At 41.6% G+C, this 461,373-nt stretch carries 352 protein-coding genes, 9 pseudogenes and 3 CRISPR repeat arrays (2 of these 364 only partly in view); of the genes and pseudogenes, 148 read left to right on the forward strand and 213 right to left on the reverse strand.

The window, feature by feature from the left end:
• Positions 1–339, forward strand: the 3' portion of a protein-coding gene (locus ACMVDV_RS20135) for a hypothetical protein (RefSeq protein ID WP_416159404.1). The gene continues 282 nt to the left of window position 1, outside the view; the window shows 339 of its 621 coding nt (coding positions 283–621); the start codon falls outside the window, past its left edge; it ends in the stop codon at positions 337–339.
• A gap of 30 nt (positions 340–369) precedes the next feature.
• Here ACMVDV_RS20135 and rluF read toward each other — a convergent pair whose 3' ends face one another.
• The 10 genes from rluF to ACMVDV_RS20185 all read right to left on the reverse strand — a co-directional run bounded on the left by rluF (position 370) and on the right by ACMVDV_RS20185 (position 15,791).
• A complete protein-coding gene (gene rluF / locus ACMVDV_RS20140; protein ID WP_416159405.1) occupies positions 370–1,293 on the reverse strand; it encodes a 23S rRNA pseudouridine(2604) synthase RluF in 924 nt (307 codons plus the stop codon).
• Positions 1,294–1,396: 103 nt separating this feature from the next.
• The gene (locus tag ACMVDV_RS20145) at positions 1,397–2,473 is read right to left on the reverse strand and encodes a DUF418 domain-containing protein (protein WP_416159406.1); all 1,077 of its coding nucleotides are present in this window, start codon (positions 2,471–2,473) and stop codon (positions 1,397–1,399) included.
• A 16-nt stretch (positions 2,474–2,489) separates the two neighbouring features.
• Complete coding sequence (locus ACMVDV_RS20150; RefSeq protein WP_304183750.1) at positions 2,490–3,701, reverse strand: EAL and HDOD domain-containing protein; 1,212 nt, start codon at positions 3,699–3,701, stop codon at positions 2,490–2,492.
• Between the two features lie 115 nt (positions 3,702–3,816).
• Complete coding sequence (locus ACMVDV_RS20155; protein WP_416159407.1) at positions 3,817–5,358, reverse strand: glycogen synthase; 1,542 nt, start codon at positions 5,356–5,358, stop codon at positions 3,817–3,819.
• Between the two features lie 21 nt (positions 5,359–5,379).
• A complete protein-coding gene (glgC, locus tag ACMVDV_RS20160; protein ID WP_304183753.1) occupies positions 5,380–6,681 on the reverse strand; it encodes a glucose-1-phosphate adenylyltransferase in 1,302 nt (433 codons plus the stop codon).
• 14 nt (positions 6,682–6,695) lie between these two features.
• Positions 6,696–9,218 (reverse strand): glycogen/starch/alpha-glucan phosphorylase, encoded by a 2,523-nt coding sequence (locus tag ACMVDV_RS20165; protein WP_416159408.1) that lies wholly within the window; start codon positions 9,216–9,218, stop codon positions 6,696–6,698.
• Entirely contained in the window at positions 9,211–11,268 is a 2,058-nt protein-coding gene (gene glgX, locus ACMVDV_RS20170; RefSeq protein ID WP_416159409.1) for a glycogen debranching protein GlgX, read from the reverse strand. Before glgX ends, ACMVDV_RS20165 begins: the two co-directional genes overlap by 8 nt.
• Positions 11,243–13,483, reverse strand: coding sequence for a 1,4-alpha-glucan branching protein GlgB (gene glgB, locus ACMVDV_RS20175; protein ID WP_416159410.1), 2,241 nt, complete (start codon positions 13,481–13,483; stop codon positions 11,243–11,245). The genes glgX and glgB overlap by 26 nt, the downstream gene beginning before the upstream one ends.
• Positions 13,484–15,481 carry a 4-alpha-glucanotransferase gene (malQ, locus tag ACMVDV_RS20180; RefSeq protein ID WP_416159411.1) on the reverse strand — a complete coding sequence of 666 codons (1,998 nt, stop codon included), beginning with the start codon at positions 15,479–15,481 and terminating at the stop codon, positions 13,484–13,486. It abuts the gene before it with no gap.
• 10 nt (positions 15,482–15,491) lie between these two features.
• Positions 15,492–15,791: an isoamylase early set domain-containing protein gene (locus ACMVDV_RS20185; protein ID WP_304183762.1), complete on the reverse strand. Its 300-nt coding sequence runs from the start codon at positions 15,789–15,791 to the stop codon at positions 15,492–15,494.
• Between the two features lie 798 nt (positions 15,792–16,589).
• Here ACMVDV_RS20185 and ACMVDV_RS20190 point away from each other — a divergent pair.
• Positions 16,590–17,513 (forward strand): hypothetical protein, encoded by a 924-nt coding sequence (locus tag ACMVDV_RS20190; protein WP_416159412.1) that lies wholly within the window; start codon positions 16,590–16,592, stop codon positions 17,511–17,513.
• Here the strand turns inward: ACMVDV_RS20190 and ACMVDV_RS20195 are convergent.
• On the reverse strand, positions 17,510–18,535 hold the full coding sequence (locus ACMVDV_RS20195; protein WP_304183766.1) for a GGDEF domain-containing protein: 1,026 nt from the start codon (positions 18,533–18,535) through the stop codon (positions 17,510–17,512). The genes ACMVDV_RS20190 and ACMVDV_RS20195 overlap by 4 nt on opposite strands.
• 211 nt (positions 18,536–18,746) lie before the next feature.
• Entirely contained in the window at positions 18,747–19,175 is a 429-nt protein-coding gene (locus tag ACMVDV_RS20200) for an Lrp/AsnC family transcriptional regulator (protein ID WP_304183870.1), read from the reverse strand.
• Positions 19,176–19,380: 205 nt separating this feature from the next.
• Between ACMVDV_RS20200 and ACMVDV_RS20205 the strand changes: the two genes are divergently transcribed.
• The 5 genes from ACMVDV_RS20205 (at position 19,381) to ACMVDV_RS20225 (ending at position 24,917) form a co-directional block, all read left to right on the forward strand.
• On the forward strand, positions 19,381–20,586 hold the full coding sequence (locus ACMVDV_RS20205; RefSeq protein WP_416159413.1) for an aspartate aminotransferase family protein: 1,206 nt from the start codon (positions 19,381–19,383) through the stop codon (positions 20,584–20,586).
• Between the two features lie 43 nt (positions 20,587–20,629).
• Positions 20,630–21,664: an arginine N-succinyltransferase gene (gene astA, locus ACMVDV_RS20210; RefSeq protein ID WP_304183768.1), complete on the forward strand. Its 1,035-nt coding sequence runs from the start codon at positions 20,630–20,632 to the stop codon at positions 21,662–21,664.
• 20 nt (positions 21,665–21,684) lie between these two features.
• Positions 21,685–23,157, forward strand: coding sequence for a succinylglutamate-semialdehyde dehydrogenase (gene astD / locus ACMVDV_RS20215; protein WP_416159414.1), 1,473 nt, complete (start codon positions 21,685–21,687; stop codon positions 23,155–23,157).
• A gap of 45 nt (positions 23,158–23,202) precedes the next feature.
• Entirely contained in the window at positions 23,203–24,006 is an 804-nt protein-coding gene (locus ACMVDV_RS20220) for a DUF1338 domain-containing protein (protein WP_416159415.1), read from the forward strand.
• A gap of 86 nt (positions 24,007–24,092) precedes the next feature.
• Complete coding sequence (locus tag ACMVDV_RS20225) at positions 24,093–24,917, forward strand: hypothetical protein (RefSeq protein ID WP_416159416.1); 825 nt, start codon at positions 24,093–24,095, stop codon at positions 24,915–24,917.
• 527 nt (positions 24,918–25,444) lie between these two features.
• Here ACMVDV_RS20225 and ACMVDV_RS20230 read toward each other — a convergent pair.
• Positions 25,445–26,725 (reverse strand): flavohemoglobin expression-modulating QEGLA motif protein, encoded by a 1,281-nt coding sequence (locus tag ACMVDV_RS20230; RefSeq protein ID WP_304183773.1) that lies wholly within the window; start codon positions 26,723–26,725, stop codon positions 25,445–25,447.
• A gap of 63 nt (positions 26,726–26,788) precedes the next feature.
• Positions 26,789–27,691 carry a redoxin family protein gene (locus tag ACMVDV_RS20235; RefSeq protein ID WP_416159417.1) on the reverse strand — a complete coding sequence of 301 codons (903 nt, stop codon included), beginning with the start codon at positions 27,689–27,691 and terminating at the stop codon, positions 26,789–26,791.
• Positions 27,692–27,851: 160 nt separating this feature from the next.
• Between ACMVDV_RS20235 and ACMVDV_RS20240 the strand changes: the two genes are divergently transcribed.
• The 3 genes from ACMVDV_RS20240 (at position 27,852) to ACMVDV_RS20250 (ending at position 30,546) form a co-directional block, all read left to right on the forward strand.
• On the forward strand, positions 27,852–28,109 hold the full coding sequence (locus tag ACMVDV_RS20240) for a DUF3081 domain-containing protein (RefSeq protein ID WP_304183778.1): 258 nt from the start codon (positions 27,852–27,854) through the stop codon (positions 28,107–28,109).
• A 168-nt stretch (positions 28,110–28,277) separates the two neighbouring features.
• On the forward strand, positions 28,278–29,876 hold the full coding sequence (locus ACMVDV_RS20245) for an AbgT family transporter (RefSeq protein ID WP_416159418.1): 1,599 nt from the start codon (positions 28,278–28,280) through the stop codon (positions 29,874–29,876).
• Positions 29,877–30,021: 145 nt separating this feature from the next.
• Positions 30,022–30,546 carry a fused DSP-PTPase phosphatase/NAD kinase-like protein gene (locus ACMVDV_RS20250; protein WP_416159419.1) on the forward strand — a complete coding sequence of 175 codons (525 nt, stop codon included), beginning with the start codon at positions 30,022–30,024 and terminating at the stop codon, positions 30,544–30,546.
• Positions 30,547–30,642: 96 nt separating this feature from the next.
• Here ACMVDV_RS20250 and ACMVDV_RS20255 read toward each other — a convergent pair whose 3' ends face one another.
• Positions 30,643–32,889 carry a DUF5916 domain-containing protein gene (locus tag ACMVDV_RS20255; protein WP_416159420.1) on the reverse strand — a complete coding sequence of 749 codons (2,247 nt, stop codon included), beginning with the start codon at positions 32,887–32,889 and terminating at the stop codon, positions 30,643–30,645.
• 130 nt (positions 32,890–33,019) lie between these two features.
• Positions 33,020–33,343 (reverse strand): ferredoxin FdxA, encoded by a 324-nt coding sequence (gene fdxA, locus ACMVDV_RS20260; protein ID WP_283709196.1) that lies wholly within the window; start codon positions 33,341–33,343, stop codon positions 33,020–33,022.
• Positions 33,344–33,510: 167 nt separating this feature from the next.
• Between fdxA and ACMVDV_RS20265 the strand changes: the two genes are divergently transcribed.
• Positions 33,511–35,121 carry an NAD(P)/FAD-dependent oxidoreductase gene (locus ACMVDV_RS20265; protein WP_416159421.1) on the forward strand — a complete coding sequence of 537 codons (1,611 nt, stop codon included), beginning with the start codon at positions 33,511–33,513 and terminating at the stop codon, positions 35,119–35,121.
• Positions 35,122–35,185: 64 nt separating this feature from the next.
• Here ACMVDV_RS20265 and ACMVDV_RS20270 read toward each other — a convergent pair whose 3' ends face one another.
• From ACMVDV_RS20270 to dapA, 23 genes are all read right to left on the reverse strand, one after another.
• A complete protein-coding gene (locus ACMVDV_RS20270; protein WP_416159422.1) occupies positions 35,186–36,487 on the reverse strand; it encodes a DEAD/DEAH box helicase in 1,302 nt (433 codons plus the stop codon).
• A 67-nt stretch (positions 36,488–36,554) separates the two neighbouring features.
• Entirely contained in the window at positions 36,555–36,986 is a 432-nt protein-coding gene (locus ACMVDV_RS20275) for an excinuclease ABC subunit A (RefSeq protein ID WP_416159423.1), read from the reverse strand.
• A gap of 1 nt (position 36,987) precedes the next feature.
• On the reverse strand, positions 36,988–37,383 hold the full coding sequence (locus ACMVDV_RS20280; RefSeq protein ID WP_416159424.1) for a MipA/OmpV family protein: 396 nt from the start codon (positions 37,381–37,383) through the stop codon (positions 36,988–36,990).
• Entirely contained in the window at positions 37,376–38,605 is a 1,230-nt protein-coding gene (locus ACMVDV_RS20285) for a beta-ketoacyl-ACP synthase (RefSeq protein ID WP_416159425.1), read from the reverse strand. The genes ACMVDV_RS20280 and ACMVDV_RS20285 overlap by 8 nt, the downstream gene beginning before the upstream one ends.
• The gene (gene fabG / locus ACMVDV_RS20290; RefSeq protein WP_304183797.1) at positions 38,605–39,330 is read right to left on the reverse strand and encodes a 3-oxoacyl-ACP reductase FabG; all 726 of its coding nucleotides are present in this window, start codon (positions 39,328–39,330) and stop codon (positions 38,605–38,607) included. Before fabG ends, ACMVDV_RS20285 begins: the two co-directional genes overlap by 1 nt.
• A complete protein-coding gene (locus ACMVDV_RS20295) occupies positions 39,327–39,782 on the reverse strand; it encodes a 3-hydroxylacyl-ACP dehydratase (protein WP_416159426.1) in 456 nt (151 codons plus the stop codon). Before ACMVDV_RS20295 ends, fabG begins: the two co-directional genes overlap by 4 nt.
• A complete protein-coding gene (locus tag ACMVDV_RS20300) occupies positions 39,769–40,935 on the reverse strand; it encodes a beta-ketoacyl-ACP synthase (protein WP_416159427.1) in 1,167 nt (388 codons plus the stop codon). The genes ACMVDV_RS20295 and ACMVDV_RS20300 overlap by 14 nt, the downstream gene beginning before the upstream one ends.
• Positions 40,935–41,489, reverse strand: a complete 555-nt coding sequence (locus ACMVDV_RS20305; RefSeq protein ID WP_416159428.1) for a DUF3261 domain-containing protein — start codon at positions 41,487–41,489, stop codon at positions 40,935–40,937. Before ACMVDV_RS20305 ends, ACMVDV_RS20300 begins: the two co-directional genes overlap by 1 nt.
• Positions 41,477–42,721 carry an NAD(P)/FAD-dependent oxidoreductase gene (locus ACMVDV_RS20310; RefSeq protein ID WP_416159429.1) on the reverse strand — a complete coding sequence of 415 codons (1,245 nt, stop codon included), beginning with the start codon at positions 42,719–42,721 and terminating at the stop codon, positions 41,477–41,479. The genes ACMVDV_RS20305 and ACMVDV_RS20310 overlap by 13 nt, the downstream gene beginning before the upstream one ends.
• Positions 42,718–44,955 carry a transporter gene (locus ACMVDV_RS20315; protein ID WP_416159430.1) on the reverse strand — a complete coding sequence of 746 codons (2,238 nt, stop codon included), beginning with the start codon at positions 44,953–44,955 and terminating at the stop codon, positions 42,718–42,720. The genes ACMVDV_RS20310 and ACMVDV_RS20315 overlap by 4 nt, the downstream gene beginning before the upstream one ends.
• A gap of 1 nt (position 44,956) precedes the next feature.
• Complete coding sequence (locus tag ACMVDV_RS20320) at positions 44,957–45,487, reverse strand: LolA family protein (protein WP_416159431.1); 531 nt, start codon at positions 45,485–45,487, stop codon at positions 44,957–44,959.
• On the reverse strand, positions 45,487–45,912 hold the full coding sequence (locus ACMVDV_RS20325; RefSeq protein ID WP_416159432.1) for an acyl-CoA thioesterase: 426 nt from the start codon (positions 45,910–45,912) through the stop codon (positions 45,487–45,489). Before ACMVDV_RS20325 ends, ACMVDV_RS20320 begins: the two co-directional genes overlap by 1 nt.
• Positions 45,905–47,449: an HAL/PAL/TAL family ammonia-lyase gene (locus ACMVDV_RS20330; RefSeq protein ID WP_304183813.1), complete on the reverse strand. Its 1,545-nt coding sequence runs from the start codon at positions 47,447–47,449 to the stop codon at positions 45,905–45,907. Before ACMVDV_RS20330 ends, ACMVDV_RS20325 begins: the two co-directional genes overlap by 8 nt.
• 1 nt (position 47,450) lies before the next feature.
• Positions 47,451–48,419 (reverse strand): acyltransferase, encoded by a 969-nt coding sequence (locus tag ACMVDV_RS20335; protein ID WP_416159433.1) that lies wholly within the window; start codon positions 48,417–48,419, stop codon positions 47,451–47,453.
• The gene (locus ACMVDV_RS20340; RefSeq protein ID WP_304183816.1) at positions 48,419–49,156 is read right to left on the reverse strand and encodes a glycosyltransferase family 2 protein; all 738 of its coding nucleotides are present in this window, start codon (positions 49,154–49,156) and stop codon (positions 48,419–48,421) included. Before ACMVDV_RS20340 ends, ACMVDV_RS20335 begins: the two co-directional genes overlap by 1 nt.
• Entirely contained in the window at positions 49,153–49,515 is a 363-nt protein-coding gene (locus tag ACMVDV_RS20345; RefSeq protein ID WP_304183818.1) for a thioester dehydrase, read from the reverse strand. Before ACMVDV_RS20345 ends, ACMVDV_RS20340 begins: the two co-directional genes overlap by 4 nt.
• On the reverse strand, positions 49,499–50,857 hold the full coding sequence (locus ACMVDV_RS20350; protein ID WP_416159434.1) for an AMP-binding protein: 1,359 nt from the start codon (positions 50,855–50,857) through the stop codon (positions 49,499–49,501). The genes ACMVDV_RS20345 and ACMVDV_RS20350 overlap by 17 nt, the downstream gene beginning before the upstream one ends.
• Positions 50,847–51,410 (reverse strand): hypothetical protein, encoded by a 564-nt coding sequence (locus tag ACMVDV_RS20355; RefSeq protein ID WP_416159435.1) that lies wholly within the window; start codon positions 51,408–51,410, stop codon positions 50,847–50,849. The genes ACMVDV_RS20350 and ACMVDV_RS20355 overlap by 11 nt, the downstream gene beginning before the upstream one ends.
• 10 nt (positions 51,411–51,420) lie before the next feature.
• Positions 51,421–51,666: an acyl carrier protein gene (locus ACMVDV_RS20360; protein WP_304183823.1), complete on the reverse strand. Its 246-nt coding sequence runs from the start codon at positions 51,664–51,666 to the stop codon at positions 51,421–51,423.
• A gap of 26 nt (positions 51,667–51,692) precedes the next feature.
• Positions 51,693–51,950 (reverse strand): phosphopantetheine-binding protein, encoded by a 258-nt coding sequence (locus ACMVDV_RS20365; protein WP_304183825.1) that lies wholly within the window; start codon positions 51,948–51,950, stop codon positions 51,693–51,695.
• Positions 51,931–52,731 (reverse strand): lysophospholipid acyltransferase family protein, encoded by an 801-nt coding sequence (locus ACMVDV_RS20370; protein ID WP_304183826.1) that lies wholly within the window; start codon positions 52,729–52,731, stop codon positions 51,931–51,933. Before ACMVDV_RS20370 ends, ACMVDV_RS20365 begins: the two co-directional genes overlap by 20 nt.
• On the reverse strand, positions 52,721–53,428 hold the full coding sequence (locus ACMVDV_RS20375) for a beta-ketoacyl synthase chain length factor (RefSeq protein ID WP_304183828.1): 708 nt from the start codon (positions 53,426–53,428) through the stop codon (positions 52,721–52,723). The genes ACMVDV_RS20370 and ACMVDV_RS20375 overlap by 11 nt, the downstream gene beginning before the upstream one ends.
• 107 nt (positions 53,429–53,535) lie before the next feature.
• Positions 53,536–54,450: a 4-hydroxy-tetrahydrodipicolinate synthase gene (gene dapA, locus ACMVDV_RS20380; RefSeq protein WP_416159436.1), complete on the reverse strand. Its 915-nt coding sequence runs from the start codon at positions 54,448–54,450 to the stop codon at positions 53,536–53,538.
• Between the two features lie 169 nt (positions 54,451–54,619).
• Between dapA and ACMVDV_RS20385 the strand changes: the two genes are divergently transcribed.
• The 3 genes from ACMVDV_RS20385 (at position 54,620) to ACMVDV_RS20395 (ending at position 60,073) form a co-directional block, all read left to right on the forward strand.
• Positions 54,620–55,273 carry a DUF6058 family natural product biosynthesis protein gene (locus ACMVDV_RS20385; protein WP_416159437.1) on the forward strand — a complete coding sequence of 218 codons (654 nt, stop codon included), beginning with the start codon at positions 54,620–54,622 and terminating at the stop codon, positions 55,271–55,273.
• Between the two features lie 534 nt (positions 55,274–55,807).
• On the forward strand, positions 55,808–57,967 hold the full coding sequence (locus ACMVDV_RS20390; protein WP_416159438.1) for a TonB-dependent siderophore receptor: 2,160 nt from the start codon (positions 55,808–55,810) through the stop codon (positions 57,965–57,967).
• 735 nt (positions 57,968–58,702) lie between these two features.
• Entirely contained in the window at positions 58,703–60,073 is a 1,371-nt protein-coding gene (locus ACMVDV_RS20395) for a serine hydrolase domain-containing protein (RefSeq protein WP_416159439.1), read from the forward strand.
• A 69-nt stretch (positions 60,074–60,142) separates the two neighbouring features.
• Here the strand turns inward: ACMVDV_RS20395 and ACMVDV_RS20400 are convergent, their stop codons facing one another.
• Positions 60,143–60,976, reverse strand: a complete 834-nt coding sequence (locus tag ACMVDV_RS20400; RefSeq protein ID WP_416159440.1) for a sterol desaturase family protein — start codon at positions 60,974–60,976, stop codon at positions 60,143–60,145.
• Entirely contained in the window at positions 60,966–61,376 is a 411-nt protein-coding gene (locus tag ACMVDV_RS20405; RefSeq protein ID WP_416159441.1) for an SRPBCC family protein, read from the reverse strand. Before ACMVDV_RS20405 ends, ACMVDV_RS20400 begins: the two co-directional genes overlap by 11 nt.
• A gap of 105 nt (positions 61,377–61,481) precedes the next feature.
• On the opposite strand from ACMVDV_RS20405, the gene ACMVDV_RS20410 reads away from it, so the two are divergent.
• The gene (locus tag ACMVDV_RS20410; RefSeq protein WP_416159442.1) at positions 61,482–62,477 is read left to right on the forward strand and encodes an AraC family transcriptional regulator ligand-binding domain-containing protein; all 996 of its coding nucleotides are present in this window, start codon (positions 61,482–61,484) and stop codon (positions 62,475–62,477) included.
• Between the two features lie 194 nt (positions 62,478–62,671).
• On the opposite strand, the gene ACMVDV_RS20415 is transcribed toward ACMVDV_RS20410, so the two are convergent.
• Complete coding sequence (locus ACMVDV_RS20415; protein WP_304183837.1) at positions 62,672–62,956, reverse strand: hypothetical protein; 285 nt, start codon at positions 62,954–62,956, stop codon at positions 62,672–62,674.
• 223 nt (positions 62,957–63,179) lie between these two features.
• On the opposite strand from ACMVDV_RS20415, the gene ACMVDV_RS20420 reads away from it, so the two are divergent.
• Together ACMVDV_RS20420 and ykgO are read left to right on the forward strand one after the other, a co-directional pair.
• A complete protein-coding gene (locus ACMVDV_RS20420; RefSeq protein WP_304183838.1) occupies positions 63,180–63,431 on the forward strand; it encodes a type B 50S ribosomal protein L31 in 252 nt (83 codons plus the stop codon).
• A 2-nt stretch (positions 63,432–63,433) separates the two neighbouring features.
• A complete protein-coding gene (ykgO, locus tag ACMVDV_RS20425; RefSeq protein WP_149980141.1) occupies positions 63,434–63,577 on the forward strand; it encodes a type B 50S ribosomal protein L36 in 144 nt (47 codons plus the stop codon).
• A 48-nt stretch (positions 63,578–63,625) separates the two neighbouring features.
• Here the strand turns inward: ykgO and ACMVDV_RS20430 are convergent, their stop codons facing one another.
• Entirely contained in the window at positions 63,626–64,015 is a 390-nt protein-coding gene (locus ACMVDV_RS20430) for a cytochrome b562 (protein ID WP_416159443.1), read from the reverse strand.
• A gap of 133 nt (positions 64,016–64,148) precedes the next feature.
• Here ACMVDV_RS20430 and ACMVDV_RS20435 point away from each other — a divergent pair, with 133 nt between their 5' ends.
• A complete protein-coding gene (locus ACMVDV_RS20435) occupies positions 64,149–65,240 on the forward strand; it encodes an ABC transporter substrate-binding protein (RefSeq protein ID WP_416159444.1) in 1,092 nt (363 codons plus the stop codon).
• Positions 65,241–65,300: 60 nt separating this feature from the next.
• Here the strand turns inward: ACMVDV_RS20435 and ACMVDV_RS20440 are convergent, their stop codons facing one another.
• From ACMVDV_RS20440 to dnaK, 13 genes are all read right to left on the reverse strand, one after another.
• Positions 65,301–67,073, reverse strand: coding sequence for a sugar phosphorylase (locus ACMVDV_RS20440; protein WP_416159445.1), 1,773 nt, complete (start codon positions 67,071–67,073; stop codon positions 65,301–65,303).
• A 62-nt stretch (positions 67,074–67,135) separates the two neighbouring features.
• The gene (locus tag ACMVDV_RS20445; RefSeq protein WP_416159446.1) at positions 67,136–68,356 is read right to left on the reverse strand and encodes a glycosyl transferase; all 1,221 of its coding nucleotides are present in this window, start codon (positions 68,354–68,356) and stop codon (positions 67,136–67,138) included.
• Positions 68,349–70,091 (reverse strand): HAD-IIB family hydrolase, encoded by a 1,743-nt coding sequence (locus ACMVDV_RS20450; RefSeq protein ID WP_416159447.1) that lies wholly within the window; start codon positions 70,089–70,091, stop codon positions 68,349–68,351. The genes ACMVDV_RS20445 and ACMVDV_RS20450 overlap by 8 nt, the downstream gene beginning before the upstream one ends.
• A gap of 147 nt (positions 70,092–70,238) precedes the next feature.
• Positions 70,239–71,441 (reverse strand): uracil-xanthine permease family protein, encoded by a 1,203-nt coding sequence (locus tag ACMVDV_RS20455; RefSeq protein WP_416159770.1) that lies wholly within the window; start codon positions 71,439–71,441, stop codon positions 70,239–70,241.
• Between the two features lie 32 nt (positions 71,442–71,473).
• Complete coding sequence (upp, locus tag ACMVDV_RS20460; protein ID WP_304183850.1) at positions 71,474–72,103, reverse strand: uracil phosphoribosyltransferase; 630 nt, start codon at positions 72,101–72,103, stop codon at positions 71,474–71,476.
• 329 nt (positions 72,104–72,432) lie between these two features.
• Positions 72,433–73,404 (reverse strand): Gfo/Idh/MocA family protein, encoded by a 972-nt coding sequence (locus ACMVDV_RS20465; protein ID WP_416159448.1) that lies wholly within the window; start codon positions 73,402–73,404, stop codon positions 72,433–72,435.
• Positions 73,401–74,363: a kinase gene (locus ACMVDV_RS20470; RefSeq protein ID WP_416159449.1), complete on the reverse strand. Its 963-nt coding sequence runs from the start codon at positions 74,361–74,363 to the stop codon at positions 73,401–73,403. Before ACMVDV_RS20470 ends, ACMVDV_RS20465 begins: the two co-directional genes overlap by 4 nt.
• Before the next feature lie 195 nt (positions 74,364–74,558).
• Positions 74,559–76,814 carry an acyl-CoA dehydrogenase gene (locus ACMVDV_RS20475; RefSeq protein WP_416159450.1) on the reverse strand — a complete coding sequence of 752 codons (2,256 nt, stop codon included), beginning with the start codon at positions 76,812–76,814 and terminating at the stop codon, positions 74,559–74,561.
• 309 nt (positions 76,815–77,123) lie between these two features.
• Positions 77,124–77,585, reverse strand: a complete 462-nt coding sequence (gene ybaK / locus ACMVDV_RS20480; protein WP_416159451.1) for a Cys-tRNA(Pro) deacylase — start codon at positions 77,583–77,585, stop codon at positions 77,124–77,126.
• Between the two features lie 84 nt (positions 77,586–77,669).
• Positions 77,670–79,991, reverse strand: coding sequence for a Fe(2+) transporter permease subunit FeoB (feoB, locus tag ACMVDV_RS20485; protein WP_416159452.1), 2,322 nt, complete (start codon positions 79,989–79,991; stop codon positions 77,670–77,672).
• Positions 79,988–80,221 (reverse strand): FeoA family protein, encoded by a 234-nt coding sequence (locus tag ACMVDV_RS20490; RefSeq protein WP_304182259.1) that lies wholly within the window; start codon positions 80,219–80,221, stop codon positions 79,988–79,990. Before ACMVDV_RS20490 ends, feoB begins: the two co-directional genes overlap by 4 nt.
• 351 nt (positions 80,222–80,572) lie before the next feature.
• Entirely contained in the window at positions 80,573–81,706 is a 1,134-nt protein-coding gene (dnaJ, locus tag ACMVDV_RS20495; RefSeq protein ID WP_416159453.1) for a molecular chaperone DnaJ, read from the reverse strand.
• 212 nt (positions 81,707–81,918) lie between these two features.
• A complete protein-coding gene (gene dnaK, locus ACMVDV_RS20500) occupies positions 81,919–83,838 on the reverse strand; it encodes a molecular chaperone DnaK (protein WP_304182261.1) in 1,920 nt (639 codons plus the stop codon).
• Positions 83,839–84,082: 244 nt separating this feature from the next.
• Here dnaK and ACMVDV_RS20505 point away from each other — a divergent pair, with 244 nt between their 5' ends.
• Complete coding sequence (locus tag ACMVDV_RS20505) at positions 84,083–84,898, forward strand: acyl-CoA thioesterase (RefSeq protein WP_416159454.1); 816 nt, start codon at positions 84,083–84,085, stop codon at positions 84,896–84,898.
• Here ACMVDV_RS20505 and ACMVDV_RS20510 read toward each other — a convergent pair.
• Positions 84,887–85,663 carry a substrate-binding periplasmic protein gene (locus ACMVDV_RS20510; protein WP_304182263.1) on the reverse strand — a complete coding sequence of 259 codons (777 nt, stop codon included), beginning with the start codon at positions 85,661–85,663 and terminating at the stop codon, positions 84,887–84,889. The genes ACMVDV_RS20505 and ACMVDV_RS20510 overlap by 12 nt on opposite strands.
• Before the next feature lie 150 nt (positions 85,664–85,813).
• On the opposite strand from ACMVDV_RS20510, the gene ACMVDV_RS20515 reads away from it, so the two are divergent.
• The 3 genes from ACMVDV_RS20515 to ACMVDV_RS20525 are packed head-to-tail and all read left to right on the forward strand — an operon-like array spanning position 85,814 to position 89,328.
• Positions 85,814–87,040, forward strand: coding sequence for a PqiA/YebS family transporter subunit (locus ACMVDV_RS20515; protein WP_304182270.1), 1,227 nt, complete (start codon positions 85,814–85,816; stop codon positions 87,038–87,040).
• Between the two features lie 9 nt (positions 87,041–87,049).
• Positions 87,050–88,705 (forward strand): intermembrane transport protein PqiB, encoded by a 1,656-nt coding sequence (gene pqiB / locus ACMVDV_RS20520; RefSeq protein WP_304182264.1) that lies wholly within the window; start codon positions 87,050–87,052, stop codon positions 88,703–88,705.
• Entirely contained in the window at positions 88,705–89,328 is a 624-nt protein-coding gene (locus tag ACMVDV_RS20525) for a PqiC family protein (protein WP_304182265.1), read from the forward strand. The genes pqiB and ACMVDV_RS20525 overlap by 1 nt, the downstream gene beginning before the upstream one ends.
• Here the strand turns inward: ACMVDV_RS20525 and ACMVDV_RS20530 are convergent.
• The 6 genes from ACMVDV_RS20530 to ACMVDV_RS20555 form a co-directional block, all read right to left on the reverse strand.
• The gene (locus ACMVDV_RS20530; RefSeq protein WP_416159455.1) at positions 89,315–89,803 is read right to left on the reverse strand and encodes a GNAT family N-acetyltransferase; all 489 of its coding nucleotides are present in this window, start codon (positions 89,801–89,803) and stop codon (positions 89,315–89,317) included. The genes ACMVDV_RS20525 and ACMVDV_RS20530 overlap by 14 nt on opposite strands.
• Positions 89,804–89,851: 48 nt before the next feature.
• A complete protein-coding gene (locus tag ACMVDV_RS20535) occupies positions 89,852–90,256 on the reverse strand; it encodes an NUDIX hydrolase (RefSeq protein ID WP_304182267.1) in 405 nt (134 codons plus the stop codon).
• Between the two features lie 84 nt (positions 90,257–90,340).
• Positions 90,341–91,366, reverse strand: a complete 1,026-nt coding sequence (locus ACMVDV_RS20540; RefSeq protein ID WP_416159456.1) for a zinc-binding dehydrogenase — start codon at positions 91,364–91,366, stop codon at positions 90,341–90,343.
• 17 nt (positions 91,367–91,383) lie between these two features.
• The gene (locus tag ACMVDV_RS20545) at positions 91,384–92,760 is read right to left on the reverse strand and encodes a TolC family protein (protein WP_416159457.1); all 1,377 of its coding nucleotides are present in this window, start codon (positions 92,758–92,760) and stop codon (positions 91,384–91,386) included.
• Complete coding sequence (locus tag ACMVDV_RS20550; RefSeq protein WP_416159458.1) at positions 92,753–95,908, reverse strand: efflux RND transporter permease subunit; 3,156 nt, start codon at positions 95,906–95,908, stop codon at positions 92,753–92,755. The genes ACMVDV_RS20545 and ACMVDV_RS20550 overlap by 8 nt, the downstream gene beginning before the upstream one ends.
• 8 nt (positions 95,909–95,916) lie before the next feature.
• On the reverse strand, positions 95,917–97,083 hold the full coding sequence (locus tag ACMVDV_RS20555) for an efflux RND transporter periplasmic adaptor subunit (RefSeq protein WP_416159459.1): 1,167 nt from the start codon (positions 97,081–97,083) through the stop codon (positions 95,917–95,919).
• 118 nt (positions 97,084–97,201) lie between these two features.
• Between ACMVDV_RS20555 and ACMVDV_RS20560 the strand changes: the two genes are divergently transcribed.
• Complete coding sequence (locus tag ACMVDV_RS20560; protein ID WP_304182733.1) at positions 97,202–98,149, forward strand: LysR family transcriptional regulator; 948 nt, start codon at positions 97,202–97,204, stop codon at positions 98,147–98,149.
• Positions 98,150–98,264: 115 nt separating this feature from the next.
• Here ACMVDV_RS20560 and ACMVDV_RS20565 read toward each other — a convergent pair whose 3' ends face one another.
• Positions 98,265–99,131, reverse strand: a complete 867-nt coding sequence (locus ACMVDV_RS20565) for a DUF6279 family lipoprotein (protein WP_416159460.1) — start codon at positions 99,129–99,131, stop codon at positions 98,265–98,267.
• A gap of 570 nt (positions 99,132–99,701) precedes the next feature.
• Between ACMVDV_RS20565 and ACMVDV_RS20570 the strand changes: the two genes are divergently transcribed.
• Positions 99,702–100,427 carry a tetratricopeptide repeat protein gene (locus ACMVDV_RS20570; RefSeq protein WP_304182730.1) on the forward strand — a complete coding sequence of 242 codons (726 nt, stop codon included), beginning with the start codon at positions 99,702–99,704 and terminating at the stop codon, positions 100,425–100,427.
• Between the two features lie 31 nt (positions 100,428–100,458).
• Here the strand turns inward: ACMVDV_RS20570 and ACMVDV_RS20575 are convergent, their stop codons facing one another.
• From ACMVDV_RS20575 to ACMVDV_RS20680, 22 genes are all read right to left on the reverse strand, one after another.
• Entirely contained in the window at positions 100,459–101,889 is a 1,431-nt protein-coding gene (locus ACMVDV_RS20575) for a coniferyl aldehyde dehydrogenase (protein WP_416159461.1), read from the reverse strand.
• A 143-nt stretch (positions 101,890–102,032) separates the two neighbouring features.
• Positions 102,033–103,508, reverse strand: a complete 1,476-nt coding sequence (locus tag ACMVDV_RS20580; protein WP_304182728.1) for an SLC13 family permease — start codon at positions 103,506–103,508, stop codon at positions 102,033–102,035.
• A gap of 11 nt (positions 103,509–103,519) precedes the next feature.
• Positions 103,520–104,482: a porin gene (locus ACMVDV_RS20585; RefSeq protein WP_416159462.1), complete on the reverse strand. Its 963-nt coding sequence runs from the start codon at positions 104,480–104,482 to the stop codon at positions 103,520–103,522.
• Between the two features lie 187 nt (positions 104,483–104,669).
• Positions 104,670–106,037 carry a sigma-54-dependent transcriptional regulator gene (locus tag ACMVDV_RS20590; RefSeq protein ID WP_416159463.1) on the reverse strand — a complete coding sequence of 456 codons (1,368 nt, stop codon included), beginning with the start codon at positions 106,035–106,037 and terminating at the stop codon, positions 104,670–104,672.
• Entirely contained in the window at positions 106,034–107,770 is a 1,737-nt protein-coding gene (locus tag ACMVDV_RS20595; protein WP_416159464.1) for a sensor histidine kinase, read from the reverse strand. The genes ACMVDV_RS20590 and ACMVDV_RS20595 overlap by 4 nt, the downstream gene beginning before the upstream one ends.
• Positions 107,771–107,806: 36 nt before the next feature.
• Entirely contained in the window at positions 107,807–109,783 is a 1,977-nt protein-coding gene (locus tag ACMVDV_RS20600) for a TonB-dependent receptor plug domain-containing protein (RefSeq protein WP_416159465.1), read from the reverse strand.
• Between the two features lie 119 nt (positions 109,784–109,902).
• Positions 109,903–110,166: a CBU_0592 family membrane protein gene (locus tag ACMVDV_RS20605; protein ID WP_064665100.1), complete on the reverse strand. Its 264-nt coding sequence runs from the start codon at positions 110,164–110,166 to the stop codon at positions 109,903–109,905.
• 162 nt (positions 110,167–110,328) lie between these two features.
• The gene (locus tag ACMVDV_RS20610) at positions 110,329–110,658 is read right to left on the reverse strand and encodes a hypothetical protein (RefSeq protein ID WP_416159466.1); all 330 of its coding nucleotides are present in this window, start codon (positions 110,656–110,658) and stop codon (positions 110,329–110,331) included.
• 137 nt (positions 110,659–110,795) lie between these two features.
• Positions 110,796–111,080 carry a hypothetical protein gene (locus ACMVDV_RS20615; protein ID WP_416159467.1) on the reverse strand — a complete coding sequence of 95 codons (285 nt, stop codon included), beginning with the start codon at positions 111,078–111,080 and terminating at the stop codon, positions 110,796–110,798.
• A gap of 210 nt (positions 111,081–111,290) precedes the next feature.
• On the reverse strand, positions 111,291–111,641 hold the full coding sequence (locus tag ACMVDV_RS20620) for a hypothetical protein (protein WP_416159468.1): 351 nt from the start codon (positions 111,639–111,641) through the stop codon (positions 111,291–111,293).
• Positions 111,642–111,771: 130 nt separating this feature from the next.
• Positions 111,772–112,080: a hypothetical protein gene (locus ACMVDV_RS20625; RefSeq protein WP_304182719.1), complete on the reverse strand. Its 309-nt coding sequence runs from the start codon at positions 112,078–112,080 to the stop codon at positions 111,772–111,774.
• A 155-nt stretch (positions 112,081–112,235) separates the two neighbouring features.
• Positions 112,236–112,556, reverse strand: coding sequence for a hypothetical protein (locus tag ACMVDV_RS20630; RefSeq protein WP_416159469.1), 321 nt, complete (start codon positions 112,554–112,556; stop codon positions 112,236–112,238).
• Between the two features lie 14 nt (positions 112,557–112,570).
• A complete protein-coding gene (locus ACMVDV_RS20635; protein WP_416159470.1) occupies positions 112,571–112,879 on the reverse strand; it encodes a hypothetical protein in 309 nt (102 codons plus the stop codon).
• 564 nt (positions 112,880–113,443) lie between these two features.
• Positions 113,444–113,872: a hypothetical protein gene (locus ACMVDV_RS20640; protein ID WP_416159471.1), complete on the reverse strand. Its 429-nt coding sequence runs from the start codon at positions 113,870–113,872 to the stop codon at positions 113,444–113,446.
• Positions 113,869–120,990, reverse strand: a complete 7,122-nt coding sequence (locus ACMVDV_RS20645) for an FG-GAP-like repeat-containing protein (RefSeq protein ID WP_416159472.1) — start codon at positions 120,988–120,990, stop codon at positions 113,869–113,871. Before ACMVDV_RS20645 ends, ACMVDV_RS20640 begins: the two co-directional genes overlap by 4 nt.
• A gap of 19 nt (positions 120,991–121,009) precedes the next feature.
• Entirely contained in the window at positions 121,010–121,354 is a 345-nt protein-coding gene (locus ACMVDV_RS20650; protein WP_304181687.1) for a hypothetical protein, read from the reverse strand.
• A gap of 241 nt (positions 121,355–121,595) precedes the next feature.
• Positions 121,596–121,847, reverse strand: coding sequence for a hypothetical protein (locus tag ACMVDV_RS20655; RefSeq protein WP_304181685.1), 252 nt, complete (start codon positions 121,845–121,847; stop codon positions 121,596–121,598).
• Between the two features lie 43 nt (positions 121,848–121,890).
• Complete coding sequence (locus ACMVDV_RS20660; protein ID WP_416159473.1) at positions 121,891–122,295, reverse strand: DUF1761 domain-containing protein; 405 nt, start codon at positions 122,293–122,295, stop codon at positions 121,891–121,893.
• Positions 122,296–122,560: 265 nt separating this feature from the next.
• Positions 122,561–123,091 (reverse strand): response regulator transcription factor, encoded by a 531-nt coding sequence (locus tag ACMVDV_RS20665; RefSeq protein ID WP_416159474.1) that lies wholly within the window; start codon positions 123,089–123,091, stop codon positions 122,561–122,563.
• A complete protein-coding gene (locus ACMVDV_RS20670; RefSeq protein ID WP_416159771.1) occupies positions 123,088–124,329 on the reverse strand; it encodes an ATP-binding protein in 1,242 nt (413 codons plus the stop codon). The genes ACMVDV_RS20665 and ACMVDV_RS20670 overlap by 4 nt, the downstream gene beginning before the upstream one ends.
• Positions 124,330–124,370: 41 nt before the next feature.
• The gene (locus ACMVDV_RS20675; protein ID WP_335678361.1) at positions 124,371–124,778 is read right to left on the reverse strand and encodes a DUF4440 domain-containing protein; all 408 of its coding nucleotides are present in this window, start codon (positions 124,776–124,778) and stop codon (positions 124,371–124,373) included.
• Between the two features lie 8 nt (positions 124,779–124,786).
• Positions 124,787–126,097, reverse strand: coding sequence for an amidohydrolase family protein (locus ACMVDV_RS20680; protein WP_416159475.1), 1,311 nt, complete (start codon positions 126,095–126,097; stop codon positions 124,787–124,789).
• A 153-nt stretch (positions 126,098–126,250) separates the two neighbouring features.
• Between ACMVDV_RS20680 and ACMVDV_RS20685 the strand changes: the two genes are divergently transcribed.
• A complete protein-coding gene (locus tag ACMVDV_RS20685) occupies positions 126,251–127,327 on the forward strand; it encodes a ketoacyl-ACP synthase III (protein ID WP_416159476.1) in 1,077 nt (358 codons plus the stop codon).
• A 63-nt stretch (positions 127,328–127,390) separates the two neighbouring features.
• Complete coding sequence (locus tag ACMVDV_RS20690) at positions 127,391–127,777, forward strand: VOC family protein (protein ID WP_416159477.1); 387 nt, start codon at positions 127,391–127,393, stop codon at positions 127,775–127,777.
• Between the two features lie 34 nt (positions 127,778–127,811).
• On the opposite strand, the gene ACMVDV_RS20695 is transcribed toward ACMVDV_RS20690, so the two are convergent.
• The gene (locus ACMVDV_RS20695) at positions 127,812–129,170 is read right to left on the reverse strand and encodes a leucyl aminopeptidase family protein (protein ID WP_416159478.1); all 1,359 of its coding nucleotides are present in this window, start codon (positions 129,168–129,170) and stop codon (positions 127,812–127,814) included.
• Positions 129,171–129,264: 94 nt separating this feature from the next.
• On the reverse strand, positions 129,265–129,714 hold the full coding sequence (locus ACMVDV_RS20700; RefSeq protein WP_416159479.1) for a hypothetical protein: 450 nt from the start codon (positions 129,712–129,714) through the stop codon (positions 129,265–129,267).
• A gap of 153 nt (positions 129,715–129,867) precedes the next feature.
• Between ACMVDV_RS20700 and ACMVDV_RS20705 the strand changes: the two genes are divergently transcribed.
• From ACMVDV_RS20705 to ACMVDV_RS20715, 3 genes are all read left to right on the forward strand, one after another.
• Entirely contained in the window at positions 129,868–130,050 is a 183-nt protein-coding gene (locus ACMVDV_RS20705) for an oxidoreductase-like domain-containing protein (RefSeq protein WP_416159480.1), read from the forward strand.
• Positions 130,051–130,360: 310 nt separating this feature from the next.
• Positions 130,361–132,937, forward strand: coding sequence for a TonB-dependent receptor plug domain-containing protein (locus ACMVDV_RS20710; RefSeq protein WP_416159481.1), 2,577 nt, complete (start codon positions 130,361–130,363; stop codon positions 132,935–132,937).
• Positions 132,938–133,046: 109 nt separating this feature from the next.
• Positions 133,047–134,501: a tetratricopeptide repeat-containing sulfotransferase family protein gene (locus ACMVDV_RS20715; protein WP_416159482.1), complete on the forward strand. Its 1,455-nt coding sequence runs from the start codon at positions 133,047–133,049 to the stop codon at positions 134,499–134,501.
• On the opposite strand, the gene ACMVDV_RS20720 is transcribed toward ACMVDV_RS20715, so the two are convergent.
• Positions 134,455–135,369, reverse strand: a complete 915-nt coding sequence (locus tag ACMVDV_RS20720) for an alpha/beta fold hydrolase (RefSeq protein ID WP_416159483.1) — start codon at positions 135,367–135,369, stop codon at positions 134,455–134,457. The genes ACMVDV_RS20715 and ACMVDV_RS20720 overlap by 47 nt on opposite strands.
• A 124-nt stretch (positions 135,370–135,493) precedes the next feature.
• Between ACMVDV_RS20720 and rlmF the strand changes: the two genes are divergently transcribed.
• Positions 135,494–136,429 carry a 23S rRNA (adenine(1618)-N(6))-methyltransferase RlmF gene (gene rlmF / locus ACMVDV_RS20725; protein WP_416159484.1) on the forward strand — a complete coding sequence of 312 codons (936 nt, stop codon included), beginning with the start codon at positions 135,494–135,496 and terminating at the stop codon, positions 136,427–136,429.
• 8 nt (positions 136,430–136,437) lie between these two features.
• Complete coding sequence (gene ltaE, locus ACMVDV_RS20730; RefSeq protein WP_416159485.1) at positions 136,438–137,451, forward strand: low-specificity L-threonine aldolase; 1,014 nt, start codon at positions 136,438–136,440, stop codon at positions 137,449–137,451.
• On the opposite strand, the gene ACMVDV_RS20735 is transcribed toward ltaE, so the two are convergent.
• The 11 genes from ACMVDV_RS20735 to ACMVDV_RS20785 form a co-directional block, all read right to left on the reverse strand.
• Positions 137,428–138,018, reverse strand: coding sequence for a thymidine kinase (locus ACMVDV_RS20735; protein WP_304181660.1), 591 nt, complete (start codon positions 138,016–138,018; stop codon positions 137,428–137,430). The two genes, ltaE and ACMVDV_RS20735, sit on opposite strands and share 24 nt — an antisense overlap.
• A gap of 121 nt (positions 138,019–138,139) precedes the next feature.
• Positions 138,140–138,913 carry an amino acid ABC transporter substrate-binding protein gene (locus tag ACMVDV_RS20740; protein WP_416159486.1) on the reverse strand — a complete coding sequence of 258 codons (774 nt, stop codon included), beginning with the start codon at positions 138,911–138,913 and terminating at the stop codon, positions 138,140–138,142.
• A gap of 144 nt (positions 138,914–139,057) precedes the next feature.
• Entirely contained in the window at positions 139,058–139,531 is a 474-nt protein-coding gene (locus tag ACMVDV_RS20745; RefSeq protein WP_416159487.1) for a methylated-DNA--[protein]-cysteine S-methyltransferase, read from the reverse strand.
• Complete coding sequence (locus tag ACMVDV_RS20750) at positions 139,528–140,889, reverse strand: DNA-3-methyladenine glycosylase 2 family protein (RefSeq protein ID WP_416159488.1); 1,362 nt, start codon at positions 140,887–140,889, stop codon at positions 139,528–139,530. The genes ACMVDV_RS20745 and ACMVDV_RS20750 overlap by 4 nt, the downstream gene beginning before the upstream one ends.
• A 78-nt stretch (positions 140,890–140,967) precedes the next feature.
• Positions 140,968–141,582 carry a superoxide dismutase gene (locus ACMVDV_RS20755; protein ID WP_304181655.1) on the reverse strand — a complete coding sequence of 205 codons (615 nt, stop codon included), beginning with the start codon at positions 141,580–141,582 and terminating at the stop codon, positions 140,968–140,970.
• A gap of 31 nt (positions 141,583–141,613) precedes the next feature.
• Positions 141,614–142,120 (reverse strand): hypothetical protein, encoded by a 507-nt coding sequence (locus tag ACMVDV_RS20760; RefSeq protein ID WP_416159489.1) that lies wholly within the window; start codon positions 142,118–142,120, stop codon positions 141,614–141,616.
• A gap of 91 nt (positions 142,121–142,211) precedes the next feature.
• Complete coding sequence (locus ACMVDV_RS20765; RefSeq protein ID WP_304181651.1) at positions 142,212–142,694, reverse strand: GNAT family N-acetyltransferase; 483 nt, start codon at positions 142,692–142,694, stop codon at positions 142,212–142,214.
• A 263-nt stretch (positions 142,695–142,957) separates the two neighbouring features.
• Positions 142,958–146,104 carry an efflux RND transporter permease subunit gene (locus ACMVDV_RS20770; RefSeq protein ID WP_416159490.1) on the reverse strand — a complete coding sequence of 1,049 codons (3,147 nt, stop codon included), beginning with the start codon at positions 146,102–146,104 and terminating at the stop codon, positions 142,958–142,960.
• 11 nt (positions 146,105–146,115) lie between these two features.
• Positions 146,116–147,306, reverse strand: coding sequence for an efflux RND transporter periplasmic adaptor subunit (locus ACMVDV_RS20775; RefSeq protein WP_416159491.1), 1,191 nt, complete (start codon positions 147,304–147,306; stop codon positions 146,116–146,118).
• Positions 147,303–147,557 carry a hypothetical protein gene (locus ACMVDV_RS20780; RefSeq protein ID WP_416159492.1) on the reverse strand — a complete coding sequence of 85 codons (255 nt, stop codon included), beginning with the start codon at positions 147,555–147,557 and terminating at the stop codon, positions 147,303–147,305. The genes ACMVDV_RS20775 and ACMVDV_RS20780 overlap by 4 nt, the downstream gene beginning before the upstream one ends.
• Positions 147,558–147,611: 54 nt before the next feature.
• Positions 147,612–147,992, reverse strand: coding sequence for a hypothetical protein (locus tag ACMVDV_RS20785; protein ID WP_416159493.1), 381 nt, complete (start codon positions 147,990–147,992; stop codon positions 147,612–147,614).
• 166 nt (positions 147,993–148,158) lie between these two features.
• Here ACMVDV_RS20785 and ACMVDV_RS20790 point away from each other — a divergent pair.
• From ACMVDV_RS20790 to bfr (ACMVDV_RS20815), 6 genes and pseudogenes are all read left to right on the forward strand, one after another.
• Positions 148,159–149,015: pseudogene (locus ACMVDV_RS20790) on the forward strand (cation diffusion facilitator family transporter).
• Between the two features lie 102 nt (positions 149,016–149,117).
• On the forward strand, positions 149,118–150,197 hold the full coding sequence (locus tag ACMVDV_RS20795; protein ID WP_416159494.1) for a PepSY-associated TM helix domain-containing protein: 1,080 nt from the start codon (positions 149,118–149,120) through the stop codon (positions 150,195–150,197).
• A gap of 226 nt (positions 150,198–150,423) precedes the next feature.
• Positions 150,424–150,705 (forward strand): hypothetical protein, encoded by a 282-nt coding sequence (locus ACMVDV_RS20800; RefSeq protein WP_416159495.1) that lies wholly within the window; start codon positions 150,424–150,426, stop codon positions 150,703–150,705.
• Between the two features lie 121 nt (positions 150,706–150,826).
• A complete protein-coding gene (locus ACMVDV_RS20805) occupies positions 150,827–152,965 on the forward strand; it encodes a TonB-dependent receptor (RefSeq protein WP_416159496.1) in 2,139 nt (712 codons plus the stop codon).
• Positions 152,966–153,210: 245 nt separating this feature from the next.
• Entirely contained in the window at positions 153,211–153,684 is a 474-nt protein-coding gene (gene bfr, locus ACMVDV_RS20810; protein ID WP_149980077.1) for a bacterioferritin, read from the forward strand.
• Positions 153,685–153,694: 10 nt separating this feature from the next.
• Positions 153,695–154,159 (forward strand): bacterioferritin, encoded by a 465-nt coding sequence (bfr, locus tag ACMVDV_RS20815; protein ID WP_304181633.1) that lies wholly within the window; start codon positions 153,695–153,697, stop codon positions 154,157–154,159.
• Between the two features lie 86 nt (positions 154,160–154,245).
• Here bfr (ACMVDV_RS20815) and ACMVDV_RS20820 read toward each other — a convergent pair whose 3' ends face one another.
• From ACMVDV_RS20820 to ACMVDV_RS20870, 11 genes are all read right to left on the reverse strand, one after another.
• Positions 154,246–154,440 carry a (2Fe-2S)-binding protein gene (locus ACMVDV_RS20820; protein WP_011329912.1) on the reverse strand — a complete coding sequence of 65 codons (195 nt, stop codon included), beginning with the start codon at positions 154,438–154,440 and terminating at the stop codon, positions 154,246–154,248.
• 242 nt (positions 154,441–154,682) lie between these two features.
• Positions 154,683–155,309, reverse strand: coding sequence for a YceI family protein (locus ACMVDV_RS20825; RefSeq protein WP_416159497.1), 627 nt, complete (start codon positions 155,307–155,309; stop codon positions 154,683–154,685).
• Between the two features lie 453 nt (positions 155,310–155,762).
• Positions 155,763–156,509, reverse strand: a complete 747-nt coding sequence (locus tag ACMVDV_RS20830; RefSeq protein WP_416159498.1) for a type 1 glutamine amidotransferase domain-containing protein — start codon at positions 156,507–156,509, stop codon at positions 155,763–155,765.
• Between the two features lie 377 nt (positions 156,510–156,886).
• Positions 156,887–157,861 (reverse strand): transposase, encoded by a 975-nt coding sequence (locus ACMVDV_RS20835; protein WP_416159499.1) that lies wholly within the window; start codon positions 157,859–157,861, stop codon positions 156,887–156,889.
• 446 nt (positions 157,862–158,307) lie between these two features.
• Positions 158,308–158,889 carry a DUF7010 family protein gene (locus ACMVDV_RS20840; protein ID WP_416159500.1) on the reverse strand — a complete coding sequence of 194 codons (582 nt, stop codon included), beginning with the start codon at positions 158,887–158,889 and terminating at the stop codon, positions 158,308–158,310.
• 314 nt (positions 158,890–159,203) lie between these two features.
• Positions 159,204–159,668: a GNAT family N-acetyltransferase gene (locus ACMVDV_RS20845; protein WP_416159501.1), complete on the reverse strand. Its 465-nt coding sequence runs from the start codon at positions 159,666–159,668 to the stop codon at positions 159,204–159,206.
• A 124-nt stretch (positions 159,669–159,792) separates the two neighbouring features.
• Positions 159,793–160,587: a LytR/AlgR family response regulator transcription factor gene (locus tag ACMVDV_RS20850; RefSeq protein WP_416159502.1), complete on the reverse strand. Its 795-nt coding sequence runs from the start codon at positions 160,585–160,587 to the stop codon at positions 159,793–159,795.
• Positions 160,584–161,639 carry a sensor histidine kinase gene (locus ACMVDV_RS20855; protein WP_416159503.1) on the reverse strand — a complete coding sequence of 352 codons (1,056 nt, stop codon included), beginning with the start codon at positions 161,637–161,639 and terminating at the stop codon, positions 160,584–160,586. The genes ACMVDV_RS20850 and ACMVDV_RS20855 overlap by 4 nt, the downstream gene beginning before the upstream one ends.
• Before the next feature lie 56 nt (positions 161,640–161,695).
• Positions 161,696–164,218 (reverse strand): glycoside hydrolase family 3 N-terminal domain-containing protein, encoded by a 2,523-nt coding sequence (locus tag ACMVDV_RS20860; RefSeq protein ID WP_416159504.1) that lies wholly within the window; start codon positions 164,216–164,218, stop codon positions 161,696–161,698.
• A gap of 50 nt (positions 164,219–164,268) precedes the next feature.
• The gene (locus tag ACMVDV_RS20865; protein ID WP_416159505.1) at positions 164,269–165,045 is read right to left on the reverse strand and encodes a family 16 glycosylhydrolase; all 777 of its coding nucleotides are present in this window, start codon (positions 165,043–165,045) and stop codon (positions 164,269–164,271) included.
• A gap of 76 nt (positions 165,046–165,121) precedes the next feature.
• Positions 165,122–167,824 carry a TonB-dependent receptor gene (locus tag ACMVDV_RS20870; RefSeq protein ID WP_416159506.1) on the reverse strand — a complete coding sequence of 901 codons (2,703 nt, stop codon included), beginning with the start codon at positions 167,822–167,824 and terminating at the stop codon, positions 165,122–165,124.
• A gap of 492 nt (positions 167,825–168,316) precedes the next feature.
• Here ACMVDV_RS20870 and ACMVDV_RS20875 point away from each other — a divergent pair, with 492 nt between their 5' ends.
• Positions 168,317–168,874 (forward strand): TMEM165/GDT1 family protein, encoded by a 558-nt coding sequence (locus ACMVDV_RS20875; RefSeq protein WP_304183448.1) that lies wholly within the window; start codon positions 168,317–168,319, stop codon positions 168,872–168,874.
• Here the strand turns inward: ACMVDV_RS20875 and ACMVDV_RS20880 are convergent.
• The 4 genes from ACMVDV_RS20880 to ACMVDV_RS20895 form a co-directional block, all read right to left on the reverse strand.
• Complete coding sequence (locus tag ACMVDV_RS20880; protein WP_304183451.1) at positions 168,871–170,085, reverse strand: PepSY-associated TM helix domain-containing protein; 1,215 nt, start codon at positions 170,083–170,085, stop codon at positions 168,871–168,873. The two genes, ACMVDV_RS20875 and ACMVDV_RS20880, sit on opposite strands and share 4 nt — an antisense overlap.
• A gap of 17 nt (positions 170,086–170,102) precedes the next feature.
• Positions 170,103–172,247: a TonB-dependent siderophore receptor gene (locus ACMVDV_RS20885; RefSeq protein WP_416159507.1), complete on the reverse strand. Its 2,145-nt coding sequence runs from the start codon at positions 172,245–172,247 to the stop codon at positions 170,103–170,105.
• Between the two features lie 117 nt (positions 172,248–172,364).
• On the reverse strand, positions 172,365–172,625 hold the full coding sequence (locus tag ACMVDV_RS20890) for a hypothetical protein (protein WP_416159508.1): 261 nt from the start codon (positions 172,623–172,625) through the stop codon (positions 172,365–172,367).
• A 72-nt stretch (positions 172,626–172,697) separates the two neighbouring features.
• Positions 172,698–173,252 carry an isochorismatase family protein gene (locus tag ACMVDV_RS20895; protein ID WP_416159509.1) on the reverse strand — a complete coding sequence of 185 codons (555 nt, stop codon included), beginning with the start codon at positions 173,250–173,252 and terminating at the stop codon, positions 172,698–172,700.
• 347 nt (positions 173,253–173,599) lie between these two features.
• Between ACMVDV_RS20895 and ACMVDV_RS20900 the strand changes: the two genes are divergently transcribed.
• The gene (locus ACMVDV_RS20900; protein ID WP_416159510.1) at positions 173,600–178,084 is read left to right on the forward strand and encodes an EAL domain-containing protein; all 4,485 of its coding nucleotides are present in this window, start codon (positions 173,600–173,602) and stop codon (positions 178,082–178,084) included.
• Here the strand turns inward: ACMVDV_RS20900 and ACMVDV_RS20905 are convergent.
• Together ACMVDV_RS20905 and ACMVDV_RS20910 are read right to left on the reverse strand one after the other, a co-directional pair.
• Positions 178,070–180,880, reverse strand: coding sequence for an ATP-binding protein (locus ACMVDV_RS20905; RefSeq protein ID WP_416159511.1), 2,811 nt, complete (start codon positions 180,878–180,880; stop codon positions 178,070–178,072). The two genes, ACMVDV_RS20900 and ACMVDV_RS20905, sit on opposite strands and share 15 nt — an antisense overlap.
• Before the next feature lie 72 nt (positions 180,881–180,952).
• A complete protein-coding gene (locus ACMVDV_RS20910) occupies positions 180,953–181,840 on the reverse strand; it encodes a cation diffusion facilitator family transporter (RefSeq protein ID WP_416159512.1) in 888 nt (295 codons plus the stop codon).
• A gap of 219 nt (positions 181,841–182,059) precedes the next feature.
• On the opposite strand from ACMVDV_RS20910, the gene ACMVDV_RS20915 reads away from it, so the two are divergent.
• From ACMVDV_RS20915 to tnpC, 5 genes and pseudogenes are all read left to right on the forward strand, one after another.
• On the forward strand, positions 182,060–183,502 hold the full coding sequence (locus ACMVDV_RS20915) for a diguanylate cyclase domain-containing protein (protein ID WP_416159513.1): 1,443 nt from the start codon (positions 182,060–182,062) through the stop codon (positions 183,500–183,502).
• Positions 183,503–185,265: 1,763 nt separating this feature from the next.
• Positions 185,266–186,793: a CRISPR direct-repeat array (repeat unit 28 nt; unit sequence TTTCTAAGCTGCCTGCGTGGCAGTGAAC).
• Between the two features lie 81 nt (positions 186,794–186,874).
• Positions 186,875–187,171, forward strand: coding sequence for an IS66 family insertion sequence element accessory protein TnpA (gene tnpA / locus ACMVDV_RS20920; RefSeq protein WP_416156997.1), 297 nt, complete (start codon positions 186,875–186,877; stop codon positions 187,169–187,171).
• Positions 187,171–187,416, forward strand: coding sequence for an IS66 family insertion sequence element accessory protein TnpB (tnpB, locus tag ACMVDV_RS20925; protein WP_192540579.1), 246 nt, complete (start codon positions 187,171–187,173; stop codon positions 187,414–187,416). The genes tnpA and tnpB (ACMVDV_RS20925) overlap by 1 nt, the downstream gene beginning before the upstream one ends.
• Before the next feature lie 547 nt (positions 187,417–187,963).
• The gene (gene ltrA, locus ACMVDV_RS20930) at positions 187,964–189,643 is read left to right on the forward strand and encodes a group II intron reverse transcriptase/maturase (RefSeq protein ID WP_248475026.1); all 1,680 of its coding nucleotides are present in this window, start codon (positions 187,964–187,966) and stop codon (positions 189,641–189,643) included.
• Positions 189,644–189,953: 310 nt separating this feature from the next.
• Positions 189,954–191,479 (forward strand): annotated as a pseudogene (gene tnpC, locus ACMVDV_RS20935) (IS66 family transposase).
• Between the two features lie 61 nt (positions 191,480–191,540).
• A CRISPR array of direct repeats spans positions 191,541–195,114; the repeat unit is 28 nt; unit sequence TTTCTAAGCTGCCTGCGTGGCAGTGAAC.
• 128 nt (positions 195,115–195,242) lie between these two features.
• Here the strand turns inward: tnpC and cas6f are convergent.
• The 12 genes from cas6f to ACMVDV_RS20995 all read right to left on the reverse strand — a co-directional run bounded on the left by cas6f (position 195,243) and on the right by ACMVDV_RS20995 (position 209,227).
• On the reverse strand, positions 195,243–195,896 hold the full coding sequence (cas6f, locus tag ACMVDV_RS20940; RefSeq protein WP_416159514.1) for a type I-F CRISPR-associated endoribonuclease Cas6/Csy4: 654 nt from the start codon (positions 195,894–195,896) through the stop codon (positions 195,243–195,245).
• A gap of 25 nt (positions 195,897–195,921) precedes the next feature.
• Positions 195,922–196,956: a type I-F CRISPR-associated protein Csy3 gene (csy3, locus tag ACMVDV_RS20945; RefSeq protein ID WP_416159515.1), complete on the reverse strand. Its 1,035-nt coding sequence runs from the start codon at positions 196,954–196,956 to the stop codon at positions 195,922–195,924.
• Positions 196,957–196,981: 25 nt separating this feature from the next.
• Entirely contained in the window at positions 196,982–197,926 is a 945-nt protein-coding gene (gene csy2, locus ACMVDV_RS20950; protein ID WP_416159516.1) for a type I-F CRISPR-associated protein Csy2, read from the reverse strand.
• Complete coding sequence (csy1, locus tag ACMVDV_RS20955; RefSeq protein ID WP_416159517.1) at positions 197,923–199,194, reverse strand: type I-F CRISPR-associated protein Csy1; 1,272 nt, start codon at positions 199,192–199,194, stop codon at positions 197,923–197,925. Before csy1 ends, csy2 begins: the two co-directional genes overlap by 4 nt.
• A gap of 2 nt (positions 199,195–199,196) precedes the next feature.
• Positions 199,197–202,574 carry a type I-F CRISPR-associated helicase Cas3f gene (gene cas3f / locus ACMVDV_RS20960; protein WP_416159518.1) on the reverse strand — a complete coding sequence of 1,126 codons (3,378 nt, stop codon included), beginning with the start codon at positions 202,572–202,574 and terminating at the stop codon, positions 199,197–199,199.
• Positions 202,575–202,625: 51 nt separating this feature from the next.
• A complete protein-coding gene (gene cas1f, locus ACMVDV_RS20965; RefSeq protein WP_416159519.1) occupies positions 202,626–203,594 on the reverse strand; it encodes a type I-F CRISPR-associated endonuclease Cas1f in 969 nt (322 codons plus the stop codon).
• Positions 203,595–203,694: 100 nt separating this feature from the next.
• Entirely contained in the window at positions 203,695–204,540 is an 846-nt protein-coding gene (locus ACMVDV_RS20970; RefSeq protein ID WP_416159520.1) for a WYL domain-containing protein, read from the reverse strand.
• A gap of 102 nt (positions 204,541–204,642) precedes the next feature.
• Complete coding sequence (locus ACMVDV_RS20975) at positions 204,643–205,860, reverse strand: J domain-containing protein (RefSeq protein WP_416159521.1); 1,218 nt, start codon at positions 205,858–205,860, stop codon at positions 204,643–204,645.
• Positions 205,861–205,940: 80 nt separating this feature from the next.
• On the reverse strand, positions 205,941–206,816 hold the full coding sequence (locus tag ACMVDV_RS20980) for an SMP-30/gluconolactonase/LRE family protein (RefSeq protein ID WP_416159522.1): 876 nt from the start codon (positions 206,814–206,816) through the stop codon (positions 205,941–205,943).
• A 53-nt stretch (positions 206,817–206,869) separates the two neighbouring features.
• Positions 206,870–207,577 carry a sulfite exporter TauE/SafE family protein gene (locus tag ACMVDV_RS20985; protein WP_304185350.1) on the reverse strand — a complete coding sequence of 236 codons (708 nt, stop codon included), beginning with the start codon at positions 207,575–207,577 and terminating at the stop codon, positions 206,870–206,872.
• Positions 207,578–207,674: 97 nt separating this feature from the next.
• A complete protein-coding gene (locus tag ACMVDV_RS20990; protein ID WP_304185351.1) occupies positions 207,675–208,454 on the reverse strand; it encodes an SDR family NAD(P)-dependent oxidoreductase in 780 nt (259 codons plus the stop codon).
• 41 nt (positions 208,455–208,495) lie between these two features.
• On the reverse strand, positions 208,496–209,227 hold the full coding sequence (locus ACMVDV_RS20995) for a FadR/GntR family transcriptional regulator (RefSeq protein WP_304185352.1): 732 nt from the start codon (positions 209,225–209,227) through the stop codon (positions 208,496–208,498).
• 232 nt (positions 209,228–209,459) lie between these two features.
• Here ACMVDV_RS20995 and ACMVDV_RS21000 point away from each other — a divergent pair, with 232 nt between their 5' ends.
• On the forward strand, positions 209,460–211,088 hold the full coding sequence (locus ACMVDV_RS21000; protein WP_192541350.1) for a sodium:solute symporter: 1,629 nt from the start codon (positions 209,460–209,462) through the stop codon (positions 211,086–211,088).
• Positions 211,089–211,237: 149 nt separating this feature from the next.
• Here the strand turns inward: ACMVDV_RS21000 and ACMVDV_RS21005 are convergent, their stop codons facing one another.
• On the reverse strand, positions 211,238–212,827 hold the full coding sequence (locus ACMVDV_RS21005; protein WP_416159523.1) for an alpha/beta fold hydrolase: 1,590 nt from the start codon (positions 212,825–212,827) through the stop codon (positions 211,238–211,240).
• Between the two features lie 418 nt (positions 212,828–213,245).
• Between ACMVDV_RS21005 and ACMVDV_RS21010 the strand changes: the two genes are divergently transcribed.
• Genes ACMVDV_RS21010 through ACMVDV_RS21020 form a run of 3 tightly spaced genes read left to right on the forward strand, consistent with a single transcriptional unit; the run spans position 213,246 to position 218,039 of the window.
• Complete coding sequence (locus ACMVDV_RS21010; RefSeq protein ID WP_416159524.1) at positions 213,246–215,198, forward strand: hypothetical protein; 1,953 nt, start codon at positions 213,246–213,248, stop codon at positions 215,196–215,198.
• A 34-nt stretch (positions 215,199–215,232) separates the two neighbouring features.
• A complete protein-coding gene (locus ACMVDV_RS21015; protein WP_416159525.1) occupies positions 215,233–217,011 on the forward strand; it encodes a HEAT repeat domain-containing protein in 1,779 nt (592 codons plus the stop codon).
• A complete protein-coding gene (locus tag ACMVDV_RS21020) occupies positions 217,008–218,039 on the forward strand; it encodes a zinc-dependent metalloprotease family protein (RefSeq protein WP_416159526.1) in 1,032 nt (343 codons plus the stop codon). Before ACMVDV_RS21015 ends, ACMVDV_RS21020 begins: the two co-directional genes overlap by 4 nt.
• A 110-nt stretch (positions 218,040–218,149) precedes the next feature.
• On the opposite strand, the gene ACMVDV_RS21025 is transcribed toward ACMVDV_RS21020, so the two are convergent.
• Positions 218,150–219,178, reverse strand: a complete 1,029-nt coding sequence (locus ACMVDV_RS21025; RefSeq protein WP_416159527.1) for a family 43 glycosylhydrolase — start codon at positions 219,176–219,178, stop codon at positions 218,150–218,152.
• 104 nt (positions 219,179–219,282) lie between these two features.
• On the opposite strand from ACMVDV_RS21025, the gene ACMVDV_RS21030 reads away from it, so the two are divergent.
• The gene (locus ACMVDV_RS21030; protein WP_416159528.1) at positions 219,283–220,293 is read left to right on the forward strand and encodes an arabinan endo-1,5-alpha-L-arabinosidase; all 1,011 of its coding nucleotides are present in this window, start codon (positions 219,283–219,285) and stop codon (positions 220,291–220,293) included.
• Positions 220,294–220,398: 105 nt separating this feature from the next.
• On the opposite strand, the gene ACMVDV_RS21035 is transcribed toward ACMVDV_RS21030, so the two are convergent.
• The 5 genes from ACMVDV_RS21035 to ACMVDV_RS21055 all read right to left on the reverse strand — a co-directional run bounded on the left by ACMVDV_RS21035 (position 220,399) and on the right by ACMVDV_RS21055 (position 231,090).
• Positions 220,399–220,833, reverse strand: coding sequence for an FKBP-type peptidyl-prolyl cis-trans isomerase (locus ACMVDV_RS21035; RefSeq protein WP_304185360.1), 435 nt, complete (start codon positions 220,831–220,833; stop codon positions 220,399–220,401).
• Between the two features lie 10 nt (positions 220,834–220,843).
• Positions 220,844–223,300, reverse strand: a complete 2,457-nt coding sequence (locus ACMVDV_RS21040; RefSeq protein ID WP_416159529.1) for a beta-L-arabinofuranosidase domain-containing protein — start codon at positions 223,298–223,300, stop codon at positions 220,844–220,846.
• Between the two features lie 38 nt (positions 223,301–223,338).
• The gene (locus ACMVDV_RS21045) at positions 223,339–224,676 is read right to left on the reverse strand and encodes an MFS transporter (RefSeq protein ID WP_416159530.1); all 1,338 of its coding nucleotides are present in this window, start codon (positions 224,674–224,676) and stop codon (positions 223,339–223,341) included.
• Between the two features lie 245 nt (positions 224,677–224,921).
• Positions 224,922–227,729 (reverse strand): TonB-dependent receptor, encoded by a 2,808-nt coding sequence (locus ACMVDV_RS21050; protein WP_416159531.1) that lies wholly within the window; start codon positions 227,727–227,729, stop codon positions 224,922–224,924.
• A 529-nt stretch (positions 227,730–228,258) separates the two neighbouring features.
• A complete protein-coding gene (locus tag ACMVDV_RS21055; RefSeq protein ID WP_416159532.1) occupies positions 228,259–231,090 on the reverse strand; it encodes a TonB-dependent receptor in 2,832 nt (943 codons plus the stop codon).
• A 557-nt stretch (positions 231,091–231,647) separates the two neighbouring features.
• Here ACMVDV_RS21055 and ACMVDV_RS21060 point away from each other — a divergent pair.
• The 6 genes and pseudogenes from ACMVDV_RS21060 (at position 231,648) to ACMVDV_RS21085 (ending at position 241,644) form a co-directional block, all read left to right on the forward strand.
• On the forward strand, positions 231,648–232,610 hold the full coding sequence (locus tag ACMVDV_RS21060; RefSeq protein WP_145234152.1) for a glycoside hydrolase family 43 protein: 963 nt from the start codon (positions 231,648–231,650) through the stop codon (positions 232,608–232,610).
• A 325-nt stretch (positions 232,611–232,935) separates the two neighbouring features.
• Positions 232,936–236,373, forward strand: coding sequence for a LamG-like jellyroll fold domain-containing protein (locus tag ACMVDV_RS21065; RefSeq protein WP_416159533.1), 3,438 nt, complete (start codon positions 232,936–232,938; stop codon positions 236,371–236,373).
• A gap of 162 nt (positions 236,374–236,535) precedes the next feature.
• A complete protein-coding gene (locus ACMVDV_RS21070) occupies positions 236,536–237,396 on the forward strand; it encodes a chlorophyllase/cutinase-like alpha/beta fold protein (protein WP_416159534.1) in 861 nt (286 codons plus the stop codon).
• 8 nt (positions 237,397–237,404) lie between these two features.
• The gene (locus ACMVDV_RS21075; RefSeq protein WP_416159535.1) at positions 237,405–238,991 is read left to right on the forward strand and encodes a carboxylesterase/lipase family protein; all 1,587 of its coding nucleotides are present in this window, start codon (positions 237,405–237,407) and stop codon (positions 238,989–238,991) included.
• 114 nt (positions 238,992–239,105) lie between these two features.
• Positions 239,106–239,525: a hypothetical protein gene (locus ACMVDV_RS21080; protein ID WP_416159536.1), complete on the forward strand. Its 420-nt coding sequence runs from the start codon at positions 239,106–239,108 to the stop codon at positions 239,523–239,525.
• Positions 239,526–239,641: 116 nt separating this feature from the next.
• Positions 239,642–241,644 (forward strand): annotated as a pseudogene (locus ACMVDV_RS21085) (methyl-accepting chemotaxis protein).
• 210 nt (positions 241,645–241,854) lie between these two features.
• On the opposite strand, the gene ACMVDV_RS21090 reads toward ACMVDV_RS21085, so the two are convergent.
• From ACMVDV_RS21090 to ACMVDV_RS21120, 7 genes are all read right to left on the reverse strand, one after another.
• The gene (locus tag ACMVDV_RS21090; protein ID WP_416159537.1) at positions 241,855–242,826 is read right to left on the reverse strand and encodes a calcium/sodium antiporter; all 972 of its coding nucleotides are present in this window, start codon (positions 242,824–242,826) and stop codon (positions 241,855–241,857) included.
• A 407-nt stretch (positions 242,827–243,233) separates the two neighbouring features.
• Positions 243,234–245,204: a family 43 glycosylhydrolase gene (locus ACMVDV_RS21095; RefSeq protein WP_416159538.1), complete on the reverse strand. Its 1,971-nt coding sequence runs from the start codon at positions 245,202–245,204 to the stop codon at positions 243,234–243,236.
• Between the two features lie 68 nt (positions 245,205–245,272).
• Positions 245,273–246,340 (reverse strand): aldose epimerase family protein, encoded by a 1,068-nt coding sequence (locus ACMVDV_RS21100; protein ID WP_416159539.1) that lies wholly within the window; start codon positions 246,338–246,340, stop codon positions 245,273–245,275.
• A 216-nt stretch (positions 246,341–246,556) separates the two neighbouring features.
• Complete coding sequence (locus ACMVDV_RS21105; protein ID WP_064665183.1) at positions 246,557–247,147, reverse strand: HAD family hydrolase; 591 nt, start codon at positions 247,145–247,147, stop codon at positions 246,557–246,559.
• A gap of 93 nt (positions 247,148–247,240) precedes the next feature.
• Entirely contained in the window at positions 247,241–248,740 is a 1,500-nt protein-coding gene (araA, locus tag ACMVDV_RS21110; RefSeq protein WP_416159540.1) for an L-arabinose isomerase, read from the reverse strand.
• A 22-nt stretch (positions 248,741–248,762) separates the two neighbouring features.
• Complete coding sequence (locus ACMVDV_RS21115; protein WP_304185390.1) at positions 248,763–249,464, reverse strand: L-ribulose-5-phosphate 4-epimerase; 702 nt, start codon at positions 249,462–249,464, stop codon at positions 248,763–248,765.
• Positions 249,461–251,113, reverse strand: coding sequence for a ribulokinase (locus tag ACMVDV_RS21120; protein WP_416159541.1), 1,653 nt, complete (start codon positions 251,111–251,113; stop codon positions 249,461–249,463). Before ACMVDV_RS21120 ends, ACMVDV_RS21115 begins: the two co-directional genes overlap by 4 nt.
• Positions 251,114–251,351: 238 nt before the next feature.
• Between ACMVDV_RS21120 and tal the strand changes: the two genes are divergently transcribed.
• Entirely contained in the window at positions 251,352–252,305 is a 954-nt protein-coding gene (gene tal / locus ACMVDV_RS21125; protein WP_416159542.1) for a transaldolase, read from the forward strand.
• A 131-nt stretch (positions 252,306–252,436) separates the two neighbouring features.
• On the opposite strand, the gene tkt is transcribed toward tal, so the two are convergent.
• The 3 genes and pseudogenes from tkt to ACMVDV_RS21140 form a co-directional block, all read right to left on the reverse strand.
• On the reverse strand, positions 252,437–254,437 hold the full coding sequence (tkt, locus tag ACMVDV_RS21130; protein WP_416159543.1) for a transketolase: 2,001 nt from the start codon (positions 254,435–254,437) through the stop codon (positions 252,437–252,439).
• A 205-nt stretch (positions 254,438–254,642) separates the two neighbouring features.
• On the reverse strand, positions 254,643–255,167 hold the full coding sequence (locus tag ACMVDV_RS21135; RefSeq protein ID WP_416159544.1) for a cytochrome b: 525 nt from the start codon (positions 255,165–255,167) through the stop codon (positions 254,643–254,645).
• A 1,409-nt stretch (positions 255,168–256,576) separates the two neighbouring features.
• Positions 256,577–259,667: a CRISPR direct-repeat array (repeat unit 28 nt; unit sequence TTTCTAAGCTGCCTGTGCGGCAGTGAAC).
• A 130-nt stretch (positions 259,668–259,797) separates the two neighbouring features.
• Positions 259,798–259,875, reverse strand: a pseudogene (locus ACMVDV_RS21140) (type I-F CRISPR-associated endoribonuclease Cas6/Csy4); the annotation flags it as partial.
• 211 nt (positions 259,876–260,086) lie between these two features.
• Here ACMVDV_RS21140 and ACMVDV_RS21145 point away from each other — a divergent pair.
• From ACMVDV_RS21145 to ACMVDV_RS21180, 8 genes are all read left to right on the forward strand, one after another.
• On the forward strand, positions 260,087–261,040 hold the full coding sequence (locus ACMVDV_RS21145; RefSeq protein WP_416159545.1) for an SPFH domain-containing protein: 954 nt from the start codon (positions 260,087–260,089) through the stop codon (positions 261,038–261,040).
• 18 nt (positions 261,041–261,058) lie between these two features.
• Complete coding sequence (locus ACMVDV_RS21150) at positions 261,059–261,511, forward strand: NfeD family protein (RefSeq protein ID WP_304184403.1); 453 nt, start codon at positions 261,059–261,061, stop codon at positions 261,509–261,511.
• A gap of 316 nt (positions 261,512–261,827) precedes the next feature.
• Positions 261,828–262,502 (forward strand): ABC transporter ATP-binding protein, encoded by a 675-nt coding sequence (locus ACMVDV_RS21155; RefSeq protein WP_416159546.1) that lies wholly within the window; start codon positions 261,828–261,830, stop codon positions 262,500–262,502.
• Entirely contained in the window at positions 262,496–263,464 is a 969-nt protein-coding gene (locus tag ACMVDV_RS21160) for an HlyD family secretion protein (protein ID WP_416159547.1), read from the forward strand. The genes ACMVDV_RS21155 and ACMVDV_RS21160 overlap by 7 nt, the downstream gene beginning before the upstream one ends.
• On the forward strand, positions 263,457–264,629 hold the full coding sequence (locus ACMVDV_RS21165; RefSeq protein ID WP_416159548.1) for an efflux RND transporter periplasmic adaptor subunit: 1,173 nt from the start codon (positions 263,457–263,459) through the stop codon (positions 264,627–264,629). Before ACMVDV_RS21160 ends, ACMVDV_RS21165 begins: the two co-directional genes overlap by 8 nt.
• Complete coding sequence (locus ACMVDV_RS21170; protein ID WP_416159549.1) at positions 264,626–265,819, forward strand: efflux RND transporter periplasmic adaptor subunit; 1,194 nt, start codon at positions 264,626–264,628, stop codon at positions 265,817–265,819. Before ACMVDV_RS21165 ends, ACMVDV_RS21170 begins: the two co-directional genes overlap by 4 nt.
• A complete protein-coding gene (locus ACMVDV_RS21175) occupies positions 265,819–267,054 on the forward strand; it encodes an ABC transporter permease (protein ID WP_416159550.1) in 1,236 nt (411 codons plus the stop codon). The genes ACMVDV_RS21170 and ACMVDV_RS21175 overlap by 1 nt, the downstream gene beginning before the upstream one ends.
• Positions 267,055–267,059: 5 nt before the next feature.
• Positions 267,060–267,929, forward strand: a complete 870-nt coding sequence (locus ACMVDV_RS21180) for a patatin-like phospholipase family protein (RefSeq protein WP_416159551.1) — start codon at positions 267,060–267,062, stop codon at positions 267,927–267,929.
• A 159-nt stretch (positions 267,930–268,088) separates the two neighbouring features.
• On the opposite strand, the gene ACMVDV_RS21185 is transcribed toward ACMVDV_RS21180, so the two are convergent.
• The gene (locus ACMVDV_RS21185) at positions 268,089–269,714 is read right to left on the reverse strand and encodes a methyl-accepting chemotaxis protein (protein WP_416159552.1); all 1,626 of its coding nucleotides are present in this window, start codon (positions 269,712–269,714) and stop codon (positions 268,089–268,091) included.
• A gap of 169 nt (positions 269,715–269,883) precedes the next feature.
• Between ACMVDV_RS21185 and ACMVDV_RS21190 the strand changes: the two genes are divergently transcribed.
• Complete coding sequence (locus ACMVDV_RS21190; RefSeq protein WP_416159553.1) at positions 269,884–270,354, forward strand: DM13 domain-containing protein; 471 nt, start codon at positions 269,884–269,886, stop codon at positions 270,352–270,354.
• 98 nt (positions 270,355–270,452) lie between these two features.
• Here the strand turns inward: ACMVDV_RS21190 and ACMVDV_RS21195 are convergent, their stop codons facing one another.
• The 3 genes from ACMVDV_RS21195 to ahpC form a co-directional block, all read right to left on the reverse strand.
• A complete protein-coding gene (locus ACMVDV_RS21195; RefSeq protein ID WP_416159554.1) occupies positions 270,453–270,857 on the reverse strand; it encodes a GFA family protein in 405 nt (134 codons plus the stop codon).
• Positions 270,858–271,009: 152 nt separating this feature from the next.
• Positions 271,010–272,584 (reverse strand): alkyl hydroperoxide reductase subunit F, encoded by a 1,575-nt coding sequence (ahpF, locus tag ACMVDV_RS21200; protein ID WP_416159555.1) that lies wholly within the window; start codon positions 272,582–272,584, stop codon positions 271,010–271,012.
• 129 nt (positions 272,585–272,713) lie between these two features.
• The gene (ahpC, locus tag ACMVDV_RS21205; protein WP_416159556.1) at positions 272,714–273,283 is read right to left on the reverse strand and encodes an alkyl hydroperoxide reductase subunit C; all 570 of its coding nucleotides are present in this window, start codon (positions 273,281–273,283) and stop codon (positions 272,714–272,716) included.
• Between the two features lie 224 nt (positions 273,284–273,507).
• Here ahpC and ACMVDV_RS21210 point away from each other — a divergent pair, with 224 nt between their 5' ends.
• From ACMVDV_RS21210 to ACMVDV_RS21235, 6 genes are all read left to right on the forward strand, one after another.
• A complete protein-coding gene (locus ACMVDV_RS21210; protein ID WP_304178799.1) occupies positions 273,508–273,927 on the forward strand; it encodes a DUF3429 domain-containing protein in 420 nt (139 codons plus the stop codon).
• 57 nt (positions 273,928–273,984) lie between these two features.
• Entirely contained in the window at positions 273,985–274,356 is a 372-nt protein-coding gene (locus tag ACMVDV_RS21215) for a hypothetical protein (RefSeq protein ID WP_304178800.1), read from the forward strand.
• Complete coding sequence (locus tag ACMVDV_RS21220) at positions 274,356–275,153, forward strand: class I SAM-dependent methyltransferase (protein WP_416159557.1); 798 nt, start codon at positions 274,356–274,358, stop codon at positions 275,151–275,153. Before ACMVDV_RS21215 ends, ACMVDV_RS21220 begins: the two co-directional genes overlap by 1 nt.
• Before the next feature lie 2 nt (positions 275,154–275,155).
• Entirely contained in the window at positions 275,156–276,145 is a 990-nt protein-coding gene (locus ACMVDV_RS21225; protein WP_416159558.1) for a Gfo/Idh/MocA family protein, read from the forward strand.
• Between the two features lie 213 nt (positions 276,146–276,358).
• Positions 276,359–278,035, forward strand: coding sequence for a methyl-accepting chemotaxis protein (locus tag ACMVDV_RS21230; RefSeq protein WP_416159559.1), 1,677 nt, complete (start codon positions 276,359–276,361; stop codon positions 278,033–278,035).
• 210 nt (positions 278,036–278,245) lie between these two features.
• On the forward strand, positions 278,246–279,109 hold the full coding sequence (locus ACMVDV_RS21235) for an EamA family transporter (protein ID WP_416159560.1): 864 nt from the start codon (positions 278,246–278,248) through the stop codon (positions 279,107–279,109).
• A gap of 79 nt (positions 279,110–279,188) precedes the next feature.
• Here the strand turns inward: ACMVDV_RS21235 and ACMVDV_RS21240 are convergent, their stop codons facing one another.
• Positions 279,189–280,052 carry a diguanylate cyclase domain-containing protein gene (locus ACMVDV_RS21240; protein ID WP_416159561.1) on the reverse strand — a complete coding sequence of 288 codons (864 nt, stop codon included), beginning with the start codon at positions 280,050–280,052 and terminating at the stop codon, positions 279,189–279,191.
• A gap of 320 nt (positions 280,053–280,372) precedes the next feature.
• Positions 280,373–282,394 carry an ATP-binding protein gene (locus ACMVDV_RS21245; RefSeq protein ID WP_416159562.1) on the reverse strand — a complete coding sequence of 674 codons (2,022 nt, stop codon included), beginning with the start codon at positions 282,392–282,394 and terminating at the stop codon, positions 280,373–280,375.
• A gap of 268 nt (positions 282,395–282,662) precedes the next feature.
• Between ACMVDV_RS21245 and ACMVDV_RS21250 the strand changes: the two genes are divergently transcribed.
• From ACMVDV_RS21250 to ACMVDV_RS21270, 5 genes are all read left to right on the forward strand, one after another.
• Positions 282,663–284,978: a TonB-dependent receptor gene (locus ACMVDV_RS21250; RefSeq protein ID WP_416159563.1), complete on the forward strand. Its 2,316-nt coding sequence runs from the start codon at positions 282,663–282,665 to the stop codon at positions 284,976–284,978.
• Positions 284,979–285,035: 57 nt separating this feature from the next.
• Entirely contained in the window at positions 285,036–285,323 is a 288-nt protein-coding gene (locus tag ACMVDV_RS21255; RefSeq protein ID WP_416159564.1) for a hypothetical protein, read from the forward strand.
• Positions 285,320–286,930 carry a PepSY-associated TM helix domain-containing protein gene (locus ACMVDV_RS21260; protein WP_416159565.1) on the forward strand — a complete coding sequence of 537 codons (1,611 nt, stop codon included), beginning with the start codon at positions 285,320–285,322 and terminating at the stop codon, positions 286,928–286,930. Before ACMVDV_RS21255 ends, ACMVDV_RS21260 begins: the two co-directional genes overlap by 4 nt.
• Positions 286,927–287,160 (forward strand): hypothetical protein, encoded by a 234-nt coding sequence (locus ACMVDV_RS21265; RefSeq protein WP_416159566.1) that lies wholly within the window; start codon positions 286,927–286,929, stop codon positions 287,158–287,160. Before ACMVDV_RS21260 ends, ACMVDV_RS21265 begins: the two co-directional genes overlap by 4 nt.
• Positions 287,161–287,358: 198 nt before the next feature.
• The gene (locus ACMVDV_RS21270; protein WP_416159567.1) at positions 287,359–288,048 is read left to right on the forward strand and encodes a VC0807 family protein; all 690 of its coding nucleotides are present in this window, start codon (positions 287,359–287,361) and stop codon (positions 288,046–288,048) included.
• A 17-nt stretch (positions 288,049–288,065) separates the two neighbouring features.
• Here the strand turns inward: ACMVDV_RS21270 and ACMVDV_RS21275 are convergent, their stop codons facing one another.
• Positions 288,066–288,671: a TetR/AcrR family transcriptional regulator gene (locus ACMVDV_RS21275; RefSeq protein ID WP_416159568.1), complete on the reverse strand. Its 606-nt coding sequence runs from the start codon at positions 288,669–288,671 to the stop codon at positions 288,066–288,068.
• 170 nt (positions 288,672–288,841) lie between these two features.
• Between ACMVDV_RS21275 and ACMVDV_RS21280 the strand changes: the two genes are divergently transcribed.
• Together ACMVDV_RS21280 and ACMVDV_RS21285 are read left to right on the forward strand one after the other, a co-directional pair.
• Positions 288,842–289,891: an efflux RND transporter periplasmic adaptor subunit gene (locus ACMVDV_RS21280; protein WP_416159569.1), complete on the forward strand. Its 1,050-nt coding sequence runs from the start codon at positions 288,842–288,844 to the stop codon at positions 289,889–289,891.
• Complete coding sequence (locus ACMVDV_RS21285) at positions 289,891–292,944, forward strand: efflux RND transporter permease subunit (RefSeq protein WP_416159570.1); 3,054 nt, start codon at positions 289,891–289,893, stop codon at positions 292,942–292,944. Before ACMVDV_RS21280 ends, ACMVDV_RS21285 begins: the two co-directional genes overlap by 1 nt.
• A gap of 87 nt (positions 292,945–293,031) precedes the next feature.
• Here ACMVDV_RS21285 and ACMVDV_RS21290 read toward each other — a convergent pair whose 3' ends face one another.
• Positions 293,032–295,011: a ligand-gated channel protein gene (locus ACMVDV_RS21290; protein ID WP_416159571.1), complete on the reverse strand. Its 1,980-nt coding sequence runs from the start codon at positions 295,009–295,011 to the stop codon at positions 293,032–293,034.
• 121 nt (positions 295,012–295,132) lie between these two features.
• Between ACMVDV_RS21290 and ACMVDV_RS21295 the strand changes: the two genes are divergently transcribed.
• Entirely contained in the window at positions 295,133–296,035 is a 903-nt protein-coding gene (locus ACMVDV_RS21295; RefSeq protein ID WP_416159572.1) for a LysR family transcriptional regulator, read from the forward strand.
• 63 nt (positions 296,036–296,098) lie between these two features.
• Here ACMVDV_RS21295 and ACMVDV_RS21300 read toward each other — a convergent pair whose 3' ends face one another.
• A complete protein-coding gene (locus ACMVDV_RS21300) occupies positions 296,099–298,822 on the reverse strand; it encodes a choice-of-anchor I family protein (RefSeq protein WP_416159573.1) in 2,724 nt (907 codons plus the stop codon).
• Between the two features lie 395 nt (positions 298,823–299,217).
• Between ACMVDV_RS21300 and katG the strand changes: the two genes are divergently transcribed.
• Complete coding sequence (gene katG / locus ACMVDV_RS21305) at positions 299,218–301,431, forward strand: catalase/peroxidase HPI (protein WP_416159574.1); 2,214 nt, start codon at positions 299,218–299,220, stop codon at positions 301,429–301,431.
• A 99-nt stretch (positions 301,432–301,530) separates the two neighbouring features.
• Here the strand turns inward: katG and ACMVDV_RS21310 are convergent.
• A pseudogene (locus tag ACMVDV_RS21310) lies at positions 301,531–301,737 on the reverse strand (alpha/beta hydrolase family protein); the annotation flags it as partial.
• Positions 301,738–301,807: 70 nt separating this feature from the next.
• On the reverse strand, positions 301,808–304,270 hold the full coding sequence (locus ACMVDV_RS21315) for a prolyl oligopeptidase family serine peptidase (protein ID WP_416159575.1): 2,463 nt from the start codon (positions 304,268–304,270) through the stop codon (positions 301,808–301,810).
• 428 nt (positions 304,271–304,698) lie between these two features.
• Between ACMVDV_RS21315 and ACMVDV_RS21320 the strand changes: the two genes are divergently transcribed.
• The 5 genes from ACMVDV_RS21320 to ACMVDV_RS21340 all read left to right on the forward strand — a co-directional run bounded on the left by ACMVDV_RS21320 (position 304,699) and on the right by ACMVDV_RS21340 (position 313,220).
• Entirely contained in the window at positions 304,699–305,706 is a 1,008-nt protein-coding gene (locus ACMVDV_RS21320) for a LacI family DNA-binding transcriptional regulator (protein WP_416159576.1), read from the forward strand.
• Positions 305,703–306,944 carry a glycosyltransferase gene (locus ACMVDV_RS21325; protein WP_416159577.1) on the forward strand — a complete coding sequence of 414 codons (1,242 nt, stop codon included), beginning with the start codon at positions 305,703–305,705 and terminating at the stop codon, positions 306,942–306,944. Before ACMVDV_RS21320 ends, ACMVDV_RS21325 begins: the two co-directional genes overlap by 4 nt.
• A 107-nt stretch (positions 306,945–307,051) precedes the next feature.
• A complete protein-coding gene (locus ACMVDV_RS21330; protein WP_304178842.1) occupies positions 307,052–308,278 on the forward strand; it encodes a threonine/serine ThrE exporter family protein in 1,227 nt (408 codons plus the stop codon).
• 698 nt (positions 308,279–308,976) lie between these two features.
• Complete coding sequence (locus ACMVDV_RS21335) at positions 308,977–311,535, forward strand: TonB-dependent receptor (RefSeq protein ID WP_416159578.1); 2,559 nt, start codon at positions 308,977–308,979, stop codon at positions 311,533–311,535.
• A 275-nt stretch (positions 311,536–311,810) separates the two neighbouring features.
• The gene (locus ACMVDV_RS21340; RefSeq protein ID WP_416159579.1) at positions 311,811–313,220 is read left to right on the forward strand and encodes a TonB family protein; all 1,410 of its coding nucleotides are present in this window, start codon (positions 311,811–311,813) and stop codon (positions 313,218–313,220) included.
• On the opposite strand, the gene ACMVDV_RS21345 is transcribed toward ACMVDV_RS21340, so the two are convergent.
• Complete coding sequence (locus tag ACMVDV_RS21345) at positions 313,201–315,354, reverse strand: winged helix-turn-helix domain-containing protein (RefSeq protein ID WP_416159580.1); 2,154 nt, start codon at positions 315,352–315,354, stop codon at positions 313,201–313,203. The genes ACMVDV_RS21340 and ACMVDV_RS21345 overlap by 20 nt on opposite strands.
• A 201-nt stretch (positions 315,355–315,555) precedes the next feature.
• Here ACMVDV_RS21345 and ACMVDV_RS21350 point away from each other — a divergent pair, with 201 nt between their 5' ends.
• The 3 genes from ACMVDV_RS21350 to ACMVDV_RS21360 all read left to right on the forward strand — a co-directional run bounded on the left by ACMVDV_RS21350 (position 315,556) and on the right by ACMVDV_RS21360 (position 320,932).
• Positions 315,556–318,180 (forward strand): TonB-dependent receptor, encoded by a 2,625-nt coding sequence (locus tag ACMVDV_RS21350; RefSeq protein ID WP_416159581.1) that lies wholly within the window; start codon positions 315,556–315,558, stop codon positions 318,178–318,180.
• Positions 318,181–318,273: 93 nt separating this feature from the next.
• Entirely contained in the window at positions 318,274–320,325 is a 2,052-nt protein-coding gene (locus ACMVDV_RS21355; RefSeq protein WP_416159582.1) for a S9 family peptidase, read from the forward strand.
• Positions 320,326–320,506: 181 nt separating this feature from the next.
• Complete coding sequence (locus ACMVDV_RS21360) at positions 320,507–320,932, forward strand: hemerythrin domain-containing protein (RefSeq protein ID WP_304178852.1); 426 nt, start codon at positions 320,507–320,509, stop codon at positions 320,930–320,932.
• Between the two features lie 70 nt (positions 320,933–321,002).
• On the opposite strand, the gene ACMVDV_RS21365 is transcribed toward ACMVDV_RS21360, so the two are convergent.
• Positions 321,003–323,183 (reverse strand): TonB-dependent hemoglobin/transferrin/lactoferrin family receptor, encoded by a 2,181-nt coding sequence (locus tag ACMVDV_RS21365; protein ID WP_416159583.1) that lies wholly within the window; start codon positions 323,181–323,183, stop codon positions 321,003–321,005.
• 173 nt (positions 323,184–323,356) lie between these two features.
• Here ACMVDV_RS21365 and ACMVDV_RS21370 point away from each other — a divergent pair, with 173 nt between their 5' ends.
• The 6 genes from ACMVDV_RS21370 to ACMVDV_RS21395 all read left to right on the forward strand — a co-directional run bounded on the left by ACMVDV_RS21370 (position 323,357) and on the right by ACMVDV_RS21395 (position 336,890).
• Entirely contained in the window at positions 323,357–323,884 is a 528-nt protein-coding gene (locus tag ACMVDV_RS21370; protein WP_301562933.1) for a MotA/TolQ/ExbB proton channel family protein, read from the forward strand.
• 1 nt (position 323,885) lies between these two features.
• A complete protein-coding gene (locus ACMVDV_RS21375) occupies positions 323,886–324,242 on the forward strand; it encodes a DUF2149 domain-containing protein (RefSeq protein WP_416159584.1) in 357 nt (118 codons plus the stop codon).
• Complete coding sequence (cobN, locus tag ACMVDV_RS21380) at positions 324,239–328,159, forward strand: cobaltochelatase subunit CobN (RefSeq protein ID WP_416159585.1); 3,921 nt, start codon at positions 324,239–324,241, stop codon at positions 328,157–328,159. The genes ACMVDV_RS21375 and cobN overlap by 4 nt, the downstream gene beginning before the upstream one ends.
• Positions 328,160–328,383: 224 nt before the next feature.
• Positions 328,384–330,708, forward strand: a complete 2,325-nt coding sequence (locus ACMVDV_RS21385) for a TonB-dependent receptor domain-containing protein (protein WP_416159586.1) — start codon at positions 328,384–328,386, stop codon at positions 330,706–330,708.
• A gap of 451 nt (positions 330,709–331,159) precedes the next feature.
• Positions 331,160–333,823 carry a family 16 glycosylhydrolase gene (locus ACMVDV_RS21390; RefSeq protein ID WP_416159587.1) on the forward strand — a complete coding sequence of 888 codons (2,664 nt, stop codon included), beginning with the start codon at positions 331,160–331,162 and terminating at the stop codon, positions 333,821–333,823.
• 73 nt (positions 333,824–333,896) lie between these two features.
• Complete coding sequence (locus ACMVDV_RS21395; RefSeq protein WP_416159588.1) at positions 333,897–336,890, forward strand: TonB-dependent receptor; 2,994 nt, start codon at positions 333,897–333,899, stop codon at positions 336,888–336,890.
• Between the two features lie 124 nt (positions 336,891–337,014).
• Here the strand turns inward: ACMVDV_RS21395 and map are convergent, their stop codons facing one another.
• The 8 genes and pseudogenes from map to ACMVDV_RS21435 form a co-directional block, all read right to left on the reverse strand.
• Positions 337,015–337,800, reverse strand: a complete 786-nt coding sequence (gene map / locus ACMVDV_RS21400; RefSeq protein ID WP_416159589.1) for a type I methionyl aminopeptidase — start codon at positions 337,798–337,800, stop codon at positions 337,015–337,017.
• Positions 337,797–338,000: a ParD-like family protein gene (locus ACMVDV_RS21405; RefSeq protein WP_416159590.1), complete on the reverse strand. Its 204-nt coding sequence runs from the start codon at positions 337,998–338,000 to the stop codon at positions 337,797–337,799. The genes map and ACMVDV_RS21405 overlap by 4 nt, the downstream gene beginning before the upstream one ends.
• Before the next feature lie 134 nt (positions 338,001–338,134).
• Complete coding sequence (locus tag ACMVDV_RS21410; RefSeq protein ID WP_416159591.1) at positions 338,135–338,332, reverse strand: CPXCG motif-containing cysteine-rich protein; 198 nt, start codon at positions 338,330–338,332, stop codon at positions 338,135–338,137.
• Between the two features lie 479 nt (positions 338,333–338,811).
• The gene (locus ACMVDV_RS21415) at positions 338,812–339,690 is read right to left on the reverse strand and encodes a PhzF family phenazine biosynthesis protein (protein WP_416159592.1); all 879 of its coding nucleotides are present in this window, start codon (positions 339,688–339,690) and stop codon (positions 338,812–338,814) included.
• Between the two features lie 315 nt (positions 339,691–340,005).
• Positions 340,006–340,242, reverse strand: a complete 237-nt coding sequence (locus tag ACMVDV_RS21420; protein ID WP_416159593.1) for a helix-hairpin-helix domain-containing protein — start codon at positions 340,240–340,242, stop codon at positions 340,006–340,008.
• A 91-nt stretch (positions 340,243–340,333) separates the two neighbouring features.
• Positions 340,334–340,528 (reverse strand): annotated as a pseudogene (locus ACMVDV_RS21425) (CPXCG motif-containing cysteine-rich protein).
• An 89-nt stretch (positions 340,529–340,617) separates the two neighbouring features.
• Positions 340,618–342,120, reverse strand: coding sequence for a S41 family peptidase (locus tag ACMVDV_RS21430; RefSeq protein ID WP_416159594.1), 1,503 nt, complete (start codon positions 342,118–342,120; stop codon positions 340,618–340,620).
• Positions 342,121–342,271: 151 nt separating this feature from the next.
• On the reverse strand, positions 342,272–343,792 hold the full coding sequence (locus ACMVDV_RS21435) for an aldehyde dehydrogenase family protein (protein ID WP_304178878.1): 1,521 nt from the start codon (positions 343,790–343,792) through the stop codon (positions 342,272–342,274).
• Between the two features lie 188 nt (positions 343,793–343,980).
• On the opposite strand from ACMVDV_RS21435, the gene ACMVDV_RS21440 reads away from it, so the two are divergent.
• Both ACMVDV_RS21440 and ACMVDV_RS21445 read left to right on the forward strand, forming a co-directional pair.
• Complete coding sequence (locus ACMVDV_RS21440) at positions 343,981–344,883, forward strand: AraC family transcriptional regulator (protein WP_416159595.1); 903 nt, start codon at positions 343,981–343,983, stop codon at positions 344,881–344,883.
• 306 nt (positions 344,884–345,189) lie between these two features.
• The gene (locus tag ACMVDV_RS21445; protein ID WP_416159596.1) at positions 345,190–346,572 is read left to right on the forward strand and encodes a Na+/H+ antiporter NhaC family protein; all 1,383 of its coding nucleotides are present in this window, start codon (positions 345,190–345,192) and stop codon (positions 346,570–346,572) included.
• Between the two features lie 137 nt (positions 346,573–346,709).
• Here ACMVDV_RS21445 and ACMVDV_RS21450 read toward each other — a convergent pair whose 3' ends face one another.
• Complete coding sequence (locus ACMVDV_RS21450) at positions 346,710–347,183, reverse strand: RES family NAD+ phosphorylase (protein WP_416159597.1); 474 nt, start codon at positions 347,181–347,183, stop codon at positions 346,710–346,712.
• Complete coding sequence (locus ACMVDV_RS21455; protein WP_182717572.1) at positions 347,183–347,617, reverse strand: antitoxin Xre/MbcA/ParS toxin-binding domain-containing protein; 435 nt, start codon at positions 347,615–347,617, stop codon at positions 347,183–347,185. Before ACMVDV_RS21455 ends, ACMVDV_RS21450 begins: the two co-directional genes overlap by 1 nt.
• Positions 347,618–347,988: 371 nt before the next feature.
• Between ACMVDV_RS21455 and ACMVDV_RS21460 the strand changes: the two genes are divergently transcribed.
• Positions 347,989–350,169, forward strand: a complete 2,181-nt coding sequence (locus ACMVDV_RS21460; protein ID WP_416159598.1) for an OsmC domain/YcaO domain-containing protein — start codon at positions 347,989–347,991, stop codon at positions 350,167–350,169.
• A 100-nt stretch (positions 350,170–350,269) separates the two neighbouring features.
• Here the strand turns inward: ACMVDV_RS21460 and ACMVDV_RS21465 are convergent, their stop codons facing one another.
• The 3 genes from ACMVDV_RS21465 to ACMVDV_RS21475 all read right to left on the reverse strand — a co-directional run bounded on the left by ACMVDV_RS21465 (position 350,270) and on the right by ACMVDV_RS21475 (position 354,312).
• Positions 350,270–350,674 carry a DUF1801 domain-containing protein gene (locus ACMVDV_RS21465; protein WP_416159599.1) on the reverse strand — a complete coding sequence of 135 codons (405 nt, stop codon included), beginning with the start codon at positions 350,672–350,674 and terminating at the stop codon, positions 350,270–350,272.
• Between the two features lie 25 nt (positions 350,675–350,699).
• The gene (locus ACMVDV_RS21470; RefSeq protein ID WP_416159600.1) at positions 350,700–351,287 is read right to left on the reverse strand and encodes a DUF1287 domain-containing protein; all 588 of its coding nucleotides are present in this window, start codon (positions 351,285–351,287) and stop codon (positions 350,700–350,702) included.
• A 145-nt stretch (positions 351,288–351,432) separates the two neighbouring features.
• A complete protein-coding gene (locus ACMVDV_RS21475) occupies positions 351,433–354,312 on the reverse strand; it encodes an insulinase family protein (protein ID WP_416159601.1) in 2,880 nt (959 codons plus the stop codon).
• A gap of 156 nt (positions 354,313–354,468) precedes the next feature.
• Between ACMVDV_RS21475 and ACMVDV_RS21480 the strand changes: the two genes are divergently transcribed.
• Entirely contained in the window at positions 354,469–354,888 is a 420-nt protein-coding gene (locus ACMVDV_RS21480; RefSeq protein WP_304180451.1) for an MAPEG family protein, read from the forward strand.
• 50 nt (positions 354,889–354,938) lie between these two features.
• On the opposite strand, the gene ACMVDV_RS21485 is transcribed toward ACMVDV_RS21480, so the two are convergent.
• Complete coding sequence (locus ACMVDV_RS21485; protein WP_416159602.1) at positions 354,939–355,676, reverse strand: peptidylprolyl isomerase; 738 nt, start codon at positions 355,674–355,676, stop codon at positions 354,939–354,941.
• A 261-nt stretch (positions 355,677–355,937) separates the two neighbouring features.
• Here ACMVDV_RS21485 and ACMVDV_RS21490 point away from each other — a divergent pair, with 261 nt between their 5' ends.
• Positions 355,938–356,135 (forward strand): hypothetical protein, encoded by a 198-nt coding sequence (locus tag ACMVDV_RS21490; RefSeq protein ID WP_304180448.1) that lies wholly within the window; start codon positions 355,938–355,940, stop codon positions 356,133–356,135.
• 77 nt (positions 356,136–356,212) lie between these two features.
• On the forward strand, positions 356,213–357,850 hold the full coding sequence (gene ushA / locus ACMVDV_RS21495) for a bifunctional UDP-sugar hydrolase/5'-nucleotidase UshA (protein WP_416159603.1): 1,638 nt from the start codon (positions 356,213–356,215) through the stop codon (positions 357,848–357,850).
• 74 nt (positions 357,851–357,924) lie between these two features.
• Here ushA and ACMVDV_RS21500 read toward each other — a convergent pair whose 3' ends face one another.
• Positions 357,925–358,860 carry a hypothetical protein gene (locus tag ACMVDV_RS21500; protein ID WP_416159604.1) on the reverse strand — a complete coding sequence of 312 codons (936 nt, stop codon included), beginning with the start codon at positions 358,858–358,860 and terminating at the stop codon, positions 357,925–357,927.
• Complete coding sequence (locus ACMVDV_RS21505) at positions 358,857–359,747, reverse strand: hypothetical protein (RefSeq protein ID WP_416159605.1); 891 nt, start codon at positions 359,745–359,747, stop codon at positions 358,857–358,859. Before ACMVDV_RS21505 ends, ACMVDV_RS21500 begins: the two co-directional genes overlap by 4 nt.
• 218 nt (positions 359,748–359,965) lie before the next feature.
• Between ACMVDV_RS21505 and ACMVDV_RS21510 the strand changes: the two genes are divergently transcribed.
• Positions 359,966–360,820 carry a S1/P1 nuclease gene (locus tag ACMVDV_RS21510; protein ID WP_416159606.1) on the forward strand — a complete coding sequence of 285 codons (855 nt, stop codon included), beginning with the start codon at positions 359,966–359,968 and terminating at the stop codon, positions 360,818–360,820.
• A gap of 43 nt (positions 360,821–360,863) precedes the next feature.
• Entirely contained in the window at positions 360,864–363,983 is a 3,120-nt protein-coding gene (locus ACMVDV_RS21515) for a TonB-dependent receptor (protein ID WP_416159607.1), read from the forward strand.
• Between the two features lie 64 nt (positions 363,984–364,047).
• On the opposite strand, the gene ACMVDV_RS21520 is transcribed toward ACMVDV_RS21515, so the two are convergent.
• On the reverse strand, positions 364,048–364,479 hold the full coding sequence (locus ACMVDV_RS21520) for a MarR family winged helix-turn-helix transcriptional regulator (protein ID WP_416159608.1): 432 nt from the start codon (positions 364,477–364,479) through the stop codon (positions 364,048–364,050).
• Positions 364,480–364,608: 129 nt separating this feature from the next.
• Here ACMVDV_RS21520 and hmgA point away from each other — a divergent pair, with 129 nt between their 5' ends.
• Positions 364,609–365,910: a homogentisate 1,2-dioxygenase gene (gene hmgA / locus ACMVDV_RS21525; RefSeq protein WP_416159609.1), complete on the forward strand. Its 1,302-nt coding sequence runs from the start codon at positions 364,609–364,611 to the stop codon at positions 365,908–365,910.
• A 7-nt stretch (positions 365,911–365,917) separates the two neighbouring features.
• Positions 365,918–366,547: a maleylacetoacetate isomerase gene (gene maiA / locus ACMVDV_RS21530; RefSeq protein WP_416159610.1), complete on the forward strand. Its 630-nt coding sequence runs from the start codon at positions 365,918–365,920 to the stop codon at positions 366,545–366,547.
• Positions 366,548–366,554: 7 nt separating this feature from the next.
• On the opposite strand, the gene ACMVDV_RS21535 is transcribed toward maiA, so the two are convergent.
• Entirely contained in the window at positions 366,555–366,788 is a 234-nt protein-coding gene (locus ACMVDV_RS21535; RefSeq protein ID WP_283709046.1) for a TIGR02647 family protein, read from the reverse strand.
• A gap of 170 nt (positions 366,789–366,958) precedes the next feature.
• Here ACMVDV_RS21535 and ACMVDV_RS21540 point away from each other — a divergent pair, with 170 nt between their 5' ends.
• Both ACMVDV_RS21540 and ACMVDV_RS21545 read left to right on the forward strand, forming a co-directional pair.
• Positions 366,959–367,261: a DUF1496 domain-containing protein gene (locus tag ACMVDV_RS21540; RefSeq protein WP_416159611.1), complete on the forward strand. Its 303-nt coding sequence runs from the start codon at positions 366,959–366,961 to the stop codon at positions 367,259–367,261.
• Positions 367,262–367,332: 71 nt separating this feature from the next.
• Positions 367,333–367,599 (forward strand): VF530 family protein, encoded by a 267-nt coding sequence (locus tag ACMVDV_RS21545; protein WP_304180432.1) that lies wholly within the window; start codon positions 367,333–367,335, stop codon positions 367,597–367,599.
• Between the two features lie 42 nt (positions 367,600–367,641).
• Here ACMVDV_RS21545 and ACMVDV_RS21550 read toward each other — a convergent pair whose 3' ends face one another.
• Together ACMVDV_RS21550 and ACMVDV_RS21555 are read right to left on the reverse strand one after the other, a co-directional pair.
• The gene (locus tag ACMVDV_RS21550; protein ID WP_416159612.1) at positions 367,642–369,267 is read right to left on the reverse strand and encodes a diacylglycerol kinase family protein; all 1,626 of its coding nucleotides are present in this window, start codon (positions 369,265–369,267) and stop codon (positions 367,642–367,644) included.
• 275 nt (positions 369,268–369,542) lie between these two features.
• Positions 369,543–370,544, reverse strand: a complete 1,002-nt coding sequence (locus tag ACMVDV_RS21555; RefSeq protein WP_416159613.1) for a branched-chain amino acid aminotransferase — start codon at positions 370,542–370,544, stop codon at positions 369,543–369,545.
• Positions 370,545–370,907: 363 nt separating this feature from the next.
• On the opposite strand from ACMVDV_RS21555, the gene ACMVDV_RS21560 reads away from it, so the two are divergent.
• From ACMVDV_RS21560 to ACMVDV_RS21590, 7 genes are all read left to right on the forward strand, one after another.
• Positions 370,908–371,447, forward strand: coding sequence for a sigma-70 family RNA polymerase sigma factor (locus ACMVDV_RS21560; RefSeq protein ID WP_064665384.1), 540 nt, complete (start codon positions 370,908–370,910; stop codon positions 371,445–371,447).
• Complete coding sequence (locus ACMVDV_RS21565) at positions 371,444–372,133, forward strand: anti-sigma factor domain-containing protein (RefSeq protein WP_416159614.1); 690 nt, start codon at positions 371,444–371,446, stop codon at positions 372,131–372,133. The genes ACMVDV_RS21560 and ACMVDV_RS21565 overlap by 4 nt, the downstream gene beginning before the upstream one ends.
• Before the next feature lie 174 nt (positions 372,134–372,307).
• Positions 372,308–373,900 (forward strand): DUF4331 domain-containing protein, encoded by a 1,593-nt coding sequence (locus ACMVDV_RS21570; RefSeq protein WP_304180425.1) that lies wholly within the window; start codon positions 372,308–372,310, stop codon positions 373,898–373,900.
• 11 nt (positions 373,901–373,911) lie between these two features.
• Positions 373,912–374,424 carry an Ig-like domain-containing protein gene (locus ACMVDV_RS21575; protein ID WP_416159615.1) on the forward strand — a complete coding sequence of 171 codons (513 nt, stop codon included), beginning with the start codon at positions 373,912–373,914 and terminating at the stop codon, positions 374,422–374,424.
• Between the two features lie 53 nt (positions 374,425–374,477).
• The gene (locus tag ACMVDV_RS21580) at positions 374,478–375,485 is read left to right on the forward strand and encodes a tetratricopeptide repeat protein (protein ID WP_416159616.1); all 1,008 of its coding nucleotides are present in this window, start codon (positions 374,478–374,480) and stop codon (positions 375,483–375,485) included.
• Positions 375,482–376,606, forward strand: a complete 1,125-nt coding sequence (locus ACMVDV_RS21585; RefSeq protein ID WP_416159617.1) for a HupE/UreJ family protein — start codon at positions 375,482–375,484, stop codon at positions 376,604–376,606. The genes ACMVDV_RS21580 and ACMVDV_RS21585 overlap by 4 nt, the downstream gene beginning before the upstream one ends.
• Before the next feature lie 147 nt (positions 376,607–376,753).
• Complete coding sequence (locus tag ACMVDV_RS21590) at positions 376,754–377,341, forward strand: GNAT family N-acetyltransferase (protein ID WP_416159618.1); 588 nt, start codon at positions 376,754–376,756, stop codon at positions 377,339–377,341.
• A 78-nt stretch (positions 377,342–377,419) separates the two neighbouring features.
• Here the strand turns inward: ACMVDV_RS21590 and ACMVDV_RS21595 are convergent, their stop codons facing one another.
• The 5 genes from ACMVDV_RS21595 to ACMVDV_RS21615 all read right to left on the reverse strand — a co-directional run bounded on the left by ACMVDV_RS21595 (position 377,420) and on the right by ACMVDV_RS21615 (position 385,946).
• The gene (locus tag ACMVDV_RS21595) at positions 377,420–378,034 is read right to left on the reverse strand and encodes a TetR/AcrR family transcriptional regulator (RefSeq protein ID WP_416159619.1); all 615 of its coding nucleotides are present in this window, start codon (positions 378,032–378,034) and stop codon (positions 377,420–377,422) included.
• Between the two features lie 143 nt (positions 378,035–378,177).
• Positions 378,178–379,593 (reverse strand): efflux transporter outer membrane subunit, encoded by a 1,416-nt coding sequence (locus ACMVDV_RS21600; protein WP_416159620.1) that lies wholly within the window; start codon positions 379,591–379,593, stop codon positions 378,178–378,180.
• Positions 379,593–382,724, reverse strand: a complete 3,132-nt coding sequence (locus ACMVDV_RS21605; RefSeq protein WP_416159621.1) for an efflux RND transporter permease subunit — start codon at positions 382,722–382,724, stop codon at positions 379,593–379,595. Before ACMVDV_RS21605 ends, ACMVDV_RS21600 begins: the two co-directional genes overlap by 1 nt.
• Before the next feature lie 12 nt (positions 382,725–382,736).
• On the reverse strand, positions 382,737–383,894 hold the full coding sequence (locus ACMVDV_RS21610) for an efflux RND transporter periplasmic adaptor subunit (RefSeq protein ID WP_416159622.1): 1,158 nt from the start codon (positions 383,892–383,894) through the stop codon (positions 382,737–382,739).
• A 351-nt stretch (positions 383,895–384,245) separates the two neighbouring features.
• Positions 384,246–385,946 carry a cyanophycinase gene (locus tag ACMVDV_RS21615; RefSeq protein ID WP_416159623.1) on the reverse strand — a complete coding sequence of 567 codons (1,701 nt, stop codon included), beginning with the start codon at positions 385,944–385,946 and terminating at the stop codon, positions 384,246–384,248.
• 339 nt (positions 385,947–386,285) lie between these two features.
• Here ACMVDV_RS21615 and ACMVDV_RS21620 point away from each other — a divergent pair, with 339 nt between their 5' ends.
• From ACMVDV_RS21620 to iadA, 3 genes are all read left to right on the forward strand, one after another.
• Positions 386,286–389,261 (forward strand): TonB-dependent receptor domain-containing protein, encoded by a 2,976-nt coding sequence (locus ACMVDV_RS21620; RefSeq protein WP_416159624.1) that lies wholly within the window; start codon positions 386,286–386,288, stop codon positions 389,259–389,261.
• A 163-nt stretch (positions 389,262–389,424) separates the two neighbouring features.
• Positions 389,425–390,831, forward strand: coding sequence for a putative basic amino acid antiporter YfcC (gene yfcC, locus ACMVDV_RS21625; RefSeq protein WP_304181176.1), 1,407 nt, complete (start codon positions 389,425–389,427; stop codon positions 390,829–390,831).
• A gap of 12 nt (positions 390,832–390,843) precedes the next feature.
• A complete protein-coding gene (gene iadA, locus ACMVDV_RS21630; RefSeq protein WP_416159625.1) occupies positions 390,844–392,010 on the forward strand; it encodes a beta-aspartyl-peptidase in 1,167 nt (388 codons plus the stop codon).
• A gap of 50 nt (positions 392,011–392,060) precedes the next feature.
• Here the strand turns inward: iadA and ACMVDV_RS21635 are convergent, their stop codons facing one another.
• The 3 genes from ACMVDV_RS21635 to ACMVDV_RS21645 all read right to left on the reverse strand — a co-directional run bounded on the left by ACMVDV_RS21635 (position 392,061) and on the right by ACMVDV_RS21645 (position 395,412).
• Positions 392,061–393,347, reverse strand: a complete 1,287-nt coding sequence (locus ACMVDV_RS21635; RefSeq protein WP_304181173.1) for a hemolysin family protein — start codon at positions 393,345–393,347, stop codon at positions 392,061–392,063.
• Between the two features lie 133 nt (positions 393,348–393,480).
• Complete coding sequence (locus tag ACMVDV_RS21640; protein ID WP_416159626.1) at positions 393,481–394,173, reverse strand: substrate-binding periplasmic protein; 693 nt, start codon at positions 394,171–394,173, stop codon at positions 393,481–393,483.
• Positions 394,174–394,302: 129 nt separating this feature from the next.
• Positions 394,303–395,412, reverse strand: coding sequence for an arginase family protein (locus ACMVDV_RS21645; RefSeq protein ID WP_416159627.1), 1,110 nt, complete (start codon positions 395,410–395,412; stop codon positions 394,303–394,305).
• Between the two features lie 447 nt (positions 395,413–395,859).
• On the opposite strand from ACMVDV_RS21645, the gene udp reads away from it, so the two are divergent.
• Entirely contained in the window at positions 395,860–396,615 is a 756-nt protein-coding gene (gene udp, locus ACMVDV_RS21650; RefSeq protein ID WP_416159628.1) for a uridine phosphorylase, read from the forward strand.
• On the opposite strand, the gene cdd is transcribed toward udp, so the two are convergent.
• The 3 genes from cdd to ppc all read right to left on the reverse strand — a co-directional run bounded on the left by cdd (position 396,596) and on the right by ppc (position 400,929).
• Entirely contained in the window at positions 396,596–397,516 is a 921-nt protein-coding gene (gene cdd, locus ACMVDV_RS21655; RefSeq protein WP_416159629.1) for a cytidine deaminase, read from the reverse strand. The genes udp and cdd overlap by 20 nt on opposite strands.
• Positions 397,517–397,564: 48 nt before the next feature.
• Positions 397,565–397,942, reverse strand: a complete 378-nt coding sequence (locus tag ACMVDV_RS21660; protein WP_304182606.1) for a hypothetical protein — start codon at positions 397,940–397,942, stop codon at positions 397,565–397,567.
• A gap of 341 nt (positions 397,943–398,283) precedes the next feature.
• Positions 398,284–400,929 carry a phosphoenolpyruvate carboxylase gene (ppc, locus tag ACMVDV_RS21665; RefSeq protein ID WP_416159630.1) on the reverse strand — a complete coding sequence of 882 codons (2,646 nt, stop codon included), beginning with the start codon at positions 400,927–400,929 and terminating at the stop codon, positions 398,284–398,286.
• A 219-nt stretch (positions 400,930–401,148) separates the two neighbouring features.
• Between ppc and ACMVDV_RS21670 the strand changes: the two genes are divergently transcribed.
• Genes ACMVDV_RS21670 through ACMVDV_RS21680 form a run of 3 tightly spaced genes read left to right on the forward strand, consistent with a single transcriptional unit; the run spans position 401,149 to position 402,871 of the window.
• Positions 401,149–401,514 carry a thiol-disulfide oxidoreductase DCC family protein gene (locus ACMVDV_RS21670; RefSeq protein WP_416159631.1) on the forward strand — a complete coding sequence of 122 codons (366 nt, stop codon included), beginning with the start codon at positions 401,149–401,151 and terminating at the stop codon, positions 401,512–401,514.
• The gene (locus ACMVDV_RS21675; protein ID WP_416159632.1) at positions 401,514–402,248 is read left to right on the forward strand and encodes an SDR family NAD(P)-dependent oxidoreductase; all 735 of its coding nucleotides are present in this window, start codon (positions 401,514–401,516) and stop codon (positions 402,246–402,248) included. The genes ACMVDV_RS21670 and ACMVDV_RS21675 overlap by 1 nt, the downstream gene beginning before the upstream one ends.
• A gap of 8 nt (positions 402,249–402,256) precedes the next feature.
• Positions 402,257–402,871 carry a flavin reductase family protein gene (locus tag ACMVDV_RS21680; protein WP_416159633.1) on the forward strand — a complete coding sequence of 205 codons (615 nt, stop codon included), beginning with the start codon at positions 402,257–402,259 and terminating at the stop codon, positions 402,869–402,871.
• Positions 402,872–402,950: 79 nt separating this feature from the next.
• Here ACMVDV_RS21680 and ACMVDV_RS21685 read toward each other — a convergent pair whose 3' ends face one another.
• Positions 402,951–403,760 carry a fascin domain-containing protein gene (locus ACMVDV_RS21685; RefSeq protein WP_416159634.1) on the reverse strand — a complete coding sequence of 270 codons (810 nt, stop codon included), beginning with the start codon at positions 403,758–403,760 and terminating at the stop codon, positions 402,951–402,953.
• A gap of 380 nt (positions 403,761–404,140) precedes the next feature.
• Positions 404,141–404,272 (reverse strand): annotated as a pseudogene (locus tag ACMVDV_RS21690) (aminopeptidase P family protein); the annotation flags it as partial.
• A gap of 341 nt (positions 404,273–404,613) precedes the next feature.
• On the opposite strand from ACMVDV_RS21690, the gene ACMVDV_RS21695 reads away from it, so the two are divergent.
• The 7 genes and pseudogenes from ACMVDV_RS21695 to ACMVDV_RS21725 form a co-directional block, all read left to right on the forward strand.
• A complete protein-coding gene (locus tag ACMVDV_RS21695) occupies positions 404,614–405,465 on the forward strand; it encodes a GNAT family N-acetyltransferase (protein ID WP_416159635.1) in 852 nt (283 codons plus the stop codon).
• 344 nt (positions 405,466–405,809) lie between these two features.
• Positions 405,810–407,030, forward strand: coding sequence for a M24 family metallopeptidase (locus ACMVDV_RS21700; protein ID WP_416159636.1), 1,221 nt, complete (start codon positions 405,810–405,812; stop codon positions 407,028–407,030).
• A gap of 135 nt (positions 407,031–407,165) precedes the next feature.
• Positions 407,166–407,822: a DsbA family oxidoreductase gene (locus tag ACMVDV_RS21705; RefSeq protein WP_416159637.1), complete on the forward strand. Its 657-nt coding sequence runs from the start codon at positions 407,166–407,168 to the stop codon at positions 407,820–407,822.
• A 286-nt stretch (positions 407,823–408,108) separates the two neighbouring features.
• A complete protein-coding gene (locus tag ACMVDV_RS21710; RefSeq protein WP_416159638.1) occupies positions 408,109–408,936 on the forward strand; it encodes a hypothetical protein in 828 nt (275 codons plus the stop codon).
• Between the two features lie 10 nt (positions 408,937–408,946).
• Entirely contained in the window at positions 408,947–409,963 is a 1,017-nt protein-coding gene (locus tag ACMVDV_RS21715) for a DUF6843 domain-containing protein (RefSeq protein WP_416159639.1), read from the forward strand.
• A gap of 178 nt (positions 409,964–410,141) precedes the next feature.
• Positions 410,142–411,062: a DUF6843 domain-containing protein gene (locus tag ACMVDV_RS21720; protein WP_416159772.1), complete on the forward strand. Its 921-nt coding sequence runs from the start codon at positions 410,142–410,144 to the stop codon at positions 411,060–411,062.
• An 80-nt stretch (positions 411,063–411,142) separates the two neighbouring features.
• Positions 411,143–411,223 (forward strand): annotated as a pseudogene (locus ACMVDV_RS21725) (DsbA family oxidoreductase); the annotation flags it as partial.
• Here ACMVDV_RS21725 and ACMVDV_RS21730 read toward each other — a convergent pair.
• Positions 411,220–411,543: a hypothetical protein gene (locus ACMVDV_RS21730; protein WP_416159640.1), complete on the reverse strand. Its 324-nt coding sequence runs from the start codon at positions 411,541–411,543 to the stop codon at positions 411,220–411,222. The pseudogene ACMVDV_RS21725 and the gene ACMVDV_RS21730 sit on opposite strands and share 4 nt — an antisense overlap.
• 439 nt (positions 411,544–411,982) lie before the next feature.
• Here ACMVDV_RS21730 and ACMVDV_RS21735 point away from each other — a divergent pair, with 439 nt between their 5' ends.
• Entirely contained in the window at positions 411,983–413,395 is a 1,413-nt protein-coding gene (locus ACMVDV_RS21735) for a YfcC family protein (RefSeq protein WP_416159641.1), read from the forward strand.
• A gap of 111 nt (positions 413,396–413,506) precedes the next feature.
• Here the strand turns inward: ACMVDV_RS21735 and ppiC are convergent, their stop codons facing one another.
• The 5 genes from ppiC to ACMVDV_RS21760 form a co-directional block, all read right to left on the reverse strand.
• Positions 413,507–413,785 carry a peptidylprolyl isomerase PpiC gene (ppiC, locus tag ACMVDV_RS21740; RefSeq protein ID WP_064664548.1) on the reverse strand — a complete coding sequence of 93 codons (279 nt, stop codon included), beginning with the start codon at positions 413,783–413,785 and terminating at the stop codon, positions 413,507–413,509.
• The gene (locus ACMVDV_RS21745; RefSeq protein ID WP_416159642.1) at positions 413,748–414,119 is read right to left on the reverse strand and encodes a thiol-disulfide oxidoreductase DCC family protein; all 372 of its coding nucleotides are present in this window, start codon (positions 414,117–414,119) and stop codon (positions 413,748–413,750) included. Before ACMVDV_RS21745 ends, ppiC begins: the two co-directional genes overlap by 38 nt.
• Before the next feature lie 149 nt (positions 414,120–414,268).
• Complete coding sequence (locus tag ACMVDV_RS21750; protein ID WP_416159643.1) at positions 414,269–414,538, reverse strand: type I restriction-modification system subunit M N-terminal domain-containing protein; 270 nt, start codon at positions 414,536–414,538, stop codon at positions 414,269–414,271.
• A 120-nt stretch (positions 414,539–414,658) separates the two neighbouring features.
• Positions 414,659–415,108 carry a hypothetical protein gene (locus ACMVDV_RS21755; RefSeq protein ID WP_416159644.1) on the reverse strand — a complete coding sequence of 150 codons (450 nt, stop codon included), beginning with the start codon at positions 415,106–415,108 and terminating at the stop codon, positions 414,659–414,661.
• 76 nt (positions 415,109–415,184) lie between these two features.
• Complete coding sequence (locus ACMVDV_RS21760; RefSeq protein ID WP_416159645.1) at positions 415,185–415,760, reverse strand: hypothetical protein; 576 nt, start codon at positions 415,758–415,760, stop codon at positions 415,185–415,187.
• 953 nt (positions 415,761–416,713) lie between these two features.
• Between ACMVDV_RS21760 and ACMVDV_RS21765 the strand changes: the two genes are divergently transcribed.
• Genes ACMVDV_RS21765 through ACMVDV_RS21780 form a run of 4 tightly spaced genes read left to right on the forward strand, consistent with a single transcriptional unit; the run spans position 416,714 to position 421,103 of the window.
• The gene (locus ACMVDV_RS21765; protein ID WP_064664553.1) at positions 416,714–417,526 is read left to right on the forward strand and encodes a hypothetical protein; all 813 of its coding nucleotides are present in this window, start codon (positions 416,714–416,716) and stop codon (positions 417,524–417,526) included.
• Positions 417,527–418,567, forward strand: a complete 1,041-nt coding sequence (locus ACMVDV_RS21770; protein WP_416159646.1) for an extracellular solute-binding protein — start codon at positions 417,527–417,529, stop codon at positions 418,565–418,567.
• On the forward strand, positions 418,567–420,066 hold the full coding sequence (locus tag ACMVDV_RS21775) for an ABC transporter permease (RefSeq protein WP_416159647.1): 1,500 nt from the start codon (positions 418,567–418,569) through the stop codon (positions 420,064–420,066). Before ACMVDV_RS21770 ends, ACMVDV_RS21775 begins: the two co-directional genes overlap by 1 nt.
• 14 nt (positions 420,067–420,080) lie before the next feature.
• The gene (locus ACMVDV_RS21780) at positions 420,081–421,103 is read left to right on the forward strand and encodes an ABC transporter ATP-binding protein (protein WP_416159648.1); all 1,023 of its coding nucleotides are present in this window, start codon (positions 420,081–420,083) and stop codon (positions 421,101–421,103) included.
• Between the two features lie 38 nt (positions 421,104–421,141).
• Here ACMVDV_RS21780 and ACMVDV_RS21785 read toward each other — a convergent pair whose 3' ends face one another.
• A complete protein-coding gene (locus ACMVDV_RS21785) occupies positions 421,142–422,680 on the reverse strand; it encodes an EAL domain-containing protein (RefSeq protein WP_416159649.1) in 1,539 nt (512 codons plus the stop codon).
• Between the two features lie 328 nt (positions 422,681–423,008).
• On the opposite strand from ACMVDV_RS21785, the gene ACMVDV_RS21790 reads away from it, so the two are divergent.
• On the forward strand, positions 423,009–424,040 hold the full coding sequence (locus ACMVDV_RS21790; RefSeq protein ID WP_416159650.1) for a LacI family DNA-binding transcriptional regulator: 1,032 nt from the start codon (positions 423,009–423,011) through the stop codon (positions 424,038–424,040).
• A 17-nt stretch (positions 424,041–424,057) separates the two neighbouring features.
• Here ACMVDV_RS21790 and gtfA read toward each other — a convergent pair whose 3' ends face one another.
• Positions 424,058–425,530: a sucrose phosphorylase gene (gene gtfA / locus ACMVDV_RS21795; RefSeq protein WP_416159651.1), complete on the reverse strand. Its 1,473-nt coding sequence runs from the start codon at positions 425,528–425,530 to the stop codon at positions 424,058–424,060.
• A 176-nt stretch (positions 425,531–425,706) separates the two neighbouring features.
• Between gtfA and ACMVDV_RS21800 the strand changes: the two genes are divergently transcribed.
• The 3 genes from ACMVDV_RS21800 to ACMVDV_RS21810 all read left to right on the forward strand — a co-directional run bounded on the left by ACMVDV_RS21800 (position 425,707) and on the right by ACMVDV_RS21810 (position 430,578).
• The gene (locus ACMVDV_RS21800) at positions 425,707–426,936 is read left to right on the forward strand and encodes an MFS transporter (protein WP_416159652.1); all 1,230 of its coding nucleotides are present in this window, start codon (positions 425,707–425,709) and stop codon (positions 426,934–426,936) included.
• Positions 426,937–427,104: 168 nt separating this feature from the next.
• On the forward strand, positions 427,105–429,501 hold the full coding sequence (locus ACMVDV_RS21805; protein ID WP_416159653.1) for a TonB-dependent receptor: 2,397 nt from the start codon (positions 427,105–427,107) through the stop codon (positions 429,499–429,501).
• Positions 429,502–429,630: 129 nt separating this feature from the next.
• Entirely contained in the window at positions 429,631–430,578 is a 948-nt protein-coding gene (locus ACMVDV_RS21810) for a carbohydrate kinase family protein (RefSeq protein WP_416159654.1), read from the forward strand.
• Positions 430,579–430,662: 84 nt separating this feature from the next.
• Here the strand turns inward: ACMVDV_RS21810 and ACMVDV_RS21815 are convergent, their stop codons facing one another.
• The 8 genes and pseudogenes from ACMVDV_RS21815 to ACMVDV_RS21850 all read right to left on the reverse strand — a co-directional run bounded on the left by ACMVDV_RS21815 (position 430,663) and on the right by ACMVDV_RS21850 (position 439,370).
• The gene (locus ACMVDV_RS21815; RefSeq protein ID WP_304182541.1) at positions 430,663–431,043 is read right to left on the reverse strand and encodes an STAS/SEC14 domain-containing protein; all 381 of its coding nucleotides are present in this window, start codon (positions 431,041–431,043) and stop codon (positions 430,663–430,665) included.
• A gap of 126 nt (positions 431,044–431,169) precedes the next feature.
• A pseudogene (locus tag ACMVDV_RS21820) lies at positions 431,170–431,637 on the reverse strand (cupin domain-containing protein); the annotation flags it as partial.
• Between the two features lie 146 nt (positions 431,638–431,783).
• Positions 431,784–433,247: a carbon starvation protein A gene (locus tag ACMVDV_RS21825; RefSeq protein WP_304182540.1), complete on the reverse strand. Its 1,464-nt coding sequence runs from the start codon at positions 433,245–433,247 to the stop codon at positions 431,784–431,786.
• A 220-nt stretch (positions 433,248–433,467) separates the two neighbouring features.
• Positions 433,468–434,385 carry a carbohydrate kinase family protein gene (locus tag ACMVDV_RS21830; protein WP_416159655.1) on the reverse strand — a complete coding sequence of 306 codons (918 nt, stop codon included), beginning with the start codon at positions 434,383–434,385 and terminating at the stop codon, positions 433,468–433,470.
• Positions 434,386–434,387: 2 nt separating this feature from the next.
• On the reverse strand, positions 434,388–435,911 hold the full coding sequence (locus ACMVDV_RS21835; protein ID WP_416159656.1) for a mannitol dehydrogenase family protein: 1,524 nt from the start codon (positions 435,909–435,911) through the stop codon (positions 434,388–434,390).
• A 25-nt stretch (positions 435,912–435,936) separates the two neighbouring features.
• Entirely contained in the window at positions 435,937–437,658 is a 1,722-nt protein-coding gene (locus tag ACMVDV_RS21840; RefSeq protein ID WP_416159657.1) for a purine-cytosine permease family protein, read from the reverse strand.
• A 72-nt stretch (positions 437,659–437,730) separates the two neighbouring features.
• Positions 437,731–438,693, reverse strand: a complete 963-nt coding sequence (locus tag ACMVDV_RS21845; protein ID WP_335677808.1) for a sugar-binding transcriptional regulator — start codon at positions 438,691–438,693, stop codon at positions 437,731–437,733.
• A complete protein-coding gene (locus ACMVDV_RS21850) occupies positions 438,690–439,370 on the reverse strand; it encodes an HAD family hydrolase (protein WP_416159658.1) in 681 nt (226 codons plus the stop codon). The genes ACMVDV_RS21845 and ACMVDV_RS21850 overlap by 4 nt, the downstream gene beginning before the upstream one ends.
• A 348-nt stretch (positions 439,371–439,718) precedes the next feature.
• Between ACMVDV_RS21850 and ACMVDV_RS21855 the strand changes: the two genes are divergently transcribed.
• The 9 genes from ACMVDV_RS21855 (at position 439,719) to ACMVDV_RS21895 (ending at position 449,613) form a co-directional block, all read left to right on the forward strand.
• Complete coding sequence (locus ACMVDV_RS21855) at positions 439,719–441,257, forward strand: catalase (RefSeq protein ID WP_416159659.1); 1,539 nt, start codon at positions 439,719–439,721, stop codon at positions 441,255–441,257.
• Between the two features lie 77 nt (positions 441,258–441,334).
• Positions 441,335–441,787 (forward strand): ankyrin repeat domain-containing protein, encoded by a 453-nt coding sequence (locus tag ACMVDV_RS21860; RefSeq protein ID WP_416159773.1) that lies wholly within the window; start codon positions 441,335–441,337, stop codon positions 441,785–441,787.
• 199 nt (positions 441,788–441,986) lie between these two features.
• Positions 441,987–442,640, forward strand: a complete 654-nt coding sequence (locus tag ACMVDV_RS21865; protein ID WP_416159660.1) for a TetR/AcrR family transcriptional regulator — start codon at positions 441,987–441,989, stop codon at positions 442,638–442,640.
• Between the two features lie 3 nt (positions 442,641–442,643).
• Positions 442,644–443,126 (forward strand): putative 4-hydroxy-4-methyl-2-oxoglutarate aldolase, encoded by a 483-nt coding sequence (locus ACMVDV_RS21870; RefSeq protein ID WP_416159661.1) that lies wholly within the window; start codon positions 442,644–442,646, stop codon positions 443,124–443,126.
• Positions 443,127–443,478: 352 nt separating this feature from the next.
• Complete coding sequence (locus ACMVDV_RS21875; RefSeq protein WP_416159662.1) at positions 443,479–444,669, forward strand: amidase family protein; 1,191 nt, start codon at positions 443,479–443,481, stop codon at positions 444,667–444,669.
• 14 nt (positions 444,670–444,683) lie between these two features.
• Positions 444,684–446,267, forward strand: a complete 1,584-nt coding sequence (locus tag ACMVDV_RS21880; protein WP_416159663.1) for a gamma-glutamyltransferase family protein — start codon at positions 444,684–444,686, stop codon at positions 446,265–446,267.
• Positions 446,255–447,079, forward strand: coding sequence for a sulfite exporter TauE/SafE family protein (locus ACMVDV_RS21885; protein WP_416159664.1), 825 nt, complete (start codon positions 446,255–446,257; stop codon positions 447,077–447,079). Before ACMVDV_RS21880 ends, ACMVDV_RS21885 begins: the two co-directional genes overlap by 13 nt.
• Before the next feature lie 2 nt (positions 447,080–447,081).
• Entirely contained in the window at positions 447,082–448,311 is a 1,230-nt protein-coding gene (locus ACMVDV_RS21890; RefSeq protein WP_416159665.1) for a pyridoxal-phosphate-dependent aminotransferase family protein, read from the forward strand.
• Positions 448,312–448,326: 15 nt separating this feature from the next.
• Positions 448,327–449,613, forward strand: coding sequence for an allantoate amidohydrolase (locus ACMVDV_RS21895; protein WP_416159666.1), 1,287 nt, complete (start codon positions 448,327–448,329; stop codon positions 449,611–449,613).
• 937 nt (positions 449,614–450,550) lie between these two features.
• On the opposite strand, the gene ACMVDV_RS21900 is transcribed toward ACMVDV_RS21895, so the two are convergent.
• From ACMVDV_RS21900 to ACMVDV_RS21910, 3 genes are all read right to left on the reverse strand, one after another.
• Positions 450,551–452,506, reverse strand: coding sequence for a fibrinogen-like YCDxxxxGGGW domain-containing protein (locus tag ACMVDV_RS21900; protein ID WP_416159667.1), 1,956 nt, complete (start codon positions 452,504–452,506; stop codon positions 450,551–450,553).
• Positions 452,507–453,009: 503 nt separating this feature from the next.
• On the reverse strand, positions 453,010–453,216 hold the full coding sequence (gene tnpB / locus ACMVDV_RS21905) for an IS66 family insertion sequence element accessory protein TnpB (RefSeq protein WP_416159774.1): 207 nt from the start codon (positions 453,214–453,216) through the stop codon (positions 453,010–453,012).
• Between the two features lie 397 nt (positions 453,217–453,613).
• Positions 453,614–454,135, reverse strand: a complete 522-nt coding sequence (locus ACMVDV_RS21910) for a DUF5020 domain-containing protein (protein ID WP_416159668.1) — start codon at positions 454,133–454,135, stop codon at positions 453,614–453,616.
• A 207-nt stretch (positions 454,136–454,342) separates the two neighbouring features.
• Between ACMVDV_RS21910 and ACMVDV_RS21915 the strand changes: the two genes are divergently transcribed.
• Positions 454,343–455,380 carry an IS110 family transposase gene (locus tag ACMVDV_RS21915; RefSeq protein ID WP_416157920.1) on the forward strand — a complete coding sequence of 346 codons (1,038 nt, stop codon included), beginning with the start codon at positions 454,343–454,345 and terminating at the stop codon, positions 455,378–455,380.
• A gap of 555 nt (positions 455,381–455,935) precedes the next feature.
• Here the strand turns inward: ACMVDV_RS21915 and ACMVDV_RS21920 are convergent.
• Both ACMVDV_RS21920 and ACMVDV_RS21925 read right to left on the reverse strand, forming a co-directional pair.
• Positions 455,936–457,312: a uracil-xanthine permease family protein gene (locus tag ACMVDV_RS21920; RefSeq protein WP_416159669.1), complete on the reverse strand. Its 1,377-nt coding sequence runs from the start codon at positions 457,310–457,312 to the stop codon at positions 455,936–455,938.
• Between the two features lie 76 nt (positions 457,313–457,388).
• The gene (locus ACMVDV_RS21925) at positions 457,389–457,511 is read right to left on the reverse strand and encodes a hypothetical protein (RefSeq protein WP_416159670.1); all 123 of its coding nucleotides are present in this window, start codon (positions 457,509–457,511) and stop codon (positions 457,389–457,391) included.
• A 417-nt stretch (positions 457,512–457,928) separates the two neighbouring features.
• Here ACMVDV_RS21925 and xdhA point away from each other — a divergent pair, with 417 nt between their 5' ends.
• Positions 457,929–459,437, forward strand: a complete 1,509-nt coding sequence (gene xdhA, locus ACMVDV_RS21930) for a xanthine dehydrogenase small subunit (protein WP_416159671.1) — start codon at positions 457,929–457,931, stop codon at positions 459,435–459,437.
• On the forward strand, positions 459,424–461,373 hold the 5' portion of the coding sequence (xdhB, locus tag ACMVDV_RS21935; RefSeq protein ID WP_416159672.1) for a xanthine dehydrogenase molybdopterin binding subunit. 390 nt of this gene lie beyond the right edge of the window; 1,950 of the gene's 2,340 nt are visible here — the first part of the coding sequence; it begins with the start codon at positions 459,424–459,426; its stop codon lies beyond the right edge, outside the window. The genes xdhA and xdhB overlap by 14 nt, the downstream gene beginning before the upstream one ends.

The raw sequence follows: 461,373 nt of genomic DNA on the forward strand, positions 1-461,373 counted from the left end.
AGCGAATCACTTAAGTTACTGTCAAACCGTGTTAGTGCACTCATTACTGAGCTGCAAGACAGCTATAAAAAACCCGCGTTTAAGCAGTTACCCTTAGCAGTACAACTTAGCTTATTAGATATGACATACGAGCTAAAACAGCAATCGCTTGCCGACACATACCCTGACTTTCACACCGCAATAAAACAGCAAGACTGGTTACTGGCAAGCGAACATTGCCATCGTGAACACATCAGCAAAGCACGTAATAATAAAATTAAAAGCTTATTAAAAAACGCCGAGGCGCCGAATAAAAACTGGCTCTATAGCCTTAAAAACTGGTTATTACAGTTACTATAAATGATAAAAAATATGTTCGCTGCAATACCGTTACTTTTTCAGGCTTAATGTCCCTGTTCGGGTCGTGGAGTTTCTTCTGGTCGGCTTGCTACTCGGTTGGCCATGTTTAGACTCAAAACGGCCTTGTTTAACATGCTTAGCAAAATCACGCTTTTTGTCATCTTCTTTACGTACAGAGCGCTCTTGTAAAGGTTTGCTGGTTTTAGCTGCTTGTTTGTTTTCATCCACCGACAACTCTTCGGTTTTGCCTGAATCGGCAATCGAGTTATTAATTTCAGCCATTTCTTGCTCGGTTAAATGACGCCACTGCCCTACTTTTAAACCTTTTAGCGTAACATTCATAATACGGGTACGTTTTAGCGTCACCACTTCGTAACCAAGGTATTCACACATTCTACGAATTTGCCGGTTCAAACCTTGGGTAAGAATAATAGTGAATTGCTGGGCACCGGTTTGCGTCACCTTACATTTTTTGGTCACTGTATCTAGAATTGGAATGCCGTTTGCCATTTTATTTACAAACTGTCGATTTAGGGGTTTATCTACCGTCACTACATATTCTTTTTCGTGGTTATTACCAGCACGAAGAATTTTATTAACGATATCGCCTTCGTTAGTTAGAAATATTAACCCTTCTGAGGGACGATCTAAGCGGCCAATTGGGAAAATACGATCTGGGTAGTTAACCGCTTTAACAATATTACTTTGAATTTTACGTTCTGTAGTACAGGTTATGCCAACAGGTTTATTGTAGGCAATGTATGCACGCTTAGGGACTTTTTTAAGTGCGTTACCATCGATCAAAACTACATCACTGCTTGCAACCTTCACACCCATTTCAGGGCGTTGGCCGTTGACAGTTACACGACCATCTTCAATATATTTATCCGCTTCGCGCCGTGAACAAAAACCGGTGTCACTAATAAATTTATTTAATCGTTTTAACTCTGTCATAGGTCACTTCAGCTTTAATTTAAAGCCGCTAGTTTAAACTAGCCATAAAAATATTGCGCCCCCTTTTCCTTAATTTTTAACCATTGACGTGAAATTGCGTGCATCACGACAATCTTCGCCACAAGGCTTCAAGTGGCCCATCGTTGTAGTAACGCGGATAAATTGCACAAACGAGTATTTGCAGTAAAACCAACCCAGTTACAAGTAACCAATAATCCAGTAGATTGAAGCTAAGTACCCACTCAGGAAAAATAACTTTAAACAATACGAACAGCATCACGGACTGACTAATATAGAGACTCAACGCCAATCGCCCTGCAGTTTGTAGTACTGGCACAGAGGCGGCTTTATTTGCACACAATTTAACTATTAGCTGAATATAGAGCAAGGCTGTAAATAGCGCTGCGAGCCAATTAACCGGCTCTTGTAGAGCATAACTTAACGGGCTGTACTGCCACTGTAACAGCAACCGAAACAGACTTAATAACAGCGCAGCAGCAGTAATAAAAACACACGATTGTGTTGCAAAACCACTCACAAACAGCCCTTGCTTATACAGATAAATACCAATTAGCATTAAGCCCGCCGCCATCCATAAGGTTACGAGTGGCAAGGCAATTAACATCAGCACAAACATAAGCACATTGTTAATAAACAACGTCGAGAAAGTTGCATGTAATGCCTGATAGCTATCAATAAAAGTATCTGCATCACGGCTTATTACATAACTAGGTTCAAGTAACGAAATAAGGAAGGTTATTGTTGCGCCTAGCAGTAGAAATTGCACGCCACGTTTTAATATCAGTGTCGCATCGGCGGTTAAATATTTAGCCGCTAACCACCCTGCGCAAGCATAGATCAGTAGAATATCTCCAGCCCACAGTAAAAAACCATGCAACAGGCCAAGAACAGCCAGTATTTTTAAACGTTTAATGAGCTTTTCGTGACTTTGCCAGCGCTGCCATTGAATATATAAACCGGCACCAAACAGTAAACAGAATAAGCTTCGAAAGCGGCCATCAATAAAAATAAGGCTGAAGCATTGAATAATATGATCAGAGAGTGGTGGATTAGTTAATGGTACATAACCAAATTCAAACAAACCAAAGAAATAGGCGTTCATGTACATTAAACCAAGCACAGCAACGCCGCGAATAATATCCATATTGTGATTGCGCATTAATAGCTCAACTATATTAATTGTACTGGTGAGTGTTTGACCAGTCTAACGCATCTCGATAAAGTTTGGGTAATAAATCACTGTTTATATTAATGAATACAACTGCTTGTTCCATTGCCCACCAACTGCCAGATTCATACGCTTTTACTGTTTCAAGAATATAATATAAAGTGTTTTTTTCTTGCATTAAGGCGGCTTTGATTGGCTCTGGGAACGGTAAACGGGTGAGCAGCTGCTCCATTGTTCTATCTAAAATCGCATCTAACAGTGAAAATAAGCCCGTTAAGAAAGCACTGTTGGCTTGTGTAGGCGCGACTCTTTTTGCAATTAATTCACAAAACCGAGCACGGATAATACACATTTTTATTAATTCACTAGGTTTGCTTTGCGCAACATGTGCAGTAATAATCAGACTAACAAACTTTTTAATATGATCATGACCTAAGTACACCAATGCCTGTTTCAGTGACTCGATTTCTTTCTGAACAGGAAATACCCCACTGTTGATCAACCTCAATAACTTAAATGCGAGCGCCGTATCTAATTGAAACAATCGTGCAATTGCATTGATATCAGGGTGATCTTTCATAACTTGTGCATAGATGGTCAAGGCTAATGCATAGTTTATATCAATGTCTTTTTGTTGGATGACTAGCGGTTTTGCAAAAAAATAGCCCTGAAAATAATCAAAGCCCATACTGTGCGCTGTTTTAAAATCATCAATAGTTTCGACTTTTTCAGCTAACAATTTTAATTTATTGTGTTTTCTTAGTCTTTTTATCAGTGGCGCTATTTGCTGTAATGGGGTTATTTGAATATCAAACTTAATTAATTTAACCAGTTTTAAAAACCTTTCCCATTTTGGCTGATACACAAAATCATCAAGTGCTAAGACAAAGTTTTTATGAAACAGCGCACGACATAACTGGTAGTTTTCCTCAGTTGGTTCGATTGTTTCTAACAGTTCTAACACCACATCTTGCGACGGCAGAAATGCACACAAATCCATTTTCAACGAATCGGGGCCAATATTAATCAATGCTTTTTTGCCGGATGTTATATGACGGGTACCAAAATTGAGCTGATTTTCCATAATCAGCTTGGCAGTCGCGACACTTTCTTCAATATCAGGAAAGTAATTCGCCGTGCTGTTACGAAACAATAACTCGTAGGCAACAACATGCTGGCGACGATTAAAAATTGCCTGGCGCGCAACAAATACTTGCACTAATTCACCCTTAAACTCAGTTATTGATCATTGCCTAGAACAAAACCAATACTAAGTAACTAATATACAATGTTATTGCAATGCATTATAGCTAGTATGATGATAAATAGCAGTATTAATTATAAAGTTTACCTAAATAATCCTTGGCCACTTGCGACCATGTAAAACGAGCCGCTTTTGCATTGCTGACAATTTTATCCCATTGTTTGGGCTGTTCTCGTCTCACTGTTAGCGCATTTTCAAAACAGCTTACCAGTGCTTCACTTTGCATTTGTAAGGTGTCACCACTGAAACTAAAGCCATTTTCCAGATCGGTGATGGTGTCGTTCAAGCCGCCAACTTGGTGTACTAAACACGGTTGCCCTGCCCGCATAGCCAGCATTTGGCTGATGCCACACGGCTCAAAAGAACTCGGCATCAAGAACAAGTCCCCTAATGCATACAGTAAATCACCAACATTGTTACCATAACCTTTTAAAAATAATAGATTATTATTACGTGCCATCGCAGCAGTCATGGTGTTTTCAAGTGTTGGATCACCAGAGCCTAAAATAATCATTCGCCCTTGCTGATGCTTTAGCTTTTGGCAAAGTTCATCAAGTACTTGATGATTTTGGTAGGGTTGACGCAGTAATAAAGCTTTTTGATCGGTAAGCCGTCCTACACTTGTCACTAAAGGCCCTGTAACGGATTGCTTAATAAATTGTAGTAACCGCTGATGAGCAATATAATAACTGCTTTGTAAATTAGCTTGTTTAGCCATCCAGCTAAACAGTGCCGTTTCTATTTGTAAATAAAGCTCTGACAGCGTGCTATTTAACTGCTCTTCGTGTGTTGGGTATTCACAGCCATTTAATATACCAACAATTTTATTATTGGCATTGGCATGCTGTAAATCTTGCTCTAGACCCTCACCACCAAAATAACCATTATGCGGCTGACTGGCTTGCAATACTTCTTTCGCGTAACTTGATGATACTAAGTGGATTTTATCGACTAAATTAATTGCACTGCGCATCGGATTAAAGCAGTGCGGGTAACGCGGATCGCACAGTAACTCACCGTTATAGCTTAACGAAGGAAACCACGCCTCTAGGCTTGAATCATCGCCCTTAAATGGTCGTATCCCTTGTAGCGCAATATTGTGCACCGTATAAACGGTGCGTAAAGAAGAAAAAGATGCAAAACGGTGGTCAAATTTTAATAACACCGCCACACACGCACTGTGCCAATCATGTAAATGCAATACATCAGGGCGCATGATCACACCTTGTAACAGTGCTTCACACACGCTTGCATTAAATAACGCAAACTTAGTCGCATCGGTAGCAAACGGCCGATCACCATCATCATTGCAGTACACGGCGCCATTGTGTTGGCTAAACAATGAATGCGATAACACTATTTGCCTAACTTGCTGTTGCCCTACATACACTTGCCACACTTGAACCACATGGATACTGCCTGCAAATGGTACATTGAGGGTGCCCAATTGTATCCGCTCTAAGGCACTAAAACCATAATCAGGGATCACCACATCGACTGTTAAGCCTTGCTCTACCAGAGCTTTTGGACAGTCCCTTAGTACATCAGCAACGCCCCCGACCTTGGCATTTGGTAAAGCGTCATTTTCGGCCGCAACCATTAATACATGCATCTTTTTCTTATTTCCTACTACTTAAGCTAACTGTTTACTCTCACGATCGAGACGTTCAAGCTTTTTTGAAAGCTCGGTGAGCATTTCTCTGGTTACTAACACTATGCCCTTTTTAGATACTCTAAAGCCATTTTCTTCATCTGCTTTACGGTCAAAGCCAATTTCAACACCGGCTGGCACTTCACAACCGCGGTCAATAATAGCACGGCGAATACGGCAATTACGTTGAATAATCGCACCCGGTAATATCACTGACTCTTCAATGACACAGTATGAGCGAATATGTACATTAGAGAACAATAACGATTTTCTCACCACTGAGCCCGAAATAATACACCCCCCCGACACCGTTGAATCAACGGCCATACCGCGTCTGTCGTCATTGTCAAAAATAAACTTCGCGGGCGGCAGTTGCTCCTGATAAGTCCAAATTGGCCATGTTGGGTCATATAAATCTAACTGTGGCTCTGGCATTACCAGTTCCATGTTTGCTTCCCAAAATGAATCAAGGGTGCCTACATCACGCCAATAAGGTTGTCCTTCATGGCCGGGATCGCGAAATGGGAAAGCAAATACATTATGCTCTTCAATAATTGCCGGAATTATATCATGGCCAAAATCACGGCCTGAGCCTTCATTTTCAGCGTCTTTTTTCAACTGCTCAAATAAAAACTCGGTATTAAACACATAATTACCCATTGATGCTAAGCATGTTCCCGGTTTGCCTGGAATAGAACTGGGCATTTTGGGTTTCTCATCAAAACGTTTCACCCGTTTGGCTTCGTCTACAGTCATTACACCAAACGTGTCGGCTGCTTCTTCGCACGGTACTTCGATACAACACACCGTCATATCGGCGCCAGTTTCTACATGTTTGGCTAATAAGCCACCGTAATCCATACGATAGACATGATCGCCGGATAAAATCATCACATATTTTGGCAGTTCATGGCGGATGATATCCATGTTTTGAAAAACGGCATCGGCTGTCCCGCAATACCAATCGTCGCCGTAGCGTTGTGATGCTGGTAAAATTTCAACAGACTCGCCCAACTCTTTTTTAAAGTGGCCCCAGGCGCGATTAACATGGCGAATTAACGAGTGAGACTTATATTGAGTGGCGATCCCGACACGACGAATACCTGAATTAATACAGTTTGATAGCGGGAAATCGATAATACGATGTTTACCACCAAAATAAACCGCCGGTTTTGCCCGCCAATTGGTTAATTCATGTAAACGCGATCCTCGCCCCCCTGCTAAAATGAGTGCATAGGTTTCTCGTGTCAGACTACTTATGTAGCGATTTGCATAACTTGGCATAATTTATCTCCGTATTAATCTGTGCTATTAGTGGCTGTGTCGGCCATTTTAGATGTTGTTAATGCTTGTAAATGCCAAATATCATCACTGTATTGGCCAATCGTTCTATCACTTGAAAAAACGCCACTGGCTGCGGTATTTAAAATACTCATTTTCGTCCAGTGTTGTTGATCTTGGTAGGCGTGTTCAACAGCCCGTTGTGCTTGTACAAAACTGTCAAAATCATGGGCAACTAACCAAGGGTCGTGAGGACTTTTGATTGCGCCAATAATGTCGTCAAATAAACCGGGTTCAAATAGGTTAAAGTGACCGCTTTCCAGTAACTGCATCACATTGAGTAAGTCAGGCGTGGTATGAATAATATGCAATGGGTTGTAGCTTTGTTTTATGCCCTCCACTTGCTCAGCTTGTGCGCCGAATAAAAAGAAATTATCAGCGCCAACGGCATCGCGAATTTCTATATTGGCACCATCTAAAGTGCCAATCGTCAGCGCGCCATTCATCATAAACTTCATGTTACCGGTGCCCGAAGCTTCTTTACCCGCGGTTGAAATTTGCTCTGATAAGTCCGTTGCAGGACAAATCGTTTCCATTGCTGTGACATTATAATTGGGTAAAAACGCGACTCTTAAGAACGGCCGTGCCAACGGATCTTTATTGATCACATCTGCCACGTTATTAATAAGCTTAATGATGCGTTTTGCCATGTAATAGCCAGGTGCCGCTTTGCCACCTAATAGCACACAGCGCGGTACCAAATTGTCGGTGTCACCGTGACGAATACGATCATATAAATGAATAACATGCAGCACATTTAACAATTGGCGTTTGTATTCGTGAATGCGTTTTACTTGCACATCGAATAACATGCTGGTATCAAATTCGACGCCGCAACGCGCTTTCACTAAGTCCACTAAACGCTGTTTATTTTCAAGCTTAACCTGTTGCCATTGCTTGTGAAATTTAACGTCATCGTAATAACGACGTAATTGACTAATTTGTGCAAAATCACCGACCCAATCTTGACCTATTTTTTCCCCAATCAACTGAGTAAGTTTTGGATTACAGTGTGCTATCCAACGGCGCGGCGTGACGCCATTGGTTTTATTGTTGAATTTTTCAGGCCACAGCTCATAGAAGGTTTTAAATAAACCCTCTTTAAGTAATTCAGTGTGCAGTGCAGCAACGCCGTTTACCGAAAAACTGCCGACAATGGCTAAATACGCCATTCTTACTTGTGGATCTTGGCCTTCTTCGATTAGCGATAAGGCTTGTTGCTTTGCAACATCACCTGGCCATGCCAAGGCAACTTGCGCCAGAAAACGCGCGTTGATCTCATAAATGATTTCTAAAATACGCGGTAATAACCGTGCAAATAACGACACTGACCATTTTTCTAAGGCTTCAGGGAGTAATGTGTGATTAGTGTACGCCATGGTGGTTGTGGTGATCTGCCATGCTGCATCCCAATCTAAGTCATAATCATCAATCAGTAAGCGCATTAATTCAGCAACCGCGATGCTAGGATGAGTATCGTTGAGTTGAAAAACATGAAATTCAGCAAACTCGCTAAAGTCTTCACCATGTCGGGAGACCCACACAGCAACAATATCTTGCAAACTTGCTGACGATAAAAAGTATTGCTGTCTGAGGCGTAATTCTTTGCCATTTTCACTGCTATCATTTGGATAAAGCACCATGGTAATTTGTTCAGCAAGGTTTTTATGTGCCACAGCCTCAGAGTAGCTACCGGCATTAAATTCACCTAAATCAAACTCATCCGTGGCTTCTGATTTCCAAAGCCGTAGCGTATTCACAATGTCATTTTTATAGCCTGGTATTGGCACATCATAAGGTACAGCCAATACATCTTCAGTGTCTAACCATTGACGATGAACGCGGCCGTGCTTATCGGTATAGCTTTCAACATGGCCAAAAAACTTAACTCGCTTGGCTTGCTCTGGCGCACTAAGCTCCCATGGGTGTCCTTCACGTAACCAATTATCAGGCTGCTCTATTTGATGACCATTTTCAATGGATTGATTAAACATGCCGTATTCATAACGAATACCATAACCCGTAACGGGTAATGCTAGGCTTGCACAACTGTCTAAAAAGCAAGCTGCTAAGCGCCCTAAACCACCGTTACCAAGCCCAGCATCGTGCTCTGCATCTGCAACATCTTCTATTTGAGCACAATAATTATTGAGCGCCTGTTTAACTTGCTCATCTAAATCTAAATTTAAAATAGCATTACCCAGTGCGCGGCCCATTAAAAACTCCAGTGATATATACGCTGCTTTGCGGCGCTTTTCACTGTGTATTTGCTGCTTTGTTGCACGACATCGGGCGACTAATCGATCGCGAATAGTCAGCGCTAAGGCGTTATATAAATACAGTTGCGATTTTCCGACTTTATCGCGGCCAAGGGTATAATAGAAATGGCGAGATAAATCATCTTCAAGCGTACTTTCATCGATTAAAGGGGCATCTTGCCAGCTTTTTGCAACACATATTTGTTCACCGTTATTAGCCATGTCCTTGATCCTCTAAATTGCCTGTAAAAACCCAACTGCTTTGTGCAGCAACCTCAAACTGTTCTTGATCCTTAAACTCTGCTTGCGCAACACTGCTGAGCGCTAAACGCCACCCTGGCGAGCTATCAAGCGCCGGTAATTGGCACTTAACCGCCACATTACTGGCGTTTAAAATAATCAGTAACGCGGTATTTAACTGCGTGTCTGTTAAGCTATACATCAAAAATTGTTTCGAACCATCATGCCAATCACTTTCTTGCATCGCTTTACTTTGCTCGGTATACCAATCAACGGCAAAACGTTTATCGCTATCATGTAAAAATACACTGTGTTTAAATACACAATGCTGCTTTCTGATGCTTAATACATCGTCAATAAAACGGGTTAGGCTGTGGCTGCGTTGTGAGTCTTTCCATGCCAGCCAACCAGTGCGGTTATTTTGGCAATAAGCGTTATTATTGCCTCCTTGCGAATGCCCCATTTCGCTGCCAGAAGACAGCATGGGCACCCCTTTCGAAAGCAATAAGGTTAGTAACAAGTTTTTTTGCTGTTGCAAACGCAAGGCGGTAATTTTTGCATCATCGGTAAAGCCTTCAAAGCCGCAGTTAAATGAATAATTAGCGCTATGACCATCACGGTTGTGTTCGCCATTTGCTTCATTATGCTTTTGTTCGTAGCTGACCAAGTCGGTTAATGTGAAACCGTCATGGCTGGTAATAAAATTAATGCTATTTAGTGGCCCTCGGTGATTATGATCAAACAAATCAAATGAGCCATGTAAGCGTTTTGCAAGCTCAGCCAACATATTCTGTTGGCCTTGCCAAAAACGCCGAACAACATCGCGGTATTTGTCATTCCATTCGCGCCACGGAGCAGGGAAAGCACCAAGCTGATAGCCACCTGGGCCGATATCCCACGGCTCTGCGATGAGCTTTACTTGGCTTAAGATGGGATCTTGATTAATGGCTTGTAAAAAACTATGAGTTTGGCTAAAACCATGTGCAGTGCGTCCTAAAATAGTGGCAAGGTCGAACCTAAAACCATCCACGCCCATTATTTCAACCCAATAACGCAGGCTATCAAGGACCATTTTCAAACTAAATGGATCGTCAATATTTAAGGTATTACCGCAGCCGGTATCGTTAATATACACCGCAGGATCATCTTTCACAGTACGGTAGTAACCAGAATTATTTAAACCACGCCAAGACAAAATTGCACCATCACTGCCAGCCTCAGCGGTATGGTTGTAAACCACATCCAAAATAACTTCGATACCTGCTTCATGTAATTTAGTGACCATTTGTTGAAATTCAGCTATTTCATCCGTCACTAAGTAATCTTTATGTGGGGTGAAAAAGTTTAACGTATTGTAACCCCAGTAGTTTTGCAGGCCTTTAGCGGTTAAAAACTGTTCACTAATAAAACTATGCACTGGTAACAGCTCTAACGTAGTGATACCAAGTGAGTGTAAATGCTCGATAAAACACGGGTGACTCAAGCCTAAGTATGTACCTTGTAACTGGGCGGGAATACTCGGATGACGTGCTGTTGCGCCTTTTACGTGGCATTCGTAAATAACCGTTTTAGCCCAGCTATGAGCGGGTTTTTGACCTTGATAAGGCAGCAACTGAGCGACTCTAGATTTAGGAATATCAATGGCGTTATTCACTGTACTTAAAGTGCCAATTGGCATTTGCCCATAGTGGCGCTCACTCCATGTAAATTCACCAAACAAGTCTTTTGCATAAGGGTCAATTAACAATTTTTGACTATTAAAAAACAGTCCTTTTTTCGGTTGGTATTCACCTTCAGCGCGATAGCCGTATAAAGTACCCACAGCAAGCGGCGCGATATGCAAACTCCATATGCCACCTTCATTATTCTTCATTGCCAATTTTAAAACTTCAGTGTGGCCACTGCTATCAAATAAACACACATACAACTGTTTAGCCAAGGGTGCATAGACAGCAAAATTAACGCCGTCTGCTAGTACGCTCGCACCAAGTGGTGAGACATAGCCTTTATTTAATTCTATTGATAGACCCATCAGGCACCTTTTTTAAGTAAACGGTCGCAAGCGCTGGTAATGAGATCTTGATACTGTGTTGCAGGCCATGACTTGCTATTGGTTGACTTGAGATTGTTTTATTAGCTTGAGCAAATACACGCACGCCAGAGCCAAACAGTTGCTCATCATCAGTATTTAAAATTACTTCAAACTCACCAGCCGTTGGCACACCAATGCAATAGTCATGATGAACAGTTGGCGTTAAATTGCTGATCACAACCACATAATTGCTGGCTTTTTTAGCAAAACGAATAAAACTAAAAATACTCTGTTGGGCATTGTGGTTATCTATCCAACTAAAACCAGCAGGATCGGTGTCCAACTGATGCAGCGCACCTTCAGAACGGTAAATGTTATTGAGCAAGGTAATCGTTCGCTGCACACCTTGATGAGAGATATGTTCAAGCAAATGCCAATCAATTGACTGGTCGTGATCCCATTCATTTCGTTGTGCTATTTCACTGCCCATAAACAGCAGCTTTTTCCCCGGATGCGCCCACATAAATGCATAGTAAGCGCGTAAATTTGCAAATTTTTGCCAATCATCACCCGGCATTTTTTCAATCAGAGAACCTTTACCATGCACTACTTCATCATGGCTTAATGGCAAAATATAGTTTTCACTGTAGGCATACACCATCGAAAACGTTAATTCGTGATGATGATGTTGGCGATATAAAGGGTCACGTTGCATATAATGTAAACTGTCATTCATCCAGCCCATATTCCACTTATAACCAAACCCTAAACCATTATGATCGACTTGGCGTGTAACTCCAGGCCACGCCGTAGATTCTTCAGCAACCATCATAATGCCAGGGTTATTGGCATAACTTCGTAAGTTAACTTGTTTTAAGCATTCAATTGCACCAAGGTTTTCACGGCCGCCATATTTATTAGGGATCCACTGTCCATCTTCACGGCTATAATCAAGGTATAACATGGATGCCACAGCATCGACACGTAAGCCGTCAATGGCAAACTCTTCTAGCCAATACATGGCATTTGCCACTAAAAAACTGCGTACTTCTGGGCGGTCATAATTGTAAATGTAGGTGTTCCAATCAGGATGAAAACCTTGCCGCGCATCTGCATGCTCAAATAAATGTGTGCCATCAAAACGATGTAAGCCATGGGGATCGCTTGGAAAATGCCCAGGCACCCAATCGATCAATAAACCAATGTTTGCTAAGTGGCACTGCTCTACAAAATAGCGAAAATCCTCCAAACCACCAAAACGACTGGTTGCTGCAAATAAGCCAACTGGCTGATAGCCCCAAGAACCATCAAATGGAAATTCGCTGATCGGCATAAGTTGAATGTGGGTAAAACCATGTTCGGTTACATAGCTAATTAGCCGCTGTGCTAACTCTTGATAGTTTAAGTAACGATCTCCTACTTCGCGTTGCCAAGAGCCTAAATGCACTTCATAAATACTGATCGGCGCATCTACCGCATTGCGTTTTGTTCGTTGCGCGCGCATTGTATCAGTCAATTCAATCGCCGCTGGACGAGTTTGTAATACGGAAGCAGTGCCCGGAGCTTGTTGCATTTTAAAGGCAAATGGGTCTGCTTTTTCGAGCACTTCGCCACTGAGCGTCGTTATCGCAAACTTGTAACATTGCCCTTGTGCTAGCTCTGGAATAAATAGATCCCATACGCCTGAAGCAGGGTTAAAACGCATAAAATGCTGACTACGTTGCCAGTGGTTAAATTCACCGATCACCGAAACACTACTGGCATTGGGCGCCCAAACGCTAAAACGTACACCTTTAACAGCCGATAATTCAATAAAATGGGCGCCTAAATGACGATACGCATGTTCCAGCGTACCTTCGTTAAACAAGTACATTGCACTGTCATCTAGGCTGCTTTCAAACCGATAAACATCTTCACAAATAACCTGACAATCGCTGTAATCAACAACTAATTTGTAAGCCGAGATAGCATTGTTGTTCAGTTGTAAAATGAATAAATCAGAGTCAGGGTAACGCGTACAGGACAGCGTTTGCTTTGCCAGTTTTATACTTAGATTTGTTGCGCCTGGCATATAACAACGGATTTCACTGTGTGTATCCGAAATTGCATGTAACCCTAAAAAGCTAAATGGGTCTTTAAAGCAGCCACGTTTTAACGCATCCACTTGTTGATCATAGTGCTGTAATTTTGCCGCTTTACGAACAAGACTGTTCATTTAATTAGTCCTTATGGAATTAATAGCACTGAGGAATGCACTATGGCGCGTTAATATATGCTCACTTGAATGCGTTAATACCCGACGCCAATTCGGGTACTCTTGATCCGTGCCCGGAATATTTACTGGTAACGTTTGCTGATCTAAGTCATCTAACTGGATTGTAAATAACCGCGCAGGTGCACGCGCTAAGCCTAATATGACGGCTTGATAAACGTCTTCTGCAGCACTGTGTAGCGAAAATGAGTGCTCTGCACAACTTGAAAGAAAACGCAGTAAGCGCTGTTTTTCAATTTTTCGTTCTGCTTGCAGTTGCGTTAATTGCAGCTCGTCTAGCAACTTATATTCATGCTTTAAGGTAAGATCACGTCCTTGCCACCAACCAAAGAAAGGCGGTACATCGTGATTTGCAACCATCAATAATGATTGGCCAGGAAATGACTGCACGGTTAAAAACTCACCTTGAAAGTCTTTTTCAAAGTAAAATAAACTATTTGAAAAAATTGCTTTATCTGCAAGTGCAGTTTTCAGCTCTGGTGGAACCACACCAAGATCTTCACCAATGACAATACATTGATTTAAATGTGACTCAATGGTGAGTATGGCCAACAAATACTCAAAAGGGTAATAAACATAGCAACCATCTTGTTGCTGCTGGTTATCAAAACACCACCATAAGCGACGAATTGCCATAACGTGATCAATACGTAAGCCACCAACGTTCTCCATATTGGCATGTATTAGCGCTTTGTAGTAACTAAAATTGTTATCACTGAGTTTAATTGGATTAAGTGCGGGTAATCCCCAATTTTGCCCTTGCTCAGCCCATGGATCGGGTGGCGCTCCGATATAGGCCGAATCGGTAAATAATGACTGTTGGTTCAAAAACTCACTGCCGTCACCGGCACATCCTACCGCCAAATCGTTGATCAAACCTATGCTCATGCCATGCTCTCGGGCACTGGTTTGACACTGTTTTAATTGCACATGTGCTTGCCACTGTAAATAGTTAGCAAATTCAGTGTCATTGACCTCTAAAGTGGACAGTGTTGCTTCATGCTGCTGACAAAAATCGCCAAAATGCTGTTTGCGTTGTTCGCTGCCATGGTTTTTAAAATGCTGATACAACAATTTAAATGCAGCATACTTAAACTGATTTACTGCGCTGTAATCAATATAGTGTAAGTCGTGTGTACGCTGCTTAAACTCAGTTGCGACAGCGCTTTGTAAGTAGTGCTCAAGCGCAAGGTTATGTGTGCTGTCAGCGCATAAATCAATGGCTATATATAACGGATTCAATAACGCACGGCTATTGGGGCTGTAGGGGCTTGCTCGCTCTGGTTGCTGGCAAAATAATAAATGTAGCGGGTTTAATAAAATATAGTCCAACTTATGCTGTGCTGCTTGCTGCACCAGCGCTAATAAATCAGCAAAATCTCCCACACCTAGCTCAGCTTTATTTTTCAAACTATAAAGTTGAATAGACAATCCGCTTTGCTTTTTATCCGCGACTTGATAGCAATGCTTTGGCGTTACCCACAGTTGCGTTTGCTGTGTGGTATCAGCCACTTGGACATTCGCATCAAGATAGCCAATTGGCAAGGTGGGCAAAGGAAAAACAAGCTCGAGATAAGTGATTTCATTAAATACATAATCACCACAGCAATGTAGCTCAGCTAATGAGTGTGTGACACTAGGTAAATCAACAGCAGCAAAGGAAACAGTGCATTGCTGCGCTAACATACGTTTATCAACTCGCACTTTAACAGCTGGTTGCTCAGCACAAACTAAACTACAACTTGGCACCAGTTGTAGCCACTTATTCGCATCTAAGAGAATATTGAGGTGATCAATTTGTGCCGGATCAGTAACATCAACACCGCAGCAACTCAGTGCAGCACTGCGGGTTGCGTTACTAAAAACAACATGTTCGCCGTTATATTTAGTGTATTCATAGCCAATACCGTGTAGATAAAACAGCTGTGAAAGTGACTCCATTAACCGCGCCTTAAATACGTTGTGTATTAACGATACTATTCTCTGTACCAAAGCTGTTTGCAATGTATCCGTCAGCGTGATGATCGTTGTCCCAAATAGTACCATTGACTAAATACCGAAAATGAAACTGTTGATCATTGGGTAAACGCTGCTTTAGCTTAAAACACTGCTCCTTTTTATTAAACTTCATCGCCACAGGCTGCCAATCGGTAAATTCAGCAACCAACTGCACGTGATCTGCCTGAGGGTGCTGAAATTCAAAGGTAACTTCAGCTTCATTTTTGGTTTTAAAAAATCGTTTACTTAACATAGCGGGCTCCAACTAAACCTTAAGGTTAATTAATCCTTGCCACCGTGCCGTGCTCAACTACTCAACATATGCAGGGGGTTGTATTGTATTTATAACGTTTGTTAGTTAAACAAAGTTATATTGATGCTTTATGACAGTGCAATTAAATAAATACTGCACCGAAAGCGTGCAAGAAAATTGCAAATACTCATCTAGTTATAAGCAATTAAAATAAGAGCAAGAACTAAACCAAGTTTTAATGACTGTCTGAATTGTGAACTATAAAGTAGTTAACAAATAGCCAGGGGTAAAGTGAATTTATTTAATACTTAAGTTGAGTAAATACTCGACAACCACCAGCACTCTGGCGTTTAGAAAAATAAAAGTTCCTTTTACCAGGTTATTGTTAAAGAAATGTTTTGTTAGCTAGCCTAGCCACTGTACTTAATAATAAACTCATACAATTGGCAGCAAGTGGTTTAATTGAATAGCTACCCTTTTAGCTTACTCAGTATTACCTCCATTGCTATCATTGTTTTTTGTTATGGCATGAAATCCACAGCAATCGAGTATCACGATCAGAGCATTTGATACCGACACAACTCAACTTACAATGCCCGCTTGCTACAACCCAATTTTAAGCGGCCAGCATATAATCAGCAAAGATGAAACCAATTAGTTATTAAAGTAACAGATACACAATTTATAACAACCCATGCATCATCGCTGATAATGAACCTTTATTACCCTGTGATCATAGAAATTACATTCAAAATAGATAATAATACTCAGTAACTTAGTATCAAACCTTAGCCTTCCATGCTCAAAAAAAGTCTTTATTCTCTTATCACAGTGGCAATTTTAGCTGCGGTGATCATTATCAGTATGTCAATTTACACCTTGTACAGCAAAAAGAAACTCAGTGTTGATCCTAAACTAAAAGAAATATCGGGGATCGAATTTGATAAATTCAAGCGCTTGTGGGCAATAAATGATAGTGGTGATGCTCCAAAACTCTATCGCCTCAACGAAGACGGCTCGATCGCCAAAGAAGTACTGGTTACTAATGCGAAAAACATTGACTGGGAAGATATGACTCAGAATGATTTTGGGCACTTCTTTTTAGGGGATTTTGGTAATAATAAACAAGAACGGAAATGGCTGACGATTTATAAAATCGAGAACCCCATTGATATAAAAGGAAATACTACCGAAGCCGAAATCATTAAGTTCACCTACCCTGAACTAGATGGTAGTCCTGTTGCACCAGATCAACGTAACTTTGATCTGGAAGCATTTGTTGCGTTTGGCCGCCACTTATACCTATTTACTAAAAATCGCACTGAGCCGTTTGATGGTATCACCAATGTCTATAAAGTAGGCGATCATGCCGCTAATTTCGATGCAGAGTTAATCGACTCATTTAAAACCTGTACCACTATGGAAAAGCTTTGTTGGATCACCTCTGCGGCACTGAGCCCTGATCGTACAAAGTTAGTATTATTAGATTCAACAAGTATTTGGTTATTTGAAAATTTTTCTGGTGATAAGTTTTTCTCAGCAGACGTATCGCGAATAGATTTAGGGATTGTGACTCAAAAAGAAGCGATTACCTTTTATGATGAAAATACCATTGTATTCACCGATGAAGAATTTAAAGGAATTGGCGGTAACGCCTATGTTATTAAGCTAGATGAAGTAAAAAAAACTATCATTAACAAAAGAACAAAGGCGTCAGATTAAAATAAATCTATATCCGTGCTTTTATCGTTTAAGTCAATCAAGTTATTCTCTATTAACTGTTCATAAAAGCACACCCTATTTCGACCATTTTCCTTTGCGTAATAAAGCGCCTTATCCGCATTTTCCAATACAGTAATTGGAAAATCGTATGGACTGATGCGACACATGCCTATACTAACGGTCATATCCGCAACAAATGGAAAATGAGTATCTCTGATCATATCCATAAATTCATTCATTTTCTTTTCGATACACTCAAAATTGGTAGGTTCAAACACGATCACAAATTCCTCACCACCGAAGCGAAAAATCAAATCTGTAGAGCGCAGGAAATGACGCATTTTTTGTGCAAGTAACAATAAAACTTCATCACCACAAACATGACCAAAACTGTCATTTATTTTTTTAAAATGATCAATATCAAGCATTGCCAGCCAAGATGTTGAGCTGAGCTTACGCTTGCGATTTTCATCCGTTTTAACCGTCTTATGCTGTTTGATTACTTGCTTTTCAATTAGCTGTTTTATTTTTTTATCGAATGTTTGCCTATTTAGCAAACCAGTCAGTTGGTCCCGTTCATTTTCGTGCAAGATAAATAAATAATTTTCATAGATACGACAAAAAGCATTTAATAATACCTGATCCGCACTTTTTAAACCTTTACACACAATAGCAATAACGCCAATTGGTTTATCTTGCAAAGAAATAGGCAACCAACGTTTCTCTATGCCATCCGCTGACTGTACAGTAATAATGCAAGCTGAGCGCAAGCACGACAGCAGTTCAGACTCTGGGGAATCAACCACTTGACGTTGTGCCCACTCAAACTGATTATCATTTATTACTTTTAACGAGATGCTGCGTTCAATAGTTAAATCACTGTGTAAGTCTAAATCCTTATAAATCACAATTTCCGAACAGCCAACGAATTCTTGGATGGTCGAGATCAAGCTATATTCCAATGAATCTACATCACGGTTTTTAGTTATTTTAATAACTGAATTTAATAAGTTTTCTTCCATAAAGATCCTGTATTCAAGTGACTGAACATTCTTAATGATGATTAATTACCCATGGAAAACGTTATAAAAATATAAATTAAATAAAAACGTCAATAAAGTTCGGGATCATAATTACATTAACGAGTAAGAAAACCCAGTGCCAATAATAAGTGTAGTGCGTAAATATGTTTAGTCACCATAGAAAGTATGACATTCTGTATTTATCGTCAACTTAGCGTTTAAATTTTGTTTCTAAAATAACAGAGGAAGTCGTACGTTCAACCCCATCTAAGTTACCAATATCATCGAGTAAATGGCTGAGCTTTTCTAAATTCTGCGCTTGTACAACAGCGATTAAATCAAACTCACCACTAATAGCGTACAATTGTGAAATGGCATCGATTTGTTTAAGCTCTAAATTAGTTTTAGTGGTTAGTTTTTGCTTTACCTTAATCGATACATGGGCCGATACCATGGCAGTTAAATACGCATCGCCATAGTCAACACTGTATCCCTTTATCACCCCAGTCTCTTCTAGCTTTAACATTCTACTTTGCACCGTCGAACGCGATAAATTAAGTACTCTGGCCAGATCTGAAATACTCGCTCTGGCGTTAGTACGCAGTATAGAAAGTAGCTTTTCATCTTGAGGGGTTATCATATTGGTCATTCTCTTCACTATTTTGTATTTTATTTTAATCATTTTTCACAAAATAGCACTGCAAATTTAAACTTCGAACCAAGATAATAACGGGAGCAGACAATAAGAATTATTAAATCAATCTATTGCGGGTTAATAACGGCTTAATTAGCCCCTTTTATGCAATATCACTTTTTTCACTTTAAGCCAGATTTAGGTGTAACAAATGCAAGTAACAAGAGAATTATTCAACGACGTAATGGTGCCAAACTATAATCCATCAGAGGTGATCCCAGTTCGTGGTCAAGGCTCTCGTGTATGGGATCAAAACGACAAAGAGTATATCGACTTTGCCGGTGGTATTGCGGTCAACTGTTTAGGTCATTGTCACCCAGCGCTTGTGAGCGCACTTAAAGAGCAAGGCGAAAAAATTTGGCATTTATCAAATGTGATGACTAATGAGCCAGCACTGCGCTTAGCGAAAAAAATCACCGATGCCACTTTTGCCGATAAAGTCTACTTTGCCAACTCTGGGGCAGAGGCAAACGAAGCGGCACTTAAGCTAGCACGTCGTTTTGCGCTAGATGTTTATGGTGCAGAGAAAACGCAAATCATCGCCTTCAATAAAGGCTTTCATGGCCGTACGTTCTTTACGGTAACAGTGGGTGGGCAAGCAGCTTACTCTGATGGTTTTGGCCCTAAACCTGCAGCAATTGATCACTGTGACTATAACGACTTAGCGGCATTTGAAAAACTAATTAGTGATAAAACGTGTGCAGTTATGATGGAGCCACTGCAAGGTGAAGGCGGCATCATCTCGCCAACCAATGAGTTTATCAAAGGCGTGCGTGCGTTATGTGATAAGCACAATGCATTGCTTATCTTTGATGAAGTACAAACGGGCGTTGGCCGCACCGGTTCACTATACGCATACCAAGAGTTAGCTGTAACACCGGATATTTTAACCACAGCCAAAGCACTCGGTGGTGGTTTCCCTATTGGTGCGATGATCACCACAGCCGCAATCGCGGAGCACCTTAAAGTTGGCACGCATGGTTCAACCTACGGCGGTAACCCACTTGCATGTGCGGTAGCAGAAGCTGCATTTGATACTGTAAATACTGCTGATGTTCTTGCCGGTGTTAAACAACGCGAGCAACTATTTCGTGATGGTTTAAATGCAATTAACGCGCAATACGACGTGTTTAGCGAAGTACGCGGGAAAGGTCTATTATTAGGTGCGGTTCTTAACAGCAAATTTGCAGGACGCGCACGAGACTTTTTAGTGACCAGTACTAAACATGGCTTAATGAGCTTAGTTGCAGGAACCAATGTAGTTCGTTTTACACCTTCATTAGTGATCCCAATTGAAGACATTAAAGAAGGCTTAGCACGCTTTGAAAAAGCGGTTGCGGATGTTGTAAACGGTTAATCTAATTTAGCGCCCTGGCTGGGCGCTAATGGAGCACTTTTAAATGCACGTATTACGTCCTATCACTGCCAGTGACTTTGATGCACTCAAACAAATAGCCATTGAATCTGGTCATGGCTTTACTTCATTACCTGTCAATGATGCCCTATTACTTGAGAAAATTGAGCGCGCTGAGCGTAGCTTTGCGAAAGACATTAATCAACCTCAGGATGAAAGCTACTTATTTGTTTTAGAAGATAGCCAAACTGGTGAAGTAGTTGGCACAACCGCCATTGAAGCTGCTGTTGGCCTGACAGTTCCTTTATATCATTATCACCTTGGTAAAACCGTTCATCATTCACGCACGCTTAACGTCTATAACACCGTTGATATTCTCAGTATGTGTAATGATTACACCGGTTGCTCTGAAATATGCACCTTGTTTTTACGCGAAGATAGCCGTAAAGGACTGGCTGGGCGCTTTTTATCACGCTCACGGTTTTTATTTATGGCTCAGCACAGTGAGCGTTTTGCTGATACCATCATCGCAGAAATGCGTGGTGTGAGTGACGAGCAAGGTCACTCTCCTTTTTGGCAATGGTTAGAAGAACACTTTTTTAGTATCGAATTTCCACAAGCTGATCACCTTGTCGGTTTAGGCGATAAAGTATTTATCAGTGAATTGATGCCAAAATACCCAATTTACGCCAATCTATTGAGTAAAAAAGCGCAAGCTGTGATCGGCAAAGTCCATGAGAAAACTAAACCCGCACTCAAGCTACTTGAAAAAGAAGGCTTTGAGCACCGCGGCTACGTTGATTTATTTGATGCAGGGCCAACTGTCGAAGCCAAACTCGGCAATATTCGTAGCGTTCGTGAATCACTGGTGTGCCCAATTTCTATTGGTGAACTCGATTACGTTGACGAACAAAGCTCAGATACCTTGGCAATATGTAACCAAGGCGTCAGCGATTTTAGAGCCACGTTCACCAAGCACGCGCATTACAATCATGCTAAGCATACCTTAGTGATCAGCCACGCTGTCGCACACGCACTTAAATTAAAACAAGGGGATGCAGCACGATTCTTTCGTCTGTGATCTGCTTAAGGAATCGCCTTATGAGTACCACAACTCAACTTATTAATAACCAATGGCAAAGTGGCCTTGGTCACGACTTTACTTCGGTTAATCCGAGTAATGGTGAAACGATTTGGCAAGGTAAAACAGCCAGCAAAGAGCAAGTGAATGATGCTATTGCAGCGGCGCGCCAAGCGCAATTCACATGGGCACAAACACCTCTTAGCGAGCGAATTACTGTGCTGGAAAACTTTGTTGCCCAGTTAAAAGAGCACAGCGAAGAATTTGCTACAGTCATTGCCCGTGAAACCGGTAAACCATTGTGGGAAACCCGCACTGAAGTGGGTGCAATGGCCGGCAAAGTGGCTATTTCAATTAAAGCCCATCACGAACGCACGGGGACCACTGAAAACCCTATGCCAGGTGCCAAAGCGTTTATTCGCCATAAACCGCATGGTGTAGTGGCGATATTTGGCCCGTATAACTTTCCAGGTCATTTACCAAACGGTCATATAGTCCCTGCAATTTTAGCGGGTAACACTGTGGTATTTAAACCGTCAGAATTAACCCCATACGTTGCGCAGTTTACGCTTGAGCTGTGGCTAAAAGCAGGCTTACCCGCGGGTGTGATCAACCTCATTCAAGGTGAAGTTGACACCGGTATTGCCCTTGCCAGCCACCCAGGTATTGATGGCTTATTTTTTACCGGTAGTTCAAATACAGGGCACCTGTTGCACAAGCAATTTGCAGGGCATCCAGGCAAAATTCTCGCCTTAGAAATGGGCGGCAATAATCCACTGATCATCAAAGATGTGGCGGATATCAACGCTGCGGTACACGATATTATTCAATCTGGCTTTATTACATCAGGGCAACGTTGCACCTGTGCTCGGCGTGTCTTTATTGAAAACACAGCAAATGGCGATGCGATTTTAGCCAAACTCATCAGCGCCACTAAGAATATTAAAATTGCTGATAGCTTTAGCGAGGAGCAGCCTTTTATGGGCGCGATGATCAGCGAAAAAGCCGCCCTTGGTATGGTTAGCGCACAACAGCAGTTACTCGATATGGGTGCTAAATCACTGGTTGAGCTAAAGCACTTAAAACTAGGCACTGGCTTTGTAAGCCCTGGTATCATTGATGTAAGCAATGTGACAGGCATTCCAGATGAAGAGCACTTTGGACCACTAATAAAAGTGTACCGCTACACTGAATTTGACCATGCCATTGATGAAGCCAACAATACCTCGTTTGGTTTATCCGCAGGTCTATTGAGTGACTCAAGCGATGCTTATCAGCACTTTTTAAAGCGTATTCGTGCTGGCATTGTTAATTGGAACCGCCCTATCACGGGTGCATCGAGCGCTGCGCCATTTGGTGGTATTGGTGCCAGTGGCAATCACAGAGCAAGCGCCTATTACGCCGCGGATTACTGCTCATACCCTGTTGCCTCCGTTGAGGCAGACAAAGTAAATTTACCAGAGACCCTCGCGCCGGGCTTAATCATTGAATAATGACTAAATGGCTACAACCATTTTAACCAAATTAAGGAATTAAAAATGCACACAGATGTAAATGCCCTATTTGACAACCTATGGCAAAATTATTTATCCGTTACGCCTTCTGCTGTTAAGGTTCATGAATTACTCGGTTCAACGCAAAAAGATGATGTAATTAATGATCACATTGCATTAAGAACATTTAACCATGAAAAAATTGGGCTTGAAAAACTTGCCGCGCACTTTTTAGCCGTTGGCTACAAAGAATGTGGCGAATATCACTTTGAAGCTAAAAAGCTTTATGCTAAACATTATGAGCATAGCGATCCTACACAGCCAAAAGTGTTCATTTCAGAACTTTTAGTTGAGCAATGCTCACCAGAGCTACAAGCAATCGTCAATGATATGGTCGCGAATATCGATGCGGCAGCGGTGACTGCTGATAACTTTTTATATTCAGGTACTCACTGGCAGGTTAGCACCGACACTTATAAAAAGCTGCTTGCTGAAAGTGAATATGCGGCATGGATGTCAGCATGGGGTTACCGAGCCAATCACTTTACTGTGAGTATTAATGAACTGGCAAAGTTTGATAATATTGAAGCTGTAAACCAAGCACTTAAAGATGCCGGTTTTGCACTTAATACCTCAGGTGGCGAAGTGAAAGGTTCACCAGAGGTGCTACTTGAACAGTCATCAACACTTGCGGATGATTTTGCCGTTGAATTTAGTGATGCAAAAATGACGGTACCAAGCTGCTTTTATGAATTTGCCCTGCGTTATGCAAAAGCTGATGGTGAACTTTACACAGGTTTTGTGGCAGCCTCTGCCGATAAAATTTTCGAAAGTACCAATGCACGTTAATTAATTACATAAAGCCCGCAAGGGCTTTTTTTAAAAGACAAAATTAAAGTTTCTTGTTATTTTAATAATAACTAAAAGGAACTTGTATGAAAATTCTGCTACTCATTTACTTGGCTTTTATGCTGCCGAGCCTTGCCTATGCAAAGCAAGCTGTTACTTTTTTATCTTATGAATATTTTCTCACCGAAGAAGAAAAATCTATTGCTGATGAACGCTACCTTGCTGCTTTTACACAAGCACTCAGCCATAAATTTAAAGTAGAGCAATACACAACCAATGCCGCTCGGATGCTAAAGCAGCTCTCAACTCAAACCAATGTGTGTAGTTTTAACATATTGAAAACAACTCAGCGCGAAAAGCAATTTATTTTCTCTGCGATGCCTTCTTCTATGTTCCTACAACGCAGAGTATTTGGGTTAAAAGAAACACTTAAGGATTTGCCTGAACAAGTTTCAATTTCAAAGTTACTCGCAAATAAGTACACCTTTGCCACTCTTACATCTACTAGTTATCAAGAACTTGATAGCATGCTGGCCATGTACCAACATCAAATCGTGCCCATAATTGGTGCAGGTGATTTTTCCCGTTTAGCAAAACTACTCTTACACAAGCGTGTTGATATGATCATTGACTATGACATGAGTGTTAAACACTTTTTAACACCGCAGCAATATGCTGAACTAGATAGCCGTGAGATCATAGAATACCCAGAGTTCAATAGCGGCTACTTTGCCTGTAGCAGAACCCAAGTTGGCGCTGAAGTGATTGAGCAAATAGATGCACTCATGCAAAGTGCTAAAATGCACCAACCCATCAAGCAGTATCACTATGCTAGTTTTCAACCTGAAGTAGCTGCACGAATTATGACTATTTATAAGACCTATTATAAACCAGAGACTTATAATGATTAATATTACTTATCGACAAAATAAAAAACCGTCTTTACTTGTTTGATCTTTCTATTTCAGAAAGTAAACACTGGTTTTATTATAGTGGCGCGTCATTAATGGTGCTTCACTGTAGAGCCGTACTTCACAGTACAGTTCACTTAGCAGCGCATTGCCTTACATTTTGCACTTCACCACACGCAGCTGTTTTTGCGTCCAACTAAAAGAAGGTCCAGCTTTGACTTAGCCACAGCGGTGAAGTTGATTTTGTTGTCAGCCAAACAGCTAAGCGTACTATTTACATCCGCCAATTAAGCGTGGTGCGGATATTCGTGATGCACTTGAGTAGGCTGTAATGTATTTATTGATAACATCAACGAACTTGAAAAGTTTATTGCTTACAAAAACAAGTAGAGGGCTTAGTTCGCTTGAACTTTCGTAATGCAGATGCATTTGCTGACTGATTTTATCAAGTCCTTCGCTATGTGATACAAAAACGCAGTTACTCATTTCAACTGCGTTTTTTATTGCCTTAAAATAGAAAATAACCGCTATAAAAATAGCGGTTTATAATCATTCTCTAACTGTTCAAAAGATAAATTACCAATAAAGCGACCAAAACTGAGCCAGGTTGCTAAACCGCGTAGATCTTTAAAGTGCGGTGGCACAAACTTAGGATCTTCTATCACCCCTAAATCATGTAACTGCGATATTAGCCTAAAGTCATCAATGGAAATTTTACCTACTAATAACAGGGGTAATTGATCAATGCGGCCAAGTTGAATGGCGACACGGATCAAGTTATACACCAACACAAAACCTTTGATATAAGCAATGTCTTTAGTAAACGGTAAACCTGTCGCAGTACTACCACGGAAAACGCGTTGCGCAAGGGTGTAGCTTTCATCTTTACTTAATCCTTGCGCTACATAGTCACGGTAAATATCCACAAACTCAGCGCCGTCTATCACCTTAGTAACGGCTTGGATACGATTAACAAGCTTAGCTAACCGCCGTGGAGTTGATTTTAGGGTGATGATTTCCGTCAATACCGCAAGGCCTTCTTGGGTCACCGTTGAACTTGGCGTGCCTTTACTCAAACAGGTTAAATAAGGTTGTGCTAAACCATTTTGCGTGGTGCCAACATGGATCCAACCTTCATGGACTTCTAGAATATCGAGCTCACGCTGTGAAAATTTAACATCTTGATTAAGTTTAATATTGTTTGCACCTGCAGCGGCATCACTAACTATGCCGTCACTGATGATCACTTCAACATCGATACCAGGCATGCTGACGCTCACTTGCTCCGCAAGAATTTTAACCGCAGCATCGGCATCAATATTTTTTGGATCATCCGGTAAAATATCCGCAGCAAGGAGATTCTTAAGTGGCAGTTCGAGCATATTTGCAAGCTCTGACAACGATGGTTCACCCGCATGAAAAAGATCTTTAGGGTGACCAAACAATTCTACCGACAAATCATGAAACTCTGCGGTGCCACGATATTCAAGCATAGTGAGCACTGTTTTATATTCAGCACACATTTTACTCATATACTGAGTAATTGGGTTGAGTTGCCCGAGCTGGCTAATGATATTACGGTTTAAATCAGAGAACGCTTGGCGTAATTCACTGGGGACAAACCCTAGATCACGCTGCTGATAATAGGCTTTATCGACCAAAGGGTTCTTTTGGCATTTTTGCCTAAAAAACTCTTCTTTTATGCTTTTATCCCAATTAATCGCATCTAAAATACGGATCGGTGTTTGCAGGGCGATTAATCTATCTGATAATTCGCGAGTTTTAAGTAATAACGCCTTATCTATCATGCTCTAAGCTCATTAATGAATGAGCCTAGAGCATAGGCTAGATTTGCGCGTTTTCAAAGCAAATTATGGTGTATTTTGTAGATTAACTGAGCTTGTGAAATCAGTAATACGATTTATTATTTTGCCGTCTTTGTAAACCAATAATGTCGGTACTTTACTGATTTCATTATTGATAAATAAATCATTACCATAATCAATTGTTAAAGGGTGACTCACGTTAAACTTCTCTTTGTATTCTGTCACAGCCGCTTGATCTGTCCATAGTTGGCTAATTCTTGCTTCACTATCTACCCCTTGTTTAGCAAAAATATTCATTTGCTGTTGGGCTGCGACACAATTCTTTGCCATTTCCGGGCGCGTATCTGCTAAATACCAATCACACCAAGTTGCGGTATACAGGACCGCTTTTAAGCCTTGCTCTGGGATATTTAAAGCAATAGCTGTCTGCTTGTTGGCTTCATCTAACAAGCGTGTTTTTTCAACCACACCATCATGTGATAATAACCGTAATGTATTATCGAGCGCTTTATCTGCCTCGTGCCCTTGGAAAATAACTTTGCCCGTTTTATCCAGTAGCACATGAAAAGGTGTACCAATAAACTGATAATGTTGAGCAACCTTACCTGTATCATCCGTCATGATTGGCATGGTTAAATTAAAGCGTTTTTTCACCGCAGCAACTGCAGCGGGGTCGTCATTGAGATCAATATTGATTGCTATGGTATCAATCGTATCGCCATATTGTTCATAAGCATGTTGAAAATGCGGCATCTGCTGTATACACGGTTTGCACCAGGTCGCCCAAAATTTCAAATAAACAGGTTTGTTACCAACAATTTTGCTCAGCTCGAATAACTCACCTTGTTGATCTTTTAACACTAAGTCCTCTTCATTTGCCAACACGTTGTGAAAGCTTATAAAACAAAAAACGACCAAGAGCAGCGTAATATATTTAAATTTCATCATTATTATCCCTAAAATAAATAAACCATAGCATGGCAAGCCACTCGCCTAATTGTAAATTTGCGACAACGGCTAACTTTCCAACCAATTATTTGCACATGGTATAAACTAAATATAGCTGAGTTACGTATTATTGGCTGAACAACGTTATACAGGAGCAACAATGAAAAATGATATCGAAACAAAACAGATATTGTCGGTTTATGAACAAATTATTCAACATGGCGATGCCAATGAAGATGGCAAACATTATAAAGGATTAACCGCATTTTCTGATATTGATGGTTATACAATTTACCTTAAAGGCAGTGGCGTACTACTTAGCTTTGGTTTTCATAACACTTACCATCTCGATTATGAGCATGAAAAACACAAAGATGACTTTCTTAAAAAGCTGGCAAATATAATCAATGAGCTATAGCTAGGTATTACTAACGTAGCCAACGATTATAAATTATCCAAGATGATTTGATTGCCTCTTTGATGTTATAACAGTTTGTCGGACCCAGATGGTAAACCACCGTTTATTGATGATACTCAGGCTTAAAAATGATAGATTGCGGCAATTTATTATTTTGAGAGTCTTGCAATGTCAGAAGCCGTCGACAACGCCAACTCAACAAACGAAGCAAAACCATCGGGGTTATTTAACCGATTTTTAGCGTCTGTTGAGTTTTTGGGGAATATGTTACCCCACCCTATCACTTTATTTGCGCTATTTTGCGTGGCCATTATTTTATTCAGTGGCATCGCCGATTGGTTTGGCTTAAGTGCGATTGATCCTCGCCCCGTTGGCTCCGCAGGTCGTGAGCCTGATGGCGTTATTGAAGTCGTCAGCCTACTAAGTGCAGAGGGATTACAACGCATAGTAACAGGCCTTGTTACTAACTTTACTAACTTTGCCCCACTAGGCACCGTACTTGTCGCTTTATTAGGTGTCAGCGTCGCCGAGCATTCAGGTCTATTATCTGCGGCAATGCGTGGCATGGTTATGGGTGCCTCAAAGCGTTTAGTGACCTTTATGGTGGTATTGGCTGCGATTTTATCTAATACCGCATCAGAGCTTGGCTATGTGGTGCTCATTCCGCTAGCTGCTATGATCTTCCACAGTTTAGGCCGTCATCCACTCGCAGGCTTAGCAGCAGCTTTTGCCGGTGTATCGGGTGGTTATAGCGCCAACTTATTACTTGGCACAATCGACCCGTTACTTGCAGGTATCACCACACCGGCCGCGCAAATGATCGACCCCACTTATCAAGTGGGCGCTGAAGCAAACTGGTATTTTATGATGATATCGGTGTTGTTAATTGCAGTATTAGGTACTTGGGTCACTGAAAAAATTGTCGAGCCACGATTAGGCAAATATAACCCAGATGAGGCCAGCGCCGATCTAGCAGAAAATAATATTGAAGGTTTAACAGCCAAAGAAAAATCAGGCCTAAAATGGGCTGGTGTATCGTTATTATTAGTATCGCTTTTACTAGCGTGGACCATTATTCCAGCCGATGGCATTTTGCGTCATCCTGAAACGGGAGAATTTGCCCACTCGCCATTTTCAAAAGGGATCGTGGTATTTATCTTTATTACCTTTGGTATTCCAGGTTTCGTCTATGGTCGCGTTGTTGGTAGCATGAAAAACGACAAAGATGTGATCAACGCCATGAGTAAGAGTATGAGCTCGATGGGCATGTACATTGTATTGGTATTTTTTGCAGCGCAGTTTGTGGCGTTTTTTAAATGGACAAACCTAGGCACTATTTTGGCGATTAACGGTGCAGCCATGTTGCAAGCGTTAAGCCTAACGGGCCCTGAAGTGTTTGTATTATTTATATTAATGTGTGCAGTTGTTAACCTAAGTTTAGGTTCATCGTCAGCACAATGGGCGATCACAGCTCCTATTTTTGTGCCAATGTTAATGCTGATAGGCTACGCACCAGAAACCATTCAAGCGGCTTATCGTATCGGTGATTCAGTCACTAACTTGATCACCCCAATGATGAGTTATTTTGGTTTGATCCTCGCGGTTGCCACTAAATATAAGAAAGACATGGGAATAGGCACACTTGTAGCAACAATGCTGCCTTACAGTATGATTTTCTTTGTCGGTTGGGTTGCTTTGTTTTATTTATGGGTGTTTGTATTTGGTCTGCCTGTAGGGCCTGGCTCACCAATTTATTACACACCTTAATGACCGATAAATAATGCCAGCCTTTGCTGGCATTATTATTGAATATCCCTAACGAATTTGAAAAACTTAGCTATCTGGTTTAATAATATAGTAACTACTTATTATAATGGCTACATCACTCGCAACTTCAACGAGATCTAAGATTATGAAAATAGTATTTTTTATTATCACCTTTGCATGCTCTTTGATTAGCATAACGAGTTATGCGCAGCCACCCGCATCAACAGAAATAAAGTCCATTGCCTTAACTAATTATGCAAACCCGCAACAACACATTTATACCGCAGGACAGCCTAGTAAGGAGCAGTTTCAGCAGCTTGCAGAGCAAGGTATAAAGTATGTGATTAATCTACGCGGCGACGGAGAAAATAATTGGGATGAACAGGCTTTAGTGACCAATCTAGGACTGCAATACTTTTCACTGCCCATTTCATCAAAAGCCGATATCAATATTGAAAATGCAAAAAAGCTACAGCAATTATTAGCACATGTATCTGAGAGCCCAACATTACTGCATTGTGCAAGTGGTAATCGAGTTGGGGCACTGATTGCACTTTATAACGCAACAGAGCTTAACCAGCCAATTGAAGAAGCAATTGAAACAGGTAAACAATGGGGATTGAAAGGTCTTGAGCCTGTGGTAAGAGACGTAGTAGCAACTATAAAATAACATTTTAGCTATATTGAAATAGCCAACTATGACTTTAAATGGCTCTAACGATAAAAAGCCCTTAGTTAAATACTAAGGGCTTTTTTAAAATGTAATTTAAAGCTGCCATGCGTAACTGAGTTTAGTGAAGAAAGTCCGTTGATCACGTTCTACACTCTTTAATGAATCATCTTGATAGCCTTTATCTGAATAGCCTAAGTAAAACAATGTTTGTGCATTGATTTTATAGGAATAAACCAGCTGACTGCCGTAATCACGGTTAATTCTATTAACATTGGCATAGTAGGCGTTTTGATTGCGGTCGATATCTTCAAACTGTAAAATCAGTTTCAGCATCGAGCGCATATTAAATTTATAGTAAACACGTAAATCGGTTAGATTCGCAGTAAATACATTATCACCTTGTGGGTTATCTAAACGGCTATAACTGTGCTCAAGCTGTACTTGCCAATGATCATTGATATCCCACGTCAGTTCTGGCTCTATGGTAAACAAATCACCTAACTGCTCATTGCTATAATCTATTTTACTGCCAAATTCACTGTAAAGCGTAATGCGTAAATCTTTGCTTGGACTAAAACCACCGTAGATATAGCCAATGTTTTGGTTATAGAAGTTACCATAATAACTCTCATTACGGTGGATCAAACCAAACTCTAAGGATGACTGTAATTGGCCTTTTAAAAAGATATAACCTTCATACTCTTCTTCAAGCAAGCTGCCATCTTGTGCCCAGGTTTTGTCCCAATCCACATTATAAGAATATTCGGTTACCATCTCACTTGCATCCAAGTACCAGGTTTGCCCGCCACCTAATAACGCTTTTTTGTAATCCACTTTTGCTTGATAGCCAACGTCAGTACGGTAATCTTCACCAATATCCTCATAACTAGCAAATAGCTTATAATCTCGTTTCTCACGGCTAAATTCGAGCATATAAGCTTGATCTGATTGATTGTTCTCTAAGCCATAATTATCGACTAAAAAAGCAGAGTTTTTAGTATCAGAGGTCGCAACTTGATACAACACACTATCGGTTTGATTAAACCAATAACTGCCATCCACAGACAGTACGGTGTTGTGATAATCATTTGCTTCACGGTGGGTGCTCATCATCCCTATAGTGCCTTGCTCACCTAGATCATACTGGTAACGCCCAATTGATGATTTTGATTTTTCAGCTAAATTAGCAAAGCCAGAACCTTGGTTGGTCGGTAATAAAATACTGGTATTTTCATCATCAGCGTACAAAAACGCATAGCTATGTGCATCCGTTTTCCCGGTTATTTTAGCCCCTAAGTCTGGCTCGGCAATCGTACGGGTATAAAGTAGTTCGAATAGGCTACTTTTAAAATATGACGCACCGTCTAAAAAGAACGGGCGTTTTTCAGCATAATAAATAGAGAATGTAGTATTTACATCTAACTCTAAACTGTCTGTCTCTACCTGCGAAAAATCTGGGTTAATGGTGGCATTGATAACCGCGTCTTGGCTGATCCCCCAACGTAAATCGAGTCCAGCTTCAGTATCAATATCACCATTTTGCCAATCCCCAGGTACAGCCTCTTTTACATCATTACGAAGTGCGGTTAAGGTCGGTGTTAATTGAATATTTTTACTGGGCTCCATGGCATTAAAGCCTGTGATTTTATCAAACTGGCAAAAGCTGCATTTCACATCACGGTCAAAACCCACATTAGACAACTGATAAAGTACCTCACGCGGGTAATTACGCCACAGCGCAAATCCCCATGTCATATCAGCTTTATTTTTAGGAAAGCGCAGTGCTGTGAACGGAATACGCATTTCAACCACATAACCTTGCTCGGTTATTTGCCCTGCGCTATCCCAAATCGCATCCCATGAAGGGTCTTCACTCCAACCGTCGGTATCTGTCATCCGCATATCACCTTGCGCACCAAGCGGGTTTACGTAAAACTCATAACCTGTTCGTTCATCATTAAAGGTATCGATCATTAGCGCAACGTTATCATCACTCCATAAACTATCACGGTCTCGAAGTGCGGCACGAATTTGACTCGGATCATTATCATAAGCAACAAGGCCAACATATAAATAGTTGCCATCTTCGTAGATATAAGCATCCGTTTTTACCGGTGGCGTGCCTTTCTCGTTAGGTTCATTTTGATAACGTAAAGGCACTAACGTGGCTTGTTGCCAGTGAGGTTCATTCAGCTGCCCATCAAGATCAATACCTTGATCAATATGTGCTAAGCTAAAATTTTGTTTTTCAGAGGCTTGGCTCAATCCGCAAAAAAGCGTAACAAACGACAACAAAAAGAAAAGAGTACATGGTTTTATTATTGATTTTAGATACTGCATAAACATCCGTTTAAAATTTAAATTACTCTTAATGAGTAAATAAGCTCACGAATTGTAATTCATGCAGGTACACTTGTTAATAGTTTGAGTGGAAATATATAACAATTATTATATATTTAGGATGAAAGTCTTAGGTTTCAATTAACTTTAGTTTATCAGGCACACCATTCCATGTATCCGCATCTGCAGGGGCTGGCTTAACCTCAGTAATTCTTGGCCAAACTAGGGCTAGTTCCGCATTAAGTTCAGTAAACTCCTTTTGCGAGTCAGGTAATTCATCTTCTTGGTAGATTGCCTCAGCAGGACATTCAGGCACGCATAACCCACAATCAATACAATCAATCGGGCTGATGGCTAAAAAATTAGGGCCTTCATAAAACGCATCTGCTGGGCACACTGCTACACAGTCGGTGTATTTACACTTTATACAGTTTTCAGTGACTACAAATGCCATTTTTACGTTTGCCTAACATAGCTTAAATTACAGCAAGGGATCATACCCAACCACAGTCAAAATACAATAAATAATCGCTGCCATCGCAGCTTAAATTAACGTAAAATAATCGGCTATTGTGAGCACCTCGCGTCAGCGACTGCTAAGACACCTAACAGAGATTAAATATGATACGTTTAACAGAAATTAAGCTGCCACTTGATCATGGCGAAGATGCCATAAAGCAAGCAATTATAACTAAACTTGGCATTGATAACAGCCAACTCCATAGCTTTAATGTCTTTAAACGTGGTTACGATGCCCGTAAAAAAACCGCAATTTTACTTATTTATACCCTCGATATTGAGGTTGCTAATGAAGCGCAATTATTAATTCAGTTTGCTAAAGACCCACATGTTAAACCCGCGCCAGATACGAGTTATAAATTCGTTGGCGAAGCCCCCGCTACTATACAAGAGCGCCCAGTGGTAATAGGCTTTGGCCCTTGCGGACTGTTTGCGGGTTTAATACTGGCGCAAATGGGCTTTAAGCCAATCATTCTAGAACGCGGCAAAGAAGTACGTGAACGTACTAAAGACACTTTCGGCTTTTGGCGCAAACGTACGCTCAATACTGAATCAAACGTACAGTTTGGTGAAGGCGGTGCAGGAACCTTCTCTGACGGTAAACTTTACAGCCAAGTTAAAGATCCAAAACATTATGGCCGCAAAGTGATCACTGAATTTGTTGCCGCAGGCGCGCCTGAAGAGATCATGTATGTCAGTAAGCCACACATTGGTACTTTTAAGCTGGTGACTATGATAGAAAAAATGCGCGCCAGCATTGAAGCGCTAGGGGGTGAAATCCGTTTTAGCACCCGTGTTGATGATATTTTACTTGATGATGGCCAAGTCACTGGCTTAAAACTCTCTACCGGTGAACAACTTAATACCCGTCATGTGGTGCTTGCGGTAGGCCACAGTGCCCGTGATACCTTTAAAATGGTGAACGACAAAGGCATTTACGTTGAAGCCAAACCGTTTTCTGTTGGCTTTAGAATCGAGCATAAACAATCGATGATTGATGAGTGCCGTTTTGGCCCTAATGCCGGCAACCCAATTCTAGGCGCGGCTGATTACAAGCTAGTGCATCATTGCGATAATGGCCGTACTGTTTACAGCTTTTGTATGTGCCCAGGCGGTACTGTGGTTGCAGCAACTTCTGAAGAAGGCCGTGTTGTTACTAATGGTATGAGCCAATATTCACGTAATGAACGCAATGCCAACAGCGCTATTGTGGTGGGGATTTCACCTGATGAAGACTATCCGGGCCACCCACTTGCAGGCATTGATCTGCAACGTAAATTGGAAGAGCAAGCCTATGCGCTCGGCGGCAGCAACTATGATGCACCAGCCCAGTTAATTGGCGACTTCTTAAAAGGTAAAGACTCAAGTGATTTAGGCGATGTAAAACCGTCTTATACGCCGGGTATCAAGCTGACAGATTTAGCCAATGTGTTACCTAAATATGCAATTGATGCCATTCGTGAAGCAATACCTGCATTTAATAAGCAAATTCGCGGCTTTTCATCGAACGATGGTTTATTAACCGGCGTTGAAACCCGTACCTCATCACCAATTTGTATCAAACGTGATAAAAGCATGCAAAGTATTAATACCCAAGGTTTATATCCGGCTGGTGAAGGCGCCGGTTATGCAGGTGGTATTTTATCGGCTGGTATTGATGGCATAAAAGCCGCTGAAGCACTGGCGCTATCTATGCTTGAGAAACACAGCTAAAAAGCTTAGATATAAAAAAGCCTGAATTACTCAGGCTTTTTTCATACTTTAAAATAACTAAGTGTTATTTCTTAAGCTTTAATTTTTCACCCTTAAGTGACTTACGCACACCAGAAATACGAGCACGATTTTTAGCTCGCGCTTCACCGGTTGCTTGACCTGATGGTTTATTTGAATGACTACGACGTAAATGCGACGGTTTTTTACCAATTTTATCAATCAGTACTTCACGATTACTTACTTCATAACCCGGTAAATATTCACGCTGAATTTTTTGACCAATTAAGGTTTCAATTTCAAACAACATGTTTTCTTCTTCGCGGCTAACAAATGAAATTGCTTGGCCTTGTTTACCAGCACGACCTGTACGACCAATGCGGTGTACGTAATCTTCAGCAAGCCATGGTAAGTCAATATTAATTACACGTGGCAGGTCATCAATATCAATCCCGCGAGCGGCAACTTCTGTAGCCACAAGTACACGTACTTTACCCGCTTTAAAATCACTTAATGCACGACGACGATTACCTTGGGTTTTATCGCCATGGCACACAGCAGCAGGGATGCCATCTAGGTTTAATTCTTTAACTAGCTCATCAGCCGTTTCTTTCATGTTGACGAACACTAACACTTGCTGCCAGTTTTTCTTACCGATCAATTCAGAAAGCAGCTCTTGTTTACGGCGCTCTTCCACTGGATAAACCACGTGATGCACGGTTGCAGCAGTACTATTTGTTTGATCAACACGAACAATTTCAGCTTGCTTGAGTACTTTACTTGCAAACTGTTTAATTGCCGCTGGGAATGTTGCAGAGAACAACAAAATTTGGCGATCTTCTGCACAGCCATTGATCACGGTTTGCATATCAGTGATAAAGCCCATATCAAGCATACGGTCAGCTTCATCGAGCACCAGATGTTGTACGTCGGCAAGGCTTAGGTTGCCTAAACGAATATGATCCAGTAAACGCCCTGGCGTTGCGACAACAATGTCTACGCCGGCTTTTAGACCATTTGCCTGACCAGCAGTATTTACACCGCCAAATAAACTCACGATTTTAAGCTTGGTATATTTAGCAAAATCAGTAAAATTATTGGCAATTTGCTCTGCAAGTTCACGCGTTGGTGCAAGCACTAAGGCACGAGGCGCATTGGTTTTTGTATATTCAACTTCAGATAATTTTTGAATAATAGGTAACGCAAATGCAGCTGTCTTACCGGTGCCTGTTTGGGCACTGGCTAAAACATCTTTGCCTTTACGCACTGCTGGAATAGCACTGCGTTGAATGGGCGTAAGGGTGTGATAGTTAAGTTCATCTAACGCCTGAAGAAGTTCAGGGGCAAAACTAAAAGATTTAAAATTCATGCTGTATAACCTGCGGCCACATTATCAAGGGTCGCAAATTATACAGCAATTTATGCTAAGCAGTTAGTTATAACTTAACTAAAGTGCCTTTTAATGCTACGCCTGCCATAATTGCACCTGCGCCACATTCATATTCTGTACTACTAACGAACTCACGTTTTTTATAGTACGACTGAATATTCACCACAGCATTCATACCTTCCTTTACCGCTCGCTCTTGTAATGCCTTAAGCGCACTAAGCATTACCCATTCACACGCTTCTTGGTCACTTTTATTAAATGCGTTGGTTTTTTTATTGGTGATCACTTCACCAAATTTACTGCTTTCTTTAGCATGTGCTTGATCTGCAAAATACAGCGGAATATCTAATAAAGCACCTTTTGCTTTACTTGTTTCTAGTAATGACTGAATTGGGTATTTACCAATATCATCACGGGCATTCGCTGATACAGCAGTTAATGAAGCTGCGACCAAAAGTGCGCTATAAACCAATTTCATCTCAATTTCCTTGTTGTGTATAAAACTTCCAAGCAATACCAAAGCCGAACGATACATTGCTATTTTTTTTCACTAATGGGCTTTGCTGTTGTTTACTATCTGCTAAGTGATGATATTTAACAAATCCACCTAGCCAGTATTTTTTAGTGTCGAAGTTGATGCCAAAAGATAGATCCGCACCAGCATATCCCGACTGATTATTAAATTCATTGCGCTGAGCGCGACTATCCTGCGGAGCAATTCCATAGTAATAATTTAAATAACGGTCATCTGCAAAATTTACGTTAGCGCGAATACTCGCAGTTAACTTAGGATCAGTGTAAGTCAGTAATGGGGTTTCAAAATACACACTAGGCCCATAATGCCAGTCAACATTGGTTATCGAGCTTTTATTCACCTTGGTAACGCTTAAAAATAAGAGAAGTATTAATACCACCAAATGCAAAATTATTACTCATTACATAATCGGTATGAATTTCTCTACCTTGCCCTGTTATATAGTCAAGTGGCGCACACAAACTATCAACTTCGGTCAAATTAATAGTTGGCGCAAACCAGTTATCCGTCATCATGTTAATACTGGCCCATGCTTCAATTGCGCCACAAGCGCCTAAAGTATGGCCTAAATAGCTTTTTAATGAGCTGATAGGTTTTCGCCCCAAGGCGTTAAAAGTAGCATGAGACTCAGCAATATCACCGCGATCGGTTGACGTACCATGCGCGTTTACATAACCTATTTTATCCGCGGATAGATTGGCGTCTTGTAACGCCATTTCAATGGCAACTTGCATGGTATCTGCAGTGGGTTGCGTAACATGTTGACCATCTGAGTTACAACCAAAACCAACCACTTCTGCAAGTATTGTTGCACCACGGGCTTTAGCATGCTCGTACTCTTCTAGAATAAGCGTTCCGGCCCCTTCGCCAATCACTAAACCATCACGCGCTTTGTCAAAAGGTCGCGGAGTCAATTTTGGGGTTTGGTTTTTAGTACTGGTGGCATACAAGGTATCAAAGACCGCGGCTTCCGTAACACATAGCTCTTCTGCTCCCCCTGCAACCATTACTTTTTGGCGACCAAACTTAATGGCTTCATAGGCATAGCCAATGCCTTGCGATCCAGATGTGCAAGCCGAACTAGTCGTGATCACACGGCCTTTAATACCAAAAAAAACGCCCACATTAACGGGAGCAGTATGTGCCATCATTTGGATATAACTGGTCGCTGTTACACCGACCATAGAACCCGTTTCCATCATTTTTGAAAACGCAATCAAGGGTTGAGTTGACCCCGTTGATGAACCAAAAGACACGCCTGTAGAGCCATCCGTTAAACTTGGATTATGTAATAAATCGGCCTGCTCTAATGCAAGTTCAGTGGTACGCGTTGACATAAGAGCAACGCGCCCCATTGAGCGTATTTGTTTACGTTTATAATGCGCAGGTTTTGTAAAGTGAGTGACCGGTGCTGCAAGTCGCGTATTTAACTCAGCTAGAAAATCCCAGTCAGACATAACTTGCACTGCGTTTTCACCGCGCTGTAACGCTTCTTTAAAAACGGGCCATTGATCTCCTAAAGCAGTAATTGCCGACATCCCCGTAACAACAACGCGTTTCATTAAACCATACCACCGTTTACAGAGATCACTTGGCGGGTAATATACGCCGCGTCATCACTAATCAAAAAAGCCACAGTACCTGCAACTTCCTTGACGGCGCCCATACGTTTTAGTGGGATCATCTTAAGCATTTCATCGACCGGTAAATCATCGGTCATTTGCGTATCAATTAAACCGGGGGCAACGCAGTTAACGGTAATTTTGCGCTTGGCAAGTTCAAGTGATAACGCCTTAGTTGCACCAATAATACCCGCTTTTGCAGCACTGTAATTGACCTGCCCACGGTTACCAGCAATACCCGATACCGACGACATAGTAACAATGCGCCCGCCTTTTCGTCCTTGTACCATCGGCATCACTGTTGGGTGCACAACATTGTAAAATCCTTCAAGACCGGTGCGAATAACACTGTCCCAATCTTCACCTGACATAGCAGGAAAAGCCATATCATTGGTGATCCCTGCATTACATACCACACCATAATATGCGCCGTGCTCAGCAATATCGGCTTCGATTTGTTGTTTTGCAGCAGCTCTATCACACACATCAAATTGTAATAAACTGGCATTTTGCCCACGTGCGGTAATTTCATCACAGGTTTGTTTTGCACTTTCGAGCCCAGTGCGACAATGCACCGCAATGTCGTAGCCATCCTCGGCTAAGCGTAATGCGATCGCCTTACCGATACCACGGCTTGACCCTGTTACTAAAATTCGTTTTGTCATTGTTGTTCTCTTATAAATTGCATTGGGTCTTGCGGTTGAAACACATTAATTTTAGCTTCACATAATGCTGTGTTATTGTTTTTTATACAGCATTCAAACACACTTAACCCAGAATCTTCTTCATATAACTTTGCAACTGTAACCTGTAATACTGAGCCCATATTAAAAACAGGGGTATGCGTTTTGTATTTACGCGTGCCAATTAAAAAACCTATTTTGACCGCCTCACCTTGGTCTTTAGCCAAAGCGCCTGCATAAGCGGCAATTGCCTGTGCCATATACTCAGTACCAATATAACTTGGCACACCTTGTAAATCGTCTGAATAAAATGCACTGGTTGGCGAAATAGTCACTTCGCAAGTAGCGCTGTCTTGCTCATAACAGATAAGCTTATTAAGCAAAATCATAGGCGCACTATGAGGGACTACTTGCTCAATATTATAGTTGTTCATCAATAAGTCCTAGTATGACACTGACATTATTGCCGCCAAATGCAAATGAATTGGACAGACAATATTTTAGAGGTTTTATAAAAGGTGAAGTCAGCAATGCAATCTCACCAAGAGCAGGGTCTTGTTCACCAGTATTAAAAGGTAAAGTAGTCACCGAATCATTATTAATTAAACTTAACCAACAGATCCCCGCTTCTATAGCCCCCGCAGCGCCTAGCGTATGCCCGCTTAAATGCTTACTTGAGCTCACTGGCGTATTGTTGCCAAATACACGATTAATTGCAAGTGACTCCATAGCATCATTTTGCTGTGTGGCCGTGCCGTGCGCATTAATGTAATCAATATCATCGGCAGTTAAGTTTGCATCTCTTAATGCCGCACACATCGCTTGCTCTGCACCACTGCCGTCTGGCGCTGGTGCAGAAATATGATGAGCATCGGAGCTTTCGCCCCCACCTATAAATGCAACAGCGTTCCCTTGATTGCGTTTTTTACTCATCACAAATAACGCCGCACCTTCACCGATATTAATGCCACTTCGAGCAAGCGAAAACGGTTGGCAAACAGCATCGCTAATTGATGACAGTGAGTCAAAGCCATTGACGGTCAACTGGCATAAGCTATCAACACCACCACATATAACCACATCAGCAAGATCAGCTAAAAGTAATGCCCTTGCACTGATCATCGCTTTTGAGCTTGAGCTGCATGCCGTTGAAATACTGTAACACGGGCCTGTCGCATTCAACTGTTTGGCAATATAGTTCGCAGGAGCGATCAGTGATTGATCTTCATAGTTATATTCTTCAGGCCAATAGCCTGCCTGTTTAAATTGCATACGTGCGCGTTCACCTTCGTGAATTGACGCAGTACTGGTACCAATCACCACAGCAATACGCTGATCAGCAACATTAAATTGCTCAAGCGTTGGCTTTATTTGCGCAAGCGCATCATCAATCAAGGTGTAGGTGCGAAGTATCGCTGATAAAGGCAGTGTTTTAACCATCCCAACATAAGTTTGCCGGCCATCAAATGCTAATTCATCCGTTGCCGTTAGCGTATTAATATGTTGAGAATTTAAACTTTTGATGGTCTGCTGATGCCCTGCACCCAAGGCGCTCACAATCCCTAAATCATTTAACCAAACCGGCATCACTGCTCAACCCTTTGAAATTGAATTTTATAATCGCGCTGATAATTAATAAGTTGGGTTACAGGCCCAGAAAAATCAATTGAGACTAATAGTTGTTCGTCATTAACAATACGACGCTCAGCACCACTATCTTGCATAACCGCACCATGAAGCCTGTTATTGATCTCAGCAACCGGCCAATGTACTAGCATTATATCAGCTAAGATATAACGCGGATCAATCCCTGCAATAGGCAACATTTTTGTACTTTTGATTGGCGCACCAATTGGCTTTTCTAAAATAAAAATAGGCATTCCTTGCGCCGTCATCACCACTAAATTTATCCCCTGCTGCTCATCAATACTTAATTGCGCAAGTAAAGTATGCTGCTGCTCTTGGTGCGAAACCTGCAATACTTGCTGCCAATTATCAATTATTAACTGTTTCGGTGGATCAGCTAACTCCAGCGTCGTATTATCGGCGATCTCAACCACACTCTGCGGTGTAAATTGTGTAGTACATGCAGTTAAAAACATAATAACGGCTAATGCAGCGGTGCGTATTATGACTGACATAAAGCCACCAAGGTAGTGAGCCTACGCTCACTCTGTTTCACAAATGGATTGTCGGTATCCCATGCATAGCCAGCTAAGATTGCACTGATCATTTCTCTTACTTGATGATTTTGCTCTGTATAGAAGATAACATCCTGAAAACGTCCATCGTACCAAGCACTGACATAGGTTCTAAAACAATCGACCCCTGCCTGTAGAGGCTCACTGTAATCCGCGATAAAATCAACGTTTTCACCGCGTAGATGTCTATCCACTAAAGGCGCAATCAAGGCAGCTGATTTAAGCGCTATGGTCACACCCGATGAAAACACAGGATCTAAAAACTCACCAGCATTACCTAGTAAGGCAAAGTTACTGCCAACTAAAGATTTTACATTGGCTGAGTAGCCGCTAATACTGCGTGCTTCACCTATAGCTGCTCGTCTGTTAAGCAATTGCGCTAAAAATGGGTCTTGCTCAATAAAGTCATTTAAACACGCCAGCGGCTCGGCATTTTTAGCAAATCGACTCTGCTGTGCAACAACACCAATGCTAGCAGTGCCATCGCTAAAAGGGATCAGCCAATACCAGATATCTTTATGAATTGGATGCACATTAATTAGGATTTTATTGCGGTCGAAGCTTTCATCAACGATGCCATCTTTGAAGTGACTGAAAAAAGCACTGCGCACAGGAAAGTCAGACGGCTGTTCAAGATCTAATAAACGCGGCAATACGCGCCCAAAACCACTGGCGTCTAAAATAAATCGCGCTGTGACTGTGTATTCGTTTTGTAGCTGATCTTTTACTTGTAACTGAGCGCCATCAACTAGGTTATTATAAGCAACGACTGTATGCTGATAACGAATTTCAGCACCTTGCTGCTGGGCACCATCGGCAAGGCATTTGTCAAAATCAGCACGTTTAACTTGGTAAGTAGTCCCTGGGCCTTGGCTAAATTTCTCAGTGAAGTTAATACTCGCGTGTTCGCCGCTGCGTTGAAACGCAGCACCATTTTTAAATTGAAAGCCCAGTGACGCGGCATTTTCATGCAGTGCATCGAGTAAGCCGGCTTGCTCTAAATACACCATACATTGTGGTAATAAGCTTTCACCAATGGAAAAGCGTGGAAATGTTTGCTGCTCTAATACCAGCACCTGCCAACCCCGTTTTACCAATAAACTGGCTGCAACTGCGCCAGATGGGCCTGCACCAATGATCACCACGTCGTACTGTTGATTTTCCGTATTCACCTATTTTCCCTACTTTTAGGCAGTTCTAATGTCAATGGAGCCAAAACAAATATAGCCATCAGGCCAATCATAATAGTTAAACCAAAGCTATAGATTGCAGGAGTGATTGACATCGCTAACATCCCAAAGACCCACATGGATGAAGCCGCCGATAAACTGATCGCGATGATATTCTCTCGACTCAATTGATTTATTTGATAAAAAACAAGGTAATCGATAGACAATGCCATCACCAACAAGCTACCGAGCAAATTAAAAATCGATAAACTACCTTGCAGTACGCTGCATAACGATAAAATAATCGCGATGGTAAGTACTAGCACCCCACTTTGCTTAAATGCACACACCACTCCAAAACGCCATGCAAATAAAATGGCAGCCAAGAGGATGGCGCAGCCTAGGGTAATCAGCAGTGAATGACTATAATGTGTAAGGCCCTCGCTAAGCAATGCCACTTTATTGTAAGTCAGTAATTGCGGATCCGCAGAGGCAAATTCGGCTAAAACACTCGCCGGCACGTCAGTTACCATAAACCAACTTGCTACAAATTCGTCGTCTCTCATCACTTGTTGCTCAATGAGAGGCGCTAAGGGCGATGCGAGTAAGCTCTCTAGGGTTAACGCCTTTGTAGATGCCGAGAATGGCTGTCCGGTCATATTTTCTACCGGAGTGAACACGCCTTGTCTGTGTTTTGCTTTAACTAGCGCGCTATTACGTTCTTGCATTGCAATACTTGGTAATAAATCGCTGAGTAAATTAAGCTCAGCATCGGGAGATTGTAACTGCAGCGCTGTTTTAAAAGTTGTTAATTGCTCAAGTAGTGCTTGTTCATCATCAGCAAACATGATCATGATTTGACCATTATCTCGCCCTAGTAATGATAAATGAAAAGCTTCATTTTCTATTAATGCTTGCGGACTTGCATTTAGCAAGCGAACATCATTGTTTAAGCTTACTGGTGTATGTAAATAGCAAACCGTGATCAATCCGACACTGGCTGCAATTGCATAGCGGCGTAATTGCAGCAAGCCTAGCAAGCTAACTTTTAGCTTATCGGCGATATTTATTATTGGCGCTGCAATAATGAGCTGATGTTGCCATTGTTGAGTAATGAATAAAGTACACAGCCATGCACTAAACAGCCCAGCCACAACAAATACCCCAACCTGAGCAAGCAACAGCATTGGCGAAAAATATAAACTCGCATAACCGAGTGACGTTGTCAGCAAGGATAACAGCAGCGCTAATTTTAAGCCTCGGCTGTAACCTTTTCGCTCGCCACTACAGAGATCCAGCATGCCATGAAATGAATAATCAATGGCAATGCCAATAAGTGTAACGGCAAATACTAAAGTGAGAATATGAACCTGGGAAAACACGGCAAGTAATACAGCGGCACCGCCTAATATCGCACTCATCACAGTCACTGAGGCAAGCCATAGCGCGACACTTGAACGAAACACCCACACAATCATAGTGATCAGCGCAAGCAGACTCAATGTACCAAATAATGCCATTTCATATTTGGCTTGGCTGGCATTTGCGCTGGTATGAAATACCGCCCCCGAATAGCGTACTGTTGTTTGCGGAAAGTCCGCAGATAACTGCTTTAGCTGTTGAGCAATACTGGCCGTAAGTAGTTCAGCTTCATTAATACCAAACGCATTATCACTGATCTGTGCAAATAGCAGATAATACTTGGCATCATTATGAAATGCCGTTAAACGGTTTTTCTCGAGGTTAAAGGTTTGCAGGTTTTGCATTTGTTCGGCTAAAAAACTGCCAAGGCTTAAACTAGCATCGAGGTTGATAGTCGCACTGACAAACGGATCGGCAATCTGGCTGAGCTTTTGATAATAAAAAGTGCTAAACGTAGTTTGAGTTTCAAGTGCGCCGCGATATTCCTCACTCAGTAAACGTCCGGCGTAGGGAGCATAAAATTGACTCAAAGCATCAATACGCGGCACATCAAAACGCGCAGGCAGATCGTTAGCGATAAGCCAATCGTTGAGCTTATCATGCACTTGTTCAGCATTTTGCCCGGTAATAGAAAACATCACTTGCTGTTTATTACCTGCAAAAAAGTGCGCTTCAACACTATCAATGCGTGTGTCAGATTGTGGCATTAAAGCTAAAATATCGCTATCAATATGCGGTTTTTGCAAAGCGATAACCACCGCTAATAATAGCGCTAACCCCGATAACCAAGCAAATGCACTACACCAGCGAGCCACTTTAATTTATTTCCGCAGCTGCAGGCGCTAAATAGTTAAAATGTATAATCGTGTAGTTGGCATTATGTTCGTTTAAACGTACCTGTTGCACTTTACCCTGCTCCGCACACAGCTGAAAACTGACGAACAACTGGCTCAATAACTGATCTTTTGGCAGCAACAACGAGCACCCTGCTTGTGTGTCATCAGAGAGTGTAAATTGCTGCCCTAAAGCGTCTAAGTCATGGCTGATTATCGCCTGTAGTAAATTCACAAAAGGGGCAGCTCCCGTTTGCAGTACCGCTTCACCTTGAGCATTTTCGACATAGACCTGGCCATTTTTAATCAACAAGGTATTGTTTATTGGTTTTGTCACCTGCCATTTCAGTTGCTCTTGATCAAGTGTAAACACGCCACTGGAAATAAAGGGTTTTGTAAAGCCTGCAAAATATTTTTCTTGGCTAAACTCCCCAACTTTATTGGGCGGCTGTTCAGATGCTGAAATAATCGTTGTTAACAAACAGCCTACGCAGAATAAAAATAATCGTATCATTACATGACCTTATGCAGTTTTTCAGTTATCACCGCTGGAGAAACATATTGCAGTTCATCTGTTTGCACATCAACGGCCACCTGCACAGTCGTCGCTTTCGTCAGCTTTTTAGCCGTTTGGCAATCGGTGATCACATAATCAATACGCAAACGTGTTTCATATTCTTTTAAATAAGCATCAACACGTATTTTTTGCAAGAACATTGCAGGGCTAACATATTTTATCCGCATATCAACAATTGGCCACGCATAACCCGATTCTTTCATTTGCATATAGTCATAATCAAATAAACGCAATAGTTCACAACGTGCAACTTCAAGGTAGCGGGCATAGTTGCCGTGCCACACCACATTCATTGGATCGCAGTCATGAAAAGGAATTTCAATTTCAACATGAGTGCTGAGCAATGCGCCTTTACTATTCATATAAACTCCAGCGTTTCCTCTGAATTGCATCAACCGTAAACCTTAACACACCTTCTAATGGGCGATCTTCATCAAGCACTTCAAAATACTCACAAATATCGTTATACATTGTTTGTACGTCTGCTGTTAAGCTTGAATAATCAAGTTCATTTTGAGCAATTCGCAACCGCAATGCTTGTACGCTCGCAAGTAATGTACTGGCAACCACTTGCTCAGTTAATTGTAAAATACGTAAACAATCACGGGCTGCAATGGTTCCCATGCTCACTTTATCTTGATTATGACATTCAGTAGAACGTGAAAACACACTCGCTGGCATGGTTAATTTAAGTGCTTCTGCGGTGTAAGCGCTAGCGCCAATTTGTACGGCTTTAAAACCATGATTGATATAACGTCTTTCACTGGTGCTGGCAGACAAGTTTGATGGCAAACCATTGTTGTAACGCGTATCCACTAATGAGGCAATTTGCCGATCCGCTAAATCGGCCAAATTTGCTACTGCCGTTTTCATACTGTCCATCACCATGGCAATATGGCCACCATAAAAATGTCCACCATGTAAAACGTGTTCACCTTCGCCATCAATGATCGGGTTATCGTTGGCTGAATTAAGCTCATTTTCAATCATTTGCCTAAACCACGGTAAGCTATCCTGCACCACACCGATGACATGAGGCGCGCAGCGAATTGAATAACGATCTTGCAGGCGGTCGGCATTACGCGGGTGCTCTACATGATTTAAATCGCTACGGATCCAACTCGCTATTTGTTGTTGACCTGGGTGTGGCTTAACCGAAAATAAAATATCGTCAAAGTGATGACTATTGCCCTTTAAGGCTAAACTTGCAAAAGCAGTGATACGACTGGTTAATTTAGCTAAATAGGCACTGCGGTCAAACGCTAAACAGGCAAGAGCGGTCATTACAGCCGTGCCATTCATCACTGCTAGGCCCTCTTTAGGTCTAAGCGTTAACGGTGTTAAACCCAGCTCTTGCATAACACTTAAGCTATTGCGAATTTCGCCTTTATAAAACACATCGCGCTCACCTATCATCGCCCCTGCAACGTATGACAATGGCGTTAAATCGCCACTGGCTCCCACTGAGCCTTCTTGCGGAATAACCGGGACAATATTATGATTTAAATACGCAGTGAGCAGATTTAGCATATCCCAACTAACACCAGAATACCCTTGCGATAAAGATGCCAAACGGGTTGCTAATATTGCGCGCCCTTGAGCCACATTAAACACATCGCCTAACCCACAACCGTGGAAGCGTGTTAAATGCAGCGGTAATTCGTCTACAAGCGCCAGTGGTACTTTTACTGTAACCGAATCACCATAGCCGGTCGTTACGCCATAGATCACACCGTCTTCTTTTAATAATTGATCTAAAAAGGCCACTGCACTGTTAATTTTACGCGCTAGTTGTTCATCACCAGAGAGCGCAACAGCACCTTGCTCGAGTGCAATATACACAATATCTTCAATTGTTAAACGCTGATTTCCAAATACTGTAGTAGCGAGATCCGACACCTTACTTCCCCTTCTTTTGGTCACGGATCACAGTGTGATCATTTTGCCAAAAATCATAAAAATTAAACCATTGATATGGATACAAAGCCGTATAATGAGCTAGACGTGCTGCATAATCCGAAATAACAAGTTGTAATGCATGCTGACGTGTTTTGCGTGGTAAAGCGAGTTTATCTGCGTATTTTTCAAATACAACACGATAAAATAAGCCTTTTTGTGCGCTACGATCTTTTAAACAAAACAAAAAGAAAACAGGGCAATCAAGCAATGCGGCTAAAATAAACGGCCCTTGTGAAAAAGCCGCGGGTTTACCTAAAAAGTCACATTCAATCACTCGGCCTGCGCTCGTGCTGCTAGTTCTATCACCAACGATCACCACAATTTCACCTTGCTCTACTTTTTCTTTGAGCAATATAGCAATGTCAGGACCAAGATCTGTCACTTGGATTAAATTAACGCTCACAGCAGGATTAATACGCTTAAGAATTTTATTAAATTCCACCGCATGATGAGTAAAAACCAACACATTAATGCGTTTACTACTGCGATGTTGACTAAGCGCACGACACACTTCGAGATTACCCAGGTGAGAACCTATAAACACCGCGCCTTGGCGCTGTTCATCTAATTGTTTATACAGCGCTTCATTTGTATACACAATATCGGACTGCTTGATTCGTCCAAGCCATGCATCAATTTTATCAAATGCGCTATTCGCAAATGAACGAAAATGGCGGAAACTATCACGCCAAGACGCGTGTTTGTTTACACCATTACAGCGATTAACTTGGGTTAAAAATTGCAGCGAGGCGGTACGCGCCGTTTTCCCTGTGAGAAATAAATACAGCAAAACAGGAAACAACACTATCCATAAACCTTTGCGTCCGAGTACCCGATAGCTTAACAGCAAAATTTGCATGCCAAGCTGATTACCCCGCTCTTGCATTCTTGACCAATGTTTTACTGCCATTAGCGCGCAACCTTACGCAAAAGTAATTTAGGAATACGCACTAACATGCCAAAAAATAACCGTGTGTGTAACCAAGAAATGCCAACATTATCGTGCAGAGCGCGAAAATGAGAAACGCCATCTTCGGGGTAGATCACTTGAGTAGGAATAAATGTAACGCGTGCACCTTGCCAATATAAACGCACTAAAATTTCGATATCAAAGTCCATCCGCGTGCCTAGCGCACGTTTATTCATTAATTGCGCAGTTTGTTGCAGCGGATAAACCCTAAAACCACACATAGAATCAACAATATCAAAACTCAGGGTTTCAACCCATACCCAAAAATGAGTGATATAACGGCTTAAATAACGATGCTTTGGCACTGAACTGTCATAAATTGGGCAACCACTCACTACATTTTCTGGCGCTTTCTCGCTGGCGGCAATCAATTTACTAATATCGTTTAAGCTATGCTGGCCATCTGCATCAACTTGTATTGCATGGCTAAAGCCATTTGCAAATGCGTAACGTAAACCAGTCTGAACAGCGCCCCCTTTGCCTTGGTTTTCACTGTGGGTAAGTAAGGTCAAAAACGGGTAACCTTGCGCAAGGCTAGCAAATACCTGTTTAGCATCAGCAGCACTGCCATCATCAATCATAATAATAGGTAATGATAATTCGCTCAGTTCACTTAATACCCCAGCAATCGCATGGGTATGATTATAATTAGGAATAACAATACAGTAACGATTCATAATGGTTGCGATGCAAATACCAGCCTACCACTGGCGTGTTGGCCTTTATCAGAGTGATAACTAAAAATACATTTACCGTTTTTATTACGCTCAAGCGTCAGGTTAACAGTCATATTCACCGTGGTGACAACTTGAAATTTAAGTACTTCTACATCTTGTACGATTGCTGGAAATGCCAAATACTGCTGCGCAAATTTTACAGCCCAATCTAACTGTACAACACCCGCAAGAATGGGGGCGTCTGGAAAGTGACCACGAAAATAATCAATATCTTCACTAATATATAATGCCAAACTGACTTTATCTGCTGAGTGCGATAACACAGTGACATCTGGCTGAGTGTTATTCAGGCTTTGCAAAGTACTGCTCCATGGTTTTTATATGTAACTTAGCTTGGCTATTATAAGGAAGCGCTTGAATATACCGCCATTTTCTAGGCAAACAGACGCGTTCAAATCGACTCGATAAAAAATTAATCAACAGCCGATTGGTCGCCAATTTACCCTGAGAATCTAAATGCTGGTGACCTGCTGCGCTAAGTACTACCAGCGCACCAATCTGCACGCGTTTAGCCGGCACAACCAGTAATTTAGCTTCTTGTATCCATTCATGTTTAATTAGCAAGGCTTCTAATTCATCGAGATTAAGCCGTTTTTCTTCAATTTTGATGGTGCGGTCTAAACGACCTAGCAAATGAAATTGACCATTACTGAGCAGCGTTGCACTGTCATCTAACGGCACGTTTTTTTGTTGTAAGATATACGAGTCTAACCGTAATAGGCCACGCTCATTCACAGACAATTGATTACCTGAAAATGGCTGCCAAGGCGTATTTATTGAAGCATCTAACACTTGCCGATAGGCAATCCCACCGGTTTCAGTACTGCCATACACCTGCGTAATTGGTCGCTTAAGCTGCTGATAAAGTGTTTGCGCATGCTCGTTATTTAGCGGCCCACCCGATGAAAAGAGCCATTGCAGCGAGGCTTTTTGCGTAATTAAAACGTTATCATTACATAACCTAGCTAATTGCGCAGGACTTGAAACTAAAACGGCTTGAGGACACAATTGCAGTTTTTGCGCTATATGCTCTGGGTATTGCAGCTGGGTGCTATCAATAATGTGACCATTTGCTAAAGGCCATAACAAACGAAACAGTAAGCCATAGATATGCTGATGCGACACCGTTGAGATAAAAGTAAGCCGGCCTAACAACGGAAAACTTGAACTCAATACCATCAGCTCGCGATTGAGGACATGCCATGATTTAACAATCGGTTTTGATTGGCCGGACGAGCCCGAGGTATAAAACACCACCATCGCTTCGCTAGGCCACGTGAGTGCAATATTAGATGGATTTACAATTTGTGGTTGCGTCTCAACATTCAACAGCCCATCAGTAAAGAGTAAATTACTGTCATCACCACAAAAAATAGCACTTTGTTGTAAAAAAATTTGCAAGGTTTCGGGTTGACCATTAGGTGGTAAAATAACGGTATGACCACGGGTTGCCAGTGCAAATAAGCGCACAGCAAACTGATAGGTGTCTGGATGAAATAACACAACCTGACTAGCTGGCTTTAACTGATGTAATTGGCTTTGGAAATGTGCAACATCAGCTACAAACTCGCTTTGCGTGATCAGCCGCTGATCGACAAAAAATGCAGCCTTGTCATCAAATTGTATAGGCCTAACTGGCATTGTTTCTTACCTTTTGTCTAACTAACCACTCAATTGCCATAATCATCCCAATTATGATATAGGCAATCAAACCATTATACAGAGTCCATACCGATAACGATGTATATAAACTGGTGTACAGCGCCGCACTGGCATTAACAATAAAAAAAACACACCACAATTTAGTAACTTGGCGAGTATAACGAATACCTGTGGCGTCTAATTCTGGTTCACGAATACGCGCAAAGCTTTCAATTACGGGTGGCCCAAAACGCAATGAAAAAGCAAACGTAATAGCCATCACAGTGTTAATAATTACAGGATACAAACGCAAGCCAATCTCAGTGCTTTGCCACGTTGAGATAATCAACGCTATCACCGCTAACACACTTGCTGGTATTAGCCAAGGCATGTGTTTTAGCAATTGACGACTTCCTAATAAACGAATAATAACTAAAGCAATCAATACCATGCTGACATATTTCACAGACGTATACTGCAAACCAAAATACACAATGAATGGATATAAGGTTAAACAGACTAGCGCCAGCGTAATACTCATTGCTTTTAGCATATTAGATCGCCTAGCTAACTAACTTTTCAACTTCAGCAACAACATCTCGCACAGTTCTAACTTGCTTAAATGCGTCTGGATCAATTTTTTTGCCGGTGATTTCACGAAGTTTCACCACTAAGTCCACGGCATCTATGCTATCCAAGTCTAAGTCTTGATAAAGATGCGCATCAAGATTGATATCATCGGCATCAATCTCAAACTCCTCAACTAAAATGTTATGTAACACATCGTAAATATCTGCTGCCGTTTTCATGCTCATTCCTACTTCTATTGTGCGTATTAAGATCTGTAATTTTCGATAAACTCAGCCAACGCATCTACTGATGCAAAGTGTGCTTTTGTTTGTTCTGAGTTCGCATCAATTTTGACGTTAAACTCTTTTTTTATAGCCAGTCCCAGTTCAAGTGCATCGATACTGTCTAAACCTAAACCATCAACAAACAAAGCTTGATCATTTTCGATGTCTTCGATTGTCATATCTTCTAAATCTAAACTGCTAATAATTAATAGCTTTATTTTATTTTTTAATTCGCTCATAACGTCTTAGTTCCTCTGAAAAATAGTCTTGTAGTTGACGAGTCAAATACCGTGCTTGCATTGACGGTGGTTCGTCATTTAAATTATTATTATTTTTAAATTCAACTGATGTAAATTTCATCATAAAGTGTGCCCGCGTAGCTGTAACCTTATACCAAGGAGTTCCTTTGGTGAGTGTGCTTGGTTGCATTTTTATAAGTACACAAGAAACTGACGCTTGGCATCTGAGTACTATATTAGCCGCACCGCGCTTAAATTTTAGCCCTGTATTTGGCTGCGAACGCGTCCCCTCAGGGAATATAATTAAATTATTACCCGCGGCTAACGATGCTTGGCACTCAACTAATAACTCTTGTGGGTCTTGATTACTGATGTAACCAGTGCTTTTTATGACGCCACGCATAAATAGGTTTTTAAATAAATGCGCCTTAACAACGCAATCTGCATCCTTAATAACCGAGATCAACACAACCACATCAATCAATGATGGATGGTTTGCTAAAACCAGCTGGCCTTTTAAATCAGCAAAACGTGTTTTGTCTTCAATACTAAAATGGATCACCCCAAGGGTGTGCATCATAGCGACAAACGCTTTAAAACAATAGTGTACAGTTAATCTTGCTTGATATTTTCGCTTTGTTTCAGATGACTCAAATAACCTTTGCAGTGGTAAAACCAGCAGTGTTAAAACCACACCACCAAAACCAAATAAACTAAAGCACAACCCAGTGGCAAAAATCCGCCAAACATAATTTACTTTATTAACACAATTAGCCAGCATGGAACGTTAGCATCCATGCACGTTGATTATTAAATAAGATCGTTTTTGGGGCTTTGTTTAATAGCGCAATGGCAAATTGGATACTGATTGGCAGCAGCTGGTTTGCATCTGTTGTAGACCCAAAATCAATAGGCTCAAGCGAAAAATAGCACTCACCTTGTTTTGCTAACCTAAGCGATAGGGCAATGCAGTGATCAACCTGCAATTCATCCGCAAAACACTGATATTCAGTCGGTAAGGCTCTATCTGCATGGCAAATCATGATCTGCTCACACAATTGCGTATGTAAACGCGCGTAACTATCAATCAATGCACTAATGATACTGTCATTGCCACACGCAATCGCATTCATCGCCGCTGTATTGTTATTCAAAATGGAGAATATGCCCACCGCAGCGTTGTGAACACTTAGACCAAATGCGGTCGGTGACAATGCATCGTCAGTACAGATCGCATCAAGTAAACCCGACGTTTTAGGGAGATCACCATGGCGAGATGAGAAGTTAATTGCAAGCGTTTGTGCACCTTCAACTTTATGCATACAGTGCAAAGCCATTTTCATAAATTGGCTTAAGCGTCTGCGCTGCATCGGTGCAACCCAATTTAAATCTAAGTCTTGGTGAGGAAGAGATTCGAGTCCACTAATTTGCTGCTCAGGCGCAATCCATACACTAAAATTATCAACAACAAATTCCACAGGCTAAATGGTCTTATTACTCTAAAAGGCGTGCCATTTTACCTATTACTATACAAAATGCAAAATTTTGGTGCTTAACCGCAGATAAATTAAGCACCCATTCATATTTAGAGTAAAATCACCTCTTGTTCAACAAGTTTAGTTGCATGCTGGCCAATAATTTCATTTTCTTTTCGTTGATTGATCAAGGCAATTCCCTGCGCTTGCTGCTGCGCATTCAATGGCACATATGGCAAACGAAACACTGGTTTTACAGCACCTGTCATCATCAAGGCGGTGTTGATTGCAATAGGGTTTGGCTCACAGAATAACCATTGCATCAGCGGTTGCAATGACTCATTCAATTGTGCGTTAGGTTGATCCATTAATTCACGGAACAAGCCCGGAATTAAATTAGACGTTACTGAGATCACGCCATGCGCTTTATACGTGTGGCGAGCATCATGGGCTTCATCATCATTCCCTGACCAACAGGCAATACCTTGTTGTTCGTAGTGGTTAATACGCTCATTCCCACCGCACTCTTTTACGCCAATAAAGTTTTTATGTTGTGCCAACGGCTCAATAATATCAGGGGTTAAATCTTGACCTGTGCGTCCTGCTACGTTGTAGATAAATGCGGGACCAATTGCCAGTACCCGTTTAAAGTGCTCTTTCACACCGGCTATTGAAGTACGCCCGTAATACGGGTTAATTTGCAGTGCTGCGTCCATACCGCTGGCAAAACCGTATTCAGTGGCTTTGATTGCTTCACGGGTGTTATTGCTACCAGTATTACCGACAATGATCAGCTTACCTGAATACTTATTAACGCTGTGCGCAATCAGCATTAAATGCTCTTCCCAGTTCATTAACTGGCCTTCACCTGTGGTGCCACCAACTACTATACCGTCAACACCCGCGGCAATTTGTTGTTCAACTAAAAAATCATAGGTAGCTAAGTCAATTTCACCACTGGTTAAATACGGGGTTTTAATCGCGGTGATAAGGCTTGCTTGTTTAATTTGTTCTAGGCTGCGCATAAAAAATTATTCTTAAAAAAACTTGCCGTAGTTGTAACATAAAAGTAGCCATTTTCCGAGTGTTGCGTGGTTAATTAATTAAATTACTTGTGTTGTTGCAAGGCTTAGTCCAAAATAAACAACTGTATAAATAAACAGTATTTTTATTTTTAACTTTGAGTGCACTTTTATGCGTTTATCACGATTTTTAGCAACCCACTTTTACCATAGCGAAGAGTTGTGTCAGGCTCTAGCAATTGATGAAGATACATTAATGCATTGGCAAGACAGTGGATTATTTCCTAAACCCAGCTATTGCATTAAAAATCAATTAAGTTGCAGCTCATTTTCGGGACTGTATGAATGTGAAGAATACGACGACTACTACCCTCGAGGCTGTGTAAACTGGGGGCAAGGGCTGGCCAAACAAAAAATCAGCTCATCGAGTCATGCCTTTGATTATTTTGCCCAGCAATACATGACGGCACTGAGTAAACTTGCTCAGCAAGGCTTTGAATTTAGTGACGAGTTATTTGGCTGTGAAATTGAAGAACACCTACAACAAGTGTGGCAACAATTTTTATGCAGCAAATATGGCTCATTAACGCAAAACGGCCTAATTGACGAGATAGTCGCAGTGGATATTGGTCGCCTAGTCGTTGACGACATCACCGAGCTGCGCACTAAACCCGGACTCACTCAGCAGGAGCGCACTAAACTGCACCCCGCTATGAAGCTATTAAACCGTGCATTAAGCCACGGCGCAGAGCATGAAAAGCAGCAAACCCTGCGCAGCCGCTATATTGATGCATTAGTGCTAAAATATGATTTGTCGGTTAAATGAAAATAACAGGTGCGAGGTTTTAGGTACTAGGCGCTAGGCATCACACCTTCGGTCAACCTAACCGCAATGGGATGGTTAATAACAGTGTAACCAAGCGCTCTGAATACGTGTTTTGAGGAAGAGCAAATTAATAACACGCATACGAAACAAATCGTGTCTATTCTGTTTGCTTATTAAATTACAACTATACCGGCTCATCCCTCAAACCAATGATGTCATAGCACAATGACGTTATTTTGTGATCTATCTACAACATTGTTTACATAATATCATTAACCGCAGCGTTGTAGACTCGCTTTTCTAAAGCGGTTATTTAAATAATACCAGTCAAGTAGCCACTGCCACACACTAAGATCTATAAACATAAATCCCTATTAAAAGTGCTGAACCTTGCCTCAAGTTGAATTACTCCCTCCCTTACTTGACTCAAAATATCAGACTCAAGTATAGTGTTGCAAATAAAAACAATTACCATTAGCAATTCAATAATTACTTAAAACGGAATTAAATAAATAGATGTATATGTCATTCAACATGAGCACCAAGCTTAAAAAAGACTTAGTGAAAACCCATTACAACCTTAGGCCATTATCATTAGCAATTACCATGGTGTTAACAGGCCAAACATTGACGACTCAAGTGTTTGCGAACGAAGATATCGAAGTGATAGAGGTAAAAGTAGCACAATTAAGCAGTCAAAACCCAACACGTATTCCTTTGACTGTTAAAGAATTACCACAATCTGTTAGTAGTATCTCACGTGAAATGATGGACTTAAGTGGTATTACTGATATTAACGATGTTATGCTTAGTGTAACAGGAGTCAATGTTACCCTCTATGATAGCCAACGTCCGCTCTATTTTGCACGCGGTTTTCAAATTACTGATTTTCAGGTGGACGGAATACCCACTTTCAGTGGCTCAACCAATCAAGAGTACGATACATCTTTATATCAACAAGTCGAAGTTGTTCGCGGGGCTAATGGCCTGTTAAGTGGTGTTGGCTCCCCATCCGCTACCGTCAATATGATCCGTAAAAGACCCGAGCGAGAGTTTGATGCCTCATTATCAGCTAGTATTGGTTCGTGGGATCGACGCCGTGGTGTGGCAGATGTTTCTGTACCACTTAGCAAAGATGGAAGTGTTCGAAGCCGGTTTGTTGTCGCTTACCAAGACTCAGATAATTACCTAGACCGTTACCAAGAAGATAAAACGGCTATGATGGGTATCATAGAAGCAGACATAACCCGCAATACCACTGTATCCGTTGGCTATCAAAACCAAGATAACAACCCAGTAGGAACCACATGGGGAACCATCCCTATCTTTGCAGCTGATGGCACAGAGGCAAAATTACCGGTAACAACCAGTTACGCTCCAAAATGGACTAGGTGGCAACGTGAGTCATCGACCTTATTTGCAGACCTTAAACATCATTTTAACGACTACTGGACACTGCGCGGCGCACTTAATCGCACTGAGGGTTACGTTGATAATTTACGCGTCTATGCTTCTGGTTTTCCTGATCGTGTTACTGGCGAAGGCGTCATACTCAGAGCTGCTGCAGGTTCAAGTGAAGACACTCGTGACAGCTTAGATCTTTACTTAACAGGTAGTTACGATATTTTTGGTCGTGAGCATGATGTAATGTTCGGCACTAACATCAGCCGTGTAGAATCAACAAGTCTGAGCTATACCTCACTATCTAATTGGTCTTACCCAGTAACGGATGCTTGGAATTACGATGGTGAAGCACCGATCCCGAGTTATTCTCCAACAGGTGCTTATCGTATCAGTCAAACAGATCAATTTGGTTTTTACGCAGCAACACGTTTTCGGGTAACTGATAGCTTATCATTGATCGGGGGAGCCCGTATCAGTAATTGGGAAACTGGCACTGATAATTATGACACTAACGCTAGTTATACAGCTACAACCGGCGACTATAAAGTTACTAATGAAGTGACTCCTTACCTTGGTGTTGTTTATGAACTAACACCAGCAGTTAGCCTGTACACCAGCTATACAGATATTTTTACGCCGCAGAATTACAAAGACAAAAATAACAATTTGCTATCACCAGTGCTTGGCAGCAATCTTGAAGCAGGCATCAAAAGTGATCTTTTTGACGGTCAACTATTGGCAACAGTCGCAGTATTTAATACTAAGCAAAATAATTATGCTGTCAGGGATTTAACCCAACCTGATTATTCTCTACCAGATGGAAGTTCAGCGTATAAAGGTATCGATGGAACTGAAAGTAAAGGGATAGAAATGAGCTTAAGTGGCCACCTTAGTGATGGCTGGGTGATAAATGCTGGCTACACTTACGTCGATACCACACGTAATGAGAACGATCGTATTTGGACCAATTTGCCTGAGCACTCAGTACAATTATCAACGCATTATCAGTTTACTGGTTCGCTAAATAATTTAAATATCGGTGGTGGCGTTAATTGGCAAAGTGAAACTATCGGTTATGGTGTTAGCCACCCTCAGGAAGCTGAAGGAGTTAATTACCAGCAAGATGCCTATATGCTAATTAACCTTTATGCCAGCTGGCGTTTTAATAAATCATGGAATTCTACACTCAGCATAACAAATGCAACTGACGAAACTTACTGGGCTAATATTGATTACGCGAATTATGGCGAACCTCAAAACATTAGTTTCACAGTTAAATGGCAATATTAAGTAGTCATGCTAAAAGGTAAAGTTTGCGGGCTAACTATCAATCAATTCCATAACTAGCCGACTCTTACTAATCATCACAATCGGTTCTTATCGTTATTAGAACCGATTTCTGTCTACCTTTTAACTAATTAGTATTCAATTGATAAACAACAGTAATAGGTTGCTTGAAGGTTAGGAGTAGTCGACCTGCAAGATTATAAATTTTCAACCAAGCCAAGTGTAACTGGAAACACGAGGCTCATTGACTCTACAAGAAGAAATCATGAAATCGCGCAATATCACGTCTTGCCTTTTGCCACTTTCTTTTTCAATGACCGAAAATGGCACTCTGCTGATAGTCGGCAGCGAGCGAAAACAGACATTGAGTGGCTAGTTAATTTACCTCGTACCACCTAAGTTATACGATAAAGGAAGTTTTTATATAAAAAACAACCTCCACTTCTAATAATACTTATAATTAGCAATAACTTACCCTTTTACTATTAATAGAAAATACTAAAATAAGAACACCACCACGTGAAGATAGAAAAAGTGACCTCTGATAAAGCTGTTACATTCTCTTGGCCATTTTGATCAAATGTACAGTCATTAAAATTCAAGTAAACCATTGAATAATATTATTTTTATTTATTAAATTGCAAACAGCTATTATACATGCAATAGTAATGATTACACCTGTAATCTATTCGTGTTTTTTATTTGCAGGTTTTTTAGATGATTAAGGGAACATAATTTATGAAAAAAAATATATTTTTTTGTCTTTGTGTAGGAATGTATGGAATAAAAGCTGTTGCACAACAACACAACTTTGCTGAATTAATGCAGTGCCATAACTCTTCAGAAGCCCCTGGCATGGTTGTTAGGTTAGAACAGTCAGGTAAACATATTTATAGTGGTGCAGTTGGTTTGGCAAATATTGGCACTGAGAAACCTCTCAATGTAGATGATATATTTCAAATAGGCTCTGTCACGAAAACATTTACTGCTGTAGCTATCTTGAAACTATCGGAAGAAAAAAAACTATCGTTACAAGATACATTAGCGAAATTTATTCCTGATATTAACCCTGAATATAAGTATTTAACGATCGATAGAATTTTAAGCCATACTTCTGGTCTACCAGATTACTTAGGAGACCCTTCAGTTAGTAAAGTTTATGATAAATATGCTTCTATTGATCAAGTTATACAAAGTATAAGTAAACAACCTCTTAACTCAGAGCCTGGTAAAGAATATAGTTATTCAAATTTGGGTTACGTCTTATTGGGAAAAGTCATTGAAATTGCTTCTGGTACTCCATATGACCAGTTCATGTTCAACACATTTTTTAACCCTCTGAAAATGGATAATACTTTTGTTATTACTAGAGGAACATCAGCCGGGAAAGTAAACGGCTACACGACTAGTCGTAATGAACCTAAAAAGTATCTTAATCCGCAAGAGTCAACTGAAAGGCGATGGAATGTTGATCGTAGTTGGATCTATTCTGCGGGCGCTATTGCTTCGACACTTAGTGATATGCACCTTTGGCAAAATGCATTAAAGTCAGGGCATGTAATTTCAAAAGAAAGCTATAAACTAATGACTTCCAATGCATTATTAGATAATAATGCGCATGTAAATTATGGATATGGCTTAGATATATACCAAATAAATGGATTAGATAGCTTTAGCCACCAAGGTCAGGTTCCCGGTTTTTTTGCTTGGCATATCTATTTCCCAAATGAAGATTTAACCGCTACAGCGTTAACCAACATCGACACAAAACACCCTGGTCCCGCTTTATTAGACATGATAGCACTACAATTAAATTTATCCCCTAGGCCAGTAAATAGTCAAAAAGCAAAGGCTATAGCAGCATCTTTAGTTGGAAGTTATCGATCTTCCGATTCAAAAATTTTAAAAATTTCATTTGAAAAAGGAACACTTTATTCTCAATATGAAGGTGAAGATAAACTAAAAATCATCCCTCGGGAAAACAACTCGTACTCTTATGAGTGTACTGAAAATTACTTTCAGCTTAGAGAAAACAATGGGAAACATGAAATCGTCCCAGTGTATTTATATCAAGGTGAACAAGAAGCACTTGTTAAATTACAATTATGAAAATAGGCTCAGGTTATCAACGGCTACTCATGGCACTTTTCAGCCTATCAAAAATATAGAACTATTCGTTTATTCGTCATTTTCACTGGGTTTTATTCGATGGCTCGGGTAACCGAATAATACCCTGCTCTTTTCGCTAAAATTTGTTGCTGCTTGTAATTGTTTTAGCATTATCCGCCATTGCATCACGCTTATCGTCCAAGGGTTTACGCTATCGCAATGGCCTATGATGCCGTACTGGTTTTGTTCTTTGTCGCGCTCTGCTGCGAAGGTGCCAAAGAGTTTATCCCACACGATTAATACCCCGGCAAAGTTCTTATCTATATAGCCTTTGTTGATGGCGTGATGCACGCGATGATGTGAAGGCGTATTAAAAATATGCTCAAGCCATCCTAACTTACCAACTATCTGAGTATGTACAAAAAACTGAAAGGCTAAGTTAATCGCAACTATCATGAGCAAAAATGTTGGTTCAAAACCAATAATGATCATAGGCAGCCAAAATAGCCACATGCCAACAACGGGATAGAAAATGCTTTGTCTAAATGCGGTGGTGAAGTTCATTTTTTTTGAGCTATGGTGAACAACGTGGGCCGCCCAAAACCAATGAATATGATGGGATGTACGGTGAAACCAATAGTATAAAAAATCTTGTAACACAAAAGCGATGAGCACATTCAGTGCATTCAATTCAATATTGAACAGTGAATACTGGTGTAACCAATAAAACAAAGGCAATAAAAACACTAAGGCGAGTGCGTCACTGAGCTGATGCATCAAGGCGAGCGCGATATTCGCCAATGAGTCTTTAAGCAAATAATAATGACGAAATTTAACAAATTCATAAATAATAAAAGCGAAAAATACAGGACTAAATGCCAGTAAAATAACTTCAACAGGCATCGCAATACGCCTTAAGCTTTATTAATGCGCGCTGCAAATCCTGTGTTATTAACGCCTTTAATAGCCAAGTCGGCTGCCAAAATTTAGCATCACAGTTAATCACATAAACTAACTGACACCCTGCTTTTAATGGCGTTAGGTGAATTTTCGCATGGTGATTTTTAACCGGAGATTGCCCAGCAATATAATACTCGATGCTGTATTGTTCGGTGTGTTTTACATGTTCAATAAATTGATAACCCAGCATTTTGACCTGCCGACGCCAGATACCGGTGTGCGCAGGAAGAGTTGCAAATGATGCATTAAAAAAGCGATCTAAGTGCTCATGATCAAGTAATGTGGCTACGACTAATTCGGCAGAACATTGCAATGTTTGTGTTTGTGATATGCAAATTGCCATGAAAACCTAACTCACACCTTTAACCAATTAATAGCACTAGCATAACGGGAATATTGCTGGCAGACTTGTGGTAAAGCGACAAGTTTTTGTCTTTAGGCGACACCCATGAATACAACTTCAGCTATTTATTTTGCTAGTGTGCTCCACTATTTAACGCAGTTGGGTTTTTGCAAGCAAACTTGTTTACAGCAAATAGGCTTCTCACAGTTTGCTAGCAGCGTTCATGGTGATCGTGTTTCATTAATGCATTATCAAGCCATATTAGAACTGGGCAAGCAGTATTGTGATGATCCACTATTTGGTTTTCATTTAGGTCAAGATATACGCACAGCGGATTATGGTGTATTAGGCTATTTAATTGAATCTAGCCGTGATTTAGCTGCTGCCATTGATTCTTTATTACACTACGACACCCTAGTTGCGGATATTGGCACAGCCAAATTTAGCCACAATACTGAGGTTGCAACAATATGTTGGACACCCAATCAACAGTGTTCAGAGCAGGTGGTTCTTCGCAATATGACAGCTTGGGTCGCTGTGGTACGACATCTATTAGATCCACATCTTGCCCCGAGCTGTTTACACTTAGAGCACTCGTTTACTCAGCAACAGTTACAGCAATTAAGTGAATGGTTTGGTTGTGACGTTAAAGGCGGCATGACTGTCAATAAGATTGATTTCCCACATGATTATTTGCAGTTTAAATTTTCCAGTGATAACCCACTAATGCACCACGCCTTAGTGCAACTATCGCAAGAGCAATTAGTCGATATTCAAGCCGTGCAATTGGTATCACAACGTGTATTAAGTATTTTAATGAGCAAACAAGACTTACAAGGGGTTGACCAACAACGCATTGCCAATGCATTAAATTTAACCCCGAGGACATTGCAGCGAAGGTTAAAAAATGAAAACTGTACGTTTGCACAGCTGCGCGATCAAGAACGAAAACGACGTTATGAGTTATTGGTTGAAGGTCACAGTTTGGGGGCAATTGCAGCTATACTTGGCTTTAATGAACAAAGCTCTTTTAATCGAGCTTTCAAACGCTGGTATGGGTGTGCGCCTAAAAAATTTAAACTTAATGATGCCGACAATTAAATTTAAACCAGACTAAATTTAAATTTCAAACAAATAACCAGTGGCCACCGACAACGCGATTTCAATGAGTTTCATTACTCACCCTGCTGTTCAATAACAGCTAAAAGTGCACCATTTGGATCGGCAATAATAGCAAGAAATGCAAATTGCCTGATAAAAATTAACTCAGCGCCAATTTACCCAGTATGCAACAGTTACTCTTGATGCTCAAACTGGCCACGGTACACTTCAAATACCTTTAGTACAGTATGTTGTGCTTTATTAAGGCCATCAAACCAGGCATCAAAAATTTCATCATCTTCTTGATCACTTAATGCCAAATACTGTGCAAGCAATTCAACAATATCATTATGGGTGCAGCTTAATGGGTCAATTTGTTGTGCCAGTACACTATGATCACGACTACGTAATGTCTCCATAACGCCTTGATCAATTTCTTGGCGTTGCTCAGTCGGGTGTTCTTGAGTGGGTTCATTCATTATTATTTGCTTCCTTAACGCGGTTACATATTATTTATAACAGGCTAATTATCAATAGCTAGTTTTTTTGATCTGACTGCTTATTTTTTAGTTAAGTTGGCCAAATTAGCATCATTTCGCTACTTTTTTGCCTGCTTAAAATAGTATTTGCAAAGGATTCCTATTTACTATAAATTAGCGCTATACTATCACATAACATAAACTTTTTAGTAAAAGGCTTTTTATGAAACCTAATATTCACCCTGATTACCAAACCGTTGCCTTTCATGACACGGCTGCCGATAGTTACTTTATTATTGGTTCAACAATTAAAACGGAACGCACCATTGAGCTTAATGGTAAAATTTACCCTTACGTCCCTATCGATGTGTCAAGTGATTCGCACCCGTTTTATACCGGTAAGCAAAAATCGGCATCAACAGATGGTCGAGTTGCAGCGTTTAATCGCCGCTTTAAAAACTTAGGGAGCAAATAATCATGAAAGTATTGAGTTCATTGAAAAGTGCGAAAAACCGTCCTGGTTGTCAAATCGTGAAGCGTAAAGGTCGCGTGTTCGTGATCTGCAAAGACAATCCACGTTTTAAAGCCGTACAAGGAATGAAAAAGAAAGGGAGAAAATAAAACCACTCATGCAACAAGGTGCGCCTATAGTAAGGCGCACAGCGTATTTTACTTACCAAATAATAATTCCCAAAACCCTGGTGGCTCATGTAATTTATGATATTGCTTACGTAAGCCATCAATGGCTTTTAAAGGTCCTTTTGCTGCATCTAAACCTGTTTCATTGGCTAATTTTTTAGCTAATTCCGCTTTCGCAATCACTTTATCTAAACCTTGCAGTGACTGCTCGGCTTGTTTGTGAAAAGTCGCACTCTTACTTCGCTTAACCAGCGTAATAAACTCATCGATCGCAGTATTGAATTCCGGCAGTTGGGTTGCTTCAACACTGTGTTTATAGGCAAGTCCCATATTTTTCATATGAGCTTCAAGATCAAAATCATCGCTAGCAAATATACTTGGGGCAAACAACAGTGCCACAAGGCACAAAAATACTTTCATAATAATCCTAACAGTTACAGCTCAACAAGATGAAAAACCATTATACACCGCAGCAGCTGTGAATATAACCTTGCATTGAGTGTGGTGAAAACTAATTTTGTGTTAGAATATCGCTTTGTTGATGTAACGTGTTTTGAGTTTAGATTTAATGCAACGATTGAAAAACCATTGGCTATTTTTATTAGCCTGTTTAATTGTCAGCCCTCACAGCGTCGCGGCATTAAATATTATCTTTGTAAATCCAGGTTTTGCCGATTCATCTGCTGAAATAAACACCACAGGTAACTTTTGGTTCAAAGTGTCTAAAATTATGCGTAATGCAGCGGATGACTTAGATATAAACTTGCATATTAAATACGCAAATCGTAATCATATCTTAATGAAAGAACTTATTAGCCAGGCAATTAAAGACCAGCCTGACTATTTAGTTGTGGTAGATGAAAAAAGTGTTGTCAGTAAGTACTTATCAAAATTAAATACCAAAAATATCCCTATTTATTTTTTATATAGCCGCCCTGCTATCGGAAAATTTATATCGTTACAACGTGATGGCGTTAATATTATTGGCAGTGTCATACCGGATAATTATGCTGCTGGGAAAACTCTTGCACAACAGTTGCTTATAGAACACACAACAACATCGACTCAACCAGCTAATATGCTTGCTCTTATCGGTGACTATACTACTCCCGCATCGCTAGAACGTGTATCAGGCTTAGATGAATTTATTACACAACATGATGAAGATGTAAACTTTATAGGAAAAGAGGTTGCCAATTGGTCTGAACAGGAAAGCTATATAAAAACCTTAGCGTTTATGGAGTTTGCTCCTGAAATCAATATTATATGGTGCGCAAATGATGCTATCGGGTTTGGTGTAAAAAGAGCATTACAAGCGCACAATAGAGCCCATAAGGTAGTTGTTGGTGGCATGAATTGGGACTCTGTACCACAAGGTATCGAAGCGTTAGATATAACACTGGGTGGCCATGTGCTATTAGGTGCTTATGCACTTATTAATATCGTTGATCATCATAACGCTCACATCTACTTAAACCATACTAAGTTAGCCATTTTTAATAACCTTACAGCTGAAATCGAACCACTTGCAAAGCACATCAATGAAACTGATTTAGCTGATATTGATTTTTCTCAATTCAGTAAAACAGCCACTGATCCGCAACAATTTACAATAGCCAACCTCGTCAAAGCACTTAACAAATAACACTGTAAAGGGGATTTACAGTCCTTACAGTAACACCGCCGTTTTCACTAAAGTAGCCAACTATTGTCGATTCGATAACCATAGCGGCTGATAAGGTGCAAGTTCAAAACTTTGTTGCCCTAGATCTATTGTCTGTGCAGAGATAAGTTCAAACCACTGCTCAGTATCAATTAAGTTCAAGTCAGCTAACAACAGAGTCTGCGGCTCATCGCTAATATTATAAACACAAAAAATACTTTGCCTACGGTCTATGCTTTGACGCCAAAAACCAAATAAAGCCCCAGTTAAATGTAAGGTAAATTGCGTCGCATTAGGGTGAAAGGCATCTTGCTGTTTACGAATAGCCAGTAAATGATTAATTTGAGTAAATACGTGATAGTGATGACTTGATAGATCTGCAAGCTTTTCTAGCAATGCTGACTCTTGCCAACGATGACGGTTAATACAGCGGTTATGCTGGCTGTTTTCAAAGCGTTCATAATCATTAGTTGTGCCTAGTAAACTATGAATATAAAGCCCAGGAATGCCTTCGAGGGCAAACATAATAGCGTGAGCACAAGCAAAACGCTGTAATCCCCACTTATCCACGCCTTTGTGTGTACCTTGTAAAGCATCGAATAGCGCAATATTAAGTTCATATGGTGAACTGGTGCCATTATTCGCGGTGCGCATTGACACTTTTGCACCAAAACGACTAACCGTATTAACCATTTTCCCTAGTTCATCCTCGTCAAGCAGGCCCTCAGCAGGACGCAGACCAATTCCATCGTGAGAAGCAATAAAATTAAAGTAGGCAGTACCATTTTGCGCTGGCGGCATACTCATCATCCAATGTTTGAGCGCTTTACTGTCACCACTGAGCAAGGTATGCAATAGCAAAGGAGGTAATGAAAAATTATAAATACAATGGGCTTCATTGGCATTGCCAAAGTAAGATAAATTTTCACGATTTGGAATGTTAGTTTCAGTGATTATGATTGCACTTGGCTCTAAATGCTCTATTAGCGTTCGCAGCAATCTGATCACTTCATGGGTTTGCGGTAAATTAATACAAGAAGTATTAAGTTCTTTCCACAAAAAGGCCACAGCATCAAGGCGAAATATCTTTACGCCATTATCAAGGTAATGACGAATAATACCTACAAACTCATTAAGTACCAGAGGATTGGCAAAGTCTAAATCAACTTGATCAGGACTAAATGTACACCACACATGGCGCTCCCCAAGTGCCGTTTGCACTGTATTGAGTAACGGTGATGTTCTAGGCCTAACGACCTGAGATAGGTCATCATGCAAATTAGCAGTTTTAAAGTAACTTAAGCCAGGTTCTTTCCCTTGCATGAAGTTTTCAAACCAGCGGCTGCGACTAGAGCAATGGTTAATAACTAAGTCAGCCATAAGCTTTACATCTTGAGCAATGCCTTGAATATCATCCCAACTACCAAGAGATTCATTCACTTGCACGTAGTTCATTACCGAAAAGCCCTCATCAGAGCTATAAGGGTAAAATGGCAAAATATGCAACGCGTTAATCGTTCCTGCGCATTGATTTTTCATAAACCGATGCAGAGTATGTAACGGTGGTTCACTTGGCACAGCAACCGCCTGATCAGCATCGCGATAACGCATTATAGAATCGCCATAGGCAATCAAAATAACATCTTGCTGATCCCAACGATTTTTATGAGGCGTTGGGTCGCGGACTGGGTCATCCCTTAACATGGTGGTGATCAACATGCTTGCGAGCGCATCAATACTCATACATAAGTCAACACCCTCATATATACTGGTTAGGTGTTGTTCAACCCGCTGTTCAAATAACGCCTTACTCATTACCCTACCTCGTTGTTTATAAAAGTTTTTATTATTTATCCGTATTTTCTGCTCTAGTACCGTTATGAAAACTCTTTATTATCAAGCTCTACTGCTTCTTCCAAGCGCGCAAACACATCTGGCATTGCTGATGCTACGCGATTCCAACTTGGCACAAACGGCGCTTCCATTGGGTGCTGTAAAAAGTGCTGGCCAGCATTCATGATGTTTTGCGCAAACATTTCGACTGCTTTTTCTTCTTGGTGAATATCAAGTTTTAAGCCATTCATCATGGCATCGTTATGGTAGGTTTCGATAAAATCCAGCGCAATACGATAATAGGTTGCTTTGAGTGAGCGAATGGTTTCCGTAGTAAACGTAACTCCCTGAGTTGCTAGCTTACGAAACAGCGCTTTAGTGATATCAATCGACATTTTTGATAAGCCAGCCGCTTGATTATCCAGTGACAGTGCTTGGTGTTTATGATCATAGTTATCCGCTATATCAACTTGGCAGAGTCGGTTATGTGAGTAGTTGCGATACATTTCAGACAGCACACCAATTTCTAAGCCCCAATCACTGGGAATGCGAATATCGTTTAATACATCACGGCGAAACGAAAACTCACCCGCTAGGGGATATCTAAACGAGTCCATATATTCTAAGTAATCTGTGCTGCCTAAAATGGTTTTAAATGACCGTAATAGCGGCGTGACTAATAAGCGTGAAACGCGGCCATTAATTTTACCGTCCGCTGTACGTGGGTAAAATCCTTTGCAAAATTCATAGTTAAAACGTGGGTGGGCAACAGGATAAATTAACCGCGCTAATAAACTACGATCGTAAGTTAAAATATCACAATCATGCAACGCAATAGATTCAACTTTCGCGGTTGCTAATTTATACCCCATGCAATACCAAACATTACGCCCTTTGCCGAGCTCTCGCGGCGCAACACCGAGCGTTTGTAATTCTTTATCAAGCGCTTGTAAGCGTGGCCCTTCATTCCATAAAACGCGATGATGTTGGCCAAGTTCAGCAAAAAATTGTAACGCATGGCGATACTGGCTTTCATCGGCTCTATCTAAACCAATAGTAATTTGCGATAAATAAGGCACATGCTTTAATTCTTGCACGATATTTTGCAGTGCAGGTCCTTCCAGTTCGCTATAAAGCGAAGGTAAGATCAGCCCCATTGGCCGCTGTTTTGAAAAGCTAACCAGTTCGGCTTCTAGATCAGCAAGCGGTCGATCGGCAATATTATGTAACGTGGTTATGATGCCATTTTGGTAAAAATCAGCCATGTGATTGCTCCTGTTTAGACGCTAGTTGCGCTTTGATAACACTTAAATCTGATACTTCGTCGATCCACCCTTGCGGTGCCGGATGTTCACTGAGTAACCAAGGTTTTTGCGCTAACTTGGCTTTTGCTTTACTTGCTGGGTTATTGATTAAAATTGCAATGTCGGCTTCATCAAGCATCGCCATATCGTTTTGACTATCTCCCAATGCAATGGTGGTAAACGAATAGCGATAATGCTGTTTAAATTGATTAAGTAACCAATTTTGAGCTATGCCTTTATTAGTTCCACGATTAAGGTGGATAAAACGCCCACCTATTAATACCTCATAATCAAGTGGCTTGATTACGGCTAAAAAGTCCACTAATTGCTGCTCTGTCCCTTGCCAGAACAATGGATCAGAATATTCACGAATACGCGCAAGTTCACTTTGTTCAACACTCAAGCCGGTGATTTGACTCACTTCTTGCGCAGATAACTGACTAAACAAACGATAATAACCACTAAACTCGTGAGCGTGCGTTTGTAGCTCGTGCTGTAATTGTTTGCTGCTAGGTGATAATGCATAACGCCAATGCTCATCAAGTTCGTCACAGCCTATTGGTTTGAGATCAAAATAGAATTTAGGAATGTAAACTGCGGCGCCGTTTTCGATAATAAAAGGTTGCTTATGCCCTAATGATTTTTGTAATGCGTTTACCTCTGCAAAAGTTTTACTGGTATTAAACACCACAGTGATACCTGCGGCAGTTAATTCAGTTAAAAAAGGTTTAATTTCATCACAGTGGTAATCATTATGATCCAGTAATGTACCGTCTAAATCGGTAAAAATAAGTGGCATCGAGGTATCATCGGCGCGTAACTTCATCGACGCAATATCACGTGATTTATCTAACGTCAGTAATGCATCAGCATGCTTTGCTAATTGGCTTAAATTTTCTCGGGTAATACGTTCAAAGTGGGAGATAAAGCGCACTAATTGTGTCTCGTCAAAGGTGCCTTTGCCCGCTCCTTTTTTATTGAGTAACTTTTGTTCTTGCTCTAACCGCCAGCCATAGACATCCGCAAACGATGGTGCTTGTAGCATCACAGTGTAATCAATCATGGCAAATACATCTTGATACTCATTAGCTAAACAACTGTTCACACAACGTCGCCAAATCCCTTCTAAGTCTTCATGTTCCTCTAATTGATTAACGGGCTGATGCAATTGATACGGCTGCTGAGCTTCGCTACCAACACACCAACCTTCAAAAATAATGATATCCATAGCTTGCTCGGTGACCGGCCATAATGATTTTTCAATCGGATCATCTGTTTGCTTATCAAATTGAGGCAGCGAAACGCCGACTTTACCTTGTAACAATTCGCTGAAAGTGCGCTTCATTAAGGTGGTATCGTGAGTACCTGGCACACCACGCGTTGCAAATAAAGGATGAACATCTTGTGCCAGTTGTAAGCGGTGGTCGCGGCTGTGATAAAAATCATCAATCGATATCGCAATGCTGTTTAATCTAGTATTACAATTAAACCAGGTAACTAAAAAGTCAGCTAAGGTTGATTTTCCCGAGCCTTGACACCCATTTATGGCCACCAGCATAGCTCGCCCAGTTGGTTTCAAACGAAGAATATCTTCTGCTAACGGAGCAAAATACTGCTCGCTTAAATATTGATATTTAAGCGGTAGCTGATGCTTCGCTAAAAACGGGGTAATATCCACAATATTGGCCTCTTGCATAATCGCTCCTGATCAGTATGACACTGTTAACAGGATAAATGCAGTTAGTAGACCACTATTTAAATACCTTTACTTTTAATGAGTTAAAAAAATAGCGCATTTAAAATGCGCTATTATGGTGCAACGTAATTACGATTTGAGCAGTTATTACGCAGGCTTTTCAGCCTTTGGTAACACTAAATTAAGCACAATCCCCAAAATCGCACATAAACTAACACCTTGCAGGCTAAATTCACTGCCGCCGATGTGCATACCGCCAATGCCACACACCAAAATTAGCGCGACAATGGTTAAATTACGTGGCGCGGTTAGGTCTTCACCCGATTTAACCAGCGAATTTAAACCAACCACTGCAATTGAGCCAAACAGTAAGATCATAATGCCACCCATAACAGGCACAGGGATGGTTTGTAACCCAGCGCCCATTTTAGCTACAAATGCTAAAATGATGGCGATTATAGCCGTCCACATCATCACTTTTGGATTAAAATTGCGAGTTAACATCACCGCTCCAGTCACTTCTGAATAGGTGGTATTAGGCGGGCCGCCAAAAATTGATGCCGCCGTAGTGGCTAGACCATCACCAAACAATGTGCGGTGTAAACCGGGCTTTTTAAGGTAGTCTTTATTGGTTACTTGGCTAATTGCCATCATATCGCCAATATGTTCAATAGCAGGTGCAATAGCAACCGGCACCATAAACAGTACCGCCTGCCATTTAAATTCTGGCCACGTAAATGCAGGCATTGCCAACCACTGAGCATTCGTTACGGCATCAAATTGGACGATGCCCATCACTAAAGACAAGCTATAACCCGCTATAACACCTGCTAAGATAGGAATAAGTTTAAATACGCCCTTACCCCACACTGCAAATACTAAAGTGATTAATAGCGAAAATGCCGCCACCCAAATTGCTTGCTCATACGGGATCAGTTGTATTGCACCATCGCCACTTTTACCCATTGCCATATTCACTGCAACTGGCGCAAGCGCTAAACCAATTACCATGATCACAGGGCCTACTACAACCGGCGGTAAAATTTTATGCAGGGCAGCAACGCCTTTTAATTTAACTAAAATACTGAGCAACATATACGCACCACCGGCGGCCATTAAGCCGCCCATGGTGGCAGGCACACCCCACATTTGTACACAGGCAATAATAGGCGCGATGAATGCAAATGAAGATGCTAAAAAGATCGGCACTTGGCCTTTGGTGACAACATGAAATAGCAAGGTGCCAATACCAGCGGTAAATAACGCGACATTGGGATCTAAACCAGTGAGCAGTGGCACCAGTACCAAGGCGCCAAATGCCACAAACAGCATTTGCGCCCCAGTTAGCATTGTTTTGATTGAGAAGGTCGATTTATCCACGTTTACACAGTGCCAAAAATTTTATCGCCTGCATCACCAAGGCCAGGAATAATATAGCCTTTTTCATTTAAGTGGCTGTCTAATGATGCGGTAAAAATTTCCACATCAGGATGAGCTGCCAGAGTTTTTTCAACTCCTTCAGGTGCAGCAACCAATACAATCACTTTAATTTCTTTACAGCCCGCTTTCTTTAGCATGTCGATAGTGGCAATCATCGAGCCACCTGTTGCTAGCATAGGATCGATGACTAAGCTTAAACGCTCATCTATTTTGCCTACTAGCTTTTCAAAATATGGAATTGGCTCTAAGGTTTCTTCGTTGCGCTGCAAACCAACCACACTGACTTTAGCCGCCGGTAATAACTGCATAACGCCATCCATCATGCCAAGGCCAGCACGAAGAATTGGCACTACGGTAATCTTTTTGCCTTTAATATGCTCTACGTCTAATGGATTACCATCCCAACTGGTGATTTGTACTTTTTCAAGTGGCAGGTTTTTAGTCGCTTCATAGGTTAATAAAGTACCGACTTCAGAAGAAAGTTCACGAAAGCTTTTGGTACTGATCCCATGCGCACGCATAAGGCCTAATTTGTGTTGCACAAGGGGATGATTAATTACATGGATTGTCATAATAGTGCCTAAAATAAAAATAAACTGGGCTTATTTTAGCTTAAAAAATTCCACGAGACTTTAAAAAAGCATGATCCGTGCAATAAAAGTAGTATTTAATCGCTCTAACACAACGCTTTTATCTCATTTAGTGCAACAATTATTATTTTTTAAAGTAACGACACTATGGCTAATCGCTTTTCTCACTAACCGCTTAGTGATCTATAAGCATCCAGAACAAAGTAAAGTCCAGCAAACTACTTTGATAACTATGTACAAAACTTCCACCATCGCTGGCAGGCGTGCATGCTACGCGCATTACAACATGCTTTTAGCGTAGCAATAGCTGATCACTGCTGTAAAATTTGCTCCATCACCCAGCTGGTATGTGTCGCTGAATGGCCTGTTGACGGATGTGCCGCATTTTCACGTAATGACGACGCCATATTTTGCACATGATATTGCTGAATATGAGGCGGGTTTTCTATCTTGTACTGGACTTCGCCTTTATCGCTAATAACCGTAATAGCTTGTTCGTCAAACACACTAAAGCTGATCTCGCCCTTCTCACCATACACACTAACTACATCAAATCGTGAGAAACCACCAAAATTCCAGCTGCCAGAGCCAGTAATGCCATTTTTATGTTGCCAACACGCAGTGATTGCATCAAAAGCGCCATATAAATTTTGCTGGTTTGTTGCCAGCCCTTTTACTTGTTCATAATCACCAAATAGATAACCGAATAAATCCAGGCCATGGCTGGCTAAATCATCAAAATAGCCCCCTGGAGCAATGATTTTATCGGTACGCCAATTGTACTCACCTGATCTATCTTGCTCGCTGGCCGCTTTACTCAAGTGCCAATTAACATGGCGTACTTGGCCGATTTCGCCAGCATCTATAAGACTCTTTATTTTATTAAAGCGCGGTAAAGAGCGACGATAATACGCCACATACAAAGGAATATTTTTACTACTAAAAGCTTCAAGAATAACTTCACTTTGCGCCAATGTAGGCGCCAGTGGTTTTTCAATACAACACGGCTTGCCCGCAGCCGCCACTTTTAGCGCCAGTTCCAAGTGACTATCTGGGGGTGTGGCGATATACACAGCATCAATCTCAGAACTTGCGATCAATTCATCGACCGTTTTAAATACCATAGGCACGTTATGGCGTTTTGCGTAATCCTCAGCAAGTGCGATATCTCGTCGAGTAACGCCTTGTAGCACAAAGCCTTCTGTGTGTTGATACGCAGGGCCACTTTTCACTTCAGTGACCGCACCACAACCAATCATTCCCCAACGAACCTGTTTCGTCATTTCGCTTTGCTCCCAAAGTCTGTTATTTGCATCGTGTTAAAGTGTTTGCGCATATAGCTATTAATTTTTACGTGCTCAGGGCTCCAGCCCATTAAAAATCGGTAAAAGTCAGCCCATGCAAGCGGCCATAATTTTTGCCATTCGTTAATCACAGCGGCCGTATATTCACTGTTGCCAAACGTCTGCATCGCATTGCTAAAGTGCTGAAAATAGTCAGCCAAATAATCATCTGCCGTATCCTCTAGCTGCTGTTCATTTAAACAGCTACCCAAAAAGTACATCACATCAACAACACCAATGCCAGCACCAACATATTGAAAGTCATAACCTAAAACTTCCATAGTCGCACTATTAACAGCGAAGTTCGCGAGCTTGGCATCGCCATGGATCAATGTTTGATACTGACAAGCGCGCAGCGTTTTATCTATATTGTAAGCGTGGTGTTTAATTGCACTGTCGGCCATTTTTTCATATTCATCTGGCCGAGTCGCTAAATGCCAGTAACTCCCCTGCAGCCAAAGGCCATCAGCTTTAACTTGAAAATGAAAGGCATGAAAATACCCAAGCCATCTTATAATAGCTACAACATGTGCATGATTTGCTTGCGCATTAGTAAAGCCATAAGCTGCAAAATCAGCAAATACTAACACCTTTTGCTGTTGATGCTCTAAGGTATTATAACAACTTAACGCACGCGCTTGTGCTGGTAAGTTCGAGGCATACTGCTGATACCAATGAAACTCCACTTCATAAGAATGCCGCTTGCGGTTAATGGCAAACTCACTTTGAGTGATCCGAGGATGATTAATATGATCGGGCACACTAATCGCTTTGATCACACAGGCTTTACCATCTAAACAGCAACGCACTATTTCACCACAGCCGCTCCATAAAGCAGTGATTGTTTCAGTGATTTTAATATTTTTATAATGAAGGCTAATTAAAGGCAGATAAGACATACACACCAACGTTTACGCAACTAGTGCGTAGTATGGCATAAACTGTTGCAGAATAAAGGGGTTAGCTACATTGGTGAGCAGTCATGTAAAAACTGATCACGAAAAAGCCCACACAAAATTGCATGGGCTTAAAAGATAAAAGCGCCCGAACTGCTGGGCGCTTACATTGTTGAATTAATTTTTTAAACCAAGTTGTTACTGATTTACAACGCTTTTCAGTGGATTCACTGGCTGGGCGTTTTCGTCTAATAAGTTCATATCAAAATCAAACTCATCAACACGAATCGCGCGTTCACGTTTGATGTTGTAATCAATCAGTTTAGCGTATTCTTCCTCAGTGATTACGTTAGCAACAAGTGCATTATCTAACGTTAGTGCAAAACGAATGCCTGGTTTAATTGTTTTTGCACGCAGTGCTTTTTTCACTTTTGCGAGTAAGTCTAAACAGCCCATTTTCGCTTTATACGCTTGCTCGTTGATGTAATGGCCATCACCTTCAATCGGTTTCACTAAGTGCGTAATTTGCTTTTTAAATGCCGTGTCGAGCTGCGCTTGTGTTGCTAATTCGCGAATTAAATCATCGCTAATTTTTGGCATTTTAGTTGAGTAGTTCATGGTAATAAAACGCATAAACTTACGTGTGCCACTTGCAGGGAAGTTGTCTAAAAACTTATGTAATGCTTGTTCGGCGCTTTGTAATGCAAAACGTGTTGCGTAGTGGAAGTAAGGCGCTGCTTGCTCGCGTTCACTGCTTGCTATTTTTTGCTCATAATATTTAATTGATGCCATCGCCGCATATAAGAAGCTCATTACATCGCCTAAACGGGCTGATAGCATTTCCGCTTGTTTAAGTTTACCGCCAAGTACCAGTAACGAGAAATCTGCATAGACTGCTAATTTAGCTGATAATTTATGAGCTGCTTTTTCATATTCACGTACTTCTGGCAGTGGTGAATTAGCACCTGCTGTAAATGGTAATACGCCTAAACGAAATGCACGTAAGCTGTTTGCTACGCTATAACCGACTGTTTTACGTAAAATACGGTTAAATTCTTTATCCGCGTTTTTATCTTCGCTGTGAATTGATTCAACCATAGATTGTAAATATGGGTGACAACGCATTACACCTTGACCAAAGATCATCAGGTTACGGGTCAGAATGTTTGCACCTTCCACCGTAATGGCAATTGGTTGTGCAACATAGCCACTTGCTAACGTATTTTGCGGGCCATTTTGAATCGCTTTACCGGCTTGAATATCCATTGCTGAGTCAAGCACGTCGCGGCCAATTTCAGTCATGTGATATTTTGCAATTGCCGTCACAACTGACGGTTTTAAGCCCATCCCTAAACCTTCGGTAGTTAGTACACGCATTGCTTCTTGTAGGTAGGTTTTACCAGCAATATCTGCGAGTTTTTCTTGAATACCTTCAAACTGACCAATCGCTAAACCAAATTGTTCACGTACCGCGGCGTATTCTGAAGCACCTTTAAAGGCCACTTGTGAAGAACTCACACCTAATGCCGGTAATGAAATACCACGGCCAGCGCCTAAGCAGCTAACCAGCATTTGCCAACCACGGCCGATGTTCTTTTGCCCACCAATGATAAAGTCCATTGGTACAAATACTTTGTTACCACGTGTAGTACCGTTGTAAAAACGAATGCCCATAGGATCATGGCGATTACCAAGTTCAACACCTGGGTGCTCTTTTGGAATAAGTGCACAGGTAATACCGAGGTTTTCTTTACCGCCTAGCAAACCATTTGGATCCACTACTTTAAATGCTAAACCAAGCACGGTGGCAATCGGTGCTAGGGTGATATAGCGTTTGTCCCAAGTGATCTCAAGGCCAAGTACTTCTTCGCCGTTGTACATGCCTTTAGTCACTGTGCCTAAATCTGGAATACCGCCAGCATCAGAGCCTGCTTCTGGGCTAGTGAGTGCAAAACATGGAATATCACGGCCATTCGCTAGGCGTGGTAAATAATGCGCTTGTTGCTCTTTAGTACCAAAGTGCAGTAGTAACTCACCAGGACCTAAGGAGTTAGGCACCATAACCGTTACTGCAACCGCAGAGCTTTTCGTTGCAATGGTTCCCACGATTGTTGAGTTTGCATATGGGCTAAACTCTAAGCCACCGAATGATTTAGGAATGATCAGTGAAAAGAAACGTTCTTTTTTCAGAAAATCTAAAATGTATTCAGGTAAGTGGATACCGTTTTGAATTTCAGTGTCATCGATCATACCCAATAGTTGTTGTAATGGGCCATCGATGAATGCTTGTTCATCTGCGCTTAAAACTGCGGCAGGTACTGCACGTAAAGCGTCAAAATCTGGCTTACCTTGGTAGATAGAGCCTTCTAACCACACATCACCCGCATCGAGGGCTTCTTGTTCAGTGATAGAAATAGTTGGTAATACTTTTTTTAATTTTGTGCGTAAACTCATGATTAACTCATCCGACCAGATAACAATACCTCTATTACGTCATAAAAATCAGATTAGATCAATTGCTCTAACCAAATTTTTAACAGTTTTTTCAATTTATTTTTCTTGGGAAAATCTAAGCTATTGAATAAAAAGAGCTAACGCTTGTACGCTGAAAAGTATTTAGTTGATTTTTTTTACTAAAAAACACTAAAATAATTAAGCCTCAGCAACAACAGAAACAAAATGAGGGAAAACAAAGATACGTTAAAGTTTCTGCAAGGGAGTAGTGTTAGCCTATCGATTGTTAACTAACACTGTAAATTACCACTAAAAGTCGGCTAATTTGCCATTACACAGTTTTAGTAATGTATTTGGATCAAGTGCAATTTCAAGGCCGCGTTTACCAGCGCTTACATAGATAATATTAAACTGCTTTGCGCTACTATGGAGATAAGTTGCTAAGCGCTTTTTTTGTCCTAATGGACTTACGCCTCCGAGAATGTAACCGGTGCTATTTTCGACTTTTTGCGCAGCTGCCAGCTGCACTTTTTTAGCCCCGCAGGCTTTCGCTAACAGCTTTAAATTAACTTGCTGCGTTACCGGTGTGATTGCCACAATTAACTGCTGCGCGTTCGTTTCAAGTACTAAGGTTTTAAATACTTGCTCTGCGGGTAAGGCTAACTTTTCAACCGCTTCTAAGCCAAAACTGTGTGCGTTTGCATCATGCTCATAACTGAGTACCTCAAAGGGGACTCGGTGTTTTTTTAACAGCTGTGTTGCTGGTGTCATAATTACCCCTAACGAATTGTAAGCTGTTTAACGTTAGCAAAAAAAGAGTACCTAAATACTCTTTTTTAACAATTAATGTGTTAGCTAAATAATATTCACAACGGGGATCAAACGGCTCTTAGCAGCCATTTTGTTGCCATAGATACGCATAGAGCTGACGGCTAAGGCAACCACAACAGCGCAGCCAAGTAGCCAAAATGCCGAGAACATCGGTGCTTGCTTAAAGTTACCCACTTGATACACCACTGAAGCCGTTATATAAGCAAGGCCCGTTGACCAGGTTGCCACAAATAGCATCCATTTCATTCCTGCTTCACGATACATAGCGCCCATTACGGCCACACATGGAGTGTACAACAGCACAAACACTAAATAACTAAATGCTGCCAGTTGGCTACTAAAGAGGTTTTCCATGGTAGTAAAAGTAGCGATATTCACTTCTTGATCAATCGCAGCGCTGCTTTGATCACTCACAACCGTGACATTTAAACCCAGCGGATCGAGTAAATTGGCAAACACATCGGTTAGATTAGCAGAAATGCTGGCAAACGCCTCACCGACTTTATCGATAACATTAACATCGTCGCTATCGGTAGCAGCTACGCCATCTAAATTAGCATATAAGCTGTCTAAGGTACCTACCACGGCCTCTTTAGCAAATACCCCAGTAAATATACCCACGGTTGCAGGCCAGTTATCTTGCTCTACCCCGATAGGAGCAAACACCGGCGTTGCCACTTTAGATATTTCGCTGAGCATTGATTTATCTGTATTGTCATTACCAAAGGTAAAATCGCTGCCAATTGAGCTTAATATTTTTAAAATTACAAACACCACAATAATGGTTTTACCCGCGCGCAAAGAAAAGCTTTTTAACCGCTCCCACGCTTTGTAAAGCACGCCTTTTGCAGTTGGCATATGATACGCTGGCAACTCTAAAATAAATGGCGTTAACGTGGGTGTGAATAAGGTATTTTTCAGCACTAAGCCGGTTAATACCGCCATCACAATACCCAATATATACAGGGCGAACACTAAGTTTTGGCCATTAGTAGTAAAAAAGGCAGCCACAAATAGCGCATACACACTTAAGCGCGCGCCACATGACATAAACGGTGACATCGCTATCGTCAGTAAACGATCTTTATGAGTTTCTAAGGTTCGTGTTGCCATCACCGAGGGCACATTGCAGCCAAAACCCACAATCAATGGCACAAACGCTTTACCGGGTAGGCCAATGGCACGCATTAACCTATCCATAATAAATGCAGCTCGCGCCATGTAACCTGAATCTTCAATAAAGGCTAAACAAAAGTATAAAAAGCCAATCACCGGAATAAAGGTAGCGACAAGTTGAATACCACCGCCTAAACCGTCGGCCAGTAAAGCGCGAAGCCAATCGGGTGAACCTAATGAGCTAAGCAGCTGGCCAAAGCCATCGACTAAAATAGCGCCTACGGCGATATCAAAAAAATCTATAAACGCCCCACCAACATTAACCGCAATGGTAAACATTAAGTACATGATCGCTAAAAAAATCGGAATGCCTAAAAAGCGGTTGATCACAACAGCATCAATTTTATCGCTGATCGTTTCACTGGCAATGCCTTTGCCATTTTGAGTCAGTTCAGCGAGCTGGTTGGCAAACTCATAACGGCCATTGGCAAACAATACATCTAGTTGGTGATGGTCGGCAAATTGTGAAAACTCAGCTTCAGCCACTGATAAAGTCTGTTGATCAGCATAACCAAAACAGCTTTCATCTTGCTCTAATAATCGCAGTGCAAGCCACTGACTATCAACGTTTGCTAAAGGCGCGCTATGTGCCGCTAAACTTGTGGTGATATTATTTACAGCTTGCGTTACCTTTTCATCATAACTTGGCTGCTGTGCTGATACTTTTTTAAATTTTAAACCTTGCGCTATACACTCTTTTAAGGCGCTGATGTCTTTTTTATTATTTGCACTTAGGGCAATTACAGGGCATCCGAGGCGTTTTTCAAGTGCTTGAGGATCGGTTGTTAAACCATTGCGCTTTGCTACATCCACCATGTTTAATACCACGACCAATGGTACTTTCATTTCAAGTAACTGGGCTGTAAGGTATAAATTACGCTCAAGGTTTGATGCGTCAATAATATTAATGATCAGTTGCGATTCACCACTGAGGGCATAATCGCGGGCAATCTTTTCATCCAACGGGGTTTGGGCATTAACATCCAACGAATAAGTGCCCGGTAAATCCACTAAATCAACATGCTGATCGGCCACTTTAAATTGACCAATTTTTTTGTCGATAGTCACACCTGACCAATTACCTATTTTTTGTTTGCTGCCGGTTAACGCATTGAAGAGTGTGGTTTTACCACAATTAGGGTTGCCGATAACGGCAATGTTTGGATTCATACTGCGAGTTCCAAATTAATTGATTTTGCTTCGGCTTTGCGAAGGCTCAGCACAGTGCCACGAACTTTGACAATCATAGGATCGCCAAACGGAGAAAAGCGTAATACATGAACAGGAGCACCCGGCGTTAAACCCATCGCAAGTAATTTTTGCCGTAACAAACTCGCATTGGGATCAATGCTTACTACAGAGCCGTGTTGGCCTATTACTAATTTGTCGAGCGTTACCATGCCATTTCATTTCACTAAATACATCAATGGCGCTGATTTTACGCCGATTATTCAATCATGCAAGTGAGACTAATTATCATATCGATAAGCATGCTAAATAAAGCGACAAAGACACATAATACCAATCGTGTTAAGTTACTGACCATTTATAGCGACAGATAAATGGAGTGATAACAAGGCATAAATTTTGACATGTAGTTGTTCTACTTAAAAAAATTATAACGCAGTTAGCGCTTTATTTAGCTCGCTAGAATGGTTAAATATTTAAGTCGATTGGTATAATTACCTATTTTTGTTAGTCAATAAAAAATGGCGCCATTTGGCGCCATTTTTATGTTAAATAACTAAGTATTACTTGGTTAGGTCATCAAAGAACTTTTTTACACCATCAAAAAAGCCTTTTTCTTTTGGACGGTTTTTTGAACCATCCTTACCCATACTTACTTCAAGTTCTTGTAGTAGCTCGCGCTGACGTTCATTTAAGTTAACGGGTGTTTCAATCACCACTTTACAAATCAAATCACCAACTGCACCACTGCGTACAGACTTAACGCCTTTACCACGCATCCGGAACATTTTACCGGTTTGGCTTTCAGTTGGGATCTTTAACTTAGCACGGCCATCAAGTGTTGGTACTTCAATTTCGCCACCTAACGCTGCTGTGGTAAAGCCAATTGGCACTTCACAGTATAAGTTATTGCCATCTCGCTCAAAGATGCGATGCTCACGTACAGATACTTGCACGTACAAATCACCGGCAGGAGCGCCATGCGCACCAGCTTCACCTTCACCTGACAAACGAATACGGTCGCCAGTGTCAACGCCTGCTGGAATTTTAACTGATAAAGTTTTAGTTTTCTCAACGCGGCCCTGACCGTGACAGCTATTACATGGATCAGAAATAATCTGACCTGTACCCTGACAAGTTGGGCACGTTTGTTGTACAGCGAAGAAGCCTTGGCGCATTTGCACTTGCCCTGCACCATGACAGGTCGTACATGTTTTCGGTTTAGAACCCGCTTTAGCACCACTGCCATCACATGGTGAACAACTCACCCAGGTTGGCACTTTAATTTCAACTTCTTTACCACGAACCGCTTCTTCCAAGCTTAAGTCCATGTTGTAACGTAAATCGGCACCGCGTTGCTGACGTGATTGACGACGACCACCGCCACCAAAAATATCACCGAACACATCACCAAAAATATCACCAAAATCACCTTGACCGTGGCCACCATGATGACCGCCACCACCACCTTGTTCAAATGCGGCATGACCATATTGATCGTACATCTGGCGCTTTTGCTCACTAGTGAGTATTTCGTAAGCTTCTTTTACTTCTTTGAACTTAGTTTCAAGTTCTTTATCGCCTGCGGTACGGTCTGGATGATATTTCATCGCTAAGCGTTTATACGCTTTTTTAATGTCTCTTTCGCTGGCATCTTTTGCCACACCAAGGACTTCATAATAATCGCGTTTTGACATATCTATCACACTACTCTTTTTGCTACTGCAGCATTGCTGCGGATAAATCGATAAATCGTATCGATTTACCATTAATTTTTAAAGCTATTGCCTGCAAGTCTTTACATGCAAAAGGCGCGTCAAGCTTGTGCCTGCGCGCCTAAGTTGTTCATCCTAACTTAAATTACGATATCAGTCATCGTGTTTTCAGTTAGGCGAAGCGCTAGTAACAATTACTTGTCGTCTTTCACTTCTTCAAACTCTGCATCAACTACATCGTCGTCTTGCTTAGTAGATTGTTGCTGCTTTGCGTCACCTTCGCCACCGGCTTGTTGAGCTTTAGCTTGTGCAATTTCCATTAATTTTTGTGACTTTTCAGCTAGAGCTTGAGTTTTAGCTTCAATCTCTTCTTTGTTGTCACTCTTAATGGCAGCTTCTAAATCTACAACGGCAGCTTCGATAGCCTCTTTATCTTCACTTGGCAGTGCATCGCCAGCTTCTTCAATTTGCTTACGCGTACCGTGAACCAACGCATCCGCTTGGTTACGAGCTGCAACTAGCTGTTCGAACTTTTTATCATCTTCTGCGTGCGCTTCTGCATCACGAACCATTTTTTCAACTTCTTCATCGCTTAAACCTGAAGATGCTTGAATCGTGATCTTTTGCTCTTTACCTGTATCTTTATCTTTTGCTGATACATGTAAGATACCGTCCGCGTCCACATCAAACGTTACTTCGATTTGTGGTGTACCACGTTGTGCAGGACGAATACCTTCTAGGTTAAATTGACCCAGAGATTTATTGTCGCTAGCACGTTTACGCTCACCTTGTAGTACGTGGATCGTTACCGCAGCTTGGTTATCTTCAGCCGTTGAGAATGTTTGCGATTTCTTAGTTGGGATCGTGGTGTTTTTCTCAATTAGTGCCGTCATCACAGAACCCATTGTCTCAATACCAAGAGACAGTGGTGAAACGTCTAGTAATAGTACATCTTTAACGTCACCAGCTAGTACACCACCTTGAATCGCGGCACCTACGGCTACGGCTTCATCAGGGTTAACATCTTTACGCGGTTCTTTACCAAAAAACTCTGTTACTGTTTTTTGCACTAGTGGCATACGTGTTTGACCACCGACAAGGATGATGTCGTTGATGTCACTTACTGATAAATCAGCATCAGCTAGCGCACGTTTAAGTGGTTCAATTGACTTAAGTACTAAGTCTTCAACAAGTGACTCAAGCTTCGCACGTGTTAGTTTCACGTTCATGTGCTTAGGACCTGTTGCATCAGCGGTTACATACGGAAGGTTTACTTCTGTAGATTGTGCTGATGAAAGTTCAATTTTTGCTTTTTCTGCTGCTTCTTTTACACGTTGCATTGCAAGTGGATCAGTTTTTAAATCTAAACCTTGATCTTTCTTGAATTCAGCAACTAAGTAGTTGATAACACGGTTATCGAAATCTTCACCACCTAAGTGAGTGTCACCGTTGGTAGCAAGTACTTCAAATGTGTGCTCGCCTTCAACTTCATCAATTTCAATGATTGATAAATCGAAAGTACCGCCACCTAAGTCGTATACTGCAACGATGTTTTCGCCTTTGTTTTTGTCCATGCCGTATGCAAGTGCAGCAGCCGTTGGCTCATTAATGATACGTTTAACTTCAAGGCCCGCGATACGACCAGCATCTTTGGTTGCTTGACGTTGTGAGTCATTAAAGTATGCAGGAACAGTGATAACCGCTTCAGTTACTGGTTCACCTAAGAAGTCTTCAGCAGTTTTCTTCATTTTTTTCAATACTTCGGCTGAAATCTGTGGTGCAGCGCGTTTTTCGCCGCCCGCTTCAACCCATGCATCGCCATTATCTGCTTTGATAATTTTAAAAGGCATAATGCCGATATCGCGTTGTACTTCTTCGTCTTCAAAACGACGACCAATTAAACGCTTAATCGCAAATAATGTATTGGTTGGGTTTGTCACTGCTTGACGTTTAGCAGGTTGACCAACAAGTGTTTCACCATCTTGCGTATACGCAATAATTGATGGTGTAGTGCGATCGCCTTCCGCGTTTTCAATTACGCGTGCTTTGCCGCCATCTAGTACTGCAACACAAGAGTTAGTAGTACCTAAATCGATTCCAATAATTTTACCCATGAAACTTCTCCAACTTCAAAATTCGTTAATACGTTCGATGACTAGTAAATAGGGATGCCACAAACTTAATTCAACTGTAAAAATGAAAAAAAACTGTTTTTTTGCAATTTATTTTGCAAATAACCCTAATTAATGTGTGGATTGTCGTTTTTTGCATCATTAGAGGCTATTTCACAATCTGGTCTGATGAGTTTTTATGTGTTATAAAATCACTAATAAATAAAAAATGGCTCAAAGGATCACCATGCATTTTGATCAACTATTACAGCAAGCGGCACTGATAGGTCAGCTTCCCCTTTCCGAACAAGCTCACGCAACGATGCGATTTCCTGCTAACTGGTGCCAAGGTCGCACGGCTTTCGGCGGTTTATCTGCCTCACTACTTTATCAAGCAATGCGTCAGCAAATAGCACCAAGTCGTCGTTTACTCTCTATTAGTACGAACTTTGTGGGACCTTTATTAGCGGATACTGATTTCTCACTTATAGTCGAAGTGTTACGTGAAGGAAAAAGTAGTACTCAGGTATTGGCAAAAGCAGTGCAAAATAATCAAGTGAGTGTGGTTGTACAAGCATGTTTTGCAAAATCACGCGATTCCGCAATCAATGTGCCGGTTACAAAAGCGATGAGTCTGAAACCTGTCAATGAACGTTACATTTTGCCATTTCAAGCTGGGGCAATGCCGGAATTTTTTCAACATGTTGATTTATGCCCACAACAAGGCAGCATGCCGTTTACTGCGGCTCAAACATCACACTTAGGCGGCTGGATGAAATTAAAACAATCACCAGCGCAGCTTAGTGAAGCCCATATCATTGCACTTACCGATGCATGGCCACCGACTTTATTACAAATGTTTAGTCAACCCGCCCCCGCTAGTAGCATGTCGTGGTATTTAGAGTTTGTACAAACACCGCAGTTGGCCGCAGGCGAGTGGCTTGGTTTTGAAGCAATAACTCACCACTGTAAAGATGGCTACGGGCTAGAAGATGGCAGTATTTGGTCGCAATCTGGAGAATTACTGGCGCTTACTCGGCAAACAGTTGCCCTATTCGATTGAGTTTGGGGTAACAAGCTGAGTATATTCACTCCCATCAAAGGCCATAATTTTACTGTATTCGCCATTTTCAATGATATGGGCCAGCCCCATATCAAAAATCTCTTGTAGCACTTTACTGGTAAAATAAGCCGGACGAGGTGCTTCAGGAAATATTGGGTGAATTGTGATTGGTTGAATTGGATGGGTTGCTTTGTATTGCTGTAAATAATATAAAAATACCCGCTTTTCCAATACGACTACATCAACCCACTCTTTCATTAACTGATCAACTTGAGCTGCTTGATAAACCACTTCTTCATAAGAGCGTAATTTAGTCGTTAATGCTTTAAATGGCGCAGGGAGAAATTCAGTGGCATTTTGAAAAGCAACCACACTCTTGCCAGAAAGGTCATACACGCTATTAATTTTAAAATTATTCTTCTTTAAACTAATAGCGACATTTTGATAAGCCAATAAACTCTGACTTGAATAAATCGCAGAGTTGGTAGCCCCTGCATAGTTCATTGCAATATCCACGTCCATTTTTTCAAGCGACTGCCCGGCTCGCTTGTTAGACATGTACACAATATCGAGATTGGTGACACCTTGATCTTTAAACGCAGATTTTAAAATCTGTAATTGTAAACCAGTGTCGTCGTCGCTAAATACATAAGGTGGTAAAGATGGGCTTACCGCAACCGTGATCCTATCGCTAGGCTTAGGCGCAGTTAGGCTCATGGCAAGTCCACTGTATAAAATTAAATAAATCGCTATAAAATACTTCATTTAACCTCTCTGAATCTATGCTTTTTACTAATTGCAAAACTGCATAACTGCATTCTTATTAGGCTAGTCTAGTTAATCCAATCTCGCATTTGTATTTACCCTTTAATTGATGCAAACTTGGTTTAAATTACTTCTCTTATGGCGACTAATTTGCAAACTGCCTGCCCTCATTGTGATCTTATAATTGACATTCCGCACATAGTTGCAAAACAAATGGCCGTCTGTCCACATTGCCACAGTAAACTCTGCGCAGCAAATATAAATTATGATAGTCGCATTGTAGCACTTAGTATCAGTGCGTTACTGATGCTACTAAGTAGCATGTTTTACCCCTTTATTTCATTTAGCAGTAATGGCATAACACAGACTATTACTTTGCCCGATGCTGCACGGATCTTATTTAATTACGACAGTGATTTGCTAGGCCTGTTTATCGATATCAGCATCATCGGTTTACCCATGATGTTACTCGCCATGCTTATTCCACTGCATTTAGGGGTGTTAAAAGTATTGCCACACACGATTGCCAGACGCTTACTTAAGTTTGCGTTAGCGCTGGAGCCATGGATCATGTCTGAGATATTTTTGATTGGTGTATTGGTCAGTATGGTAAAAATAATGTCGCTTGCGGACATTAGCTTTGGCGTTAGTTTTTGGGCTTATGTCGCGTTTGTGATCCTCTATATTAGCGCGTTAGCTCATCTAAACAGAGCCAGGTTATGGGACCAAATTCAGCCGCAAGCTAAAATTGCCGCAGCAAAACTACCCTACCGCGCAATAGATAATGATATTCGTGCCTGCCATGTCTGCCATCAACTCAGTGAAGGCGAATATTGTTCGCGTTGTAATAGCAAAACCCATGTCCGTAACCCTCACAGCGTACAAAAAGCCGTGGCTTGGTTGCTGACATCAATTGCCTGTTATATTCCAGCCAATTTATTGCCCATCATGTACACCACCAGTCTTGGCGATGAATCTCCCTCAACCTTAATTGGTGGGGTAATAACACTGTGGCAAGCCGGCTCCTACCCAATTGCATTAATCATTTTTTTAGCAAGCGTAGTAGTACCGCTTGCGAAAGCACTGATTTTAACGTTTTTATGCTTGTTGGTAAGTAAACCCGCCAATCGCCAAACAAAAGGCTATACAAGAGTTTATCAATTAACTGAATTTATTGGTAAATGGTCCATGATCGATGTATTTGTTGTCGCAATTCTAGTAGCCTTAGTGCAACTTGGTAATTTAATGTCAGTAACGCCAGGTTTAGGTACTGTATTTTTTACTATCATGGTGATTTGCCAAATGTTGGCTGCACACGCGTTTGATCCTCGGCTATTATGGGATTCGCCAAACAATGATAAAAAGACCATAAATTAGAGAAACAGCATGAGCGAAACGGCTAATATAAAAAAAGAACCCATTATTTCTGCGATTTGGATCATACCGGTTATAGCGTTGCTGGTTGGTGCGTGGATGCTTTACCAATACCAAGCTAATAAAGGCGCAACCATTTATATTTCAATGCCTCATGCTGAAGGTATTGTGGCAGGAAAAACAGAAATAAAAGTACGCAGCGTGAAAATCGGCCAAATTGATCATGTTCGCCTTTCAGATACCAAAAACAGTGTTATTGCCCGAGCCCAAATTGATAAACATTATGACGGCTTACTAACCGAAGATGCCAACATTTGGGTCGTTAAACCACGTATTGATGAAACCGGGATCAGTGGTATGAGTACCCTACTTTCAGGGGTGTATTTAGAGTTCTCGCCCGGTGAAAGTAGCAAAACAAAAGACTATTTTAAATTACAAGAAGAGCCAGCACTGATTGATAAAGATGTCAAAGGCGGACGCTTTTCATTACTCAGTTATGATGCTGAAGTGATGGATGTCAGCACCGGTATCTTTTTTAAGAATTATAAAATTGGTCAGGTTGAAACAGCCACATTTGATTGGCAAAACCAAGCAATGAAGTACGGTATTTTCATCAACGAACCTTATCAAAACCTGATCACCTTAAACTCTATCTTCTGGGTTAATACCGGTGTTGAAATTGATTTATCTGCCGATGGCATTAATGTAAAAACAGGTTCGTTAAGCCGGTTATTAAAAGGCGGGATCTCGGTTGGCTTGCCTGAGCAACAGTCACCGGGTGATTTTGCCCAAGAAGGCCATAACTTTTCCCTTAGTAATAGCTACAAAGATGCCCTAGAAGAGCGTTTTTATGATTTTGATTATTACTTAATCGAGTTTGAGCAGTCTATTCGAGGCTTACGTGCTGGCGCCCCAGTTGAATATCGAGGCATGCGTGTAGGCACAGTGGTGGAAGCACCCGCCCAAGTGATCGTCGATGGTAAACCCGCTCACTTTAGAACCGATAATACCGCAGTACCCGCTTTGATAAAAATAGAGTATGGCCGTATTTACCACAACAATGCGTCAGCCAAAGAATTTTGGCAAAGTAGTGTTGATGGTTGGATCAAAAATGGCATGCGCGCCTCTTTGAAACCAGGCAACTTGCTCACTGGTGCCGTGTATGTCGATTTTGATATTTATCACGATGCACCTGCAGCGAAGTTAGAAACACTGTCGCAATATCAAGTATTTCCGAGTGTTTCCAGTGGCATCACCGTATTAGCAGATCAAGTTTCGGATGTGTTAAATAAAGTAAATAATTTAAAAATTGAAGACAGCTTAGCGCAAATTGATGCCGCGTTTGCTGATTACCAAGCGCTGGCGAATGAAATGCGTACCTTGTTAAGCAAACAAGATACGCAAAATTTACCTGGGGACATTAATCGTAATTTTGCTGAAATGACTAAAAGCATGCAGCAATTTGATGTCACCATGAAACAGTTTGAAAAAACCATGGCCAGTTATCAACAAGGCTCCTCATTACATCACCAGTTACAACAAACGCTTTCAGAGTTTAAACGCTTAAGTGAGGAGCTACAGCCACTCTCGCGCGGCTTGAATGAGCAACCTAATATGTTTATTTTTGATAAATCACTGCCAGGCGATCCAACACCGAGGAAACAATAATGCGCACATTTTTACGACTACAATTTTTTGCTGTTATCGCCGTGGTGTTATTATCAGGGTGCAGCCAATCACTTAATGCACCGGTTGAATATTATCAGTTTGAACAAACCATAAAACCAATGCAACGCACTAGCACTGATACATCAGCGCAATTGCGCGTTAGTACTGTCAGTTTACGTGGTGCCTTGAATAACCGTGGTATTGCCATGAAACTGGACAACAACCAAGTTAACGCCGCAAACTATCACTTATGGAGCGAAGCCCCAGATCAAATGCTCACCGCCAGTGCCCATCAAGTACTTTTTACCGCCCTTGATGACTGGATGGTAGTCACAGGATTGCCGGTGATCACCGCTAAAGATCAGCAAAGTTATTATGAATTAGAATATGAACTTCATCATTTTAATGGTGATAGTCAAGGTAATGCGGATATTTCTGGTTTATGGCGTCTGTATTATACATCGTTTGAAAAGGGCCGCTCTTTAACAGCAATTCATTATTTTAGTGAGGTTAACCCGTTAATTGCTGATGATTACGAAGGCCTTGTCGCCAGTTTAGAGCTAAACTGGCAGAATATTAATAAACAAGTCGCCGCGACCCTCAGTGCGCTTAGTCACGAATAAACACCACTAAAGCAGTGCTATCATTATTCAGCACTGCTTTACCGTATGCTGTAAAGCCGAGTTTATTTAATAACTTGTGCGACAATTTATTGTCAACATCAGCTATCGCGGCAATCTGTGGAAATTTACCTTGGTAAACACTTAATAATTTTGCAGCCGCTTCATAGGCAAAGCCCTGCCCGGTGTATTGCTTTAAAAACGCAAAGCCTATATCAGGCACTGCTAATGCTGCTCGTTGAAATAAACCGACCATACCAATTGCAACACCCAGTTTATTTGCCACAATATACGGGCCAAAGCCCTGTTGTTGGTGGCCATCAATAAAGGTTTTTTGTAAATATTCCTCAGCCTGTTGTTTAGTGTAAATACCTTTATCAGCAATGTAACGATAAAAACTCGGCTGGTTTAATAAACTAAGAATAAATGGCGCATCACTTAGCTGGCCATGGCGAATAACTAACCGTTTCGTATTCATATCTCGTTTTCCACTTAATGAGTGCTATTAGTCGTGCAGGCAGCTAGATTAAAATGCGGCACTATCAACTGTGCCACTGTAATTTAAACACGCAGTGACTCTATGTTGTTGAACCTTGGAAAGCTCAGACAATTTATAATAGCGGTGTTCTAAATGCTCATCACTGAGTGTGATCACAGCATCTTTTAACAAGCTGACTCTAAAAATAAAAGCATGAGAATTAAATGCTTTGTGGTAATAAATACCTGTTAAGTGTTCAATTTTCACCGCACAGCCAAGCTCTTCTTGGCATTCGCGCAGCAAGGCTTGATGTACTGTTTCCCCCACATCTAACGCGCCACCAGGTAATCCCCAACTTTGCTCACCATAACTTGCTTTTAACTGCAAAATCTCACCACTTGCATTGGTGATCACTGCATGGGCACTGAGGCGATAAAAATCTGTAAATGCCATATTTCCCCCTAAGTTAATAATCTTAAACAATAACAAAAAGCCCCGCAATTGCGAGGCTTAAAAATTATGGCGCATTGTTAACACTTAAGCATGGCTAACTTTCACTACCTGCTTACCGGTAAAACCACCAGCAATTTGCTTATTAAGCGCCTGTGAAATGCTGCTGGCGTTAAATTCAACTTCACTGATCTGCGGTATTTTGATACTGCCACTGGCTAAATTATCGAGCAATAAATTACCCATAAAGCTCATTCGTTGTTGAGCGCATAAACTGTTTGCCAACCACGCACCACCTAACGAGACAATACCGATATTAGGTGCGCGCCTGAACATTAACTCTTGTTCAAACTTAGGCAATGGATTTAAACAGGCAATTCGACCACAAAAGCGCATTAATTCGACATTACGTACCGTGGTTTCCCCGCCAATAGAATCAAGCACCGCATCAAAGCCTTGCGGCCCAAGCTCTTTGCGAATTTTATCGCTGAGTTTTTTATCCGCGTAGTCAAACACCACGTCAGCACCCAATTGCTTAACCAGTTTATGATTACGTTTACTTGCAGTGGTAAATACTGTCGCGCCGCGCTGCTTTGCAAATTGAATTGCAAATTGGCCTACAGCTCCTGCACCCGCTTCAATTAAAATCGAGTCGCCTTCGGTTAATTGCAGTTTATCAAGTGCTATTAATGCCGACATACCCGCACACGGTAAAGTAGCAGCATCCTTTAAGCTCACTTCATCAGGCACCTGTGACACAGCAAAATTAGGCACTTTCGCGTATTGTGATAACACGCCTTGTTCCCCAATATTACCATGCCACATTACCCGCGCACCGACCTCTGGAAACACGCCTTTGCTCGCTTTTACTACCACGCCAACAGCATCAAGGCCGAGTATGTGAGGGTATTGCCATTTACAAAAACCGTGCTTTGCAAAACACGCATCAACCGGGTTTAACGCAACATACTCAACTTTGATCAGCAGTTCGTTGTCTACGACATCAGGCACCGGTAATTCAAGCTCAGATAGATGTATCTGTTCATTAGGTTCAAGTAACGCAATCGCACGCATTGTGGCGGGGATTGTTGATAAAAGATCAGTATGTGGCATTAAAAACTCAACTTAGCTTAATTAACTAACGCATAACTCCAACGTCCATTAAATACTTGGTAAGTGTCTACTTTAGCAAGTAATGATGAAATCGTTGAGTCAATTGCATTTTCCTGCGCTATTAAAACATCCTGTCGCGCATCTAACAACTCTAAGTAGGGTATTTGCCCTTCTTGATACATTGCCTGCGCTTGCAAAAAGGCATTATTTGCATATTCATAACGCTGTTCGGCATAGCTTTGTTGTTGACTTTGTTTGACTAATAGCTGCAATGAAAGTTCACTCTGTGCCATTGCATTCAACACCACTTGTTGGTATTGACTATAAGCCGCTTCACTCAAGTACTGCTGTGCATCACGTTGTGCAAGTAACGCAGGGTAACTTAACAGTGACCACTGGATCTGTGGCGCAACTTGCCATTGCTGTGCGGTATCTGAGAGTTGATTGTTTCCTAAACTCAGCACTCCTGCAAACGCAGTTAAACTGATGTCTGGCAACAATGCCTTACTCGCAGCCACGCTTAATGAATTAGCTTGGCTAAATTCAAATAATGCTTGGCTAATATCAGGGCGCAGTGCAATGGCATCACTGGGGGTTGCCAAACTTACCGTAAACGCATGTTCAAATACGCTTTGTTCATCAACCAAACTTAGATCGCCAGGTAACTGTCCAGTTAATGTCGCAAGCGTCGCTAAATCACGAAATTGTGCATATTCAATTTCTGGTAACAAGGCCTGCTGTTGCTTTAATTGTGCCAAGGTGCGGTTTAAATCAAGCTCATTAGCGACGCCTTCTTCAACCCTAGCTCGCAGCACCGCAATGCTTTGCTGTAATGCTTCAATTTGTAATTCAATGATCTGCTGTTTTTGCTTATTGCCTTGAAAGCTGACAAACCCTTTTACCACAGAACTAACAACTTCAATATGCAAAGCGCGCAGCTGCTGCGCTTGGCTCATCGCGCCTGCATTTGCGGCATTAACAAGCGCGGTGATCTTGCCAAACAAATCCAGCTGCCAATCAAGGTTTACATTGGCCGCTGATTGACGTGTATTCACATCACCAATACTTGCGCGAGTGGCGTCAACGGCCACTCCCCCTTGCGGTAAGTACTGGGCTTTTTGTTCGCCTAAACGGGCAAGCACACTTTGTAACTGCAACTGACTAGTATGCAAATCATGATTATTAGCGCGAGCACTCATCACTAAATTATTGAGTTGGCTTGAATTTAATTGCTGCCACCAGTTAAGTTCGTCTTGACCTTGTAACTGTGCAGCTATCTGCGTCTGTGCAACAAACTCTTGCAGTTGAGTTTGGTACTGCTGCTCATCAATTTTGCTCGCACAGCCCGTTAATAAACTCGCAACAACAAGAGCGGTTAATTTATAGTTACTCATTAATTTGCTCCTGCGTAGTCTCTTTACGCGTTTTAGTCACTAAAATATAAAAAACCGGTGTAAACAATAAGCCAAACACTGTGACCCCAATCATCCCAGAAAACACCGCATTGCCCATGGCATGGCGCATTTCAGCCCCAGCACCGGTTGCTAATACCAATGGAATAACACCCGCAGTAAACGCAATTGAAGTCATTAGGATAGGACGTAAACGCATCCGACATGCTTCTAAAATGGCATCAAAATGACTCAGTCCGTGGTTATTTTTATCCCGTGCAAACTCCACCATCAATATGGCATTTTTAGATGCCAGTGCCACCAATACAATTAAGGCGATTTGAGTAAAAATGTTATTGTCTGAACCGACCAGCCATACTCCCATTAAGGCGGAGAATATAGTCATTGGTACGATTAAAATAATCGCCAGTGGTAAACGTAAGCTTTCATATTGCGCAGCCAATACCATAAAGACCAATAACACCACCAACGGGAACACGTACACCATGGTATTACCGGCAAGAATTTGCTGGAACGTCACTTCGGTCCATTCATATTCAATACCGCTTGGTAAGTTATCAGCCAAGATCAGCTCGATTGCCTGCTGTGCTTGATCTGAACTGTAGCCAGGCGCTGGGCTACCATTAAGCTCTGCACTTGGATAGCCATTGTAATGCATAACGCGATCAGGGCCGGTGCTGGGGGTGGCCGTTAATACTGATCCCAGTGGCACCATATTACCGCGACTATTACGCACTTTTAGATTCAATATTTGCTCAGGATCAAGGCGATAGTCCGCATCAGCTTGCGCATTTACTTGGTAAGTACGACCAAATAAATTGAAATCATTGACGTACATCGAGCCTAAATAGACTTGCAGCGCATTAAATACTTCATCCAGAGGAATACCTTGAATAAGCGCTTGTTCACGGTCAATATCAATATCCATTTGCGGGACTTGAATTCTAAAGCTTGAATAGAGTCCCATTAACGCGGGATCTTGCTGTGCTTTACCGATCACCGTTTGTAAGCTGTTAAATAGCGTTTCAAAGCCTTTATTACCACGGTCTTCTAGTTGCAGTTTAAACCCACCCGTGGTGCCTAAACCTTGGATTGGCGGCGGTGGGAAGACCGCAACAAATGCTTCATCAATCGCACTAAAGCGTTGATTTAATTGCGCTGCAATCGCCATCGCTGACATACTTGGATCACTGCGTTCACTAAATGCTTCCAGCGTTGTAAACACAATGCCGCTATTAGGGCTATTAGTAAAACCATTTACTGATAAGCCTGGAAAAGCAACGGTATTCGCAACACCTGGCACCTGCAGTGCAATTTCTTGCATTTGGCCAATTACATCCTGGGTACGATCTAAACTCGCCGCATCAGGCAACTGGGCAATAGCCACTAAGTATTGCTTATCTTGTGCCGGAATAAAGCCACCTGGCACAGTATCAAATAATTTAATTGTGCCGCCAAGTAATACCACATAAGCAACCATCACTATGGCGGTCATGCGCATTAATTTTTGCACCAGTTTTTGATAACCTTTGGCACCTCGGTCAAACACTCGGTTAAAAGGCGCAAATAACCAACGACCAAATAAACGATTCAGTAAACGAGTCAGTGCATCTGGTTTAGCATCATGACTTTTTAATAACAGTGCCGATAACGCAGGTGACAAGGTTAATGAGTTAAATGCTGAAATAACCGTAGAAATAGTAATCGTTAACGCGAACTGCTTATAAAATTGCCCAGAAAGACCGGTAATAAATGCAGTAGGAATAAACACCGCGCACAGTACTAACGCAATCGCGATGATGGGTCCTGTCACTTCAGTCATCGCGACACGGGTTGCTTCCAGTGGCGATAAACCTTGTTCAATATTTCGCTCCACGTTTTCGACCACCACAATGGCGTCATCAACCACAATACCAATGGCCAATACTAAACCAAATAACGACAGCGTATTGATCGATACCCCTAACCATTGCATCACCGCAAAAGTACCAATCAGTGACACAGGCACCGCAATTAACGGAATAATCGACGCTCGCCAGGTTTGTAAAAATAGCACCACCACAACCACAACCAGCGCAATCGCTTCGAGTAAAGTGGTAATTACGGCATCAATTGAACCGCGTACAAACACGGTTGGATCATAAACTATGTCGTACTCAACCCCACTTGGAAAATCTTTCGATAAACGTGCCATGGTTTCGCGTACTTGATCTGAAAGCTCAATCGCATTAGAACCAGGACGTTGGAATATCGGCATCGCAAGTGCTGGTTGATTATCAAGCTCAGCTCTTAGCGAGTAAGTATTTTGGCCAAGTTCAACACGGGCAATATCACTTAAACGCGTTAATTGCCCTTGCTCACCGACTTTAATGATCACTTGTTGAAATTCTTCAACACTGTTTAAACGCCCTTTTACATTCAACAATACTTGAAATTGGCTATCTGTTGATGTTGGCTGTGCGCCTAAACTACCCGCTGCAACTTGCTGGTTTTGTGCACGTAGCGCAGTTACTACATCCATCGCAGTTAACTCTCGTGCCGCTAAAGCATCAGGATTGAGCCACACGCGCATTGAATATTGGCCACCGCCAAATAACTGCACATCTCCCACCCCACTCAAACGTGCAATTTGGTCTTTAATATACAGATCAGCATAGTTTGATAAATACGCGGTATCGTGGGTTTTTTCAGGTGAAAATAAATGCACGACCATGGTTAAATCGGGTGATGACTTTTCAGCAACTACACCTAAACGCTGTACTTCTTGCGGTAAACGCGGCAAAGCACTATTAACACGGTTTTGCACTTGTACTTGGGCACGATCTAGATCCGTTCCCAGTGCAAATGTGACCGTCAGTGTCATACGTCCATCGCTGGTCGCTTGCGAAAACATATACAACATGTTTTCTGCCCCGTTGATCTCTTGCTCTAATGGGGTTGCCACCGTTTGCGCGATCACTGTCGGGTTTGCACCTGGGTAATTCGCCGTGACCACAACGGTCGGCGGTACAACTTCTGGGTACTCACTGACAGGCAATTGAAACAACGATATAGCACCGGCAATTAAAATCACCAATGACAGCATGGCTGCAAATATCGGTCGTTGAATAAAAAAGTGTGAAAATTTCATTATTCGTCCTACTTCTTAGCCATTAGCGTGTGCTGCGCTGTTGGCGATAATGTAAAAGCCACACCTTCGGTGTCTAAAGTAACGGTATTCGGTGCTATCGGCATACCTGGGCCTACGCGCGCTGGACCATTGACGGCAATGACATCGCCCGCTTTTAAACCAGCCGTAACTGCACGGAAGCTGCCATAGCGCTCACCGGTTGTAACAAGTTTATATTCAAGCACATTGTCTGCGCCGACAGTCAGCACAAAGCGGTTTTTCAAATCAGTACCAATGGCTTTATCAGGCACAATAACTTGCTCTGTAATATCATTTGCCGCTAATTTGATCCGCGCAAAAGAGCCCGCACGTAATGCCGTATTTTCATCAAATCGTGCGCGGACACGTAGCGTGCCTGTTGCAGCATTAATTTGGTTATCAATAAAATCGATATATCCGGTGTGCGCAAATGCACGTTGACCCACTTTCTGCATCACCACTTGTTGACGATCCGCCGCTGTTACTTCTTCAAATGCGCTATTCCAAGTGCGCTCATCAACATCAAAGTAAGCATACATAGTTTGATTTGAGACAATGGAAGTCAACACACTTTGTCCTGCCAGCACGTTATTGCCCTTGGTAATGTTGGCACGGGAGATCACCCCATCAATCGGTGAGCGGATATCAGTAAATTCTAAATCTAAATTGGCAGCGATAAGCTGCGCTTTTAAAGCCGCAAGTTGTGCTTCACGTTGGTGTAACATTGAAGTACGTGATTCTGCTTGCTCTGTTGAAATCGCTTTGCGCTGCGTTAATCGCACCGCTCTTTTTGCTTCACTTTGCGCTTGCGATAATGCAGCCTCTGCGCTGACAACCTGTGCTTCTAAACTCGCTACCACAGCCGCATAAGGGCGGGGATCCAGTTTAAACAGTAAATCGCCTTGCTTTACAATATCGCCTTCATTAAAGGCAATATGCTCAATAACCCCAGCCACACGCGGCATAAGGGAGACTTCTTCTGGCGCTTCTAAACGCGTGGTGTAGGTATGCCAGTTTTGCACAGGCTTGATGATCACCGAAGCAACATCAATTGGTTGAAGATGTTGTTGGCTACTTTGTTGGGCTGGCTCTTCAGCACAGCCGGCAAGGGCAAGTGATGCCCCTAAAACTGCAATGGCTATTAAGTGTTTGTTCATGACGACGCTCCTGTTGGTGTATTTTTTCATGGTACGGAACAAACATGCGGACAAAAACCGTAGATTTTTAAATTCATTAATGCCAATATGGCATCAATTAAATTTTGGTGAGTAATTAATGGATACCACGAGTCGTTTATTAATGTTGTTAGAAGTGGTTGAGCGAGGCTCATTTGCCAAGGCAGCAGAAACCCGCAATATTGATCGCTCAGTGATCTCAAAACAAATAAGTCGTCTCGAAGATGATTTAGGGGTACGTTTACTGAACCGCACCACCCGCTCATTTTCGCTGACCGCCGCTGGTGCCGAGATGGTAAAAAAAGCCAGTGAATTACGGCAATTACTCGGCGAAACCGTTCGTTTAGCGGAAAATTATCACCAAGAGCCGCGCGGGGTATTAAAAATAACCTCATCAACCATTATCGGCAGGCGTTATCTACAGCCCGTTATTAATGACTTTCAAAAACGCTTCCCGCAAGTAGAAGTTGAATTACGACTTGACGATAAACTGGTTGATTTGGTGTCTGAAGGATTTGATTTAGCTTTTCGTGTTGGTGAACCCAAAGATTCATCACTGATCGCGCGCAAAATTGCCCGCAATAGATTGTTGATTTTGGCCGCTCCAGAATTCATTCAAACCTATGGATTGCCAACAAAAATAGAAGATTTAGCTGATTTACCCGCGGCCAGTTATTCAAGCACCTCGTTACGCGTTGAAGGTATTCGCTACGTGGATCAATACGGATTACCGCAAGAGCAAAAAATTAAAAGTGTGTTTAGAGCCAATGACGCTGAAGTACTGCTCGATAAAACCCTTTCCGGCACCACTTACGTACTTGCACCGGCATTTATTATTGGCGATGAAATCAAACAAGGTCGATTAGTGCCTTTGTTAACCGACATCAAGCTGCAAGAATACAGCGCCATGTACGCCGTATATCCGCATCGTGATTTACCGGTAAGAACACGGTTATTCTTTGATGCAATGCGTGAACATCTAGGCAAAGACACGCCACTTTGGGAAAGTAATATCCCAGAGTTTGCGCAAATGTATCAAGGTGGTTAAGAAACCGGGTGTGATAGTCTCCTCCCACTTCGGCATCAATGTACCTTGATTGAATTTTGCGTGCATGCACAGTGAAAAGTATAAAAACAATAAAGCGTACAGACGCTATTTAGTCTTAGTCATCTTCAATTAATTGATCAATGTCTTTTAGCATAGCAGCAAATTCAGCGTTGGCATGCTTAAGCTGTTTTGCCGTTAGAGTAGCCCGTAAATTAATTAAAAGCTGAACATAGCGCTTTGAATTATCGGCATCTAAACGGATTAGCTCATCACTCATAAACGCTTCACGCTGAGTGATCACCGCTGATAATTGGCTGATAAACTCATCGCGACTCAGCTGAGCATCAAAAAACACCTGTGTAAGTTTATCCAGTCGCGTTTGCTTATAAGCCTGCCATAACAAAAAGGTGCTCTGGAATTCACTATTGGCTTGTGTGATCAAAGACACTTGCTGATCATCAAGAGGTCCAAGCCAGTCTTTATAGGTATCTAACTGACGTTCAAGGCGCTCTTGCACACGCTCAGAGGCAGTTTGTTGATTAAATTCATCAATATCGTCCGCCATATCTTTTGCTATAGCGTCAACAAACTCTTGCCGCTGTTGTTCTGATAAGCTCAAAGCAAGTGTTATCAAGTCATCTTTAACGTACCACACTAACGATTGCCAATGTGCTTTAGCACTTTGAAAATGCGCCAGTAATGCTTGCTCTGAAGGGTTCTCTGTTAACAGTTCTTGTAATGACAATAAATCCTGCCGATACAATGGCAACTGAGTTTTCCGGTGCCAGTCTCGGCTTTGTTTTATTAATGCTTTCGCTTGCTTATTTTGTTGTTTAGATAAATCGACGTAATCATCAATCCAAAATGCCGATAGCCAGCCTATATTATTGTAGGTAAACGTCGCAGAACAGCCAGATAAGGCTATTAACAGTACTGCAATCACCGCTACTCTACATTTCAAAATCATGTTTATTATAGACATTTTTATTTTTCTTACGATTTTCTATAACACTACGTTAATCAACTTAATGGTCGCTGTAAATGAAGTAGTTAAAATAAAATTAAATAAATAGAAATAATTATCATTTAACTGTTGACATACAATTAGATCAAAGTAATAATCGTTCGCATCAACACAGAATAACCCAACACTTTAAGCTTTCGCTTATTGTATGAATGGCAACGTACCGACCTCAGTGCCCTAGGGAAGATTGCCAGTAAGGATGCTGGACCTTTATAACCAAGCCAAATTCAGCGTTTCTTGAGGTGGCTTGGGTATATTAACGTGTTGATGGAGATAGTGACGCTCCGGTATTTTTACTTACTCGACCCAAGTAATAAAACTTTAAGATCACATTTACTTGCTACATTGCTCATATCGGTGACGGTTGATATGAATCCAAAAAGCCCCTCTGGGGCTTTTTTTATTCCTTTAAATTTTCTGTAATATCTGTATCTTATATGCATTCTTTATCATTTATAGTGTGAAGCTGGGCAATTGCGGTTGTAAGAACTAATATTAAACAGTAACAAACTGATAGGAGGTATTGTCATGTGGCAGCCTAAGTTAAATGTATTGTTGATGGTCGGTGCACTTAGCATCAGTGGAATTGCTCATGCGGGGCTTGAAGAAGGGATCCGCGCAGCCAACGAAGGACAGTTTGAAGACGCACTTAAAGAGTTTCGTTATCTTGCAGATAAAGGCTATGCACCTGGCATCTATGAACTTGGCCAACTCTATGAAGGGGGTCATGGGGTAACGCGCGACTATCATAAAGCCGCTGAACTTTACCAACAAGGCGTTAATAAACAGCACGTTGACTCAATGTTTGCATTAGCTGTGCTTTATCAAGAAGGTAAAGGCGTAAAACTTGATAAACAAATGTCAGTAACCCTATTTAAACAAGCAGCCGAGAAAAACATGCCAGCGGCACAGTTTAACTTAGGTGTGATGTATGCCAACGGCGATGGTGTTGCGCAAGATTATAAAGAAGCCATAAGATGGTATGAAAAAGCCGCTGGCAATAACTATACATTGGCACAATTTAATATGGCGCTAATGTATTTTGAAGGCCATGGGGTCGAAAAAAACATCGAAAAGTCATATATATGGAACACTGTTGCTGAATACAACGGCAATTTAGATGCAAGCCATAGCCGCAAGTTGGATGAACGCAAACTAATGCCTGCGCAAATTGCAGAAGCCAAAGAAAAAGCCGATGCCTTGTATGAAAAAATTCTAGCTGGTCTCTATGCTGGTGAAGACAGAATGTTTTAATTATCAGCTTCACAGCCTGTACTTAGCGCCCTTATGGGCGTAAGTACAACCATTTTAATATTTTCATTAACAGTTTATTCTGCGACAGTAACAAGCCTAGCTTAGGGTTAAAACCACCGGTTTTTAAAGTATTACGCGCATGGCTAAAAGTTAAAAACCCTTCTCTGCCATGATAATTCCCCATCCCTGAGGGACCTAAGCCACCAAATGGCGCATCATCAGCCGTCACCTGCATTAATGTATCATTAACTGCAAGTGTGCCACTTTGAGTGTGGCGTTGAATATACGCATTGGTTTGTTTATTTTGCCCCATTATATACAAGGCTAATGGCTGGGGGCGCTGGTTTATATAATCAATAGCTTGGCTGAGTTGTTGGTAAGTCACGATGGCGAGAATTGGCCCAAACAGCTCTTCTTGCATCAACTTCATGTTGTCATTTACATCCGTGACAATATGTAAGCCTAACCGATGTTTATACGCATCACTTTGATTTTCATCTAAAGGCTTAATTATTTGTGCGCCCTGTTGCTGCGCATCAGCTAATAAATCAATTAAGCGTTGAAAGTGATGAGCATTGATAACTGACGTTAAGTTTTTACCCTCAACGCCTAATTTATAATGCTTTTTATATAAACCACACAGGCTTTTCACTAATTGATGTTGTAACTTGTCAGGCACTAAAACATAATCTGGTGCGACACAAATTTGCCCTGCGTTAGTCATTTTACCAAATAAAATGGCTTTCGCCGCCTTATCTATATCTACTTGCTCAGTAATAATAACTGGCGATTTGCCACCTAATTCAAGCGTTACAGGTGTCAGGTTTTTACTGGCTGCGGCCATAATATGGCGACCGACAGCTGTCGAGCCGGTAAAAAATAAGTGTGCAAATGGCAAACAGCTAAACTGTTGACTTAATTGCGCTTCACCTTCGATCACCGCGCAATGTTGGCTAAGCTCGCCAATAAATAGTTTTTTGAGTACTTGATTGGTGTGCGGAGTAAACTCACTGACTTTTAATAATACTCGATTACCTGCGGCAATCGCGGTGATCACTGGTACTATCGCTAGCTGAATTGGATAATTCCACGGCGAAATTACCCCGACAACTCCTTTGGGTTGATAGCTTACAGCGACTTTCGAGGGAGCTAAACTCATTCCCGCTTTACGGGGCGACTCTTTGGCCCACTTCGGTAAGTGTGCAATTGTGTGACTGATAGTTTTGCTGGTAGGTAAAATATCACCCAGCACGGTATCAAAAGCAGTACGAAAGCCAAAATCTTTCGAGCTTGCAGCGACAAGTTCAGCTTCTAAAGCCAAGAGCGTTCGTTTTAGGGATTTTAATAACTGGATCCGCTTTGATATTGCTAAATAAGGCTGTTCATTAAAATGCTGCTGCATTTCATCAAACTGCGCTTTTAACTCTGTGTTGGAGGCTGTAACAGTGTCAGACAAAAGCATACTCATAAACAAAGTAAAGATTCAGTCACTATAACTGTGTTTCTTAAAAGGGGCAAGATACCTCATTATTGAGGTGGCTTGGGTATAAAGAGCGCTATCAACAAACGAATAGCGCTCCGGTTGGGTAATTTATAGCAGTTTAGTTAGAAACCAAATACCGCGGCAGCCAAGGTCATTGTTACCAAGGTGATCAACACTATGGCTATTAAGTTGAGTACAAAACCGGCTTTGATCATATCGCGTATCTGAATTTGCCCAGAGCCAAATACAATCGCATTGGGTGGGGTTGCAACAGGCATCATAAATGCACAGCTACACGCAATCGCAGCGGGAATAACCCAAACCAATGGCGAACCTGTGACCGACTCAGCAACAGGGCCAAGTAATGGCAAAAACCCAGCAGCGGTTGCCGTGTTACTGGTGATCTCAGTTAAAAAAGTAATTAACGTAGCAATCGCCAGTACGCTCAGTAGCAATGGAATAGCGCTGGCGCCTTCAATCATATGCGCAATGTACTCAGCCAAGCCCGATGACTTAATTTGTGCAGCAAGCGTTAAACCACCGCCAAACAATAATAATACGCCCCAAGGCACACCAGCAGCGCTTTGCCAATCAAGAATACGCTCGTCACTGCCTTTATTGGCCGGTAGTACGAATAGTAATAACGCGGCGGCAATGGCAATACCGGTATCTGATATTTTCAATCCCGTAAAATCAGCGAGCAGTGGTCTAAAGATCCAACAAATTGCAGCGAATAAGAATACCCACAGCACGCCTTTTTCTGCGCGTTGCATAATGCCCAACTCTTTTAACTGCGAGCCAAACAGTGATTTGGTATCCACTTTTTCAGTGCTTTCAGCTTGTTCGTCCACTTTATAAGCAAACTTAGTCAGCCACAGCCAACAGATGATCAACATCGTCAGTGACAATGGCACCCCCACTATCATCCATTGCGCAAAGCCAATTTCGATTTGATAACTATCAGACAAATAAGCAGCCATTAGGGCATTTGGTGGTGTGCCAATCAAAGTAGCAATACCACCAATGCTGGCACCATAGGCAATAGAAAGTAATAATGCTTTACCAAAGCCGTTATTCTCTGGGTTAGATTTTTGTACTAAATGGGTAATAGACATAGCGATCGGTAACATCATCACTGCCGTTGCGGTGTTTGACATCCACATCGATAAAAATGCAGTCACTAACATCATCGCCAAAATTTGCAAACTCGGTTTTGAGCCTGCGTACAGCATAGTGCGCAGTGCAATACGTTTATGTAAGCCCCAACGCTCCATTGCGATGGAAATTAAAAAGCCGCCTAAAAACAAGAATATTAATGGGTGCGCATACGGTGCTGCGACACTTTTTATCGCGGCAATATCAGCCAATGGCGAAAACACCAAAGGTAATAATGCGGTGGCAGGAATTGGTACCACTTCACTCACCCACCACGATGCCATCCAAAACGCTAATCCAGCAGTACGCAGTGCTGCAGTACTCATGCCGGTAGGTGGATCTATTAAACACGTAAGTAACATCACCGCAGGGCCCAATAACAGCAGCAACATCTGCATCTTAGGGTTTTTGTCAGATTTATTGTCTATAATTTGTGTGCTCATATTCAACCCCTTTAAAATTTATACTTTAAGCCAAGGGCTAAGCTACTATCCGTTTGCTGTTGCAAATCTAAGTCGGTATAGAATAAGTACGCGGTGGTTTGTTTATCAAATAAATAATCCACACCTGCAGTCCACTGGCTGCCCTTAGTACTTTGACGAATAGTTGAGTCATCACTGGCAAACTGCAGTTTTGGCTGCCATTTATCAATGCTATAACTGGCGCTCAACACATAGCCATTTCCTGATTTAGTGCCATCTACTGACTCACTGTGCTGATAAATAGCGCCTAGTTGTAGCTCATTTTTCTGCCACGCGCCAACAATACGACTGGCGTTGATATTATTGAGTGAGTCAATATGGCTGATCGCCACGTAATAATTTTTATTTTTTAAACCACGGTCACCATAAATTAACGTAGCGGCATAGCCTGCTTCATTATTGGCACTGTCATCCTGCAAAGCATAGGTCAGTGATAACTGAGCACCCGCAAATGATTTTGAACTATACGTTATGGTATCACCCAGGCGGTCTTGGCCGGGTAGTAATTGCGCAATATCGGCTTGGGTTTCATTGAAGTTATCAACTTTACCTTCTGAATACTTAAAGCGTGTATCGTTTCGACCAACCACCACTTCACCAAAATCCCCCGCTAAACCTAAATAAGTATTACGGGCGCTAAATGGCTCATCTGTATTATCGTGCTCAAAGCCTTTTACTTGCACTTCGTATTTAAAGACCGCTTTTAACGAATCAGTCAGTGCATGTTGCCCTTTCACACCAATGCGTGAAAAAGGCGCATCGATTTGCGTTCCTTTTTTAGCATAGCGCATTGTGCCGTTGTCAGTATTCGCTATTTGCACTTCTGCTTTACCATAAATGTCATACTCTGCGGCATGAACACTTTGTCCAAGGCAAGCAACTGCAAGGCTCGTGGCAACAAAAACAGGGGTTAGTTTTTTGTCTATTATTATCATTGTGTGCCCTTATTATTAGGATCATTTGTTGTTCCCGCTAATAAAGGCAAGTTTACTGCCAATTGCTTTTAAATAATTAAAAACAAATATATTCAATAACTTAATTTTCAATGCAAATTATACTTGCAATAAAGTGTGCGGAAATCCACACACTTTAAAACCGCCTTTGTCACTATTCCCACCCATGTTAATCAGTAAACATATCGCGGTTAAGCGCATATTTACTCATTTTGTCATACAACGTTTTACGCGCTATTTGTAAGGTATTCATGGTATCTCTAATACTACCTTGATGGCGCTCAAGCGCTTCTTCTATTAAAGACTGCTCATAAAAGCTTACTTTTTCCGCCAAGCTTAAGTCCTGCGATAATTCATTCGTATTACTTTGGCTGGGATTAGTAAATGCTAATTCAGCCCCTAATAACACCGCGCGCTCTGCTTGGTTTCTTAATTCTCTAACATTACCTGGCCACTGATAACTTAATAACCGCTGTAATATATCGCTGCTTAATGGTGCAGGTGGTTTGTGAAAACGCGTTGCCGCAATAGAGCTAAAATGTTTGAATAACAATGGAATATCAGCTTTTCTATCGCGCAGCGCAGGAATGCTTACTTTGACCAAGTTGAGGCGATAATATAAGTCAGCACGAAAATCGCCTTGTTCAACTAATGCCAATAAATCAACTTTGGTTGCCGCGACGATCCGAATATCTAAATCAATAGCGTTATTCGCCCCCACAGGAGTGACTTTGCGCTCTTCTAACACCCGCAGTAATTTAACCTGTAATGAGGCTGGCGTGCTTTCTATTTCATCTAAAAACACCGTGCCCCCTTGGGCAAACTCAAATTTACCTTGGCGACTTTGTGTTGCCCCTGTGTATGCCCCGCTTGCTGCGCCAAACAGTTCGCTTTCAATTAGTTGCTCAGGCACAGCGGCGCAGTTAATTGCCACAAAGTTACTGTTTGAGCGGCTGCTCTGATCATGTAAAAAACGTGCCACTAACTCTTTACCGGTGCCAGTTTCACCTTCAATCATAACATCGGCGGGAGTGTCGATCACCGCATTGAGCAAATGCATCATTTGCTGCATTTGCACGGTTTCCCCTAAGATCCGCACGCCTGGAGCTGAGGTTTTTTCTACTGCTAGTTTTAAAGCACGGTTTTCCATCACTAAAGCACGCTTTTCACATGCTCTGGCGATGCAATCTAATAACTGCTCAGTAAGAGGCTTTTCAAATAAGTCGTAAGCCCCTAATTGCATTGCTTTAACAGCCACCGATACATCAGCAAATCCAGTGAGGAAGATCACCGGTAATTCACTATCAAATGCTTGAACTTGCTCTAAAAAAGCCAGTCCATCCATTTTTGGCATATTAATATCACTGAGTACCACCCCGTTAAAGCGACGATTGAGTTTTGAAAGCGCGCTGACAGGTTCATTAAAGCACTGTACTTGATACCCTTCTAACGTCAGCAATTGGTTAAGTGAATCGCGGATCATTGCTTCATCGTCAATGACAATAACCTGTTTACAGTCAATTGCTAAGGTATTCATAATGCTCCTTTGGTATTTGCTAAGGTAATAATAAATTGCGCCCCACCATGAGGGCGGTTATGCGCAGTTAAACAGCCATTAAATGAATTAATAATTTGCTTAGAAATAGATAACCCTAAACCAAGGCCATTAGTTGACTTAGTGCTGTAAAAAGGCTCAAAAATTGTGCCTAGCGCGTGCTGCTCGATGCCTGGACCGGTATCTAAAATAGACAGTTTGACACGGCCATCGAATTGTTCGATTTCAAAGCTTAATTCACGTTTAGGGCTGTGCGCCATGGCATGACTGGCATTGGTGATCACGTTGACTAATACTTGCTCAAACTTAACCCCATCCACCCACACTTTTATTATGTCAGCAATCTCAGCATGTTTAACAATAACATCGTCGTGCTTGAGCTGGGCAGAGGCGATCACCATGGCATTTTTTAATAACTGTGCAAGACTTTGCTCTCGCAGTTGTGTTTGCGCGGGCTTACTAAAGTGTTTTAATTGACCAACAATTTTATGTACCCGTTCGATCAACGATTGCACAATAACAATATTTTCAGCCGCTTGTGTAATATCGCCTTTGGCAATTAAGCGTTTTGCACTGACTAAATAGGTACTCATGGCACTCAAGGGTTGGTTAATCTCATGATTAATACCGGCACTCAACTGACCTATGGTTGCCAGTTTTGCGGATTGCAATAAAGCCGTTTGCGCTTTTTCGAGTGCGTGAGTGCGTTCAATCACTTCTTGCTCAAGACTATGGCGTGAATAGAGCAGCTTTTTGTAACCCGCAAAGCGGGCCATCAAGCTATAAAAAACCATTAAAGCCCCAGCATAAATAACGGCTAGCCAAACCAGCCGAGGGAATTGCTCAATATTCACTGATGAAATATCCACCAACACTGTCATTTGCGCTTCAAGGCGATTGATCGCAGCGGTTGCGGGCACATATCGACTACGTTTGTCGGCTGCATTTATATGCAGTAAAGGAATGCCCTGACTATTGGTTTGCTGTGCATCTATCACTTTAGGCATATAACCTAAGTAGCGGCGGCTGGTAGTAAAGTATTGCTGTTTGGCATCATTAATGGGCTGTATTGTATTTAAGCGCCATGATTTAATGTCTGATATAGCAATTACATTATCGGCTAAGCTTAAATAAAAATGGCTTGCCAGTGAGGTATTGAGTAATTGGCGATCGCTCTCAAATTTCGACACATTCACTTTTAATACCACCACACCAATTACGTCATTATCATGATAAACCGGCTCTGAAAAATAAATGCCCCGCTCGTTTGAGCGTAACCCCAAAGCAAAATACGCGACTTTCTCACCTGCCAAGGCTTGATAAAAATACGGCCGAAATGCAAAGTTATTGCCAATATAACTATAATCCAACTGCCAGTTACTAGAGGCAACAACATCCCCAGCGCGGTTGAGTACATAAACATCTGACGCGCCACTGGCGCGTTGTATATCGGCCAAGTAATTATTAATCGGTTGCACTGCTTGCTTTTTATCGCTAATGAACGCAGTGAGTAATTGGTTATCAGTCACTAAATGGGGAATGGCAGCAAAGCGAGCAAGTTCAGTATCAAGGTAGTGAGTTAATTGCTTAACTTGGCGCTGTGCTAGCTGTTGTGCTTGTGTTAAATCATAGTGTCGACCAAATAAAAAACTAAACAATAACAGCACGATTAAAATGGCAACAGCCAGTAATATTTTTCGAGGAAAACGCAGCATGATCAACCAAGAGACGCATTGCTACGCCTCACTAATTTAAAATTTGATTTGATAGTGTACCGAGTATTCACCGCCGACACCAGCAACAGCGCCATCTGTGACTCTTGGATCGTACACACTGTAGTGCTTATCTAAAATGTTATGGGCTTTGAAGCTGAGCTGACTTCGCGCTGAAAATTGCCAGCTAACGACGGCTCCTAGCAACAAATACGCTGGTTGCTTAAAGCGATCCGTGCTGGTTTGCACATTCACCTCGTCACGCCACACACCATTAACGCTCAACATCCATTGTTCATATTCATAGTTTGCTATAACACTGGCAAAGCGTTTGAAAGTGGGCTTCATGGGTGTATCAAAATACTGGGTATAGGTCGCTTCCAATGAAAAATCGTCATTCAATCGCAACATACTATCGAGCTCAACCCCACGGTTGGTATCATCTAGTTGATTTGCAAAAGTAAATTGAGTATTGTCTGCAGACATAGGCACGATATTGATAAAGTCGTGTAATTGGTTATAAAAAAATACCGAATTAACATGCCAATCTTGCCGTTCATAACGCCACACCAGCTCGGTGGTTTTAACGTATTCAGAGGTTAAATTTGGGTTACCTATTGTCACGTCATCGTTAGAATACAATTCATTGGTCACCGGCGTGCGAAATGATTCGCCATATTGTAATTTTAAAGTATGCGCTTCAACAGGTTTGTAAATCGCCGCAATACGGGGTGATAAGTTACTATCTAAGTCTTTAACGTCATCAAAACGTGCCCCTAAAAATAGCGAAAATTGCTCGGAGTAAGGCACTTTGATTTGCCCATAAATACTGCGGGTTTCAAAGGTCGCTTGCAAACTCTGAAATGGCGCATAATTACTGATTGTAACAATACTTCCTTGATAAAACGGATCCTCAACAATAATTTCACCGCTGTTTACATCAAAATAATTACTCCGCACATCCGCTTTTTGTTGCTCTGCATGGTTATATTCCAGCCCCGAATTAAATAACCAGCCATTGCCAAATTGATGGCTGGCATCCAAATTAATCGTTAAGTCACTGGTATGCCAAGCAGGGCCAACGAAAAAGTCATAATTTGCCAGCGGCAGGTTATCAGCTGCGGCGATTAATCCCGCGCTTTGTATTTGATGGTGAGTGTAGGCAACTTTTGCAGAAAACGTACTTGTATCAGTATCAATCCAATCATAGCTTACTGAGATAAAAGCATTTTCACTGCGATGCTGGTTATCCTCAGAGTAGCCACCAAGGTTTAAAAAATCATTCAACTCAACTTGATTGTAGCGCCCTCTCACAGCAAACTTATCGATATTTAGCCCTGCTTCCAGATAACTGGATTGCAGTGGATCTCTAACGCCTTGCGAATAACGCTCCCCGTTTTTGCTATTGTAAGCGCCATTAGCAAATAGATGTGTTTGCTGATTAACTTGCTGGCTAAGCGAAAATGCAGCGCCTACTTGACCAACATTGCCCACAGCCACCGACAGTTCATTATTTTGGCTTTTAGTCACTATGTTCATCACCCCTAAAAACGCATTACTGCCATAGAGCGCAGAGCCAGGGCCACGAATAAATTCAACTTTATCGATAATCTCAACCGGTATAAAAGGCATATAAACGGATGCTTTGCCAAATGAAGATTCATTCAAACGTTCACCATTGATCATCACTAAGATATTGCCGCTATCAAGGTACACACCGCGAGCATGATCTTTTGGCACCGCGCCAACCCAATCACCACGAGTAGATTGCATACCAGGGACAAAATTCATCAGTTCAAACGCATTATTAACGCCAAGCAAAGCTATTTTTTTACCATTGAATACGGTGATTGTTGAAGGAGCTGAGGCGAGAGTTTCTGGGGTTTTTGAAGCGATATCAACGTGAACTTCTAGTAAATCTTCAAAGCTCAGTGTAAATAAATCATCCGCTTCCGTTGCCAATAGAGGGGCTGTGTAAATACACAAAAAAAGACACGCAGTTTGCTTTAAAGTCATTACGCCGTTTTACACCTATATTTCTTATTAGAATAGCTACATTTAAAATAACGTAGTATTTACAATATAAATACAAATGTGACACGGCGCGAGAATTTTTCTCTATTAATTTTATAAATCTAGGCTGTCGCTGTGGTTTGCTTCGCTTTTAAATATTTATATAAACCTATTAACGAGGCAGCAATCCAAAATATTTCAATCACAAAACTTGCTAAATTAAAGTTATAACAAAGACTTATAAGTAACAAAATAGCGCCAGATAAATTCATCATATTATATAAAAGCCCTGTTGGTGTGGCCTTACCCAGTTGCAGCATAAAAAAAGCGCCAACCACTAAAAACGTACCAGTCATACCAACAATATCAAATAAAAGTGCAATCACGGGTGTCCCCTATCCTTTTTAATCATACCCAATAAACTGGCCCAATCCATGGGGAGGGTTGTTTTCAATCATTGAAACAGCAAACCGAGTAAGTTTAGCAGGGTAGGAAAATTGCCACAGGATAAATGTCCGCTATTAAATTTGAATGCTACTTTTAGGAAATCAAAACTTGATAAATAGCCGATTAATGTCGCAAGTGGTACTTTCGTTATCAAAACTGATAGTCAGCTCTTTATCTGATGAGCCAGCGACAAGTGCAACCGACAAAAAGTTAGCAATCGCAGCTTGAGTAACGCCATTTTTACCTTCTGATACCGAGTAATATTTAGTCGAGCTTCCAATATTACAAGTAGAATTATCGACTTGAAATGTAAGTATAAACCCTCCACTTGCTACCGGGTAGATCCTATCTACTTTTGAAGTATGCCAAGTCTCTGCAGCTGAAATTTTTACTGCTAAAAGCATAAGACTGAAAAATAGTAAGCTTTTCATTTTTTACCTTTGATATTTTTTAAAAAATTATATTGTTCTATGATCGAGATAGATTACTTCCCAGCCGATCAATCCATTAGCTTTCAGCATTTTGTAATTTAGTTAGTGAAAAACTAAATTACAGTCAACAATATTGATCAATCTACAATGGTCATTTGATATATTTCACAATTACTCGTCAAATCAATAACTCTGCTATGAATATCTTTTTGTTGAGCTTGAGCAGAAAGCATCATACTTAGTTGTGCATTATTGTTTTTACTTATCCAACAAGCGCCTTTACCAAAAGCAGCTAGATCAGTCGGACATGGCTCACAGTGATTCAAACCATTTTCATCTACTATTTTTAACATTACCCAATCACCTCTATAGCTAAGGTTCTTAATCATCCCTGAACTAATTGGATCTGATGCAGCACTCATAAAACTCATAAAAAAATTACGCCCAAAAACCATTTCATATCTTGTCCTAAATTTCCTACTAATAATTACAATCTGAATTTTTCGATTTCACCCAAATATAGCTATTAAACTTTAATTGTTTTTTAATATATTACTTTTATTAGGCTTATTTAGCCTTTGAGTAGTACAGATGACTATCTATAAATACAATAATTCATATAAATACCCACATTAAATTTTAACTTTGTGTATCCGACAAAGGCCTGATGCATTTTTACTTTGATCAGTTTGAATTGTTACATAACCGTTAGATACTTTCGCAGTAAGTAAACTACTATAAACCAGCTCCTTATTTGTACCGCTATGCGGTAAAAAATAATTTAAACCACAATCACTTGGCGTGCTTGAACCAGCCTTAAGTGTCACCCATACTCCGTAAGTGTCACTACCATTTACCCATAATTCTATGCTATTTATTTGACCATATGCATTAGCCCAGCTAGTAGCTGAAGAAAACAAAGGTGTTAGCCCTAAAGCTAATAATATAAATATAGATAAAAGTTTATGAATCACACTTTTCATTTTATTTCCTTATTAATAATCACTAATTGCTCGGCATTAGTTTTTAGTTAGCCTATTTTTGGTAAAAATAAATACCGCTTCCAAAAGTATAAAACCTCAGACGCTAGTCAATCTTTGAAGTTAAATTATTCTAGCCTTCATACATAGCAACAATTTTACACGTTTTCTCATCGATATTTATTGAAACTGATTTATCTCTAGCTTTCACTGATAACAAGAAAGCATATTCTTTATCAAATGTATCACGGCTATTATCAAGGCAATACCTGTTTGGCCAAGCAGGATAACAAGTACAATCTGTTTTCGTAGAGCCCTGCTGCCCAATTGAAATTGTTTTACCATCATAACCAAAGGCGATAATACCTAACTTTCCATGATGCCAATCTGCTAAAGCATAATTTGGTGCTGTTAATATTAGAAAAGTAATTAAATATTTCATTCAATAATTCCTTTTTTAAGTGTGTTGATATAGGTATTCCTTTGGAAAAATAAATGCATTATCTTCATTTAATTTAATATCACTTTAAAAATAAACCTTATAACATAAAAGGCAAGAAGCAAGGCCTGCCCTATTCATGGAGCTTATGTATTCCATCATTGAATCCATACTTGTGAAATAACAGGGTAACCATTTTTACCACCTTCACTACACCCTTTCAATGCGAGTCTAACTTCAGCTTTAGTGGCATAAGCTGTTAATAAAGCTGAAAACATATTTTTATAATGAATTTGTTCACCTTGAGTTAAATATAAATAATCTGTATTTGAGCATTGAGCAGGATTGTCTGCACTTTCTTGTACTATTAACATTCTAGCTTCTTGTATCCGGATTTGATTTATAGAGCCAATACTCCAGCCATCATAGGCTGATGCTTTACTCGAAAATAGTAAAATTAAACTCAGCAACTTATACATAAACATTCCCTAATTTAAAAGTCTTGGTATAAATAATTAATAACTGATGTTTTAGACGAATCACATTCAGGATAACCAACTTGAATTACTTTATTACTATTAGCTGCAGCAAGCAGCAATGCGTAAGTCGCTTTTCCTTGATCGTTATTAAGTTCAAAAAACCAATAACTATTGACAGCTTTGCTCTTGCACTCATCCCCTTTCAAACGAAAAAGAACCTTATTATTATTAATGTAAATTCTTTCTACAAAACCACTTCCTTTAGCCGCATATAACTGTGAACTAAAGAGCCATAAAATTATTATTAAAAACACACGTAACATAATGCCACCTTTTATAGTTTTAAACTTTTAATATACCTACATGTTATTTACAACAGGAATGTCTTGCGTTCCTCTCTAAAATGAGGTGGTACTGCAACCCGAGCCATGAAAACCTACGCGTTTACCTGACGCAAAAGAAAATAATGCCAGTGATAACATTTCATCTTTTACCGTGGCTGTGGGTGGTATATACCCTAAAAATAGTGGTACATTGGTCAATGTTAATTATTGTCACCATTGATATAAATTGAAACTGCACCACTTTCATGAACAAATCCCTTTTAAATTAAAACGCCATTACCGTTTAGTACCTCGCATGAGCAGAACTTGTAGCTAAAAACAGCATTAAACATAATAAAGATTTTTCCATTAAATATCCTTTTAAAAAATGGGAAAGTTGTTACAACAGCCTTTGCTTTGCAGTAAAGGCAAGAAGCAAGACTTGACCCCATTCATTCACGCTGGCAAGACCGGCAGTAAAATAGGTTGCCGCAACACACTATCAGGTCTTGTTTTTTGCCACTAATTACATGAAGGTAAAATGCAAGACCTGACCCTATTCACTTATTCACCTTCTCGGCGTTTAATTTCTATTTTCTGATCTGGAAAGCTTTCCTTAACAAAGTGAAATAGAGACTTAAACATATCTTCAGAATTATTACTTTTAACTTCATATGCAGAAATTACATATTGTGTTTCACCAACAACCCCTGAAATTTTGAATAGTCTATGTCCATCTGAATTTATAATTTCGTAGATTATTGTATTTAATCCACTGTGGAATTTTCTCGATTCATTTTGTAGTGTAAGTCCATTTTGAACTGTAAAATTTTCTATAATCCCATACAGTTTTTCGTCGGAATTATCATTTAATTCAAGAATAATATCTGAATCAGAATATACACCTTCATATGTACAGCCAAAGTTAAACATCATAAAGACCATCAAAAAAATATAAGTAAACGATAATTTAAAACTGTAAAAAGCTCTCAAAATTTATTCCTTATATTATCATCAAGCTGGTTAAAACCCCATTCATATAACTTCATATTTAAAGTGCCCCTTATAGCTCTTGAAATTGGTATTACTCCACCTAATTTAAAACTACCTGTACTTGTAACACCTTCTCCTATTGATTTAACAAATACAGAACCACCACGAACAAATACAGACCTGCTGACATAGCCATCAGCAAAAATATGGTCGGAGTGTGTGATATTATACAAAGTCATGTTTGCATCAATTACTACATGAGAAACAGTTCCACCCGATTGGCCTGCAAACTTAATTTTAGTCTCATTACCGGTTTGAACTTCTTTCGTATTATCCCAACCTGGAGCTGGATTTCTCTTTAACTCATTCCAAACGGCTTCAGGTGTACAACCCTTAGTGGATAATGAACAAATTTCATTATTTAACTCATACCTATGATAATACGGATCACCTGGACTACCACCAGACTGAGTCGGATCTGAAGGCTTTTTATCATTTACCATCCCTAATTCTTCAGGGGTACAACCAGGTCCATTACAAGCCGTCTCGGTTCCATTAAAGCCGGGTATTTCATTGGTTCCATTTTCAGAAGGAGCTTCATTTCCCCCATCCGTTTTAGTATTTCCCTGCGTTTTAGCTTGTTGCTTTTTAGCTTCCAGCCCATCAACACAACCGCCGCCCGCAGCCATATTCAACATACAAGTAACCGCTTGCCCTTGCGCGAAGCCCTTAGCAAAGCCACCTGCAAAATTAGCCATTGCTGTCCCACCACCGTCTATTGCTTTAGCTATTCCGACTGCTAACTTGGCGTATCCATAATAAGAATATGCTGCTAACATCCCCTTCAATACAGTGGCTGCAACTCCTACTACAACTTGTTGGGAAACCATAGCGTTTAACGCCCATATGGCTATAGTCGCGAAAATATACCCACTTGGATCGGTTTTGTTCAGCGGGTTATTCACTACATACGAGTAACGGTTTAAGTTTTGAATGTTCTCTGGTGCTTGCACCATGGGATCTGCTTGTAAAAAACGTCCGAGGATAGGGTCATAAATGCGCCCACCCATGTGCACTAATCCCACTTCATCCATTTGTTCATGGCCGGTAAAACCTCGCAACGTTATTTTACTGGTAAACTTAGCTTGGTCACTAAAATCTCGCGCCCATGTTTTCGCATCACGCCGTGCACCAAACACATCAAAGCTCATGGTTTGTTCAAGCTTACCATTGGCATCAGCAATTACATGTGTTGAACCTAAGTGATCATCTAACATGTAACGTGTTGTGGCTTGACTATTCACCGTCGTCACTAATACTTTGCCAGCAATATAGCGTTTACTCACCCACGCACTTTGCCCTCCGTAGCGAATAAACTCAACATTACCTACGTAGCGAGTTTCTTGAGCTAACGGGATAAATACTGTGATATCACCGTTTAGGATAGGGATTAAACTACCTTTTTCGCCACCAAACTCTGAACGTTTGTAACGTTTACCTGCCCCCGAGTAGGCAAACTCAACCCAATAATCGTCTTTTTTGATGTAAGTCGGTTTATGGAATGAGTTATATACCAGCTCACGGTCATTATCTTTAACCATATTACCAGCAGCATCATACTGGTAATTATTAGGGCGAGACCCTGTAACTTGTGTCACAGCATGTGGGCGACTACTTTGATAATAATAAGTACCCACTCCTGTTTTATAGGTGATATTACCCAACTCGTTATAGCGAATATCGGTACTTGCGCCACCTGAAATACGGCTACTTGTTACACGGTTTAGGCTGTCGTAACCAAAGGTCTCTTTTTTATTTACTACTAAGTCTTGGCGATAATTTAAGTTACCTAGGTTGCTCCAGTCGTAGCGTAAGTTTTGCAATGTACCGCTGCCCGTTGAAACCATGCTGGTTAATAAACCAGTATGAGCATCAAACACTTTGTTACGTGTAATGTGACTTCCGAGTTGTTCTTTAGTGATATTACCAAACGCATCTGCTGCTTTTGCTTGCCAAACCGTTGCATTGGTTTGGTTATCTTTTACAGAGGTTAGGTGCTTGTAACTATTATAAATATACGAAACCGATTTTCCGGTTGCGTCTGTTTCAGTTAATAGTTGACCATTATTATTGAAAGCCCAAAGCTCTTTATAGGTATCACCATCAATAATAGTGTGTTTTTCACGGTTGCGACCAAATGCATCATAATAAAAGCGTTCAGTAAACCCACTTACTTTGTCACTGGTAGTATACACCATGCCTTTAGCATAACTACCACTGTCGTACGTAGTGACAGTGTGATGCTCAAGTTTGTTGTTACGCTTTCGCACACTTTCAATAACACGACCTAACGTGTCATATTTATACGTTATTAAATTTCCGTTACTATCGCTTTCTTGACTAAGCTGGTGATACGCATTGTAGCTGTAGTTAACAGTCCCTTTATCGGGATCAATTACCTGCGTTTTATTGCCATATTTATCAAACGTAACTTTAATTTGGTTACCTTTAGGGCCCGCTAATATACGCGATTTACCATTTTCATCGTATTGGTAAGTGGCTGATTTACCATTAGCGTCGATCACTTTAACCAGTAATCCCATCGCATTTTTCAGCTGTGTATTTTTGTGCCCTGAGGGATTAATGGTGGTAACCTCTTCACCATTGTATTGTGTATCCCATACAGAACCATCGGATTTGGTAACTGATACAACGCGATTTTGTTTATCATACTGGTAAGTATTCCAAGTCGGGGTAGCATTTGCAAAGAATGGCATTGACTCTTGAATTTTACGCCCTTTACTATCGTATTTGTAATCAACATACACATAGTTTCCATTAAGCACGATACTCCCCTCACGCAAGGGGCGCCCTAGTACATCAAAGTAACTTCGACTCGCAGGCGATCCTTCGCTGATAGTTTCTTCATAATAAACCGAATTTGAAGGGCAATGTGACGTGCTTTTACACCAATATTTAGTTTTACTGTTGCTCAGTGCTTGACTACCTGATGTACTGCTATTGTTTGCGGGTGTCGATATCTCTCCCGTTAAACGACCAAGCTTGTTATATGTATAATAAGTACGTTGACCATTTGCTGTTTGTGTATAGCTTTTGCGCCCATAGCCGTCATAACCAATCGTGCTACGATGTCCTAAGGTGTTTTCTTCTCCAGTAACGTGTCGATAGGTACTATCATAATAAGTATGTAAAGTTTTAGTTGGTAAACCTGCTTTACTGACGGTTTCTTTACTGATCAAACCATAACTATTTAAGGTGTATGTTTTGGTCACGCCATTGTCTGCTATCGATTTCGTCAACCTGCCTAAGCCATCATAAACAAAGGTACTTATATGGGCGTTAGTATAATTACCTTTATTACTGCCAGATAAACGATTTAAATAACGTTTGCTTTCTGCTTTTCTAGTTAATCGCCCACCGTAAACACTATAACTGTATGTATTGGTTGAGCTGCTATGTGCATAACCATTACGGCTATCGACGGTACTTGCTTCAGTGATTGGGTTACCAAAATTATCAATAGCCAATGTTTTAATTTTCGTGGCGATAACAGTTTGGTTACTATCATCCGTATTATAACTACGCGTTTCTGTGCGGTTTGGAAAAACTAAGTAAGGGACAGTTGCATTTGCAGTTTTAAAAGCAGTTTCTTGCTTACGATTATAAGTAGTTTTTATCTCTGACTTTAATCGCCAAATATTACTGTTTACAGTGGCCGTAGATAGTGTTGCAACCTTTGCCAAATCCGAAGCTGAAAAGTTATTTACCGACGACATTTGCTTGCTACCTGATGCCATTGTAAATTGTTCAGCATCTGCAATGGGTACTGTTCTAGGAATTTCGCATGCTCTATCTCCCCACTTGCAGTTGCATACCTCAGGTATAATTTCGCATGGATCACCAGGGGAATTTCCACCGCCATCGTCAGAACCACCGCCAGAGCTAGTATCATCACCATAACGTACATAGGACTGAACTCGCTCGGCACTACCTCGATAATCACCATCTTGGCGATAGGTTGTTATAACTTTAGTACCTGTATTATTACTTTCGATTTCTATTTGTCTAAAACCCAACATACCACGGCCAACCTGCACCTTTGCACCGTGATATTTGTAAGTAATTTGGTCGCCCCCTTTGCGCAGTAAACTAACCACTCTCGCTCCCGATTTAACATCGGTAACACGACCATTCCCCCAATTTTTACTTCTTGCATCATTATGTGGAACATACACATTACGGTTATTTAACGTAGAATAAGTGACATGAGTTTTGGCACCAAAACCATCCGTAACCGAGGTTATTAACGTGGCTGCTGCATCTGAATTTTGATAAAGCCCCATCCTTCCAGAAAAAACAAGCTTATCGGGTGTACCATCTCCGGTGACATCCATGTAGGTAGAAAAGTTATAATCTGAACGGTTATCTGTTAATTTTCTTGATGTGAAACCACTACCATTATAAAAATGGAAATAGTCTCCATAATTCTCACGATAGATCTCTTGCACGCCATCACCGTTAATATCAACAGTTTTTAAACTTGGCTTATCATAAGTAAACAGATAAATAGCGCTATTAAAACCATTGCCATTATTAATACGTGCGTACCATTTATTATTGTCATCGCGATATAGAATATCCGCCAACCCATCTCCATTCAACTCAGCAACTTGGATATCTTTTATTCCTGCGGTACTGCCAACAGTTAAAAACTCATCAAATGTATCGTTTCCTTTTGAGATTAATACTTTCCAATATGTAGTCCTTGAAACTCCCTGAGTTGTAACTAATCCTTCAGTCTTTTGAACTTCATTGAGCATAGCCTGTTGTGGAATATCCACAGAGGCTAACATATTAACTGGATTTAATTGGCTACTATTCACTGGAATTAAGGCATAATTAGCATCCAAATCACCATTGTTATGAAGCTCTTCAATCTGGTTCTCTGTTGCTAAGCTAGACTGACTTATTTGTTGATTTGATGCTAAAGGAGCAGATCTTGGATTTACATCACAATCAAATCTATTTCTGCAAGGGGGTTCTTCAATATAAGTTGACAGCTGTACTTTTGCTAAAAAATCGGCGCGGCCATCACCGTTAAAATCCATTGCCTGAAATGTATTATCTTCCTTATCATATGCCAACATAGTTGCACTAGAATCAGCAGGAGCAGATAGATTAAATTTAATCGCCTTTGCCGCTCCACTTGCTAAACCCGTTTTAGTGCCTTTCTGGTAAGATAATTTATTTCCTACAAAGTGAAGTAACTCAGGATATCCATCAGCATCAATATCCATAAAGCGGGTATTATTATCATTACTTGGTTTACTTATTGCGGTTAAATCAGTAAACGAAAAATTCATCGCTGAGGTATGTTTTAAAACTCGCCAATAACTTGAGCCTGATGGCATATACAGAATATCATCTTTACCGTCTTTGTCGTAATCAATGACTTTCCAGGTTTTTCTAAATGATTTGCTTGCTAAGTTATTAAAGCGTTTTTCCGTACCAAAACCACTCCCTGTATTTGGTATTAAATAAAGATAATCAGTTGAGCTACCACGGTCGTTTCTCACGTAAGCAATGTCTGTGAGCCCGTCGCCATTAAAGTCTAAAAATTGATGCGCTTTGTAACGACTATTTCTAGAATAATCAGTGCCAATATCACGCCCAAGCTTCACGCCACCTCTATTTGTCCAATTAAATATAGTAGGTGAAAGGCATTTATTATCATTCGAGCAAGCTTGAACTTGTTGCAATACACTTTCAGTAACCCCTGTACCAATATAGCCATAGGTCAAATTATAACGACGTATTAAATTACCAGAATAATACGATTCAACGTTTTGAAGACGTTTAGTTAACGTAATTTTGTTATCTTTTAAATAAGTTACACGACTTGTATCTGCACGAGTCTGCCAATTAAAACGCACTTCATTACGAGTTGTTGCACCATACCCAGAATACTTAATTGATAATGGGTAATACTCTAAGCTACCGCTTACGGAACCGTAGTTATAGCTATAATAATTTCCAGACGCATCTTCAACGCGCTTTAATGCCCACGCAAACCCCCGGCCATTCGTTGCTTTAATTAATGCATCTTGTGAAGAGCTATATTTCCCGTAAGTATATTTATTACCCTGAGTGTCATAGACAGTAAATGCGTAGGGGCCTGTTGTAGTATTAGCTGTATGCGCTACTATTTTTTGACCATTATTTTGTCGCGTACGATATTCGGTATTATTAGCGCCATATGTCTGTCCTGTTTTTAAAATAAGGCGTTGGCTATCTAAACAAAACATATCATCTTTATCTAAATTTACCGAACTAGCAACCCCATCGGTTTCCATATTTTTTTCACAGCGTGTAATAGCACTTAAGCCACCGATATTAAAACCAACTCCTACATAGCCATTTCTGGGGGTCGAAGAGTAACTTAAGGACACACTAGGCTTAAGACCTCCCGTTGCTTCTCCGAGTGTAATTGGAATGTTATAAGTAAATTCACCACTTGGTGTTACGTTACTTTCAGCCGCAATTGTGCCTACATAATCATTCGTATTAATCGCATGCGTTAAGCCTGCGGCTTGAGCATAATACACTTCTTGAGTATCTTTATTAACTATATCAGCTCTAAAGTCGTAGTTTACATCTCGAACTTCGATTTCATTACCAAAACTTTTGATATCAATACCTATTTTAAAAGGCTTAACTGTTTTATTAGAAACCAACAGCTCATGGCCGAGATTAGTCTGGATTAAAATATCTGGAATACCATCGCCATCAAAGTCACTTCTTAAGCGTTTACCAACCACATCTAATTCATTACTTAGTTTCATAAACTCTGATTTAGACATAGGAACAAGCTGATAGCCTTCAGCAGTTTCTATAATTCGTACATAAGGCATTGATTCAAAAAGCCGAATGCTAACAGGCGCTTCATCGATGGTTGTAACTTGCTTGACAGGTTGTTGATAATAAAGATCACCATTGCTATCTTGCCAAATATTGTTAGTTGGCGTAACTGAACTAGCGTTCCCACTCCAACTAACTAGACCTAAAAAGAGGGTCCATAATCCTTTTTTATTATACATGCTGTTTCACTTTTTATTATTATTCAACAACTTTAACTTCAATAGACTCAACTTCACAAATAGGCGATGTATTATCAAATTTAAGAGCAATCGGTAAGTTAGCAGCAATCGCTGTTAATAACATAGATTGCATATTACGATAGTTTGCACTTTGGCTATTCAAAAGCGCGGCATTATCATTATCTAAACTACATGACAAAGTTGCATCAGTACCCTCATGAAACTTGATTTTAACTTCATCCGTAGTTGCAACCACAGAACTAAAAACAACATTTGAAACTCCTTCACAAGCATATTTATTACAACTAGCATTTACAGTTCCTGAAAAAGCTAAAAGTAAAGTAAGAAATTTTATTTTATTCATAATTTAACCTTAATTAAGTATTGTTTAATTTATAATTTGTTTTTAACTAAATGCAGTGGTTTTTAAATGATAAAACGAATAATCTTGATACCTTAGAAAGACAGAGGCAGGCTTCATTTTAATCCTTTAATTTAATGACTGTTACGTCCTAGTAACAATTATACGTAAACTATATATCGGTACAATCAGCCGAAAAGATGATTAAATGAATAAAACATGAATGAAATATCGAATGAAATAACTACTTAAACGTCACTTTGCCGCCGATCATTTTATACGCGGGGGCGCCGCGGATGATTGCTTCTCGAGCGAAGGGGCGTGCGCATTGCGGGCATATACAAGGGGTTGTGGTGAAATCTTGACTGATCCGTTCGATAAAACATTTAACCAGCGCACCTTTGCCGCCTTTACGGTATTTAAATAAGGGGGCTTTACATTGGCTACAAAAAATATCGATGGTTTTGCTGGGGCCTTTTTTATGCGGTTTTGCCATTATTTTGCTACTTTTACTACAAACACGCGAATAGATTAACAGCTTATGGCCACAGACCCAAAATTAAGCCCATTAAGGTAAACTGCAAGATATGGTAACCACTATTGATCAAAAACAGCTTTAATGGCCGTTGTTCATAAATATAACTCATTCCCAAGGCGCTACTGACCCAACATACGCCAACCGCAAAGCCAACACCGACCGCAACCCCTAAATGTGGATGTGGTCCTAAAAACAGTGATAAACCAAAAGCGATAAATAACGATAAAACAAAACCACCACCAAATACCCACTTTGGATTTGTTGCTTTTAAATCCAGCTCAGTTAAGCCACAGCCTTCTAACCAGGCTCGTTGAAACAACCAGGGTGAATACCAAATGCCTCCTAACATAAAAGAAGACATGGCAGCTAAAAATACCGCTACAAAATCTAGTTGTGATAAATCCATAACGACTACTTATGCAAAAAATACATCGATAATTTCACTGTAGTTAATGAACGCCATTGCAGCAACTATCTAAACAGCAAAACTACCTAGAATGCGCTGCTGGTGCCCAAATATAAACGCATTAAAGTAAGCTGAACGTCGCTTAAAGTAGCTAAAAAAAACTGTATTAGTAAGTTTGTCGGACTAATTTTGTTGAGTAAAAAGCAATAATTAATTTGCTGGGGATTATCAAACCCCGTAATAACTGCCCCTATTACGCTAGGATTTACTGCTGCACTGGTTTTTTTTGCAGTTTGCGCTGTAAAGTCCGCCGATGCATATTAAGTTGCCGAGCAGTGGCTGAAATATTGCCTTGATTAGTATGTAACACTTGCTGAATATGTTCCCACTCTAGGCGTTCTGGCGACATAGTGGCAATATCAGCTGTAACTAACTCATCAATTGGCTCACCTGTGCCTGTTAATGATCGTAATAACGTGAGCATATCGACCGGTTTTGTTAAATAATCATTTGCACCAAGGCGCATAGCTTCTACAGCCGTGGCAATACTGGCAAAGCCTGTTAACAATACAATATGTGCGTCGGTTAGTAAGGCTCTCAGTGGTGCGATCAGTGCTAAACCGTTATCGTCAGCTAATTTCATATCTAACAGAATGTGTGTTGGTGCGTAATTTTTAGCGACACCAATAGCCTCTAGTTTATTGTGTGCCAGCTGACATGCAAAACCGTGTTTGGTTAAGCGCCGCGCTAAGGTATTGGCAAGATTAATATCATCTTCAATAATTAATAGTTTCATGCTGGCTCAACTTGTGGCTCAGCAATGGTTAATTGCACTTTAGCAACCGCACCACCTTGTGGGTGATTAAATAATATTAACGAACCCTGTAGACGTTCAAACGTTACATTAGAAAGCATGACCGCCAACCCCATCCCCGTTTCACTGGGCATTAACTGCCCCCCTAACTCTGCCAATTGTACTGCGCTAAATCCTTTACCAAAATCACGTATAACGAGACTCACTGTTTTAGGGTTATCGGGAGTCTGTTGCCAGTTCAATTCCAGTGTTTGTTGCTCCGCCTGTTGATTGGCAAACGCGGCATTTTGTAATAAGTTTAAGATCGCTGGCACTAACATAGCATCATTAGTAACTGAGCTCGCGGGTGCTGCATTTAGCCAATTAAGCTGTTGATCAGGGTATTGTAATAGCATGGTATCGCTAATTTGTTGAGCTAATGCACTTAACGAGATAGTCGCTGCAAGCGTTTGTGTACGTAGTTCAGATGACAGGGTACGAAACTGTTTTAACTGCTGCGCGCATTGCAACAAGGGCTGCTGCATATCTTTGACAATCTCATTATCGGGCTGTTCTTCAAGAAGCTCTTCATACAATAATTGTAAATTGGCGATTGGACTGGCTAATTGATGGGTAATTTGTGCCGCAGCCCCATCAAGCGTGACTAGCTGCTCTGCTCGTAATTGTTTTTCTCGCACAGTTGCAATGGTGCGCTCTCGCGAATGCAGAGCACGGTTCATAGTGCCAATAACCAATGCAATAACGCTGGCGCTGATCACAAAATTCACCCACATGCCGACAAAATGACTGGTCATTTGTATATGGTGCATGCTGTGCTGTGGCATTTTAAATAACAAAATGCTGTATGCGGCTATCGCCAGTAAGGCAATATAGGCCAAACCTCTGGCGCTTACGCTCACTGCTGCGATCATAATAGGTAACAACAGTAATGATACAAAAGCGTTCGTTGCCCCGCCACTCAGCGATAACAACACCGATAAAAAAAGCACATCGGCAGTAAGTTGCATCAACATACCGAGTTCTTTTGCTTTACTGACATTGCGATAAGCAATCACGCTTAAAATTTGAAATACCGCTTCGAGCGCGATCACGACCAATAAGGGCAATAATGGGATCTGATGCTCTAATAGAAAATAAACGGCAATGACCGCGATAAGTTGAATAGCAATTGCGCCACTGCGTAACATCAATAAACGGCTGATGGCCGGATCTGTGCGCATTAAAAACGCCATACATAAATGCCTAATTAAAGAAAGTTAAACTAATCATCATCCATGGAAATACTAAATACGGCGCACGGCGTTCCTTGATGAAACACCATTTTCCATTGGCCGTCGTCGTTTAAGCGCCAAAGCGACATACGTAGTGAATAATTAAATTCCGCCCGCGCAGAGCGTCGAAACGCTGCTTGGTAGCTAAGTTGGGCAATGTCATCACTTAGCATCCGGCCTTTAAAATGCTGATTATAAAACTGCGGCACCACTTCAGTAGGCAGCCGCGTTAATACTTGGTATTTATTAAACACAGTGCCATTGCCTGCAATCTCAATAAAATCATCATCAAGTAACTTATCAAGTGCCTGCTCAGATTGACGAACCTCTGGATCTAATAATTGGCGCTCAGCATCAATCAAATGATTAAACAATGACGCCTTGATTTTGCTGCCCATAGTAGTTCCTACAATTGTTTATATACGTGCCCTGCTTTCATTACAAATTGTACATTTTTCAATGTACTTATATCATCAAGCGGGTCACCCTTGACACTGATGATATCTGCTTGTTTACCAACACTCAACTGCCCTAGCTTATCTTGTTGACCAAGTAGCCGAGCGGCATCAATCGTTGCCGACCTAATAGCTTGCTTTTGTGACATGCCATATTTTACTAACCATAAAAATTCATCGGCGTTATTGCCGTGACGCGACACGCCTGAGTCAGTGCCAAAAGCAATGTTAATGTTGTTTTTTAATGCCAACTTAAATGACGCTGCTACTTGTGGTACAACAGTACGTACCTTATCGGCAATTGCTGTTGGCATATTCGGGTTACTTAACACTTCTTGGCTCACCGTTTGCCCAGCAAGTAATGTCGGTACTAAGTATGCGTTATGCTTTTTAAACAGCTTGATGGTTTGTTGGTCTAAGTAAGAGCCATGCTCGATTGAGTCAACACCTGCTCGCAAGGCTGCTTTAACACCTGCGCTGCCATGTGCATGCGCTGTGACACTGCGCCCTAAATTATGTGCCGTAGCAACAATTGCCTCCAGCTCTTGATCTGTAAACTGCTGACTAACACCTGCGGCAGTATTACTTAACACCCCACCCGTTGCGGTGATTTTAATTACATCCGCACCTGATTTTATAACTTCACGTACCGCGCGGCGGCAATCATCGGCGCCATCACACACCCCTAACCCGCCACTTATCACATCACTAATATCTTTACGGTAACCGTGCAGATCAGCGTGTCCGCCCGTTGGTGTAATGGTATCCCCGGCAGCAAATATCCGTGGCCCGTTAATATCGCCGCGTTCAACAGCCCTTTGCAGTGGGAATATCACTTTATAACTACTGCCTAAATCGCGTACCGAGGTAAAGCCGGCATCTAATGTACGTTGCAGGTATTTAATCGATCGCAGTGCATAATCAGCTTCATATTCTGTAAGCCATTGATGAGGATTAGTGTTTGCATCGCGCTCAAAAGTAACATGCACGTGCATATCAATTAGGCCAGGCATAACAAACTGATCTTTTAAGTCAATGATTGTGGCATCAGGCAATTTAAGTTCGCCGATGCTGATATAGCCTTTTTCAATACGGGTGATTATAGCATCTTCTATAACTATAGTTTGTTGTTCTTCCAGCGTTTGTTCAGCTCCAGCTAACATTGAACCGGCGTAAATAACCTGCGTTTGTGTGGCAAAGCTCGACGCGGAGCAAACCACAGCGCCAAGACAAGCTAAGATAGTGATTAATTTTTGTTTCATGTTTACCTCTTTTTTCTACTACCATTAGCCTAAATTACGTTTGATTACCACTATTTACGACATAAACTCAGCGATAAACTAGTCTTAGAAGTGGATTTTTGGTATAAATCAAACATAGATGACACATGTCTGACCACTTAAAGAGAGCACACTATGACTTACGCACACATTACGGGTTGGGGTAAATGTATCCCACCTGCGCGTATTAGCAATGACGAAATCAGCCAATTAGTTGATACCAATGATGAATGGATCACATCCCGCACTGGCATCAAAGCCCGCAGAGTAAGCCATGTAGGTACTGCAGAGCTGGCAACTGTGGCAGCTAAACATGCAATCGCCTGTGCTGGCATTGATGCTAAAGACCTAGATTTAGTATTATTGGCAACATGTACCCCCTCTACTATGGTGGCAAACACGGCTTCGTTGGTACAAAAAAATATTGGTGCGGTCGGTGCAGCCGCCATGGATACCAATGCGGCCTGCTCTGGATTTTTATATGCTTTGCAAGCAGCGACAGCACAAATTCAAGCCGGTATGATCAAAAAAGCCGTGGTAATTGCTGCTGAACGTATGACCTGGTATGTAAACTGGGATCGCCGCGACAGTGCAGTATTATTTGGTGATGGCGCCGGTGCCGTGGTACTTGAAGCAGCCGACACGCCAGCGGGTTTACTGGCTACAAAAACAGGCTGTGATAGCGAAGACCGTGATATTTTACACATCACCAACTTTGGCAGTGACTTAGATAAATACGTGCCTATTGGGCCATCTGATTTATTGTTTGAAGGACGCGAAATCTTTAAACGCGCAGTAAAAGGCATGAGCGAAGCCTGTGATGATGTGCTTACACACGCCAATTTAAGCCTCGATGATATCGATGTACTTGTGCCGCACCAAGCAAATTTGCGTATCATTCAAGCCATCCAACAGCGCTTAAAAGTGCCAGATGAAAAAGTAATGGTTAACATTGGCGAATACGGTAATACATCGGCAGCAACTATTGCGATTGCATTATGTGAAGCCGTTGAGCAAGGATTAATTAAACCGCATGCCAATATTATGTCTGCAGCATTTGGTGCCGGATTAACCTGGGCTGCCAGTTACATAAAATGGGGCGAGCGTGTCACACCAATCAATATCAGTGATGCAACGCTGCCACCGTGTGATAAAACTGGTTTAGAATTAGTAGCCCCAGCGGTAGCTGCCTGTAAAGGCACCGATCTGTAATCATAATTTTATTAATTGAGCAGCGGCGTATCGAAATATGCCTCTGCTCAACGGTACTGATCTATGCAATTACTCGCAATTCATCACGCTGCAATTATTTGCAGCGATTACTCTCGCTCAAAACACTTTTATCATCAGATATTAAAGTTACCGATTATTGCCGAGCACTTTCGTGCAGATCGTCACTCTTACAAGTTAGATTTAGCTTTGCCAGATGGCAGCCAAATAGAGTTGTTTTCATTTGAGAATGCGCCACCGCGACCAAGTTACCCAGAAGCACAGGGACTAAGGCATTTGGCATTTAAAGTGGCAAGTGTTGAGCAAAGCAAAACTTATTTGCAAAGCCAAGGTGTGGCGGTGGAAGCGATCCGAATTGATCAATACACAGGTAAGTTATTTACTTTTTTTGCCGATCCTGATGGCTTACCGCTTGAGCTTTATGAGGCATAGCCCCATAAAGCGCGGTAATAGTTGCATTCAAACATTAAAAACGGTTTTCTAAGTAATTAAACACCGCACGAATACCCAGTGCTTCACCGCCCACAGGGCGACCAGGTAATGGACGTAAATTCCATGCCATTACATCAAAGTGTACCCATGGTGTGGTTGGCTCTACAAACTCTTTTAAATATAAAGCCGCTGTAATTGCGCCACCAAACGGAGTGCTCGCGCAGTTTGCCATATCGGCCACATCGCTTTTTAGCAAGCTTTTATATTGTTCAAAAAGTGGTAACTGCCAAACAGGATCAGCAACTGCAATACCCGCGTCAATAATACCATTCGCAACATCACGATTAGTTGAGAAAAACCCCGGTAATTCAGTCCCTAACGCAATACGACAGGCACCGGTTAAAGTAGCAAAATCAATCAGTAATTGCGGATCATCATTTTGCGCTTCAGTCAGTGCATCACATAATACTAGGCGCCCTTCGGCATCGGTGTTATCAATTTCAACCATAATACCTTTACGTGTTTTAATCACATCGCCTGGGCGAAATGCATTGCGTGATACTGCATTTTCAACCGCAGGTACCAACACACGTAAACGAATAGGTAACTTTGCAGCCATGATCAGCTGTGCTAAACCAATAACATGGGCGGCGCCGCCCATGTCTTTTTTCATGTTGCGCATGCCAGAGCTTGGTTTTAGATCTAAGCCACCAGAGTCAAAGCACACCCCTTTACCCACTAAGGTAATAAGCGGTGCATCCTCTGCGCCCCAGCGTAAGTCTAATAAACGTGGTTTGTTTTCACTGGCACGACCCACCATATGAATCGTCGGGTAGTTTTGCTCAAGTAGCTCATCACCCACCCACTCACTGAAACGACCATCGTAGGTATGTGCAAGATCAGCCATCACTTGTGATAAATGCTGTGGCATCATGTCTGCCGCAGGAGTATTAACTAAATCTCGGACAAGGTTGATAGCGCTTGCTTGCTGATCAAGGCGTGCAAAAAGTGCCGCATCGGCTATCGCCAATTGCGCTTTAGCAACGCCTTTGGCTTTATATTCACTAAACTCATAACCGCCTAATATAAAGCCCAGTGCAATCTGTTCTAATTGTTGTTCGCACTCTTGCACTTGGTACAGACCAGCAGGCAACTTGCTCGCTAAGTCCCCAGCTAACCAAAAATCGTCAAGGCTATTAACTAAACAATACACCTGACTTAGCACACCTGTTTGTGGATCAACCACCAGTGCCATACCTTGCGTGGCAAAATCACAGCTATTTAACCAGTTTTGTAAAAAAGTAGTTTGCTGCTGTTGCCACACAGCTAAGTCATTTTTAACAACAAAAGACAGCGGAATACCAGCAGAACTATGACGAATTAATGCACTCATTAAATGACTCGTTTAAAATAATAGGATGATCAAGCATATCAATAACCCAGCGTAAAAGGTATAGTGCAGAGGCTATCCTTTTTAGTGTATGACACTATTTTTTTACGCTTGGTTTTACACTTTGCTTTGCGGCTTTTTCATGGGAGGGGTTTTGTTGTTGCTCTTCATCAATTAACTGATCAATTTCTTTAAGTGGTTTATTGATGTTGAATGAACTTGGTAATACATCCACGCCCACCCATTGACCAAGCTTCACGACTAAGGGAATTGTCAGTGGCGCAAACGGTAAAACGGCAAATACACCTAACCCTAGCCCTTTGAGGATATCAATAAACTGCGCATTGGCTTTTTGCAGGTCCTCTTTACTAACCTCACCTTGGCTGTAGCGACGATAAATAGTGAGCATTTCTTTGGTTTCTTGCTTTTCTTGCGCCAATGCTATTTTAAGTGCCACCATAGCGCGCTTGAAACGCAATTGTTGGCGTTTGGTACTAATTTTTGCCACTCGAATTGGGGCACGATGAATAACTTTATATAGTCGCATAACGCTATTCTCACATAGCCTTAACACTTCACAAAGCATAATTTAATACAATCACCGATTAACAAATCCACACTATTCTTCAGCTAGTAAAAAAACTATGATTAAGTATAATCACGAGCCAATAAACAGCCCATGCTATTAAATCTGTAAATAATGAATAAAATACCGCAAAACACAGCCGATAGACCAAACCGAGCTTACGACACAAAACCACCCAGACCGACTGCTGATCAGTGCTGCGGTGGTGGCAGTTGTTGCCCATGTGTTTGGGATGAATACCGAGAAGCGTTGAAAGCGTGGCGACAACAAAACCCTGAACAAAGCGATCATCTATAATTACCATTGAACTTTACTGAACAGTATCCAGTCTAAAAATTTCTATTTACAAAATTATTATTTTTTTCTGATTTATTTTAGAGTAAAAATTACATTAAATGCTTAATTTCTAATCCTCCCCTTAAAAATATCATTATTTTTCATATAGGTAAGCAAACCTCGAGTTTCCTCTATAGAAAATGCAAAAAAAACCAAACTATTTAACACCTTGCACAATTATTTAACAAACTGTATAAGTTTAATAGACTATGTGGCTTGATAAAAATCATATAGTTACGAAATTACAATAATTCTAACTGGGGAAATTAGAATGAAATTTAAAAATAACTTATTAAATCATGCAGTTAAACTTGCATTAACGACAACCACTGCAGGCTTATTTATTTCAGGAACTGCCTTAGCTGCAGATGAGCAAGCTGAAGTCACTAAAGTAAATAAAAATGTAGAAAAAATTGCCGTAGTGGGTACACGCTCTGCACCACGCTCTATTGGTGATTCACCGGTACCTATCGATATCATCGGTGGTGAAGAACTTGGTAAATCAGGTAATACTGATATGTTGGAGCTATTAAAAGGCGCAATTCCATCATTAAACGTACATTCAATGCCTATTAGTGATGCGGCATCTTTGGTTCGTCCAGCTAACTTACGTGGCTTACCTTCTGACAGTACATTGATATTACTCAATGGTAAACGTCGTCATCGTGCCTCTGTTATTGCCTTTTTAGGTGGCGGCATAAACGATGGCGCACAGGGTGCTGATATTTCTGTGATCCCAAGCATTGCCCTAAAGCAAGTTGAAGTATTACGTGATGGCGCAGCCGCACAATACGGCTCAGATGCGATTGCAGGTGTAATGAACTTTGTATTAAAAGATGCCTCAGAAGGCGGGACATTTGAAGTACGCCACGGCCAATATTACGAAGGCGACGGTGATACTACACAAATTTCCGGTAATGTTGGCCTGCCTTTTACTGACAGCGGCTTTGCTAACTTAAGTTTCCAATACAAAACTGCTGATGCCACTAGCCGCTCTGTGCAACGTGCCGATGCTACGGCCCTTATCGCAGCCGGTGTCCCAGACATTGCCCCGATTACACAAGTATGGGGCGCACCAGAAGTTGATGACGATATCTCTATTTTTGGTAATGTCGGCCTTGAGCTGACTAACAACTCCGATTTTTATATGTTTGGTAACTACTCAGAGCGTGATGTACGCGGTGGTTTTTACTATCGTAATCCACATACTCGCCCAGGTGCATACTCAAATGATGGCGGTGAAACATTATTAGTTGGTGATTTAACCGGCGATATGAGCGGCAACTGCCCTACCAACATCATGATTGATGACAACGTACTCGATAATCCTGACTACATTAGCCAAGTTGCTAATAACCCAGATTGTTTTGCTTTCAACGAAATTCTGCCAGGCGGTTTCACCCCTAACTTTGGTGGTAACATTACCGATACTTCATTGACTATGGGTACAAAAGGTGAATTTACCGGCGGTATGTTAGAAGGCGCCTACTACGATTTAAGTGGTACCGTTGGCTTCAATGAATCTCGTTACTTTATTTATGACACCATCAATGCCTCACTAGGCCCAGATAGCCCGCGTGACTTTAGCCCTGGTAAATACTCACAGTTAGAGAAAAACTTTAACTTTGATTTATCAAAAGGTTTTGATTTTGGACTTGCATACGATGTAAACATAGCCGGTGGCCTTGAATGGCATGAAGAAACCTTTACAGTTACCTCTGGTGATGAAGCATCCTTCATTGCAGGCCCGCTTACTGAGCAAGGTTTTGGTATCGGTTCAAATGGTTTCCCAGGCTTTAAACCCTCTGATGCTGGTGAATACACGCGCCGCAACTACGCTGCGTATGTGGATATTGAAGCTCCGTTCACTGAAGAATTTTTAATGGGCTTAGCACTACGCTACGAAGACTACGATACCTTTGGCTCTACTGTTAATTATAAATTGATGGCTCAATACCACTTAACCGATGATTTAAACATTCGTGGTTCAATCAGTTCCGGTTTCCGCGCACCTACTGTTGGCCAAGCCAACGTCAGTAACGTACAAACAAACCTAAGCAGTGGTGTATTAGTTGATTCAGCCTTGTTACCACCAACCAATCCAATTGCGGTACAGTTAGGCGGTACAGAGCTTGAGCCTGAAGAGTCGCAAAGCTATACCTTTGGCGCGGTATACACCATAGGTGAAGTATTCCTAACCATTGATTACTATAATATTCAAGTTGATGATCGTATTAGCCAATCTGAAAAAATCGAGCTAAGCCAAGCTGATAAAGATACGCTTGAAGCCGCAGGTGTACCAAACGTGCAAAGCTTAGCGCAAGTAAGCTTCTTTACTAATGACTTTGATACCACCACTCAAGGTGTAGACTTTGTCGCAAACTATGCCACCGATTTACTCGGCGGTAGCTCAACATTTAGTTTAGCCTACAACTGGAATGAAACGGAGGTTACCCGTTCAACTGATATTACTGGGGCGTTTAAAGTAAGCCGTTTAGAGAACGACTTACCAAATCATCGTGGTACGCTTAGCTGGTCACAACAATGGGAAAATTTCTCAATGTTTACTCGTGCAAATTATTTTGGTGAATACCAAGGTGTGCATGTAGATTATGACGAAACAGCAAAAACAGCAGATGCAGCAATTACGCTTGACGCTGAAATAACTTACTTTTTGAATGACTCTATTAGTTTCTCAGTCGGCGCACAAAACCTGCTCGACCAAGAAGCAGAAAAACTTGATTTTACCGTGGCACCTAATAATAACTGGGGTGGTAAATACTATGAAACATCACCATACGGTATTAATGGTGGTTTCTATTATGCCAAAGCAACGTATACTTTTTAAGCGTAGCTAAGCAATAAAAAGATAGGCGAAATGCTCAAGACATTTCGCCTTTTTCGTGCTATACCCCAAGATAATAAATATAGTAACTAAAAAATAACAACAGTGACGCATGCTGCTAAAAAAAGCCAACCAACTACTAGCCGAAAATAAACTCCAAGAAGCGGAGTTTCACTATAAAACCTTGCTTGAAAGTGATCCCCAAAATGGCGAGGCACTGTTCGGCTTGGGCCGTATTGCCCTGCGCTTGGAGCGCTTTGATGCTGCGGTTTATTTATTACAAAAAAGCTGTGAACGCCTGCCTAATATGTTGGAGCCATTACATGCCTTAGCCGATGCATTTAACGGGGTAAATTCGCCAAACGATGCATTAACGGTACTGAAATATGCAAAAAGCATTGCCAGCCATAACCCAGAGCCACACTATTATCTGGCACAACACTATCTAACTCATGGCGAATTAGACAAAGCACATACCACCTTTGCCCAAGCGTTAAGCATCGGCTTGTACCCTGTCACCGCGTATATTTTATTTGAGCTGGTACAACTTGGTCGCTTTGACCAGCAGCATAACTACATCAGTAACTTGCATCATTTACTCACACTAACCAATAATTTGCGGTTAAAAATGGTGTGTTATTACGCCCTAGCGAAAAGTTATGATCAGCTCGACGATATAGAGCAAGCCGTTAATTATTATAAATTGGCGAATAAACTACAGCTGCAATTGAGTCATTTCAACACTGAGCAATTAACGCCATTTTATCAAGATATTATCCGTTATAATCCAAAAAGTTTATTTGCTACTATCAAGGCTGGGTTTAGCGGCACTGTTACACCCGTGTTTATTATTGGCATGCCGCGCAGCGGCTCAACATTATTAGAGCAAATATTAGCTTCACATAGTGAATTTGCAAGCCTTGGCGAAGACCGTTGTATTAGCTCACAAGTTGTGCCATTTATTGAACAACACACCAAACTTCCTTACCCCGAATGTATGGATGCACTAACGCCGCAATTAATTGAGCAAGCCCGTGCTATTTATACCGCACGGTTAAAACAAGCTAAACCTATTCGCGCGTTTATGATCAACAAATTACCCTCTAATTATCAATCGTTAGGGCTTATTTATTGTTTATTTCCAAATGCTAAGTTCATCAACTTACAACGCGACTTTAATGCCACGGCTTGGTCTGTGTATAGTAATTACTTTGCAGAAAATGAACCTTATTTTTGCTCATTACCTGAATTTAAACGTTACTTTGATTTATACCAAGGTTTAATGACACATTGGCAACAAGCGATCCCTGATGCCATGTTAGATGTTCACTATGAGCAACTTGTTGCTGATCCTATTAGCAATTTAACGCGCATCTTTACATTTTTAGGGACTGAATTTGAACCGCAATGTTTAGAGTTTTATAAATCAAAAAATGCGGTCACAACCCTAAGTAAAGCATCAGTACGTCAACCACTCAATAGTAATGCACTAGAGCGCTGGAAACGCTTTGAAGCGCCGCTTAAGGCACTATTGAGTGATGTTCAAACCACGCCAGTAAATCCTTAAATTGATCGTGTTTGGCACTAGGATGAGTCAAGATATTAATATGATCATAATCGTATTGATGGCCGTGCTGTTTGCCATACATTTGCAGTTTTTGCACGCCGAGTCCCGACTCTTCAATAAACTTTTCAATATCAATTTGTTGCGCAAGCGCCTTATCTTTCACACCGCCAATATGTAAGGTCGCAGGTAAGGTTAAGCTCGCCACAGCCTGTGCATAATCAAAGCCATCGTCAGAATCTACCCACGCTTTGCGTTTAGCCCATTGCATACTTTGATAATGCGACTTTTTAGTTTCATCATCACTGCCCCATTTAAGTTTTTTAGCCGGCAAATAACCATGTTTTTTAGCCAGTATTGGCGCTAAAAAATACCAGATCAGATTACCTTGCAGGTATTTTTGCGGATGATGATTATACAACGAACGTTTAGTGCCAAAGTAAGCACAGGCTTTTACATCATTAATAAACTGTGGATAACGCGCAAACACACTGTTCATCAACACGCCGCCCCACGAATGAGCAACCCAGTAAGCTGGCGGCTTACCTTCTCGCTCGGTAATTTTCGCAATAAAAGCGGGAATATCTTCAATTATAGCTTCGGTTTGACCGTAATGAGCATGCTTGGAGATAGCCGGTTTGCTGTCGCCACGGCCACGTAGATCAGCCACGTAGCACACATAGCCTTGCTCAGCCAAAAAAGGCGCTAAGCCTTTATTAGAGTGGGTATAAAATATTTTGCCATTTTCCACAGCACCGTGCATAAAAAACACCGCAGGGCCTGCCTCTTTACTGTTATCTGCAATTCTGCGCAAATGTAATGTTTGTTGTTCGGTAAGTTTAATAAACACCGACTCTTGTACAATCGCCATGTTCAGTTCCTTGTTGTCATTGTTATGAACCGCAACTCATCCTACCAGTATTTCAAACAAGATCACACGCTATTGTGTTTCTCTGGTAAAATAACTTTTTTGTTTGCTAAGCTAATTATCTGTTATGAAATCAACGCCATTAAAATCAAAACTACATCCTCGCAATCGCCATAACGCAGGTTATGACTTAGCGTACCTAACTTGCCAAGTGACTGCGTTAAAACCCTATATAGTGCTCACCCCAAGTGGCACTGAGAGTATTGATTTTAGTGATCAACAAGCAGTTAAAACACTCAATCAAGCGCTGTTAAAAGCCTATTACAATGTTGAATTTTGGGATCTTCCCGCAGGTTACCTGTGCCCGCCTATTCCTGGTCGCGTTGATTACATTCACTACCTTGCGGATTTATTAGCCGCTGACAATAACGCGCAAATTCCAACTGGCAAGCGAGTAAAGGTATTGGATATTGGCACCGGTGCAAACCTTGTTTACCCACTTACTGGCAGCCATGAATACAACTGGCATTTTACAGGAACTGATATTGACCCTGTGGCGATCAACATAGCCAAACAAATCGCGCAATTTAATCAACGCAAAATCACCATTAAACAGCAAAAAAATCCGCAGCAGATTTTTAATGGTGTTATAAATAGCAAAGATCTATTTCACCTGACACTGTGTAACCCACCATTTCACGCAAGTGCAGAACAAGCCAATAAAGGCAGTGAGCGTAAATGGAAAAATTTAGGTAAAAGTCCAAATAACGCACTTAATTTTGGCGGCCAGCATAATGAGTTATGGTGTGAAGGTGGCGAGCAGCAATTTATTATTAATATGATTATTGAAAGTGAACAATTCGCACAGCAATGTATGTGGTTTACCTCACTGGTATCTAAAAAAGACACGTTACCCGCACTACAAGCACAATTACAAAAACAGCCTGTTGCCGAAGTAAAAATAATAGAGATGGCACAAGGGCAAAAAGTGAGCCGCTTTATTGCCTGGAGCTATTTTGATCAAGCCACTCGAGCAGAGATTTGCCAACAATTTACAGCCTAGGAGGCACCATGATTGATTTTCGTTCAGATACTGTCACTAAACCTTGCGCGACTATGCGCGACGTTATGGCCAGCGCCCCGTTAGGCGATGATGTGTATGGGGATGATCCCAGTGTTAATGCGCTTGAGGCGTTTGCTGCACAGCGCCATGGTTTTGCCAGCGCCCTATTTTGTAGCTCTGGCACCCAAGCTAATTTATTGGCATTAATGGCCCATTGTGAACGAGGTGACGAGTACCTGTGTGGGCAAGCCGCGCATAATTATAAGTTTGAAGGCGGTGGTGCTGCAGTACTTGGCTCTATTCAACCACAGCCAATTGAAAATGAAGCCGATGGCAGCCTGTGTTTTGACAAACTGCGCGCTGCAATCAAACCCGATGACTTTCATTTTGCGAATACCCGCCTGCTCAGTTTAGAAAACACCATAGCTGGTAAAGTGCTGCCAATTAGCTACTTAGCTAAAGCCCGCGAGTTCACTCAGGTTCATCAATTAGCGCTGCACTTAGATGGCGCGCGGGTTTATAACGCTGCGGTTGCACTAGAAGTGGATATCACTGAAATCACCGGTCATTTTGATTCAGTGTCGATTTGTTTATCAAAAGGGTTAGGCGCACCGGTAGGCTCATTATTACTTGGCTCTGCTGAGCTTATCAATAAAGCAAGACGATGGCGTAAAGTACTTGGCGGCGGTATGCGCCAAGCTGGTATGCTTGCAGCCGCTGGGCATTATGCGCTTGAGCACAATGTTAGCCGCCTCGCAGATGATCACGCCAATGCCCGCTATTTAGCGCAGCTGCTCAATGAGATTGCAGGGTTTCACGTTGATTTAGCAAAAGATACCACTAACATGGTGTACGCCCAGGTTGCCGATAATGTCGATATTCACTCACTGGCACAGCAGCTAAAAGCCAAGGGCATTTTATTCAGCCCGAATAAAACCTTACGTTTAGTGATCCATTTGGGTGTTACTCGCGCTGATATTGAACTATTTATAGCTGAATTAACTGCTGCGCTGCATGTTTAACGCGGCTTTATAATGTTTGCGGCATACTGATACATAGCGATCATTGCCGCCAATTTCTACTTGGTTGCCATCAGCGATCGCATCGCCATTTTCATCGGTACGTAATACGTGATTGGCTTTACGGCCGCAATGACAAACGGTTTTTAGCTCTACTAATTTATCTGCCCACGCGAGTAAGTATTGAGAGCCGCTGAATAACTCGCCCCTAAAATCATTACGTAATCCGTAGCACAATACTGGGATCCCTAATTCATCAACCACATCGGTTAATTGCAATACTTGCTCTCGAGATAAAAACTGGCATTCGTCCACCAGCACACAGTGGCGCTTTTGTTCACTGTTGAGCTGTTTGATCAGTGCAAAAACGTCTTTTTCTGCATCAAAAATATGTGCATCAGCTTGTAAGCCAATTCGCGATGACACTTTGCCAACACCTGCACGATCATCCAAAGCGGCGGTTAAAATAACCGGCTCCATGCCGCGTTCACGATAATTAAATGCCGATTGTAATAACGTGGTAGATTTACCTGCGTTCATTGCAGAATAATAAAAGTACAGCTGTGCCATGAAAGTGCCTGCCCTGAAAAAAGTGCGCTAATGCTACCTTAATCTTGATTGAACATCACCTTTTTAGCATTCCTATTTGAGTCGTGTATTTGTTATGCTTAGTTAACCCCAGAAAAACAGCTCAATACCGATCAGTACTGGCCACTTGGTTAGCTTTATTTAGATGATCAACATACAATTTGGCATTATCTTGATCTGCTAAAACTCGCCAAATGCGCTGACTAAGTGATTGATGTTTTTGATAGAATTCTTTTGAAAACAACAAGTAGCCTTGCTCTGCTGCAACCGGTGGATAAATCGTTTTCAGCGTTGCGCTATCGTAGTGGCTGGCGACTTTGTGACTACCAATTTGACACAGCCCCATGCTGGCATCAGCCACTCCGCGCTCAATTAACTCAAGGGCTTTTGCAACAGAGGCCGTGTGCTGGATAAAAAAGGGTTCTTGGGCAAGGGTTTTATTCAATTTATAGCCACGAGGGATAGCTAAAGTAAATGCTTTGGTCTGAAACACTTCGCGGCTTTGCCACTGCTTATGAAACTTATTGCTGCCAATCAAACAACTGCTAAATTTACTCAGTGCACGTGTAGAGTCTGGTTGCTGCGATTTAGTCAGTGGGTATTGGCCAAACGCAGTGCGCTCTGGGCGATACGCTGCTATCACTGCATTGACTTTATTACTGCGTAAATCACTTAAACACGCTTGCCACGGTTTTCGCACATAGCGAATGGACACCTCAGCAAGTTTATTATCAAGGCGCTGGATCACCTCTAACAAAGCGTCAGGATCATCGATTGGCACATCGCTGCCTTCACTTAAAAATAACGTTGCGGCCGTTTTATCTTCATAACAAAAAATAAGCTCGGTTGCCTGTACTTGCAAGGCGGTTAAGCACATAACACAGCAACTACAGAATAACACCACACCCCACCGGTTTTCCCTAACACGCTTATTTCCATTCATTTTATCTGTAACCCTTAGACATCAATAGCTAAAGTGTAGACCGAAAAAATAAATTGTTTAGCTGCTTTGCAAAAAAGTTTAAATAATCCCTTCGTGTTCTAGTAACCATTGTTTTCGCTCTAGCCCACCGGCATAGCCTGTTAACTTACCATTGGCGCCAATAATCCGATGACACGGCACAATAATGCTGATCGGGTTTTTACCATTGGCGGCACCGACCGCCCGTACGGCTTTTGGGTTACTCAGTGCATTAGCGATGTCAGCATAACTTTGCGTTTGTCCAAATGGCACTGTGCTAAGCGCCTGCCAAACTGCCTGTTGAAAAGCGGTCCCTTGGGTCGCTAAAGTCACAGCAAAGGTTGTACGTTTGCCTGCAAAATAGTCGTTAAGCTGCGCTGCGCAATTTAAAATATGCGGCTGCTCCACCTTTACAAACGGGGTTTCTGGGTACTCTATTACAGGGTAAAAGCCCACATAACTTACTCCGTGGTGGTTACCTTGAATAATAATGTCATCAATGGGGCTGGGAATACGTGTTTGGATAATAGTCATATTAGCTGCTGCCATAGTTGAAAAGTTAAATAAGAGCGAAATGGTGCACACATCTCATCGTTAAATGGTTTTGCCCCCGCCTGCGCTTTCTTTACGCCTAAATCCCCCGCTAATAAAATATCGGGCTGACTTTGGCCGCGTAATTTTGCATAGTTGACTGTCCAAGGTCCAATCCCTTTGAGCGTCAGCCATTCGTCTAACTGCTGACAATCGGGATTATCGGCGCAAAATTGCGCTAGATTACGCAACGCATTTTTTCGCGCTTGTGGCATTTTAAAAAATGCCAGTTCACTGTTTGCCACCACTTCTGGCGTTGGAAAATACACTCGCTCGCCATCTCGTTCGCCCAGTTCAGCCACCAGCTGAGTAACTAAGTTATGCGCGGCGGTAACACTAACTTGTTGGCCAAGCACTGCGCGAATACCAGCCTCAAATGCCGACCAAATGCCCGGTAACCGCAGCCCTTGAGTTAACCCAATTGCGCCCTGAAGCTGGGCAGCTAAATGCTGTTCAATGTGCGCAGTATCGGCATCTAAATCAAGCACCCTGCGAATTTCACTTAAAATAGGCTGTAAAAAGCGCGGCTGATCAATATCAATGCTGACTAAAAAATGGTGTTTATGCTGTACAAACTCAGCCGTAAACTGGCCTTGGCAATGCTGATTTTTAAAGCTGCGACCATAGTGTGTATCGTCAAGCCATTCCAGCGGTGAAATTAATCTTTTGGCTAAAAATTGCTGCAACGCAGCCCAATTATAAGGGGGCCGAAACGGTAATTTAAGGGTCAACACTGCACTTGTTGTGCTGCGCTCACCACGTAGTTTTGAGGGGCAAATATGCAATTGCTGTAAAAAGGCATCATTAAAACGGCGAATACTGTTAAAGCCCGCCGCAAACGCCACTTGCGATACCGGCAAATTGGTCTCTTGCAATAATTTTTTCGCAAAATGACACTGATTAAATAACCGGTACTGGGTCACTGAGATACCGAAATGTTGTTGAAACAGTTGCCTTAAATAGCGGCTACTGACCCCTAATCGCTCAGCTAGCCGTTCACAGCTTTGCTGCTGAGTTAAGTCACTATCTATCAACTGTTTGGCTCGCAGTGCTGTGGTTTTACTGCCTTGCCATGCACTACTGCCAGGGGCACTATCAGGACGACAACGAATACACGGGCGAAAGCCAGCCTGCGCAGCATTGTGGGCATATTGAAAGTATTCTACGTTTTGCTCTTTTGCGGTAGGGGCAGGACAAATTGGTCGACAATAAATACCGGTGCTTTTAACGGCAATAAAAAACAGTCCATCAAAACGATGGTCGCGGCTTTGTCTGGCAAGTTGCCAATGGCTAGTATCCATAAGGTGCTCTTAACTATACATCTGCTAATAGAGTACGTGAAAAAACACAGTTTACTAGCCATTTTCGGCACTCAACCTTTATTTGCTAATTGCAGCTAAATAACGGCGCTCAACTTCAGCCCAATTAATAACATTGTAAAAAGCGGCAATATATTCAGGACGGCGGTTTTGGTATTTCAGGTAATAGGCGTGCTCCCACACATCTAAACCTAAAATCGGCGTGTTGCCGTGCATTAATGGACTGTCTTGATTTAAACTGCTTTCCACCACAAGCTGGTGATCTTTATTAACACTTAACCACGCCCAGCCACTGCCAAAGCGACTCACCGCAGCCGCGGTAAATGCGTCTTTAAAACTGTCAAAGCCGCCAAGTTGCTCAGTTATCGCTGTTAATAACTCGCCAGTTGGTTGACCACCGCCATCAGGGCTCATTACTGTCCAAAATAATGAATGGTTTGCATGTCCGCCACCATGTTCTTGCACTACTTTTTGCAGCTCACTCGGCAGCGCGTCAATATTGCTCAGCAACTCATTAACATCGGTGTTTGCATAGTTGCTGCTCTCAAGTGCCGCATTGGCTTTATTAATATACGTTTGATGATGCAACGTATGGTGTATTTCCATGGTTTTAGCGTCAAGATGAGGCTCTAATGCTGCATAATCATAAGGTAAAGCGGGTAATGTAAATGCCATGATTGCTCCTTAAGGGCATAGGGTTGATTGCTTAATGCAAGGTAATATATTGATCGGGTGTATAACTTAATGTTTGGTTTATTCTGTCAATCAAATAAGGTTGATGATTATGCACTTTGGCAAATTGCACTAACTCAAGGTAGGTTTTATGGTGATGGTGAACCACCACAGTGCGTACCGTATTGCATGGATGCTGAATTAAGTGGCTCAAGGTAATGTGGACATCGCACAACCACTGGCAGGCTTGCTCAGTTTGCTTCATTGCTCGATAGGTGTCGGCTAAGTTGTGCGCCGCAACAACCAGTGCTGGGCAGCAATGTTCAATTGCAGTGATCACCGATTGGCAAATTTTTGCTTGGCTAAACTGACTTAATAAATGTGCAGCCAAGGTATGCGCGGTCGTGTATTTATCTCTGGCCTCGAGTAAGGCGCCTCGTTCAAAGGCATAATTACCAGCCATAATATTAGCTTGCCAAGGACTCAAAGCCTGAGCAACACAAGGAAGCTCTGCGAAAGTAAGGCGCTGAAGCTGTGTCATAAAAATCACCTGCACAGATTAATTGATGTGTTTAATTTACACACCGAAACAACCTAATGCAAATGATTTTTATTTATATTTCTTTTGCGTTTTATTTCTCTGCAAAATCAATTAATGCTTGCCCAGTTAATCGATAAATAATCCACTCATTTTGTGGCTCAGCCCCCATGCTGTTATAAAAGTCGATTGCAGGTTGATTCCAATCGAGTACCACCCATTCAAAACGTCCACAGTCTTTTGCCAGTGCTCGGCGCGCCAAATGTTGCATTATTAACTTGCCCGCGCCTTTACCACGGCTATCTGGGCTGACATAAAGGTCTTCTAAATACAGGCCATTTTTACCAAGCCAAGTCGAGTAATTATAAAAATAAACGGCAAAGCCAATTGGCGTATCACCCTCTAAACAAATCACGCTGTGTGCTGTGGCGCCTTCACTAAACAAGGTGTTTAAAATAGCCTGTTCATCAGTTTTAACCGCGTCGGGCTCTTTTTCATACACCGCAAGCTCGGTAATAAAATGCAAAATAGTGGCGGCATCTGCCGGGACTGCGTCTCTTAAAATAATGTCTGTCATAAATTCTCTTTGTTACTACGAACGGTGAATACTGCTCGAGTTTATCTTTAAGCGTTTGTCATTGTATCGGTTTAGCAAGGTAATAATAAATTGGCAACTCACTGCTCTTAATATGATCAGCAAACCAAATATTCGCAAATTGCTTACATGTTGCGGGCTAAACCAAGCCGTTACTATATTTAACGCTCATTTATATTAATCCACTAAATAGCACAAGACGCAAGTTTATGCGCCTTGTGTTAGGTTATTTTACAGCACTCTTTCTAGGGTCTGTTTATCTGATAAAATTGTTTACTAAATTTTGCGTAAAGCACAGGCAATACAAATAAAGTCAAAAATGTGGCAGTAAACAAACCACCAACAATCACGGTTGCTAATGGCTTTTGGATTTCAGCCCCAATACCGGTAGAAATTAACATCGGGATCAAACCAAGTGCCGAGGTTAACGCCGTCATGAGTACTGGCCGTAATCGCGATAATGCGCCATTAAATGCCGCGCTATCTAAGCTATCACCACTTTTAACACGGTTATTAATACTCTCAACCATCACCACACCGTTGAGCACTGCCACGCCAAATAAGGTAATAAAGCCTACTGAGCTTGGCACTGATAAATATTGTCCTGAAACATACAGTGCAACCACACCACCAATCACTGCTAATGGCACATTCACTAAGATCAGCAATGCTTGGCCAATCGAGCCAAATGCAAAATAGAGCAGCAGTGCAATTAACGCCAACGAGATAGGCACTACGATGGATAGGCGTTGCTGTGCCCGTTGTTGGTTTTCAAACTGACCGCCAATACTCATGCCATAACCTGGCGGTAGCTTAACTTGCTCACTAATGGCGGCACGAATATCAGCAACCACAGAGCCCATATCGCGTCCTTGCACATTGGCTTGGATCACCACACGACGCTGCACATCGTCACGGCGCACTTGGGGCGGGCCAGATTCAATATTAACCGTTGCTACATCACCAACCCGTACTAACGCACCTGTCGGTGATGATAAACGTAAGTCTGCAATGGCCTCAGGGCTGTTACGAAATTCAGCGCCAATGCGCACATAAATATTATAACGCTCATTGGCATTAATAATTTGCCCTGCTGCAGTGCCGCCAATACCATGTTGTACAATGGTCATTAAATCACCCACCGATAAACCATAGCGAGAAAGCGCTAACCGGTTCGGTTTGATCACTAACTGTGCTTCACCAGCAATTTGCTCCATTGCCACATCTTTTGCGCCAGCGACTCCTTTTACAGCTTGCTCAATAGCTTGGCCTTTAGCGACTAACACATCTAAATCGGCACCAAACAGTTTAATCGCCAGTTGCGCTTTTACCCCAGACAGTAACTCATCTACGCGTGTGGCTATCGGCTGTGAAAAATTAAACAATAAACCTGGGAACTGCTCTAGCTTTTTCTCCATTAACACTTGCAGTTGCGCTCGGTTATCTGCAGATCGCCATTCGCTAACTGGCGTTAGCCCTAAGTAAATCTCTATATTATTGACCGGCTCTGGATCGCCGCCCACTTCAGGGCGACCCACACGACTTAACGCATACTCAACTTCAGGAAACTCAAGCAATATAGTTTCAAGTTTTGGCGCCACCGTCAAGGCTGTGTCTAAACTGGCCGAAGGTGCCAGTGTCACCCGTAAATTGATAGTGCCCTCTTCAAGCTCAGGCACAAACTCCGTACCCAACTGCGGCAATAACACGCACGCTATCACCACGAGTACCCCTGCAATAGCAATCACTGTTTTACGGGCAGTCATTGCCCAGCCTAAACACAGCTTGTAGGCTTTATCGAGTGGCTCTAACAGCACACTGCGCCTTAGCGTCACGCCATTGGCAAATAAATACACCGCTAATGCCGGTACAATTACCAATGCCACAATAACAGCCGCGATAATTGCCAACATAATACTGATTGCCATCGGCTGAAACAATTTCGCTTCAACCCCTTCAAAGCTAAACAACGGCATAAATACCACCAATATGATCAGCGCCGCAAAAAATACCGGACGCGCAACTTCTTGGGAGGCAAGCTTAATACGATGAATATAGTTAATTGATTTAGCGGTTGATTGTGTCGTTGGCTGCGTTAAATGACGGAAAATATTCTCCACCATGACCACCGAGCCATCGACTAACATACCAATCGCAACGGCAATCCCACCGAGCGACATTAAATTAGCCGAGAGCCCAAACCACGCCATCACACAAAGTGCTAAGCCAATTGAAATTGGGATCGACAATAAAACCAATAGCGTGGCCCGTAAATTCATTAAAAATAACGCCAGCACCACCACAATAAACACAAACGCCAATAGCAGCGCATCAACCACAGTATCAACCGCTTTGGTGATCAAATCGGCTTGGTCATACAGTGGCTCAAACGTAACCCCATCAGGTAACGCTTGATTGATTAGCTCAATGCGAGAGGTTATGCCATCAATGGTTTGCTTGGTATTCGCGCCAATGCGTTTTAGTACCACACCAGTCACCACTTCGCCCAGCGATATAATGTTACCTTGGGCATCTTTTTTACTCATCGTCGCCGCACCTTGGCGGATTTCACTGCCTAATGACACCTCAGCCACATCGGCAATGGTTACAACCGTACCATTAATGGTTTTCAGCGGTGTTTGCGCAATTTCTTGTAAGCCCAGTGTGCCAGCATTGAACCAACCAGTACCACGGATCACTAACTGCTCTTGACCGCGATTCATATACCAGCCACCGACATTGCTGTTATTGTCTTCAAGTGCGCTCACTACTTGCTGCTGATCCAATTGATAGGCAAGTAACTTATTTGGATTCAGGTTTACTTGATATTGACGAACATCGCCACCAAACGACAGTACTTCGGTGACGCCATCAACAGGTAAAATAAGTAGCTTTACAATCCAATCGTTTAAGCTGCGCAGCGCCATACTATCAAGGCCAGACTCCGGTGATGCCGCCAATAAATATTGATATACTTGACCAAGCCCTGAGGTATTCGGCCCCATTTCTGGTAAGCCAATTCCTTCAGGGATCAGCTCTTTGGCCGCTTGCAGACGTTCAAACACCAGTTGTCGAGCAAAATAAATATCCACGCCTTCTTTAAACACCACAGTGACACCAGATAAGCCAGTTTTTGAAATCGACCTGACTTGATCTACATCGGGCAACGCATACATAACGGCTTCAATGGGATAGGTGATCAACTGCTCAACTTCAACAGCAGCTAAACCCGGTGCTTCGGTATTAATCGCCACTTGCACATTGGTCACATCGGGAAACGCATCTAAATTCAATTTAGGGATCACCATTGCGCTCATCGCAACTAATACGCACAGTGCTAACAAGACCAGTAATCGATTGCTAATAGCAGCATTAACTATTTTATTAAACATACTCGTCGCTCCTAGTGATTATGCGGATCAAAGCCGCCTTTCGCTTGCTCTGATGCGACAAAAAATGCGCCTTCAGTGACCACTTTAGTGCCCTCTTGCAATCCTTTAATTTCACGAAAACCAGCAAAGCGTTGGCCTAATTCAACTTCTGTCGAGATAAGTGCACCGTCTTCATCTTGTACAAATACCGCCCAATCGCCATCGGGGTTTCTCAGCAAGGCTTGCTCAGGCACTGCAAGTACTTTTTGCGCGGTGGCAAATTCAAAATACACATCACTAAACATACCTGGGTGAAGGGTGTGCTGGCTGTTTTTCACACTTAAGCGCACCACCCGAGAACGCGTTACTTGATCTATCGTATGTGCTTCTTGGATCACCACAGCGGGGTACATCAGTTGATTAACTTTCACTGCTGCCATTGCCCCTTTGGCAATATCAATTGTTTGATTTGCCGATAATTTTGCTTCAACCCACAGTAAACTCTCATCAGCAATCAACATTAATTCAATCCCTGCATCTACCCGCTGGCCTTGGGCAAAATTATCACTGAGTACTGCGCCCGACGTACCTGCGTAGAGTGTGTATTCACCCAGTTTTTCAGCTGAGATCTCCGCACTTTGCGCAATCGCTTTAACTGATAAGCCAAATGCCACCAGCTGACTCTGCGCCACTTCATACTCTGCCTTGGCTGTAAGCAAACGCTTTTCACTGACCGTGCCTTTACCCATTTTTTGTACTCGTTGCCACTCTGCTTTCGCTAACCGGTAAGTGGTTTGCGCACTGGCAACCTCAGCACTAAATAAACTCACGAGCGGCGCACCCGCTTTAATATGCTGCCCTAAGGTTGCGTGACGTTTTACCACGATTGAATCAACACGTGGCGACAGTACATAACTACTATAACCATTGACTTTTATTTCACCTGGTGCGTAAAGCTGTGATTGATAAGTGCGTTTTTTTAACGTGCTGATCTGCACATTAGCCAAACGCATTTGGGTTTCTGTTAAGCGTACCCCACCAGCTTGTTCGCCCTCGTGAGGAGCTTCATCAGCTTCGTGCACATGTATAGCTTGTAATTGTGCTGCGCTGTGTACATGGCCAGCTTTGCCATGCTCAACGTCTTGCGGCGCGGATGTAGCTGTCGGTACAAAGTTGGCAAACATAAATACAAGGATAGAAAAAGTAATATTTAAGCGCTTCATAAGGCAGCTCCATCAATTAGGGGACGTGTAAATGTAGTAAAATGATTCGCACCACCCTCTTTCTCAAGGCTCGACTCAAGGTGTAGGTTATATAAGGATTGCCCAGCCGCAGGTAAATTGGGATGTTGTTTTAATTGCGTCAACAACCGGCTTAAATTGCCAGTATTAGGCGTTGCTGCAGCCAATGTATTTGTGGCAGCTAATAAAGCTACACAGCGGCAAGCAAACCGAAACGGTTTGTTTAAATTCATAACGTATACTCTTACTAAATAAATCGGTGACCAAAGTCTTGGCCAGCTAAAAAATTAACTTAGTAAAGCAGTAATAGGAGGGCGTAGATCAGGAATAAGCAAACGAGAGTTAAACGCGGGGTCGTTCAAACTAATAATATCGTAGCTAGGTAAATTAGCGTGGTGTTGCCATGGTTCAGTAAAGAAAATGGAAATATGGCAGACATGACAATGGGCATCATCGGCGTTATCAGCAAGCGCTTGGCTTAATTGTTGATGTTGTAGCTGATGAGTATCATGATCATTATTAATCGTGCAGTGTTGATCGAGCTCGCTTTGCTGGTGTAATAATTGCGAAGTGGCATTAATAGCAGCGTTATGATCAGCCACGTCAAAACTATCCAGCATTGGCTGAAGTAGTAATAAAGCTAAAATTAACAACACTGATTGCTTCAAGCAATAGACCCTAGAACGATTTTTCAATACCTTAACAGATCTTCTTCTTAGTGCAAAGCACTTAGCCACCCGTGACAAATGCCTACTTTATGCCACTGGCTAATTTACCCACGCTCACTTAGTATTGTGTGATCAACATAATAAAAAATACAGAGAAACGCCAAATATGGGTCATCAACATTCCCACAGTCATCATAATGCCGACCAAAGTAACCGCCAATTAGGCTTTGCGGTGTTTATCAATGTGCTGCTAACAATAGCCCAAGTTGTAGGCGGCGTGGTGTCTGGTAGTTTGTCTTTAATTGCCGATGCGCTGCATAACTTAAGTGATGCAGCAGCCATTTTTATTGCCCTCATCGCTCGTAAAATTGGCGGTAAACCCGCTGATGAACGTTATCACTTTGGCTATAAACGCGCAGAAATTTTAGCCACATTATTAAACAGCACCACACTCATTATTATTGGTGGTTTTTTAATTATCGAGGCAATAGAAAGCTACTTTAACCCAACGGCTATTGATGGTTGGATTGTCGTTTGGGTGGCAGCATTTGCACTGGTTATTGATATTGCTACAGCAATACTCACCTTTCACGCTGGGGCTAAAAACAGCATGAATATTCGCGCCGCATTTATTCATAATGTGTCTGATGCTATGGCCTCTATCGTGGTAATTGTGGCAGGTACCTTAATTATTCTTTATCAGTGGTACATTGTTGATTTAATAGCGACAATTTTAATTTCGGCGTATGTAATTTACCACGGTGTGTTATTACTCATTGAAAGCTGTAAAATTTTAATGCAAGCCGCCCAGACGACTTTGACCGCAATCAGGTAAGCCTTGCACTGAGTAAACAATTTGTGATTGGCCAAGTGCACAGTCTCAAAGCATGGCAGCTAGACGATAACCAAACTTGCTGTGAACTGGTGCTAACGACATCCGCGGAGCTAGTACTTGATGACGTTAAAGACTATTTGCATCATGAGTTTGCCATTGCACACTGTATTATTGAGCGCCGCGAATAGCAAAAGCATTGGTTATAATCGTTGCGCTTTATCGAATTTTATTGAAAACAGCTCGCGTTCTCATTTATCATCGCATTTTATAATGCATACAAGGTGTGTGAGTTGTTAAAATTGTGGCTACGTCGTACTCATTTAATACTAACATTAGTGAGTGGGCTGTTTTTGATCTGCTTAAGTATCACTGGCGCACTACTTGTTTACGCCAAAGACATTCAACGCTTTGTGCAGCCACAGCTGTGGACGGTAGAGAATCCCAGTAATAGCAAAGTGATTGCCTATCCTATTTTGCTAAACATCATCACATTACACACTCAGCAATCCGTTACATTAATAATGCCAGAGCAAAACCCAGATTATGCGTGGCAGGCACAATTGGCTAACAAACAATACGTCAGTGTCAATCCGTATACCGGTACGGTTATTCATCAGTATGATTATTACGGTACGATTTATGGTTTTACCATGGCACTGCATCGCTGGTTACTTTACGAAAATGCTGACGGCAATCGGCCATTACGTAACTGGGTATCTATTTGTGCGCTCATTTTTATTATAAATATGCTGGTTGGTGTCTACATTTGGCTCAAACCCAAAAACCGCTTAAAACGACTGGTGATCAAGCCAAGAGCGAAACTACGTATTTTGCTTTACCAATTACATACCGTCATTGGCATGTATTTATTTATCCCATTGATATTGATTGCTTTCACAGGCATGGCATTTAATTGGCAAGCACAAACCCAAGCCGTACTGGAATTTGTTACACAAACTCCTGTAGAGCCACGCCCTAAAGCGCCTGCCCTCGCTGTACCCGATACAATTGATCATAATAACTTGGCCGTCGCTTTGCATAAGGCGTTGCTGGTTTTTCCTGATGCCGAGCTGTTTCGTATTTACATGCCTAAAAAAGCCAGCGAACCACTGGCATTAAGAGTAAAAAATCCAGGCGAGAGTCACGCGTACAGCTGGGTGTGGGCAAATCAATATACTGGTAAGGTATTGCAATCTTATGATGCCTCACGCGCTAATCTCACAACTCAAGCATGGAATTTTAAATATAAGTTTCATATTGGTGATTTTGCCGGTTCACTGGTGCAAATAGTGTGGTTATTTATCGCCCTCACCCCCGTACTATTTACTCTCAGCGGTGGTTACTTTTGGTATAAGCGCCATTATAGATAACTCAGCATTATAACGTTTTATTAAATCAGCTCGCGACTGGTGATGTTGAACAATAATTTTAAGTTCACACCACCAGTAACACTATCAGATCAACTAATGCCACCCTTACCTTTAAACAAATGACGTCGCTTTATTTTTCCTATATTAGCTCCTAAAATTAATCGTACCAGTTGTATTTAATAATCACTTATTTAGCGCTTCAGGAAAAAGCTTAAGGACGAGAGCAATGAAAAGTGTTCTATTATTATTTATAATCAACCACCTGTGTTTTTTTATAGCAGCTGAGTTTTTTACTGGTATCTTGAGCAAAGTATCAGGTAATAGTTTTCTCTCAGTGCTAGGGCTCATTTATGCCTTTGTGGGTTTTCCGCTCCAGCTACTTATTGAACTACTACTGCTTATTGGCTTTTGCTATCAAATCTTTAATGTCGGAAAATATCAGGCAACTGCGCCGCTTTGGTTGGCATTTTTTGCAAGCGTAATGCTGATGTTTAACTTTTTTGAATAGCCACAAAACCAAAATACAATCAATAATAACTATCAATACCATTGCCTTTACACTTCTTTACACTTACTATTGCGCCAATAAAAAGAGCAACAATTTATAATACTTGTCGTAAAGGATCTTCATGTTCAAAACTTCTTTAACCTTATTAGCCCTCGCTGTAAGCACAACCACTTTCGCCGATGACGCTATAAATAAAAACCAACTAACTGACGAGCAAATGGAACGTATCGTTGTTTCCGGCAGCCGTGTTTTTGAAAGCATTGATGAGGTTCCTGCATCAATTACTGTTATCAATCAACAGCAAATTGAAGAACATTTGAAAGTAAATCCTGAGCTACAAAGCTTACTTGCGCAAATGGTGCCGGGCCTTGCTCCTGATACGGGTAGTTCAAGTAATACCGGGCAAACACTGCGTGGCCGTGCCCCACTGGTGATGATTGACGGCGTGCCACAATCAACCCCACTGCGTAATGGCTCTTTAGGCATTAAAACCCTCGATCCAAGTGCCATTGCCCGTATTGAAGTGATCAAAGGGGCAACCTCGATTTATGGTAACGGTGCATCGGGCGGTATTATTAATTACATCACTAAACAGGCTAAAAGTGATGAGAAAACAGCTGGCGAGCTAAGCTTATCGAGTCGCTTTAGCGCGGTAAAACTTGAAGAAAGTGCCGGTGCAAGAGTATCGGCGGCGATTAATGGCCGAGCAGATAAATTCAGCTACTTAGCCACTGCAAGCTATGAAGAAAATGGCGTACAACGCGATGCCCAAGGTGACATTCTCGGTTTGCAATATGGTTTGTCCGACGCAGTCACACAAAACTACTTTACTAAGTTAGGCTATGATTTTGATACTGAAAAACAATTACAATTTAGCTATAACTATTTTAGCTCACAGCAAAAAACCGACCTTGGTGATGTCAGCGGCGATATCAGCTTAGGTGAAAAAACCTACGCAATCCACGTACCACCCGAATTACAAAAACAAGGCAAACCGCAAGGCCCTGAAGGCAACGAAAATATCACCTTAAAGTACACCGACTACGCGTTATTTGAAAATACTCAAATGACCTTAGATCTCTACATGCAAGATATAGAAAACGTGTTTTTCTTCTCCCCTAATCTTGCCAACCCTGACGAAAATTACGAAGGCGGCCAGTCTATTATCAGTTCGGACAAAAAAGGCGCGCGTGCAACGTTTAATACCCAGATAGACTTTGACTCAGTTGAAGCCACATTCGTTTATGGTATCGATGCCTTAAAAGATATTACTTCACAGCCACTTGTTGATGGCCGTGTTTGGGTGCCAGAGATGGATATGAAAAGTGTTGCAGGCTTTTTACAAACAAAATGGCTGATTGCTAATGACCTTATAGTCAAGGCTGGTGTTCGCCAAGAAAGCATTGATTTAAGCGTAGACGATTACCGCACACTTAAACTATGTAAGACACCAACTCAATGCTCTGTGCCAATTAACGTAAAAGGTGACACCATTGATTACGACGCCACTACCTATAATTTTGGCATTAAATATAATCTTAATGAAAAATTCAGCCCATTTATAAGTTACTCACAAGGCTCGGATATATCTGATGTAGGCCTGCTACTTCGCGCAGCTACAGTGAACGATATTGGTCTGATACAAACGCAAGCCTCAATTATCGACAACTACGAAATTGGCTTTAACTCGCAATTTAACAATCTACGTATTGAAGTTGCCGCCTATCGCAGTACCTCTGAACTTGGTACAACCAATAAATTTAACGAAGTGACCGGCGTGTACGAACCGGTACGTGCTCCGCAAGAAATTTGGGGCTACGAAACGCTAGTAGACTACACAATTGCTGCAAATCTTAAATTACTGGCAACCTATAGCTATGTTGAAGGTAAAAACACTGAAGCAGATGTTTACTTAGGCTCAAAGCAGATCAGCCCACCAAAGGCAACTGCAAACTTAAACTGGCAACCGAGTGATGCTATATCACTCACCTTAAGTTATCTGTATGTTGGCGATAGAAAGCGCTTTGCAGCAAATAATGATGGCAAATATGTAGGTGATCAAGGCCCTGTTGATAGCTACAATATCTTTAACCTAAGTGGCCAATACCAATTTGCCGATAACTGGCAAGGTTTTGTAGGCATTGAAAACTTATTTAACGAAGACTACTTCCCTGCCCGTGCTCAGTCATATACCTACGGTGGTTATAACATCAAAGGCCTTGGCACAACGGCCACTGTTGGCGTTAAATATCAGTTTTAAACATCAGCAAACTCGTTCATTGCGTGGTGCAATGAACGAGCCTCTCTTGCCCTGTCGATTCAGCCCACTTTTACAGTAACTATTATAGTAACTATAAATAGCAATCTGTTCATAAAGCAACCAACAATGCAAACTTAAACGAGAATTAGACTCAATAGTAACCGCCTGATTTACAAGGAAAATACTTGCAATAACTGATTTTTCTACTACACTAGCAACATTAAGTATTTTAGGAGGTCACCATTATGAAAGGTAATCAAAAAGTTATCGACAGCTTTAACACGTTGTTAGCCAATGAACTTGCTGCTATTGATCAGTATTTTATTCACTCTCGCATGTATGACGATTGGGGTTTAGATAAACTTTATGTACGCCTTAATCATGAAATGGAAGAAGAAAAAGATCACGCAGACTGGTTAATTAAGCGTATTTTATTCCTCGAAGGTGTACCAAATATGACCAAGCGCCGTGACCTAATTATTGGCCATGACGTTAAATCAATGATGCAAAATGACTTAACGCTAGAGCTTGAAGTTGTTGAATGTGTTAAAGAAGTTATTGCAGTCTGTGAGCAAGAAAAAGACTATCAATCACGTGAGATCCTTGAAAAGCTATTATTCGATACCGAAGAAGATCATGTTTATTGGTTAGAACAACAACTCGGTTTGATTGATAAAATTGGTAGTCAAAACTATCACCAATCACAAATGGGCGAATAGGAGCTAAATTATGAAAGGCGATAAAGACGTTCTTGCTGCATTAAATAAAATATTGGCCAATGAATTAGTCGCTATTAACCAATATTTTTTACATGCCCGTATGTTTAAAGATTTTGGTTTTAGCGCATTAGACAAAGCTGATTACAAAACCTCAATTCAAAAAATGAAAAACGCTGACCGATTAATTGAGCGGATTTTATTTTTAGAAGGTTTACCTAACCTTCAAGATCTTGGCCGTTTACGCATTGGCGAAAACAGCGAAGAAATGATTGCCTGCAATATGGCCTTTGAGCTTGATTCACTCGTTGATCTTAAAGATGCAATCAAACTTGCTGAAAGCAAAAAAGATTATATTAGCCGCGAAGCGCTGGATAACATCTTAAACGAGCAAGAAGAGCAAATCGATTGGCTGGAAACCCAACAACTGTTGATCAAAAGCACAGGTATTGAAAACTACCTACAATCGCAAATGTAATTCTTTATTTAGATCAAAAAAAGCAGCTTAGGCTGCTTTTTTAGTTTTATCGATACTGAATTTAAAAAACTTGAGAAGCTAAATATTTACGCCACTTGATCGGTAATATCTGCTATTTGAATAAGTTTGCGATTGAGGATCTTTTTAGTACAGCCGCAGCATTTACCGCACTGACTACCGACTTTAAGCTCTTTGGTAAGCTCGCGCATTGTTGTCGCGCCGTCATCGATTGTTTGTTCAATCTTTTTATCTGTCACACCGTGACATAAACAGATATACATGAATACAAACCACTCTCAATTACATTCGAGCTTGTATATTAATCTAAACGTAAACGGTTCGCAATTAATAATCGCATAAAATTGAGAATTATTTTTGTTTGCTTCATTGCATATAGTTTTAGATGATCACCGCAACCCGGTTAAGATTTAAAAGGCTGATATGTGCCCTAACGGTCATTCAGGGATTATATTCTATCTGCAAATTTCACTGATTGACGATTTAGTAGCTAGCTACTTTCTTCTCATTGCTTACCAACATTCAGAAATTCCGCATAAACTTCTAAGTCAATTTGATCACCAACAATCGGTATATAACTGTCCATGCCAAAGTCAGAACGTTTGATTTGACCTACCGCGCTAAAACCAAGGGTGTATTTTCCTGTCATCCAATTGTCTGCGCCACCGTGAAATGTGGCTTTAAACGTCACAGGCTTGGTAACGCCTCTGAGCGTTAAATCGCCTGAGAAATTAAAACTGTTGTCAGATATAACCGTAACTGTGTGGCTAGTAAATGATGCCTGCGCAAAGCGCTCACTGTTAAACCAAGTGCCATTTTGTAAGGTTTCTGCTAAGTCAGCATTGTTAATATCAATAGAGCTAATATCCACCACTGCGCTTAATGACGCGGCAGTCATATTATTAGGATCAAAGTTGAGTTGTGCATCAAATTTATTAAAACGCCCTACATAGGTTGATAACCCTAAATGTTGGATTTTAAATATTAATGCAGCATGTTGACTGTCTAGCTGATATTCGCCCGCTTGAAGCGCTATCAACTCAGATTTAACAGTTGGTGCAATCCAACTAACACAACTTGTCAGTAACAGCGCAGCGCACATAGCTGAGACCGAATGTATAAATGTTCGCATTGTATTCTTTGACGCTGAGTTCATAGTAGTTAAGCCATTAGTGATGTGTTGAGTGTAGGTAAAATAAAACGTCATTTTTCATAGATCAAAATATATAATGCCTCATATTTTCCATTTTCACTTCTCTTTTATATTCATGATGGAGTGAAGCTGCCTATTTTTCGTCTATTAACCAACCGTTTTTACATAACTTGAGCTGCGGGGTCTGAGCAAATGAAATTTAACCCTTTGATATAATTGATGATTAATTATTAACGTTTTGAAGCGTCCGTTATCTCAACAATACTGCAATAGGCGCGAAAACCCTCGAATATTTCCTTTATGATCAAAGCCGAACTACTCAAAAGTGCATTTAGCGACGGTGGTAACACCCTAAAAAGTAAAATGCGTAGCGGAGCGAAACCGAGCCAAACTTTAGCAGTCCCGCCTTAATTAGCTTATTAAGCGCCGTTATTACTGTCTTAAAGTTATCATTTCTTTTGCTACAAGTGCAGCTGAAGGCAAAAACATTGTTGAGATAATACGTTGATCTGCAATCACAGCGTGTTTATCTTTTAATGTTTTTTTATTTTGAGCAATAGCACCATTCTTATTAAGTTGATTTTCAATAAGAAAAGGTAAAAGTGTTCCTTGTTTTGCCCATGGCTTCGATGTTTCAGTAGAGTTAGGAAAACCGGCTATTTTTTTCCCTTTCACCAAAAACTCCCCATTAGATAATTTCACGTTTGCAATGCCCGCTGAGCCATGACCACCAACACCTACAATACCACCTGACTCATATATACTACTGATAATAGACTGGATTTTTTTGTTATCTGCAACGTCAAACATGACTCCATAGCCACCACCTATGAATACGCCCCAATAGTTATTTGGGTCAATTTGAGCAGGTTTGAATGAACTGTTTGCTTTTTCTAAAAAGCCTTCATATTTGATGGTGTAACTACTTATGCCTAAAGGCTCCAACATAAACTTAACCTCTCCACCATTAGGTGATACAAAGTCAACTTCAAAGCCGTGACTAAAAAAAATGTGATACGGAGGTGCAAATTCCCATAAATTATTTCTTGCGTCATGCTGTTCAGGATCACCCATATTTATCATATTAGATGCCACGATCAGTATCTTCTTTTTAGGCTCTGCTATTGCATTTGTGGCTAGTAAGGCGCCTGTTAGTAAAATAATGGATAAGAGTTTCATTTTTTTCCTTTATAAATAATTAAACCATTATTTAGACGAGACAAAAGACGAAAAGGTTTAAATGTAGAATTTGTCTAGGTACTTAAAAGCGTATTAGGAAGGCCTGCAAAATAGAGATTTAGTCAAATCAGATAAAATAGTTATCAATGAACGACCGCTGTTCGCTCATACCCGAACTGTTATCTAATAAATATATTGACACCCATCATAAGTATTTTTTAAAACAAAACAATTAACTTATTTTGTGGGAGTGGCTGCAAGTGTTCAAAGCATCTTAAAATAGCCACTTTATTCACTTGAGGGATCCTCCATCCTGAATTACACGCATGGGGGAGCTTGCCTTAGGCAATATTTGAGGTTGAAGTGGAGTGTTAAAACTATGCCAGTAGTTTTTCGCAGTTACTTAGGTTGCTACGTCGTTTTCTGTTTAAATTTTCGCAATAACTTGCGTGTGATGAGGGTCTGCCGACTGCGCCATGAAATACGCGGGTAAAGTGCGTGGTGAGTTTTAACCAGTTTTCAGGGCAGATGTTGACTCGCTCTAAAAGCGGTAAATATGCGTCTTCAATGTGGCCGCATTTGTCTTCTCGCAAACAACGCCCAGTGAGCTCTACTAATTCAAGGTAAGATTTTAGCTCAAACGGTAATCCTTTGGCCATATGTTGTCTGGACCCCCCTGAAAAGCGCAGTAGTTGTTTTGGTTGCTTGCCTTCGGTTGCGCTTGCAATACGTTTTTGTACGCTAGTATGGGATGATTCTTCTGGGGTATTCGCCATTTTAGCTCTGATTGGGTTTAAGTCAACATAAGCCATGCATGCGGCTATGGCGGCTTCATCTAAAAGTGCGTGTGACTTGAATCTACCTTCCCAGAATCGCCCAGTACATCCGTCTTCTTTATTAGCTTTGCGAGCGATGTCTTCATTTAATTGTCGCATAAACCAGCTGATGCTACTTAAACGTGTGCGGTATTCGTTAATGGTTTCATTTAAAAAGAACTGCTCGGCATCATTGAGTTGCTCCCCTTGGATATATTTGTTTGTAAGCACGGTGCCCTTACATAACTTATGCCAGCGCAGAATAATTGCTTTATCGTTAAGGCGTGCGGCTTTTTTATCATCAACGTACAGCACTAAATGCGTGTGATTACTCATTACCGCATAGGCACACACGTCAATACAAAACACCTTGGCTAGACTGAGCAGTTTGTCTTCAACCCACCCTCTTCGATGCTCAAAGGACTGGCCTGTAAATTGGTCTTCACCACACAAAAAGGCACGGCGTACACAGCGGGAAATGCAATGGTAATAAGGTGTATCAACTAAACTTATTTGACGCTTTCTTGCAATTGCCATATATCACCCTGTTTGTTTTCCATACTAATTTAAACGTAGTAAATAATGTCAAAAAAGCAAACTTTACGATGGGTGTCTTCTTTGTCTTCTTTATAAGGTGTATCAACTAAACTGATTTGACGCTTTCTTGCAATTGCCATATCTCACCCTGTTTGTTTTCCATACTAATTTAAACGTAGTAAATAATGTTAAAAAAGCAAACTTTAAGATGGGTGTCTTCTTTGTCCGCTAATTTAAACGTAGTAAATAATGTCAAAAAAGCAAACTTTAAGATGAGTGTCTTCTTTGTCTCTTTGCTAATTTAAACGTAGTAAATAATGTTAAAAAAGCAAACTTTAAGATGGGTGTCTTCTTTGTCTTAACTTCTCCGCTTTCGAGGAACACATAACGACCAGCTAACAAAAGCTGATATTAGTCAACTTTGTACATGTATGGTTGGTAACACTTTAAGCAGAGGCGCTGCTTAAAGCGTCCTGATGACTTAATTTATTATATGCTATCGGCCTCGTTAGCATTAGCCAAATACTTAAACTATACACAAGCACAATTGCAAGCCCGATTGCAAAAAGGCGTGACTCAGGAAATATAAACCATGCTAACAAAACTAACGCTGTACGTAATAACGCATGAATTAATCCTAATGGGTGCTGAATAATCCACGAGTACACAATCCAATGTAACCCTAAACCAATACCCACACTTAGCGGTAAAAATTCTGGTGCATATAAGAACAAAGGTATATGTAGAGCCCACAATAGGTTTACCATTAAAACAGAAAGCCCCATAAGCTTGGCTAACGGATTATTTGAGGAGAAGACCTGTTCTTTGGTAATTTTTGATATTAGTAAAGCTATCGGAAAAATAGTACCTGAGCCAAAGAGTAGAACGAGCAAGCCTACCCTTTCAGAAACCTGAGTTGAAACAATAGCGAGCGTCAGCCAATATAACGCGCCAGCAATAGGCATCGATAAAGATCTTTTTGCCGAGTGTTCAAAATCTTTTCTGCATTCTTCCAATGTCATTTCCATACCCTAACCCATTGGTTTTAAATAATAATTAAACAGTACGCGAAGGGCGCATATTGCTGCTCGTGTCATGCTAATTTTGATACTTTATATAGTTTTAGCAAATTATTTAAGAGATTGCTAATACTTAGTTTTTATAGCCTCTGTACAATATAGAGTAGATAAAACGACATACCAAGGTCTGCTTGCGCTGGGAATTAAGTTAATTTTAGCGGCTAATCTAGCCATAAATTTATTCGCTGTCGGGCTAGCATCAAACTCGGGGATTTGAGCATCAGCAGCTAACACGTCAGTGCTTTTCCAATCATGGAAAAATATTATCTTTCAGACAAGACTAAAGTCATAAAACGGCTGTGCGGATCTTCAAGATAGTCTGAAAAAGGCCCGCAATAACTAAAGCCAAACTTCTCATAAAGGTTTCGGGCTGGTTCAAAAAACGCTTGTGAACCAGTTTCTAAGCTTACTTTTTGATAACCTTGCTCGGTTGCAAAGTTCAGCGCATGTTGAAGGAGCTTAGTCGCAACACCTGATTTTCGGGCAGCGCTGCTAGTACGCATTGATTTCAATTCAAGGTGCGAAGAATCGAGCTTTTTAACAGCCAAGCAGCCTTGCAAATTACCATCAAGCCAACCACTAAAAAAGGTAATATCTGGCGATTTTAAGCTATCCACATCCAGCGCATGCACACTCTCGGGTGGTGATGTCGCATACATATCTGCTAAATGTTCTTCTAACAGCTTAATAACGTCACCAGACGATAAATCGTCTACATTAATTTCCATAAATTCAATGTTCCTATTCTTTTCATTACACAATACACTTAGATTTAGTCATAATAAACATGTAGTTAAACGATAAATCAATACCCAACCACTTTTAGCTTGAAAAACCCTCTAGTTTAACGAGTTAGTGTTTGAACAAACTCTTTAAATTTTTACTATACGTACGGCTGACTTTGAGTGTTTTGCCACTTTGTAATACTGCCGTGTATTCAGAGTTTCGAAGTGGGTTAAGCTGCTTTATATGGCTTAAATTAACAATCGTTGATTTATGTATGCGCAGAAAATCATCTGGTAAGGTGTTTTTCTCAAGCTCTTTTAAACGCGCTCGCATTACGTGTGTTTCTGCTGGTGTATGAACACACATATAATCACCCGCGGCATCAATCCATAAAATATCTTTGAATGGTATGATTTGAATCGGGTTTTTGGCATCTTGAATAACTAAATTTTCATGCTCAAATTTATATTCTGAATGAGTAGGGATAGCGACTTCACTTGCTAAATCATCAGCTAACGCTTGCTGGACTGCAATTAGCTCATTTTTCCTATGGAACTTTTCCATTTTGGTTACTCTATCAATGGCTTCTGACAAGCGAGCTAACTTAACGGGTTTAAGTAAATAATCTAAAGCCCTCACTTCAAATGCTTTTACTGCATGTTGATGAAAGGCGGTGACAAAAATAACCGCTGGGCAATTCTCTGGTTGAAAATATTTTATTAATTCAAAACCTGATTTCGTTGGCATTTCTATATCTAGAAAAATTAAATCAACGTCATTGTTGTTGAGCAGTTTAATTGCTTCGTCAACACTGGCAGCGCTACCAATTACCTTAATTTCAGGAAAGGCTTCTAGGCGAATGCGTAAGCCTTCAATTGCGCTATATTCATCATCAACCAGTAAGGTGTTTAATTGGATCATTGTTGCAAACCATTAATAGGAAGAGAAATACAAAACCACGCACCGCCAGTGTTGACATTGCCTTTTTCAATGCGGTGGCTGTTACCATACATTAATTTTAAGCGTTGCTCACAATTAGCCAAACCGATACCTCTTTTAGTTTTTTTATTTTCATCAAAGCCTTTGCCAGTATCTGCAACCTTAATAAGCAATGCGGTTCTGGTTTTTTCAATCGCAATGGTGATCACCATTTTTTGCTCTGCACGCATACCGTGTTTTAAGGCATTTTCGACTAAGGGCTGGATCAATAAAGACGGGATCAACAAGTCATTACATGCCTCTGCAACACTGATATTAACCTCTAGCTTGTCGGCAAATCGACACTGCTCAATATCTAAATAAGTGCGTAAAATAGCAATTTCTTCTTTAACGGATACTTTTTCAAGCGGATCTGTGTATAAACTATGGCGCAATAAGTCACATAGTTTTTCCAGCATAGTTACTGCTTGCAGGCTTTCTTTTTTCAAAATTAACGTACATATTGCATTGATACTATTAAACATAAAATGCGGGTTAAGCTGATAGCGCAGCATTTTTAGTTGTGATTCTTTGGCTAGATGAGTGGCTTCTGCAGCCTTTTGCGTCTGCTCGAGATTATCTAAATAAATTTTAGTTCCGTAGTAAAACGCCGTCCACGTTGACAGCATGGTTAAGGATGCAGACGTCCATGTACCAAAGTCAAACCACGACATTGGCAGCCACCAATTGCCATATAGCCACTGCAGTGTGATCCATTTAATTTGCGTCCAAAGTAGTGTTGCTACCACTAAAAAAATAATGTGTAGCGTCACTTTGACTTTTACGCTTTGAACACGAGCGAGGCCATACACTTTTCTTAACAATAAAGTTATTAAAAAACCAAATGTTGCATCAATAATTAAATGAGGCACATGGATAGTCCACGGCTCTTCACTTGGCATTTTAATCATTAATTCGGTCAGCATTGCGTAAACAATCCAACCGCAGCTTTGGAATAACCAGAACAGCTGACTTCTAGGGTTATTGGTATTCACATTGTTAAATCCAATTTTATAGGCAGTGTTAGGGTGCTAAACTGCCTATAGCATCTCTAATTTGGGCAACTTAATGACAATGAATCATTATCTGGCTTTAGAGTCAATGCAATATCCGCAACGGCTAAACTTAAACTGTTACTAGTAATACGTATTGCATCGCTTGTTTGCTGTTCAGCAAGCTTGTTACCAGCACAATTTAAGGGAATAGCTAAAGTATGCCAGTTTTTATCCGCCATTAGCTTTTCAAACGATGTGAAATCAAGCTCTGTTAAACAGTTGTCTTTATTACACATGATTTGTAATTTAGAGCCAAGGGCTGGAGCTTTATCTATACGCATTTTTAACTCAAGGTAAGCTGTATTAAATTTGCTATCTAGCAGCTCTGGCTTAAGGTAACTCAGGCTAACAGCGCCTTGTGCTCGCCAATTAAACTGTCTTGCATCTTCTTGATAAGATAAGTTTACCGACTGCATAACTAAACTCTGTTTATCGCCACTGGTAGCAGAGGAACCTGCAGAGGTAACTTTGGCGGTTGCCGCATCTGCCAGTTGCCAAGTTAGGTTTTTCGCTAAGCTGCGCACAAATAGCGGATGCAAATCACTTTTACGGCTTTGTTTAGGACTGGTCTTTTCACTAAGCGCGGGCACATTTACGCTGTCCTGATACGTTAAGCCATAGCCATAAGGGAATAACGGATCGTAATCAGCATCCTTTACGTTTAAGGTAAATTGATCATCATATTTCGGCCATGAAAAGCTCAACTTGCCGGTGAAATCAAACTGAGTTTTACCTTCGCTATTCGTCAACAATACATCCGCAACGCCTTGCCCTTCAGAGCCTGGCAGCCAAGCGGCCACAAATGCATCGGACGCGTTTAATTCTTTATTAACCCACAGTGGCCGGCCACTTAAAAAAACGGTCACGACGGGAATATTATCGGCCTTAAGCTTATTTAAAAGCGCCAAATCATGTTTAGTGTCATGCTGATATTCAAGCAATTCTATGTCACCGAACCATTCTGCGTAAGGCTGTTCACCAATTACAACAATCGCTACATCGGGCTTGCTGGTATATTCACCAGATTCGCTCAAGATGATTTCGCCACCTGCTTTTGTTACTTGCGATTGCAGACCTGAAAAAATTGACGTGGCATTGGGGAAGTCGCTATTGGTATTGTCTGTGCCTTGCCAAGAGACGCTCCAGCCACCCGCTTGCATATTGATAGCATTTGCCCCTTTACCGGCAACTAAAATACGGCTAGTTGCTTTTATTGGCAGCACGTTTTCGTTGTTTTTTAATAAAACCAATGACTTTCTAACGGCTTCTCTTGCCAAAGCGCGATGCTCAGTGGCGCCTAACCACTGTGGGTGTTGTGATTCAGGGCGCGCAGATGGTTTACCCTTCGAAAAAACGCCCCAGCGAATTTTAGCTCTTAAAAAGCGCCTTACGGCATCGTTTATTCTCGATTCTGTGATTATACCGGCTTTCACTTGCTTAACAGTATTATGATAAAACGCTTCAAAATGCTCTGGCACCATGATCACATCAACACCTGCGTTAATCGCCTGCGCGCATTGTTCAAGGTCGCAGCCTTCAACAAACTTGTGAGCATTCCAATCACTGACCACAAAACCATCAAAGCCAAGCTGATTTTTAAGTACCTCTGTCAATAAGTATTTATCACCATGCACACGCTTACCATTCCAGCTGTTAAACGACGCCATAACTGACTGTACGCCTTCATTAATTGCAGAAAAATAACCAACGCTGTGAATGTCTTTTAAGCCTTGTTCATCAATAATAGTATTACCGCGATCAATGCCTCGCTCAGTACCACCATCGCCGACAAAATGCTTCGCGGTGGCAATACGATGAGTGCCTTTTAAGAAATCATCGCCGATATTGCCTTGAATACCCGTAACCATTTCACCTGCATAGTGTTTAACCAGATCTGGGTCTTCTGAGTAACTTTCATAGGTTCTGCCCCAGCGATCATCCCTAACAACGGCAACTGTGGGGGCAAAACTCCATTCAATACCCGTGGCGGAGACTTCTTTTGCCGTTGCTTGTCCGATGCGTTTAATTAAATTGGCATCGCGCGCAGCACCCAGCCCGATATTGTGAGGAAATAACGTAGCGCCATACACGTTACTATGCCCGTGCATCGCATCGGTGCCCCAAATTGTCGGGATCGCAATCCCATCAAGGGTTGAGTCCATTGACGCTTGATACATTTCATCAGCGTATTTTAGCCAAGTTGCTTGGTTGGCGCGCTTATCACCATATGGGGCTGTATTACCGCCATTTAGGTATGAGCCAAAACCATATTTTTGCATTTGCTCAACACTTAAATAACCAATTTCCGGCTGGATCATTTGCGCCACTTTTTGCTCTATGGTCATTTTTGCGAGTAGTTGGTCAATCTGCGCTTCAACAGCTGGGTCGCGCTTAAGCTTGTTGTTTACATACGGCCAGCTGACGTGCTCACTCACTGCACTAAATGATGATTGACAAGTAAGCGCGGCAACGACGGGCAATAAACACAGTGCTAATTTAGAGTATTTGATTTGAGACATTAAAAACCTTCGAGTTTAAATTCTATTTGATAAATGCGAACTGATTAATTTCATTGTGGAATGTATTCAATAAAATCATAGTACGCCCACGACGGGCTGCCATAATATTGGCCTGGAAAGTAATAAGCTTCGGTTGAGTTATCGCCATGCCACTGGTTGATCATTATTTTTGTATTATCCGTAGGCCAAGCATAAGCAGGAATTTCATTTTCAGCTAAAATACCATCGCCATTGTCTTTGTAGAGCACTCTTAATGTTTGCTCGTTTCCTTGAGAGTCATACAAATACCAGCGAATTGCGGTATTGGACCAATCAAAGCCGATGGTTAATAAGTCTTCTCTGTAATCAAGCCCATACTGACTGAGATCGATGTCTTTTTCCCAGCTTTGATAAGTGCCTCCTTGCGGCTGGTAAATAACATTAGTATGAACCACATTGCCAAGTGATGGCAAAAGTTCGATATCAATCTCTTGCCACGCACGCCCGGGCACATCCCACCACGATGTGTAAGTAAAAATAGAAGACACAGTTCCCGCTATATTGCCCGACTTAAGGCTACCTTGTACCTTACCAAAACTGTAAAAGTTGTTACTTTGCAGCTCTGCACATGAGCCTTGCGCCAATGAGAGAGTCACGCCATGCTCACTTGGGTTGATCATTGCGGGGCTAAATGCACAACCAAAAGGCGCGCCATTATCACCACTGCGGGCAGTCCAAATGGTATTGTCGTAGCCCCAAGAGAAATTATCCTTAAAATAATTTGCATATGTACAAGGTGAGATAAATACAATGCCCGCCACTAAGGTGTTAATAAGCGTTGTTTTCATGATTGATCCTTATTTGAAGTGTACGCCTGCCACAGTGACATATTCACTGTGGAAGGCATCATTTTGTTGAGGTTATCTAAAATGAAAAACCCGCTCTAACACCGTAATACCTTGGCATGCCAAAGCTGCCTTTTGGCACGCCTTTACTGGTATTATTCCAATATTGAATTGTTTCATCAGAGGCATTATTTACAAATACTTCTGCGTACCAGTTTTGTCCTTGCGGCTCATATTTGATTGAGGCGTTATACACTGCAAAGGCATCTCGGCTATCATCAATATATTGTGTCGCTTCGTCAGACACTGCAAAGTTCATGTCATCTAAGTGTTTATCAACATTCCACACCGTTGAGTACGACTCATCTTTCCAACTGGCATTAAGCCAACTATGAATAAAACCATATTCACCAAGGTTGAATGTATGTGTGTAGCTTATGTTTGCCGTGTACTGAGGCGTCATTGCTAAGTTGTTACCTTTAAGGTTGGTTGCTAGCAATGTATTCTCAGGATCTTTTGATTCCTCATAAGAAATATCAAACAGGTACTCAGCGTCGTAATCCCATTTAGTGTGCCAATCTTCAGTCACCTTTGCATCGGTCCAGGTTACATAACCGGTGATACGGCCATTTGGGTATGGCTTCCAATCAAACTCAAGCTCAATCCCTTTTATTGTCGAACTTGGTACATTTTGTGTGTAATAAGCAATTACAGGTTTATTTTGATAATCAAGTACTGGCTGGCCATTGCCATCTAAAATCGGCGTGCCGTTATCATCTTCTACAACCGATAACCGCTCAACGTTACCAATTGAGCCAACAGAGGCGTATTGCATGTCGGTATAATCGGTGTAGAAAAACGCCGCTTTTAAGTTTAAAGAGTTATCAAAAAAGCTGGATTTAGCACCTATTTCCCAAGTGAGTACTTCTTCTGGAGCAAATTTAGTTTCAAAGCGTGTTACATCACCGGTTCTGTCATTAACCACTTCATATACATCACCAATTCCTCCCGCTTTAAAACCGCTGGCAAGGTAGGTATAAACCATGGTTTCGGCTGAAATGTCATAATCTAAACCAACACGGAAATCATGATGCTGCCAACTCCCTTTGTTGTCGTTTTCAAAGTACGACGCATAAATAGAAGGATCTTCATAATAATCAGCAGGTAGATTATTAAGGTCGGTTCTATTTAACCAACCTACGGCACAGCCATCGGCATTAGAGCAGCGGTACGTTCTACCGCCTTTATCTTGTTTGGTTTCGTCACTAAAACGATAACCAAAGGTGGCGTGTAATTTATCGGTTAATTTATATGTGCCTTGTCCAAACAACGCAAAGGCATCGGTAGAGCGATCGGGTTGATCCCAAAAGGCTTTATCATCCATCGGGTTATCGTAATAACCTAAAGTCGTGGTTTTTTCGTGGAAATAGTTAGCACCCACAATCCAGATAAAGTCGCCATATTCATCTGACTGTAATTGCACTTCTGTTGAAAATGATTCAGCGCCAGTACCATCTAAAAAGTACGTTGCGCCATCCCACGGATCAAGCCCAACTTCGCTATCTTGTGCTGAAGAGCGCTCCATATTTTCATAACCTAGTAACCAAACCAGTGAATATTGATCATTAATGTCGTAGTTAAGGGTGTTTCTCAGGTAAGTGATATCTAAATTCAGCTCGCCCGGTACATTAACAACCGCTTGATAGGTATTGTCACTTGGTAAAAAGTTTGAACAATCGCCGCCCAATTCAGCTGAGCGTCCGCGTATTTTGTCGCAGTTCACTAAATCAAGGTTGTTGTTGCTGTCATTAACATACTTTTGAAAAACGGTATGGTTTGAAAAGCTGCCATCTAACGGTTCCCAAAGAGTACTAATTCTGAATGAGTACTCGTTGGCATTATTGTAAAAATCGCTTTTATCAGCCGGTGTTAATTGCCGTACTTTTTGCGCCTCGGGATCTGTCCCTGCACCATCGATCCACCAGTTTTCGCGCTGTGTGACGGTTTGCCCAACACCTTGGTATGAATCTTCAGAAATCACTGGCGCATTGAGTATCTCATCACTTAATCGGCGTGAGTCATATTGATTGGGGTCATAGTAACCTTCTAGGTAAGAGTCCCGTTTTAGGCCCTTACCAGAAAATCGCACCGCAAATTCTTCATTGATTGGGATATTGATCATAGCATCAATATTTTTACTGTTAAAATTTCCCGTTTCAATATTTAAGTTACCATATAAATGAGTGAATTCAGGTTTTGCTGAAATAACATTAATACTGCCCACCGTGGAGTTTCGGCCAAACAAGGTGCCTTGCGGGCCCCTGAGTGCTTCAACGCGATCAATGTCATACATTAGAGCAAGCGCGCCTTGCATTCTTGGCGAATAAATCCCATCAAGATGGACGCCAACCGCAGGATCGCCAAGCTCAGTAATATTGGTAGAGCGTACCCCACGCATAGAAATAACCGGCGCAGATTGATCGGTTGCGGTTGAAATATCTAAACCTGGCACTAGGTTAGCAATATCTTTAACACTGTTAACGCCATTTTGTCTTAGATCTGCTTCTGTTAATGCGGTAATGGCAACCGGGGTTTCCATTAGCTTGGTTTTACGTTTGGTGGCGGTGACTGAGATAACTTCTAAAGAGGTACTTTGTGCTTGCGCAGATTTGCTTTCATTCGCATTTGTTGAATTATTAGTAGCTGCTTGTTGGGCATGTAATGGCAATGAGCAAGCCAATGCTACGGCTATTGATAATGCTTTTTTATTTATTGTGTGCATGTGCGACCTTTTTGATGTGTGTGTAAGCGTTAAACTTTGTTACTTTTATTTAACAGTCTCACAGTATCCATAGGGTCTTTTTTGATTACTAGTCAAATACGCTAAAGCGAGTTAGATATAATACAAGCCGAAATCAAACATTGTTCAATAAACAAACTGATCTAATAAATTGCCTGCTCACAGCGCTATTGCTGTCAATTATGTCATGCTCCCCCTTGATACGGTCACATTTCAATTTAATGCATAATGCCATGCTTGTACCTTTACTCTAAAACTAAATTATGGCAAAGTGCGCGCTTCTCGGGGGAGTAGCCTGCTTGACCGCTTTTTTATTAAAGCGCGGCAAGTAAACTTATCAACATAATTGCACCGCATGTGCATGGTAAGTTTGTAATGTAGCAAGCATTATCGGCAAGACCTGGGTAAACACTATCCTCATGGCGGGAGATAGGCGTTTACCTTGGTTTAATGTTCCCGCCTTATAGAAGTAAAATGGATACATTTATCACATCAACCGTCACCGTTACCCTAGCTGAAATAGGCGATAAAACCCAGCTTTTATCCTTGTTACTGGCTGCCCGCTTTGCTAATAAAACCGCACTTATTTTAGGTATTTTGGTCGCAACACTCATTAATCATGGCTTATCTGCGTGGTTGGGAAATTATTTAGCGGGAAGCGTCAACGCTGCTTATTTACCTTGGCTTGTTAACGGCTGTTTTATTGCTGTTGGTTTATGGCTTTTGATCCCCGATAAGGATGAAGAAGTAAGCAATAAATACGATCAATACGGGGCATTTTTAGTTGCCTTAGTGCTGTTTTTTATCGCTGAAATTGGCGATAAAACCCAAATAGCCACGGTGTTACTTAGTGCGCAATATCAATCAGTATTATGGGTCACTATAGGTACTACGGTGGGTATGCTGCTTGCCAATGTGCCGGTTATTTATGCGGGTAATGCGTTATTACAACGGATCCCACTGGCAAAAGTAAGAATGCTGGCTGCAATCGTATTTGTTGCACTTGGTTGCTATGGCTTAGCGACAAGTTAATTATTTACCTGCGAGATACCAAGCACTGGCGAATACACTGTAGGCGGTGCTTGGCGAACACTAAACGTTTGTACAGTCAGCAGGAGTGAATAACCTATTAGCAGCATGCTGACAACCCCGATAACACCAAACCACTTTAATAATGACGGTTGCTTGCGTTTTACTCTTAACCAATTCATATATAACCCAGCCATACAGATACAGGTCATCAAAAAGCCAAATAACGCCCAAATTAATTTAGTACCTAGCCCTGCAAAGTTACCAAAATGCAAGGGATCCGCGGTATCTTTAATGCGCGCTAGAAATGGTAGATCTGCGGCCTTTTGGACTGCAAGCACCTGTGCTGAAGCCGCATCTAAGTACACTTTATTGGCTCGTAAGCGCACTAAAATGTCATTGTTATCACCTAATACCACAACCGGTTTATTGGCTTTGGTTGGGTATTGTATGGCGCGAATAAGCAAGCTTGGAAATGCCTGCTGTGCAGCGCCGATCATCGTACTGGTAGCGAGTGGTTGTTCGGCATTACTTTGTAATTGTGCAACGGTTGCCGGAGGTGTTACATAGTGAGCAATTTTGGCAGTTTGTAAGCCATGCTCGACTAAGTACCAAACGCCAGTAATGGCCATTACCACAATAAACCAGTAGCTCCAAAGCCCCAGTAATTTATGCCAATCAGCCCAGCTGCTGCGATTTGTTGTTTGTAATTGCCGTGGCTTTTTTAAAAAATGTCGCCACCATTGACGATATACGATTGGACTAGTAAACACTAAAATAACTAATAAAATAGCCAAACTAGTGACAATCAGCTTACCTGTCCAGCCCATTGATAGATTCATGTGCCAGTTACGTAAAAAGCGCGATACTCGCCCCCACTGGCCTTCGCCAAGCCACTGACCAGTTGCTCCATCAACATACACAAACAAAAACTGCTGCTGCCACTTAAGCGACACTTCAGTTGCTAAGTAAGGTTGCTGATGGCGCATTATGCTAATCACTTGGCCGCCAGGATAACGCTGAGCAAGCGTATTCTCAATTGCAACAAAGTCAGTGCTGGAAGTATGCGTAAGCGCACGAAATTGAGTATCCGACAGATACTCAATTTCGTGGCTCAAGGTTGCCAAGGTGCCAGATAAACAGGTTATCAGTAGCAAAATGCCAACAAAGAGCCCTGCCCAAGCATGTAAGTTAAACCACTGCTTTGCTTTCATAGCGCGCAATAATCAGCTTAAAATGTATATTTGGCCGACAAATACACACGGCGCGGCTCGCCGGGGAAGTGCCCAGCACGGGTGATAAAACCGCTTGATGCATATTCTTTATCAAACACATTTTTCACTGATAGCTGCCAAACCCACTGCTGATATTCGGTTTTCCATGCCATGTTATACACAGTATACGGCTGCACTTTATAACCATCTAAACTGACTTGTTCATCAACATAATCAAGACCCGCCGCGATTGACGAATGCAATTGCGGCAACTCATAACGAGTCCATAAACCCGCCGTATTTTGTGGCGCATTGGCGAATTTATCGCTGCCACTTGCTTGCGCTGAAAACTTTTCACTTTGCTCAACAATACGCGTGTCGTTATAGGCATAGCTTGCTGTGATCACTAAACGTTCGCTAACATCGCCAACAATTTCCAATTCAAAGCCACGGCTATCAACCTCGCCTAACGCTTCCATTTGGTCAATGCCGGTGTCTGATAACTCAGTGCTGGCTTGTAAAATATTGTTACGAATGATCCGATACGTTGCCATATTCACAGCTAATGAGTCATCCAACAACTTAGTACGTAAACCAAGCTCGGCGATATTACTGTGCTCAGGTTTAAACGGCCCACCCACCTCTGGGTTTTGGTTACTGGCTGATTGTGGCATAAAGCCGGTGCCATACAGCGCATACGGGAAGAAGGTGTCGTTTAAGTTATAACTGGTACCAATACGATACGTTACATCGCTGTCGGAAAACTCAGTATTATTAAGTACATCGGTATCTTCAAAGCGGTCGTAGCGCAGGCCAAAAGTGACATTCCAGTTATCGGTTACATCAACTTGGTCTTGTGCATACAAGCCAACTCGTGTTGACTCGGTAGTTGATAAACGTGGTGTCACGTTTGCTAAATCATAATCATCTTTTGCGGTAAGCCCGTATTCAGGGTTTAAAATTGAGATCCCCGGTACTGGGCCGCCTTTACTAGCTTGCTGCGCCGTTCTATATGCTGAGTCAAACTCATGCTGATACCAATCTACGCCCACCAGCATGACATGTTGCATGGCAGCCAGCTCTGTCTCAGCAATCAAATTAGCAGTGAAACTAAGCCCAGTATTTTCGCGTTGTTGATCGCGAAACTCGCGTTCGCTCCAATCCAAAACGCCATCACCGTCGGTATCGCTTAGCCCGCGTGGCTCATGGTAGTTTTGATTCGCCTCATTATTAAAATAACGCGCGGTTACATCAGTGCGAAATACATCATTAAATTGGTGCTGAAAACTGGCTTGAAACACATCTGCTAGTACGGTTTGGTAATCCGTTGCTTCATTATGGTTCCAGCTAATGTCAGCAATAAAATGACCATTCTCATCCACTGGCACGCCACGTAATCGAGCGCCCCCTAACTCTTGATCAATATGGGTATATTGCAATACTAGGTTGGTGTCGTCTGTAAAATCAAAACGATAGCCTAAATCAATAATGGTGTTGTCTTCACTGGTGTTTTCACGAAATGGCTTATCTGAGTCTTTATAAATGCCGACTCGATAAGCTTGAGTTTGTTCATCGTTTACGCTCCCCGTGGATTCAACGGCGGCGCTAAAAAAGTCATCATTGCCCACTTCAAGTGCCAGTGTGGTGTTGCTGTTATAGCTTGGCTTTTTGGTCATGTAGTTAATAATGCCACCAGGATTACCACTGCCATATACCGCACCACTGGGGCCTTTTAATACTGCAACTTGATCAATATTAAATAATTGCGGTACTGCAAAACCACTAAATGGGTCACCTTTTACGCCATCATACAAAATTTCGTCTTGGCGAAAACCACGAAACGTAACACCTGAATAACTGAAGCCATTCACACCCGCAATGTTGCTATATAAGTCGGTCACCTGACGTGCAGCCTGATCGCTAATTAATGCTTGTGGAATAATCTGAATTGACTGTGGAATTTTTTCAAGCGGGGTATCCGTACGAGTGCCAAACGTTGACTCAGTTGGACGGTACATAGAGAAGGCTCGTCCCACCACTGAGATGGTTTCTATGTCTTTTTCTGCAACGGCCGCAGGCTGTTGTTCGGTTGCAGTCTGGGCTGTTACACCGGGAGTAACGAATATGCTAGTTAGCGCAAGTGAAATTAAAGAGTGTTTCATTGATATTTATACAGCAATCAAAATAATTTGACAGCATGATAATGAAAACTACTATCATTTACAATACTAAAAAGTCATTAAACTTATCCTAGCATTTCAGCCTTATTATTTACTTTGTTAAGTTATTTTTTTAGGCTCAGTCGCAAACCGCATGATATAGCTGCAACTCTTACACGATAACAGCGATGCGCTGCCATTTGCCCAATCCAAATTGAGGAAAGTCAAACCAGCCGTATTTAATTGCGCAGTGCCTAATTCAAAGTGACTACCACCACAATGTATACACTTAGCTTTAACACCTTTGAGCTGATATTCATCAGCATTGACGGCGTTCATTGCGCCTTTAAGACCTTTGCCTAACTTAGAAATAAATGACATTTAACTCCTCCTTGGAATTATTAATATAAAAATTGATGGTTAATGAACTGTAAAGAATGAAATAGAATAAAATCATTTCACTATTTCTAAAACAGATTTAAATAGCGTAGTATTCGCCACTTCGGTCCATTGAAAAATCACACTTTCAGCGCAACTGATCACAGCCCCAGCTTGCCTAAGTTGAGCGATAGCTAAGTCTCGATGAAGATCATTACGCGAACTCACGCCATCAGCGATTAACACTACTTGATACCCGTTTGCTAGTAGATCTAAGCACGTTTGCAGCACACACACATGCGCTTCCATTCCTACCACTATGATTTGCGGGCGCTCATAGGTCGCAACCTGTTCTAAAAATCCCGCCTCTTTACAGGCACTAAAGTGCGTCTTATCAAAATAGCTTGCCTGTTTAAATTGTTGCTGTAATTGCAGATCCGTCTCTCCAAGACCTTGTTTATACTGCTGAGTAATAAGGGTAGGAACAGCCAGTAACTCTGCTGCTTTAGCTAATTGCAAAGTGATCTGCTTTATCTGTTCATAGCGCTGCATAACCGGTTGTAATTTGTCTTGAATATCGATGACCAACAATAGGCTTTGCGCCGCCTGTGCGTTAAATGAATACAACAATTTAAACATCCTGAAAAATAAACATAATAAGCAGCATAATGCATTTGTGATAATCAAGTCACCTTATGGCAGATAATTCATCGTATCAATAGCACGTAATAAATTAATAAGCCTAAATGGCAAGCTTGCTTTAGCAGCAATGCCTTGGCTGAATCACTTTTAATACCAATGGAAGTTCGCATCTTAAGGTGACTTGGGTAGATATGGCTAATTCTTTAATTGAACTACAAATTGTTATGCTATATTTACTAACGACTAACGTTTTTTACTTAAGTGGAGCAATAACATAAGTGCAGTTGAGCAAGGTTTATTTCATCTTAGTTAGCATCATTCTCAGTTTTTGCAGTATGACCGCGAGTGCTCAAAATTATGCTCAGCAATTACAGCGAATCTCGACTGATGAAGGACTATCACAAGGTCATGTCAGTAGCACCTTGCAAGATAAACTGGGGTTTATTTGGATCGCCACCCTACAGGGCTTAAACCGTTTTGATGGCTATCAAGTAAAAACCTTTGCCGGTCAATACAATCTCGATCAATTGATGATTATTGCTTTATTTGAAACAAGTAGCGGCGCTATATTCGTCTCTACAGAGTACTCTGGTGCTTTTCTTATCGACCCTGTCACACTTGAAGTGGAAAAAATTTACACCGGCAAATTAAATGCCGAAGATAGTCATTTCTCCCCTATTTTAGCCATTACTGAATACCAGCAACATTTTTATTATGCAATTAATGAGCATGTGTATATCTTTGATATTAAAAACAATACCTTTACCCACGAGTTCTCAATCAACAAAGATGATCAAATCGTACGGGCACTCACCGTTCATGACAATTTTTTATATATTGCTACAAGCGATGGTTTGTATGCTAAATCACTTATTGATGAGCATATAACTAAAATTCCCTTAGTCGCTAAAGATAAGCTCACAGAAGATAAAAACAATACCAAGTTTTTAACTGTCGATCCGCAACTAGGCTTGTTAGTTGGCACCGTTGAAGGGCTATATTCCATCCCATTTGATGATAACAATATACTCAACTTTGATACTGTTGAAGCAATATTCCCTGAGCATAACATCTGGGACTATGTTAACACCGCCTATGGGGAGTTTATAGTCACTGAAAATGGTTTATATCAGTACCATCGTGACACAGGTAAAAGCGAGTTTTTATTACGTTTTGACCAAAGTAAGTTTCATATGACAGATAACACGATTATCGACGTAATGGTCGATAAAACAGGGCTGATGTGGTTAGCATCACGCTCGCAAGGGGTATTCACGTGGTCAAGCTTGGCAAGGCGCTTTGGTAATCTGCAAATTACTTCCGCAGGCAAGCTACATAGCAATATTATTCTTGCTATTCATCAGGATGAGAACAGTATTTGGTTAGGGACTGAAAATGGCTTAGCAAAAATAGCCAATGATGGCACAACCACTAACACCTTTATGACAACCGATGATAGTAAAGCGTTTTATGGCCAATTTGGGGTGTTCGGCATTGCCCCTGCTGATCTAAATGAACCAGGTCGTTACTTATGGTTACTGCTATTCGACAATTTGGCTTTATTTGATACCCACACAGAACAACAAATACCTTTGCCAATGGACGAAGCCACTCAGGAAATTTTTCAACAAGGTCCAGCCTATGGTCATCATCAGATTGGCAATGACACCTTTGCATTTTTTAACAATAATAACTACTTTCTGTACGATGGTCGCACGGGTCACACGCGAATTATCAAAGGCCTAAAAGAGCAACTAGATCCGCTAAATGCACATATATTTTTAAAACCGTTAGCGAGTCACCCCGATGACTACTTGCTCAGCGTTTCAGGGGCTTTATATCGCTATAATGAAGAAACCCAATTGCTTACCCTCGTTTACGCTGTTGAAAACTATAACCCACTGAGTTACGTAACGGTGGAAGATTGGGTGCTTGATTACAACAACACCCTTTGGTTAGCCTCCAACCAAGAAGGACTGATTGGCATTGATGCTAACAGCTACGAAGTAAAATACCGAGTTAATATTCAAACGGGTTTAAAAGCCAAGGCGTTGGTTGCTCTGCAAATAGACCAATTTGGCTTTTTATGGATGAGCAGTAATAACGGACTCTATCGGCTTGATTTAAGTTCGATGCAAGTGCATGCATACACAGTAAAAGATGGTCTTACCGTCAATGAATTTAATTTTGACTCGCACCTGCAATTAGCAGACGGCCGGTTAGCATTTGGCAGCACCCGTGGCATGCTCACTTTCGCACCACAAGATTTTTTATCTGTGCCAGACGATCGCCACAGCGCAACAACAGCGATCACTGATATTACGTTGTTTTCAAGGGCACTCAATTACCACCCTCAGCAATACGCAACACAAACATTACAGCTTACCGATGAAGACATGGGATTAGAAGTTAGCTTTTCTAACTTTGATTTTCAAAATATCGATAAAACGCGCTACAAAGTGTCGTTGGATGGACCTAGTTCACTAAGTTATGACAAATATACAAGCAATAAACTATTTTTCACAAAACTTCCCCCAGGTAACTACACACTATCCATTGCAGCTTACAATATTGATAGTGCAGGCTTAGGAGAAACACAAACCCTTAATTTTAAAGTGGCCTATGCCCCATGGCGCTCACCACTGGCCATAAGTTTGTATACAGTCATTCTTTTTGCAGTGTTATTTTTCATTTTTTGGCAGTACCGCGCTCGCCAAGCTGTTATTAAGCATGCTCATGATGAAATACTGCAATCACAGCAACAAACAGAGCTTGCTTTAAACAGTAGTAAAAGCGGCGTCTGGGAAGTCGATATTGCCGCACAGTGGATCAGCCAACAACGTTTAAAACAAGAACTAGGCTATAACACAAGATGGCCGCAAAAACTAAACTTTGCCGCCTACTTTGCACTTATTCACCCTGATGATAAGCGCCAATTTAGCAATGATTGGCAAGCATTTTTAAATCAAAGCAGCCATGATCAATGGCAAATAACTTATCGCCTCAAGCATGCCCAAGGACATTGGCTATGGTATCAAGATATTGGCAAAGTAATCGAGACCGATGCACAAGGTTTACCATTAAAAGTGACCGGCATCTACACTAATATAACCGAGCAACGTGCCACCGCACAGCAGGCTGCCGTGCTCGGTGAAGCATTCAGCCAAATCAACGATTGGCTGCTGATTTTGGATTCTCAACTGCTACCGTTTTCGGTCAACAACAGTTTTGCCGAGGCCTTCTCTATTAACACTGGCACTGCAAAACTTGAGTTAAAACACTTTTTAACGGCAATGGGTAAAAAGCAATATCTTGATTTTGTTAGTATATTAAAATCATTATCGCCAAAACAAAACTGGTCTGGGGATGCGTATATCAAGACCAAAATAAACCCATCGCACCCAATCCACATTAGTATAACCGCCGTAGCAAAAGACAGTGACGTAGTGAACTACTACGTGGTGGTAATTGCTGATCTAACCGAGCAAAAACGTGCCGAAAATGAGCTTCGCTATCTGGCCAACTACGATCCATTAACTAAACTACCTAATCGCTCATTAATGTACCAAAAAATATCCCACGCAATTAAAGATGCCGATAATCGTGCCACCCTTGTTGCTTTACTCTTTATTGATTTAGATAAATTTAAACCCGTTAATGACTCGTTTGGTCACGCGGTAGGCGATCAACTGTTATGCGATATTACCTATCGCATGAATAATATGCTTGATAAAAATGCCATTGTCGGGCGACAAAGCGGTGACGAATTTTTATTATTGATTAAAAACTTAGACTCGCCACAAAGTTTAAGTAACTTAGTACGCAACCTCATCGCAGAACTGGCAAAACGCGTGGTGATCAACGATTTCTCCATCAATATATCCGCCAGCATCGGCGTAGCACTTTATCCGTTTGATGCCGATACCACTGATGAACTGATTCGTAATGCTGATATAGCCATGATGCATGCGAAGCAATCTGGTCGCAACGGCTTTAAGTTTTTCACTGAGCAAATGAATAATCAGATCACGCAAAAGTTACTACTTGAAAATGCCTTAAAAGATGCATACAAAGACGATTTGTTTTTTAATAATTACCAACCAATCGTTAATAGTAAAAGCAAAAAAATAAATGGCGTAGAGCTGCTTATGCGCTGGCAGCACCAAGCAGAGTTGATATCACCGGCGGTGTTTATCCCAATTGCCGAAGAAACGGGTTTAATCGATGTGCTCACCGAGCAAGCGCTTACCCGTGCACTTGAAGATCTCGCACCATTATTTCGTGCCAATTCGCGCTTCTATTTATCGCTTAACCTCTCACCGGCGCATATTTTAAAATCGAATTTAACACAGCGATTATTGTTGATCTTAGATCAACATAATATGAAACCAAGCCAATTACGGTTAGAGATCACCGAAAACACCTTGCTTGATGACAAAAACAAAGCCGCAAAACAATTACACGCACTCAGAAGTGCTGGCTTTAAATTATTACTGGATGATTTTGGCACAGGCTATTCGTCGTTAACCTATTTGAGCCAATTTCCAATTGATGTAATTAAGATAGATCAAAGCTTTGTACGTAATATAGGACAAGGCAGTAGTAATGAATCCATTATTAGAACAATTCACACCTTAGCTGAAAACCTGGGTTTATACTGCATTGCTGAAGGAGTAGAAACAATTGCACAGATACACTTTTTAAATCGTATCGGCTGTGATGATTTGCAAGGTTATTATTTTGCTAAGCCAACCACAGCCGACAACCTACTAAACGACGCCTATATTGAAACCGTACATAAGCAATTAGGGACGGTTTAATTTGTCCTCAGCGCCGTTTAATTTTAGCAGCGCTGCCCATTTGTTAAGGCAACGATACAGTTGAGTACGCTCAACTGGCTTGGCAATAAAATCATTCATACCGACTTCAAGGCAACGCTTTTTATCATCTGAAAATGCATTAGCCGTGATCGCGATAATGATCACAGGACCAAACTTATCACTGTGTTTACGAATGTGTGCAGTGCATTGATAGCCATCCATAACTGGCATTTGGCAGTCCATCAAGATGATATCAGCATTGTTGTTCTGCAAGCTCAGCAGGGCTTTTTCACCATCGCTAGCGATTTCAAGTTCGCAGTGAGTCTCTGTCAGCATTTTTGATATAACAATTTGGTTTATCTGATTATCTTCAACTAACAGCACTTTTAGTCCTGATAGATCAGGTAACACTACCTGCGTATCATCAACCGTTACATGCTCTGCAACTGTCACTGGCAGTATAATGGTAAAGCAGCTACCAACATCTTTTTCACTGTCTAATATGAGTTTGCCATTCATCAATTGCACAATCCGTTTGCAGATCACTAACCCTAACCCCGTGCCACCATATTCTCGGGTAGTCGAAATGTCGGCTTGTGTAAATTCATTAAACAAAATGCTTTGTTGCGGCTTTGAAATACCAATCCCGGTGTCTTTAATGATCACCGACAAATTGCCATTTGCGTAATCTACTTGCATGGTAATTTTACCCGCTTTGGTAAACTTACCAGCATTACTCAATAAATTAGTGATAACCTGACTTAATCGAAGCGAGTCTAGGTACACAGCTTCAGGCACTGATGCTGTCATGGTAAACTCAAACGCAACCTCTGGACGTACGCCAGTATCGGTAAACACATGTGCTATTTGGTCAAATAACTGCCGTATTGGCACGGTCTGAATATCGAGTTTCAGTGCCCCTGCTTCAATTTTAGAAAAATCTAAAATATCGTTTAAAATCAACAATAAATTATTAGCGCTTTGTTGGATCATTTGCAACTGCTCGCGATATTCTGGTTTTACCTCAGTTGCATTAAGTAAAATATCAGTCAGCCCCATAATACCGTTTAGTGGGGTGCGAATTTCATGACTCATATTGGCTAAAAACTGAGATTTAGCTTGGCTGGCTTGATTTGCAACCGCGACGGCTTTGATCAGTTCATCGGTTTTTTCATTTACTTGGTATTCTAATTGCGCATTAAAGTGCTTCAAGCGTTGATTGAGCGTTTCATTTTCAGTATTTACTTGTTCTAAATCTTTAAAATTGCTTATTAATTTAAACGCTAAGGTTGCAAATTGTTGCTGTAATCTAAACACTTCCAACCAAGCGTTATGCTTCGTGTCTAGGTAACCTACACTCGCTTTAGGATCAAAAGCATCAATTTGTTCCGCTAACTCTTCAATCGGGCGCACTAACCAGCGGCTTAACTGAGTAATAAATACACTGATCAAAATAATGACCAGCACAATCAATAACAGTGACTGCCCCCAAGCGCTAGCTGCCACTAGATTGGCATACTTACGTTTTAATAAACTGGCCACATACCAGCCCTGCTGCTGAGATAAATACACCTTTACATAGTATTGTTCACCATCGATGGCGGTGGTCATAATAGCCTGTTTGTTGCCTTGCAGTTGCGTAAACTCTTCCTCAGAAAGTTGCGCTAACACCTCATAATGAGATGCTAAAGTACTGAACACCACTTGTTTTTTAGCATCCAGAACAATTAACTCGCCTTGTTTATCAAATATCGAGGGGCGAAACTGCTGGAACGACCCCAATGTTAATGAGCCCTCCACCACGCCCTGAAAACGCTCGTTGCTATACACAGGTGCAGCAACCCCGACAATCGGCAGATTACCAAAACCGCGGCCGCGAAAAATATTAGAAATATACCCGCTTGGCGAGTCTTTGCCTTTAATATAGTAATCGCGATCTGCCACCGACAGACTGTTACCTTTTAAACTTTCTTGTAAACTAAGTGGATTAAATACGCGTGCAATGGCGTGCTCATCCGTCACAATAGAGGTAAGAAAACTAGGGTAAAGGGTCATTAAATGATCCAGCGCAACCTCTTTAGCAACGCCCTGCTCAATCGCTTTTGCTGTTAATACAATGCCACGACGATAATCATTTAAAAACTGGTCAATTTTAGCGGCAATACCTGCTGATTTTTCAGATAATTGTGCTTTAACTTCATATTCAATACGGGCGTAGTGGTTGTTGGTCAATACAATGGAAGTGAGTAGAACAACTAAAATGATAAGGATACTAACGATATAATTTAGGATTTGATACAGTGAATAAGCGCGTTTTTGCCACGCTTGATGAATAAAGAAAAAACTAAGTAAGTCAATGATACATAAGATAATTGCAGCATTTAATAGGTACTTGACTAGCGCTGTAACAATGGCCAACCAAGGCAGGGCAATAATAAAATAACCAATCGCAGCTAGGATAGGAATACCAATCAGCAGCCAATAAATAATGCCGCGCACAAACAATAATCGCGCTTTTTTATAGCTAAAGTAATAAAGCCAAATCACTTCGCCAACAAACACCAGAGACGGCCAACAATGCCCCCAGCGGTAAAAAATAAACATGGCACTTATGCTGCAGGCAATAAGCGCGTAACGCAGGCCAAATAATAATAAACAAACTAAAACAAACAGCTGACCAAATAAAAATTCAGAGCTATCGAGAAACCAAAAAGGCAGTAAATTAACAAGCCCCGCCAACACACCTAATAATATGGAGCAGCAAAAAGCAAAATAACGATGCTGAAAAAATGGCAATGGCTTGTCCAGAACAATAACGGCTATACCTAAAAGTAAAAGAAAAAAGCCATTTTGCCAAGTTAACTAAATTTAATGCTGGCAACCATTACTTTCGATTTGTAACACACTAATGGCAATCTTAAACTGCTGCGCTAACAACTGCTCAACCTTCAATCGGCATGCTTCATCATGTTTTTCTTTGGTACAATGTTGTTTTAGCACCACATGGGCACCCACTACCAGTTCTTTGTCACGGCGGGTAACCGTAACATTATGCACATTTTCTACGTGTTCCACTTGGCCAATTGCCTGCTCAATATCAGCGACATCAGGCAATTTCGCTTTATTTAAACGCAGCCCTTTCACACATCCTACAATCACTTTTACACCGGTAAACAGCACAAACAGCGCAATCAACATACTCGACAAAATATCAATCACGCTCCACCCGGTCAGATAAATAAGGATCCCAGCAATAAAGGTAGAAACCGTTGATATTAAATCAAAAAATGAATGTAAAAAGACCGCATATACATTAATACTGGCCTTACGTCCTTTGTATAATACCCATGCCGCTGCGCCGTGAAATAAAAAGCCCGTCGCAGCAATGACCGACATTAAATAGCTATTAACTTCAGGACCTTGCCCTTCATGATGGTGAACAAAGCGCTCCCCCCCTTCGAACAAGATCACTAAACTGATCGCTAAATACAAACAGCCGTTGATCAAACCACCGGTTAACTCCGCTTTTTGATAACCGTCATTATAATTTTTAGCCAAATGAATCGCCAAACTAGAGGCAATTAACGCAATGAATAAAGAACTATTATGAACAAATAAATGCCCGGCATCGGCCAGCACTGCTAACGAGTTGGCATAATAAGCGCCGATAACCTGAATGACCATAAATGAACAGGTGATAGCTAATGCAATTAATAATCTGCGGCGAGAGGCTTGATGCGTTGTAATGTCTGTCATGAAAGGCGATTTAACCTGTGCTAAGTGTGCTAAAAATCATCATTTTGATGGAATCAAGAAAAGAGTAATGATATACAGTATCAATTGTAGTACTTCCAAGACTTAAACGCACTATAAAACTTAATATTGCGCTAATTTCTCTATTAAACGCGCAATTAAAGTACCACTTTTTTAAAAATGAATATAAGCTTAATATGTTAATATGAAGTTGGAAAGTCTGTGAAACAGTATTCTGTCGATGAAATTTGGCAATCATTACAAGCATTACCAGTTGCAATCATGCTGTTTGACGAGCAAGCAGATACGCTTCATGCTAATGCCTCAAGCCAGCGGTTATTTGGCTTAATGCCTGCAACCTGCCCAGTAAAAAATGCCTTTGCACATTTAGCTATTTTGCATTTAGATAGCAAAGAGCCAGTCGATTATAAATCGTTTTTAACTCCTAATAATAACGCTGAACACTGCTTCAATATAACAAAAAAGAATACGACTCTATGCATTAAAGTCACCTATAGCTTGATTGCGCCGCAATTAATGATATTAGCGTGTGAACCACAATCAGCCATCTCACAACAGGCTGACTTTGATGAAGTAATCGCCAAAATATCAACCCAGCTAATTGATATACAGATAGATAATCTCGATCAACAGATCGAAAGTGCTTTAAAAACCATAGGTACATTTTGTGATGCCGATCGCAGCTATTTATTTCAATTTAGCGAAGACGGCAAAGCAATGAGCAACACTCACGAATGGGTAAATAAGCAGGTCAAACCTTTTAAAGAAAAACTGCAAGATATCCGACAAGATTTACTGCCGTATTTTTTTGCCACAATGAACGAAAAACATGTTTTTAATGTACCTGATATACGCATACTCCCAGCAGCCGCCGCTGCCGAAAAAGCTGAATTTGAATCAGAAGGCATCAAGTCTGTTTTATGTATTGGGCTGCGCTCAGAAAATGCTTTGTTCGGGTTCATTGGCTGTGATTGCGTAACACATATGCGCAATTGGACCGACACCGATCTTATGCGCATTAAACTGGTTGGTGAAATTATTACCAACGCCCTCAAAAATGTTTTTTATAAACAACGTTTAGAACATGCCCAACAACAACTACTGTTAGTGAATAAAGAACTGCAATCACAAGCCAACCTCGACAGCCTAACAAATATCGCCAACCGCCGATGCTTTGATCAAACCTTACTCAGTGAAATTCAACGAGCAACACGCTCACAGCAACCCTTGAGTTTGATCATTTGTGATATTGATTATTTTAAACTGTATAACGACAACTATGGCCACAGACAAGGTGACCACGCACTCAAACAAGTTGCCCATGCATTACATAGTTTATGTAAGCGACAAGGTGATTTAGCAGCCCGCTATGGCGGAGAAGAATTTGCAATTGTATTACCCAGCATTGACAAAACCCACTGCTTAAAATTTGCCAAGTTACTGCAACAGCAAATAAGCCAACTAAAAATTCCTCACCCAAATTCAAACGTAGCCGACTACCTCACCATCAGCATCGGATGTTATAGCTGCAAACCAGATCAAAACACCACCGCAGATATGATGATCCTCGCCGCCGACAGCGCACTGTATATGGCAAAAAACTCCGGCCGCAATCAAATTCAAGTTTTTGACGAAACACATTAACGCCCACTACCCCAAGCGCTCATTGGTAGCAGCGCGCTAACCTCACGACAAACCAAAGCGTTGCATGTTGCTTAAAAACACTCCCTTTATAAATTCAACAATACTCCAAACCTAACAGCTTTTTATATCACTGCTCTAAAGCGCAGCGCCTCATAACCTCTTTGTGAATACATCACTTAAAATCATTTTGCACAAAGAGAAGTGAATGAGAAGACAAAAGGTAACGAGCTGCGGCTTACCCTAGCACCAGTTCCTACGATAGTAACAGGTGCTTCTTGGTAGCTTGGTGTTTATGGATGTAGGCGTAGAGCTTGCTCACGCGAAAGCGAAGCTTTTAAATTGTAGGTCGTGCTTTATATTGTCGTCGTAAACATCAGCAGTATGGCGTGTAGGAGAGCGCTTTAGCGCCGAAGGGTTAAAGATAGCATCGCGCCCAATCCGCGGGATACGATACTTAGCACCTAATCACTTTCTGGAACCTAACAGCTTTTTATATCACTGCTCTAAAGCGCAGCGCCTCATAACCTCTTTGTGAATACATCACTTAAAATCATTTTGCACAAAGAGAAGTGAATGAGAAGACAAAAGGTAACGAGCTGCGGCTTACCCTAGCACCAGTTCCTACGATAGTAACAGGTGCTTCTTGGTAGCTTGGTGTTTATGGATGTAGGCGTAGAGCTTGCTCACGCGAAAGCGAAGCTTTTAAATTGTAGGTCGTGCTTTATATTGTCGTCGTAAACATCAGCAGTATGGCGTGTAGGAGAGCGCTTTAGCGCCGAAGGGTTAAAGATAGCATCGCGCCCAATCCGCGGGATACGATACTTAGCACCTAATCACTTTCTGGAACCTAACAGCTTTTTATATCACTGCTCTAAAGCGCAGCGCCTCATAACCTCTTTGTGAATACATCACTTAAAATCATTTTGCACAATGAGAAGTGAATGAGAGTAAATGAGAAGACAAAAGGTAACGAGCTGCGGCTTATCCTAGCATCAGTTCCCATCATGGAAACAGGTGCATCTTGGTAGCTTGGTGTTTATGGATGTAGGCGTAGAGCTTGCTCACGCGAAAAGCGAAGCTTTTAAATTGTAGGTCGTGCTTTAGCGCGAAAGTGACTTAATTTAAGAATAACCTTCTGTGTTAACAATCCATCCATGGAGCTTGGTCACATCGGTCATTGCCTAAATGGATTTAGGTACTTAGATTTTGTCGGGAACAAAAATCTGCCATGACCTCTCTTCCTCAGGCTGCGAAGCTCCATTTCGGTCCCTCGCCACCTAAGCTGCCTGTGTTGTAGGTCGTGCTTTAGCGCGAAATTTTACCTGCAATGCAAAAATGATCCACTTCATCAATTGAAATATGAGCCAATTAAATTAGCACTAGTACTTTTTCTAAGCCGCCTGTTCGGCGGTGAAGGCTGCGAACGATTGCATATTGGTTATGTGGTGTTTCTAAGCCGCCTGTTCGGCGGTGAACTGTTGTTAAATTAACATCGGCGTTTGAATCCATCCATGGAGCTTGGTCACATCGGTCATCCATGACCTCATTTCTTCGCGCTGCGAAACTTCGTTTCGGTCACTCATCACCTAAGCTGCCTGTGTGGCAGTGAACTGAGTGTGCCGCAGTGGTACAGCGATTTTGAATTTCTAAGCTGCCTGTTCGGCGGTGAAGTGCGCGAGATTTCACCACTTAATAATATTACATTTCTAAGCCGCCTGTTCGGCGGTGACGTGATTGGTGAATCAGTCGGTAATATCTACAGCTTTCTAAGCTGCCTGTGCGGCAGTGAACTCTACACCTTTCCGCCACCAAAACGGATTAAATTTCTAAGCTGCCTGCGTGGCAGTGAACTTTTCGGTTTGCGCCTTGGTCGGTGGCAATCTTTTCTAAGCTGCCTGTGTGGCAGTGAACAAAATGAGTACTGCGCGTTTAGCATTGATACCTTTCTAAGCTGCCTGCGTGGCAGTGAACTAGCCCAGCGAGACTCGCGCGCCATTCTGAACTTTCTAAGCTGCCTGCGTGGCAGTGAACACGCTTTTAACTTTGTCTATTACGTATTTGTGTTTCTAAGCTGCCTGCGTGGCAGTGAACTCTAGGAAGCGCCAGCGGTTATCACGCTCTGTTTTCTAAGCTGCCTGCGTGGCAGTGAACCAGTAGACCAAAGCGCAATAGCCCGCGTAACATTTCTAAGCTGCCTGCGTGGCAGTGAACGCTAAAAATTTGAGCGGTTAAATATATTTTAATTTCTAAGCTGCCTACGTGGCAGTGAAGTGCTGTTCCAGCAGTCGGGGTTTCGGCCTATCTTTCTAAGCTGCCTACGTGGCAGTGAACATACATCAACGCTTTATGTAAAATAACATCGTTTTCTAAGCTGCCTACGTGGCAGTGAACCACAAGAGTTGGCACACCGAACAGTGGTGCAGTTTCTAAGCTGCCTACGTGGCAGTGAACGCCCTTACCATCGGCAACGAGCTTACTATTATTTCTAAGCTGCCTACGTGGCAGTGAACCACATAGCGCTGCTGAGCGCCTAAATACACATTTTCTAAGCTGCCTACGTGGCAGTGAACGCACTGCGCAAGCTCGAAATTTCAGACGATTCTTTCTAAGCTGCCTACATGGCAGTGAACATACTAGTAAATGTTTACCCGCGCCGTTCCTTGTTTCTAAGCTGCCTACGTGGCAGTGAACAAATCGTAGAGTGTACGCACACTTGGCCAACTTTTCTAAGCTGCCTACGTGGCAGTGAACCGCAAAAGGTTGTTCTATCTTCGACTTGATAATTTCTAAGCTGCCTACGTGGCAGTGAACGTTTGGCGCTACAGGGTGTTGGTGAAGCCACATTTCTAAGCTGCCTGCGTGGCAGTGAACTTTATTTCAGAACTTGAAGGCGGTGCGCAATTTTTCTAAGCTGCCTGCGTGGCAGTGAACCTTGTCCATTCGATAAGGCGGGTTTTTAAGCTTTTCTAAGCTGCCTGCGTGGCAGTGAACGGAGCCGTTAGCTATTACTGAGCGTTTAGCTCTTTCTAAGCTGCCTGCGTGGCAGTGAACCATTTCGTGTTCATAACCGGCATTGCTGGTGCTTTCTAAGCTGCCTGCGTGGCAGTGAACGCTGAGGTTGAGGGGCAAATAGCCGGTGCATTTTTCTAAGCTGCCTGCGTGGCAGTGAACTTTAGCCGTTTGCCAATGCAGTGGTGGATTGCTTTCTAAGCTGCCTGCGTGGCAGTGAACTTCTCCGATGGCACTGCCAGTCCATTTATTAGTTTCTAAGCTGCCTGCGTGGCAGTGAACCGTAAGCGTCTAGCAAAATGCACCTGCCAGTAACTCGTCAAAATGATTAAGCTATTTCCGAATTTCAATGAGGAGATAGCCATGAGAAAAACACGCAGCCTTGAACAATGGCGCAGTATTATTGAAGAACAACAAGCCAGCGATTTAACTATCACTGACTATTGCCAGCAACATGCTTTATCAAAAACAAGCTTCTATGCCGCACGAAGTAAGCTTAATGAATCATCAGGCAGCTTTGTTCGCGCTAAAGTAGCTAAACACGTTGACGTCACCGAACACCAACTGTCGATTACCCTCGAAGTCGGAAAAGTAAACGTCAGTTTGCCTCCCACAACGCCTGCATTTTATCTAGGCCAATTACTACGCGAGCTTGCCTGATGAAAATGTTTGTTGAACCAAAGTGTATTTACTTACACCGCGATGCTGTGGATTTTCGAAAATCCATTGATGGTCTGGTCGCAATCGTTGAGGGTGAGCTTGAACGTGATGCCTATACTGGCGCTTTATTTTTATTTTGCAACAAAGCGAAGGATAAACTCAAGCTGGTTTACTGGGATAAAACGGGGTTTGCTTTGTGGTACAAGCGATTAGGTGCGACAAGAAGTCGCTTTGTTTACTGTTGAACTTTGATTCAACCCTTCGTATTGCCGAAGGTTTCCTATTTCGATATGCGTCACTAGCAATGGTGGGGTGTGAAGCTCGAAAGACAATGTAGCCTTAAGTTCAATAGTGATGTTGAACAAACTGCAAGCATCATGCGGTTGGGCCCTAGGAATTAATGGTATGTGTAATTAACTGAACAGTTGTAACTGTCGTCATTGTAAACAAGCTAAAGATGCTGACAAGCTTGAACCAAAAGGTGTGGTGGACAAGTTAACATGCTCTAGTCTCATGTTACGCAATTTAATGTGCCCCCGGCGGATTGACTGACACTAACCCATTATGTGAATAAAGCGGAACTTGGTAAGCCCGTATGCTCCCTCGTTGAGGTAGTTTCTTCGTAAGAATGAATGACGGGCATGCGGGTAAAGGACGATGGAGAAAGCGAATGCCTTGCTGTAATGGCAAAGATAGATGTATTGAACGTGACATCATGCGAAAGCATAGCCCACTTCCATCGAGTGGTTAATCACAAGAAATTTGTAATAAGATTTTAGCTTAGGAATGCAAATGAATTGCTCTTATGAACAATGTGCACCTATAAACGAAGCGCAATGCTGGTCTAACATCGATTGGAAGGCTGCAAAGCGCTACGTAGGATCATTGCAAGCGCGTATTGTGAAAGCAGTAAAGCAAGGGAGAAAAGGGAAAGTTAAAAGCCTGCAATGGTTATTGACTCATTCCTTTTATGCGAAAGCCCTTGCGGTTAAACAAGTAACGGAGAACAAAGGGCGTAAAACGTCTGGTGTTGATGGCGAAACATGGCAAAGTGCTACTAAAAAATGGCGAGCAATCTCATCGCTCAAACGCTCTGGATACAAGGCAAGTCCATTAAGGCGAGTCTTTATTCCAAAGTCGAATGGGCAGAAAAGACCTCTCGGTATCCCCACAATGCTGGATCGTGGGATGCAAGCACTATATTTGCTAGCCGTTGAGCCAGAAGTGGAGACAAACAGTGACGGCAATTCTTTTGGTTTTCGAAAACAAAGGTCTTGTGCTGATGCGATCGAACAATGCTTCAAAGTATTGTGTCGCAAACGTGCGGGAGAATGGGTGCTTGATGCGGACATTAAAGGTTGCTTCGATAATATCAGCCATGAGTGGATGCTAAAGCACTTAAACATCGACAAACCAATCCTTTCACAGTGGCTGAATGCTGGCTTTATGGAGTCTGGTAAGGTATATCCAACACTTGCAGGAACACCGCAAGGAGGAATAATCTCGCCGACGTTAATGAATATGGTATTGAATCAACTGCAAGGAACAATTGAAGAAGCTTCTGGTGTTAAAAGAGGTAAGCACCGTGAAATTCGTTCTAATGTTAAGAGAGTCTCTGTAATCAGATATGCCGATGATTTTGTTGTAACGGCTCATTCTCAAGCGTTTTTGGTAGATACAATATTGCCTTGTATTAATGAATTTATGTCCCAACGTGGTTTGGCATTATCGCCAGAAAAAACGCACGTTAGGCATATATCAGAGGGTTTTGATTTTCTTGGTCAAAATCTCAGAAAGTATAATGGCAAATTATTGGTCAAACCCAGTAGCAAAAGCGTTCTACATCTGATGAATAAGTTGAGACTTACGATCACCAAATATCGCTCTAGTCGACAAGACAGGCTAATCTTTCAGCTTAATCCAATATTAAGAGGTTGGTGCAATTATCACCGACACAGTGTCGCAAAGGAAGTATTTTGCAAGATTGACTCTGATATATGGTTGCTACTCTGGAAATGGGCATGTCGTAGACATCCTAGAAAAGGAAAATACTGGATTAGGGCTAGATACTTCCACTCTATTGGGGCGCGTAATTGGACATTCTGCACCGGTGATAAACAAATAGGCTTATTTCGGTTAGCAGCAATGCCGATTGTGCGACATCCAAAGATCAATTCCGATGCAAACCCTTACGATCCGACACATGAAACTTACTTTGAATCTCGGCTTGATGTGTTAGTAAATTCTCGCAACAAAGAACGTCTGCATAGATTATTATCACGTCAAAATGGTGAGTGTTTGTATTGCAAAGAAAAAATAACGGCTAAAACTGGTTGGAATATTCACCGCCTAGTACCTTTATATTTAGGTGGTGATAATAAAGCGAGTAATACCGTGGTTGTTCATCCTTATTGCCATAACAGCATTCATAGGAGTCAAAATACTGCTGCGCCATCCTACATGGCGTTATAACGACTTGAGCGGTATGCGGGGAAACTCGCACGTACCGTTCTTAGAGGGCTGGGCTCGAGTAATCGGGTCTGGCTACTCGACAAAAGCAAAAGTTCAAATGGCCAAACAAAGCCAGTCTGCAAGAATTTGAGCTCAGTCCAGAGCAACTGGATTGGTTGTTGTCGGGATATGATGTGCTTGGTCATGAAGAGTTGCGGTATCAATCGATGATCTAATCGATCATATTGGCAGTAAATGATCGTTGCCACACAGTCTGTTTTATCTTTGCGTCAAGCAAGAAAACACCGTCAAATTCTGTTAAATTGCGAACATGAAAATTGATGCACACTCACTTCCTGACGACCCAGAACAGCTCAAGCGCATGTTGCTTGAGTTGCAACAGCATATGGATGAAAAGTTGGCTGAAAAAGACGCGCAAATTCACGAATTGCTACAAGCTTATAACGCGAAACTAGCCAAAGAGTACGCCAAGAAATCTGAAAAGATGCCGGGTGCAGGCGAAGTATTCAATGAAGCTGAAGATATTCTCGATGAACATGATAAAGCGCTATTGGCCACATCAGCCTCAGTAAAGAAAGAAAAAGCCAAACCGAAACGCCGCCCACTGCCAGCGCAGTTGCCGCGAATTGAGGTGGTTGTTGACCTCGAAGAGGATGAAAAAATGTGTGATTGCTGTCAAAGCCCCCTTCACAAAATGGGTGAAAGCAGCAGTGAAGCACTCGAGTTTGTGCCAGCGCATATCAAAGTCATCAAAACCATTCGCCCAAAATATACGTGCCGTCACTGTGAGCGTGAAGGCATTGAAAGTGTGGTAAAAACCGCCCTTATGCCCGCAACAGCCATTCCAAAAAGCATCGCAACGCCCAGCTTGCTGAGCCAAATAATCATGTGTAAATACCAGTTTGGCTTACCACTTTATCGCCAAGAAACCATGTTAGGCGATATTGGTATTGAGTTGAGTAGACAAACCATGTCGAGCTGGATGTTGCGCTGCGCAGACCTGTTGTCCCCTCTGTATCAACGCTTAAAAGACGTGTTGCTATCTCAACCGGTTATTCACGGCGATGAAACCCCGTTAAACGTCATTAATGCAGATAAAGCAACCAGCTATATGTGGCTGTATTGTTGCGGCGATGATAAACCAGGTAAAGGCACTAATATTGTCCTCTTTGATTACCATAACAGTCGCGCAGGCCAATGTGCGGTTGATTTCCTTGATGGTTACGAAGGCTACATGCACGTTGACGGCTACAAGGCTTACGAGCAAACGAATGCAACACTGGTTGCGTGCTTAGCCCATATGCGCCGTAAATTCATCGAGGCTAAAGGCAATAATAAAAAAACCGTCAAAGCAGATGTAGCACTAAACCTTATTCGCAAGCTCTACGGTATTGAGCAAGCCATCAAAGATAAATCGCACGATGAAAAATTCAAGATTAGGCAGAGAAAAGCCAAACCAATCGTTGATGAATTGTATCAATGGTTACTCAAGCACAAAGATAAAATCCCTCCCCAAATGGCGCTAGGTAAAGCAATTACCTATGCGATAAATCAGTTTGAGAAATTCAGGCGTTACCTCGATGATGGCAGGCTCAGTATTGATAATAACCGTGCAGAGCGAGCCATAAAACCGTTCGTAATAGGACGAAAAACTGGTTGTTCTCAAATACCTGCAATGGTGCACATGCCAGCGCTATACTTTATAGTCTTATTGATACCGCAAAGGCAAATAACCTTGTGGTGCATGACTATATCTCTACTTGCTTACAGCGCTTTGCTGAGCAGCCAGATAACCTTGAGCCACTGCTACCTTGGAATATTATTAAGCAAAGCTAGGTGTCGTTAGCTATACGCTTACAGTGAACCGGTCATGCTCAACCGGTGAGCCTGGGACGCTTTTCTAAGCTGCCTGCGTGGCAGTGAACAACAGCAAATTGCAGAGTTGCCGCAACGTAAATTTCTAAGCTGCCTGCGTGGCAGTGAACTTAGGGTTGTATTTGTATTTATATAAGAGTTATTTCTAAGCTGCCTGCGTGGCAGTGAACTGATTGTCTCGGATGTTCTAAAACTTCCAGAGTTTCTAAGCTGCCTGCGTGGCAGTGAACCCTTTAGGCTTAGGTGTTTGGGGTGACGCTGATTTCTAAGCTGCCTGCGTGGCAGTGAACATCAGGTTTCCTCAGCGCTAATACATGCGTTTTTTCTAAGCTGCCTGCGTGGCAGTGAACCTAGTTTGCCCGTTTGTTCTTGCCATGTAGCATTTCTAAGCTGCCTGCGTGGCAGTGAACACAAAACCATCAAACGCGGTGTTTGGCCTGCCGTTTCTAAGCTGCCTGCGTGGCAGTGAACATAAGGCATTGGTTATCCCCCTAAGCCGCAACTTTCTAAGCTGCCTGCGTGGCAGTGAACCTGTGTGGTTACTGCGGCTTGTTCTTCAATGCTTTCTAAGCTGCCTGCGTGGCAGTGAACCATGAGTACGTTTTTGGCTATGGTTGCGTACTTTTCTAAGCTGCCTGCGTGGCAGTGAACATCATACAAGTGCTGAAGTTTATCAAGTAATATTTCTAAGCTGCCTGCGTGGCAGTGAACGTGTAGATGTAGAAATAAAACGTAAAGAAACATTTCTAAGCTGCCTGCGTGGCAGTGAACCCCGCGACGCGCAACGCGGCGAACATGTTGTCTTTCTAAGCTGCCTGCGTGGCAGTGAACAACAGTTCAGAGGGTCAACGCCCCTACTACTCGTTTCTAAGCTGCCTGCGTGGCAGTGAACCCAAAACGTAGGCATTCATTTTTTCAATTAGTTTTCTAAGCTGCCTGCGTGGCAGTGAACGAGCGCGAGAACAAACTCGTGCCCCGCGAGCTTTTCTAAGCTGCCTGCGTGGCAGTGAACACGCCGTCCTGCCGTAAGCCTTCCGGCGCTAGTTTCTAAGCTGCCTGCGTGGCAGTGAACTTAGCCGCTGCGACCGCCGTTTTAGGCTTTTTTTTCTAAGCTGCCTGCGTGGCAGTGAACAGCTTGTTGCTGGGTGGCTGGCACTTGTTCTATTTCTAAGCTGCCTGCGTGGCAGTGAACGTAATCTGGTTTGCCATGAATGCGCGCCATACTTTCTAAGCTGCCTGCGTGGCAGTGAACCAAACATCGATGCGACTATAAGCCGTTTCGGTTTTCTAAGCTGCCTGCGTGGCAGTGAACAATCAGGCATTTTTATGCTCAAAATGCTTGAAGTTTCTAAGCTGCCTGCGTGGCAGTGAACTTTTATTGCTAGTTATTCCACCAGAAGTATGATTTCTAAGCTGCCTGCGTGGCAGTGAACGGTGATAATGGATATAACCCAGAAAAGCTACGTTTCTAAGCTGCCTGCGTGGCAGTGAACGTAAAACTAAAGTTGTTGACACGCCTTGTTTTTTTCTAAGCTGCCTGCGTGGCAGTGAACACGAGCCCTTACGGGTTCTTTTTCTATAGGTATTTCTAAGCTGCCTGCGTGGCAGTGAACAAATCAAAGACCGTAAAGGGCAAATGGTTGATTTTCTAAGCTGCCTGCGTGGCAGTGAACATTAAAATATCTTAATAAACCTTGGAAAGTTGTTTCTAAGCTGCCTGCGTGGCAGTGAACTGACGCTAATATTAAAGCATTTATGGATGGTATTTCTAAGCTGCCTGCGTGGCAGTGAACATGCTGACCAGCATCATGTCTGCTAGGTGATTTTTCTAAGCTGCCTGCGTGGCAGTGAACAAGACGGGTCGTTAATGGCATCAGTTTTAGATTTTCTAAGCTGCCTGCGTGGCAGTGAACACCTAATGCCAACGAGCATGCCGGGCTTTATATTTCTAAGCTGCCTGCGTGGCAGTGAACCTTGTTAAACGTGACCAGCGCGTATACAAACTTTTCTAAGCTGCCTGCGTGGCAGTGAACCATGTACTTGTATGGCCGCTGCGATAGAGTTATTTCTAAGCTGCCTGCGTGGCAGTGAACGCATTTGATGGAACAGGTGATAAGGCGCAAGATTTCTAAGCTGCCTGCGTGGCAGTGAACTTTTATTGCTAGTTATTCCACCAGAAGTATGATTTCTAAGCTGCCTGCGTGGCAGTGAACCAGACTATCAACGGACTTGCATTTAGCTGAAATTTCTAAGCTGCCTGCGTGGCAGTGAACCTCTTACAGTGATGATTTACCAAATCACGTAATTTCTAAGCTGCCTGCGTGGCAGTGAACAAAAAGGAGAGGGTAAATACCCTTTTGAATCATTTCTAAGCTGCCTGCGTGGCAGTGAACGCAATGCGCCCCGTACGCCTAGTGCGTACACATTTCTAAGCTGCCTGCGTGGCAGTGAACGCAATACCTGCGACAATTAAACCGATTGGGTTTTTCTAAGCTGCCTGCGTGGCAGTGAACATTGACGGTGAAACGCCAACGATCTGGTTTATTTTCTAAGCTGCCTGCGTGGCAGTGAACAGATTAGAAAATTAATGTATCAGCATACGCAGTTTCTAAGCTGCCTGCGTGGCAGTGAACGATTAAATGTGTCTGCATCACATTCTCATGACTTTCTAAGCTGCCTGCGTGGCAGTGAACATGTTAGGGTGCTTAGCGCGTATTTCTTCCATTTTCTAAGCTGCCTGCGTGGCAGTGAACTAAAAGCTAATACAATGTCGTTTTCGCCCACTTTTTCTAAGCTGCCTGCGTGGCAGTGAACGTGGCGGCATCCGCTTTATCGACTCAAAAACATTTCTAAGCTGCCTGCGTGGCAGTGAACCGATCTATTACACGAAGTAGCGGGGGATGAATTTTCTAAGCTGCCTGCGTGGCAGTGAACATCCCCGTCAACCACAACCCAGACCTGCAACCTTTCTAAGCTGCCTGCGTGGCAGTGAACTGGTGGCTATCCGGATCAAACCCCTCATTACCTTTCTAAGCTGCCTGCGTGGCAGTGAACGAGGTAGTTTTAGTTTCCTTAGTATTTGCCAATTTCTAAGCTGCCTGCGTGGCAGTGAACATCAAGAAATTGATAACTCCGGTTTACCTATTTTTCTAAGCTGCCTGCGTGGCAGTGAACCGTTTACTTTATCTAACAATAAAGTGTATATATTTCTAAGCTGCCTGCGTGGCAGTGAACCGGCGAGACAGACAAAGAGTACATTTGTTATTTTTCTAAGCTGCCTGCGTGGCAGTGAACTTCGTGAGACTGAAGAACTAGCCGACGAAATGTTTCTAAGCTGCCTGCGTGGCAGTGAACAATAGCGCAATTGAAAGGTTAACGGGTGTGGTTTTTCTAAGCTGCCTGCGTGGCAGTGAACAAGGTTAGCGCCTCTAAGGTTAGCGCCTCTAATTTCTAAGCTGCCTGCGTGGCAGTGAACAAAAGCACATTAACACAAACCCGCCTATTGAGCTTTCTAAGCTGCCTGCGTGGCAGTGAACAGGACCAATTACTACCGTGGATCATGAGTGATTTTCTAAGCTGCCTGCGTGGCAGTGAACAATAGAATATCAGGCAAAAAATAAGTTACAACAGGTGATTAGGTAAAATTATCTATTTTTACCTAATTTTTTAGTGCTGTTGTAACTTATTGTTTTAGTTTCTAATTTTTAAAGAGCAAAAATAAAGGTTAAAACTGAGGAATACTTGCCAGCTTTCCTTGTTTGTTATGGTGTGAACTTAAACCATAACAATTAAATACACCCGTTTGATGTTCCTCAAGCCCTACTCTTTTGATAAACAATGGAAACTTTCGGCTGTCTCCAGTGTTCCGCTGCTTAGTTTCTTGGCTTTCTAACCAAATAAAAGGTAATGAGTTATCTGCTTTAGGCTTAGTTTTTTCAAGTTCTGTTAAGCAGGCATCAAGCGGTTGCCCTGATTTTTCAGCCCAGCGTTGTGCTTTACTTAACATATCCTTTTCGATACGAGCATCACCTTTAACTTGTTGGCGAATGAAGGCTATGTGGGAGGCATTATCGGGCACTGCCTTTATCGACTTAATATGCACGTAGTCTTCAAAACGATTTAACCATTTTGAAATGTTAAGTTTAGTAAGTTGCGACTCTTCATTTGCCAATAATCTTAATTGATTGCCAAGCGGAAACGCATGCTTACTACTTTTTTCAGTACTGTAGCGAGGAAAACTCACGGCAATCGCCGATTGGTTTTCAGCGACTTTGTTATCAACTAAGGCTATATGCACTTGTTGGTAAACCTTTTGCCAGAGGAAACCGAGGGTAATGTCAGCTTCTGGCAATAAGGTAATATCGAGATAATATTTCATGTCTCTCTCCTATATGGCCCAAAAGCTATTTATCACTTTCGCCAAAAACACCACCACGCACTAAAGTCGCCATAACATAGTGCTCATCTTCAATACGGTCTAACTCTGTACCGCGTGCCCATTTGTCAAAAAAGGTGTAAAAATCTTGTTTGTCTTTTGGGGTTCTATACGCTTTGCCTAAATTGGTAACCGCACCATAAGGTTCAATTGCGATTGGTCCAGCGGTTTTTTCAGCATCATCAAATTCTGGATACCAAGTATCAATACTGCGCAGTGCATTACCTAATTTTTGTGAGTGCATCGCAGCAATATCATTCACTGAATAGAGGATTTTACTTTTCTTCCCCTTGCCTTTATCAAGTACTAATTCTTCACTTGGATAAACTTCTTGCGCCTTGCCAACTTGTGCAAAACAATTAATCTCTAACATTAAGAAATCATCTTCACTTGATAATGCCGCAGCAATGCGTTCACCTAATTCGACAACTTGTTTATCATCATTATTAAAATGACGTGTACTAAATTCAGTCGCATCAAATAGCCATGATTGTTTACTGTTTTTATTTAAAGCATTTACTTGTACTTCTATGTTTTCTGCGCCCACACGGTTACGCCATAAAAAACGGGCATTTGCTAAATTAAGGGCATAACGTTTACCTAGCTCTTTAAAGCTTTCTTTTTCAATGTATGCATTTACCGCTTTGGTATAACTTTCTTTAAAAAGCGCATTGTTACAAGCTGAAGGGGTTTGCACTCCACCTAATACTTTTAAGGTAAAGTGTAATTTTAAGGTGTCTTGCTCTGGTGCTAATGCACAGCTGTCAACCGTTTGTAAGTTAGCTTTTTCGACTTCTGCGTTGAGTTTTACAGGGTCACTTTTAATCGCCGCTTTTAAACGATTTGAAATAGTGCCGCGTACCGATTTTTCAATGAGTTGTAGCGCTGTTTGACTAGCGTTACTATTTCGTTCTTCCCATTGTGTGCCGTACATATAACCATCTGATGGTACTAATTTCTTTTCAAATGCTAGTACTGATGCGGTGTCTTGATTTTTAGCCATGATAATTTTCCTTTAATAAATTAAGTTATGCGTAATATGAGTCTTCAATATCTTGTTCGGTTAGTATGATTTTTTGAGTTTGAGCACAAAGATATAAGTTATTGGTTTGATCCGTTTGATAACGCCACAATATTTCATCAATTGATTTAATACTGTGTGGCATTTTAAATTCCCCCAAAGTCACGACACTTTCAGCGAAACGATGCGGGGTATTGGGATCACGTTGATTTTTGGCTTCACCTAATTCAGTCAAACCATGAAAACCGGTCGCAATAGGCACAAGCCAACCTTTATTTTTGCGTTTACTTGTCCATATCACTTTCTCTTCATTCATTTCATCTGCTACTTTTTCACAGTGATGTTGAATGACGAGGTTATCTAGCAAAGCATCCATTGCATCTTGCCCTGCATTCATTGCTTCCGTCATTAAGTCGCGACGCTCAATTAAGGCGTAACCTGGCATAAGCTTTCGTGTTAATGCACTAAGATCGACTGGATTTCCATTTTCAACTTTGAAAAATTGTGGTGCTTTAAACGTTAAAATATCACCGCCAGCCATTTTCATATTGCTGTTAAGTAAATGGGCGATTTTTTCTCGCACTTCTGATTCATCATCTTTTTCAATGCCAGTGTATTCAATCACTAATGACACGGTTAAATGACAACGCGCTTCTTCGATAAATGCACTTCTTGCCCCCGTTTTATCTAACGGGTTACCCGTACCAATAATTGAGTGCACAAAATCATCAACCCCTTTGTGAGTTTGTAAATCACATTGATGGTTAATGACTGCAACACTATTAAATTTAATATCGCTATAGCCTTGAACATTTAATTTGCGCTGTAATGCATGCACCGCCCCAAGCCATGCTGTCATGGCAGGAAAACCAATAGTAAACGGGCTAGAAAGTGCATTGGCGTTATGTACTTTTATATGGGGTAATAATAACAATCGCTTTATGTTGTTCATTTTAAAAACTCCCTATTACGTTCAATCACTTCTGCAAAATGTAAGCGTTCCGCATCGCCTAATTTGATGGCTTTTTTATCTAGCACCTTTTCATAACTACGCGTTAACCATGTGGATATCTCAGTGATGAGTAAATTTAACCATTGCGCTGATTTTTCTCTTTCATCAGCAAAATCATCATGTAACCAAGTCAGTTGCACGCTTGATAGTGAAGACGTTTCCGCGTGGTATTGTGCTTGTGAAACTGCACGAACCGCCCACATTTTCTCGATGAGTAAATTTATGATTTGTTGAAGGTTACGATCTCTCGCATCACGAAGTTTGATATTGTTATAGTCAGTCTGAAATAGTTTATGCAGCGCTTTGAAATTATCTACATATTCATATTTTTTAAATGACTCGGTAAAAAAATCACTTCTAGGAAAATGTATACTGCGTTTTTCAATACTCGGTGGCAACGATGATAAAAGGTGTGCTTTACCGCCATTTTGATTATTCAAAACACTGATATTTTGCGGTTTAGTTCCACCGTACCCTATTGTGGTTAAACCGTAAATTTCACTAAAACCCTGCTCACTAAACTCGTTTTTGCGCTTTTTATCGCGACGTTCTTTTACTTCATCTGAAAAACGTAATTTATCTAAGCGAGAACGTAATTGATAAACCATGCCCGAATTAGTTAACAGTGATAATTGGTGATAGTCATCATCAACAGGAAAGTACACTTGTTTTATTTTAGAGCTGGTTATGCTTTCAGTCGCACCTTCTACCATGGCTAAAAAACCACTTCTTAAATCTTGGTAGTTAGCAGCTTTAATCGTTAATAACGCTTTAGCCAAGTCGGTTTCTTGCTGGATATGGGTAAGTAAGTTTTTCCCATCTTGAAGAATTAAATTTAGAAATTTATCAACGTCAAGGGCAGCGGCATCACCTAAAGAATCGGTATCAACTGAAACACTTCCACTCTTTAAAAAACCATCATTAACCTTTTCTGCGGTCGCAATAACTGGCGTTACATAAGTACCAATTTTTTTATTATTCTTACCAATACCTGTACTAGGATGACTAAATTTACTAGGGTGAGTAGAAAAAGCGCGACTCCCCGCCCTTTTTGCAGCATTAGGCAACCATTCATTTAATGAAAACTGCTGTTCACATAATTGCTCTAGTTCCTTTACCTCATGCTCTTGCATTGCTGTGTTCAGGTTCTTTTTCATCCAAGCTTCTTTTCGCTCAGAAAAGTAACTTTGTATTGCGGGATCTAACATCGTTAACCTCCTTTTTTATTCACTCTAATCAACCCAAACTGGTCGTTATATTCGTATTGTGCGTTTTCACGTTCTACCATATTTATTTCTCCGTAACGTAATGACACCCGCTTAGGTGTAGCTAACCACGGTTCACTTAGGTACTTGGTTAACAAGCTTTGATAATTACGTTCAAACCATAAATTTTGTCGCTGCTGTTCTGTTAATTCTATTTTCTTGATGTTTTGTATCGTTTCTCGATTGATTACTTGATCATTAATATCAACTAAAGGCTTACCTTTTTCGTCTTTTTCAGTGAAATAGCATTCGTCTTCATTTTCGTTGTAAAACAAGAATAAATTAATGCTAGGCTCACTTTTTCTAAAAGGGATTAACACTTGTGGCAAAGCCGTTAAGTACCATGTTTCGGTTAAGTAACCTTGTAGGGTGTTTACGCCAAATGCAGAAAAGTTTGTTAATTGTGCTGCCGTTACTTGATGCTCTATAAACGCTAATAACTGTTTATCTGCTTGTGTAGGTACTTTTATTCTAGGAATAGCATTTAAGCTTTCGTTAATACGTGTTTCATTCACTAATTTATTGAGGTCATGGCTGTGTAGGGTTTTATCCCAACCGTCTTCATAACCCGGTTTAATGAAATATTTGCCACCTTGCTTATCATTAGTTTTAAATGCCTTGAGGTTATATTGCATTACGCCAATATTAGCCAACTCAACTACCTCTGCTCTGTGACGTCTTACACGCCCAGCTAATTGCACAATTGAGCGATAAGATGAGGGTTCAATAACTGCCCAGTCAAAGTCATGATCTCGCCCTACTTCTTCAACAGGTGTGGCGACTAAAATAAACAGCATATTATTAATATGACTATTATTTTTAGCGCATGAGTCGAGATGATTACGGATCACTGGGTTGGAAAATGCTTGTTGTGGTACACCAGCTTTTTCTTTGCGTTTTAATACGTCATCTAAGTGTTTCTCTTGTTCATGTCGTAGCAACAGAACTTGTTGGCTATGATATGCCATTACTTTTACTTGAGTATTTTGTGGATAATCTGCTTGTAATAAATATTTAGTTAATGCAACACAGGGAGAAATATTGGCAACACGTATTACACCAAATGACACATTAATGGCTGTTTTAACGTCAACACTGTGGTGATGTTGATGTTTAACTAATGCAGCTTGTTTAATCGTTGAAAAGTAATGTATTTGTTTACTTTCTTCAGCTTCATTTTTTGGCGTTGAGGCTTCTATCGAAAGTAAAGGGCAAGGCACAATGTCAGCTTTACGTTTAGCGACTTGTTTATTTAGGTTGTTAACACGTTTGTCTATAAAGTTGCTGTGATTAGCTTGATATTGTTCAAGGGCGCTATTACTTTGTGTTACGTTCACGCTATAAACGTGTGTGGTAAATTCATCTATCCATGCGCAGCCTATTTCAGCTTTTGCTTCGTCTCGACTTTTGGTGAAAATTTGCCAGCCTTTTTTGTAAGTATTAAAATAACCTACCGCTAAATCGGGCGGGATAGTTGCTGATGAAATCATCACTTTCCTACCTAACATACCCGCTAAATGAATTAATCTGCCAATTGCGATTAAATCATCACCGGTAAAATCATCTATTTCATCAATAACAAGGTCAGACGACATTAACCGTAAACTAGGCAAGATATAGCGCCCACCTCGTTTGGTTTCTGTTGCCGCCATTAAGTGATCAATGGTGCACGCCAACACTGGTGCATATAAAAACTGTTTATCTTTAGTGCACGTTAATACGGTACTTAGCCCTTCTTCGGGTATTTCACAATCATAATCTATAAATTCATCTAATAAGGCTTCTTGCGACTCTGAGCCTAGTACCTCGTCAGTGATTTCATCTTGTTTAATTTCTCGTTGATTATGCAGCTCTGCAACCGCTCTTGAGCCTATTAATATAGCTAGGTTTTTTTTCGCCTCTTCATCGGATTTAAAAATTCTATCGCGGTATTCATCGCCTGTTTGCAAAGTTAATGTTCTTAAACCGAGAGCAAGAATATAACGTAAGCTTTTTCCGTCAGCCGATAACACACGCATTACTTTAGCATTGGCAAAGGTTTTACCACAGCCAGTGCTTGCCATATTAACCGCGAAAAAACCTGTTACTTTTTTGTCTTGCTGTGTTTTCCATTCAGTAATTTTGGTAACGGCTTTATCTTGCCATTTAAATGCTGTGGGACTTGCTTTTCTTAGTACTTGAATGTCAGTTGCAACCGGTGGTTCTTTTTCAAATGCAGGCAATAAATGTGCGGTATTAAGCGCATTTTTTGCGACACCGACTAAGTGTTCATCAAGTTTTTGCTTTAGCTCACTGGTATCTCGATCCGTATTAGCGAATAGCCCTGTGTTATCTTGCCAGTTTTTGGCGGCATCTTGTGATGAATAATAGTAATCACCTAACATCAAACACAAGCGCGCATGATGTAGCACCAAACGATAGCTACCATCTTGCATAGCAGCTTCAAGCAAAGGTAAATTATTTATTAGGCTAGTTGCCCAACGCTTTACTTGTTTTCGCCATTCTTTCGATTCAGATAACAAGCCATTTTGAAATTCAAAACAATATTTAACACGTTTATTGTATTCTGCAGGATCTTGTGTGTTTTCATATCCCCATTCTTGGGTTATGCGTTTAAGCATAGCGGACAAATCAGGTGCCTTTTCATCACGCCAGTCACTTTTTATATAGGGTAAACGATGGTGAGATACAATTAACCAAGCCAGTAATTTAGCACCATTAGGTAGCTTATCTAATGGTGTTTGATTTTGTGTTTTAACGCTTTGCTTTAATTCACTTTCATTTACACCATTGCCTATCAGGTCACTTAACCATGTCTCATCCGATTTATTGTTTACCAATGCATTGAGTAATAAAACAGAAATCCACTCATGCCTTAACGGATCACCTTTAAATTTATTTTTGCTATCAGGATTTAACTTCTCTTGAAATAAACAAGACGCTTTTCCCCAATCATGGAACAATGCTGAAAGTGCAGTAAGTGACTTAATTAAGGGTAAGTATTTCCAGTCATTTTCTATTTCACTGTTTAACAAATTTCTTCTCGTACAATTAACAGGCACTACTCCCTCACAATTAAATTTACTCTTATTGCCCACCACCCACAAAAACTGGCTACGTGAACGGCTTCTGATCCAATGACAACTTACGGCGGTGCTTTTGCTGGCGGTTTGACGGAGCATTTTTTTAACGGTTAATAGGCCGTCTTCGGTGATCAGGGTTTGCCAGGTGTTGTCGCCTATGCGGTTGGCAAAGGCATCGAGTACGCGGCGGGTTTTCTTTAAGGCATTTTTTTCACATTGCGATATAAAAGTGACCATCATGGCATTATGCCTTCTGCACTTTGACGCGCTAAAGCACGACCTACAATAAGGTTAAGCATGTTCATCAACTCCCAACTCATCTGCCAGAGCGATGCTTTTTACCGTATCAAACATAAAATCGAGTGCTTTATGATCGGTAAAGGCTTGTAGTATTTGTTGGCGAAATTCTTGCTCGGTGGCGTTTTCTTTGGCGCAAATAAATGCCCAAGGTAGTACTAATGCGTCTTTTATTAAGTCGGCAATGTCAAACACTAAAGCCCCGCGTCTGGTTTTTCCGTGCATAACGGCAAAACCATTAGGTATGCCTAACACCCACAAACAACTCGCGGCAAGACCATAAGCTAAGTAGTTGCCATGATTTAAAAAGTCATTGGCTAAGTCGGTACTTTGATGTTGTCGGGTAAAGTTTTCAGTATTCGTGCTATTTGCAGCAAATTTATAAAGCGCTTTGGTTAGTTGTGCTTCAGTGAGTAGTAAGTCGGATTGTTTTCTTGCGGCATCTGTTCGGGTATGGAATGTATCTAACGCGTTTTGTATCCGCTCATTATTAAAGTCAAACCCTTCGTTTTTTAAGTCTCGATCTTTTTGCCACACTTTTTGTAAAAAGTTGATACGCGCTTGCTGAAACGTTTTTGCCGCTGCTAAACGCTTTTCATCATCAAACCAAAATTGCATCCAACCTTGTAAATATTCGGTAGGTCTGTATTCACTTTGTGGTGTCATCCATTCAATTTCACATCCCATATAAAGTGGCGTTGCTCCTCCGCCACTAAACCCAACTAATACACCTGCTTGGGCTAACATTCGCATAGCGGCTTGGGTTATTGATGTGCCATTTCCTAATAGAATAACGGTAGTATTGGCGATAGGAATATTAAAATAAAGATTCTCTTTACTACTTTCAGTCAAGTAAAGCACGCGGCCATCTTTTTGCATTACCCGGCAATATTCCAAATAATAAATATTCGCTCGCTTTGAATGTAAAATTGCCTTTAAATCTGATGGGCTAAAGTTTTCCATGCCAATTCCTATTTTTTGAGTTTACTCACTTTAAGACTGCATAAACATTTCAACAACACTGTACATTTATCACCTGCTGATCTTTTACGCATGTTTTAAATCACCATGCCATATAGGGTTTTAGTGCCTCTAAACATTCTGGGCTTAAAATAATTTGCTGGGCTTCGGGTTTGGCTTGGTAGCTGTCTAGGTGTAATTGCTTTAACAAGTAGAGTAATAATGCGGCGCGTACGTTTATTGTACGTTGGTAACGGCCATTTGGCTGCTTGGTCATTTGATGATCGAGGGCGATAATATGGGCTCGCTCTGGGGTTAAACGAGGATCAGGTTCAATAACAACGTCTAATTGTGTTTGCCATAATGTGTCGTGACTTTGGTCATATTCGGCATTACCTTCAAATTCATATTCGCCATTAAAACGGGTGAGTACAAAGTCTCTAAAATCACGGTTCTTTTCACAATAGGCGCGTACATGCCAGCGCATACCATCAAACACTAGATTATGCGGGCTGATGATCCTAGCTTCAAAGTCAGGGCTCGACACCGATGCGTAACCTACATCCACTCTTAATTGGCTATTAAGTGCTTGTAATACACCCCGTACTTTTTTAGGGGCAATATCAGCAAGTGGTGAATTGAGCCAAGTGAACTGCTGCAAACTGACCGTATCTTCACTTTGCTTGGCGATTTTTAAGTACGCACTTAGGTCTAACTCATTTAAGCAAGGGTTAAAATATTCAGTCGCTTGATAACCTTTAAGCGAACTATTGTAGCGTAAGAAATCGGGGTGAAACCTAACGTAATCTTGAATGATGTTAGAAGCACTTGAACGACTAATAGCAAAATGTTTTTGCAAGTGGTTGGTCGTTAACCGCCCTTCCCAATGTACGATTAGTTCAATAAAGTGAAAACGACGTTGGCAAATATAATCGAATTGTGGGGTCATGCATTCCCTGCACTATTATTTTTATTGTTGTTAACATAAGTTATCAGAAAAACTATTGTTTACAAGCAGAATTCCTTTTCTGCGTGAATGGTTTGTTTTAGATCAAAAATTAAACATACTTTCGAGCGCGGCTTGAAAAGATGCTGGCATATGGCGTTTGTCTAAAATCCGATCGTTTAGCTCTTCTTTGAGTAATTTTACGGTTGTGCAATAGCCTAAGCGCTCTGCAATTTCATCACATTCATTATTTAAAGCTGCTATATGATTTGCAAAGTTTTCTTTGATCTGTGCTTTACTACGGCCGTTAAACTTGCGCCATACCAGTGTATGTTCATCGTTGCCTTGTTTTTGCCTGCGATGAAGCGCATTTAACTCAGCTATTTTATTTTGTAGTAACGGTACTAGGTTTGCTTTGGTTTCTTCGTCAAAGTCTACATCGTCGTCAAAATGCGTTATATAAAGCTGCAATAAGGTAAAGCCGTCTTTTGCTTTGCGTGCTTCGCCGAGTTGTTGCATTAACTGGTGTTTTTCAGCTTTTTTTGCTGGATCTGGCTCTTTATCGGGGTGCAATTTTGACGCTAAACGTTTATACATTTTGTTTAATTGCGAACTCTTAAAGAGTTTTTCTAATTTTGAGTTTGTCTTTTGTTGTTTAATTTCATCACGATCAAAATGTTCATATTGGTCAAAAAAGTCTTCCCAATCTTCATCATCATCGCTATACGCATCGCCGGCATTAAACGCTTCATCAGTGCTGTTTGGCTCATGCTCTGCGTTATCACCCAAGCCTTGTTCATCTAAGTGTTGATAAAGCAGTTTAGGATCAAGCGTAATTTCCTTTAATTGTTCATCGGTTAATTCTAAACTAGGAAAATCTTGCTGTAGCATGGCCCTGAACATATTCAACTCAGATGCGGGAATGTCGTTTACCGCGGCTTGGTTATGCTTATCCAGCTGTGAGCGAAATGTATGTGATATTGCAGCTATATCTAAGTCACCTGTAAACGGGTGATTTGATAGATAATCTAAATCTGCATTTATCCAATCCACCAGTTCACTTCGCTGCTCAACAGTTAAGCTCTTACGTGGAATAAATTGACTTAAATGAATAACTTGCTGTGCAATCATCTGTGCTTGATACTGCTCATGCGGCTCTACTTGTTCTTTGAACTGAGTAAATAAACCTTGCTTTTTAGTATCAAAATTAGCGTTGCGCTTAGTGTGTTTTTCTATACGTTGCCATAATAGTTCTAACTCAGAGCTTGGCTTTGCTGTGGTTGATTGTTTTACATTTTGTAAAAAAGTAGTGTTTGCTTTCATAGCGGCTCATTTATGCAAATATATACTGGCATACTAACATTTTATCCTGGCACTAAAAAAGACGCCTTGACTGATTGTGCTCACAGCTGCGCGGGCGTTTCTGCTATTCCTTGTATATCGGCTTGTAAAATAAATACAGCGCCGCTGTAGGGATATTGTGTTAGTACCTCAGGTTCAAGACCAATGCGGGCGGAGGTAACGGCGATGGTTGTTAGGTCATCGCCAAAAAAAGTGAGGCTGGTGATCCTAGGTGCGGGGAGCCGATAAAAATGCACAATAGTGCCATTTTCACAAAAACGATAAAGGCCATGACCATTCCATGACGCGACCCATAAGTGATTGTCGTTATCGACTGTCATGCCATCGGGAAAACCCATTGTTTGGTCAAATTTTACGAATACGCGTTTGTTGCTGAGTTCACCTTGGGCATTTAAATCAAATTGATAAATAGTCTGAGTTGAGGATTCTGTTGAATAAAGTGTGCGACCATCTTTACTAATTGCAGGGCCATTACTGATCACATAATTGCTATCAACTTTTTGCAAGCTTTTACCATTGCCAAGTCGATACAATGAACCCAAGTTTTGTTGCTCAAGCTTATCCATAGTGCCAAAAAACAAATTGCCGTTGCGATCAGTTTTAGCGTCATTTAAACGATTGCCTTCGGGCTCATTTAGTTGGCAATACAGCGATGTTCTTTGCAGGGTGTTGCTGTCGAGGTAATAAATGGCATTTTCAAACCCAGCGATAAGCTGTTGATCGTGGCTTTCCATCAGCCAACAGATAGACTCTGGCATTTGCACAGTGTGTAATGTTTGCTGTGTGCAATCAAAGCGATACAGAACTTTGCTTAAAATATCAACCCAAAACAAGCAGTTAAAAGTACGACTGAAATAAGGGCCTTCGCCAAGTAAGCATTGGCAAGGGATGATCATTTTTATTGCGCTAATTGCCATAAACACCTAATTTAAAGCTAACCTAATTTAAAACCAGATTGGAGGCTAACATATTAACGGTGAATAAAAATAAGCGCTAGGCCTGAAAAACTCGCGACCAAAATAATTAATCTGCGAGTGGCTTTTTCGTTGATGCTATTATTAACAAAGTACGACGCTCCCCAACCAATTAATATTGCAGGTAAGCATTTTAAAAATAACACAATATCCTTCATATCAGCGGAGCCTGTTACTAATAAAGCAATAATGCCAAATAGATTGATAAACACGAAAAAGATACTCAGGTTGGCTTTAATTTTGTCTTTATTTTGTGCTTGATAGAGTAGTCCCATCGGCGCGCCGCCCGCCGAGGTAGTAGTGCCAATAAAGCCTGATGCAATAGACGCAACAAGATTTGATAGCATAGTTAATTTAGGTGACCAACCCGTTAAAGACAGGCCTACAGCAAGTAATAAACAACTACCTAATAACAACCGATATTGCTCAGAGTCCACATACACCATAACAGCAGCTGCGCTAAGCACGCCTATTGCCCCACCAAAAATAGAATAGCCGGTTTGTTTGATATCGATCGCGCCACGGTGTTTCACGGTTAATAGTGCGGTGATCAACAGGGCATTGAGGATCATCGGCGCGGGCACGAGTTCTGGCATCAACCAGTATAGAATTGGCACGCACAGTAAGCCTAGTCCAAAGCCAATCACGCACTGTAAACATGCTCCTATGATCAATATAAAATAAACGAGTACAATATCGGGCAACGCATTTCTACCTTTTAAGCTGGTTTTGACTAATATACAGCCAATAGTATTCTAATATTATAATATCATTAGTGTTAGGTAAATTTTTTTATTCCTGTTAGGTCCAACCGGCGTCAATAACGAGCGATTGTGCGGTCATCATTTTACTGTCATCGGCAGCTAAAAATAATGCCGCATTGACAATATCATCAGCTTGTAATGTTTCATTGATACATTGATTATGCCTAACATTTTCAATCATTTCTGGTGTTAACCAATGGGTAATTTGCCGTTCAGTCATCACCCAGCCAGGTACTAAGGTGTTAATACGAATATTATCTTTACCATATGTTGCAGCTAATGAGCGTGTTAACCCTTCAATGCCCGCTTTTGCCGTGGTATAAGCAGGCATGCCAGTTTGCTTAATACGCCAACTCACTGAGCCCATATTTATGATGCTACCACCGCCAATGCGCTGCATTTGCGGGGCTACTGCTTGCGCTGAAAAAAAACAAGGACGTAAATTAACCGCTAATTTATCGTCCCAGTATTCAACACTCATACTATCAGCAACATGACGCGTATCGTCAGCAGCATTGTTGATCAACACACTGATCTCACCTTGTGTTTTACCGGTCGTTTCAATGGCTGCTTTTAATTGCTCAATGTCACGAAGATCACAGTAAATATACTGTGGATCAAAGCGATATTGCCCAGCTAATTGCTGGCATAATTGCTCACCTTGCTGTTTGGCAATATCAATAAAAGTCACTTTCGCATGCTGCTCGCAAAAGCGTTTTACCATGACTTCACCAATGCCCGTTGCACCGCCGGTAATAAAAACACTTTTACCAGCGAGACTTGGATAACGTGTTGTGTGTGATGTTGAGACTGGCATGATTTCCTTAAGTATTAAGATAATTCATTAACAAAACATGGTTATTTCGCTGCGTTTTGTGACTCTTTTTCAGCAATTTCTTTTTCAATGAATGACATAGCTTCATCAATCATGTACGTCATCATATTTTTAGCACGCTCAGGCTCACCATTTAAAATTGCTTGGTACACTTTAAAATGTTCATCCGCAATGGCTTTTTTACTGCCCTTGGCCGGTGTAGTATGTTGAATACTGACATTTAATGCGGTACGAATAAAATCACGTAACTGGAAGAAAAAGCGATTACCGCTGGCAAATAATATAGCAGTATGAAAAGACAAATCAGCTTCGTGGATTTCGCCATCAGGTGCATCAGCAGCAGCTTGCATATTTTCAAGCGCAACGGCAATTTCGGCAATCGCCGCTTGGTCACCGCGTCTTGCTGCAAGTGCCGCCGCTTGTGGCTCAATGGCTAAACGTACTTGCAAAAATTCTTTTAATACATACAGTGATGGGCTGCTTTCAAGTAACCATTTTAAAACACTTGTATCATATAAATTCCATGTATTTGCAGGCTCCACACGAATGCCTTGACGTGGTCGTGATGATATAAGTCCCTTTGCTGCAAGCATTTTTACAGCTTCACGAATAGCAGTACGACTAATGCCATACTCTTCACATAATTTTGCTTCAGTAGGTAAACCTGATTCCGCTGTGTAATGGCCATTAATGATGGCTTTACCTAGCTCATTGGTTACCTGTTGTGACAAATTTAAATTTTCAATGCGTGCCATAAACAAACCGTTCCTTTAAAAATACTTATTGTATGATACTACTATAATTTTCCTGCGTCATCTTACAAATCACTTACCAAGATTAATGTAGGGTCATTTTCGTTCATAAAGTTCTTTAACTTATAACAACACTATTTTTAACAAATATCTTTCATTTAACTTATTTGTATTATAATATTTTTATTACACACAAATTTACCGAAGTCGATTTCGGGCTTAAATGGAATCAAAGATGATCGAATTAAGTACACTAGACTGGCTGGTGCTAGCAGGATTTTTTGTCTTGTTGTTAGCTGTTGTCGTCGTCTCAATGAGGCAAAAAGAAGAAGATACTACAGATTATTTTTTAGCGGGTCGTAATGCTAGTTGGTTAGTGATTGGGGCGTCAATATTTGCCTCCAACATTGGCTCTGAGCATTTAGTTGGTTTATCCGGCGCGGGTGCACAATCAGGTATGGCGTTAGCGCACTGGGAAATGCAATCGTGGATAATATTATTACTTGGTTGGGTCTTCGTACCATTTTATTGGAGTAGTAAAGTTTATACCATGCCGGAGTTTTTAGAGCGCCGCTTTAACTCCAAATCGCGTACTTTCTTGTCGGTTATTTCCCTGATCAGTTATGTACTCACTAAGGTCGCGGTTACCGTTTATGCTGGGGGAATTGCCTTTAAAACAATCCTAGGTATCGAGAGCATTTGGGGCATTGATTTTTTCTGGATCTCCGCCATTGCCTTAGTGGTGATCACGGGTATCTACACCGTACTTGGTGGCATGAAAGCGATAATGTGGACATCAGTATTACAAACGCCGGTGCTGATCATCGGCTCTGTGGTTATCTTAGTCGTTGGTTTAGATAAAGTCGGTGGCTGGTCAGAAGTTGAGCGTTTAAATGATGTAAATATGCATTTAATTCGCAGCGCCTCTGATACAGAGTTTCCATGGCCGGGCATCATTTTTGGTTCATTTATTATTGGTTTTTGGTACTGGTGTACCGACCAATATATCGTACAACGGGTACTTTCAGCGAAAGGCATTAAAGAAGCGCGTCGCGGTACTATGTTTGCAGGTTACTTAAAGTTACTGCCTATTTTTATCTTTTTAGTACCAGGGATGATCGCTTACGCATTAAAAGCAAAAGGCATTATTAGCTATGATAGCGCCGATCAGGCATTTCCAACATTAGTTGCCGAGCTGCTCCCTTCTGGTGTTAAAGGCATTGTAATTGGTGGTCTTGTTGCCGCATTAATGAGCTCGTTAGCCTCGTTATTTAATTCGTCAGCCACCTTATTTACTATCGATTTTTATAAGAAGTTCAAACCTGAATCAAGCGAAAAGCACTTGTTAAAAGTGGGCCGTTTAGCAACCGTCGCAATTGTTATTTTAGGTTTATTGTGGATACCTATTATGAGCTTGATTGCAGACGTACTGTATGAATATCTGCAAAGCGTGCAATCACTGATTGCCCCTGGTATTGCTGCCGTATTCTTATTAGGTTTATGCAGTAAACGTATCACCCCTGCTGCTGGTTTTGCTGGCTTAGTGTCTGGCTTTGTACTGGGTATGATCCGCTTAGTGTTACTGCCATTTAAAGATAGTTTAGCTGGTTCGCCATTGGCGTGGATCACCGATATGAACTGGTTGTACTACTGTATTTTACTGTTTGTGGTGGTTGTGGTGCTGATGATAGTAGTGAGTATTTTCACTAAACCTGCCAGTGATGAACAGCTCAAAGGCTTAACTTTCTCAAGCCTTGATAAAGCAACATTAAAAGAAGTCGCTGCTGGCTTAGATAAATGGGATTACATTCATACCGCTGGGATCATTGGTATCACTGCGTTTATTTACTACCGTTTCTGGTAAAAATTAATTGTTCCCACGTTTATGGGGGGTGTTATCCCCCCCTTTTTTAATCAAGACTTCTTTGTAATAGATAGTAAGCTGATGCTCACTAAGCCAGATAAGACTCTGAACTAGCAGTATTTTTATTGTTATGCTCTATTATGATTTCGTTAATGTCGCGCAATAAAATCACGAATAGTATCAACAAATACTTTTGATGCTGGCTCTCTACCCAGTAACAAATGACCATCGCTTTCTAAGCCAACAAACTCAGCATTAGGAATAGCAGCGGCAAGATCACGTCCTACACTAATAGGTATACGTTCATCGCCTAAAGAATGCAGTACTAATGTAGGCACCTTTAACTTAGCAAGTTGTTCTCGTACATCGATATCACCAAAAACTGAAAGAAAACGTACCGCATTATCCGCAGATGTTGTCAGGCGTTGAAACTCATTAAACCAAGCAAGTTCATCAACATTCGCACTGGGCATAAAAGTTAAAGAAAATATTTGCCGATAAGATGGATTATTCTGCCCCCAGCCAATCTCTGTTAGTGTCATCACTGCTTCTCTTTCTTTGATCGTCTTCTCTGTTGCATCAATACGCCAACCTGCAGCATACCCTCCAAATAAAATTAAATGTTTAACCCGCTCAGGATGCCTTATCGCATATTCAATGGATACGGCGGCCCCTTGCGATATCCCCAATAGAGAAAACTGCTGATGACCACTAGCTTCAACAACTGATTCGAGATCAGTCACAAAAGATTCGAAGGAAATATCTTTAACATTCCAATCAGATAGCCCGTTACCACGCTCATCATAACGGAAAAAATGATGGCTCTGTGCTAAATCACGAAACAAAGGGCTCCAAATTGGAGAGTTCCAATCATGCTCAAGATGACTTAGCCAATTTGCAGCTTTAATTATCGGCAAACCTTTACCAACAGATGCATAAGCAATGCTCACTCCATCCTTCGCTTTACAAAACTGTACCTTCTGTCGTGCCAATAACTCTCGTACTTCTGATTGATTAATAGCTTTGGGGATTTCATCAGGGTTAGCTTTTAAACTACTGTCTTTCGACCAATTGATACCTGCTCGGTTAAAGCGCTTTTCGAACTCATTTGACAGCTTTTTAACTTCATTAAATTTACCTGATAGCTCTAATTGAGTAATGAGCTGAGTGGCAGCATAGGGATTAAAGGGATCAAGAGTTTGCCAATCTCTAGCGTATTGTAACCTTTTAGAAAATTCCACATCGCCATGGTAACTGAGTTTTTGTAACACTTTGGCACGCAGATTCTGCAGTTGCTGGCGTTCAGCTGTCAACCATTGCTGAAATAGCGCTTGGTTTGGTAAGTCAATCCCCTCTAAAAATTGACTTTGTAATTGGGCTAAAACAGTCTCTAACTCGTTGGCAGATAAATCAGCTTGTTTTACTTTTTCAGTAATAACATGCACATCAATTTCAATATCTACACTTAGTAAATTAACGCGTTCTCTATCTGCTACTAAGCGTTCACATTCCTCGTCATTCACATAAGGTCTAATTTTACTTAACGACCATCGCAAAGCACCTTTAATGTCATCTGGTATTTCCCAAAAAACTTCACATAAACGATCTCTACGGTGCGGCCTTGATGTGAATGCTAGATAAGCAAGCAATGCGCGTGTTCTTTTAGACGTAGGTAATGTTTGTGACTTGCTATCACGCAACACTGTTAATTCCCCTAACATCTTTATTGATAAGACCATAAAACACATCCCTATAGAATTCGATTTTGACTACTGTGTTTTATAACAGTCGTTATTTTCGCACAATATTTACCACTTTATATGTTATGTAAAGCGTACTTTTACTGGTCAGAGATCTAATCTCTGATTTAGGTAGGATAAAAACCATGTTTGAATGGGAATAATTATATCACTGATCACTCATGCCGATTGCTCTTTAACCGTTAGTTTTTTTACAACAGCCTGCTTCTCTTCAAATTAAAAAAAGGTGTAACGTTTAGAGCGTGGTAGCGAAGTATAAAGACCAAACACTATTCAAATACAAGCTTGCTGAGCATATAACAAATACCACGGAAATTACCACGTTAGCTACGACGGGGATTACCACGCAAGGTCGCTATTATTGTTAGATATTTAATTTAATTAGAGAAATGTAACAATGATAATTAACAAACCACTTCGCGCTATTAATATATTAGTGATGCTAGCGGCATTAAGTGCATGTGGTGATAACTCCCCATCAGTCGAAGAGCCCGCTCCTGTTGACTTTGATATCGAAATGTCTAATTTTGCAATGGACTTTGATACCACAAAAACGTTTGCCCTCAATCACCGTATACCTGTTTCGTTCACAATACGAAATACCAGTAAAGATATTACTGATAATACCAATGTTCCGGTTAGCTTTAGTTTTGTAGAAAAAAATCCAGTTGATCCGGCTGCGCCGATTATCTGTAGCTCTAATGCGATTGATGTAGAAGTACTAGGTAACGGCGAACCTACCGTTGTAGATAACGTATTTATTTGGCCTATAAGTGAGTGCCAAACCTTAGCGGCAGAAGGTAAAGAAGTTGAGTTACAAATTGGTTTTTATCGCGATGGCGAAGAAATCAATGGTAATGTTGATGCTAACATGCCCGTTATTACATTACGTGAAGCTGGCGTAGATGTAGAGTATGAATTAACAACTGAATCATCTGTTGGTTTATTGGCTATTACACATGAAGGAGAATCAGCTACCCCAGTGTTATCTGTACAGTCTGGCTTTATTTTTAATGGTGCAGATCCTTATTTTTCTAAAATCAATGATGATGAAATTCCACAAGACTTAGAAGTTGTTGACCCTAGTTCAGGCCTTACTATCAAACAAGAACTAACGTATGGCATGAGTGAAGAACAACTAAAGCAACTTAATCAATTACCATCGTCTGCAACACTCACTTATAAATTAATTCCACAAAACAACCAAGGTGTAGTACTTGATTTAATGATAGGTCAAGAAAATGGCAGTACCGTAGACTCTTATCAATTTAGTGAAATTCAACCAGGTATTGCTGATCAAGTTAATCATGACTTGTATTTAAAGCAAACGGATTTCGATACGCTTTTTACAGGCACACTTGCTAACGAGACCTTTTTCATTTTACGTGGTTGTATTGAAACTAGCTTTGCGCAAGACGGTAATGAAGATGATTTAACTAATGATTGCAAAGACGTTGATATAAATCTAGAACGAGAAAGTAATAACATTTCAGCAGCGAGCCAAGTCGCATTTAAGAAAAATCAAAAACGTAGGCCTGGTAGCTCTCGTATAAGCATTGAATCAGAAATGGATATTGATAACACGCTAAAGCGTAACGGTATTTTAAGTCGAGCCACTGGAGAGATAGTATTAAAGGGTAATATTGGCAGAAGTTTTAATATAAAAATTGCTGAAGCCTTAGCTGAGGCAATCGTTACAAAAGATCAATCATCTTATTTTCATCAAATTAAAGCATTTAACAAAGTGGTTGCCGGGCATAGTGATAATAGTGAACAAGGCAAAAAACACCTGAAAATAAAAAATGAATTCAAACAAGATAAGAGTCAGGAAGTAGCAAGCTTAGGGTTTGGTTTTGGCCCTGTGCGGTTAGGTTTTAAAATTAGTGCCGGTGGCCGCATAGGGCTTGACGTCGATGATGACATGGATTTTTTAAGCGATGTAGTAGAGTGTCAAACTTTACTTGTATCTGAGGAACAAGTCACTACTTGTGGTTATATTCGTCGCACTGTAGCACCTAACTTTAGCTTCACTGGATTGGTATTTGGTGGCTTGAACTTACGTATTGTCAAAGCAGGTGTTAACGCTCAATTACGTTTTCTAGAGCATAGATTTCCATTAACCGGAACGCTAGGTTTTGGCCTTACTAATGATGAACGAGTGCTAGTTCGAGGCAATGTTGAGCTAGACCACACTTTGCAAACAATCAGCGGAAAAATTAAGTTGGTAGGATCAATTAAAGTATTCCGATTCCGTCGTAGCAAGTCCGTTACCCTTGCTAGCTTCTCATCAAGACCCATTACTCAACAACTACTTAGACGCAGCACATCAGGCACACTTGAACTTCTTTAGTGATGATACCGCGTTATAAATGAGAGATTTAAAGATGAGAGAACTAACTATGAAAACCTTGTTACTAACTGGCGCTATCGTCATTATTGTTGTGACTGTTTTCATGCTATTAGGGTTAGAAAATAAACCAAAACAACACGCTGTCGTCGGCTTTTCGCCGACGGCAAGCTGTCAATTCAGCGAAGGTCAAACGACTGCATTCAAAATAGAGTCATCGGTCACAGCACAAAATCACAGTGATGTATTTGCAGGGATTATGAGTTGGCATGTTGATAAACTAAGTGGAGATACAGCTCAGATAAGAGCAAGTTTCAGTAATGTAAAGCTGGAACAAGATATGACTCTACTAGAGGAACGTGCTGAATCACCGCAAGGGAAAATATTCTTTTTAGAGGTTAACAAAAATTGCAAAATAACCAGCACTGCGTTTACAAAGTCATGGGAAGCAAAAACGCGTTTGTTGGTTGCTGCCCTATTGGATAATTTAACGTTTGCATTACCAAAGGCGGATACTTCCCAATGGCAACTTTCAGCGTTAGACGGCCTGGGTGATTACACTGCACATTTTAGTTTAATCAATGGATCACCTCTTCAGATCCAGCGTGATAAAACTGATCACCTCATTAGAGGGGCAGTTGATAACTTTGGGTTGATGCTGTCACTGAATAAATCAACTGCAACGGCGACCTTCAATAGAGCCAACCCTTTGTGGTGGCAATCTATAACTGGTGAAGAAGAGATCAGTGTAAAAGTACAAAATGAACCTGAAATAGTGATGTTGCAAAAATTTTCATTGCACCGTGATGAAGGTTTATTTACTACTATTGAACAAGTAGACTGGAGCATGGCAGAAAAATTGACTCCGTATGACTTACCAGCACAATTTAGCGAAGTTGTTGTGAGCTATCAAAGCTATGAGCAAGCTTTTAGTAGTTTTATTAGTGCTATAAAAGAGTCTTCGCCACGTTATTATGCTGCAGCCCTAGAAATGGCAGCTTGGCTTAAAGAGCATCCTGAAGATGTCGATTTGTTAGTATCACAGATATATGCAGAGCTTGACGACGATGCCCGTCCAACCGCTTTTTTAGCACTGCAATTATCAGGTTTAAGGAACGCAACTCAAGCGTTATCTGAAATGGTGTTTGATGCTAACCTCAGCCAAGGGGATCAATCAAGAGCCGCATCCGCATTGGCCGATATAGGAGTGCCCACTCAGGAAGTCGCTGACCTTTTGCTCTCGCGAGCAACCATCAAAGATATTGCCGGTAATAGCAGTTTATTAGGTGTGGGTACTATGGTCGACCGTTCTGATGACCCCGTATTGCGTGAGCACATCATAGACTCACTGCAACAACAGTTTGCAGATACCGCAACTATAAGTGACCGGCTTACTCTTATTGATAGTATGGGTAATACCGCGGATCCTGCATTTACAGATATACTAAGTGAGCAATTAACATCTCAGTCTGACACTACCCGTCGTAGGGCTGCTGATGCACTAGCACGACTACCTTCAGAGCAAGCCCAGCCAGTACTACTGAAGGCCCTTAGCTCAGAAAATAATTCATCAGTAAGCACGGCTTTAATCAAGGCGCTTAAAGACAGTGGCGCCGCTTCATCTGACGTTGTTGATGCCCTTGCAATGCGTATAAATTCATCGGATCCACAGTTACGGGTTGCGAGTATCGACTTACTTGGCGCGCAACAGACAGAAACAGCTAAAAAACTGTTAGTTACTCAATATAAACGTGAAACTGACGTTCACGTTAAAAAACGCATTGGTAGGTATCTCCCCGCCAAGGATCTTCGATGAGAAAGCTATTCGTCGTGTTGTTCCTGGGTGCGACCGTTACTTTAGTGGGTTGTAATACTGAACAAGTTAATAAGCAAACTGATTGGGCACCACTTAAAGTCAACTATCAGGGCACTACAGCCAGTAAAATTTTTGCTGTAAAGCCGCCTCTAAGTGACGCTCGCAGGGCTCTTCGAGTATCCACCGTGCCACAGGGATGCTTAATCGTTTCATCTGCTGTGAATGTTAATGGGGAGCAACTCATAACAGAGCAAACGAGCACCAATAAAAGCCTTTGGCGCACCAGTAAACTGTATCAACAAGGCATGTTTGTATTAGAGGGGACCGCAGCTGAAGTCACTAAGGTGAATTTTAAACCGATTGCTTGTGATCCCTCTTCTACGAGTGAAGTATTAGCCAACGATATTAACGTGGAAATGCTAGTATCTGATATGCCAGCGAACCCGGGTATCAAAGTCAGGTTTGCTCTAAGCTCAGCAATTGCAGCAGAGATAAATGTTGAATCGCTTTCTTGGTTGATTGCCCTTGAGTTAGATCTTAGCGTTGCAGTAACCAATGTTGAGATTATTAACGATGCTGAAATAGTGATGCAAAGCGCTACTGATATATCACCTTTAGTAAACATATTATCTATGCTTAAAAGTAAAAATGACAATACCATTGATATAGTTATTGGCCAGTGTCTGAAACAACACAATGCTTTTGGTCTACACGATTTAGCAGGGTTTACTCCCCGAATTCCTGGTGGTGTAGGAATGGCAGATGGTATTTTTGTATCACGTACTAATTGTGATCTCCCCCAAAGCTCTCCCGGGACTGTGAACGAAATAGCCCGATTAACGGCGCACGAGATTGGTCATTATCTCGGATTAACTCATCCAATCGAAGCCAATGGCACTGAGGACGATCTCACCAGTACTGACGCCAACAACCTTATGCATCGTATTCCATTGACAGCCACAGCAAAAGGACTGACAAGTGAGCAGCGAAAAAGGATGTTGGCGCATCCTTATGTAATTGAACTATAAATATTTTAATAGTTTAATAGTTTAATAGTTTAATAGTTTAATAGTTTAAATCACTATCATCGGCATATATCTGACAGTATTAAACCCTAACTATGAGAGACTAATAATAATTAGTCTCCTTTTTCGTTAGACAAAATAGGAAAACCTTGGTCATCCCACTTTATAATACGTGCTCGCGCATGGCGGTTTGGATCTGTCAGTGGTGTACCCTGTAGCTCTTTATAATCACGGCTGTGGTAAATCAATAAATCGGTGACGCCATCTTCTGCTTTTACAAAGCTACTGTGACCAGGGCCAAAACGCCCTACTTTTTCGTTACTAGCAAAAATCGGCTGCTGCTTTTTATGCCAGCTTGCAGGGTCGAGTAAGTCGGCATCAGCATCGGCCCATAATAAACCCATTGCATAACGATGATCGGTCGCACTGGCAGAATACGTAAGTAGCACTTTTCCCTCACGCACCAACACAGCAGCACCTTCATTAACCTTATAACCTTGTATTTCCCAATCTAAAGTCGGCTCTGTTATAGCAACAATCGGCTGTTTAATCGAAGTGGGCGAATCCATTTCGGCAATCCACAATGCAGAGTTATATGTTGCAGGCTGGTTTTGCTGTGCCCAGACTAAGTAGTGTTTGCCATTATGGCTAAATGTTGTGGCGTCTAATGAAAAGCTATCGAGGTGAGTTTTTAACTGCCCCATTTCTTGCCACGGCCCGTCCATCGGGTTTTCACTGTCATTTTTTAGGACATACATGCGAATACTAAACGGTTTTTCAATATTACCGGCCGCAAAATGAATATACCAACTGCCATCGACTTTATGCAGCTCTGGTGCCCAAATATTGGTACTCATCGGGCCTTTGGCATTTTTTTGCCAAATCACTTTTGGCTCAGCTAGTTTCAAATCATTAAGTCGACACGCTTGGCGTAGCTCTATTTCGTCAAACTTAGGAGAGGTGCCAATAAAGGTATAACAACCCGTTTTTTCATCGCGTACTAGCCAAGGATCGGCACGTTGCAATACAATTGGATTGTCGATTGGTGCTACACTGGTGCTGCTATTAGCATCTGCATAACTAAAGATTGGCATGGCAAGTAACATACTCATAATGGCAAATAGAGCGCGTTTTTTTAGCATAATTTTTATCCTGTTATTTGTCTTGTTTTCATTGTTAATATTGTATTACATATATTATAGTAGCTGAATAAGTGTAATGATTAAAATAAAAAAGGTAAGCAACTATGAAACACGCAAGAAAACTCACTCAAGCTTGTAAATTGCTCGGTGCAAGTACATTACTTTGCTTAGCAAGTAACGTCATGGCTAAACAGGTTGAAGTACACGACCCAGTTATGACCAAAGAAGGCGACACTTATTACGTCTTTAGCACGGGTATGGGCATCACTTATTACGGATCCAAAGACCTGAAAAATTGGCAGCTTACTGGTCGTGTATTTAAAGATGAGCCAAGCTGGGCAAAACGCATTGCCAATGACTTTGGTGGTCACCTTTGGGCGCCCGATATCTATCAAAAAGATGGCAAGTTTTATCTGTATTATTCTGTTTCTGCGTTTGGCAAAAATACTTCAGCAATTGGTGTTACCGTAAACGAAACCCTTGATCCTAGCTCTCCTGACTATAAATGGATTGATCACGGCATTGTTATACAGTCTGTGCCTGAGCGCGATGATTGGAATGCGATTGACCCTGCAATTGTTGAAGATGACAATGGCACGCCATGGATGAGTTTTGGTTCGTTCTGGGGCGGTCTTAAGTTAGTTAAACTTGATGATGACATGGTACGACTTGCCCAGCCGCAAGAATGGCATAGCATTTCAGCACGCCCTAACACTGAACACGGCCCTGTAGAAGCGCCGTATATCTTTAAAAAGAATGGTTATTACTATTTATTTGTGTCGTTTGATAAATGCTGCCAAGGTTTAGACAGTACTTACAATGTTCGTGTAGGACGCAGTAAGAATGTGGAAGGCCCATACTTTGATAAAGAAGGTCGCGACTTAAATAATGGCGGTGGTTCACTGGTGATCGAAGGGAATAAAGATTGGGTAGCGCTTGGTCATAATGCCGCTTATACCTTTGACGGTAAAGATTACTTAGTACTGCATGCTTATGAGTCAGCAGATAATGGCTTACAAAAGCTGCGCATTTTACCTATAACATGGGACGATAACTGGCCTGTGGTTGATAGTAACGATCTAAATAAGCGCACCACTAAGCTGATTGAAAAGTAACCTCACAGTGTTAGTAACTAAACTAAAAAACCTGCATTTTTTGCAGGTTTTTTTGTTTTGATATATTGCATTCTTAACACAAAAATTACTACTCTAGCACCGCTATTACTCGCTAAAATCAATAAGTTTAATATCCATAAAAATCAGCTGTTCGCTACTGGTCGCTAAAGATTCATTAAGTGCCACACTGTAAATATCGTAGGCAAGATGAGGTAGAATTAATAACTCATAACGGCTGCCCTTTGGCATCAGCATTAACGCCTCTTGCAAACCTTCGATCGCTTCTGCTATCTCATACTCGGCCAATTGCTCGATTTGTCGCGTGTCATAAAGTACATGACCTGTTGCTGTCATTACGCGTTGCTGCACCTTAACGGTTGCATCCCATGAGGGAGTTTCGCCACTGCCGGGTTCAATTATGCGATACATTAAGCCAGAACTTGTTACATGCACACCCGGCTGTGTTATGTATTGCTCTGCGAGCGGGTAACGCCGCGTACTTACTTTAGAGTGCGTACCCTCACAATGGTGTAAATTCATACTCACCCTGCTAATTGTTATTGATCAGACGAATGCCGTAAATACCGCCAGCAATAGATCCTTGCGCTGCGCTAAAACGCAATGTCAATGACGCTGCTTGTTGCATCGCATCGGTTAACGGATAATCAATGCTGTAAAACTCTTCATCAGTTTGTTTAGCCGGTAAGCTGACTTGTGCTAGCGTCTCGCCGTTAATGGTAATGGTAAACTTGCGACCCACATCCGCATTAAAGTAACGAATACGCAGTGCCACAGCTTGCTGTGCTGGGTTAGCTAATTTGTATTCAAACCAACCCGTTGCATCACGCCAATGATGACCATTATTAACCCCGGCGCGGGTATTTTCACCTTTAAAGTCATGCTCGACTTCAGGCTGTTGCTCACCCGGTGTAATTTGGTCAACAGTCAATAGTCGTAACTGCTCTTTTGCTTGCTCTGCTGCTTTTGCATCTTTCACAAATTGCGTAAACTCAGCTTCACTTTGCTGCGGCCAATAAACTTGGTAGCGACTATCATGCAACCTAAAGAACGGAATGAGCTGGGTGGTTTGCGTACTCCCTATGCCCTGCTGAGCAATTGCGACATTTTTATCTGTGGTAAATGCCAGCTCTGCACTTGGTGTGCGCTTCAAATCAGCAAGGAATTGTGCTGGTTCGCTTAGCATGATAGGCAGTGCTTCAGGTGGACAGGTAGGCCCTGCGGCGATGTGACCCATGCGACTGCTATCTGCCACAAAATTTAACTGCTCGTTTTTAAATGCCTGTACTTTGGTGGCCATAACTACCGGGCCATACAACACAGCGTAATAATCTTGGCCATCAGGCAATTGCTCTGTGGATAATGTTGGCGCTAAGGTAAAAGTTAACTTATCGCCATCCTGCCAGTCATGTTTGACTGTGTAATAACCCTGCGCTGCAGTGGCGCTTATAGCGTTGCCATTGAGCTGAAATTGTAATTCATCGTTAACCCAACTTGGTTTACGAATATGCAACTGCGCGGTTGCATTGTAGTTTTTATCTAATGTGTTAATAACCAGCGTAATATTATTAGCATCAGGAAAATGGCTTTGCTGGGTTACTTTTAACCCTTGCTGATGCCAATTAAGCGTACTGGGGATAAATAAGTTTACCCATAAGTTATCATCATGTTTGCTGTAAATTAGCTCAGCGTATTTACTGTGGTTTTCAATGCCAGAGCCGACACAACACCACATAGAATCTTGCACCGATGAATAGGTGCGGTAATGGCCTGGTCGCATTGAGGTAAAATAAACCAAACCACCATGTCCAGGGTGTTGCGACGATAAAATATGGTTATACGTTGCCCGCTCATAGTAATCTAAATAACGGGTATCCGCGGTTTTGAGAAACAACAGTTTACTGAGTTTCATCATGTTGTAAGTGTTACAGGTTTCAGGGCCTTCAACGTCTTCAACCATCGGGGTAAAATCGTTTTTATCGTGAAAATGCTCACGCACACTGTTACCACCAATAGCCACTGAGCGCTCTTTAGTCACTGTTTGCCAAAAATAATCAGCGCCTTGTTGCCACGCCTCATCATCACTGGCATCCGCTACTTTTAACATACCAATAATTTTTGGAATTTGCGTATTCGCGTGTAAACCGGTCAGCTTGTCTTGTTTTTCTAAAAGGGGATCAATAATGCTGTTATGGGTAAATTGCTGCGCCAGTTTTAAATAACGTTTATCGCTACTTATCGTTGCCATATCGGCAAATACCGCATTTAAACCGCCATATTCTGAATACAGCATCTGTTGAATTTGCTGATCAGTTAACTTAGCGGTTAAGTTTAGGAACCATTCACCTAATCTCAATAACATGGTTTTTGCTTGCTCACTACCTGCAATCAAATACGCATCACGCAAGCCGTGAAACGTTTTATCTATATTATAAAGTGGCACCCAACGATCATTTAAACTAAATAAATCGGCTTTAATATTACCATCATGAATTTCTTGCCACATTGCTTGGCCATCAGGAATACCGCCTAAATAGCCATTATTTGCTTGCTGGGCTCGTTGCAATTCATTCAGCATATACTGCAAACGGCGCTTTAATTCTTCATCGCCCGTGGCTGCCCAAGCAAGGCTTAGCGCTGATAAGTAATGCCCACCAATATGACCATCAAGGCCGGTGTTTTCCCAATTACCATAAGACGAAGCCTTGGGCTCGATACCTGCTTCTCGTAAGTAAGGAGCTAATAACTGATCAGGATGTAATGCTAACAAATAACGCACGTTAGTTTGTTGCGCGTGTAAAAAAGGACCTGCACTTAAACTTACTTGATTAAGTGCAAAGAGCTGTTGTTGGCTGCTTTTGTCAGCTTGTTCAGCATGTGTAACTTCACCCGCTGCATTTTGAGTTTGCTCGCTACACGCAGTTAACATCACTAAAATGGCAGAGGCACTTGCTAATTGACGCAAGCCTCCTTTGATTGCTACAAACATATCCAAAGTCCTTATAATTATTTATTATTTTAATAGCGTTACTTAGGTAAACTTTGCTTGCTCACCATCTCGGTATAGTACTGATCGGTAATTTTGTATTTCTTCAAAATAAAACCGAGTAATGCGTGGAAAACCCCAGGGATAACCGTGAGCATTAAAGCCAGACCCATAAGCGTAAATTCAGATTGCTCAACATTTGGTTTGTATTCAAAAAATGCCAGTAATAGACCGCCCGCTAAACCCGCTAAACCACCGCCGGCTTTTTGACAGAATGAGATACCACCAAACGATAAACCAGACGCACGCACACCATCTTTAATTTCACCGTAATCAACCGCTTCAGCAATCGCAGACCAAAATACAGGGGCATGTAAATCAACCACAAAAGAAAGGATTATGTATAATACAAAAGCAAGGTACACATCCCCTGGTTGCACAGCAAAATACATCACGACAGAAATGAGTAACACAGCGATTTGTGACTGGCGGAATAGCTTCATTTTACAATAACGCTGGGTGATCCAGGTACTGGCGACCATTGACACAATTGATGCGGCAATACCGGCACTGGTAAAGGCCCCAGCTAAATCAGGTACCCCCAGATAATAAGTCGCATAATACATGGCGACACTACCGCGAATTGCATAACCTAACGTGCCAAGCACACAGGCTGCACACAATAATAACCACTGATCATTTTGCAGAAGTGCTTTAAATTGGGTTGCGATACTTTCGGTTTGCGGCTCGTGGGTAATTCGTTCGCGCGTGGTAAAAAAGCAAAATAAGAACAATGCGACGCCGCAAGTAGATACTAAAATCATTGCCAGTTTATAACCATGGGCAATATCACCACCGCCCCACATTGATGCCAATAAAGGCACAGAAAATACGATAATAACATTGGCTATTTTTGCAAAGAACATCCGATAACCATTAGCCGATAAACGCTCTTTTGGATCTGCGGTTAATACACCAATGTAGGAAATATAAGGAATAGCCACACCGGTAAACATCAAGGTGGCAAATAAATAAGTAAGGTAAGCCCATACCAACTTCATGTTGTAATCAAAATCAGGAGTGGTGAAGAGCAGAACTATCGAGATACCATAAGGCACTGATAAGAATAAGAACCAATGGCGGAACTGGCCCCAGCGAGTTTTTACTTTGTCGGTAATAACGCCCATAAGTGGATCAGTAAACGCATCAACAAAACGCGCCACTAAAAATAGGATACCCATATCAACAGGGTCAAGACCATAAATGTCGGTGTAGAAAAACGACATAAAATAAAATAATGCAGCAACCATCACATTGACTGCCATATCACCGGCACCAAAACCGACTTTTTCTACAACTGATAACTTTTGATTTTCCATACAACTACCTGATTTTTAAAATACGTTGTACCTTAATACTTCATATTTAAAAGAATAAAGGTCACCTATTCTTTGTTTTATCACACTGATGACCATTGTATTGCTTATTATTGTAAATTTAATGCTAACCTCATTGATAGTATTATCATACTATTTGTAACGCAACCACTTTCGGTTAGACAAAGGTCATATTCTAGAAAATAAAAAGCCTCGGGTAGTCCGAGGCTTTTAAGTTTAAACAACGATTAGAAAGAGTAACGTACACCTAATGCAAATGTGCGACTATATAGTGCACTATTTGAATTATGAGTGGTTGGATACTCATAATAACTTTGATACGTTTCTTGCGTTAAGTTAGTACCATCAAATGTCACCATCAGATCTTCTGTAACATCGTAGCTTACCTGAAAATCTAAACTCTGTTCTGGGCTACGGTAGATACCCAGTGGGTTAGCAAATTGTGCGGCCTCATAGCTATTTAAGAAATCATCACGCCATAAATAGGCCAAACGCATATCAAAGTCTTCACGTTCATAGATTAAAACCGTTGAGTAAGATGACTTAGAAACACCAAACATATCACGCGAATCTGTACCAACTAACTCACCTACATCGTTATACTTTGGTAAATCTTGTTTTGAATCAAGTAAAGTAGCACTGGCTTGAATACCTGCTCCCATTAACCAATCAGGCAAATTGTCAGGGAAATATACAAGGCCAAGTTCTAAGCCATCTAATGTACCATTTGACGAATTATTTGGTTGAGTAAGAATGTAATCCTCAGGTTCAGTCGCATCTGGGCCTTGATATTGAATGATACGGTTAGAGCCATAGACAAATCCTTCTATATCGCGCTTAAATAGTGTCCCATACAGCGAGCTTGCTTCAGCAAAATACCACTCTAATGTTAAATCATAGTTCTTCGATTCAACGGGTTTTATGCTTGGATTCCCGCCATTTGCAGTACCATAACCAATATCAGTTACATCTTCAGTGTAATATATAAACGAATTTAGCTGTGAAAATTCAGGACGACGAATGGTCTCAGTGTACGCAGCACGTGCAATCAAATCTTCCGCTAAATGGTAGCGTACAACAAAGCTAGGTAACCAAGCCGATGAACTATTATCTGCAAAACTAACATCGGTAGGGTTTTGATCAATATCGAAAAATGTCATATCAATCTTAGCATTTTCGTAACGAAGGCCAACTTGACCATCAATATCACGACCAAATAATGTGCTTGAAAAATTACCCTGAATATAAGCCGAATAAGCTTTTTCATCAACATCGAATGTTTTTTCTAACACTAAACTTTCTGACTCTATACCATATAGTTCGCGGAAATAGCCTCGATTCGCCTGAATGTAGTGGCCACTTGGAGCAACCCACGATGATGGCCAATTAGCTTTGCCATCAAAAAAGTCTTCATTAACAGCGGCTAATCCAGCATCAAGTGATGAAAAGGGTTGCCCAAGTATATCAACGAGGAACTTGGATTCACGTGATGCTTCTGAAGATCCTTTACTATCGTACTTAATACCGAAACCTATTTCATCGAAACCAAAACGGTCTACAAACAGTTCACCATCTAGCGTGAAGGTAAGTGAATCACCTTTGCGATTGCCACCATTGTCATACAGTTGAGCAACATTCCATTGCGAGGTATCGGTTAAATCAGCTTCATTAGCTGGGGTATCTGGATTATCAACATATTCTAATGCTGGGATACCATCTTTATCATTAAAATCAACATTTAAGCCATATGCTACCCGATCACTTCGCATTGCCAGGAATTCTGTTTCGTATTGGCTATCTTGATAATAAATTTCAGACGACAAATTAAAGTTATCATTGATAGTCCATTCACCACCTAATGCAAACACGTAGCTGTCGGTTTTATTTACATTCAAATCACCGCTATTAAAGCCGTATGGTGCATCAACATAACGTTCTTTAATAATGTTAGTACCGTCAAAGGTCGTCGGTGGATTTTGCGTATCAACATTGCCCCACCAATCTACGAAGGTAAAGCTTAGCGAATTGAATGACTCATTACGGTAGCCATTGTAAAAGGCTTCAAAGGTATATTGTGAATCACTGTTAGGGCGCCATTGCAATGAAAGATTGGCAGCTGGGCGTTCACGCTTACCAGTTAAGTCATTAGAAAAAACGGCATCGCGTGACAAGTAATATTCAGTTGGCACACCATTGATATTCAATGTCGAACCCGATTGATATGGTAGGCCGTTTTCAAGACCAGGTTCCCATATTGGGCTTTCACTTACATTACCATTGCTTGGGAAAATACGCTCAAACGGTGCAAATCCTGCTGCCGGGTTAAGGGTCATAAATGGCACCATTGCACCTGCAGCCATATTTTGGTCGCGGTAATTAGTCTCTGCGTATGAAAGGTTGATCAACGCACCAAACTCACCCATACCAGATTCCCAGCGATTACTCGCTAGTGCAGATAAAATTGGATCAACCTCTTCTGCTTGGTCTTGGTAAACACCGCGAGCAGAAACAACTACTTTTGAGCCATCGAAGTTGAATGGGCGCTGGGTTTTGATGTCAATTTGACCAGCAATACCACTACCTACTTGTGAAGCGGAACGCGTTTTGAATACATCAACACTTTCCAATAAAGCCGCCGGAATATCTGCAAGTGCTACATTACGACCAGAAGCTGTAAATACTTGTCGACCATTGACTGTTGTTGTCACGTCCGTTAAACCACGGATAGATACCGTGTTTACTTCACCAGCACCACGGTCAGTAACCTGTATACCGGTTACCCGTTGCAGCGCTTCAACAACGTTATTATCAGGAAATTTACCAATATCTTCGGCGACGATCGCATCGACAACCTGAAAAGATTGGCGCTTAATATTTAATCCTTTATTTAAGCTGCCACGAATACCCGATACCACAATAACTTCAATGTCGTCTTTTTCAGCATTGGCTGCTGTATTATCTTCTTGCTGTGCATATGCAAACTGGCATGAAACAGCCATGATTATTGCACTAGCTATGTGTGTTTTTTTGAACATGAGTGGTGTTCTCCATTTGTTTTTCCCCCAGAAGGCTAATTACCCTCTGCTCCCCCTTATGTACAAAGCTTGTTGTCAGAGCCTGTATTAAGGTTGTCTTTTATTATGTTAATTATTTGCTGCCTGACATTGATAATATTGTATGATTAATTAACAGTCAACTTATAACGCTAAATAAATGTTAATTGAAAAAATCGAAATACAGGCTTTAAAGTTGTGAAGAATAGAAAATAAAACAATAAATAACATATGCTTAGTTATTTTATTATGGAAAGGATTAAGAACTTAACTATATTTTTGCAACAATTAAATGAATTTATTTTATTTAACATGGCAAATAAAGATACTATATTACAATTCAACCAAGGCAACTTATTGCTCTGTACAACAAGTTCATTTTGATAATCATCATAAAACCCAGTTAAAAATTAACATTTTAGGTACTGCTAGGTAAGAGGTGCCGTTGGATAAAAAAAGTCCCAGACAGGCTGGGACTTTTTGGGCTTATACTTTTGGGCTTATATAAGTATTAGAAAGTGTAACGTGCACCAATTGCAAATGTACGAGAGTAGATACCGTTGCTAAAGTTAAATAGGTTATCGTTACCTTCACCATAATAGCTTTGATACACATCATCTAAGATATTTGTTGCATCAAATGTCACCACAAAATCATCCGTCACGTCATAACTAAATTGAAAATCTAAGCTTTGCTCTGGTCGGCTCCAAAACTGTAGCGGGTTAGCAAAAATAGCCGCTTCGTTACCGGTATAGAATTCAGAGCGCCATACATACGATAAACGCATATCAAACGAATCTCGCTCGTAAATACCAACAATACTGTATGACTGATCCGACACACCGGCCATCTTTGAGTCGATATAACCTGATAAATTACCCTCTTCATCAAAATCAGGCGTATCTTGTGACGAGTCAAGTAAGGTTAAACTCGCTTGTACACCTATACCTTGTAATATATCTGGTACATTGTCAGGAAAGTAAACAGCCCCGAACTCAAAACCGGATAACTCACCATTTGATGCATTTACTGGCGCGCTAAGTACATATGGACGAGTTACCCCATCATTACCTTCACGAGTGACCGTCTTACGACCTGGAACGACTAAACCCTCAATCTCTCGTTTAAAGTAAGCACCGTAAATTGAACTTGAATCTGCAAAATACCATTCTAAAGAGATATCATAGTTTTTAGATTCAGTTGGCTTAAGTTCTGGGTTACCACCGGTACCTTCACCATAGATTGCACCTTCCGTAAGTGGATCGGTCCAGTATTGTAAGGCGTTTAAGTCAGCAAAATTCGGCATACGCAGTGTTTCAGTGTAAGCAACACGGCCCACTAATTCATCGGTAATGTTCCAGTTAAGCATTAAGCTTGGCAGTACTTTGCTAACATCAGCATTCGCTGAGCTTGAATCAAATACATTGGTATTAGTGCCCGTTTCAGCAGTGAATTGCATGTCTTGTTCATAGCTCACGTAACGAACACCAAGCTCACCACTGATATTTTCAGTTAAGAAGAAATTTGTTGTGGCGTATAACGCATATGATTTTTCTTCAATATCAAAGGTTTTATACTTGTCTTCAGCTTCTAGGCCATATATACCACGAATTACATTGGCGTTATCTAGTAAATAGCCACCATCAGCAGTAATGAAGCTGTCAAACACATCAGCACGACCATTAAGGTAATCATCAACTTGGTAAATCATACCTGAGCCATCACCGGATGCGCCATTAGCGGCAAGTAAATCAATTAACTGTGCGACCGATGTATTGGCAATACCGCTATCTTGCGTACGAGTAAACTCTTCTGCTGTACGGTTCTCATAACGGCCACCGAATTTTACTTTATCGATGTAAGTGCCACCAAATAAATACTCAGCATCAAAAGTAAACGCAAGTGAATCACCACTGTTGCCACCGCCATTGTCATATAGGGTACTTGCATTCCAGTTTTCAACAGCCGCCATGTCGGCTTCATTTACCGCGGTGTTTGGATCATCCCAAAATGCAATACCTGGCATGCCATCGTTATCATTAAAATCGACATCAAGGCCTGTCGCTACACGATCAAAACGCATACCAATGAAGTCACTTTCAAATTCACTTTCTTGGTATACCACTTCTGTATTTATCGTCAGATAATCGCTAGCCTGCCACTTCGCACCTAACGCATATAAGTAGCTATCTGTTTTTTCAGAATTTGAGTCACCACTTTGAAAACCGCCCGCGCCAATTGCTTGCTTTTCTTTTACAACGTTAGTGCCATCAAATACAACGGGCGTTTCGATGAAGCCGTTACCATTTTCGAAGGTATTAGAGAACCACATGGCATTTTGCGATTCATTTTCATAACCGGTGTAAAAACCTTCAGCGGTAATTTCTAGGGTATCTACCGGTGCCCACTGTAAAGATACTGACGCTGCTGGGCGTTTACGAAGGCCGCTAAAAGAGGTACCAAATATAGCATCGCGCGCAAGTAAATACTCTGTTGGTACACCACCAACATTCAATGTTGAACCCGCAGCAGAAGGAAGTCCACCTTCAAGACCTGCTTGCCAAATCAAGTTGTCTTGTGGATCTCTATTAGGAATACGTGAGTAAGGTGAGTAACCTATAGCTGGTTTATCAGTAAAGAATGGAAATGCAGCACCGGCGGTCATTGTATCATCACGGTAATGGGTTTGTGCGTATGAGATATTAACTAACGCGCCAAACTCACCTGCACCATCAATTTCCCAACGATTACTTAATAAAGCACTAATATTTGGGTCAACTTTATCCGGCTGATCTGAGTAAATACCACGCGCAGCGAGTACTACTTTTTCACCGTCAAAGTTAAATGGGCGGTTTGTTTTAATATCAATTGAGCCGGCAATACCACGCTCTACCTGATCAGCAGAGCGCGTTTTATAAACTGTAACACCCGAAAGTAAACTTGCTGGGATATCTTGTAGTGATACATCACGACCAGCGCCAGTAAAAATATCACGACCATTTACTGTGGTGTGTACATCCGTTAAGCCACGAATTGACACCGCACTCACTTCACCCGCACCACGGCCAGTAGTTTGTACCCCAGTTACCCGTTGCAATGCTTCTACTACGTTGTTATCTGGGAATTTACCAATATCTTCGGCAATGATAGCGTCAACGATTTGCACGCTAGCACGCTTTTCATCTAACGCTTTATTTAAACTGCCGCGAATACCTGTAACCTGAATAACCTCGATTTCATCAACGCTTTCTTCAGGAGTATTAATTGCTTCTTGTTGTGCATAGGCAAATTGACAAGTGAATGCCAACACTATCGCACTTGCTATGTGTGTTCTTTTAAACATTAGCGGTGTTCTCCAAGTTATAGTTATATCGGCGGGCTGAACTGTTCCATTTAGCTACCGAAGAGTGACCACTGCATTGTCCAGAGATGTTGTCAAAACAGTACACGGGGATCTACATATTATTTTGTTAATAGATTAGCGCCCGAACTTTAATCATATTGTATGACTAATCAGCGGTCAACTCTAAAATCCAAATTAAAACAATCCGTAAAGAATATATTAAAGTTCTCCCCCAATTAAACCTTACCGGTTTGCTTGCATACGTCCTAAAAATTAAAATAAACAATAAAATACAACAGTATAAACAATTAAAAAAGCGAAGCATCTACATAGTAGTAGGCTGCCGAGTTACAAAAAATAAGTAACCAGATATTTACCTTCGCAATTTTACTGCTAAGATAATAAAAAATACAATATTACAATAAAGAATTGTTTTTCACTGTATGTTTACTTTTTTGTACCAATTAAGCTCATTTTCGTACTCTATAATACAATTTGAGCCTGTGACCGTGAAGAGCGTATATTGAATTACAATCATTAATCACAAAGGACACCTAATGAACAATAAATTAACAGCCTTTGCACTGCCGTTACTGCTATCTAGTACTATGGCCGCTGCACAAAACCCATTATTTACCGATGTGTTTACTGCAGATCCTGCCGCATTGGTGCACAAAGATACGGTTTACCTGTATACCGGTCATGATGAAGCCCCCAATAACGATGTATTTTTTGAAATGCACGACTGGCTTGCCTTTTCATCAACAGATATGGTGAATTGGAAAAAGCACGGCCCAATTATGAAAGCCACTGACTTTAAATGGGCGAAAGGTGAAGCTTGGGCTTCTCATATGATTGAACGAGACGGTACTTTCTACTTTTTTACTACCGTTCGCCATGATGATACTAAACCAGGTTTTGCAATTGGGGTTGCCACCTCAAAGTCCCCTACTGGACCATTTAAAGATGCCATCGGCCATGCGCTAGTAACCGATGACATGACCAAACATACACCTAATGACTGGGATGATATTGATCCGGCTATCTATGTAGAAGAAAACGGTGATACATACATGTTTTTTGGTAACTTAGTGCCTAAATATGTAAAACTAAGTGATGACTTACTCAGCTTGGATGGTGAAATTAAAACCATTGATTTACCAAACTTTACTGAAGCACTGTGGGTACATAAGAAAGAAGAATACTATTACGTATCTTATGCGTGTGAATTCCCTGAAAAGATCTGTTATGCGATGAGCAAAAGTATCCATGGGCCTTGGCAGTACCAAGGTATCCTCAATGAGATTGCCGGTAACAGTGAAACCAATCACCAATCAATTATCGAATTTAAAGGTAAAAGTTACTTTATTTACCATACCGGTGCAGTCCCACCAAAAGACGGCAAACCAAGTGGCGGACGCTTTCGTCGCTCTGTTGCGATTGAACCACTGCTCTACAATGATGATGGCACCTTGCAGCGTATCATCATGACCACTGAAGGATTGAGTAAAGGTAAATAACTCAGTCAATAAATGGGCTCTTATTGCAGAGCCCTCATTACTATGATTTATCTTCCCCTACCTGCTAGACACATCTAGTGTTCCCATTAAAACAGCGAAAAAGCAGCACAAACCATTGCTTGATAATAATTAAAACACCGCGGTAATCATTGTAAACAAAGCACTTTTAATTTACATATTAATTACTTTTGCAAAAGTATTTGCACATTTTAAATAGTACTATAAAATTACAATACTACGTAGTTACTACTTTACGTTAGGTGTACAGCAATTTTATCGACAACATTAAATAACAAAAATCCCCGTTATAAGAGGACACACAAAAATGAAACTAACCAGATTAGCAATGGTGATCACCTGCGCTTTAGCTGTTACAGCATGCTCAGAAGAAGGCACTAAGCTTGAGTCATCACCAGCAGTTGCCCAGCCACAAAGTGCAAAACCAACCGTCAGTGATAGCGTTGAGTACAACGAAGAAGGTAATGTAGCGGTAACTTATGTTGGCGTACATGATCCTTCCGTAATTGAAACTGACGGTACTTATTACATTTTTGGTTCACATTTAGCGGCAGCAAAATCAACTGACTTATTAAATTGGGAAATGATTTCATCACCTTCTGTTGAAGTTGGGCCTGAGCCTGGAACAGACGTTCTACTGGTTAATGAGAGCCCACTTTTTGATTATAATTATTTAGCTGAAATATCAGAAGGTGTCGAATGGACAGACGGCTACCCTAGTAACTGGGCTGCAAACGTTATTGATTCACCTGATGGTAAATTCTGGTTTTATTATAATAGTTGCGGGCAACATAATACTTCTACCGAAGAGATTCTTAACGATCAAGTGTGCTGGGACCGTGGTTACCTAGGCTTAGCTGAAGCAGATAACATTGAGGGTCCATACAAAGACAAAGGGATCTTCTTACGCAGTGGTTATCGCAACCAAGCTGAATTTGCAGCTTATCCCCTAGATAATGGCCAAACAACCTATGATGGTGGCATTGATCCCAATGTAATCGACCCTGCTGCATTTTATGATACTGAGGGTAAATTATGGATGGTTTATGGCTCCCATCATGGCGGTATATTTATTCTTGCCATGGATGAAAATACCGGTAAACCACAAGAAGGCCAAGGTTATGGAAAACACTTACTTGGTGGTGCCGGTCGCTTTATCGAAGGCCCGTTTGTTATGTACAGCCCTGAAAGTGATTACTACTACTTATTCTATTCTGTTGGAGGCTTAGATTTACATGGCGGCTACAGCATTCGAGTAGCACGCTCAAAAACACCGGATGGCCCATACTTAGATACCGCAGGCAATGATATTGCCGCTGTTGGTGGTTTAGAGATTGGTGAAAAACTATTAGGTGGTTTTGAATACACTAAAGAAGTGGCTGAATCCTCACCAGCATGGGGTTACCAATCACCAGGTCATAACTCAGCTTACTATGATGAAACAACTGGCCGCCACTTATTAGTAACCCATACGCGCTTTCCACAAACATCAACGCCATTCCCAAATGCAAGTGAAGCTCATCAAGTTCGCGTGCACGAGATGTTTATTAACTCATTAGGTTGGCCTGTCACCTCACCACAACGTTTTGTACCGCTTGATGGCGATAATCAAGTGGTTGCTGAGCAATTGTACGGATACTACAAATTTATAAATCATGGTACTGATGTTAATACCAGTGCGGTGCGTTCAACCTACATCGCTTTAAATGCAGATCACTCAGTAACTGGAGATGATACGGGCATTTGGTATATGGTCGATGATTCAAATGTCAAGCTTGAACTTGGATCTGGTACTTATTACGGGGTTGCTAAATGGCAATGGGATGATGGTAAAAAAGACTTGGTAGTAACCTTTTCTGCAGTATCATTAGAAAATGCCACGATTTGGGGAACTAAAGTTGCCGAGATTAATGAGACAGCAACAGTTCTATCCGCTGTCAGCGACGCACTGGATATAAAAGCAGAACTGACCATCGCCGATGAGGATTATTCATTGCCAACCAAAGGTAAAGGCGGTGCAAAAATTGAGTGGCAATCAACGAATGAGTATTACATCAACACCGATGGCTCGGTCTTTATTCCAACCCCAGATCGGGGTGATCAAGCCGTTACCCTTACGGCAAACATTTCACTCAACGGTGAAAGTATTACGAAAACCTTTAATGTTAATCTTAAAGCCCGACCAGAGTTTAGAAATGCACTTGCTCATTATAGCTTTGAAAACGGCTTAACAGATAATCTAGGTAACCTAGCAGATGCAATAACCACAGATAATAATCTAGACAACGTTGGCACTGGCACTGCAGCATACAACGCGGGTCAAACAGGTCAAGCATTTAACTTTGACGGTGCTACAGGGGTTAGACTACCTGATAACTTAATTACCACTGCAGAGTTTACTGTTTCTTACTGGATAAAACCTGAGGAAATTACAGGCTTCAGCCCTACTTTCTTTGCAGCAGCCTCCACAGATAATTGGCTTAGTGTCGTTCCTGCGAACTCACCATCTTTTTTATGGAGTCATTACTTAGATGAAGCAGGTAAAGTTGTTTGGGGTGATGTAAACCAGACGACAGCGGCTCCTCTGGCTTGGTCTCATGTTGCCGTGACCTATGCAAATGAAACCGCCACTCTTTATAAAGATGGAGTGCGCATTGGCTCAATTCAAAGGCCTGAACTATTTAGTGAAGCAGCAGGCAAATTTGCACTCGGTGTAAACTATGGTTGGGATGCGCCATTCCAAGGTCAAATTGATGAATTTATTGTCTATGACTATGCCCTTAATAACTTAGATATCAACGCAGCAGCAATCAATAACTTAACTGACCAAGATCGATTTGCTGGGTTTGTGAAGGATGCACTTGATTTGGGTGATGTAACTGCCATACGTGAAAGCTTTGAATTGCCTCGTGTTGGTCCGTTTGTGTCAGGAATTAGCTGGACGTCAAACAATGAAGAGTTTTTGAAACCAGTAAACGGCACAGCCATCGTAACTCAGCCTAGCGCGAATCAAGGTGATCAACAGGTAACATTAACTGCAACGATTAACTACAAAGGCCAAACAGACACCAAAACCTTTGATGTCACACTCAAGTCACTAGCACCTGCAGAATATAGTTTTGAAGGAGATTTAGCTGAACTAAAAGCAACTTACGCAAACGCCAAGTCTACCGGAGATCGTATTGATAACACCGGCGGTAACGTCACTTTTGTTGAAGGTATTAAAGGCCAAGCGGTATTCCTGCAAGGTTCAGGGGTGCGTTTACCAAATAACCTGATCACCACCAATGACTATTCTGTGTCTATGTGGTTAAAACCAGAAACATTCACAGACTTCACCACCGCATTTTTTGCAGGTGCAAGCTCGTCTGCATGGATCAGCTTAGTACCATCAATGGTTGATTCAAATACTACACGTCTATGGGCGGATGGTGGCGGTGCATTCTTTAATAATGGTGATTTAGGCATGCAACTCCCTGCCAAAAAGTGGACTCACGTTGCCTTCACCGTGGACGGAACTAATGGCGACACGCTAAAAATGTATGTAAACGGTGAACTTAAAATTGAAACTGGTGGCTTCCCTCGCATATTTACTGTTGCAGGCGAAACCAATGAATTTGCGTTAGGTGTCAACTATTGGAATACACCTTATAACGGTGCGATTGATGAGTTAAAAATCTTTAACGGCGCAATCGATGCCGACGCAATCAAAGCACTCTACGATGCAGCGACTGCACAAGAGTAAACTATTTTGGGCGAGCTGCCTTGCCCAATAGTTTGTTGTCTTAAAAGCCAGACGAGAGTCTGGCTTTTTTTCAAATCAAAACTCTAGTCAATTATTTATTTTCAATATGACAAACATCGTATAAAGTGAATTTATAATACAATATTAATAAAAGAGGCTATCATGCAACGCTTTTTAATCGCATTAATATGCGTAATACCCTCGCTATGCTTTGCCAAAGCTGCCAACTATAAAGTTATTGATCAAGGCGGCAGTGGCCCGTTTATTGCCATTGCAGCCACTGAAACCTCATTAGGTGACTATGTTGTTTATCGTCCGAAACAGTTAATCGGTACTAAAGAGCTGCCAACAAAATTGCCTATTATTATTTTTGCTAATGGTGGCTGTATGGACACCTCATTTCCATTTGAGCATATGCTGTCTGACATTGCTTCACACGGTTACTTAGTAATTGCTCTGGGCAAAATGCAAAACAGCCTTGATGACAGACCCTTAAATAAAGCCAGTAACGACATGATCCCTCATGCTATTGATTGGATCACAGCACAATCTAGTAATCCGCTGAGTGAATTTTATCAAAGCGCAAATTTGGAAAAAGTAGCTATTGCAGGTCAATCGTGTGGCGGCGCGCAACTACTTGCTACTGCTGCAGATAAAAGAATCAACAGCTATTTAATGTTTAATTCAGGTATTGGTGATATGACCATGGCAAGTGCTGATGTTAAGTCACTGCAAAACTTGCATGCTCCTATTATCTACCTTGTTGGTGGGCCAACCGATATTGCTACAGAGAATGCCAAGCTCGATTATCAGCGTATAAATCATGTGCCTATTGTGTTTGCAAATCATAAAACAGCCGGACACTCTGGTACGTTTGAACAGCCGTTTGGCGGGACGTTTTCAAAGCTAGCTATCAAATGGCTTGACTGGCAATTAAAAGATAAACAAAGCAATACAGGGTTATTTTTACAGGGCCAAACCGCTGATTTTGTCAGCTGGGATATAAAAGCAAAGCAATTTTAAAAGGAATAATGATGAACACCTCAACACTTAAGCGGCTTTTATGGGCTGTATTTTTTGCTACAACAGCGGCCAGTGTAAACGCTGAGCCGTTAACCCAAGTAAGCGTGGCACAAGGCAAACTTGAAGGCACTGCACAGCAAAACCTAGCGGTTTTTAAAGGCGTGCCGTTTGCTAAACCACCCGTTGGTGAATTACGTTGGAAAGCCCCGCAACCGGCTGAAAAATGGCAAGGTGTGCTTAAAGCACAAGCATATGCACCCGCCCCAATTCAAGCTGGTGACCCTGTATCTGGGATCAGCGAAGATAGTTTATATTTGAATATTTGGACACCCGCACAATCCGATAATGAAAAGCTCCCTTTACTCGTTTGGATATATGGGGGTGGTTTTAGTTTTGGCAGTTCATCAGAGCCTATTTTTGATGGTAGTGAACTTGCGAATAAAGGCGTGATAGTTGTTTCGATTGCTTATCGCGTTGGTCAACTTGGCTTTTTAGCTCACCCAGAGCTTAACAAAGAAAGCCCAGCAGGTGTCTCTGGAAATTACGGCTTACTCGATCAAATTGCCGCGTTAAAGTGGCTTAAACAGAACATTGCTGCGTTTGGCGGTGATGCTGATAATGTCACTATTGCTGGAGAATCCGCGGGCGGTATTTCAGTGAGTATGCTTGCAGCGTCCCCGTTAGCGAAAGGGTTAATTAACAAAGTTATCTCACAAAGTGGCGGTTCATTTGGCCCTACTCGCATAAAAAATTACCCCGGTGAAAATATGTCGACCTTACAACAGGCTCAAGCAGAAGGTTTCGACTATGTAAAACAGTTTGGCACAACCTCCATTACACAACTGCGAAAAATGAGCGCAGACACATTTATACCAAAAGGTTGGTCGCTGCCTGGGGGTTGGCCGATTGTTGACGGCTATGTGATCAAAGATGACCAATATAAGCTCTATCAACAAGGCAAGTTTAATGATGTCCCTGCCTTAGTTGGTTATAACTCGGATGAAGGCGTCAGCTTTGTATGGGACCCTGATGTAAATAACTTTGTTGACGGAGTAAACTCTCGTTTCGGTCAATTTGCGCCAAGTCTGCTTGAAGCTTACCCGGTGGCAAAAAACAGCATCCCCCGCACTGCCCGAAATCTAGTACGCGATGCGGCATTTGGTTGGCATACTTGGAGCTGGGCTAAGTTACAAACTGAACATGGCAAAGCCCCTGTTTATTTATATTACTTTGATCACCACCCTGAGCGTAAAACCGGTGCTAAAGACGAAGATCATGGCTCCGGCCACGGTCATGAAATTGCCTATATGTTTAACAACCTCAATAAATCAGATCCGAATGTAACTGAAAATGATTTAAAGATGTCAGATACAATGGCCACCTACTGGACTAACTTTGCTAAAAACGGCAACCCAAATGACGATACACTGCCCAATTGGCCTGCCTTTAATAACAACAAACCAAGCACTATGTATTTGCAACAGCAAGCTAAAGTCGGCCCAGTGCCCGACAAACAAGCGCTAGAAACACTTGATGAGTACTTTAAATGGCGCCGCACACCAGCCGGTGAAAAATGGGCTAACCAAGTTCGCTAGTCTGCAGCTATCCAAATAAAAGCCAAATTAATATTTGGCTTTTATTTACATGTCTCCCCTTTAGTAACGCCTTATTCAGCCGATAAGTATGCTTAAATCACATTATAAAGAGCCATGATGCAGATACATAAACCACTGGGACAGCCAATTGCGTCACCATCAGAGTCTACGGTAAAAAGTAACGATACTACTGGCTACCGCTTGTCAGAAAAAGAGCTGGATAAACTCTCAGGTAGAGAAGCTAAACAAGAAGCTGAAAAAGCAGCGAGCTCTGACATGCCTGAGCACATTGCAAAAATGATTGAACAGCTGGAAAAACTAAAACAGCAGCTTGAACTACAAAAAGAGCAACTACTTAAGTTGAAAGCGCTAGATAACCAGCAAGATGAAGCTGTTAAAGCACAAGTTAAAGCGCAAGCTAACATAGTGGCATCAATACAAACTCAAATGGTTTCGTTAGTGCAAACAATTAGTGACGCCATGAAAGAAGCCGGTGTGACCGACCCCGGCACGCTTATCAGTGCCATGGTGTGATCAGCTGAAAACGCGATTAGTTATTACTATTGTAGTACTGCTCATATTCTATTATTAGCAATAGTGTTTTTTTAACTATACTCAAATAAGCGCAATATCAACAATTAGGCATAATTATGAGTTATAGAAACTGGCCTATCGCCAAACAGATTGGCGCACTCGCATTTTTGCTATCGCTGTGCGTTTTTAGCATTGTTGGTGTGTCTTCCTATATGGTCGCCAAAGCTATTTTTACCGATAAAAGTGAATTCGCTATTGAATCTGAAACCCATCAAATTGCCAACTTACTCGAGTTGCAATACAGCAGTTTACTTGCGATAGCATCAAGAAACGCCGATGTTTTTCAAACCATGTACCAAGCTGACTTTCAGCTCTCAAATGAAAAAGTAACTGTGGTTAATCAGCAAGTGCCGGTGTTATTACATAATAACCAAGCCGTGAATAATGACATGTCAGTTGTTGATCAGTACGCAGCGCTAACACGTGGTAATGCCACTGTATTTGTCAGAGACGGAGATGACTTTTTCCGTATTGCGACCTCGCTAAAGAAAGCTGACGGTCAGCGCGCCGTGGGCACTTACTTAGGTAAAAAGCACCCCGGTTATCAAACCTTAATGGCTGGTGACACTTATCAAGGCTACGCACAACTGTTTGGTAATGAGTATATGACTGTTTATAAACCAGTTATGATAGCGCAAACAAAGTTATTGGTATTCTTTATATTGGTTTTAATATTAACGATTCAATGAGCTCATTAAGAGAGACGGTTAAAGCGTTAGTCATTGAAGAGACAGGTCATCTATCGATTTTTAATAATGCCAATAACACGGTTATTGTTGCTAAAAACGCTGAACCGAATGCAGCAGTTTCAAGTAATTTACTCGAAGGCCTAGCGCCAGAACAACTACAACAAAACACTCCCTTTTACTATAGCAATGCGGCTGGCAAACTCATGTTCTCCTACAGCGAACCAATTAGAGGCTGGAACTGGACCATACTCGCGAGAGTGAATGCGGATGAGTTGGATGATGAAAGTATTCAGCTAATGACGGTCAATGCCATAGCATCTGTTGTTGGTATTGCTATGATAACGGCATTACTGTCATGGGTACTCGTTAAAACCCTCACACCATTAAAGCAACTCACTAAAACGGTGGATAGACTGGGTAATGGCGACTTATCTGAGCAACTATCAAGCTCAAATGCACATAGTCACAATGAAGTTGATCAGATCACTGCTAGTGTCAGCGCCATGGCTGGTGAATTGCGCAAGCTTATTTTTGCTCTGCAATCATCCATAGTACAACTTGAATCCCACGCAGTGAAGAGTCAAACCGAAGCGCAAACCAATGGTCAAGAAGCTCATGAAATGATGGCGCAAACAGCCCAAATAGCCACTGCAATTGAGCAAATGTCGTGCTCAATTAAAGATGTTGCAAACAACGCTACTGAAGGCGCTGCACGCACCGAGCAAGTAGACAAAGATGCGCAATCGGGCCGTTCGCAGCTAAATCAAGTCATCACAGATTTAATGCAACTTAGTGAGCAACTTAATAATAGCCATCAAGCTGTTGAGCAAGTAAATTTAGCGAGCAATGAGATCAGTAAAGTCACTGAGGTTATCAATGCTATCGCTGAGCAAACTAATTTATTAGCCCTCAATGCAGCGATTGAAGCGGCGCGTGCTGGTGAACAAGGACGCGGGTTTGCCGTGGTCGCCGATGAAGTAAGAACTTTAGCCCAGCGTACACAAAAATCAATTGTAGAAATTAGTAACACCATAGAGCAATTACAGAATCAAGTCGGTACGGCAACACGGCAAATGCAACAAAGTCAGCAGCTGGGTATTAAATCGGCAGATGAAGGTAAACAAACCGGTGAACAACTTAACCTAATAACTGCAAGTATTGGTGACTTAACTCGCTCATCCAGTAATATTGCCGAAGCAACTGAGCAACAAAGTACCGTTGCTAATGAGATCACCCAAAACTTACACTTGATCAGTCAACTGGCAAAAGACGCAGAATCAAGAACCGAAGGCAGCATTTACTCTGCTGACGAATTGATTCAATTAGCAGATAAAATAAAGCAGCAAATCAGCTTTTTTAAAGTTAAGTAAACGCGTAAATGGCGATTAGTCACCTAAGTTCATCACGAGTAGTCCTATACCACTTAGCAGCAATGCGAGGTGTGTTTTGTTGTTTAATCCGCGATGGAAACACCATTACTCTGCAAAGGTTCCTAAAAACCTGACTCAATAACCCACAGCGAATTAAATAATTTGCTGTGGGTTATATGGCCCAAGCTAGGCCAGATAATTTAGCCCGTATTAGCTTATTACCGACATCACTAACCAAATAGTGTAACCAATATAAGCGAGTAATAGCGCTGCGCCTTCAACTCGGTTGATCCGTCCCTGCCGACGAAAACCATATGCCATAATTAATAAAGCAACCATCATTGCCATCATTACTAACCAATCACGTGACAGCACCTCGGGGGCAACTGACGTAATAGGCGAGATCAGGCCGGCAATACCTACAACAGCTAGAATATTAAACATATTTGAGCCAACCACATTACCAATTGCAATGTCATGCTCTCCTTTTCGCACCGCTATTATTGATGCCGCCAGTTCCGGTAATGAAGTACCCAAAGCAACAATAGTCAAACCAATAACTAAGTCACTCACGCCCAAACTTTGAGCTATATTTACTGAGCCCCACACCAATATTCGCGAACTAATAACCAATATAATAAGCCCAAATATAAGCCAGAAAATGGCTTTTCCTAACGACATTTCGTGACTATGTAATGCTTGCTCAGTATCAGTTTCTAATGAGTCACCTTTATTGCTCATTGCCGAATAAATACTCCACGCGATTAAAACAAAAAAGCCTATCAGTAAGAGCACTGCATCAAAGCGTTCCAAAGCGCCATTCCACAGTAAAGCTCCAAAAAAAAGCCCGATAATCAACAACAGAGGGAGCTCTTTACGGACAATTTTAGAGTGCACAACAATAGGCGCAATTAATGCTGTAACACCAAGGATCAGCCCTGTATTAACGATATTTGAACCCAGCGCATTGCCTAGTGCTAAATCAGGATTACCATCAACTGCCGCCATTGCCGACACCACCATTTCAGGTGCTGATGTACCAAACCCGACAATTACCATACCAATAAGCAGCGAAGGCATACCAGCATACTTAGCCGTAGCCGCTGCGCCATCAACAAATCTATCGGCGCTCCAGACTAACAATATAAAACCACCTAAAATAGCCAAGCTGGCGAGGATCATGATGATTCCTTAAGTAAAAAATAAATAATACTGGTTAGCTAGCACCAGCAATAAATCGCATTAAGCGACATAGTAAACAAGCATAACCGTTTTAACACTAAACCTTTATCCGAGTTAATATTAACCAGTGATTATAATATCGCAAAGAGATTTGTGCTGATGCTAATGCGATAATTGATGTGAAATAAGTAAACCTGAAAAATCTAGCCTCTGGACCCATGCTAACAAACAGCAAGCGCTGTGAGTAAATACAATGCAGATACAATTTAAGGGGCTTTTTTGCCTACTTATTCCTTGTCTGGCTGGTTGTCAAAGTTTATAGCATAAACAAAAAAGCCACTACCTAAGTTAAGTAGTGGCTTGGTGAGAGTCGAACATGTTTCTTGGCTAGTTAACCTGAGCTCAGGTTAGTTAGGCTCACGGAGGTGGAAAATTTGGCACTTGTTACCTAAATCAGGTTGTTGCGCAAAATTAGTTTTATCTGCAAGGCCACAATCACTTAAGCCCAGAGCTTGCTTTGTATAGCGATTGATCAACATCACGCCGCCACCTGCAACAGGAGCAATGCGCCATTGTGCTGTTTTAGTTTCGCACGACGCCATTTCAACATTGGCACCTGGTACTAAGGCATTATTTGCCACAGCAGCGCAGTAATCGCTATCAAGGTCTTGTTTTAGAGCAACATAACCTGTGTCTGTTGGAGCGAAGAACCATTGTTGGGTGTCGCTGTGAGTAAACGCTTGTTGCTCAACATTAGTGCCTGCTTTAACAGCCCCTGCTACACTCAGCGCTTTACCACTTTGTTGGCTCATTACCGCGACACTGCCTACAGGCTGTAATTGCCAATCGCCACACGCCGTATCTTTACCTTGTTGTAACACGGCTTGATTTTGTGCAGCTGAACACCCTGCCACAGCTAATGGCTTTTCAGTGTAACGGTTAGTAATAGTGACATTACCATCAGTGCTTGGTGCTACTTGCCATTGCTGACAGAAGTTATTACGCCACGCTGCAGATTGTGTTTTCGCATTATCTGCATCACTACAATTAGCTAGTTCTAAAAACTTGCTGTCTTCGCGGTTTGCTAAGCGGACAAAGCCATCTGTAGTGGCATCAATAACCCATTGACCATTGGTTGCAGCACATTGACGTTGTACGGCACGAGCATCTTGTGGGTCGGCTGCAATGTCTAAACACAGACCGCTAGTTGCATTTACTAGGTTATAACGCTGACCTTGTACACGAGTAACCAGTGGTCCGTATTCGCCTGACGGCGGAGCCACTTCAACACCTGGTGTTACAGGTTTTGCAAAGTTTGGCGTGCCATCGTCATGCCAAGTAAATTTTTGCGCACGTAAAGAACGTGTGGCACTGCAGCCATGCTCTACTGAGTCATTACCGTGATAGACCAGCCAGTCTTCGCTGCCATCGGGAGATGTGAAAAAGCCATTGTGGCCTGGGCCAAATACTTCAGCTGTACGTTCAAACACAGGTTGATCAAATTTCTTCCAGCTGTTTGCATCAAGCGGATCATCACCCACTAGCTCTAACATCCCTAACTTATAGTCAGGTGTGTTACAAAAGCTTGCTGAGTAAGTCATAAAAGTACGCCCGTTATGCTGTAAAATTTCAGCACCTTCGGTTACCTTACGACCGCTGATCTCCCAATCAAGTTCAGGGCGTGTGATCACGGTATGCGGCGTGCCTTTTTTCAGCGTCCATGGGTTTTCCATTTCAGCAATTATATTAAGCTGTTGATCACCCTGCCACTGTGAGTAAATCACATAGAGTTTGTCTTTATAACTTAAATAGTTACCATCGATATTCCATACATCAGGCATGAGTGCGCCTTTGTATTCATACGGGCCCATTGGGTCGTCACCCGCACTTTCTAATACATTAAGGTGCTGATTATCTAAGGTGCCATCAGTGCCAGCGGTGTACATCATGTACCAACGGTAGCCATCAGGGCCTTTAACACGGTGAAATTCAAACGCCCAAAAATTACAGCAACGCGCAGGATCGGTAGCTGACCAAACATTAACCGGCGTTGCATCGGCAAGACCAGCTAACGTCGGTGACTTACGCATTACCAGCTCAGATGTCCACGTTGTTGTAGTCAGGTAATAGTTACCATCCCAGTACTCTAACCATGGATCGGCACCATTTGGAAATAATGGATTAGTAAACACACCATCGTCTTGCGTGGGTGCTTTTGCGCTCGTAATTGGCGCCTTGTCTGCTGTTTTTTGTGTGTCTGCGCTAGTTGTAGATTCACAACCACTAAGCGAGCTTAAAGACAAAGCGAATAAGCCTAACAGGCCTGTTGCTTTAGCGGTACGCTTTAATTTAGTGCGCAACTGATGTTGTACAATCATTGTTGGTATCACCCTTAATTTTTATTATCCACTCATATTGAGCGGTGATTTGAATTGAAAGCTTTGCTTTATTTAGTACCAAACTCATACACTATACGTGTTGAATAAACATCACCTGGCAACAGTGTTGTGGTTGGGAATGTTGGCTGATTCGGTGCATCAGGAAAGTGCTGTGGCTCTAGGCAAAAACCACTGCGAAAATTATGGACTAAACCAGAGGCTTGCTTGCTGCTACCATCTAAAAAGTTGCCTGAGTAAAACTGTACCGCGGGCTCTTCTGTATACACAGTCAAGGTACGCCCTGAGCTTGGTTCATACACATTAGCAGCTTCAATCAAATCATGATTAGGCTTGTTTTTAAGCACAAAGTTATGGTCATAACCTTTGCCAAGCTTGAGCTGCTCATCATCGATATTAATGTCTTTGCCAATCGCTTTTGGATTTCTAAAATCAAACGGCGTACCCGCCACTTGCATCAACTCACCCGTTGGGATCAAACCGCCATCAACAGGGGTAATTGCATTTGAGTTAATTTGCATTTGGTGATCAAGAATATCGCTCTTACCGGCTAAGTTAAAATAACTATGCTGGGTCATATTAATGATGGTGGGCTTATTAGTTTTTGCCACAAATTGCATATCTAGGGTATTTTTATTGGTCAGTGTGTAGGTAACTTGTGTTGTAAGCTCGCCTGGGTAACCTTGGTCGCCATCAGGGCTCACTAAACTGAGTGTGACACCCGCACTGTTTTCTGTACTAAATGGCACCATGGTCCAGACTTTTTTATCAAAGCCCTGTACACCACCGTGCAAGTGGTTATCACCGTCATTTGTGGCTAACTGATAGTCGGTGCCATTTAAGCTAAATTTACCATTGGCAATACGATTACCAAAGCGGCCAATGATCGCGCCAAAGTAAGTGGTTGCATTGGTATAATCTTCTAAGTTATCCAAGCCTAAAACAATGTTTCCCATATTGCCATTGCTATCTGGCGTTTCGATGCGCGTTATGATGCCACCATAATTGATCACATCAACGCTCACACCATTACTATTGGTTAGCGTTACTTGGTTGATCGGAGTTTGATCTGCAAGCTTGCCATAAGCGTGCAGTAATGCAGAAGGTGAATTGCTCATATTGTCTCCTTGGTGAGCACACGCGGGGGTTAAGGCAATTGAAAAGGACACTGCCACTGCAAAGATACCGCGAGAGAATTTTTTAATAGATGCTGACGACTGATGAACCGCTGTTAGGCGCTGAGTTACACATTGCAATGACATACCAATAACCTTTTTATAATTGTATTTATACTTTTATAATACAATATGGTGGTAAATTGCAAATTTATTCGCCTAAGTTTTTAATTGTATTTTGCCGTTTTTAACTAAAATACAGTCCATACCTGCCGCCGCTGCTGCCTGATAACCTATTTGCGTGTCTTCAAACACCACACAATGATTTGGCTGTATACCAATTTGTTTGGCAACCGTTAAAAAGGTTTCTGGGTGTGGTTTACCGTGACGAACATCACTGGCCGTGACTAGCGCATCAATTTTATCGATTAGCCCGGTATGAGTTAAATGATCAATGGCATGCTCGCGGTCTGCACCAGTACCCACCCCAATTGGCATTTTGCCATGGTAATAATTTAATATATCGACTGTCTCAGTAATGATTTCTGGTTGCTGGTTTAAACCTAACCAAAATTGGTGTTTTTGCTGCGCAATTTCATCCGCATTATGGCTAAGGCCAAATTTTTCATTGAGAATATCAACGGTTGCAAGCGTTGGCACGCCACCTAAACCATACATGTAGTCGTAGTCAAACGGATAGCCAAAAGCTTGGCAGGTCAGCTCCCACGCTTGCAAATGTGCGCCCATCGAATCGATTAGCGTACCATCCATATCAAAAATAATGCCTTGGTATTTTGTTAGACTTAGCATTGTTACTCCTAAAATTAAAAGCCCACAATAGCATAAGCCAGCGCTAGGCTGGCTTATGAAAACAACATATTATTGTCTACTTGCGCTATAAAATTATAAGCCGCGCTTTAACATGTAATACGCTGCATTATGGCGTAGTTCTGTTTTGAAACCACGGATGCTGGTATCAGCATCGATGATCATGGTTTCAACGCCAGCCATTTCAGCAAAATCAACAATCATATCTGTAGTGACCGCTTGGCTGTATGCAGTGTGGTGTGCACCACCAGCATGGATCCACGCAGCAGACGCTACTGAAAGGTTTGGCTTTGGTTCCCACAATGCTGACGCCACTGGTAAGTGTGGTAATTCAGCCGGTGGTGTTACCGTGTCTACTTCGTTGATTAAGATGCGGAAACGGTTACCCATATCAATTGGTGAAACGTTAATTGCCGCACCAGCTTTAGCAGTAAACAATAAACGACCTACATCACATTTCACACCAATTGTATGAGTGTGAACTTCTAGACGCGGTTTTTGCGCTGCAATTGATGGACACACTTCTAACATGTGAGCACCCAATACTTGGTCGGTATCACCCATGTTATAGGTGTAGTCTTCCATGAATGAACAACCGCCTTCACGGCCTTCACCCATTACTTTCATGATGCGTACCATAGCAGCTGTTTTCCAATCGCCCTCACCACCATAGCCGTAACCTTTCGCCATTAAACGCTGCGTTGCAAGTCCTGGTAAACCAGAAAGTCCTGATAAATCTTCAAAACAGTTAGTGAATGCTTTAAAGCCACCCTTTTCTAAAAAGCGCTCCATACCAAGCTCTAAACGTGCTTCGTTGCGGAGCATCGATACTTTGTAGTCATCTTGTAGCGTTTCATCACTTACCACATAGTCAGTTTTGTATACTTCAAGCTGCGCATCTACTTCGGCATCAGTGACGGTATCAACAACTTTAACGAGCTCCGCTACGCCAAAGGCATGTACTTCATAACCAAACGTGATTTGTGCTGATACTTTGTTACCTTCAGTAACCGCAACTTGGCGCATGTTATCGCCAAAACGTGCCACTTTAAGTGTTTGGCTCTCAGCCCACCCTTTAGCAGCGCGACACCAATCATCAATTTGCTTTTGTACGTCAGCACGTTGCCAGTGACCAGCAACCACTTTACGCTCTTTGCGCATTACAGTGCCGATGAAACCAAATTCACGGTCACCGTGGGCACTTTGGTGGGTATTCATGTAGTTCATATCAATTTCTGACCACGGTAACGCGGCATTAAATTGCGTATGCAAATGTAACCATGGTTTACGCAACTCGTTTAAACCAGCAATCCACATTTTCGCTGGTGAGAACGTATGCATCCACAATACGAGGCCCACACAGTTAGGATCGGTGTTTGCTGCTTGGCACACGGCATGAATTTCTTCAGGCGTTTTCACCGTTGGTTTACACACTAGATTAACCGGTAAATTAGCTTCGCTATTTAAACCAGCAACAATTGCAGCGCTATTATCTGCAACGGTATTTAACACTTTTGGGCCATATAAATGTTGTGACCCAGTTACAAACCAAACTTCTTTCATTGATGACGGCATATATAAATTCCTCTTGTACTTGTTAGCCACGGTTACTTTGGCCGTAGTAGGCATCTTTACCGTGTTTTCTTAAATAATGTTTATCCATCACAGACTTCTTAAGCGCACCGGCATTTTGATCAAGCGTGCGAGTTAAATAAGCCATGCGAGCAATTTCTTCTAGTAACGCTGCGTGATACACAGACTGCGCAGCATCTTTACCCCATGTAAACGGTGCATGTCCTGCCACAATCACCATAGGTGCTGCTTTTGGGTCGCGATCTTTATACGCATCGGTAATTTGAATACCGGTCTCAAGCTCATAGTCACCATTTACTTGCGCATCGGTAAGCTCACGTGTGCAGGTAATGTCACCGTGAACATAATCAGCATGAGTGGTACCAAAACACGGAATACTCTGCTTTGCTTGTGCCCATGCCGTGGCATAAGTTGAATGGGTATGGGTAACGCCACCAATTTCATTAAAATGACGATACAGATGAATATGGGTTTTGGTGTCTGAAGATGGCCGCATGCTGCCCTCAACAATGTTGTTTTGTAAATCAACAATCACCATGTCTTCTGCTTTCATTTGGTCATACGACACACCGCTTGGTTTAATCGCGATAACGCCTTTATCACGGTCGATTTGCGATACATTACCAAAGGTGTAAATCACCAAACCACGGCGTTGTAGTTCCATATTTGCTTCGAATACTTCGCGCTTTAACTCTGTGTAGCTCATGCTTTTGCTCCATCAACATACTGTGCTAGCGCTTGGTAGTTAGCGTATAGCTCGTTATAGACAGCAACCCGCTCTGGGTTTGGTAGGTATTGATGACATACAGCAGACGCCATCACTTGCTGGGCATCAGCAACCGTCGCATATTCACCAGCAGCCACTGCAGCCATAATGGCAGCGCCAAGTGCACAGCTTTGCTCACTTTCTAGTACGTCAATTGGGCAGTTCCATACATCTGCACAGGTCTGCATTACGTAATCTGATTTTTTCGAAATACCGCCAATCACCACCACTGATTCAATTGGCACGCCTTCACTTTGAAAACGCTCAGTAATAGCGCGAGCGCCAAAGGCCGTCGCCTCAACTAATGCTTTAAAGAACTGCGGCGCATCAGTGCCCATTTTCATGCCCGTCATGGCCATTGCTACGCTTTGATCTGCATCAGGTGTGCGACGACCGTTGACCCAGTCAAGTGCCGTTACATCGGTATTTTTAACCGGTAACGCACTGGCAGCTTTAGATAGTTCAACTAAAATCGAGTCTTCAATTTTGTTGATCAAGCTTTGTTCAACATCGTTTAAATTTGTTAACTGGCGAGTTGGCCACAGCATCAGGTTTTTAAACCATGCGTATAAATCGCCAAACGCAGATTGCCCCGCTTCAAGGCCAATCATGCCTGGAATAACCGAACCATCCACTTGGCCACAAATGCCTTTTACACACGTATCGCCAAGTTGTTGTTTTGAAGTAACAGTAATATCACAGGTAGAAGTACCCATTACTTTAGTCAGTACACCAGGGCGTACATTGGCCGCAACTGCGCCCATGTGACAGTCAAAAGCACCGTAACCAACAACCACGCTCTGCGGTAAACCAAGTTTTTCAGCCCATTGCGCTGTTAATTTACCAGCGACTTGGTCACTCGGTTGGGTTGTTGCATTAAGCGTATCAACCACACCATCTAATAATGGGTCAATTTTGCTGAAGAAACTATTTGGTGGGAAACCACCCCATTGCTCGTTCCACATTTGCTTGTGGCCTGTTGCACAACGACCCAGCGTTAATACTTCAGGGTGCGTGGTGCCACACATTAATGCTGTCATCCAATCACAATGCTCTACCCATGAGTAAGTTGCGGCTTTTACAGCGGCGTCATCTCTGAAGATATGTAGTGCTTTAGCCCAGTACCATTCTGATGAATAGATACCGCCCATATGTGAAAGATAATTAACCTCGTTATTGGTCGCGGCTGTGGTGATCTCATTCGCTTCTTTTATGGCCGTATGATCTTTCCAAAGAATAAACATCGCATTTGGATTTTCAGCAAACTCGTCAGTCAGCGCTAAAGGTGTGCCTTGGCTATTAATCGCCACTGGCGTTGAACCTGTGGTGTCAAAGCTCATACCAACAACGTTATCTGCAGTACCTGCTGGCACTTGTTGCCATAGACCATTTACAACCTCAATTAAGCTGTCGATATAGTCTTGTGGGTGCTGGCGAAACTGGTCTTTACTCGGATCACAATATAAACCTTGTGCCCAACGCGGATAATTTACTAAATGGCTAGCCAGCTCTTTACCTGTGGTTACATCAACAAGCAGTGCTCTTACTGAATCAGAGCCATAATCTAAGCCCAATGTATAACGAGACATAAATACCTTTCACTAATTGGATACTAACAATGTTAGTCATTACTGTTATTTGTATGATAATATCAATAATGACAGGTTGTAAAGGTATTATAAAAATATTATTAACAGATTAATTCTGAAATATTCGTGACACCTGTGCCCTTTAAACTAATGTTTTGCGGTAATAAAGGGCTTAAGCCATGGCACAAGCAATGCTAAAAGCCGTTAATTTATTTTGTATGATGAAAATAGGATGTCTATGTCTAGCCAATTAGAACAATTAAAAACCATGACCACTGTGGTTGCTGATACCGGTGATTTTGAAGCGATCGATCAATATAAGCCGCAAGATGCCACAACCAATCCATCGTTATTGCTCAATGCGATTAAAATTGAAAAATACCGCCCACTGGCTGTTGAAGCCGTTGCTTGGGCTAAGCAACAAACTAATGACACTGCACAAGTGATCAGCAAAGCTGCAGATAAGTTATCAGTATTAATTGGTGCAAACTTAATGGCACAAGTGCCTGGTTTAGTCTCAACTGAAGTAGATGCGCGCTTATCATTTGATACTCAAGCAACTATTAATAAAGCACTTGAGTTGGTTGCGCTATATAAAGAGCAAGATATCGATACTTCACGGGTACTGATCAAAGTAGCGTCTACATGGGAAGGTATTCAAGCTGCAAAAGTACTCGAGCAACAAGGTATTCGTTGTAACTTAACGCTAGTATTCGCTTTTGCTCAAGCCCGTGCCAGTGCTGAAGTCGGTGCTTATTTAATCTCTCCTTTTGTTGGTCGTATTCTTGATTGGTATAAAGCAAATCAAACTGATAGCGATTTTAGCGGTGCTAATGATCCAGGCGTACAGTCTGTTGCACATATTTATAACTTCTTCAAAAAGCATGATTATAAAACCATCGTTATGGGTGCAAGCTTTAGAAACATCAGCGAAATCCAATTGCTGGCAGGCTGTGATAGATTAACTATCAGCCCAGGGCTACTGTCAGAGCTGGCAGCAACCGATGCCCCATTAGCGCGCCAGCTAACGACTACCACTGAAACGGTTGCAGCGCCTGAGCCTATGACTGAGCAAGCGTTTCGCTGGGAAATGAACCAAGATGCAATGGCGACTGAAAAACTAAGCCAAGGCATTCGTCAATTCGCCATTGACCAAGAAAAGCTTGAAGCTATTCTAGCCGAGCTAATCTAAATCATTAACTAAGCTGAGCTCTGGATAATAAATCATTTATCAAGAGCTCAAATTAAACACATAAAAAAGCCCGCTGATTTGATTAAATCAGCGGGCTTTTTGTTCAGGTAAATATCTTAACCTTGAGTTACTTAAGCGTTTAGTAACGCATTTGCCTTAGCAACTAAGTTCTCAACGGTAAAACCAAAATGCTCTAGTAATACAGCACCCGGTGCTGACTCACCAAAAGTCGTCATGCCTAATACATCGCCATCTTGGCCAACGTATTTATACCAGAAATCACTGTGTGCAGCTTCTACGGCAATTTTAGCAACGCCCACAGGCAATACACTTTGGCGGTAGGCTTTATCTTGCAAATCAAACTGATTGGTTGATGGCATAGACACAACACGAACTTGCTTGCCTTGAGCTGTTAGTTCAGCTGCGGCATTCACCGCTAATTCAACTTCAGAGCCAGTAGCCATTAAGATTAGCTCTGGTGTTTGCGCGCACTCAACTAAGGTGTAACCACCTTTGGCAACATTCGCTAATTGATCTTTTGCACGCGGCATTGCTTTAGTGCCTTGGCGACTAAAGATCAACGCACTAGGACCTGCTTCATTGATTAACGCCTGACGCCAAGCAACGGCAGTTTCAACCTCATCACATGGACGCCACGTGGTCATATTAGGCGTCATACGCAGGTTGGCAATTTGTTCAATCGGCTGATGGGTTGGGCCATCTTCACCTTGACCAATTGAATCATGGGTATACACAAAAATACTGTGTGCTTTCATCAATGCCGCCATACGCACAGCATTACGCGCGTATTCCATAAACATTAAGAAGGTTGCACCAAATGGGATAAAACCACCATGTAGCGCAATACCATTCATAATCGCGCTCATGCCAAATTCACGCACCCCATAAAATACATAGTTACCCGCAGCGTCATCTTGCAAGCCTTTTGCGTCAGGCCATAAGGTTAAGTTGGAACCAGCTAAATCAGCAGAGCCACCCATTAATTCTGGTAATTGCTCAGCAAAGAAGGTAATGGCATTTTGTGATGATTTACGCGTTGCAATGTTTTGCATCTCATCTTGGCATTTGGCAATGTATTGATCAGCAAGCTCTGCAAAGTTACTTGGTAATGATTTAGCTGTTACGCGACGGCTAAACTCTTTACTTAATTCTGGGTGCGCTTTGCTGTACGCGGCAAACGTTTGTTGCCATGCGCTTTCTAAATCTTGACCTTTGGCTTGGCCATTCCACTCATTATATACATCTTGCGGAATTTCAAATGCTGGATGTGGCCAATTTAGTTGCTCACGAACCGCAGCAATTTCATCATTACCCAGTGGCGAACCATGACAATCATGGCTACCCGATTTATTAGGTGAACCAAAACCAATCACCGTTTTACAACAGATAAGGGTTGGTTGCTCTGGGTTACTTTGTGCTGCTTCAATCGCATTGGCAATCGCTGCCATGTTATGACCATCAACACCACGAATAACTTGCCAGCCATATGCTTCAAAACGTTTTGGCGTATCGTCAGTAAACCAGCCTTCTACTTCGCCATCAATTGAGATGCCATTGTCATCCCAAAAAGCGATGAGTTTGCCTAACTTTAAAGTACCCGCTAATGAACATGCTTCATGGGAAATACCTTCCATCAAACAACCATCGCCTAAAAAGCAGTAAGTAAAGTGATCAACAATATCAAAATGTGGTTTGTTAAATTGTGCTGCTAAGGTTTTTTCAGCAATTGCCATACCTACGGCATTAGCAATACCGGCACCAAGTGGCCCCGTTGTTGTTTCAACCCCTGGTGTGTAGCCGTACTCTGGGTGGCCTGGCGTTTTCGAATGTAATTGACGAAACTGTTTAATATCATCAATACTGACATCATAACCACTTAAGTGAAGAAGTGCATACTGCAACATTGAGCCATGACCATTTGACAATACAAAGCGGTCGCGGTTCGGCCAATTAGGGTTTAATGGGTTGTGGCGATGAAAGTTTTGCCAAAGTACCGCAGCTATATCGGCCATCCCCATCGGCGCACCTGGGTGACCTGAGTTAGCTTTTTGAACGGCATCGACAGCAAGCATGCGGATTGCATTTGCAGATTGAGAACTGGGCAGAGTCATCTGTTACTATTTCCTGTTAATATTATATTATAATTAATATCTCAAAATGTAATATAAATAGCAATCAGAAATCACCCTAACTCGCTAAAAACAGCTCATTAGGTTTCCTAATATGCAGATCTCCTAGTCATTTTCCTAGAACTTAACTATTTTTTGCACAAAGAGCAGACTATGAGAGTTTGCTGCGAACAAGCAACGAGCTCATTCAGCCTAACATACGCTGTAATAAACCATCTTTTTTTATAAACTGGTGTACAAATGCCATCACTATATGACCTGCAATAAGTACAAGCAAAGTCCATGCAATATAAGGATGTAATCCCCCTATACTGGCAAGCCATGCAATACCATCACTTTTTGCAACTAGTTGCACACCAAACACGGTTAAGCCATAGCCTTTACCCACCATATAGGCAAGACCAGTCACAGGCATTAACAGCATGCCTAAATATAATAGCCCATGCCCTACTTTTACAAAAACAGCCAACTGTTCGTCCGCAGGCGGTCGATTTACACGCTGTGAAATAAACCAGCCAAGGCGCACAATAATAAGTACCAGCAGTAATACACCAATCGATATATGCCAGGGTACAAGCACTTGACCTACCCAATGCTCGCCCTCATTAATACGATCAAATAGCTTTAACATTTGCCAAAAAATAAGCGCCGTCATCACCCAATGAAAAAACCGTGAAACCGCGCCATATTTTTCTTGTGAGTCATAAAGCATAACACCCTCCATTATTTACCTACACTTCATTCAAGATAGCCTGCTTTCGTGTTTTTAGCACCTAACAGAGCAGCACAAGAAGTAAATGAGAAATAGCTCTGGGTTACAAACGTCAAGCTTTGATTTGCGGATAAACGATAAACACCTACTTAATTGGTTGCTAAGCTACCTGTGCTGTAGGTCGTGCTTTAGTGCGAAAATGAACTGAATTTCAAACAAACCACGGTGTTAACAATCCGTCCATGGAGCTTGGTTACATCGGTCATTGCCTAAATGGATTTAGGTACTTAGATTTTGTCGGGAACAAAAATCTGCCATGACCTCACTTCCTCAGGCTGCACTCTTTACTAGATATGTCGTTTACTTTAGGCATCCTGCCCTTCGCCATAAAGGTCTGCTTCGCAGTTCAAAAATACTCCCGATATTTTTGTCGGTCCCTCGTCACCTAAGCTGCCTGTGTTGTAGGTCGTGCTTTAGCGCGAAAGCATATTGTCGCCGTAAACATCAGCAGTATGGCGTGTAGGAGAGCGCTTTAGCGCCGAAGGGTTAAAGATAGCATCGCGCCAGTCCGCGGGATACGATACCTAGCACCTAATCACTTTCTGGAACCTAACAGCTTTTTATATCACTGCTCTAAAGCGCAGCGCCTCATAACCTCTTTGTGAATACATCACTTAAAATCATCTTGCACAAAGAGAAGTGAATGAGAAGACAAAAGGTAACGAGCTGCGGCTTATCCTAGCACCAGTTCCTACGATAGTAACAGGTGCTTCTTGGTAGCTTGGTGTTTATCAATGTAGGCGTAGAGCTTGCTCACGCGAAAAGCGAAGCTTTTAAATTGTAGGTCGTGCTTTAGCGCGAAAATGAACTGAATTTCAAACAAACTATAGTGTTAACAATCCATCCATGGAGCTTGGTTACATCGGTCATTGCCTAAATGGATTTAGGTACTTAGATTTTGTCGGGAACAAAAATCTGCCATGACCTCACTTCCTCAGGCTGCACTCTTTACTAGATATGTCGTTTACTTTAGGCATCCTGCCCTTCGCCATAAAGGTCTGCTTCGCAGTTCAAAAATACTCCCGATATTTTTGTCGGTCCCTCGTCACCTAAGCTGCCTGTGTTGTAGGTCATGCTTTAGCGCGAAAGTGACTTAATTTAAGAATAACCTTCTGTGTTAACAATCCGTCCATGGAGCTTGGTCACATCGGTCATCCATGACCTCACTTCTTCGCGCTGCACTCTTTACTAGATATGTCGTTTCGGTCACTCATCACCTAAGCTGCCTGTGCGGCAGTGAACTGTTGTTAAATTAACATCGGCGTTTGAATCCATCCATGGAGCTTGGTCACATCGGTCATCCATGACCTCACTTCTTCGCACTGCGAAACTTCGTTTCGGTCACTCATCACCTAAGCTGCCTGTGCGGCAGTGAACTGATTGGTGCTCTTATTTTCATCGGTACTATTTTTCTAAGCTGCCTGTGCGGCAGTGAACAAGTCTAAGTGCAAACACTGCTTACAGCGAAATTTCTAAGCTGCCTGTGCGGCAGTGAACGTGGTCAACCGCAGACGTGGGAACCGGTGAAATTTTCTAAGCTGCCTGTGCGGCAGTGAAGCGCTCGTCAAGTTGCTTAGATGTAAAGCCACATTTCTAAGCTGCCTGTGCGGCAGTGAACCGGTAAACGACCAAGGTTGCCAACTCATTATTTTTCTAAGCTGCCTGTGCGGCAGTGAACTTTCTGAGTTAGGAAAAGACCAGGGGCCATTGTTTCTAAGCTGCCTGTGCGGCAGTGAACCTTGTGTATACGTAACAGAGGTTTTAAATACTTTTCTAAGCTGCCTGTGCGGCAGTGAACTTTAAAATGCTGGTAACTTGGTCACGAATGGTTTTCTAAGCTGCCTGTGCGGCAGTGAACAGCAAAGCGGCCAAGAGCCAGACCCAGTAGGCTTTCTAAGCTGCCTGTGCGGCAGTGAACAATGGTTGCATGGGGTGTTGGTGCAATGGTGTTTTCTAAGCTGCCTGTGCGGCAGTGAACCTTGAAGCACTGGCACTACAATTGGCCAGTGATTTCTAAGCTGCCTGTGCGGCAGTGAACTGATCTTGGTCTTGCTCTATTAGAGTTTTCAGTTTCTAAGCTGCCTGTGCGGCAGTGAACCTCATGGGCAAGTTTGAAGGATTAGAAGGCAATTTCTAAGCTGCCTGTGCGGCAGTGAACACAGGAGGATTTAAGAAGTGATCAAACGATTGTTTCTAAGCTGCCTGTGCGGCAGTGAACGGCTACCGCCGCGCCAGCATTAAAGAAATTATTTTCTAAGCTGCCTGTGCGGCAGTGAACCCGCTGATCGGCGCGTTCCTGTGCAATAACTATTTCTAAGCTGCCTGTGCGGCAGTGAACAATTTTTAAAGTGAGGATTTGCCATGAGTAATTTTCTAAGCTGCCTGTGCGGCAGTGAACTCTACATACACATGGCCGTGGTAACTTTGCGCTTTCTAAGCTGCCTGTGCGGCAGTGAACCATGGTCCATCGTGATTTTCTCTTATGTGCATTTTCTAAGCTGCCTGTGCGGCAGTGAACTCACCTTATTCGCCTTTTTGGCGTGTTGTTTCTTTCTAAGCTGCCTGTGCGGCAGTGAACACCTGTTTGTGCTGTTATTTCGTCTAGCACTTTTTCTAAGCTGCCTGTGCGGCAGTGAACAGGCCGAGTAAAGCAACGGCACCATAACCAATCTTTCTAAGCTGCCTGTGCGGCAGTGAACTATCACGGCCACGGCGATGATTTACTAGTGCTTTTCTAAGCTGCCTGTGCGGCAGTGAACTTGGTTTTCAAGCCGTTCGCTATCAACGTAACTTTCTAAGCTGCCTGTGCGGCAGTGAACGATAAGGTGAACCAGTGTAACCAATAACTAAATTTCTAAGCTGCCTGTGCGGCAGTGAACTGGGATTGCGAATTTAGCGCGGGTCAAGCGTGTTTCTAAGCTGCCTGTGCGGCAGTGAACTGTGCCAGTTATAGCTTTAGCCCAGGTTAACATTTCTAAGCTGCCTGTGCGGCAGTGAACAGACCACGTTGTATCATTTAATGGGTATGCGTTTTCTAAGCTGCCTGTGCGGCAGTGAACGGTCGAAGTTGCTCGTACACTTATCCGTAACTTTTCTAAGCTGCCTGTGCGGCAGTGAACAGTGATTCCGCTGTACACTAGCAGCTCTTCAATTTCTAAGCTGCCTGTGCGGCAGTGAACATCGGCAAGCTGGCACGTAACAGATGATCACTTTTCTAAGCTGCCTGTGCGGCAGTGAACATTTTTGGGCGAGTGATTTTGCTCGGTATTCAATTTCTAAGCTGCCTGTGCGGCAGTGAACTCAAATGCCGTTTTTGTTCGCGGTGAGCAGCATTTCTAAGCTGCCTGTGCGGCAGTGAACTGATAAGTTTAGGAAATAGGCTTTATGTTGCTTTTCTAAGCTGCCTGTGCGGCAGTGAACCTACGAGGTCAGCACAGGCCCATACATCGTAATTTCTAAGCTGCCTGTGCGGCAGTGAACTCCATATCGTTATAAAATAGCGAGTCGTAATCTTTCTAAGCTGCCTGTGCGGCAGTGAACAAAACTAAAAAACATGCTAGCACCCTTGCTATTTTCTAAGCTGCCTGTGCGGCAGTGAACCCAAACATCTTCGCAGTAGTGTTTTGTTTCCGTTTCTAAGCTGCCTGTGCGGCAGTGAACTTGCACTATGTTTTCAATTTCTTCGGGGCGCATTTCTAAGCTGCCTGTGCGGCAGTGAACGCGATATATCCTGCTCTTCTTTTCCCGCGCTTTTTCTAAGCTGCCTGTGCGGCAGTGAACGCCCTGGCACGTTTGCAAAAATAAACGTGTCTTTTCTAAGCTGCCTGTGCGGCAGTGAACATTGCAGTGCTTCGTGCTCATTTCCTAAATCTTTTCTAAGCTGCCTGTGCGGCAGTGAACACTGTACGTTAGTGGGCAAAGTGATTTTTGCTTTTCTAAGCTGCCTGTGCGGCAGTGAACAAGGCGACTTTAAAACCTTTGTTACTTTAATGTTTCTAAGCTGCCTGTGCGGCAGTGAACAACTGTTTGGCATACCCTGCAACGCCTTCGTATTTCTAAGCTGCCTGTGCGGCAGTGAACTCAAAGCTTTCAATGTTGCCTTTTTCGTCAATTTTCTAAGCTGCCTGTGCGGCAGTGAACTCTTCGACCACTTCTTTTAAATCACTACTGGCTTTCTAAGCTGCCTGTGCGGCAGTGAACATTGACGACTTTAATTACCTTGCCAGCAACTTTTTCTAAGCTGCCTGTGCGGCAGTGAACATTCACGGATAGAAACAGTGTAATCTTTATCATTTCTAAGCTGCCTGTGCGGCAGTGAACAAGGTCAGCGTCCCTAAGGTCAGCGTCCCTAATTTCTAAGCTGCCTGTGCGGCAGTGAACAATTACTTGTTGTCTTATGCGTGAATCTCTACTTTCTAAGCTGCCTGTGCGGCAGTGAACTATAGAATATCAGCATAAAAATAAGTTACAACAAGCCATTAGGTTAAATATTGCTATTTTACCTTATAAAAAACGACCTATTATAACTAATTGTTTTTATAGTAAATTTTTAAAGAGCAAAAATAAAGGGTTAAAACCAAGGTATCGTGGCGACTTTACTTAATCCATATGAATCAAACTTACCATCAATAGGTTTATCTTTTAAACTACTAAACGCAAAGAATTACACATGCTTTTTGTGCGCATCTTGAAAAAACATGGCCATAATATTGCTATCGCAATCAACTTACCGACATACTTTGTCACGATTTTTCACTAGGTGAGCTTGCAGCTCAATGGTAACCTAGGTTTAGTCACGCAAATAAGTACATAAGTAATTGTGTGACACGCCGTATTGGCCACTATTAAGGAGAGTATCTATGGACCCTATCGCGCAAATTCTCAACATGTTATTTACTGTTGAAGCGTTTTTACTTATTTTTGTTTTAGTGCTGCTAAAAAGCAGTGTTAAATTTGTCCCGCAAAACCGCGCTTGGCTCATTGAACGTTTTGGTAAGTACCAATCAACTAAGGAAGCCGGTTTAAACTTTATTGTGCCATTTGTTGATCGTATTGCCGCTGATCGCAGCTTAAAAGAGCAAGCACAAGATGTACCTTCACAATCGGCTATCACCAAAGATAATATTTCGCTTTCTGTTGATGGGGTTTTGTATTTTCGTGTACTTGACCCTTACAAAGCCACTTATGGCGTTGATGACTATGTGTTTGCGGTAACACAACTATCACAAACCACTATGCGTTCAGAGCTCGGTAAAATGGAGCTGGATAAAACATTCGAAGAACGTGATGTGCTAAATACTAATATTGTCACTTCTATTAACCAGGCCGCTGAGCCTTGGGGTATTCAAGTATTACGTTATGAAATTAAAGACATTGTGCCACCGCAGTCAGTAATGGAAGCGATGGAAGCGCAGATGAAAGCGGAACGTGTTAAGCGTGCGCAAATTTTAGAATCAGAAGGTGACCGCCAAGCAAACATTAACGTTGCTGAAGGTAGAAAACAAGCACAAGTACTTGCTGCAGAAGCCGAAAAGGCCGAACAAATACTACGTGCAGAAGGTGAAGCCCAAGCCATTACTGCTGTTGCACAAGCTCAAGCTGATGCACTGCGTAAAGTCGGTGAAGCGGCGGATACTGAACAAGGTCAAAAAGCGATTCAGTTAGACCTTGCTACAAAAGCCATTGCCGCCAAACAAGCTATCGCTAAAGAGTCGTCAGTGGTTTTATTACCCGATAACGGTACTGACGCCAGCTCAATGGTGGTACAAGCGATGTCGATTATTAATACCTTAAATACCAAACAAAAAGGTTAAGCTGTAAAGGAGCAGAATATGGAGTTCATTACCAATAATTTACCGCAAACACTGATGATTTTAGGTGTACTGGCACTGATAATTGAAGTTGCTGTACTCGGTATGTCGACCTTTATATTGTTGTTTTTGGGTATCTCATTATTTGCAACTGGCTTAATGATGAACTTCGCTTTATTAGAAGACTCATTAACCACCGCACTTTGGAGTAATACCTTAATAACCGCCGCATGCGCATTATTACTGTGGAAACCGCTAAAGCGTATGCAAGAAAACGTAGACAGCAAACAAGTGAAAAGTGACTTTGCTGAGCTTGATTTTGTGCTTAATAATGATGTTAATGAATTAGGCCTCACGACTCACTCGTACTCAGGTATCACCTGGAAACTAAAAAGTCAGCAACCACTGAGCGCCGGTACCCATGTAAAAGTGGTGAAAAAAGAAGTCGGCGTAATGTGGGTTGCAGCAATTTAGCTGATCTGCGTATGACGCTCTGAATATGCTTTATGATTTTTTACCATAAAAACTAGCCAAGTAATTCTTTTAGCGAATTACTTGGCTTATTTGTAACAAAAAATATTCGCTAAATCCGCAAAATTCTTGGCTTAAACGCAATAAATCAACGGTAAAACCACACAATTGTTAACTGCCAATGATTTAATTGACACTTAAATGTTAAAACAATTAACTGCGGTAAATAGACGCATCTTTAACCACTCGATTTGGACTTGTGTCTCGCTATAAAACTCGCTAGTTTAACCAATCAAATAATAAAAACTAAAGTAACTGTATGATCAGGGTCGAAAATCTTTGCCGTACTTATGGTGTAGGCGAAACGCAAGTCAGTGCATTAAGTAATGTTTCATTACATATCAAGGAAGGTGAATTCGTTGCTGTGATGGGGGCGTCTGGCTCAGGAAAATCTACTTTAATGAATATTTTAGGCTGCTTAGACACGCCAACGTCAGGGAGCTATTTACTCTCAGGTGAAAGTATTAAAGAGATTGATGATGTAAGCCTGTCAGCTATTCGCAATAAAAAAATTGGCTTTATCTTTCAAACCTTCCATTTGCTTACCCGTTTAAGTGCGCAAGAAAATGTCGCTCTGCCACTACGTTATACCGACACGCCAAAACAACAAGCCAGCGAACGCGCAATGGCGATGTTAGATAAAGTCGGCCTGCGCGCTCGGGCCCATCATAAACCGTTTGAAATGTCCGGTGGTCAACGCCAACGTGTTGCCATTGCCAGAGCATTAGTGAACGAGCCAAAAGTCATCTTTGCCGATGAACCCACCGGTAACCTTGATAGCAAAACATCCCATGAAATTATGGAGTTACTTTGCACGCTTCATCAGCAAGGTCATACCTTAGTGATGGTAACCCACGAAGAAGATATTGCAGCCTATGCAAAACGCATCATTCGTATGAAAGATGGCGTGGTGATTGAGGACAGCGGATGCTAACAAAACAACTAATTAAAACCAGCCTACTATTAGCACTAGGCTGCGGATCATTTTCAAGCTTTGCCCAAAACTTACTATTGAGCGGCGAACTCAAAGCCAGCGAGCAGCAACTTTTTTATGCGCCTAAATCTGATAATTGGCGAGTGCAGGTACAGTGGATGATGGAAGAAGGCGACATAGCCCAACAAGGCGATGTGGTTGTGGTGTTTGATAGTGGCTCTATCGCCAGCGAAATTGAACAAGATGAGGTGAGTTTGGAAGCCGCAAAGGAAGAGCTGGTTCGAGTAACCACCAGTAATGAAGAAAAACAAATCGAAGCCGAATTTAACTTTAAGCGCACCGAGCTATTACTGCAGCGAGCACGGATTGATGCGGCAATACCGCAGGCAAATTTAAGCACCTATGATTATCAAAAAAATCAGCTTGAACTTGAAAAGGCATTGATCAATAGACAAAAATCATCCGCAGAACTGCTCCAAGTTAAGACTGAAAATAAAGTCGCTCACAATAAGCAACTACTCACCATTGAGCAATTGGAAACCAATTTACAATACAATAAAACACAACTAGCCAGTATGAGTATTAAAGCACAGCGAACAGGCCCTGTGCTTTATGCTAATCACCCGTGGAATGGCGAAAAAGCCTTTGTTGGCATGACAGCACAGCCAGGTTGGAAAATTGCCGAAATTCCCGCCATGAGTGAACTGTATATTGAAGCTTGGGTGCACGAAATTGATTACCAAAAGCTCACGCTCGGTCAACAAGCGCAGTTACTATTTGATGCCTATTTACAGCAACCATTGCAAGCCAAGTTAACTGAAATATCAACTCAGCCAGAAGAGCGACTGCAGTGGGGTAAGGACGCCTATTTTAGAGCCCGCTTTAATTTCAGCGCCTCAGGGTTAAAGTTATTACCCGGCATGAGCGCAAAACTGACGATAGGAGCGAGTGCAGATGAATAACAATGCCCTCTATTTTAAAACGCTATTAATAAGCACGGCGCTGTTATTAAGCGCCTGTAATAAGCAAAGCGAGCAAAACTTCAGCGTTAAAAGCAGTGATATTGTGCTGAACGTTAAAGCGAATGGCGAATTAGAGTCATCAACCAGTGCAATCATTGCGCCGCCTGCCGTGGCTCGGATGTGGCAATACCAGATAAAAACCATGCAACCTGAAAACAGCCATGTAAAAAAAGGCGATGTGGTGGTGTCGTTCGACGATAAACAAGTTCGTGACAAACTAATCGATAAACAAGGCGATCTAGAGCGCGCTAAAAAACAACTTGAGAACGCCCAAAACAAAGAGTTAATAAAAGAGCAAGAACTGACTCTGCAAGTGGCCGAGATGAAAATGAACTACGATAAAGCCAAACGTAAAGCTGAAATAGTTGATAATTCACGCTCTGAGGTCGAACGGAAAAAATCACAAATTGATTTTACCATTGCCAGTAACGACTTGACCCTTGCGAAAAGCAAACAAGCGTATCAACAACAAAGCAAAGAGCTCAATTTAAAAATGCTGCAAAGTAAAGTCGCTCGTCTACAAAGTGAAGTTGATGGCTACTTACAAGATATTGCACGACTGAAAGTAAAAGCACCGATAGATGGGCTGGTGATTTATAAAACCAATTATGAAGGTGAAAAGTCATCAATAGGCGAAAGCGTACAATTTGGTCAACCCGTTATTGAGCTTGCAGTGCTTAAAAATATGCAAGTAAAAGCGCAAATAGACGAGCCAGATAGCGGTAAAATTGCCCCAGGCCAAGTGGTTAAAATTACCATAGATGGCAGTACTGAAATCGTGGTGTCAGGTAAAATTGCCAGCTTAGGCCGAGTGTTTAGAGAAAAATCACCACAAGATAAACGCCGTATTGTTGATGCCATCGTCAGTATTGACAACCTTGATACCAGTGTTATTCGCCCAGGCCTTACAGCGCGTTTAGAGATCACCACCGCTGCGCTAACGCAGGTGTTAAGTATTCCACTAGCAAGCATACAGTATGACCAACAAGGGCCTTATGTTGTAACCACTGAAAATAATAAACAATTTATAGAGATCAGCCACTTTACCGATAACCTTGCCGTGGTTAAAAGCGGTTTAAAAGCAGGTGACGAGGTAAAATTATGAACATAAAGTTGAGTCTAAGCTTACTTGGTATCATAATATTGAGCGGTTGCTCAAAAGAAAACACAGTACAAAACGCGCTGACTTATACTGTCAGTAAACATCAATTTGCCACGGTTGTTGAAGCTAAAGGCCACCTGATTGCGGCGAATGAAACCATTATTAGTGCCCCCGCTTCAACACGAGGACCGCAAACCTTAGCCTGGCTGATGCCTGAATACAGCCAAGTTAAAAAAGGTGACGTGATTGCCCGCTTCGACGGCGAACAAATGCGTCGTCAAAGCCAAAGAAATACCAATAAGGCTGCCTTAACCGCACAAGATTTAGCACAAAAATCCGCTGAAATAGATAAAGACAAAGCGATTTTAAACCATGACATTGTATTGGTGAATGAAGAAAAGCAATTTGCCGAAGACTACTCGATTGAAGATGAGCGTATTCGTTCAAAGCTGGATATCTTAGAGTCACAACAAAACGTTGAGTTCTTAAATGCTAAGCATGATTACTATGATTGGCAAACAGGCCGCTTTGAGCAAAGTGCCGCTGGTGAGCTGATGCTATTAAAAATGCAAGAGAATCAATATAAACAAAAGCTTGCAATGCTCAACACGAACTTATCCCAGCTGGAAATTATTGCCCCACATGATGGCCTGTTAACTCATAATAGCAATTGGCGCGGCGAAAAACCCCGCGCCGGTGAAACCTTATGGCCAGGGCAAAAAATAGCCGCACTGCCTGATGTTAGCCAAATGCAATTAATGTTGTATGTGTCTGAGCGTGAAGCCATTGATTTAGCCGCCGGACAAACATTGCAATTTCAACTGATTGCTTTGCCAACGCAACAATTTAGCGGTGAGTTAATTGAGGTATCGCCGTTTCCTAAGTCGATTAAACGCGGCGATCCACAAAAGTATTACGAACTAAAAGCCAATATTACTGCGCAAACCGCTGCACTGCGCCCTGGGTTAAAGCTCAATGCACGTATTTTAGTTACTCCACAAAGCGAGCGTTTAGTGGTACCTAAGCAAAGTGTGTTTACTGAACAAAATGCCCATTATGTTTATGCCGAAAAAGCAGGGGAATTTATAAAAACAGCCGTCACATTAGGTAAACATAATCTGAGTCATGTTGAAATTCTGGACGGCTTAGCAAGCAATGATGTGGTATCACTGATAGATATAAAGGACATCTAATGAAGTATTTAAGTTTATTTATCGACACCACCTTAGAGCTTGCTCAGCACAAACTGCGCACCCTACTCACTCTATTAGGGATGATTTTTGGGGTGGGTGCTGTAATAGCCATGCTAAATATTGGTGAAGGCGCAGAGCGCGAAGCAATGAAAATGATTGACTCCATGGGCTTATATAACCTTATAGTTAATACTAAAGAGTTTGATGAAAAAGAGTTAAAAGAGCAGCGAAAGCACTCCGCAGGCTTGAGCTTGCGTGACGCCGAAGTTGCCCACGACTCGCTGCCATTTATAACCGCTTTTGCCGCGCAGAAAAACATCGAAACCTATCATATTTTTAGCCAATATAATAACAGTGATAGCCGTGCGGTGGGGGTCAGCGCTAATTATTTTCAGCTGTCTCATTTTGAGCTATTTCAAGGTCGGGCGCTAAATCAAGCCGATGAGCAAAACTTTGCACAAGTGGCTTTACTAGGCGCCAATACCGCTAAACAGTTATTTCCACTGGGGGATGCGCTTGGCCAGCAAATCAAGATTAACCATTTATGGTTTGAAGTGATTGGTATTTTACAAGCGCCCTATTTAAAGAAAAAAGAATTCCAAGGGGTAAAACTCGGTAACGAGCAAAACCAAGTGTTTATTCCTTTGAGCACGGCTTTGCATCGTTTTGAGAGTGGCCTACTTGATAGCGAAGTGAGCAGTTTAAAACTGGCAATTGATAAATCGGTTGATCCTATAGTGGCCGCGCAAGCGTTAGCGCACTTATTAAAAAATCGCCACAGCGATATCGACGATTTTGAACTAGTAATACCTGCGGCGTTATTGGCGCAACAAAAACAAACGCAGCAGATTTTTAATATTGTCATGTCCTGTGTGGCCGGTATTTCCTTGTTGGTCGGCGGTATCGGTATTATGAATATCATGCTGGCCACTGTGCTTGAGCGCACTAAAGAAATTGGTTTGTTACGTGCCGTTGGCGCCACCCAAAAAGACATTCGCGTTCAATTTATTGCCGAGAGCTTTACCATTTCTATTTTAGGTGGCCTACTGGGTGTGGTATTTGGTATTGGTTTGTCTGAAATTATCTCAATGTACTCGCAGTGGGCAGTATCGTGGTCAATGACCGCCATCGTGCTGTCGTTTAGTATTTGTGCGCTAGTCGGCCTTATTTTTGGTGTATATCCGGCAATCAAAGCGTCACAACTTGATCCAATTGAAGCACTACAAAGTGATTAACTTAAATGTTAGTCGTTAAAGGAGACAATTCGGTGAACAGCAACAAACACGCCCTTGTTGTAGAAGGCGGTGCTATGCGTGGTATCTTTGCCACTGGTGTACTGGATACATTTTTAACAGCTCAATATCAGCCATTTAAACAGTGCTTTGGGGTCTCTGCGGGAGCAACTAATATTGCCGCCTATTTATGCGGACAACACAAGCGTAATCATGCGGTGATCACTGACTACTCTTGTCGGCCTGAGTTTATCAATTTAACGCGCTTTATCCGTGGTGGTCACTTGTTTGATTTAGATTGGTTGTGGCAAATCACAATAGCCGATATGCGCTTAGATTTAGCAGCATTTGCTAAGCAGCAAAGTGAGTTTTTTATCGTGGCAACCGATATCGCCACAGCAACGGCGCAATATTTAAAAGCAACACCTGAGCAGATGGAGCAACAACTCAAAGCTTCATGTGCGATACCTATCGCCTATCGTAATTACCCTGAAATTGATGGCATTGCTATGACCGATGGCGGTGTTGCAGATTCAATTCCTGTGCGCAAAGCGTTTGCTATGGGAGCCGAAGAAATCACTGTGGTGTTATCGCAACCTCTTGGTTATCGAAAAAAACCCAGCAAAGCGCCTTGGCTTACTGAAAAGCTTTATAAAGCTCATCCTGCGCTTGCTCGTGCCTCTATAGCACGTGCCGATAACTACAATGCCAGTATCGACTTTATCCATAACCCACCTGCTGGGTGTAAAATCAACATTATTGCGCCACCCGCTAATTTTAAAGTGGGCCGTACCACCAAAAACTATAAAAAGCTCAGTGCAGGCTATGCAATGGGAATTACAGCGGCAGCGCAATACTTGCAAAACATACAGCCATAGAACAATGATTTTGTTTATAAAACGTCGAGTGTGCTGCTTATTATCGTGCTGATATTGTCACAAAAACGACGCTGAGCCAAAGCGTGTAAAAAACGTATCAAGTTAGACCGTACCTTGTCGTTCGTACTCTATTAATGACAAGGTACGCTCACCACAGCGTTATATTTTAAACTCATTAACTTGTTGTTGTAGCATACTCGCTAGTAACGCCAGCTCTTGCGATGCTTGCGCATTTTGCTGCGAACTTTCACTCACTGAGGCAATACTGGCACTAAATTCGTTGATATTACTGCTTAATTCATTAGCGACCATTTTCTGCTCTTCAGTAGCAGTTGACACTTGCGTGTTCATATCGGCAATTTCGGTTACTTCTTGGTTTATTTCAGTGAGCACCTGTGAGGAATATTGCGCATGCTCGACACTTTCTTGGGCGCTACTTTCGGCGTTGCCCATAGCAACAACCGCTTGTTGAGCCATACCTTGTAGCTTGCTGATCATTTCATTAATGCTCGCAGTGGCTTTTTGGGTGTTATGAGCAAGTTGCCTTACTTCATCGGCAACCACAGCGAAACCGCGGCCGGAATCCCCTGCTCTTGCCGCTTCAATCGCAGCATTTAAAGCCAGTAAATTAGTTTGCTCTGCGACACCTTGGATCATCATTACCACCTGATTGATATCATTGGTTTGCGTATTAAGATCGGTTATTAATTGTGTATTTGTATTTACTAGCTGAGATAACATTTGGATTGAGTTAATGTTATCTGCTACAGCTTGCTGCCCTTGTTGTGCTTTACTATCTGCATTAGTGGCTTTTTCTGATGTGGCCATCGCATTTTGTGCCACTTGCTCAATCGCACTACTCATTTGCGTAATGGCTGTCGCAATCATTGCCGACTGTTGCTCTTGCTCTGTTGCAGTTGAGGCAACTTGCTCGCTAATTGAGTTCATTTCTTCTGCCGCAGAAGATAAAGTCAAGGTTGCCCCAGACACATCGGTTACTAAGGTATGTATACGTGACAACATATTATTAAAGTTTCGCGCAGTATCGGCAATTTCATCCTCGCCAAGTACATTAGCTCGTATTCGCAAGTCGGCATTATTTGCAATTTGCGTAATGGTATCGCGCAGCGCCATCAATGGATTTTGAATAGAGCGATAAATAAAATAAGCAATGGCTAACAGCAAAAAAATCAACAGTGCGACTGATAATTTCATCACTAGACTCACTAACGCAAAGTTTTCGTCGGCTTGTTTTTTAAAGTGATTCGCTTCGTTTAATTGCAGCTCTATTAAAGCTTGATAACTTGCGCTTAACGGATCGAATACATTATATAGATCAGTAACAAACTGTTGTTGAGAAAGGGAGTCAAAGGTCCCATTACGTATTTGACTTAACAAGTTTTCAAGGTGCTGTTGAACAGGAGCCAGCTTTTGCTCAACAGTCGCCGTTAAGCCTTTTTCTTTGTTGGTTAACTCCGTACTAAGATAATTGTCCCACTCTTTATCGGCAGTATTTTTGGCTTTTTCAACAGCGCTCAACAATGCAGCTTGAGTCACCGTGCCCGCCCTATATTTATGAAATAAATCAACAATATTAACGGCATAGTTATCGGATACCGTTTTTATCTGCTTCAACGGTACGACACGATTATTGTATAAATCATCAATTCCTTTGACTAATCCTCCCATAGTGTTAATCGAAAATATCGCAGTAATCATAAAAATTATTACCGGTAAAATTGCTAACACAATCAAACGAGAACGAACCAAGTAGTTATTTAACATAGTATTCCAACGACTGCCCCTGTAAAAATTAAAGTATAATACTTAATTTGCAAGCTTCTCGTTATTTTGTAATCTTTTTTGCAATAATTAATCTGTATTTAGCTTTTCTGTTAATGTTGAACTAGATTATAAAAGAATATAGAAAGTGTAATTTTAATGGGGTTTGATCATGGCTAAAACACTGATCCGAGCATGTACATATTTAATCGTTTTTGCCTTTGGTTTTGCTGCAGGTATATATGCTTTGCCAATATTAACAGCACCTGACGGCCCCAGCCAATTAGAGCTCGCTAACCATGCACAGCAGGCATTATACAAAGGTGAGTTTAGAGATGATCTGGCAGGCTCCGATAGCTTTCATTATGGCGTTGGCGAAGTTCGGTTGACTAATAGCGCGATTTCTTTTGCTGGTACATTAAGCCCAGGCCCGGATTATCAATTGTATTTGGCCAATCGTTTTATTGATAATGAAGCTGATTTTTTGGCTTATAAAGGCACTATGACACGTGTTGCCAGCGTTAAAACTTTTGACGACTTTTTGGTGACAGTGCCGCAAGGAATAAATATTGCTGACTTTAATACTGTGATTGTCTGGTGTGAAAGTTTTGAACAATTTATAACCGCGGCTCAGTACCAATAAAAAAGTAATGGGAAACAACTGCTTTAAAATAACGAAGAGTAGCGGCACAGACTATGCGCCAGCTTACTATAGTGTAAAAACACTATCAGCCAACGACCTTAGCGGGTCGGTTCAAAACCATCATAGTGTGGGATATCGGCATTTATTTGCTCCCAATTCGCTTTTGAGCTGACAAAATTATGACTAATTGGCCGCTCTGTAATATCACTATCGAGCACACCGAGACGTAGCCTTAGTCTGCGGATATCATCAAGGTTTTCACTGTAAATTGGGCTGCCACATGCACTACAAAAATAGCGGATACGCCCTGGTTTAAATTCAAAGCTGCTTAACCACTCATTGCCTTTGATTACTTTAAAATCAGCACGATTAATAAACCCGTTAGTAGCAAATGAAGTACCACTGGCTTTACGACACAACGAGCAGTGGCAATGAATAATACTGTCGATTGGGCCATCAATTTGAACCGCTACTTTTTTACACAAACAACTTCCTTGGTACATTCACTTCTCCAATTATTTTTTTTAAAATATAGCATAAGCACCCTGTTTTCAGTACAAAAAAAGCCGCCTTTGGAGAGGGCGACTTTGGAGAATAACAGTCATGGGTGTATGGCTGCTAAATCATAAACATATGGCTGCTAAATCAAGAGTCGTTAAGCAGCTTCAGCGCTTTGCTCACTGTGGCGAATTAAATAATCAAACGCCCCTAAACTTGCCGTTGCACCACTGCCCATAGCAATGATGATTTGTTTAAATGGTGTATTCGTTGCATCCCCAGCCCCATATACGCCAGGTAACGATGTGGCACCTTTCGCATCAACTAAAATTTCACCAAATTGACTGAGTTCAAGTTCAGCATCTTTTAGCCATTCAGTATTTGGTATTAAACCTATTTGTACAAAGATACCTGCCAGCGTTAACTCTTTGCTATCGCCCGTCACACGATCAGTGTAAGTCAGTCCAGTTACTCGCTTACCATCACCGAGTACTTCTGTCGTCTGCGCATTCTTAATAATAGTAATATTTTTTAAGCTTTTCGCTTTACGAATAAGCACTTCGTCGGCCCGCAAGGTATCAGCAAACTCAAGCACGGTAACGTGTTCAACGATATTTGCTAAATCAATGGCGGCTTCAATGCCCGAATTACCACCACCAATTACAGCAACCGGCTTACCTTTAAATAATGGCCCATCACAATGTGGACAATAGGCAACACCATGCCCACGATACTGTTGTTCTCCAGCTACGTTCATCTCCCGCCAGCGCGCCCCTGTGGCAAGCACTAACGTCTTAGCTTTAAGCGTAGCGCCGTTTTCTAGCGTAATTTCATAGCCATTATTAGCACGCTGAAGATTGGCTGCGCGTTGGTTATGCATTACATCTACGTGGTATTCTTTAACATGCTCTTCAAGTTGAGCAACCAGTTTTGGTCCTTGCGTAGCTTGAACTGAAATAAAGTTCTCAATTGCTAAGGTATCGGCAACTTGGCCACCAAATCTATCCGCAACTATGCCTGTATTAAGCCCTTTACGCGCTGAATAAATTGCCGCCGATGCACCAGCGGGACCACCACCGACAACCAGTACGTCAAATTGCGCTTTCTCACTGAGTGACGCCGCTTGGCGTGCAGCACCTTTTGCATCAATTTTATTTAGAATGTCAGTCAGGCTTAACGCACCTTGGCTAAATGGCTGGCCGTTTAAGTACACAGCTGGTACAGCTAAAATATTGCGCTCTTCAACTTCGTTTTGAAATAATGCCCCATCAATCATAGTGGCTTTAATTTGGCTATTGGTAGCGGCCATGGTATTGAGTGCCTGTACAACTTGCGGGCAGGTTTGACAGCTTAAACTAATGTAAATTTCAAAATTAAGCGCTTGATCCAGTGATTGTATTTGTTCAATGTCTTCAGCCTTCGCTTTGCTTGCGTGGCCGCCGCTGTGTAATAAGGCTAACACTAAACTTGTGAATTCATGTCCCATTGGTACACCTGCAAAGGTGATATGGGTATCTTTTTCAGTGGAATGAACAACCATAGAAGGACGGCGAGCGTCAATATCAGGGTTGTTCGATACTGTAAATTTATCGCTTAACGATGCGAGATCGTGAGCTAAATTTGCTAATTCTGTTGATTTTTTGCTGTCATCCAAGGCGATAAGCAGCTCAACAGGTTGAGTAAGCGATTCAAAATGACTTTTTAATTGATTCTTAATGTTGTTGTCTAACATGGCTCTGCCCTTGTTTTCAGCAAAAAGTAACCCACCACACAGGTTAATGTGCTTAAACTTAAAGTAGTATGGTGGGAATTTTTAGCGCTGCCTAAAAGCAGCGCTTAATGTAGCTTAGCTACAGGCAAGTTAGATCTTGCCAACTAGGTCAAGTGAAGGAGCAAGTGTTTCTTCACCTGGCTGCCAAGAAGCCGGACATACTTCACCATCGTGAGTTGCAATGTATTGTGCAGCTTGAACTTTGCGAACTAATTCTTTCGCACTACGGCCAATACCTAAATCATGTGTTTCAATGATTTTGATTTCGCCCTCAGGGTTCATTACAAACGTACCACGCAGTGCAAGGCCTTCGTCTTCAATCATTACACCAAAGTTACGTGTAATACGCCCTGTTGGGTCGCCAATCATTGGGTAAGTGATTTTACCGATTGTATCTGATGTATCGTGCCATGCTTTATGAGTGAAGTGCGTGTCAGTAGACACTGAGTAAACTTCTACGCCCATTTCTTGAAGCTGTGCGTAGTGATCTGCAACATCACCTAATTCTGTTGGGCATACAAATGTAAAGTCTGCAGGGTAAAAGAAGAAGATTGACCACTTACCAAGTACATCTTTTTCAGATAGCTCTACAAAGTCACCATTGTGGTATGCAGTTGCGTTAAAAGGTTGGATTTTTGTGTTAATTAATGAAGTGCTCATAGTATTCCTCATTGGTATATTGAAAAGTAATAACAACACAGGCTGCTGTGTTGGCTTGAGTAATACAATAAGGTGTTTAAAGCATTTAATAAAATTGATTGTTTAGATTAGTTCAATCTATTTTTAGGATTGAACTATTTATTTACGGCATTCGTATTTTCTTTGTTGTTCATAATGCTGCTACAATAGCGGCGCTTATAATATGCAAACAAGGGCAAGCTGTTATGGAAAAATTTGTTAACCACATTCAACTTGGCTATCTAGGGCTACTGCCCTTTTTAGGCTGTGTTGCTTGGCCGCTTTTATTAGGAAGTAATAGCGTAAACTTAGAATTTTTCACTTTTTATAGCATCGCAATATTAGCTTTTATGGCAGGTAATTTATGGCGGGCAGGTTCACAAAGTTATAGTGACGCAATAAAAGCAGTCGTACCGGTTATTCCTATCCCCTTCTTATCATTTTTACCGACTGAATGGATGTTAGCTTGGTTGGGTCTTAGCTTTTGGCTAGTACTCGTATTTGAAAAAACCAGTCCACAATGGCAGAGCTACCATGCTGATTATCAAAAAATGCGCTTTGTGTTAACGTCAGTGGTCTTCGTCTGTCATGTTTTTGTGATTGGTATTAGTTTATACCCTAACTAACTCGCCCTTTAAAGCGGATTAATGTACCATCCGAGCTCTGCTTTTTGAGGATAAACTATGATCGACCAATTACGCCAACAGCTTGATCAACTTGGTGAAAACTATGTTGAGAAAAACGCTCATTTCAAAATTAAAGTGATCCCTTTTTTTTGTGCGATTCAAATAAAAAAAGACCATAACAGCGAAGGTCGATTATCGTTTTATTCCAATCAATGGCTTGAAATTGCCTTAGTGGTACTGCTTTTACTGTTTGGCTTAATGCTTTTTGATGTCGACGCGGGCTTTACCCATGGTCCGATCCACATCGCGTTTGCAGTACTCATTACCTTTAATTTAATCATCAAACAAATTGCCATTGAAGGTCTTAAAACACGCTTGGCTTTTTGTCGTTTAGTTGATCATAATTCTAAAAAAACACCTTTAGAATAATGTATTTAAATCCAAATTGGCGGATCCTCACGGTAGGCGATGGTGATTTATCGTTTTCTTATGCTTTATTCACTGCTATAAAACCAACCAAGTTGGTCGCTTCTACCTATGATGATGCAAGCACGCTTACCGCAAAATATGCTGATAACGCATTAACTGCACTTGAAGCAAGTAAAGTAACGGTCCTCAATAGTTTTGATGTAACGGATCCACAAGCGTGGCAACGCTTAAATGGCGAGTTATTTGATGTGGTGGTTTTTCAGTTTCCACTTATCCCAGCATTTGTTGGTGAAGCGGCCTTTCGTGAAAATACTGTCAGTATAAATACACTTAACCGCGCGTTACTGCATCAATTTCTTAAATACGCGACTGACTTTGCCCTCGATAGCAATGGACCTATGCTTTGCTACATCACATCTAAAGATGTAAAGCCTTATCGCGAGTGGAATATTGAAGGCAGTTTAAATAACGGTTTAACCTCACATTACCTTGGTCAGATGCCATTTGATATTAGCCTATTTCCAGGCTATAAAATTCGTAACGTTGACCGCGATAAACACGTCAAAGACACCAGTGGTATTAGTTATGTTTTTAGCCCTAAAGCAACGCCCGAAGTAAAAAGTAAGTTAACCATGCCAGCGTACTTAGATGATCACAGTTGTGCGCTGTGCCGTGTTGGCCCATTTCACGGCGAAGAAGATAAACAAAAACACTTATTAGCCAAAAAGCATCAACAAATGTTAGCCTTTGAGGCAGACTGGCAAGCTTGGCTTGCACAATTTAATCATCGGGAGTAGCTATGAACTTTGTAATCGTCGGTACCAATTTTATTAGTGATACTTTACTTGCAGCGGCAAAGACCGTCAGCGAATTTACGCTTTATGGCGTGTGCTCACGAGCCACTAAAAGTGGCGAAACTTTTTTAGCTAAACATGCAATCAGTGATGCAAAAATATTTACCAATATTGAACAAGTGTGTGCCGATGAGAATGTTGATGCGGTGTATATCGCTGCCCCCAATAGTTTGCATAAAAACTATGCTGTAGCGTGTTTAAATGCAGGAAAACACGTATTAGGTGAAAAACCGGCTGCCGCGAATAGCCAAGAATTAGCTGCAATTTTAACCGCAGCAAAACACAATAATCGCCTCTACATGGAAGCGATGATGACCACTCATCTACCAAATTTCTCTGTATTACGCCAAGCAATTGAGAAAATTGGCGTTCCTCGTAAATACATTGGTCAGTACAGTCAATACTCATCCCGCTATGATAAATACAAAAATGGCGAACGTCCGAACACTTTTTTACCTGAGTTTGCCAATGGTGCCCTGGTCGATTTAGGGATTTATCCGTTGTATATTTTAATTGCGCTTTGGGGCACACCAAACAGTGTACAAGCCAGCGGTGTATTACTTGACACTGGCGTTGATGGGGCCGGTGATGTGTTACTAAATTACAGTGATAAGCAAGCGGTGATCAGTTATTCGAAAATATCTCAGGGTGATAACTTTACCGAGATCCAAGGTGAACAAGGCCGTATTAGAATCGAAGCCGTTTCGCTGTTAAAACGTATGCAGTTTATCGCCAACGATGGCACTGTTAAAGAGTTATCACAGCCATTTGACGAACACTTTATGCGTCACGAAGTGACTCATTTTATTGCCATAGCCAACGCAGGACAGCTCGAATCACCGATCAATACTCATCAACTAAGTATCAGTGTGATGGCTGTACTTGATAAAGCAAGACAGCAACTTGGCGTTATTTATCCTGCCGATCGACTATAAGCCAGAAAATATATTCGCGTGCAAATAGTGCCTCAAACTATTGAGGCTTGCCGATTTTGTTGCCTCTTTTACAATAGCCTTTTGACGTACTCACTAATTTAATGCATCGCCAAACCTTCCTAGTTCGCAAATAAGACCTATGAATTCTTTAGTTAATTGAAATTATACTCTATAGTTATTTAGCATTATTATTAAATAGCAGCAGAGGCAATTTTGACAATTAGATTAATGCTTAGAACCGTTTTTGCTCTAGCAATCACAATTGCAGCTGGGCTACTGATCATCATATTGCTGTTAAAAACAGGATTATCTGATAGTCAACAATCTGCTCAACAACGCTATCAACTCAGTCATTTTGCCAATCTTGCTTCATCCAATTCGATTAAATTAACAGAGCTTGCTCGCCAATATGTGGTTACCCTTCAGCCAAGTTATAAAAATGAATATTATCACCTTGTGAAACAGCTAGGCGGCACTGAGCCATGGTTAGATGATCGTAAGAAATCTTATCTCGACCGCCTTAAAGAATTTAATGTTAATGAACAACAAGTAGCGCTGCTAAATAAATCAAATGCACTTTCTTTAAAACTAGTCGAGACTGAAGAGCTTGCTTTTCAGCTAATAAGTAACTTTGTTGGTAAGAGTCCTTCGTTATTGAGCTCGTCAGAGTCAAAACAATGGATGCAAGCAATCGCGCTACTCACTGATCAACGTTATATGGATGAAGTGGCTAAGATCCAAGCCCCAGTACAAGCTTTCTTGACTGCTATACAAAACAGTAGTTTGCAAGAAGTTGAGAGCAACAATAACCGCGTAGCCAATTTAAGTCTGATCAGTATTGTGCTGGTATTAGTTATAATCACTATTTTAGTTTTATGCTACTTGCAGCTTGAGAAGCGTGTAATAAAGACAACGACACTATTAGTTAATGAAGCACAACGCATAGCCGATGGTGATTTAACACGCAAAATTATTCACACTGGTAACGATGAAATTGCTGAGTTATCAGCCAGTTTTAATATTATGATCGATAAATTATCCACGTTACTGTCAGAAATTAACTCGCAATCTCAACAGGCCCAAATTGCTGCCAACGAGCTAGATTCTATTGCACAGCAGGCAAAGCTGCTTAACGACGAGCAGAGTCAAGCAATTGAGGTGATCTCAAGTTCAGTATATGAAAACTCCACCGCAGTCAAAGAAGTATCAAAAAACTGCTCTGAAGCGGCTCAAAATGCAGGAGATGCGGATGCTAAAACACAAGCTGGAATCGATGTCGTTAATCAGAGTATTCATTCTGTCGAATCGGTTGCTGAAATATTAACCGAGTCAATCAATGATTTGAATGACCTCGAATCGTCTGTCAACGAAGTAGCGGTGATCTTAAATGTGATCAGCAATATTGCTGAACAAACTAACCTATTAGCTCTTAATGCTGCAATAGAGGCAGCACGTGCGGGCGAACAAGGTCGAGGCTTTGCTGTGGTTGCCGACGAGGTACGCACATTAGCGAGTAGAACACAAAGCTCAACTGTTGAGATACAACAAAAAATCAATAGCTTACAGTCTGCAAGTAACGCTGTTACCGAACGGATCCGTAGCAGTGATGCTCGGGTTAAAGACGCGGTAGCAAACTCAGAAAAAGTGGGCTTAATGCTCAAAGAAATAAGCACCCAAGTGCGCTTAATTTCAGATGCAAACCGAACCATTGCAGCTGCATCCGAGCAACAAGCACAAGTAACCGAAGATATCGCTGAACGCTTAACCGGTATTCAAGATGCCAGTATGCAATCGCAGTCGCAAACCGCACAGATCTCATCTTCATCTAGCGAACTTGCCCAAGTGGCGGTTAATTTAAATACACAAATAAGTAAGTTTAAATTAAGTTAGTATCACTTGCCAAAGCAATCGTTATTTATACTCAAACCACTATATTTAACTTAAGGCTACGCTGAGGCAAGAGTATAAAAATCGCAGTTTACTAAAGCGCAGTGGACGCCTCATCATAATTAAAAATTTTTACCGCAAAAGCTTAGCCCCGTTCTCAAAAAGCGCGTAGAATCTCCGCCAATAACCTTTTGCACTACTATAAGGACTGTAATGCAACGCACAATTCCTCCTTTTTTCATTGCTGTTATCTGTGTATTACTTGCCATGGTGACTATTCAGTCAGGCGCTTCAATTGCTAAGCAACTATTTCCATTAATTGGCCCTGAAGGGACAACCGCACTTCGTTTAGGTTTTTCAGCAACGATATTATGCTTGGTGTTTAAACCTTGGCGCGCTTTTCCGCCACTGGGTCAACGCATGCCAATTATTGTTTATGGCTTATGCTTAGGCGGTATGAACATTTTTTTTTACTACGCCATTGCGCGTATTCCATTAGGGATTGCGGTCGCCCTTGAATTTACCGGCCCGTTAGCGGTGGCACTGTTATCATCGCGACGAAAGCGAGATTTATTCTGGGTCGCTTGTGCTATCTCGGGGATCGTAATGTTACTCCCGGATATGAAAGGTGAAGAGAGTCTCGATCTACTGGGCGTGATTCTGGCACTGGGTGCTGGTGCTTGCTGGGCGGGCTATATCTTATTTGGCAAAAAAACGGGGAATCAAAGCTCTGGCGGAATGACCGTGGCGCTTGGTATGAGTGTGGCGGCACTTATATTAGTTCCTTATGGTGCTATTTCTCAAGGTAGTGCACTACTAAGCTGGGAAGTGATCCCTTTAGGCTTGTTAGTTGCGATTATGTCAAGTGCCCTACCTTACACGCTGGAAATGGTTGCACTGCGTAATATGCCAGCGCAAGGTTTTAGTATTATGATGAGTTTGGAGCCTGCGATTGCAGCAATGGCTGGATTTATAATTTTAGCTGAGTTGCTGAGTATTTGGCAGTGGCTGGCGATTTTATTAGTGATCATTGCATCGGTTGGCAGTTCAATGTCTACAAGTAAAGACAGCAACTAACAAACCAAAAAAGACGCAGAGAAAATATTATTTATAAAGCTAAATGTTGATTTATATTAATCAAAGGGGAGTAACGTGTTTAGACAATACGATTACCCCCAGCATTTTTTGCAACATACATTGCTTGATCTGCATGTTGAATAAGTTGTTGTTCATTCTCGCCCATTTCAGGATAACTGGCGATACCTATACTGACTGAAAGCTGTAATGTATGTTCATCTATCACAAAAGCTTGTTCGCACTCTCTGCGGATTTTTTCAGCTGTTTTATGTACGTCTGAGCGTAAGCTAATTCCGTGCAGTAAAACTAAAAACTCGTCGCCACCTAAACGCCCAACAGTATCAGAACTTCGAATACACCCTTGCAGCCGAGCTGCAATGGCTTGCAATAATCGATCACCACATTGATGCCCATATGAATCATTAACTTCTTTAAAACCATCAAAATCTATAAATAGTAGCGATAATTCAACCTGCTGTCGGTCAGCTTTCGTTAATGTTGATTGAATACGGTCAAGTAACAACATACGATTAGGTAGCCCCGTTAGCTGATCATGTCCCACCATATGTTGTAATTGCTTTTCAAATTTTTTACGCTCAGTGATATCATGAGCAACAGCGATTCTGAACTGATGTGAGTCAGACCAGCGGACAGACCATAATATATGCACCACTCGCCCGTCTTTTCTTACCCAACGATTTTCAAAGCGCGGTTTAGAGCCCCCAGATAATAACGTATTTACTGCGTCAAGCGTGATCTCAATATCTTCTTTATAAACAAAGTCGAGCATTGGTTTACCAATGACTTCAGCAGGCTCGTAACCAAAAATGTCTTTAAAAGCCGCGCTCACAAACACAAATATCCCTTGTTTATCAACCACGCAAACAGCGTCAAGCATCAGTTCTAGTACATCAGTGAGACAAACCACCCCGGTATTTTTCATTCAACTCCATGCCTCAAGCAGTAAAATTGCAGACTTCATTATTTACAGTACACATCACTTAAGTAACTAATCATTGCGTAATAGTGTAGCAAGTATCTTAGGATACGATTCATTGTTGTTGAGATCTATAAAGAAATAATAATATATTGCGATAATAAAACTAATCATAGTGTGTTTTATCAAATACCACATTAAAAATACATACAAATATCAGGCCACGTTATGTTTATCTGCCAGTAAACTACTTTTATTATGCTTTAATGCTCAATACGCCGTCGCCAAACATAGCTTGAAAAGCGTGATATCTGCAATAAACTAGCTTATTCTTTAATCTGGCTCTTTCCAACCGCATTAACAACCGCCTCTTCAATTGAATGTAATTTAAATGGTTTTGAAATAAACATGTCCATGCCAGCTTCTTTACAGGCCACTTTATCAGTGGTCGAAGTGTTTGCTGTTAAGGCTACGATTAAGGTATCGTTGTGGCTGCAAATATTTTGCGAACGGAGGATTTTAGTGGCTTCAAGTCCATCGAGTTGCGGCATCACGCAGTCCATAAAAATAAGATCGTACTTGCTTTGCTTACATTTTAAAATGGCGTCTTCACCATCTACTGCAAAATCGGCTTTTATCTGTAACTTTTCTAACGACGCCTCAAGCACAAACCTATTTATTTGATTATCATCAACAACCAATACCGATAAATGACTCGCCTCCACAGTGACGTCTGAGCGTTGCTTCATCTCAACTTGCACTGCGCCGATTGCCAATGGGATAGCAACGACAAATGTAGTGCCCTGCTGAAAAGTACTGTTGACTGTAATTGTTCCCCCCATGTGATCGATCAGTTCTTTTACTATCGCTAAACCTAATCCTGTGCCCCCTTTACTGCTTTTGGCATCAACCTCTTGTGTAAAAGGTGAAAATAATGAACCAAGAAATGGCTTTGTCATTCCTCTGCCGGTGTCGCTAACTTCAAGTTGCAATGCTAATTGACTATTAAGCTGCGCAACGTTTACCTTAAAATTAACCTCTCCTGCATCAGTAAACTTTAAAGCGTTGCTTAATAAATTTGCGGCTATTTGACTCAAACGCGTATTATCACAATACGCCCAGCAGTCATCCGCTATTGTGATCTGAGTTTTAAAATCAACATTATTAGCCTTAAAGAGCGGAATATATAAAGAGGCTAAATCAATAAAAATTGTTTTTAATAAAAAGTGATTGGGTTCGAGTTTTAATTCACCATGATTTATTTTTGAAAAATCGAGTACTTCATTAATAATGCTTAATAAAATATCTGCGCTGCGTAATGCAACTTTTAGCTTTTCAGTTCTTTTTGCTTCATTGTGCTCACCAAGTAAGGTTGTTAACATGCCGGTGATACCATTTAACGGCGTGCGTAGTTCGTGGCTAATTTTTGTAAGCAACATACTCCTATCTTCTAGCATCCTCTCAGCTTGTGCTTGTTTACTTTTTAGTTCTTCACGCAACAAAACTGCTTCGGTTACATCTTGTAAGGTACCAAACAAGCGAACACACGCGCCATCAACAAACTCGGTTTCACCAAATGCACTGACCCAAATGGTTTGCTTTTGAGCTGTGACTAGCTCTAAATCTAAATGCCATTTTTCACCCGTTTGCATACCTGATTCAACCGCTTTGGTGATACTTTCTCGGCTGTCACCTTCTTTAAAAAAACTAATTGCAGACGCTAAATCAGGAATAAATGAGTCGTCAACTTGATAGATCTGCTTGGTTTGTTCGCTCCATGTCACTTTACTGGTCAATAAATCAACTTCCCAGGAACCAATATTTGCAATGCTTTCTAACTTTACTAATGTGTTGTTGTTTTTTAAAAGTTGTTCATTAGCGCTTTTCCTTGCAAATTCAGAACCTAACCACTGGGCAAATAATTCAACATAGTCATGAGCTTGCTGTGAAAACGGGGTGGAGGAGCTAGGGGATGAAAAATTGACGGTACCATATATATCTTTACCGACTTTAATAGGCGCACCAATGTAGGATTCGAGTTGAAAATTTACATAACACGGGTGATGTGCGATGCGACTTGTTGAGGCTTGATGAAAAGCCAGTGCCTTACTTGCGGCTAAGGTATGCACGCAATAAGTGCCCGCTAAATCAAATATCGTGCCCACAGCTAACGAATTGTCAGGGGTAATAACGTAGCGTACTATATATTGGTTATTGATTATTTCACTGATTATAGCAATTTCTAAATCAAAAACGTTGAGTCCAAACTTTAACAAACTCGCTATTTTCTCATCAAAACTTTGTTGTTGATCAGATACAATATCGTGAAAGCTTCTGAGAAAATTCAAATGCAACTCCCCGTGCAATTTAATTGTACTAAAGCAAAGCATCATGCCATTCATTCTACGCTTTAGCCCATTGCTTACTTTAATCTATAACGACTTAATACTCTACGGTAAATTTGCCGTACTGCATTGATTTTACACCGTCGTCCATTGTTAGCAGAATCACATTTTATTTACGTATTTATTCTATTTATGATTGTTTACATTACAAAAATAATTATATAATAACAATAGTTATCATTCACAGTATCAATACGGAGTTGCATCGTTCATGGCTATTCGTTCATCAAAGTTAGCATTTGCTGTTGCCTTTGCTATTTCAGGCGTTACATTTAGCAATATCGTCCACGCGGATGATATTGCTAAGATTGAAAAAATCATGGTAAAAGGTCAAAAAATAGACCGTACTTTACAAGAAACCCCTGCCAGTGTGGCTGTTATAACCAGTCAAACAATTGAACGCGAAAATTTAAATGATTTTTATGACGTATTAGCCCGTACACCTAATGCTTCAGGTACTGATGGCGCTGGTTTTAATATCCGTGGTATTGATGCTTTTGGGGTTACTGATGGTGGCTCTGGTGGGCTTGCCAGTGTTTATGTTGATGGCGCACCTGTGCCTTATCGAATCATGCAGCAAGGCGGATTTTCTACCTGGGATATTAGCCAAGTAGAAATACTACGTGGTCCGCAATCTACCTTACAAGGGCGTAACTCACTTGCCGGTGCGGTGGTGATGAAAACCCGTGATGCAGTGCAAGAGTATGATTTTAAAGGCCGCATTGGTATGGGCGAATACGGGACTAAAGAAGCTGCGGTGGCGTTTGGTGGCGGCTTAATTGAAGATCAATTAGCATTTAGAGTCAGTGCCGAAAAACGCGATTTTGATGGTTATAATACCAATGTTGCCACTGGCAACGAATCGGATTTTGATAACAATGAGTTTTACCGTGCAAAATTGCGTTATACCCCGTCTGCTTTGCCTGAGTTTGAAGCGCAACTTAGTTTTATGCACAGTGAAAACGAAAAAGGCGTTGATTGGGTAATGGTTGAAAGTGGTCATGAAGACTACCCTATCAATAATATTTACGATGATCGTTATGTGTATTTAGACTCGCCAACATTTGAATCCACAGACAGTGATCTCTATATCCTCAACCTCAATTATGATCTCTCTAATGAGTGGTCTTTTTCATCAATCTCAACTTATTCTGACGCAGAGTACAGTTACGAGTGGGATGGGGATGCGAGCATGCAAGCACCACAATCTATTTTAACCGATACCCGCACTGATAAAACCACCACACAAGAGCTACGCTTTACCTATGAAGGTGATAAATTATCCGGCTTAATTGGCTTTTATTATTCTGACTTAGATGTTTTTGATAGTAGTGGCGGTGAACGCGGTATTACCTTTGCACAATTAGGCGTGCGTAGTCTATTAACTGCACCTGCAGAATACGGCGGTTTAGGCTTAGCGAATACTTTAGCTGATCAAGTTCTGCAGTTTTATGCTGGCGCTGATCCAGTTTATATCGGTCAATCTTCAGATTTTACACAAAAAGTAAAAACGAAAGCACTGTTTGCCGACTTTACTTATGAAGTAAACGCAGCATGGGATGTATTTGCAGGTCTTCGCTATGATAAAGAACAACAAGCAAATGGCACCAATGCTGATATTTACATTACCGAGCAAACCCAAAATGCGCTGCCTAAACCTGAGAGCTTTGCAGCAGATCCTATGCTTGCTCAGTTAATTGCAGGTATCAATCAGCAATTATATGCAATGGCTGATAGCGCCTCAGGAGATGAGCCCGTAGAAGATGCCAGCTTTGATGCATGGTTACCTAAACTCGGCGCAACCTATCGCTTCAATCAAGATATTTCAACTAGTTTTACAATTCAAAAAGGCTATCGTTCAGGCGGCGTGGGCACTAATGTCGCACAAGCCACCCCCTTTACCTTTGAGCCTGAATATACTTGGAACTATGAACTAGCGCTGCGCTCTGTATGGCTTGATGATAAATTAGTTGTTAACGCAAATATGTTCTACCTCGATTGGACCGACCAGCAAGTGTCGGTGTATTTATCGGGTAATCAATATGACCGCGAAACGCGCAACGTAGGTAAATCTCATGTGCAAGGTTTTGAGACTGAAATCAGTTATGAGTTATCCCCTACAACTAATTTATACGGCGGTATTGGCTATTCTAAAACCGAATTTGACCAATTCAGCGCTACTTTTAATGGTGAAGAACAAGACTACAGCGGTTACTCATTTGCAGGTGCGCCAGAATGGACAGCGCTACTGGGACTCGATTACGCAAGTGATGAAGGCTTTATGGCTAATATTAATGCCAGTTATACAGGCAGTTCACAACGCTTGGCAACAGCCCTTGAGCCTAGAAATGATGCATATTGGTTAGTCAATTCACGTATTGGCTATCAATGGCAAAACTACGGGGTTTATGCCTTAGTAGAAAATCTGTTAGATGCAGAGTATGTCTCACTTGCTCCAGCAGGTTTTGATAATCAAACATTAAGTTCACCACGCACCGCGAGTGTACGCTTTGAAGTTAATTTCTAACCAAGACTACAATGCGGCAACAAATTATAGTTGCCACATTTTAGGGGCAAACTAACAATGAATATGAAACGCACCTTTTCTGCCACTAAACGACGCCACTTAATGGCCTGTTTACTGGCATTAATTACAGCGGTTGTGATGATCCCTGGGATGACAACCTACTTACCCTTTGCTATGGAAGAACAAATACTCATCCCAATTATGCTATTTCCCTTTATTTGGGCTGGATTATTTATTTATGCTTACATGGCTGAAAAAGCATGGCAGCCATTTGTGGTTATGTTAGTAATCATATTAAGTCATGCTGGCTTGAGTTTTATGGCTTTATCGGGGGGACAGGGATGAAATCAGTTTCATTAAAAAAGTTATTTTTGCTGCATAGCTGGGTCGGCATTGTCACTGCTATTTTACTTTTCATTGTTTGCTTTACTGGCGCTTTGGCCGTACTTAGCCGTCCTGAATTAAAGATTTGGGCCAACCCTGAGTTGCATCAGTTAAATTCAGTCCCTAGTGAAAAGGTAACCGAGTTAATCAATCATTACCACACATTAGTACCTAAAGAATTTGCTGAGAACATTCATGTTTACTTACCTACAGGCCATAACACTCACTTACTCACCATTTTATTCGAATCCCACGATGGCGATGAAAACTATGACGAAGAAGCCGCGTATGCATACCAGTTTGATCCTCGTAACTTTGAATTAGTTAACGAATATTATGGCGCTGCTGGTTATTTTTACGAACACCGTAAAACTGATGCGCCATCTTTTATTGGTCATTTTCATGCAGACTTACATTTAGGCCGCCCTATTGGCCTGATACTTACAGGGTTTTTAGGCTTAACCTTATTGGTTTCAACAATTACCGGGCTATTTACACATCGCCAATTAATCAAAGAGTTGTTTACTTTTCGGCGTAAAAAAGAGCTGAATGTAGTTGTAAATGATGCACATAAAATTATGGGGATTTGGGGCAGCCTATTTCATAGCGTCATTGGCTTTACGGGCGCATTTTTAGGTTTAGCGACAATAATATTGCTACCTGCTGCGGCATTTGTCAGTTTTGGTGGCGATCAAGATAAGCTGGTCGCAAAATTCACCGCAATGCCTGAGCCTATTATTACTAATGACTATCAATCAACTGATATCAATACTATTTTGATTGATGCGCAAGCGCGCTATCCAAAAGCTAAAATTATTGATTTAACCATTATGGCGCATAACGATGCAAATGCTCAAGTGTACTTACGTTTGATTGGCGGTGATGCGGTCGCTTCACAATTGCTACACTATCATGGTAACGGTGAATTTAGTAAATCAATGAGTAGCTTTGGTGATATTCCAGGTCCTGCCATTAAAGTATTAGAGCTGTTGTTTCCATTGCACTTTGGTAACTTCGCTGGCATTTTTGTCAAACTGATATGGGCATTATTAGGCTTAAGCACGGCACTATTACCACTGTCGGGCATGATGATGTGGTTGGCAAAGCGTAGCCGCGGTAGTAACCCAACCTTATCTGAACTAGCTTACCAACGCTGGAATCGGGCGATTATTGGTAGCTGTGGCGGTTTAGTACTCGCTACTGCTATTTTGTTTCCAGCTCAAGTACTGTTAAACAACCTTGTGCCAGTACAAATGCATAACGCTTATTTTGGGCCGCTATTCTTTTATTCATGGCTGGCTTGGTGTTTATTGGCTGTTCTACCTATTAATTATCATCGCTATTTACAAGTAACGATGACGCTGACAGGACTTGCTTGTATAGCTGTATTACCGCTGAACTTGGCCCTTTCAACCAGTCATGCATTTTCTGCAAATAACTTGCTCGTGACTGTTGTTGATATTAGTTTCTTGTTTATTGGTGGCTTATTTATTTATGTAAGCCAACGCTTAGTAGCCAAACAGTTAAATGGAGTAACAGCTAAAGCCACTCAAGAGGTAACTGTATGACATTCATCTACCTAACATCAGGTTGTTTATTATTAGTTGCTAGTAGTTTACTGCTCAGAAATGCCAACAGCGCTAGCCGCTGGTTAAGCCTAGTGGTTTTTTGTATTGCCACAGCCTGTTTTATTGCTGTGTACGGTAATATAGCCGGTGTGTTTATTGCCGTGCCTACGGCACTATTAATTGGCTTATTGACGGCATTTTTATTAGGCAAAAAAACCTCAAAACAATAATTAAAGACTTGCGCGCCCTAAGCATCATGTTGAGGGCGTTACTTGAAACAACCTCTCGCTACCTGCGCATTCTCTCTGATCATAATACTTATATGATTGGGATAATGGATTAGCTATATAGCTGACTACGCAAAGCCATGTATCTTCAAGTAACTTGAGTATATACTTCCTAGCATGAGTACTTGTAATGACTAACTAATGACAAAACCAAAAAAGAAAAGTAATTTTTTCAGTAACCTTATTTTTAATATTATTTTACCGGCGGTGATTTTAAGCCGCTTCAGTACACCAGATACCTTAGGTCCAGTGTGGGCGGTAGTGGTGGCACTTGCCTTTCCACTGTTATTTGGGTTGTGGGAGCTTAAGCAATCAGGCAAAGTAAACTTTTTCTCAGTACTTGGCATCATCAGCGTACTGCTTACTGGCGGTATTAGTTTATTTGAACTCGACCCTAAATACATTGCCATTAAAGAAGCCATGGTGCCCGCTATTATCGGTATTATTGTGTTAGTGAGCCAATACACGCCTTATCCATTAATTCGAAAATTATTAATTAATCCCGAATTGTTAGATATCGAGAAGTTAACTCAATCTCTTGAACAGCAAAATAATACCGCTGTATTTGATACCAAAATGCGTTTAGCTGGGTTCATTGTTGCCAGTGCCTTTTTTTTATCTGCCACACTTAACTACTTTTTAGCCAAAGCAATTGTTGTAAGTATGCCCGGCACCACAGCTTATGCGGAAGAGTTAGGGCGTATGACGTGGTTAAGTTACCCAGTGATTGTAGCCCCAACAATGATATTACTCGTTGGCGCTATTATTTTCACTTTTAAGCAAATTGGTAAACTAACTAAACAACCAATCGACGAATTTATTTTGCAGTAAGTGATTACCCCAAGGCCTTAGCGATACATTTTAATAAACCGCCTTACGCAATCTTCAAGGTATGCTGCTGGCGGTACATCATTCATTTTTGCGTGCCCTAGTGCATGGCGTAGTTTCCAATCACCTGTGGCCATGCCCAGTAACTGTAAAGTCGCAAACTTAGGGTTGTCGATATTAAGCAAGCCGGCATCAGCAATACTACATAAGCAGACCTCTACCTGCTGCATCACGACTTTAGGCGCGGCGTCATAAAACAATAAGGCCAGCTCAGGGTAGTCATCTTTATGCGCTACGCACGTGTCGTATACTTTTAACGCTTCGGGTGAAAATACCAGCGTAATAAAGTTAGTCACAACGCGCTGTAAGTTTTCCTCTAGGCTTTGTGCTGGCTCAAAACGCTCCTTACGTAAGTTAGAAGAAGAGCAATGCGCTGTCACCGTTTCAACAAATAGATTATTTTTGTCTTTGAAATGACTATAAACCGTTTGTTTAGATACTTGGGCTAATTTAGCAATTTGATCCATGCTGGTATTGGGAAAGCCTTTATCCATAAACAAGGTCGTCGCGGCTGTAATAATTTGTTGTCGTTTCTGTTCTGACCGACTTAGGGTAGTTATTTCCATTTTCACCTCAAATCAAACTAGACAGTCTAGTTTGATTGATTTATATTTATGCAAAATTAGACTCATGAGTCCAATTCTAAATCATTCTGCGTCTAGCACAAAGCATAACTGTGTTTAATTCACCAGACTAACCACGCTGATTTAACATGTTGATAAATAAGGACATTTCAATGAACAAATACCTGCTCAGTGCAATCATTTTACTCACATCATTTATAAGTCATGGCGAAAGTCTGGTTCATGTAGCTGCCTACACAGTACAACAACAAGCGGGCTATTATCAAACACGTACGCTTAGTGGCCAAGTGATCATACAACACGATGCAAAGTTAAGTTTTGAATTTCCGGGAAAAATTGAACAGCTTTATTTTGATCAAGGCGAGCAAGTAAAACAAGGCGACATTATTGCACGCCAAAATACACAACTTTTAGTTATCGAAGAACAAAAACTCCATGCACAAAAACAACGCACTCAAGCACAACTTGCCTTAGCCAAACTTGAAAAACAACGCTTAGCGGAACTTGATAAAAAGAACTACTCCGCCACCTCGGCACTTGACCAAGTTAAAACCAATATCGCCGTGCTTAACGCCGAACTAGCAGGCATAACAGCCAACCTGAATGAAGTCAGTGTTCGTACTGAAAAGGCACATTTAACTGCGCCATTCAGCGGTATTTTAGGTCAGCGCTTTGCCTCACAAGGTGAAATGGTTGCAGCAAGCACACCAATTGTGCGTTTAATCGAAAACCAACACGCACAAGTGAGCATGGGTATTCCACTGACACTGCAAAGCACCATCAAAAATAGCATGGACATTGAGATTGCCGGACACAGCTTTACTGCGCAATCTCTCAGTAAAGGGGCAAGTATCGACCCACGCACACAAACCTTAACAATGCGCTTTGCTTTACCAGATAGCGCAGCTGTTTATGCTGGCCAATTAGCAAAATTAGCCTTGCAACAATATCAGCAACAAAGCGGTTTTTGGGTGCCTCTTGACGCCCTTGCCGATGGTGTGCGCGGTACTTGGCAGGTTTACCAAATTAAAGATGCGGTTTTAAAACCCGTTATAGTGCAACTTTATTATGCTCATAATGGCTATGCATTTATTGGCGCGCCATTACCCAATGGTGCGCAAATTGTTGCCAATGGCATGCATAAGCTGTCGGCCAATATTTCGGTTAATGTTGTTGAAAATCAACCAACCAAGGTGTTGTGATGCTCCGCTATTTTTTTAATCATGGGCGAGTCCAAGCGCTTTTAGTGGCGTTACTTATCGTCAGCGGTTTAGCTGCGATCAATGGCTTACCGCGCAGTGAAGATCCAAGGATCACGAACCGTGTTGCTATTATAACCACAGCCTTACCCGGCGCGAGTGCTGAGCGCGTGGAAGTACAAGTAAGTGAAAAAATCGAGCAAAAGCTTAAATCTCAGGCCGAAGTAAAAACCTTGTCATCAATTTCTCGCCCTGGATTATCGGTGATCACTGTTGAATTAAAAGACGAAATCACTAACGTAAAACCCATTTGGTCGCGTTTGCGGGATTTATTAGCTGATGTCAGCAACCAGTTGCCAGTAAATGCCTCACCACCGCAACTGGATGACGAGCGCGGCTATGCTTATACCCGTATCTTATCGCTTAATGCCAATGACGATATAACCACATTAGCAACGGTTAATCGCTACGCAAAAGAACTGCAAAATCAATTGCGTAATGTTTCGGGTGTGGAGTTGGTGCATTTTTTTGGTCAAGTTGATGAAGAAATTTTAGTCGCGGTTGATCAACAAAAAGCCAGTTTAGCCGGTATTCCTTTTGCGCATATTCATGCCGCCATTCAAGGTGCGGATGCAAAAGTAGCCGCAGGCACCCTTACAAATGACAAGTCGCAAATGCAAATTGAAGTGATCGGTGCGTTTGACTCGATTGCTCGCATTGGCGCAATTCCACTGAGTAGTAATCAACATGCAGGGCAATATCAACTCTCTGATGTAGCCGACATTACTCGCTCAATAAAAATGCCCTTCAGCGAAATTGCATTAATTGATGGCAAACCCGGTATCTATATTGCGATCCGCATGTTACCAAATTTACGTATCGATACTTTTTCTGAGCGTGTTGATGTCGTCATCGATAACTTTAGCCAAGACTTACCGAGCCAAATTATACTACACGATATTTTTGATCAACGCGGTTATACCGAAACTCGTTTAGCCGACTTACTCAGCAATATTGCCGTGGGTTTTGTGCTTATTCTAGTGGTATTATTTATCACTTTAGGTTTTAAAGCTGCGCTGGTTGTTGGCACCGCACTGCCTTTAACCGTATTATTTACGCTAGTGAGTATGCAGCTCTATGGCTTGCCTATTCATCAAATGTCGGTTACCGGTTTAGTCGTGGCACTGGGCATTATGGTTGATAATGCCATTGTGATCACCGATGCTGTACAGCGCTTTCGCCAACAGGGCCTTAATGCTTTAGCCGCAGTAGAAAAAGCCGTGGCACATTTTTGGCTACCACTGCTTGGCTCAACCCTGACAACTATTTTAGCGTTTGCACCGATTGTGCTGATGCCAGGTGCCGCTGGAGAGTTTATTGGCGGTATTGCCTTAAGTGTAATTTTTGCCTTAATTGGCTCATACCTGATCTCACACTCGTTGGTGGCGGTATTTGCAGGGCAATTTATCAATAACGAACAGCGTACTGGGCTATTTTATCAAGGTATACGCACACCTAAACTCAGTAAACGCTTTGCAGCAACGTTAAAACGCAGTCTAGAAAAACCAATACTCACTTTACTACTGGTCTTTATACTCCCAGTTGCCGGCTTTTTTGGCGCAGGGCAACTGACCGAGCAATTCTTCCCGCCCTCAGATCGCGACATGTTTCAAATTGAAGTGCATTTTGCTCCTCATGTGAGTATTACATCAACCCGACAAGCTATTGAGAAAATGGATCAACTCATTCGGCAATCTAAAGGTATTGAAAAGCTCGATTGGATGATCGGTACTAATTTCCCAAGCTTTTACTATAACATGCTTCAGCGTAATCGCGGCGCCAATAACTATGCGCAAGCGATGGTAAAAGTAACCGACTTTAAACGTGCCAACGAGTTGATAAAAAGCTTGCAAATACAACTTGATAAAGCATTTCCAAACGCACAAACTTTAGTCAGAAAGCTTGAGCAAGGCCCACCATTCAATGCGCCAATTGAAATGCGCATCTACGGCCCAAGCTTAGATACCTTGTCCGCATTAGGTCAGCAACTGCGTACACAACTAATCGCCCATGATAACATCACACATACTCGCCCCACTTTACTATCTGGCTCACCAAAGTTATGGCTAAACACGGATGAAGCCGCGCTCACCCATGCAGGATTAAGCCTAACTGATATGGCAACACAATTACAAAGCCAATTTAATGGCGTCATTGCTGGCAGTATTATTGACAACACTGAAACTGTACCGGTACGAGTAAGAGTAGCCGATCAAGATCGTGATGACATTAGTGCATTATTTAGCACCCTATTAACGAGCCAAACAACAACTGATCAGGGATTGCTAGTTGAATCTTATGCAAATGTAATGCTTTCACCTTCTCGCGGTTCAATTGCACGACGTGACGGAGAGCGAGTTAATATCATTGAAGCCTATTTAACCACCGGTGTATTGCCGCAAACAGTGCTTAATGAAGTTACTGCAACTATTGAAAAATCTGGCTTTGTACTGCCCCACGGCTACAGGTTAGAAATTGGCGGTGAATCACAACAGCGCAATGAAGCGGTCGGTAAATTATTGGGTCAAGTAGGTATTATCATGGTGCTGTTGATCACGGTACTGGTGATGTCATTTAACTCGTTTACTACCACCGCATTAATTTTAATTAACGCCTTACAAGCCGCGATGCTTGGCTTATTAAGTGTGTATATTGCAGGCTATCCGTTTGGGTTTACTGTGATTATTGGCTTACTAGGGTTAATGGGGCTGGCAATTAACGCTGCGATCGTTATTTTATCCGAACTTAACGCAACCAGTGCTTTAACCGATAAAAACAAGATCATTGCCGCGGTCATGACTTGCTCTCGCCATATCAGTTCAACAACTATTACCACGGTTGGTGGCTTTTTGCCGCTGATTTTAGCCGGTGGCGGCTTTTGGCCACCGTTTGCGGTTGCCATTGCTGGCGGCACAGTACTGACCACTATGCTGTCGTTTTATTTTGTGCCTGTGGTCTACTATTTACTATCAAAACGAACATTGCGCTGTAAATAGGCATTCGTTAACGTTTTTGTAAGCTAAACAAGCTACATAAAAAAGGCCTCGATTGAGGATTGAGGCCTGCTATTTATGTTAAATTAATTAAAATTCCCAGCTGAGTGACGCCCAATAACGGCGGCCGTCTTCTACATAACCGTATTCATCCTCAGTGATGTCTTTATCAAAAATGTTATACACACCAAAGCCAAGTTTTACACTGTTCGTTAAGTCATAGTTACCACCAATATCGGCCAAGGTGTAATCTGGTGCAATTAAGCTACTTTGCGACGGTCCAGTGGTTGGTTGGCTTTCTTCACCGCGGTAGTGAACACGTAACCAGCTGCCAAATTTATCACTGGGTTGCCAGTTAAGTGATGTTTGCAAAATATGTTTCGGCAACTGATTTAGTGGGCTGCCTTTGTATTCACCCGACTTTTGCTCTGAATCGGTGTAAGTGTAATTTGCCCTTATGTCGATATCACTGGTGATGTCATATGACAGGGTAAATTCAAAGCCTTGAGTGACGGCCTCATCCACATTGACATACGTAGTGGGCAGTGAACCAAAGTCGTTAGGGCCATCTGTACACTGAGTTAGCGGGCAGGCGATACGGGTGATTTTGTCATCAAACTGATTATAAAACACGGTACTTGACACATTCAGATCACGGTTCACATCGTAATAAATACCCATTTCATAGTTTACTGACGTTTCTGGGCTTAAATCTGGGTTACCATAAATATTTCCACCGCGACTTACTTGTCCCCAGTCTGGCGTAGATTGGCGAATGTTTGGCGCTCTAAAACCTGTTGAGATGCCACCTTTAATAGTAAGATCATTGGTTGCTGTATACACGCCGTATAAACGCGGGCTCCAATGCCCGGCAAAGTTACCATCGTGATCGTACCTAAGTCCCGTGGTCAATTTAAACGACTTTGTGGCAGCCCATTCATCTTCGGCAAAGATTGACCACTGCTCATTCTCAACGTGCGTTAAATCGCTAATTTTATTACTAGTATAATCATCCAGTGTTTCTTTTAAATACGCGGCACCTAGCGTGGCATTATGATCGGTAATAATTGGCAACGTCCAGCTAGTTTGCGCGTCAGTGTTTTCCACATACATTTCACGAGAGGTGTTGTCGAATTTATCGTACTTTAAGTAGCTACGCGAAGAACCAAAATCATAAAAGCCATTATGGCTGAGTGAAAACGTTTGTTGTTCATATTCAGTCGTTGATGACTCAGGACAACCGCGGCGTCCACAGTTTTCTCCTGGTGCAAGTGCAGCAACCGTTTTACCGAGCGTCGCATCCAAGGTTTGTTTACCGGTGCCTGCCTCAAACATAATTTCATGATTGTCAGTCGGGGTTAAAATAAACTTGGCTTTGATATTACTTTGCTCTTTGCCACGAAAACCTGCTGTGAAATCATCTTCATCTCGTTTCGAAAACTGCCCAGAGAACTGCACACCTAATAACTCAGGAATTAGCCCACCGGCGGTAAAAAAACTAGCTTGGTTAATATTACCGGACTCACTGCGCTCTTGAATTGTGCTATCAAGACGTACTTCACCGTACCATTGCTCTGGTGTTTTACGGGTAATAATATTGATCACCCCACCAATGGCGTCTGAGCCATAAAGTGACGACATCGGGCCGCGAATAACTTCAATGCGCTCAATTGCTGAAATAGGCGGTGTCCACGCCCCTTCGACCCCAGGCCCATCACTGTTAGGGCGTGTCTCACGGGATGTTTGTCGCTGTCCGTCAATTAATATCAAGGTATATTGGCTCGCCATGCCGCGCAGACTAATGTCTTTTCTATCGCCGCCGCCAGTAACAACAACACCAGGGACGTCGGTTAATGCATCGGTTAAATCACGATAAAAACGTTTTTCGAGCTGTGCTCTGTCTATCACGCTAATACTGGCTGGTGCCTCTTTGAGCATTTGTTCACTGCCAGATGCAGATACCACAATCACTTCCATATCTTGCTTTGCATCATCCGCATGGGCTGACACACTTAAAGCGCTTAAAATTGCTGCAGTTAACGGTATTAATTTACGGCTTACCGTATTCATGATGATTCTCCGTGACTTTTGTCTTATAAATGATAATAATTAGCGTTTGCGATATTAATCAGAAGTTCCCCCGTTCTCAACGTGTGAATTCTTAAAGCTATGTTAAGCAGGACTTAAAGTTATGAATGGGAAATTACTAAAGGCGCTCAATGTGTTCGCACGCACAGTGGAAACAGGGAATATGAGTAGTGCAGCGCAAGAGTTGATGATGACCACCTCTGCTGTAAGCCAACAAATAAAGCAACTTGAGCATGAGTTAGGTTTAAGCTTGTTTAATCGCAGCCCGCGGGTGCTCACACTCACCGAAGCGGGCGAGCTGTATTATCAAAGCTGTATCAAGATGCTGGCCCTGAGTGAATCTGCCTCGCAGCAGTTACAGCACTTACAAAATAACCCCAGTGGCCGATTAAAGTTAGTGGCACCGGTGGGCTTTGGCGGCGGGCTATTAAGTGCACCATTACAGCAATTAATCAGCCAATACGAGGATATTGATATTCAACTCAGCTTGTCTGACGAACCTGTTGATATGATAAAAGCGGGCGCCGATTTAGCCATTGCTATTGGCCCTTTGCAAGACTCAAACTTAATAGCAAGGCACTTAGTTGACTGGCCTTTAGTGTTATGTGTACACCACAGCCACCTTTTAGCCAATGAGATCAGTAACGATATTGAGCAATTAACAAAAATGCCACGCATTGCCCACATAAGCGCAGAATATGCGCTGACGCATAAAGCAACTGAACAAAGCGTTACATTACCTGAGCCACGGATCACCGTAAACAATATGCAAAGCATTATTCAGTTGGTATGTGATGGTGTTGGCTATGCCATTTTACCCGAGCCGGAAGTGCGAAGTTTATTACATTCAGGTGAATTAAAACCTTTGTGTACCGATTGGCAACTCCCTCATTACAGTGTGTTTGCAGTTACACCTGCGCGGGATATTTTAGCTGCGAAAACGAAAGCCGCAATTGCCTTATTAAAAGCAAGTTTTGCGGCTATTTCGTTAGCAAAAGCCTGTTAAAAAATAATAGTAACTTGCTTGACTACGTTGCTCTTGTTGGTTTTTTACCAAAACCAGTAAAAATTAATTTACTGGTTTTAACTCAATTATTGATACGGAACCAAGGGGATCAATCATGTAATCTTCACTCGGTTCGCCTTCATCGGCGGTGATGATTAATTTACCATCTGGACTGAAAGTTACCATATCTGGCAGCGCTCCGACTGCAGCTATCATTTCAAGCTCATAACTACTGGTGTTAAACATAGCAACAACGCCAGTATCCGTTTTCACACCTGACTCGATCGCAGCGGCAAGTTTTCCGTTTGATACTGCGACAGAATTAACACCTGCACCGTAATAGCTAATATCAATTGCAGCGAGTGTTGCAATGTTACTCGGATTAGCAAAATCAACCACTTCAATACGCGGGGCATTAAGCAAGCTGCCGTTATTTACCACGAATAAACGTTTTGTTTGGGCATCATAGGCCGTGATCTCTGCAGCGCCTTCACCGCCTTCAAGTAACAAGCGTGATGTAAAATCAAACTTGCCTTCGCTGTTTTCACTATAGACGGTGATATTACCGCTGTCTTCATTTGCAACCACCAGCTGCGCTTGTGACGTTGGGCTTTGCTCGGCGGGTATAAATAATACCCCCTCTGGTGCATCATCGCCTTGAGTAACGAGCATTTGCACAAAGCTTACGGCATTCACATCACTAATATCATATACTGCAACCGCATCAGCGCGCTCCAAGGCAATAAACGCATAACGCTTATTGGCGACCATGCCCGTTGTTACGCTCTCAGGCTCAGTGCCTTTCGCATCACTGCGACCATCTGGGTAAACGCCGGCTTTATTTGCCTCAACGGCAAGCGATGAACCACTATCAAATACCTGCTCACCGGTATCACCATTAAAGATTGAGAATGAACGAGCGCCAAAACTATAGAGCGTATTATGACTGGATGCCGCAGTATCGGAATCAACATATTGCGATACTAATAAACGCCCTAATTCAAGGTTGTTTTGTAATGTACTTACGTCAGTAAATACCGATTCATCAAGCACGATATCTGCAACTTTCTCACCTTCTGCAAAGTTAGTAAACCAGTCACGTACATCCCCTTCGTTGGCAGTAAGTACGTAATGTATGCCATCTTGTGAAAATGTTGCAATGCCATCAGGTTGATACATTCCCATTACGTTTGCGCGAGTTTGTAGCTTGATCATATTGTCTTTATCACTGGCATCGATTTCGTTGCCTGCCATGCCATAATCTTTAAAGCCCAGCGGGAAGATATCAGTGATAGTTTTAGTGGTTAAGTCTATTTTCGCAAGGCCGTTATTCTCTTGCAATGATACCCATGCAGTGCTTGAATCCGCTGATACGGCGACATATTCAGGCTCAACGTCTGCAGCTAAATCGGCACCTTTCCCAAATACCCGAAAGCCTTTGCTTTCAAGGGCCGCTTCTTGATCATTAAATGCTGTGAAATTTAATGTAGTTGCAGCAATCACATGCATAGGAGTTTTAAAGTTTTTCCGTCCAGGGCTGGCATAAAGCTGTGGTGCATTCTCATCAGCAAGCTCTATAAATTCCATACCATCAGGAAAACGGCCATAACTATTAACATGGAAATCGCCATAACTGACTTGTTGATGCACTTGGCCTTGGTATTTTAGTTTAATGGTTTCGCCTTTGCCTAAGCCAAAGTCTTCATTATTATTTAAAATAGCCGTTGCGGGTGCACCGTTAGGAAGCTGAGTACCCGTAACTAAATTAGGCAATAATACAATAAAGCCGTGACCAGGAATTTCAGTGCCTGCAGGGATAGTTAAACCCGCTTGGTTATTTGCTTCACGATCTAAATCAACTAATTCCCACTCATTAGCTGCAAAAACAAATGGTTCGGAAGATGTGTTGTACAGCTCAACAAAATCAAAATCAGCGTCAGCACGGCCTTTTGAGACTACTTCGTTGATCACAATATTCGCAGCAGTTGCACCGTCAACTGGCGCTGGCAATTTATTGGCAGCACCAGGCGTTGGCGCGAGCGCTTCATCTTGAGTATGCCAATCACCGCCATCTGGTAAACGCCCCCATGAAGATACATGACTACCATCATTCCAATGTGCACTTTGCACAACTAGATTATTGTGCACTAATAATGCGGTATCGCCTTTACCTAAACCGAAATCAGTGTCACCTTCCCCAGCAACAATTGTGCCTGTAGGTGCATCAAATGGAATACTTGTTTGGTCTGTGGCGATCACTAAAAATTCACCGCTAGGCAAGGTGGTCCCTTCTGGAATAGCAATACCAGGCTCTAAATCTTGTCCAAAACCTTTTAAATCGTTTACCGCCCAATTGGCACCAAAGGTGAAGCTTTGAGCTGAATTATTATAAAGCTCAATAAAGTCATATCCACCGTCCGTTGAGCGTACTTCATTAATAACAATATCGCCTTTCGCAGGCACAACAACTGCACTAAACGTGGCAGTAATATCTTTATGATTATCCATCGTCAATGTGAGTGACTGGGCGTCGTACTCTGCGCTGCCGATATCGCCAGACCAAGAGATAAACTCATATCCTTCAGCTGCTTGCGCTGTGAGAATGACGATTGAGTCTTGCTCATAATCATCTTTTGCTGGGGTGATCACCACATTACCCGCACTTTGTGGGGTAATTTCTAGCATTAATTGGTAGCGACTAGGCTCCATATCGTTATTATTATCGAGATCGCACCCGCTTAATGCCCCCAGCATTAGCAAACTGCCTACTAATGGTTTCAGTTTCATATTTTGTCCTTAGTTATTTGTTAAATAAAACTGAACAAAACATTAATAAGAACAAATTACAAAGCGATGTTATTTACATGTAATAAACATGACAAACTAAATCATCACTTAGCTAACAGCTAACCACAGGCCAACGAACATCATTAAAGAGCCAGCAACACGATTAAGCCAGATCACAAGGCCAACCCGCCGCAAAGTGAATGACAAAAGGCGAAGCCTTTATTGCCGAGTAGTAACATCATTTCTAAAGCCAGCGTTAATGCTGGCTTTTTGTTATTAATCTTTCATTCATCTATTTTGTCGAACTATTCAATCGCTTTAAACCCTAGAAACTAACTAGCTAGTCGCTTTTTTCGCAACTATAGTTTTCCTTGTTAACTCACAGGAGAACACTCATGTTAAACAAAACAACTTCGACAGTAACAAAAGTTGCCGTTGCTGTTTCATTACTTATCGCAAGTAACAGCCAAGCTGCGACTGACGTTAAATCAAATAATTTTTGGTGGCCTGAACAACTTAACCTAAGCCAACTACGTGTGCACGGTGCAGAATCAGATCCAATGGGCGAGAACTTCAACTACAAAGACGCCTTTTTGAGTTTAGATCTTAAAGAAGTTGAAGCAGATATCGAAAAAGTACTCACCGATTCACAAGATTGGTGGCCAGCAGATTATGGTCATTATGGCCCGTTCTTTATCCGTATGGCATGGCACGCATCGGGTACCTACCGTACCTTTGATGGTCGTGGTGGCGCAGGTGGAGGCCAACAACGCTTTGATCCACTAAACAGCTGGCCTGATAATGCGAACCTAGACAAAGCACGCCGTTTACTTTGGCCAATCAAGCAAAAATATGGGCGCAATATTTCATGGGCCGACTTAATTGCCTTAACTGGTAACGTTGCACTTGAATCGATGGGCTTTAAAACCTTTGGTTTTGCCGGTGGCCGTGAAGATGATTGGGAACCAGATTACGTATACTGGGGCCCTGAAGGAAAAATGCTAACCGACGAGCGACGTGACAAAAAAGGCAAACTTAAAGGCCCACTAGCAGCGGTAGAAATGGGTTTAATTTACGTTAACCCAGAAGGCCCACACGGAAACCCAGATCCATTACTTGCCGCAGACGATATTCGTATGTCATTTGGCCGTATGGCAATGAACGATGAAGAAATCGTTGCCTTAATCGCCGGTGGTCATAGCTTTGGTAAAGCACATGGCGCTAAAAAAGCTGATTGCTTAGATGCAGAGCCAGCTGCCGCAGGTATCGAAGAGCAAGGCTTAGGCTGGAAAAACAAATGTGGTAAAGGTCACTCAGAAGACACCATGACCTCAGGCCTTGAAGGTGCATGGACAGTTACGCCAACACGCTGGTCAATTAACTACCTGCAAAATTTATTTAACTTTGAGTGGGAAAAAACCAAAAGCCCAGCAGGTGCAACACAGTGGATCCCCGTAAACGGCCAAGCTTCTAGCCTAGTGCCAGATGCACACATAAAAAATAAGCGTCATGCGCCTATTATGTTCACTACCGATATCGCCTTAAAAGAGGATCCTGAGTTCCGTAAAATTTCTCAGCGTTTCTTAAACGATCCTAAAGAGTTTGAACTGGCATTTGCCAAAGCGTGGTTCAAACTAAATCACCGTGATATGGGCCCACGTGCACGCTACTTAGGTGACCAAGTACCAGAAGAAGTATTGATCTGGCAAGATTACATTCCAGCAGCTGATCACCCACTGGTAAACAACAAAGATGTAACTAACTTAAAAGCGTCGATTTTAGATTCAGGCTTGACTGTACCAGAGCTTGTTCGTGTTGCTTGGGCCTCAGCGGCAAGCTACCGTGATACCGACATGCGTGGTGGCGCAAATGGTGCACGTTTACGTTTAGCGCCACAAAAAGACTGGCCAGTAAACAACCCAAAAGAAGTGCAAAAAGTACTTACTAAGCTTGAAAACATCCAAACTAAGTTTAATAAAAATGCCGCAGGCGGTAAAAAGATATCACTTGCGGACATGATTGTACTCGGTGGCGCTACAGCCATTGAAAAAGCGGCCAAAGATGCTGGCTACTCAGTAAACGTACCATTTCAAGCAGGCCGTATGGATGCATCATTGGAAATGACCGATGTTGAGTCATTCGACGTGCTTGAGCCAACAGCTGACGCGTTTCGTAACTACTATAGCTCGGCGTGGAAATCACCAGCCGAAATGCTAGTAGAACGTGCCGACTTACTGAGCTTATCAGTACCTGAAATGACCGCACTTGTCGGTGGTATGCGTGCTTTAAATGCAAATACTAACCAAACTAAACACGGTGTTTTCACGGCAAAGCCAGGCACATTAAATAACGACTTTTTTGTGAACCTACTTGATATGTCAACTAAGTGGTCTAAGTCATCGACAGAGGGCATTTACGAAGGCCGCGACCGCCAATCAGGAAAGCTTAAGTGGACCGCCACTCCGGTTGATTTAATCTTTGGTTCTAACTCAGAGCTTCGTTCAATTGCTGAAGTGTATGCCGCAGATGACGCAAAACAAAAGTTTGTTGATGACTTTGTTGCTGCGTGGACAAAAGTGATGACACTCGACCGCTTCGACCTACGTTAAGCGTTTACTTTCATAATTAACCAAGCCGCTTTTTATCATCAATCTGAAGCGCGGTATGAAACCGCGCTTGTATATTTTTGAGTTTACAGTGAGTCAAAATTACTCAGCTGAAGTTACTGCCCCAACAGAGCTTTCGTCTCTCAATAAATACTTATCAAGCCACTGCTCTTGCTCCCACAACACATGCAGTAAACTCTTACGAGCACGGTAGCCGTGAGCTTCGTAAGGTAACATCACTAAACGCGCTTCTTTACCTAAACCTTTCAGTGCTGCGTACATACGCTCGCTTTGCATCGGGAAGGTGCCGTGAGATTAAGGGTGGGTCTTCTTCCCATGTAATTAAATTAACAAGCGCGGCATAAACCGCACTTTGAATTTACTCTGTTACAGAAAGTTCAGTATTTGCTTGAGCATCGCTTGTATGCGCTGCGTCAGTTAGCAAGTACTTTTCAAGCCACTGCTCTTGCTCCCACAACACATGCAGTAAACTCTTGCGAGCACGGTAGCCGTGAGCTTCATAAGGTAACATCACTAAACGCGCTTCTTTACCTAAACCTTTCAGTGCTGCGTACATACGCTCGCTTTGCATCGGGAAGGTGCCAGAATTCGGGTCTTCTTGACCGTGGATCATTAGCATGGGTTCGTTAATTTTTTCAGCATGAAAAAATGGCGACATCGCTGCGTATACGTCTTGTGCTTGCCAAAAATCACGCTCTTCACCTTGAAACCCAAACGGCGTTAAGGTGCGATTATACGCGCCACTGCGGGCAATACCGGTTTTAAATAAATCACTGTGCGCTAATAAGTTCGCTACCATAAAGGCACCATATGAATGGCCTGCAATAGCAATTTTATCTTTATCCGCAATGCCTTTTTCGACCAGCACATCAACCGCAGCTTTGGCACTTGCAACTAACTGTTTTCTAAATAAATCATTCGGCTCTTTGCCTTCTACGCCGACGATGGGCATTTTCGGATCGTCAAATACGGCAATACCTTTCGCAAGGTAAGGCATTGGCCCCCAATAACCAACATAAGTAAATTCATATGGCGATTCACGCACTTGTGATGCAACCGCTTTGTCTTTGTATTCCAGTGGGTATGCCCACATTAACACCGGTAATGGGCCTTGGCTTTTATCGTAGCCCGGTGGTAAATATAGAGTGCCTGATAACTCCACGCCATCATCACGCTTATAACGTACCAGCTCTTTTGTTACGCCTTTAAACGCCAGATACGGATGCTCAAACGTAGTGAGTTGAGTCAGCGTGTCATCGTCTAAATCACGAATAAAAAAGTTAGGTTGCTGCGTTTTAGATTCGCGAATAGTGATTAATCGCTCACCTTCATCATCAAGCATAGCGCGTACGCGTTCATAGTAAGGCGCTTTTGATTGCCATAAACGCTTGGTTGTATTGGTTTTAATGTCGTACTGATCTAAAAACGGCATATTACCTTGCTCTGACGCTCCATCGCCACGCAAGAATATATAACGTCCACCAACGACTTTAATTACACTCGCACCTAAATCATTGTGCTCATAAATTGCATCACCAGGATCCTTATAGGCATCGTTATAACTGCGCTGTGAAAATAATACGCGGTTGCGATCAGCATTACGCGGTTGGATAACATAAGTGCGCACTTGGCGATCACTAAAACGCCATTCGGTTAATAAAGCAACGTTTTCATTGGCCCATTGCATGCCTGAAAAGCGGCGTTCAACTTTAGCAAATAGCTTTGCTTCGCGCTTGAATGGTGAACGTAAGCTATATAAATAATCATGATGAGGCACATCGGTTTTCATATCGCCGCCATCTTGCGCCTGCGCCCAAATAACTTCAGCACCTTGGTCATCGCGCCACTGAAAATCACGACGCCCGGTGCGAACACTGTCATAACCCTGCGGGATATTATCGGCAAGCGGCTGTTTAGCTAGTTCTACCAACGCATAACCGCGCATTCCCCATACCTGCCATGTTGTTGCAAAACGGCTATACGGCACTTGATAAGAAAAAGGTTCATCAATGCTTGCTACTAATATATTGGTTGAATCAGGTGAAATTGAAAATGATTTAAATAATGCTGGCTGACCAATTGCTGAGGCAACACCACTCATCGGAATATAGCTTAACTGCCCTTGACCATAAAACTTAAATTGCTGTTCATCAAATGGGCTAGTTAATAAATTTTGGTAAGTCCGCGCAGGGGCTTTTTGACCGCTACTTTGTTGAATAACCGGTACTACGCTGTTGCTGTCGTTGGCTAATCTTGGTTTACCCAAGTTAACAGCCACATTGGCAACAATAGCCGTGCTATCTGGCAACCACTGATAGGGGGCTGCGGTTAACACGGAATTAAGCGACACGTCTGACAACTGTCGTGCTTGTTTTGTTTGCGTGTTATAAACCCATAAGTTTGCTTGTGTTGGCTGCTCAACAATAAACGCGAGGTACTCACTGTTACTTGACCATTTAGGCGAGCGGATCACCCCGTTTGGCAAATTATTAACTGCAATCACAGCTCCCGTCGCAATGTGCTTTAATTGCAGGCCACTAAATTTAGTACGAGGACGAGAGCGGGAAAAATTAGCTGGGTTTAGCTGTATGCCTGCTAATTTTAGTTCTTCTTTCGCTAAATCATCCAGTGTCTCTACACGTTTACGATCAAATAGCGCCAACCATTGACCATCGCCCGATAAATAACTGCTAGGTGCTAATTTTGCGTCAACTAATGCTGCTAAATCACTGGAGGGGGTTTGATAGCCTTGTGCAGCAAGTGCTGAGCCAGTAACACTAACACTCAACACAAATACCAATAAAAGCTTGATACCTTTCATGGTTTATCCTTCATTTTTATTATTAATGGCTGTATCTAAACATGTTTTGATACATTCATAAAGTTTTTGCGATCATTTAGCTAACAGAGCCGATTAGGTGACTTATATACCCAAACCACCTCAAGATGTGAGTTTCAGTTGGAATTAAAAGCGATTTAGGCAAGGCATTGATTGCAAGTAATAGTGGTTCTATTGTTAAAATCAATAACGCAGTATAAATCGCTTTTAAACCAACCCGTTGGGCGTTCCACAGGCACTTACTCTCAGCGTTGTTACTTCTTAAAAGGGACTGCCATTGTTGCAAAGTAACGCCTTGATATTAAGCACCTGTGAAACGCTGAATTCTGCATCTTGGGGTGGCTTGGGTATATAGACAAACTGCGTTAAACTGGCTACTTAGTTCAAGCAATTGCTGACGCATAATTAACATGAAAATTAAAACCGATAAAATAACTATTTTTGACGTTGCCAGAGAAGCACAAGTTTCTAAGTCAACGGTGTCGTTAGTGCTTACCCAAAGTGACAAAGTCAGTGATAAAAGCAAAGCAAAAGTGTTACAGGCAATTGATGCATTAGGGTATGTTTATAACCGTGATGCAGCAGCACTGAGAAGTCGTCGCTCTAACTTAGTGGCGTTAGTGATCAACGATTTAACCAACCCTTATTCTGCGCAACTTGCTGTTGGCCTTGAAAACCATATTCATGCATTAGGCATGCTGCCAATGTTGGTCAATACTGCTGAAAGCGTAGAGCGTCAAACTCAAGTAGTTAAAACACTCAAAGAATATAATGTGGCTGCGTTTATTATGTGCCCTGCTCCTGGCACTACCCAGCAATGGGTTGACGGGCTGATCGATAGTGGCTTTCCGGTTATTCACATTATGCGCGAAGTACCCTTTTGTGGCGCGCCAACTATATTACCCGATAATAAAAAAGGCACTCATTTAGCAACCTGTCATATTTTACAACAAGGTATTGAAGAGGTTGCATTTGTAGGTGGTACTGAGGATATTTCCGATCACCATGAACGTTTAAGTGGTTTTCACAGCGCTCTACAACAATTTAATTTACCTCAAGATAAACCAATCATTACCGCAGCCACGAATCGTCAAGGCGGACGTGATGCCTTTAACGCTCTATACGCACAACATCCTCACACTAAAGCGATTATTTGTTTTAATGATGTTATTGCTTACGGTGTCATCGAAGCTATTCGTGAGCAGGGTTTAATACCAGGTAAAGACATTAAAGTCGTGGGTTTTGATGATTTAGCCGATTCATGCTTAATGTCGCCATCACTAAGTAGTGTCACTATTAATGCCGATGATATCGGTAAGCGTGCATGCCAAGTATTGCAAGAATTGCTCAATCAAAGTATCCCTGCAGTACGCACCTTAGTTGATGTTCAGTTACAGATAAGAGATTCAAGTCAATGAAAAAAGTATTAGTAATTGGCTATGTGTGGCCAGAGCCAAATTCATCCGCCGCTGGCACCCATATGATGTCGCTGTTAAACGCCTTTAGAGCACAAGATTGGCAGGTTGAGTTTGCCAGCCCAGCACAAAAAACCGAGCATATGGTTAACCTTGATAACTACGGGATCAGCAGCGCGACAATCGCCCTTAATTGTGCAAGTTTTGATGAATATGTTAGCAACTACGCCCCTGATATCGTGATGTTTGACCGCTTTATGATGGAAGAGCAATTTGGCTGGCGAGTAGATAAATACTGCCCTAGTGCACTGAAAATTCTCGACACTGAAGATTTACAGTGTCTGCGTAATGCGCGCCATGAAGCCCATAAAGGGGGGCGAGCATTTAGTCACAGTGATTTACATTCTGACATTGCCAAGCGTGAAATCGCCGCGATTTTACGCTGTGACATAAGCTTAATTATTTCCAGCTTTGAAATGCAGTTGTTAGCAGATGTATTTAAGGTAGATAGCCGTTTGTTACACCATTTACCGTTTATGGTCGATTTAACTGCGCTGCCAGTGCAAACAAAATCATTTGCACAACGTCAACACTTTATGACCATTGGCAATTTTCGCCACGCTCCTAACTGGGATGCCGTACTCTATTTACAACAAATTTGGCCACTCATTCGTAAACAACTGCCGCAGGCTGAGCTACACATTTATGGCTCTTACCCGCCGCCAAAAGCAACAGCCTTAAATAACCCCAAAACTGGCTTTTTAATAAAAGGCTGGGCGGATGATGCCTATCAAGTAATGGAAAATGCCCGCGTCTGTTTATCACCGCTGCGTTTTGGTGCAGGCATTAAAGGTAAGCTGTTAGAGGCGATGATCATGCAAACACCTAGCGTAACAACCCCTATTGGTAGTGAAGGCATGCATGGAGATTTAGACTGGCCTGGCGTGGTAGCAACTGAGCCGCAACAATTTGCCGATGCCGCTGTAGCACTGTATCAAGATGAAGGCGTATTTAAACAGACACAAAAAACTGCGACTCTTCTACTGCAAACATTTTATGACAAAAAATCATTATCCTTTGATTTAATGCATAAAATAACTACAACTTTAGCTAATTTAACCCAACATCGTGAAGCCAATTTTACCGGACAAATGCTTAAGCATCATACCATGCGCAGCACCCAATATATGGCGCAATGGATTGCAGCAAAAAATAACCAACCTCTCACTAGAAAAAACTAGACAGGCGGGGATTTGTGTTTAAAATTCCCGCCAAACTAGGTAGGCAAATTTAGATGTATTGTCTATATTTTTTAACTGAATAATTTAAATTTTGGTTCAATACACATTTGAAAACCGCAACGTTCACAGAAAAGCGCAAATTTATCGTTAAACTGGGCAAAATGCTCCATAAATATGGCACCCCAGCTTATCGACTCGAAGCCCACTTAATGGAAGTGGCGACTTACCTTGATCTTAAATCATCATTTGTGATGTCACCCACCTCTGTTACTTTTGTGATCTGGACTGATGGCCACGAAGACGAATACACCCACGTAGCCCGAGTTGATCCTGGCGATCACGATTTAGGTTCGTTAGCCGATACCGATGATCTGGTGAATAAAATGCTCAATGGCGAACTCACACTACAAGAAGTTGATGTGCAACTCGACGCCATTTTTATTATGCCCAACCCGTATAATCGCTTTACTACAGGGGTTGCCTTTGCCACCTCTGGCGGTGCATTTGCAATGTTAATGGGCACCAGCTGGAATGACGTCTTTTGGTCAGCTTTACTGACCTCTGTCGTCTACTTATTTGTACTATGGTCTGCGCGCTCAAAACGCGTAGCCCATATGTTAGAGCCATTAGTGGCGATAGTGTCGGCTATTTTGGCCTGCGCTGTAAGCGTACATTTAGATGCTGGGATCAATATTCGCCTAGTGGTTCTCTCTGCCATTATCGTGTTTATACCAGGACTTGCATTAGCATTGGGCTTAGCTGAACTTGCAGCGCGGCACTTAGTATCTGGTACAGCGCGGGTGATGGATGCCTTTATGCTGTTGTTTAAACTCTATTTTGGTGCATTCATCGGCATTGCGATTGGTTTTGCACTGTTTGGTCAAGCCGATTTTATACAACCTGAGCCTTTACCGAAATGGACCGCATGGCTGGCAATATTTTTACTCTGTAGTAGCTTAATTGTTATCTTTAGAACCAAACTAAAACACGCTACTTGGTCTATCGCCTCTGGCTTTATTGCTTATGGCAGCAGTATTGGCTCTGCAATGTATTTAGATTACACCTTAGGAACGTTTGTAGGCGCATTTGCGGTGGGCGTATTTAGTAACCTATTTAACCGCATAGCGAATGCTCCCGCTTCAATTGTTGCCATGCAAGGCTTGATTGTATTAGTACCGGGCAGTAAAACTTACATAGGTTTAAACTCATTAATTGAAGGACAAGATTTTGTGTATGCCGAGCACATCGGCCAACAAACCTTCCTGATATTTATGTCACTGGTGGCTGGATTGATCTTTGCAAACGTTGCACTGCCACCGAAAAAGAGTTTGTGAACCAATTAAGAGCCTGATCGACAAGGCTCTTACTTTAGAGTTATTAATTTAAAAGAAACGCATAAATTAATATGCTAGTTAATTCCTTTATCCTGATGTCTGCACTCGCCACTGCTGATTTCCCTACCTGACCTTTCACGCTTAATCTTTCCCCCTTCCCCCTTCACCCTTCACCCTTCACCCTTCACCCTTCACCCTTCACCCTTCACCCTTCACCCTTCACCTTTTACCTTTTACCTTTTACCTTTTACCTTTTACCTTTTACCTTTTACCTTTTACCTTTTACCTTTCATTTTTTAATCCACTAGTTGTGAATTACAATAATTAAAAGCACAAAAACAATTAAATAAACTTAACTTATTAAATAAAAACAAAAGTAATGAAAATAGTAAGCAACTGATAAAAAAACAAATAAACAAAATTAAAACAAGATTCTATTTTAAAATTTGTTACTTTCACAACTATTCATCTCGATTCAAGACTCTAATTTTTAAAAGGCGTTTAATAGAGTCACAAACAAAACTGGCAGTGGTTATTTTTTATATGCGAAGTAACCATAAGCTAATCACTTAGCCGCTAATCTAGTTTGTAGACAACGGTCTTATTAAATTCGACTATTAAAAATGACTATATAAGTACGAATGGTAAGTCCTCATTTGACACAACAAAATGAAGTTTTGATTCAAGGGGAATCGAGGATGTTAAAAGTAAAAATAAATAAACTGTATTTAGCAGTAAGTGCATCACTAATTACATCAGCATTAAGCTTACCTATGCTAGCGCACAGTGCTGAACTTAAAAGTACAGACGAAGTTGAAGTGATCCAAGTTCGCGGTATCCGTGGCAGTGTTGTAAAATCACTAAACACTAAGCGTTATTCAAATGCGATTGTCGATGCAGTGACTGCGGAAGATATCGGTAAATTCCCCGATCAAAATGTCGCAGAATCATTGCAACGTATCACCGGTGTATCAATTAGCCGTAACTTTGGTGAAGGTGAGCGCGTGAGTATTCGTGGCACCAGCGAGAGCCAAAACCGTACACTGTTAAATGGTCAAGCTGTTGGCTCTGCCGACTGGTGGACTAACTCCGCAGCAAACCGTGGTTTTAACTATACGATGCTGCCTTCGGAAATTGTCTCTGGCTTAGAAGTGTATAAATCACCTGAAGCGGATATTGATGAAGGCTCGATTGGCGGGACTGTTATTGTGCGTACTCGTAAGCCGCTTGATTTAGAGGCGAATAAATTTGCCGGCTCAGTACTTGCACAGCACAGCGAAATTTCGGGCGAAACCGACCCGCAGCTCTCTGCTATGTATAACTTTAAAACTGAAGATGAAAGCTTCGGGACGCTTATTTCGGTGGTTCGCCAACAGCGTAATTTACGCCGTGATGGTATTGAATCATGGAGCTGGGCAAAACGTGATATCACCTTAGAAGATGGTACTGAGTATAAAGACGTATACAGCCCAGGCGGTGGTGGCTCGGCGATGTTCTTGCAAGAGCGTATTCGTACTGGTATTAATTTAGCCATGCAGTATCGCCCTACCGAGCAATTAGATTTAACCTTCAACGCGCTTGATTCAACCCTTGAAGCAAATAATGAAAACCAAAACTTCCTTTGGCTACCCGGCTACGGTGGCTCACAATACACTGATGTCACGTTAGTAGAAAATGATCACGTTGGTACTATGCTGGTTGGCGGAACTCTAGGCTTATCTGCAACTGCGAATAACATTTTAGACGAAACCAAAGTACGTAACTCTGAAATCAACACCAAATCATACGATTTAAAAGCGGATCACCAAGGTGATTTATGGTTGACCAGTGTGCATGTCGGTTATACCGAAGGCAGTGGTGGTTCACAAGCTGATCGCAGTGTTGGCTGGGAAGGTAACTATGTGCATAGTTTTGACACCTCAAATGTAGAAGATGTACGAACTAGCTATGCCGCAAACCCTGCTGATGGTAAAAACTGGGATTTAGGTTTTCTACGTTACGATAGTAATGATGCCAAAGATGATGAAACTTACCTGCAAGTCGATTTTACGCGGCCAATTGACATCGCTGTCTTTAGTAAAGTTAAGTTTGGTTTAAAGTACCGTGATCATTCACGTTTTAATACTAAGCACACCACTGATAACCGCACGGATCTAGGCTGGAACTTAGCTGACTACTCGTTATCAATGCCAGCCGATTATTTATCGGGCCTAGGCTCTGACGGTACGTTACGTGATTATGCAATCACCGACTCTGATAAAGTTCGCCATGAAGGGGATGCCCTTGATTGGAACTACCGTGTACTCAAAGCCAGTACCTTTGAAGTTGAAGAAAAAATTACCGCCGGTTATATCAAAGCAGATATCGATGTTGAAGGTATGCGCGGTAACTTAGGTGTTCGTTTAGTGCAAACGCAACAATCAACCGCAGCCTATGTAGGTGAAAGTGGCGCTGAAGTATGGACCGATGATGACCGTGACTATTTTGATATTTTACCTAGCATCAATCTTGCGATTGATTTAGATGACGATGTACTGCTGCGCTTTAGTGCTGCACGTGTTATGTCGCGCCCAGATTATGCAGCAATGACACCTTCGACCTCTTATAATCTTGAAACACAAACTGGCAGTGGTGGTAACCCTGATATCGACCCATATCGTGCAACACAGTTTGATACTGGGGTGGAATGGTATTTCAGTGATGCAGGTTTATTCTCAGCGGTGGTCTTTTATAAAGATATTCAATCATTCTTAGATGTTTCACCCAACTTGGAGATCCATGAAGGGATAGAAATCTTAGTGAATCGCCCTACTAACGGTCGCTCAGGGCGCATCCAAGGTCTTGAATTAGGTTATCAACAAGAGATCTTTGCTGGTTTTGGCTTAAATGCTAACTATACATTTGTCGATGGTGAAGCAAAAGATGCCGATGGCAATGATACGATTATTCCTGGTAACTCTGAACACACTGTAAATTTAAGTACTTACTATGAAACAGAAACCTTTAGTACACGTATTTCATACAACTTCCGTACTGGTTATAACTCAGGCCAAGGTCATGGTTATGTTGATGATTATGGCCAGGTAGATGCGAACTTTACCTACAACGTAAACGATAATTTAGCGCTTGTTTTAGAGGCAATTAACCTCACTGACGAACATACCTTTAGTTATCAAGAAGAAGGTGTGCAACAAGCACTAACAGGTGTATACGCCGATGGCCGTCGCTTTGTAGCCGGAGTACGTTTTAACTTTTAATCCCCATTTGTCGAACTCCAAGCTAACACAGGTATTCGACTTTCGCCAAGGATGGCAAGCCCCTATGCCCAGGGGTTATACCCAAGCCGCTTCAAGATGCGAATTCTGCATATTGAGGTGGTTTGGGTATGAAGCAGGCAGTCACTTGACTGCCTGCTTTTTTCATTTGTGAAATTACCCATATTAGTCGCGCTAAGGCGCTAGTAATAATAAACAAAACAAGTACAATCAATAGGTAAAAACGTTACTCGAACAACATCGGCGAAGCATAATACGTGTCAGCACAGACAGCTATTGATCACAGTAAGCAAACAACAGGATTTTGTCACTACAAACTCTTATTGGTATTGCTATGTCTGCTGTTTATACCTCAGACGAAAGCAGACTTGCTGAGTGCAACCCTTGACTACCACCAAGGAAACTTCAACGAAGCACAACACGAATTTCAACAACTAGCGTATTTAGGCAATGCAGACGCAATTTATAACATCGCTGTAATGTATTTACACGGCCAAGGGGTTGCAAAAAACAAAGCACAAGCCTATGCCTGGTTTAGCTTAGCTGCTGATTTTGGGCTGCTCGATGCGCGCGATACGGCAATGCTAATAGCCAGACAAAGTAACAATCAACAACCCCTTGATGACGCCTATAATGCACTGTTAAAACAACTTAGTTTTCAATGGTATGATCAACAGTTACGGCCAGAGTTAACCGCCAGTCCTGCCCCGCATTCAAGTCCACAGCGTAGCTATACAGTTGAACCTAAATACCCAGAGCATGCCTATCAAAATGGCATAGAAGGCTGGGTGTGGCTTGAATTTGATATTGATAAAAGCGGCGCTGTAACCGATATTTCCTTAATTGACTCCTACCCCGAAAAAACCTTTGATCAAGCCATTATCAACGCAGTGAAGCGCTGGCAATATCAAGGTGATAGCCAAACCTTGCCTTACTATAATCGTTCTTTGTTGTATCACTTCACCACTTACAAGGGTAAACAGTACGAGCAAAGCTTTAAAAGTCAGCAACGTGAATACAATGAAAAGATTTCTGAGTTAATTGATGCCGCAGAGCAAGGTAACGCCTTAGTACAGTATTATATTGCCAATTGGCTAAGTTCAGATGAATACAACGCGACCCGCTTATTGAAATACCATTGGCAGCAAGCCAACGCTAATAGTGAATTATTACTGCGCTCAGCCGTTAACGGGTATGCTAATTCACAATATCGTATTGGTGCAAATATGCTACGCGGCGAGTATGGTAAAGTTGATCGTGAAAAAGGCTTAAATTGGATTCTACTCGCTGCTCAAAGTGGTTTTGCCAATGCGCAATACCGTTTAGGACGAGAGCTGTTGAACAGCCAATATGTCGATTATGCCCCCAATAAAGCCCTAACATGGTTAAAAGCGGCAGCAGCACAAGGATTATTTAGTGCTAAACGTGAACTTGCCTTATTACTTTTTGAGTTAAAAAAACCACCGCAACAGGTCACCGCAGCCTTAAATTCGGCATTGGCTGATGATAGTGAACACCCACAATTATTATTACTTAAAGCGCAAATTCAAGCGGCTAATAATAAACCGCAGGCAGCTCAAAAACTAGCGAATAGCGCCCTACAAGAAGCCCGTAGCCGTAATTGGGATCAAAGCAGCATCAAACAGTTTATGGCGACACTGCCTTAATGGCTTTGTGCAATAAAATATCTGTTTCAATGCCATCCACTTGACTAAACACCACTTGACGACCATCGACTGAGCTACTGATATTAAGATTAATGTCAATATCATAACCATAAACACCCAGCTCTTTTATAAACACATTGCGCTTTTGCTCGGTTAAGTAACAATACAGCAAGAGCTGATGTCCTTGGCGTAGTACATAATAAATGCCCTGTTTAAATACCGCAGGCTTAAACAGCTCAAGTGATGGCAACAATTGCGCTAATGGTAATTGCTGCTCTAACACCGCTGATAAATAAGTACGCACGTGTAAATCATGCTCTAAATACGAGCTATTAAGCTGCCAAAGTGGGTGTTCCTCATCTAAGCTTTGCAACGCGACGTTATCTTTCACTAAGGTATTACTCATAAGTTGAATATCGTAACGCCAATCTTGCCATTGTAACTGCTCATTGGCGCTTTGCTCATTGCTAACTTGATAATAAATACTGTGACTATCTTGTGACCAACGCACCCCATTGAGCTGCTCAAAACCAGAAATGATTGGTACTAAACGACGTGAAAAGGTATTGATCAAATACACATTTTGCTGTTCATCCGCCAATAATACATTGTCGCCATTCGGTGAGAAAAGCAGATATTTAGGAGTAATATTACTAGGTAAAGTGGCAATTAGGTTCGCGGTTTTACGCTGTTTATGTTTCAGCCATACTTCGATATGGGTAAAGCCCGTGATCCCTCGACGTTGCAATGAAATAAATGCGCTTTGTTGTCCGTCTGGGGATACTGCGGGTAAAATGTCCATTCGCGCAGAAGACGATAATTGCATAGTATTGCGGATTTTCGGGACATCTTTACTTAAATCTAACTCAATTTGATACAAATTAACCCGTGCTTGCCCTTCCGCATGAGCAATATCGCCCGTTTGCGGGTTAATTGCCAAATCGGCGACAAAACCCAATGGTTGATGTACCAGTTGCTGATTACCTTGGTAGTCATAACGACGTAACGCATCATCACCGAGCCAGTAATAACCCTGTTCACTATCAAATAATAACGGCGCATGACTGTGCCGACTGCGCTTTATTTCAGTGCGTTGCAGTGATTGTGTTAAATCCACTTCACTGACGCTAAACCAGCCTTGATCTTTTTCAAGTATGAGCATTTTTTGCTGCTCATTAATATCAAAGGTGATCGGTTTAAAATCCCCCACGATTTGCTGCTCTAATAAAGTGGGCGTAGGTGAAAATGCCAAGGTATATTTTACTAAGCGCGGTTGTTCGTCTTGCCAGTGCGTGGTGTAAATAGTGTTGTTATCGGCCCAGTGTAATTTGCTAGGTCCATGACGTTGCTGGCAGCGAGTGAGTTTAAACTCAGGACTCAAGCGCCATGTTTCAATGGCATTAGAGACAGGAATAACGCGGATATCGCAACTAAGCGGATCATATCTAAAGTAAGCCAGCCATTTACCGTCTGGCGACCACACTGGCGCTTCTTCAGAATAACCTGAATTTTTAATACTGTGCACGGTCTTGCTTTGCTGATCATAAACGGCTAAATCAAATTGACTTTGTTGATCATTTGATTGGCTAAATGCTAAATATCGGCCACTGGGAGAGTAACGTAAAAAAACTTCAGCCCCTGGCGCTGAGGTGATCCGTGATTGATATTCATAGTTTAAAGTTGGCGCTTTCGGTGCAAGTAAGTGCTGGCTGACAAGTGTCAGCATAGCGCCTAACATTAAACCTAGGGCAACAAATACAGCCGATGTGCGCGGCGTAGCCGGAGTAACTTTATCTAATAAGGTCGGTGCATCACTGACCTCTGCTATTAACTGATAGCCAACTCGCGGTACGGTACGAATAAACGTTGCGGTGTTTTTATCATCATGTAGACTTTTACGTAGTTGTGTTACTAGCTGACTGACTGAATTGTCGCTCACTACGACATCCGGCCAGAGCGCATCCATAATTATATCCCGTGATACTGCGTTGCCTTGGTGTTCTAGTAACAACTTTAATAACACCAACTGCTTTGCTTCAACGGCACACCAACGCCCTGCTACCTTTACTTTTAGAGCAGCAAAATCAACGAGCACATCGTTGAGTAGTAACTGTTTTAGTTCGGTTGTTGGCATCGTTTATTTTTTACACACGTTAATCTATGGTTAAATTAGTCAAGAAAGCGTACTATACCCAAACCATCCCAAGATGCAGAATTCAGCATTTTGGGTATATAAGCAAATACGGTACATAGTAGCATACTCAATGAGTGTGTTCTTATTTTATAGGTAGTTATCACTGCTAGTTTTTCTCATGTTGTTCTTGTTGGGTTGAGTATGACAATAAAAATAAAAAAACTTGTTAACATAATGCTCATTGTCAGCGCATTCAATGCGCTTTACTCAAGTGCTAAAACGCCCCCTCATACTGACCAAAACCAATTAGAAACAATTCAAATTAGGGGCTTTCATGACAGCGCTATCAAATCACTACGAGACAAGCGCGATAGCCAGTCAATCATAGAAGCAATCAGCGCGCAAGATATCGGTAAGTTCCCTGATAAAAATGTCGCGGAAGCATTGCAACGCATCACCGGTATTTCACTTTCGCGTGTCCAAGGAGAAGGTGAGCGCGTAGGTGTTCGTGGCACAACACCGGAACAAAATCGCACTTTTTTAAATGGCCAAGCGATTGCCTCTGCAGATTGGTGGATCTCAACCCAGCCTGATCGTGGTTTTAATTACACGCTGTTACCCGCTGATTTAGTGTCCTCTCTGGAAGTATATAAAACCCCGCAAGCGGATCATAACGAAGGTTCATTAGGCGGCTCTGTTAATATTAAAACACAACGACCTTTGCATACGCAGAACAATCAGTTTGTTACCAACGCACAAGTACAATACAATGATTTATCAGGTGAATTTGACCCACAACTGGCTGTATTTTATAACTGGACTAATCCCGATAAAAATTTTGGTGCATTAGTTACCTTTACCCGTAATCAACGCTCACTACGCCGTGATGGTCTTGAATCTTGGGGCTGGCATGAACAAAACTTTCAACAAAATGCCGATGGTAGCCTGTCCGCAACAGACAGTGACACTGCCAATATAAAAAACATCTGGACGCCCGGTGGTGGTGGCTCTGCCATATTCCAGCAGCAGCGACTATTAACGAGTGCCACGGCAAACTTTGAGTATCAGCCCGATTTAGAGTGGAACATTCAACTTAATACCTTGTATTCCGTACTTAATGCCGATAACAGTAACCAAAACTTTTTATGGCAACCCAGTAGCGTGTTTGCCAGAGGCGGTCATATCAGTGATGCTCGCATAAGTGATAACACATTAACTTACGCCCGCTATTCAAAAGTACCCGCACAAAATGCCCAAAATTTACCATTTAGTACCGCCATGGAAGCTATTTGGCGAGAATCTGAAATCAATACCAGTAGCGTGCATTTAATTGTTAGCCAACAAGCGCACCTTTGGCAGAATCAATATCAAATTGGTTTTACCAAAGGCGGCGGTGGTTCAAAACAAGATCACACCTCACAATTTTCGACCAATACAGCCTTTACTGTAGATACCACTGAGCGTAAAAATATTATTGCTAATTACGATGTGTCTCCCCTTGATGCGCAGGCTTGGCAGCTAACAGAAGCACGTAACGACAGCCAAGATTCAAATGATCAAGAGCTCTATTTACAAGCTGATTTTGAACGCGCGATTGACCACTCAATCATCAGCGCCATAAAGGTAGGTGCCAAGTACCGCGATCATCAACGCGATTTTATTCGTTATCGCTCATTTAACGGCGCATTTGATGGTATAGCCCAGCAACTTGATTGGACCTTAGCGGATTATCCAGCGGCTTTTCCTCATGGCTTTTTAGCCGATATTGGCGATCAACACACCCTTAAAAATTATAGTTATGCCGATATCAGTGCCTTATCAAATGATTTCCAAACTATCGACTTTGTGCAACAAGAAGAAAAAGCCAGCCGTTTTGATATTCAAGAACGCACTACTGCAGGTTATGTTAAATTAATGCTGGATGGCGATGATTACCGTACCAACTTAGGCGTACGCGTTGTTAATACCGTTCAAGACTCCGGTGCTTATCAGCGTGTTGGTTCACCGGTTGAACAACAAGAAAGCTTTGTCTGGCAGCAACACAACAAAAACTATGTCGATATATTACCCAGCGCCAATATCAGCATTGACCTGAACGAGAACCTGATCGCCCGCGTCAGCGCTGCACGTGTGATGTCGCGTCCACAATATAATCATTTGATGCCTTCCACTAATTACAATGTCACCCAAGCACAAGGACAAGGTGGCAACCCTGACTTAGATCCGTATCGCGCCAATCAATTTGATGTAAGCGTTGAATGGTACTTTGATGATGCCGCCCTGCTCTCTGCGGCATTATTTAACAAAGATGTTGAATCCTTTGTCGAATTTAAACGCACCATTGAACAACACGAAGGCATTGCTATGACCATTGACAGGCCCATCAATGGCAGTGGCGGCACTATTCGAGGTGTAGAAATTGGCTATCAACAAGAGCTTATTTATGGTTTTGGCTTGATCACTAACTACACCTATGTCGATGGCGACCGCACAGATAGCATATCAGGGCGTGAGGATTATGTGCCTGGCACTTCAAAACATACAATAAATTTAACCAGTTACTATGAAAATGAGTGGTTAAGTTCACGTTTAGCCTATAACTATCGTACTCATTTCGCCACCGGTGTTGGTGAAACTATGATGGATAACTTTGGTCAACTTGATGGCAGTATTACCTTCAAAGTATCTGACAGCTTTGATTTTGTAATTGAAGCAATCAATCTTACCGATGAAATCACTTACCTGTATGAGCGTAATGAATATGCACCAACAGGCATTTATCAAAATGGCCGTCGCTTTTATGTTGGTGTACGTTACAGCCATTAATCGATAGTGCTTGGAAGTTAATCGCATATTTTCGTAATTGAGTAGTCTATTGATATACTGCCTTCGATAATTAAAACAAGCGAAGGAAAAATCATGCTAAAAACTAGCTTAGCGCTGGCCATTGGGCTGTCAAGTTCACTGGCGGTTGCTGCCACATCGTTAACCGTCGAAGATATTCCAAAAATTCAATCTGTGCTGCAAACCAGTATCAGCCCTGATGGTGATACAGTGGCCTTTACCCGCTCTGTGCCACGTGAATTATACGTAGCTGAAAATGGCAGCAATTACAGCGAACTTTACGTTGTTGATGATAAAGGTGTAGAGCGCCCTTTCATTACCGGCTCGGTAAGTATCAAGAGTATTCAATGGTCAAACGACAGCAAAACCATTTATTTTTTAGCTAAGCTAAAAGACGACAAGTTTACCGCGTTATACCAAATTCCAGTAGACGGTGGTCAAGCGCAAAAAGTACTGTCGCTTAAAGACACCTCAATTTCTAGTTACCAATTAAGCCCTAATAACAAGCAACTTGCTATTTTAGCTATGCCAGCGGCTGATAAGTCTGAAAAAGAACTGAAAAAACTCGGCTTTATGGCAGAAGTATACGAGCTAGATTTAAAGGATAAACAACTGTTTATTGTTGATTTAGCCAAAGCAGACCAGCCATTAACCCCGCAAGCCCTAAACGTTGCTAACTACGTCAGCGATGTAAACTGGGCAGCACAAGGCGACAAATTATTAGTAAAAACCCAGCCTACTGCACTGATTGACGATAAATACACTAAATCACAATGGCATTTATTTGATATCGCGACTAACCAAGTAACCATGTCATTTGCCACAGAAGGTAAATTAGACGGTGCTGAGCTGTCTCATGATGGCCGTTATATCGCGATTTTGGGTGCCGAAGATAAACACGATCCGGCGACAGGTCGCTTATTCTTAGCAGACACTAAAACCGGTGAAGTAACTGACTGGTTACCTGATTTTATGGGTCACATCGTTGACTTTGAATGGTCCAATAAGCGTAATACATTGAACTTTATTGCCAATGTAGGCACGCAAAGTTTTGTCGCGAGTATTAAAACGGGTTCAAACAAATACAAAAAGCTGATCAAAGAAGGCCAATTTATTGCCTCAAACCTAAGTATTTCTGATTCAGATAAAACCTTAGCGCTACGTGCAAATACAGCAAAGCACCCAAATGAAGTATTTATTGTTCGTGGCTCTAAAGCGCAGCGCTTAACCGATTCAAACAACTGGTTAAATGACAAGCGTTTTGCTAAACAAGAGACTATTTCACTTAAGGCCCGCGACGGTGTTGAGATTGATGGGGTACTCGTTTATCCACTTGATTATAACGAAGGCACACGTTACCCATTGATCATGTCTGTGCACGGCGGCCCTGAAAGCCATGATAAAGATGGCTGGCTAACAAACTACTCGCGCCCAGGGCAAATGGGCGCCGCACGCGGTTATGCGGTGTTTTACCCGAACTACCGCGGCTCTACCGGTAAAGGGGTAGGTTACTCTAAACTAGGCCAAAACGATTACGCAGGTAAAGAGTTTGATGATCTAGTTGATTTTAAAGATCACCTTGTTGAAATGGGCTTAGTTGATGCAAAACGCGTTGGTATTACCGGTGGCTCATACGGCGGCTATGCCTCAGCATGGGGCGCAACAAAACTGACTGAACACTTTGCGGCAAGTGTGATGTTTGTGGGCGTAACTAATCAGCTATCTAAATTTGGCACTACGGATATTTCTAACGAAATGAACCTAGTACATGCCCGCTCTTACCCGTGGGATAAATGGCAGTGGTATTTAGAGCGCAGCCCTATTTACTGGGCCGGTCAATCAAAAACACCGTTGCTTATTATGCACGGTAAAGATGACCCGCGTGTACACCCTGCACAATCAATGGAACTGTACCGTTACATGAAAGTACAAGGCAAAGATGTACGTCTTGTATACTACCCGGGTGAAGGACACGGTAACCGTAAAGTCGCTGCCCAATACGATTACAGCTTACGCCTAATGCGTTGGATGGATAATTACTTAATTGATGGCAACAAAGATATGCCAGCGTTTGAAATTGACCATGCCGCCAAACTAAAAGCAGTAAAAGACGCGAATAAGTCATAGTTAAGCTTACTTATTGAAAGGCCAACCACAGTGTTGGCCTTTTTCATTTTAACCTGTAATTTTTACATTCTTGCTATATCACCTTGCTATTCGCCATTTTTATTTCAATATAAAACAACAACTTAAATCATGGCTCGTCACTTGCTTACTAACCTATAGATGAGTAAAGCAAGGATAAATCATGAATATTTTTAAAGCACTACGTAACGATCACGATAAACAACGCTCACTGGTTGATGCACTAATTGCAACACATGGAGATTCACCAAATCGTCAATCGCTTATGGATAATTTAAAACATGAGCTGGAAGAGCATGCCAAATTTGAAGAGCGCTATTTTTATAATCCCTTAATGTTTGATGATTTAACCCACGAAAAAGCCCGTCATGGTATAGCCGAACACCATCAACTTGACGAATTAATTGAACAACTTGAAGAAACCGATATGAGTTCATCCGCTTGGCTGGTGACTGCAAAAAAACTTCATCATCTTGTGCACCATCATTTAACTGAAGAAGAGCATGAAATATTTCAGTTAGCTGGGAAAGCACTGAGCGAAGAGCAAAAACTAAGCTTAGCCGAAAAATATAACGATGCGATGAATTAAGCCTTATAGATGGGTGCTTTGCTAGCAAAAGCACCCTTTATAACGCGAGCAATGTAGCGTGTTTTGCTCATTAAAAGTTATATTTAATCGTGGCAGAAAAGTTACGCCCTGCGCTGGCAAGGTTTGCTAAGCTGTCGCCAGCATCATGGCCAGCAAGATTATTATGCTGGTAATACTCTTTATCAAATATGTTATTTACCGCTAAATTTAGCTGTGTATCAGCTAATCGATAACTTAACTGCCAATCAACCGTGCCATAACCTGGGGTTTGGTATTTTCCTTCATTTACCTTCGTCATTTGTTTTGCCCAGTTTAAAATCACATTGCTGGCAAAATCATCTTGTTTGTAACTAATACCTAGATTACCTGACAGCGGACTGATACTGGAAATATATTCATCTGTGCTGTTATCTTTACCATCTTGATATGCCACATTAAAGAATAGGTCAAGGCTGTCTGTTGCATAAAAGGTCGCGCCAAACTCCGCACCTTTAATCGTTACAGAGTCAAGGTTGTGGTATTGAAACGTATCTTGTATATACGAAAATGAGCCATCAGCATTAAAAACGCTGTCACGGTTAACCAGCTCAGTGGCCAAAAAGTTATCAAACTCATTGTAGAAAACAGCGGCATTAACTGTAAAGCTACCAATATGGCCACGTAAACCTAGTTCGTAGCTATCACTTTCTTCCGCCGATAGATCATCACTTGGCATGATTTCATAGATGTATTCTGAGGTTGGTTGATTGTAGTGCTCAATGTACGCTAAATCATAGGCTGGCACTTTGAAACCTTGGCCATATTGCGCATACGCCGACAGCATATCGTTAATGTAATAAAGTGCACCCAAATTAAACGATAGGTGTTGATCATCAATTTTTGCAAACTGAGTGCCATCCGTTTTCAATGCACCATTAGGGTCCATTTCATAATAGTCAAACCGAACGCCTGGGGTGATCACTAAACGTTTATCCATGAATGAGATTTCATCATTAATGAAAAAGCCTGCTCTGAAGGTATCATTGCGCGGAAATTTACTGGTTGAGTCATCTTTACTGACCACACCATCCGCTTCTCGGTATTCGTGCACGGTACGCAAACTATCAGTTGTTTCAATATCTAAACCAAAGCCTAACGTGTGCTGCTGATTTAGCTGCTTACTGGCGTTCGATAACAAGCCTTTCGTGGTTTGCTTATAAAGACCTGTTTTAAACATATCGCGCTTTTCAACGGTACCAAACATCGGCGCATTAATATCTAAAAATGCGTACTCTTCATCTTCTTGGCTGCTTTCATTGTAGTACCCCCTCACATTAAATTGATCCCACAGCAAGGTTTGCGCGTTGCTGTGATAGCTTAATTGATACGAGTTAGTTTCTTTATCAGTAATAGTGTGCTCATCGACAATGTTATACCCGTATTGTGCTAATGAACGAAAATAAGCCAATAAACCATCAGCGCTATCACCTTTCGCTTCTTGGCGCCAAAGATCGACGCTAAAATCTAGCGAGTCAGTTTCACTGATATTGTACTTGCCCTTATACATGAAGCTGCTTGATTCAATGTCAAATGGGCTCAGTGATCCATCATAACTTTGCTCTTCTTCACCATCGCGTAAGGTGCTACTAAGCACATGTTCAACATCGCCAGTAATAAAAGCCAAAGTACCAGCAAGCGTATATTGGCTACTTAAATCGCTATAACCGGCTTTAACATTACCTGCAAATTGCTCACCCGGCTGTAAATAATCGCTGGCATCTTTAGTGGTAAACACCACAATACCGCCTAATGCATCTGAGCCATACAATGATGACGATGCGCCCTTTGCCACTTCAACCTGCTTTAACGTATCTGTTTCAATAAAACCGCGCCCTACAATATCGTTTAAGCCATTTGCCCCATACCCCTCATTCATGCGCATGCCGTCTTTGATCATTAAAATACGGTCCGAGCCCATGCCACGCACTGTAATATTTTGCGCACCACCAATGCGACCCGTAATTTGAATACTCGGGTCATATTTAAATAATTGATTGATGTCGGTTACTGCTTGCATTTGCATCTCTTCAGCCGTCATTACTGAAATACTCGCAGCCACATCTTTTAAAGGCTTTGCAATACGAGAGCCTGAAACAACCAGTACTTCTAATTCATCATTGGTAATTGACTGCGTATCATCTGCAATCGCACTAGCATGAAAAAGAACACTGCTAATAGCCAGTGTGATCAAAGAGAGTGTCGGCTTAAACATTTTTACATCCTTAATTTTTATTAGTAAAGCAGTGAATTCCTGCAAAAAACGAGAGAATAATACGCCATTATGAAAATTGATCAACACCAATGATAATAAATTTCATTTAGATTCTTGATTAAATATATGCAATGCTTTAAATTTGCCGCCTACTAATAAAAGGGGTAACTACTGTGAGTATTCAAACCATTGAAGTATTAATGGCTAATGTTTCTGAAATTTTAATGACACCGGTGATCATCGCTATTGTGGTGTTATTTATTTATGCAATTTTTGCATTGGGGCGGTTCATCAGCGAATATTGTATTCGTAAAAAACACAGCCTGCTCTATCAACGTCAAATAGACACTAAAAGTCCCAGCTGGTTGCGCGGCTTTGATATTCATAATTACTTTATTAAACACCCCAACGCGAGCGAGGATGAATACGAAGTTTTTGCGCTAAAACAACTCGAAACCTTACGAATTGTCACCCGTATTGCGCCAATGTTAGGGCTAATTGCCACTATGATCCCGATGGGGCCTGCACTCAAAGCATTAGCCGATGGCAACATTCAGGGTATTAGTGAAAATCTGATCATTGCATTTGCAGCGGTGATTTGGGGGTTAACTATTTCGACTATTACTTTTTGGCCTGCGTCAGTAAAAAAACGCTGGTGTGCCCAAGAGCTAATTAACATTCGTAAGTTTAGAGGCCAGTGAGATGCGCTTTTTAGATGAAGATGAAGAGTTAAACCCAATTGTAAGTGCGGTTAATCTAGTGGATGTATTTTTAGTGATCATTGCAGCATTACTGATCGCCATCGCACAAAACCCTCTCAGCCCATTTACTGCAGAAAATGTCACTGTGGTAAAAAATGCAGGCAAACCAAATATGCAAGTAATTGTAAAAGAAGGAAAAGAAATAAAACAATATCAATCAACGGGTGATATTGGTTCAGGTGCAGGAATGCGTGCTGGGGTCGCTTATAAAATGGCCGATGGCAGTTTTGTGTATGTGCCAGAAGCCGGATCGCAAGATCAAAACACCAACAATAACAGCGAGAAAAAAATCCCATGATGCGTTTTATCATTTTATGCTTATGTTATCTAAGCATAGTTACGCCAAGTATAGCCGCTGAAGATAAACCCCAAGTGCTAATGATGATGTCGAGCCATGTATCAAAAGCCAAGGGGGATTTATTAACCTCATTGAGCGCCGATCAACCTTTTACATTCACCAACTACAGCGCCAAAAGTAAATCTGAGCAACAAATAATGCAAGATTGGCAAAATGCGGATCTAATCCTACTTGATGGTATCAACCCTGCTTTATCTAAATTCATGTTTGCAAAATATCAGCCTTATTTAAGTCAGTTTTCAAACGTGCCTGTCGTGTCATTAGGCGATCTAGAGAGCAGCGCTATGAACCAAGGGCTAACAGCTAAGCAACATCAACAAATAGGCCTTTACTATAATAATGCAGGGCGCGAAAACTATCGCAATTTAATGCTTTTTTTAAGTAACCAAGTATTTAAATTATCAAACACCACAGCAAAAGCCCCTATAATCGTGCCAAATGTAGGTCTATATCATCCCGATTTTGATACGCTCGTTAGCGCCGATGAGGAAGCTTTCTTTTCGTGGCTTAAACCTGCCCTCAATCAACCGGTGATAGCGATTGGCGTACACCGTTCAGTGATTGATTATGAACAACAACAGGTTGTAGATGCATTAATACGTGGCCTCGAAAGAAAAGGAGCAAAAGCCATCGCATTCTTTTTTGAGGGCAATGATGAAAGCCTCGCATACCCTGATTTACTCACTGATGACAAGGGCGCGCGGGTTGACTTACTAATCAATTATCGTTCATTGCATTATGTTGAAAAACGCCGAGCTGAATTTGCTCAGATTGGTGTGCCCGTGATCCATGCTCTCAATTACACCGCAGGTGATGAACATGCTTTTGAGCAAGACCATGCTGGTATATCTCCCTCCCTCACTCCATTCTTTTTAGTGATGCCTGAAGATACCGGCAGTACCGACCCTACTATTATCGCGGCCAATCAAGAGGGTAAAAAAGTGGTGATGAAGGCCCAACTTGATGCCTTAATTGAACGTGCCTATAATCATGCAAACTTAAGCCATATCAAAGCCGAAGATAAAAAAGTGGCCACTTTCATCTGGAACTACCCGCCAGGAGAGAAAAACATTGGCGCTGCGTTTTTAGATGTGCCCTCATCAATCACCAATATTGCCACAGCACTAAAAGCCCAAGGCTATCAAATTGACAGCCTAAGCCCGCAGCAAATTATTGCCAATGCCGGTCAATTATTGCGTCCCTATTATCGTAATGAAGATACCAGCGCACTTATTGAGCAAGGTTTAGCCGATTGGCTGCCTCTTGAGACTTACTTAACATGGTTTAATGCCTTACCTACATCCGTTACTCAGCCAATTATTGAACGCTTTGGTGAGCCGCGCGATAACCCAATGGTTACTGAACATAATGGCCAACTAGCCTTTGTGATCCCACGTATGAAATTAGGTAACTTAATTGTATTACCGCAGGGTGTACGTGGGCAAAATGAGCAAGAACACTCCTCGTTATACCACAGCACTAAAACGCCAATTAACCACAGCTACTTAGCTATTTATTTATATGCGCGTGAAACTTTTGGCACCGATGCCGTGATCCACTTAGGCACTCATGGCTCGCAAGAATGGTTAACCGGTAAAGAGCGAGGTTTATCCGTATACGACGCAGCAACTTTAGCTATCGGTAATATTCCTGTGTTTTATCCGTATATTATTGATAACGTGGGTGAAGCAATGCAAGCCAAACGCCGTGGTCGCGCAACAATGATAAGCCATCTAACCCCCGGTTTTGCTAAAGCAGGTTTATATACCCAAGTCGCTGAATTAAATGAATTGATCACTAACTTCATGATGCTTGAACAAGGCCAAACAAAGCAAAATACACAGCGTCAAATTACTGAACTTGCCAGTGAGCTCAATATTTTAACTGACTTGGCGCTAACACCCGATGCACTCAGTGCTGATTTTGATAATGCAGTCACCCATATTCAAGATCACCTTAATACGCTTGCCCAAATGAGCCAGCCATTAGGCATTCATATTTTTGGTGAATTACCCAAAGAGCAACACTTATACAGCACTATTTTGCAAATGCTCGGAGATGAATTTACCCAAGCCGCTGCGCAGTTTGAACAACAACATCACCTTACACTGTCTGTTGAACAACAAAAAGATCAGCGCAATGTGGTTAATCTTGAAGCACTTGAAGGCTATCAACTCGTTAAACGATTTATTGCTCAAAACAGTAATAGTAACGACCCTGTATTAGCAGCATTACCAGCAAAACTGAACTTACAACTTAATGAAGCTAAAAAATATTGGGATAACTTTCATGATATTGCTGAGCTAAGTGGTTTAGTAAATGCGCTTAACGGCGAATATATTCCGGTCAGTTATGGTGGCGATCCAATCCGCAGTCCTGAAGCTGTGCCTACAGGTCGTAATTTAATTGGTTTTAACCCAGCCAAAGTGCCGTCTAAAGAAGCTTACCAAGCCGGTGTAACGTTAATGGAGCAAACCATTAATGACTATCACAGTAAACATGGGCGCTTTCCACAAAAGCTAGCCTTCTCATTATGGTCATTAGAAACCATGCGTCATCAAGGGGCACTGGAAGCACAAATACTTCATGCCATGGGGTTAAAACCAAAATGGGATCATCAAGGTAATGTGATTGATACTGAGGTTATTCCCTATTCAGAGCTTGGCCGGCCACGCATTGATGTGGTGATATCTGCCACCGGTTTGTACCGCGATGCATTTCCAAATGTCATGTTATGGCTCGCTGAAGCGATTGATAAAATTGCCAAAATGAAAGAAGACAATAACTTTGTTTATCGCCATACCAATAGCCTAAAAGAGCAACTTTTAGCGCAAGGAAAAAGCGCAGCAGATGCTGATTATCTATCGTCAATCCGGTTATTTTCCAACGAAACTGGTAACTACGGAACCGGTCTTGCTGGTGCAAGTTTAGCGTCAGATAGCTGGGATGAAGAGAGTAAACTCGCTAATTTGTATCTTGATCGGATGGGTTTTGCGTTTGGCAAAGATGAACAACGCTGGAGCGAAAATGTTAGCGATAGCAATTTATATAGCCAAGTGCTCTCTGGTACTGATGGCGTTATATTCTCACGCTCAACTAACTTATATGCACTGATGACCAATGATGATCCATTCCAATATTTTGGCGGTATCGGCCTTGCCGTACGTCATTTAGATGGTAACACGCCAGAGATGTACGTCTCTAACTTACGCCGTAAAGATAATGTCAAAGCACAAACCCTCAGTGAATTTGTCAATGCTGAAATGCGTAGCCGTTATTTCCACCCTCGTTGGATCAAAGCCATGCAAGAGTCTGGTTATGCCGGAGCCACAGCCATATTTGATCGCATGAATAATATGTGGGGCTGGGAAGTTATGACACCAGAAGCAATTAGAGATGACCAATGGCAAGCGTTTTTTGAAGTCTATGTTGATGATAAGTATGAAATGCAAATGCGTGAATTCTTTGAACAACACAATCCAGAAGCACTCGCGCAAATCATCGAACGTATGGTTGAAGCGGTACGCAAAGGTTATTGGCCAGCGGATGCACAGACATTAAAGAAAATGCTTGAAACCTACACTGACATAGCCAACCAGCATGATGTGGTGACCGATAATGAAAAATTCACTGAGTTTGTTAAAAACCAAGCGCCAGGCTTTGGTTTAGCGCCGCTGCTCCCTGGCAGTACGCAAGCCTCTGTTAATGCTGCGGGGCAACAGCAAGTAAGCGGTCAAAAATTAGCACAGGTAGAGCAAAAAAGTAAAGATAGCGAACATGACTACACGCTTTGGTACATATTATTTGCAATTTTTACCCTTGGCGCAGCCAGTCCGCTACTGAGCAAAAAGCGTTAACTTATTTGCCCAGCATCCCTCTTGCTGGGCTTTTCTATTTTATCCTAACCACCCGTACTAAGTACTGAAGTAATTTCACCCTTGTTTATTTTAATATGAATATTATTCACAAAATGTAAATATATTTGCATACACAATTGAACATGCAACTGATAATTGTTATCATGCCGACCTTGGTTACTAGTTAGATTAACAATCTTTATTCTTTTCATGAAGGAAGTACAATGAAATCCCGTCCGCTTTATTTGGCCTCACTGATCAGTGCATTATTAACATCAACAACGCTTATCGCTGATGATGACACCGCTGAAAATATGGAAGTTATGGTTGTCACGGCGTCTGGTTACGAGCAAAAATTAATTGATGCACCCGCGAGTGTCTCGGTTGTTTCTCGCGAAGATCTCCAAAATAAGCCGTTTACCAGCCTTGCTGATGCACTTCGTGATATCGAAGGTATTGATGTCGGCGCAGGACAAGATAAAAATGGTAATATCAGCATTACTATGCGTGGTTTACCGGCTAGCTATACGCTCGTGTTGATTGATGGCCGTCGTCAAAGTGATGTAGGCAATATCGGACCAAATAATTTTGGCAATAGCCAATTTATGTACATGCCACCACTGGAAGCAATTGAGCGCATTGAAGTTGTACGTGGGCCAATGTCTACGTTATACGGTGCCGATGCCATCGGTGGGGTCATTAATATCATCACCCGTAAAAACCTTGATAGCACCCATGGTAGCGTGACTGTAAGTAGCAATATTCAAACCGACGACCAATACGGTAACGATAACAAAATCGACCTATATTTAACCGGCCCAAGTGGTATCGAAGGGTTAACCTATGGGATCCGTGGTAGTTTTTACGACCGCCAAGAAAGTGAGCCTACATACAGCGAAAACTTACCGCTACCAGATGGCAGCGTGTGGGTTGATGATGGCAGCTTTGGTGATAAAAAAATCGTTGCAGCGCGTAACTGGAATGCAGGCGCCACAATAAACTATCTGCTCAATAAGCAAAACGAAATTACCTTTGAGTACGATATAGCTAAACAACGCTACGATAACACCGAAGGTCAAACGGGTACGCTAGATAGCCCAGTCAGCTTATGGCGTGTTAGTAAAGGCATTGTACAACCGCGCGTTGGTTATACACCTTATCAGCGTGTTGAACGTGAGCAATTTGTCCTCGCCCATGTTGGTCGCTATGATGTTGGCACGCTTACCAGCAGCATTACCCAAAGCAGCAGTGAAAACTTTGGTCGCTCATTACCGCTTAATGTACAAGAGCGCTTAGGTGTGCAAGCCATTTGGGATCAAGCGGTACAAGATCAAGGCACTGACAAGCCTGAATTAACGGATGCAATTTACGCTCAACTTGATGAGACTTTTTTACCTCGTCCAATGCGTACACTAAAACTTGATAACTTAATTATTGATACTAAGTTTGAATCAAATATAGATAACCACTATTTTGTAGTTGGCGCACAGTATTTTGATGCCGAAATGGAAGATGGTGTATTTGGTATGTACGGTGATGGTTTCCGCAAAGGTACGACTCAAAATCACCGCCAAACCGCTATTTTTGCAGAAGATAACTGGGAAATAACCACAGATCTAACCGCTACTTTCGGCGCCCGTTATGATCATCATAATATTTTTGGCTCACAAGTCAGCCCGCGTGCTTATTTAGCTTACTCTCCTGCAGATCAATGGACCTTTAAAGGTGGTATCAGTACTGGTTATAAAACACCAGAGCCAAACCAATTATTCCCAGGCATCACCGGCTTTGGTGGCCAAGGTACTAAACCTTTTGTTGGCACACCGGATCTACAACCTGAGACCAGTGTAAACTACGAAATGGCCGCTTACTTTAACGGTAATGATAACTTTAGCGGTAATATCACGGTGTTTTACAATGATTTTAAAGACAAAATCATTAACCAAGATAACTTGCCAAACTGTGAAGTGGCCATCGCTGATGAACCTTGTGTTGAAATTGGCGCAGGTTGGGCTGGCATCGGTAGCACCACCTTTACGCAAGCCGCTAACGTTGATAAATCAGCAACTCGCGGCGTTGAAGTCGCTGCTAATTGGCAAATTATCGACAACCTAGCACTGCGTGGTAACTTTACTTATACCGACAGTGAAGTGAAAAGTGGCCGTGATGAAGGGCTTCCTTTGGTTAATACACCTAAAAACATGTATAACTTAACGCTTGCATGGCAGCCATTAGATGATTTGAGTATTTCACTTATTTCAGAAATTCGTAGTGATCGTTACCGCGGAACTGCTAATGTATCTGGTCCACAAGGCCCTGAAACACAAAAGCTATATTACAAAGCCTATGATTTATATCATCTCGCTGCGAGTTATAAAATTAATGATAGCCTAGCACTGAATGCACGTATTAATAATCTATTGGATGACGACTTATCAAGCCGCACTTGCTTGTTAGCAACATCAGCAGAAGAATATGAATGTACCTCAGATTATAATACCACGCAAAAAGCCCGTAGTTTTTGGGTATCAATGAGTTACAGTTTCTAAATAAAGATCTATAAGAATACAAGCCCAGCAGCAATGCTGGGCTAAAACGCCTCAAAACCCAAAATAACACTTAAATCTAATCGTATAGCAACCGCTTTTGCTCCCTGTGCTGCCGCTTCATCAACTCCAGCTTCTGCTTTCTAAGCGCATACGCGTATTTATATAATGGTTAACTGAGCAAGTTCAGTTGTTTATTCAGTAATAAACAACTAAATAAATATAAATAACCAATACTAAAAGACCGAAAACACACTAAGCGTTAAATATAAGTTAAAAAAACAGCTTAATTTTGTTGACCAAATATAAACATTGGCATACGCTTTTGTAAGCGCTTACATTTTGACTGTGTTTTTTTATTCCATAATGTAAGCGCTTACAGGATTCGTTGAAATACACAATTATAATTATCAACGATGTTCTTCCAATTTTTTGTCGAACTGGGGTTCAACTAATGGACATGACAACAATCACACTAAGCCGACTCTTCGCAGCTATTTCTATAGCAACGCTTGCGGGATGTGGCGGTGGCGCAGAAACCGAAACTAATTTAACTAAGGTCGATCCAACAAAGCCTGTTTCTGACTGGCAGATGGTATGGAGCGATGAATTCGACAGTGGCGAAATTGACGCTGCTAAATGGAACTACGAAATCAACTGCGATGGCGGCGGCAATAACGAAAAACAATGTTATACCAACAGCCCAGACAACGCCTTTATTAACGATGGCATGCTCAACATTGTTGCCCTGCCAGCGGCTGAAGGTGCAGAAAAACCCTTCACCTCAGCAAGACTCACAACCCAGTACAAAGCTGATTTTAAATATGGTCGCTTTGAAATGCGTGCCAAATTACCATCAGGCCAAGGTAGCTGGCCTGCATTTTGGATGATGCCAACAGATTCTGTTTATGGTGGTTGGCCGCGCTCTGGGGAAATTGATATTCTTGAGGCGGTGAACCTTAAAGTAGCAAACGAAGACGGCAGCCTTGAATCACATGTCCACGGCACCTTACATTATGGTCGCGAATGGCCTAATAATGCCAGCTCTGGTAAAGCTTATGAATTTCCACAAGACATGAATCCTGCCGATGATTACCACACCTATGCAATTGAATGGCAAGAAGGTGAAATTCGTTGGTATATAGACGACTATTTATTTGCAACACAACGTCAATCTGAAGTTCGTTATAATTCAAAAGACGAAGCAGTTGGCTTAAAACACCGTGGTTGGTTTGCTGAATACTATGAGCAAGGCTCTGGAGAGCTCGTTACTCATTGGGACAGTGCGCCATTCGATCAAGAATTCTTTATGATCCTAAACTTAGCCGTAGGTGGTGATTGGCCAGAAAATGTTAATAACTTAGGCGTCGATGCTGGTGCCTTTGCCGACGGTCAAACTTACTCTATTGATTACATTCGTGTTTACGAATGTGCATCAAACCCAGAAACTGGTAAAGGCTGTGAAACAGTGCGCCCGGGCTACGATAGCTTAGATGATGCGTTAGTTGAAGGTGCAGCACCCGTTCCTACACCACCCAGCGATGGCGTTGCAAAAAACCTTGATATATTTGATGGCAGCCTAAATGCTAATTGGCTTGCTTGGGATTGCTGTGGCGGCACAGTACCTGAAATTATTGCTGATGATGATAAAGGCGAGGTTGTTAAGTTTAATATTAATGACAACAACGGCACTGTTTTGGGCTTTTCAACTCGCGGTGGTCATTTCCCTGATGGCTTTACAGGAACATCGGCGCCATTTGATGCGTCACCATTACTTGAATTAAATGGTCGCTTAACATTTGACATGAAAGTAGTAACTCCTCCTGCAGCAGGTACACCTTGGCTATTCAAAGCCGAAACTGGTGAAGGCGGCCCTAGCACCGGTGATGTACCCCTTAGTGAAAGTGTAGAAGGTGTGGAGCCTGTTACTGGTCAATGGCAAACGTATACCTTTACACTTGCTTCACTGCAAGAAAGAGGCCTCGATTTAAGTGCTATCGATGTACTTATGATGTTCCCAGCATGGGGCGCAGGTGAAGGTGCAGAATACTTAATCGCTAATGTTGCGATTGAAGGCGATGTAGGCGCATCGCCAGAAGTCGACCTTTTCACTGACGGACAAAACCTAGATTGGCCAATGTGGGACTGTTGTGGTGGTTCAACACCAGTTGAAGTAATGGATGACGCTGAGCACGGTTTAACAGCTGAATTTAGCATCGGTGCAGAACCAACAGTGATGGGCTTTACTAATCGCAGTGAATTTGGTGGCAGTGCAACCCCATTTGATGCCAGCGCAATTTTAGAAAAAGGCGTTGTGCAATTTGACATGAAAGTAACATCAATGCCAAATACAGCGGATGCTCCATGGTTACTAAAACTTGAATCACCAGGTACAGAAAGCTTTGCTGAAGTAAACTTGTCAGACAGTGTTGAGGGCGCAGTTCCAAGCGCAGGCGAATGGCAAACTTATACCTTCAAATTAGTCGATTTAGCAGCTGCCGGCCTTGATGTTAGCGCCATTGATGTAGTGATGATTTTCCCTGCTTGGGGCAGCGGCGAAGGGGCTATTTATCGTGTTGATAACGCAAAAATATACGACCCAGAAGCCATGCCAACCGGTAGTGACTTAGTGTTATTTAAAGATACTGCACCTGAGCAATGGAGTATTTGGGATTGCTGTGGTGGCTCTACACCAACCGAAGAGACTGATGACGCAGAGCATGGAACTGTTGCGCAATTTATGATTGGCAGCGAACCAACTGTGATGGGCTTTTTAGCAGATGATGACGTGTCGTTCGATGCATCACACTTATTAGCCGCTGGTGTTGTGCAATTTGATATGAAAGTGGTTTCAGCGCCTGCTGATGCTGACTCGCAGTGGTTGTTTAAAATAGAATCAACTCTGGATGATAACTTTGTCGAGCTTCCTTTAACGGCAAGTAACGAAGGCCAGCAAGTTTTGGTCGGTCAATGGCAAACCTTTACTTTTAATTTACAAGATCTGTACGACGCTGGCCTCGATATTAGTGCCATTAACGTTGTGATGATATTCCCTGCATGGGGCACCGGCAATGGCGCGGTGTATCGTATTGATAACGCGATGATCACGCAAAACTAATAGCGTCTATTAAACGGGTTGGTAAGCACAACTTACCAACCTAGATAACAAATTTGTATATAAGCAGACTATTATGAACACAATTAATTTTAAAAAAAGTCAACTTGCAGCCGCAGTTTCATTTGTTATTGCAGCTAGTACAGTCAATTTAGCTTATGCCGCTGAAGAAAACACTGCCGAACCTGACATCGAAGTTATTGAAATAAAAGGTATTCGCGGCTCACTTATTCGTTCAATGGATGTAAAACGTGACGCCTCAGGTGTAGTTGACGCGATTTCAGCCGAAGAAATGGGCAAATTCCCCGATACTAACTTAGCCGAATCTCTGCAACGTATTACTGGTGTAACTGTTAGTCGCGCCAACGGTGAAGGTAGCCAAATTACTGTACGTGGCTTTGGCCCGTCATTTAACTTAGTAACGCTTAACGGCCGCCAAATGGCTGGGACTGGTTTTACCCGCTCATTTAATTTTGAAAATTTATCATCAGAAGGTGTCAGTTCACTCGAAGTTATAAAGACTGCTCGGGCAGAAACCCCAACAGGAGGACTTGGTGCCACTGTCAATATTGTTACGGCAAAGCCATTGCAAAAGCCAGGTGAAAGATATTCTTTTATGGCTAAAGGTATTCACGACTCTTCAGTAGAAGAAGGTGATAATATTACTCCAGAAATTGCCGGTATTTACAGTAACACTTTTGCCGATGACCGGTTTGGTGTATCTGCCAACTTTTCCTACCATCGCCGCGATTTTCAACGCCAAGCTGCAAATGTTCGATCTTGGCTAGTCAATCCTAGTTTATCTGTTGATGCTGAAAATATTATTGATAACCGTCCAATGGATGCAGATGGCAACCCAGCGAAACAATATTTTGATCCAAATGCTGGTGATAATGGTGAATTTGTATCCGCTGCTTTCTTTCCTCAAGAGGTGAGCTTTGCAAAAGACGATATTCAACGTGAGCGCTTTAATGCGCAGGCAACCATTCAGTTTGCCCCGACAGATAATTTAACCTTCACACTCGACCATACAGTTTCCAATGCAATCACTGGCAATAACTCCTTATCGTGGGGTATTTGGAATGGCTCATTTGGCGGTAACGGCAATGCTTATGAGTTAGATGAAAATGGCACGGCGGTTTATTACAATTCTGCAGGTGATGATGCTTCATTCACAGCTTTTCGTGAAACATCCGAAGTCGACTCAAAAGCCACAGGTATTAATGTTGAATGGTTAGCAACAGAAGATCTCAGTTTTAAGCTTGACGCCCACACCTCAAAAACCACAACCGACAATGGTAAAGACAAAGGGTTAAATGCGAATGCTCGAATCATTTTAGGCTCAGCAGAGCTGCGCTCTAAAGAATACTTTTTCAAAGAAGGAGATATTCCTGGTTATAACATTAATTGGAATAATGGCACTCAAGAAGTAAGCCCAAATCAAATTGGTTCTAACTTTAGTATTTTTACCCGAACACCTGGCGAGTCAGAAGTCTCACAAGTGCAGTTAGATGGTAAATTATTTACAGAGACTGATTTTGGCCTTGAAACAATTAAGTTCGGTGCTGCATACACTAAACAAACCCTTAGTGGCTGGGGTGGCTCGAATAATGCCAATGCACCGGGCTTTAACAACGGCGTATTTGCTGAAATATTCCCAGATGCAATGTTTGAAAGAGTTGATTTAAGCAACTTTTTAGACGAGTTTTCATTTGGCCCTAATGGTGTAGCTCCAGGTTATGCATACAGCTACGATCTTGATGAAGCATTCGCCCGCCAAAGTGCTTATTTAACTGAAGATGTTATTGGCAGTGACGTATATCAAATTGGTAGCTTTGATGACTTTCCACTAAATAAGGTTGAAGAAGAAACAATCAGCTTATACTTATCGAGTAATTGGGTATTTAATGTTAGCGACTACGACGTATTTGTTAACCTAGGTCTACGCTACGAAGAAACTGATATTGTCAGCCCAGCAAAAAGCCGTGTGGCTGAACAAGTATATTGGGCAGGTGGCTCAGAGTGGTTAACTGAATTTGCCAGTGGTGGTGAGCTCGTAGAAGTTGATTACCAAGGTCAATATGACTTACTGCTACCTATGATTGATATTAAAGTTGACTTAACCGATGACTTAGTTTCAAGAGTCTCATGGGGGCAAACTATTACCAGACCGACTCTTGGTGATATGTTAGGCAACCTCAGCTTAACCCCGTCACCTAAGTTGAACTCAAGAAGTGGTAGCCGTGGTAACCCTAATTTGCAGCCTTTTAAATCAACTAATTTTGATTTAAGTCTTGAGTATTACTACAACGAAGGTAGTTACGCTGCTGTAGGCCTGTTTTGGAAAGATGTTGATAACTGGATTGATAACACCCAAGTTAAAACCTCTTTCAAAGGGTTACATGATGTCTATTTAGGTGAACGTTGGAACAATGCAGTAGCTGCCATTGAAGGTCGTGGAGATCAAGCAACTGACACAGCAATTTATAATGAACTTGTTGCAAATGGCGTTGGTATTGGTGAAAACAATCGTATTTTGCCCGACCCTGCAACTGATCCACTAATTGAGTGGACCATCAATTCACCTGAAAACGTTGGTTCACGTAAAGTCAACGGGATAGAGGTTGCGATTCAACACTTATTCGGCGAGTCAGGTTTTGGTGCCGGTTTTAACGCAACAATGGTTGATGGTGATGTTGAGTACGACAACTATTACCTTGCTTCTCAAGCAGTTCTATCTGGTCTAAGTGACTCGGCAAACATCCAAGGCTTTTATGAAAAAGATGGTTTATCTGTGAAGATAACTGGCGCTTGGCGTGATCAGTATTTAATCGCACAAGGCTTGCCAGACTCTGGTGCATCAGCTCCACCACAATACGCACAAGACTACCTACAATGGGACATTAGCATTAACTATGATGTTACAGAAAACACTACAGTGTTCTTTGAAGGCATTAACTTAACTAACGAAACTGAGCGCTCTTTTAGTCGCTTTGAAAGTCAATTCTTGAGCGCTGCTCAATACGGACCTAGGTACGCAATAGGATTTAGGTATTCTATGGGCAACTAATACACTATTTTAACCAACCATTTGATTTACCCCTACTAAAAGCCGCTTTTTAATGAGCGGCTTTTTTATAAACACAACATAAACCGAATTCTGTACTCTTAAAAAGTACCAACTAACATTGACTCTACGACTCTAAAAATCCTTGCTCTTCATCTCTGAGTGTCAATACTTCAACACCATCGGCAGTAACAGCAAGGGTATGTTCCCACTGCGCCGAGAGCTTTTTATCGCGAGTAACCACAGTCCAGCCATCAGGCTTGGTTTTTACTTTAGCAGCACCTTGGTTGATCATAGGTTCAATGGTAAAGGTCATGCCTTCTTTGAGTACTAGGCCGGTGTTTTTCTTACCATAATGAAGTACTTGAGGCCCTTCATGCATTTGCTCACCAATACCATGGCCACAATATTCTTTTACTACACTGTAGCCATTTTGGTGGGCAAAATTTGCAATCGCATTGCCTAAATCACCTAACCGAACACCCGGCTTCACCCTATTAATAGCGTGCCACAACGCGGCTTGGGTTGTATCGACTAAGCGCTTAGCAAGTGGTGATACCTCGCCAATCATGTACATTTTACTGGAATCTGCAAGGTAGCCATTTTTTTCAAGAGTGATATCGATATTAACAATATCGCCTGCTTTTAAAACGTGCTTTTCATTTGGAAAACCATGACACACCACCTCGTTTATAGAGGCATTTAAAACATACGGGTAATCGTACTGGCCTTTACTTGAAGGGCGTGCTTGAAGCTCATTAACAATGTAATGTTCAACCCAATCATTAATTTGCATGGTACTGACCCCTTCTGTTACCAAAGGATCAAGGTAGGCAAATACAGCAGCCAGTAACCTGCCCGACTCACGCATTAAGGCAATTTGCTCAGCATTTTTAATCACCACATCGCTCATACTTTATTCTCCTGAGTATTCACATCGGCCAGCTTTAACTGTTGCTTAATAATGTCACTGTAAGTCATGGTGGGGTTAAGCTCCGCCAACATCCCTATTTTTATCCAATATTCCGATTGTGAATTAATCGAGCGCACCATAGCAGAGCTCGCTTTTCTGATCTCTTCATGCAACTCATCACTAATTTTTACAATACCCATTATACAAACCATATATAAAACGTATACAAATGATATTCGCAAAAAATGAACAATGCAAATAAACTACTACAGTGTGTTATTCACCAAAGAGAAAAAGTATCGATACGCTTTGTTGTAGTGGCTGCCAATTAATATCAAAAAGCGTCGTCTTCACTGTAAACAGTGACTGCAAGTTCCTCATCAACATCTGTAAACACCAAGAAGTTAATAGGCTTACAACATACTTGGCAATCTTCTATATAGCTTTGTTGAACGTCGGCAGGATCAAGCAGCACTTCGATTGTTTCGCCGCAATACGGGCATGATATTAATTTTTCAGTTAATTGATTCATCCGTTTGCGTACTCCATCAGTTAAGTAGTTGAGTCACATTGTAATGATAGCAGCTTATTTAACATCGCCATTAAACAAGCTGATTTGAGTTACTCTAGCGTGCTTTTAACGTGCTTAAGTAATACCTCGGTTGTCCACTCAGTCCATTAAATGGAATATCAGGCTGGTAAAAATAGCCCTTATCACGGGGTCTGTTTACGTACACTTTATTAGGCATGATCACCTTACTCAACCCTGAAGGTGTATCGACTAATCTTACATCCATGTAGGTTGGATCTGAGCTACTCGGCGCACCACATAACACGGTATTCGAAAACAGCTTACAGTCCTATGTATCCACTGCCCCCTCTCATGAACAAAGTTGCCAGTAAGTTGCGCGCCAGCCACGCATGTAATATTTTTCGAAGCTCGTCTCGTGATAAAGTCAGAATCATAGCAATGCCTAAAAACACTCCATGCTAGGACTTTTGCGAGTCTGTTTAAGTTGCTGATGACAAGGAAACTTTCTGCTGCCCAAACTGATGAGCAAAACCACCCACCATGACCTTGCTGATGTTCTGTTCTTTCAACTCCACTGACGCCGTAATAATTGAAACACAGCCCATGGCCCTGCCTTGTTCAAAAGTGAAACAATGAGTATGTTCATCATTAAGGCGCTTGGTTAAATAACATGCTAATGCTCCATTAGCACTCCCTGTAGCTGATTCTTCAGGAATACCAAATAAAGGAGCGAAATTTCGACAACTCGCTGTCAGCTCACTGTCTTTCTTGCACAATTCAAACGCATGGAGACCAACAACATCATGTTTTTTGCAAAAATCACTGAGTAAATCTTCATTCACTTGGACTCTATCCAGATACCCATGTGGCACTGGCACAATAATATCAACCAAGCCTGTTGAAATAACCTCAACCGGTAACTGAGTTGACTCTAAAATTGTCGCATCAATGCCAATTAACTCAGCTATTACTTGGTGGTTAAAACCGCCAAGGTACTCGGGTAACTTCTGCTCCATCACTATATGGCCGTTAGACTTTATAGTGACAGCAAGTTTACCGGCTTTAGTCCTTTGAACATACTGCCCCGCGGTTACCATCCCCTTTTGATGCATTATTGAAAATGCCGCTAATGTTGCGTGACCACAGAAATCAACTTCACCTGTTATGGTAAAAAAAGACAACGCAAAGTCGACTTCGTCATCTTGAGACACAAACGCAGTTTCCGAATAACCAACAGCTTGCGCTATTGCTAGTTTTTCTTGGTTAGACAAATTATCTGCCTGCAATACAACACCGGCAGGGTTTCCCCCACTGCCATTAGCTATAAAAGAATTAACCAAATAAGCTTCAATTTCCATCAATATCAATTTCTCCGTATACCGAGCTTATAGAATTGCTCGTTTTTAATTTATTTTTATTGTTCTATCAACCATAGTCGAGTTTCTATATTGATTCAATCGTTTAGTGGCTTTCTACTATGCTGGGGATAAGCGTGGTTTGGTGCTTTATGTGGCTTTTTGAGGGTGGTTTTAGTGGCTTTTTAAAATGTTTCGGCTCTGGCACCCTGATTAACCAAAAAGATATGAAATCAACTAGACAACAATAAAGTAGTAATAACCAATGACTACCTAACGCATAGTTAAGACTCACATGTGTTATGTAGGTATCAATTATTACAGGCCATGCTTGGCCCTTTTTATAGCAAGTTCCACTGCCAACAACGCTTGAGGACTATTTTTCCAGCACGAAGTTCTAAGCATCGAAGCGACCATTTCAACTATTTCTTTTGCTTCATAATTTGCCAATTCAGCAAAACAATTTATACCTATTTCCTCAAACCGCTTAACGACGGTTGCTCCAACGCCTTTCACTTCTAGTAAAGCCGCTTTTTCTAATTCGTTGAATGCCATAGTTATTGAGACTCCCTAAACTAACGTGAACACCTTACAAGCAAAAGCTACGTAGTGTAGCGCTTGATTATGTATTGCTCTTTCTATCTTATTAATTCGAAAAATTAAGCTGCCAAGATACGCCATATTTATCATTCAGCCAGCCAACAAACACCAAAAAAATTAATCGGTTACAGCATACTTGGCAATCTTCTATATATTGTTGGTCTAGGTCAGCAGGATCAAGTAGTACTGCTATATGCTCCACAATAAGGGCAGACTATGGTTTTTCAGTTAATTGATTCATCAATTTGTGTACTCCATCAATTGAATAGTTGAGTCACACTGTAATGATAGCAGCTTATTTAACATCGCCATTAAACAAGCTGATTTGAGTTACTTTATAATACTCTGGATGCGCGCCAGTAAAGCCTCAGTTGTCCACTCAAGTCCATTATATGGAATATCAGGCTGGTAAAAATAGCCCTTATCACGGGGTCTGTTTACGTACACTTTATTAGGAATGATCACCTTACTCAAGCCTGAAGGTGTATCGACTAATCTTACTTCCATGTAAGTTGAATCAGAACTACTCGGCGCGCCAAATAATACTGTATTTGCAAACAGCTTAAAGGTGTCAACAGCATCAAGGCAGGCACTGCCACACTGTCCTGGAACAATCACCATGGCTTTGTTTTGAAAATCGCTGCCAGTTACTTCACCAGCACTTTGTTCTGAAGGCTGATTTTTCTCTACATAAAACGGCGCACCTTCATCTAACGATAGCTGCATACCTGCAGATACTTTCTTGACCATTTCGTACATTTCCGGCTGGTCTTTTAATATTACCTTTAATGACTCTACATATTCAGTATTGTCTTTTGATGCGCGCCACCAGACTTGCGTTTTTTCGCTCGCTTGCTCTTTACGATAGGTAACAAGTTGTTGCCCCCATAATTGCTCTGCAACTTTTAGGCTCCAAAAAGTTGAGCCCCCCTGATTATGACGAAGATCAAGTATTACCGCTTTCGCCGTTAATAACTGCGCACGTTGTTTTGATAAATCAACAAACAGTTGCTGGTAATCTGCTTTTTGTTGCTCATTGGGCGAAAATGTTGGCATGGCTATCCACGCAATACCTTCCGTTGGCCAATGTAGTCCGATCGCCAACTTATCGCCATTATACGCATTAACTAAATGCTGTTTTACACTTTCGGGCCGCTCAGTCCACTGCAATTGCACGCTGTAAGTGGAGCCATTAGCTTTGACAAAATCACATGTTTTAAGTTTGGGTAAAAAGGGGTTACCATCATCAACGAGTAAGCGCCATCCTTGCTCCCACCAATGGCCAGGCTGCTCAACTTGACCATGAAAAGTAAAAATGGTTTTACGCATTAATGGCTCAATTGGCGTGTTATTACAGCGTATTACTTTATCGCCCTTGGCAATTTGACTATGCTCAGAGTAATACACTTTTAAGCCATCACCTCGCCAAACAACCGAAAATCCAGGCCAGTGGCGTGGCAGCCTTAATTCATCGGGTAGTACAGCGACAACACCCGCATGACCATCTTGTAAAGCGGTATTAAAACGCGCGATGGCTGCAGCATAGCCTTGCGCATTATTGACCTGCTGTGCAAGCGCTAAACTTTGGCGCTTTGCACTCTCAAGTAGCTTAGGGAAGCCTGGGTTGTGGCTGTCATAAATACCCGGGTGATTAGCAACTGATTGCTGATACGCAGCTTCAATATCTTGCTTAGCTGTTGTTTGCCACTGCGCAATGCTGCTTGGTAAGCTTTGCACATCGCTCGCTTTATCAGCTTGTGCATAAACACTTATTGTCATTAACGACATCATTACCACAAATTTCCTAGGAGATGATTTAGTCAGCTTTCTCATATAAATCCTTTTTAATTATTATATTCTAACTTACTGATACTTAAGTAAACCAAACTCAGCTGTAAAATGTAACTATTTTTATACAAAAAAAGCGCAGCCAGTGGCCGCGCTTTGCATTACTCAATTAGTTGACGTTTTCCCTTAAACCATTTTAAAAAAAGCCGAGTGGATCTTCGCTGTAGCTTACTAATAAATTTTTAGTTTGCTGGTAATGATCAAGTGCGAGCTTGTGGGTTTCGCGGCCAATACCTGACTTTTTATAGCCGCCAAACGCCGCATGTGCTGGGTACATATGGTAGCAGTTGGTCCACACGCGGCCTGCTTCTATTTTGCGGCCAAAGTGATAAGCGCGGTTCATGTTGCGGCTCCATACCCCTGCGCCTAAACCAAATTCAGAGCTATTAGCCAGTTCGAGTGCTTCGGCTTCGTCTTTAAAGGTCGACATTGAAATAACCGGGCCAAAAATCTCTTCTTGGAATACCCGCATATCATTCGTGCCTTTTAACAGTGTTGGCTGAATGTAATAACCACCATTTAGTTCATCCGTTAGTTGCTCTACATTACCGCCAGTGAGCACTTGTGCGCCTTCTTTTTTACCAATTTCGATGTAGCTGAGAATTTTATCAAATTGGGCTTTTGATGCTTGTGCACCCACCATGGTTTCACTATCAAGCGGGTTACCGCGTTTAATTTTTAAAGTACGCTCTAAAATACGCTCAATAAACTGCTCGTAAATATCTTCTTGAATAAATAGTCGCGACGGACAAGTACACACTTCACCTTGGTTAAAGTACGCAAGTACTGCGCCTTCAATGGCTTTACTTAGGAAGGAATCGTCTTTTTCCATCACATCGTTAAAAAAGATATTCGGTGATTTACCACCGAGCTCAACAGTTGATGGAATAATGTTATCCGCGGCACATTTTAAAATATGTGAGCCCACTGGGGTTGAGCCGGTAAAAGCAATTTTAGCGATGCGCGTGCTGGTTGCCAGCGCTTCGCCCGCTTCTTTACCAAAGCCATTTACCACATTAAGCACGCCAGCAGGCAGTAAATCACCAATGATTTCCATCAACACTAAAATAGACACAGGTGTTTGTTCAGCGGGTTTGAGAATCACACAGTTACCCGCGGCAAGCGCTGGTGCGAGTTTCCATGCGGCCATTAAAATTGGGAAGTTCCACGGAATAATTTGCCCAACTACGCCCAGTGGCTCATGAAAATGATACGCGACTGTGGTTTCGTCTATCTCGCCAATACTGCCTTCTTGAGCGCGAATACAGCCGGCAAAATAACGAAAATGATCTGCCGCCAGCGGAATATCAGCCGCCAATGTTTCGCGAATGGCTTTACCGTTATCCCACGTTTCGGCAACTGCAAGTAGCTCAAGGTTTTGCTCAATGCGATCAGCAATTTTCAGCAAAATATTGCTACGAGCCGTTACTGAAGTTGTACCCCAAGCTGCTTTGGCTGCATGGGCTTTATCAAGGGCAAGCTCAATATCCGCTTTATCAGAGCGTGGTACTTTACAAAATACTTTACCATTAACGGGGCTAATATTATCAAAGTACTGGCCGTTTACAGGTTCAAGCCATTGTCCGCCAATGTAATTACCATACTGAGATTTAAAGTTAATGAGTGCGCCGTCGCTGCCAGGATTTGCATAGATCATTGTGTGTATCCTTTATTCAAAATGTTGCTTTTTAATTTAATCAAATTGACTAAGTTTGGCGGGAGATTGTTGTTTATTTATCCGCCATCTGTTGACATTAGCTCATAACAGGCATAAAAACTTGATTAGCTGTCCAAAAAACATGTCTGTGCGTCCAAACTCTATTGGTCGTGTTTAAAGGAAATAAAATGAATACCACGTTATTGACTGAAAAACTGACTAAAAAGCGCCAAGCAGTTGATGTACTGATCGAAAATAAAATTACGTTTGCCTCAGACAACGCCGAGCTGAGCATTTATGACACCTACCAAGATGCGCAAAAAGTAGCACTGCATTCCAGTGAACTGCTATTTTGCGGCATGATCAGCGGTAAAAAAATCATGCACGTTGCCGACAGTAACTACCATGAAGAGTTTTTACCCCAGCAATCTTTTGTATTAGCACCCGAGCAAGGGGTGTTAATCGACTTTCCCGAAGCATCAATGCTGCAACCTACCACCTGTTTGGCAATCGAAATTAGCCGCGATAAAATCAGCCAAGTAGCTGACGCGCTAAATATGCAGCAGCAAATAAGCAGCGATGACTTTTTTCATTACATTCCAAAGCTGGTGCATACCGAGCATAATCAACAAACCCAACAGTTGCTTGAACGGATGATTGGGTTATTCAGTGAAAACGAGCAAGATCGCCATTATTTAATTGAGCTGTCGGTTAATGAATTAATCACTCGATTATTACAACAACAAAGCCGCGATTTAATGCTCGCCAATTGCCAACAAACTATTGCGTGCCCATTAACCGATGCCCTGCACTTTATTAAAGAACATCTTAATCAAACTTTAGATATCGATACTTTATGTAAAATTGCCTGCATGAGCCGTAGTAAATTTTACCAGCAATTCAAACTCGCCTTTGGGCAAAGTCCGGCCATGTGGCAACAACAGCTAAGGTTAAAGAAATCTCGCCAACTTCTACAATCAGGGCAGCAAATAAGTCAAGTTTGCTACGATCTTGGCTTTACCAACCCCAGCCACTTTAGCCGTTTATTTAAGCAAAAATTTGGTATTTCACCTAAACAATGTAAGCATTAATATTCATCTATTAAGAATTTTTAACTAAATTAAAAGTTTTTATTGACTCGAACGCAATTGCAGATTATTTTCCCGCTGATGTTTTTATCGGCATAACAATAGCGGCATGCATCCCCTGCACCGTCTGGCGCCAAGCCAACGCACTTTACTGTGTCGCACTTGTGCTAAACCCACCGCGAAACCTAACAGTGACTTCTGCGTGCAAAAGCAGTGACTTGGAATATCAGCCGTTGGGCTAACATTCTTTGTTTTTGTTAAGCAGTTTGAGTCAATTACTCAAATGCTTTTTATTTTGTGAATACTTAAATGCTTGAACCTTCTGCGTTAAGTCTTGTGCCGCCAATTGTGGTGGTGATTTTGGCGATCGTGTTACGTCGTCCTATTTTATCTTTGCTGATCGGCGCCCTTGTTGGCCTCGCTATGCTTAACCCTGTTGAAATGCTTAGCAACTTTGCTGCGGCATCATTAAAAGTGATGGTCGATGAAACAATCGGCTGGCTTATTCTAGTGTGTGGTGGCTTTGGTGCGTTAATCGCATTGTTAGTGCGCACCGGTGGTGCAGCAGCATTTGGTAGTTTTGCGCTGCGCTTTTGTAAAGGCCCACGCTCATCGTTGAGCATGACCTTTTTGCTCGGTATCGTGATTTTTATCGACGATTACCTCAATGCGCTTACCGTGGGCGAAACCATGAAACGCATTACCGATAAATTTAAAATCAGCCGTGAAATGCTTGCCTACGTGGTCGACTCTACCGCAGCGCCAATTTGCGTACTAGTACCACTGTCTACATGGGCAGTATTTTTTGGTGGCTTATTGGTTGATAACAACATAGCCGGCGAAGGCCAAGGTGTTGCCGTGTATATTCAAGCAATCCCCTATATGCTGTATGCATGGTTTGCCGTGTTACTTGTGCCATTAGTGGTACTTGGTGTTATCCCTTTATTTGGGCCGATGAAAAAAGCCCAATTACAGGCGATGCAAGAACAACCGCAAGTCGATCCTGCACAGTACAACGAAGTGCAAACAGCCGATGAATACGCAGTAAAAGCCGTCGAAGAAAGCTTTGAAAGCGCAGACAGCCACGGCAAACTGTACAACTTTTTACTGCCTATTTTATTGCTGGTTGCCTTTACTGTGTATTTTGACATCGACGTGTACAAAGGGTTATTAGCGACATTCGCCGTGACAATCCCATTTTATATGCTGCAAAAACTAATGCCATTTGCCGAAATGATTGAAAAAATGCTCGATGGTTTTAAAAGCATGTTGCCAGCAATTGGAACTGTGATCGCCGCATTTATTTTTAAAGATGTCTGCGACCAACTGCTATTACCACAGTTTGTCATTGAATCGCTCAGCCCATTTATGACCGCAGGCTATTTACCTGCCGTGGTGTTTTTAGCCATGGCGATTTTGGCGTTTGCTACAGGCTCAAGCTGGGGTATTTTTGCGGTAACAATTCCTATTGTGATGCCACTGGCAGTCGCCGTTGATGCAAATATACCATTGGTGATTGGTGCGCTATTGTCAGCATCATCATTTGGTAGCCAAGCATGCTTTTACTCAGACTCAACGGTACTAGCAGCGCAAGGCTCAGGCTGTAACTTAATGAGTCACGCTATTACTCAACTGCCCTATACGCTCATCGCAGCAGCCTGCGCGTTTGTCGGGTTTTTAGTGATTGCTTAGGCAGATAGGTTTAAGAGCAAAGTTGGGAAGGTTAAAGGTTAAAAATAAACCCATCATTTAACTAGACAGCTACTCTAATTGAGCAAGCAACACTGTACCAGATAGTAAGTGGTTCGAATCAGCCGCTTACTAAATCACTAAAGTTTTAAAGCCAATCTTTTAGGGTAACTAAATGGTTGGCATTCAACGCATTTTATTTCATCTGCATCAGTATGCGCGGGATTTATGATAAAATTATATTCATCTGAACAAACAGACGAAGGAACTTGCAGTACAGCTTCTCCCATACTCGTTAACCAGTCGCTACCCACTATTTGGGTTTTTAATATATAAGGGTGATCATCCCAGTCACTTGGTAGATCAGATACAACCAAGCGTTTAATTTTCAGTTTATCAGGTATTAATATCGATGTGACTGATAGTTGCTTGTTAAGTATATCCGTAGAGTCGTTCACTAACCTCTCAAGCATTGCAAGGGAGCGGCTACTTGCTGTGTAAACAACAGGTTTACCAACCATGTGCCATCTACCTTCTGCATAAAGCCCACCTAGGCCTGATAGCGCGTTATTTGCATTGTTATGTTCAGTTGGGGCAATTCTATAACAAATCATCAAGCAGTGAATCCATACTCTAACCCATTAATAATTCGCTTAATTAACTCACGACCGCGAATAGTATGCAAAAATTCTTTTGGCGCTTTGCCATCGAACTGTGTATGAGCGGTGTTCAGCCACTCATTCCAACGTTTTACATCACCAAAGTATGAAATACCTATAGATGACAAACGTGCAACTTCCAATGCATTTTGACTTAAGTTAATACCTAAACGTTTGCGCTCTTTTACATGTCGCTCTAATGTCCGCGTAGTAGTACCAATAGTCTTAGCTATTAGTTTTTGTTCCCATCCAAGCGATTTACTAAGAAGGAAAATGGACGAAGCTTTCAAGCCTGTAGTAGCAACAGTAATTTCTTCTAATGCATTAGAGTTGTTAGTGATTAACCCACCACTCACTACTTTTATAAAATCAAACTTTAAAGTTTCCATAAACACCTCCAGCGACAATTGTCGTTAATTATAATACCAAGTGTCAAAACTAGCAAGGTAACATAGCGCTATTCACTGATAGCTGAACGAGATGGCCGCTGGGGTTCTTGCATCTCATGCGCACCATGCAATTTGTCTAATTCTGTATCAGTCTAATGTAAAGTACTCTCTTTTGAGTAAATTCAAACACACTAACAACTTTGACCTTTAACCTAGCTAACTCTCGTCTTTTTCCAATTAACCGCGACAATTACTTGTATGTACTCCCCTAAAAAGCGGATAATTGCAGCCAAATGAAAATACACTGACAAAGTCTGGCGCAAACACCTGCAAGCCTTACTTATTAGTGCGCACGAAGGTGGACCAACTCAATGGAAATTAAAGTTAATTTTCTCGATAATCTTAGATTAGAAGCTAAGTTTGACGATTTCTCAGTCATTGCGGATCAACCGATCCGTTACAAAGGCGATGGCTCTGCGCCAAGTCCATTTGACTACTTTTTAGCATCTTCAGCTCTGTGTGCTGCGTACTTTATTAAAGTGTATTGTAATGCCCGAGATATCTCGACCGATGGTATTCGTGTTGCGCAAAACAACATTGTTGATCCTGAAGATCGTTACAACCAAATTTTCCAAATTCAGGTTGAACTCCCTGAAGGTCTTTCTGAAAAAGACCGCACTGGTATCCTGCGCTCGGTGGACCGCTGTACCGTTAAGCGCGTGATTCAAACTGTGCCAGAATTTAAAATTGACGCAGTAGAAAGCTTAGATAATGACGCACAAGCGATGCTGATGGCAAAACCTGAAGGCAGCGATAACACCTTTATTTTAGGTAAAGATTTACCGCTTGAGCAAACCATTGCTGATATGACCGCGATTTTGGCCGAGTTAGGCATGAAAATTGAAATTTCATCATGGCGCAATATCGTACCAAATGTATGGTCATTGCATATTCGTGATGCGGCATCACCGATGTGTTTTACCAATGGTAAAGGCGCTAGCAAAGAAAGCGCATTATGCTCTGCCCTTGGCGAATTTATTGAACGTTTAAACTGTAACTTTTTCTACAATGACCAATTCCTTGGCGAAGAAATTGCCAATAGCGAGTTTGTGCATTACCCGAATGAAAAATGGTTTCAGCTCACCGATGATGATTCACTACCGCAAGGTATTTTAGACGACTACACGCTGAGCATTTATAACCCTGAAGGTGAACTGTGTGGCTCTCATCTTATTGACACGAATTCAGGCAATATTGAGCGCGGCATTTGCTCGATCCCGTATGTTCGCCACTCTGACGGCGAAACGGTGTATTTTCCATCAAACTTGATTGAAAACTTATTTTTAAGTAACGGTATGAGCGCCGGTAATAACTTTGCCGAAGCCAAAGTACAATGTTTATCTGAGATTTTTGAGCGTGCTGTTAAACGCCAGATTATCGAGCAAGAACTAGTACTGCCTGACGTACCAGAAGAAGTGCTTGCTAAATATCCGGGTATTGTTGCCGGTATTAAAGGCTTAGAAGAGCAAGGCTTTCCAGTAGTTGTGAAAGATGCATCCCTAGGCGGGCAATTCCCCGTGATGTGCGTAACTTTAATGAACCCGAAAACCGGTGGCGTATTTGCTTCATTTGGTGCCCACCCAAGTTTTGAAGTTGCCCTAGAGCGAAGTTTAACCGAGTTGTTACAAGGTCGCAGCTTTGAAGGTTTAAACGATGTACCTAAGCCAACCTTCAACAGCATGGCCGTATCTGAGCCTGAAAACTTTGTTGAGCACTTTATTGATTCTACCGGTAAGATCTCATGGCGTTTTTTCAGTGCGAAGCACGATTATGAGTTTGTTGAGTGGGATTTCTCAGGCACTAACGAACAAGAAACAGCCAGCTTATTCGGTATTTTAAAAGATTTAGGTAAAGAAGCCTACATTGCTGAATTTTCAGATTTAGGTACTGCGTGTCGTATTTTAGTGCCTGATTATTCAGAGGTTTACCCAGTAGAAGATTTGATCTGGGATAACACCAACAAAGCACTTAAATACCGTGAAGATATTTTAAACCTACATAGTTTAGATGAAGATCAACTTGCCGATTTAGTTGAGCGTTTAGAAGATAGCCAGCTTGATAACTACACCGACATTATTACTTTAATTGGCGTTGAGTTTGACGAAAACACGGTATGGGGTCAGTTAACCATTCTTGAACTTAAGCTGCTAATTTATTTGGCACTGGGTGATTTAGAAGCGACCATGGAACTGGTTGAGACCTTCTTGCAGTTTAACGATAACACCGTTGAACGCGGGTTATTTTATCAAGCAATGCACGCGACACTAGAAGTTGCGCTTAGTGATGATTTAGAAATTGAAGACTACATTCACAACTTCACCCGTATGTTTGGCCAACAAGTAATGGATGCAGTGGTTGGCTCAATCAATGGTGATGTGATGTTCTACGGTTTAACCCCTACCAACATGCAACTTGAAGGGTTAGAGCGTCATCAGCGTTTAATTGACAGCTATAAAAAGCTACACGCCGCGCGCGCAGCAAGAGCTAAATAAGTATTGTGCGCGCGAGGTAAACTCGCGCTTACAAGACTTGCGTAGACGCGATTTTATATTGCGCTTTTGCTCTTTATAGCGCGCAAGCAACCCATTTTATCTAAGCACCTAGCAATGGCAGGTGCTTTATTTTTTTATAGCGCAAAGCCAGCGATATACAATGCGCGAGCTCTTTACTTGGTAGCGTTTGATTGAGCTTAAACACCAAAGCACGGTTACCCTCATAAATAAACGTATCGCCATAAAGCTCTTTGAATGTTTCAATCAGTTTAGTTTTACAGTTAAAGTAAATACAAAATTGCCCAGCTGATTTTGGTTTGTGATCAAAACGAATGGTCGAGCCTATTTTTGAAATATAACTCGGTTCCCCCCACTTTAAAGTTTCTTCAAGCTCGGTGATGCCATCTTGCTTTGCAACACGGAATATAATCTCTCGAACTTCATTTAAGACAACTACAACCTGTGAAGGGTAAGTCGTAAACTTTTGTTTTACTTGCTCATCCATTTGATCACCCTTGCTTAAAAAGCATTTACTCTGATAGCTGATACCGATAATGCCCGGTAATTTTATAGCGAAACAGCACGTCTTCACGCTGCGGCCCTGCCCCTATGTTATGCACAATAAGCGGCGTTTTGTTATCTACTGCGTATGTATCTACCACGATACCAATATGTGGCAAATTACCCGGCAGCATCCATGTAACAATATCACCCGCTTTATAGGTATCAGCATTATTAGTTATAGGGAGCATTGTGCCATGGCGTTTAAAGAAGGTTTGTAAGTTTGGCACTCGGCGATGATCAATATTGCTATCGGGTTTAGTTAACCCCCATATTCTTGTTGAAGGGTACGCTGAAAAATTATCGCGCATATCTTCATGCACTAACTTTTGTAAATCGATACCCAGCGCTCGGTAGCTGCGAATAATCACATCAGTGCATACGCCAATATTGTCGGGTACATCGCCGTTTGGGTAAGCAATGCGGTGATAGGCGCCGTCATAGCGCACGTTTTGTGTTGTTCTATCATTTGCGGCGTTGACCAAGTCATCAGTAAATGAGTTGGCTAAGCTATAAAAAGCGCTTAGCAGTAGCAATATGCACACTATTTTATTCATCAAAACCTTAACTGTTTAATTTGTTCCTTTTTTATATAGTTGCACTGTGCGTACATTTTGTAAATTATTTAAAGGATAATGATCCATAAAAAACCCAAGCAAATCGCTTGGGCTTTGATCTTTTGCAACGCTTCAATGAGCTAAATTACTTTTGCAATTTAATGCCATTAAAGTGTGCTTGTAAGTCTGTTACCAATGTTTGTTTTGGTAAATCGGCAAACGGTTTGTCAGCAAATTTGCTACCACGAAGTTGTACGTTTAAACGCGCAGCTTGTGGATTTAACATTGTTTGCTGGTAGTAGTCTTTAATATCTGCAAGGGTGACTTTTTCAACTTCAGCAATTAACTTTTCTTTTGAATCAAAAGCAAAATTTTCACGATACCAATCGCCAATTAATGGGCCCATTTCATCACTGAGGTTTTTCGGCTGCTCTTTTAGCGATACCAAGGCTGCGTTTTTAAGTTGTGCGAAGGTTTCTTCACTCATGGTATCAAGCTCTACGGCGTATTGCTTTTTAAACTCCTCAAAGCGCGCTTGCATTGTTTGGGCATCTTTTACTGGCGTTTGAATAAACAAGCCAATTGCTGAATAGTCTTCAATTGGGCGCGCTAAGCCACCTACCGCATAAGCCAGTTGCTCTTCGGTACGTAATTTATCAAATGCAATAGTACTAAAGTGACCTTGTAGCACTTGCGCTTGCGCTTTTTGCTTATAGCCTGCAATCGGGTGTACGGTCATATCAATAATCGCGACATCCGCCACATCAATGTCTTTTTGCAATACGATGGTTTCACCAGGTTGCGGCAACCATGCTTTACTGCGTGCGAATTCAGTTGCTTTGTGCGCTGCTGGTAACACTGCAGTTAGCGCTTTAGCAATCGCGTCAACATCTTGCTGGTTGTAGTTACCAAACGTAAATACGCGTAGTTCGTTATTGCCAAATGTCTGCTGTTTGAGCTGCTCAAAATCGGCAATCGTTAATGTTTTAGCTGTATTTACTAATGCATCCGTATCAAAGCTACCGGTTCTGATCAGTTTTGAATATTCATCGAACGCTTGATAGAAAGGAAATTGTTTTTGTGCATTTAATAAAGCGCGTTGGTAACGATCAAGTGCTTGTGCAAAGCCTTGCTCTGTCACTTGTACATTTATGTTTTCCAGCGCCTGCGCTAGCAATAAATCCTGTTTATCTGTAAAACCGCTCATAGATAAAATAAGGCCATTACTCGCTTCAAGGCCAACACTCATACCAGCAACGGCCGCTTCAGTACTGAGTTTACTTTGTTGTAGGTTGTATAAGTCAGCCCATACTGAGTAAAGTACTTTTGCTTTTATATCCGTCAATGCATCCGGCGTATTTAAATAAACTTCAAGCAATCCTTTCGGTTGCTCGGCAAAGTTTTGACTGGCTTGACGCCATACTTTTACGCCATTTTTTTCATACACCAAGGCTGGGTGCTTTTGCTCAGCAAATTGCGCTGTTTTAATTGCAAAGCTCTCTGGTAATAAACGATTTACCGTTGGCAGTGCTAAGGCAAATTGGCTTGGTTTACTCCAGCTGGCAATCTCTGCATCGCTGATATCTTCAATACGGTATTTACCATCGTAAAAATGCAATTGCGAGTCGGTTTCTTCTTGTTTAGAGGTATACCAAATACGTAACGTATCAGCATTTAATTGCTTAAGCACTTTGTTAATGGCTGCGGCATCAAATTTAGCGTAATAATATGGCGCATTGATAGCATGATTAAGTGGATAGTCCTGCATGCTGCCAGCTAGATTACTGACATAACCGAACTCATCGCCTTTTTCCAAAAATTGAAATTCATTATTTAATGAAGTGCGAATTTCATTAAAGTATTTACTATCAACGCCTTCTTTTTTGATCAAGTCGATGTATTGCATCACTGTTGCGACAATTGTTTCGCGGTTTTTCATGCCTTCATCAGTTAATTGCACATCCACTGTCAACGCGCCATAGTTACCGTAGTGAGTTGGCGTCGCGTTGGCTGATAACTGTGATACCCAGCCTTTATCACGTAAAATTTGCGCTGGGCTGCCTTGCATTTCATTACTTAATAAATATGCTACAAAGCGGTTTGGTTTAACGGCAAATTCGTCGCTGTTATCAACAATGGTAAAATCAAGTTGTAACTGTTTTACATCTTCATTGGGGGCGTAATGTACGCGTTTACCGCCCACATTATCAAAATCTAACTGTTGGGTAACGGTTGGTTTGTCGATTTTTTTATCTTCAATATCAGCAAAATATTTTTGTGCTTTCGCTTCCATCTCGCTCAGTGGCAAGTTTGAAATCATTGCCACTTTCATAATGTTAGAAGAGTAATATTTATTATAAAAATCAACCGTCTCTTTATGTAATGAACTGCCTTCTTTATCACCGAGTGTTTCTAGATTACCGATTAAAAAACGATTTGCAGGATGATCGCCCATCATTTTACGCGCCAGTTTAAACTGACCAAAAAAGTCCATCTCGCGGCGCATTGACCATTCGGCGTTTACTGCGTTTTTCTCTTTATCTGTGTATTCTGGGTAAAGCTTAGGAGATTTAAAGAAATCAGCAAAACGATCTAGCGCTTCGTCATAAGCATCGTTATTGACTTTAAACATGTAGTTAGTGATATCAAGCCAAGTATAAGCATTGTGCGCCCCGCCGTTTTTAGTCATAAAATCAGAGTACCCTTTGGTATCAGGGTAGCGCTCAGTACCTAAAAATAACATGTGCTCTAAATAATGCGCCATCCCCTGTTGACTCATTGGATCATGTAACAAACCAACACCGACACTCAGTGCTGCAGCTGATTTTTCAGCGCTTGGATCTGAGACTAAAATTACTTCGATTTCATTTGCCAATTTAAGGGTTTTATATTGACGAGTATCATTAGGGCTAATTACCAGAGTATCTGACAATAATGCGGTTTGTTGTTGTACTGAAGTGGTTGTGGTACCACAACCACTTAATACCGCTAAGGCAATAGCGCTTAAAGTAATTATTTTTTTCATAATGAGGATAGTATCCATTAATTGTTGTCTTGTGTTTATGATCGGTAAACGAGCATAAGCTTGCAATCATTTTTCTAAATACTTTGTAACACATTGTGAATTATAAAGACAAACTGCTAGGCTTATGTCTGAATTTACTCTAACAACGAGAATCAAATGGAAAAATATCTACTGCTTGCTATGTTCGCTCAAGTCATGCTGACGTTTACAGTAATGGTGGTAATGGGTCGTCGGCGTTTTAGTGCTGCACGTAACAAAACAATTTCGATGCAAGATTTTGCTACCATGCAATTAGATAACGCAGGTGATGACGTGCATATTGCTGGTCGCAACTTTATCAATCAGTTTGAAATACCTGTATTGTTTTTTGTTGCCTGCGTAACAGGCCTACAACTCAATGCAGCAGGTTACATGTTTGTAGCTTTAGCATGGGGGTTTGTTATTTCGCGAGTAATTCACAGTATTATTCATTTAGGCAGCAATAGCGTAAAACCGCGTTATTATAGCTTTTTGCTTGGCTGTTTAGTGGTTTTAACTATGTGGGTGTTATTAGTAATGCGGGTATTTGCACTTTAAACCGTTACCTTTGCTATCGGGACATATAACCCGATAGCAAGCACATACTATTAAGCTGCACGGCGACGGTTAAAGCCCAACAAGAGTAATGGCAATAACCAGCTCATACTACCACTTGAGTTATCATCCGCATCAGGCTGAGTCGGATCGTTAATTAGGGTGTTTTCTTTCGGAGATAAATTGGCTGATGAATTTGGATCATCGTCCAGCACCACCACACTATTAATCGATACGAGATTAGTAATAGCCAACGTGGTATCTGCACTTGCACACTGTTCTTTAGTTATATTTACCACAGGAATTTCACCGCAATGCACTAACGCAGAGATCTTATCCAGCACAGCATAACTATCGGCTGTAATTTGACCAAACACGGTAAAACCGCCATTTTGCTTATCTAAGTTTGCACTATTATCTTTAAGATTAAAGAACCACTGGCTAGTCGCACTATTTGGATTTCCTCCCACTTTAGCCATAGCAACGGTGCCTTTTACATTCGACAGCACTGGCTCATTCGCAACTGCAGGTGATGTTTCAATCGCTTTAAAATCATCGGTAAATGTAAACCCGCCTCCTTGAATGATGAAGTTTTCTAGCGAACGATGGATCACGGTTTGATGATACGCTTCACTCTCAACATAGTTTAAAAAGTTCGCCACCGTTTTTGGTGTTTGTTGATCAAATAAATCAATCTTGATGGTGCCTTGCGAAGTTTGCATTTCAACCACGGTAGCATTGCTTGCAAACGCAGCGGTAGCTAACAAGCTACCCAGTAATAGTTTTTTCATTATTTTTTGTCCTGAAGAATGTTGGGGTTATGTAAATTTAATGCAAATAGTAAAGAACCAATGGACTAAATACGATAGCAAAACGTACCTTTAAACAAATCAAACCGAATTGATTACATTTAAATTACATGTGGTTACATCTTGTTGTTATTCACTCACGTTATAAATAAATTTTATTTAAAACGAAATCGTCTTAATAGCCTGATTTATTTTGTTAGTATTATTTTCAATAATAAAACACACACAACAGGATTAACTGCCATGTCTAATAATGAACAACAGATATGCGATTTCGGCTTACATCAAGGCGAGGCTTACACTAAGTTGCCAGCAAGTTTTTTGAACTGGATGGTGGGTAATAATCATGAAAAATCAGCATTGGCAGAACAAGAATTACAACGGCGTCAATTAGCCGCGACAGGAAAATTAAATTTTCAAGACGATATGAAAATAGAATAATTACGTTATTTTGCAATAAAACTAGTTTAGACTATGCGCTTAATGAACAGCAGAACACTGACAACACGGGTCACATTATGCGCATATTAACTTCACTTTTTCTATTACTAAGCATCAGTGCATGCAGTAATTATCAACCTGCTCCTAACACACACTCATCGACCGATGATGTTCACTATCTCACTATTTTACATACCAACGATAATCATGGCCGTTTTTGGCATAACGAAAAAGGTGAATACGGCATGGCTGCACGTAAAACCTTAATCGACCAGTTACGCAGTGACGCCAAGCAAAATGGTCACGCTGTATTATTACTTTCCGGTGGTGATATAAACACAGGTATTCCTGAGTCTGATCTGCAATTTGCAGAGCCTGATTTCAAAGGTATGTCGTTAATTGGTTATGATGCGATGGCAATTGGTAATCATGAATTTGACAATCCATTAAGTGTTTTAAAACAGCAACAACAATGGGCGAACTTTCCGCTGCTATCGGCAAATATTATTGATAAAGAAACTGGAAAAAATGCCTTTCAAGCGTATAAGGTATTTGAGCAGCAAGGATTAAAAATTGCGGTGATTGGTTTAACCACCACTGACACAGCTAAAATTGGTAACCCGCAGTATATCGGTGGCCTTGAATTTAAAGAGCCAGTTGCGGTGACCCAAACATTAGCTGATAAAATAAAAGCACAATACCAGCCTGATATCACCATTGCGGTAACCCACATGGGCCATTACGTCGATGCCAATTATGGTATTAATGCGCCGGGGGATGTCACCCTAGCCCGCTCTCTTGCAAAAAACACCCTTGATATGATCATCGGTGGTCACTCGCAAGAACCGGTGTGCATGGCAAGCGAGAATAAAAACGACGCTCACTTCAAACCAGGTATGGCATGCAAACCTGATCAACAAAATGGCACTTGGATCATGCAAGCCCATGAATGGGGAAAATACGTTGGTAAAGCGGAATTTAAGTTAGAAAATGGCCAACTCACTTTGCTTGACTATAAATTACTGCCGGTAAATTTATACATTCACCAGGAACAAGCAGACGGCACCACAAAACCGGTCCTCGCAAATGAGTATATTACGCCAAACCCTGAGTTAAAGGCATTTTTGGCTGATTACCAAGCCAAGGGAGCAAAACAGATTGCAGGTAAAATTGGTTATGTTGATGCAAAACTTGAGGGGGACCGCAATAAAGTTCGTTATCAACAAACCAACTTAGCGCGCGTTATTGTGCAAGCGCAAATGAATGTTGTTGGCGCCGATTTTGGTATTATCAGCGGCGGTGGCGTACGTGATAGTATTGCTGCGGGTGAAGTTAGTTATAAAGATATTTTAAAAGTTCACCCATTTAAAAACCGTATTGCGTATATGGATTGGCAAGGTCAAGAGCTTTGGGATTACCTAGAAACTGTAACTAGCTTCCCACCGGATTCTGGTGCTTACTTGCAATACCATAAACTGAGCTTTGAGCGCAGTGATAACACACTGACTAAGGTGATGATCAATGGTCAAGCACTGGATAAAAGTAAAACCTATCGCATGAGCATTAATAGCTACAATGCATCTGGCGGTGATGGTTACCCCGTGTTAGTAAAGCGTAAAGGCTTTGTCAGTACTGATGAGACAGATGCACAAGCATTAAAACGCTTCTTTATTGAAAATAGCCCAGTTAAAGCCATTGAATTTGCTCCTAAATAATCCGAGCTTACCTCACACTGTTTAAGCATTAGCAGTGTGAGGTTCTTATTCTGAACGGGCTAACTAGATTCAGGTTATTTGCCTATCACCTCTATATCATCTGCTTTGATATTCGATAACCCATAACTATGCAGCCGCGAACGCGACCCCTCACCATGTGCCTTAGGAGGGTAATATATTTCTTTCAGCTGTGAGTGTTCTATAAGTACTTCATCCAATGCAGCCCTAATTTCACTCAAGGTTTTTTCCAAACTATTGGTAAAGTTAGGCCGTTTACGAATGGTGTGACCAAGCTGAGTTAAACGGTAAAAATACTTATTCGCCAATTCAATTAACTCATCCGGCACATCTTTATTTTGATTAAGCGTCACGTCGGGGTGCTCAACGCAAAACTCGATTAAAGCCAAGTAAAAACACAATGGTTTGTTAGCAAGCACAATCGCTAATTCTTGGTTGGTATTTAATCCTAAAGTTTTATTATTTAAATCAATTCTGACAATTGAAACAATATTTTCTGCTTGCTCTGGGCTATCTTCGCTAACTGCTGATAAGGTGCTAATTTTTATGTCGCGCATTCTAATTAAAGAAACAATAAATACTGATGCCAGAACGTCCATCAATATCACCACAATAAAAAAAGCAGCGCTATAGTGATGTGCCTGTGAAAAAACCACAGTAATATTTCTACTTGGCGTGACAAGTTGAGTTGTTGCCATCCGCGCATCAACAGCCTTTATCGAAATACCATCTATCGCGATCACTTCAAGTAAGTTAATGGCTTTTAGCTGTTGGTTAAGCTGCGCTATATAATGCTTAATATCATCTTCACTACCAGAATGACTCAAAAACGCATTCGCCAAATTGATGTGCGGTAAATCTAGCGCAATGCGATTTAAAATCTGTAATTGAGCGAGTTTTTCCTGCTGCTGTGTTTGTACTGTGTTTGCCATAAAAAACACGGCTAATAAAATGCTGAATACACCGCAAAATATACTAATATATTTTTTCATTTTTGCTTACCAACAAAAAGTGCTGATTGGCCGTCACATTGCCAATAGGATTCAACATGATTAAAATATTGTGAGTTTTGCTCCTTCGATAATGACATTAATAGACCTTGTACAGCGCACAGTAGATCGGTATTTTCCGATTGCATTTTTAAAAACCAGCGACTGCCACTGATATTATCGCTGATCGGTGTGATGTAATTTTTTGAAAACAATGCTTGATCGCTCTCTTGCCAATAAGATGATATTAAATCAACACTTCCAGTTGCTAATAACGACCTTAATTCTTGATGGGAACTTGCGTAAGTAATCGTTAAGTTATCGATATTAATATCTAACTGTTTAAACATCTGTTTCGGTAGTATATGTCCAGAGCGACTAGTGGGATAATCTAATAAGCCTATACGTTTATCTAAAAAGTACTGTTTCTCAATTTTTGGTTTTTCTTTGCTCGAAATAATAAACGCAGTATAACTGGGAAAGCCAACCACTGCTTTATAGCTGTAGGTAGTTTGCGCCATAAAAGCATCCATTAAATTTTCTTTCGCAAGGATCAGATCAGCAATTCCCTTCCCTAGAAAGTCTATGGTATCTGATGATTTACTGCCCCAATAGGTCGTTACTTCGCCATATTGTTTTGCCACTACAGCATCATCACACAGTACATTTGTGACATCATTAGCCATTGATTTAATTGGTACATACACAATTAGCACATTTTGATTTGCAGCTGACGTTGTTTGGCAACGTACTGATGTGTCTACAAATGTTGGTATTTGCTCATTACCACGAGGAGCACTGACATTTCCTGCCCACCAAAACAAACTTGCAAACAGAAACAAAACTGTAACAATCGTGGTTTTTAAAGAAATTAATCGTACACAATTCAAAGTTTACTACCAGTGTTATTTATCTCCCCTCTATTTGACCAATTTAAATTACTTATTACAACAGGTAATTTTACCCAACAAAGTTAAACCATTGTTTTAAAATGAATGTTAATAAGAAATTATGAATCTTATTGAGTCCTTTCTATCTTGCTAGAAAATCAGGACAATTGATTTTAGAAATATTACTCAGTTATGAACTACAGTTTGGAAAATGACAAATGTTACAAAAAATAGGTAACTTATTAATCAGTGCGAGTAGCTTGATTTTGTTATTCACCAGTAATAATGTTTTTGCGTGGGGCCAAAATGGACACAGAATTGTTGCGCAAGTTGCCAATTCCCATTTAACACCAGCCACAATTAAAGCATTAGAGCCTTTACTTGAAGGCGAAAGCTTGCCACAAATCGCCACATGGGCTGACGAAATGCGCTCCGCACCGGGTGAATTTTGGCAAAAAAAATCATCTCGCTGGCACTATATCAATGCTGATGCTGCAACCCTAAATAATCCACATTCCCATCATGCTTCAAAAGAATCCGTCTCTAATATCCTTGATGCCCTACTGTTTAATATAGACGTGCTAAAAGATGCAAATAGCTCAATTGACGCTAAAAGGTTCAGTTTACGCTTTGTTGTACACTTAGTTGGTGACAGCCACCAACCATTTCATGCAGGTAGGAAAGACGATCGTGGTGGCAATAATATTTCTGTCACATTCTTCGGGCAGGATACCAATTTACATAGCTTGTGGGATTCAAAGCTTATCGAAAATGAAAATTTATCCTACACTGAATTTGCAGACTTTATAAATACAAATAACAAACAATTGATTGCCGAATACTTACAAAGTACGCCAGTCGAGTGGTTACAGGAATCGCATAACATAGCAAACTCTATTTATGATCAGCATGAAACGAAAATCAGCTATCAATATATCTATAAAAATATGCCAATTGTAAAAACCCGCTTACAGCAAAGCGGAATAAGACTTGCCGGATTGTTAAACGTAATTTTTGACAATTCAGCACAACCGTTAGTGAAGGCACTGAAGATGCCAGCTAATATAAATTAAAATCATTAAATTAAACATAACCTTAACACGGGAAAACAACATAATGAAAATTCAACTACGCAAAACAGCACTTTCACTCGCTATCGCAGCTTGTGTTGGCGTAAGTGGCGCAGCGTTTGCAAATGAGACGACCTCTGCAATTAAAGGTCAGATCAAAGGGCCTAACGGTAACCCTGCTGCAGGCACGAAAATTACTATCGTTCACGTTCCATCAGGTTCAACGAAACAAACTGAAACCAACGATGCTGGTTACTTCACAGCAAAAGGTCTTCGTGTTGGTGGCCCTTACAGTGTTGTAGTAGATTCTGATGTCTTTGCTGACCAATCATTTAATAACATCAACCTGCAAGTGGGTGCTGACTACCCAGTGAACGTAACACTTGAACCACAATCGAATATTGAACAAATCGTGGTGACAGGTCGCGCTATTAGCACTATGTCTGGTGGTACCGGTCCTGCGGCAACATTCACTTTAGAAGATTTAGAAAACCAACCAGCAATCAACCGTGATTTACGTGACATTATCCGTATCGACCCACGTGTGACGATTGACGATAGCCGTGGTTCAATTAACTGTGGCGGTGGTAACCCTCGTTTTAACAGCTTAACCTTAGACGGCGTTCGTATGAACGATAACTTTGGCTTAAGCTCAAACGGTTACCCAACTATACGTGCTCCGTTCTCATTTGATGCAATCGAACAAGTTGCAGTTGAGCTTGCACCTTTTGATGTGCAATATGGTGGTTTTACTTCATGTAACATCAATGCGGTAACAAAATCAGGAGGTAACGAAGTACACGGCGGCGTATTCTTCGATTACACTAATGATTCAATGAAAGGTGACAAAATCGAAGGTGAAGATGTTGATAACGGTAACTACACAGAAAAACGTTATGGCTTCAACGTTGGCTTACCATTAATTCAAGACAAGCTATTTTTATATACTTCATATGAAAAGTTAGAAGGTGTTCAACAATTTAACTATGATCCATTAGGTTCAAGCGTTTCTAATAGCGACCTTGCGCGTATCCAGCAAATTACGCAAGATGTTTACGGTTACAACGCGGGCGGCATGCCTTCTAGTTCACCAGTTGAAGATGAAAAAATCTTAGTAAAACTTGATTGGAACATCAACGATTCACACCGTGCGAATATTATCTATAACTACAACGATGGTTATACATTATCGCAATCAGATACAGGCAGCACACGCATTTCTCTTGATAGCCATTTCTATGAGCAAGGTGCTGAGTTCACATCTGTTGTAGGTTCACTTTACTCTGATTGGAGTGATAATTTCTCAACTGAAATTCGTTTAGGTAAATCAGAGTTAGATGCCCGTGTAGAGTCATTAGACGCTGCAAGTGGCTTTGGTGAGTTCCAAATAAATACCGCAGACGGTGGCCGAGTTTATATTGGTCCTGATGATTCACGCCAATCAAATGATTTAGACTACGATACCACAACAGCTAAAATCGCAGGTACTTACTATTTTGACCAACACACGATTACTGCTGGTTATGAGTATGAGAAGTTAGACGTATTCAACCAATTCGTGCAACATACTCAAGGTGAGTGGTCATTTAAGTCTATCGATGACTATGAAGCTGGTATTGCTAGTGCAATCTTCTATAACAATGCCGCTGGTACAAACGATCCAACTGATGCAGCTGCAAGTTTTTCATACTCGCAAAATACATTCTATATTCAAGACGAGTATAGCTTCACTAACTTAGATGCATCATTAACATTTGGTCTTCGCTATGATTCTTACTCAAGTGATGACAAGCCAACTTATAATGAAAACTTTACTAATCGCTATGGTTTTAGTAACCAGTCTACTTTTGATGGTATTGATTTAATTCAACCACGTGTTGGTTTTGAATGGTATGCAACAGATGCGCTAGAAGTACGTGCTGGTGTTGGCTTGTTCTCTGGCGGTAACCCAAACGTTTGGTTATCTAACTCATACTCAAATGACGGTATCACTAATATCAGTGCAAACCAGTTTGGTGCTATCGACCTATTTAACACGCCAAATGTAAATGGTGGAAAACCAGGTTTCGAAGTACCACAATCACAGTTTGACAAAGTTGCCAACACTCCAATTGGCTCAGGTGATGGTATCGTAAATGCAGTTGATCCTAACTTTGAAATTCCATCTGAGTGGAAATACTCTGTTGGTGCAACTTATACAACTGAAGATGAGTATATAATTGCACTTGATTACCTTTATACTAAAAAGCGTGATGCAGCGACTCTAATTGATCTTGCCGTACAAGATTCTGGTAAAGTGAGTTTTGATGGCCGCCCTATCTATGATGAATCTAGTGACGATCGCAGTGGTGAGCTACTATTAACGAACGTTAACGGCGATAGCGGAGACGCATCTGTTATTTCAGCAGCAATCAGCAAACGTTATGATAGCGGTGTTAGCTTCCAGTTTGCCTATGCATACACTGATTCTGATGATGTTAATCCAATGACTAGCTCAGTCGCAAGTTCAAACTATGGTAACTTAGCAACCTCAAACCCTGGTAATCCTGGTTTAGCAAGTTCTGATTATGAAATTCCACACCGCTTTACTTTAACACTTGGTTATACTAACGAGTTCTTCGATGGTTACAGCACCCGCTTTAACTTATTCGGTGAAGCGTACAAAGGTTTACCATATAGCTATTCATATAATGGCAGCGACGAAGCATTTGGTGATTACAATTCAAACGGCTCTCGCCAATTGCTGTATGTTCCTTTAGAAAACGATCCTAATGTTGTTTACAACATGACATCAGAAGAAATTGCTGAGTTTAACCAGTTTATTGGTGAAAATGGCCTTGAACGTGGTCAAATTGCTGGCCGTAATAGCCAAAACGCTGATTGGTTTGTTAAGTTTAACTTTAAAGTAACTCAAGAAATCCCAGGCTTTATGGAAGGCCATAAAGGTGAAGCGTTCTTCGTTATTGATAACTTAACGAACATGCTAAATGATGACTGGGGCGTACTTAAAAAAGGTCCTTTCGTTAGCGCTCGTATGATTGAGACTTCAATTGATGATCAAGGACGCTACGTTTACTCTAACTTCACTCCAAATAGTGCAAATACGACTATCCAGCGTAATGCCTCTGTATGGGAAATGCGTGTAGGTGTTAAATACACTTTCTAATTTGCTAAGTTAACTTTACAAATTAAAGTAATTTTAAAGCCCATCTTTTGATGGGCTTTTTGTTTTATTCAGCTAATTTACTCGTTAACTTATCTAAACAGTTAAGTAGAGTTTGATACTCAGCGTTGCTTAAAACTTCTAATAAACTTTTCTCCCACGCCAAAGCCGCTGGTGCTAATTGCTGATACAAACTTAAGCCTTGCTCACTCAGTGCTAATAATGCAGCCCGTTTATCATCAGGATTTACTACACTCATTAAATAATCTTTATCTATCAATGCCTTTATTGCCCTTGATACGGTGGACTTGTCCATTGCTGCTTGCTCGCACAATACTTTTGCGTTGCTTTGCCCAAACTGGGCTAAGTTAAACAAAATACGCCACTGTGCAACGGTTAAGTCACTTTGTTGTTGATACACAGGTGCAAACTGTTCACTCATTTTGCTCGCTAAGTTAGCCAATCGATAGGGTAAAAATGTCTCTAAATCGAGTGCCATAGCAGGATATCCTCTTAATTTACAATCACAGTTTCGCTGTTCATAAATATGTACAGTAACAAAAATCATGATGTTTGAATTTAGTCTCACTTGAGAGTATCTTACAGTAAAACATAAAGGAGTCGAGTGATGACCAGCGAATTAGAATACATGACCGGATTTGGCAATGAGTTTGAAACCGAAGCCTTGCCAGGTGCCCTGCCGATTGGCCAGTTTAGCCCACAAAAAATAAAATACGATTTATACGCTGAACAATTTAGTACCACGGCATTTACTGCGCCGCGTGCTGATAACCGCCGTACGTGGATGTACCGTATCCGCCCCTCGGTTGTGCAAGGTGATTACAGCGCCATTGATAACGGTTTAATTCGCACCGCACCAATTACCGAAATCCCGACTCCACCTACTATGCTACGTTGGAACCCGATTGATATTCCCACTACGCCAACCGATTTTATTGATGGCTTAATAACGATGGCTGCAAACGGCAGTGCCAATGGTCAAACCGGTATTGGCATTCACGTTTATGTCGCGAATAAGTCGATGACTGATCGCTTTTTTTATAATGCCGACGGTGAAATGTTGTTTGTGCCGCAGCAAGGTGAATTATTACTTAAAACCGAATGTGGTAACTTAACGGTTAAAGCGGGTGAAATTGCAGTTATTCCACGTGGTATTAAATTCCAAGTGATTTTACTTAGTGATAGCGCCCGTGGTTATATCTGTGAAAACTATGGTCATGCTTATGTGTTAGCTGAGCGTGGTCCGGTGGGCGCCAACGGCTACGCTAACGACCGCGATTTTCAATACCCGGTAGCTGCCTTTGAAGATAAAGAAGGTGAGTTTGAACTGGTTGCTAAGTTCAACGGTAATATGTTCCGCTGTGATATTGGCCATTCACCGCTGGATGTAGTTGCTTGGACAGGTAACAGCGCTCCCTATAAATATGATTTAGCTCGTTTTAATGTGATGAATACGGTCAGTTTTGATCACCCTGATCCATCAATATTTACAGTACTCACTTCACCATCAGGTACTGAAGGCGTTGCTAATATTGATTTTGCTATTTTCCCACCACGCTGGATGGTAGCAGAAAATACCTTCCGCCCACCCTATTATCACCGCAATATTATGAGTGAGTTTATGGGCTTGATTGAAGGCGTGTACGATGCCAAAGAGCACGGTTTTGTACCCGGTGGTATGAGTTTACATAATTGTATGTCACCGCATGGCCCAGAAGCCGATGTGTTTGAAAAGGCCTCAAATGCAGAACTTGCGCCACAACGCTACGAAAACACCCTCGCATTTATGTTTGAGTCGCGTTACATTATTTCGCCAACCAAGTACGCATTAGAGGGCAAACAGCGCCAACCTAACTACACTGATTGCTGGCGTACCATTAAAAAACATTACAGCGGCCCACAAGGATAATTACAGTATGAAACTTTATAGTTATTTTCGTTCATCAGCGGCATATCGGGTGCGTATTGCGCTTAATTTAAAAAATATTCAGCATGAGTTAGTAACTGTTAACTTACTAAAATCTGAGCAACAAGCACCTGCATACCTAGATAAAAACCCGCAAGGGTTATTACCTGCGCTAGAAACCGATAACGGTGTGCTGGCGCAATCTATGGCTATTTTAGAGTTCCTTGAAGAAACGTACCCAGATACCCCGCTGTTATTTGGTGATGCGTGGCAAAAAGCCCAGATCCGTAATTTATGTTATGCCATAGCCTGCGATATTCACCCTATTGATAATCTGCGGGTACTGAAGTATTTAAGCAGTGAACTTGGCGCTGACGATGACGCTAAAAATGCTTGGTATCGTCATTGGGTTGAAGTAGGTTTTGAAAAACTTGAACTGTTACTAGACAGTAGCCATCAATATTGCATAGGCGATAAACCGAGTCTTGCCGATGTCTGTTTAGTACCGCAAGTATTTAATGCTTATCGCTTTAACGTCGATATGACTGCGTATCCTAAGATAGCAGCCATTTATGAGCGCTGTAACAAGTTGGCTGCATTTATTGATGCTGCACCACAAAACCAACCGGATGCAGCCTGATATTCTCTTAGTTACCCAGCGCACTGTGGAGCACGGTTAGGTGCTCTATCAAGTCTAAGCCCAGATCCGTTAAATATCCGCCATCTGGGCTATCAATAATACCTTTATCAAATAATCGTTGTGCCGCACTTAATAAGCTTTCATCTGCGTCACTGTGTAGTTTTAGCCCCTGCATTTTGCTAGTTAATGGGAATTTTGCTAACAGTGTAAATTCGTCAATCATCGTTTGGTTAAATTGCATGTGTTCACCTTGTCTTGAAAAATTATTTTTTGTTGATTATTTACCCTAACACATTTTATTGCCAAGTCACCTTAAAACCCCTAAGGGTTGGGAGCAAATGCATTAAATTGCAACTGAAACTAGTTTAGGTATAAGCTTAGTGTAATTATTTTTTTATGCAAAGGCCGCACATGCGAATTTTAAGTATTATAGGTGTTTGTTTTATTTGTTTTATTTACTCTGTAACTAGTTTGAGTAATACGCCAAAAACAACATTGTTACTCAATCCACAACAGGCGATAGATCAACACTCAATTTGTTGGTATGAAGATAAACGCTATAGTGAAGGAGCTATTATTTTGATGGCTAACGTACGGGTGATCTGCACTGCCAAAACCCCAAGCCACAATAATAGTCCGTTGACTTGGCTAATGCTCAATGAGCAAAATGAAATTATTTACCCAAACGTGCCTAAAACAATTCGGGTTAACTAATAGATAGCACATTGGTATCAACGTCCAGTTACGCTACAATAGTGGCGACTTTTATCAAGCAACAGTGAATTATGAATCAGCAAGCAAACAACCCGTTACATGGTATTACCCTTGAACAAATAGTAGTAAAACTCGAGCAAACACTCGGCTGGAGAGCAATGGGTGAGCACGTTGATATTCGCTGTTTTAAATCGGATCCGAGCGTTAAATCAAGCCTTAAGTTTTTACGCAAAACGCCTTGGGCACGTGCTAAGGTCGAGCAGTTATACTTAGATAACTGCGTAGATACACAGCCACAAAACAGCGGTTTTGTATGGCCTAGTATTAAAAAGAAATAACAGTCGTTGCGCGTTATTACGTATAACGCGCAACAAGCTTAGTTACTCGACCTGCTCCGCACAGATCACCGCCAATGATTGCGGGGTAATTTCAATGCTCAGTTTATCGGCGCTTTTAACTTCGCCATCAAGTACATACTTTATTTCCTCCGTTGCCGATATTGCAACGCGTCGCGCATTGGTATGATGCGAATTAATAGCAAAGTGTGCTTGAGTGATACTGCTAAAGACCAGCTCAGCAATACTTAATACATTGGTGGATGCATCTTGGTTTGGGGTTAGCCAATTAACATCCAATAGACCATCGTAATGATCTGGCTGACCGCCTCCTTGTGCTAATAACGTAGTAAAAGGTGCCGCGTTGGCAATAATTAAACTATTGGTATGTATTTGCTGCGGCTCGTTATCATCTAACTGTACGGTAAAGTCTTGGGCTTTTTGTTCCCCTAAAGCCTGCCAAAACCCTTGTAAATATGCAAACTGACCCAGCTCGTTTTTAGTATCCCGATCTGCTTTTTCAATCATATGTTGTTCAAAGCCAATACCAGCCAACAGCAGCATCAACTCACCATTACAGTATGCTGTATCCATTAGCTTAGTCTGTCCGTCGATAATCAAATCACAGGCTACTTCTACAGGGATCAGTTTAGATTTGATCCCCATTAACACGTGAGCTAAAGCATTGGCTGTTCCCAGTGGAATAATACCTAGCTTACAGTCGCTATTAACTAACACACTGGCAACTTCTGCAACCGTGCCATCGCCGCCGCAGGCAATGATCATATCGGGATCATCAGCGATAGCCTGTTTTGCCAGCGAAATACCGTTTTGCTCCACTGAGGTGCAAAGCACTTTTAAATCATAATACGCCGACAAACGCGCAATAATTAAATGCTCTTTTTGTTGCCACAACTTGGTCCCAGACACTGGGTTCGCAATTAACACCGCTTTATTTTTAATAAGCAGCTCACCTTTGCGGTGACGCCTAACCAAATGGCGCAATTGGTGCTTGTTTAAGTTTGCCGTTGCGCGGGTTTCTTTAATTTGTGCGAGTACTTGATGTACATCGGCATTTTTATCTTGGCTTAATAAATAAGCGGCCATCACAAACACTGAACGCCCACGCCCTAAAGCACAGTGCACCACGACTCGGCGATCATTTTTAACATGATGAGCAATCCAGTTAATGGCTTGATTTAATTGCGATGATGTTGGTGCGCGATGATCGAGCACTGGAATATTTAAATAGTTTATATTTTCTTGCGTTGATGACCATTCAAGTCCATCAAATTCACAGGTTACATCTAAAACAGCAGTAATACCGTGATCTTTTAAACTATCGATATCTGAGGGAAACAAACGACACGCTAAAAACAAGTGTTCATTTATTTGTTGCAGTGGCGGTACTTTATCGTGCTTGCGGCTCCACGCATTGTACACTTGTGCACCCAGTAAAAAAGGAATGAATGCCCAACGTATATAAAATGGGATAACGCCATTTTCTCGTTTGCGAAAGATTTTTGCGAGATTAAAAAAGTAGGCACCACTTACCAATAATAAAGATAACGCCGTCCAATAAAATAGTAGTGCAAAATAGCTTGGACTAACCTGCCATCCCATAAAAATAAACACAACTGCCAATAATAAATAACTTATTGCTGCCCACATACATACTCCTTTTTGTTGTTAGTTTAGCAAATAATAAAAGCAATCTATGCGCCACTACCATGGCTTAAGAGCAAATAAAATTTCATATATATTTCAGTGTATTAAAGTATTATCCGATTAGTGCAGTGATACAAGCTTTGTTAACATAGGTTATTTTTACACGTCAATAGAGCTAACTTACACAGTTGAAAGTATAGATTATTAAATAACTTAGACCATAAAAAAACCTAGGTTATAAATAACCTAGGTTTGCTATAAAAACATATCGTTTAACTTTACACGTCGATTTTGGTTAACCAGCCATGCGTGTCTGCTGCTTTACCCCATTGAATATCGTTCAACGCTTGGCGTAAACGCATAGTCGTTGGGCCCGCGGCACCAGTGCCCACTTTATACTCTTTATCATTATGAATAAAAGTACCAACAGGGGTTAATACCGCAGCCGTGCCCGATAAAGCAGCTTCCGTGCCTGGCTTTGCAGCACGCTCGAGTAACTCAGTAACAGTAAAGTTACGTTCAGAGACCGTCATACCTAAATCTTTTGCAATCGTTAAAATACTGCTGCGGGTAACGCCGTGTAAAAACGTGCTATCTAGCGCTTTGGTGATGATTTCATTGCCATCGATTAAGATAAAGTTTGCCGCGCCTGTCTCTTGTACATCGCCACCAGGACAAAATAAGATTTGATCCGCTTTATGTTGTATACGAGCCGCCGTAATAGGTGCTAATGCACTGGCATAATTACCGCCACTTTTTATCATGCCCATGTGTGGGGCACAGCGCATACCGTCTTCTTCAAGTAATACCCGCAGTGCAGTCGCACCACCAGCAAAATAATCACCTACTGGCGATAATAGTACATATAACAGCGAGCTAAGTGATGGTACGGCTGCTTTACCAATCGCAGCTTCTGTGCCGATATGGGTAGGACGAATATACATAGAGCCCGGTGGTAATGGCGTTTCATCAGCGTATTGACGAACAATATCAATAATCATTTTTTCAAGCATCGGTCCATCGACCTCAGGCAAGCTTAATAAGTGCGAACTTTGCTTCATGCGGGCAATATTTGCATCCATACGGAAAATATAGACAGAACCGTCTTCATGGCGAAATGCTTTTAAACCTTCAAAACACGTACTTGAATAATGCAGAACATGTGCCCCAGCATGCAGCTCAATTTTATCTGAAGGAACAACTGAGCTTTCGCTCCAAGCGTTATCAGTAAAATGAGCTTGAATCATCTGCGGCATAAATACAGTACCGAATGCGGCCATTTAAATCTCTCTTATGTGGTCTATTTTTACCCCATTGTATGACATTCATGCACTGTTTAACCATCACTAAAACAAAGCATTTAGTATGAAAAGGTAATTTTTTTATAGTTTGCTCAAAAAAATAGTCTTTATTGCTGAAATCGCAGTAGCTAACAGGCTAATAAGGGTAAATAGTGAGCAACTTGATAATTTCCCCCAGCCAATGAAAAGTTGATCCTCGTAACTTGCGAAGCCGTATTTAGCTGCTAGGCTAAGTGATGGAAAATAATGAAAATAAAGTTAAGCCCTCATCATTTAGTTGGTTTTTTGCATCCATTTGACGTTATTAAACGTTTACTTAATGAAAAGAATAGTAGGAACTCTATGGAAACGGACGAATTGTTACCTCTGCTTAGCGCAACCGCTCAGGGCAATAAACAGGCATTTGCCAAGTTATATAACGCCACTAGCCCAAAACTATTTGCAATTAGTTTAAAGATGCTAAGTAATCGTGCTCATGCAGAAGAAGCCTTGCAAGATGCATTTGTAAAAATTTGGCATAACGCATCAGAATATCAAGTCACTAAAGGGACTGTGATCAGTTGGATGATCAGCATTGTTCGCTACCGAAGTTTAGACTCATTGCGCTATCACAAGGTACGCAAAGAACAAGCTTTAGATGACGACTATGCAAGCGCCGACGATCTCACAGATTTACCATTAGAAGTAGATTATGAAGATGGCAGTAAACTCGTTGATTGCATAGAGCAACTAGATGAACAGCAAAAACAAGCGATCCACTTAGCCTATTACAAAGGCTTAACTCACAGTGAGTTAGTTGATCATATTGAGACCCCGCTTGGGACAGTAAAAAGCTGGATCAGGCGCGGTTTGCAACAGTTGCAAAGGTGCTTAACGTTATGAATTATGACAACCAAAAACTCATCGATATGTTAGCGGCTGAATATGTACTTGGCACCTTAAAAGGCCCTGCCCGCAAACGCTTTCAACGATTAATGCTCTCGTCTAATCGCGTTAGAGAAGCGACATGGATGTGGGAGCAACATTTAAATAATTTGGCCAGTTCAATCAAGTCCGTGCCACCCGATAGCCATGTATGGGAAACAATCTCGCAACGTATCTCCCCTCAACAGCTCACTGAGCCAAGTAAGGTGCTCACCCCTAAAGCAAGTATTTGGAAAGCGTGGTCGTTAATTGCCACCGCTGCGAGCATTGTGTTAGCACTGATTGTTTGGCAGCCGCAAGCACCTGTTAGTCAACTGACTCAACAAATTGCGCTGTTTAAAGATGCCAGCGAACAGCCGCTGTGGTTTATTGATGTTAACGAACAAGGTTTATCAATAAAAGCCAGCGATAAATTGACCGCCAGAACCGATAAAGACTATGAGTTATGGATGATATTAAAAGGCCAAGATGCACCTATTTCTTTAGGTTTGTTACCAAAAGACGGGGTTAAATCGTTATTAAAAGACGCTCGCTTTAATGCGCAGGATATTGCATTACTCGCCGTAAGTTTAGAACCCATTGGTGGCTCGCCAACGGGCTCGCCCACCGAAGTGTTATACACCACTGAGTTGATTTTACTGTAAATAAACCAGTAACCCACCATAAAAAACCAGCTAATGCTGGTTTTTTATTTGATTAAAATCAGCAATATAAAAATAAATACACATTATATTAATATTATTTACTTTTCATTGCATCCAATGGTAACCACTGTGCGTATTAGTAATGACCACTATTTAAAACTAAAGGATACAGTCATGAAAGCTTTAACTGAGTCAATCTTAGCAGTAGTAGTATGTAGTACCCTAGTAAGCGCCGCAACAGAGGCGTCCAGTCACCGTGAAGCACCGAATATCAGCCGCTTCCCGACCTTAGATTCAACCGATTTTTATGCTTTTAATAGCTATGAGCAAGGCCGTGGTGATTATGTCACCTTGATTGCTAACTATATTCCACTGCAAGATGGCTATGGCGGGCCAAACTACTTTGCTATGGACCCTGATGCAACTTACAGCATCCACATCGATAATGATGGTGATGCCGTTGAAGATATTACCTTTGCATTTAACTTCAAAAGTATGCTGCCGAATGATAACCAAGGGGTCGCATTAACCGTAGGGCCAGAAGGTAACCAACGTAGCGTTGCAGTGCCACTGAAAAACGTCGGGGGTGTTGCCGCGGGTAACAATGCGGCGGTTAACTTTAGTGAATCATACACTATGACCATGATCGCCGGTGAGCAGCGCACTGGTAGTAAAACCATGCTGACCAATACCATGACCAGCAGCAATGAATTTCATAAGCCGCTAGATTATATTGGTGATAAAACATTCTCATCAATGGATGGTTACAAAAACTACGCAGCGCAATTTGTCTATCAAGTTGCCATCCCAGGTTGCGACGCGATGGCAAAAGTATTTGTTGGTCAACGTAAAGACCCGTTTGTCGTTAACCTAGGTAAAACCTTTGATTTAGTTAACTATGTACCGGTTGAAGGCGATAGCGCACCAGGCGCCGGTGATGGCGAAGGCTTCCCTGGTGGTATTACCCAAGATGTGGCAAACGATGATCTAGCTGACAAAAACGTGACCGCGATCGCCGTAGAAGTACCTAAAGCCTGTGTAACGGGTGAAGGTAATGGCACTATCGGTACTTGGACTACGGCCAGCTTGCCACAAGCACGCATTTTAAACCCAAACGCTAAATTTGCTAACAACGCTGCTAATGGCGGCGCATTAACCCAAGTGTCTCGCTTAGGTAATCCGCTTGTTAATGAATTAGTTATTGGCTTAAAAGATAAAGATACTTTCTCTACCTCTGCACCTAAGGATGACGGACAATTTATTGACTACGTCACGCACCCATCTTTACCTGAGCTATTAAACATTTTGTTTAAAGATGCTGTGAACACCACCTTAGGTGCAAACCTTGCTACCTTAGCACCGACTAATTTCCCACGTAATGATTTAGTTACTGCGTTTTTAACGGGCTTCCCTGGGGTAAACCAGTTAGCAACAGTAACCGGCGCCGAAATGCTGCGCCTAAATACTGCCATTGCCGCAAAAGCGCAGGCTGATCAATCTGCCTTTGGTGTGGCTGGTGATGATTTAGCGGGTTTCCCAAATGGTCGTCGCCCTGGTGATGACGTGGTTGATATTGCACTACGTGTAGTGATGGGTCGTTTATGCTACCCAATCCCAGTTAACGGTACCGATACAGATTTAGGTCTATGTGCGACAGATGATGCCAGTGTTGGTAATGTACCGTTTACAGATGGTGCACCACTTAACGCCACTATGATGGATGCCAGCTTCCCTTACTTAGCAACACCGCTTGCTGGGTCTAAATAAGGAGCACACTCATGCAACACTTTAAATTATCACATCTAGGGTTACTGCTTGCTGCGCTTACGCTCAGCGCCTGTAACGATGACGACGATAACAAAGTAACCACGCCACCTGTGGTGAATAAAGCCCCCACAGCGTCTGCTGCTATGGTGACCACACAAACTGAAGTGGCGATTGAAGACATGCTCGAAGGGTCTGATCCAGAAGGCGATAAACTAACGTTTAGCCTAGTGAAAGAACCAATGTTAGGGACTGTGGTTGTCAACAGTGATGGCAGCTATACCTACACACCTAACTTTGAAACAACCGGTTCAGACAGCTTTACCTTTGCAGTCAGTGATGGTGTCAACAGCCAAGTCACAGCAATGGTCGATATCACCATTGAAACACTTGAAGTTGATTTTGCACAATTTGGCCGCGCGGCGTTTAACCAAGCCGCCAGCGATAAACCGCTGAGCATCAATGGTCGTACGTTTACCAATGCAGACGAAACTGCCGACTTTGATGATCTGTTAGGCAACAATTAAACCATACTACAGCAAACTTGCAGGCCATGGATGGCCTTTTTAAGGAGAACACCATGACTGGCCGCACTTTTACTTATCTTATATTATTACTCTCATTGAATGCGGCCGCTGAGCCTTTCACCCCAGCAGATAACGACATCATCGCAACAGCACGGGCAACCAACACCGCACAGCTAAACCAAGATGAATTAATGGCCTTATTAAAGCAAAGCCAACAAGTGGGTAAAACAGAGCTACGTCAAGGTCTGCTCAAAAATCAATTACAACAACGCTATGCACAATCTGCAACGTCACAACTTGGCTATATGTACGCACGCGTTTTGCAACGCGAGCATCAATTTTCAGAAGCGATGGCAATCACAGAGGCAGTATTAAAACGCGATCCAAACCATATTAACACCCAACTACTGCGAGCGAATATGCTAATGGTGCAAGGTGAATTTAAAGCCGCTAAAAAACAGTGCTTGCAACTAATAGGGTTAACAACAATGGATGTTGTTAATACCTGCACACTCGATGTGCTCAGCCAAGACGGACAATTAGCACAAAGTTATCAAAGCTTAAAGAATAGTATTTTGAGCAATAAACAAAGCGATGACACTCGCCACGTATTAGCTGAAATGGCACTGAGACTTAATAAACCCGATGCAGCGCTCGCTCATATCCAGTCATTGCCATTAAAAACAGCCCCCGTCAGCCTTGTAGTGTTATGGGCAGATATTTATTTAGCACAGGGGAATTATCAAAAAGTGCTTAACACTTTGCCCACACTGGTAAATGAAAAACAAAATTTAGAAGATGCCTTGTTGCTGCGCTTAGCAATTGCAGAGCAACACTACAACGATAACTCGCTGACGCAATGGCAAAATTTAATGGCACAACGAGTGGCACTGCGTGAATTACGCCAAGATCGCTTCCATGCCAGTGACTTAGCGCATTATTATTTAGACATCAACAAACAGCCTGAAAAGGCCCTGTACTGGGCAGAGATCAATTGGCAACAAGCTAAACTTGATGCCGATCAGCAACTACTTACTCGTGCGCAAGGAGCATCACTATGAAGATATTTATTCGTCACTTGCTGTGCGGCGTATGTTTGTTTCTTGTAAGCACCGCACAGGCACATCAATTAAGTACTAGTTATATTACTTTAGATGCAACCAATGACAGCCAATTTACAGGCAGTTGGCAAATTAATGTCACTGATCTAGAACAACAAATAGCGTTTGATTTAAACCAAGATGGCGATATTGCATGGCATGAGATAACCGCAAAACACAGTGCAATCAGCGACTTCGTACTCACTTCTTTAACTGCAAAATCAACAGCTGCAAAATCAATGGATGAACAGGCTTGTGCATTCTATAGCAGCGCGCCCTTACAGCTTGACTCTCACTTTAATCAACCTTATGTGGTGATTGCCTTGCAGTTAGCCTGCCCTACAGCTGCAAGTAATGATGCCCTAACGCTTGCATATACGGCTTTTTTTGAGACCGACGCCAATCACAAAGCAATCGTGACTATCAATCAACAAACCCGTGTTATCAGTAAAGATAATCCAGCACAAACCTTTGATTTTGCGACGAGCAGTTACCTGACAACCTTTAACCAGTATGTGTACCAAGGCGTGCTACATATTTGGCTTGGTTTAGATCATATTTTGTTTTTAATTGCCCTGTTACTAACCTGCGTATTAGTTAGAAAAACCAGTAAATGGCAAGGGATAGAATCTAAAGCCACCATTTTTAAGCACACCGCATGGATAGTCACCGCCTTTACCTTAGCCCATTCAATTACGCTGACAGCAACGGCAATGCAACTTGTCTCGCCTAATAGCCGCTGGGTTGAATTAGGCATCGCCATATCAGTGTTATTTGCAGCACTTAACAATATTTGGCCTTTGGTTATACGCTTGGGTTGGGTAACATTTGCGTTTGGTTTATTGCATGGTATGGGCTTTGCCAGCGTTTTAGGTGAGCTGGGCTTATCGAGTGATTATCAATTACTCAGCGTATTAGCATTTAATTTAGGCGTAGAAATAGGCCAACTGGCTATCTTAGTTGTTGCCCTACCTGTACTTATTTGGGCCAGAAACTATCAGTGGTATCAAAAATGGGTCATGCCCGCAGGCTCACTCGTGATTGCGATAATCGCGGTGCAATGGTCTTTGGAACGAATTTAAAAGCATTAAGTCATAACTGAATATCAAAAGATTAATTGTAAACTTCACAGTGGATCAGCATTGTTGCTATGATTTATCCCTTCTAGCCTATCTCAACTTACAACACATTGAGATACTTAAAGTCGGTGTTAAGAATAAGGGAAATATATGCAGTGGTTAAAACCTATGCCATTAGTTGGGCGCTTTGTAACACTAGAAATATTAGATTCACACCATGTTGATGAATTAAAACTTGCGGTACTTGACGGAGAGCCTTGGCAGTTATGGTATGCCAATGTGCCTTCCCCTGAACATATGCAAAGTTACGTTGAGCATGCGCTTATTGAAGCAAAAAACGGCAATAGCGCATTCGCCGTAAGGTGTAATAATACCCATAAAATCGTTGGTACAACTCGATTCTATAACGTAGACACGCAGAATCAGCGCGCATTACTAGGCTACACATGGTATGCAATGGCTGTACGCAGAACTCCTGTGAATACTGAGTGCAAACTTTTAATGTTGACGTATTTATTTGATACTCACAATGCCATTGCCGTTGAGTTTAGAACACACTTTTTTAATCAACAATCACGAAAAGCCATTGAAAGGTTAGGTGCTAAACAAGATGGTATTTTACGCAGTCATCAAATAACAAAAGATGGCTCAATTCGCGATACTGTTGTTTATTCAATTATTGCATCAGAGTGGCCAGCCGTGAAGAATCATTTACTAAATAAACTAAAGTGTACTTAACTTATCATTTCAAGCATTACGATTTCAGTCCCTAATTAACGCAGCAAAGAGGATTAAACTATACCTCTTGTTGCTTAATTAGAATGGTACAAGCAACACCCGCATTGCAGGGCGAAGCGCTAATAAGAGCGTTGCTTTATCAACATGTGGATTAAGGGTTTTACGTAAGGTAATCCCATTTATCATTGCAAACATCACTTCGATACGGCTTTCAAGTTCAGTTGCACTAAGATCTTTTATTAAACTACGTTCACTCAATAACAGATTACGCATTTTCTCTCTGGCGTAACAATCTGACTTTCGCAACTGCTCTGCCACTTTGTCGTTGCGCGCCGCTTCTGCAAACATTTCTAAATCAAGTGCCCCTTGGTTTACATCAGTATGATGATCAACTGCATGGTCTAAACCATCGAGTAAAATCGTTACTAAGTCACCGGGTTGATCTTCAAACTCCTGAAAAATAGAGAACATTTTTTCCATATCCTGTTCAATAATCGATTCTATGATCGCTTCTTTACTGGCAAAGTAATTATAAATATGGCCTGCGCTCATCCCTGCGGTCTTTGATATTTCTGCCATTCCTGCACCGTGATAGCCTTTACGACGAAAGCAATCTGCTGCCGCACACAATACTTGATCACGCCGAGCCTGCGCCAATGCAGGATCGGTTTGTCTTTTGGATTTTTCTTTCATGTTTTCCTGCCAGGTAATCGCGAAAAGCGCCGCTTTTCTTTTAACCTAATCATTATCGCTAATTTACATGATCTTAACCACTGACCCTGTGCGTTACAATCAAGAACTTTATAAACTAGCGATAAAATAGCTAACCGCGGGCTTTAGCGGTTATTCACTGTGTTGGCCGGACGCTGCCAACCACCACCAACCGCTTTATACAGATTAATCTGACTCGCAATATAAGCTTGCTTACCACGGATCAACTGCTGCCCTGCACTCACCCAGTTACGTTGCGCATCAAGTACTTGTAAATAACTATCAGCGCCTTTATCAAAACGCGCTTCTGAGAGCGAAAAGGATATTTGGTTGCTGCTGTACAGCTCTTCAAGTGCCTTTAACTGCTGCATATAGCCTTGGCGATCAACCAACGCATCAGAGACTTCCTTAAACGCTTGTTGAATGGTTTGCTGATAGGTTGTCAGTGCAATCTGCTGCTGAGTTTGCGCAACATCTAAGTTAGCTTGATTTCGGCCCATATTAAAAATAGGCAGGTTAATAGAGGGAATAAAACTCCAAGTCCCCGTGCCGCCGGAAAACAAATTATCAAGTTCACTCGAGGCACTCCCAGCATTAGCCGTTAAACTAATGCTTGGGAAAAATGCCGCCTTAGCCACACCAATATTGGCATTTGCTGCAAGTAGCTTAAATTCAGCGGCTTTAATATCAGGACGCTGTTCAAGTAACTCTGACGGCAAGCCAACCGGCACCGTTGGGAAATTTAATACTTCATCTAAACTCTCAACAGGCAGTAATTGTGCCGTCACTGATTGACCGACTAATAGATCCAAAGCATTTTTATCACGCTTTAATAAGCGCTGATAATTGGCAATGTCTACTTTCGCGGTCGCCACCGTACTTTGAATTTGCGCAAGGGTGAGCTTTGATGCCGCCCCCAATGCATAGGTTTTTTCGGTGAGCGTTAGAGATTGTTGCTGACTCTCAAGCGTTTCCATCGCCAGTGCTAATTGCTCTTTATCCGCAGCATAATTTAGCCATGCATTCACCAACTCTGAGATTAAGCTAATTTTTACACTGGTTTGCGTTTGCTCTGATGCATACAAGGTTTGCAGAGCTTGATCCGATTGATTACGAATTTTACCCCATAAATCCAGCTCATACGCCGTCATACCCACTGTTGCAGAATAACTTTGGGTAATTTGTGCATTACCCGTGGATGATAAATCAGCAGGTAAGCGCTGGCGATTGCCCGATGCTGCAAAATCTATTGATGGATATAACGCAGAATCCTCAATTTGATACAGCGCACGCACTTGCTGCACATTAAGTGCAGCCAGTTTAAGGTCTTTATTATGTTGCAACGTTAATTCAATTAGGCTTTGCAGTTTTTCATTGGCAAAAAACTGCTGCCAGTTTAAATCAGCGATGTTACCTTGCTCACCCTGCACGGCATAACTATCAGGCACTGGCAGTGCGATATCTTCACGCGGTGGTGCCATTTGGCAAGCACTGAGCACACATACACTTAGGCTCGCTAAGCTTAACGTTTTGAATGTCATTATGATTGCTCCTGCTTAGCTTGCGCATGCTTACCAGGAAACATGCGTCTTACCAGTACAAAGAATAATGGTACAAATACCACCACAATAATTGATGATGCGAGTGTGCCACCAATCACTGAGATACCCAGCGCATTTTGCGCACCAGAACCGGCGCTTGAGGCAATAGCAAGTGGTAAGACCCCACATATAAATGCCATAGATGTCATCATAATAGGACGCAGTCGTAACCTTACCGCAGCAATTGCAGCCTCAACTAACCCCATCCCTTCATCCATTTTATGAATCGCAAATTCAACAATCAAAATAGCATTTTTAGATGCAAGCCCGATGGTCGTTAATAAGCCTACTTGTAAGTAAATATCATTCGATAAATTAGCTACAAATGCAGCCATCGCCGCACCAAATACACCTAATGGTACAATCATCATAACCGCAGCCGGAACAGACCAGCTCTCATAAAGCGCCGCTAGGCATAAGAACACCACTAACAGCGACAACGCGTATAACAATGGCGCTTGACCACCGCTTAAACGCTCTTCGTATGAAATACCAGTCCACTCAAACGCAATACCCGCAGGTAATTGTTTAACCAGCTTTTCCATTTCATCCATAGCTTGACCGGTACTGTAACCAGGCGCTGCTGAGCCTTGAATTTCCATCGCTGAAAAACCGTTATAACGTTCAAGACGAGGCGAGCCATAGGTCCAATATGACTGAGCAAACGCAGTAAATGGCACCATTTCACCACTGCTGTTACGTACGTACCATTTGTCTAAGTCCTCAGGTGCCATACGTGATTCAGGCGTGCCTTGCAGGTAGACTTTTTTCACTCGACCACGGTCAATAAAGTCATTTACATAACTACTACCCCACGCTGTAGACAAGGTATTATTGATATCAGCTTGTTTCAGGCCCAACGCTTCTGCTTTGGCTAAATCAATATCTAACTCAAGTTCTGGTTTGTCTTCTTGACCATTGGGACGCACGCCTGCAAGTACAGGGCTTTGTGCAGCCATGCCAAGCAACATATTACGTGCTTCTAGTAGTTTATCGTGACCAAGTCCAACCCGGTCTTGTAAAAATAGGGTAAAGCCATTAGCAGTACCAAGTTCTACAACCGCAGGTGGTGGGAAGGCAAATACAAAGGCTTCTTTAATCGTTGAGAAATAGCCCATTGCTTTACCTGCAACGGCACCGACCGATAAATCATCGCGTTGGCGCTCATCCCAATGTTTTAAACCAACAAAGCCAATCGCGGCATTTTGGCCAGAACCGGCAAAACTAAAGCCCGTTACACTAAATACTGAACGTACCGCTTCAGATTGATCTTCCAAGAAATGCTTTTCCATTTTCTCTACAACTTTTAATGTCTGCTCCGTCGTAGCGCCTGCAGGTAAACTTACTTGGTTAAATAAAATACCTTGGTCTTCGTCTGGTAAAAATGCAGAAGGAAGTTGTGAGAAGATAAAAATCATGCCGCCAACAATCAAGCCATAACACAATAAATAACGTTTGCTGTGTTTGATCATACGACTTACAAAGTTTTGTGCGCCGTTATTAGTTTTATCAAAACCACGGTTAAAACCGATAAAGAAACGACCAAATAATGATTTATTATTATGCACATGACTTGGTTTTAACATAGTCGCACACAATGCAGGTGTTAAAATTAATGCCACTAACACTGATAAACTCATTGCTGTTACTAAGGTCACAGAGAACTGACGATAAATAACCCCAGTGGAGCCTGCAAAGAACGCCATAGGAACAAATACCGCTGATAGCACCATAGCAATACCGACCAACGCACCTTTGATCTCGTCCATTGATTTACGAGTTGCTTCAAGCGGTGACAGCTTTTCTTCGGTCATTACCCGCTCAACGTTTTCAACCACAACAATAGCGTCATCAACTAATAAGCCGATAGCTAATACCATGGCAAACATAGTTAGGGTATTAATTGAATAACCCAGTACTTGCAGCACAGCAAAGGTACCTAACAATACTACAGGCACTGCAATGGTAGGGATCAGCGTTGCTCTAAAGTTTTGTAAAAACAGATACATAACCAAAAACACCAGCACAACCGCTTCAATTAACGTGCTCACAACCTTTTCAATCGATAATGAAACGAATGGTGTAGTATCGTAAGGAACAACACTGGCTAAACCTTCAGGAAAAAACGGTTCTAGTTCAGCTAATGCTGCTTTTACACCTGCAGCAGTATCGAGTGCGTTTGCACCACTGGCCAGTTTTACCCCTAAACCTGAGGCTGGCTTACCATTAAACCGTGCCACAACACCGTAGTTTTCACCACCTAGTTCAACTTTAGCAACATCCCCTAAGCGCACAACGGAGCCATCAGGGTTGGTTTTTACAAAGATATCTCTAAACTGATCAGGGGTTTGTAATCGGCTTTGCGCCGTCACCGTGGCATTTAGCTGCTGACCAGAAATAGCCGGTAGAGCGCCCAGCTGACCTGCAGATACTTGCGCATTTTGCGCACTGATTGATGCACTAATATCAGCAGGAGTCAGTTTATATTTTTGCAGCATATTAGGGTCAAGCCAGATACGCATCGCATACTGCGAGCCAAACAGCTGTACTTCACCTACCCCATTTACCCGCGAGACAATATCCTGCACATTGGAAGCAACATAATCACCAATGTCGATGTTATTCATGCTGCCATCTTCAGATACAAAACCCACCACCATTAAAAAGTTACGGGCAGATTTGGCCACCGATACACCTTGACGCTGCACTTCTTGCGGCAACAATGGCGTAGCTAAGGCGAGTTTGTTTTGCACTTGCACCTGTGCAATATCAGGGTCGGTATCCGCATCAAACGTCAGCGTTAATGAAGCTGAGCCGTTTGATTCAGAGGTTGATGACATATATAGCAAGCCATCTAAGCCTTTCATTTTTTGTTCAATAACTTGCGTTACTGTATCTTCTAAGGTACGTGCAGACGCACCAGGATAGTTTGCTTGAATACTAATTGCTGGCGGCGCAATAGCAGGATACTGAGCAATGGGTAGCCCTTTGATCGCCAGTATACCTGCCAACATAACCACTATAGCCAGTACCCATGCAAAAATAGGCCTGTCGATAAAAAATCGTGACATTAAAATACTCCGTTATTGAGTTTTAGCTGCGGTTTCGGCTGGCACAGCATTAACTGGTGCGCCAGGGGCTATTTTTTGTAAGCCTTCAACAATTAATTGATCGCCATCATTTAAGCCACTTGTCACTAACCAGTTAGCACCTACTGTACGGTCAGTTTTTAATACTCGCGCTTCAACAGTGTTTTCTTTACTCACCACCATCGCTGTAGGCTCACCTTTGCTATTACGACTAACACCGCGTTGCGGTGCTAAAATCGCATTCGCTTTTACGCCTTCAACAATCACCGCTCTCACATACATACCTGGCAGTAATAGCTTTTCAGGGTTTGGAAATTCAGCGCGCAAAGTCACTGAGCCTGTACTTGGGTCTACCGTCACTTCAGAAAACTGTAAAGTGCCCTTGTGTTGATACGCTGAGCCATCTTCCATTTTTAATTCAACTTCTGAATGGATTGCTAAATCTTTATCAAGCTCACCATTGGCAATCGCTTTTTTCAACCGTGTTAATTCGCTGCTTGATTGGGTTAAGTCAACATAGATAGGATCAAGCTGAGTAACGGTTGCTAATGTCGTTGCTTGATTCGCACTGACCAAGGCGCCGGCCGTCACATTAGATTTGCCAATTTGACCGCTAATAGGCGATAAAACTTTACTGTAATTAAGATTAATTTGGGCTGTTTTCAACTGCGCTTGTGCAGTTAGTAAGTCTGCTTGAGCACCTTTGTAGTTAGCATCTGCTTCATCATAGTCCTGCTGGCTAACTGCTTTTATTGCTAATAACTCTGAATACCGCTCTGACTTTGCTTTGGCATTAGCAATACTCGCTTGTGCTTTAGTGATCGCCGCTCTACTGGTCGCAACTTGCGCTTCAAATGTAGCTGGATCGATTTGGTATAACGCCTGACCTTTTTTAACTTCGGCACCTTGAGTGAATAAACGAGATTGAATAATACCGTTTACCTGAGGACGAATTTGCGCCACTTGAGACGCGGTTACTCGCCCAGGTAGCTCCTTAGTGAGCGTTAATGATTGGCTTTTTAATGTGATGACGCCAACTGGAGATGGTTGTTGCGCTTGCGCACTAGCCTGCTGAGTTTGATCGCAACCAGATAAAACAACGGCACTTGCTAAAGCGGTAACAGTAAAAAGAACGACGCGAGAACGCTGCATGTTAACTACCCTTAATTTAGAATGAACGATCATTCTAAATTAATTCATTAAACTTGCCAATGCTAATTGAGAATTATTTTGCAAAGATGTTAGGGTATGTAAAGGGCTGTAAAAAGGCTTGACTGCGCGATAAAAATCAGAGCAACTCGATAACTAAATAAACGCGTAAAAACCGCTTAAACGCAGAATATAAAATACCGCCAGATGAGTGAGGTGTTAAGTGGAATAATCATCGCGCTGCTTAGTATCAGTAGCACGTACACTACAACATCACCGATACTAGCGTAAGAGCTGAGTGAGGTTAGCACGTTAAAATAAGCTGCTTACGACATAAGCAGCTTATCTAAAAGCTTACTGAATCGTTGTAACAGTCACGTTAAGTTGCGTAATTGCACAACCATAACGGCTTGAATTTAATCGCTGATATTGGGTATTTTTGCTGGCATTTAAAGTTACTATAAACTCATCTTGCTGGCCTACCGCTGACTGCTCATTACTTAAACACATTGCTTGGGTTAGAGAGCGTAATTTAGCATCGCTAAGTATGTTATTAAAACGCTGCACCGGCAAAGGCGGCATTTTAATCGCAGGCAAAACGCTGTCTATAGTACGTTGGCTTAATTGGTAGCCTTGGGGTGTTACATCTATAATCGCACCGGCTGGCCAAAATGAATAATCAAAACTGTATTTATCTTTGCCCTTATTTAGATGGACTACCCCATGCTTACCTAGCACTGTCACAATCGTACTCTGTTGTGATTTTATCAACACCAAGGCTGTCGTTTCATCAACACCAAAGCCATACTGTTGCCCTGTTTTTGCAAGCAATGTCGCTAAACGCACAGTACGATTTCGCTCACTAAAGTGGGTATCGACTATACCTGCACTAAAGCTGCCCAACCCACCATTAGTTTGATAAGTTAATGCATCTGCGCTTAGCCCTTGGCTACAATCATCTTCACAACGTTCACTCGGTGCAGAAACGGCATGCGCACCATCGCGTAATGCAGCTAAACTAGTGCCATTGGTGATCATCGCAACACTACCAAACTGGTTACTGCCACCACTTTGAATGGCTGTGCCTGCACTTGTACCTACCAACAACGGACGTGTACGTATAGCATCAAACCATGGATACGGCTTGCCCGCATCATCAAATAACACTTTTCGAGTTAAACTTTGGTCGCCACCATTGAGCATAATACCTGTTGCAGATTCGATTTTTGCAACTAAATTATCAACACCCGCGTCGCATAATTGTTGCTCTGCTTGAATACGATCAGGGTAGATTTTGTGGCGATTAAACACCTGCATATTTTGCTGGCGAAATTGCGCTAGTTTTTCACATTGTCCAGTTGTGATTGCTTGCGCTAATGCCGGCGTTAATGCAAGCCAGGTACTTTTAATACCATCAAAATCCAGTAGGCCTTCGTAAAAGTCAGCCGATTCATAAGGGTCGCGACTCGATGCTGTGATAGCTAATAAGCTCGGCTGTTCACTATTTACTTTAGCGGTTGCGGAAATAAAATTAACAATATCGTTAGCAGCAGGCTCATTATTTTGTTTACTTTGCACCGTTTCTTTTATGCGCTGGCCTTTAGCATCTACAACCGCCACTTCCAGCATATCAGTCACAAAGTTATATTCTCGGTCAGTTAAATTATTGAGCGAGCGGCTATCTAAATCCCGCCAAGCCCACAGTAAAGAGCCTTTATCGATGAGATCAGGCTGTTGCTTGGCAATTTTTGATAAAACCCGCAAGGTTTCATTGCGATTATTAGTACTATCATCAGGCCATTGGCTTTTTATTTCTCGTAGTGCTTTGCCTGTCAATTGAAATTGATTCGCTTTTTTTCCTATTAATGATGTTTTTTCAATGCAATTTTTAGGACTTAAACTTGAACAAGTCGTCAAGGCGCCACCGACTAACAGCAAGGTTTGCTCAGTTTGATTTGCAGATATATTCGCCGAAAAAGCAGCTATTGTCAGTATAAAAGCGGCAAAAAAACCACATTTAGAGCTCTTTGCAAGATGTTCCCGAAAGTTTTCCATAATGTTATACTCATGTAAAAAATGATAAAAAATAGCTTGCAGTAAAACTTTATGCTTGCTATAAAAATAAGGAACTTTTAAATCGCGAGTAAGCTAGCACCCAAATACTAGCTTTGTCAAAAACCTTTTGGATTGGAATTATGTTTAAAAACGCAACATCGCTGTGTACATATTTCTACTCTCCTCACTACCTTTCGGAGTGGTTTGACGAGTAGCCACTACCTCATATTCTCTGTGAGGGGCTAACTGTGTCTATCGATCACGGCCCTGTCTAAATAATCAAAAAATAAGCACTGTACAGTACACCTGTGCTTAAAATAAAGACAAAGGTAAACCCATATGTTTCGTCAATTAACAATTGCAACGGCAATAAGCGCAGTGCTTTGCCCAACTTTTTTGTATGCGCAAGAAAACACTAAAGCTGAAAACATTGAACGAGTAGAAGTCACCGGATCACGTTTAAAAGGCGTCGATCTTGAAGGAACGATCCCATTAACGGTATTAGATCAAGATGCCATCAAACGCTCTGGCGCCAACACGATTCACGAATTACTAAAGGATTTGTCCGTATTCAAAGGTGGTAGCGGCACTTTTTCCACCTCAGAAAGCGGTGGCACGTCAACCTCAACCCCTGCGGGGCAATCTGCTGCAAGTCTTCGTGGCATGGGCCCATCAGCCACATTAACACTGATTAACGGCCGCCGAGTTGCGCCCAGTTCATTCGCTGCTGGCACGGAAAACTTTGTCGATGTGAACTCAATTCCACTTGCAGCTATCGAGCGCATTGATATTCTTGCAACCGGTGCATCAGCGGTTTACGGTGCAGATGCCGTAGCAGGTGTAATTAACTATATTTTAAAAGATGACTTTGAAGGCGCTGAAGTAAACGCATCCTACGCAAACAGCTTTAACAGTCATGATGAAGGTAAAAAACAACTTAACCTAGTATACGGTACAAAAATTGGTGAGAGTAACTTAACGGTTTTTGCCGATATTTTTGACCGTAACGCCTTTAAAGCCACCGATCGTGATTTCACGGCATCATCGCCACTAGTGAATAGTTATTCGTACTTACCAAAACTTGAAAACGCACCAAATATTTATTATTACAGCTCGCGTGATGGGAATGAATTGCCAGCGCCAAATTGCCAAACTGAATTAGTTACAACTGAATTTGGCGAAGACATTTGTGCCTATTACCCAAATCAAGACGATTATCTGGATACGCCATTTGAGAGTCTCTCGACTGGTTTTATGTTCAATAGCAGCTTAGGCGGTCTTGAGTGGCATACTGACTTTTTCTATAGCCAAACAAAGGCAAAAGCGTACTCGTCACCCTCACCGATAAATCAAATTAATGATGAAGATGGCCCTTTCATTTTAGAAGATGCGTTGTTCATTTATGATAATGCAGATGGCAGTAATGATTTGATCGATCAGTTGTATATTGACCCATTTGATACGCAAGCTGGCCGCGAAGTTTATGGCTTTGGCTTTGATGCGCGTTTTAATGCCCCTCGTACTGTTGAAGTAGAAACTAAAAACTTCCGCTTAGTGAGCAGTCTTGCAGGTGACGTTGGTGACTGGAGCTGGGAGTCAGGCGTGACCTTTTCTCGCTCAAGCTCTGAGCAAGAAGCCATTGATGGTGTTTACAATCGCTATCAATTTCATGCTGCCATTACTGGTGAGCTATGCTCAGACGGTACATTAGCAAACTACGACGGCGCGAACCTTAACTGTGTATCTGGCGATTTACTGCCATTTTATAATCCATTTGTGCAAAGCGATGCCGCCAACGATGCGGTTTTAGCAACGGCACAGGCACGGCCAACCCGCAGTGGTGAAAGCACCGTATACGGCTGGGATGCAAACTTTAACGGTGAACTATTCACCTTTAATGATTTACCCGCTTATGCATCATTTGGAGTTGAAGCCCGCCGTGAAGAATTGACCGATACTCCATCACTTGACTCACAAGCACGCCCTGAAGACGGCTACTTAGTGGATGTATTTGGTTTTGGTTCGAGCTTATCAGCGGCTGATCGCACTCAATACGCGGCGTTCGCTGAAATAAGCGTTTCATTGACCGATCAAGTTGAGCTACAGGCGGCAGGACGTTACGATCATTATGACGATTTTGGCGGCACCTTTAACCCTAAAATTGGCTTAAGCTACCGCCCTACCGACTCGTTAGTGTTACGTGGCTCATGGTCTACGTCATTCCGTGCCCCTTCACTTACGCAAGCTGGTGTTAAATTAAGAACCACCCAATCAACCTTCGATTGCGGTGCTAACCAAGCAGTATCTGATCTTTATTGTATGGGCCAAGGAACAGAGGTAAGTGTTAACTCACTCGAGCTTGGTAATAAAAACCTTAAAGCAGAAGAATCTGAAGCTATTAGTGTTGGTTTTGCTTGGAGCCCAAGCGCTGATACTAACCTAACCGTTGATTACTGGCAGTTTGATCACGAAGAAGTGATTGATACTAATATGACTGCGGTGCTAGATCGTGCTATTACTGATGCATCACTGCGCCATTGCGGTATTGTCCCAGAAGGTCAACAAGGTATTTCTTACGATAATAGGTTATGTGGTGTCTATGACGATAGCGGTTTAAACATCGAGCAAGATGGTGCCAATCTAAATGAAATTTTAGTTAACTATATCGGTGAAGATAATGAGGATAACGAAAATAACGAGGATAACAGTAAAAATCCTAAAGGTTTTTATCCCCGCTCTGGTGAGGATTTTCTACCATTATTTCGTGACCATGTTATCCCACTTGAAAATACCGGCACACAAACATTAGCAGGGATTGATATTAAGTTTGATCACCGTTTTAGGCTTTCAGGTGGCGATTTAACATTCGCTTTTGACGGCACTCACTATCTTGAATTTGAGCGTAATAAACCAGGGTCTGATGCAATTGAAAAGTTAGTGGGTACATATCGCTATCCTGAAAACATCGGTCGCATGTCAATCGATTGGGAAGCACAAAGCTACTACCTAAACCTTGGCGCAAACTATACCAGCAGCTATGAAGATGACATTGAAGGACTTAGAGGCCGTGAAATTGCTGAACTGGAGAGTTTAGGTAAACTTGACTCACAAGGTAAGCATCAAGTTGACGATTGGCTTGTGTGGGATTTATCTGCAGGTTACTACGTCAATAAAGCCCTTACCTTAAGAGCGCGCATTGATAATATTTTTGACAAAGAGCCGCCACAGCTATACGGCTCAAGTCGTGGTTTTGATTCTATAAACCATAATGCTTATGGCGCGCGTTATACATTTAGTGTCAGCTATCGCTTTTAAAAATTACACGCGCAGTGCTAGCCGCTGCGCGTAACACCATCCAAATTGCACTAAGTGGCTTTGCTTTGTAGAGTAAGGTCACTTATTCAAATAAACTTCGTGTTAAAATAAGCAGGTGTGCGGCTTAGTCTAAGCAGCCTATGTCTTTGCGAAAAGTGAAATTATGAAAAACAAACAATTTACTATGCCTGATGCAAGTATCATCTTGTTATCAGTTGCATTAATTGCCTACTTGGCAACCTTGTTTATTACTCCCGGGATGTTTAACGCCCAAAAAGATAGCCACAATGTTGAGCTTTCTCAATACCAAACAGTGGCTGTAAGCGAGCAAACGCCGCTGTTTGCTGAAGGCGGTGAAATTGGTCTGGCAAATGTGTTGTTTGAAGGTTTAGTCTCGGGTGACAAGTACGGCGCAACCATCGGTGTCATGGCGTTTATATTAATTACCGGCGGCGCGTTCGGTATCATTATGAAAACAGGCGCAATTAATAACGGAATTATGGCGCTTATTAATAAAACACAACGAATTGAATGGCTGTTTCTGCCATTATTATTTGTGTTATTTTCATTAGGTGGCGCAGTATTTGGCATGGGCGAAGAAGCGATTGCTTTTTGTATTGTGCTACTGCCAATAATGAAACAGCTCGGCTATGATGCCAAGGTTACTGTTTTAACTACGTATGTTGCCACACAAATTGGCTTTGCAACGTCTTGGATGAATCCTTTTAGTATTGCAATTGCACAATCTATTGCCGAAATACCGGTTTTTTCTGGTGCAGGTTTTAGAATGATCGCGTGGGTTGTGTTTACACTATTTGGTTTACTTTTTACTGTACGTTATGCCAACTCGATCAGAACCGTTAACACCGCGCAAAGCGACTCCCCTACTGATATAAAATTAGATACCGCCGATAAACTGATCTTGATTACTTTTATAGCCGGTATTAGTTGGGTTGTATGGGGTGTGATGGCGCGCCAATATTATATTCCAGAGCTGGCTGCACAGTTTTTTTGTATTGGTGTGATCAGTGCTTTTATCGCCAGTATTTTTAATAAACAAACGGCTAATGAAAGTGCAGATGCATTTAAACATGGCGCACAAGAATTGTTGCCCGCAGCTATGTTAGTCGCTCTTGCTAAAGGGGTGGTATTACTACTTGGTGGCAGTGATTTAAATACACCATCAACCTTAAATACATTACTTTATCATAGCGCTAGTAGTATTGCAGCGGTACCAGACTTTGTTGCGGCATGGGGCATGTTGTTGTTTCAAAGTGTGTTTAACTTTTTTGTTTCTTCAGGTTCTGGTCAAGCTGCCATCACTATGCCACTGATGTCACCCCTGGGCGATTTACTCAATGTATCACGACAAATTGTGGTATTAGCTTTTCAGTTTGGCGATGGCTTAACCAATATATTCATTCCAACCTCAGCGAGTTTGATTGGCTGTTTAGGCATTGTGAAACTTGACTGGAGCGAATGGGCTGCCTTTATTTGGCGCTTTACATTAGCATTATTTACACTAGCAAGCGGCTTCATATTTCTTGCTTATTTTATCAATTATCAATAAAAAGACTTCACTATGTTGACATTAATTCGAGGTGCAAACCTTTATACTCCAAGCCCTCAAGGGCAGATGGATGTACTCATCGCAGGTTCTAAAGTGATTGATTTTCGAACCGAGATCAAACTAGAAAGTAATACCGAAGTAAAAATTATCGATGGCCGAGGCAGTATTCTAGCACCGGGCTTTGTGGACTCTCTGGTGCATATTACTGGCGGTGGCGGCGAAGCGGGCTTTACCAGTCGCACACCGGAAATGAACTTAACCGATGCCACCTTAGCAGGTATTACAACCGTTATTGCAGCACTTGGTACCGACTCAAGCAGTCGCACACTCACCAACTTAGTGGCAAAAGCGAAAGGCTTGAAAGAGCTGGGGCTAAATGTATTTTGCCATACCGGCTCTTATCACCTACCCGCTAAAACACTGACCGGCAGCATAACCAATGACCTAATGTATATTGACGAGTTTATTGGCGTGGGCGAAGTGGCGATTTCAGATCACCGTAGCAGCCAACCCACCGTTCAACAACTCGCAGAGCTTGCCGCTGAAGCCAAAGTGGCCGGTATGTTAAGTGGTAAAAAAGGCATTATTAGCATTCATGTCGGCCCAATTGATAGCCATTTAGATATTTTGCATGACGTGCATAACAGCACTGATATATCACTCTCTCAGTTCTACCCGACACATATGAATCGCAATAAAGCATTACTAGATGCTGGTATAGACTTTTGCAAAGCCGGTGGCACCATTGATTTTACTACCAGTACCACAGAGTACGATTTAGCTCACGGTGAGTATGCTGCAGCAAAAGCCCTTGCTTATTGTTTAGAGCATAGTGTAGATGCCACTAAGCTTACAATGAGCTCAGATGGTCATGCAAGCTTACCTATTTTTGACGATGCGTTTAACTTATTGGGCCTTGAAGTTGGCAAAGAAGCCTCACTGCATGCGTCGTTCATTCAAGCCGTGCATGAGTGCGGCATCAGTATTGAACACGCGCTGATGGCTATCACCTCGAACCCTGCAAAAGTGCTCGGGCTTAACAAAGGCAGTATTCATCTTCACAGTGATGCCGACTTAGTTTTGCTGGATGAAAAAACCCTTGCTACAAAGTATGTTTGGAGTAATGGCAAACTCATGGTCGAGCAAGGTAAAGCGATTGTTAAAGGGCCATTTGAATAACTAATTGGGCAGTGAAGGGGCGAACTTTCGCCCCTTCACTGCTTAATAGCTTATAGCCCTGAAGGAACCTTTGACACCAACAACTGCTCAACTCTAATACCTTCTACATCAACCACTTCAAATTTAAAGCCCGCATATTGAATATACTCAGCGCGTTTCGGAATGCGCTTCATCGAGAAAATTAAATAACCGGCAACCGTTTCATAATGCATTTGATCTGGAAATTCATCTATTTCCAGTACTTTTGCTAATTCTATAATCGGTGTTAAGCCGTCCACTAGCCATGAGTTAGCGTCTCGTTCGATGATCAGTTCATCACCCGTATGAGTGATCAAATCGCCCATAAAGCCTTTCATCAGATCTTTAACGGTGACAATACCCACGACCAGTGCGTATTCGTTTACCACTACCGCAAAGGGCTTTGCAGCACCTTTAAAGGCATTTAATGCCTCTGACAAACTCAGCGTTTCTGGTAAATAAAAAATCTCTTTTTCGAGCATCTCGTCGTTAATATTGGCGGCATCGCCTTTGAGCACTTGGCGAAGAATATCTTTAGATTCAACTGAACCAATTAATTTATCTAAATTGCCATTACACACCAAAAAATGATTATGTGGATGATCAATGATTTTTCCCGAAATACTATCGCTGGCTTCGTTAATATCAAAGTAGACTATTTGATCCCGAGGCGACATGACACTGGATAAAAAGCGTGCTTCTAAATCAAATACGTTACCAATTAAGTTATATTCTTGCTGTTGTAAGCTGCCGTACTCAGCACCAGCATCCATCATCGCGACTATATCTTCGGTGGTGACGATATCTTCACGCTCTGCGGGTACTTTAAATATTCTTAAAATAACGTTGGTTAAGCCATTAAAAAACATCACTAATGGCGTTAAAGCAAAGGTAACCCAACGCATTATCGTGACTACGCGAACCGCAACGGCTTCTGGCAAAATCATAGCTAAGCGTTTTGGTAATAAATCAGCAAACAAAATAAATAATGAGGTAATGGTAAAAAACGAAATTAAAAAGCTAATTTGCGCTAACAACGGGCCTTGATAAACCATGACTAACACACTTTCTACATACGGTGAAAGTGCCTGCTCACCAACGATACCACCTAAAATAGCAATCGCATTTAAGGCAATTTGGATCATGGCAAAAAAAGCGCCAGGTTGCTCTTGCAGCTTTAGTACCGCAGCGGCTTTTGCATTACCTTCATCAGCCATTACTCTTAATTTAATTTTACGTGATGCTGCAATGGCGATTTCCGACATAGCAAACAACGCACTGATCAAGATCAACAAACCAATCCCGATTAAGTCACCCATTTATAACTCCAAAAATATGCGCTTTTATTAGCAAAAGCAGCTGGATTATAGACTCTTTTTTAGACACAGCAATTTATATTTAACTAATATAAATATTCTTTTATAAACAGTTAATTAAGTGAAGTTAGCAAGGCTATAAGGAGGTGAATACGCGCATTAACTCTGATTTTGAAATGTTATCAATGCCTTTATTACATGCAAAGTATAATGAGGGTTGTTTAACGTTAAGTTTTAAGACGGGTATTAAATTATCGTCTACCGGATGTTTACGCTGCTCAAACTCGGCTCGCTGTTTAGGAAGTGTCACTAAATCAATACTATTCTTGCGGCTGCTTACAATTTTAAAAATATTATCAAAACTATCAATGGGTAATAAATTTTTACCCTCTTCAAAACCTTGTGATAACAAATATTGATGGCTGTAATTATCTTTAAGTACCGCAATACGATATTGCTTAGCTTGCTCTAAATTTTGCAAGTTAATCTGTTTGGAGTTTAAGGCATAAAAGTAAGTATGCAACTGCGCCAGCTCGGCAATCCACAGTAATTGATCTTCTCGCTCAGGAGAGCGTGATACAGAAAAAATACAGGTTTGTGGATCACGTAGTGCCGTATTAAATGCGGTAGTCCAACTCTTTACTGTAATTGAATAGTCAAGTGATGAAGCCTCAAGCGCTTTGCGCACTTTATCAGCAACATGACCGGTGAGTTGATCTTTATCATTAAGGTACTGCGCGGGCGGAAAATGCTCGGTCACAATATGTAGCTTTGCTACACATTGCCCACTAAAAATAATAAATACTAAATAGATCCATTTACCCACCATTACCTCGCACTATTTAACGTTACGCATCATAACTTTGTGAATGCTTGTTCAATATAGCGTCAATCATCTGATAAGTGAATAAAAAATGAGCCAATGCTGACCCATTTGAAATGTAATAAAACAGCAGCGCTATCGATTCATGGCATTAATTAAAAAAGCGGAGATTTTTGCGCCTTCACGTAGCGTTGTTTCAGAGCTTGATTGGCCAACTAAAGAGCTATCTGTAAAGGGTGCTATTTCCATCATATCAGCGCCGGTGATCGGAAACTCATCCGCTAATGCGACTAAGATATCTAATGCATGCTGTGGTGTTAAACCATTCCCTTCAGGCGTACCGGTTGCTGATGCAAACTCTTCATCTAACGCATCAATATCAAAACTAACGTAAAGCTCATCAACATTATCAGCTTTAAGCTGCGCAATTACCTCTGTTGCTATTGCCTGCGCGCCACGTTCGATAATCTCATGGGCCCAATGTTGTTTTACACCAAAGGTTGATTCCCAATGCTGTTTTGGCTTACCGCTGGAGCGTATACCAAACTGAATTAGATGATGCGGTGCAGGTAAGAACTCTAAAATATGCGTACACCATGAGCCAAAACATAAATCGATGCCTAAACGCTCGACCAATAAGTCTGTGTGCGCATCAAAATGAATAATCGCAGTGCGTTTACCTTGCGCACGCTTGGCTTTTAAATACGCTTTGGTTAGCGGGTAACTAATTGAGTGATCGCCACCAATACCAAAAATACCTTTATCAGTAAACGTTGCATAAAAGCTATCGCACACATCTTCAGTAATTGATAGTGGACTTACGTAATACTCACTGTTTGGGTTGTCGTATAACGCTTTTTGACAATTACTGATTGTTGCATCATTGAGGTATTTATCGTGTAACAGGTGTGGAATAACCCGTACATCCCCTAAATCAAACGACTTAGCCTGAGGCTGCTGATCAATCAAAGTAGAGCGTAAAAATAATGGCCCCCAGTTTGCGCCACGTAAAATACCGCCGCCACAATCAGAGCTAATACCTAAAGTCACCGCTTTATGTTCACTGTGGTTTAGGCTATCAAGTGACTCGCGCCATAAGGTATCGACATTATCTTCTTGTCCATACAGTTTTATGCGCAGTGCTGCTTTACGCTCTTTTGCGGTATTCACCGTAAAAACACCATCTCCTGGTGGGCATAAACAGTGTTCAACTTTACTTTTAAATGTTTGCCATTGTGTGCTCATAACGATTCCTTACTGTGTTCTTTTGCGTAATTATGCAAAAAGAAAGCTGCTAAAAATAAATTTAATAAAAGCTTCATTTGCCATTATCGACTTAGCTAAATGCTCATAACCGAGCCAACAGCGCCTGCTAACAAATGTTTTATATTCATATAAAACATGTAGTTAACCTTTATTTTTTAACAGCGTATAAATTCAAATTATATGCTTAGTAAGATAGATATAGTGTCTACACGGACAAGTCAACCAGCATGGCTATTGCATCGTTCTTCTAGCTGCTTGATTATTCAAATGCAATGAATAAACCTTAATTTATAAAAACGGACATCCGTCCTGTACAGCATTTCGCATTCTGGTAATTATGCTAAATTGACAACGACTGTTTAAAAATTAATGTGGGAATCACGTTAAATTCAAAAGTCATAATTTCAAAAGTAATAAGGCTTCACTATGGAAAAGGTATTTCACTTAGGACTCACTCGTAACGATTTACAAGGTGCAACACTGGCTATTGTGCCGGGCGATCCAGATCGTGCTGCACGTATTTCTACGTTTCTTGAAAACCCAACATGCCTTGCTCAAACCCGTGAGTTTCATGTTTATTTAGGGCAACTCAACGGTCACTCGGTGGTGATCTGCTCAACCGGTATTGGTGGTCCCTCAACTTCCATTGCTGTAGAAGAACTTGCACAATTAGGCGTTGAAACGTTTTTACGTATTGGTACAACGGGCGCTATTCAACCGCATATTAATGAAGGTGACATTTTAATCAGCCAAGCCTCTGTGCGTTTAGATGGCGCAAGTCAGCATTTTGCACCCCTTAGCTTTCCTGCCGTATCAGATTTTTTTGCAACCCAAGCGATGGTTAATGCCTGTGGTCATTTAGGGATTGATTTTCATATTGGAATTACGGCATCAAGTGATACCTTTTACCCGGGGCAAGAGCGTTACGATACCTACTCAGGTTATGTACCAAAAGCGTTTCAAGGTAGTTGTGAAGAATGGCAGAAGCTGGGCGTAATGAACTATGAAATGGAATCGGCAACGTTATTTACCATGTGTGCAGCACTGGGCTTAAAAGCCGCCTGTGTGGCCGGCGTATTAGTTAATCGTACTCGCCAAGAAATCCCCAATGTAGATCACGGCGAGATTGAGAAAAAATCAGTCGCCGTGGTACTTGAAGCTGCTAAATTGCTACTGGCTTAACAGCTAAGCTGATACTTTGCAGTGCCGGTAAGTCAGTATAACTTGCCAGTACTGCTTGGCTTACCGTTAACTGATTTTCTTTCCCTTGCGTTTGTACCAGCTCAATCCCTTTAACAACATCTTTCGTCATCGCCAAGCCGGCTAAATGTAACTGGCTTATCGCACTTTGCAGTGGCGATAAACTAGGGCTATAGGCGGCATTTTCAGCGTAGCGGCCATAAAAATCACCGTTTGCAAAGGTGCTAATTTTTACCGCGCTGTAATTTTCAGAGTAAGGTACATACGCACTAAGCGCACAACTTAGCAAGGTTTTATCCAGTTCAGCAGTTGCAACAAACTGATGCTGTTGTGGAGCGGGATTAAACAAACTATACGGATTGCCTAAATCATTAGGTCCAAAAGCGTAAGGCAGTAAGTCGGCTAATTTAAACTGCTGTTTTGGCAATAGAATATCAAAGCTCTGCGCATCCGCTAATTCATTCATAAATTGACGGCAATAACCACAAGGTGCATCACTGATAGCAATTTTGATAACTTTTTTCGCACCATTAAGCCACGCATTATTAATAGCAGATTGCTCGGCATGAACCACTAAGCTTAATGCTTGCTGGGCAAATTCAACATTCGCGCCAAAATAAAAATGTTGCTCGCCTTGTGAATCGAGGCCGCACACTATTGCCCCTACAAAAAACTGGGAAATAGGTGCAACGGCAAACTGCGCTGCAATAGGAAGACAAGCACGTAATATTGCATCCACTGGCTGATCATGCTGTTGACATAGGGTTGCCACATCAGAGCTGGGTAAAATACCCGCATGGTGTTTTATTATAAGATACAACTGTTGTTGTTGCTCAGCACTGAAGCTAAAAACAGTGCCAGCTTGAGTCGGTGTTGTAGGCATAGACTAGTTTCATAATTGAATGGCTAACTAGTCTAAAAGGTTCAACGCTTAAATGCTAGGCTGATTTACTAACCAATTTTTAGCGCTAGTAAAACAATCGAAATTTTCTGCTTTGAGATCAAAACGTTTTGCCTTTTGTAAAAACAAATCGTGCATAAAACCGTCAAAACTAACGACCCTAGCAATAAAACAACTTGCTAACCAATTTGATACTGCAGGCATTATCGTTAGCAAATCACTGGCCGGAAATTTATGCGTCAACTCAGAAACATCAACGAGTAATTTATTACTGCCGTAAATAACTACATACTGCTGGGCTATTTGATAAAAGTTCATCACATCCTGTGCACTTGCCGTCCCTCTGAGCGTCATCATAATTAATGACGTGGATGCATCATACGTGATGCAAGTAGACACATTTGACATTTTACTACTCGGTAATTAATACACTTGCCATAGAGGCAAAACTGCGCACATTCTAGATAAAAAAACACTACAGTCAATATCTAACAATAAATCAGGTCAGACCAGGTTGATAATTCAAACTAAAGGATGTCTTTTGGTGCTAAAAAAACACCTTATTATAACCAAGTTATAACCTGCAACAGCTTAACGATAGGGCGTTTAATGGGGATAAATATAACTTACTTAGGAATATATGCGCCGAACCTTACCAGCACGGCGCACGGTTTGTGATCACTTTACCAACTAATGGACCCTCACGCTGTTAAATACCGCAAAGAAGTCCACACTTAATTATTAACTAATCAACCGGTATTACGCATACCTGCAGCAATCCCTGTCATAGTGATCATTAAGGCATTATCAATGTCACCTGAGCTACCTTCTGCCGCTTCGCGTGAACGCTTAAGCAGCTCCACTTGCAACACATTAAGTGGATCCGTGTACGGGTTACGCAAGCCAATAGACTCTTTGATCCACGGTTGATCAGCCAGTAAGCTTTGCTGCGGGCTTAATGATTGCACCAGTGCAATCGCCTGTTTAAGCTCTTGGCGCAGTTTATCGCCTAATGGCTTATATTGCTCCTCAACCAACGCATCATCATAATGCGCACTTAACCAACAGTCCGCTTTACTAAATACCATTTCCAGCATTTCTAAGCGGGCACGGAAAAACGGCCATTGTTGACTCATTTCATTAAGTGTCGCTACGCCGTACTTTTCAAGTGCAGCTTGTAACCCCGTTAAAGCACCTAACCATGCTGGCAACATGAGACGATTTTGACTCCATGCAAAAATCCACGGAATAGCCCGCAGGCTTTCAACGCCACCATGCGGATTACGTTTTGCAGGGCGCGAGCCTAGTGGTAATTTTGACAACTCTTGTTCAGGAGTGGCCATTCTAAAGTAAGGTACAAAGTCTTCATCAAAACGCACCACATTACGATAATGCTCGCATGATTTTTCGCTGATCAGCGCCATCACATCACGCCATTGCTCTTTAGGCTCTGGCGGCGGCAGTAAATTACTTTCAAGCACCGCACCGGCGTAAATATTTAAGCTTTCAAGGGCAACATTTGGCAAACCAAATTTAAAGCGGATCATTTCCCCTTGCTCAGTAACACGCAGGCCACCTTTGAGTGAACCTGGTGGCTGCGAGCGCAGGGCTTGCGCAGCAGGTGCGCCACCACGGCCTACTGTGCCACCACGACCGTGGAATAACACTAATTCTATACCGCGCTGCTCTGCCAGTTGCACTAGTTTATCCATCGCCTCATACTGTGCCCAACCTGCAGCCATCATACCCGCATCTTTGGCTGAATCTGAGTAACCTATCATCACGTTTTGTATGCCTTCAGCTTGACCTCGGTACCAGTTATTATCTAATAATTGGGTGATAACATCGCTGCCTGCGTTTAAGTCATCTAAGGTTTCAAATAATGGCGCAACAGGCAATTTAAAACTACAGCCGCTTTCTTTTAGTAACAGTTGTACTGCTAATACATCAGAGGCTGTGCGCGCCATGGAAATAATGTATAAACCAAATGTAGAGGCATCTTGCTTAGCAATGACATCAAAGGTGTCGAGTACTTCTTTAACGTCTGCACTTGGTTGCCAATGTTTAGGAATAAGTGGACGTCGAGAGTTAAGCTCGGCAAGTAAAAATGCTTGTTTGTCTTCTTCTTGCCATTGCTCGTAATCGCCTAAACCTAAATAGCGAGTTAATTCAGAAAACACATCGCTGTGACGCGATGAATCTTGGCGTACATCTAATTTAGCTAAACGGATACCAAAACTATTAATACGACGTAATACATCAAGCAGTAGGCCATTGGCGACCACTGCGATATTGGCTTTCAGCAATGAGCGATAACATGCTTCAAGCGGCTGTTTTAACTGCTCAATGTCAGTGACAATATCTTGTGCATCGGTGCGCTTATTCATAATTTTAGCACCAAGGTGCGCAACGGTTTCGCTCACTTGCGCTTTGAGTACTTTTAACACCGCACGGTACGGTTCAAAATCTTGCCCGGCGAGCTCGACTAATTCGTCACTGGCTTGCGACATTGAAAGCTCAGTACTTAGGGTATCGATATCTCGGCTATAGAGATCAAGCGCCATCCAACGACCATGGTCTAACACTTGCTGCGTCACTAGTGCTGTTACAAATGGATTACCATCACGATCGCCGCCCATCCAAGAAGTAAACTCAACGGGGCTATAATCATTTGGCAGCTCGAGATCAAGGTGCTCTTTTACTTCTTTATTAAAGTCTCGTAAAAAACGCGGAACAGCGTGCCAAAGGCTATTTTCGATAACTGCAAAACCCCATTTTGCTTCATCAATAGGGGTTGGACGTGAACGACGAATGTCGTCTGTATGCCATGCTTGGCTGATCAACTGTGCGATACGGTTTAAAATATTTTCACGCTCATAAGGCAGGTTATCGGTGCGCTCAAGCGCCGCTAAGCAATCACTTAATTCAACGTGTTTATTAATAATTGTACGGCGAGTTACTTCGGTTGGGTGTGCAGTTAACACTAAATTGATATGCAGTTTAGCTAAGCTTTCTGCAATTTCATTGGGATTTATTTTGCCCTGTTGCGCGTGACTCGCTAAGGCTTTTAAAGTTTGTGTTAACGGGCTTAGTTGGCAAAAGCCCACATCATTAAAACGTGAAATAGTGTGAAATTGTTCTGCAACATTGGCTAAATTTAAAAAGTGATTAAAAGCACGTGCCACTGGCAGTAACTCTTCATCTGTTAAAGCATGCAGAACATCAATTAAGGCATGGCGGTCTTGCTCGTTTCCTGTGCGTGATGACTTAGCTAAAGCGCGAATTTCTTCTACTTTATCTAAAATCGCTTGTCCTTGGGCGTCTTTAATTGTTTGGCCTAATAATTGCCCCAATAAATTAACGTTCCCACGCAAGGCGGCATATTGTTCACTCATTCCTGATACTCCGTTGTTGATATTTATACCATAAAGGCATTATTAATAAGCAATGTGCGATTTTAAAATGTGGAGTGTGAGATGTGCTAAAAATCGACATTTTGCTTACCTTTATATTTGTAAGACCCTATTAATATCATCCCAGCAGTTAATTTAACAGATCCAAAGCTTATTCTATTTCGTAACAAGACATAATGAATCGATGAATTTTGAGTAACTATGATTATTTTTTACGATGGTAATTGCCCGCTTTGTATTAAGGAAATGAATTCACTTAAGCGTGCTGATACACACAATAAAATAATACTCGAAGATATAAATAAAGATGATTTTGAGCAACGCTTCAGCTACATAAAACGCAAAAATGCCATGGCATTTTTGCATGGTCAGCGCGATAACGGTGAAATGATTTACGGATTAGATGTGACATTTGCAGCATGGCAAACGGTTGGCCGTCATTCATGGCTAAAGCTGTTACAATTGCCGGGAATACGTTTTATTGCCGATCTAGGTTATCGCTTGTTTGCTAAATATCGCAGACAGATCACACGCATTTTTTGTCAATCAAGTTGCGGAATAAAATAATGACTAACGTTTATATTATGTTCGGCGCGAGCAGTGCAATTGCCCGCGCGTATCTAAAAGAAATTGCCAAACACGATCCACAGGCTGTGGTTTTTTGTGTAAGTCGCAGCTCTATTGACACATCAGCTGTCGATATTGCTGTTGAGCAGTTTGTTTGTGACTATTCCAAAACAAGTCTAAATGAGTTAACAAACTTACTTAAAGGGCGCGAGGTGTCTCCAACTCAGGTGATTATTTTTAATGGCCAATTACATTTTTCGCAATCTATGCCTGAAAAAAAACTCGACGATATTGATGAGCATTATTTCAATACCTTGCTCAACACCAATGCACTGACTCCCATTTTATGCCTGCAAGCAATCGCACCGTTACTGAACCATAAAATACCTTGTACTATAACGGCCTTAAGCGCTCGGGTAGGTAGCATTACAGACAATAACTTAGGCGGCTGGTACAGCTATCGCGCCTCAAAAGCAGCACTCAATATGTTATTTAAAACCGCAGCGATTGAACTGGCACGCAGGGCAAAACAGACGAGATTGGTACTATTTCATCCGGGCACAACAGATACTGAGTTATCAAAACCATTTCAAAAAAATGTTCCCGCAGGCAAACTATTCAGCCCTGATTTTGTGGCTAAGCAACTTTATACCCTGTTACAGCAACCAGAGCAGCTAACAGATATAGGTCAACCTGCTTATCTTGATTGGCAAGGCAAACATATAAACTGGTAAGGAATTTTATGCATTTCACAAAACAACAGATCAACGAACTAGAGCAACGCTTTCGTGCACATTTAATCAATTCATTGTCAGGCTTTAAAAGCGCTAACCTCATCGGTACGCAAGACAAACTCGGTAACACCAATTTAGCGATTGTCAGCTCGGTATTTCATTTAGGCGCGCACCCGCCTTTGGTAGGTATGATAATGCGCCCACATAGTGTGCCGCGTCATACTTTTGAAAACATATTAGAGACCGGCGTATACACCATTAATCAAGTGAATAGCGAGATTGTCGAGCAAGCTCACCAGACCTCTGCCCGTTACGATAAAGATGAATCTGAATTTGCTGCCACAGGTTTAACAACCGAGTATTTAGCCGATTTTAACGCTCCGTTTGTCGCGCAAAGCCGCTTAAAATACGCCGTTCAATTAGTTGAACACCAACACCTAGCAATTAATGGCACCGAGCTTGTGATTGGTGAAATTATTGACTTACATATTGATGATAATGCAGTACAAGAAGATGGCTTTATTGATTTAGCGTCAATTGATACGGTAGCCGTCAGTGGCCTCGATAGCTACCACACAACGCAGGCAATCGCCCGCTTACCTTATGCAAAAAAAACACCTTAAATTTACTAAGCTTCAGTAAATGATTGATAAAAGTCGCAACTACCGATGAATAAACTACTTTCGTAATTGCGACCCACGCTTAAAATATTATTTTGAATATTTCTAGTGAGCAAGGGTATGTAGCATTACAACCTATAACTGTAGGCAGAACATTAGTTCCAGAGCCACCATTATTGACCGCTTGTACATAATACCCATTAATAGATTTAAGCGCGATATTGTCACCGTTTTGAATTAAAGCCCCTGGATTATTGGGTAATTCAATAGTGAACGTTTCCCATATTGATGCCGCAGTCCGATTTGCATTTAGTGCAGCCCCACCGCCTTGCTCTGCCACAAAATAGTATCCAGGTGTTGTTTGGATATGTATTTCGTCACCACTTAGCAAGTCACCGCCATTAATATCAACTAAATTAAATTGCTCCCATGGACCAATTGCTAGACGGTTTGCATTGACGATATCTCCACCATTATTCTCTGCAACTAGGTAATATTGGTCACCGGTTTCAAACGAAATATCGTTCAAGATTGTTGGGTTACATGGTAGTGTAGTAAAAGTAAGATCTTCACCTTGCAGTGTTGTTCTGGGTGGTTTTGGGTCACCATGGAATCGAAAATGATACTGCGTACCACACGCTAGATTAGATACTTGTGCACTCACTGGGCCATTTACTCCAGCGGGTGTAACTAAAACACTAAAACCATAGTCGGTGGTTTCACCATAATCAATGATTTCACCATTTAAACCAATGGTAGATGCCGAATAACCATTTAACTGCGCCGATGTTGTCGTAATATTGCTTGCTGGTTGTGTTGTGTACTGAGTACCAGCATGAGCTATAGATGTTGCACCAAGTAAAATTACAAATAAAAGTTTTGAAGTAATCATTGTCGAGTTCCTGTGACGTTTACGCTGCTAGGATTAACAGCACTATAAGCGTAAACGTCTGTTTGGAATAAAACATTACAACTTATTACAATCCGCGCAATGATAAAACAATAGCTATACGCTGCAAAAAACATTTAAAGGCACTACATTAGCTCAACGCTTTGTACAAAATTTGGCTCTCTCAGTTGCAGTTCTACACCTTAGTAAGATATTGTTATTAAAAATAAAAATTTGAGATGTGTTTTAATATGTATATAAAACATATCGATTTACATCCACCCGCTTCGCCTAATACGTTTACTTTGCTATCAATATAGACTCGGCTACGGGTAATCGTTGCGGTATCGCATTCACGGTGCTCACTGTGGTGGTTTGCATAATTATAGTTCCAACTCAAACGGTTTAGGTGCCTGTGTTAAAATTTCAAAACCCACCTTGTTGATCAAGATATCGTCTTCTAACCGCACACCACCATATTCAGGGATATAAATACCCTGCTCTATGGTGATCACATATATATGGGTAGCATTACGTGGCTGTTGCCAATCGGCAAATAAAGTGTGGGACATTATTATTTTTGCGGACAATATGGCCTTATATTTTTTAGTGCAATTACTTAATTAAAAATGTCGAACGGTTTCTCGCTCGGCATCAAGGCTGTATCACTCTTAACAGAGCATGTGCTTAAACATTAAAACAACTGATAATTGGGCAAAAAAATCTCGGGCAAAACCTAAAATAGAGCCTATTATTAAGTGCTTGTGTGAAAATAGTTGCTCAGTTTACAATCTTCACCCTAAGCTTATAGCCCATAAAAAAGCACAATATCAGCAGGAAAATTAAAAGGACTAACATGCAAGAGCAAAGCTTTACCATCAAAGTAATGACAAAAGAGGAAGTAAATATTGCCGTTGACTGGGCTGCACAAGAAGGTTGGAACCCAGGCCTTAATGACGCCCATAATTATTACCAGGCAGATCCCCATGGCTTTTTAATTGGCTACCTTGGCGATGAGGCTATCGCAACCATTTCCGTTGTTAAATATGATAACGATTTTGCTTTTTTAGGCTTTTACATCGTTAAACCTGAATATCGGGGCAAAGGTTATGGCATGAAAATTTGGCAAGCGGGCCTTAACTATCTGAAAAACTGTAATATTGCCCTTGATGGCGTACTTGAACAGCAAGATAATTATAAAAAATCAGGATTTAAACTGGCCTACAGTAATATTAGATTTGCAGGGGCCGGTGGCGGTCAATTGCCAAACAATGACGATATTATAGAGCTTGCAAGCTTGCCATTCTCAGCAATAAGCGATTACGAAAAACCCTTTTTCCCAGCAGTTAGAGCTGATTTTTTGCGAAGCTGGATAAGCCAGCCCAATTCTCAAGCTTTGGGAGTTTTAGAAAAGGGTAAATTAGCAGGTTACGGTGTGATCAGGGCATGTCGCGAAGGTTTTAAAATTGGCCCTCTATACGCGAACACACCTCAATTGGCAGAGTCGCTTTTTCTAGCATTAAAAGCATCAACAGCCACAGGGGAAACAATTTACCTTGATGTGCCAAACGTTAATCAAGCTGCCCTCGCTTTAGTGCAGCGCCATAATATGACACCCGCATTTGAAACAGCAAGAATGTATACACAGCAACAACCTGATATCCCTTTAAATAAGGTGTTTGGGGTAACCTCTTTTGAAATAGGGTAAGCAATATTGCATGAGTTTATCTTACTTAATAGCGACACACTCTTAATAGGCGCTCGGCGCGGCTGTATAGTTTGCTATGGACTATTTAAATAGTCCATAGCAAGGTGAGTGTCGCCGATAATTGTGTGGCAGTTCCTTTATGAGCTTCAAAACTTACCAAGCCTGCTGCTTCAAGCTGCAATAAAGTACCTAGATGGGCTGTCGGCCATCATTACCTGTGATTGGTCAAAATACTTTGCTTTGGCCATCAACACCTTATTGCATCAGCCGTTTTTCAACGCAACCCGCTTGCAGTAAAGCACAGCCACACGCACAATAGCCGCATATAAATAAAGGAGAGCACCATGACAACATTCGGAATTGGTACGCAAACTAAAGAACAAGCACTCGCCAGTTTAAGCAACATGACTGACGATTTAACCCCCATTCAGGCTGATGAACATCTAGCACGCATTGCCAAAGCGCAAGCCTATATGCAAGCCAATGGTATTGATGCCATCTACTTAAATGCTGGCACCAACTTAACCTATTTTACTGGCATGCGCTGGTACGCTAGTGAACGACTAGTTGGCGCTATTTTGCCCGCCAAAGGTGATGTGCAATACATAGCGCCATTTTTTGAGATTGGTTCGCTGAACGGCTTTAAAGTCATAGACGGGCCCATTCGCGGCTGGCAAGAGCATGAAAGCCCGTATGCTCTGTTTGTAAAAATAATCACTGAAATAGGCATTGCTGCCAATGGCACTGTCGGAATTGACGAAAGCGCGCAGTTCTTTATTTTTGACGGTATCAATAAAGCGCAAACGGGCTTAAACCTGATCAATGCGCAACCGGTAACCGCGCATTGTCGGATGCATAAATCAGCCAATGAGCTGGCGTTGATGCAACGCGCGATGGATATGACCTTAGCTGTGCATCAAGCCACTGCAAGTATGCTTTATGAAGGTATTAGCACCACCGAAGTGGAAGCCTTTATCAAGCAAGCCCACCAAAAAGTAGGTGCGCCAGGTAACTATTTTTGCATCGTATTATTTGGTGTAGCAACCTCGTTTCCCCATGGCGTGAAAGACCCACAAATTCTTAAAAAAGGCGATATGGTTCTGATTGATACTGGCTGTAAAGTACATGATTACTTATCAGACATTACCCGCAGCTATGTATTTGGTGAAGCGACCGAGCGGCAACGCCAGTTTTGGGATTATGAAAAAGCCGCACAAATCGCCGCGTTTAATGAAGCAAAAATTGGCCAACCATGTGAAGCTGTGGATGCTGGCGCCCGTAACTATTTGGCCGCCCAAGGGTTAGGCCCAGAATATCAAACACCGGGTTGCCCACACCGCACCGGTCACGGTATCGGTTTAGATATTCACGAATGGCCTTATTTAGTAGGCGGTAACAAAACCCCTCTCGCAACTGGCATGTGTTTTAGTAATGAACCTATGCTAGTGGTGCCTGATGAGTTTGGCGTGCGCTTAGAAGATCATTTTTACATGACCGACAACGGCCCAAGGTGGTTTACCGAGCCAAGTCACAGTATTGAAAATCCGTTTGGTTTAACCGATTGATCTAAACCAGAACATAGTAAATCACTGCACGGTAGTTTTTCCCGTGCAGTTTGTTAGTTAAAAATACTCAGCTCTTGAATTAACGCCCCCTCGCCTGCATATCCCAGTTACATTTGGTAAAAAATAGGCTCACTCATGAAAAAGCTTAAAATCGACATCGTTTCAGACGTTATGTGTCCGTGGTGCATCATTGGTTATAAAAATCTTGAAACCGCATTGGCGCAATTAAGTGACGAATTTACAGCTGAGATCAGCTGGAAGCCATTCGAACTAAACCCTGATATGCCAGTTGCAGGCCAAGATTTAAATGAGCATTTAGCGCAAAAATACGGCCTAAACGAACAACAAGGCGATGAAAACCGTCAACGTATTTTAGAGATGGGTGAACAGGCAGGCTTTGACTTTAATTTTGACGGCAAGCGCATCATGATCAACAGTTTTGATCTACATAGATTACTAACATGGGCTGCCAGTGAAGGCAAACAAACTGAATTAAAACTGGCATTTTTTAAAGCGCACTTTACTGATTTAATTTATTTAAACGAGCAAGAACAGCTGCTTGATGTAGTGCAAAGTGTTGGCCTTGATAGCGCCCGCGCAAAACAGATTTTAGACTCAGGCGAGTATTTCCAAGACGTTCGCAGCGAACAAAATACGCTACAACAAATGGGCATTACCTCAGTGCCAACCTTTATCATCAACGATCAATTCGCCCTCACCGGCGGCCAACCAAGCGATGCATTTGTGCAAGCATTTAAGCAAATCGCCGAGCAAGAAGCGCAACAACAGTAACATTAAAAGCCACGTCACTTAAGCATTACGTGGCTTTAATCATTTAAATAATTAAAATCCCACAATTACTCCAATAAGGCTATTCAACATCGGAATATGATATTTAATTACAATCTCTACTTTGTAAGATTTTAACCTTAGGTTGCTTAAGCTATAACTTCAATTTTGTATCAATCCCTTCGTTAGTTTTAGCTATTAAAAAGCGACAACAGAGTTGTTAACGAACAACCTCGATGTTACCCTATTCGAAACGGACTTGAATTTATTGATAAACGGAACTTAACCTATGGCTATTCAATTAGCAAATTACGAAATTAATATACGCTCATTTCATCCCGAAAAAGACTTTGGCTGGTCTGGTTTCTGGTTTGAAGGTGATAATCGAGGGTTTTCGCTTAAACCTAGTGGTGTTGCACCTATAACCTCAAGAATTTGGCATAAATTAACGTTATCCACTAAAAAAACGATTATCACTACTCGGACTAAATCAGACCCATCAAAAGCGCCTTGGGGAGATACAAAAAAAACATATGATGATTATTTAGCGCCAAAAGACAGTGCCCACCTTAAATACAAAAAACTTCTCAATGGTAATCAACAATATAAAATTACAGGGCAATATGGTGGCGTGAACCATGCCATGCCAGGGTCTTCTGAGATGCAAGAAAAATTAGGTTTATCTTACGTACCCACTTTAAATGTTAAATATAAAATTATTATAGATATAGATACTATTAACGCCCACATGGATATTGTAACTTATATCACGGGCGATGCTTTTCCAAACTGTGAAGCATTTATTGTCGGTCCTGGCGGGCAAGCTATTTCACTAGGTATACATGTTCGAAAAGGTGCGCCACCTGTTAGCCTCTCTCTGAATGCAGACTTCCCCATGATCGCAAGTGCACTGCGTTTACCGCTTAACAACAATGGCAGCTTTAAAGGTACCGTTGGTGATGAGTTATTTCGCCAAGCAAATAAATACCCTAAATTAAGTTATCATAAAATAGTCGATTGGAATTACCGCTTTACTTCTATTCCTGCAAATAGCGGCCATTGCATGTTGCTCGAAAAAGCAAGTTTAGAAAATTGCTTCAATGGCTTATTTAAATAAAGGCGACTCAATGAAATCTTCCTTTAATGTCCATTTTTTAAAAGTGTTGTTTATTAGTTTAACAATAGCGCTACTTTCTGCTTGTACTGAGATAAGAAAAAGTGAACCTGCAATTTACCTCATACCTGAAGGGTATGTTGGTTCTTTGTACATTATATTCAACGCGCCAAACGGGCAGCCGCCGAAGTACGAAGGCAACTCTCGGGTATATGATATACCGCCATCTGGTGTGCTCGTGACGCAAATGGATGTGAACGAGGGCAGAATTGAAAGTAATAAATTGCGTTTTTATTATGTCGATAAGATAGGCGATAGAACACCTATAACTGAACGTATAACATCAACTATTCATGACACTCCTGAAAATAGAAAAGATAAGAAAATCATCATTTTTGGTGGTGGGTTAGGCGAAGTAGAGCCAATAAATAATTGTCAAATCAATGATCAGAGTTTTGTTATAGGTAGAAAATCAGATCTCCTCGATAGCAAGAATATGTTTGATATATTTGATGCTATCAAGCTTAAAAATAGCGATGGAAAATTTTTTGATAACATGTGCCCGGATAGAAAAAGAGCCTCTCCTGCGGTTTATCTTATACCTGAAAACTATAAAGGCACTTTTTACATTGTTTATAACGCACCAAAAGGCACGCCAGCTAAATATGAGAACGGCGTTCCCGTTTTTGCAATACCGCCATCAGGTATGCTAGTAACGCAGGCAAAAAGCAGTGCGGTTTGGGAAGAGAACCCGCCCAATTGGCATTTCTATTATGTAAATAACGAAGGTGACAGAACCCCTATTGAAGGCCGTTGGTCATCCGATAATGTAACAGAAGGATTAGTGACATTTCATACCTCAGTAGGTGCATTTGAACCAACTAAGGGGTGTAATGCTCGTTTCCAAGAGTTTGCTATCGGTACCTCTGAAGAGATAACTAAAAACACACTTTATTTTGATATATATGGTGAAAAAGGAATAAAAAATATGGATAAATCTATTTTTAAAGGTGCCTGTTTCTTATATTAAATTGCATTAAACAAACGCTTCAGTTTGAAGTTTATCTAATGCATATTGAAAATAGCCGCTTAAATAAAGGCGACTCAATGAAATCTTCCTTTAATGTCCATTTTTTAAAAGTGTTGTTTATTAGTTTAACAATAGCACTACTTTCTGCTTGTACTGAGATAAAAAAAGTGAACCTGAAATATTCTTAATACCAGAAGAATACGTTGGCTCTTTGTACATTATATTCAACGTGCCAAATGGGCAGCCGCCAAAATACGAAGGCGATTCTCGGGTATATGACATACCGCCATCAGGTGTGCTTGTGACACAAATGGATGCCAACGAGGGTAGAATTGAAAGTAATAATATACAGTACTTTTATGTGAGTAATACAGGTAACAGAACACCTATTAGTAAAGACTCTTCATTAACACAGCTGAATATGCCTAACAGTAATGCAGAAACGGCAAGAACTTTGTACGGTGGCGGTTTAGGTCATACTGAGCCAGTTTTGGGCTGCGATGTAATTTATCAACATTTTACCGTTGGCACGGGCGACTCAGAACAAACTGAGGGAAAAAACTTGTTTGATATATTTGATGCTATCAAGCTTAAAAATAGCGATGGAAAATTTTTTGATAACATGTGCCCGGATAGAAAAAGAGCCTCTCCTGCGGTTTATCTTATACCTGAAAACTATAAAGGCACTTTTTACATTGTTTATAACGCACCTAAAGGAACACCCGCTAAATATGAGAACGGCGTTCCCGTTTTTGCAATACCGCCATCAGGTATGCTAGTAACGCAGGCAAAAAGCAGTGCGGTTTGGGAAGAGAACCCGCCCAATTGGCATTTCTATTATGTAAATAACAAAGGTGACAGAACGCCTATTAAAGGCCGTTGGTATGATGACATAGAAAATACTTCTGAATATAGGAGCAGTACGCAGTTAACTACGTTTCATGCAAACGTGGGTGAAGTTGTGCTTGCAAAAAAATGCAGTGCCCACGCACAGCTATTTGCAGTAGGACAAGTCAGCGATATTTTTGACAGCCAATTCCAGTTTGATTTAAGAAAGCATCTTGCCGCAGTACTCTATGAAAAAGTATGCATAAAATAATAACTGATGAAATTCACTAAATTATAATTCCCTATCAAATACTTTGCTTATTTTCAATAGGTTAGCAGCGAAAAAATGCACTACAACAAATGGGGATTACCTCAATGCCAACCTTTATCATCAACGATCAATACATCCTCACCGGTGGCCAATCAAGCTAAGCTTTTTTAGCTTTACTCTTGCTGTCCACCTCAGTTTTACTTGTACCACATTTGACTTCCTTCTCACCAAGGTGGTAAGTGTTATTAACTAAAACATAAGTACCAGAAATAATAGCGGATGTAGGAATAAGAATCGGTGACAAAATCAACCCACCGACTGAATAAAAAGAATTAGTCTCTTTGGCTACATCAACTATTTTGAGAACTTTCATATTTGTTGATAATTCGCACTTATGTGTATGAGAGTTATCAACAACAGGCACAGTAATACAGCCATAAAATAAAGTCGTCAGCGAAATGATCAAAATACATTTTTTCATGATCTATCCTTGAAAGTGATAATACTCACTAAAACATAACGAGCATGTAGGAAATACTTGATTTTAATTTATTTTTTATTAATGGTTCACCATAGCTGAGTTCCTATTTGGGTTCAATTGTTTACTTTAATTTTATGTGAAATATAAAATTAAAGTAAACGCCTAAGTGAACTGTTACAAAGGAGCACAAACATGATCAAAATTAACAATGACACTCGCTTATTTGAAAGCTTTATTGATCACGACGCTCCAGCCAATCCTCAGCAAATTTAACCAACATCTTTCACGCCCTTTCTTTATGAAGCTCACAATCTCAACTTAGTTACATTCCTTTACAGTCTGATGTTGCTATTTTTATTGTGATTTTATAAGTCGTGGTATCCTTAACAAAAAACAGCGAAGCATTATCTGCTGCGCCAATTATAAAAATGGAGAACGTATGAGTAATTCTTTCAAAGTGCCGCATACTTTGATTTTACTGCTGGGTATGATGGTAACAGCGCTGATTGCTACTTGGTTAGTACCGCAAGGCTTTTTTACTACAACACTATCTGATTCAGGCCGTGAAATGGTCGTTGCGGGTACCTACCAAACTGTTGCAGAACGCCATTATTTGACCCCATGGGATTTATTAACCGCTATTCCGCGTGCTTTTGCGGCGGCGCAAGATGTGATCTTTTTTGTACTAATTGTCGGTGGTGTACTCGCCATTGCCCGAGCAACAGGTACGGTTGATGCCTTGATTGGACGGTTACTTGAACGCCACGGCGAAAAGCCGCAACGTTTAATATTTATGGTGGTGTTTTGCTTTGCCTTGGCATCAAGCAGTATTGGTACTGCGGGTGAATACATTCCATTTGTGCTGATTTTAGTGGCTTTATGTAAAGCCATGCGTCTTGATGCGATGACTGCAGTTGGCATGATTGTCGCAGGTTACGGTATCGGTTATGGGGTGTCGGCGTTTAATCCATTCACGGTACTCATCGCCCAGCAGATTGCTGAGATCCCTGTTTACTCTGGTTTATGGTTACGTTTAGCGATTTTCGTGCCCTTCGTATTAATTGGTTTTCATCATGTATGGCAATACACCAAACGGGTGGCCGCTGATCCCAGCAAATCAATGATGTTGGATGTACCATGCCCACTCAATGATAAAGCCACGCCAAACTACCCTGAACTTGCACTACGCCACAAACTAATTTTAGGCAGCTTTATCATTACGCTCGCTATCGCGGTGTGGGGCATTGCCACTAAAGGTTGGTACTTATACGAGTTAGGCGGTGTATTTATTGCTTGGGGCGCTGTGGTTGCAGTACTTGGCCGATTATCAGCGGATGAAACTGCAAATCGTTTTATTGAAGGGGTCTCAGATCTCGTCACTACTGCTATTTTAATCGGTGTAGCTCGAGGTATTGCTTTAATTTTAGAAGATGGGCAAATACTGCACAGTTTAGTTCATGGTATGTCGCTGCCGCTTTCGTATGTTAGTGCGGAGGTTTCAGCCATTGGTATGTTAGTCATTCAAACAATACTTAATACCTTTATTCCATCGGGCTCTGGGCAAGCGTATGTCACTATGCCGTTAATGGCACCGCTAGGTGATTTAGTCGGTGTTCCACGCCAAGTGGCTGTACTTGCTTATCAATTTGGTGATGGTTTTTCAAATATGATTATCCCTACTAATGCGGTATTAATGGGGATTTTAGGCATGGCGGGCGTACCTTACGGCCATTGGTTCCGCTTTTGCTTACCACTATTAATTAAGCTAATGGTCGCAGCTTCCATTGTATTAGTGCTTGCAGTGATGTTTGGCTACGGTTTAGATGTACAACCAAGTGCAGTTGGCAGTTAAATAGCCTGACTATTTAAACGAAAAAACCACCTTTGTAGGTGGTTTTTTCTTTTAAATCAAAGTCATTCGTTTTTCTAGCTAACTTTACTCTCGCTAACTCGTCACTAAATCCTAAGTTCTATAAAGCACTTTTACTACATGCCAGCCAAATTTAGTTTTAACTAAATGCGGCTCGAGAATTTCTCCGCTAAAAGCAACTTTATCAAACTGTGGCACCATTTGGCCGCGTTTAAACTCGCCTAAATCACCGCCTTTTTTACCTGACGGGCAAGTGGAGTGTTTTTTTGCCAGCACTGGGAACTTAGCGCCTTTTTTTAACTGTTTGATAATGTCTTCAGCAAGTTCTTTATGCTTAACTAAAATATGTAATGCGTGGGCGGTGCTGGCCATGATCTGTCTCTACTAAATTAAACTGCTGCGATTTTAACACAACATTTAATGCCTTATAAGTAATGCTGATCATAGTCACTATTTGGTAATCGTACTTGCCAAATAAGCGATAGCGATTAAACGCAATGCGATCATACGCCCAATCGCGGATACCTTTAGGGATAATTCGCAGTATTTTTGCAAAGCGCCACGGCCCGCCAAGTTGCGAGACGACATTGATCACCCCATCGCTTTGTGTGATGCATTGACTGTTTTCAACATAGATCATGGTTTTAAAACTATCCGTTGGGTAGCTAAAGTGCTCGAGTATTACTTGGCCTTTTAAAGACTGCACACTGCATAATTTAAACTGTAGTTTGCTATCGTGTTTAATAATAAAAGGCTATTTGCATTCTAGGGTTGGAGTTAGTATATTCTGATCCTAAATAGGCTCTTCACGAAATAGATATGCTTGGTTGGTTTTTGTCACTTTTCGAAATTTCGTTAGTGCCATGTATTGGTTGTATTGTAGAAGGGATAACTCGCTGTTGAGCGTAGAATAGGGTCGAGTTCAACATCAGCTTCTTTAAATGAGCGATAAGCTTCTCTTACGGCTTCACGAGTTGGCTCAAGTGCACACTCTAAGCGACGCAATAATGTAAATGGCAGAATAATCTTACCAAAATCCGTATGTTTAAAATCACCCCACAGATCTTCTGCGTTCTTCCATATGAAATCAGCTTTTGAAGCTGCTGAACCTGTAAATTCTGTCATTCTGGCCTCCAACCACCTTTTGCACAAAAAACGCGGCGAAGTCTTGCCGCAATATGCTTGGTTTATTTATGATTTGTGGAGCTATTCGGGGAGCCGAAGCTACCCTATCGATCAGCAACTCTAGGCCTGAATTGAGTGTATATGTCCGTACCAAAGAGCACCGCTGGAAAAGGCTTCTTTAACTCCTGGGTGAGGATGTTGCTCCAGCTCCTGATGTCTTTCGGCTTCAAACCACGCTGGTACGTTTTGGGTAGATGAAACAATGTCATGCGCGTTAAATGAGTAACTAGTTGAAGCAGTGTTCCCTTGCGACTTCCCCCATTTAAGCGCATCATTAAGTGCTTCAAAACCCTTAGTGTAGGCTTCAGAACCGATTTCCAAGCCTTCATCTTTCCATCTTTCAATGTTTTCAGTTCCCAACACCCGACTACCTAACTCCATTATCATCTCGGGACCCGAAAGTAGTTCGGGGGGATTTTCTACCGTCGTATTATCGTGGTTAGACCGGTGCAACTGGGTTGTAGGTGTAGCTTGAGATGAGGATATATGATTACTATTAAAAATATTCATGCTACTTTGCCTCCATAATTTGGTCTTTTATGAAAGCAAGTAGCATGCCAGTTTAATGAAGCAAGGGGATATTAGATTACTGATAAGTCACAGTTGCACTAACAGATCCAAAAAACGGTCCATCATAAATCATGACCTCTGGCTGTTGATCTACGATATACATAAACCCAACAGAGTAGTACGCAGGATACTCTTGGAACGGAACGGATAGATTGCCGCTTGACGAGTTCGTAACATCAGCAGAACCAACTATCAACCCATCTTGATCGATGATAGCTAAATATACAATCACATTATTCCAGCCATTAAACGAGCCAGACCAATTATAGCTAATATTGGTCATATAGCCGCTCGTTATAGCAACTCCGCTTAAAAGTTCACTTTGATATAACCTGTTTTGCCATTCTAACTGACCAGGGCCATAACCATTATCGAACCAAGTGCTTTGAAGGGCGTTCACCTCCCCATCATCCGCTGTCATCCATGAGCCTGAAACATTACGCGTTCCCTTTTTATCAATACCTTGACTGCTAGGATCTAATCCGAATGCTTCCGGTGGTTTTATGTCATAGCTACTACTTTCGGAAGCGAAGGTGATTGAAGTAATTGACATGCACAGAATCGCAGCGAGGACTAATTTCAAATTTTTCATTTTATTTCCTTTTATATCTAGCAGATCATACGATCATGTTATAATTTAGTTTAAAAATCGTACAGCTCAAGAAAATTCTATACCAAAAGCATTTTTGCTTACGCTTAGCCCGTACGCTCTTCTTGTAGCTGCTTCACTCATTTATGAGCATTGAATACCCATGACACCCCAGCTTCCTTGTGATCTTTGGACGAACTGAGCCGCTTCCACTCTGAATTCTGTGCTGAAGTTAGAGGGCAGGTGACCAAATCAACTACACCACTACAAATAACGAAAATACTTACTAAGGTGGCAACTCTTTGCCACCAATAATGACAGCATGCCATTTTCTCTTTTGCTCAACCAAGATTTCAGTTATTAAGAGAATTTGGCTGATAGAGATAATGCTCTTGTAGGTTCATGTTGCTTTTAGCGATGATCCAGTAAATTCGATATTCTGGTATCCAACCATATTTTGCACAAAACGGACTTGAATTCATTTTATTTGAAAGGTTAGCGTCCAACCTTATATTGCAAATAGCCTAAAATTGCACCACGCACTACAGAGCCGACACTGCCCGTCGAACAGAATGATTTTGTTGTTTTGCATTAATTGTTGTGCATTCAATGTAGCCATAAAGCGCTCTTATCTTAAATAAGCAAAATGATCTAAACTGATGCAAAACAGTTGCAGCAGTGAGGCACAAACCATATCCGAGTTACTATTTGGCTGCAATCGCTCAATAGCCTTTTTAGAGGTTATGGGTTTTAAAATGTATTTATTTGTTACTTTTGTCCATAAATCAAGCAACTCTGCGGCAAAGGCTGCTCTATATCAATCACTACTACAAGAAAACACTTTAGAAACAAAGATAAAATGGACATTTAGCGGCAAATTTAGGTATATTGCTTTTAGTCATTTTTATCGATATGATAATGGCTATCATTTACAATTACCTTTCGGATCCTCAGTTATGAAAGCAGTATTCAAATCAGCTACAACTTTAGGTGTCAGCCTTCTTTTAATGTCAACATTTGTTGCACAACCTGTATTGGCAAATGGCCCAATTGGCGAACATGTAAATCACCTACAAGCAAATATTAAAGATTACTCTGAAGAAGTTGAATGGATGATCGGCAAAGTCGATACCATGGTCAGCGACTACGAAAGCAAAGGCGCTAAGGCCGTTAAAAGCGACGACCTAATTGAATATTGGGAATCAGTTAAATTCCACAGCGCCATTGAAACAAATTACGTACCTGTATACGCCTCTATCTGGCAAGGCATTTACGGCGTAAAAATGGCCATTGATAACAACAAGCCAGCGAGCGACGCTCGTAAGCAACAAGCAGCCATGAATGCTGCATTGTGGCAAGGCCTTGGCGCAGTTAAACTAGCTGCGCAATTTCAGCAAAAAGGTTTGCTCGCAAACGTTAAAGCGACCGCAACGGCAGGTATGACTCAAAGTGCCACGATTGATGAAATTAAACATAAACTTGACCGTGTTGTTGCCAAATATGCCGAGCGTTTAAGCGATGAAGCCACCAACATTGTTCACGATACTTACCTGCACTTGTTTGAAGGTGTTGAAGGTACGCTTATCGAGCAAGATGCAAAACTTGTTGAAGTACTAGAAAAAGACTTTAACGTGACGCTACCTAAAGCAATTGCTGATAACAAAAGCGTTGATGAAGTACGCGATGTGATAACTGACATGCACACTAAATTAGACCGCGCAAAAGTATTACTCGAGAAAGCCGAGAAAGCACGTAAGGATGTATTTTAAGTGAAACGTAGGACCTTTATCCAAGGCCTAGCTGCGTTTGGGGCAATTGGTACATTACCATTGCCTTTGTCTCGCGCACTAGCAGCCAGCATTGCGAACCCTGTTTCTGTGGATGACTTACCCAAGCTAAAAGGTGAGCTGACCCTTTATTTAGGTCGTGGTGAAGGGGGTTTATACGAAAATGTGCTACAAGCAATTGAGAAAAAGAACCCTGATTTGAAATTGGGTATTCGTCGCGGTCCTACGGCTGCGTTAGCAAATACCATTGTTGCTGAAGCAAAAGCAGGCGTTCGCAGAGCCGATTTATTTTGGGCTGTGGATTCTGGTGCGATTGGCTTGGTTTCAGATGCCGGCCTTGCGCAAGCTATTCCTAGTGATTTATCAGCACAGTTACAGCCACAATTTCGCTATAAAGATTGGGCTCCTGTAACCGGGCGTATTCGTACTTTACCGTATAACACGTCACGTTTAACAAAAGAGCAAATTCCAACCAGTATTATGGAAATTGCTGACAGCGACTTAAGTATTGGTTGGGCGCCTGCCTACGCATCGTTTCAATCATTTGTCACCGCAATGCGTATTCTCGAAGGTGACGATAAAACAGCGAAGTGGCTGAAAAAAGTTAAAAAGCGCGCTAAAACCTACGCCGGTGAATTAGGTGTAGTGATGGCGGTTGAACGCGGTGAAGTGGATATTGGTTTTGCAAATCATTATTACACGCTGCGTTTAAAATCAGGCAAACCTGATGCCAAGCTTGATTTAGCGTTTACCGAGCAAGATGCTGGATGTTTAGTCAATGCTTCGGGCATTTTAGCGCTAAGCGACGATCCACTTGCGACTAACTTTATGCGCTACTTATTAAGCACTGAAGTGCAAGGTTATTTAGCCCGTGAAGCGTATGAGATCCCACTAGTTAATGGTGTAGCATTACCAGAGGGGTTACCTGCTTTAAGCAGTATCTCGCCACCTAAGATAGACTTAACTCAGCTCGCTGATTTACGGCCAACGATTAATTTGATGCGTAATAACGGCGTACTGTAATGCGACTACCCCCTTCTTATCCAATGGCGCTGCTTGCAGCGCTCATTACGTTAACCCCTATTGTTATTTTAATTACGCTGGCCACTGATGCCAGCTCTTTGTTTGATAGCCATAATTTAAAAATTCTCAGCAATACACTGTCATTAATGGTACTCACCGTTGTTGGCTCTATTTTGATCGGGGTACCGCTGGCTTTTATTAGTGCTTATGTACATTTGCCTTTTAAAAAGCTGTGGCTGGTGTTTTTTGCAGCCCCTTTAGCTATCCCCAGTTATATTGGCGCCTTTACCCTTTATGCCGCTTTTGGCTCTGGGGGGGAAATCCATAACCTACTCGGCATTGAACTGCCCTCGATGGATGGTCTCAGCGGCGCCGCAATTGTTATGACGCTTTACACCTTTCCATTTGTAATGATGACCACCCGCTCGTCTTTACTCAGCCTTGATGCAAGTATGGTAAATGCAGCCCGTACGCTCGGCATGTCGATGACGCAAAGTGTTTTTAAAGTTATTTTACCACGGGTGGTAAATGGCATTGCCGCAGGCTCACTGTTGGTTGCGCTGTATACGTTGTCAGACTTTGGTACGCCAGCGATGATGCGCCTTGATACCTTCACTCGAGTTATTTATGTTGAGTACAATTCCTTTGAATTAAGTCGCGCTGCCATGCTGTCGTTACAATTATTGGTGATCGTTGGCTTTTTACTGCTGATTGAATCACAAATTAAAACCGCCAGCGAACGCCACGGCCGAGCGTTAATGTTATTCCCTAACAAGTGGCAACTCGGCGCCATGTTTGCGACCTTTGCGCCGATTTTATTGTTAGCTATTGGCTTACCACTGACGATATTTTCACTGTGGCTAGCGCGCGATGGCTTTAGCTCATTTGATTTTAGTATTGCATGGCATTCAGCATATGCATCGGCTATCGCTGCCGTGGTGGCTGTCATAGTCGCAATACCTGTGGCGCATGCCGCACTCAGTGGTAAAACCGGTCGAATTATGGAGCGGGTCACTTACTTTGGCTTTGGTATTCCAGGCATAGTGATGGGGACTGCCTTAGTGTATGGCGGCCTGCAACTGCCATTTTTATATCAAACCTTAGGGTTGTTAATTATTGCCTATATGCTGCGCTTTTTACCTTTAGCGGTTGGCTCAGTACGTACCAGCACCGAACACCTTGACCCTAGCTTAGTTAAATCGGCGCGAGTCCTCGGTGCCAGCCCTCGCGAGGCATTTACCCGCATTACCCTACCACTGACGATGCGCGGCATCATCGCAGGCGCTGCTTTAGTGTTTTTAGAATCAATGCGTGAATTAGAAGCCACGTTATTACTTGGCCCAACCGGCTTTGAAACACTATCGACTTATTTATGGCGTGTTTACGAAGCGGGCTATTTTGGCCGTGCTGCTATTCCAGGGTTATTATTAGTGCTGATCTCTGCGTGCGGTTTAGCTATTATGATGTCTGGCGAAAAACGTAACCAACCCGAACATTGAGGATTTAAATACAAATGCTATCTGTAAGCCAGTTGTCTATAGATTATGGCAGTAACCGTGTAGTAAGCGATCTAAACTTGGCGCTTGGTGAAAGTGAAATTCTCATGCTAGTAGGCCCTACAGGCTGTGGTAAAAGTACTATTTTGCAAGCTCTCGCTGGGCTTATTCCGATCAGTGCAGGGGAAATAAACTTAGGCAAATGGCGTGCAACGCCAAAGCTCACAGTCCCTCCTGAAAAACGCAGTGTCGGTATGGTATTTCAAGACTTTGCGTTATTTCCTCATTTAACTGTTGAGCAAAACATTTGCTTTCGCTTAAAAGACACCGCTATTGCTGATCATTGGATCACCTTACTTGGTCTTGATAACTTTCGTCATAAAAAACCGGCCACCCTTTCAGGCGGGCAAAAACAACGCGTCGCACTTGCGCGCACGCTTGCCCATCAGCCTGACTTTGTATTACTTGATGAACCACTTTCAAACCTTGATGCGGCACTCAAAGATATGCTGCGCTGGGATATTCGCAATGCCCTTAAAAAAGCAGGCGTACCGGCAATTTGGGTCACTCATGATCAAGAAGAAGCCTTATCAGTAGGCGATCGTGTGGGTGTGCTCAAGGCCGGAAAAATCCAACAAATTGATACTCCTGAGCGTTGTTTTAGCATTCCTAATAACCGCTTTGTTGCGCGCTTTTTAGGTGAAGCAAGTTTTATTCGCGGCCAATTCGCGAATAACCAAGCAACCACAGCAATTGGTAATGTGCCCGCTCACGGCGTTGATTGCCAGCAAGGTGATGTAGACGTGTTACTGCGCCCTGACGATGTGATGTTAGTGCAAGGCGAAATTGGCAACAATGGCGTGGTGGTGTGGGTACGTTTTGAAGGCGGTAGCCGCTTATGTGCTGTAGAACTTAGCTGCAAAACCGTTGTCACAAGCCGAGTAAGCCATGAGGTAGTGGTACACCCTGGCGATCAGGTTTATGTGTCTTTAAATACTTCTCACCCACTGGCGGTGTATCAACGCGTTGCTCAAAATTAAGCTAAAGCTCATAATTAACACATTCATAAAGCCCATATCTATGGGCTTTTTTGCTTACTCATAAACTGCTTAAATTGCTCTATAGCCATAGGTTTGCCGTATTTCCAACCTTGACCAAACTGCACCCCCGCAGTTTTTAAAATAGCTTCCTGCTCTTGCGTTTCTATTCCTTCAGCAACACAGCTGTAGCCAAACTTTGTTACTAATTCCATAATATTTGGGATCATTGAAGCTTTTAGTCCTGCGGTAGCAATATCTTGTACAAAGGTGCGATCAATTTTAAGTTGATGAAAACATAAATTTTGCAAGTTAGCTAAATTAGAGTAACCGGTGCCAAAATCATCAATTGATAGCGTAAACCCAGCATCAGCCAAACTTTGTAAATGGCTATGGGCAATGTTTGAATCGAGATACTCATCTTCGGTGATCTCTAAACAAATACTGAATCGAGACTCGAGCAAGGCTGGCATATGGATCAGCTCTGACAATTTGCCTTGTTGAACATCATACGGAAAAATATTTAACGAGACTTTAAACTCATCGGGCAGCTGAGATGCTTTGCTCAGTTCGTGCAAAATGGTGGTGATCATTGCTTGCGTAAACCCCCATGTTTGTTGATGTTTACGAATTAAAGGAATAAATTCATCAGGAGTAAGCGTGCCAAACTTGTCTTTAAAGCGTGCTAAGACTTCGCAACCAATCACCTGTTGCGTTTGTAAATTTATGATCGGCTGATAAGTCCAGTAAAAAGAATGTTGATGCAAACCTCGACGCACCCTACGCCATGTTGAACGTTTGGTCGCCATATAATAATTAGCCAATAAACCTGCAGATAAGCCAGCCATCACACACAATGAAAGACAGATTAAAAACAGCATACTTTTTTTGCTAATGTATTCCCGCCATGGGTAAAGTACCGCAACGCAATAATTCGGGGTTACTTGGCTGCACAGCTCTAAACTCTCATACGGCAATACCATAGACGAGCTTATTTTTTCGTACACACCGTCAATACCCGTTAAATGGTTAATCGTCTGCTTATTTTTGAAAAATACCTGCCAAGTCTTAGCATGCACGCTGTGTAAATCAATTTTAGAGGGTTGAAGGATGACGTTGTAATTATGTTGGCGCACAATAACCACCTGCATGCTGCGCTCAGGAAATAAGATCAGAAAAAATGCAGGGGCAAACCTAACTCGTACTCCATCACGCTCTATGTAATCAGGGCTTTTGTCATCGATTGGTGTGGCAAGTAACCCGGTGCCGGCAGTGCAGACTAATTTATCGTTTTTAAAAAAACCGATATCAACGACATAAGTTGCGTCAAATAATGCTCTACGCATAGCCAGTAATGTGGTGTCATCGCACTGTGAGTAATTAAGCGCATTTAAAGCAGACAGTAATTTTTCGCGCTCAGCATCAGCAGCATCAACATGGTTAATTAACACAGCTGCATCCATTTGTATTTCATGGCTTAGCCGTTGCCCTGCTAAGCTAACCATGATAACAACGCCAAAAATAAACACGATAAAACCGAATAATCCAGCAAGCAATGATTTTTTTTGGTACTTTTTCATGAAAGCTACGTCACTATCCCATTATTATTGTTATTAGCGTATGTTAAAGTTTAGGTTATTTGATACTTTTTAGCTATCCAGCAATGTAACATTTTAATGGCAATAAAAACTATATTTTTTAAAATCATATAGTTAAAATATCATACAATAGATTAAATCAATCCTTTTGTAGTAGTTAAAGCAGACTGAAAAAGCAATACTTTTGAATTAAAAACAACAATAATAAACAAACTCTGCACAATTTCAGCCTAGCGTAATTAACGCTTTGATTTAAATTCAAATATGTTAGTTTATCGACTATAACAAGTTGACTATTTTTGAGAGTGGTATGAGTAAAAAAAATCATTGGACATTAAAAAGCATCGCAAAAGAACTTGGCGTTTCTAATGCAACTGTTTCCAATGCTTTTAATCGTCCCGACCAATTATCAAAGAGCCGACGCGAAGCTATCTTAGCTGCTTGTAAGGAGCTGGGGTATTTCGGTCCAAATAAAGCAGCTCAATCATTACGCCGTGGTAAATTTAATATTGTTGCGCTGGTACTCCCCGACAGTATTGAGTACATGGTGTCAGACCCTGTGGCCAGCAGTTTTATGCGTGGTGTGGCTTCTGTACTGGAAAAAGACGGTATCAATCTTTTGTTATTTTCAGGCAACAACGACAACCTAAATAATGTCGTTGATTTTGTTGATGGCTTTATTTGTTATGGTCGCCCGCGCAATCAATCATTAGTAGAACAACTAAAAACAGTGCCTAAACATGTGGTTACTGTTGATTTTGATATAGACCGAAATGCCTCCGTTAATATCAATAACGAGCAAGCAAGCTACGAAGTGGCAAAACATGCTCTACATAACAAAGACGATCAGGTCGCTATATTAGGACTGCGTTTGCTGGATGAAAACGTGCTGTGTCGCGTCTATGAGCATCATGAATGTGAGGCAGGCCAATCGATAGCTCATCAACGTTTACGTGGTTACCAAAAAGCACTCACGGAGCTTGATATCCCCATCGCCGAAGACCGTATTTGGAATATTCCAGAAAGTAGTGAACGCTTCGCCAGCATTGCTGCTAAAGAAGCACTGTGTAGCTTGCCTCGTCCTTCTGTAATGCTGTGTATGAGTGATTTAATTGCCCTTGCTGCAATGCGTGAAGCACTCAAATTAGGCTTAAAAATACCTGAAGATATCCGCATTGTTGGTTTTGATGGCATTGATGAAGCACGGCGATTCGTGCCTAAAATAACCACAATTCATCAAAACAGTGAAGAGAAAGGCGCGCTAGCCGCCAATTTATTTATTACTAAAGAAGAACAAAAAGCACTCATTAACTATGAACTACAATTAGGCCAAAGTAGCTAATAAGTGCTTAGATAAAACTAGTTTAATAAATCGCTTAATGATGTCAGCACTTGCTCTGTCGAATTATGTTCAATAATTAACGCTTCGCGAGATGCAAAGTTGATCTTCAGCTCAATAGCTTGCTCGCCTTGCTGCCATTTTAGGCTACAACTATTAGCACTGCCTGCAACACTAAACTCTCCGCCAAAAGCACTGTGATTATTACGAACTGCGATTAACTTTAGAAGTCCTTTTACAACCGGTTTGGCAAGTGCTTGCGATATAATTTCAGCATCTAAATATGGCCGATTAATATCACGACCAACATTAGATTTCGCCAATAACGCCATGTCGTTTTCGCAGCCGAAGAGTCCGCCATAATAAACTTGCGGCACACCTGGGGCAAAAAATTGAATCGCGCGCGCAACTAAATAATCTAAGTCATTTGCGCCTAACGCATTGTAATAGGTACAATTTACTTGGTATAAATCAACATTACTGGCGGCAGCCCCAGTTGCTTGGCGGCTTTGGTTATTGCTATTTGCATGAATGGTTTCAACTAGATTATCAATTTGCGCTGCATTTAATAATCCTGGCTTATCACCCATTGGGCCCGCATCAATAATGCCAATACCATCGTGGGTATCCAGTACCGTTAGGCAATTACGTGGCGAAATATTTAACCACTGCACCAGTGCATCACTGTTATTGGTAAATAAGCTGTGCAAAATCAAGGGCGGTAATGCGAAGTCATAAACCATATTGACCCGCTTTGCGACGTCAACTTGAGTTTGATAATGACTGTGAATTTCAGCAATTGTTTCCATGCCCAATGCATTAGCTTGCGCCGATAACTTATCTAAATAATCAAACGTTTCATCTAGCATAAAGCAGTTTGTGCCCGCTTGCTTAATCGCGTAACCCGCCGCATCCAAACGAATAATATTAACGTTATTAGCAGAGAACTTCGTTAATACATTATTTAAATACGCAACGCCCGCAGCAACTTTAACGTTAATGTCGATTTGATTATCGGTAAAGGTGGTCCAAAAATCATACGTTTGACCATCACCACATAGCATTGGAGTAAAACAACTGCCTGGGCGCGGGCGGTAAATCGCTTTTTGCTCGGCGTCGCTCATCCCATTTGGAAAGACATCTTCTTTCGTTAAAAATAAATCCCAAAACGGTGATGCTTTACCTTTTGCTAGTACGTCCTGAAACTGAAAAGATTGCGCAGATACATGATTTACAATCAAATCGGCCATCAGATCATAGTCTGCCCCTAACACTTGAATGTCTTGCCAAGTACCGATCCGTTCATCCACGGCACTATGATCAATAGGGTCAAAGCCTGCATCACTACCATCAATTGGATTATAGAAGGGCAATAGGTGCACACCTCCAAATACGCCGTGTAATGGGCCATTTAAAAGTGTGGTCAATGCGTTGATATCTTGACCAGTGATCCGATCAGCGTATGTGATCAATTGAACTTTATTCTTCATCATTGTGTGATTACCATGTTGAAACTTAATCGATTAAGATATATCTTTAACTAGCAAGTGAGAATTTACAAGTAATTTTTAATAATTTTACATACAAAAATCGTGGCTCACGTAATACTACAATAAGTAACTAACTGACTTATCGAGTGTTAACTGAGCATTTAACGAGGAAAAAGTACATGACAAAATCACACACACACGTAAGCAGCGATCCGTTGCAACAAATACGCTGGCTTACATATATGATGTTTTTTATGTTTGCCATGACTTCTGATGCGGTAGGCATGATCATACCCGAACTTATTAAAGAGTTTGGTTTAAGCATGACCCAAGCAAGCGCATTCCATTATGCACCCATGGCGCTAATTGCTTTTAGTGGATTGTTTTTAGGTTTTTTAGCCGACAGTTTAGGGCGTAAAACAACCATCATGCTGGGCCTTTTAATATTTTCAGCAAGTTGTTTTTTGTTTGCGTTTAGCACCAGCTTTGCCTTCTTTTTATTGCTACTTTGCTGCATAGGCTTAGCGATTGGTTTATTTAAAACAGGGGCGCTTGCGTTACTTGGTGATATTTCACATAGTAACGAAGATCACACTAAAACGATGAATAAGGTAGAAGGCTTTTTTGGCATTGGCGCCATTGTAGGGCCAGCTCTGGTGGGCATCTTACTGGTGCAAAATGTAAGCTGGACTTACCTGTACATTATTGCTGGTGTAATGTGTTTAATTCTCGCTTTCCTGGCGTGGCGTGCAGACTATCCGCCCGTTGTAAAAACCACCGCAAAGCCCACTTCGCTTGCCACCACCATGAAAATGATCAAAGATCCATATGCGCTCGGTTTTTCGCTGGCGATTGCCCTTTACGTAGCCACTGAGGTTGCTATTTATGTATGGATGCCTACGCTGTTAAAAGATTACACCGGCTCCTGGCCACTACTTGCAACCTATGCACTGACGATATTTTTTGTACTGCGTGCCGCAGGGCGATTTATTGCCGTATGGTTATTAAACCGCTATAGCTGGCAAGGTGTTATGGCCTATTTAAGCTTAGGTATTGCGCTGTGTTATGTCGGTACATTATTCGGTGGCGTTGATTGGGCTGTGAGTTTACTGCCACTTTCGGGGTTATTTATGTCGATGGTTTATCCCACTTTAAACTCTAAAGGTATATCCTGCTTTGCAGTGCAACAGCACGGTGCTGTGGCGGGGGTGATATTATTTTTTACCGCACTTTCAGCCGCGTTAGCGCCTTTATTTATGGGTATGATCAGCGATTACTTTGGCCATGTGCGTTACGGTTTTTACTTAGCTACGGGCTTTGCTGTGATTTTATTTTTAGCGATGCTGTTTAATTATTTTAAAGATCCATCAGCAACGGCTTTACAGCAAGGTAATCCTGTAACTGAGTAAAGCTATATTCTAAGACAATAAAAAATACTTTATAAATCAATGAATGAATAAAAAAAGAGCAAATTAAACACAAAATAATTTGCTTCTTGTAAAATATTTGTTATTTTTACTTAATCGATTAAGTGAAAATAACAAATCCAATTGGGTTCAACACAACGAGGCGTAACCATGACAACACACAACACACCTTTATATTTAATCAGTGCATTAGCACTTGCCGTAAGCCAAGGCGTACATGCACAGCAAGAAGAGCAAAATTCTCAAGTACAAGCTAACAAAGGTCTTGAAACAATCGTTGTAACTGGTGTACCACGTCGTACAACAATTATGGCATCAAGCGTATCTGTCAGTAGCTTGTCGCTTGAACAAGTTGAAGTGTCTACTCCTCGCTCAACCGCTGAGGCGTTTAGAATCATTCCGGGTATTCGCGCAGAATCAACCGGCGGTGAAGGTAACGCAAACATTGCTGTGCGTGGTTTACCTGTTGCATCTGGCGGTGCCAAATTTTTACAATTGCAAGAAGACGGTTTACCGGTACTGCAATACGGTGATATCGCTTTTGGTAACGCTGATATTTTTATGCGCTTAGATAATACCGTACACACTATCGAATCAATTCGTGGCGGCTCAGCATCGACTGCGGCAAGTAATGCACCTGGTGGCATTATTAACTTTATTTCTAAAAATGGTGAAAACGAATCAGGCAGCGTATCAACGACGCTGGGCCTCGATTACGATAGCGTCCGTACAGACTTTGAATACGGTACTTACTTAAGCGATAGCGTACGTTTTCATGTCGGTGGTTTTGTTCGCCAAGGTGAAGGCCCGCGCGAAACAGGTTACACAGCAAATAAAGGCGGGCAAATTAAAGCCAACCTAACCAAAGATTTTGAAAACGGCTATGTGCGAATTTATTACAAGCACTTAGATGATAAAAGCGTAGGTTACTTACCAATGCCAATGTATGCAAATGGTGATTCTACCCCTGGGTTTGACGCACAATCGGATACACCACACTCGGCATTATTTACAAAAACAGTGCGTCTAAACGGCGAAAACCAAATTAGCAGTGGCGATATTCGCGATGGTATGAACCCTAACTTTGACTCAATTGGCTTTGAAGCAGTATTTGACTTAGACAATGATTGGCGTATCGAAAACCGTTTTCGTAAATCCTCTGTAAGCGGTAACTTTAATTCACTTATTCCTGCACAAGTAGGCAGTGCAACGTCGATTGCAGAAAGTATTGGCGGCGTAGGTGCAACACTCAGCAATGCAAATACTGGGGCTGCATTTAATGACGATTTAGCCATGCGTATCCATACGTTTGACGTGACAATGAACGACTTTGACTCTATTGTGAACGACTTCAAACTGACTAAATCGCTTGATGACGACACCAGCATTACGTTTGGTTACTACGCATCAACGCAAAACATTGCCATGTCGTGGTTATGGAACTCTTACCTAATGGAACTTAAGGGTGACAATGCTGCCTTACTAAATGTGACCGCTGCCGATGGTACTGAGTTTTCTGAAAATGGTTTATACGCATACGGAACACCTTTTTGGGGAAGTGACTGTTGCCAGCGTGATTACGACACAGAATACGACACCCGCGCCCCGTACGTTGCATTTTCTACAAAACTTGGCGATGTAAGTATTGATGCAAGTGCCCGTTATGATAGTGGCGAAGCGCGCGGTAACTACGCAGGTGCAGTAACCTCTACAGTTGATATGAATCGCGATGGTGAAATATCCGTACCTGAACAAAATGTTGCAGGTATTGATATTACTAATGCCAGCCCAGTTAACTACGACTGGAACTACACCTCTTATTCAATGGGTGCTAACTATCAAATTGATCCAAGCCTAGCGACATTTGCTCGTATCAGTAAAGGCGGACGTGCAAATGCTGACCGACTTTTATTTGGTAAAGTGCGTGCAGATGGCTCGGTTGCGAAAGAAGATGCTGTAGATGAAGTTAATCAATATGAGTTTGGGGTTAAAAAACGTTTTGATTCCTTCTCTGTATTTGCAACTGCTTTTTATGCAGAAACGGAAGAGCAAAATTTTGAAGCCACTTCACAAAACTTTTTCGACCGTGAATATGAAGCGAAAGGGATTGAGATTGAATCAACCTACTTCATTGATGCCTGGGATTTTCGCGGTAACCTAACTTGGACCGATGCGGAAATTGTTAAAGATGCACTCACGCCTGAAGTGGTAGGCAATACGCCTCGACGCCAAGCAGATTTAATTTACTCACTAATGGCACGTTATAGCTACGAGAAAGGTGCAGCTGGTGTAAGCTTTATTGGTACTACCGATGCATACGCTCAAGACAACAACGACCTTAAATTTGCTGGTTACACCCAAGTAAATGGCTTTGTAAGCTACGATTTATCTGAAAACCTGAGCATCGCGCTTAATGTAAATAACCTATTCGATACAGTCGGTATTACAGAAGCCGAAGAAGGGTCTATTCCAGATAATAATATTATTCGTGCCCGCACTATTAACGGCCGTACAACGTCACTAACGCTTAAATACCTATTTAATTAACCGAGCCTTAGTGTTTTTAAGCGCTGAGTAATGTATGTTCAGCGCTTAAACCCCTGACATCCATTTACCTTGAATGACTCTCCCACTACTTTTGACCTAGCCCCGGCTAGGTTTTTTAGGATTTACAACATGACCAAATTACTTAGCCTTGGCGAGCTGCTTATTGATATGCTGCCACAAGATCCTCAAAACAGTGCTTATTTACCCATTGCTGGCGGCGCTCCTGCCAATGTAGCGGTAGGTTATGCCAAACTGGGCGGCAAAGCGGCTTTTTGTGGCGGTATGGGCGATGACTATTTTGCTACACAATTAAGCAATGCGCTTGCACAATACAATGTCAGCACTGAATACTTATTTACGATTAAAGGTTCCCAAACGGCAATGGTTATTGTCAGCTTAGATGAAACTGGTGAGCGCAGTTTTAACTTTTATCGCCACAATACCGCTGACTTACTGTTAACCTGTGATCATTTAGCACACATACAGTGGGAAGATTTAAGCACACTGCACTTTTGCTCAAATACGCTGACAGATAAAGCCATTGCAAACACCACTGTTAATGCCTTAAAGCTAGCTAAAAATAACCACAAGCTAATCAGCTTTGATGTGAATTTACGCTATAGCTTGTGGCAAAATAGCAATGACATTGAGCACAACATACACGCGTGTTACGCCTATTGCGATATCGTTAAGCTATCGCGGGATGAGCTAAACTTTTTGGCTGAGCAAACAAAGCAAGCACCTGATGATTACTTGCAATCTATTCTAGATACGGATGTTAGCTTGGTGTTTTTAACCGATGGTCCCGCGCCTGCCACCGTTTACCATAACGCATTTACGTTTACTGAAGCTGCACCAACTATTACTGCGGTTGATACCACCAGTGCGGGCGATGCGTTTATTGCCGGAGTGTTGTATTACTTAAATCATAATGATGAAGATGTATTGCTTATGGATAAACTCAACAAGCAGCAAATAGTAAAACGTGCTTTAAATTTCGGCCTTCGCTGTGGTGCAAAAGCCTGTTTAGCCAAGGGCGCATTTCCCGCATTACCAATTTTGGTTGATGTGATTTAAACGATTAAAGTAATGCCAGTCAATCAGTATTGACTGGCAGTAAACGACAGCAGCGCTTGGTATTTATAGTGTTTTATAAATACCCTACTCTTGTAGCCAATCAATTGCAGCCGTCGCATTTTCAAAATAGGCCATTTCACCTGATACAACGCGGTTGCCTATTTTCGCAATATTGGACTGCCATTTTTTATTGCCATATATAGCAACTTTTTTCAGCTCTTTATTATGCTTTATACCTAACTTTAAATCATCCCATGCGGCTCTAAAGCCACCGCCCTGAAACTCGATACTGTCAATGAGGACATTTATTATTGGCTGTTTTACTTGCGATAGGGCTGAATCAATCATCGGGGGAATGGTTTTATAATCTTCGTGAGTAAGCTTGCCAACTGCTTTTAATGTTAAGAAAAACTCACGGCCTGCGCCTTCAATATCAATAGATAAACCATGGTTTAAATGTGTCATAACTTAGTCTCATTTATACGTTAAGCTTTGAGCATACGTTAAATTAGATTAATAAATTATGAAGCGAATCAAAATACCGCAGGAAAACTAAAAAGTGAGCATTTGCTCACTTTTTTTATATAAGTTTTAAGGGTTTGCTAACCGAGAAATTTGCTTATCAACATCCGTTAAATGGCCTGTTTTAAGCCAGACTTTTGCGCCTTCACTGCCTGCTTTAGCATTAACTATGCTGTTTATGGGAACCCTTAACCAACTATTTTTTACAAGTGTATTCTCTTGTTCCTCAAGTGAACCTTGAAGTACTAACAACTCAGCCCCACCCGATGCATTTATTGCCATCTCGGCGTGCGCTTTAAAATGCAGTAAACTCACCTCTTCAAAGGCATCTTTGTACAAAGCGGTTATCGCTCTATGTTTGAACTTTGGATGTGCCACATTTTGCAGCAAATCCGTTTGTAAACGTACATGCTCTCTATCTTCTGGCTGAAACTGCCACAGTTTTACAAATATAACGCAGCCGTGTTCAGAGCCAGGGGTATGCTTTGATTCGAGCGGATTACGAATATAGGAGCCTTTAGGAAAATCACCATGCTCACTTGGAATAGCTATTTTCGCAAAGCCCTAGACGATATTAGTTGCTTTGAGCAAGCTATTTTCTAACAGCCATACCGTCACTTTGAAACTATAAAAAAAGCGAGCTTTGCAGCTCGCTTTTTAGATCATGGAAAAACGATAGTGTATTAAGCTATACGCACTTTATGTTTTGAATGCACAATAGCTAAGGTAATAAACCCTATAACAGCAACCACAAGACCAATCGGTTTACCTAAATCGCTTGATAAATTAAATCCTATTGCAGCGGTCATAATATATGAAAGCGTTACGGCTGAGGCTATTACCGCCGGAACACTGGCGATCCAGTGGAATGTGCCGCGATCAAATAAGTACTTAGTGGCAAGCCACAATACACTGGTTGATAACAACATATTTGAAAATGCAAAGTAACGCCAAATAACGGAGAAATCGAGCTTCGTCATAAAGTAGGCAATGGTCAAAATTGGCACTGCTAGTAATAACCGATTACGCAAACTTTGTGGAATATTAAACGCATCAACAACCGTTAAGCGCAGTGAACGAAACGCTGTATCACCCGATGTAATAGGGAAAACAGCAACTGCAATAATCGCCATAATACCGCCAAACACACCTAAGTAGCTATTCGCAATATGGTTAACAACTAACCCTGGTCCACCTAAATCCAGCATAGCTTTTAAGCCTGCATAGCCTTCTGGGAATGCGGCAATACCCGCCAGTGCCCATACACAACCTACAATACCTTCACACATCATTGCGCCATAATAAACCGGCCGCACGTATTTTTCGTTAGTTAAACAACGCGCAATAATTGGCGCTTGTGTTGAGTGAAAGCCACTAATTGCACCACAAGTAATGGTGATAAATAACAATGGCCAAGTTGGTAGACCATCTGGGTTTGGCTCTAAAAAGTCATGGGCATGATCGGCTTCAAAGTAAGCTAAAAAATCGCCTGCTACCGGTAAATGCGGCGCATTCATTAACAATGAAGCGGCAACGGCAACTGTCATTACAATCATTAACAAACCAAAGATTGGGTAAAATCTGGTAATAATTTTATCGATAGGAAGTAAGGTTGCTAAAAAATAATAAGCTAAGATAAGCAATACCCAAAAAGTGTTATCAGCTAAAAAAGTGTCTTTAAAAACATCTAAATTACTCAATAAGCCCGCTGGGCTCATAATAAAAACCACGCCCACAAAAAATAACAGCATGGCCGTAAATATCAGCATAAAGCCTTTAAATACAACATTGTAATATTTTCCTGCAATTTCAGGTAAGCTTTTACCATCCTCTTTAATACTCATTACACCTGAGTAAAAATCGTGTACAGCACCACCTAATACATTACCAAGTACAATCCATACTAAGGCAATTGGGCCATATAAAGCCCCTAAAATTGGACCAAAAATTGGGCCGACACCGGCAATATTTAAAAACTGAATTAAAAATGCACGCACCGGATGGATCGGTACGTAATCTACCCCTTCACTAAAGCGTTTTTGCGGTGTATCAATGGTGGCGTCCATACCGGCTTGTTTTTCTACAAAAGGACTGTAGAACTTGTAGCCTAATATTAAAATAGTCAGGCAGATAAAAAAGATGATCATAAGCACGTTTCTCTTTTTGTATTTGTATTATAGAGCGCGTTGTCGGCCGCTCCGAATTTCAAACTATGGATAATCGCTGAACGGTAGCAGGGCTAGGATAAATCTACAATACGACCTTCTGATAATGGTATTAAATACTTGGGTACAGAGTTTTTTACTGTGGAAATAATAAAAGGTAATAAAAGCGATTTTTAAACCGCTTTTCTAATTAAAAGTTAAATCACACGGGATCCATAAATTCATTTATTTGTTGATGACTCAGTAAAGGAGTTGCACCACTGCTTTGCGCAACCATAGCACCAACTGCGCAGGCAAAATCAACACTGTGCTGAGCATCATCACTGCTGCACAGTTGATATATAAGGGCACCTAAAAACGAATCCCCTGCCCCAACTGTATCAATCACATTGATTAAGTAGCCAGAGTTGTAATAGTTAACTCCCTTAATTGTAAGCAAGGCACCATGACGGCCTTTAGTTACACACAAGTACTCAGTATTTGTATGCTCTGCAATAAAAGCCAAATTTTGCTCTAGTGAGTGGTACTTACACCCCATCGCCTTGGCAATTTCATAAAGTTCATCATCATTGAGCTTTATAAAATCAGCCTTGTTCATCAATTCAATCAAGGCATCGAGTTTGTAATGCGGTGCACGTAAATTAACATCAAACACTTTAAAATTGGCAACTTCAAGCAATTGCTGCAAAGTAGTAAATGAAGGAGCGCTTCGTCCAATTAAGCTACCAAATACAAATACATCGTCTGTGGCTACTTTGTTTAATAATGTATCTGTTAGGGCGATATTATCCCATGCAGTATCAGCCACAATGTCATAACTAGCACTACCACTACTATCGAGAGTAACCTCAACGGTACTGGTCGCTTTATCATTATTTAGCGCAATGTAGTCACAACTGACGCCTCTTGCAGCTATTTCACCGAGTAATTCACTGCCAAGATCATCGTTACCCACCGCGCTAATCATGTCTGCTTTAATACCCAGTGCATTTATGCGAACACACATGTTTAAAGGTGCACCGCCTAATCGTTTACCTGAGTCAAAGCAATCCCATAAAACTTCGCCAAAACAGCTAATATGTAATTCACTCGCCATTTTTTGATTTATTAATACGCTCATTTTTATTTACCCTTTGCAGCTAAAGTTGCAGCCATTACATCTTTTATTTGACTGTTAGGTGCATAAATTGCGGCTATAGCATGGGTATACTGGCTGATAAATTTTTCATTATTAGCTAAGTCACCAAAAAGGCCTTCAAGTTCTATAAATGATGTTGGTTTTGTCGTGGTTAACTTAGCAGCGGTGCTGAGTTCTTGAGCCATATCATCATGAATTTCAAGTGTTTCACCTTGCTGATTCACACCTTTATCACTGTATAAACACCAGCTTGCAACCACTAATGCAGCCAATGAAATATCGCGATTAAGCGCAAGATTATCACTAATTGTTGCGATTAAAAATTTAGGGAGTTTAGCTGAGCTTTGCGAACATATGCGCGCGAGGCTGTCTTTAATGTTAGGGTTAGCAAAACGCTCAATTAACGTATCTTTGTAACTATCGATATCAATACCGGGAAGCGCGTCTAACAATGGCGTTACTTCTAAGTCCATAAATGCACGAAGGTATTGAGCAAATAAAGGATCTGACACCGTTTCGTCAATGGTACTAAAACCGTGTATTTCTCCGAGCAACCCCAGCACTGAATGACCGGCATTTAACAAACGAATTTTCATTTTTTCAAATGGTGTTACATCGCTAACAAACTGCGCGCCAACGTTATCCCAATTAGGGCGGCCATTACTAAACGTGTCTTCAATCACCCACTGAGAAAAAGATTCACAAGTAATTGGCCAACCATCGGTGATGCCATAAGCTTTCGTCACATAATCAATATCAGACTGCTTAGAAATGGGTGTAATGCGGTCAACCATTGCATTAGGAAAGGCCACATGTTGCTCAATCCACTGAGCTAATTCAGCATCTTGTTGATGGGCAAAGGCTAATAACATTTTACGTGTAACAAGGCCGTTATGTTGAATGTTATCGCATGATTGCACTGTAAACGCCGCTAAACCTTGCTTTTTTCGAAGTTTAAGTGCCGCAGTTATATAACCAAATGCCGTGATAGGCTGAGCCGGGTTCTCAATATCATGCACAATATCGGGATTAGAATAATCAAACTCACCGGTTGCAGGGTGAAAATTGTAGCCGCCTTCTGTAATGGTTAAAGACACAATTTTTGTCTCTGCGTGCGCCATTTTTTCAATAACGGCTTGCTTGTTTTCAGGAGCAAACAAAAACTCTACCATAGAACCTATTACCGAGTTATCAACCCGACCATTTGGGTGCCTGATAGTGAGCGTATATAGGTTATCTTGTTTAGCTAGAATATCGCGTAAACCTCGATTTGCTTCTAATAAGCCAACGCCACAAATACCCCACTGTTCGTTGCCAGGGATTTTAAGTAACTCATTAATATAAGCTGCTTGGTGCGCTCGGTGAAAGCCACCTACTCCAATATGCACGATACCCGCTTTTACTTTGCTGCGGTCATACGTTGGCACATCAACATTACTTGGTAAGGTTGTTATACTGTTTTGATTTAGCTCAACAATGTGAGCTTGAGTGTGTTGTAATTGGGTCATACTGTTATTGCCTTACTAAACAAAATTACGATGCTGTGTTTAATGCTTTGTGGCGCTTTAACGACCAGTAAGCAGTTGCAAAATAAAGGAGCGTACAAATGAAGCACACGATTTCAAAAAGTGATTTGTTATTTTTATAAGTGCTCATTGTGTCGCTAAAAAACATCACTTGGCTGGCAAAAATAAAAATAGTAATTAACGATAATGTTGATACCGCATTTAAAGCTTTCGTAAACATTGATGAATCAGTGACAGCAGGAGAAAGCGTTTTAGCTGCTGCTTGCTGATACACTTTAATTGCTTTTAACTCTTGTTCCTCTGCAATAATGGCATCGCTGTAATCTTCATCAGCGCCATACTTTTTAGCTAAAACGGTGTATATAACAATAGTAAATAACCAAGTAGGAATAAATAAGTAATAAAACGACATGATATCGAGGGCATTTAAACCAAAACCAAATACCAGTGCAGCAGCCCAAGATGCAATAGCTGGCACACTGCGAGTAATATTTTTATATTTTACCCAATAGCGCGTTAAACCAATTTTTGGAAACAATACGTGCTCGGCAAAAACAATTCCCCCTACAGGCACCACAATTAGACCTGCATAAGTTAACAGCGGTAGCATTTGTGAAAACACAAACGGAAAGCAAGCTATAATAACGGTTACTACACCTACAATCGCAGTGGTGCGTTCACGGGACTGGTTAGTAAAAATAGATTGTGCAGCGAGGCCAGCACGATAAAGGTTAGCATTTGCGGTAGTCCAACCAGCCACTATAATAATAACAAAGCCAGTCCAGCCAAGTGCATGATAGGCCACATCACCTGGATCAAGAGTTGAAATGGTAGTTTTCAGTAATACCGCAGCACCCGCTCCCATAATACCTGCAGAGATCCACGCTATATAATGACCAAAAAACATGCCCACGCCAGAGAACAAACCATAACTTTTACGTTTAGCAAATCTAAACACCGCCATATCAATTAAGCCAAAGTGAGTAATTGAATTAGCAGCCCATGCAAAACCAATAACTTCAAATAAACCAATGCCTTTTTCGCCATCAGCATTTGTACCACTCCATATTGAGGCATCCCCAATGGTGATAAAATCGCTAAAACCCGTTAATGAGGTTGAGCCTAAAACATAATTTGATAACTCAGGAAAAAGCGCAAACGAGCCACCAACAAAAATGACAAATAACCAAGGCGCACATAGTTTTGAGAAATCAGCCACAGTAGAAAATCCATACATGGCAACAAACACCACTATAGAGCCAACAGCTAACACAATTGCGACAAACCAAAAGCTATTTGGATACCAATTTAACTGGGCGGGTATATCAAATAGAAACCTGACCGCAGTGGATGAAACGGTGATCATGGCGGCAGAGATAACACTAAATATGACCACATTGGCCCAGTTATAGAGCTTGGTCATTGAGTTACCCGCTATTTTATTCAGGTAGTTATACAAACTTAATCGGGTCTCTACAGCAATCGGCGCAGTAAGCAACCACCAAGAGCACATGGCTAGTAAATTACCAATGAGTAAACCAAGTAGTATATCAATCGTTGAAGCACCTAATGCCACAAACGTAGCACCAATTACAAATTCAGTTGCCGCTACGTGTTCACCTGCAAAAAGTCCTGCAAAGTGTTTCCAACCATGGAGTTTATGTTGAGCAACGGGTAGTTGCTCTTCATTAACCTCACTATAATTAGGTGTGTCTTGATGTGTTGTCATTATCACTTCCTATGCCTGTACAATTTATTCGTACCCTTGTTCGAATATCAGCACTGACGGGGTTATTAATTGTTATGAAATACTTTTAAGAATTTGTTCAGCCGTATATTCGTTGGTGATCAACGCGTTAATCAGCTTACCTTTTAAGGCACTTGTTATTGCTGTGACTTTTTCTGGCCCCGCCGCAATGCCAAATACAGGTTTTATCGCATTAACTTGCAGTGGTGCACTGAGTAAACACTCGGTAAGCTCGTTATTAATAAGCTTACCGTTTGCATCATATAGCCAACTCACAACCTCACCTGCTACGCCTGCATCTTGAAATGATTGCAATTGTTCTGTTTCAATAAAGCCATCCATTAATAGCGGCGAGTTTTGTGTCATATGACCGATACCGACAAACGTTGCATCAGCGTTGGCAGCTAAATTAAAGATATTTTTAACTGGCGCTAAGTCTTGCAGTAGATGTTTTTGTGCTTGCGTTTGTGCAAGTAACGGCAAAGGAAGAGGAAAGTGTTTAGCGTTCACACGATTGGCCATACTCACTACAATATCAAATTTGGAGGCTGAGCCATCTTGCATCATATTGCCCACAATCGAGACTAATTTATGCTGCTCGCACTCCATATTAGGTAGTTCATCTATGCACGCTTTTAATGAACGCCCAGTACCAAAGGCAAGTATTTTTGGCTGTTTTGATTTTAAGTAACGCTCTAAAATTTTAGCGCCACTTTGGGCAAGACCATAAGTAGAATTGATGTCTGTTGGATCGCTTGGAGCAATTTCACACTCTAATAAATTAAAAGCACTCTTAAGTTGTTCTGCCAATTCCATACAGCGTGTAATGGGATGATCTAATCGAACTTTAATTAAGCCTTCGCTGACAGCAAGCGCAACCAATCGCTGTGCTGATTGACGAGACACATCTAACTTTTGTGCAATCTCGTCTTGAGTATTTTTAGCAACATAGTAAAGCCACGCCGCACGAGCTGCATCTTCTAATTTTTTTAGTTCACTGTTTGATTTTTGATTCATAATAATGACTTGTGTGTGAGTGTTGGGTAAGTAGTAAAAAACGAGTCCCAGTGCGAAAGTAACGCCACATCAGGGAAGTTTATATGTACATGATTAATGCCTTTATCTAAGTGCTGGCCGCCAAAATAGTGCATAACCTGCATATTTGCGTTGATAGCAGCTTGAATACCCGCACTGCTATCTTCAATCACTAAACAATTAGCAGGTAACACGCCCATTTTTTTTGCTGCATGTAAGAATAAATCCGGTGCAGGCTTTCCTAAAGACACCTCTTCACTGGTAAAAATATGCTTAAACAAAGAGTCAAATTTTACGGCACTTAATGCTTTTTGTGTTCGTTGTAAGCTACTGCTAGTCGCAATGCAAAAAGGGACATTCAAATTTAAGAGTATATTTTTAATACCTGCTGTTGGCTGTAAATGCTCAACAAACATAGTAACTAGAGTGTGTCGATACTCACTCTCAAATTGGGCAGGCAAATCAACGCCAAAAACTGATGCTATTTTTTCGCTGACTGATTTAAAACTACACCCTAGAAAATGTTGCTGGACGTAATGCGCGTCTATATTGATATTTAAATCACTCAGCATATCTATTAATACACGGGCACTGAGCACCTCACTATCAATAACAACACCGTCACAATCAAAAATAACTAGATCTATATTACAGCCCATTTGCCACCTTTTAGTGCAATTAAATTAACAACTCACCAGCTTGGGCATTAGCCCGCTGAATGGGCATATTCTCTTTTACACGTAAAAATGTCAATAAAAAGTGAATAGGTAATGCACCAAGATGAGGTTTATCGTCGTTTTATGAAATAAAAGCCTCTGATTTCAAAGTACTTAGCATCGGTCACTATACTTAGGTCTAATAACTAGCAATTAATTTGACACAGTCATTCAAAATACAAATCGCACCAATCTAAACAATCAATTTTACCGAACATAAAGCTTTTCATACACTGGGCTCAGCTAAAACGCTTGCATGGCGCAAGCGAGTAAATTACATGAGGTCAACACATGAATACTCAATTAAACAACAGCAACAATAAATCGACTCTTACACTAAGTGCACTTGCTCTAGCAATGGTATTACCTGCAACGGCTGCCACAACTTTGACAAAAGATAACGGTGCACCAGTAGGTGATAACCAAAATTCCATCACTGCGGGTGAGCGCGGCAGCGTGTTACTTGAAGATGTACAGTTAATTCAAAAGCTCCAACGCTTTGCTCGTGAGCGTATTCCTGAGCGTGTAGTACATGCACGCGGTACAGGCGCACACGGCGTGTTTGTAGCAAGTAAAGAGTTAGACGACTTAACGATTGCAGCACCGTTTAGTGAAGCTGGCAAAGAAACTGAGGTGTTTGTACGCTTCTCATCTGTTATTCATTCTAAAGGCAGCCCTGAGACGCTGCGTGATCCACGTGGTTTCGCAACCAAGTTTTATACTGATGAAGGCAACTGGGATCTAGTGGGTAACAACCTCCCCGTGTTCTTTATTCGCGATGCGATTAAATTTCCAGACATGGTGCACTCTTTAAAGCCATCTCCGGTTGATAACATTCAAGATCCTAATCGCTTTTTTGACTTTTTCTCCTATGAGCCAGGCGCAACGCACATGTTAACCTGGGTTTACAGTGATTACGGTACACCGGCAAGCTTACGTAAAATGGATGGCTGGGGCGTACATGCATACAAAATGATTAACCAAGCAGGCGATGTGAAATACGTTAAGTTTCATTGGGTAAGCCAACAAGGTATAGATAACCTTGATGCCAAACAAGTGGCTAAAGTGCAAAGCCAAGACTTCCAACATTTAACTCGCGATTTATACGCTGAAATAGGTAAAGGCAACTTCCCAAAATGGGATCTGTACATCAAAACACTTGATCCGTCGCAACTTGATGACTTTGATTATAACCCGTTAGATGCCACTAAAATGTGGTTAGATATCAAAGAAACAAAAGTCGGCACTATGACTTTAAACCGTATGCCAACTAACTTCTTCCAAGCGACGGAACAAGTTGCAATGGCACCGGCTAATATTATCCCTGGGATTGAGCCATCTGAAGACCGCTTATTACAAGGTCGCGTATTTTCATACGCTGATACGCAAATGTATCGTTTAGGTGCGAACCATCAGCAACTGCCTATTAACCGTGCAAAAGTTGCGGTGGCTAATTACAACCAAGACGGCGCAATGAATTATGGTAACACCACCAGCAACGTGAACTATCAACCAAGTCACGAGCATGTGAGTGAAAACCCAATTGCCCGTAGAAGCCAAACGCAGCTGCAAGGCTATGTACAACAAGCTGCGATTAAAAAGCCACAAAACTTTGCTCAAGCCGGTGTGCTTTACCGTAGCTTTTCGAAACAAGAGCGTACCAACTTGATCAATAACTTAGCTGGTGATTTGGGTAAAGTACAAAACAGCGATGTTAAACACAAAATGCTCAGTCACTTCTACAAAGCGGATAGCGAATACGGCACGCGTTTAACTAAAGCTGTAAACGCTGATATTAAAATGGTTAAACAGCTGGCAAGCAAACTATAGCATTCTGCCCACTATTTATGAGGAAGGACGTTCCTTCCTCTTTTTTACAGGACATTCATATGCGTAAACTATTAATCATGCTTATTGCCATTTTTGGCCTTCAGGCTGTTGCTGATGAAACGCCAAGTAATGACGCGCAATCACGTTACGACAACCTACTCGCCTATTACTTTGCAGCGGCACGCACTGACGATCAAGAAGTAATCAAGCAATTCGTATCTGCCGGTATCCCTATCGACAGCTCTAACGACAAAGGTTACACAGCGTTAATGATTGCCACCTACCACGGTAATAATAACACGGTGAATTCGCTATTAAATTTGGGCGCAAACGCGTGTCTAGAAGACAAGCGCGGTAACACAGCACTCATGGCGGCTATTTTTAGAGGTGAGTTTAGCATTGCCAAAACCTTAGTAAGCCTTGATTGCGATACTGCACATAGCAACAAAGCAGGGCAAACAGCTGAGCAATTTGCACAAACTTTTGGTCAACAAAAGGTACTTGATTTACTCGCACAGGTTAAAAAATGATAACTGTTCTTAAAAAGTGATGCGCCCTTTGTATAAGGGCCGTATTACTTTTTATAACTTCAATAACTCTGTTGAAAATCTTTAACACTTCCCCCTGAGCAACTAATTTCAATAAACTAAAAAATCAGCCAACTCAGTAATTGACCTTTCGGTCAATAAAGCTACAATCAATCAACAGCTTAAACATATACACTCAATAATGACCACACAAATAAAGCCAAATAAAAAAGAAGTCACGCGAGAAAGAAACCAAAAGCTCATTTTAAATGCTGCCGAACAATTGTTTTCTCAGCTTGGCTATGAAGGTGCCAGCATGAGTATGATTGCTACAGCAGCGCAAGTGCCCAAAGCCAATATTTTATATTACTTTAAAAGCAAAGATGGCCTTTATGAAGCTGTCATAGATCGCATCATTGCCCACTGGAACTTAGGCCTCGATAATGTAACGGCTAATGATGACCCCGCAACTGTGCTTTATAACTACATAAAAAGCAAAGTTATACTGGCAATCAACGAGCCTCTTCAGTCGCGCTTATTTGCCAGTGAAATACTGCGCGGCGCGCCCTATTTGCAAAACTATTTTAGAACCAACACTCGCCCTTGGGTTAAGCAAAAGGTTGATGTGTTTCAGGCATGGATGGACGCAAAAAAAATAGACGCTATCGGCCCATACCATTTGCTATTTACTATCTGGGCAACCACCCAGTATTACGCTGACTTTCAAAGTGAAGTGTTATTGGTCATGAACAAACTAGAATATGACGAGACAGATGTGGCACACATTACGCAATCAATTGCCCACATTATTTTAAAAGGCATTGGTCTTAAAGTACCAGAGCAAAGTAAGGCATAAACCATGAATAACTTTACTACCCCTGATCTTTACGACGATCACCGCAACAATGTACAAGTCGCTGACAGTGGCTTACGCCATTTTGGTAAAAAGACCACATTCTGTGGCCAAGCAGTAACAGTTACCTGCCCCGAAGACAACTCATACGCCGCTAATATTCTTCACGAAAATGGCCAAGGAAAAGTCTTGGTGATCGACGGTTTCGCCAGTAAACGGTTTGCCTTTATAGGCGACATAATGGCAGAGCGTGCTTTAAAAAATGGTTGGGAAGGTATCGTTATAAATGGCTGTTGTCGCGATATAGAAATACTCGCGACCATGGAACTACCCGTTATGGCGCTAGGCTCTACCCCTCGCAGTACACTAAAACGAGACTTTGGTGACAAAAATCAAGCCATTACCATGTTAAGTACAACAATCAATCCTAGTGATTGGCTTTATGCTGATGTAAACGGTTTAATAATTAGTAAAGTACCGTTATTTTAAACATTTCATTTCAAAAAATATTTATAAGCAAAACCAAATTAGTGCATAGTTGCACCAAGTTGGTTTGTTTTCATGGCTAATTCTGCGCTCACTAAAACCGTTAATTATTAAAAAATTGGCTTTCACCCCAACAAAGCTGACCGAATGGACAGCTTTTGTTTTTTTGGCATCTCTCTTGCTTAGCTTTTAATCAACAATATAAACAAACCGATTAAAAAGCGAACTTAGCTCTGTTAAATAAAATAATAACGTTAGCAGTAAGCAAAAAATAATAAAACATCGCCTTTTTGATCACCCCCTAAATCTGGCCGAATAACCATTTGGTCAGATTTATTTCATAACGAGTGGTGAAATGAGTACCAAACAAAATAATAAACATAACGGTATCTTTTGCGACCATGGCCCTAAAGCATGGCAAACACATAGCCAAGGGCGACTAAAAAACCAACGTCTGGTTGTAAAAGATGTATTTGCAATAAAAGGCGAGCTTAATAGTGCAGGAAACCCAAGTTGGTTTAATACAGCAACCCCTGCAAAACACACTGCAAGCGCAGTTACAAAACTTATGGATGCAGGCTGTAACTTTATAAGTTTTACCCATACTGATGAACTAGCCTATAGCTTAGAGGGCAATAACATCCATTATGGAGCAGCGCAAAATCCCAAGCTTTTAGGTCATGCTTGTGGTGGCTCTAGTATGGGCTCAGCCGCGGCTGTGGCCGCAAACTTAGCAGATATAGGCTTAGGTACTGATACTGGCGGTTCGATTAGAATACCAGCGAGTTATTGTGGCTTATTTGGGATTAGACCCAGTCATGATGTAATTGCAAAAGACGCGCTAATACCGCTGGCCCCTGAGTTCGACACAATAGGCTGGTTTACACAAGATGCTGAGCTATTAAGTGAGGTTGGCGATACCCTATTACCACAACAAGCTATTCAGCCTGTAACTACATTAGTTATTTGTGAGCCATTGTTTGAGCTTGTTGAGCCCAGTTTGCAAGCACCACTCAATCAGCTATTAGCAAGGGCAAAACCACACTTTAGCCAGCATAAAGATTTTGTATTACCAACTAAAACTTTGTTAAGCGAGCTGGCCGACACCTTTAGAATATTACAAGGGCGTGCTATTGCAAAAACCCACCGAGACTGGCTTGAGCAATCAGAGCAAACGCTTCAGTTTGCGCCAGCTATTGCTGCGCGTTTTAACATGGCGCTCGCTTTAACGGCAAAAGAAGAACAAGAAGCAAGACAAATACAAACTCAGTGGCAAACTATAATTGCTAAAAACTTAAATTCAAACGCCTGTTTGTTTTTGCCATCAAGCCCCACAACCGCACCTAAATTAGGCGCCGACACCAGCGCTTTACGTATGCAAATAATGACGTTAACGGCAATTGCAGGCTTGAGCCGATCGGCACAAGTGCATTTGCCATTGGCCAATTTAGAGAATGGTCACCCTTATGGATTTTCATTAATGATGAGCCATGGTAACGATAAAAGTTTACTTGCCTGCGTTAAATATTTAGCCGCACAATTTTAACAGGACCCACTTGCATGAGCACACACAATATTGCATTCACCGCGCCGCATTTTGCCGCTACAGAGGCTGGCACATTAATTTTAAAACAAGGCGGTACAGCAACCGAAGCAATGGTAGCCGCGGCCGCCGCAATTAGCGTTGTTTACCCCCATATGAATTCGATTGGCGGCGACAGCTTTTGGCTAATCGATAACCCCAATCAACGGATCCCCACTGCCATTGATGCGTGTGGCCGCGCAGCGAATGATATTAGCGCTTATGACAATTTATCACAGGTGCCTGAACGCGGTGGACTAAGCGCATTAACCCAAGCGGCTACACTGCGCGGCTGGCAACAAGCACTTGCACTCGATAAACATGCAGCACTTGAACTCAGTGATATCTTAGCGCCAGCAATCGAGCTTGCCCGCAGCGGTTTTACAGTCACTGCTAGCTTGCAAGCAGGCTGCGAAAAATTAGCTACAGTAGCAAACAGCAACGATGCCTTTAAAAACTTATTCATCCCCAATGGTAAGCCTTTACAAGCCGGGCAACATTTTAAAAATCCAAAGCTTGCAGATACCTTTGCGCACCTTGCTAAAAATGGCTTAAATGCATTTTATCAGGGTGAACTTGCCAACTCTTTTGCTGGTGACTTAAGCAAAGCCGGAAGCCCTATTACGCTACACGATATAAACCAAACTCAAGCAAGCGTGGTAACTGCACTTAACGCTAATCTCTCGGGAATAGAGTGTTATAACTTACCCGCTCCAACGCAAGGTGTTCATTCACTGCAAATAATTGCTGCGGTTAATAAATTAAAACATTTGGCTAAAACACCAGCCGATTGGACTCACTTAATTGTTGAGGCAACAAAACAAAGCTTTGCGCAGCGCCCTGCTCTTTGGGCTGATCCACAGGCACTTGGCGGTGCTTACAAAAATGCCTTAACTGATACACGCTTAACTGAGCTTGCCAATAATATTGATATGAACAAAGCCCAGCAATGGCCATTTAATGCCGAGCCTGGAGATACTGTATGGATGGCAGCAAGAGACAAAAACGGTCAACTGGTGAGCTTTATACAAAGTGTCTATTGGGAGTTTGGCAGCGGCATATTGATGAGCGAAGGCGGCTTTGTATGGAATAACCGCGGGCTAAGTTTTAATTTAAACAATAATGATAACAACGCCCTCGCTGCGAACAAAAAACCTGCGCATACTTTAAATCCTGCTATGGCCAAATTTCCCGATGGTCGGCGCTTAGCCTACGGCACCATGGGCGGTGAAGGTCAACCGCAAACACAAGCTACCGTGTTTGCAGGTTACGCATGGCGTGGCAAATCTATCAACCAAGCAATCAGTGATGCTCGCTGGTTACTGGGCCGAACCTGGGGTGATACTAGCAGCAATTTAAAAATTGAAGAAAGCTTAGCTGCTGAGATTAAAAATGAATTAAACCAACGCCAACACGATTGGGTGAGTGTTGCCAACAACAATGAAATGATGGGCCATGCAGGCGCTATATTAGATGCTACCAACAACCTTGAAGCCGCAACAGATCCTCGTTCAGATGGCCGAGCAATAGTAACTACAGCAGGAATATCATGTCAGAAATAATTAATCAATGGCCGATTATTGCGGCCCTAATCGCAACCGGAATATTTGCCGGTATTTTAGCGGGGCTATTTGGTGTTGGCGGCGGCATTGTTATTGTGCCTGTTCTGTATTTTTTATTGCAAGGTTTTGCTGTTAGCCCTGAATCGGCCATGATGATAGCAACAGCAACATCACTTGCGACCATTGTGCCTACGTCAATTTCATCGATTCGATCGCATCATTTAAAGGGCAATATTGATGTTGCATTAGTTAAATTTTGGGCCCCCTTTATTTTAGCTATGGCAGTCATTGGCAGTTACTTAGCACACTCTATTCGTGGCAATGCATTGGTACTTATGTTTGCATGTATTGCCATTTTAGTGAGCTTAAATATGCTCTTTAGAGCAGGCGCTCCCGCTTTGGTCAATCAATTACCAGGGAAATTTGGCCAAGCTATTATGGCAAGTGTTGTGGGTGGGTTATCAGTCATGATTGGCATAGGCGGCGGCACAATTGGCGTGCCTTTGTTAAATGCATTTAATGTTCGCGCTCACGTTGCAGTTGGCAGTGCTGCAGTATTTGGCTTGCTCATTGCTCTTGCGGGTGTAATTACCTTATTAAGTATTGGCACTATGCCAACCGATGCTCCCCTAGGCACTTGGGGTTTAGTTAACCTGCCTGCCTTTTTTCTGATCATTCCGCTGACTATTTTGTTTGCGCCCATTGGCGTAAAAATAGGCAGTAAGCTGGATCAACAACAATTAAAACGCGCCTTTGCCATTGTGCTGATGATCACAGGTATTCGTATGCTTATTCAAACTCTTGGAGCATAAACATGTTCAATAACACGCAAATTCAAACTTTAAACCCACCGCAACGCTTATTAATGGGGCCTGGGCCAATTAATGCCGACCCTCGTGTATTACGAGCCATGTCAGCACAACTTATTGGTCAATATGACCCTGTAATGACCGGGTTTATGAACGAAACCATGGCACGCTACCGAGAAGTATTTAACACCAAAAATCAATGGACCATGCTAATAGATGGTACCTCTCGGGCAGGTATCGAAGCCGTGCTTTGCTCTATTTTACGCCCTAACGATAAAGTGCTGGTGCCGATTATGGGCCGTTTTGGTCACTTACTTGCTGAGATTGCAGAGCGTGTAGGAGCAAAAGTACACACCATTGCAGTGCCTTGGGGTGAAGTATTTACACCTGAGCAAATCGAAAAAGCGATTGTCGATGTAAAACCACAGGTGCTCGCTATGGTACAAGGTGACACCTCAACAACCATGAACCAGCCACTTGAATACATCGGCGATATTTGTCAAAAACACGATGTACTATTTTACTGTGATGCCACCGCTTCGATCGTCGGTAACAAACTACCTGCAGATGAATGGCAACTCGATGCACTGTCTGTGGGTTTACAAAAATGTTTGGCCGGTCCGTCGGGATCTGCACCTGTAACATTGAGCGATAAGTGTGCCTATTGGATCCAAAAACGTAAAAAAGTCGAAGCGGGCATTCGTACTGCTGATCATAAAGATGGCAGCGAGCCTTTTGTTCGCTCTAATTATTTTGATTTAGGCATGATCATGAATTACTGGGGTGAAGAGCGTTTAAACCACCACACCGAAGCCACCAGCATGCTGTATTGCGCGTCTGAATGTGCACGCATTGTGATTGAAGAAGGTATAGATAACTGTGTTACACGACATAAATTACACGGCGATGCCATGCTCAGCGGTATTCAAGCTCTAGGTTTAGATGTGTTTGGTGACTTAAACCACAAAATGAATAACGTGTTGGGGGTTTATATACCACCTGGGATCAACGCAGATCATGTTCGTGGACAAATGCTAACCGACTTTGGTATCGAAATTGGTACTTCGTTTGGCCCTTTGCACGGCAAAATCTGGCGTATCGGTACAATGGGTTATAACGCCCGTAAAGACGCCGTACTGCAAACTCTTGCAAGCTTAGATGCATGCCTGCACGCCAATGGCTATAAAGGCCCCAAAGGCGAAGCAGCTCTGGCAGCTCTTGCTCATTATAAATAAAAATCAAGGACTAGCATGACATCTGTAAGCCCACAATACAGCCCTTTATTAGCCAAAGAACTGGCGCAAAGCCACGCAAAGCGCTCATTAGAGCGCTGTAAAATACTCAGTACACTGTCGCAAATGCAAGAGGGAATTCATCGCGAGTATTTATCAAAACAGCATAAAGAATGTAACCGTGTTACTGCAACATGGATGAGTGATGCGGGTATGCAAACATGGCAAGATGAGGTGGGTAATTTATGGGGCCGTTTAGAGTCAACTGATCCGAATGCCAAACGTTTAATTATTGGCTCCCACCTAGATACGGTGCCCAATGCTGGCGCATACGATGGTATTTTAGGTGTGCTGTTAGCGATTGAAGTTGCCGCACTTGCTCACAAACTTAAACTCGAGTTACCTTTTCATTTAGATGTAGTGGGGTTTTGTGATGAAGAAGGCACGCGCTTTGCCACCACTTTAATTGGCTCAAAAGCATTGGCTAATGAGTTTGAGCCACAATGGCTAAATATTGAAGATACAAGCGGAGTCACAATGCGCCAAGCCATGCTTGATTTTGGCCTAACCCCTGATGACTTCACAAAAGCCGCATTAAATAAAAACCAGCTACTCGGCTATTGGGAAACCCACATTGAGCAAGGCCCTGTACTTGAATCAGTTAACCAAGCATTAGGCGTGGTAACCGCTATTGCCGGTGCCAAACGCGCCATGATCAGCTTAACGGGGCAAAGTGGTCATGCGGGAACAACCCCGATGAATTTACGCCAAGACTCATTAGCCGGCTGCGCAGAACTGACACTGGCAATTGAGCAACTTGCAAAACATGCTAAAAATGGGGAGGTGGCTACCGTTGGTCAAATACATGCCCGCCCAGGAGCCACAAATGTCATTGCCGGTACAACCACGATAAGCCTAGATGCACGAGCACAAAATGATCAAGACTTAACTAATCTACTCGCCGCGATACAAAGTAGCGCTGAGCAAATAGCAAAGCAGCGTAATTTAACCCTCGATTGGCAATGGACTCACGCGGCCGATGCGGTTGCCTGCGATGAAAAAATTCAACAGTTATTTGCAAGTGCCTGTAAGTTTAATCAGCAAGCATCCCCTGCTTTAGCTTCTGGTGCTGGCCACGATGCCATGGCAATCGCCGCTATTTGCCCGGTTGGTATGTTATTCATACGCAGCCCCGGTGGTATAAGCCATCACCCAGCAGAAGCTGTAATTGATGACGATGTAACCAAAGCGCTGAGTGTTTTGTATAGCTCGCTGGTGCTTTATGTAAAAAAGCTAAATAGCTAAAGAAAGCTCCGCTTCCTCCTTAGTTGAGGGCGAGGCTAATTTTTAATCCCTTTGACTTCAAAGTAGCGTAAAATAAAACCTCATAAGTGTGAGGCTTGGCGCTATAATCTTATTTACTCAATGATTTTTCAGCAATTATTTGTAACTCTAAAATATTATTTTCATCACAATTACCTACTAATTGAGCCGGTAATATAGAAATATATCAGCCAAAGCATTCGCTAATTCAACCTTGTCGGTGGCTCTAATTTCTAATAATGTAAGCCTCAGCATAGTTAAAAGTACATCTCTAGATGGTATATTAGCTTTTATATTATTTCGCTCATTATAAATACCTATATCCACCTGACGGATCATCACTTGTAGGTGGGATTGGGTAACTCGTCAACAGGAATTTCTGTTTTCCATCCATGCTTTTTTAGCTTCATTAACTCTAGTGTTGCCATCATAAACCTTATTTCCCTTAACCGTAACTTTGTCACTTTGATATCCACGGAGGGAAAACCAAGTTAAAGTGTCAGAGCTAGTAAAGATTAAAAATGGTTGACTGACAAAAAGAAAGGCCTGACTTATTATTTGCTATTATTTGTATTTGGACCGTTAAATCGCTAGCTTGTTACTCTTCAATGATGCTGCGTCCCTCCTCCGGGCTACGTGTTTTTCTCATGGTTACCCCCTATTAAAACTTGGAAATAGCCTAATGGATTTGACGAGTTATTAGCAGGTCCACTTTACTAGAAGCTTACAAACAAACTTGAAAGCTTTTCGAAAACATTGATTAGAAATAAAACACTAAAAGGGTTCTGGAACGGGAAATGTTTGATAGGAAGAGGTAGTAAGGTCTACTGACTAAACCGCGACTGAAGTTGCATTGAATGGACTACACATATATGTAGAGCTTATGGGGGAAGTGATTTAGTTACCACTTCCCTTTGGATTATTTAATAAAGTACTGTAGCTCGTCTTGCTCATCACGAGAAGTCGATGAGCTATAAGGCCAAACATCGAATTTTTGGCTCGAATATTGGATTAAGGATGCACCTTGATATGTATATGAGTTGTTTCTTGAGGACTCTGAATCAGCTAAAATTACAAGTGAATAATCAAGGTCACTAACTCCACAGCCAGTACCTTCATAATGCCATAATGTACCATAATCATAGATAAGTGGAATATTATCTAACTCATCTATCATGCTCGGTGTTCTACAATCGGAGTCATTGATAGTCGAAGTTAATAGCACTGATACTTGCTGATGCTCATCTTTGAACATGAACCCAGTTGACATTGATTCTCTTAGCGCTTGCCATTTTTCAGTTTCCATTACACCAAAATCGCTTGGCAAGATAGTCGGTAAGGTAGCAATATTATTGAGATCATCTTTATGATTAGCAAATAGCGTCCAGCCACCACCTTGTGTTTCCATATCACAATACACTTTAAAAGGATTAATAGGACCAGCTTTATTGTCTGGATCAATCCAATACTCACCACTAGTTAGCTCTGGATATGTTTGGTGCAAAACGTCGCAGGATACTGTAATTGGACCTTCAGGTAACTCTGGTTCTGGAGTCGTTGGTGCAGCGGCATTCGTCTCTTGAATTAAATGGCCATACATTTCAACATTATCAATTTTATAATAACTTGAATCGCCGAAGTTTGAGGTCATTAGAAGACGAAAATACTGGCCGATTGCTGGTGAAGCTAGCATAACAGTGTCATCTTCAATTTTCAGTGAAAAGCTTTGTACATCATTGTATTCAACACCATTTTGTGAAACCTGCAAGACAACATCTTTAGGAGTTCGTTTTGGGTAACTTAAATTCGTCACTCTAATCCCAGTTACCATCGCTAAAGTATCAATATTAACTTCTAGCCACTGTGGTTCGTTAGCTGGAGATATCCAAGTCCCTCTAGCCTCTTTTTTTGTTGCATCTTTATTTAGGATACCAGTGTTATAAGAATAACCATCAAACGCTGAGGAAGGTAAGTCTTTGCTGTAGGTTTTTGATGCACTGTAGTTTTTCGTGGATAAACCATTAGTACCAACTAAAACAATATTGTTTCTTTCACTGAACTCTGTTGTCACATACTTATATTCAGGCGTATAGCTAAAGCTGATTGTATCTTCACCATAAATAGATTGATCTGTTGCGAACACTTCGTCATTAATTTGCAAAAAGCCAAGTGTTTCATCAACGTGGGATGTTTCTGAATCTTTTGATTGCTCTTCATGTAATCTAATTTTGCCAAGTGGGGCTTGATACAGCCCTGAAGTAATCTTTACAGCTTTTTTGCGATAGCTTAACTGCTCGTTTATTATTCCAGTATTGCTTTTGCTGTCAATAGCGAGGTATGCAATAGTTTCCGCTGCATGGGTATCGCCCGTTTCTTGTTCAAAAAGACGTGAAGCAAAACCATGCTGGGTTACGCTGCTCGCCCTAACAGAATAAGGGTCTGATTCATTTTGAGTTTGAGGTGACAAAATTACAATAGGTATTTCGCTAAATGCTTGTTGAAAGTACTGAACTTGAGTATTAGAAGATTGATTAAATGTGCCTACTTCCCATATACTACCGTCGGACATTTGATGTATTCCTTTTTCTAATACTAGATAAGGAACATATTCTGTATTGTGTACACCATCAAGATAAGGCCACTCTGCAAACCTTACTGTAACTTGATTTGCGGTCTTGTGAACCGATACTACTCCTGGTTCAGTATCTTCTGAAGTTGGTAGACCTAAAAAAAGCACTGGATCAGAAAAAGTATTTTCAACCTCTAATACACGCGGGGCACTATCTATCTCTATATTTCCAAATTGAATTTTTGTTGCATAAGAGTTGATAGAAACTACTAATGAAATAGCACTAAGTGCATAAATTAAAAACATAAATATCCTTTTTAAATCTATAAATAAGGTGGACTATATATGCAAGTAAGGTACAAGTAAACAAAGTATCCATCTGAAAATTTGAGTTATATCAATTATAATAAGCAAACAGGGTACCTTGGTTTTGAAGCAGGGCGGGAGCATACTTTGAGTAATTTATAATCCAAAGAATATTCGCGTCCGAGAATCATCACTCCAGTCTGCATTTTTAATTTTTCTACGTTGACTTGAGAGGCACCGCATTCGCACTGTCTAAAAATGTTTATTAAAAAGCGCCTAAATAAAGCGATATTTTCAACTGCACTATCTAAAACTACTCTTTAGTAATATTATTTTAAAACAACACGATAAACATGATATTGACTATTTTAAATCCACCACTGTTGCCGTATAATACTCTAACATTTTGTGTTTAGGTGACATTGAAGTAATGTAATACGATGTGCCGATACTGCATTTATTGTTCTATGGCGTTTAACCGCGATTATACTTCTAATTGTTGGTCATTTGAACTTTTGTTTTTCTAAGCGCTTGTACCACAATAAAAAACACGTTTTATCCCAGTGAACCAACTTGAGTTTATCTTTCGCTTTATTGCAAAGCAAAAATAATGCGCCGGTGTAAGCATCCCGTTCAAGTTCGCCTTCAACGAGTACAACCAGACCATCCATGGATTTTCGAAAATCCACAGGATCGCTCTGTAAGTAAATATTTTCAGGTTCAACATTTTCATAAGGTAAGCTCGCGTAACAATTGGCTAAGGTAAGATGCTGGCGTTATGGGTGGTAAGCTAACTTTTACTTTGTCGATAGCCCGAATAATCGGCAGTTACTACTCGGTAACATCAAGGTGTTTAGTGACTTTACGCGAAAAACACCCTGATAAGGTATTAAACTTACTTCGAGCGGCATAAAACGTTGTTTTTGATAAAGCATGTTACTGGCAAAATTCAGTGATAATTAAATCGCTGGCTTGTTGTTCTTCGATAATGTTACACCCCTGCTCAAGGCTACGCGTGTTTCTCATGGTTATCTCCTAATTGAAATTCGGAAATAGCTTAATCATTTTGACGAGTGACTGGCAGGTGCGCTTTGCTAGACGCTTACATTAAAAATGCCATTTAACTAACAAGTTTGGGTTGTTTTCTGTTTCACCATCTACACCAAATTTGTTTTTCCAAAATACGTACTCAATACCAATATCTAAACGGCCTGTGTCTAGGCCAAGCATCGGGGCAATGTTGTATTTGATTTGCGAAGTAAAGTTAAAACCCCCTTCATTTTTACCAAACATCGTATCGGCACCATCGACAATATCTAAGAAGCCATCGTAGCGAAAATTACCTTCATCAATCCCCCAAACCACGGTTATCTGGTTGTTATCGCCTCTATCTATCCCTATATCATCTTGCAAGCGTCGGTAATAAGTCACTTTAAAGTATTTAAATCCAGGTACATCCAAGGACACCCCGCCTCCTAATAAGTAGTTGTTTTGATCAGTTGCACCTGAGCCATACTCAGTTTGCAGCCCTAAAAACACCTCTGTAACAAACCCATCTTCTGGTTTGTAAAGCGTTGGGTTAATGTTTAGCTCACCGTACACATCATCTGGGTTACTCAACCTGTCCATGAACAAGAATGTGCTTCCCCAAGTATGGCCTGACGCATGCTCAATAGTGACAACCGTTCGGTCATCTTCAGTGCCCGAAAAAGGCTCTAAGTAATCAGCTCCTTGTAATCCAGTAATACTAAAATCTGATAATCATATAGAAAGCTCCCCGAGTTTTTCGATACAGTTGTGTTGACCAAAACATAAACTGAATCCGAGGAGCTTGGTATGAAACTATATGGTGGAATTGACTTGCATTCAAATAATAGTGTTATTGCTATCATTAATGAACAAGGTGAAACGCTTACCGTTAAGCGTTTAAATAATGACATGTCTGTCATTTTATCTTTTCTAACCCCTTATAAAGACAAGTTAACAGGGCTTGTTGTCGAATCAACCTTTAATTGGTATTGGTTAGTTGATGCATTAATGGATGCAGAATTTAAACTTCACTTAGCAAACCCCGCTGCAATCCAACAATATTCAGGCTTAAAACATGCTGATGATCATAGTGATGCACGTTGGTTGGCTGAAATGCTACGTCTAAACATTTTGCCTGAGGGCTACATTTACCCCCGAGAACTCAGAGCTGTTCGCGACTTAATGCGTAAACGAATGGACATTGTTCAACAATCCACTAAAAACTTATTATCAGTGCAAAGCTGTTACATGCGACACCTTGGCTACAAACTCAGTAGCAACAAAATAAAACAAATGGCTGCTATCAGAAAAGGCGTAAATGTTGAGCAGGTATACACAGATTTCAGTTCAGCGAATACAGCACTGTCGGTCATTTCTAACCTCACATTGATACGCTGTGCTCAACAGCAAATAAATGCAATAGAGGGCGCTATTTTACAGCAAACATCACTCTCCCCTGAATTTATAAACCTAACCAGTATCGATGGGGTTGGGAATACTTTAGCACTGACCATTATGTTAGAGACAGGCACAATTAAACGTTTTGATAGTCCAGGTAATTTTTCCTCGTATTGTCGATGCGTTAAAGGTGCAAGATACAGCAATGGAAAGAAGAAAGGCGCTACAAACCAAAAAAATGGCAATCGATACTTAGCGTGGGCGTTTACTGAGGCCGCTAACTTTGCCATTCGATATAACCCGACAATCAAAAAATATTATCAACGAAAGTTGGCTAAAACAAACCAAGTTATCGCGATTAAAACGGTTGCACATAAACTCGCAAGAGCGTGTTACCACGTGCTGAAAGACAATGTCCCATTTGATGAACACAAGGCTTTTTCTTAGCGACTATGAAATGAATTAGGTTAACGTGTTGAGTTAATAATGGGGTTGGTAAAACCATCAGATCTGATTGAGCCTGCACGTTAACCGCTCATATTTAAATGTTGGGTATGCCCACTGTCTGAGCCACAAAGGGTTGGTTATGTGTAAACATAAGCCACAGATTTGTTATTGCGCAGTACGTATGCGCTGCCAAAAACTGGACAGACATTGGCACTAAACGATGACTGAGGCGAAAGCCAAGGGCCTAATTAATCATCAATGATGCTTAATTAAAACGCCTAAATTCATATGGGTGACTGGTGCATATTCACACCAATCGACGTCATTACTGGATGCATAGTCATATTTAAAGTGAGTTTAAAAAGTAACAACACTTGGTTTTTTGAATAAAAAGATCAAGAAAACACAACTGCCTGCTTGACCGGAACTTTCTAATGGGCGACCACAACTGCTTAGCCGACACACTTGTTGAGCAAAGAGTAATTACAGTTACTAATGCTAGTTTTTTTATTATTTTGATTTCCATTGGTTTCCCATCTGTTGATATAAAACCGTTTAGTTAAGGCGGTCGGTACTTGCAGAATAGTTTTCTGGCAACAGCAACGTCATGATGATGGCGGTGATACCGGATACCGTTACAGCACTACCAAATATAGCGGTTACTAACTTAGGCGCGTTGACGAATAACTCCGGAACAAAACTCACGCCTAGGCCTAGCCCTAAGCTAACGGCTATAATAAGTAAACTTCTACGGTTTATTTTTTCACTGGCAAGAATTTTTACTCCAGCGGCGGCAACGGTGCCAAACATCACTAATGTGGCTCCGCCTAATACCGGTTTAGGTATATTTTGCAGTACCGCTCCAATCACGGGAAACAGACCCAAAATAGCTAAAATACAGCCAATCCATAAACCTATGTGCCTACTGGCGACACCGGTTAACTGAATAACCCCATTGTTTTGGCTAAAGGTTGTATTAGGAAAAGTATTAAATGCTGCAGCAATCATCGAATTTACGCCGTCGCCTAAAATGCCGCCGCGTATTCGTGCTAAGTAGCTAGGCCCTTTGACGGGTAATTTAGACACCGCACAATTAGCGGTAATATCGCCCGTTGATTCTATTGCCGTAATTAAATACAAAAAGCCAAAGGCTATCAGTGCACCAAAATCAACATTAAAGCCATACTTAAATGGTAGCGGAATGGCTATTAAGTCAAACTCGCCGATTTTAAATTCGCTAATACCCAGTAAGATTGCAAGTAACCAGCCTATCAGCATAGCAACTACAACCGCGGTTAGCCTTACCCATTGGTTTTTACTCGCGTTGAGTAGCACAACCAATGCAACCACTGAAAAGCCAACGATTAAGTTGCTAGGCGATGCAAACTTCTCAGGCATATTGGTCAGTAACCATTGCCCGCCACCGATATCGGTCATACCGACTTTAATGAGGTAAATGCCTATCGTGGTGATCACCACACCAGTGACAACCGGTTTGATTATTTTTTCAAGCTTCTCTATAAAAAAGCTAATCAAAATTTCCACTATTGCCGCTAAAAAACACACCGCAAATATGGTTGCCAATACTTCATCATTCGTACCTCCCGTTGCTTTTACGGTAAACCCCGTTGCTAGGATAGTGCCTAAAAAAGCAAAACTGGTTCCTTGTACACAGATGAGTCCTGCACCGATTGAGCCAACACGCTTGGCCTGAATAACGGTGCCCACGCCCGATACAAATAACGCCATACTGATCAAATAAGGGATTTCACTGCCTAATCCGAGTATTCCACCTATAATAAGAGTGGGTGTGATAATTCCCACAAAGCTTGCTAATACATGTTGAAGTCCTGCAAAAAATGATTCTGTTTTTCCTGGTATCTCGTCTACCGCGTAAATAATATCATCAGACGAACTTACTTTATGAGACATATAAACCTCTATGCTTGTCGCGAGTTAGCTGTGTTTTTAGGTGGCTAACTCGCTATTAATTAAGATAGCTCGCTATTTAAGCTACCCTTGGAGCTTCCACATAAAAGCCCATAGCTAATAAAGTCTTATCGGTTATGGTTTTATCTGCATCAATAATTAAGCTTAGCGCCACGGCTATTCCCGCAATCAATTTTTTCATTGTTTTTCTCCGTATTATATTTTTTATCCTGTTGAAAAAGTTTACTTTTTTAACTATTTTTCATTTACTTAATGACCTTTATGCCAAGGTTTACCCAACCACATGGGTTGGTACATTTTCAGTTTTTGTTTATTTTTACTGAGCATAATCAGCACGATTAGCGTTGCACCGTAAGGCAGCATGGCAATACCTGCCTAATAAGGCGGTATTTGTTATTCATTCTTTTCACCTTTTGTACTTATTAGCTAATTAGTACATCCAAAAACACAAACTGACCAAGTGGTCAACAATGGCATGGTATCTGCAATTAACTTACCAAGATGAAAATGTTTTTTACTAATGTGCGTAATAACAACAGCAGAAAATAAACGCCAAGCCTTTGAGAATCAGGGCTTTATAAAAGTTAAGGGGATATGTGTGATTCAGTTTTTATTAAATGACACGCCAATTGCAGTGCAGGAATGCTCGCCAAGTCTCACCATGTTGGACTGGCTTCGCACCAAAAAAGGGAAAATAGGCAGCAAAGAAGGGTGTGCAACAGGCGACTGTGGCGCGTGCACAATTTTAGTCGGTGAAGAACATATAGATGCAAATGGACAACTAAGTTGGCATTACAAAACAATCAATGGTTGTTTACTGCTACTAGGTAATGCCAATGCTAAACATATAGTTACAATAGAAGCGGTCACTACCGGGCTTTATCCTACGCTTACCGATCTCCACCCTGTGCAGCGAGCATTAGTTGAATGCCATGGTTCACAATGTGGATTTTGTACACCGGGCATAATAATGAGCATGCTCGCTGTGTATATTAATCACCAAACATACCCAGGCAAAAAAGCCATTATTCACGCCCTTGGAGGTAATCTGTGCCGCTGCACCGGTTATCGCCCTATCTTGCTTGCTGCCGAGAAAGCATATAGTTATGAGCGCAGCTATGAACCGTATTCTGCAATGGCTGCCAACTTTAAAGCCACGCTATTTGCAGACTTAGATGACATTCCTTTTTTAAAAAATGGCCCACGAAAGTTTTATTTACCACAAACTGCACAGCAACTTGTTGAGTTAAAAACACACTATCCCCATGCTCACCTTGTTGCCGGTGGCACCGACTTTGCTATCGAGCTGAGTCAAAACATGTTGTTACCCGACATCATCATCTCACTTTGCCAAGTGCAAGAACTTAGTCAACTAACTGATAATAATGGTGAGCTACAAATTGGTGCAGCCTTGCCCTATAGCCAATTTGTTGAGCTGTTTTATCGCTATTATCCAGAGTCTAAGGAATTGTTTGAACGTTTAGGCTCAAGCCAAGTAAGAAATAGCGGCACCTTAGGTGGCAGCTTAGGTAATGCCTCGCCAATTGGCGACCCAGCACCGCTTTTAATCGCACTTAATGCAACGATGGAGTTACTCAGTAGCGCAGGTTCGCGCACCATTAACGTGGCAGACTACTTTGTTGATTACAAACAGACCCTCATAAAAAGTGATGAAGTCATCAGCAAAGTGACCATCCCCAAGCGCCCCGAGTCATTAAAACTTGCTTGTCATAAAATTTCCAAACGATTCGAAGATGATATTTCCACAGTCTGCTTAGTGGTTGCAGTCGAGCATGCACAAAACATCATTACCCAAGCACGATGTGCGATGGGCGGAATGGCTGCAATCCCAAAACGCGCAAAATGTGTGGAGCAGCTCCTGCTATCTCAGCCACTGCACGTGAGTCATTTTATAGATGCCGCAAGGGCTATCAGCGATGACTTTTCACCGATGAGTGATGTCCGTAGTAGCGCTAATTACCGTCTAACGGTGAGTAAAAATTTAATGCAGCGAATTGGCATTGAATTTTGCCAACAAGTAGCACCAATCAACAGCAGTAACAATAACAACATTGCCATTACGAGGATCTCTCATGCGTCACTTTGAAATGGATAAACTTAAAGCGCAAGGCGGCAGCGTAGGCCAATCTAAATACCATGAAAGCGCCATTAAACAAGTGTGTGGCAATGCGAATTACGCCGACGACAACCCTGAGCCCTATGGTTGTTTACATGCTTACCCAGTACTTGCCCCGATCACCAGTGGTTTTATTAAATCAATCGATACCAGTAAAGCACTGCAAGTTGCAGGGGTTAAACGGATATTATCGGCAGCAGATGTACCAGGAAAATTAGATATTGGCCCAGTATTCCCAGGCGATGTGCTGCTTAGTAGCCATGAAATTCAATATCATGGCCAGCCTGTCATGATAGTGGTGGCCGATAGTTACGAAATTGCTCGACGTGCAGCTCGGTTAGTGGTTGTTGAGTGCGAGCAAAGCACACCAATACTCGATATAAAAGAAGCGATTAGCAAACAACATTGGGTTAGGCCGCCACACTCACTAAAACGTGGCAATAGTGAGCAAGCGATCAATCATTCGGTTCATCAGCTCAAAGGCGAAATACACATAGGTGGGCAGGAGCATTTTTATTTAGAAGGACAAATTGCCCTTGCTCAGCCCGACAACGATGGCGGCATCCACGTGCAATGTTCAACCCAGCACCCCACAGAAGTTCAACACTTAGTCGCGAAAATTTTAAAAAAGCCATTTAATTTTGTAAATGTAGAAACCCGCCGCATGGGCGGTGCATTTGGTGGCAAAGAAACCCAAGGCGCCCCTTGGGCGTGCCTAGCTGCACTTGCTGTTTATCACTTAGGTTGTGCAGTGAAGATGCGCTTGGCACGTAGTGACGATTTTAAATTAACCGGTAAGCGTCACCCATTTTATAACCATTACCATGTCGGTTTTGACGAACATGGCTTAATTTCCGGCGCTGATATAACTGTCAATGGGTTTTGCGGTTACTCGCCTGATTTATCAGATGCGATAGTCGATCGCGCAATGTTTCATACCGATAACGCTTACTACTACCCAGCGGCCACCATTACAGGTAATCGTTGTAAACTAAACACCGTAAGCCACACCGCTTTTAGAGGATTTGGCGGCCCGCAAGGGATGATCATGGCAGAGCTGATTATGGATGATATAGCAGCCAAGTTAGGTAAAGATCCACTCGATATTAGAAAACTAAATTTATACGCAAAAGGCCGTGACACCACTCCTTATCACCAAAAAGTAGAGCAATACATTTTACAAGATATGCTCGCAGAGCTTGAGCAAACAGGCGATTACTGGGCACGTAAAGCGGCAATAAAAACATTTAATGCCTCATCGCCTATTATTAAAAAAGGGCTGGCGATGACCCCAGTTAAATACGGTATTTCCTTTACCGTGCAGCACTTAAACCAAGCTGGAGCACTCGTTCATGTTTACAGCGATGGATCAATTCATTTAAATCATGGTGGCACCGAAATGGGCCAAGGCTTAAACACGAAAATAGCCCAAATAGTGGCCCATGGATTTGGCGTTGATTTTGATGCGGTTAGCATCAGCGCCACCAGAACAGACAAGGTACCCAACACCTCCCCCACTGCGGCATCGAGCGGCACCGACTTAAATGGCATGGCCGCACTGAATGCCGTAAATACCATTAAAGAACGGCTAATTGGTTTTGTCAGCTCTCACTTTGATACGCCTAGTGAGAGCATTGTATTTCAAAATAATTTAATTACTTTTAGCCAAGGTGAAATCAGCTTCACTGAGCTTGCTAACCTCGCTTATATGAACCGTATATCCCTATCGTCAACCGGTTATTACGCCACCCCAAAAATTCATTACGATAGAGCTAAAGGCGAAGGCCGACCATTTTTTTACTACGCCCACGGAGTTGCAATGAGCGAAGTAGAAATAGACACGCTTACCGGTGAGAATACCGTCACCCGTGTTGATATTTTACATGATGTCGGCAGCTCAATTAAT

Source organism: Pseudoalteromonas sp. ASV78, from assembly GCF_047806705.1.
Classification (GTDB): Bacteria; Pseudomonadota; Gammaproteobacteria; order Enterobacterales; family Alteromonadaceae; genus Pseudoalteromonas; species Pseudoalteromonas prydzensis_A.

Excerpts from the sequence above, each read along its gene's own strand:
- fdxA (WP_283709196.1), bottom strand. The coding sequence starts at position 33,343 with ATGGCATTTGTAGTCACTGAAAACTGTATAAAGTGTAAATACACCGAC.
- ACMVDV_RS21695 (WP_416159635.1), top strand. The coding sequence starts at position 404,614 with ATGCAAGAGCAAAGCTTTACCATCAAAGTAATGACAAAAGAGGAAGTA.
- ACMVDV_RS21700 (WP_416159636.1), top strand. The coding sequence starts at position 405,810 with ATGACAACATTCGGAATTGGTACGCAAACTAAAGAACAAGCACTCGCC.
- ACMVDV_RS20165 (WP_416159408.1), bottom strand. The coding sequence starts at position 9,218 with ATGGCTAATAACGGTGAACAAATATGTGTTGCAAAAAGCTGGCAAGAT.
- ACMVDV_RS20525 (WP_304182265.1), top strand. The coding sequence starts at position 88,705 with ATGCGCACATTTTTACGACTACAATTTTTTGCTGTTATCGCCGTGGTG.
- ACMVDV_RS21670 (WP_416159631.1), top strand. The coding sequence starts at position 401,149 with ATGATTATTTTTTACGATGGTAATTGCCCGCTTTGTATTAAGGAAATG.
- ACMVDV_RS21160 (WP_416159547.1), top strand. The coding sequence starts at position 262,496 with ATGCTAACAAAACAACTAATTAAAACCAGCCTACTATTAGCACTAGGC.
- ACMVDV_RS20365 (WP_304183825.1), bottom strand. The coding sequence starts at position 51,950 with ATGAGCGAATTAAAAAATAAAATAAAGCTATTAATTATTAGCAGTTTA.
- ACMVDV_RS20490 (WP_304182259.1), bottom strand. The coding sequence starts at position 80,221 with ATGGTAACGCTCGACAAATTAGTAATAGGCCAACACGGCTCTGTAGTA.
- ACMVDV_RS20200 (WP_304183870.1), bottom strand. The coding sequence starts at position 19,175 with ATGATAACCCCTCAAGATGAAAAGCTACTTTCTATACTGCGTACTAAC.
- ACMVDV_RS20595 (WP_416159464.1), bottom strand. The coding sequence starts at position 107,770 with ATGCTGCGTTTTCCTCGAAAAATATTACTGGCTGTTGCCATTTTAATC.
- ACMVDV_RS20415 (WP_304183837.1), bottom strand. The coding sequence starts at position 62,956 with ATGAATGAACCCACTCAAGAACACCCGACTGAGCAACGCCAAGAAATT.
- ACMVDV_RS21095 (WP_416159538.1), bottom strand. The coding sequence starts at position 245,204 with ATGATTGTACAACATCAGTTGCGCACTAAATTAAAGCGTACCGCTAAA.
- ACMVDV_RS20630 (WP_416159469.1), bottom strand. The coding sequence starts at position 112,556 with ATGTATAAGTTGCTGAGTTTAATTTTACTATTTTCGAGTAAAGCATCA.
- ACMVDV_RS21240 (WP_416159561.1), bottom strand. The coding sequence starts at position 280,052 with ATGAAAAATACCGGGGTGGTTTGTCTCACTGATGTACTAGAACTGATG.
- ACMVDV_RS21915 (WP_416157920.1), top strand. The coding sequence starts at position 454,343 with ATGAAACTATATGGTGGAATTGACTTGCATTCAAATAATAGTGTTATT.
- ACMVDV_RS20505 (WP_416159454.1), top strand. The coding sequence starts at position 84,083 with ATGCATTTTGATCAACTATTACAGCAAGCGGCACTGATAGGTCAGCTT.
- ACMVDV_RS21185 (WP_416159552.1), bottom strand. The coding sequence starts at position 269,714 with ATGTTAAATAACTACTTGGTTCGTTCTCGTTTGATTGTGTTAGCAATT.
- ybaK (WP_416159451.1), bottom strand. The coding sequence starts at position 77,585 with ATGACACCAGCAACACAGCTGTTAAAAAAACACCGAGTCCCCTTTGAG.
- ACMVDV_RS21890 (WP_416159665.1), top strand. The coding sequence starts at position 447,082 with ATGTTCAATAACACGCAAATTCAAACTTTAAACCCACCGCAACGCTTA.
- ACMVDV_RS20610 (WP_416159466.1), bottom strand. The coding sequence starts at position 110,658 with ATGAAAAGCTTACTATTTTTCAGTCTTATGCTTTTAGCAGTAAAAATT.
- ACMVDV_RS21765 (WP_064664553.1), top strand. The coding sequence starts at position 416,714 with ATGAAAGCAGTATTCAAATCAGCTACAACTTTAGGTGTCAGCCTTCTT.
- ACMVDV_RS21815 (WP_304182541.1), bottom strand. The coding sequence starts at position 431,043 with ATGACACATTTAAACCATGGTTTATCTATTGATATTGAAGGCGCAGGC.
- ACMVDV_RS20185 (WP_304183762.1), bottom strand. The coding sequence starts at position 15,791 with ATGTTAAGTAAACGATTTTTTAAAACCAAAAATGAAGCTGAAGTTACC.
- ACMVDV_RS21390 (WP_416159587.1), top strand. The coding sequence starts at position 331,160 with ATGGACATGACAACAATCACACTAAGCCGACTCTTCGCAGCTATTTCT.
- ACMVDV_RS21335 (WP_416159578.1), top strand. The coding sequence starts at position 308,977 with ATGTTAAAAGTAAAAATAAATAAACTGTATTTAGCAGTAAGTGCATCA.
- ACMVDV_RS21760 (WP_416159645.1), bottom strand. The coding sequence starts at position 415,760 with ATGAAAAATTTGAAATTAGTCCTCGCTGCGATTCTGTGCATGTCAATT.
- ACMVDV_RS21735 (WP_416159641.1), top strand. The coding sequence starts at position 411,983 with ATGAGTAATTCTTTCAAAGTGCCGCATACTTTGATTTTACTGCTGGGT.
- ACMVDV_RS21235 (WP_416159560.1), top strand. The coding sequence starts at position 278,246 with ATGCAACGCACAATTCCTCCTTTTTTCATTGCTGTTATCTGTGTATTA.
- ACMVDV_RS21210 (WP_304178799.1), top strand. The coding sequence starts at position 273,508 with ATGGAAAAATTTGTTAACCACATTCAACTTGGCTATCTAGGGCTACTG.
- ACMVDV_RS20775 (WP_416159491.1), bottom strand. The coding sequence starts at position 147,306 with ATGAAGCGCTTAAATATTACTTTTTCTATCCTTGTATTTATGTTTGCC.
- ACMVDV_RS20305 (WP_416159428.1), bottom strand. The coding sequence starts at position 41,489 with ATGTCAGTCATAATACGCACCGCTGCATTAGCCGTTATTATGTTTTTA.
- ACMVDV_RS21485 (WP_416159602.1), bottom strand. The coding sequence starts at position 355,676 with ATGAAAAAACTATTACTGGGTAGCTTGTTAGCTACCGCTGCGTTTGCA.
- cobN (WP_416159585.1), top strand. The coding sequence starts at position 324,239 with ATGATGCGTTTTATCATTTTATGCTTATGTTATCTAAGCATAGTTACG.
- ACMVDV_RS20385 (WP_416159437.1), top strand. The coding sequence starts at position 54,620 with ATGCGTTTATCACGATTTTTAGCAACCCACTTTTACCATAGCGAAGAG.
- ACMVDV_RS20840 (WP_416159500.1), bottom strand. The coding sequence starts at position 158,889 with ATGGAAATGACATTGGAAGAATGCAGAAAAGATTTTGAACACTCGGCA.
- ACMVDV_RS21585 (WP_416159617.1), top strand. The coding sequence starts at position 375,482 with ATGAAGATATTTATTCGTCACTTGCTGTGCGGCGTATGTTTGTTTCTT.
- astA (WP_304183768.1), top strand. The coding sequence starts at position 20,630 with ATGCACGTATTACGTCCTATCACTGCCAGTGACTTTGATGCACTCAAA.
- ACMVDV_RS21570 (WP_304180425.1), top strand. The coding sequence starts at position 372,308 with ATGAAAGCTTTAACTGAGTCAATCTTAGCAGTAGTAGTATGTAGTACC.
- ACMVDV_RS20780 (WP_416159492.1), bottom strand. The coding sequence starts at position 147,557 with ATGAATTTAAACAAACCGTTTCGGTTTGCTTGCCGCTGTGTAGCTTTA.
- ACMVDV_RS21855 (WP_416159659.1), top strand. The coding sequence starts at position 439,719 with ATGAATACTCAATTAAACAACAGCAACAATAAATCGACTCTTACACTA.
- ACMVDV_RS20860 (WP_416159504.1), bottom strand. The coding sequence starts at position 164,218 with ATGTCTCAAATCAAATACTCTAAATTAGCACTGTGTTTATTGCCCGTC.
- ACMVDV_RS20155 (WP_416159407.1), bottom strand. The coding sequence starts at position 5,358 with ATGCATGTATTAATGGTTGCGGCCGAAAATGACGCTTTACCAAATGCC.
- ACMVDV_RS21810 (WP_416159654.1), top strand. The coding sequence starts at position 429,631 with ATGACCAAATTACTTAGCCTTGGCGAGCTGCTTATTGATATGCTGCCA.
- ACMVDV_RS20250 (WP_416159419.1), top strand. The coding sequence starts at position 30,022 with ATGAAAATAGTATTTTTTATTATCACCTTTGCATGCTCTTTGATTAGC.
- ACMVDV_RS20325 (WP_416159432.1), bottom strand. The coding sequence starts at position 45,912 with ATGAATAGTAAAGGCGCATTGCTCAGCACTCATGTTGAAATTGAAATT.
- ACMVDV_RS20710 (WP_416159481.1), top strand. The coding sequence starts at position 130,361 with ATGAAATTTAAAAATAACTTATTAAATCATGCAGTTAAACTTGCATTA.
- ACMVDV_RS20395 (WP_416159439.1), top strand. The coding sequence starts at position 58,703 with ATGAAAAAAAATATATTTTTTTGTCTTTGTGTAGGAATGTATGGAATA.
- ACMVDV_RS20745 (WP_416159487.1), bottom strand. The coding sequence starts at position 139,531 with ATGACTATTATCCAAACACGTATTCCCAGCCCCATTGATGACATTATT.
- ACMVDV_RS20715 (WP_416159482.1), top strand. The coding sequence starts at position 133,047 with ATGCTGCTAAAAAAAGCCAACCAACTACTAGCCGAAAATAAACTCCAA.
- ACMVDV_RS21315 (WP_416159575.1), bottom strand. The coding sequence starts at position 304,270 with ATGAAAGGTATCAAGCTTTTATTGGTATTTGTGTTGAGTGTTAGTGTT.
- astD (WP_416159414.1), top strand. The coding sequence starts at position 21,685 with ATGAGTACCACAACTCAACTTATTAATAACCAATGGCAAAGTGGCCTT.
- pqiB (WP_304182264.1), top strand. The coding sequence starts at position 87,050 with ATGAGCGAAACGGCTAATATAAAAAAAGAACCCATTATTTCTGCGATT.
- tal (WP_416159542.1), top strand. The coding sequence starts at position 251,352 with ATGTCTAGCCAATTAGAACAATTAAAAACCATGACCACTGTGGTTGCT.
- tkt (WP_416159543.1), bottom strand. The coding sequence starts at position 254,437 with ATGACTCTGCCCAGTTCTCAATCTGCAAATGCAATCCGCATGCTTGCT.
- ACMVDV_RS21090 (WP_416159537.1), bottom strand. The coding sequence starts at position 242,826 with ATGATCCTCGCCAGCTTGGCTATTTTAGGTGGTTTTATATTGTTAGTC.
- ykgO (WP_149980141.1), top strand. The coding sequence starts at position 63,434 with ATGAAAGTATTGAGTTCATTGAAAAGTGCGAAAAACCGTCCTGGTTGT.
- tnpA (WP_416156997.1), top strand. The coding sequence starts at position 186,875 with ATGAGAAAAACACGCAGCCTTGAACAATGGCGCAGTATTATTGAAGAA.
- ACMVDV_RS21165 (WP_416159548.1), top strand. The coding sequence starts at position 263,457 with ATGAATAACAATGCCCTCTATTTTAAAACGCTATTAATAAGCACGGCG.
- ACMVDV_RS20530 (WP_416159455.1), bottom strand. The coding sequence starts at position 89,803 with ATGAATACGAAACGGTTAGTTATTCGCCATGGCCAGCTAAGTGATGCG.
- ACMVDV_RS21195 (WP_416159554.1), bottom strand. The coding sequence starts at position 270,857 with ATGTACCAAGGAAGTTGTTTGTGTAAAAAAGTAGCGGTTCAAATTGAT.
- ACMVDV_RS20440 (WP_416159445.1), bottom strand. The coding sequence starts at position 67,073 with ATGAGTAAGGCGTTATTTGAACAGCGGGTTGAACAACACCTAACCAGT.
- dnaJ (WP_416159453.1), bottom strand. The coding sequence starts at position 81,706 with ATGTCAAAACGCGATTATTATGAAGTCCTTGGTGTGGCAAAAGATGCC.
- ACMVDV_RS21635 (WP_304181173.1), bottom strand. The coding sequence starts at position 393,347 with ATGGGTGACTTAATCGGGATTGGTTTGTTGATCTTGATCAGTGCGTTG.
- ACMVDV_RS21015 (WP_416159525.1), top strand. The coding sequence starts at position 215,233 with ATGAGAGAACTAACTATGAAAACCTTGTTACTAACTGGCGCTATCGTC.
- ACMVDV_RS21790 (WP_416159650.1), top strand. The coding sequence starts at position 423,009 with ATGAGTAAAAAAAATCATTGGACATTAAAAAGCATCGCAAAAGAACTT.
- araA (WP_416159540.1), bottom strand. The coding sequence starts at position 248,740 with ATGCCGTCATCAATGAAAGAAGTTTGGTTTGTAACTGGGTCACAACAT.
- fabG (WP_304183797.1), bottom strand. The coding sequence starts at position 39,330 with ATGACAAAACGAATTTTAGTAACAGGGTCAAGCCGTGGTATCGGTAAG.
- ACMVDV_RS21055 (WP_416159532.1), bottom strand. The coding sequence starts at position 231,090 with ATGTTTAAAAGAACACACATAGCAAGTGCGATAGTGTTGGCATTCACT.
- ACMVDV_RS21280 (WP_416159569.1), top strand. The coding sequence starts at position 288,842 with ATGAACAAATACCTGCTCAGTGCAATCATTTTACTCACATCATTTATA.
- ACMVDV_RS21515 (WP_416159607.1), top strand. The coding sequence starts at position 360,864 with ATGAAAATTCAACTACGCAAAACAGCACTTTCACTCGCTATCGCAGCT.
- ACMVDV_RS20995 (WP_304185352.1), bottom strand. The coding sequence starts at position 209,227 with ATGGCACGCATTGAAAATTTAAATTTGTCACAACAGGTAACCAATGAG.
- glgX (WP_416159409.1), bottom strand. The coding sequence starts at position 11,268 with ATGGGTCTATCAATAGAATTAAATAAAGGCTATGTCTCACCACTTGGT.
- ACMVDV_RS21175 (WP_416159550.1), top strand. The coding sequence starts at position 265,819 with ATGAAGTATTTAAGTTTATTTATCGACACCACCTTAGAGCTTGCTCAG.
- ACMVDV_RS21215 (WP_304178800.1), top strand. The coding sequence starts at position 273,985 with ATGATCGACCAATTACGCCAACAGCTTGATCAACTTGGTGAAAACTAT.
- ACMVDV_RS21465 (WP_416159599.1), bottom strand. The coding sequence starts at position 350,674 with ATGGATGAGCAAGTAAAACAAAAGTTTACGACTTACCCTTCACAGGTT.
- cas1f (WP_416159519.1), bottom strand. The coding sequence starts at position 203,594 with ATGGAAAACTTTAGCCCATCAGATTTAAAGGCAATTTTACATTCAAAG.
- ACMVDV_RS21460 (WP_416159598.1), top strand. The coding sequence starts at position 347,989 with ATGGAAATTAAAGTTAATTTTCTCGATAATCTTAGATTAGAAGCTAAG.
- ACMVDV_RS21440 (WP_416159595.1), top strand. The coding sequence starts at position 343,981 with ATGAATACCACGTTATTGACTGAAAAACTGACTAAAAAGCGCCAAGCA.
- ACMVDV_RS20910 (WP_416159512.1), bottom strand. The coding sequence starts at position 181,840 with ATGACAGACATTACAACGCATCAAGCCTCTCGCCGCAGATTATTAATT.
- ACMVDV_RS20540 (WP_416159456.1), bottom strand. The coding sequence starts at position 91,366 with ATGCCACATACTGATCTTTTATCAACAATCCCCGCCACAATGCGTGCG.
- ACMVDV_RS20465 (WP_416159448.1), bottom strand. The coding sequence starts at position 73,404 with ATGACGAAACAGGTTCGTTGGGGAATGATTGGTTGTGGTGCGGTCACT.
- ACMVDV_RS21450 (WP_416159597.1), bottom strand. The coding sequence starts at position 347,183 with ATGATTTGTTATAGAATTGCCCCAACTGAACATAACAATGCAAATAAC.
- ACMVDV_RS20270 (WP_416159422.1), bottom strand. The coding sequence starts at position 36,487 with ATGAATTTTAAATCTTTTAGTTTTGCCCCTGAACTTCTTCAGGCGTTA.
- ACMVDV_RS21190 (WP_416159553.1), top strand. The coding sequence starts at position 269,884 with ATGGCTAAAACACTGATCCGAGCATGTACATATTTAATCGTTTTTGCC.
- ACMVDV_RS20705 (WP_416159480.1), top strand. The coding sequence starts at position 129,868 with ATGAATAAAATACCGCAAAACACAGCCGATAGACCAAACCGAGCTTAC.
- ACMVDV_RS20575 (WP_416159461.1), bottom strand. The coding sequence starts at position 101,889 with ATGCTTTTGTCTGACACTGTTACAGCCTCCAACACAGAGTTAAAAGCG.
- ACMVDV_RS21420 (WP_416159593.1), bottom strand. The coding sequence starts at position 340,242 with ATGGCATTCAACGAATTAGAAAAAGCGGCTTTACTAGAAGTGAAAGGC.
- ACMVDV_RS21020 (WP_416159526.1), top strand. The coding sequence starts at position 217,008 with ATGAGAAAGCTATTCGTCGTGTTGTTCCTGGGTGCGACCGTTACTTTA.
- ACMVDV_RS20535 (WP_304182267.1), bottom strand. The coding sequence starts at position 90,256 with ATGGCATTTACAGATTTTTATCGCCTCAGTGCCCATGCAGTGATCACC.
- ACMVDV_RS21145 (WP_416159545.1), top strand. The coding sequence starts at position 260,087 with ATGGACCCTATCGCGCAAATTCTCAACATGTTATTTACTGTTGAAGCG.
- udp (WP_416159628.1), top strand. The coding sequence starts at position 395,860 with ATGGAAAAGGTATTTCACTTAGGACTCACTCGTAACGATTTACAAGGT.
- ACMVDV_RS20350 (WP_416159434.1), bottom strand. The coding sequence starts at position 50,857 with ATGCCAGTTAGGCCTATACAATTTGATGACAAGGCTGCATTTTTTGTC.
- ACMVDV_RS21355 (WP_416159582.1), top strand. The coding sequence starts at position 318,274 with ATGCTAAAAACTAGCTTAGCGCTGGCCATTGGGCTGTCAAGTTCACTG.
- ACMVDV_RS21910 (WP_416159668.1), bottom strand. The coding sequence starts at position 454,135 with ATGGACAGGTTGAGTAACCCAGATGATGTGTACGGTGAGCTAAACATT.
- ACMVDV_RS20875 (WP_304183448.1), top strand. The coding sequence starts at position 168,317 with ATGGATACATTTATCACATCAACCGTCACCGTTACCCTAGCTGAAATA.
- hmgA (WP_416159609.1), top strand. The coding sequence starts at position 364,609 with ATGACCAGCGAATTAGAATACATGACCGGATTTGGCAATGAGTTTGAA.
- ACMVDV_RS21025 (WP_416159527.1), bottom strand. The coding sequence starts at position 219,178 with ATGCTAAAAAAACGCGCTCTATTTGCCATTATGAGTATGTTACTTGCC.
- ACMVDV_RS20890 (WP_416159508.1), bottom strand. The coding sequence starts at position 172,625 with ATGTCATTTATTTCTAAGTTAGGCAAAGGTCTTAAAGGCGCAATGAAC.
- dnaK (WP_304182261.1), bottom strand. The coding sequence starts at position 83,838 with ATGGGTAAAATTATTGGAATCGATTTAGGTACTACTAACTCTTGTGTT.
- ACMVDV_RS21705 (WP_416159637.1), top strand. The coding sequence starts at position 407,166 with ATGAAAAAGCTTAAAATCGACATCGTTTCAGACGTTATGTGTCCGTGG.
- ACMVDV_RS21455 (WP_182717572.1), bottom strand. The coding sequence starts at position 347,617 with ATGGAAACTTTAAAGTTTGATTTTATAAAAGTAGTGAGTGGTGGGTTA.
- ACMVDV_RS20450 (WP_416159447.1), bottom strand. The coding sequence starts at position 70,091 with ATGCAAGAGGCCAATATTGTGGATATTACCCCGTTTTTAGCGAAGCAT.
- ACMVDV_RS21480 (WP_304180451.1), top strand. The coding sequence starts at position 354,469 with ATGGAAAAATATCTACTGCTTGCTATGTTCGCTCAAGTCATGCTGACG.
- ACMVDV_RS21730 (WP_416159640.1), bottom strand. The coding sequence starts at position 411,543 with ATGAAAAAATGTATTTTGATCATTTCGCTGACGACTTTATTTTATGGC.
- ACMVDV_RS20430 (WP_416159443.1), bottom strand. The coding sequence starts at position 64,015 with ATGAAAGTATTTTTGTGCCTTGTGGCACTGTTGTTTGCCCCAAGTATA.
- cas6f (WP_416159514.1), bottom strand. The coding sequence starts at position 195,896 with ATGAAATATTATCTCGATATTACCTTATTGCCAGAAGCTGACATTACC.
- ACMVDV_RS21170 (WP_416159549.1), top strand. The coding sequence starts at position 264,626 with ATGAACATAAAGTTGAGTCTAAGCTTACTTGGTATCATAATATTGAGC.
- ACMVDV_RS21375 (WP_416159584.1), top strand. The coding sequence starts at position 323,886 with ATGCGCTTTTTAGATGAAGATGAAGAGTTAAACCCAATTGTAAGTGCG.
- ACMVDV_RS21105 (WP_064665183.1), bottom strand. The coding sequence starts at position 247,147 with ATGCTAAGTCTAACAAAATACCAAGGCATTATTTTTGATATGGATGGT.
- glgC (WP_304183753.1), bottom strand. The coding sequence starts at position 6,681 with ATGCCAAGTTATGCAAATCGCTACATAAGTAGTCTGACACGAGAAACC.
- ACMVDV_RS20580 (WP_304182728.1), bottom strand. The coding sequence starts at position 103,508 with ATGAGCACACAAATTATAGACAATAAATCTGACAAAAACCCTAAGATG.
- ACMVDV_RS20545 (WP_416159457.1), bottom strand. The coding sequence starts at position 92,760 with ATGAGTAACTATAAATTAACCGCTCTTGTTGTTGCGAGTTTATTAACG.
- ACMVDV_RS21260 (WP_416159565.1), top strand. The coding sequence starts at position 285,320 with ATGAAATCAGTTTCATTAAAAAAGTTATTTTTGCTGCATAGCTGGGTC.
- ACMVDV_RS20600 (WP_416159465.1), bottom strand. The coding sequence starts at position 109,783 with ATGACTTTAAAGCAAACTGCGTGTCTTTTTTTGTGTATTTACACAGCC.
- ACMVDV_RS20975 (WP_416159521.1), bottom strand. The coding sequence starts at position 205,860 with ATGAAAGCAAACACTACTTTTTTACAAAATGTAAAACAATCAACCACA.
- ACMVDV_RS20455 (WP_416159770.1), bottom strand. The coding sequence starts at position 71,441 with ATGCTAACTGGGGCGCAAATGCTGTTTGTGGCATTTGGCGCCTTGGTA.
- ACMVDV_RS21640 (WP_416159626.1), bottom strand. The coding sequence starts at position 394,173 with ATGGTGGGTAAATGGATCTATTTAGTATTTATTATTTTTAGTGGGCAA.
- malQ (WP_416159411.1), bottom strand. The coding sequence starts at position 15,481 with ATGGAGTCACTTTCACAGCTGTTTTATCTACACGGTATTGGCTATGAA.
- ACMVDV_RS21520 (WP_416159608.1), bottom strand. The coding sequence starts at position 364,479 with ATGGCACTCGATTTAGAGACATTTTTACCCTATCGATTGGCTAACTTA.
- ACMVDV_RS20760 (WP_416159489.1), bottom strand. The coding sequence starts at position 142,120 with ATGACACAGCTTCAGCGCCTTACTTTCGCAGAGCTTCCTTGTGTTGCT.
- ACMVDV_RS20245 (WP_416159418.1), top strand. The coding sequence starts at position 28,278 with ATGTCAGAAGCCGTCGACAACGCCAACTCAACAAACGAAGCAAAACCA.
- ACMVDV_RS21410 (WP_416159591.1), bottom strand. The coding sequence starts at position 338,332 with ATGAATCAATTAACTGAAAAATTAATATCATGCCCGTATTGCGGCGAA.
- ACMVDV_RS20205 (WP_416159413.1), top strand. The coding sequence starts at position 19,381 with ATGCAAGTAACAAGAGAATTATTCAACGACGTAATGGTGCCAAACTAT.
- ACMVDV_RS21550 (WP_416159612.1), bottom strand. The coding sequence starts at position 369,267 with ATGTGGGCAGCAATAAGTTATTTATTATTGGCAGTTGTGTTTATTTTT.
- ACMVDV_RS20470 (WP_416159449.1), bottom strand. The coding sequence starts at position 74,363 with ATGTCTTATCTGCCTTTAATTAGCCTTCATTATAAAAATATTAAAATC.
- ACMVDV_RS20550 (WP_416159458.1), bottom strand. The coding sequence starts at position 95,908 with ATGAAATTTTCACACTTTTTTATTCAACGACCGATATTTGCAGCCATG.
- map (WP_416159589.1), bottom strand. The coding sequence starts at position 337,800 with ATGAGCGATGTGGTGATTAAAAATGCTGAGCAAATTGCCTTAATGCGT.
- ACMVDV_RS21895 (WP_416159666.1), top strand. The coding sequence starts at position 448,327 with ATGACATCTGTAAGCCCACAATACAGCCCTTTATTAGCCAAAGAACTG.
- ACMVDV_RS21850 (WP_416159658.1), bottom strand. The coding sequence starts at position 439,370 with ATGGGCTGTAATATAGATCTAGTTATTTTTGATTGTGACGGTGTTGTT.
- ACMVDV_RS20655 (WP_304181685.1), bottom strand. The coding sequence starts at position 121,847 with ATGGCAAAACCGCATAAAAAAGGCCCCAGCAAAACCATCGATATTTTT.
- ACMVDV_RS21610 (WP_416159622.1), bottom strand. The coding sequence starts at position 383,894 with ATGCAGCGTTCTCGCGTCGTTCTTTTTACTGTTACCGCTTTAGCAAGT.
- ACMVDV_RS20475 (WP_416159450.1), bottom strand. The coding sequence starts at position 76,814 with ATGAGTTTACGCACAAAATTAAAAAAAGTATTACCAACTATTTCTATC.
- ACMVDV_RS20900 (WP_416159510.1), top strand. The coding sequence starts at position 173,600 with ATGACCGCGAGTGCTCAAAATTATGCTCAGCAATTACAGCGAATCTCG.
- ACMVDV_RS20230 (WP_304183773.1), bottom strand. The coding sequence starts at position 26,725 with ATGATAGATAAGGCGTTATTACTTAAAACTCGCGAATTATCAGATAGA.
- ACMVDV_RS21430 (WP_416159594.1), bottom strand. The coding sequence starts at position 342,120 with ATGAGAAAGCTGACTAAATCATCTCCTAGGAAATTTGTGGTAATGATG.
- ACMVDV_RS20765 (WP_304181651.1), bottom strand. The coding sequence starts at position 142,694 with ATGACAGACATTATTTTAAGAGACGCAGTCCCGGCAGATGCCGCCACT.
- csy2 (WP_416159516.1), bottom strand. The coding sequence starts at position 197,926 with ATGAACAACATAAAGCGATTGTTATTATTACCCCATATAAAAGTACAT.
- ACMVDV_RS20865 (WP_416159505.1), bottom strand. The coding sequence starts at position 165,045 with ATGAAAACAACGCTTATTAACACCTTAGTGGCGGGCATTGTATTTATC.
- ACMVDV_RS21035 (WP_304185360.1), bottom strand. The coding sequence starts at position 220,833 with ATGAATTTACACCATTGTGAGGGTACGCACTCTAAAGTAAGTACGCGG.
- ACMVDV_RS21875 (WP_416159662.1), top strand. The coding sequence starts at position 443,479 with ATGAGTACCAAACAAAATAATAAACATAACGGTATCTTTTGCGACCAT.
- ACMVDV_RS21060 (WP_145234152.1), top strand. The coding sequence starts at position 231,648 with ATGAACAATAAATTAACAGCCTTTGCACTGCCGTTACTGCTATCTAGT.
- ACMVDV_RS21845 (WP_335677808.1), bottom strand. The coding sequence starts at position 438,693 with ATGAATCAAAAATCAAACAGTGAACTAAAAAAATTAGAAGATGCAGCT.
- ACMVDV_RS21490 (WP_304180448.1), top strand. The coding sequence starts at position 355,938 with ATGTCTAATAATGAACAACAGATATGCGATTTCGGCTTACATCAAGGC.
- ACMVDV_RS21325 (WP_416159577.1), top strand. The coding sequence starts at position 305,703 with ATGAAAAAAGTATTAGTAATTGGCTATGTGTGGCCAGAGCCAAATTCA.
- ACMVDV_RS21885 (WP_416159664.1), top strand. The coding sequence starts at position 446,255 with ATGTCAGAAATAATTAATCAATGGCCGATTATTGCGGCCCTAATCGCA.
- cas3f (WP_416159518.1), bottom strand. The coding sequence starts at position 202,574 with ATGATGGTCACTTTTATATCGCAATGTGAAAAAAATGCCTTAAAGAAA.
- ACMVDV_RS20285 (WP_416159425.1), bottom strand. The coding sequence starts at position 38,605 with ATGAAACGCGTTGTTGTTACGGGGATGTCGGCAATTACTGCTTTAGGA.
- ACMVDV_RS20570 (WP_304182730.1), top strand. The coding sequence starts at position 99,702 with ATGTGGCAGCCTAAGTTAAATGTATTGTTGATGGTCGGTGCACTTAGC.
- ACMVDV_RS20400 (WP_416159440.1), bottom strand. The coding sequence starts at position 60,976 with ATGCCTGTTGAAGTTATTTTACTGGCATTTAGTCCTGTATTTTTCGCT.
- maiA (WP_416159610.1), top strand. The coding sequence starts at position 365,918 with ATGAAACTTTATAGTTATTTTCGTTCATCAGCGGCATATCGGGTGCGT.
- ACMVDV_RS20835 (WP_416159499.1), bottom strand. The coding sequence starts at position 157,861 with ATGGCAATTGCAAGAAAGCGTCAAATAAGTTTAGTTGATACACCTTAT.
- ACMVDV_RS21565 (WP_416159614.1), top strand. The coding sequence starts at position 371,444 with ATGAATTATGACAACCAAAAACTCATCGATATGTTAGCGGCTGAATAT.
- ACMVDV_RS20190 (WP_416159412.1), top strand. The coding sequence starts at position 16,590 with ATGCTCAAAAAAAGTCTTTATTCTCTTATCACAGTGGCAATTTTAGCT.
- ACMVDV_RS21685 (WP_416159634.1), bottom strand. The coding sequence starts at position 403,760 with ATGATTACTTCAAAACTTTTATTTGTAATTTTACTTGGTGCAACATCT.
- ACMVDV_RS20620 (WP_416159468.1), bottom strand. The coding sequence starts at position 111,641 with ATGAAAAGTGTGATTCATAAACTTTTATCTATATTTATATTATTAGCT.
- ACMVDV_RS20390 (WP_416159438.1), top strand. The coding sequence starts at position 55,808 with ATGAGCACCAAGCTTAAAAAAGACTTAGTGAAAACCCATTACAACCTT.
- ACMVDV_RS20300 (WP_416159427.1), bottom strand. The coding sequence starts at position 40,935 with ATGCCGGTTTGGTTAAATGATTTAGGGATTGTGAGCGCCTTGGGTGCA.
- ACMVDV_RS20690 (WP_416159477.1), top strand. The coding sequence starts at position 127,391 with ATGCAATTACTCGCAATTCATCACGCTGCAATTATTTGCAGCGATTAC.
- ACMVDV_RS20235 (WP_416159417.1), bottom strand. The coding sequence starts at position 27,691 with ATGATGAAATTTAAATATATTACGCTGCTCTTGGTCGTTTTTTGTTTT.
- ACMVDV_RS21445 (WP_416159596.1), top strand. The coding sequence starts at position 345,190 with ATGCTTGAACCTTCTGCGTTAAGTCTTGTGCCGCCAATTGTGGTGGTG.
- ACMVDV_RS20560 (WP_304182733.1), top strand. The coding sequence starts at position 97,202 with ATGGATACCACGAGTCGTTTATTAATGTTGTTAGAAGTGGTTGAGCGA.
- ACMVDV_RS20635 (WP_416159470.1), bottom strand. The coding sequence starts at position 112,879 with ATGTTACGTGTGTTTTTAATAATAATTTTATGGCTCTTTAGTTCACAG.
- ACMVDV_RS20665 (WP_416159474.1), bottom strand. The coding sequence starts at position 123,091 with ATGAAACTATTAATTATTGAAGATGATATTAATCTTGCCAATACCTTA.
- ACMVDV_RS20755 (WP_304181655.1), bottom strand. The coding sequence starts at position 141,582 with ATGGCATTTACATTACCCGCTTTACCTTATGATTATGCAGCATTAGAG.
- ACMVDV_RS21830 (WP_416159655.1), bottom strand. The coding sequence starts at position 434,385 with ATGAGCGTATTAATAAATCAAAAAATGGCGAGTGAATTACATATTAGC.
- ppiC (WP_064664548.1), bottom strand. The coding sequence starts at position 413,785 with ATGGCCAGCACCGCCCACGCATTACATATTTTAGTTAAGCATAAAGAA.
- feoB (WP_416159452.1), bottom strand. The coding sequence starts at position 79,991 with ATGAATCCAAACATTGCCGTTATCGGCAACCCTAATTGTGGTAAAACC.
- ACMVDV_RS21835 (WP_416159656.1), bottom strand. The coding sequence starts at position 435,911 with ATGACCCAATTACAACACACTCAAGCTCACATTGTTGAGCTAAATCAA.
- ACMVDV_RS21300 (WP_416159573.1), bottom strand. The coding sequence starts at position 298,822 with ATGAAACTGAAACCATTAGTAGGCAGTTTGCTAATGCTGGGGGCATTA.
- ACMVDV_RS20360 (WP_304183823.1), bottom strand. The coding sequence starts at position 51,666 with ATGAAAACGGCAGCAGATATTTACGATGTGTTACATAACATTTTAGTT.
- ACMVDV_RS21865 (WP_416159660.1), top strand. The coding sequence starts at position 441,987 with ATGACCACACAAATAAAGCCAAATAAAAAAGAAGTCACGCGAGAAAGA.
- ACMVDV_RS20585 (WP_416159462.1), bottom strand. The coding sequence starts at position 104,482 with ATGATAATAATAGACAAAAAACTAACCCCTGTTTTTGTTGCCACGAGC.
- ACMVDV_RS21000 (WP_192541350.1), top strand. The coding sequence starts at position 209,460 with ATGATCGAATTAAGTACACTAGACTGGCTGGTGCTAGCAGGATTTTTT.
- ACMVDV_RS20220 (WP_416159415.1), top strand. The coding sequence starts at position 23,203 with ATGCACACAGATGTAAATGCCCTATTTGACAACCTATGGCAAAATTAT.
- ACMVDV_RS21030 (WP_416159528.1), top strand. The coding sequence starts at position 219,283 with ATGAAACACGCAAGAAAACTCACTCAAGCTTGTAAATTGCTCGGTGCA.
- ACMVDV_RS20735 (WP_304181660.1), bottom strand. The coding sequence starts at position 138,018 with ATGGCACAGCTGTACTTTTATTATTCTGCAATGAACGCAGGTAAATCT.
- ACMVDV_RS20770 (WP_416159490.1), bottom strand. The coding sequence starts at position 146,104 with ATGTTTAATAAAATAGTTAATGCTGCTATTAGCAATCGATTACTGGTC.
- ACMVDV_RS21825 (WP_304182540.1), bottom strand. The coding sequence starts at position 433,247 with ATGATCATCTTTTTTATCTGCCTGACTATTTTAATATTAGGCTACAAG.
- ACMVDV_RS21535 (WP_283709046.1), bottom strand. The coding sequence starts at position 366,788 with ATGCAATTTAACCAAACGATGATTGACGAATTTACACTGTTAGCAAAA.
- rlmF (WP_416159484.1), top strand. The coding sequence starts at position 135,494 with ATGAAATCAACGCCATTAAAATCAAAACTACATCCTCGCAATCGCCAT.
- ltrA (WP_248475026.1), top strand. The coding sequence starts at position 187,964 with ATGAATTGCTCTTATGAACAATGTGCACCTATAAACGAAGCGCAATGC.
- ACMVDV_RS21415 (WP_416159592.1), bottom strand. The coding sequence starts at position 339,690 with ATGGAAATTGAAGCTTATTTGGTTAATTCTTTTATAGCTAATGGCAGT.
- ACMVDV_RS20800 (WP_416159495.1), top strand. The coding sequence starts at position 150,424 with ATGAAAAGTGTTCTATTATTATTTATAATCAACCACCTGTGTTTTTTT.
- ACMVDV_RS20645 (WP_416159472.1), bottom strand. The coding sequence starts at position 120,990 with ATGTATAATAAAAAAGGATTATGGACCCTCTTTTTAGGTCTAGTTAGT.
- ACMVDV_RS21785 (WP_416159649.1), bottom strand. The coding sequence starts at position 422,680 with ATGAAAAAGTACCAAAAAAAATCATTGCTTGCTGGATTATTCGGTTTT.
- ACMVDV_RS21120 (WP_416159541.1), bottom strand. The coding sequence starts at position 251,113 with ATGTCTCGTTATACATTGGGCTTAGATTATGGCTCTGATTCAGTAAGA.
- ACMVDV_RS21780 (WP_416159648.1), top strand. The coding sequence starts at position 420,081 with ATGCTATCTGTAAGCCAGTTGTCTATAGATTATGGCAGTAACCGTGTA.
- ACMVDV_RS21645 (WP_416159627.1), bottom strand. The coding sequence starts at position 395,412 with ATGAGCACACAATGGCAAACATTTAAAAGTAAAGTTGAACACTGTTTA.
- ACMVDV_RS20255 (WP_416159420.1), bottom strand. The coding sequence starts at position 32,889 with ATGCAGTATCTAAAATCAATAATAAAACCATGTACTCTTTTCTTTTTG.
- ACMVDV_RS21870 (WP_416159661.1), top strand. The coding sequence starts at position 442,644 with ATGAATAACTTTACTACCCCTGATCTTTACGACGATCACCGCAACAAT.
- ACMVDV_RS20265 (WP_416159421.1), top strand. The coding sequence starts at position 33,511 with ATGATACGTTTAACAGAAATTAAGCTGCCACTTGATCATGGCGAAGAT.
- ACMVDV_RS20750 (WP_416159488.1), bottom strand. The coding sequence starts at position 140,889 with ATGGATACTAGCCATTGGCAACTTGCCAGACAAAGCCGCGACCATCGT.
- ACMVDV_RS20695 (WP_416159478.1), bottom strand. The coding sequence starts at position 129,170 with ATGAGTGCATTAATTCGTCATAGTTCTGCTGGTATTCCGCTGTCTTTT.
- ACMVDV_RS21925 (WP_416159670.1), bottom strand. The coding sequence starts at position 457,511 with ATGAAAAAATTGATTGCGGGAATAGCCGTGGCGCTAAGCTTAATTATT.
- ACMVDV_RS20445 (WP_416159446.1), bottom strand. The coding sequence starts at position 68,356 with ATGGCTGATTTTTACCAAAATGGCATCATAACCACGTTACATAATATT.
- ACMVDV_RS21675 (WP_416159632.1), top strand. The coding sequence starts at position 401,514 with ATGACTAACGTTTATATTATGTTCGGCGCGAGCAGTGCAATTGCCCGC.
- ACMVDV_RS21225 (WP_416159558.1), top strand. The coding sequence starts at position 275,156 with ATGAACTTTGTAATCGTCGGTACCAATTTTATTAGTGATACTTTACTT.
- ACMVDV_RS21115 (WP_304185390.1), bottom strand. The coding sequence starts at position 249,464 with ATGAGCTACACAGAGTTAAAGCGCGAAGTATTCGAAGCAAATATGGAA.
- ACMVDV_RS20720 (WP_416159483.1), bottom strand. The coding sequence starts at position 135,369 with ATGGCGATTGTACAAGAGTCGGTGTTTATTAAACTTACCGAACAACAA.
- rluF (WP_416159405.1), bottom strand. The coding sequence starts at position 1,293 with ATGACAGAGTTAAAACGATTAAATAAATTTATTAGTGACACCGGTTTT.
- ltaE (WP_416159485.1), top strand. The coding sequence starts at position 136,438 with ATGATTGATTTTCGTTCAGATACTGTCACTAAACCTTGCGCGACTATG.
- ACMVDV_RS21135 (WP_416159544.1), bottom strand. The coding sequence starts at position 255,167 with ATGCTTTATGACTCACAAGAAAAATATGGCGCGGTTTCACGGTTTTTT.
- ushA (WP_416159603.1), top strand. The coding sequence starts at position 356,213 with ATGCGCATATTAACTTCACTTTTTCTATTACTAAGCATCAGTGCATGC.
- ACMVDV_RS20625 (WP_304182719.1), bottom strand. The coding sequence starts at position 112,080 with ATGAAATATTTAATTACTTTTCTAATATTAACAGCACCAAATTATGCT.
- ACMVDV_RS20870 (WP_416159506.1), bottom strand. The coding sequence starts at position 167,824 with ATGCACACAATAAATAAAAAAGCATTATCAATAGCCGTAGCATTGGCT.
- ACMVDV_RS21405 (WP_416159590.1), bottom strand. The coding sequence starts at position 338,000 with ATGGGTATTGTAAAAATTAGTGATGAGTTGCATGAAGAGATCAGAAAA.
- ACMVDV_RS21005 (WP_416159523.1), bottom strand. The coding sequence starts at position 212,827 with ATGGTCTTATCAATAAAGATGTTAGGGGAATTAACAGTGTTGCGTGAT.
- tnpB (WP_192540579.1), top strand. The coding sequence starts at position 187,171 with ATGAAAATGTTTGTTGAACCAAAGTGTATTTACTTACACCGCGATGCT.
- ACMVDV_RS21270 (WP_416159567.1), top strand. The coding sequence starts at position 287,359 with ATGACAAAACCAAAAAAGAAAAGTAATTTTTTCAGTAACCTTATTTTT.
- ACMVDV_RS21880 (WP_416159663.1), top strand. The coding sequence starts at position 444,684 with ATGAGCACACACAATATTGCATTCACCGCGCCGCATTTTGCCGCTACA.
- ACMVDV_RS20510 (WP_304182263.1), bottom strand. The coding sequence starts at position 85,663 with ATGAAGTATTTTATAGCGATTTATTTAATTTTATACAGTGGACTTGCC.
- ACMVDV_RS20320 (WP_416159431.1), bottom strand. The coding sequence starts at position 45,487 with ATGATACGATTATTTTTATTCTGCGTAGGCTGTTTGTTAACAACGATT.
- ACMVDV_RS20675 (WP_335678361.1), bottom strand. The coding sequence starts at position 124,778 with ATGGGCAGCAAAATCAAGGCGTCATTGTTTAATCATTTGATTGATGCT.
- ahpC (WP_416159556.1), bottom strand. The coding sequence starts at position 273,283 with ATGAGCACTTCATTAATTAACACAAAAATCCAACCTTTTAACGCAACT.
- bfr (WP_304181633.1), top strand. The coding sequence starts at position 153,695 with ATGAAAGGCGATAAAGACGTTCTTGCTGCATTAAATAAAATATTGGCC.
- ACMVDV_RS21900 (WP_416159667.1), bottom strand. The coding sequence starts at position 452,506 with ATGTTTTTAATTTATGCACTTAGTGCTATTTCATTAGTAGTTTCTATC.
- ACMVDV_RS20650 (WP_304181687.1), bottom strand. The coding sequence starts at position 121,354 with ATGAATAAAATAAAATTTCTTACTTTACTTTTAGCTTTTTCAGGAACT.
- ACMVDV_RS20825 (WP_416159497.1), bottom strand. The coding sequence starts at position 155,309 with ATGCGAACATTTATACATTCGGTCTCAGCTATGTGCGCTGCGCTGTTA.
- ahpF (WP_416159555.1), bottom strand. The coding sequence starts at position 272,584 with ATGTTAGACAACAACATTAAGAATCAATTAAAAAGTCATTTTGAATCG.
- ACMVDV_RS21470 (WP_416159600.1), bottom strand. The coding sequence starts at position 351,287 with ATGAATAAAATAGTGTGCATATTGCTACTGCTAAGCGCTTTTTATAGC.
- ACMVDV_RS20225 (WP_416159416.1), top strand. The coding sequence starts at position 24,093 with ATGAAAATTCTGCTACTCATTTACTTGGCTTTTATGCTGCCGAGCCTT.
- ACMVDV_RS21750 (WP_416159643.1), bottom strand. The coding sequence starts at position 414,538 with ATGACAGAATTTACAGGTTCAGCAGCTTCAAAAGCTGATTTCATATGG.
- bfr (WP_149980077.1), top strand. The coding sequence starts at position 153,211 with ATGAAAGGTAATCAAAAAGTTATCGACAGCTTTAACACGTTGTTAGCC.
- ACMVDV_RS20195 (WP_304183766.1), bottom strand. The coding sequence starts at position 18,535 with ATGGAAGAAAACTTATTAAATTCAGTTATTAAAATAACTAAAAACCGT.
- ACMVDV_RS21250 (WP_416159563.1), top strand. The coding sequence starts at position 282,663 with ATGGCTATTCGTTCATCAAAGTTAGCATTTGCTGTTGCCTTTGCTATT.
- ACMVDV_RS21545 (WP_304180432.1), top strand. The coding sequence starts at position 367,333 with ATGAATCAGCAAGCAAACAACCCGTTACATGGTATTACCCTTGAACAA.
- ACMVDV_RS20240 (WP_304183778.1), top strand. The coding sequence starts at position 27,852 with ATGAAAAATGATATCGAAACAAAACAGATATTGTCGGTTTATGAACAA.
- ACMVDV_RS20145 (WP_416159406.1), bottom strand. The coding sequence starts at position 2,473 with ATGCGCAATCACAATATGGATATTATTCGCGGCGTTGCTGTGCTTGGT.
- ACMVDV_RS21045 (WP_416159530.1), bottom strand. The coding sequence starts at position 224,676 with ATGGAAAATCAAAAGTTATCAGTTGTAGAAAAAGTCGGTTTTGGTGCC.
- ACMVDV_RS21360 (WP_304178852.1), top strand. The coding sequence starts at position 320,507 with ATGAATATTTTTAAAGCACTACGTAACGATCACGATAAACAACGCTCA.
- ACMVDV_RS21080 (WP_416159536.1), top strand. The coding sequence starts at position 239,106 with ATGATGCAGATACATAAACCACTGGGACAGCCAATTGCGTCACCATCA.
- ACMVDV_RS20880 (WP_304183451.1), bottom strand. The coding sequence starts at position 170,085 with ATGAAAGCAAAGCAGTGGTTTAACTTACATGCTTGGGCAGGGCTCTTT.
- ACMVDV_RS21320 (WP_416159576.1), top strand. The coding sequence starts at position 304,699 with ATGAAAATTAAAACCGATAAAATAACTATTTTTGACGTTGCCAGAGAA.
- ACMVDV_RS21345 (WP_416159580.1), bottom strand. The coding sequence starts at position 315,354 with ATGCCAACAACCGAACTAAAACAGTTACTACTCAACGATGTGCTCGTT.
- ACMVDV_RS21155 (WP_416159546.1), top strand. The coding sequence starts at position 261,828 with ATGATCAGGGTCGAAAATCTTTGCCGTACTTATGGTGTAGGCGAAACG.
- ACMVDV_RS20370 (WP_304183826.1), bottom strand. The coding sequence starts at position 52,731 with ATGCTGGCTAATTGTGTTAATAAAGTAAATTATGTTTGGCGGATTTTT.
- ACMVDV_RS20590 (WP_416159463.1), bottom strand. The coding sequence starts at position 106,037 with ATGAATACCTTAGCAATTGACTGTAAACAGGTTATTGTCATTGACGAT.
- ACMVDV_RS21575 (WP_416159615.1), top strand. The coding sequence starts at position 373,912 with ATGCAACACTTTAAATTATCACATCTAGGGTTACTGCTTGCTGCGCTT.
- ACMVDV_RS21385 (WP_416159586.1), top strand. The coding sequence starts at position 328,384 with ATGAAATCCCGTCCGCTTTATTTGGCCTCACTGATCAGTGCATTATTA.
- ACMVDV_RS21220 (WP_416159557.1), top strand. The coding sequence starts at position 274,356 with ATGTATTTAAATCCAAATTGGCGGATCCTCACGGTAGGCGATGGTGAT.
- ACMVDV_RS21775 (WP_416159647.1), top strand. The coding sequence starts at position 418,567 with ATGCGACTACCCCCTTCTTATCCAATGGCGCTGCTTGCAGCGCTCATT.
- ACMVDV_RS21475 (WP_416159601.1), bottom strand. The coding sequence starts at position 354,312 with ATGAAAAAAATAATTACTTTAAGCGCTATTGCCTTAGCGGTATTAAGT.
- ACMVDV_RS21600 (WP_416159620.1), bottom strand. The coding sequence starts at position 379,593 with ATGACATTCAAAACGTTAAGCTTAGCGAGCCTAAGTGTATGTGTGCTC.
- ACMVDV_RS21050 (WP_416159531.1), bottom strand. The coding sequence starts at position 227,729 with ATGTTCAAAAAAACACACATAGCTAGTGCAATAATCATGGCTGTTTCA.
- ACMVDV_RS21255 (WP_416159564.1), top strand. The coding sequence starts at position 285,036 with ATGAATATGAAACGCACCTTTTCTGCCACTAAACGACGCCACTTAATG.
- ACMVDV_RS21715 (WP_416159639.1), top strand. The coding sequence starts at position 408,947 with ATGAAATCTTCCTTTAATGTCCATTTTTTAAAAGTGTTGTTTATTAGT.
- ACMVDV_RS21560 (WP_064665384.1), top strand. The coding sequence starts at position 370,908 with ATGGAAACGGACGAATTGTTACCTCTGCTTAGCGCAACCGCTCAGGGC.
- ACMVDV_RS21510 (WP_416159606.1), top strand. The coding sequence starts at position 359,966 with ATGTTACAAAAAATAGGTAACTTATTAATCAGTGCGAGTAGCTTGATT.
- ACMVDV_RS21660 (WP_304182606.1), bottom strand. The coding sequence starts at position 397,942 with ATGTCAAATGTGTCTACTTGCATCACGTATGATGCATCCACGTCATTA.
- ACMVDV_RS20355 (WP_416159435.1), bottom strand. The coding sequence starts at position 51,410 with ATGCTAAAAGCAATGAGTATTACGCTGGCGCTAGTCTGTTTAACCTTA.
- glgB (WP_416159410.1), bottom strand. The coding sequence starts at position 13,483 with ATGAACAGTCTTGTTCGTAAAGCGGCAAAATTACAGCACTATGATCAA.
- ACMVDV_RS21755 (WP_416159644.1), bottom strand. The coding sequence starts at position 415,108 with ATGAATATTTTTAATAGTAATCATATATCCTCATCTCAAGCTACACCT.
- csy3 (WP_416159515.1), bottom strand. The coding sequence starts at position 196,956 with ATGGCTAAAAATCAAGACACCGCATCAGTACTAGCATTTGAAAAGAAA.
- ACMVDV_RS21070 (WP_416159534.1), top strand. The coding sequence starts at position 236,536 with ATGCAACGCTTTTTAATCGCATTAATATGCGTAATACCCTCGCTATGC.
- cdd (WP_416159629.1), bottom strand. The coding sequence starts at position 397,516 with ATGCCTACAACACCGACTCAAGCTGGCACTGTTTTTAGCTTCAGTGCT.
- ACMVDV_RS20555 (WP_416159459.1), bottom strand. The coding sequence starts at position 97,083 with ATGAACAAACACTTAATAGCCATTGCAGTTTTAGGGGCATCACTTGCC.
- ACMVDV_RS21435 (WP_304178878.1), bottom strand. The coding sequence starts at position 343,792 with ATGATCTATGCAAATCCTGGCAGCGACGGCGCACTCATTAACTTTAAA.
- ACMVDV_RS20340 (WP_304183816.1), bottom strand. The coding sequence starts at position 49,156 with ATGAATCGTTACTGTATTGTTATTCCTAATTATAATCATACCCATGCG.
- ACMVDV_RS21800 (WP_416159652.1), top strand. The coding sequence starts at position 425,707 with ATGACAAAATCACACACACACGTAAGCAGCGATCCGTTGCAACAAATA.
- csy1 (WP_416159517.1), bottom strand. The coding sequence starts at position 199,194 with ATGTTAGATCCCGCAATACAAAGTTACTTTTCTGAGCGAAAAGAAGCT.
- ACMVDV_RS20295 (WP_416159426.1), bottom strand. The coding sequence starts at position 39,782 with ATGAACAACTATAATATTGAGCAAGTAGTCCCTCATAGTGCGCCTATG.
- ACMVDV_RS21365 (WP_416159583.1), bottom strand. The coding sequence starts at position 323,183 with ATGTTTAAGCCGACACTCTCTTTGATCACACTGGCTATTAGCAGTGTT.
- ACMVDV_RS21710 (WP_416159638.1), top strand. The coding sequence starts at position 408,109 with ATGGCTATTCAATTAGCAAATTACGAAATTAATATACGCTCATTTCAT.
- ACMVDV_RS21075 (WP_416159535.1), top strand. The coding sequence starts at position 237,405 with ATGATGAACACCTCAACACTTAAGCGGCTTTTATGGGCTGTATTTTTT.
- upp (WP_304183850.1), bottom strand. The coding sequence starts at position 72,103 with ATGACAATCCATGTAATTAATCATCCCCTTGTGCAACACAAATTAGGC.
- ACMVDV_RS20660 (WP_416159473.1), bottom strand. The coding sequence starts at position 122,295 with ATGGATTTATCACAACTAGATTTTGTAGCGGTATTTTTAGCTGCCATG.
- ACMVDV_RS21010 (WP_416159524.1), top strand. The coding sequence starts at position 213,246 with ATGATAATTAACAAACCACTTCGCGCTATTAATATATTAGTGATGCTA.
- ACMVDV_RS21540 (WP_416159611.1), top strand. The coding sequence starts at position 366,959 with ATGCGAATTTTAAGTATTATAGGTGTTTGTTTTATTTGTTTTATTTAC.
- ACMVDV_RS20335 (WP_416159433.1), bottom strand. The coding sequence starts at position 48,419 with ATGGCAGTAAAACATTGGTCAAGAATGCAAGAGCGGGGTAATCAGCTT.
- ACMVDV_RS20275 (WP_416159423.1), bottom strand. The coding sequence starts at position 36,986 with ATGAAATTGGTTTATAGCGCACTTTTGGTCGCAGCTTCATTAACTGCT.
- ACMVDV_RS21860 (WP_416159773.1), top strand. The coding sequence starts at position 441,335 with ATGCTTATTGCCATTTTTGGCCTTCAGGCTGTTGCTGATGAAACGCCA.
- ACMVDV_RS20615 (WP_416159467.1), bottom strand. The coding sequence starts at position 111,080 with ATGAGTGCTGCATCAGATCCAATTAGTTCAGGGATGATTAAGAACCTT.
- dapA (WP_416159436.1), bottom strand. The coding sequence starts at position 54,450 with ATGCGCAGCCTAGAACAAATTAAACAAGCAAGCCTTATCACCGCGATT.
- ACMVDV_RS21100 (WP_416159539.1), bottom strand. The coding sequence starts at position 246,340 with ATGAGCAATTCACCTTCTGCATTACTGCACGCTTATGGCAAGCTTGCA.
- ACMVDV_RS21180 (WP_416159551.1), top strand. The coding sequence starts at position 267,060 with ATGTTAGTCGTTAAAGGAGACAATTCGGTGAACAGCAACAAACACGCC.
- ACMVDV_RS20670 (WP_416159771.1), bottom strand. The coding sequence starts at position 124,329 with ATGCGCACAGATCCGGCCATCAGCCGTTTATTGATGTTACGCAGTGGC.
- ppc (WP_416159630.1), bottom strand. The coding sequence starts at position 400,929 with ATGAGTGAACAATATGCCGCCTTGCGTGGGAACGTTAATTTATTGGGG.
- ACMVDV_RS20740 (WP_416159486.1), bottom strand. The coding sequence starts at position 138,913 with ATGTGCTTAACCGCCTTGCAAGTACAGGCAACCGAGCTTATTTTTTGT.
- ACMVDV_RS21555 (WP_416159613.1), bottom strand. The coding sequence starts at position 370,544 with ATGGCCGCATTCGGTACTGTATTTATGCCGCAGATGATTCAAGCTCAT.
- ACMVDV_RS21295 (WP_416159572.1), top strand. The coding sequence starts at position 295,133 with ATGAATGGGAAATTACTAAAGGCGCTCAATGTGTTCGCACGCACAGTG.
- ACMVDV_RS20970 (WP_416159520.1), bottom strand. The coding sequence starts at position 204,540 with ATGACCCCACAATTCGATTATATTTGCCAACGTCGTTTTCACTTTATT.
- ACMVDV_RS21615 (WP_416159623.1), bottom strand. The coding sequence starts at position 385,946 with ATGGAAAACTTTCGGGAACATCTTGCAAAGAGCTCTAAATGTGGTTTT.
- ACMVDV_RS20405 (WP_416159441.1), bottom strand. The coding sequence starts at position 61,376 with ATGGCAATTTGCATATCACAAACACAAACATTGCAATGTTCTGCCGAA.
- ACMVDV_RS20680 (WP_416159475.1), bottom strand. The coding sequence starts at position 126,097 with ATGAAACAAAAATTAATCACTATCTTAGCTTGTCTTGGCGCTGTGGTT.
- ACMVDV_RS21265 (WP_416159566.1), top strand. The coding sequence starts at position 286,927 with ATGACATTCATCTACCTAACATCAGGTTGTTTATTATTAGTTGCTAGT.
- ACMVDV_RS20805 (WP_416159496.1), top strand. The coding sequence starts at position 150,827 with ATGTTCAAAACTTCTTTAACCTTATTAGCCCTCGCTGTAAGCACAACC.
- ACMVDV_RS21350 (WP_416159581.1), top strand. The coding sequence starts at position 315,556 with ATGACAATAAAAATAAAAAAACTTGTTAACATAATGCTCATTGTCAGC.
- ACMVDV_RS21605 (WP_416159621.1), bottom strand. The coding sequence starts at position 382,724 with ATGTCACGATTTTTTATCGACAGGCCTATTTTTGCATGGGTACTGGCT.
- ACMVDV_RS20685 (WP_416159476.1), top strand. The coding sequence starts at position 126,251 with ATGACTTACGCACACATTACGGGTTGGGGTAAATGTATCCCACCTGCG.
- katG (WP_416159574.1), top strand. The coding sequence starts at position 299,218 with ATGTTAAACAAAACAACTTCGACAGTAACAAAAGTTGCCGTTGCTGTT.
- ACMVDV_RS21395 (WP_416159588.1), top strand. The coding sequence starts at position 333,897 with ATGAACACAATTAATTTTAAAAAAAGTCAACTTGCAGCCGCAGTTTCA.
- ACMVDV_RS21150 (WP_304184403.1), top strand. The coding sequence starts at position 261,059 with ATGGAGTTCATTACCAATAATTTACCGCAAACACTGATGATTTTAGGT.
- ACMVDV_RS21290 (WP_416159571.1), bottom strand. The coding sequence starts at position 295,011 with ATGAATACGGTAAGCCGTAAATTAATACCGTTAACTGCAGCAATTTTA.
- iadA (WP_416159625.1), top strand. The coding sequence starts at position 390,844 with ATGTTGACATTAATTCGAGGTGCAAACCTTTATACTCCAAGCCCTCAA.
- ACMVDV_RS20885 (WP_416159507.1), bottom strand. The coding sequence starts at position 172,247 with ATGAAACACTCTTTAATTTCACTTGCGCTAACTAGCATATTCGTTACT.
- ACMVDV_RS21500 (WP_416159604.1), bottom strand. The coding sequence starts at position 358,860 with ATGAAAAAATATATTAGTATATTTTGCGGTGTATTCAGCATTTTATTA.
- ACMVDV_RS21920 (WP_416159669.1), bottom strand. The coding sequence starts at position 457,312 with ATGTCTCATAAAGTAAGTTCGTCTGATGATATTATTTACGCGGTAGAC.
- ACMVDV_RS20990 (WP_304185351.1), bottom strand. The coding sequence starts at position 208,454 with ATGCCAGTCTCAACATCACACACAACACGTTATCCAAGTCTCGCTGGT.
- ACMVDV_RS20700 (WP_416159479.1), bottom strand. The coding sequence starts at position 129,714 with ATGCGACTATATAAAGTTATTCATCGTGCCCCAATTCGAGTGGCAAAA.
- ACMVDV_RS21580 (WP_416159616.1), top strand. The coding sequence starts at position 374,478 with ATGACTGGCCGCACTTTTACTTATCTTATATTATTACTCTCATTGAAT.
- ACMVDV_RS20845 (WP_416159501.1), bottom strand. The coding sequence starts at position 159,668 with ATGGAAATTAATGTAGACGATTTATCGTCTGGTGACGTTATTAAGCTG.
- ACMVDV_RS20565 (WP_416159460.1), bottom strand. The coding sequence starts at position 99,131 with ATGTCTATAATAAACATGATTTTGAAATGTAGAGTAGCGGTGATTGCA.
- ACMVDV_RS20820 (WP_011329912.1), bottom strand. The coding sequence starts at position 154,440 with ATGTATATCTGTTTATGTCACGGTGTGACAGATAAAAAGATTGAACAA.
- ACMVDV_RS21680 (WP_416159633.1), top strand. The coding sequence starts at position 402,257 with ATGCATTTCACAAAACAACAGATCAACGAACTAGAGCAACGCTTTCGT.
- ACMVDV_RS20830 (WP_416159498.1), bottom strand. The coding sequence starts at position 156,509 with ATGAAACTCTTATCCATTATTTTACTAACAGGCGCCTTACTAGCCACA.
- ACMVDV_RS21620 (WP_416159624.1), top strand. The coding sequence starts at position 386,286 with ATGTTTCGTCAATTAACAATTGCAACGGCAATAAGCGCAGTGCTTTGC.
- gtfA (WP_416159651.1), bottom strand. The coding sequence starts at position 425,530 with ATGATGAAGAATAAAGTTCAATTGATCACATACGCTGATCGGATCACT.
- ACMVDV_RS21840 (WP_416159657.1), bottom strand. The coding sequence starts at position 437,658 with ATGACAACACATCAAGACACACCTAATTATAGTGAGGTTAATGAAGAG.
- ACMVDV_RS20980 (WP_416159522.1), bottom strand. The coding sequence starts at position 206,816 with ATGGCAATTAGCGCAATAAAAATGATCATCCCTTGCCAATGCTTACTT.
- ACMVDV_RS21590 (WP_416159618.1), top strand. The coding sequence starts at position 376,754 with ATGCAGTGGTTAAAACCTATGCCATTAGTTGGGCGCTTTGTAACACTA.
- ACMVDV_RS21065 (WP_416159533.1), top strand. The coding sequence starts at position 232,936 with ATGAAACTAACCAGATTAGCAATGGTGATCACCTGCGCTTTAGCTGTT.
- ACMVDV_RS21285 (WP_416159570.1), top strand. The coding sequence starts at position 289,891 with ATGCTCCGCTATTTTTTTAATCATGGGCGAGTCCAAGCGCTTTTAGTG.
- ACMVDV_RS21275 (WP_416159568.1), bottom strand. The coding sequence starts at position 288,671 with ATGGAAATAACTACCCTAAGTCGGTCAGAACAGAAACGACAACAAATT.
- ACMVDV_RS20850 (WP_416159502.1), bottom strand. The coding sequence starts at position 160,587 with ATGATCCAATTAAACACCTTACTGGTTGATGATGAATATAGCGCAATT.
- ACMVDV_RS20410 (WP_416159442.1), top strand. The coding sequence starts at position 61,482 with ATGAATACAACTTCAGCTATTTATTTTGCTAGTGTGCTCCACTATTTA.
- ACMVDV_RS21805 (WP_416159653.1), top strand. The coding sequence starts at position 427,105 with ATGACAACACACAACACACCTTTATATTTAATCAGTGCATTAGCACTT.
- yfcC (WP_304181176.1), top strand. The coding sequence starts at position 389,425 with ATGAAAAACAAACAATTTACTATGCCTGATGCAAGTATCATCTTGTTA.
- ACMVDV_RS20420 (WP_304183838.1), top strand. The coding sequence starts at position 63,180 with ATGAAACCTAATATTCACCCTGATTACCAAACCGTTGCCTTTCATGAC.
- ACMVDV_RS21040 (WP_416159529.1), bottom strand. The coding sequence starts at position 223,300 with ATGTTTGTAGCAATCAAAGGAGGCTTGCGTCAATTAGCAAGTGCCTCT.
- ACMVDV_RS21595 (WP_416159619.1), bottom strand. The coding sequence starts at position 378,034 with ATGAAAGAAAAATCCAAAAGACAAACCGATCCTGCATTGGCGCAGGCT.